Raw genomic sequence first — 441,353 nt, 5'->3', positions numbered from 1 at the left:
GGCGAACACCAGGCGGATGTAATCGATTGGGGCCATGGCGGCCGCGTCGCCGATGCTCATGCCCTTGATGTAGCAGCCCTGGGTGATGGTCCCGATCACCCCCATGGCGCAGAGCAGGACCAGGTCCATGGGCGCAGGCCAGCGCCAGACGAACAGCGCCCCCGGCAGGGCGAAGACCACGCCCAGCGTCGCCGACCAGACCAGCAGCACCATGGGCGAGTGGTCGCGGGTCATCACCTTCATGCCGGTGATGGTCAGGGCGAACAGGAACGACGCGGCGAGCATCGCCAGCGCCGGCAGGCCCACCGCGAACTCGCCCCCGGCGCCCGGCCGGATCATCACCAGCACCCCGAGGAAGCCGACCACCGCGGCGGCGATCCGCATCGGCCCCACCGTCTCGCGCACCACGAAGGCGGCGAGCGGCACCATCCAGAGCGTGCGCGTGAACGACAGCGCGTTGGCGTCGGCCAGCGGCATCTTCTGGAAGGCGTAGAAGGACAGGATCATCCCCAGCGTCCCCGCGCTGGCCCGGAAGATCAGGATCCCCGGCCGGGTGGTGGCGAAGGCCGCCCCGCGCCGCTGGAGGATGATCGGCAGCAGGACGATGAAGCCCGCCACCTGCCGGTAGAAGGTCTGCAGCGCGGCCGGATAGTCGTCGCCCAGGTACTTGATGAGCGTCGTCATCACCGTGAACCCGAGCGCCGAGGCCACCATCCACAGCGCGCCGTGGAGGTTGGGCGTCAGCCGGCCGGCGCCCGGCGCGTCGGCGCTCACGAGCCCTGCTGGGGCGTCTGGTCCAGGCCCAGCATCATGGCGAAGGGCGAGGTGGCGTTGGGGTCCCAGGCGTGGCGGCTGCCCACGGTGATGCCGCCGTCGACGACGATGTGCGTGCCCGAGACGAAGGCGCCGGCGTCGGAGGCCAGGTACAGCGCCGCCTCGGCGATATCCGACGGCAGGCCGGCCTTGGGAATCGGCTGCACCGTGCCGCCCATCTCGGCCACCCGGGCGGCCATCTGGTCGGCGACCTCGCGCGGGAGCCCCATGGAGGCGCCGAAGATCGAGGTGGCGATCAGCCCGGGGCAGATGGCGTTGACGCGGATCTTCTGCGGCGAGAGCTGGGCGGCGGCGACCTTGCTCATGTGCAGCACCGCGGCCTTGGCCGAGGAATAGGCGATCGGGCCCCAGCCGGCCTGCATGCCGGCGATGGAGGCGGTGTTGATGATGGCGCCGCCGCCGCGCTCCAGCATCAGCGGGACGGCGTGCTTCATGCCCAGCGCCGGGCCGCGCACCAGCACCGAATAAATCCAGTCCCAGCGCTCGGCCTCGATCTCGACGATCTGGCGCATGCCGTCGCTGATGCCGGCGTTGTTGAACAGGATGTCGAGACCGCCGAACTCGCTTTTGGCCAGGGCCATGGCGGCGGCGATCTGGGCCTCGTCGGTGACGTCGCAGCGGGCGTAGCGGACGGCCTGGCCGAACCGCTGCTCCAGGGCGCGGCCCTTCTCGTCCTGGATGTCGGCGGCGACGACCCTGCAGCCCTCGGCGACGAACAGCTCCACCGTGCCCAGGCCGATGCCCGAGGCCGCGCCGGTGATGACCGCGACCTTCCCGTCCAGACGTCCCGCCATCCGCCGTCCTCCCGCTTCTCGATTGTGGGAGCGCGTCCCGACCGCAGGACGCGCTCCAGGTTACCGGCGTTCAGTAACGGGCGACGGGGCCTCAGTCGATAGTCACCACCACCTTGCCCATGGCCTTGCGGCTGGCCAGGTGGGTGATGGCGTCGGCCGCCTTCTCCAGCGGGAACTTCTCGGACACGTGCGGCCGGATCTTGCCCTGGCTGTAGAGCTCCAGCAGCTCCTCCACGTCGGCGCGGTAGTTGGCCGGCTCGTTGTTGGTGAAGGCGCCCCAGAAGACGCCTACGATGTCCGCGCCCTTCAGCAGCGGCAGGTTCAGCGGCAGGCGCGGGATGTCGCCGGCGGCGAAGCCGATGACCAGGTAGCGGCCTTCCCAGGCGATCGAGCGGAACGCCGGCTCGGCGTAGTCGCCGCCGACGGCGTCGTAGATCACGTCCGCGCCCTTGGGGCCGCAGGCGTTCTTGAACAGCTCGGACAGCTGCTTCTGGCCGTCGCGGTCGAAGGGGCCGCGGCCGTAGACCACGCCGTCGTCGGCGCCGTGCTTCTTGGCCAGGTCGACCTTCTCCTGCGTCGAGCAGGCGGCGATCACCCGCGCGCCCATGGCCTTGCCGAGTTCGACGGCCGCCAGGCCGACGCCGCCGGCCGCGCCCAGCACCAGCAGGGTGTGGCCGGGCTTCAGGTGGCCGCGCCGCTTCAGGGCGTAGTGCGAGGTGCCGTAGGTCATGATGAAGGCGGCCGCCTCGTCCCAGGGCATCTTCTCGGGGATGTTGATCAGCTTGGCGGCCGGCAGGGCGATCTCCTCGGCCATGCCGCCCCAGCCGGTGTTGCCCAGCACCCGGTCGCCGACCTTGACGTTGGTCACGCCCTCGCCGACGGCGGTGACGATCCCGGCCACCTCGCCGCCCGGCGAGAACGGCCGCTGCGGCTTGAACTGGTACTTGTCCTCGATGATCAGCACGTCGGGGAAGTTGACGCCGCAGGCCTTGACGTCGATCACCGCGTGGCCGGGCTTGGCCTCGGGCGAGGGCAGCTCGCCCAGCTCCAGGGTCTCCGGACCGCCGATCTGCTTGCTCAGCAACGCCTTCATTCGCGCCTCTCCGCCTTCGGTTTCGCTTTGGCCGCGGACGCTAGCCCAGGCCGGAGCGTGGCGGAAGGCCGGTTTCGAACAATCGTTTGACGCCGCCGGGCGCGGCCGCGCGCCCCCGGTCAGGAACCGGTGAAGCTGCTCAAATAGATCCGGCAGCAACTCGGATCGGCCGCCGGGTGTCGACGCAGCGAGCGGCTCACGATGAAGTGTAGCGGATGGAGCGTCCGTTGGTAGACAGGCCGGGAATTCCTATCTAGCGCCTTTCGAAGGCGCACGGGCGGTCCAGATTTCGCCACGCTGCGGGATGGAAACTCTAAGACTAACCTTTGAGGTCCTGTGTCCCGACTTATCGTCATCTCCAATCGTGTGAATCCCCCCGCCGAAGCCGGCCAGGGCAGCGCCGGGGGCCTCGCCATGGCGCTGGCCGCCGCCTTGCGTGAATCCTCGGGCGTCTGGTTCGGCTGGAGCGGCGAGACGACGGAACTCTTCACCGGCCAGCTGTCGGTGCGGCGCATCGGCGGGGTGACCGTCGCGCTGATCGACCTCGAGGACCAGGACCGGCAGGAGTACTACAACGGCTACGCCAACAAGACGCTGTGGCCGCTGTTCCACTACCGGATGGACCTGGCCGCCTACGAGCGCTCATTCAGCGCCGGCTACGAGCGGGTCAACGAGCGGTTCGCCCAGACCGTCCTGCCGCTGATCGAGCCGGACGACATCATCTGGGTGCAGGACTACCACCTGCTGATGCTGGCCCGGGAGCTGCGCAAGCGGGGCGTGAAGAACCGCATCGGCTTCTTCCTGCACATCCCCTGGCCCGCCCGGCGGGTGTTCACCACCCTGCCCGGCCACGCCGAACTGGCCGAGGCCCTGTTCCACTACGACCTGCTGGGCTTCCAGACGGAGGACCACCGGGACGCCTTCAGCGACTACGCGGTGCACAGCGCCGGCGGCGTGCTGCACGAGGGCGGCGTGGTGGAGGCGTTCGGCCGCAAGGTGCGGATCGGCGCCTTCCCGATCGGCATCGACACGCCCGAGTTCGTCGCCGCGGTCCAGAGCGAGCCCGCGCGCGAGCATTTCACCCGCATGCGCGACAGCCTGGCGGGCCGCAGGATGATCCTGGGCGTCGACCGGCTGGACTATTCCAAGGGCCTGGAGGAGCGGTTCCTGGCCTATGAACAGTTCCTGGCCGACAACCCGGACCAGCACGAGAAGCTGTTCCTGCTGCAGATCGCCACCTCCACCCGCGGCGAGGTGGAGGCCTACCAGGACATACGCGCCAAGCTGGACACCGTCTCCGGCCGCATCAACGGCGAGTTCGCCAGCGTCGACTGGGTGCCGATCCGCTACGTCAACCGGGCCTACCGCCGGGACGAGCTGGCCGGCGTCTACCGGGCCGCGCACATCGGCCTGGTGACCCCGCTGCGCGACGGCATGAACCTGGTGGCCAAGGAGTATGTCGCCGCCCAGGATCCCGCCGATCCCGGCGTGCTGATCCTCTCCGAATTCGCCGGCGCCGCCGAGCAGATGAAGGAGGCGCTGATCGTCAACCCGTTCAGCCGCGAGGACGTGGCCGAGGCGATCAAGCGGGGGCTGGCCATGCCGCGCGAGGAGCGGCTGCGCCGCTGGGAGAGCCTGATGCACGGGGTCGCCACCCAGGACGTCGCCGCCTGGCGCGACAGCTTCGTCGAGGCGCTCACCGGCGCGCCGGCGGAGGCGCCGACGCTGCAGCCGGTGGGATGAGCCTCAGCGCCGGGGCGTCTCGGCGCAGTTCCCCTCTATCCCCTCGCCGGCGAACGCGCGGCGCACGAACGGCGTGGAGTCCTGGCGCGAGCCGTTGACGGCGCCAGAATGGTCGAGCTCCGGATAGAGCCGCCACTCGATCCGGGCGCCGGCGGCGCAGGCGTCGCGCACCAGGGCTTCCTGCATCGGCTGGGGCACGTCCTCGTCCTTGCCGCCGGTGCCCATGAAGACCGGATGGTCGATCTTCAGCGTCGGATAGCCCATCAGGCCGTAGGCCCGCGTCAGCAAGTCGGTCGGGTCGCTGCGGAAGGTGGAGTTGAAGGTCAGCTTCTCGGCGGCGGTCCGCTCGAAGATGGCGTTGATGCACTCCGAGGCGCCCGCCTCCGTCACCCGCAGGCCCGCGTCGGTGAGCAGGTCCTCGAAACGGACGGACGGGTCCATCTGCCTGACCAGGTAGAGCATCAGCAGGGTGTAACCGAGCGTCGGGGCGAACTCGTCCTTCGGCCGGGCGGCCAGCAGGCGGGCCTGCACCTCGGGCGAGAAGTAGGGCGTGCCGGTCGCCACCGTGCCGCGGACGTCGAGCTCGGGCGCGTAGGTCTTCGCGTAGCCGGCCGTGGCGAAGGCCGCCCCGCCGCCCTGCGACTGGCCGATCAGCACCACCTTCTTCGAGACGCCCAGCTTCTCGCCCTGCACCGCGCGGATGCTGTCGAGGACGCTGTAGGCCGCCGGGCGCGTGGCCAGGTAGGGATGGCCGCCCGGCACGCCCAGGCCCTGGTAGTCGGAGGCCACCACCGCATAGCCCTGGTCCAGCCAGTGGTTGAGGTAGGTGACGTCGCGCTGGCTGCGGCCGGCCCAGGACGGGGCGCAGACGTCGGCGACGCCGACGGTGCCGTGCGCCCACGCCAGCAGCGGCCAGCCGCCGGCCGGCGGTTCGCCCTTCGGCAGGAACAGGGCGCCGGAGACATAGGTGCGGCCCTGGCCGTCCAGCCCGTCCGTCGTGGTGTGCAGGATGCGCAGGGCGCGCCCGGCGCTGGCCAGCGTCAGCTTCTCCGGCAGGGGCTCGGTGCGCAGCATGGCGCCCGGCCGGTCCGTCAGGGGCTCGTTCCAGAGGTAGAAGTCCGACACCCCGCCGTCGCCCTGCTTCGGATCGGGCGTCGCGGCGCCGGCGGGCGCTGCGAAGACGGCCAGGGCGGCCAGGGCCGCCGGAACGCTGCGGAACATGTCGATTTCCTTCGAAGCTCGAGCCGCCACGTTGCCACGCTTGACCCTGGGAGCGTCAAACCGCCCCGCGCAATTGGCGCTTAAGGCCCTTGGCCCCTATATTCGCCGGCCGCAGCCGAGACGATCCGTGACCATCACCCTCGACCTTTCCCACGCGCCCGCCGCCGCGCCGGCGCCGGCCAAGCCGAACCTGACGGGGCTGACCCGCCAGGGTCTGGCGGCCGCCCTGGTCGACGCCGGGGTCGTACGGCCGGACAAGGCGCGGATGCGCGCCTCGCAGATCTGGCGCTGGATCCACCACTACGGCGTCACCGACTTTTCCGCGATGACCGACGTCGCCAAGGAGACCCGCGCCGCGCTGGCCGAGGCCTTCACCCTGGCGCGGCCCGAGGTGGTGGAACGGCAGGTGTCCAAGGACGGCACCCGCAAGTGGCTGATCCGGATGGCCCCCGGCATCGAGGTGGAAACGGTCTACATCCCCGATGTCGGCCGGGCCGGCGCGCTGTGCGTCTCCAGCCAGGTCGGCTGCACGCTCAACTGCACCTTCTGCCACACCGGCACCCAGCCCTTGGTGCGCAACCTGACGGCGGCCGAGATCGTCGCCCAGGTGCAGGTGGCCCGCGACGACCTTTCCGAATGGCCCTCGCCCAAGGAGGACCGGCGGCTCTCCAACGTCGTCTTCATGGGCATGGGCGAGCCGCTCTACAATCTCGACAACGTCGCCGACGCCATCGACATCATCGCCGACAACGAGGGCATCGCCATCTCCCGGCGGCGGATCACCGTCTCCACCTCCGGCGTGGTCCCGCAGCTGAAGGCGCTGGGCGAGCGCACCCAGGCCATGCTGGCCATCTCGCTGCACGCCACCAACGACGAGCTGCGCGAGAAGCTGGTGCCGCTGAACAGGAAGTACCCGATCGCCGAGCTGATGGCCGAGATCCGGGCCTTCCCGGGCCTGTCCAACGCCAAGCGGGTGACCTTCGAGTACGTGATGCTGAAGGGCGTCAACGACAGCCCCGCCGAGGCCAAAGCGCTGGTCAAGCTGATGCAGGGCATCCCGGCCAAGATCAACCTGATCCCCTTCAACCCCTGGCCGGGCAGCCCCTACGAGTGCTCGGACTGGAAGACCATCGAGGCGTTCGCGGCGATCCTGAACCGCGCCGGCTACGCCTCGCCGATCCGCACGCCCAGGGGCCGCGACATCCTCGCCGCCTGCGGCCAGCTGAAGAGCGAGAGCGAGAAGCTGCGCGCCAGCGCCCGCAGGGCCGCGCAACGGGCGGCGGCGGAGTAGCCCCCGCGTCGCTGCGCCCCCTAGCGGCGGCGCGCCTTCGCGGGTAACTCCGCTATATGCCCAGCTCGCCCGAGATCCAGGCCTTCGCGCAAGGATTCCCGCTCACCCTGCTGCACGCAGGCGTGACCCTGGCCCTGCTGTTCCTGGGAGCGACCCTCTACGTCCTGCTCACGCCGCACCGGGAGATCGCCCTGATCCGCGAGGGCAACGCGGCCGCGGCCGTCTCTCTCGGCGGCGTGCTGCTGGGGCTGGCCATGCCGCTGGCGGTCTCGCTGCAGGCTTCGACCTCGCTGGTGGAGATCGGCATCTGGGGCGTCTCGACCGTCGTCGTGCAGCTGCTGGTGTTCCGGCTGATCGACTTCATCCTGCACGGCCTGCCCCAGCGGATCGGCGAGGGCGAGATGTCGGCCGCCGCCATGCTGGTGGGCGCCAAGCTCGCCACGGCCCTGATCCTGGCCGCCGCCGTCTCCGGCTGACCTGAGATGAAGTTCCCCAAGCTCCCCGACTGGCTGGTCTACTCCGCCGCGGTGGGCGCGCTGCTGATCGCCGCCGTCGGTCGGCAGGAGCGGACCGACGCGCCCGAGGCGCCGCCGCCCTTCCCGGAGGAGGAGGGCGCGCCGCTGGGACCTGCGACGCCGTTCGACCCCTCGGTGCTCGTCGAGGTGCCCGCCCAGGCCCAGCCGGGCGTCGGCACCGCCTTCTCGATCTCCGACGACGGCGTCTGGCTGACCGCCCGCCACGTGGTGGACGGTTGCGCCACCACCGCCATCGTGGTCGGCGAGGGCCGGGGCGTGGCGGCCAAGGTGCATGTCGATCCGCGCAGCGAGGCGGCGATCCTGATCACCGAGGGCGGGGCGCCGGCCCTGCCGCTGGGCCTGGACCAGCCGCTGCGCCGCGGCGAGCGGGCCTTCCATCCCGGCTTCCCGCAGGGCCAGCCGGGCGAGGCGACCTCGCGCCTCATCGGCCGCGAGACGCTGGTCGTGCGAGGAAGAGGCGCGCGGACCGAGCCGGTGCTGGCCTGGACCGAGACCGGGCGCACGGACAACCTGACCGGCACGCTCGCCGGCCTCTCCGGCGCGCCGGCGCTGGACGCCGAGGGGCGGGTGATCGGGGTGACCGTCGCCGAGGCGCCGCGGCGGGGCCGCATCTACACCACCGCGCCCGAGACGGTCCGCGCCACGCTCGCCACCATCGAGGCGCCGCCCGAGGCCGCGCCGCTTCCCGAGCCGATCACGCCTGACAACTACGGCCGCACCGCCGACGCCCTGCGCCGCAACCTGCGCGTCGCGCAGGTGATGTGCCTGGCCTGAGGCGGGCGCGCGCTCAGCTCGCCGGCGCGGGGACGGGCGCGGGCTCGGTCCTCGCCTTCCCCTGCCGGGCGGCGACCATGAAGGCCAGCACGATCCCCACGATCCCGATCAGCGTCGAATAGCCGAAGAAGGCGAGGTAGCCCGCGCCCAGGGCGTGAGGGGTCACGCCCGACTTCTCCATCGCCTGGGCGTAGGCGTCGGGCGGGGTTCGGGCGAAGAGGCCGGTCAGGCCCGCGAAGAGGCCGCCGCCGTCGGCGCTGGCCGCCGCGCCCTCGACGATCCGGCCCGACTGCGAGGCGACCAGCTTGCCCGGCAGGGCGTAGAGCGAGGAGAACAGGGCGTACTGGGTGGCGGTGAAGCCCGCCGAGGTGAGGCTGGACATGTAGGCGATCAGGCAGGTGCCGGAGAGGCCCGAGGCCACGTTGTCGATGCCGATGGCGATGAACAGCGCCGGCAGGCTCGAGCCCTGCAGCGCCAGCCAGGCGAAGACCAGGTTGCTCAAGGGCCCCGCGAAGGCGCCGATCACCAGCGCCCGCAGAAGCCCGAGGCGGGCGACGGCGAATCCGCCCAGGCCCACGCCCAGCACCGACATGATCACCCCGAACACCTTCCGCACCTCGGCGATCTCGGTCTTGGAGTAGCCGAGGTCGGCGTAGAACGGGTTCATGATGTTCAGCACGAAGTCCGGCAGCCGGTAGAGGCAGATCATGGCCAGGATCAGCGCGGCGACGCCCTTGTAGCGGGCGAAGAAGTCGCGCAGCGGGTCGCCGAGCGCGGCGAACAGGTAGACGCCGGGCCGCGTCCGCACCCCCGGCAACGGCGAGGCCGCCAGGGCGATGATCACCAGACCGACCAGCACCGCCGCCAGCTGGAAGAAGACGCCCTGCGGCTTCATCTCCCAGGCGGAGAGGATGGCCTCGCCCGCCCCCGGCAGCCCTATCGCGCGAAGCCCGGCCGCGAGCAGGGAGGCGTCCGCCGCCAGGCCGGAGCCCAGCACCAGCGCCGCAAGGGCGAACAGGGCCAGCCGCGCCAGCCATTCGGGGATCTCGCGGGCCGGCCGCGAGGGCAGGCCCTCGGCGTGGATCGGACGGATCAGGTGGTCCTTCTCCTTGGGCGCGGCCAGGGCGCCGCCGACGCCGACCAGCATCAGGGCGGCCATCACCCCGTAGGAGATGTTCCAGTTGAAGGCGTCGGCCAGCAGCAGCGGCGCCGCGCCGGCGGTGATCATCGCGATCCGGTAGCCCCACTGGTAGGCGGCCGCCATGGCGCCCTGCTTCTCGGTGGAGGCGGCCTCGATCCGCCAGGCGTCGATGACGATGTCCTGGGTCGCGGCGGTGAAGCCGACGAACACCGCGAAGGCCGCCATCAGTCCCAGGCTGGCGGCCGGGTTGGTCCCGGAGATCAGCCACAGGCCGAGCATCACCAGCCCCTGGGTGACGATCATCCACGAGCGGCGGTGGCCCAGCCACTTGTTCAGCACCGGCACGCGGGTGCGGTCGATCAGCGGGGCCCAGAGGAACTTCAGCGAGTAGGCCAGCGTCGCCAGGCTGAAGATGGCGATCACCTTCAGCGACAGGCCCGCGTCCCGCAGCCAGAGCGACAGGGTGTCGAAGATCAAGAGGTTCGGCAGGCCCGAGGCGAACCCCAGCGCCAGCATGACCAGGCTGCGGCGCTCCAGGTAGACGGCCAGGGCGCCGAGGGTGCTGGTCTTCTGTTCGGGCGTGGCTTCGGCGGTCATCGGGCCTCCGGCGGCGGGGTTTCCTCGCCCCCGCGCAGGCCGCCGAAGTTGGCGTGCGCCGCGCGCTGCGTCCAGCGGGCGCTAAGTCGCGGGGCGCTACCCCGCCCGCGCGCGCTCGGGCCGTCCGGTCCAGCCGGGCCGGGTCCAGCGGGCCAGGGCGGCGCGCAGGGCGGGCGGCGAGAGCGGCTTGACCAGGAAGTCGTCCATGCCGGCGGCCAGGCAGGCGTGGCGGTCGTCCTCGAAGGCGTTGGCGGTCAGCGCCACGATCGGCGTCGAGACGCCGGCCTTGCGCAGGGCCCGGGCGGCGTCGACGCCTGAGAGACCGGGCATCCGCATGTCCATCAGCACCAGGTCGAAGGGCGCCAGCTCCGCCGCCTCCAGCGCCGCCTGGCCGCTCGGCACGTGGGTGACGGCGCAGCCTTCGCGGGTCAGCAGGGCCCGGGCGAGGAGCGCATTGACGGGGTTGTCCTCGACCAGGAGCACGCGGGCGCCCGGGGCGATGGCGGGGGCGTCCCGCTCGTCGTCGTCGTGGCCCTTGCCGGCCGGCCCGCCGCCTCCGGCGGCCAGCACCCGCTCGGCCAGCGAGGTGCGGCGGAGCGGCTTGATGAGGTAGCCGGCGAATCCGGCCTGGCGGTAGCGGTCGATCCGGTCGCGCTGGGCCAGGTCCAGCAGCACCAGGGCGGTGCGCCCGGATGGGCGGCGCAGGGTGCGCGCGCCGTCGGAAAGGGCATGATCGAGCAACAGAACGTCGTCCGGGCCGGTGCTGGCGAGCAGGTCCTCGGCGGCCTCGGCGACGATCGCGCGCGCCCCGCAGGCCTCGAGCTGGCGGCGGGCCGCTTCGCGGACGATGGGATTGGGCGAGGCCAGGCCGACCGTCCGGCCGGCCAACGGCGGCTCAGGCTCCGAGGCCGCGATGCGCTCGAAGGCGGCCTCGAACCAGAAGGCGGCGCCGCCGCCGTCGGCGGCTCCGACGCCCACCTCGCCGTCCATGGCCGCCGCCAGGCTGCGGGCGATGGCCAGGCCAAGGCCCGCGCCGCCGAGCTGGGCGCCGTGGGCCGGATCGGCCTGGGCGAAGGCCTCGAAGATGCGCGCGCGGGCCTTGGGCGCGACGCCGGGGCCGGTGTCCTCGACCAGGAACCGCAGCCGCCCGCCCGGCCTGGCCTCGACGCTCAGCAGGGCGCCGCCGGTCTCCGTGAACTTGACGGCGTTGCCGGCGAAGTTGAGCAGGATCTGCCGCAGCCGGCCCTCGTCGGCGAGGATCTGGCCGATCCCGGCCGGGGCGGCCCAGGCGATCTCCAGCCCCTTCTCCTGGGCCCTGGGGCTGAGCAGTTCGCAGACCGAGCGCAGCAGGGCTTCGACGTCCATCGCAGCCGGGCGCAGTTCGACCTTGCCGGCTCCGAGGCGGGCGAAGTCCAGGACGTCGTTGACCAGCGACAGCAGGTGCTCGCCGCTCTCGCGCAACGCGCCCACGTAGGCGCGCTGTTCGGCCGTCAGCCGGGTGCCCTCCAGGAGGCGCGCCATGCCCAGCACGCCGTTCAGGGGCGTGCGGAACTCGTGGCTCAGCGAGGCCAGCTCCTCGGCGCTCACGGCGTTCGGCCGCGGCCGGCGCTTGGGTGTCGACGTCATCGGCCCCGCTGTAGCCCGGACCGGCTTAACGGGTCGTGTGCCCTCAGGCCTCGCTGCGGGCCATGTCCTGGGCCAGGGCGAGCAGGGCGGCCCGGCTGCGCGGGTTGCGGATCGCGGCGAAGGCGCGGGCCACTTCCAGCGCGCCCGGCACGGCCAGGGCCGCGAAGACCTCGTCGTCGCCCGCGCTGGTCTCGTCCTCGCCGACCAACCAGCCGACGCTGGTCTCCAGCGCCGCGGCGATCGCCACCAGCTTGGAGCCGGAGACCCGGTTGGCGCCGCGCTCGTACTTCTGGACCTGTTGGAAGGAGACGCCGATCCGCGTGGCGAGCTCGGTCTGACTCATCTTGAGGTAGATTCTCCGTGACCGAATTCGGGCGCCGATCGCCACATCCACGACATCTGGCCGATCTGAATCTCGGTCTTCCATCCCACCCCCCCGGGACAACTGCATGCACGTGCGATAGAGTAAGTAGACGAAAGTGCGTGTGAGTCCTTATTGTTCTCGCTATGCGCGAGGCTGACGTAACGCAAGACCCGAAGATCGAGCTCTTGACGCCGCGAGAGCGCGAATGCCTGCGCCTCGTCGATCAGCATCTCTCCTCCAAGCAGATCGCCCGCCAGCTGGGGATGTCGAAGACATCGGTCGACACCTACTGCGACCGCGCGCGCCGCAAGCTCGGGGTCGGCGACCGCTACCAGGCCGCACGGCTGCTGGCGCGGCACGACCAGGCCGCGCCTGTCCTGACCGGATCAGGACAGGATGCGATCAGGACAGACAGCCCCGCCGACCCGTGGCCGGATCGCCCCAGTTCGGGAGGAGCGATCCATGGACACCTTCGAGAAGACCTGCGGCGACCGTACGGCCATCCACCAAGCCATCCAGCTGAGGGCGGAGATCGAGTCCTTCCAGAGCCGCTGGCCCACCCAGGAGCCGCGGCGCCTGGAGGAGGAGCCGATGCCGACCTTCTCGTGGCAGCAGCTCGAGCGGCAGCTCTTCGATCTGGCGGCTACACCCGCTCAGGCGGAGCTGGCGGAGCATCTCGTCTCGGCCACCCGCAAGATGTCGCGCTTCAAACCGCCGGAAATGGTGTTGCGCGAGATCCTCTGCCTGACCTGGGTGCTGCTGGACGAGAACTTCCGGCCGGGCGAGGAGCTGGAGGACTCCATGGCCTAGGAGTCACCGCGCGCCTGGGGATCATCCTGGGCATGGCGGTCGCCTCGGCGCTGGCCTTCGGGGCCATCCTCGCCGGCCTCCAGGCCCTCAAGACCCTGGTCTAAACCAAGCCGAAACCCTTTCGGCCCACCTCGAAATAACCCCGATACACGAAAACCATCTGAGCGCGCCGCGGACGGGCGGCGCGAAGGAGCCGACTCATGCTCAAGCAACGCCGGCAGTTCGCCGAACAAGTCGCCACCAGCCTGTTCGAGGCCGAGGACGCCATCGACGCCGCGCTCGCCAAGTGCGCGGCCCTGGCCGGGGTCATGCCGCTGCGCCGCAAGGAAGCCGGCCTCTCGGCCCTGGTGGGCCAGGATGCGGTGGAATGGACCAGCCGCTCGATCGCCGCCCTCGCCGAAGCCCGCCGGGCGATCTGCGAGGCCCACAAGCAGCTCGACGAAGCCAAGACCCAGATCGGTCTGGGCGCCGTGACGATGAATGACGCGGGCGCCACGAAGCCGCCGTCGGGGGCGCTCATCCGCCCCAACCTCCGGCAGGTCGACGCCGCCTAGCCGGCGCGACAGCCGACTTGAATTCCGGCCCGAGGGCTGCGCAAGTCGAGCGGCTCGACCACTCGGCTTGCAACCCTCGGATGCTCGTCTCCACGATCGGCAACATCGTCCAGTTCACGATCTGCTTCCTCGCCCTCTGGCGGGGCGGCCGAGATGAACGGATCGTCGCTGCGGCCCTGCTGGCCAACACTCTCGCCAGCAAGCTCGCCGTCAGCAGCGACTGGGTCGAGCCGGAGTACCTGGTGCTGGTCGCCGACATGGCGCTGCTGACGGTGCTCGTCACGCTGGCGCTCAGGACGACGCGGTGGTGGGTCCTCTGGTGCGCGGCGTTCGAGTTGCTGATCGTGATCACTCACGTGGCGATCGTCGTCGATCCCACGGTCCGGGCGCGCAGCTACGTCACCGGCATGATCATCTGGAGCTACATGGTGCTGTTGCCCCTCGGCTTCGGCGCCTGGGAGACCTGGCGCGGGGCCGGTCGCAGGCAGGCCCCGTCCTAGCGGTCCGCAGGGCGCCAGGTCACCGGGGCGCGTCAGCCCAGCGCGGCCGCCGCCGCCGGCGCGCCGACCCGCCGGTAGATCAGCGCCTCGGCGACGTGGACGCGCCGCACCGCGCCGGCGCCCTCCAGGTCGGCGATGGTGCGGGCCAGACGCAGGGTGCGGGTCCAGCCGCGGGCGGTGAGGCCGCCGGCCTCGGCGGCTCTCGAGAGCAGCGACCGGGCGGGCGCGTCGAGGGCGCAGATGGCCTCCAGCCAGTCGCCGTCGGCCTGAGCGTTGAGGGGCGGCGCGCCGCTCCCGGCGCCGGCCGCGCGCTCGCCCGACAGCGCCCGGGCGGCGGCGACCCGCGCCGCGGCCTCGGCGGTGCCCTCGGCCGGCGGCGGCAGGGCCAGGTCCGCCGCGGTGACCGGCGGCACCTCGATCTGCAGGTCGATGCGGTCCATCAGCGGGCCCGAGACCCGGCGCTGGTAGTCGCCCTGGCAGCGCGGCGCACGTCCGCAGGCGCCCTTGCCGGCCCCGCCCAGGCCGCAGCGGCAGGGGTTCATCGCCGCCACAAGCTGGAACCTGGCCGGATAGCGCACGTGGGCGTTGGCCCGGGCGACCATCACCTCGCCGGTCTCCAGCGGCTGGCGCAGCGAATCCAGCGCCTGGGCCGAGAACTCCGGCAGCTCGTCGAGGAACAGCACGCCGTTGTGCGCCAGCGAGACCTCGCCCGGCTTGGCGCGCAGGCCGCCGCCGGTGAGCGCGGCCATGCTGGCCGAGTGGTGGGGCGCGCGGAACGGCCGGGCCCTCGTCAGCTCGCCCTTGGCGATCAGGCCGGCCACCGAGTGGACCATGGAGGTCTGCAGCAGCTCCTCCGGGGAGAGCGGCGGAAGCAGGCCCGGCAGCCGCTGGGCCATCATCGACTTGCCCGAGCCGGGCGGGCCGACGAAGGAGATGTTGTGGCCGCCGGCCGCGGCGATCTCCAGCGCCCGCTTGGCGTTCTCCTGGCCCTTCACCTCGCGCAGGTCCGGGACCCGCTCGCCGTCGCGCATCCGGCCGGGTTCCGGCGCGGCCAGGATCTGCCCGCCGCGGAAGTGGTTGACGATGGCGATGAGCGACGGGGCGGCGAGGATCTTGGTCTCGCCGGCCCAGGCCGCTTCCGGGCCGCAGGCCTCCGGGCAGATCAGGCCCAGCCCCATGCCGCCGGCCGCGATCGCCGCCGGCAGCGCGCCGGCGACGCCGACGATCCGCCCGTCGAGGGACAGCTCGCCCATGGCGGCCCACTCGTTCAGGACGTCCGGCGGCAGGACCCCCATGCCGGCCATCACGGCCAGGGCGATCGGCAGGTCGTAGTGGCTGCCTTCCTTGGGCAGGTCGGCGGGGGCGAGGTTGGCGATGATCCGCTTGCCCGGCAGCGACAGGCCGAGCCCCATGAAGGCGGCCCGCACCCGCTCGCGGCTCTCGGCGACGGCCTTGCCGCCCAGGCCGACGAGGACGAAGGCGTGTTCGCCGCGGGTGAACTGGACCTCGACGTCGACGCGGCGGGCCTCGACGCCCTCGAACGCGACGGTGACGACCCGCGCCGCCATCTCCCCTCCCACGCCGAAAAAGTCCTTAGTTATCCACATCCTGAGCACGCAGGACGGCTCAGATCAAGAACAAATATCGAACTTACCGGGAAAGCGAGACGGTTCTGTAACTTAGACGTGCAACCGGCGTGCGGGACTCAGCCTTCCGCCCGAAGCGCCTCAATCCGCTGCCACATGAGGTCGGTGGCGTCGACGCCGGTGAACCGCTTCAGCTGCTGGGCGCCGGTCGGCGAGGTGACGTTGATCTCGGTGAGGAAGTCGCCGATGACGTCGATGCCCACGAACAGCAGGCCCCGGCGCTTCAGCTCCGGCCCGATGATCCCGCACAGCTCCAGGTCGCGCGCCGTCAGCTCGACCGGCTGGGCCGTTCCGCCCACCCGCAGGTTCGAGCGCACCTGCCCGGCGTTGGGCACCCGGTTGATCGCCCCCACCGGCTCGCCGTCCACCAGCAGGATCCGCTTGTCGCCCTTGGAGACGGCGGGGAGGAACTTCTGGGCGATCAGCGGCTCGCGGCCGATCATCGCGTGCAGGTCGAGCATGGCGTCGAGATTGGGATCGTCGGCCATCAGCCGCGCCACGCCGGAGCCGCCGCCGCCGTAGAGGGGCTTGAGCACGATGTCCTTGTGGCGTTCGCGGAAGTCGTAGATCGCCGCCACGTCGGAGGTGATCAGGGTCGGCGGCTGGACGCCGGGAAAGCCGGTCACGAACAGCTTCTCGGGCGCGTTGCGCACCTCGGCCGGGTTGTTCACCACCAGGGTCTTCGGATGGATCCGCTCCAGGAAGTGGGTGGTGGTGATGTAGGCCATGTCGAACGGCGGATCCTGGCGCAGCAGGACGACGTCGTAGTCCGAGAGGTCCACCCGCTGTTCGGCGCCGAACGTGGCGTGCGCGCCCTTCACCGGCTGGACGGTCACCGTCCGGCCGCGGGCGGTCACCCGGCCGTCCTCGAGGGACAGCTTGTCGGGCGTGTAGACGAACAGGCTGTGCCCCCGGTCCTGGGCCGAGAGCATCATCAGGAAGGTCGTATCGCCCTCGATGTTGATCCCTTCCAGGGGGTCCATCTGGACGGCGACCTTCAGGCTCATGGGGCTCTCCTCACAGCGAAGGTGAGGAGATAGGCCCGCGAAGCCCCCGGCGCTAGTTCAGCCGGAGCCGAACCCGTTCGCGCTGGGCGCGGGCGGCCAGCGCCGCGCCGCCGTCGAGGGTGGTCGCCTTGGCGAGCGCCTCGAGCGCGCCGGCCAGCGCCCCCTGCCCTTCGCGGGCGGCGGCGACGTCCAGCCAGGGCCGGTGGTCCTTGGGATCCAGCAGGGCCCGGCGCAGGGCGGCGCGCTCGGCGCGGGCGAAGTCCTTCACCGCCGCCGCGCGGGCGAAGATGTTGTTCTGCAGCCGAATCAGCACGGCCCGGTCGGGCACCGGCGCCATCAGCCGGTCGAGCCGGTCGGCGACGTTGGGAGTCAGGCCTGCGTGCAGCGCCCGGCGGGTGAGCTCGGACGGCAGCACCACCCGGCCCTCGCTGAACGGGTCGAGCGCCAGCGGGCCTTCGTCGGTCTCGATCCGCAGCAGGAAGTGGCCGGGGAAGTCGACGCCCTGGACGACGAGGCCGCAGCGGCGCGCCACGTGCAGGTAGTAGATGCCCAGCGCCACCGGCAGCCCCTTGCGGCGGGCGGCGACGGCGACGACGTCGGCGTTGTCCGGGTCTTCGTAGGTGAACAGGTCGCCGGACAGGCGCAGGTCGCCGGACAGGGTCTCGGCCAGCGCCTCTTCCGGGCTCTCGCTGGACAGCCGCTGGGTCAGGCGCTCGACGCCGGCCTGGGCCAGGTCGCGCGCCGACTGCGGGTCGCGCTCGGGTTCCTCGTGCACGGCGCAGGCGATCGCCGCCTCCAGCAGGGGGAAGTCCCCGTCGGAGGCCTCGCCCGCCTCTGTCAGGATGGTCTCGGCGTCGTCGCGCGTCATTCTGATCGTGGTGTGTATCACGTGCCGTTCCAGGCGTCGGGATGATGCCTGGGGAGCTTACCCGGAGCGAGCGCGAGAAGATCGAGGCGAACCGACGCACCCGCCAGGGTAGGCCGTCTGGCCGCGATCGCCGCGCCGGCGCGGCGGAGCCGCTCGCGCTGATCGGGCGCGACCGCCTCCAGCGCCTCGATCAGCCCTGTGCGACGCTTCACCTCGACCACCGCCAGCACGCCCCGGCGGTAGGCGAGAAGGTCGATCTCGCCCTGCGGCGTGCGCAGGCGAAAGCCCAGGATGCGGTAGCCCTTCAGCATCAGCCAGAACGCCGCCAGCACCTCGCCGCGGCGTCCGGAGCGGCGCGCGGCCGCGCCGCGGGCGCTGCGCGCCTGGCTCATCGCTCCGCCTCCTTCAGGGCCATGGCGCGGCGGTAGAGGTCGCGGCGGTTCAGGCCCAGCGCCTTGGCGACTTCGGCGGCCGCGTCCCCCGGCTTCAGCCGGGTCAGGGCCTCGGCCAGCGCCCGGTCGGCTTCGTCGGCGGTGGCGGCGGCCTCGCGGCCCGGCCCCACCAGCACCACGATCTCGCCCTTCGGCGCCTGCAGGGCGGGGTCGGCGGCCAGGTTCGGCAACGGGCCGCGGATCACCGTCTCGTAGAGCTTGGTGAGCTCGCGCGCGACGACCGCCTCGCGGGGGCCGAACACCTGGGCCATGTCGGCCAGGCTCGCCGCCAGCCGCGAGCCGCCTTCGAAGAAGACCAGCGTCGCCCGCACCCCGGCCACCTCCTCGAAGAAGCTGCGCCGCGCGGCCGACTTCGGCGGCGGAAAGCCGGCGAACAGCACCCGGTCGGTGGGCAGGCCCGCCACCGACAGGCCCGCCAGCAGCGCCGAGGCGCCCGGGATCGGATAGACCCGCGCGCCAGCCTCGACCGCCTCGCGCACCAGCCGGTAGCCGGGGTCGGAGACCAGCGGCGTGCCGGCGTCCGAGACCAGCGCGACGCGGCCGCCCTCGGCCAGCGCCGCCATCACCTTGGGCCGGACACGCTCGGCGGCGTGTTCGTCGTAGCGCTCCAGCTTGCCGGAGACGCCGTAGGCGGCGAGCAGTTTGCCGCTCACCCGGGTGTCCTCGGCCAGGATCAGGTCCGCGCCCTTCAGCACGTCCAGCGCCCGCAGGGTGATGTCGCGCAGGTTGCCGATCGGCGTCGCCACGACGTAGAGGCCCGGCGCCAGCGGCGCGTCGGACAGGGGCGGCGGCGGGACCGGATGGGCCATGGGGCCAGGGATCGACGATCCCGCGCCGTCGCGCAAGCGCGCTCGCCCCTGCGGTGACTTGCACCGCGGCCCCGCGCGGGCCACATCTTGCCCATGTTCATCCAGACCGAAGCCACCCCGAACCCCGAGGTGCTGAAGTTCCTGCCCGGCCGCGACGTCATGGGCGAGGGCTCGCGCGACTTCCGCAACGTGGACGAGGCCGCGGCCTCGCCGCTGGCGACCGACCTGTTCGATATCGAGGGCGTCACCCGGGTCTTCTTCGGGCCGGACTTCCTGACCGTCGGCAAGCATCCCGGCGCGGCCTGGGCCCACCTGAAGGCGCCGATCCTGGCGGCCATCATGGACCACTTCACCTCCGGCCGGCCGCTGTTCGAGGACGCCGGCGCCGCGGGCGGCCACGCCGAGACGGCCTACGAGGGCGACACCGCCCAGGTGGTGGCCGAGATCAAGGAGCTGCTGGACACCCGCATCCGCCCGGCCGTGGCCCAGGACGGCGGCGACATCCTGTTCGACCGCTTCGAGCCGGACACCGGGGTGGTGTGGCTGAACATGCGCGGCGCCTGCTCGGGCTGCCCCTCCTCGAGCGCCACCCTGAAGGCCGGCGTCGAGAACATGCTCAAGCACTACGTGCCCGAGGTCACCCGGGTCGAACAGGCCCTCTGACCGGCTCCATGCGCACGCTTCCGGCTGTCCTGGCGGGCCTTTCCGCAGCGCTCGCCACGCCCGCATTCGCGGCCGACGACGACTGGCCGGAGATCAAGTCCGCTCCGTTCGGCGCCGTGCGGCCGTGGGGCGCCTTCGCCCACTACGGCGGCCGGGCCGAGGCCGCCTACACCCGCGGCGTGACCCTCTATGCGGCCCGCAAGGGCGATGCGCCGGTGCTGGTCGCCCGCCGCGTGCGCGCCCAGGGCGGACCCGCCTACATCGACTGGACCGATACCCGCAGCTGCCCGGCCCTGGCCGAGGCCGCCCGGCGCCTGGAGCGCCTGCAGATGCCGGGGCTGGACGTGCCGGGGATCGGCAAGAGCGCCCCCGCCGGGCCGGCCGCCGACGGCGACAGCTACCTGCTCTGGGCCGACCAGGCGCGCTGGCGCAACGGCCGCAGCGCCTCCATCGAGGTGCGCGGCTCCGACGGCTCGGCCCTGGCGGACTGGATGCAGGACACGTTCGCCAGGCTCGACGGCTGCTGGCGCCTGGAGCGCCCCAGCCTGTGATCGTCCTCGGCATCGACACCTGCCTGGGCGCCTGCGCGGCGGCGGTCCTCAAGGACGGCGAGGTGCTCGCGACCCGCAGCGAGCCGATGACCCGCGGCCACCAGGAGCGGCTCGCGCCCCTGGTGCGCGAAGTGATGGACGAGGCCGGGGTCGCCTTCGAGGCGCTGGGCCGCGTCGGCGTGACCGTCGGCCCCGGCTCCTTCACCGGCCTTCGCGTCGGCCTTGCCTTCGCCAAGGGGCTGGGCGCGGCGCTGGATATCAAGGTGGCCGGCGTCGGCGCGTTGGCGGCCCTGGCCGAGCCGGTCGCCGGATCGGTGATCGCCGCGATCGACGCCAAACGGGGCCAGGTCTACCTGCAGGCCTTCGCCGACGAGGCGCCGGTCAGCGCGCCGGACGTGCTGGCCGTCGAGACCGCCTTCGCCCGGGTCGCCGAAATGGCCGCGGCCGGTGCGCCGACCCTCGTCGGACCCGGCGCGGGCCTGCTGGCGCCCGCCGCGCCTGGCGCGCGGGTGATCGAGACCGAGGCCGCCGATCCCGCCGCCGTCGCCCGGCTGGCGCTGGCGGGCGGCGCGGCGCGGCCGCTCTACCTGCGGGCGCCCGACGCCCGCCTGCCCGGGGCATGAGGCTGCGCGCCGCCGCACCGGACGAGGCCGAGCTGCTGGCGGCCCTGCACGCCACGGCCTTCGAGGCCGGCTGGCCGGCCGGGCTGATCGCCGATCTGATGACCGCGCCGGGCGGGGCCGCCCTGGTGATCGAGGACGACGCGCCGCAGGCGATGATCCTGTTCCGGGCGGCCGGCGGCGAGGGCGAGATCCTGACGCTGGCCGTCGATCCCCGCCGCCGCCGCGCGGGCCTGGGCGGGATGCTGGTCGAGGCCGCGTGCGGTTTGGCGCGCGAGGCCGGCGCGCAGGCCCTTTTCCTGGAGGTGGCGCACGACAACGCCGCCGCCATCGGGCTCTACCGGCAGGCCGGCTTCGCCGAGGTCGGACGGCGTCCCGGCTACTACGACCGCGGCGGCGGAGAGCGGGCCGACGCCCTGGTGATGCGGCGCGATCTTAACAGCGCGCTCCCAAACCCCTATCCTTGACGACGAACCGAGGAGGACCAGCGTGAGCGGCCGTATCGAAGCGCTCTGCGCCGAAAAGGGAATGCGCATGACCGAGCAGCGCCGGGTGATCGCCCGCGTGCTGTCCGAGGCGCACGACCACCCGGACGTGGAGGAGCTCTACCGCCGCGCCCACACCGTGGACCCGCACATCTCCATCGCCACCGTCTATCGGACCGTCCGGCTGTTCGAGGAAAGCGGCATCATCGCCCGCCACGACTTCCGCGACGGCCGCTCGCGCTACGAAGAGGCGACCGAGACCCACCACGACCACCTGATCGACATGAAGACCGGCAAGGTCGTGGAGTTCGTCGATCCGGAGATCGAGGCGCTCCAGGAAGCCATCGCCCGCAAGCTCGGCTACAAGCTGGTCGACCACCGGCTGGAACTCTACGGCGTGCCGATCGAGGACTAGCCCCGTCCCTCCCCTTCAGGGGAGGGCCGAGTCGGCGAAGCCGACCGGGGTGGGGAAGTCTCGCGCCCCGGAAGCGCCGGACTTCCAGCGCCCTGCAAGACCCTCGCTCCCCCACCCGTCCCGTCGCTTCGCTCCGGGCCACCCTCCCCATGAAGGCGAGGGAAGGGGCTGTGCTTGCGATCACAGCGCCCTGACCCCATAACCGCGGCATGTCCGAGAGCGCGCCCGCCAAGGGCCTCTACATCAAGACCTACGGCTGTCAGATGAACGTCTACGACAGCGAGCGCATGGCCGACGTGCTGGCCCCGCTGGGCTATGGCGTGGTGGACGATCCGGCCAAGGCCGACCTGGTGGTGCTGAACACCTGCCACATCCGCGAGAAGGCCACCGAGAAGGTCTATTCGGAACTGGGCGTCATCAAGCGGCTGAAGCAGGAGAAGGCGCAGGCCGGCTCGGCCATGACGATCGCCGTGGCCGGCTGCGTCGCCCAGGCCGAGGGCGAGGAGATCATGCGGCGACAGCCGGCGGTGGACCTGGTCGTCGGCCCGCAGGCCTATCACCAGCTGCCGGAGCTGATCGCCCGCGCCCACCGCGCCCGCGGCGAGCGGCTGGCCGCCGACTTTGCCGCCGAGGAGAAGTTCGACGCCCTGCCGACCGAGCGGCGCGCCTCGGGCGTGACCGCCTTCCTCACCGTGCAGGAGGGCTGCGACAAGTTCTGCACCTTCTGCGTGGTGCCCTACACCCGCGGGGCCGAGTGGTCGCGGGCGCCTGAAGCCATCGAGGCCGAGGCCCGCAGCCTGGCCGAGGCCGGGGTGCGCGAGGTCACCCTGCTGGGCCAGAACGTCAACGCCTATGCGGCGGACGGGCTGACCCTGGCCGGCCTGGTGCGGCGCCTCGCGAAGATCCCCGGCCTGGACCGCATCCGCTATACGACCAGCCACCCCAAGGACATGGGCGAGGACCTGATCGCCGCCCACGGCGAGGTCGAGGCCCTGATGCCCTATCTGCACCTGCCGGTGCAGGCCGGCTCGGACAAGATCCTGCGGGCGATGAACCGCGCCCACAGCGCCGAGAGCTACCTGAAGCTGGTTGAGAAGATCCGCGCCGCCCGGCCCGACATCGCCCTTTCCGGCGATTTCATCGTCGGCTTCCCCGGCGAGACCGAGGCCGACTTCGAAAAGACCCTGCAGATCGTCCGCGACGCCGGCTACGCCAGCGCCTTCTCGTTCAAGTATTCGCGCCGCCCCGGCACGCCGGCGGCCGCCCTGCCCGGCCAGATTCCGGACGAGGTGAAGGAGGAGCGGCTCGCCCGCCTCCAGGCGCTGCTGGACGAGCAGCAGCGGGCGTTCAACCTCGCCCAGGAAGGCCGCACCCTGCCGGTGCTGTTCGAAAAGCCCGGCCGCCACCCCGGCCAGATCATCGGCCGCAGCCCCTATCTGCAGTCGGTGCACGTCAGCGCGCCGGATCGCCTGATCGGCCAGATCGTTCCTGTGAAGATCGCAAGCGCCGCCAGGAACAGCCTGGCCGGCGAGCTCGCCATGGAGACCGCTTGAGCCGGGCCCCTGAGTTCATTTCGCTGTCCGACGCGGCCGTGCGCGCGGTCTCCGGCGCCGGCAGCCGCCACGCAGCGCTCATCGAGGACGCGTTCGGCGTGCTGGTGGAGACCCCCGGCGGCGGCGTCTCCCTGAGCGGCGAGACCCGCGCCCGGGCGGCCGCCAAGCGCGCCGTGCAGGCGATCGCCGAGCGGGCCGACAAGGGCCTGGAGATCGGCGAGGCGGACGTGCGCGTGGCCATCGGCAACGCCCGCACCGGCCAGCAGGGCCCGGGCCTGCCCTCCGGCCGCCGCGGCCAGGTGGCGCCCAAGACCGCGGCCCAGGCCCGCTACCTCGAGTGCCTGAACCGGTGCGAGCTGGTGTTCGGCCTGGGCCCGGCCGGCACCGGCAAGACCTTCCTGGCGGTCGCCCACGGCGCGGGCCTGTTGATGCGCGGCGAGGTGGACCGGCTGATCGTCTCGCGGCCGGCCGTCGAGGCGGGCGAGCGGCTCGGCTTCCTGCCCGGGGACCTGGCCGAAAAGGTCGACCCCTACATGGCGCCGGTCTGGGAGGCGCTCACCGACATCATGGGGGTCGAGCAGTTCCGCCGCCGGCGCGAGAAGGGCGAGATCGAGCTGGCCCCCATCGCCTTCATGCGCGGCCGGACCCTGTCGCACGCCTACATCATCGTCGACGAGGCGCAGAACGCCACGCGGCTGCAGATGAAGATGGTGCTGACCCGCATCGGCGAGGGCGCGCGGATGGTGGTCACCGGCGATCCCACCCAGATCGACCTGGTCAACTCCGCCGACTCCGGCCTCGCCCATGCCGTCGGGCTGCTGGACGGGGTCAAGGGCGTCGGCGTCGCCCGTTTCGCCACCGAGGACGTGGTCCGCCATCCGATGGTGGAGCGGATCGTCCGCGCCTACGAGGCGGACGCGGCCAAGCAGAGGCGCAAGGATTGATCGAGGTCCAGATCGACGACGACGCCTGGCTCGAGGCATTGCCCGAGGTGAAGAAGCTCGGCTTCGCCGCGGCCGACGCGGCCCTGTCCTTCCTGCCGCCGGAGATGGGGGAGGATCTGGGCCTGGTCGTCTTCCTCACCGACGACGAGACGGTGCGCGACCTCAACGAGCGGTTCCGAGGCAAGGACAAGCCGACCAACGTGCTGTCCTTCCCCTCGCCGCCGGGCAACCCGGAAGGCCACATCGGCGACATCGCCCTCGCCTACGGCGTCTGTGCGCGGGAGGCGGAGGAGCAGAACAAGCCGCTGGCCGCGCACCTGCAGCATCTCGTGGTGCACGGGGTGCTGCATCTAGTAGGATACGACCACGAGACCGACGAGGAGGCCGACAAGATGGAAGGCCTCGAGCGCATCATCCTGGAAGGGTTGGGGGTCCCAGATCCGTACGCGGCCGGGGCCAGGGAAGCATGACAGACGAGGACGACCAGAGTACCTCCGGGCCCGCCGCCGTCAGGCCGAGCCGCGGACTGCGGGCCCTGTTCCGGAAGCTGAGGCGTCGGGATTGGGAGGTGACGGAGCCGGCCCATCCCCCCTCGAACGGCGCCGACCTGGTCAACCAGGCCGCCGCCTTTCAGTCGCTGAGCGTCGAAGACGTCATGACTCCCCGGGCCGACATCATCGCCCTGGAGCTCTCCACCCCCTTCCATGAAGTCGTCGAGCGGTTCGTCGAGGCCGAGCATTCGCGGATGCCGATCTTCCGCGAGACGCTCGACGATCCGGTCGGCGTGGTCCACGTGAAAGACATCTTCCGGCTGCTGGCCGCCGACACCGGCCGGCCCGCCGCCGACGAGCCGGTGCTGCAGAAGGTGCGCCGCGACGTACTCTATGTGCCCGGCTCGATGCGCGCCGCCGACCTCCTGCTGCGCATGCAGACCACCCGCCAGCATATGGCCCTGGTGATCGACGAGTTCGGCGGCACCGACGGCCTCGTCACCCTCGAGGACCTGGTCGAATCCGTGGTCGGCGAGATCGAGGACGAGCACGACGAGGCCGCCGTCACGGCCATCGTCCCGCGCCCGGGCGGCGTCTTCGAAGCCGACGCCCGCGCCCCGCTCGAGGAGCTGGAGGCGGCGCTCGAGGCCGACCTCGCCTCGGCCGACCTCGACGAGGAGATCGAGACCGTGGCGGGCCTGGTCACCGCGCTGGCCGGCCGCGTGCCGCAGCGCGGCGAGGTCATCGCCCACCCGGGCGGCTACGAGCTGCAGGTGCTCGACGCCGACCCGAGGCGCGTCAAGCGCGTTCGCATCACGCCGGCGGCCCGGCCGCAACTGCCGGAGTGAGGCCGTCGTCGTTCCGACCTCTCCCTCCGCCTGAGGAGGGAGAGGGTAGGGTGAGGGAGGCCCGGCGGCTCAGCTGGCGCGGCGCCTCAGCAGGCCCCTCACCCTACCCTCTCCCCGCGTTGCGGGGAGAGGTCTGGCTAAGCTCGGAGCTTCGGCTGTGATCCGGACCTCCCAACTCCTCTCCACGCGCTGGGGCGTCCTCGCGCTCGGCGTGGCGGCCGGCCTCGCCGCGGGTCTGGCCCATCCGCCGTTCGGCCTGCTGCCGGGCCTGCTCGGCTTCGCGGCGCTGCTGATGTTGGTGGACCGGGCGGACTCCGCCCGCCCGCTGCGCTCGGCCTTCTTCCGCGGCTGGGCGGGGGGCCTGGGCTATTTCGCGATCAGCGTCTGGTGGATCGCCGAGGCCTTCCTGGTGGAGATCGAGCTGCACGGGTGGATGGCGCCCTTCGCGCTCGTCTTCCTGTCCGGCGGGCTGGCGCTGTTCTTCGGCCTGGCGGCCCTCGCCTACCGCGCCAGCGGCGCCCGGGGCCCGTGGCGGGTGCTGGTGTTCGCCGGGACGTTCGCGGCCCTGGAGTGGGTGCGCGGCCACATCTTCACGGGTTTCCCCTGGAACCTGCCCGGCGAGGCCTGGCGGGCCGGGGGGCCGCCGTCCCAGGCCGCGGCGCTGGTGGGCGCCTATGGTCTGACCTGGATCACCGTCGCGCTCGCCGCCGCGCCCGCCACCCTGTTCGACCGGGGCGGGCGCATCGGCCGGCTGCTGCCGCCCGCCCTGGCGCTGGCCGCCCTCGCCGGCCTCTACGGCTACGGCGCGGCCCGGCTGGCCGGCGCGGCGCAGACCGCCCCCGGCGCGCCGTTGATCCGGATCGTCCAGGCCAATGTCGACCAGAAGGAGAAGTGGCGGCCGGAGAACCTGCCGACGATCTTCTCCGACTACATCCGCCTGACCACCCAGCCCGGGCAGGAGCGGCCTCAGGTGATCGTCTGGCCCGAGGGCGCCCTGCCGGCGGTGATCAACGATCTGGTGGCCCCGGGCTCCCCCTACGGCCCGGCGCTGGCCGAGGCCCTGGCTCCGGGCCAGGTGCTGCTGATGGGCGCCAATGCGGCCGAGCTCCAGCCGAGCGGCGACTACGACTACTTCAACAGCCTGGTCGGCTTCCGGCGCGAGCCCGACGCCCTGGTCTTCGCCGGCCGCTACGACAAGCACACGCTGGTGCCGTTCGGCGAGTACCTGCCGCTCGGCGACCTGGCCACCCGGCTCGGCATCCGCAGCCTGGTGCACATGCCCGAGGACTTCACCGCCGGCCCGCCGCCCGCGCCGCTAAGCCTGCCCGGGCTGCCGACGGTTCAGCCGCTGGTCTGTTACGAGGCCCTCTTCCCCCGCACCACGTCACGCGCCGCCGCGCGGTCCGGCGTCAGGCCCAGCTGGATGCTGAACATCTCCAACGACGCCTGGTTCGGCGCGACCAGCGGGCCCCTGCAGCACCTGAACCTGGCCAGCTACCGGGCCATCGAGGAAGGGCTGCCGATGCTGCGCTCGACCCCGACGGGGGTGTCCGCCGCGATTGACGCCTATGGTCGCATCCTGCCGGGCGAGCGGCTGGGGCTGAGGCGCGCCGGCGTCATCGACGTACGGCTTCCTCCCGCCCTGAAACCGACCCTCTACAGCCGCTTTGGTGAAGCCACTTTGTTGGTAATGCTCGCGATATCGGCGTTCGCGGCAGGCCTAGCGCGCTATCGTAGAACCTGTTAGCTGGGCAGTGGCTTCGCCATTTCGTCACCAACGAAGGTGCGCTTTAATGTCCGTCATGGCCAAGGAACTCGAGCTCGAACGCTCGCCCAACCCGATCGACCGTCACGTTGGGTTGCGGATCCGACTCCGTCGCAAGGAGCTCGGCGTCAGCCAGGAGAAACTGGCCGACCAGATCGGCCTGACCTTCCAGCAGGTCCAGAAGTACGAGCGCGCCGCCAACCGTGTCTCCGCCTCCAAGCTCTACGAGATGGCCCGGGCGCTGAACACCTCGATCTCCTACTTCTACGAAGGCCTGGGCGATCCGGGCGCGGCGGAATCCAACCACGTCGCCCCGTCGGTGCACGATTTCCTGCTGACTCCCGAGGGCATGGAGCTGGCCGCCATCTTCCCGCGCATCCGTAGAGGCCGGGTGCGCCGTCGCATCCTCGATCTGGTCCGCGCCATGGCCGAGGAAGGCGAGGAGGACAGCGAAAGCTGATCCTTCGCGGCGGGCCTCGCTTGGCATCGCATAAGGAAGTCTTTATACGGCTCCCGCGCCAGCCCCGCGCGCGCTGACTCGCGCGGCCGCGCCTCGTCCCCGGGAGCACCAAAGACTTGAGCCGCACAGATTACATCTTCACCAGCGAAAGCGTCTCCGAAGGCCACCCCGACAAGGTCGCCGACCGCATCAGCGACACCGTGGTGGACGCCTTCCTGGCCGCCGAGCCCGAGGCCCGGGTGGCCTGCGAGACCCTGGTGACGACCAACCGCATCGTCCTCGCCGGGGAAGTGCGCGCCGGCAAGCCGGGCGGCTCCAAGGCCGAGAACAAGGCCCTGACCAAGGACATCGTCCGCTCGCTCGAGCCGAAGGTGCGCCAGGCGGTCAAGGAGATCGGCTACGAGCAGAAGGGCTTCCACTGGTCCAAGGCCAAGTTCGCCTGCTTCCTGCACGAGCAGTCCGCGCACATCGCCATGGGCGTCGACGCCGCCGGGGCCAAAGACGAGGGCGCCGGCGACCAGGGGATCATGTTCGGCTACGCGTGCGACGAGACGCCCGAGCTGATGCCGGCGACGCTGCAGTACTCGCACAACATCCTGCGCCGCCTGGCCGAAGTGCGCCGCTCGGGCGAGCGACCGGAGCTGGAGCCCGACTCCAAGAGCCAGGTCACCCTGCGCTACCAGGACGGCAAGCCCGTCGAAGTGCTGAAGATCGTCGTCTCCACCCAGCACAAGAAGCGCCTGGGCCTGCAGCTGGCCACGCCCAAGCGGATCGAGGCGCTGATCCGGCCCTACGTCGAGAGCGTCTTCCCCGACGGCCTGATCACCAAGAAGACCAAGTGGCTGGTCAACCCGACCGGCCGCTTCGAGATCGGCGGGCCGGACGGCGACGCGGGCCTCACCGGCCGCAAGATCATCGTCGACACCTACGGCGGCGCGGCCCCGCACGGCGGCGGCGCCTTCTCGGGCAAGGACCCGACCAAGGTGGACCGCTCGGCCGCCTACGCCTGCCGCTACCTGGCCAAGAACGTGGTCGCCGCGGGCCTGGCGCGGAAGTGCACCATCCAGATCAGCTACGCCATCGGCGTGGCCCAGCCGCTGAGCTTCTACGTCGACCTGCACGACACCGGCGAGGTGGACCCGCGCAAGCTGGAGGAGATCCTGCCCCAGCTGATCGGCGGCGCCACCCCCCGGGCGATCCGCGAGCACCTGGGCCTCAACCGCCCGATCTACGCCCGCACCGCCGCCTACGGCCACTTCGGCCGCACGCCCGACAACGAGGGCGGCTTCTCCTGGGAGCGGACCGACCTGGTCGAAGAGCTGAAGAAGGTGGCGTGAGCGCCAGCTACGCTGACGCGAACTGTTCGACCTCTCCCTCCGCTCGCGGAGGGAGAGGGTAGGGTGAGGGAGGCCGCCGGCGCCATCGCAGCGCCGGCCCCGGAGGCCCCTCACCCTACCCTCTCCCCGCTGCGCGGGGAGAGGTCTGGAATGCGAGGACCTGACCTTGAGCGAGATCGCCATCTTCAGCGGTACGGCGCACCCTGAGCTCGCCGCGGAGATCTGCGAGCACCTGGAGGTCCCGCTGCTGCCCTCGCGGCTGACGCGGTTCGCCAACGACTGCCTCGAGGTCCAGCTGCAGGCCAACTGCCGCGAACGCGACGTCTTCCTGATCCAGCCGATCGTCGCGCCGGTGCAGGAACACCTCGTCGAACTGTTCCTGATGCTGGACGCCGCCAGGGGCGCCTCGGCCGCGCGGATCACCGCGGTGATCCCCCACTTCGCCTATTCGCGCTCGGACAAGAAGGACGCCCCGCGCATCTCCATCGGCGGGCGGCTGGTGGCCGACCTGCTGGTCGCCGCCGGGGCCAACCGGGTGCTGACCATGACCCTGCACTCGCCGCAGGTGCACGGCTTCTTCAACATCCCGGTCGACCACCTGCACGCCCTCAAGGAGCTGGCCGCCTACTTCCGCCGCTACGACCTGACCCACGCCGTGGTGGTCTCGCCGGACCTGGGCAACGCCAAGGAGGCCGCCGCCTTCGCCCGCATGCTGCGGACCGACGTCGCCGCCGGCGCCAAGCAGCGGTTCTCGGACGACAAGGTCGTCATCAGCTCGATCATCGGCGAGATCGAGGGCCGCGACGTGATCGTCCTCGACGACGAGATCGCCAAGGGCACCACCGTCGTCGAGCTGATGGACCACCTGCGCCGGCAGGGCGCGCGCTCGATCCGCATCGCCTGCACCCACGGCCTGTTCGCCGCCGGCGCCCTGGAGCGGCTGGGCGGCATGGACGACGTGATCGAGATCGTCTGCACCAACACCGCCCCGATCCCGCCGGAGCGGCGGACGGACAAGCTGAAGATCCTCTCCGTCGCCCCGGCCCTGGCCGAGGCGATGCGGCGGATCCACAACGGCGAGAGCGTCAGCGTCCTGTTGCAGCCCGACGCATGAGCGAGCCCCACCCGCCGCTGCGCTCCTACGGGCGCATGAAGTCTCGGCCGATCAAGCCGCGGCAGGCGGCCCTGATGGACACCCTGCTGCCTAAGATCCGTGCGCCCGCCGAGCCGTTCGAGCCGCGCGCGCTGAAGCCCGACGCGGCGCAGGTCTGGCTGGAAATCGGCTTCGGCGGCGGCGAGCACATGGCCGCCCAGGCCGCCCGCCGGCCTGAGGTTCTGGTCATCGGCGCCGAGCCCTTCCTGAACGGCGTGGCCAGCGCGGTGCGGCACGTGGACGAGCAGGGGCTGGGCAACGTCCGCATCCACGACGGGGACGCCCGGGCGCTTCTGGAGCGGCTGCCGGACGCCTGCCTGGAGCGGGTGTTCATCCTGTTCCCCGACCCCTGGCCCAAGGCGCGCCACAACAAGCGCCGGCTGATCCAGCCGGAGGTGATCGAGGAGCTCGCGCGGGTGCTGACGCCGGGCGGGCGCCTGCGGTTCGCGAGCGACTGGGCCGACTACGTCGACTGGACCCTGGAGCGGTTCCTGCAGAGCCCGCACTTCGCCTGGCCGGCCGAGCGCGCCGACGACTGGCGAACGCCCCCCGCCGACCACATCACCACCCGCTACGAGGAAAAGCGCCTCGGCGACTGCGCGCCGGTGTTCCTGGATTTCGTCAGGCGGTGACGGATGACGGCGACGGGTCGCCGCGCCAGCGGCCACCTGTCACCACCCGCTGGCAAGGTGACAGGTGGCGGCGCGAGCGCCGCAACCCGTCACCGATAGCGCGCTACTTCCTCGCGCCCGCCTCGATGGCGCGGCGGATCATGTCGAAGGTCTCGTCCGGGTCGGCCCAGTGGCTGACCTCGACGCTCTTGCCCTTCTCCAGGTCCTTGTAGTGGCTGAAGAAGTGGGCGATCTGCTCGGTCAGGATCACCGGCAGCGAGCGCCAGGATTCCACGCCGCGCCAGAAGGGGTGCAGCTGGTCCACCGGCACCGCCAGCACCTTCTCGTCGCCGCCAGCCTCGTCGGTCATGATCAGCGCGCCGACCGGGCGGCAGCGGATCACCGCGCCCGGCACCACCGGCGTCGGGCCCACCACCAGGATGTCCAGCGGATCGCCGTCGTCGCCCAGGGTGTGGGGGATGAAGCCGTAGTTGCCGGGGTAGTACATGGCCGTGTGCAGGAAGCGGTCGACGAAGATCGCCCCGCTGGCCTTGTCGAGCTCGTACTTCACCGGCTCGCCGCCCTGCGGGATCTCGATGACCGCGTTGACGTCGTAGGGCGGGTTTTCGCCGACGGGGATCTTGGAAAGGTCCATGGGAGAGGGCCTGTACTGGGGAGTTTGCGAGGCGCCCCCCTTAGGACCAAAAGCCGCGCCGCGTAAGCCCCCGCCCCTCATGAAGGAGGAGGGCTGACAAACCCGCCTTCGGCCGCTATATGTCAGCCCAACATCGCAAGTCAGCGCTGGATGGCGCTAACGAGCGGCGGGCCCCGGCCCGGCCGCTTTTTTGTTGCCGGAGGACGGCGAAGCTTATGCGCGGGAAGACCGCAGAGGACGCACGACTGCTGGAACTGCTCGACCCGGTGGCCGAGGCCGCCGGCTACGAGATCGTCCGGCTTCGGCTGATGGGCGGGAGCGCCCAGAGGCGGCTGCAGATCATGGCCGAGCGCCCGGAAGACGGCGAGATGCTGGTCGAGGACTGCGTCCGTCTCTCGCGGGCGATCTCCGAGGTGATGGACGCCGCCGACCCGATCTCCGGCGAATATGTGCTGGAGGTCTCCTCCCCCGGCGTCGACCGGCCGCTGACCCGGCTGAAGGACTTCGCCGAGTACGAGGGCCACGAGGCGCGGATCGAGCTCGACCGGCTGGCCGAGAACCGCAAGCGCTTCCGCGGCGTCCTGGCCGGCGTCGAGGGCGACCAGGTGGCCATCGACCTGGAAGGCGAGGAGGAGACGGCCCTCGTCCCCTTCGCCTGGATCGTGGACGCCAAGCTGATCCTGACCGACGAGCTGATGAAACGCGGGGCCGCCCAGCGCGCCGAGCGCCTGGCCGCCGACGAGAACCAATCTGACCAAGAAGGACGCTGAGGAATGAGCGTTACGGGGATTTCCGCCAATCGGCTGGAGCTGCTGCAGATCGCCGAGGCGGTGGCGCGCGAAAAGTCGATCGAGAAAGAGATCGTCATCGAGGCGATCGAAGAGGCGATCCAGAAGGGCGCCCGCGCCCGCTACGGCGCCGAGCACGACATCCGCGTGCACATCGATCCCAAGACCGGCGAGACCACCGTCAAGCGCGTGGTCACCGTCGTCGAGGACGACGCCAGCTGGAACCTGGAAGAGGGCGAGGAGGAGCCGGTCGGCATCCTGCGGCTCTCCGACGCCAAGCGCACCGACAAGGACGCCTTCGTGGGCAAGACCTACGAGGAGATCCTGCCGCCGTTCGAGTTCGGCCGGGTGCAGACCCAGATGGCCCGCCAGGTGGTGACCTCCAAGGTCCGCGAGGCCGAGCGCGAGCGCCAGTACGAGGAGTTCAAGGACCGGGTCGGCGAGATCGTCAATGGCGTGGTCAAGCGGGTCGAGTACGGCAACGTCGTCGTCGACCTGGGCCGCGGCGAGGGCATCATGCGCCGCGACCAGTCGATCCCGCGCGAGAACTTCAACATCGGCGACCGGATCCGCTGCTACATCTACGACGTCCGCCGCGAGACCAAGGGCCCGCAGATCCTGCTCAGCCGCGCCCACGGCGGCTTCATGGCCAAGCTGTTCGCGCAGGAAGTGCCGGAGGTCTACGACGGGGTCATCGAGATCCGCGCCGTGGCCCGCGATCCGGGCAGCCGGGCCAAGATGGCCGTGGTCTCCAACGATTCCTCGATCGACCCGGTCGGCGCCTGCGTCGGCATGCGCGGCTCGCGCGTGCAGGCGGTCGTCGCCGAGCTGCAGGGCGAGAAGATCGACATCATCCAGTGGAGCCCCGACGAGGCGACCTTCATCGTCAACGCCCTTGCGCCGGCGGAAGTCAGCAAGGTGGTGATGGACGAGGAGGACGAGCGGGTCGAAGTCGTGGTGCCGGACGACCAGCTGTCGCTGGCCATCGGCCGTCGCGGCCAGAACGTGCGCCTCGCCAGCCAGCTGACCGGCTGGCAGATCGACATCATGACCGAGAGCCAGGAGAGCGAGCGCCGTCAGCGCGAGTTCGCCGAGCGCACGGCCCTGTTCCAGGAAGCCCTGGATGTGGACGAGGTCATCGCCCAGCTGCTGGTCACCGAAGGCTTCGCCACCGTCGAGGACGTGGCCTATGTCGACGCCTCGGAGATCGCGGCCATCGAGGGCTTCGACGAGGACACCGGCGAGGAGATCCAGGCCCGGGCCCGCGACTGGCTCGACAAGGAAGCGGCCGAATACGACGCCAAGCGCCGCGAGCTGGGCGTCGAGGACGCCCTGCTGGAGATCGAGGGCATCACCCTGCCGATGGCCGTGGCCCTGGGCGAAAACGACGTGAAGACCGTCGAGGACCTGGCCGGCCTGGTCCCCGACGACCTGCGCGGCTGGTTCGAGAACAAGGGCGGCGAGCGGGTCCGCGAGCCGGGCATTCTCGAAGCCTTCGGCCTCGACCCTGCCGACGCCGAGCTGCTGATCATGCGCGCCCGCGTGGTGATGGGCTGGGTCGACCCCTCCGAGCTGGCGCAGGCCGAGGCCGAGCCGGAGCCGGAGGACGTCGAGGCCGCCGAGATGCTCGGCGAGGCGCGGGACGCGTAAGGGGGCGCTACAAGTGCTCGCGGGGCCGATCGCTCATAGACCTCTCCCCGCATCGCGGGGAGAGGGTAGGGTGAGGGGCCCTGCTGAGGCGCCGCGCGCGTGGCGCCGCCGGCCCTCCCTCACCCTCCCCTCCACAGCGCGGAGGGCGAGGTCATGAGCACCCACGCCCAGGCCCATCGCGAGCGCCGCGACATCGTCACCGGCGAGGTGATGGACGAGGACCGTCTGATCCGGTTCGTGCCGGGTCCGGACGGCGTGGTCGTGCCGGATCTGGCCCGCAAGCTGCCCGGCCGGGGGATCTGGGTCGCCGCCGACCGGGCTTCCGTCGACCAGGCGGTGAAGAAGAACGCCTTCTCCCGATCGGCCAAGACCAAGCTTTCGGCCCCGGCCGACCTGGCCGACCAGGTGGAAGCGCTTTTGACGCGGCGGGTTCTCGACGGCCTTGGGCTTGCACGCCGGGCCGGCGTTCTTATCTCCGGGTTCGAGAAGACGGCCGCCGCCATCACGAGCGGCCGGGCGCGCTGGCTGGTCGAAGCGGCCGACGGCGCCGAGGACGGTCGGCGAAAGCTGCTCGCCCTGACTCGCAAGGCCCCGCAACCACCCGAGCTGTTCGGCGTGTTCACTTCCGAGCAATTGGGTTTGGCCTTGGGGCTGGAGAATGTGATACACACCGCCTTCCTTGCGGGGCGCGTAGCCGAGCGCTGGACAGCCGATGTCCGGCGCCTTTCCGGCTTCCGTCCGCTCCTTCCTGCGAGTTGGCGCGAGGAGCCGGCGACGGGCGATGGGGCTTAGGCTCCGTGGCCCAACAGCTATTTCAAGACGTGGGGCCGGATCTGCCGGCCGCTGAGTAAAGCGAGCGCATGAGCGACGAGAACAACAACGGCCGATCTGGCGGACGCCCGCCCCTGACCCTCAAGCCCCGCGGTGCGGGGTCGGTCAGCGCAGGCACCGTGAAGCAAAGCTTCAGCCATGGCCGTTCCAAGACCGTGGTCGTGGAGACCAAGCGCCCGCGCACCCATGCGCCGCAGGGCGGCAATCTGGCCGGCCCCTCCGCGGCCGAGCGCCGGGTGTTCGAACCCGGCCGTCCGGCGCCGTCCGGGCCGCAGGGCGGCGCGCCGCGCACTCCCGCCGGCGACGGCTCCGGCCTGTCCGCCGAGGAGCAACGCGCCCGCCAGCGCGCCATCGAGCTCGCCCGCGAGCAGCAGGCCCGCCAGGCCGCCGAGCGCAAGGCCCGCGAAGAGCGCGCCCGCGCCGAGGCCGAGGCCGCCGCCGCCCAGGCGCGCGCCGCAGCCCAGGCCGCCGCAGCGCCGCCCGCCCAGCCGGCCGCTCCGGCGGCTCCGGCCGCCCCCGCCGCGCCGGAAGCCCAGGCGCCTGCCGCCCCGGCTCCTCAGGCGCCGAGCGCGCCGCAGGCCCAGGCCCCTGCGCCGTCGTCCGCCCGTCCGGCGACGAGCGGCCAGACCCGTACCTATTCGCCCTCGCCGGAACGTCGCGACGACCGGCCGAGCACCACGACCTACCGGCCCGAGCGGCCGTCGGCCCGTTTCGAAGGCGCCAGCTTCAACCAGCGCGCGCCGCGCCAGGACGACGGCTATCGCCAACGCGACGACCGCGGTCCGCGCCCGACCGGCGATCGCCCCCAAGGCCCGCGGCCGACCGGGGATCGTCCGCAGGGCGGCCGTCCGGGCCGTCCCGGCGACACCGTCCGCTACTCGGCGCTCGCGCCTCGGCCCGCGCCGGGCGGCGCGCCGCGTCCGGGCGGACCGCGCCCGCCGCGCGTCGGCGCCGCGGCCCCGCCGGCCACGCCCGAGATCCAACGCGCCACCCGCCAGGCCCCGCGCCCCGGCGCCGCCAACCTCGACCGCCGTCCGGACGAGGACGACGACGCCCGCCGCCGGGCGAACGCCCCCAAGGCGATCAGCCGGGTCAAGGGCGCGCCCCAGCGCCGCGAAGGCCGCCTGACCATTCAGGCGGTGGCCGGAGACGACGAGGGCGCGGTCGAACGGATGCGCTCCCTGGCCTCGGTCCGCCGGGCCCGCGAACGCGAACGCGAGAAGCGCAAGGGCGGCGCCCAGGAGCAGGTCCGCGCGGCCCGCGAAGTGGTCATCCCCGACGTCATCACGGTCAGCGAACTGGCCAACCGGATGGCGATCCGCGGCGTCGAGATCATCAAGTTCCTGATGCGTCAGGGCGTGATGCTGAAGATCAACGACGTCATCGACAACGACACCGCCGAGCTGGTGGCGACCGAGTTCGGTCACACCGTGCGCCGGGTGTCGGAAGCCGACGTCGAAGCCGGGTTCATCGGCGCCGAGGACGTGGACGACCATCTGCTGCCGCGGCCGCCGGTCGTGACCGTGATGGGCCACGTCGACCACGGCAAGACCAGCCTGCTCGACGCCCTGCGCTCCACCGACGTGGTGTCGGGCGAGCACGGCGGCATCACCCAGCATATCGGCGCCTACCAGGTTCGCCTGGAGGGCGGCGAGCGGGTGACCTTCCTGGACACCCCGGGTCACGCGGCCTTCTCGGCCATGCGGGCCCGTGGCGCCAACGCCACCGACATCGTCATCCTCGTGGTGGCGGCGGACGACGGCGTGATGCCCCAGACGGTGGAAGCCATCCAGCACGCCAAGGCGGCCGGCGCCCCGATCATCGTGGCGATCAACAAGATCGACAAGCCGGACGCCGACCCGACCCGGGTGATCAACGAGCTGCTGCAGCACGAGATCGTCGTCGAAAGCCTCGGCGGCGAGACCCAGGCCATCCAGGTCTCGGCGCTCCAGAAGATGGGTCTCGACGAGCTGATCGAGGCCATCCTGCTGCAGGCCGAGCTGCTCGACCTCAAGGCCAACCCCGACCGGACCGCCGACGGCATCGTCATCGAAGCCAAGCTCGACCGCGGCCGCGGCGCCGTCTCGACCGTCCTGGTCAAGCGCGGCACCCTGAAGCGCGGCGACATCGTCGTGGCCGGCGCCAACTTCGGCCGCGTCCGCGCGCTCCTCAACGAGCGCGGCGAACAGCTGGACGAGGCCGGTCCCTCGACCCCGGTGGAGATCCTCGGCCTGGATGGCACGCCCGATCCCGGCGAACCCTTCGCGGTGGTGGAGAACGACGCCCGCGCCCGCGAGCTGACCGAGTACCGGACCCGCCTGAAGCGCGAAAAGGCCGGCGCGCCGGTCCAGGGCGCCTCGCTGGCCGACATGATGGCCAAGCTGGCGGACAAGAAGGTCTCCGAGCTGCCGGTGATCATCAAGGCCGACGTGCAAGGCTCGGCCGAGGCGATCGTCGGGTCGCTGGACAAGCTGGGCACCGACGAGGTCCGCGCGCGGGTCATCCTGTCGGGCGCCGGCGCGATCAGCGAAAGCGACGTGATGCTGGCCAAGGGCGCCGGCTCGCCGATCCTCGGCTTCAACGTCCGCGCCTCCAAGCAGGCGCGGGAGCTGGCCGAGCGCGAGGGCGTGGAAATCCGCTACTACGCGATCATCTACGACCTGATCGACGACATCAAAGGCGTGCTCTCGGGCATGCTGGCCCCGATCCAGCGCGAAACCTTCCTCGGCAACGCCGAGGTGCTGCAGGTCTTCGACATCACCAAGGTCGGCAAGGTCGCCGGCTGCCGGGTCTCCGACGGGGTGGTCCGCAAGGGCGCTCGCGTCCGGATCATCCGCCAGGACGTGGTGGTGCTCGAGCTCGGCGTCCTGCAGACGCTCAAGCGCTTCAAGGACGAGGTCAACGAGGTCCAGGCCGGCCAGGAATGCGGCATGGCCTTCCAGGGCTTCCAGGACATCAAGGCCGGCGACACCATCGAGTGCTTCACCCTCGAAGAGGTCAAGCGGACGCTCTAGGCGCCCCGCTCGGCGAGACGATCAGGCCCCGGGGGGAGACTCCGGGGCCTTTTCGTTGGCCGCCCCTCCTCGACCCCGCCGTGGCCGCGTCATGCGGGCCGCCCATGCTGATGAGGTCAGCCCAGCGGCAACGGGCTCGGGCGCCGGGACAAGCCCGGGGATGACGAGGGTGGGGAAGCGGGCGCCGGCTTCACCTTGCGCTCGCGCTCGCGACGGCGTTTCATCGAACGATGGTCGACGTCTCCTTCAAGCCTGCCGTCCGCGGCGGCCTCATCGCCCCCATCCTGGTCGGCGGGCTCTCCGCCGCCGTGCTCGACTTCATCGCCGCCTGCGTGGTGAACCGGCTGCCGCCGCTGACCATCGGCCAGGCCATCGCCAGCGGACTGCTCGGCCGCGCGGCGTTCCAGGGGGGCGTCGGCGCCGCCGTCCTGGGCGCGGCCGCCCACACGGCGATCCTGCTGGTCGCCGCGGCGGCCTATGTGCTCGCCGCCAGCCGATGGGGCCTCCTCAACCGCCGCGCCCTGGTGACGGGGCCGCTCTACGGCATCGTCGTCTGGATGGTCATGAGCTGGATCGTCGTCCCGCTCTCCGCCGCCAGCCTACGCCCGCCCGGCGCCGCCGACATCGCCGTCCAGCTCGTCATCCACGCCCTCCTGGTCGGGCTGCCGATCGCCCTGGCGGCCAAGCGGTTCTGAGGCCGCGGCCTTAGTCCGGCCATCTGCGCGCACGATCACCGCCTGATGCTGCGCCTCCTCCTCGTCGGCCTCGCCGCCCTTACGCTCTCCGCCTGCGCCACGGTGCAGCGCTACGACGCCGCCCAGGACGTCCACGACCTGCTGGTCGCCATCCGCGACAACGACCGGGCCGCCTTCGACCGGCATGTGGACCGCCGCGCATTGAAGCGGCAGCTGGAGGCGCGGCTGATCGACGAGGCGCAAGGATCCGGCGCGCCGAGCCTGCTGCAGGGCCTGGGCGTCACCCTGGCCGAGCCGGTGGCCGAGCTGGCCGGCGAGCTCCTGATCCAGCCGCGGGTGTTCCGCTGGGTCGCCGAGCACTACGGCTACCGGCGCACCGGCCCGCTGCCCAGCGCCGTCGCCATCTCGCCCGCGCTGCGCCCCATCGGCGGCGGGCGCGTCTGCGCCGTGGCCGAGCCGGGCGGGCCCTGCGTGCTGGTCTTCACCCGCATCGACGGCGTCTGGAAGCTCACCGGCTTCGAAGGGGAGATTTCGATGCTGCGCGCCAGGTCCTGAGGCGCCTAACATCGGGCATGGCCAAGCCCGACCCCCTGGCGAGCTACGCGCGCTTCGACTTCACCGAGGGCCCATGGACGCGGCCGGTGTTCCGCAAGGGCGCCGGCCCGGCGGTGATCGTGATCCACGAGATGCCGGGGCTGCACCCGCTGGTCGTGCGCTTCGCCGACCGGGTGGCGGCGGCGGGGATGACGGTCTTCTGCCCGAGCCTGTTCGGCGAGCCGGGCCGGGCGGTCTCTCCCGGCTATTCGGTCGGCGTCATCGCCAAGGCGATCTGCGTCCGGCGCGAGTTCGACGTCTGGGCGACAGACCGGTCGAGCCCCATTGTCGACTGGCTGAGGGCCCTGGCCCGGACGGCCCACGCCGAGTGCGGCGGGCGCGGCGTGGGCGCGGTGGGCATGTGCTTCACCGGCGGCTTCGCCCTGGCGATGATGACCGAGCCGGCCGTCGTCGCGCCGGTGGTCTCCCAACCCTCGCTGCCGCTGACGGCCGGGTCCAGACGCCGCGCCGCCGCCATCGACGCCTCGCCTGCGGAGATCGCCTGCGCCCGGCGGCGCTTCGCCGAGGAGGACCTCTCGCTGCTCGGCCTGCGCTTCCATGGGGACGGCCTGGTCCCGGCGGCGCGGTTCGACAGCTACCGGCGCGAGTTCGGCGACCGGTTCGAGGCCATCGAGATCGACCCGAAAGCGGCCGCGCCGGGGCCCATCCCGCCGCACTCGGTGCTGACCATCCACCTTCGCGAGGAGGGGCCCACCAAGGCCGCCGAACAGCGGGTGATCGCCTTCTTCAAGGAGCGCACGGCCGGTGGACCCGGAGGCGGCTAGGCTGGTCGCCCTGGCCGAGGCGAACGCCGGACCTGCGGCCTTCGAGGCCCGGCCGCAGGTCCGCGGCGCCTGGACCGCTTTCCTGGTGCTGACCCTGTTGTCCGTCGTCGGCTGGATCGGCCCGTTCCTGACTCCCGCCCCGCTGTGGGCCCAGGGGCTGGCGGCGCTGTGGTTCGGCGGCTGGAGCGGCCTCTTCGCCCGGCTCGCCTGGCGCGTCGTCGCAGGCGCCCGCAGCCCGGCCGGCTGGGCGCTGAGGGCCGGGCCGGAGGGGCTGAAGGTGAACCTGCGCTCCCACCTGAACTATCGCCACCCGGCGGAAGATGCGGTGGTGGCCATCCTGCCGCGCTCGCGCGTGCGGCGGCTGACGTTCGTCGAAGAGGGCCGGCGCAGCTACCTGGAGGTGGGGGGCTGGTCGGACCTCGAGTTCGCGCGCGGGGCCGTGGACGCGGAGGCCGCGCGCTGGAGCGGCTTCGGCCTCCGCTCGGGGCGGGCGCGCCACGTGCCCGTGACCGTCGAGCAGGGCCGGCTCCGGATCGCCTGGCGCGATGCGGCGCGCACCCTCTCGCCCTCGCCGGTGGCCGCGGAGGCGGCGCTCGGCCGCTGGTTTCCCATGGGGCGGCGGCTGGAGGCGGACCTCGCCGCCCTCGCCTCGCTGCCGCGCACGGCGCAGGAGCGGCGACTGGGGCAGATGGCCCGATCCGGCGAGGCGGTGGCCGCCATCGCCCTGGCCCGGGAGCTCTGGGGCCTGAACCTCACCGAGGCCCGCCAACGCATCGACGCCCTGGCCTCGCTCGACTCGGCGACCGCACGGCGCTAGAAGCGCGCCCTTTCCCCTGACCAGGCGTCCGACCCGCCCGGCAGGCCGACACGAGGCATCGCCATGAAGCGCTCTTCGCCGCACGGACGCGGCCAGCCGCAAGGCCCTTCCCAACGTCAGCTGCGCGCCGGCGAGCTGGTGCGCCACGCGCTCGTCGAGATCCTGCGCGAGGAGGACATCAGCGACGAGGCCCTGGAGGGGGTCTCGGTGACCGTCACCGAAGTGCGGATGAGCCCGGACCTGAAGCACGCCACCTGTTTCGTCGAGCCGCTGGGCGGCGGCGAGGCCGAGGCGGTGGTCGGGGCGCTGAACCGTCACGCGCGCTTCCTGCGTGGGCGCCTGGGCCGGCACATCGAGCTGAAGTTCACGCCGGACCTGAAATTCCTGCACGACGAGAGCTTCAACGAGGCGGCGCGGATGGAGCGGCTGTTCCAGGACCCGCGCGTGCAGCGCGACCTCTCCGGCGAGACGGACGAGGACTGATGGGCCGGCGGCGCAAGGGCGAGGCGGTCTCGGGCTGGATCTGCCTGGACAAGCCCTACGACCTGACCTCGACGCACGCGGTCAGCCGCGTGCGGCGGATTTTCAACGCGCAGAAGGCGGGCCACGCCGGCACCCTCGACCCGCTGGCCACCGGCATCCTGCCGATCGCCCTGGGCGAGGCGACCAAGACGGTCCCCTTCCTGGTCGACGCCGACAAGTCCTACCGCTTCACCCTGGCCTGGGGCGCCACGACCACGACCCTCGACCGCGAGGGCGAGGTGGTGACGACCTCGGACGTCCGGCCCGGCCGGGCCGAGGTGGAGGCGGCGCTGCCCCGCTTCATCGGCGAGATCGAGCAGGTCCCGCCGGCCTACTCGGCCATCAAGGTGGACGGCGAGCGGGCCTACGACCTGGCCCGCGCCGGCGAGACGGTGGAGCTGGCGGCCCGCCTGGTGAAGGTCCACGGCCTGCGGATCGCCGACGCCTCCGACCCCGACCATCTGACCCTGGAGATGGACTGCGGCAAGGGCACCTATGTGCGCGCCTTCGTCCGCGACCTGGCTGAGGCGCTGGGGGCCTGCGCCCATGTTTCCGACCTTCGCCGCACCCGCGTGGGGCCGTTCGGCGAGGACCGGGCGATCGGACTGGAAGTTCTTGAGGATTTAGGGCATAAGGCCCGCCCATCGGAGGCCCTGCTTCCGGTCGAGACCGCGCTGGACGACATCCCGGCGCTGGCCGTGACCGCTGAAGACGCCTTCCGATTGAAGCAGGGACGCTCGATCGTTCTCGTTCCCCGGCAGGTGGAAACGCTGAAGGCCCGGCTCGCGCCGGGCTCCAGAACCGTTTCCGCGATGGCGGGAGGGACCATCGTAGCGCTCTGCGAGATGCGCGCCGGCAAGCTCGAGCCGTCGCGGGTCTTCCATCTGGACCGAGCGGAGAACTGACCGATGTCGATTACGGCCGACCGTAAGGCGGAATTGATCAAGACCCACGCCCGCGGCGAAGCGGACACGGGCAGCGCCGAAGTGCAGGTGGCGATCCTCTCGGAACGCATCGCCAACCTGACCGAGCACTTCAAGACGCACAAGAAGGACAACCATTCGCGCCGGGGCCTGCTGAAGCTCGTCTCCCAGCGCCGCTCGCTTCTCGACCACCTCAAGAAGCACGATGCGCAGCGCTACCAGGATCTGATCGAAAAGCTCGGTCTGCGCCGCTAAACCACGCCGCCCCCGCCGTCTGCGCGGGGGCGTTGCATATCGGGGCTTCGGCCCGACGCCGGTCGGCAGTAGGATCGGCCCTTACCAATTCCGTCGCCCCCTCGTGACAGGCCGAGGGGACCCAGCGACGGGTCAGCGGGGTTCTCCAGCGTGGAGGATCTCGTCACACGCCGAGGGTTCAGACGAAATCCTCGATCCGCCTGTTCATCTGGAGAGGATTTCGGAAGCCCGATCCCCTGTCCGCCCCCGCCAGGAATGCGCCTGCCGGGACGAGAAAGAAGCAAAATGTTCGACATCAAGAGAAAGACCATCGAGTGGGGCGGCAAGACGCTCACCCTCGAAACCGGCCGCATGGCCCGTCAGGCCGACGGCGCCGTCGTCGCCACCTACGGCGACACCATGGTCATGGCGGCGGTCACCTTCGCCAAGACCGCCAAGCCCGGGCAGGACTTCTTCCCGCTGACCGTGAACTACCAGGAGAAGTTCTACGCCGCCGGCAAGATCCCCGGCTCCTTCCCGCGCCGTGAGACCGCGCCGACCCAGAAGGAGACGCTCACCTCGCGCCTGATCGACCGGCCGATCCGGCCGCTGTTCGTGAAGGGCTTTAAGAACGAGGTCCAGGTGGTGGCGACGGTGCTCGCCCACGACCTCGAGAACGATCCCGACATCGTCGCCATGGTCGCCTCCTCGGCCGCCCTGGTGATGTCCGGCGTGCCGTTCATGGGCCCGATCGCCGGCGTCCGCGTCGGCTACATCAACGACCAGTACGTGCTGAACCCGACGCTCGACGAGCTGAAGGAAAGCCGCATGGACCTGGTGGTGGCCGGCACCGCCGACGCCGTGATGATGGTCGAGTCCGAGATCAAGGAGATGACCGAGGAGCAGGTCCTCGGCGCCGTCAGCTTCGCCCACAAGGGCATGCAGCCGGTGATCGACGCGATCATCGAACTGGCCGAGCACGCGGCCAAGGACCCGTTCGAGTTCGAGCCGGTCGACACCGAGGCCCTCAAGGCCGAGATGAAGTCGCTGGTCGGCGCGGAGATCGCGGCGGCCTACAAGGTGACCAAGAAGTCGGAACGCCACGAGGCGGTGGGCGCGGCCAAGGCCAAGGCCCTGCAGGCGATGGCCAGGTCGGAGTCCAACCCCGACGGCGCGGATCCGCTGAAGCTGGCCGAAGTGTTCAAGGAACTGGAGGCCGACGTCGTCCGCCGGAACATCCTCGACACCGGCAAGCGCATCGACGGCCGTAACGTCGACCAGGTCCGCCCGATCGTCTCGGAAGTGGGCGTGCTGCCCCGGGCCCACGGCTCGGCGCTGTTCACCCGCGGCGAGACCCAGGCGCTGGTCGTGGCCACCCTCGGCACCGGCGACGACGAGCAGCTGATCGACGCTCTCGAGGGCAAGTACTACGAGAAGTTCATGCTGCACTACAACTTCCCGCCGTTCAGCGTCGGGGAGACGGGCCGCATGGGCGCCCCCAGCCGCCGCGACGTCGGCCACGGCAAGCTCGCCTGGCGCGCGCTTCGCCCGATGCTGCCGTCGCCGGAAGAGTTCCCCTACACCATCCGCCTGGTCTCGGAGATCTTCGAGTCCAACGGCTCCTCGTCGATGGCCTCGGTCTGCGGCGGGTCGCTGGCGCTGATGGATGCGGGCGTGCCGCTGAAGAAGCCGGTGTCCGGCATCGCCATGGGCCTGATCCTGGAGAAGGACGGCTTCGCCGTGCTCTCCGACATCCTGGGCGATGAAGACCACCTGGGCGACATGGACTTCAAGGTCGCCGGCACCGCCGACGGCATCACCTCGCTGCAGATGGACATCAAGATCGCCGGGATCACCGAGGCGATCATGAAGCAGGCGCTCGAGCAGGCGAAGGCCGGCCGCGCGCACATCCTGGGCGAGATGGCCAAGGCCATGGAGGCCCCGCGGGCCGAGCTCGGCGAGCATGCGCCGAAGATCGTCACCATGAAGATCCCCGTGGACAAGATCCGCGAAGTGATCGGCTCGGGCGGCAAGGTGATCCGCGAGATCGTCGAGAAGACCGGCGCGAAGATCGACATCGAGGACGACGGCACCATCAAGGTGGCGGCGTCCGAGCAGTCGAAGATCGATGCGGCGATGGACTGGATCAAGTCGATCGCCCAGGAGCCGGAAGTCGGCCAGATCTACACCGGCAAGGTGGTCAAGATCGTCGACTTCGGCGCCTTCGTGAACTTCTTCGGCGCCAAGGACGGCCTGGTCCACGTCTCCCAGATCTCCCGGGAGCGCGTGAACAAGGTCTCCGACGTGCTGCAGGAAGGCCAGGAGGTGAAGGTCAAGCTTCTCGGCTTCGACGACCGCGGCAAGACCCGCCTGTCGATGAAGGTCGTCGACCAGGAGACCGGCGAGGACCTCTCCAAGAAGGAAGAACAGCCGGAGACCGAAGAGGCGTAAGCCGCCTCTTCCTCACCGGACGCGGATCGGGCGGCTGCAGCGATGCAGCCGCCCTTTCTGTTTCACGCCGCCGGCCTCAGCGGCACGAACAGCACCGGCATGATCCGGCGCTGGCGGGTGCGGCCGGCGGCGTCCTTCTCAATGACCATCAGCTGCTGTTCGCGCTGCGGCCCGACCGGGATCACCATCCGGCCGCCCGGCTTCATCTGCTCCACCAGGGCCGGCGGGACCTTCGGCGCGCCGGCGGTGACGACGATGGCGTCGAACGGCGCCCGCTCCGGCCATCCCTGGTACCCGTCGCCGGCCCGGACCTCCACGTTGCGGTAGCCGAGGCGGGCCAGCCGCTCGGCGGCGCTGCGGGCCAGCGGCGCGACCAGCTCGATGCTGTAGACCTGGCGCACGAGCCCGGAGAGGATCGCCGCCTGGTATCCGGAGCCGGTCCCGACCTCGAGCACGACGTCGTCAGGCTCCGTCCGGGCCAACTGGGTCATCACCGCCACCACCAACGGCTGGGAGATGGTGGCCTCGTAGCCGATCGGCAGGGCGTGGTCCCCGTAGGCCACGTCCCGCAGGTCCGGCGGGACGAACTCATGGCGGGGAACCGTCTCGAAGGCCGACAGCACCCGCGCGTCCAGGCGGCGGACCTCGCCCGCGGCGCCGGCCGCCAGCAGCTGGCGGATGTTGCGCACCATGTCCCGGCGCGCCTCGTGACCCGCCTGAGCCCGCGCGCACGAGGGCAGGAAAAGCGCCGGGAACACACCCGCTATCAGCCGCCTCGTAGGTCGCATCGCCGCCCTCGCCGCCGCGCCTCGCCCACCGCAGCAGAAACCTCCCGGATGCGGCCCCGGTTGCCGGGGTGGCGGTGCGACCCATAGCGGGTAAGGCGCCCCTACCTTTTCGCAACGCCCGGCCGTTTACTCGCATTGGCTGTATCAGGTGCAGTACGCGTGTCGCGGGTTTTCCGATGAAGATGCGGGAGGACGAGTTGGGCCGGGCCGCCCTGGGCTGGGCCCGTCAGCATCCAGAGGACGGGCGCGAGCTTGCCGGGCCCGAGGCCCCGCCGCCGAAACGCAAGGGCGCCCCTCTCAGCGGATACGGCAGCGCCGATGAACTCTACGCCGCCATGGGCGCCGCGCGGCGAGCCAACCTCGCCCGGCTGGCGGAGGATGAGCCGCTGGCCGCCAATACCGAGGCCGACCCGAGGCCCGCCTCCAAGGCCGCCCGGATCTTCGGCTGGTCGTTCCTGGTCGGCCTCGCCGCCGTCGCGGCCGGGAGTGCGACCCGCCGCGTCCGGCGCCGCTCCAGATGAAGTGATCGCCAGGCGGCTTTTCGGATCCGAGCGGCGGGGCCATCTCTAGGCGCACCGCTGCGCCTGGGGGCGCGGCCGCGTCACAGAGAACGATCGGATGAGCTTGCGACGACTGTTCGCGCGCTTGCGGGCGATCCCCGGCGCCGCCCGGCACGCCGCTCTGGTGGAGATCGCCTACGACCAGGCGGGACGGGGCGAACACGAGGCCGCGCTGTCGACGCTGCGCCGCGCCTACGCCGCCATCGGCGAAACGGCGCCGTCCCCACGCGTGCGGGTGCAGACCAACATGCTGGTCGTGCATGTGGCCGGCCGCCTGCAGGACGTGCCGCTGACGCTGACCGCGGCCCGCCTGTCGATCCGCCAGCTCGAGGCGGGCCAGGGCCGTTACACCGACCCCGAGCGCATCTACCTCGTCTATTGGTGTCAGACCGCCCTGCGGTATTGCGCGCAAATCTCGCCGATCGACCGCCGGGGCATCGCGGAGGAGACGCCGCTGGTGTTCGACGATCTCGACCTGCACGGGGTCTCTTCGCGGCTGCGGCGGAGCTTCCCCGTCTACACGCCCGCGGACCCGGAGTTCTTCCGCTAGCCGCCGTTCGCGGCCGACCTTGGGAACACCAGGCCGGCGTCGCGAAGGTGCGGCCGGTTCAGCCGCTCATAGGTCTTGGGCTCGATGCTGCGCATGATGATGTCGAGCATCGCTGAGCCGTCGGCATCACCATCCGGCGGCCTGCCGAAGACTTCGCGCCACAGCGCCTCGGCCTCGCGCGCGATGCGTTCTTCCCGGCCGTCCATCCGAGAACGCGCTCCTTGTGAGTTGTCCTTTGTTAGGCAACTCCCGGAGCTGGATTCCCGTTCCAGGCGAAATGTGGTTAACGAACCGTCACTTAGGCAAGCCGCCGGTCCACCGGCTCACCCCCGCAGCTTGCGCAGCAACACGTCGAGGTCCCGGGCGAGCTGAGCGTCGGACTGCTTGAGCTCTTCGATACGGCGCACCGCGTGGAGCACCGTGGTGTGGTCCCGCCCCCCGAACCGGCGGCCGATGTCGGGCAGCGAACGGGTGGTGATCTGCTTGGCCAGCCACATGGCCGCCTGCCGCGGCCGGGCGACCGCGCGGGCGCGGCGCTCGGAGATCAGGTCGGCCTGCTTCAGGCCGAAATGCTCAGCGACCGTCTTCTGGATCTGGTCGACGGTGACGCGCTTGTCGTTGCAGGCCAGGTGCGGGCGCAGGATGGCCTGGGCCTCGTCCAGCGACAGGCGGGCGACCTGACCGCCGACCCGGGCGACCAGCGTGTTCAGCGCGCCTTCCAGCTCGCGCACGCTGTCGGTGAAGCGGTCGGCGAGGAACTGCAGCACCTCCGGCCGGGCCGACGGCACGAAGCCGCCCTGCTCGGCCAGGGTGGCGAGCTTCCGCTCCAGGATGCCCAGCCGCAGGTTGCGGTCGGCCGGCTCGATGCCGCAGACGAGGCCCGCCTGCAGGTGCGAGCGCAGCCGCGGCTCCATGTCCGACAGCTCGGTCGGCGAGCGGTCGGCGGTCATCACCACCCGGCGGCCGTCCTCCACAAGGGCGATCAGGGTGTGGAACAGCTCCTCCTGGGTGGAGGGCTTGCCCGCGACGAAGTGGACGTCGTCGATCAGCAGCAGGTCGGCCCGGCGCAGCTCGTCCTTGAAGGCGCTGGTCTGGCGGTCCTGGATGGCCTTCACGAAGGCCTGGGTGAACCGCTCGGCGGTCAGGTAGACCACCTTCTTCTCGGGAGCCGACTGCATGGCCTCCCAGGCGAGCGCGTTCAGAAGGTGGGTCTTCCCGAAGCCGTACGGTCCGTGGAACAGCACCGGGTTGAAGTGGCCGTCGGCCCAGGAGGCGACCCGGCGGGCGACCGCGAAGGCGAACTCGTTCGCCGGGCCCGAGACGAAGGTGTCGAACCGGAAGCGGTCCTGCAGGCCCTGCTGGCGGCCCGAGCGGACGGCGGCGGCCGAAGGCTGCGGCACGTCGATCTCGATCACTTCGGGCGCCGGGGCGGGCGCGGCGGCGCGCGGCTCGGCCGGGCCGGCCACCGAGTCGAACTCCATCTTCGACTTCAGGTCCAGGCGGCGGCCCATGGGGTCGTTCTGGGCCCACAGCTCGCCGATGCGGCGCCAGGCGTGCCGGCGGATCCAGTCGCGGGCGACGCCCGTCGCGGCGACCAGGCAAACCTCGCCCTGGTGCTCCCGGAGGGCGGCCGGACCGAGCCACGATCCGAACGTCGCCTCACCCAGTTCGCGTTTCAGCGCCTGGCAAGTCTTCGTCCACACCGCACCGGCCGGCATCTCCGACGCCGCCACGAAACCCCCGCTCTTCATATGGCCTAACCCCCGATCGTTCATCCCCGACCTCAGCCCCCGCGCCAAAGCCAGTTTCCTAAAGACAACAAGATCTTATGCGCCGCGGAAATAAGCCCGCGCCGTTGTCTGTTTCATCCGCACAGAGATGGAAAACGTCCTTAGGAGCGCTCAGACTATTCGGGGCCGCCCGCCGGTCAACGGGGATTCTTGACGGTCCGAAACGATATTTTCGTTGACTCGCTAGGAGCCCTTGAGGGCCCAAGGGAAACGGCGTTCCGAAGCTTGGCTGGATGAGAAGATTCGTCGCAGGCGCCGCACCCGACAAGCGTCACAAACGCAAGCACGCCCGCCGAGGATTTCGGCGGGCGTGGCGATAAACGTTAACTTTTCAGCGTCTTAGCGCCGCAGCGGCGCGAGGCCGCTTCAGGCGGCCGAGCCGCCCAGCTTCTTCAGGGCCGCGGCCAGGCGGGACACCTTGCGGGCGCCGGTGTTCTTGTGCACCACGCCCTTGGAGACCGCGCGCATCAGCTCGGACTGGGCCTCGACGAAGGCCGTCTTGGCGGCCGCCGCATCCCCCGCGGAAAGCGCTTCTTCGAACCGCCGCAGGTAGGTGCGGACGCGCGAACGGCGCGCCTTGTTGACTTCGGTGCGGCGGGCGATCTTTCGGGCCGCCTTCTTGGCGCCGGGCGTGTTGGCCATGCTTGCTCTCAGAACAGGTTGTCGCGCCCGGACGCTCCGCCCGGGCGTAAATTCGGAGGCGCGGATATACGGGATGGGGCCGGCGGGGGCAACCCCTTTACCGGCCCGTGAACTTCGCAGGCCGCTTTTCGACGAAGGCCGCCATGCCTTCCTTCTGGTCGTCGAAGGCGAACAGCGAGTGGAACAGCCGCCGCTCCATGCGCACGCCCTGGCTGAGCGGGGTCTCGTAGGCGGCGTTCACCAGTTCCTTGGCGATCATCACCGCCTGGGGCGAGAGGGTCGCGATCTTCCGCGCCGCCTCCAGCGCGGCAGGGACCAGCTCGGCCAGCGGCACCACCCGGCTGACCAGGCCGCAGCGCTCGGCCTCGGCGGCGTCCATCATCCGGGCGGTCAGCACCATGTCCATGGCCTTGGACTTGCCGACGAAGCGGGTCAGCCGCTGGGTGCCGCCGGCGCCCGGAATGACGCCGAGGTTGATCTCGGGTTGGCCGAAGCGGGCGTTGTCGGCGGCGATGATGAAGTCGCACATCATGGCCAGCTCGCAGCCGCCACCCAGGGCGTAGCCGGCCACCGCCGCGATCACCGGCTTGCGGCAGCGGGTGACCCGCTCCCAGTTGCGGGTGATGAAGTCTTCGGTGAAGGCCTCGGCGTAGGACTTGGGCGCCATCTCCTTGATGTCGGCGCCGGCCGCGAAGGCCCGGTCGGAGCCGGTGATGACGATCGCCCGGACGCTCTCGTCCGCCTCGGCCGCGTCGAGCACGGCGGTGAGCTCGTCCATCAGCGTGCCGTTCAGGGCGTTGAGCGCCTCCGGCCTGTTCAGCCGCACCAGGGTGACGGCGTCGGACGTCTCCACGATCAGGGTGGCGTAGCTCATGGCGGCCTCCGGAGGCGATGGTCTCCCGCCGGCTTAAGGCCCCTCGACGGTATAGCCAAGGGCGCGGAGCTTGGCCGGCAGGCTCTCCGGTCCGATCAGGTGGCCGACGCCGACCACGACCACCGTCCGCCCGCGCCCCTTCAGCCGGGCGTCGAGCTCGCGGGCCCAGACGGCGTTCCGCTCGGTCACGACCCGGCGGTAGATCACCGGGGCGGCGGCCCGCAGCGGCTCGATGGCGATCGTCTCCAGCTTGGCGAGGTCGCCGGCCATCCAGGCGCCCACCAGGGTGGAGAAGGCCTCGGGATCGCGCTCGATCTCCTCCAGGCTGTGCTCCAGGGAGGCGATCTGGTCGGCCAGGGGGGCCTCGTCGAAGAAAGCGATCTGCTGGGCGGGGGTCTCGAACGCCTTGCGCACGGCGCCGGCCGGCGCGGCGGCGTGGACCTGCTTCTCCACCCCCATGGCCGGAGAGGCGCCGGCCAGCTGGTAGACCGCGCCCGAGAGCGCCACCTCGGCCAGCCACGGCTCCATGCGCGCCAGCATGTCGGGCGACAGGCGGTAGCGCTGGGCGGCGGCGAGCAGCCGCTCCCAGGTCTTCGGCGGCAACAGCGCCTGCAGGCTGCGGCCGGGCGGCAGCAGGCCGCGGGCGGCGGCGAGCCTGGCGGACTGGGCCTCGGACTCCGCGTCCATCGGCATCTCGAACCAGACGTCCTCGGCCTTGGCCAGGCCCTCGGTCAGCGCCGGCGGTCGCCAGTCGAGCCCGTCGGGCAGCACGTGCACCGAGCCGAACAGCACCAGCTCCGAATCCGCGTCCCGGACGACCCACACCGGCGGCTTGGCCTGCGCCGGCCCTGCCGCGGCCCATGCGGCCAGCGCCGCGGCGAAAACGACTCTCCACATGCCGCTGAGCTTAGGGACGGTTCGAGGGGTTCGCCACCGGCTCAGCGCTGGCACTTCGGGCAGTAGAAGGTCGAGCGGCCGGCCTGGACGCGGCGGGCGATGACGCCGTCGCACCCCTCGTTCGGACAGGGCCGGCCCTGCCGGTCATAGACCCGGAAGCTGTGCTGGAAGTAGCCCAGCGCCCCGTCGGCGGCGGCGTAGTCGCTGATCGTCGAGCCGCCGGCGGCGATCGCCTCTTCCAGCACCTGCCGCACGGCCGCGACCAGCCGCTCGAGCCTGGGCCGCGAAATACGGCCGGCCGGTCGGAAGGGCGAGATGCGCGCCCGGTGCAGCGCCTCGCAGACATAGATGTTGCCCAGGCCTGCGACGATCTTCTGGTCGAGCAGCAGGGTCTTGGGACCCTGGCGGCGGCCCTCGAAGGCGTGGGCCAGGCGGGCGGCGTCGAACCCGTCCGACAGCGGCTCGGGCCCGAGCCCCGCGAACCACGGGTGCAGGTCCATCAGCGCCGTCTCGACCAGGGCCATGTAGCCGAACCGGCGCGGGTCGTAATAGGTGACGCGGGCGCCCGCTTCGGTCTCGAACAGGACGTGGGCGTGCTTGGGGTCCGGGTCGGCGGCGTAGTGGAACTCCCCCGGCCGCTCGGCGCCCTGCGGCCGCTCGATCTCGAACCGGCCGGTCATCCCCAGATGCATGATCAGCGTCTCGCCGACGCTGAGCGGGGCCAGGATGTACTTGGCCCGGCGGTCCAGCCGCTGGATCACCGCGCCGGTCAGCCTCTGGACGAAGCCCTCGGGAAACGGGAAGCGCAGGTCCGGCCGGCGGGCCTCCACCCGCGAGAGCCGCGCCCCGGCGAGGACCGGCTCCAGGCCCCGGCGGACCGTCTCGACCTCGGGAAGCTCGGGCATCCCCGCGGCTTGGCACGGGCCGGGCCGGTTCGGCAAGCCGCGCCTGAACGCGGGCTGAACCGCCGGCTCGAAGCGCGTTCAGGACGGCCCCGCTAATCCATCCGCCAACACCACCGCAGGAGGGACAGTCATGTTCGCCATCAAGAAGACCACCGGCTTCGCCGCCGCCGCCCTCGCCGCCGCCGGGATGCTGGCCACGAGCGTGCCCACCGCGGCCAGCGCCCAGGGGATCAGCGGCGTGACCCGCTGCGCCGCGCCGGGCGGCAAGCAGGAGGCAGGCGCGCTGATCGGCGCCCTGGTGGGCGGCGTGGTCGGCAACAAGGTCGGCGGCAAGAAGCCCGCGGCCGAGACCGTGGCCGGCGCCCTGGTCGGCGCGGCGGCCGGTTCGGCCATCGGCTGCCAGATGCAGCACAACCGCGCCCGGGACTACGGCTATCAGCGCTACGACCGGTACGATCGCTACGACCGGTATGACCGCTACGACCGGTACGGGCGCAGCCGGTACTAGATCCTCGACCTGGGGATGCGGCGAGGCCGCTCCACCCCTCTCCTTGATCCTCTCCCCTCGCGCTACGCCTCGGGGGAGAGGAGACGGCGCTCGAACCGCCTCTCCCCCGACGCGAAGCGCGAGGGGAGAGGCCGGGAGAGGGGCGAAGCCGCGTCTGGGGCGCCTCCGGATGTGGCGACCTGAAGCCCAGGTGGCGCCCGCCCCTCCCTGGCGCCCGCGCCCGCGGGCGTCTAAGACCTTGGCCGATGAGTGAGAGCGCCACCTTCGGCTACCGCGACGTGGACCCCAAGGAGAAGCCCCGCCTGGTGCGCGGCGTCTTCGACAGCGTGGCCCGCCGCTACGATCTGATGAACGACCTGATGAGCGCGGGCGTCCACCGGCTCTGGAAGGACGCCATGGCCGCCCGCCTCAATCCCCAGCCGGGGGAGCGGATCGTCGACTGCGCCGGCGGCACGGGCGACATGGCCCGGCGCTACGCCGGCCTCGCCCGGCGGGCGCAGGAGCGCCGCGGCGGCGCCGACGCCGAGGTCCTGGTCATCGACTACAACGGCGAGATGATCGCCGCCGGGCGGGAGAAGGGCTATCCGCCCGAAGTCGTGTGGGCCGTGGGCGACGCCCAGCGCCTGCCGCTGCCGGACGCCAGCGCCGACGCCTATTCCATCGCCTTCGGGATCCGCAACGTCACCGACGTCGCCGCCGCCCTGCGCGAGGCCCGGCGGGTGCTGAAGCCCGGCGGCCGGTTCCTGTGCCTGGAGTTCTCGCGCCCGATCACCGAGGCGCTGCAGAAGGCCTACGACGCCTATTCCTTCAAGGTGATCCCGGCGGTCGGCGAGAAGGTCACCGGCGACCGCGAGGCCTACCAGTACCTGGTGGAGAGCATCCGCCGCTTCCCCGACCAGCGCCGGTTCGCGGCGATGATCGGCGAAACCGGCTTCTCCCGCGTCGGCTACACCAACTTCACCGGCGGCGTCGCGGCCCTGCACCACGGCTGGGCGGTCTGACGCCATGAGCGGGCCGGCCGCGTTCGCCAGGCTGATCGGCGCGGCCTGGATGCTGGTGCGCAACGACGCCCTGCTGCCGCGCGAGCTCGACCATCTCTACGCCGGCTCGATCCGCACGCTCGCCAACCTGACGCGCCTGCTCGCCGGGCCCGAGGCCAAGGTCGGCCGCCCGGGCGAGCGGCTGGCCCGGGCGCTGGAGCGGCTGGGACCGGTGGCGATCAAGCTCGGCCAGCTGCTCTCCACCCGCGCCGACATCTTCGGCGGGGAGTTCGCCGAGGACCTGTCGCGGCTGAAGGACCGGCTGGACCCCTTCCCCGCCGATGCGGCCAAGGCGGCGATCGAGGCCTCGCTCGGCCGGCCGCTGACCAGCCTCTATTCGAGCTTCGGCGGGCCCGTCGCGGCCGCGTCCCTGGCCCAGGCGCACGAGGCGACGCTGCTCGACGGGCGCACCGTGGCCGTGAAGGTGCTGCGGCCGGGCATCGAGCGGCGGATCGCCGAGGATTCCGAGGTGCTGGAGCTGGCCGCCCGCATCGTCGAGCGCTGGAGCGTTCCCGCCCGCCGGCTGGAGCCCCGGGCCCTGGCCCAGACTGTGATCCGCGCCACCGAGCTGGAGCTGGACCTGCGGCTCGAGGCGGCCGGCGCCGACCAGCTCGGCGAGGTGATGGCCCGCGACGCCTACATGCGCGCGCCCAGGGTCGTCTGGGAGGGCGTCGGCAAGCGGGTGCTGACCCTTGAGTGGGCCCAGGGCCGGCCGCTCTCCGAGCCCGCCGCGCTGGAGCAGCCGGGGCTCGACCGCAAGGCGCTGGCCGACAACCTGACCCGCGCCTTCCTCGCCCAGGCGCTGGACCACGGCGTCTTCCATGCCGACCTGCACGAGGGCAACCTGTTCGCCGCCCCGCCGGCCCAGATCACCGCCGTCGACTTCGGCATCATCGGCCGGCTGGGCCAGGCCGAGCGGCGGTACCTGGCCGAGATCCTCTGGGGCTTCCTTGACCGCGACTACGAGCGGGTGGCCCAGGTGCACTTCGACGCCGGCTACGTGCCCCGCACCCACGACGTGGCCCTGTTCGCCCAGGCGCTGAGGGCGGTGGGCGAGCCGGTGTTCGGCCGCTCGGCCAGCGAGGTCTCGATGAGCCGGGTGCTCACCCAGCTGTTCGAGATCACCGCCCTGTTCGACATGCGCCTGCGCCCCGAACTCGTGTTGCTGCAGAAAACCATGATGACGGTCGAGGGCGTCGCCCGCCGCATCGATCCCGAGCACGACATCTGGGCCGCCGCCGACCCCGTGGTGCGCCGCTGGATGGCCCGGGAGCTCTCCCCGCTCACCCAGGCCAGGCGCGTCGGCGAGGAGGCGCTGGCGACGCTGCAGGCGCTGCGGCGGCGGCTGGAAGCCGAACCTGCGGGCCCCACGGTCGCGGTGGTCGAGCCGCGGCGGGGAGCGAGGTGGCCGTGGGTGCTGCTGGGGGCGGCGCTGGCCGGCGCCGGCGCGTGGCTAGCGGCGGCGCTCAGCTAGCGCTTTCCACTCCCATCATGGGAGAGGGGGACCGCGCGCCGAAGCCGGCGAAGGCCGGCTGAAGAGCGCGTGGTGGAGAGGGCAAGCCACATGCGCGGCGCTGTGGATCGCTCCAATCTGCACATCTCCTCGCGCGGCGTGCGCGGCTCGCCCCCTCCCCCGCTTCGCAGGGGAGGAAGGAGAGGCCTACCCCTCGCCTTCCCGCCGTGAGGCGCTGGCCGACCGCCGCGCTTCGCGGTCCTTCTGTTCCTGCCAGTAGGCGGGGCCGTCGTCGGGCTTGAAGAGGGTGCGGGGCGCGCCCTCGCGGGTCTTCACCGCAAAGACGTTGGCATTGGGATCGTAGATCAGCACGTCGCCGTTGGCCCGGGTGAGGGTCTCGGCCCCGGCCGGCGGGTCGCCGACGAAGGCGTGGGCGGTCTTGACGAACTCGTCGAGGGTGTCGGCCCCGAAGGCTTCGCCGTTGCGCTCGAAGGCCCGCCGGGCGTTCTCCTCGGCCGAGCGGTCGCGGCTCGCCGACCACATGGGCTTGCCGTCCACCTTGGGGACCGCATCGTCGCGGCGGTCTTCGCGCCGGCTCTCGCCGCGATCGCCCGAAGGCTGCGCCTCCGCGCCCGCCAGACGCTGCGGCTCCATCGGCTCGGTCTTGGCCACCGCCGACGGGCCGTTGTCGCACGCCGCAACCACCAGCAGCACCGCGCCCGAAGCGAGCGCCCTGCCCCACGCCACCATCATCGCCTCCATCACCTGTTCTGGTTGTTGCGAACAAATAAAGAACACATGCGACGGTTTGTCCAGCGGCCTCGCTTGGCTTAAGGGAGGGGCCGGTCCAACGGGCGTGAGGCCTTAAGCCTTGAAGCGGGTTCTGCTGATCGTCGGCGGCGGCATCGCGGCCTACAAGGCGCTGGAGCTGGCGAGGCTCCTGCGCAAGGCCGGGATCGGGGTCCGGCCCATCCTCACCAGGGCGGGCGCCCAGTTCGTCACCCCCCTGTCGCTGTCGGCGATCTGCGAGGACAAGGTCTATTCCGACCTGTTCTCGCTGACCGACGAGGCGGAGATGGGCCACATCGAGCTCTCGCGGTCGGCCGACCTGATCGTGGTCGCCCCGGCCACCGCCGACCTGATGGCCAAGGCGGCGAACGGCCTGGCGGACGACCTGGCCTCCACCACCCTCCTGGCCACCGACACGCCCGTGCTGATGGCCCCGGCCATGAACGTGCGGATGTGGACCCACCCGGCCACCCGGCGGAACCTTCAGACCCTCAAGGCCGACGGCGTCAGCTTCGTGGGGCCCGACGAGGGCCCCATGGCCTGCGGCGAGTTCGGCGAGGGGCGCCTGGCCGAGCCGCCGGCGATCTTCGAGGCGATCCAGGCGATGCTGGCGGGCGACGCCGGCCGCCCGCTCGCCGGCCGCCGCGCCATCGTCACCGCCGGGCCGACGGTGGAGCCGATCGATCCGGTGCGGTTCCTCTCCAACCACTCCAGCGGCCGCCAGGGCTACGCCATCGCCGAGGCGCTGGGCCGGCTGGGCGCCGAGGTCATCCTGGTCTCCGGCCCGACCGCCCTGGCCGCGCCGGCGGGGGTGACCCGGGTGAACGTCCAGACCGCGCGCGACATGCTGGCCGCCTGCGAGGCCGCCCTGCCGGCCGACATCGCCGTCTGCGTCGCCGCCGTCGCCGACTGGCGGCCTGACGGAACCGGCCTCTCCAAGATCAAGAAGGGCGACGGGCCCGCCCCGCCGCTGACGCTGGTCGAGAACCCGGACATCCTGGCGACGCTGTCCCGGAGCGACCGGCGCCCGCGCCTCGTCATCGGCTTCGCCGCCGAGACCAACGACGTGGAGGCCTACGCTCAGGCCAAGCTCGAGAAGAAGGGCTGCGACTGGATCGTCGCCAACGACGTCAGCCAGCCGGGCGTCATGGGCGGGACCGAGAACACGGTCGCCATCGTCAGCGCCCAGGGAATCGAGCGATGGGAGAAGGCCCCCAAGGGCGAGGTCGCCCTGCGCCTGGCCCGCCGCATCGCCGAGGAGTTGAAGTGAAGCCGCGCGTTCCGATCATCCGCCTGCCGCACGGCGAGGGCCTGCCCCTGCCGGCCTACGAGACGGCCCAGGCCGCCGGCATGGACCTGCGCGCGGCGGTCGAAGAGAGCGCCCCCATCGTCCTGCAGCCCGGCGAGCGCTTTCCGGTCCCCACCGGCCTCGCCTTCGCCCTGCCCGCCGGATTCGAGGGCCAGGTGCGGCCCCGCTCGGGTCTGGCCGCCCGCCAGGGGGTCACCTGCCTCAACACCCCCGGCACCGTCGACGCCGACTACCGCGGCGAGGTGAAGGTGATCCTGATCAACCTCGGCCAGGAGCCGGTCACCATCCGCCGCGGCGACCGCATCGCCCAGCTGGTGATCGCGCCTGTGGTCCAGGCCGAGTGGGAAGAGGTCGAAAGCCTCGACGAGACCGCCCGCGGCGCGGGCGGGTTCGGCTCGACGGGGGTGGGCTGACTCAAGCCGCTCATCCCGGCGAATGCCGGGATCCAGATGGCGGGCGCAGACGCGCCCTCCATCAGCCGCTGAAGCCATCCAGCCAGATCCGACTCTTGGATCTGGGTCCCGGCATTCGCCGGGATGATCGGATCTAGATACCCTCCGGCGGCGCCTCGAAGCCGCGCACCTGCTCCTCCAGCGCCTGGGCCACGCCGAGCGTTTTCGAATCCGCGCCGTAGGGGCCGATGAGCTGAACGCCGACCGGCAGGCCTGCGCGCGTGCGCCCGGCGGGGACGGCGGTGGCGGGCAGGTGGCAGGCGGTCGCCAGCGCGATCCAGCCCAGCATCGTGGTGTAGGGCAGCTCCTTGCCGTCGGAGGTCTTCAGCTTGCGGGCGTCGAACGGGCGGCGGTCGTGCTTGAAGGCGGGGACCGGGGCGATCGGCGCCATCAGCACGTCGAACCTGCGGAACAGCTCGCCGGTCTCGTGCCGCAGCCGCGCCCGGACCGCGTCGGCCGCCATCCACTCACGGTGACGGGCGGTGTAGCCGAGCACCGAGGCGGCGCGGCTGAACGGCCCGGCGCCCGAGGCGCGGGCCAGCCTGGCGCCCGGCCGCATCAGCTCCATCCTGCGGATCGCCGCCTCGGGCATGTCCTCGGAGAGGGTGGCGCTGAGCAGCAGGATGTAGGCGTCGAGCAAGGCCGCCACATCCACCGGACTGCGCACCGGCTGGACCTGGGCGCCGGCCTGCGCCGCCTCGGCGGCGAAGGCCTCGACGACCTCCCGCACCTCGGGGTCCAGCGGCAGCAGCGGCTCGTCCAGCCAAAGGCCGATCCGCAACTGTGAGAAGGCCGGCGGCGGCGCGGCCGGCGCCACGGCCGCCTCGGCGATCAGGGAGAGCAGCAGCCGCAGGTCGCGCGCCGAGCGGGCCATCGGCCCGACCACGTTGAGGTCCCGCTGGACCAGCGAGCCGGGGGCCGGCGGCACATGCCCGCGCTGGGAGACGAGGCCCCAGCTCGGCTTGTGCGCATAGACGCCGCAGAAGCTGGCCGGCACGCGCAGCGACCCGCCGATGTCGGAGCCGATCTCCAGGGCCGTGACCCGCGCCGCCAGCGCCGCCGCCGCCCCGCCGGACGAGCCGCCGGGCGTCCGTTCCAGGTCCCAGGGATTGTTGGTCGCGCCGTAGAGGGCGTTGTCGCTCTGCCAGTCGGCGGCCATCACCGGCACGTTGGTCTTGCCCCAGATCACCGCCCCGCCGCGCCGGGCGCCCGCCACGGCGGCCGCATCGTGCGCCTGGCGCCGGCGCAGCTCCGCCAGCCCGGAGGAGGCCGCCAGGCCGGCCACGTCGAAGGTGTCCTTCACCGTCATCGGCAGCCCCGCCAGCGGCCCCAGGCTCTCGCCGCGGACCCGCAGCTCGTCGATGGCCTTGGCCTGCAGCAGCGCCCGCTCGACGCCGGTGGCGACCACCGCGTTCAGCTCGCCGTGGGTCGCCTCGTGACGGGCGACGGCGGCCTGAAGCAGCTCGACGGCGCTGACCGCCTTCGCCTGCAGGGCGGCGATCTGGGCGGTGGCGTCGCGGGCGAGCAGGTCGGCCATCAGGGTCGGGGCTTCATCCCCAGGACGTCCTGCATGTCGTACTCCCCGGGCGCCTTTCCGGCGACCCAGCGGGCCGCCTCCACGGCGCCCCGGGCGAACAGGCTGCGGTCCCGCGCGGAGTGGGAGAAGGTGAGGATCTCGTCTTCGGCGGCGAACACCACCGAATGCTCGCCGACGATGCCGCCGCCGCGCACGACGGCGAAGCCGATGTCCCCCGTGCGGCGGGCGCCGGTGATGCCGTTGCGGACCCGCTGGGCGACGTCAGGCAGCGTCACGCCGCGGCCCTCGGCGGCCGCCTCGCCCAGCATCAGGGCCGTGCCCGAGGGGGCGTCCACCTTGCGGCGGTGGTGGGCTTCGACGACCTCGACGTCGTAGTCGCGGGCCGAGAGCGCCGCCGCCGCCTGGCGGACGAGGCCCATCAGCATGTTGACGCCGAGCGAGAAGTTGCCGGCCCGCACGATCGGCATCCGCTCGGCGGCCCTGGCGATGCGGGCCAGGTCCTCGTCCTTCCAGCCGGTGGGGCCGGAGACCAGGGCCTTGCCGCCGATCTGCGCCAGCCGCTCGGCCAGGGCGGCGGAAGCCTCGGGGGTGGTGAAGTCGATGACCACATCGGCGGCGGCGATCGCCTCCTCCGCGGGGATCAGGCCCTCGTCGCGCGCCACGCGGCGGTTGAAGCGGGCGGCCAGGACCACGTCCTCGCGCCCCTCGATCACCGCGGCGACGGCCCGGCCCATCCGCCCGTCGGCGCCGGCGATGGCGATCTTGATCGGCTGGGACAGGGCGGCCTCCTTCAGCTCAAGCCGCGGCTAGTCTCGCACGCGCCCGCCCCGGTCAACGGGAAACCGGGGTTCGAGCGCCGGAGAGCAGCTGCACGCCCGCCGCGGCGGTCTGGGCCAGCACCTCCTTGCGGTCGCCGGCGCGGGCGCGGATGGACAAGGTGTGCAGGATGGCGGCCGCCATGCGGGCCAGCGACACCGGGTCGGCGTCGGAGCCGATCTCGCCGGCCTGCCGCGCCGCGCGGAAGCGGGCCTCGAAGGCGCCGTCCAGCTCGGCCAGCCCCTCGGCGATGGCGGCGCGCACCTCCTCGTCGGTCAGCGCCTCCGGCAGGGCCGTGCCAACGATGAAGCAGCCGCGCGGCCCCTCCTGGCCCGAGAGGTAGACCGCCAGGCCCTCAGCGAACACCCGCGACAGCGCCTCGACCAGCGGGACCTCGGCCTCCAGCTGGCCCACGATCCGGCCCCAGGTCTCCCGCCGGTAGCGCTCCAGGGTCTTCAGGTGCAGGGCGCGCTTGTCGCCGAAGGCGGCGTAGAGGCTGGGCCGGTGCATGCCGGTGGCCGCCGAGAGCTCGTCCAGGGAGGTGGCGGCGAAGCCGGCGCGCCAGAAGGCGTCCGTCGCCTGGGCGAGCGCCAGTTCGGGGTCGTATTCCCGCGGCCGCCCGCGCCGCCTCGCCTCGTGCACCATCCCGAATCACCTCGCGCGGCAAGAGGGTCCGGCGGTTCCGCCACAGTGGCAATGGCATGAGCCGCGAAGCTGCGCCGCGGAGGTTGTTCCAAGGGGCGCGGCTCTGTAGGTTGCGCGACCTTCGATCAGCCACCCTTCCCAGAGCCCAAGCGCCGCAATGAGCGACTCCGAAAAACGCACCTTCACCGACCAGGAGGCGCTGGACTTCCACCGCTACCCGACCCCCGGAAAGGTGGCGATCGCCGCCACCAAGCCGATGGCGACGCAGCGGGACCTCAGCCTGGCCTATTCGCCGGGCGTGGCGGTGCCGGTGCTGGCGATCGCGGACGACCCCGAGGCCGCCTACGACTACACCTCCAAGGGCAACCTGGTGGCGGTGATCTCCAACGGCACCGCGATCCTGGGCCTGGGCAACCTGGGGGCGCTGGCCTCCAAGCCGGTGATGGAGGGCAAGAGCGTCCTCTTCAAGCGCTTCGCCGACGTGGACTCGATCGACGTGGAGGTGGCCGCCACCGACCCGGACGAGATCATCACGGTGGTGAAGAACATCGGCCTGACCTACGGCGGCATCAACCTCGAGGACATCAAGAGCCCCGAGTGCTTCCGCATCGAGACCGAGCTGCAGGAGCTGCTCGACATCCCGGTGTTCCACGACGACCAGCACGGGACGGCGATCATCTCGGCGGCGGGCCTGATCAACGCCTGCGAGATCACCGGCCGCAACCTGCAGGACGTGAAGGTCGTGCTCTGCGGGGCCGGGGCGGCGGGCATCGCCTCGCTGGAACTGATGAAGGCGATGGGCGTGCGGGCCGAGAACTGCATCGCCGTCGACAACACCGGCGTCATCTACCGGGGCCGCACCCAGGGCATGAACCAGTGGAAGAGCGCCCATGCGGTCGAGACCGACGCGCGCACCCTGGCCGACGCCATGAAGGGCGCCGACGTCTTCCTCGGCCTGTCGGTCAAGGGCGCCGTCACCCAGGAGATGGTCATGTCCATGGCGGACAAGCCGATCATCTTCGCCATGGCCAACCCGGACCCGGAGATCACGCCCGAAGAGGTGCACGCGGTGCGCCCCGACGCCATCGTCGCCACCGGCCGCAGCGACTATCCGAACCAGGTCAACAACGTCCTGGGCTTCCCCTACATCTTCCGCGGCGCGCTCGACGTCCGGGCCCGGCGCGTGAACATGGAGATGAAGATCGCCTGCGCCAACGCGCTGGCGCAGCTGGCCCGCGAGGACGTGCCCGACGAGGTGGCGGCGGCCTACCACGGCGGCCACCTGAAGTTCGGGCCCAACTACATCATCCCGGCGCCGTTCGATCCCCGGCTGATCTGGTACGTGCCGCCGTTCGTGGCGCAGGCGGCCATGGACACCGGCGTCGCCCGCAAGCCGATCGAGGACATGGACGCCTACCGGGCCTCCCTGGCCCAGCGGCTCGACCCCACCGCGGCCTTCCTGCAGCAGCTGCAGGACTCGGTGCTGTCGGCGCCGCGCAAGCGGGTGGTGTTCGCCGAGGGCGAGGAGCCCAGCGTCATCCGCGCCGCCTACGCCTTCAAGAGCGCGGGCCTGGGCCATCCGCTGCTGGTCGGCCGCGAGGAGCTGGTGCACGAGAACATGCGCCGGGCGGGCCTCGATCCGGACGACGTGAAGCTCGAGGTCATCAACGCCCGGCTCAGCCCCTGGAACGACGAGTTCGTCGACCACCTCTACGCCCGGCAGCAGCGCAAGGGCATGCTGCGGCGCGACGCCCAGCGGCTGATCAACCAGGACCGCAACGTCTTCGCCGCCTCGATGGTCGCGCTCGGCAAGGCCGACGCCCTGGTCACCGGCGTGACCCGCACCTTCGATACGGTGCTGGAGGAGGTCAGTCAGGTGATCGACCCGGCCCCCGGCGGGCGGGTGCTGGGGATGAGCGTGCTGCTGTCGCGCGGGCGCACCCTGTTCATCGCCGACACCAACGTCACCGAGATGCCCGAGGCCGAGGCGCTGGTGGACATCGCCAAGCAGACCGCGGCGGCGGTGCGGGCCCTGGGCCATGTGCCGCGGGTCGCGTTCCTGTCCTACTCGACCTTCGGCCAGCCGATGGGCCAGCGCTCCACCAAGGTGCGCGAGGCCGTCGCCCTGCTGGACACCATGAAGGTGGACTTCGAGTACGAGGGCGAGATGCCGCCGCAGCTGGCGCTCGACCCGGCCCGGCGGGTCAACTACCCGTTCATGCGCCTGACCGGCCCGGCCAACGTACTGATCATGCCGGCCATTCACTCGGCGGCCATCTCCACCCAGCTGGTCCAGAGCCTGGGCGCGGCCACGGTGGTGGGCCCGATCCTGCTGGGCATGGGCAAGGCGGTGCAGATCTGCCCGCTGTCGGCCTCGGTCTCGCGGATCCTGCAGATGGCCACCGTCGCCGCCTACGAAAGCCCCATCCGGGAGGCCGCCTCCTGATGCGGGGCTTCACCGACCGCACCTAACGGGATCGCGCGCCGGAACGGGGCGGCGGCGATCCGTCGCCCGCCCCGCCATGGAGAGCGTCCGTTGAGCGTCAGTATCGGAATCGATTTCGGCACGACGAACACCGTCGTCGCCCTCGCCGAGGAGGGCCGGCCGGCGCACCTGGTGCGCTTCCCGGCGCCGGAGGGGGAGCTGTTCGCCTTCCGCTCGGCCCTGTCCTACTACGCCCCGCCGGAGCGGCCGTCCGAGCGGACGGTCGAGGCGGGTCCGTGGGCCATCGAGGCCTATGTGGAGGATCCGGTCGACACCCGCTTCATCCAGTCGTTCAAGAGCTTCGCGGCCAGCGAGAGCTTCACCGAGACCGAGATCCTGGGCCGGCGCTACCAGTTCGAGGACCTGCTCTCGGCCTTCCTGCTGCGCATGCGCGACTACGCCGGCGGCCAGCTGAAGAGCCTGCCGAAGCGGGTGATCGTCGGCCGGCCGGTGAACTTCGCCGGCGCCTCGCCGAACCCGGAGCTGGCCATCGCCCGCTACGAGGCCGCGTTCCGCCGGCTGGGCTTCTCCGAGATCCTCTACGCCTACGAACCGGTGGGGGCGGCCTTCTTCTTCGCCCGCGAGCTCGACCACGACGCCACCGTCCTGGTGGGCGACTTCGGCGGCGGCACCAGCGATTTCTCGATCATCCGCTTCACCCGCCAGGGCGGCGAGATCCGGGCCGAGCCGCTGGGCCGGTCCGGCGTCGGGGTGGCCGGCGACGCCTTCGACTACCGGATCATCGACCGGCTGGTGTCGCCCCAGCTCGGCAAGGGCACCGACTACGCCAGCTTCGGCAAGGTGCTGCCGATCCCCAACCGCTACTATGCGGCCTTCGCCCGCTGGGATCAGCTGGCCCTGATGCGCGCCAGCCGCGACATGCGCGAGATCCGCAGCCTGGTGCGCCAGGCCCGTGAGCCGGAGAAGCTGGCGCGCCTCGTCGAGGTGCTGGACGAGAACTACGGCTACCTCCTCTACAAGTCGGTCTCGCGCCTGAAGGAGACCCTCTCGTCCCAGGAGCGGGCCGAGTTCCGCTTCGAGGCGGGGAACATCGCCATCGTGCAGGAGGTGGAGCGGACCGAGTTCGAGGGCTGGATCGCCCCGGAGCTGGCGCTCATCACCCGGGCCGTGGGCGAGGCGCTGGCGGACGCGGGCCTTCAGGCCGGCGGGATCGACCGCATCTTCCTGACCGGCGGCTCGTCGCTGGTGCCGGCGGTGCGGCGGATCTTCCACGAGCGGTTCGACCCCGCGCGCATCGAGACCGGGGCCGAACTGGAGTCCATCGCCTCGGGCCTGGCGCTGATGGGCTGGGAGCGCGACCTGACGCGCTGGGTCCGGGCCGCGGCCTGAACCGCGGGGAACGGGCCGCGCGCCGCGGCGGTTGCCTCCCTGACCAGCACAGGAGGCAGGCGATGGACGACAGACGCACGCGAGGCGAGACGGAGGGCCGGGACGTCGGCCGCGGCTACGCGGCGCCGGGCTATGGCCAGGGCTTCGGCCGCGACTTCGGCGGCGGCCGGAACACCGGCTTCGACGGCAGCTGGGGCCAGGGCTACGGCGGCAGCCTCTCGCCCTCCGACTACCGGGTCGATACGGGCGGCGAGGATTACGGCGGCGGCTTCGCGGGCGGCGACTACGACCGCAGCTTCGGCGGACGGGGCTCAGGCTTCGGCGGCGGCCGCGGGAGCGAGGACGTCTACGGCTCGAGCTACGGCGGCGGGCCGGGCCAGGGCGGCGGGTCCTTCGCGGCCCATCGCGGCGGCCCGGGGATGGGCGCTGCGGAGCGCGGCGTCGCGGGTCGCCAGCCCGAAGGCCCCCACCGCGGCCGCGGCCCCTCCGGCTGGCGGCGCAACGACCGGGCCATCCACGAGGAGGTCTGCGAGCGGTTGGCCGAGAACCCCCGGTTGGACGCCTCCGGCCTGGAGGTCGAGGTGAAGGACGGCGAGGTCACCCTCAGAGGCCAGGCCCGCAGCCGCAGGGACGCGCTGCACGCCGAGGCCATCATCGCCCACGTGGGCGGCGTCCGAGGCGTGCGCAACGAGGCGCTGGACGAAGCGGAGGCTCGCCCGCCGTCGGATCGGGCGCCGGACGCCTGGCCCAGCTGAGCGTCAGGCCGCTTCGGACGCGTCGGCCCCGGCCAGCACCCGCTCCAGCGCGTCGAACAGCGTCGCCACCTCGATGGGCTTGGCGACGAAGCCGTCCATCCCGACGGCCCGGTACTCGGCGATCTGGTGGCTCATGGCGTTGGCCGTGATGGCGACCAGCGGCGTGTGCGCCCGCCCGGTGCGCGCCTCCTCGGCGCGGATCGCCTGGGCGGTGGTCGGCCCGTCCATCACCGGCATCTGGACGTCCAGCAGAACGACGTCCCAGTGCTCCCTGCGCCAGGCCTCCAGCGCCTGGGCGCCGTCGCCGACGATCAGCGGGTCGATCCCGGCCTGGTGCAGCAGGGTCTTGAGCACCAGTTGATTGACCGGGTTGTCCTCGGCGGCCAGCACCCGCAGCGTCCGCAGGTCGGCCGCCTGGTCGGCGGGCGGGCTCTCGGCGGCCTCCGGCAGGGCCTCGCCGACGCGCGGCAGCGGCAGATCGACGGTGAAGGTCGTGCCGACGCCCTCCCGGCTGGCGATGGTGATCTTGCCGCCCATCAGTTCCACGAGGTCGCGGCAGATGGCCAGGCCCAGGCCCGTACCGCCGTAGCGGCGGGTCGTCGAGGCGTCGGCCTGCTCGAACTTCTGGAACAGGCGGCCGATACGATCCGGCGGAATGCCGATGCCGGTGTCGCTGACCGTCAGGCGCAGGCCGCCCTCGCCCGCCGCGACGCAGACGCCGACCGCGCCGGCCTCGGTGAACTTCACGGCGTTGGAGACCAGGTTGTAGAGGATCTGCCGGACGCGGGTGGAATCCCCGCGGTAGCTGCCCTGGGCGGCGTCCTCGACGACCAGGCTGAAGTCCAGGCCCTTGCGCTCGGCCAGCGCCGTGAAGCTGGCGTGCGCTCCGCGGGCGAGCTGGGCGATGTCGAAGTCCGCCAGCTCCAGCTCCAGCTTGCCCGCCTCGATCTTGGAGAGGTCCAGAACGTCATTGAGCAAAGCCAGCAGGGTCTCCCCCGACTGGCGCAGCACCTCCAGCCGCTCGCGCTGCAGCGGCGCCAGCTCGTCGGCGGCGATGGCCTGGGCCATGCCGAGCACGCCGTTCAGGGGCGTGCGGATCTCGTGGCTGATGGTGGCCAGGAAGGCGCTCTTGGCCTGGTTGGCCAGCTCGGCCTCCTCCTTGGCCCGCACCATGGCCGCCTCGGCCTGCTTGCGGGCGGTGATGTTCTGCATGGCGCCGATCAGGCGGTGAGGATGGCCGTTCTCGTCCTTCACCAGCTTGACGGTGCAGGTCGCCCAGACCTCCTTCCCGTCCAGGCGGTGGACCCGGTACTCGGGGCGATAGGGCAGGTCCTGCGCGACCGCGGCGCGCCATTCCTCGGCGATCCGCTCCCGATGGTCGGGATGGATCGTCACGTTGGTGTCGCGCATGAACTCGTCGGTGCTCACGTCGTAGTCGAAGAAGGTCTCCGCGGCGCCGGCGGTGGTGACGGTCCCGGCGCGGTAGTCGATCTCCCAGACGTGCATGTCGGCCGCCTCGAGGGCGAGCTGCAGCCGCTGTTCGGAGAGCTCCGTGCGCTCCAGCGCCTCGACCATGTGGGTGATGTGGACGGCGGCCGAGATCAGACCGCCGATCTGGCCGTGGTCGTCGTACCAGGGCGAGAGCTCGGTCTGCAGCCAGTCCACGCCGCCGTCGTTGCGGGGCGAGCGGACGCGGTCATGCTTCTGGGCCTCGCCCGCCAGGCAGCGCTCGTAGGCGGGGCGGAACCGTTCGAAGTAGTCGGGGGCCAGCTCGTAGACCGTGCGGCCGACGATCGCCTCGCGCGGCAGGCCGACGTCCGCGATCCAGCGCGGGGAGACCGCGAGAACCCGCATGTCGCGGTCGGTGACCATCAGCGCGATCGGCACCGCGTTGACCAGCGCGTCGAGCGCCCGGCGGCCGCCGAACGCCGCGACCGCGGCCAGACTCCCGCTCTCACACATGCCCGACGACTCTCCCCCCGATACGCCCGGCGATCAGAGTCAGAGAGGCGTTAATTTTCGGAACATCGGTCTGCGACGGCTCGCCGCAACGAGGGGGCAGGCCATCCTGCCCCCTGCCTTCGCCCGGAGGATCTAGCGCGGCGCCGGATAGACGATGCGCGGGCCGAGCGCCGACATCACCGCGCGGGCGTCGAAGGCGCGAGGATCGCCCTCCGGCTTGGGCCCGCGATGCATCAGGATCTCGGCGGTGGCCTCGTACTTGTCGATGGTCCGCACGTCATAGCGGTCGGCCCAGAACGGATCGCCCCAGAAGGGGTCCCAGGTGCGCCAGCCGAACGGACGGCCGTAGTAGCGCCAGTGGGGCCGCCAGCCGTAGTAGCCCGGTCCCCACCACGGCCGGTAGAACGGGTCGGGCTCCACATAGGTGCGGGTTTGCCGGTCGGTGGCCCGGTCGACAATCTCGAACCAGTCGTAGCCCTGCTGCACGGTCAGCTCGGCGGCGCGGAACAGCAGATAGCCTTCCACAGTCTCGCGCGAGGTCAGGCTGTTGCCCGCGAAGGTGACCCGGAACCGGTCGGGCTCGAGGCGGATCTCGGAAAAGCCGCCCGAGACCGCCTGGCCTGGGATGTTGGGTTGGTAAGGCGTGGCCGTTGCGCAGGCCGCGAGCGTGGCGCCGAGCGCCAGGACGACGGCGAGGGCGGCCGACTTGCGTTTCATAAGCTTGCTCTAGGTCTCCGGGCGTCCCTCGAAGGGAAGGATATCGCCTAAAAAATGCCTGGAAGGAACAGGGGTTGCGACGATCGCCTGCCGAGAAGCGCAAGCAGGGGGATCCGCAGCCGGCCGACGAAGAGGGCAGGATCGGCGGCGAGGGTTCATCCGCCGATGCTCCTGTAGAAAAGCTGGGCCTTGATGCGATTTAATTCGCCTTGCCGCCTTTCAGAAGTTCTGCGATGCGCGGCCCGACCATGGACCCGGATTTCTGGCTCTTCTTCGCTGTGGGCTTCGCCGCGCAGCTCGTCGACGGCGCCCTGGGCATGGCTTACGGGGTGGTCTCCTCGACCGTGCTGCTTGCGGTCGGCGTGACGCCGGCCAACGCCTCGGCCAGCGTGCACGCCGCCAAGGTGTTCACCGGCGCCGCCTCGGCGGCCTCGCACATCGGCTTCAAGAACATCGACTGGCGCCTGCTCGGCCTGCTTTCGGCCGGCGGCGTGCTCGGCGGCATCGCCGGCACCTACCTGCTGACCTCGATCCGGGGCGAGGTGATCAAGCCGTTCGTGGTCGGCTGGCTGGCCCTGATGGGCCTCGTCATCCTCTACCGAGCCTGGAAGGGGGCCCGGCCCAAGCCCTTCTCCTGGAAGTCGCCGCTGCCGCTGGGCCTGGCCGGCGGCTTCTTCGATGCGGTCGGCGGCGGCGGCTGGGGCCCGGTGGTCACCGGCACCCTGCTGGGCTCGGGCGCCGACCCGCGCAAGGCCATCGGCACGACCAACACCGCCGAGCTGTTCGTCGCCTGCGCGATCTCCGCCGCCTTCCTGACGGCCCTGGTCAGCGGGCACTGGCAGACCACCGGGCTTCGCGAGCACCTGTGGTCGGTGCTGGGCCTGATCGGCGGCGGCATCATCGCCGCTCCCGTCGCCGGCTGGATGACCAAGGTGCTGCCGATCCGCGCCCTGACCTGGATCGTCGGGATCGTGGTGACCGGCCTGGCCGTCTGGCAGGGCGTCGCGCTGCTGACCTAGAGCGGCGCACTCGCCTCCTCTGCCCCGACGCGCAGCGCGGGGGGAGAGGACTGAGGAGAGGGGCGACGCAGGTCCGGCGGCCGCACCGGATGGTCGATCGACCGGCGCGGACGGGCCCTTGATCCACCTCTTCAGAAGTGGCGGCGCCGCTCCGCCCCTCTCCCTACCCTCTCCCCTCGGGCTGCGCCTCGGGGGAGAGGAGGAAGTTCGCGGCGCTACAGCGCCGGGAACATCAGCAGCCACGCCGCCCGCCCAAGGGCGCCGAACAGCAGCACGGCGCTGGCCAGCGTCTGGATGAGGAAGCCCGCTTCCCGCTTCTTGGGATCGGCCACGTAGCCGAACGCGTAGACGATCCGGCCGACGATCCAGACCGCGCCGACGGCGGCGGCGAGCGTGTCGTCCCAGTAGTAGGCGAACAGCCACAGCGACGGCAGGAAGATCGGCAGCCACTCGAGGGTGTTGCCCTGCACCCGCAGGTGCCGCTCCAGGATGGGATCGCCGCTCATCGCCGGCGCGGCGATGCCGCTCTTGCGGCGCGCGCCGGCGACCCGCAGGCCCATCCAGAAATAAAGGATCAGCGCCAGCAGCGTGACGATCGAGACCAGATGCAGGTCTTCCATATGCCCCCTCCCAAGGTGCGGTTCGCCGGGAGGTTGGCACGAGCGCGCGCCGACGAAAACGCCCGCGCGCGTTCAGCAGCTATGCGAAAGGCCGGCTCACCCCTGGAAGTGCTCGCCCTTGGCCTCGACGGGCGCGCCGGCCCTGCGGTCGCGGTTGGCCTTCACGCGCAGGCGCAGGGCGTTGAGCTTGATGAAGCCCGACGCGTCGCGGTGGTCGTAGGCGACCGCCCCCTCCTCGAAGGTGACCAGCTCCTGGTCGTAGAGCGAATAGGGGCTGGTGCGGCCGACGATGGTGACGTTGCCCTTGTAGAGCTTCACCCGCACCTGGCCGGTGACGTGGGCCTGCGACTGGTCGATGGCCGCCTGAAGCATCTCCCGCTCGGGCGAGAACCAGAAGCCGTTGTAGATCAGGCTGGCGTACTTCGGCATCAGCTCGTCCTTCAGGTGCGCGGCCCCGCGGTCGAGGGTGATGGACTCGATGCCCCGGTGCGCGCCCAGCAGGATGGTCCCGCCCGGGGTCTCGTAGACGCCGCGCGACTTCATGCCGACGAAGCGGTTCTCCACAAGGTCCAGGCGGCCCACGCCGTTGTCATGTCCGAGCTCGTTCAGCTTGGCCAGCAGGGCGGCCGGCGAGAGCTTCTGGCCGTCGATGGCGACCGGGTCGCCCTTCTCGAAGTCGAGGGTGAAGATGGTCGGCTTGTCGGGCGCGTCCTCGGGCGAGATGGTCCGCATGTGGACGTACTCGGGCGCCTCGACCGCCGGATCCTCCAGCACCTTACCTTCCGAGGAGGAGTGCAGCAGGTTGGCGTCGACGCTGAACGGCGCCTCGCCCCGCTTGTCCTTGGCGATCGGGATCTGGTTCTTCTCGGCGTAATCGAGCATCGCCTCGCGGCTCTTGAACTTCCACTCGCGCCACGGGGCGATGACGCGGATGTTGGGCTCGAGCGCGTAGTAGCTGAGCTCGAAGCGGACCTGGTCGTTCCCCTTGCCGGTCGCCCCGTGGCAGACGGCGTCGGCGCCGACCTTCCGGGCGATGTCGATCTGGGCCTTGGAGATCAGCGGCCGGGCGATGGAGGTGCCGAGCAGGTACTGGCCCTCGTAGACGGTGTTGGCCCGGAACATCGGGAAGACGTAGTCGCGGACGAACTCCTCGCGCAGGTCCTCGATGAAGATGTTCTCCGGCTTGATGCCCAGCATCAGGGCCTTCTCGCGGGCCGGCGACAGCTCCTCGCCCTGGCCGAGGTCGGCGGTGAAGGTCACGACTTCGGCGCCGTACTCCTCCTGCAGCCACTTCAGGATGATCGAGGTGTCCAGGCCGCCGGAGTAGGCGAGGACGACTTTCTTGATCGGCGTGTCGGCCATGGCGACGGGCCCTCTTGAGCGCGCGGGTAAAGGCGAAGGTGGCGCGCGTGTAGGGCCAAGGGGGGCCGGGGGCAACCCCGCTCAGCGGCAGTCGAACGATTCCAGGGTGGCCGAGCAGACGATCGGGCCGACGCCTTCGAATTCGTAGGTCCGGGTCGGCGGCGCGACCTCGCCGGCGCCCAGCACCCCGGCACCGATCGCGCTCATCACCTCGCGCTGGTAGCGGGCCCGCGCCTCGGCCAGGGCGGCCTGGCGGAAGGTGGTGGAATCGGCCCCGGGCTCGAAGGCGCCGATCTGCGCCAGGTTCTCGGGCTGCAGGACGCCGGTCCGGGCCAGGCGGATCTCCTCGCCGCAGTCCTTCAGCCGCCTCAGTCCCTCGGCCGATCCCTTAAGGGAGCCGGTCGCCGGCCGCCCCTTGCTCCAGGTCACGGTCACCCGCCGGCCCTTGGCCAGGGCGTCGACGAGCGCTTCGTCCACCGGCGCCACGAGGCCGCCGTCCGCGGCCTGCACCGCCGGCGAGAAACGCTTCGAGCCCACCTGCAGGCGGCGAAGCTCCACGCCGGCGGGCGGGACGATGCGCATCCGCATGGCCTCGCCGTCGGTTGCGATCTGCAGCGTCTGGTCCGGGGTCCGGCGGGCGGTCAGGGTCACCTGGGTGGTGCAGGCGTTTTCGCCCTTGGCCACCGTCCAGTCGGCCGCCTGCGCGGCGCAGGGAAGCGCCAGCCCCAGCAACAGGATCGGTAGAGAATATCGCCCCACGGCGGCAACTTAGCGCAACAGGGGCGACCCGAACAGCTCAGCTGCGCGGCGCCGGCCTCATCGGCCGGCGGACTCGCCCTCGCCCAGCTCGCGCGCCTCTTCCGGCAGCATGACCGGAACGCCGTCGCGGATCGGATAGGCCAGGCGGGCGCTTCGGCTGATCAGCTCGCCGCGCTGGCGGTCGTATTCCAGCGGCCCCTGGGTGACGGGGCAGACGAGGACCTCCAACAGGCGGGGGTCGACCTCGGGGGCGGTGCTCATGGCCCGCTCCTATTGCATCGAGTGCGGCTCGTCATCCCCGTCTTCGAGGGCGTCGATCTCCAGGAGCGCGGTCAGCGCCTTGTAGCGCTCGTGCAGGCCCGGGGCCTCGAGCAGCGCCTGCTTCTCGGAGGCGTCGAAGGGCAGGCCCATGGCCAGGCTGGTGACCAGGGCGTCGAGCGGCGCGTTGGTGGCCGTCTCCACGTCGATGTCGAGATCGCGGTGGTTGAGGTAGCTCTTCAGCGCCTTGACGAACTGCCGCCGCTCCTCGGGATCGCCGAGGTCCTCCGGAGTGGCGAGGTCCTGCTCGAAGGCGCTGTAGTCGGCGCGGACCTGCCGATAGGGCGTGTTGGCGCTCAGCTCCTCGCCCAGTTCGAAGCGGCAGACGCCGGTCAGGGTGATGAGATAGCGGCCGTCCGCCGTCTCGGCGTAGCTGGTCACCCGTCCCGCGCAGCCGATCGGCGACAGGCTGGGGCGGGCGCGTTCGCTGCCCGGCCGGGTCTGGACCATGCCGATGATCCGGTCGCCGGCCATGACGTCGTCGACCATGTTCAGGTAGCGGGGCTCGAAGATCTGCAGCGGCAGGTCCCCGCGCGGCAGCAGCAGCGCCCCGTCGAGCGGGAAGACGGGGATCACCTGCGGCAGATCGCTAATGCGTCGGTAGCCGCCGGCCATGGCGGGCTCCTTTGCGCTTTACGAGAACAGGATGGCGGAGAGGCGGCGGCGGCCCTGCTTGGCCACGTCGGACGTGGGGCCGGCGGCCTCGAAGATGGTCAGCAGCTGCTTGCGGGCGGCCTGATCGTTCCACTCCCGGTCCTGCTCGATGATGCTCAGCAGGTGGTCGGCCGCTTCGGCGAAGCCGCCACGGGCGGCCAGCGCCTTGGCGAGCTCGAAGCGCGCCTCGTGGTCGGCGGGGTCCTGCGCCAGCCGCTGCTGGAAGCCCTGGATGTCCGAGGCGCCCTCGGCGGCCAGCGCCAGGGCGGCGCGCACGCCGTCGATCTCGGGATCCTTCGCCCCCGGCGGGGCCATCTCCAGGACCTCCTGCGCCCGCTCGGGCTCGCCGCCCTGCAGGTAGACGCGGGCGAGGCCGCCGATCGCCTTGAGGTTCTCCGGGTCGGCCCGCAGCACCTGGGCGTAGGCCTGGGCCGCGCCGCCCAGGTCCCCGAGATCCAGGCTCTCCTTGGCCATGGCCAGGAGTTCCTCCAGCTCGTCGCCGCCCTCGCCCTTGGCGGCGGCGGCCAGGCGATCGACGAACTGCTTCACCTGGCTGTCCGGCAGGGCGCCCATGAAGCCGTCCACGGGCCGTCCGCCGACGAAGGCGAACACCGCCGGGATCGACTGCACGCGCAGCTGGCCGGCGTAGGCCGGGTTCTTGTCGATGTCGATCTTGACCAGCTTGACCTTGCCCTTGGTCGCCAGCACCGCCTTCTCCAGGGCCGGCCCGAGCTGGCGGCAGGGGCCGCACCAGGTGGCCCAGAAGTCCACGATCACCGGGGTGGTGCGCGAGGCCTCCAGAACGTCGGCCGCGAAGCTGGCGTCGGTGCCGTCCTTGATCGCGTCGCTGGGAGGCGCGCCCGCGGTTTCGCCGATGAGTGTCATGGGGCCCTCGTCCCGTTCGGTTCTGGCTGCAAACGTTCCTGCGACAAGATGGTCGCAAGTGGGCGCGGCTTCAACGGACCGGCGGCGCTTCCATCACCCGCATGGCCGCAAAATCGACGACCATCGGCTCGCGGCCGAGGGCCGCGAGGAACCGCCGGAAGCCCGCCTGCGAGACGGTGGTCGTGCCGGTGTTCTCCAGCGGATGGAAGTTGACCAGGTCCGCTTCGGCCAGCGTGCGGTCCAGCACGAACCGCACCCGCTGGTCCGGATCGTTGATCAGCGCAAACGCGGTGACCGAGCCTGCGCGCACGCCCAGCGCCTCGATCAGCAGCTCCTCCTTGCCGAAGGAGAGCCGGGCCGAGCCGATCACCGTGTGCAGCCGCTTCAGGTCGATCTGCGTCCGGTCGGCCGCCGAGATCAGCCACAGTTGGCCCTTGGCGTCCTTCAGGAACAGGTTCTTGGTGTGGGCGCCTGGGATGGCGGCCTTCACCTCCTCGCCCTCGCCGACGCGGAACACGGCCGGATGGTCGGTGGTGCGGTGGTCGATCCCGTGGGCGTCGAAGAAGGCGAACAGGTCGGCTCTACTGGTCATGGCCGCTTGATAGCCGAAACTGGACGAGGCGCAGCCCGGCTCGTTATGGGATTTAGATGGAGCTCGAGATCTACCCCACCGTCGACCGGCCGCCCGAGATCGTGCCCGGCCGCCCCCAGCGCGCCTGGATGGACCGGTTCGCCGACCGCCACCCCTACCGCTGCCTGCCGCTCTCGATGGCCAACACCACCGGCTGGGAGCTGCTCAATCCGGTGGCCTTCACCGCCGAGTGGAACGGGGGGATCTTCCAGGACGACATCAAGCTGACGCCCGACCGGCCGCACCCGGACTTCCACCTGCATGTGAAGTCGCACTTCAGCCACGGGGTGCTGACCTTCCACGCCGGCTACCTGTTCCGCACCCCGCCGGGCTGGTCGATGATCGCCCAGGGCCCGCCGAACCACATCAAGGACGGCATCCAGCCGCTGGCCGGGCTCGTGGAGACCGACTGGCTGCCCTTCCCCTTCACCATGAACTGGCACTTCACCCGGCCCGGCAAGGTGCGGTTCGAGAAAGGCGAGCCGTTCTGCTTCATCACCCTGGTGCAGGACCAGGCGCTGATGCAGTTCCAGCCGGTCATCAAGTCGCTGGACCGCAACCCCGAGCTCAAGGGCCAGTACGACGTCTGGCAGAAGCACCGCGAGGAGTTCAACAAGCGGATCTTCCGCGAGGACCCCGAGGCCACCCGCGAGGCCTGGCAGCGCTACTACTTCAAGGGCGAGTTCCCCGAGGACATCGCCCCCAAGCCCAAGCACCACGTCAACAAGCGCCGCCTGAAGACGCCGACCTTCCGGCGGTAGGCCTGCGCCCCCTCCGTCTCGCCGCTTCGCGTCGATCCACCTCCCCCGTCCTCTCCGGGCCGGGGGCGGAGCTCGTGCCCGCAGATCCTGCCCCGCAGCGCAGACTGCGGGGGAGGGGGACCGCCGAAGGCGGTGGAGGGGGCGTTCGCCAGACCTGCGCATTTTCGCCGCCCCGACGGCCGAAAAACTAGCCGGCAGCCCGCTTGCAAAGCCCCGGACGGTCTGCCATAAGCCGCCTCTCGATTTTCCGGGGGCATCCTTCGGATACGGAGCGCGGGCGTAGCTCAGGGGTAGAGCACAACCTTGCCAAGGTTGGGGTCGTGAGTTCGAATCTCATCGCCCGCTCCAATATCGAGAGACTTTCCGCAGCTTCCGCGCTTGTCACGCTAGACACCCGGGGGCCGTCGGCTTTCCACTACGAAATAGCTACCCCACGCGCTGCCGCGCGCCATTGTCGCCGTTGTGCGTGATGCCGTCTTGAGCCCCTAACGGAGGGCTAAAACGGATTGAAGACCTCGCTTCGAGAGAAGCGGCAAAAAACCCTCGGTTGCGAGACCAAGCTGGCGTGCAGCGTCTCATGCACTGCACGTCTCCCACGAGCTCTGGCGCGACGACCTGACGGAAATATGCACTCGTTAAGAGTCGGCCCTTGACTGCGACGAACACGTAAAAGACGATCGGCGCTGAACAATCGCGCTTAGCGCGCGGGGTGGCGCATGATGGCTGTTTCGGCCGGGACCGCGGAGCTCCTGACCTCCGTCGGCCAAGTAGCAGGCATCGGCGGCGTAGCTCTCGGATTTGCGCTCCTGATATTTCGGCAGGTGCTGCGCCTCAACATCTTTCCCCAAGTCACAAAGGTACAGGCGTACCGGATTATCCGGCTTTTGCTCATCCTTACTGCGATTATTGCGCTCAGCGGCATAGCTGCTTGGGTCGCTGGCGAGCAGCTGAACGCCCCGCGGCTCAATGGTGAAGCGGAGACAACTGGCGATTGCAGCTTTGTAATTCAAGCACAGTCTGTGGACGCCGCGAAAGTTGACATTGGTTCTATATCTTGCAGCACACACCCAAATGCAACCGTGCGCATTGCTTATTATTGGCTTGACGCCGCTTCGTATTCATCTCTCGTTGCTGGAGTTCCGATCCAGAAGGTACAACGCCTTCTTGGGAAAGACCCGATTGTATCCCGCAATGTCGTGCATGAATACTTTGCCGACCTGGTAATGAGGTACGGCACCACGTGGGAGCCCCCTAGCGGTGGATGGCATCAGTATCTCCAGCTCACCTCGAGTCGTGGCGAGATTTACGACCTCGAGGACTCTCGGGGAGTCGACGAGTCCCCTCCCGAGGACGCTCCATTTACAACCTATGGGCCACTATTGCCCTTCTACGTGCCCGACTTGAACGCGGCTAGAATTGTCCAGAAAACAGACACATGGCCAGCGGGCTATAATCTCTTCTACTGGGCAGATATGTCAGAATGGGATTTGGGGGCCGAGGGAGGTCTAGGGGAAGTCGATGCTCAATTGGCGATCGATGCAGCGATACTTTGGCGGTACTTTACGCGGGCGGATGCGGACGGGTATGGGGCATTGGTCGACGAGTTGCAAGCGGCGGTAATGGACGACCCGTCCCTGGTAGAGCTTGTCGATGATCACGGGCTCAGCGATGTCGGGATGTTCATAGAATCCGCCTTTGACGACGCTGGCCTGATCCCGGGGGAAGAGATACCCGCTGACAAGGCATCGTTGTTTGCGAAGGAGATTACCGCAGATTTAAGGGCTTCCGCGAGGAACAATGGCGTTGCGGCCATGCGATACGTCGCGCGGGACCATTGGCCGGAGGATTGGCTGGTGGCGTACGGCCTTTGGGAGGCACACGGCGAATTGCTCAGTTGGACTACCGTCGTTCCCCCTCGCTATCCAATGATACTTGTCGCGGCGCTGGATGTTGTCGGTGGTGACGGAGCGAATCTGACGCTCGAGAGCATATCCGCCGTTGCTGATGAACGAACTGCACTTCGGCCTACACGGTTCGGTGCTCGCGGGAAGGCGCAGACGCTGCCGATTCCATCACTTCATCTAGCCGCACATGACCGAGTTATCGTCCCGCTCCGGATCGAGTTTCGCGCACGCGAACATTACGACCTCGACGAGACATGGGATACCGGTGCGAGGCAGGTCGTTACTTCAGACGAGGATCTGTGGTCGGCTGTAGAGGCGGCGCTTTCCGCCCTACCGTCAGACACGGTCTTAGAGTCAGGCGGCTTCAGGAAGCGCGTTTCCTCATTCCCCGCGCCCGCTCGGCCTCGCATCACGAGGGCGTACACCTACGGCCCTTCCCTCGAACCTACGGACGCGGTCGTCAACGGCGAGAAGGTCGCCCTGCGTCCGTACAACCCTGCATCGGTGTTCGTGCGGGCCGGCTACGACGGGGGGTCATGCCCCACCCTCTACATCCTTAGGACGACGGCGAATGCACCGACGCGAATGAAAAATTTAATCGTGAAGGCGAATGGGCCGAGCGCCGCCATGACTGAAACGGTCGACCTGGGGCGCGGCGTTTCTTCCATTATTATCCGCGAGGAAGAGCCCGAGATTTCAACGATCACTTCGCTGCAGATTGTAGATGTCGACTCCAAGCGCCGCTTAGCCAAGCTAAAGCCGTTCCGACTGCGCTACGGGCAGGAGCTTGAGATTCGAATACCGGCGACCGCGGCGGCCCTTAATCTGCAACTTGTCGTTCGTGGGTATTACGAGCCCTTGACCGACATCGCTATGCGCGCCCCGTCCAAGCCGGGTTGACGGGCACGCGGCCGAAGAACGTGCGCGGGTCGAGGTGCCTGCTTAGCTCAAGATCGCCGACCCACCCAAGTACCCAGTCAGCACCGCGGGTAGCGCCTGCACCTAATCTCCCATTGTCTGACAGGTTCAATATCCGAAGCCTTTGCGCTGGAAAGGAATCCGCGGCCCCTCCCCGCCCATCTCGACAAGACCCATGCGGTTGCCCGCCGGATCGCGGAAGAGGCCGAGCACGACGACGCCGGGGACTTCGAACCGGGGGGCGTCGACGGCGCCTCCGTGGGCCGCGATCGCTTGCAGGGCCGCGGCGATGTCGGGGACGCCGAGGTAGATGAGCTTGTCGGCGGGGTCGGCGCGCAGGGTGGCGCCCAGCGGCGCAGCGGCGGCGACCGAGAAGCGTCCGTCGGCGGCGATCTCCCAGTCGAAGACGGCCGAGTAGAAGGCGCGCTGGGCTGCAAGGTCGGGTCCGGCGATGTCGAAGGAGACGACGGGGGCGGCCACGGCTAGGCCGCCTGCGCCGGACGGCGGCGGGCGAGCGCCGCGCCCGCGAAGGCGGCGGCGGCCTTGGCGGCCATGGAAACCCCGAAGGCGAGGGTCAGCAGCATGGCCGGCCCGCCGGGATAGGCGGCGAGGCTCGCCGCCTCCAGCAGCACGTAGAACACGCAAACGGCCGCCGCCATCGCCAGCCCGTTCCGCTCGGGGCGGCGGCGGGCCAGCAGCCAGGCGGCGGCGAAGAACAACAGCGGCCCGACCAGGTGGGACGACCACGGCGCGATGCGCAGCGCGACCTCCTGCGGCGGGGTCTGCGGCTCGAAGAGGGCGCGCCAGACGCCGACCACCGGGAAGCTGATCGCCACGTTGAGGACCATCAGCAGCAGGGCCGCGCCGGCCGCCTTCGGATAATCGATGGGTTTCACGGCCCCTCCGCCAGATCGGCTCGCCGCAGGGTAGCGCGGCGGCCGCGGCGCGCGCTTGACGTTTCTTGCGGCTCAGCGGCGGCGGACGACGGGGAACATCACGTCCGTCAGGTTGGCGGCCGGATCGCCGCCCACCTGGACGTCGCGGAACACCTGCATCGGCGGGCCGATGTCGAAGGCGTACTGGTCCGAGCGCCGGACGCCATCGGCGACGGTGCGATAGGCCTGATCGATGGTCTCGTACGGCCCCTGATGGGTGATGGCGCCGTAGAGCCCGCCGGGGAAGTCGATGCGCCGGACGCCCGGGTCGGCGGGCGGGTCGCCCTCCACCGCCAGGCAGATGTCCGCCCGCTGGGCCTCGCCCGGGGTGATGTTGGGATCGTCGGGGAAGAAGCCGATGGCCAGCCGCCGGACCGACAGGCCCCGCGCCTCGGCCCAGGCGGCCAGCGGCGCCCAGGCCGCATCGCCGGGGAGGAACGGGCGGGTGTCGAACTGCGCGTAGGCGCCCAGCCGCCGCGCCGCGATCAGGGTCATCGGCGACAGCTGCAGGAAGCGCACCTCCGACAGGCGGCAACCCTCGCCGCGAAAGCCGGCCATGCGGCGCATCCGGTCGGCCTGGGCCGCCTGCGCCGCGCGCCGGTAGTGGCTGGGCGAGACGCCGAAGCGCCGGCGGAAGGCGCGGGAGAAGGTCTCGTGCGCGTTGAAGCCGACGCCCAGCGCCACCTCGACCACGGGAATGGTCGAGACGGCCAGCTGGTAGGCCGCCCGCTCAAGCCGCAGCCGCTCGAGGCGGCGCTTGGGCGTTTCGCCCACCTCGGCGGCGAAGCGGCGGTGGAACTGGAACGGCGAGGCGCCGACACGGCCGGCCAGGGCGCGCAGCCGGGTGTCGGACTCCAGATCCTCCTCCAGCGCGATCAGCAGCGGCAGCATGCTTTCGGCCGCCATGGCGCCCTCCCGAAGCCTGGCGCAGATTGCCGTCCGGCCGGTCGGATGACAACGAGACCGGAGACCTACCCCCGCTCGGGGGCGTAGACCTGGACCGCGTCGCGCAGGACGCGGAAGGTCACCGGCGTGTAGGTGACCAGCTCGCCGTCGAGGTTGACCGGGCGGGGCCTGGTGGTGCGCACCTCGAAGGCCTTGCCGCGATCGGCCCGCACCTCGCGCCAGGCGCCGTGCACGCCCCTGCGGAACCACGGGGCCATCAGGGCCAGCTTCCAGGCGTCGCCCACCTCCAGGCTGTAGAGGTCGAGGTGGCCGTCGTCGATCTTCGCATCGTTCACCACCGGCACGCCGCCGCCATAGTAGCGGCCGCTGCCGACGGCGATCTGGTAGGTCTTGACCCGCACCGCCTCGTCCTCGCTGCGGATCAGGGCGCGGAACGGCCGCGCGCGGGCCAGGGTGAGGATGGCGGCGGCCATGTAGCTGAAGCGGCCCAGACGCTGCTTGGCGCCGGGGGTCAGCGCCTGGGCGAGCTCGGTGGACAGGCCCAGGCTCGCCACGTTGAAGAAGGCCTCGCCGTTGGCCATGCCCAGGTCGATGCGGCGCGTGCGGCCGGCGGCGATGATGTCGGCCGCGAGCTTCAGGTCGGTGGGGATGCCCAGGGTGCGCGCCAGGTCGTTGGCGGTCCCGAGCGGCAGGACGCCCAGCGGCAGCCCCGTCTCGTGCAGGGCCAGGGCGGCGGCGTTCAGCGCCCCGTCGCCGCCGCCGACGATCACCAGGTCCACATCGTGGGCGTGGCGCAGGATCTCCTTGCGCGCGTCGTCGCGCGAGGCGGTGTCGGCGCGGACGATCTCCAGGCCGCGCCGGCGCAGGCGCTGCAGGATGGGATCCAGCGCCGCGCCGCCGCGGTTGCTGCGCGGGTTGACCACCAGCAGGGCGCGGCGGGTCTTGGCGGCGCGCCGGGGCGCGGTCCGCCGCTGCGGCTGGGTCTGGGCGCTCATCTCTCGCTCAACAGGTGGGGACGGCTCGGGAAATTCGCCACGGCGGGCATCGAAACTTGGCCCTGCGCGTTAACGACCAGGTGGAGCGTGGGGCTCCGATCCGATCGCGCCCCAGGGGCAGGGGAAATTCTTGTGGCCACGCAAAGTCAGTTCGGCGCCTCCGCCCGGCGCCGGGCCTCGGCCTGTCACCAGGAGACCAGGATTTGAAATACGCCAAGACCTTCAACGACCAGGGCACGCTGATCTTCCCGGGGTTCGCCGAAGAGGTGGCCTATGATTTCCAATGCGACCAGAAGCGGCGCAGCGGCAAGGGGCGGATCACCGGCGGCGATCCTGAGCAGATGCGTAACGCCTTCCGCCGCGGCCAGATGCGCCTGCGGCTGGCGGACGGCGGCGAGATGCCGATCGTCGTCATCGCCCATACGGAAGGCGCCAAAGAGGCCTTCTTCGAGATCCAGGAGTAGGGCCTAGAGCGGCATGCCCTGCAGCAGCCGGGGGAGGTCGCCCGTGGCCCCTCCGGCCTCCTGCATGAAGAAGCGGCGCGCCGGCCCGATCCGGTTGACCGCCGCCATTCCCAGACCCCGGCCGAGCCGCAGGACCGGGTTGTCGTTCGAAAAGAGCCAGGTGAAGGCGTCGGTGGCCACCGCCAGCCCGACGTTGTCGAGGCTGCGCCAGCGGGCGTAGCGGGCGAGCACCCCTTCCGAGCCCAGGTCCTCGCCCAGGCGTGCGGCGTCCACCAGCGTCTGCGCCAGCGCCGCGGCGCCCTTCAGCCCCAGGTTCAGGCCCTGCCCGGCGATCGGGTGCACCCCGTGCGCGGCGTCGCCCAGCAGCGCGACGCGGGGCGCGGTCATCCGCTCGGCCAGCTGCAGCGAGAGCGGATAGGTGAACACCGCCCCCTCCAGCCGCGCCTCCCCCAGATAGTCGCCGAACCGGCGTTGCAGGTGGGCGTGGAAGGCTTCGGGCCGGGCCGCCTTCAGCGCCTCGGCGCGCGGCCGGCTCTCGGTCCAGACCAGGCTGGCGCGCTGCTCGGTCAGCGGCAGGATGGCGAAGGGGCCGCTGGGCAGGAAGAACTCGTGAGCGACGCCCTCATGGTCCCGCTCCAGGCGCACGGTCGCGACGACGCCGGACTGCGGATAGTCCCAGCCGACCGCGCCGATGCCGGCCTCGCGCCGCACCACCGAGCCGCGGCCCTCGGCCCCCACGACCAGGGGGGCGGTCAGCTCCCGGCCGTCCGCCAGCCGCACCCGGGCGGCGCGGGGCGTCACCTCCACCGCCTCGACGCGGGCGGGCGCCAGCACCTCGATCCCGCGCGCCTGGACCGCGGCGGCGAGGGCGGCGCGGACGCGTCGGTTTTCCAGCATGTAGCCCAGCGGCTCTCCGTCGGTGCGGCCGGCGATCTCGGCCGCGTCGAAGCGCAGGAAGAAGGGCCCCGGGCCGCCGGCGGCCGCGCCCGGCCTGGGCGCGTCGGTGACCAGGATCTGCTCGATCCGCTGGGCCTGCGGCTCGAGCTCGGGCGCGAGCCCCAGCACCCGCCACTGCCGGAACGAGGCGAAGGCGATGGCCGAGGCCCGCCCGTCGAAGGCGGGGGCGACCTGGGCCTCGAACACCACCGGGTCGATCAGCACGGCCTTCAGCCCCGCCTGGGCCAGTGCCAGGGCCAGGGTCGCGCCGGCCATCCCGGCCCCGGCGATGATCACGTCGGCGTCGAAGCCGTCGGCGTCTGAGCTCATGGCCCGATATGCCGACGAACGGGGGCGAAGGTCCAGCCCGGCAAAGCTGGACGTGTGGGTCCACTTTTCCGATTGCGGCGCTTCGGCGGCGGCATAAGATGGACTGGCAGGTCCAAAATAAGAGAACCGGGAGGGCGGACGGGATGGGCTTCTTGAGGCGGCATCTGGTCCCGCTGGCGGTGGCGACGGCCGTGACGCTGGCGATCGTCGTCGGCGGCGCGGTCTGGTGGACGGGCAAGCAGCGCTACGAGACCACCGACAACGCCTTCATCCAGGCCGACAAGGTCACCGTGGCTCCGCAGGTCGGCGGCTACGTGGCCGAGGTGCTGGTGGACGATAACCAGGCGGTCCAGGCCGGCCAGCTGCTGGTGCGGCTGGACGGGGCCGAGATCCAGGCGAGGCTCGCCCAGGCGATCGCCAACGCCGCGGCGCTGGAGGCGGCGGTGCGGGCCGTCGACGACAAGGCCGCGCTGGAACAGGCGCTGATCGCCCAGCGGCAGGCCGGCGTCGCCAGCGCCCAGGCCGAAGCCCAGCTGGCCAACGCCGAGATGACCCGCTACGGCGCGCTCGGCGAGGCGGGCTTCGTCTCCACCCAGCGGATCCAGTCGGCCAAGGCGGCCGCCGCCCAGGCGCAGGCGGCGGTGGCCCAGGCCAGGGCCACCCTTGAGGCCGAGCGCCGCACCGCCGCCTCGCTGGATTCGGAGCGGGCCAAGACGCTGGCGCAGCTGGACGCGGCGCGGGCGGCGGTGGAGCAGGCGCGCGTCGACCTCTCGCGCACCGAGATCCGCGCCCCGGTCGCCGGCGTGGTCGGCGCCCGCAGCGTGCGGCCCGGCCAATATGTGCGGGTCGGCTCGGCGATGATGAGCGTCGTGCCGCTGACCGACACCTATGTGGTGGCCAATTTCAAGGAGACCCAGGTCGCACGACTGCGCATCGGCCAGCCGGTGGAGATCCGCGCCGACGCCTTCGGCAAGAAGACCCTGAAGGGCAAGGTGGAGAGCTTCGCCCCGGCCACGGGCGCCGAGTTCGCCGTGATCCCGGTGGAGAACGCCGTCGGCAACTTCACCAAGATCACCCAGCGCCTGCCGGTGCGCATCCTGGTGGACCGGGCCGAGCCGCTGGCCGGCGCCCTTCGGCCCGGCCTCTCGGTGCACGTGAAGGTGGACGTCACCCGCGACACCGGCCCGAGCTTCGCCGAGGCGGTTCCCCACGCCGCCCTCGCCCAGCACGCCGGGACGCCCTGAGGCGCGGCGGTGACCGATGCGGCCCTGAGCTTCGACCGCGCCGAGCGCGCACAGGCGCTGGGCGTTCCTGAGACGGCGCTCAACGCCCAGGGCGAGGTCGCCTGGGGGAAGATCTTCCTGGGCTTCGGCGGGATGGTCGTCGGCCAGTTCATGGCGATGCTGGACATCCAGATCGTCAACAGCTCGCTGACGCAGATCCAGTCGGGCCTGGGCGCCAGCGCCGACGAGATCAGCTGGATCCAGACCATCTACCTGCTGGCCGAGGTGATCACCATTCCGCTGGCGGCCTACCTCTCCAAGCTGTTCGGCACCCGACCCTTCTACGTCACCTCGGTGGTGATCTTCGTGATCGCCTCGATGGCGGTGGGCATGGCCACCAGCTACGAGTCGATGATCGTCCTGCGCGCCATCCAGGGCCTGGCCGCCGGGGCGATGATCCCGGCGGTGTTCGCCACCGCGATGACGGTGTTCCCGCCGGAGCAGCGGGTCACCGCCAATGTCATCACCGGCCTGGTGGTGACCCTCGCCCCGACCATCGGGCCGATCCTGGGCGGCTACCTGACCGACGCCCTGTCCTGGCGCTGGCTGTTCTTCATCAACCTGTTCCCCGGGATCCTGGTGATCTTCCTGGTCGGCCGCTACGGCGGGTTCGACAAGCCGGACAAGTCGCTGGCCAAGGGGATCGACTGGTTCGGCCTGGTCGTCATGACGATCTTCCTGCTGACCATGCAGTACGCGCTGGAGGAGGGCGCCAGCGAGGGCTGGTTCGAGGACGACCTGATCCTGTGGCTGACCGTCGTCGCGGCTGTGACCGGCCTGGTCTTCGTCTGGCGCCAGGTCACCTACCGCCAGCCGATCGTCTCCCTGAAGCCGTTCGCGAACAAGGAATTCACCCTGGGCGTGCTAATGAGCTTCATCGCCGGGGTGAGCATCTTCGGCGGCTCGTTCCTGATCCCGATCTTCCTGGGACAGGTGCTGCAGTACACGGCCAGCCAGGTCGGCACGACCATGCTGGTCTCCGGGCTGGTGATGTTCGTCTCCGCGCCGATCTGCGGCCGGCTGGTCCGCTCCATGGACCTGCGGATCTCGATGATCCTGGGCTTCGGCCTGGCCGCCTGGTCGACGGCGCTGGGCGGCCGGATCACCGCCGACTGGGGCTTCTACGAGTTCGCCGTGTTGCAGGCCTGGCGCAGCTTCGGGGTGATGATGGCGATGATCGGCGCCCAGCAGCTGTCGGTCTCGACCCTGCCGCCGCACATGATGAAGGACGCCTCGGGGCTGGTGAACCTGGTCCGCAACCTCGGCGGCGCGGTCGGACTGGCCGTCCTCTCCACGGTGCTCACCCACCAGACGGCGATCCACCTGGCCGACATCTCGGCAGCGGTGAACTGGGGCAACCTCTCCAGCCAGCAGATGCTGGAGGCGCTCACCGCCATCATGGAGCAGCGCGGGGCGGCCGATCCGGAAGCGGCCGCGCGCATGGCGTTCGGCGGCATGATCCGGCGCGAGGCGGCGGTGCTCGGCTACGGCGACGCCTTCTACTTCCTGGCCGCCGGCTGCGTGCTGGCCGGCGCCATCGCCTTCTTCGTTGGCCCCGCCTGGGCGCAGGGGTCCGTCCGGCCCGGGGAGAAGCGCTGATGCCAAGGATCGCGGGCCAGATCGACCAGGCCAAGACCGAGGCCATCCTGGACGCCGCGGTGCAGGTGTTCACCGAGCGCGGCTTCGCGGCCCCGATGGAGGAGATCGCCCGCAGAGCCTGCGTCTCCAAGCAGACCATCTACAACCACTACGGCGGCAAGGCCGAGCTGGTGCGGGCGCTCGCGCAGCGCCGCGTGCACCAGGTCACCGCGCCGCTGGAGGCGGCCGACGCGGCCGAGAACCCGCGCGACGCCCTGGCCGGCTACGCCCGCATCCTGCTGGAGGCGGTGGCGACGTCGAGCAGCCTGGGCTTCATGCGCCTGGCGGTGCAGAGCGCGGTGGACATGCCCGAGGTCGGCCGGGCCATGTACGAGGCCGGGCCGAAGGCCAGCGCCGAGCGGCTGGCCGAGTTCCTGGCGCAGGAGGACCGCGCCGGCCGGCTGGCCGTCCCCGACCCGCTGCTGGCGGCCGAGATCTTCCGCGGCATGGCCATCGGCTCGCTGCAGATCGCCGGGCTGCTCGGCATGACCCGCGACCTGTCGCCCGATGAGATCGGCCGCATCTCCGAGGAGGCCGCCGACCGCTTCATGAAGGCGTACGGGCGGTGACTCTCTGGCAAGGGCGAGGCTACCTGTCACCCATAGCCGGCGCTCGTCACGGTGACAGGTAGCGCCGTCCCCAAGGGACGCCGCAACCAGTCACCGACAACCTCAGCCCTCGTCCTCGCTGCCCAGCCCCATCATGTGGAAGCCCGCGTCGACGTGGACGACCTCGCCGGTGGTGGAGCGGCCGAGGTCGGAGAGCAGCCACAGGGCGCAGCCGGCGACGCCCTCCATCGAGGTGTCCTCCTTCATGGCCGAGAGGCTGCGCCCCTGGGCCAGCATCGAGCGGCCGCCGGAGATGCCGGCCAGCGAGAGGGTGCGCATGGCCCCGGCCGAGATGGCGTTCACCCGGATCTTCTTCGGCCCCAGGTCGCGGGCGGCGTAGCGGGTGGCCGACTCCAGCGCCGCCTTGGCCACGCCCATGGTGTTGTAGTTGGGGATCGCCCGCTCGGCGCCCAGGTAGGTCATGCAGATGATCGAGCCGCCGTTCGGCATCAGCGCCGCCGAGCGCCGGGCGCTGTCCACGAAGCTGAACACCGAGATGTCCATGGCCCGCAGAAAGCCTTCGCGGGTGGTGTTCTCCACGAAGCTGCCCTTGATCTCGTCCTTGTTGGCGAAGGCCACCGAGTGGACGAAGAAGTCGATGGTCCCGAACGCCTTCTCCACCGCGCCGAAGGCCTCGGTCATCGAGGCGTCGTCGGTCACGTCGGCGGGGATCACCTGCTTCACGCCGATGCTGTCGGCCAGCGGCTGGACGCGGCGCTCCATGCCCGGCAGGTGCAGGAAGGCCATCTCGGCGCCCTGGGCGGCGAGCTGGGAGGCGATGCCCCAGGCGATCGACTGGTGGTTGGCGACGCCCATCACGACGCCGCGCTTGCCGGCCATCAGATCGCCCTTCGGCATGTCGAATTCGTCGGCCATTCGGATCCTCGCCTGGTTGCGCGTCTGGCGCGGTTTGTGGCCGCGCCCGCGCCGATGCGCAAGCGCACGCGACGTCAACCCTATCTGCCGAACACCCGCCGGCGGCGCGGCGCCTCGCGGACTGCGCGCCTGAGCGGCGGCGGACCTTCGGCCACCTGGATGCGGTCGACCGGCGGCTCGGCCGGCGGGGCGACGCCGGTGGGATCGGGCGTCGGGCGAAGGCAGAGGGACAGATCCAGCCCGACCCGCTCGGCCCAGGCGGGCAGGCCGGCCCAGCACGCATCGGCCAGTCCGACGATCTGCTCCGGCGGCCGCAGCGCGCCGGAGGCCAGCCGCTCCAGCAGCGGACGATAGCCCTCCGGGCCGTCGAGCCGGTGCGCCTCGGCGAGCAGCCGGCGCGTGGCGGCGAACACATGGCGGTGCTGGAGCCCGACCATCCGCATGAGCGGGTCGGCGAATTCGAAGGCGATGCGGGCCACGTCCCCGATCGGCCCGGCGCGGCAGGTCCGGAGCTTTCCGAGCGCCTCGTACATCTCGAGCACGCACTCGGCGATCGCCTCCCGCCGGGCCGCCTCGGGCAGGTCCGCGGCCGAGGCGCGCAGGCGGTCGACGAAGCCGCGCTGGCGCGGCGCCTCCCAGAGCGGGAGGGCCAGCACGAACCGGCCCTGGTCGAGGGGCCAGCGCCCATTCACCTCGGCGGCGCGGGTGATCGCCTCGGTGACCGTCATCCGCTCGACCTCGAGCTTGCCCGGTCCCCAGATCCATTCGAGGTTCGGGCGGGCGCCGGCGCGATCCTCCACCACCGCCCACATGTCCACGTCGGAGAAGGGGCCGTCGGTCTTCGAGGCGGTCGAGCCGAACAGCGCCACCGCCACGAGATCATCGCCGTGCTCGGATTTCAGCCAGCTCAGCACCGCGTCGGCCATGGCCCGGCGCTCGTCATGGTTCAGCTCCTGCGGGCCGGCGAACAGGTCCGGCAGCGCGCCGTGGGGAAGGAAGGGGCGTGGATTCGCATCGTCCATGCCCTGCGTTAACACATGAGGCGACAATGTGGTGGCGCCTTCGGAAGACCGGCCGCCGGCGCGGGCTCACGCGTCGCTGGACGATGCCGCCGCGCCCGCCCGGCGCCTGGCCAGCACGCAACCGACCACCCCGACCGTGAAGGCGAGCTGGGCCAGCACCGTCCAGATCACCACCGCCGTCACCCCGGCCCAGGCCCCGACCTCCGGCACGGCCAGCCGCACGGCGCGGCTCGCCGCCATCAGCGTGTAGAAGGCGAGGAAGAACAGCGGCCAGACCTTGGTCGAACGGACGACCGGCCACAGGTAGGCCGGCGCGAACACCAGGTCGGCGGCGAGGGCCCACCAGACCGGCGGCGCCTCGCCGTCGAGCACCGCCCGCCCAACCGCCCCGACGAGGCTGTGGACCACATAGTCGGCCAGCAGCCAGCCGCCGATCCAGCGTTCGGCCCATCCGCCCCAGCGCAGCGCGGCCGCCAGGGCGGCCAGGAAGGCGAGCCAGCCCGGCAGCTGGTACCAGTTGGCGAGGAAGGTGCGGTGCAGGGCCTCGCCGGCCAAGATCCAAAGGTTCATGACGCGTCCGCACCGCGTCCGCGGGTGCGCGCCCTAGTCTCGGCCGGATCCCGAAGCACGCGGCCGAGGACGCCGAGCGCCAGGGCCGCGATGGCGCAGGTCATCCAGAGCCAGCTCGCCGCGGCGTACGGTTCGCGCCCGACCTGGGCCACCAGGATGACCGTCAACGTCAGCGGGCACAGCAGGTTGAAGGCGTAGAACCACAGCGGCCAGATGCGCCGGCTGTAGAGGATCAGCGGCAGGTAGACGACCAGGAAGGCGACGTCGGTGGCGAAGTGGGCCGCCAAGCCGTCGAGCCCCGGCCAGTAGATCCCCGCGAACGCCACGCCGAAGGGGATGGTGAACTGGACGATCGAGCCGCCGGCGGCCAGCTGCTCGGCCCAGCCGCCGCGCCAGCGGGCGAGCGCCAGCAGGCCGATGAATGCGGCGTAGACCAGGAACCCGCGCCAGGCCGTCGGGTGCGTGACGAGGTGAACGAACAACTCGCCGGTCCGCTGGAGCGCCAACATTGCTATAACCCTGCCCCCGGAACCCTGGCCCGGCGCCGACGCTTTCGCGTCCGGCCCCCTCGGTCAAGGCGACGGCGGCGCACACCCTGGGGGTGAGCAGCGCGCGCCCTGAGAACGGGAGACCGGTGATTTGCGAGACGCAGCAGACACTTGGCCCCAGGGCTTCTCGCCTTTCACGGGTGGACGCCTCTGGTCAAGCTGCCTTAATTGACCCCGATGACGCAGCCTGGTGCGAACGCCGGACTCGAGCTTCTCACGCCTCGCGAGCGGGAGTGCCTGCGGCTGGTCTACGGCCATCTCACCTCCAAGGAGATCGCGCTGCAGCTGGGCATCTCCAAGCACACGGTCGACGAGCGCGTCGAGAACGCCCGGCGCAAGCTGGGCGCGCGGGACCGCTACGAGGCGGCGCGCCTGCTGGCCGGCAGCGAAGGCTTCGCCCTACCCCCTATCGAATCGGGGCCCCAACCGCTCGGGCTGGCGGGCGGCGCGCCGGCGGGGCCTGCTGGCGGCGCGTCACGGGGGAATGACGGCGATGCCACGCGAGAGGCGGATGGAGGTCCGCAGGTGTCCGGAGGGCTCGAACCTCGTTCACGTCCAGCCATGCGGGCAAGAGCCGAGCGCGGCCATGCCGCAGTTCACCTGGGATCAGCTGGAGGACCAGCTGACCCGGTTGCGGCCGGAGCGGGGGGCGCTGGCGGCGCAGCTGGTCACGATGCTGCGCCGCCGGTCGGCCCAACGGCCGCCGGAAGAGCTGCTCCGCGAGGTGCTCTGCACGGTCTGGACGGTGCTGGAAGCCGAGAAGTAGGCCGCCGCCCGCGGATCAACGTCGCGCGGCGCTTCGGGCTCGTCGGGCTGATCGTCGTGCTGTCGGCGCTGGTCTTCGGCGCGCTGCTGTCCGGGCTGCAGGCGCTCAAGGCGATGCAGTAGCGGCCCTCAGGCCGTCCCCGTCACCTCGCTCCAGAAGCGCTTGGCCTTGCCGAGGAAGCCGGCCGACTTCGGGTGCTGCTGATCCCCGCAGAGCCCGGCGAACTCGCGCAGCAGCTCCTTCTGGCGGCTGGTCAGCCGGGTCGGCGTCTCGACGAACAGCTCGACCACCAGGTCGCCGCGCTCGCGCGAGCGCAGGGACGGCATGCCGCGGCCTTTCACCCGCACGGTGCGGCCGGTCTGGGCGCCCTCGGGCACCTTGATGATGACCTTGCACTCGCCGTCGCAGTTCTCGCCGCCCAGCAGGCAGGGGGCCTCGAGCTCGCCGCCCAGGGCGGCCACGGCCATGGGGACGGGCACGGTGCAGAGCAGGTCCAGCCCGTCCCGCTCGAACAGCTCGTGCGGGCGGACGGAGATGAAGATGTAGAGGTCGCCGCGCGGGCCGCCCCTGGCGCCCGCATCGCCCTCGCCCGCCAGCCGGATGCGCGCGCCGTCGTCGACGCCGGCCGGGATGCGGACCTGCAGCCGGCGCTCGCGGCGGACCTGGCCCATGCCGTGGCAGTCGTCGCAGGGGTCGAGCACCAGCCGGCCCGTGCCGCCGCAGCGAGGGCAGCTGCGCTCGATGGAGAAGAAGCCCTGGGTGGCCCGCACCCGACCCTGGCCGCCGCAGCTGCCGCAGGTGGTGGGGCTGGTCCCCGGCCGGGCGCCCGAGCCGGAGCAGGTCTCGCAGGTCATCGCCGAGGGGACGGTGATCTCCACCTCGGCGCCGGCGTAGGCCTGCTCGAGGGTGATCTCGAGGTCGTAGCGCAGGTCCTGGCCCCTGGCCGGACCGCTGGAGCGGCGGCCGCGGCCGCCGAACATGTCGCCGAAGACGTCGCCGAACACCTCGTTGAAGATGTCGTGGACGTCGTGCATGCCGGCGCCGCCGCCGGCCCCGTTCATGCCGTTCACGCCCGCATGGCCGAACCGGTCGTAGGCGGCCCGCTTCTGCGGATCGGAGAGGACCGAATAGGCCTCGTTGATCTCCTTGAAGCGGGCGGAGGCGTCCTCGCATCCCCCGTTTCGGTCGGGGTGGTGCTCCATGGCGAGCTTGCGGAAGGAGGCCTTCAGGGCCGCCTCGTCGCAGCCGCGCGGCACGCCCAGGATCTCGTAGTAGTCACGCATCGATGGTCAGCGCTCGGAGGACTCGGACTGAGGTGGGATGGCGCCCGCCCCGTCGCAAGGCGTCGCTTGCGCGGGACGGGCGGCCGTCATCGCTCGTGATGCGTCGGCGCTCGTCCATGTCGGTCGATTGGCTTGACTTGCCGGCGGCCGACATGGGGCGAAACGTCACGCCGACTTCTTCTGGTCGTCGCTGACTTCCTCGAACTCGGCGTCCACGACATCGTCGCCGCCTTCGTTCGCGCTCGGCTGCTGACCCGCTTCGCCGGCGTTCTGCTGGGCCTGGTACATGGCCTCGCCCAGCTTCATGGACGCCTGGATCAGGGTCTGGGTCTTGGACGAGATGGCGTCCGGATCGCCGGACTCCAGCACGCCCTTCAGGTCTTCCATCGCCGAGGTGATGGCGTCGCGCTCGGCCTGGCCGACCTTGTCGCCGTGCTCGGCGAGAGCCTTCTCGGTCGAGTGGATGACGGCCTCGGCCTGGTTCTTGGCCTCGACCACCTGCTTGCGCTTCTCGTCCTCGGCCCGGTTGGACTCGGCTTCCTTGACCATCCGCTCGATGTCGGCGTCCGACAGGCCGCCGTTCGCCTGGATGCGGATCGACTGCTCCTTGGCGGTGGCCTTGTCGCGGGCCGAGACGTTGACGATGCCGTTGGCGTCGATGTCGAAGGTGACCTCGATCTGCGGCACGCCGCGCGGCGCCGGCGGGATGCCCACCAGGTCGAACTGGCCGAGCATCTTGTTGTCCTGCGCCATCGGCCGCTCACCCTGGAAGACCCGGATGGTGACGGCGTTCTGGTTGTCGTCGGCGGTCGAGAAGACCTGGCTGCGCTTGGTCGGGATGGTGGTGTTGCGCTCGATCAGCGGGGTGAACACGCCGCCCAGGGTCTCGATGCCCAGGGTCAGCGGGGTCACGTCGAGCAGCAGCACGTCCTTGACGTCGCCCTGCAGCACGCCGGCCTGAACCGCCGCGCCCAGCGCCACGACCTCGTCCGGGTTCACGCCCTTGTGGGGCTCGCGGCCGAAGAATTCCTTCACCGCCTCGACGACCTTGGGCATGCGGGTCATGCCGCCGACCAGCACCACCTCGTCGATGTCGGCCTTCTTGATGCCGGCGTCCTTCAGCGCCTGCTCGCAGGGGCCGATGGTCTTGGCGATCAGGTCCTCGACCAGGGCTTCCAGCTTGGCGCGGGACAGCTTGATGTTGAGGTGCAGCGGGCCCGACTGGTTCATCGAGATGAAGGGCAGGTTCACCTCGTACTGGGCCGTGGTGGACAGCTCCTTCTTGGCCTTCTCGGCCTCTTCCTTCAGGCGCTGGAGGGCGAGCTTGTCCTTGCGCAGGTCGACGCCGCTCTCCTTTTTGAACTCGTCGGCCAGGTAGTCGACGATCCGGAGGTCGAAGTCCTCGCCGCCCAGGAAGGTGTCGCCGTTGGTCGCCTTCACTTCGAAGACGCCGTCGCCGATCTCCAGGATGGAGACGTCGAAGGTGCCGCCGCCGAGGTCGTAGACGGCGATCTTCTTGCCCTCGGCCTTCTCCAGGCCATAGGCCAGCGCCGCGGCGGTCGGCTCGTTGATGATGCGCAGCACTTCCAGGCCGGCGATCTTGCCGGCGTCCTTGGTGGCCTGGCGCTGGGCGTCGTTGAAGTAGGCGGGAACGGTGATCACCGCCTTCTCGATCTTCTCGCCCAGGTGACGCTCGGCGTCCTCCTTGAGCTTCTGGAGGATGAAGGCGCTGATCTGCTGCGGGGAATAGTCCTTGCCGTGGGCGCGCACCCAGGCGTCGCTGTTCGGGCCCTTCACGATCTCATAGGGCACCATGCCCTTGTCCTTCTCGACCATCGGGTCGGAGGAGTTGCGGCCGATCAGGCGCTTGATCGCGAAGAAGGTGTTGGACGGGTTGGTCACCGCCTGACGCTTGGCCGGCTGGCCGACCAGGCGCTCGCCGTCGTCCAGGAAGGCGACGACCGAGGGCGTGGTGCGCGCGCCTTCGGCGTTCTCGATCACTTTCGGCTGCTTGCCGTCCATGATGGCCACGCACGAGTTGGTGGTGCCAAGGTCGATGCCGATGATCTTGCTCATAGAGAGTCTTGCTCGCTCCTCGTTGGCGGACGCCCCGAAAGCCTTCGGATGAAGCGCCGTGGTGGGTCGTCCCCGGTTCGATCAAATCCCGGCCAGGCCTGCGGAACTCCGCGCCCGGCGTTGCACGCGATATGGGGAAGGTTCAGGCGCCCGCAAGGGGATCATTACGAACTGTACAGGAAGCGAACAAGCCGGCGGGCAACGCCGCCGCATAGGCTTCAGGGGGGAACGGCGCCTGGCCGCCATGCCGCAGCAGGAAGGCGTGCTGCACCACCATCGCCTGCTGCTCGATGTTGAGATCGGCGAAGGCCGCGCCGCCGGCCAGATCGTAGGCGTAGCTTGCGGGGCCGTCCCCGGCCCGCAACTTGCCCAGCAGCAGGCTGACCCCGTTCTGGGCCTGCCAGACGTGGGTCAGCTCGTGCACGAACACCGCCTTGACCGACAGCGGCACGTCCGGCGCCGAGAAGTCCGGCCGCATCGACCGGGCCGGCCAGACCATCAGCCGTCCGCTCGCGACGAACGCGCGGCTCCAGTACGGAATGGCGAGCAGCCGCACCCTGGCCGCGTCCAGCCCGCCGCCGAACGCCTCCGCGGCGAGCTCCATTTCCCCGTTCGTCAGCCGCCGCAGCATGGGCATCTGCCGAGCCTAGCCCTCTCCACGCTTCATGGGGAGGGTGGGCGCGCCTCGCGCTCCGCTTGTCCGGCCCGCCGCCCTCTGCCACGCTCGCCTGGCGGCCGAGGGGGAGTGGCGTGGCGGTTCTGAAGCTCGAAGAGGTCGTCAAGCGCTTCGGCGACTTCACCGCCGTGGACGAGCTCAGCTTCTCGGCCCCCGAGGGCAAGGTGTTCGGCTTCCTGGGCGGCAACGGCGCGGGCAAGACGACGACGCTTCGGATGGTTCTGGATATCCTGCGGCCCACCTCCGGCCGGATCGAGGTGCTGGGGCGCAGGCCCGGGCCGGCGGTCGCCCCCGAGCTCGGCTTCCTGCCCGAGGAGCGCGGCCTCTACCGCAAGATGACGCCGCTGGAGACCGTCACCTACTTCGGCCAGCTGAAGGGCATGGGCGGTCGGCAGGCCGCCCGGGCGGGCGCCGAGCTGATCGAGCGGTTCGGGCTCTCCCAGTGGGCGAAGCAGCCGGTGGAGCGGCTCTCCAAGGGCATGGCCCAGAAGGTCCAGCTCGCCGCCGCCCTGGTCAACGGACCCCGCCTGCTGATCCTCGACGAGCCCTTCTCCGGCCTCGATCCGGTGAACCAGGCGGTGCTGGAGGAGACCATCCTCGACCTCGCCCGCACCGGGTCCTCAGTGATCTTCTCCACCCACGTGATGCAGCACGCCGAGCGGCTGAGCGACCGGCTGCTGCTGCTCTCGCGCGGCCGCAAGGTGTTCGAGGGCACGCCGGACCAGGCCCGCGCGCGCCTGCCGGTGAAGATCACCCTCTCCAGCCGCAGCGACCCGTCCGGCCTGCCCGGCGTGCGGGCGGTCAGGCCCGCGGGCGAGGCCGACGCCGAGGGCTGGCGCGAGTGGGAGGTCGATCTCAAGCGCGGCGCCGACCCCGCCGAGGTGCTGCAGGCCTGCATGGCCGGCGGGGTGCCGCTGCGCCGCTTCGAGACCCGCCGGGCCAGCCTGCACGAGGTCTTCCTGCACCTGGTGGGCGACAAGGCCGAGCCGCTGGAGCAGGCCGCGTGAGGGCGGTGCTGCTCATCGCCTGGCGCGAGTTCCGCCAGGTGGTCCGCACCCGCGGCTTCTGGATCAGCCTGCTGGTCCTGCCGCTCGCCCTCGGCGTGACCTACCTGGGCCAGCGGCTCGGCGGCCCCTCAGGCGGCGTGGCCTACATGCTGGTCGACGGCACGGGCCAGTACGGGTCGGCGATCCGGCAACGGCTCGAGATGGGTCACCAGCGGCAGGTGCTGATCGAGCTCTCGCGCTATGAGGCGCGCTGGCTGGGCGAGGGGCCGGCCGAGCCCCGCCGCTGGTTCTCCGAGGCCGAGGTCGCCGAGTTCATCGCTTCCGGCGGCGCGCCGGCGCGCCTGCGGACGCTGCAGACCCGGCTGCCCGAGGAAGCGCCGCCGTTCGAGCCGCCCTCGCCCGCCGTCGCCGAGGCCGCCCCGCCCCGCAGCGTCGCGGCCGCCAGGGACCCCGCCGCGGTCGAGGCGGCGGTCTGGGCCTTCATCGGCGAGCAGACCGCCACCGACTACGGCCGCCGCAGGCTGACCACCGTCGTCTACATCCCGCCTCAGTTCGGAGAGACGACGGCCGCCGTCCGCGTCTGGACCAGCGGCGTGCCGAGCGCGACGGTGATCGAGGTCGTCCGCAGCGAGCTCGCCCGGCAGCTACGGCGCCAGGCCCTGGCCGGCGCCGGCGTGCCCGCCGAGAAGGTCGCGGCGATCGAGTCGCTCCAGGCGCCGGTGCTGGTCACCTCCGCGCCGCCGCGGCCCGCCTCGCGGATGACGGCCGGCTCCATCCTGCCGCTGGGCGCGGCCTACCTGCTGCTGATGTCGATGCTGATGAGCGGCTCGCTGCTGCTGCAGGGGGTGATGGAGGAGCGCTCCAACAAGCTCCTGGAGGCGGTCCTGGCCTGCGTGACCCCCGCCCAGCTGATGTACGGCAAGCTGCTCGGCCTGGGCGCCGTCGGCCTGATCATGATCGGCGCGTGGGGCGGCTGCGCGGCCTTGGCCGCGGCCAGCGTCGACGGGCCGGTCGGCGAGGTCATCAAGGCCGTGACGCCCGCCGCGGGCGGCGGCTGGCTGCTCGCGGCGGTGCTCTTCTACTTCTTCGCCGGCCAGGTGATGTACGCGACGCTGTTCCTGGCGGTCGGCTCGATGAGCGACTCCATGCAGGACGCGCAGGGCTATCTGACGCCGATCATGCTGACCGTCCTGCTGCCGTTCATGCTGCTGATGGGCCAGATGATGCGCAATCCGGACGGCTTCCTGCCGACGGTGTTGCCGTGGATCCCGATCTACACCCCGTTCGCCATGCTGGCGCGGATGGGCCAGGGCGTCTCGGTCGCCGAGGCGGTCGGGACCTCGGTGCTGCTGGTCGCCTTCATCGCCGTGGAGCTGGTGCTGCTGGGCCGGCTTTTCCGGCGCAACCTGCTGCGCACCGGCCAGCCGCCCCGGCTGGGCGAGCTGGCGCGGCTCATGCGCGCGAAGGCCGGCGACTAGACCAGCGACCGGGGGTCTTTGACTCGCGGGCCGGCGGGGCTCAGGATTTGGGCCAGCCGCATCCGTCGGAGATCGCCATGCCGACCTTGACCCGGCCGGAGGGGACCCGGCCCGAGGATCTCCACCTGTCCCGGCGCGCGCTCGGGCTGGCCGCCTTCGGGGGCTACGCCGTCTACGCCCTCAGCGCCGACGCCGAGCCGATCCACACCGACGAGGCGGGACTGGTCGCCGAGACCGTGCAGCTGCCCGCCGCCGACCGGCCGATCCCCGCCTATCTCGCCCGCCCCGACGCCCCCGGACGATTCCCGGTGGTGGTCGTCGTCTCGGAGGTGTTCGGGGTCCACGAGTACATCCGCGACGTCTGCCGCCGGCTCGCCAAGCTCGGCTACGTGGCGCTGGCCCCCGACTTCTTCGTCCGCTCCGGCCAGGACCCGTCGACGATCAGCGACTTCGGCGAAATCCGGAAGATCGTCTCCACCGCCTCCGACGCGCAGGTGATGGGCGATCTGCGCGCGGGCCTGACCTTCCTCTCGCGGGCCCCGTTCGCCGACCGGCGGCGGATGGCGATCACCGGCTTCTGCTGGGGCGGGGCGGTGGTCTGGCTGGCCTGTTCCAGGTTCCGCGAGTTCCGGGCGGGCGTGGCCTGGTACGGCCGCCTGGCGCGGCCCAAGCCCGGCGACTTCCTCGGCGAGCCGGAGCGGCGGTGGCCGATCGAGCTGGTCTCCGATCTCCGGGCGCCGGTGCTCGGCCTCTACGCCGGCAAGGACCAGGGCATCCCGCTGCCGGACGTGGAGGCCATGCGGCAGGCGCTGGCGGCCCACCGCAAGCGCGGCAGCGAGATCATCGTCTACCCGGAGGCCCAGCACGGCTTCCACGCCGACTATCGCGCCCAGTACGACGCCCAGGCGGCCCAGGACGGCTGGGCCCGCATGCTGCTGCACTTCGCCCGCAACGGCGTCGCGCCGCGGCCGGTCTAGCCGCGCGGCCGCCGCAGCAGCAGCAGGATAGCGAACGCGGCCAGCCCGCAGACACCGATCCCCAGCACCGCCAGCCTCGGCGAGGCGGCCAGACCCATGGCCAGCAGGAAGGGCGAGACCGCCCCGATCAGGCGGCCCGGCAGGTTGATCATCCCCGCCCGCGCGCCGAAGCCCGCCGCCCCGAACAGGGCCAGGGGCAGGGTCCCCCGTACGATGGTGTAGAGGCCGTTGCCGGCGCCGTAGAGGATGGCGAAGGCCGCCGCGGCCGGCGGTCCGGCGAGCAGCAGCACGGCCACCGACAGCGGCAGCAGGCCGATCGCGACGCGTGCGGAAACCAGCGGATGGACCCGCCTGACCAGCGCGAACTCGGCCAGCCGCGCGCCGACCTGGGCCGGTCCCAGCAGGGCGCCGGCGCCGAGCGCGGCGGCCGCGCCGACGCCCAGCGCGGTCAGCATCGCCGGAAGGTGGGCGGACACGGCCGAGGAGATCCCGGCGATGAGCGCGAACGCGGTCGCCAGCAGGACGAGGGTCAGGAGCGGCCGCTCGGGAGCCGGGGCGTCGCTCTCGCCGCCCTCCTGGCGGGCGCCGGGGACGGCGCGGCCCTTCGGCAGGGACAGGTGCAGCGGCAGGCAGATCAGCAGGTTGGCGCCGGCCCAGGCGAAGCAGGCTCCGCGCCAGCCGACCTGGGTCTCGAGCCAGGCGGTGAGCGGCCACCCGATGGTGCTGGCGAACCCGGCGATCAGGGTCACGCCGGTGATCGCCCGGCGCGCGTCCTGGCCGTACCAGCCCACCAGCCCCGCGAACGCGGCGTCGTAGAGGCCCAGGCACATGGCGGCGCCGATGACCGCCCACGCGAGGCCGAGCTGCAGCGGATCCTGCGCCAGGCCGAGCGCCGCGCCGCCCACGGCGAACAGCACCGAGGCCGCCGCCAGCGGCGCCCGTCCGCCCCGGCGGTCGATCAGCCGCCCGACCGCTGGGCCGGCGAAGGCGGTCACCAGCAGCGCGCCGGAGAAGACCAGGAACACGAAGGCCGGCGAGGCGCCCACCGCCGGGCCCATGTCGCCGGCCAACGGCGCGGGAAGGTAGAAGCTGCCGGCGTAGCCGATCGTCTGGGTCGCGCCGATGGTCGCCACCGCGCGGCGCACGCGCAGCGGCGGGGAAGGATCGGTTTCGGAGGAAGGCTCGCCCACAGCGGCGCTCAAGCTGCGCCGCGTCGCGGCCGGCGGCAACGCCCGAGCTGAGGCCGAAGCCTAGAAGGGCGGGATTTCGCTCGGGGGCGGCGGGGCCTCGGGCTCCACGGGCGGCGGGGCGATGGGCTCGGCCGGCTCAGGAACGACCACCGGCGGCGGCGCCGGCGGCGGAGCCTTCTCGACCAGCTTGGCGTCGGCCTCCTCGTCCGCCTTCTTGTCCTCCTCCTTCTCCTCTTCGGCCTTCTCGGGCGGGGGAGGAGGCGGGGCGTCGATGATCGGGGTCGCGTCCGGCGCATCGATGGCGGCGGAGGAGGGGCCGCCGGGCGCGGCCTCGCCGGGCAGCCGTCCCCGCTCAGGCGCGCTGACGAAGCCGAGGCCGAGGCCGCCGAGGGCGACGAGGCCGATCAGCACGGCGACGACCTGCAGGACGGAGCGGGGCATGGTCCACATGGCCGCGGACCCTAGTGCGAGCCTCGGAAAAGCGGAAGCGTGAACGCGCTGCGGCTTTGCGCCCCGGAGAGCGGCTAGTCCTTGTCGCGGGCGCGCCCGCCGCCGTTTCCGCCTCCGTCTCCGTCCTGGCGTTCGGACCGGCGGGCCTCCCGCTCGGCCTGCCGCTGGGCCCGCTCGGCGGAGCGGTCGCCCCCGCCGCCGTCCGACGCCCGCGTCTCGCGCTGCGCCTGCCGTTCCGCCCGCTGCTGCTGCTGGCGGGACTCGCGCCCGGCCCGCTCGCGGCCGGACCGCTCCGCACGTTCACGTTCGGCGCGGGCCTGACGCTCCGCGGCCATGGCCTGGCGCTCGCCCTCGTTCCGCTCGCGCGCCTGGCGTTCGGCGCGGCCCCGCTCGCGTTCGGCCCGTTCCTGAGCCGCGCGCGCTTCGGACGCCTCGCGGTTGCGGCGGGCCTGGCGCTCGCTCTCCTGGGCGCGCTGGCGCTGCTCCCGGGCCTCGCGTTGGCGGCCCTGCTCCACCCAGGCGTTGGCGTCGCGGGCGGCGTCCGCGGCGGTGCGCTCCCGGCCCGCACGGCGCTCGGCGCGCTCCTGCTGCTGGCGCTCAGCGCGGGCCTGCCGCTCGGCCTGTCCGCGCTGGGCCTGCGCCTGGGCCTGGCGCTGGGCCCGCTCCTGCTCACGGCGAGCCTGCCGCTCCGCCTGTTGCTGCCCCCGCTCGGGCCGGGCCTGGCGCTCGGCCTGCCGCTGCGCGCGCTCGACTTGCCGCGCCGGGCGCTCGGCCTCGCGGACCTCAGCCTGCCGACGCTCGGGACGGTCCTGGCGCTCGAGGCGTTGGACCTGGCGCGCCTCGCGCCGCGCCTCACGCTCGGCCTGGCGCCCCTCGCGCACGGCCTCGCTGGCGCGTTCGAGGCGGCGGTCCGCCGGCTCCCGCTCAGCGCGGCGCTCGTCCCGCCGCTCGCCCTGGAAGCCGAACCGCTCGGGGGCGGGCAGGGCGGCGAACTGCCGGCGCTCGGCCTCGTCCTGGCGCCGGGCCTGGCGCCGCTCGATCCGCTCCTGCGCCCGCTCCAGGCGGGCGATCTGACGCTCGCGGCGCTCGCGCTCGTCCCGGAACCGGCGCAGCTCGCGCGCCCCGGTGCGGTCGCGGTAGGCCCGCCAGTCGTCCTCGCGGGCGGCCGCCTCGATCCACACCGTCTGGCTCTGAGCCACCACCGGCTGGCGGGCCAGCCACAGCGTCTCCTCGACGCGCAGGCGCCGCTCGCGCCGGGCGGCCCGGCGCAGCTCCCGGGCCCGCGCCCAGTAACGGCCGGCGTGGTCGGCCCGCTCGTAGAGGATGTTCTGCGGCAGGATCTGGCCCGCCAGGTCGTAGATGATCACCAGCCGGCCGACGTCGTCGTAGCCGTAGCCGAACTCGTCATCGCGGATGAAGTAAGGGTAGTCGTCCTCGGGCTCGTAGTAATAGTAGCGGTAGCCGTGATCGATGGGCTCGGCATAGAGCATCCAGTCGTCCTCGGTCTCCCAGACCCAGGGCTGGACCTCGTCATAGATGAAGCCGTAGTCCGGCGGGGCCCGATAGAAGGCCTGGTCGACCGCGTACGCCCGTTCGGCCCAGGCGTAGCCGTTGTCGTACGAGGCCAGCCGGCCGATCCGGGCCGGCGGCGCGGGCGGCAGTTCCCAAGGGTCGGGGGCCAGCGCCAGGGGCGGCGGCGGCGCATCGAAGGTCGGCGGCAGGTCCAGAGGCGCTGAGGCCGGCCGGTCCCAGAAGGCCACATCCTCGAGCTCGCAGGCCGACAGGCCGAGGCTGAGGGCCGTGGCGGCCAGCAGGACGGCGGCCTTCGGACGCCGGCGGACAGGCGAGGGCATGACTGCGATCCTCGTCGAGCTACGCGCGCTGCGGCGCTTCGAACTGGCGACCTTCCGCCAACGCGCCTGAACGCAGCCTGATCCGCCGGTAAGCTCCGGTTCACCCTTGCGGCGGGAATGCGGCGGAGCTTGACCGTGGCCCGGGCGCCCGGAGTGGGCGCTCCGGCCACGCTTCAGCCTTCACAGTAAACGCCTCTTAACCCTCGCGCGGGCACAGATGGGCCAAGAATCGAGCATGGGGTGTCTGATGGCGCGGACTGCGCGGCGTACGGGCGTAGAGTTGGGGCTGCACATCGCCGCCTTGGCCTGGACGCACCCGAACACCGCCCGCCTGCGCGGCGGCCTGATCGCCGTGGCGGGCGTGGCCCTGGCGGTGGCGCTGGCCACCTACAACGCCGCCGACCCGAGCCTCAACGCCGCCTCCGCCTACGGGCCCACCAACGTGCTGGGGGGCCCCGGCGCCGTGGTCGCCGACATCGGCGTGCAGTCGCTGGGCCTGGCTTCGGGCTTTGCGGCCCTGATCATGGTGCTGCTGGGCCTTTCGCGCGTCTCGACGCCCGAGCCGGACCTGACCCGCAAGGCGCTGCGCCGCCGGGCGCTCATCGGCGCCGTCGGGATCGTGGCGCTCGCCGGCCTGCTGGCGCTGCCGGCGCCGCCCGCCACCTGGCCGCTGGCCAAGGGATTGGGCGGCTTCTGGGGCGAGGCCATGATGGGGCTGCTCGGCGGCCTGCTCGATTTCGCCCGCCTGCCGGCGGCCAAGGCCGTCGCCGGCGGGGTGCTCGGCCTGATCGCCGCCGGGACGCTCGCCTACGCCCTGGCGCTGCCGCGGCCGCAGCTCTCCGGCCTGCCGAAGCTGAAGGCGAAGGCCAAGCCGTCCGGCCGCGCGCCGGCGCCGGCCGAGGCGCCCCGCCGCAAGGGCCTGGAGATCCGAAGCCCTGCGCCCGTGGCCGCCTTCGAGGACGACGAGGAGGAGCCCGAGGTCGCCCCTGCGCCGGCCGCGCCCCCCATTCCGCTGAACATCAAGGCTCCCAAGGCGCCGCCAAGGGAGTCCGGCCGCGAGGTGCGCGAGGCCCAGGCCAGCTTCGAGTTCGCCCGGCCCGGCGGCTTCGCGCTGCCGGAGCTGGCCATGCTGGCCAAGCCCAAGCCCCGGGCCGCCCAGTTCGACGAAGGCGCCCTGCGCCAGAACGCCCAGCTCCTGGAGAGCGTGCTGGCCGAGTTCGGCGTCCGCGGTCAGATCGACCAGATCCGCCCCGGCCCTGTGGTCACCCTCTATGAGCTCGTGCCGGCCGCCGGCGTGAAGAGCGCCCGGGTCGTGGCCCTGTCCGACGACATCGCCCGCTCGATGAGCGTCGCCGCCTGCCGCGTCTCGGTGGTCTCCGGCCGTAACGCCATCGGCATCGAGCTGCCCAACCAGAAGCGCGAGACGGTCTACCTGCGCGATCTGTTGGCCTCGCCGGAGTACGAGAAGACCACCCAGGCCCTGCCGATGGCGCTGGGCGAGAACATCGGCGGCGAGCCCTACATCGCCGACCTCTCCAAGATGCCCCACCTGCTGATCGCCGGCACCACCGGCTCGGGCAAGTCGGTGGGCGTCAACGCGATGATCCTGTCGATCCTCTACCGCCTGCCGCCCGAGCAGGTCCGGTTCATCATGATCGACCCGAAGATGCTGGAGCTTTCCGTCTACGACGGCATCCCGCACCTGCTCGCCCCCGTGGTCACCGACCCGAAGAAGGCCATCGTCGCGCTCAAGTGGACCGTGCGCGAGATGGAGGACCGCTACCGCCGCATGTCCAAGATCGGCGTGCGCAACGTGGTCTCCTACAACGAGCGCGCCAAGGAGGCCGCGGCCAAGGGCGAGCACTTCGAACGCACCGTCCAGACCGGCTTCGACGACGCCGGCCGGCCGATCTACGAGAGCGAGCGGATCAACCCCGAGCCGATGCCATACATCGTGGTGGTGATCGACGAGGTCGCCGACCTGATGATGGTCGCCGGCAAGGACGTGGAAGGCGCCGTCCAGCGCCTGGCCCAGATGGCCCGCGCCGCCGGCATCCACCTCGTCATGGCCACCCAGCGCCCGTCGGTCGACGTCATCACGGGCACCATCAAGGCCAACTTCCCGACCCGGATCAGCTTCCAGGTCACCTCGAAGATCGATTCCCGCACCATCCTGGGCGAGCAGGGCGCCGAGCAGCTGCTGGGGCAGGGCGACATGCTCTACATGGCCGGGGGCGGCCGCATCACCCGCCTGCACGGCCCCTTCGTCGCCGACCAGGAGGTCGAGGCCGTCGCCAAGTTCCTGCGCGAGCAGGGCCAGCCGCAGTACCTGGAAGAGGTCACCGCCGGCGGCGACGAGGAGGGCGAGGAGGCCGCGCTGGACCTCGGCGGCGAGGGCGGCGGCAACGACCTCTACGACCAGGCCGTGGCCATCGTCACCCGCGACGGCAAGGCCTCCACCAGCTACGTCCAGCGCCGCCTGCAGATCGGCTACAACCGCGCCGCCAGCCTCATCGAACGGATGGAGCGTGAAGGCGTCGTCGGCCCCGCCAACCACGCCGGCAAGCGCGAGATCCTCGCCGGCCCGCCGCCGATCTAGAACGTCATCCCGGACGGCCGGCAGGCCGATCCGGGACCCAGCACCTCCGCCTCGGAGCCTGGGTCCCGGCTCTCCGCTACGCTACGGCCGGGATGACGGGAAGTTGGTGCGCCCGATCACCCCAGGTTCAGGTCGCGTCCGCCATACCCGCGCCTTTCGGCGGCGCCAGATAGCGCCTACGTGCGTTATGGCCGCCCGAAGAGATGCGATTGGAGCTTGGATGACTTCCACGATGACCCGCCGGGCCCTGGCGCTCGGCCTCGCGGCCCTGCCGGTCCCGGCGCTGGCCCAGGGCGCGCCGGCGCTCTCGGCCGCCGACAAGGCCCTGGTGGACAAGGCGGTGGCCTACCTGCAGTCGCTCGGCGAGGCCAAGGGCCGGTTCGTGCAGACCGACCCGCGCGGGGCGGTGACCCAGGGCGCGCTCTACCTCAAGCGGCCCGGCAAGGCCCGGTTCGCCTACGATCCGCCCGCCGGCCTGCTGGTGGTCTCGGACGGGGCGCTGGTGTCGATCCACAACACCAAGCTGAAGACCTTCGAGAGCTACCCCCTCGGCGCGACGCCGCTGAACCTGTTCCTCGCAAAGCAGATCCGGCTGGACCGCGGGGTCGTGGTCACGCGGGTGACCCGCCACTCGGACGGCTTCTCGATCACCGCCCGCGACGGCAAGCGCCAGGCGGACGGCCAGATCACCCTGACCTTCTCCAACAGCCCCATGCGGCTGCTCGGCTGGACGGTGACGGACCCGCAGGGCGGGGCGACGCGTGTGCGGCTGTCGAACCTGCAGCCGACGTCGGGCCTGGCGAACTCGCTGTTCGTGCTGAAGGATCCGCGTCCGCGCGGGGTGGGTCGCGGCAAGATGTGACATTTGGGCGACACGCAAGCTTTTCGATTCTTGCCGTTGACTTTGGCTTACGGCGTTCCAATAATGTCACACACGAGGGCTGTGACGGCTGCGTCCAGCCTGCCCGTGCCGGAATATCCCCTCCCGGCGGCGGCATGAGAGACAAACTTGACGCCCGGGCTTCTCTCCAGCGCCCGGGCGTTTTCTCGTCTCTGGTGGGCCGCATCGGCCGCATGGCGCAGGGCCGCGGCGCCGCTTAGATAGCCGCCATGCGCCTTCGTATCGCCACCTGGAACATCAACTCGGTCCGCATGCGCGTCGACCAGGTCGCCCGCTTCGTCGCCGAGCAGGCCCCCGACGTGCTGTGCCTGCAGGAGATCAAGTGCCGCGAGGGCGAGTTCCCGGTGAACGCCTTCGTCGAGATGGGCCTGCCCTACCTGAAGATCGCCGGCCAGAAGGGCTGGCACGGGGTGGCGATCGCCTCGCGCCTGCCGCTCGAGGACGCTCCCGAGCTCGGCCTCTGCCGCGAGGGCCACGCCCGCTGCGTGTCGGCCAAGGTCGCCGGCGTCGAGATCCAGAACTTCTACATCCCGGCCGGCGGCGACGTGCCCGACCGGACCGAGAACCCCAAGTTCGACCACAAGCTCGACTTCTTCGAGAAGCTCACTGCCGAAATGGCCAAGCGCGATCCAAAGGACCCGCTGATCGTCACCGGCGACCTGAACGTGGCGCCCGGCGAGCACGACGTCTGGAACCACAAATACATGTCGAAGGTCGTCAGCCACACGCCCGTCGAGGTGGCGGCGATGGCGGCGCTGAAGGCCTCGATCGGCTTCATCGACCTGCCGCGCGAGTGCATTCCCGAGCCGCAGAAGCTGTTCAGCTGGTGGAGCTATCGGGCCCTGGACTTCCGCATGTCCAACCGCGGCCTGCGGCTCGACCACATCCTGGCCTCCCCAGGCCTGAGGGACGCCGCCTTCCGCCTCGGCTGCGCCTCGGCCCGCGTCCACGACGACTGCCGCGAGTGGGCCAAGCCGTCGGATCACGCCCCCGTCAGCGCCGACCTGGTGCTGTGAGTCCCCGGTGACGGGTTGCGGCCGAAGCCGCCGCTACCTGTCACCTCGCGCCGCGATGGGTGACGGGCAGCCGCGCGTCGCACGGCGACCGGTCACCGTCAGCTTACGGCGCCAGCCGGTATCCACCCGCCTCGGTCACCAGCAGCCGGGCGTTGGACGGGTCCGGCTCGATCTTCTGGCGCAGGCGGTAGACGTGGGTCTCCAGCGTGTGGGTGGTGACGCCGGCGTTGTAGCCCCAGACCTCGGCCAGAAGCTCCTCGCGCGGCACCGGCTTCTCGCCGGCCCGGTAGAGGTACTTCAGAATGTTGGTCTCCTTCTCCGTCAGCCGGATCTTCTTGCCGGAATCGTCGACCAGCATCTTGCCCGACGGGCGGAACTCGTAGGGCCCCAGCCGGAACACCGCCGCCTCGGACTGTTCGGCGTTGCGCAGCTGCACCCGGATGCGGGCCATCAGCACGGCGAACTTGAACGGCTTGGTGACGTAGTCGTTGGCCCCGGCCTCGAGCCCCTCGATGGTGTCGGTGTCGGTGTCCGCCGCCGTCAGCATGATGATCGGCGCCCCGACGCCGCCCTTGCGCAGTTCGCGGCAGACCTCCCGCCCGTTCATGTCGGGCAGGTCGACGTCCAGCAGGATCAGGTCCGGTCGCCGGTCGCGGGCGATGCTGACGCCCTCCTTGGCGGTGGGCGCCTGCAGGGCGTCGAAGTCCTCGGATTCCAGTTGTTCGGCGAGCGCGCCGCGCAGGTCCTCGTCGTCGTCGACGATGAGCAGGGTCTTGCGTTGGGCCATGCAGGGAACATGCACTGTTCCACCCCGCCGGGCCAACCCCATACAACCGGGAACGGGCCGATCAGCCTCCCGCCGGGGTCCGGGCGCCGAACAGAGCCGATCCGACGCGCACGCTCGTGGCCCCGAAGCGAACCGCGGTCTCGAAGTCGTCGCTCATCCCCATCGACAGGCCCCCGATCCCGTTGCGGGCCGCGATCTTGGCCAAGAGGGCGAAGTGCGGGCCGGGCGGCTCGTCGGCCGGCGGGATGCACATCAGGCCCTCGACGGCGAGCCCATAGGCCGTGCGGCAGGTCTCGATGAAGGCGTCGGCCTCGGCCGGCGCGACGCCGGCCTTCTGCGGCTCCTCCCCCGTGTTGACCTGGACGTAGAGCCTGGGCGTGCGGCCCTGGCGGGCCATCTCGTCGGCCAGCGCCCTGGCCAGCTTCTCGCGGTCGAGGGTCTCGATGACGTCGAAGAAGGCGACGGCCTCCTTGGCCTTGTTGGACTGCAGGGGGCCGATCAGCCGCAGCTCCAGGCCCTCAGCCTTGCCGGTCCAGCGGGCCATGGCCTCCTGCACGCGGTTCTCGCCGAAGATCCTCTGGCCGGCGGCGAGGATGGGCTCTATCCGCTCCCAGGGCTGTTGCTTGGAGACGGCGACGAGGGTGACATCGCCCGGGGCGCGGCCGGCCGCCGCCGCGGCGCGGGCGATCTTGCCCAGCACGTCGGCGCGGGCGGCGGCGGGATCGAAGGAGGGGCTCATCGGCGGCTTCTGGACCCTGGAGCGGACGGCCCGCTGCTTAAGCCGCCGCTCGCGGCTTTCAAAGCCCCTGCCCGCCCTGCTGTTCTTCACCGACCCGCAGCGGACGCCCGATCCGGAGCGGATTGCCGAGCGCCTGCCGCGCGGGGCGGGGATCGTGTTCCGACCGTTCGGGGCGCCGGACGCCGCGGCCCAGGGCCGGCGGCTGGCCGCCATCGCCCGACGCCGGGGCCTCGTGCTGCTGGCCGGCGCGGATCCGAAGCTCGCCCGTCGCATCGGCGCCGCCGGCGTCCACCTGCCGGAGCGACTGGCCCCCCGCGCCAGCGCCCTGCGCCGCGCCCGCCCGGGCTGGATCGTCACCGCCGCCGCCCACAGCCTCCCCGCCGCCCGCCGGGCGCTCGCCGCCGGCGCGGACGCGGTCGTGCTCTCGCCGGCCTTCCCCAGCCGCAGCCCGTCGGCGGGACGGCCGCTCGGGCCGATGCGGTTGAGCGTCTGGGTGCGGGCGGGCGCGCGGCCGGCCTATGGACTGGGGGGCGTGTCCGAGCGGACGGCGAAACGGCTTCTCGGGACCGGCCTCGTCGGCCTCGCAGCCGTGGAGGCGCTCGCCTGACGCTCGTCAGGTCATCGCGCCGGGTCGCCGGGACAAGCGCTGCGATGACGGATTGTGGGGGTGTCGGCCTGGCGCCGGTCTAGAACTTGAAGGCGGTCTCGAGGCGGACGCGCGGACGGCCCTCGACGGGCTCGGTCTTGCGGTAGGCGGGCTGCTCGGTCTCGCCGAGGGCGACGGCGCCGCCGATGCGCAGCTTCGGCGTGATGCGGAAATAGGCCCCGGCCTGGACGTCGTTGGCGGTGGCGTCCCGGCTTTGGGGTTGATCGAAGTTCAGCGTGACACCCCACCGGCCCTTGCGGGTGTCAAGCTTCAGCGACTTGGCCGTACCTTGCGGAGTAAGGGCCGTGGCCTCGTTGCGGACGGAGAAGTCCAGGCCCTTGGGCTTGGCGGTCTGCGCCTGGGCCGCCGACGCGGTCACGGCCAGCGCGGCCGCACCGATCAACGAACCCAGAACGCGAACCGTAGACTTCACCGGTTTGGGCCCCCTCGCCCCGAGACGCGACCTGTTATGGCCGCGCCGCTTGGCTGCGAATAAAGGGTCCGACCGCCGCAAGGTCAACCGGGACTCGTCCATGGCCGGACCCATGCCGACCGATCGTGGCCGCCCTGTGGCGAGAAGGCCACGCGATTCCTGTTTGGCGCCTCTGCGGGCGTTGTTATAGAGGCGCTCAGGGGGCGACGCGACGCTTGCGGGCGGCGCGCAGACGCCAATGGACTAGGAGCTTGCCTGATATGCGTTTCGTGCGCGGAGACTGGACGAAGGCCGCCATCGTTGGATCGCTGGCCCTCAGCCTCGTCGCGCTGGGCGGCTGCGGGACGGCTCGCAAGGTGATGGGCCGCGACGACGCGCCCGCCCGGGACGACGCCACCGCCACCATCGGCGTCAACTCGTACCTGTGGAGCGCCACCCTGGCGACGCTGTCGTTCATGCCGCTGGTCTCGGCCGACCCCTATGGCGGGACGGTCATCACCGACTGGTACGTGAACCCGGAAACCCCGAACGAGCGCTTCAAGGCGACGGTCTACATCCTGGACGCCCGCCTGCGCGCCGACGGCCTGAACGTGTCGGTGTTCAAGCAGGTGCGCGACGCCGCCGGCAACTGGGTGGACGCCCCGGCGGCGGCCCAGACCGAGACCGATCTCGAGAACGCCATCCTCACCAAAGCGCGGCAGCTGCGTCTCTCCAACATCCGCGGCTAAAGGCGCCTCGCCATGGCCCGCTACAATCCGAAAGAGGTCGAGCCCAAGTGGCGCGCGGCGTGGGCTGACGCCGACGTCTTCCGCGCGCGCGCCGAACCGGGCAAGCCCAAGTACTACGTCCTGGAGATGTTCCCCTATCCGTCGGGACGCCTCCACATGGGCCACGTGCGCAACTACTCGCTGGGCGACGTGATCGCCCGCTACAAGCGCGCGCGGGGCTTTGCGGTGCTGCATCCCATGGGCTGGGACGCCTTCGGCCTGCCGGCCGAGAACGCGGCCATGGAGCGCGGCGTCGATCCGAAGGCCTGGACCTACGAGAACATCGACCGGATGCGGGCCGAGCTGAAGGAGCTGGGGCTGGCCATCGACTGGTCGCGCGAGTTCGCGACCTGCGACGTCGAGTACTACGGCAAGCAGCAGGCCTGGTTCCTGGACCTGTTCAAGGCCGGCCTGGTCTACCGCAAGGAAAGCGTCGTCAACTGGGACCCGGTGGACCAGACCGTCCTGGCCAACGAGCAGGTGGTCGACGGCCGCGGCTGGCGCTCCGGCGCGGTGGTGGAGAAGCGCAAGCTGAACCAGTGGTTCCTGCGCATCACCGACTACGCCGACGAGTTGGTCGATGCGCTCAAGACCCTGGACCGTTGGCCGGACAAGGTCCGGACCATGCAGGAGAACTGGATCGGCCGCTCCAAGGGGCTGAAGTTCGCCTTCGACTTCGCGGGGCCCGCGCCGGCCGGCTTCGACGCCGGTCTGGAGGTCTACACCACCCGGCCCGACACCCTGTTCGGGGCAAGTTTCGTCGGCATCGCGCCCGATCATCCGTTGGCGGAGCAACTGGCGGCGGCGGATCCCAAGGTCGCCGCCTTCGTCGCCGAGTGCCGCAAGGGCGGGGTCTCGGAGGCCGAGATCGAGACCGCCGAGAAGATCGGCTGGGACACCGGCCTGAAGGTGAAGCACCCCTTCGACCCGGACTGGGAGCTGCCGGTCTGGATCGCCAACTTCATCCTGATGGACTACGGCACCGGGGCGATCTTCGCCTGCCCGGCGCACGACCAGCGCGACCTGGACTTCGCCCGCAAGTACGGCCTGCCGGTGAAGCCCGTCGTCATGCCCGCGCACTACGACTGGGAAGGCGACGTGTCCGCCTTCGAGAGCAACATCCTCGATGGCGAGGCCTACACAGGGTCGGGCGTCATTTACAATTCGGCCTTCCTGGACGGGAAGGACGTGGAGGTCGCCAAGGCCGAGGCCATCGCCCGCATCGAGGCGATGGGCAAGGGCGAGGGGACGACCGTCTACCGGCTGCGCGACTGGGGCGTCGCCCGCCAGCGCGGCTGGGGCTGCCCGGTGCCCGTCGTGCACTGCGCCAAGTGCGGGGTCGTGCCGCTGCCCAAGAGCGCCCTGCCGGTGGCGCTGCCCGACGACCTGGACTTCGGCAAGCCCGGCAACGCCCTGGCCCGCCATCCGACCTGGAAGCACACCACCTGCCCCGACTGCGGCGGGCCGGCCGAGCGCGAGACCGACACCCTGGACACCTTCGTAGACTCCAGCTGGTACTTCGCCCGCTTCGCCGACACCGAGGCCGAGGAGGCGATCTCCAAGGAAGCGGCCGACTACTGGCTGCCGGTCGACCAGTACATCGGCGGCATCGAGCACGCGGTCCTGCACCTGCTGTACGCCCGCTTCGTCACCAAGGCACTGGCCGACCATGGCCAGCTGTCGGTGCGCGAGCCGTTCGCGGGCCTGTTCACGCAGGGCATGGTCACCCACGAAAGCTACCGGCGGCAGAACGGCGAGTGGGTCGAGCCCCGCGAGGTGGAGGTCATCACCGAGGGCAAGACCCGGCGGGCCAGGCTGATTTCGACCGGAGAGCCGGTGGTCATCGGCGACGTCGAGAAGATGAGCAAATCCAAGCGCAACACCGTTGCGCCGGAGGAGATCTTCGACGTCTACGGCGTCGACGCCGCGCGGCTGTTCGTGCTGTCCGACTCCCCGCCCGAGCGGGACGCCCAGTGGTCCACCAGCGGGGTCGAGGGCGCCTGGCGGTTCGTGAACCGCGTCTGGAACGAGTTCGACAGCCAGCCGGCGGCGCCGGCCGGCGAGGCCGGGCCCGATGCGAAGGCCGACGACCTGCGCGTCTTCACCCACCGCACCGTCAAGGCGGTGACCGAAGCGGTCGAGACCTTCCGGTTCAACAGCGGCATCGCCCGGCTGTACGAGTTCCTGAACAAGCTGAAGGACTTCCCGGCCGCGCAGGCGAGCCCGGCGGTGCTGGCCGCCCGTCAGGAGGCGCTGTCCGCCTTCGCCCGGCTGATCGCACCGTTCACGCCCCACCTGGCCGAGGAGTGCTGGACGCGCATCGGCGGCGAGGGCCTGGTCGCCAACGCGCCCTGGCCCGGGTTCGACGCGGCCCTGACCGAGGATGCGGTCAAGGTCCTGCCGGTGCAGGTGAACGGCAAGCGCCGCGGCGAAGTTCGCGCCCCGGCCGGCGCCGAGCCGGCGGATGTGGAGAAGATCGTGCTTGACGATCCGGAGATCACGCGGCGCCTTGAGGGCTTGACCATTCGCAAGGTGATCGTGGTGAAGGATCGCATCGTCAACATCGTGGCGGCCTGACCGGTGCGCCGGCTCGCCCTCTTCGCCATCGCCGCCGCCGCCCTGGCGCTGACCAGCTGCGGCTTCCAACCCCTCTACGGCCAGCCGGGCGTCGTCGGCGGCCTGGCCTCGGTCAAGGTGTATGCGCCGGAAGGCCGCGCCGGCCACCTGCTGCGCGAGCACCTGGACGACGCGCTGGCCAGCCGCCCGGACTCGCCGGCGGCCTACCGCATGGACCTCGCCTATTCCGAGGTGCGTTACCCCCGCGGGCTGCGCGTCGATAACGTTGCGACCCGGTATGAATATGTGCTCACGGCCGACTACACCCTGCGCACCCTGCCCGCGCTCGCGCCGGTGAAGAACGGCCGGGCCCGGGTCACCGTCACCTACGACTCCGCCGACCAGCCCTACGCCTCGATCACCGCCCAGCAGGACGCCCAGGACCGCGCCGCCCAGGAGGCGGCCCGCCGGATCCAGCTCGAGCTCGCCGCCTGGCTGGCGGCGCAACGGGGGTCCTGACGCTCCCATGGAGCTGAAGCGGCGCCCGGACGTCGAGCGCTTCCTGAAGTCTCCGGACAAGGCGATCCGCTGCGCGCTGATCTACGGGCCGGACGCGGGCGTCGTGCGCGAACGCGCCGCGCAGCTCGCCGCCGCCGCCACCGAACGGCCAGACGATCCCTTCGACGTCGCCCTGATGACCGACGCCGACCTGGACGCCGGCGGCGCCTCCCTCGAAGGCGAGCTTTCCGCCCAGTCGATGATGGGCGGGCGCCGGCTCGTGCGGCTGCGGCTGACGGCCGAGAAGCTCGAGAAGGCCGTGGCCGAGGCCCTCGCCGCCCACGCCGAAGGCCGCTTCAACCCCGAAGCCTTCTTCCTCGTCGAGGCCGGGAACCTCGGCCGCCGGTCGGCGCTGCGCAGCGCGGCCGAGAAGGCGGCCCAGGCGGTCGCCATCCCCTGCTATGAGGACGAGCCGGGCGACGTCGCACGCCTGGTGCGCGAGGCGCTGGCCAAGGACAACGTCAGCCTCAACAACGACGCCCTGGCGGTGTTCGTCGCCCGCCTGCCGCGCGAGCGCGGCGTGGCGCGCCAGGAGATCGAGCGGCTGGCGCTGTTCCTGGGGCCCGGCAGCGGGCGGACGGCCACCCCGGAGGACCTGGAGGCCTTCCTCGGCGTCGAGCCGGAGGCCTCGCTGTTCGATGCGGCGTCCGACGCGTTCGGCGGGCGTCTCGCCGAGGCGCAGGCCGGCCTGCGTCGGGCGGCTCAGGAGGGCGAAGCCGGACCGGCCGCCGTGCGGGCGATCGGCATGCACCTGGGCAAGCTGCGACGCACGCTCACCCTCGTGCAGAGCGGCGCAGGCGTGCAGGAGGCCGCCAAGGCGTCCGGCGTCTTCTGGAAGCAGGAGCGGGAGTTCCTGCGCCAGGCGCGCGCCTGGTCCCTGCCCGAGCTGGAGCGCATCCAGCCGGAGGTCCTCTCCGCCGACCGCGCCTGCAAGTCCGCCGGCGCCCCCGACCACCTGATCGCCGAACGCCTGGCCCTGACCATCGCCAGCCGCGCCAGACGGCTGGGGCTCTGAAAGCACCGTCATCCCGGCCGGAAGCCCGCTCGCGGGCTGGAGAGCCGGGACCCAGTGGTCCAGCGCAGCTGCTGGGTCCCGGATCGGCCCTACGGGCGGTCCGGGATGACGTTCTTGTTCGCTTGCGAGAGCCCTACCCCGCCCGCGTCAGCCGGCGACAGAGGTCGTCGAGCTGTTCGAGAGTTTCGTACCGGATGGTAAGGGCGCCGGTCCCGCCGCGGTCGTCGATGGAGACCTCCAGGCCCAGCACGTCGGCCAGGTCGTTCTCCAGGGCCATGGTGTCGACGTCCTTGGAGCGGCGACGGCCCTTCCCCGCCGCCTTCGGCGGCTTGCCGGGCGCGGAGCGGCCCAGGGCCTCGGCCTCGCGCACCGAGAGGCCCTTGGCGATGATCTCCTCGGCCAGCGCCTCGGCGTTCGGCGCGGTGGCGATGGCCCGGGCGTGGCCGGCCGAAATGCGGCCCTCCAGCAGGTGGTTGCGCACGCCCTCGGGAAGGGACAGCAGTCGCAGGGTGTTGGCCACATGGCTGCGGCTCTTGCCGACCGCCTCGGCCACCGAATCCTGGGTGCGGCCGAAGCGGTCCATCAGCTGCTTGTAGGCGGTGGCCTCTTCGATCGGCGACAGGTCCGCCCGCTGGACGTTCTCGATGACGCCGATCTCGAGCACCTGCATGTCGGTGAGCTCGCGCACCAGCACCGGCACGGCGGAAAGACCTGCCCGCTGGGCCGCGCGCCAGCGCCGCTCGCCGGCGACGATCTCGTAGCGACCCTCGCCTTTCGGGCGGACCAGGATGGGCTGCAGGATGCCCTTGTCGCGGATGGAGGCGGCGAGCTCGGCCAGCTGCTCCTCCGGGAACACCCAACGGGGCTGGTCCGGGTTGCGCTCCAGGAACTCGATGGGAACCTCGCGGACCGTGGCCCCGGGCGGCGCCGGCGGCGGCGGCGCCTCGGCCGGGCGCACGTCCTCCTCGCCGAGCAGCGCCGACAGGCCGCGGCCGAGGCCTCTGCGGTTCTCCGCCATTCCTCGCCCCTTCCCTAGGCCGCCTGGGCGCGCCGCTCGCGCTCGCGCACGACGACTTCCCGCGCCAGCTTCAGATAGGCCTGGCTGCCCGCGCACTTGAGGTCATAGACCAGCACCGGCTTGCCGAACGAGGGCGCCTCGGAGACCCGCACGTTGCGGGGGATGACCGTGTCGTAGACGGTCTCGCCGAAGTGGGACCGCACGTCCCGGCCAACCTGTTCGGACAGGCTGTTGCGGCGGTCGTACATGGTCAGCACGATGCCCTGGATCTCCAGCGCCGGGTTCAGGCTGCCACGCACCAGGTCGACCGTGCGCATCAGCTGCGAAAGGCCTTCCAGGGCGAAGAACTCGCACTGCAGCGGCACCAGCACCGCATCGGCCGCGGCCATGGCGTTGACGGTCAGCAGGTTCAGCGACGGCGGGCAGTCGATCAGCACATAGGTGTAGTCGCGCCGCTCGCGCAGCGGCCCGAGGGCGTCGCGCAGCTTGAACGAGCGCCGCGGCGCCTGCCCGAGCTCCAGCTCGATCCCGGAGAGATCGGCGTCCGCGGGCACCAGGTCCAGGCCCGGCAGGGCGGTTTTGACGACCGTGTCCAAAATCGGCTTCTCGCCCATCAGGACGTCGTAGAGGGTGGTCGTCCGCTGCGCCCGGCCGACGCCCAGGCCGGTCGAGGCGTTGCCCTGCGGATCGGAGTCGATCAGCAGCACCTTTTCGCCCACAGCCGCGAGCGCGGTCCCGAGATTGATCGCGGTCGTGGTCTTGCCGACGCCGCCCTTCTGGTTGGCGACGACCAGCACGCGCAGGCCCCGGTCAGGCTTTTCGGGCACGGCCCAGTCTCCTCACACGGACGATCCGACCCCGGGGGTCGCTGCGACTCGGCAGCACGTCCGCCTCATAGTCCCAAAATCTAGTGGCTTCTTCCAGTTCTGAGGCCACATCTTGACCCTTCAGGAAGAGCCCCGTCGCTCCCTGTTTCAGGAACGGTTTCGCATAGCCGAGCAGCCGATGCAGTGGGGCGCAAGCGCGCGCCGTGACGATATCCACAGCTAGCGACAGGTCTTCCGCACGCGCGTTGTGTACCGTCGCGGACAGAGCCAGTTCATCCACCACCACCTGCAGGAAGCGGCACCTCTTGGCCATGCTCTCCACCAGGTGCACGTGGAAACCCAGATCGCTCTTGCGCAGAATGGCCAGCACAACCCCCGGCAGGCCCGCGCCGGCCCCGAGATCGGCCCAGACCTTGGCGTCGGGCGCCAGATCGAGCAGCTGGGCCGAGTCCCAGGCGTGGCGGGACCAGAAGGCGTCCAGGGTGGAGGCGCCCACGAGGTTCATCTTCTCGTTCCACTCGGCCAGCAGCTCACGGTAGCGCTCCAGGTCCCGCAGCGACTCGGGGCCGGCGCCGGCGATCGCCGCGAAGCTCTCCGCGTCGGTCACGGCTTGTGGGGCCGGCTCAAGCGGCTTTACGTCGGACATGCGCAAGTAGGGCCGTGAGGGCGCCGGGGGTCACACCTTCGATGCGCGCGGCCTGGCCGAGGGTGAGCGGCCGCACCGCGGCCAGCTTCTCGCGCACCTCGTTGGAGAGGCCGCCGACCGCGGCGTAGTCGAGGTCCGCCGGCAGGGCCAGGTTCTCGTCGCGACGGAACGCAGCCGCGTCCGCGGCCTGCCGGTCGAGGTAGCCCGCATAGCCGGCGTCGATCTCGATCTGCTCGCGCACCTCGTCCGGCCAGCCGCCGATCTGCGGCCAGACTTCTCTCAGGCGGTCGAAGCCAATGTTCGGATAGGCCAGCAATTGCAGCAGGTTACGCCGCTGTCCGTCGGCCTTGACAGGCAGGCCCAGGCGCGCGGCCTCGGTCGGCGTGAGGCTCAGTTCGCCGGCCGCCGCGCGCGCCGACGCCAGCGCCGCAGCCTTGGCGTCCCAGGCCGCCCGGCGCTGCGGCCCGACGCAGCCCAGGGCGATCCCGCGCGGGGTCAGCCGCTGGTCGGCGTTGTCGGCCCGAAGGGTCAGGCGGAACTCCGCCCGGCTGGTGAACATCCGGTAGGGCTCGGTCACACCACGTGTGACCAGGTCGTCGATCAGCACGCCAAGGTAGCCTTCGTCCCTGGCGAACACCGCCGGCTCCGCGCCGGAGGCGGCGCGGGCCGCGTTGAGGCCGGCGATCAGGCCTTGCGCCCCCGCCTCCTCGTAGCCGGTCGTGCCGTTGATCTGGCCAGCCAGGAACAGTCCCGGCAGCCGCTTCACCTCGAGGGTCGGGGCGAGCTCACGCGGGTCGACGTAGTCGTATTCGATGGCGTAGCCGTACCGCTTCACCGCCACCTGCTCCAGGCCCGGGATGGTCCGCAGGAACAGGTCCTGGGTCTCCTCGGAGACCGACGTTGAGATGCCGTTGGGATAGACGGTGTCGTCGTCCAGGCCCTCGGGCTCCAGGAAGATCTGGTGGCTCTCCTTGTCGGCGAACCGCACCACCTTGTCCTCGATCGAGGGGCAGTAGCGGGGACCGCGTCCGGAAATCCGGCCGCCGTAGACCGCGCTCTCGCTGAGCCGCTCGGCGATGATCCTGTGGGTCTCGGCCGTCGTGTAGGTGATGCCGCACTCGACCTGCGGGTTCGTGATCTCCCGCGTCAGGAAGGAGAAGGGAGTCGGCGGGTCGTCAGCGGCCTGCATCTCCAGCCGGTCCCAGGCGATCGTCCGCCCGTCGAGCCGCGCCGGCGTTCCGGTCTTCAGCCGGCCCATGGACAGGCCCAGGGCGTAGAGCCGGTCCGAAAGGCCGATGGCCGGCGCCTCCCCCGCCCGGCCGGCCGGGATCCGCCGGTCGCCCAGGTGGATGATCCCCTTCAGGAAGGTGCCGGTGGTCAGCACCACCCGGCCGGCGGCGTAGACCTCGCCGCTCGCCCCGACGACGCCGGCCACGCGGCCGTGGTCGACGATCAGGTCCTCGACGGCCTCGGCCTTGACGGTGAGGTTTCCCGTGGCGGCGAGCTCGGCCTGCATCGCCTGGCGATAGAGCTTGCGGTCGATCTGGGCGCGCGGGCCGCGGACCGCCGCGCCCTTGGACCGGTTGAGCAGCCGGAACTGGATCCCGGCCGCGTCGGCCATCCGGCCCATCACACCGTCCAGGGCGTCGATCTCCCGGACCAGGTGGCCCTTGCCCAGGCCGCCGATCGCCGGGTTGCAGCTCATCTCGCCGATGGTCTCGACCTTGTGGGTCAGCAACAGGGTGCGCGCGCCGAAGCGGGCGGACGCCGCCGCCGCCTCGCAGCCCGCGTGGCCGCCGCCGATCACAATGACGTCCCAGCTCATTCCAAGGTCCGAAGAAGACGGCGGCGCCCGCTCGCAGGAACGGACGCCGGCTCGGTGTGCCGCGGACATATAGCGAAAGTGGGGCCGCGGGTCACGGGTCCCGAATGTTTCACGTGCAACAGCGCACTCGCCCCCGAGGCGAGCCGGAGCGGCGCCGTTTCACGTGAAACGCTATTTGCCGATGCAGAAGGTCGCGAAGACCCGGTCGAGCACGTCCTCGGGGTGGATGCGGCCGGTGATCCGGTCCAGCGCCCGTCCGGCCAGGCGCACGTCCTCGGCGGCGAGCTCCGGGGCGTCCTCGTTCGTCAGCGCGCTCTCCAGGCGTTCGAGCGCTTCGGCCAGCAGCGCCCGGTGCCGCTGCCGTGTCGCCGCCGGCGGCTCGCTGCCGGCCAGGTCGGCGACGGCGCGCTCGGCCAGGCGGCGGATCAGGGCGTCCACCTCGTCGCCGCGCTGGGCGCTGAGGCGTACCGACTCTACCCCCCGCCGGGCGGCTTCGGCCTCGGCCGCCGCCGCCGCGCCGCCCGCCGGCAGGTCCGCCTTGCTGATCACCAACAGGTCGCCGGACTGGAGCAGGTCGGCGTTGGACACGTCGGCCTCGGCCGCGGACCCATCCACGAGGAACAGCCGCAGCGCCGCCCCTTCGGCCCAGGCGCGCGCGCGCCGCACGCCCTCGGCCTCGATCTCGTCCCGCGTCTCGCGCAGGCCGGCGGTGTCGGCGACGAGGGCCTTGTAGCCGGCCAGCTGCAACGGAACCTCGATGATGTCGCGCGTCGTGCCGGGCGTGGCGGTGACGATCGCCGCCTCCCGCCCCGCCAGCGCGTTGAGCAGCGTCGACTTGCCGGCGTTCGGCGCGCCGATCAGGGCGATGCGCCAGCCCTCGCGGATCCGCTCGCCGCGGCGAACGTCCTCCAGCGCCGCGGTCACCTCACCGATCAGCCGGCGCAGCGGCGCCTCGGCCCGAGCCGCCACGTCGGCCGGGATCTCCTCGTCCGGGAAGTCCACGGCGGCCTCGAACACCGCCAACGCCTCGATCAGGTCCTCGCGCCAGCGGGCCTGGGCCTGGCTCATCCGTCCGCCCAGCTGGTCGAGCGCCTGGCGCCGCTGGGCCGCGGTCTCGGCCTCGATCAGGTCGGCGACGCCCTCGGCCTGGGCCAGGTCGAGCTTGCCGCGCTCGAACGCCCGCCGGGTGAACTCCCCCGGCTCGGCCAGCCTGAGCCCCTGCCCCGCCAGCGCCTCGAGCAGGGCGGCCACCACGGCCGGGCCGCCGTGCACGTGGAACTCGACGAGATCCTCGCCGGTGTAGCTGGCGGGCTCCGCGAACCACAGCACCAGGCCGCGGTCGATCGCCTCGCCGCCCGGCGCGCGCAGGGTGCGAAGCGCCGCCTGCCTGGGCGGCGGCAATGCGCCGGCCAGGGCCGCGGCCACGCGTCCGGCGTCGGGGCCGGTGATCCGCACCACCGCCACCGCCGCCCGCCCCGGCGCGGTGGAGGCGGCGTAGATGGTCGCGGTCATTTCGTGCGGCCGGTCCCGCCCATCATGTTGTCGGCCGCCGCGGTCATCAGCTTGCGGAACTGCTCCTGCGAGGCGACCCCGAAGGAGGCCCAGGCCTTCAGCATCTCGTCAGGGCTGAGCATCGCCATGTTCTGCTCCATCCGCGCCTGCATCTCGCCGACCAGCTTCTCGTTCAGCGGGGTCACGTCGGGCAGACCCAGGAAGGCCCGCGCCTCCTGCGGCGTGCACTCGACTTCGATGGTCATCTTCATGGGCGGCCGGCTCCTTCGCGCGCGTCTTTTCCGACAAATCTTATGGCCGCCGAGCGGCTCTGCGGGCTAGTACCACCTTTCGCTCCGCAAGAGGGCGCGGAGCCTCTCTCTGCTTTCATAAGAAGGAGATGTTCGGCGATGGGTGAGACGCGCAGCATCCGCACCAGCGACGGCGGCACGATGAGCGCCTATGTGGCGCGGCCCGGCCGCAGCCCGGCTCCGGCAGTGGTGGTGATCCAGGAGATCTTCGGCGTGAACAAGGTGATGCGCGACATCACCGACGGCCTCGCCGCCCAGGGCTACGTCGCCGTCTGTCCGGACCTGTTCTGGCGGATCGAGCCGGGGATCGACATCACCGACCAATCCGAGGCCGAGTGGAAGAAGGCGTTCGAGCTGTTCAACGCCTTCGACGTGGATAAGGGCGTGCAGGACATCGCCGCCACCGTCGCCGACATCCGCGGCGATTCCACGTGCAACGGCAAGGTCGGCGCGGTGGGCTTCTGCCTCGGCGGCCAGCTCGCCTATCTGACCGCCACCCGCACCGATGCGGACGCCTCCGTCTCCTACTACGGCGTCGGCATCGAGAACCGGCTGGGCGAGGCCGGCAAGATCGGCAAGCCCCTCCTCATGCACATCGCCGAGGAGGACCAGTTCGTGCCCAAGCCCGCGCAGGCCCAGATCATCGGGGCGCTGAAGGACCACCCGCAGGTGACCATCCACACCTATCCGGGCCGCGACCACGCCTTGGCCCGGGTCGGCGGCGAGCACTATCACGAGGGCGACGCCCGCACCGCCGGCGAGCGCACCCTCGCCTTCTTCCGCCAGCACCTGGGCTGAGGCGCACATGCTGGCGATCCGCATCGAACAGACCGGCGGCCCCGAGGTCCTGAAGACCGTCGACGTCCCGATCCCCGAGCCCGGTCCCGGCCAGGTGCTGGTCCGGCACCAGGCCGTCGGGCTCAACTTCATCGACACCTACCACCGCACCGGCCTCTATCCGGTCCGGATGCCGTCCGGCCTCGGCATGGAGGCGGCCGGGACCGTGGAAAAGGTCGGCGACGGCGTCACCCGTTTCCAGGTCGGCGACCCGATCGCCTACGCTTCGGGCCCGCTCGGCGCCTACGCGGAGTTCCACGTGACGTCGGCCGACCGCGCGGTGAAGCCGCCGCCGGGGATCGATCCGAAGATCGCCGCGGCCGTGTTGCTCAAGGGCATGACCGCCGAGTTCCTGGTCCGCCGCTGCTTCCCGCTGCAGGCCGGCCAGACGGCGCTGGTCCACGCCGCGGCCGGCGGCGTCGGCCAGATCCTGGTGCAATGGGCCAAACACATCGGGGCGACGGTCATCGCCACCGTCGGCTCGGAGGACAAGGCGGAGGTCGCCCGGAACCTGGGCGCCGACCACGTCATCCTCTACCGGGACCAGGACGTGCCGGCCGAGGTGCGCAAGACCACCGACGGCAAGGGGGTCGAGGTGGCCTACGACTCCGTGGGCGCGGCGACCTTTGAAGGCACCCTCGCCAGCCTCGCCCGGCGCGGGATGTTCGTCAGCTTCGGCAACGCCTCGGGCCCCGCGCCGGCGGTCCAGCCCCTGCAGCTGCAGCGCGCCGGCTCGGTGTTCCTGACCCGGCCGACGCTCTACGACTACACGGCAACCCAGGCCGAGCTGGACGACAGCGCCGGCGCCCTGTTCGACCTGATCGTGAAGGGCGTCATCAAGGTCGAGGTCGGCCAGACCTTCCCCCTCGCCCAGGCCGCCGACGCCCACCGGGCGCTGGAAGCCCGCGAGACCGTCGGCGCGACCGTGCTGGCGCCCTGACCGCGCCTTCCCTCCCCTTCAGGGGAGGATGGACGCGAGCGCAGGGAGCGGACGGGTGGGGGAGTGGCAGGCCTGCAGGGCGCCGGCCCGCCAGCATCGAAGGTTCCTGACTCCCCCACCCCGCCGATGCTTCGCCTCGTCGACCCTCCCCTGAAGGGGAGGGAAGCCGCTTCACCCCAATCCGGGTAGTCCCGGCCTGTGGATGAATCGTTTCACGTGGAACACCCCGGCCCTACGTGCGTTCGTACGCCCTTTGCCGCGCCGGTAGGGCCTTCAGTCTGTCCAGGTAGGACTGCACCTCCGGCCCGAACTGGTCGCCGATCCTGAGCCGCTCGGCGAGCGCCAGGGCATAGCCCACCGACACATCCGCCAGGGTCAGCGTCTCGCCGGCCAGGAACGGCCGGTTGGCGATCGCGCGGCGCACCGGCTCCAGCCGTTCGACGAAGGTCTCGCGCGCATCGTCCACCGCCTGCGGCAGGCGCCGCTCCGGCGGCTCGCGGAAGCTGTAGCGGACGATGACGCCCAGCGGCGGCGCGAGCGTCGCCTCGCCGTAGTGGAAGAATTGCAGGTATTGCGGGAACAGCGGATCGGCGGCCTCCGGGATCAGCCCCTTGGGGCCGTAGGCGCGGGCCAGGTATTCGCAGATCGCCAGGGACTCGGTCAGCCGCACCTGGCCGTCGACCATCGTGGGTATGGTCTTGATCGGATTGACGTCTTCGTACTCGGGGTGATGCACCCTGGGCGGATAGGTGAGGCTCACCGTCTCATACGGGACGCCCAGCTCCTCGAGCACCCAGAGCACCCGCGCCGACCGCGTCGCCGGTGCATGGTAGACCTTGATCATCCCGCGCCCTCCTCTTGCGAAGGGCCGATGGTAGAGCCGATCCAGGGTGGTATGGCCACCCCTTTCCTCCCCCGCCAGCACGGGAGAGGAAGGGGGTGGGACCAAGTTCTTACGTGTTCATCGACTGGAAGAACTCGTCGTTGTTCTTGGTCTGGCGCAGCTTGTCCAACAGGAACTCGATAGAATCCTGGGCGCCCATCGGAGAAAGGATGCGGCGCAGGACATAGGTCTTCTGGAGCTGATCCTTCGGCGTGATGAGCTCGTCCTTCCGGGTGCCGGACTTGAGCACGTCCATGGCCGGGTAGATCCGCTTATCCGCCACTTTCCGGTCAAGAACGATCTCGGAGTTGCCGGTGCCCTTGAACTCTTCGAAGATCACCTCGTCCATCCGGCTGCCGGTGTCGATCAGCGCCGTGGCGATGATGGTCAGGCTGCCGCCCTCCTCGATGTTCCGCGCCGCGCCGAAGAAGCGCTTCGGCCGCTGCAGGGCGTTGGCGTCGACGCCGCCGGTCAGCACCTTGCCCGAGGACGGGACGACGGTGTTGTAGGCCCGGCCCAGGCGGGTGACCGAGTCCAGCAGGATGATGACGTCGCGCTTGTGCTCGACCAACCGCTTGGCCTTCTCAATGACCATCTCGGCCACCTGCACGTGCCGGGTCGCCGGCTCGTCGAAGGTCGAGGAGATGACCTCGCCCTTCACGGTGCGCTGCATGTCGGTGACTTCTTCCGGGCGCTCGTCGATCAGGAGGACGATCAGGTAGCACTCGGGGTGGTTGGTCTCGACCGACTTGGCGATGTTCTGCAGCATCACCGTCTTGCCGACCCGCGGCGGGGCGGTGATCAGGCAGCGCTGGCCCTTGCCGAGCGGGGCGACGATGTCGATCACCCGGCCCGAGCGGTCCTTCAGCGTCGGATCGTCGATCTCCATCCGCAGCCGCTCTTCCGGATAGAGCGGCGTCAGGTTGTCGAAGTGGACCTTGTGCCGGACGTTCTCCGGCGGCTCGAAATTGATCTGGTCGACCTGCACCAGGGCGAAGTAGCGCTCGCCCTCGCGCGGCGCGCGGATGCCGCCGACCACGGAGTCGCCGGTGCGCAGACCGAACTTCCGGATCTGCGAGGGCGAGACGTAGATGTCGTCCGGGCCGGGCAGGTAGTTGGCCTCGGGGCTGCGCAGGAAGCCGAAGCCGTCCTGCAGGACCTCCATGGTGCCGGAGCCCGAGATCGCCACGCCTTCCTCGGCGAGGGTCTTCAGGATCGCGAACATCATGTCCTGCTTGCGCATGGAGTTCGCGTTCTCGATCTCCAGCGTCTCGGCGAAGGACAGCAGGTCGGCCGGCGACTTGTCCTTCAGCTCCTGGAGCGACATGCGGGTGAGGCCGAGCGCCTTGATCGCCGCAGCGACCTCAGAGGCGTCTTCGGCGCCGTCGGCGTCGGCCATCGCGTCGAGCTCCAGCTCTTCGGTCGGGGCGGCGTCGAGGACTTCGGGGGTTTCGTCGGGCATGGGAATGGACTCGCAAGATCCCGCGCAGGTGGGCGCGGGCTGGGAAGCTTTCTGAAGGCGCGCGGCTCCGTAGGGAGAGGCGCCGTTGTCGATTTCGAGGACCGGCCGCTGGCGGCTCCCTCAAGGGGCGCGCGGCTCGGGATAAGGCGGGGCGCGCCGGGATCGCCCGGCACGTACGTTACGGGAACCACAGGCGGCCCTGGGCGTCAAGCGGAGCCGGAGCTGGCCGTCAGCGGCGCCGCCGCAACCGCCAGAGCAGGGCGCCCCCGCCATACGCAGCCGCCAGCAGCGCCAGGGCCGGCGCCGCCAGGGCGGCCAGCTCGCGGCCGGGCCGCTCGGCTCCAAGCGCCACGAGCGCGCCGAACGCAAAGACGGAGAGAGCGCCCAGGGCGGCCAGTTCGACGGCCAGGCCCTTGGCCAGCAGCTTCGTCAGGTCGTGCTTTGGGCGCGGCACGACGTGGATGTAGGTCCGGGACCGCGACCTCGCCAGTGCTGGGTGACAGCTAGATCCGCGCCGGACCAACCGGTCACCGACGGCCTTCGGTGACGGGCTGGGCGGGAGCCCGACCTGTCACCCTCCCCAAGCGTCACCGCGAGCCGAACTCCGTGGTCACCGCGATCACCATGACGATCGCCGCCAGGAACGGCAGCTCGTTCGTCGCGCGCCAGAACTTCTGGGACTTCTTGTTCTCGCCGCGGGCGAAGGCCTTGCGCGCGAGGGCCAGATAATGGTGCCAGCCGGTGACGAAGATCACCCCGGCCAGTTTGGCGATCAGCCAGGGCTGGGCGAAGACCGCCGCGCCGGCGAGGTTGTAGCGGTGCCACAGCAGCGTCAGGCCGAGGATCCAGGCCACCGCCATCGCCGGGTTCATGATGATCCGCAACAGCTTGCCTTCCATCGTCTGGAAGGTGACGTCGAGCTCCGAGCCGGGCGCGGCGCCGGTGTGGTAGGCGAACAGCCGCGGCAGGTAGAGCAGGCCGGCCATCCAAGCGATGATCGCCAGGATGTGGACGCCCCGCAGCACGTCGTAATTGGCGGCGATCCAGTCGCTCATTCAGGCCCTCCCTCGGCAGGCGCACTTTCCATGCTGCGCCGGGCAAAGCCAAGGTCCGAACGGCGCGGCCCCCTCCCCGTCCCGCCCCGCGGCGTCCAGCGCCGCCTCGGCCAGGGCGCCGATGAAGTCCGGCGACGTCCCCAGCGCCGGAACCCGCAGGTAGGGCGTGCAGCCCACCTCCCGCGCCACGGCGGCGTACTCGTGATCGAGCTCGACCAGGGTCTCGACGTGGTCCGAGACGAAGGCGATGGGAATGACCAGCGCGCCCTTGCCGTCGGCGGCGGCCTGGCGGATCGCGGCGTCCGTCGAAGGGCCCAGCCATTCCAGCGGCCCGACCCGGCTCTGGTAGCAGACCTGGTGGTCGAATTCGCCGCCCAGCTCGGCGAGCACCGCTCGAACGCTCGCCTCCACCTGCGCCTGATAGGGATCGCCGGCGTCCACCACCTTCTTCGGCAGGCCGTGGGCGGAGAACAGCAGGCGCAGGTTCCGGGGGCTTCCTGCCGCCTCCAGCGCCCGCTCGATCAGCCGGGCGTGAGCGGCGGCCAAGCCCTGGGCCGTCGGATAGCAGCAAACGGTGCGGGTCCGGCCCGGGCCTTCGTACGCCGCCGCCCAGTCCTTCACCGACGAGGCCGTCGTGGTCGTGGAGTACTGCGGATAAAGCGGCAGCAGGACGATCTCGTCGGGCGCGAAGGCGGCGACCGCCTCGGCGGTTTCGGCGGCCAGCGGCTTCCAGTAGCGCATGGCGATGAAGACGCGCGCTTCGATGTCGGGCGCCTTCGCCGTCAGCTCCGCCTCGAGCGCCCTCGCCTGGGCCTGCGTCTCCGGGAGCAGGGGCGAGGCGCCGCCCATGATCGCGTAGTTGGCCTTGGCCAGCTTCTCCCGCGTCCGCGAGATCCAGGCGGCGAGCGGATAGCGCAGCACCGCCGGCAGCCCGATGATCGCCGGGTCGCGGAACAGGTTGAACAGGAACGGCCGCACCGCCTCCGGGCCGTCAGGGCCCCCGAGGTTGAACAGCACGACCGCCAGGCGGGTCACTTCCCGGTCACCCGCCGGATGGTCCGCTCGATGTGCTCGACGGGGGTGTCGGGCAGGACGCCGTGGCCGAGATTGAAGATGTAGGGACCGCCGCCCCACTGCTCGATGAGCTGGTCCACGCGGGCGTCCAGCGCCGGGCCGCCGGCGCGCAGCAGCAGGTTGTCCAGCGCGCCCTGGATGGTCTTGCCTTCCGCCTGCAGCCGGCGGCCGAGCGCGGCCGAGGCTTGGGTGTCGAGCGCGACGCCTTCCACCGGCACCCCCGAGGCGTAGTTGTCGACCAGAGCGCCGGCGCCGCGCGGGAAGCCGATGAACGGAGCGGTGACGCCCGCAGCCCGCACCTTCTCGACGATCTTCGCGTGCGGGCGCACGACGATGCGCTCGAAGACATCCTCGGGAAGCTGCTCGGCCCAGCTTTCGAAGATCTTGAGCGCCTGGGCCCCGCTGTTCGCCTGCATCACGAGGTAACGCGCGGTCGCCTCGACCAGCACGTCCAGCAGGGCGTCGAGCTTCTCCGGATTCTGGTGGGCGTAGGTGCGCGCGCCGGACCGATCCGATCCGCGCCCTTCGATCATGTAGGTGGCCACCGTCCAGGGGCCCCCCGCAAAGCCGATCAGCGCCCGCTCCGGCTCCAGCTCGGCGCGCACCCGCTGCAGGGTCTCGCCGATGGCCGAGAGCCGGCCGGTCGAGGCCTCCACCTGGTCGGCCATGGCCTCGATCGGCGGCAGCTCGCCGAGCCGCGGCCCCTCGCCCGCCTCGAACCACACCTTCTGGCCCAGCGCGCCGGGGATCAGCAGGATGTCTGCGAAGACGATCGCCGCATCCAGCGGAAAGCGACGCATAGGCTGCAGGGTCGCCTCGGCCGCCATCTCCGGGTTGTGGCAGAAGGCGATGAAGTCCGCCGCCTTGGTGCGAAGCTCGCGGTACTCCGGAAGGCTGCGCCCGGCCTGGCGCATGAACCAGACCGGCGGGCGAGGCAGGGTTTCTCCGGCGAGGGCCCGGAGCAGGGCGGGCTGAACTTTCGAGGTCATGGCGCGGTTAAAGGGGCAATCGGCGAAAGGCTCAAGCCCGCCTGTTCGCACCCCCCTTCCCTCTTCAAACAATCTTTCTTTCGAAAGGAATTGGAAGAAGACGGTAGGACCCCTCGGAATCGGGGATAACCGGGCCTGTCGCACCCGCCATACCTGCGGCATGCCCCAAAATCTTCACACTTCGTTAACCTTCGTCAGACCGGGCTGTGGATAGCGGGGACATCTCCCTTACGGCTTGCCGGCGTTAAGGTTTCATTAACCCGCCGTCCGCGGCCCGCCGTGGATTTCGGCGCCGATGTCGCAGGCCTGTTCGGGTGCGACAGCGGCCTTGAACGGCGCCGCACCCGACCGTGTGGGTTAACGGATGGTTAAAGGGGCCGGTTGTCCCGGTCATTCATCCCCGGACGACATCGATGCCCGGATGCGGCGGCTTCTCCCCAAGGCCGTCCGGCTTCGCTAAAGAGGTTGCCCACGAGTTCATCCACAGAAGCCTTCCCGCGACCTGATGACGCCCCCGCCGCGCATAGCGACCTACTTCCACGTCCATCTGGTCTCGGACTCCACCGGGGAGACGCTGAACGCGCTCGCCCGGGCGGTGTGCGCCCGGTTCGAGAACGTGCTGCCCATCGAGCACATCTACGCCCTGGTCCGCTCCCGCCGGCAGCTGGAACGCGCGCTGGCCGACATCGAGGAGGCGCCGGGCGTCGTCATCCACACCATCGTGGATCAGGACCTGCGCTCGGCGCTGGAGGAAGGCTGCCGCAAGCTCGACATGCCCTGCATCCCGGCGCTCGACCCGCTGGTCAGCGCGCTTTCCCGCTACGTCGGCGCGCCGCTGACCAGCCGGGTGGGCGTGCAGCACGCCCTCGACCACGACTACTTCAACCGCATGGACGCCCTGAACTACGCCATCGGCCACGACGACGGTCAGGGCGGCCAGGACCTCGACCGGGCGGACGTGGTGCTGGTGGGCGTCTCGCGCACCTCCAAGACGCCGACCTGCATCTACCTGGCCCACCGCGGCGTGCGGGCGGCCAACGTGCCCCTGGTCCCCGGCCGGCCGATCCCCCAGAAGCTGCTGGAGCTGAAGGAGACGCTGATCGTCGGCCTGACCATCTCGCCCGACCGGCTGATCCAGATCCGCCGCAACCGGCTGCTCTCCCTGAAGGAGAATCGGGAATCCACCTACATCGACGTGGATTCGGTGAAGGACGAGATCGTCCAGGCCCGCCGGCTCTACGAGCGCCAGGGCTGGCCGGTGATCGACGTCTCCCGGCGCAGCGTCGAGGAGACCGCGGCGGCGGTGCTGAACCTGCTGCACAAGGGCCACGGCCAGGTGGAGATCCTCGGGTGAAGCTGACGCTCGCGTCCAAGAGCGCCGCCCGCACCGCCCTGCTGACGGGCGCCGGCGTGCCCTTCGAGGCCGTCGGGTCGGGCGTCGATGAAGACGAGATCAAGCGCGCCCTGCTGGCCGAGGACGCCGGACCGAAGGAGATCGCCGAGGCGCTGGCCCAGGCCAAGGCCGTGGCGGTGTCGCAGGGGCGGCCGGGACTGGTTATCGGCGCCGATCAGACCCTCGACCTGGCCGGCGAGCTCTACGACAAGGTCGAGACTGTCGATCAGGCGCGCGAGCGGCTGAAGCGCCTGCGGTCCAGGCCCCACCAGCTGCACTCGGCCGTCGTGGTCGCGGAGGACGGGCAGGTCGTCTGGCGCGAGACGGCGAGCGCCACCCTGACCATGCGCGATTTTTCCGACGCCTTCCTGGAGGCCTACCTGGCCGAAGAGGGCGAGGCGGCCCTGGGCTCGGTGGGCTGCTACCGGCTGGAGGGCCCCGGCGCCCAGCTGTTCTCCAAGATCCAGGGCGACTATTTCGCGATCCTCGGCCTGCCGCTGATGGGCCTGCTCGAGCTGCTCCGGCGGCGCGGAGTGCTGACGGCATGATCACGGGCGCCACGACTGTCGCCGGCGTGGCGGGCGCGCCGGTGCGCCACTCGCTGAGCCCGCTGATCCACAACGCCTGGCTCGCCGCGGCGGGGATCGACGGCGTCTATGTGCCGTTCAGCCCGCCGGCGGACTCCTTCATCCCCTTCGTGGACGGGCTGCGCGGCGGCGCGGTCCGCGGCCTCAACGTCACCCTGCCCTTCAAGGAAGAGGCCTTGATGGCGGCGGACGACGTCAGCCCTCGGGCCAGGCTCGCGGGGGCGGCCAACCTGCTGGTCTTCTCGCCGGAGGGCGCCGTCCACGCCGACAACACCGACGGGGTCGGCCTGCTGCACGCCTTCGCGGTCCAGGCTCCGGGTTTCGATCCGAAGGCCGGACCGGTGGTCATCCTCGGCGCCGGCGGGGCCGCCCGTGGCGCGGCGGCGGCCTTCGTGGACGCCGGCTCGCCCCAGGTCCGGATCGTCAACCGCACCCTCATGCGCGCCGAGCAGGTGGCCGGCACGGTGGGCGAGGCGGCCGTCCCCTACCCGCTCGACAAGGCGGCGGAGGCGATGGCCGGCGCGGTGGCGGTGATCAACGCCACCTCAGCTGGTCTTTCCGGGCAAGGCGAACTGGACGCGCCGCTCGAGGCTGCGCCGGCCGGAGCGGTGGCGATGGACATGGTCTACAAGCCGCTCAGGACTCCCTTCCTCGCCCGGGCCGAGGCGCTCGGCCTGCGGACGGTGGACGGACTGGAGATGCTGATCGGCCAGGCCATCCCCTCGTTCGAGGCCTTCTTCGGCCGCCGCCCGCCTGTCGAGACGGACGTCAGGGCCATTTGCCTGGAGGCGCTATCCCAATGATCGTCATCGGCCTGACCGGCTCCATCGGCATGGGCAAGTCGACCACCGCCAAGATGTTCGAGGAGGAGGGGGTGCCGGTCTACGACGCCGACGCCGAGGTCCACCGCCTCTACGCCAAGGGCGGCGCTGGCGTGGCGCCCGTCGAAGCCGCCTTCCCGGGCGTGACCCGCGACGGCGCCGTCGACCGCGAGGAGCTGGGCAAGCGGGTGCTCAACAACCCCGAGGCGCTGCGCAGGCTGCAGTCCATCGTCTATCCGCTGATGCAGAGCCGGCAGGGCTTCCTCGAAAAGGCGCGGGCCGACGGCAAGGACATGGCCGTGCTCGACATCCCGCTGCTGTTCGAGACCGGCGGGGAGAAGAACGTGGATGCGGTGGTGGTCGCCTCGGCGCCCGCCGAGATCCAGCGCCGGCGGGTGCTCGAGCGGGAAGGCATGACCGAGGAGAAGCTGAACGCCATCCTCGCCAAGCAGCTGCCCGACGCGGAGAAGCGCCAGCGCGCTGACTTCATCGTCGAGACCGGCGAAGGGTTCGACGCCGCCCGCGCCCAGGTGCGCCAGATCATCGCTGCGTTGCGGGCGCGGCAGAAGGCAAGTTGAAGCCGGGGACGAACCTGGGCACAGATTGGCCATGGCCCGCGAGATCGTCCTCGACACCGAGACCACCGGATTCGATCCCGCCACCGGCGACCGGCTGGTGGAAATCGCCTGCCTGGAGATCGAGGACTTCATCCCGACCGGGCGCAGCTACCACACCTACATCGACCCCGAACGGGACATGCCGGTAGAGGCCGAACGGGTGCACGGCCTCTCCACCGCCTTCCTGCGGGGCAAGCCCAAGGTCCATGAGGTCGTCGACGAGTTCCTCGACTTCGTCGGCGACGCCCCGATCATCGCCCACAACGCGACCTTCGACCGGACCTTCGTCAACTACGAGCTCGGCGTCTGCAATCGCGCGCACCTGCCCGAGCACCGCTGGATCGACACCCTGGCGCTGGCCAAGCAGCGCTTCCCGGGCATGCACAACTCGCTCGACGCGCTGTGCAAGCGCTTCAAGATCTCGCTGGCCGACCGCGAGAAGCACGGGGCGCTGATCGACGCCCGGCTGCTGGCCGCCGTCTACCTGGAACTGAAGGGCGGCCGCGAGCGCCGCCTGGAGCTCACCACCACCGCTGCGGTCGCCGCCGTCTCGGTCGCCCGCCAGAGCGCCTACGGGGCGCGCCCGCGTCCCCTGCCCTTCCGCTCGACTGAGGCCGAACGCGAGCTGCACGCCGCCTTCGTGCGCGAGGTCGTCAAGTCCGACGTCCTCTGGAAGAAGCACGGACTGGAGTAGCCGCTACCCACGACGAGGGGCGGTTTAAGGTCCGATTAGAGAACGCCGGTCTATTTTTCGGCATGCGATCGCGCGCCCACCCGGCCGGAAACCACGAACTCCCAGAGTCGCTGCGCCAGGTGCTGGTCGCGCGCCGCAAGCAGTTCTGGTTCCGCGTCGGGACCAATCTGCTCATCGCCCTGGCGTTCGGCCCGATCTCCGGTTGGGCGGTGTGCGCCCTGTGGGCCGGCGGCTATGTCGGCCTGCAGCTGTTCGAACAGCGCCTGAAGAACGTCACTTCCCCGGCGGTGGTGCTGACCCTGCTGGCGCTCAACAGCATCGTCTTCGGCGGCTTCGCCGTGTGGGGACCCTTCCACGACGGACCGTGGGGCCTGGCCGGCGGCGTCGCCCTGCTGGTGGGAGCGCTGCTCAACACCGCCCTGTCGAATCACGGCTCGAAGGCGGCCTTTGCCGCCGCGAGCGCCCCGTTCGGGGTCTATCTCGCCGCCATGCCGGCGCTGGCGCTGCACATCGGCGCCGAGCCGCGGCACGCCGTCCTGCTGTTGCTGGCCGGCGGCCTGATCTTCCTGATGACCCTGCTGATCTGGCGCTCGTCCGTGGAGGCGCTGGCCGCCGAGAGCCGGGCCCGTGAACAGGCCGAGGCCGCGCACGCGGCGAAGAGCGCCTACGTCGCCGCCGTCAGCCACGAGCTGCGCACCCCGATCAGCGCCATCCTCGCCGGCGCCAAAGGCGGCGAGGCCGCGGGCGGCCGCGACAGCCAGCTCATTCTCGATGCGGCGCGGATGATGCGCGCGCTGCTGGACGACCTGCTCGACCACGCCAAGCTCGAGGCCGGACGCATGAGCGTCGAGGTCATCGCCTTCGACCTGCGCCGGCTGGTGCTGGACACCGTCCGGTTCTGGCGCCCGGAGGCGAAGGGGCGCGGGCTTCGCCTCTCGCTGCAGGGCGCGCACGCCCTGCCCCAGTGGGTGAGCGGCGATCCGATCCGCATTCGACAGGTGCTGAACAACCTCTTCTCCAACGCCATGAAGTTCACCGACGAGGGGACCGTCGGCCTGCGCATCGCCTGCGAGGAGACCGACGGCGGCCTTCGCGTGGATCTCACCGTCACCGACACCGGCGCCGGCATGACCGCCGAGCAGGTGGAGCGCCTGTTCCGACCGTTCGGCCAGGCCGAGACCAGCATCGCCCGCACGCACGGCGGCACCGGCCTTGGGCTGGTGATCAGCCGCGAACTGGCCCGCCTGATGGGCGGCGACGTGACGGTGACCAGCACGCCGGGGAAAGGCTCCAGCTTCCGCGTCAGCCTGCTGGTCCGGCCGACGGCGCCCGTCGAGGCCGCGGAAGAGCCGGCTCAGCCTGACACGGCGGGGCTGCGGATCCTGGTCGCCGACGACCATGACGTGAACCGCCGCGCCTTCAGCCTGCTGCTGACCCCGATCGCCGACCAGGTGGTCTGCGTCGCCGACGGCGAGGAAGCGGTCGGGGCGGCCGCGCGCGAAGCGTTCGACCTGGTGCTGCTCGACCTCAACATGCCGCGGATGGACGGGCTGGAAGCGGCCCGCCGCCTTCGCGCGGCCCATGGGACTGGGCTGAAACTCATCGCGCTCACCGGCTCCACCTCGGAGAAGGACGTCCAGGCCTGCCGCGAGGCGGGCATGGACGGCTTCGTCGGCAAGCCGGTGGAGGCCCACGCCCTGATCGCGGCGATCGCCGAGGCCTTCGACGCCGGCGAGCAACCGGAAGCGGTCGCAGCCTGATCCACGCCGACCGTGCGTTGACAGCGCCGCGCTTGCAGCCTGTACTGTTCGGTAAGCGAACGAACGATCGGGAGCGAAATGGCGGCAGAGCAGGAGCTCGGCGAACTCGGCCAGGCGCTGCAGCGCCTGGTCTACCGGCTGTCGCGGGAGCTGCGCGCTCATAGTTCCGGCGGCGGCCTCTCCGGCGCCGACGCGCTCTCCCTGTACGAAGTGCGGCGGCGGCCCGGGATCGGGGTCACCGAGCTGGCGGGCATCGAGAAGGTCAACCGCTCGGTCATGAGCGAGCGCGTGGCGCGCCTGGAAGCGGCGGGCCTGGTGGAGCGGCTGGCCGATCCGGCCGGCGACCGCCGACGGTTCGGGCTGCAGGTCTCCGCGAAGGGCCGCGAGTTCCTGCTGCAGGTCAGCCGGCAGCGACGCGACTGGATGGCTGCGCGGCTGAAGAGCCTGACGGACGAGGAGCGCGGGGCCGTGCACGTGGCGGTGCGCTCGCTCGAGCGGCTGATGCGGGAGGACCCGATCGCCCGCGAACTGCTGCGCGGTGCGCCGGAGCAGGAACAGACCGCGCCCGAGACGCGGCGAGAAGGGGGGAAATCCGAATGAACGCGCATCTGCAAAGACGCCAGCTGCTGGGCGCGGCCGCCGGCTTGGGACTGACCTCGCTGGCCGGACGAGCGCTCGGCCACACCCCCGCGACGGCCCTGACGCCGGCGGTGAAGACGACCAACGGGCCGGTGATCGGCCTTGTGGAAGGCGGCGTGCAGACCTTCCGCGGTCTGCGCTATGGGGCCCCGCCGGTGGGCGAGCTGCGCTGGGCGCCGCCAGCGCGGCCGGCGCCCTGGACCGAGCCGGCGCTCGCCGCCCGCTACGGCCCCTCGGCCATCCAGCTCTCCAGCGGCGGCTCGGCGGTGCGCTACCCCGGCGCCATCGGCCCGGCCCTCGACCAGCTGATGGGTTCGCGCGAGGACATCGTGCGCCAGAGCGAGGACTGCCTGTTCCTCAATGTCTGGACCCCGGCGCTCGACGCCCGCGGCCGGCCGGTGATGGTCTGGTTCCACGGCGGCGGCTACAACTACGGCTCGGGCAGCTGGGCGACCTACGACGGCGCCAACCTGGCCAGGAACCACGACGTGGTGGTGGTCACGGTAAACCACCGCCTGAACGCCTTCGGCTATCTGCACCTGGCCGAACTCGGCGGTCATCCGGCCTCGGGCAACGCCGGGATGCTCGATCTGGTGCTGGTCCTGGAGTGGGTGCGCGACAACATCGCCGCGTTCGGCGGAGATCCGGGCAACGTCACCGTCTTCGGCCAGTCGGGCGGCGGCTCGAAGACGTCGATGACGCTGGCCATGCCGGCCGCAGACAAGCTGCGGCACAAGGCGATCATCCAGAGCGGCCCGGGCATCCGGGCCGGCGATCCGGATCGCGCCACCGAGCAGGCGCGTACGGTGATGCGGACCCTGGGCGTCTCCGACATCAAGGCCCTGCGCGAGGTTCCCTACGACAGGATTCTGGCCGCCGCGCGCAACCAGGAGAACCCGGGCGGCATGGGCGGCCTGCGCTGGGGACCGGTGATCGAGGCGTCGTCGATACCCGCCCACCCGTTCGAGCCGGTCGCCAACCCGCTGGCCCGCGACATCCCGCTGATGGTCGGCGTCACCTCCGACGAGCAGACGATGTACAACGTCGGATTCGACTGGTGGGGCAAGCAGACCGAGGCCGAACTGCTCGGCCGCCTGAAGCCCCTGTACGGCGAGCGGGCCGAGGCGCTGATCGCGGCGGCCAGGAAGCGCTACCCGAACGACAACCCCAGCTACCTGTTCACCGACATCACCTCGAAGGGCCCGTTCATCTCGTCGGTGACCCTGGCCGAGCGCAAGGCGGCCCAGCCGGCGCCAGTCTACATGTTCATCTTCGAGTGGGGCGCGCCGGTCGAGGGCGGCATGCTGCGCAGCCCGCACACGATGGAGCTGCCCTTCGTGTTCGACAACGTCGACAAGGGGCCGCTGCTGCTGGGCGATGCGCCCGCCACCAAGGCGCTGGGCAGGGCGGTCTCCACGGCCTGGACCTCCTTCGCCCGCACCGGAAACCCGAACGCCGCCAGGTCGGGCCTGCCGCGGTGGCCCGCCTACGAGCCGGCCCGCCGCGCGACCATGGTGTTCAACACCAGGAGCCGGGTCGAGCTCGACCCCTATTCCGAGTTTCGCGCCCTGATGCCGGCGAGCAACCGGGCGCTCTGAGCCAACGAGACGAAAGGGAGGGACGACATGAAGGCGCTTCATCTGGCGGCCGCGGGGGCGCTGGCCCTGCTGGCCAGCCCGGCGGCGACGCAGACCAGCGACAACACCAACGGCCAGCTGCGCTGCCCGCCGGCCAACTGCCCGGGCGAGCTGGTGATCAATCCGGGCAGGGTGGAGGATCCGAAGACCGGCCGGAAGTTCTTCCTCGACTATCCCAAGGACTGGAAGCCGGGCGACAAGGTCACCTTCGTGCTGAACCTCCACGGCGGCGGGAGTTTCGGCAACTGGCAGCGTCACTACTTCCCGATCACCGACTATGTGGACAAGTACGACCTGGTGGTCGCCACGCCGAACGCGCCGCCCAGGGTCTGGCGCAGCGAGGACGATCCGCACCTGCAGAACATCGTCGAGATGGTCGAGGCCAAGTTCGGCAAGGAGAACATCCAGCGGTTCTGGCTCGCCGGGCACAGCCAGGGCGGGGCGACGTCGCGGCGGATCGTCTGCTCGGACTTCTTCCGCACCCGCGTCGACGGCTTCCTGAGCCTGTCCGGCGGCCGCGTCGGCGGCCAGCCCGGCCGCCCGCCGGGCCCCTTCCGCGCTCCGCAGCGCGGCGAGCCCGCCGCGCCCGCGACGCCGCCGGCCGCGGCCTCCAGCATCGCCCAGGCCATGGCCGCGCCGCTGAACTGCGACTTCAGCCACATCTACACGACCGGCGAGCACGAGATCACCGCGCTGCCGGAAACCTCGGAATGGGCGACCAAGTACGGCTGCGGCCCGCGCGTCCGCCGCGAGGACATCGTCGATACCGCGGCGGGCTACGTCTACGACAGCGGCCGCCAGGACCCGGCCACCAAGGCCTGGGGCCGGCTGCCCGGACCCGGCAAGGCGGAGGTCTTCGTCTACCCGAACTGCAAGGACGGCCGCGTCGTCGCCGACGTGGTCCGGATCGACAAGGGCCACACCGAGGGCCTGGAGCCCAAGGTCACCGAGGAGCTGGTCAAGCTGATGCTCTCGGCGAGCAGCTAAGGCCGCCGCGCCGTTCTGCCTCCCCCGCGCAGCGGCGGGAGGGGGACCGCCCGCCGAAGCCGGCGCACGCCGGCTGAAGAGCGGGGGGTGGAGGGGGCGAGCCACACGCTCCGCCTCGCCCCCGCCCCCGGTGTTCGATGCGCGATGGCGCAAGGCCTCGCAGGCGGCCCGCCCCCTCCACCAGTCGCTCTTCGCTGCGCTCGGCGACTGGTCCCCCTCCCGCCGCTGCGCGGGGGAGGTAGGGGTGGAGGATTTGCCGCTGGCTAGCCCGCCGCCGCCAGCGCCTGCTCCAGGTCGGCGAGGATGTCGTCGATGTGTTCGATGCCGATCGACAGCCGCACGTAGCCGGGCGAGACGCCGGTCGCCAGCTGGTCCTCGGCCGAGAGCTGCGAGTGGGTGGTCGAGGCCGGGTGGATGGCCAGGCTCCGCGCATCGCCGATGTTGGCCACGTGGTAGAACAGCTTGAGGGCGTCGATGAAACGCCGCCCGGCGTCCACCCCGCCCGCCAGTTCGAACCCGAGCAGGCCGCCGTAGCCGCCCTTCAGGTAGGCGTCGGCGCGCCGTCGGGTCTCGCCGTCCTGGACTGACGGATGGATCACCTTGGTCACGCCCGGCCGGCTCTTCAGCCAATCGGCGACCTTCTGGGTATTCTGGCAGTGCCGCTCCATGCGCAGCGGAAGGGTTTCGAGCCCCTGCAGCAGCTGGAAGGCGTTGAACGGGCTCATCGCCGCGCCGAGGTCGCGCAGCAGGATGGTTCGGGCCCGCACGATGTAGGCCACCGGCCCCATCGGCTTGGTCGCCTCGGTCCACACCGCGCCGTGATAGCTGGGGTCGGGCTCGTTCAGGGTCGGGAAACGCGCCGCGTGGGCCTGCCAGTCGAAGTTGCCGCCATCGACGATGATCCCGCCGATCGAGGTGCCGTGGCCCCCGATGTATTTGGTGCCCGAATAGACGACGATGGCCGCGCCGTGCTCCAGCGGCCGGCAGAGGACCGGCGCTGCGGTGTTGTCCATGATCAGCGGCACGCCCAGCTCGCGGCCGATCCTGGCCACCTCGGCGATCGGGAAGACCGCCAGCTTCGGGTTCGGCAGGGTCTCGGCGTAGTAGGCGCGGGTCCGCTCGTCGGTCGCCCGGCGGAAGGCCTCCGGATCGGCCGGGTCGACGAACCGCACCTCGATCCCCTGGTCCTTCAGGGTGTTGGCGAACAGGTTCCAGGTGCCGCCGTAGAGGTCGGTGGCGCTGACCACGTTGTCGCCGGCCCGCGCCAGGTTCTGCAGCGAGAAGGCGCTCGCCGCCTGGCCGGACGCCAGCGCCAGGGCCGCCGCCCCGCCCTCCAGCGCCGCCACGCGCGCCTCCAGCACCGACGTCGTCGGGTTGCCGATCCGCGTGTAGATGTTGCCGCTCTCCTGCAGCGCGAACAGCGCCGAGGCGTGCTCGGTGCTCTGGAACTGGTAGGAGGTGGTCTGGTAGATCGGCACCGCCACCGCGCCGGTCGCGGGATCGGCCCGCCAGCCGGCGTGCAGCACGAGGGTTTCTGGCCGTTGCGATGCGGTCATGGGCTGTCCTTACGTCTTCCCTGAACTGAGCGGCGCCAAGCTAGAGGCAGGCCGGCGCCTCGGCTAGCAACTTACCTGCGCCGTCGGCGTTCACATGCGTCGGCGCGAAATTTCAGGGAGCTCAAGGGAATGTCGGCCAGGGTCAGGGATCGGCGGACGGCGGGCGTCCGGCCCGTGTTGTTCGATTTCGTCCGCCTTGCGGCTCTGATCGCCATGGACCTCGTGCGGCCGCCCCGGCCGGAGAACCGCCTGCCCAAGCGCTGGGCGCCAACCGCTCCGCGTCATTGAATTATTTGCGACGAACCCAATAACCGCTTGTGCGTTGCAGCAGACACCGAGTAGGCGTGCTGCGCCGCAATGAGTAGATGGGGCTGTCGCGATGAGTTTTGTGTCGATGAGGACCTTCCCCGGCTGCTGGGTGGGTCAGCGGACCCTGCTGCAGGCCGAGGAGATCGAGGACGTGGGCCTCGAGGAAGGCCACCGCTGCGGCGCCTGCGAACGGGTGATCTTCACCGGCCCCAGCTCCGAGCTGCGCCACACCGTCATCCGCTGCAGCTGCGGCGAGTTCAACCAGCTCTGAGCATCTGCTTCGTCATCGCCGGGCCCGGCGATCCAGCCCGTGGCGGCTGAGCCGCCTCATCAGGATGGATGGCCGGCCTGACGCCGGCCAGGACGATGTGAAGTTAGGCCGTCCCGACCGTCTCTTCCTGCTTGCGGGCGGCGTAGACGCCGGCGAAGTCGATCGGATCGAGCAGGAAGGGCGGGTAGCCGCCGTCGCTGGTCACGTCGCCGATGATCCGGCGGGCGAACGGGAACAGGAACCTCGGGCACTCGATCAGCAGCACCGGCTCCAGCTCCTCAGGCGGCACGCCGAGGATCTCGAACACGCCGCCGTACAGCAGCTCGACCACGAACACCGGCCCGTCCTCGCGCATGGCCCGGGCGGAGAGCTTCAGGTCCACTTCGAACAGGCCGTCCGGCCGGCCGCGGGCGTTCATCTCCACGCCGATGTCGATCTGCGGCTGGGGCGCGGCGCCCCGGAGGCTTTCGGGCGCGCGGGGGTTCTCGAACGACAGGTCGCGGATGAACTGGGCGAGGATGCGGATGCCGGGCTCCTGGCCCGCGCCGTTTTCCTGGGCCGGAGCGGCCGCGTCGGTGTCGGTCATTTGATGAGCTGTCCGTGGAAATCGACGCAGGAAAGCGTCGTTAATCAGCCGCGGGCTAACATGCGCCCCGGGGCGATGCAACGCCGCCCCTGACGCGGACGTTCCCCCGTCCTATATTGTGCCCAACGCGTACCCCTAATTCTCTCGAGAGCCAGTGCAGGTCTTGGAACTGATCATCATCGCCGGTCTCGCCGCCATCGTGCTCTACCAGCTCTATTCCGTGCTGGGGCGCCGGGTCGGCCGCCAACCCGAAGACCAGCCGGCCGCCGAGGTGGCCGCGGCCGCCCGCGCGCCGAAGCAGCCCCTGGAGGCGCCCGAGGAGGGCGTGGCGCTGACCGGCCTGGCGGCCGTCCGCGCCCAGGACCCCGGCTTCGAGGTGAACCGCTTCCTGCAAGGGGCCAAGGCGGCCTACGAGATGACCGTCCGGGCCTTCGCTTCGGGCGATCGCGAGACCCTGCGCCGGCTGCTCTCGCCGCAGGTGTTCGCCAGCTTCGACGCGGCCATCGCCGCGCGGGAAGCCGAGGGTCGTACCGAGAGCGTCGAGTTCCTGCACCAGCCGCGCGCGGATCTGGACCGGGCCGAGGTGCTGGGCGACCTGGCGCGGATGACCGTGCGCTTCCTGGCCGAATTCCGCAGCCGCTCCACCGGTCCCGAGGGCGAGGCCGTCGACGACCGCCGCACCGCCGAGCTGTGGACCTTCGAGCGCCGCCTGAAGAGCAAAGACCCCAACTGGACCCTGGTTCACGTGGACGCAGCGGAGGCTTAAGGCTTGCCGCTTCGTCCGGTCGGGGCGCTGGCGCTCGCCCTGCTGCTCGCCGCCTGCGCAAGTCCGCGCGGGCCCGCGCCTTTCGCGCCGCCGGGTCCGCCGCCATCCCCGCCGCCGCCCGCGCCGCCCGCCCCGCGGGTGCTGCCGCTGTCGGCCCTGCCCGGTTGGGCCCAGGACGACCACGCGGCCGCCTTCGCCGCCTTCCGCGACACCTGTCAGGTCAGCCGCGATCCGGCCATCGCCGCCGTCTGCCGCCAGGCCAAGGCCGGCCCGGCCCTCGGCCCCTCGGCCGCCCGCCAGTTCCTGGAAGCCCGTTTCCAGGCCGAGCGGATCGACGGCGAGGGCGTGCTGACGGCCTATTTCGCGCCCCGCTACGAGGCGCGCCGCACGCCCAGCGCCGAGTTCAGCGCTCCGGTGCGGCCCAAGCCCGCAGACCTCGTCACCGTCGACGGCGGCCGGCTCGACCCGGGCCAGGCCGGAAAGCCGGCGGTCGCCCGCCAGGCGGTCGGCGGTCTCGAGCCCTATCCTGACCGCACCGCCATCGAAGCCGCCCCCGTGGAGCGGGCGCTGGCCTGGATGCGGCCGGAGGAGCTCTTCCTGCTGCAGGTCCAGGGCTCGGGCGTGCTGGTGTTCGAGGACGGCCGGCGGATGAAGGCGCTCTACGCGGCCCACAACGGCCGGCCTTTCGTGGGCCTCGCCAACCCGATGCGCGAGCGGGGCCTGCTGCCGCCGGACGGCGCCTCGGCCGAGGCGATCCGCGCCTGGCTCGCGGCGAACCGCGGGCCGGCGGCGGACGAGCTGATGCGGCTCAACCCGCGCTACGTCTTCTTCAGCCTGGCGCCGGACGACGGGCGCGAGCCCGCCGGCGCCGCCAACGTGCCGCTGCCCCCCGGCCGGGCCATGGCGGTGGATCCGTCCCGCCACGCCATGGGCGATGTCTTCTACATCGACGCCGACGCGCCGATCCTCGCCGGGGCCTTCCCCGCCTACCGGCGGCTGGTCCTCGGCCTCGACGTGGGCGGAGCGATCAAGGGGGCGGTCCGCGGCGACCTCTACATCGGATCCGGCCCGGCGGCGGGCGTGGAGGCCGGCCGCGTCCGTCACCGCCTCAGGCTCTACCGGCTGCGGCCGAAGGTTGGCGGCGGGCCGTGAAACGGCCCCTGAGACCGGAGGAGCTGCGCCTCTGGGGCCTGGTCGCCTCGACCGTCCATCCGCTGCCGGGCCGGGCCGCACCCAAGCCGCCGCCCCAGGCCGATCCGCCGCCGCCTCCGGCGCCGAAGCTCACGCCTGGGTCGAAGGTGGTTGCGCCGCCGGCGCCGAAGCCCGTCCCGCACCGGACCGGCGCCGAGCCCATCGAGCCCGGCCGGCTGACCCGCATCGCCCGCGGCCGCGACCCGATCGGCGGGCGCATCGACCTGCATGGCCTCGACCAGGACCGCGCCCGCGCCGCACTGGAGGCGTTTCTCTTCCGCGCCTGGGACGAGGGCTATCGCTCGGTGCTGGTGATCACCGGCAAGGGCACGCTCGGCGACGGCGTCCTGCGGCGGCGCGCGCCGGAGTGGCTGGCCGACCCGCGCCTGGCCGGCGTCGTCGCCGGCATCGCCGAGGCCCACCGCCGCCACGGCGGGGAGGGGGCGATCTACGTGGCGCTGAAGCGCAAGCCGGCGAAGATCTAGGCCGCGTCCTTGAGGTGGGCCGGCGCCTCGCCGCGCCGATCCTCGGCCCGCCCATCGTCTGCCCGCCGCTCGCCGGTCCGACGATCGCCCTTGCGGCCGCGGAAGGCGGTCATCGCCTGCAGCAGGCTCGACAGCAGCAGGAAGAAGACGAGGTTCACCGCGCCGACGGTGGAGACGCCGGAGGAGGCGCTCGACAGGACCACCGGCACGCTGGCCAGGGCGATGCCGGAGAACAGCAGGCTCGCCACGTGCATCCGGCGGTCGCCGCGCGGCTTGAAGATGTAGGCGTAGACATAGGCGCCCGCGCAGGCGGCGGCGCCGGCGATCGCGACGATCTGGAGGACGGCGTTCATGGTCATTCTGATCACCTAGGTTTCGCCGCCCAGACTAGGGCCGCAGGGTTTGGGTCCCGTTAAGCGCCGGCGACGGCCGGCAGGGCGGTCTCGACGGTGACGGTGTGGGTCATCGGAAAGCGCGGCAGCATCGGCACGCCGATCTCGCGCTCGTAGACGCCGGTGAGCGTCGCGATCTTTCCCGCCGGTCCGGTCGCGATGCTCAGCGTGATCTCGACGTCGGGATCGGCCGTGTCCTGGAGCTGGGCCCGGACCCGGTTCTCGAGCTCGGTCTCGGTCAGCTTCGGGTTCAGCATCAGGTCCCGGGCGGCGGTCTCCATCGCGTAGCGGGTCGACGACAGGCAATGCTGCGTCCAGCCGAATTCGAAGATCCCCGCGACCATCACCGCGAACAGCGGCAGGACCAGCGCGAACTCGGCCGCGGTGGCCCCGCCGGCGTCGTCAAGCCAGCCGCGGAGCCGGTTAGCGGACACGGACGATCCGTTCCGCCGATTGGTGCGGGGTGAACATCGCCTCGGGCGAGGTGCCCGACGCGGTCATTCGCACATAGACCGACGGCGGGACGTTGCCGGTGCACATGTTGGTGCAGATGGTCACCGTCGTGCCGCAGCGGCAGATGCGCTCGCTGGTCACCAGCGCGTCGTCCGGGGCGTTGCGCCAGGCCTGGGTCGCGGTGGTCTTGGCGATGTCGTCGCTGGCGCCGCCGTTCATGTAGTACTCGGCGCCGACCTCGAGGGCCGCGCGCATGTCCTGCTGGCGGCTCGCCACGTCCCAGGCGGCGAAGGAGACCGCCGCCATGCCGCCGATGATCGGGGCGATGAAGGCCATTTCGACGATGGCCGCGCCGCGCTGGTCGCGCCAGAAGTTGATGAGCTTGCGCATCAGGGTCACTCCGTGAGCTTGACGAGTGAAAGGACAGGGATCGGCCGCACGCCGTAGTCTTCGCAGTCGGCTGAGATGGCGGTGCTGCCGGACCACTGGACCGTCCGCGAGACGATCTGGGTGCAGCCGTTGAGGCCCGAGAAGTTGCCGTTGTATTGGACGTCCCGGCTGGGGAAGTAGAGCGCCCCGGTCATCTTGGAGTCCGCGGTGCCGTTGAAGGTCACCGAGCCGGTGCTGGAGCGCCCGCCGAAGAACAGCACGCCGGCGTAGGGCGAGCCTGAACTGGGGGAGGGCGCCTTCAGGTCCACGGTGGCGTTGTTGTTGAAGTCCACCTTGGAGGACCCGTTCATGTAGAACGTCACGCCGTCGCCGGTGATCTTCGAGTTCGGCATGATCTTCAGCGTTCCGGAGATGTAGTAGACGCCCGGCGCCAGGGTGATCTCGCCGTCGAGGGTCAGCCCGTTGCAGAAGTTGACGTTCGGCGCGGGGGCGAAGTTCGCATTGCGGCAAGGGCCCGGCGGCACGGGCGGCGCCGTCAGGTCGGCGTAGGGGTCGGCGACGGGCGGGGCGTTCTCCACCGGAGCCTCGCACTCCGACATGGTCACGTTGCCGCTGTCGAGCACCCCGCCGACCGCGATGAGGCAGTCGGTGGAGACCACCGTCGCGCCCTGCACGGCCACCGCATCGCTGGCGATGGAATTGGCCATGACGCTGCAGCCGTTGAGGGTGACCTGGGCCGCGCCCTGGAACTGGGCCGCGCTGCCCTGGGTCGGGTGCAGGGCCAGCACGCAGGCGGTGCTGGCGTTGTTGAAGGCCGCCACCGCCCGGGTGGCGATCAGCACGGTGCCTTCGGCGAACAGCTTGGTGAAGAACCGCTCGCCGTTGAAGGTCAGCCGCACCTCCACCGCCTGGCCGCCGGTCGAGGGACCGGAGATCGGCGGGGCGTGGACCTCGATCGTCCCGGCGAGCGGATCGTAGCCGTTCTCCTGGGCCGTCTGAGTCGCGATGGTGGTGACCAGCGCCGCATCGGCTCCGGAGCGTCGCTCCATCGCCCCCGCATGGGCCGCGGTGTCGGCCGCGGCCTGCAGCTGCAGGCGCTTGTAGTACCAGTAGCTGGTCTCGACGCCGAGGCCGGCCGAGCCGACCACCAGGGGCAGGACCAGCGCGAACAGCACGGCCACGTTGCCGCCTTGGGCGCGGCCGAAACGGCGGGCCTCGGCGGGTTTGTGTCGGGATGCAGACGGATAGCGCATGCCGCCATCCTTGCGGGGGGCATGCTGAAACCGGCGATAAGCCCAATGGTTAACGGGCTACGCCGTGGCGCGGGGCGCCGATTCCGCGGTTCCAGGCGGGAATAGCGCCAATCCCTAAACGCGGACTGAACGGATGACCTTACCTGGAGCCGCGCAAGCTACGGGAATAACAACGTTTTTCGCGCCATCTACGGCTCCCGCCCGCACGTGCGCGTAAGGGACTCGCGCGCGTAGGGGCGCAGGCGCCTGAAGGGGCCCGGAGGTTAATTCCGAAGGGCGGAAAAACGCACGAACTGCGACAGCCTGCCGCAGTTTTTTACGATTCAGCGGCCTCGCGAGGCCTTCTCGTCGAGCCCCGAGCGGCCCTCGCGGGCCTCCAATTGGGCCGCCACGGCGTCCAGATCGACCCCCGATGCGGCCAGGACGACGAGCCAATGGTAGAGCAGATCCGCGCTTTCGGCGGTGAGCGCGGCGGGGTCGCGCTGCACGGCGGCGATGACCGTCTCCACCGCCTCCTCGCCGAGCTTCTTGGCGGCCCGGGCCGGATCGGCCAGCAGGCCGGCGGTGTAGGAGCTGGCCGGGTCCGCGCCCTTGCGGCTCTCGATCACGGCGGAGAGGCGCCCCAGCACCTCGGCGAGACGGCTCATGCGGCGGCTCCCGTCTGGCGGACGGCGACGCCGGCGGCGGCCATGGCGGCCTTGACCTCGCCGACCGACACCTCGCCGAAGTGGAAGATCGAGGCGGCGAGCACGGCGTCGGCGCCGCCGGTCTTCACCGCGTCGACCATGTGCTGGGCGTTGCCGGCCCCGCCCGAGGCGATCACGGGCACGCCGACGGCGCTGGACACCGCCTTCAGCAGCTCCAGATCGTAGCCGATCTTGGCCCCGTCGCGATCCATGGAGGTCAGCAGGATCTCGCCCGCGCCGTGCTTCACGGCGTCGACCGCGTAGTCCACCACGTCCAGACCGGTGTCGTTGCGCCCGCCGTAGGTGAACACGTTCCACCCGCCGGCCGAGGTCCGCTTGGCGTCGATCGCCACCACCGTCGCCTGCGAGCCGAAGGCGTCGGCGATCTCGGAGACGACCTTGCGCTTCTCGACCGCGGCGGTGTTGACGCTGACCTTGTCGGCGCCGGCCAGCAGCAGCCGGCGGGCGTCCTCCACGCTGCGCACGCCGCCGCCCACCGACAGCGGCATGAAGCAGACGTCGGCGGTGCGGCGGACCACGTCCAGGATGGTGTCGCGCCGCTCGTGGCTGGCGGTGATGTCGAGGAACATCAGCTCGTCGGCGCCGGCCGCATCGTAGGCCCGCGCCTGTTCGACCGGATCGCCCGCGTCGCGCAGCGAGACGAACTGGACGCCCTTCACCACCCGGCCATCCTTCACGTCGAGGCAGGGGATGACCCGGACCTTCAGCATCAGGCGGCGGCCCTCAGGGCCTCGTCGGCGGTGATGGCGCCGGTGTAGAGCGCCCTGCCGAGGACCGCGCCGGCGATCGGCCGCCCCTTGCGCGCCTTCAGCTTCTCGATGTCCTTGACCGAGGCCAGGCCGCCGGCGGCGATCACCGGGATCGAGACCGCGTCGGCCATGGCCCCGAACACCTCGACGTTGAAGCCCATCAGGGCCCCGTCGCGGTCGATGTCGGTGACGATCAGGGCGCCGACCCCGGCGTCCTCGAACTGGCGGGCGACGGTGACGGCGTCGAGGTCGGAGTCCTCGGTCCACCCCTGGACCGCGACCTTGCCGGCCCGCACGTCGACGCTGACGGCGATCTGTTCGGGGAACCGGCGCGCGGCCTCGTGCACGATCTCCGGCTCGCGCACCGCCACCGTGCCGAGGATCACGCGCGAGACGCCGGCCTCGATCCACCGCTCGATGTCGTCCAGCGAGCGGATCCCGCCGCCCAGCTGCACCGGGATGGAGACCGCGCCGAGGATGGCCTTCACCGCCTCGGCGTTGACCGCCCGGCCTTCGACGGCCCCGTTCAGGTCCACCACGTGGATCCAGTGGAAGCCGGCGTCGGCGAAGGCGCGGCCCTGATCGGCCGGCGAGGTGTTGAACACCGTCGCCTTGCCCAGGTCCCCGTGCAGCACGCGCACGCAGACGCCGTCCTTCAGGTCGATGGCCGGGTAGAGGATCACGGTCGCCACTCCAGGAAACGGGCGAGCAAGGCCAGGCCGGCGGCCTGCGACTTCTCGGGGTGGAATTGGACGCCGGCCACGTTGTCCCGCTGGACGGCGGCGGCGAAACGCTCGCCGTGCTCGGCCCAGGCGGTGACGTCGGACTCGTCGTCGGGCGCGAAGGCGAAGGAGTGGGTGAAGTACATCGGCTCGCCCTCGGCCTCGCCGAGCACGCCGCCGGGGCGGGCGATCGCCAGGTCGTTCCAGCCCATGTGCGGCACCTTCAGATGCGGGTCCCCCGGCTCCAGCCGGCGCACGTCGCCGCCGATCCAGTTCAGCCCCGGCGTCTCGCCGAACTCGAGGCCGCGGGTGGCCAGCAGCTGCATGCCGACGCAGACGCCCAGGAAGGGCGCGCCACGTTTTTGTACCGCTTCGCTCATGGCTTCGGTCAGGCCCGGCCGGGCGGCCAGCGCCTCCATGCAGGCGGCGAAGGCGCCGACGCCGGGCAGGACGATCCGGTCGGCGCGCGCGACCTTGTCCGGATCGGAGGTGACGTCGATCCGGCCGCCGATGGCCGAGCTATCCGCGGCTCTCACCAGCGCTTTTTCGGCCGAGCGGAGATTGCCCGACCCGTAGTCGATCAGGGCGACGCTCTGCATCTTGGATTTATCCTTCAGAGCACGCCCTTGGTGGAAGGGGCATGGCCGTGGGTCTTCGGATCGAGTTCGACGGCGGTGCGCAGCGCCCGCGCCAGGGCCTTGAAGCCGCTCTCGGCGATGTGGTGGGTGTTGTCCCCGTAGAGCGTCTCCAGATGCACGCAGGCGCCCGCGTTCATCGCGAACGCGTGGTGGAACTCCTTGAAGAGCTCGGTGTCCATGTCGCCGACCTTCGGGCGCGCGAAGGCCACCTTCCAGATCAGGTAGGGCCGATTGGAGAGGTCGATGGCGCAGCGCGTCAGCGTCTCGTCCATGGGGATGTAGGCGTGGCCGAACCGGCGGATTCCCTTGAACCCGTCCAGCGCCTTCAGCACCGCCTGGCCCAGCACGATGCCGGTGTCCTCGACGGTGTGGTGCATGTCGATGTGCAGGTCGCCCTTGGTGTCGACCTTCAGGTCGATGCCGCCGTGACGGGCGAAGCTTTCCAGCATGTGGTCGAAGAAGCCGATGCCGGTGGAGATCTCCGAACGGCCGGAGCCGTCCAGGTCCAGCTCCACCCGGATCTGGGTCTCCTTGGTCTCGCGGACGACCTCAGCCGTGCGGGCCATGGCGGTTCAAAGTCCTTCGCGGGCGGCCAGGTCCTTCAAGGGAACCTGAGGCCGCGGGCCATAATGCGAGATCACCTCGGCCGCCGCGAGCGAACCCAGCCGCGCGCAAGCGTCGAGCGGCCGGCCCCCCGCCAGGCCGAACATGAATCCCGCGGCGTATTGATCGCCCGCGCCGGTCGTGTCCACGACTTTTTCCACCGGCGCGGCCGGAACCGCATAGGTCTCGGCCGCCGTGACGGCCACCGAGCCCTTCTCCGAGCGGGTGACGGCGGCGATCTTCACCCGGCCGCGCAGGCGCGAGACCGCCTCCTCGAAATCGTCGGTCCGGAACAGCGACTTGGCCTCTTCCTCGTTGGCGAACAACAGGTCGACGCCCTCGTCGATGAAGGCCAGCAGGTCGTCGCGGTGCCGCTCGACGACGAACGGATCGGACAGGGTCATGGCGATCATGCGGCCGGCCGCCTGGCCGATCTTCGCCACCTCCTCGAAGGCCCGCCGAGCCGCCTCGGCGTCGAACAGATAGCCCTCCAGGTAGACGATCTTGGAGGCTTCGATCAGCGGCCGGTCGATATCGGCGGGCGAGAAGTGGGTGGAGGCGCCCAGGAAGGTGCACATGGTGCGCTGGCCGTCCGGGGTGACGTTGATCAGGCTGCGCGCCGTAGCCGGGCCGCCGGTCAGCGGGGCGGTGTCGAAGGCCGCGCCGATCGCCCGCATGTCGTGGGCGAACACCTCGCCCAGCTGGTCGGGCGCCACCTTGCCCAGGAAGGCCGCCTTGCCGCCGAAGCTCGCCACGCCGGCGACGGTGTTGCCGGCCGAGCCGCCCGAGGTCTCGATCCCCGGCGCCATGTCGGCGTAGAGGGCCGTCGCCTGGGCCTCGTCGATGAGGTTCATCGCGCCCTTGGTGAAGCCGTGCTTCTCGACGAAGCCTTCTTCGGCCGGCGCGATCACGTCGACGATCGCATTGCCGATCGCGGTCACGTCGTAGAGCTCGGGCATCAAAGGTCTCGCGCGGGCAGGGGAGGGGGCTCGCCTAGCCTGAAACCCGTCGCGGGGCAACGCGGCGGGGTGCGCCGCTCAGAGCAGGAAGGTCCCGTCGTCCGGCTCCGGCGGCCGCGTGGCCGGCTCGGCGGCCCCCTCGACCGGGGCCGAGCCGCGCAGGCTGGCGGCGAGGAAGCCGCTGACCTCGGCGCCGGAAATCAGCACCTCGCCGTCCGCCTGGCCGTCGCCATCCAGGTCCATGCCGACCCGGAAGCCGGGCAGCGGGCCCGGCGCGGTGAAGCCGGGGGGCGGGGCCACGCCATCCAGGATGTCGGCCTCGGGCCGGGCGGTGACCACCACGGCCGGGCGGCCCTCGCCGGCCAGGGCGTCGCCCTGGCTGGGCGTGAAATCGAGGACCCGGCCAAGCACCTGCGTCCCATCGCCGGCCGGCCTGTAGGTGAACACGAACCGGTCGGCGCCCGGCCCGCCGAGGGCGACCGCCTGGGCGTCGAGCGCCAGCCGGTCGTCGCCGGCTCCGCCGACCAGCCAGTCGAACTGGCCCTGCGGCGCGCCGCCGCCGGCCAGGGTGTCGTCGCCGGCGCCGCCGAACAATGCCTCCGCCGCATCCGTGCCGGTGATCTCGTCGTCCCCGTCGCCGCCGATCAGGCGGGAAAGGGCGGGGCCGTCCGGCTCGGCGGCCGCGTCGGCCGCGACGGCGGCCGCTTCCACCGGCTGAGCCTGGGCCGGCTTGCTCTCGGGGGCCGGCGGCGGCGACTGGGCGGCGCGGGCCGGCGCAGCCTCCTCGGTCTCGTAGAGCGCCATGGGGGCCAGCTTCTTGGCGCCGCTCGAGGGCCTGGCCGCGTCCTCCTGGCCGGCCCGGGCCTGGATCGAGGCGTCCGTCTCCGCGCTGGCGGCCGGCGTGACGTCGCTAGGCGCAGCCTCGGACAGGGGCGCGGCGAGCGGCAGGTCGGCGGCCGGCTCGGCGAACGGTTCGAGCTCGGCCTCGATCAGCACGGCGGCGACGACCAGGGCGCTCAGGATGTGCGTCTGGCGGACGTGGGCGTCTATGGGCACGACCTCGGCCAGGGCCGGCGCCGGCGTCTCGCCCCAGGCCTCGCCCAGCGCCCGCTCGACCGCGGCCCACAACGTCGAGCCGGTCTCCAGCACATCCTGAGCGATGTGGTGGACGATGAACCGGCCGCCGATCCGCGCGATGTGGACCAGCACCTCCTGGTCCTCGCCGGTGACGGCGCACCAGGGCTCGCCCTGGTCGCTGCGGCCGAACACCACCTCCAGGTCCAGCGACCCGGTCCCCAGCTTGTCAGCGAGCTGCTGCAGCCGCGCCTTCTCCCCGGCGCTCCAGTCGAGCCGGCCGACCAGGCGGCTGATGAAGGGGATGATGTCGCCCATCGGCTTGCTCTACGCCCCTTGCGCCCTGGCCGCCGGCGCCTCGTCGCCGAACAGCAGGCGGTAGAGCTCCGGCTCGTAGAGCCTGAGCAACGCCCGGGCGAATTCGCCGGGGTCCAGCCCCAGCGCTTCGGCCCAGGCGGCCTGGGACTCGATCGGCACCCGGCCCACCCCGCTCTCCACCTGTGAGACGAAGGTGTAGTAGCGCAGGCCCACCCGTTCGGCGACCTCGGCCTGCGTCAGCCCCGCCGTCTCGCGCGCGGATTTCAGCCAGCGGCCGGCCTCGCGCCGCAGGCTCTTGGTTTCGGCCGCCCGCTTGGGGTCGGGTGTCGGCCTAGGCATGGGTCCGCCGGACCACGTGCGATCCCTCTTGTCGGCTCTGCAGCAGCGATGTACAGTTCTTACGCAACAAGTAAATCCACAACGTGGAACGGCTCGTGCTTGCAGAACATAGCGTCCCTCCGGGGGCCTCGCACGCAAAATCGCCGCCGCCCGTGGGAGGGTCGGGTCACCTCGCCGAGGCTGGAGAGCGCGCCGCTGGCGTGGGCTTCGGCGAACACCCTCCTGATCGCCCCCAGGTTCGGCTTCTCCCTGGACAGCCGAACGCCCCCCGACTGGGCGATCGCCCGCCGCCGCGACTGTTCCTCCCCCCGTCGCGGCGGCGGGTCCCTCTTTTTTCAGGATTGAGCGCCCCCATGACCCTCACCATCGCCTGGAGCGCCTTGCTGGCGGCCGGCGCGCTCGGCGCCCTTATGGCGGTGAGCCTCAAGCAGGCCGCCGGCTTCACCGATCCGCTATGGACGACCGTGTCCCTCGGCACGGCCGCCGCCCTCATCCTGCTGCTGGGCGTCTCCCTGCAGGTGCTGCCCGCCGGCACCGTCTTCTCGGCCTGGAGCGGGGTCGCCGCCGTGCTCGCCGTCGCCGCCGGCGCCCTGGTCATGGGCGAACGGCTGGATTCCGAGCGCGCCTTCTGGATCGGCCTGATCGTCCTCGGCGTGCTGGGATTGCGCTACGATGGGCTGCTTTGACGGCCAGCCGACCTCCTGCCGGAGTCGAACATGGAACTGCTCGAAGAGCTTCTCCAGGTGGAGCGCAGGCTCTGGACCAACGACGCCGACGTCTACCGGGACAACCTGCTGCCCGAGGCCCAGCTCGTCTTCATGGAGACCGGGGTGATCTTCCGTGACGTGGCCGTCGAGGCCATCCGCGCCGAGAACGCGGAGGGCCGCCGCTGGGCCGAGGTGGACATCACTGAGGCGAGCGCCCGGCGGCTGACCGAGGACGTGGCCGTCCTGACCTACAAGGTCGCCGCCCGCTGGAACTACGAGACCGTTCCGGGTTGCTGGCTGGCCAGCAGCGTCTATGTGGCCCGCGAAGGCCGCTGGCGCCTGGGGCTGCACCAGCAGTCGGCGCTTTCCGCGGGGCCCGCCTGAGGCGCTATGCTGCGCTGCATGGACTGCAGCATCGTCGACATCTCCACCCTCACCGAGGCCCAGCGCGCCGAGGCGGCCCGGATCCTGCGCGAGGCCCTCCCCTGGACCGATTTCGCCGAGCCGGGTGCGGCGGAGGCCGAGGTCGCGCTCACCGTCGCCGACGAGGACCGCAGCGGCCTGGCCGCGCTCGATGGGGAGCGGGTGCTGGGCTGGATCGGCGTGATCGAGACCTATTCCCACGCCTGGGAGCTGCACCCGCTGGCCGTGGACCCGCCGCACCAGCGGCGCGGGATCGGCGGGCGCCTGGTGGCGGCGCTGGAGGAGCGGGTGCGGGCGGCGGGGGTCATCACCCTCTACCTCGGCACGGACGACGAGACGGACGGCACCAACCTCTACGGCCGCGAGCTCTTCCCGGACGTCCTGAAGGCTGCGGCCGAGCTCGCGCCGACGAACGGCCACGCCTTCACCTTCTACCGGCGGCACGGCTACGAAGTGGTCGGCGTGATGCCGCACGCGAACGGTTTCGGCCGGCCGGACATCTTCATGGCCAAACGGATCGGATAGGATCGCCGCCGTGAGTGCGAAACGGGGTGTTGGATGATCAAGCGGCGCATCGGCGCGCTGGCGGCGGCGCTGGTCCTGGGCCTGACCGGCGCCGGGGCGGGGCAGGCGCTGGCCGCGCCTCCGGTCTGGACCCATGAGGCGAGCGATCTCTCGCCCCACCCGCGGGCGACCTTCGGGCGGCTGCCCAACGGCTTCCGCTATGTGATCCTGCCGAACACCAGCCCGGCCAAGGGCGCCTCGCTGCGCCTGCGCCTTGACGTGGGCTCGCTGCACGAGGCCGACAACGAGCGGGGCCTGGCCCACTTCCTCGAGCACATGGCCTTCGCCGGCTCGAAGAACGTGCCGCCCGGCGAGCTCTTCCGCTCCCTGGAGCGGATCGGGGTGCGCAAGGGCGACGGGGTCAACGCCTTCACCAGCTCGACCCAGACCACCTACAACATGGACCTGCCGCTGGCCGACGAGGCCAGCCTCGACATCGCCCTGAAGTTGATGCGCGAGGTCGGCGCCCTGACCCTCGATCCCAAGGCCATCGACGCCGAACGGCTGGTGGTGCTGAACGAGAAGCGGCTGCGCGAAGGTCCGATGACGCAGCTGACCGTCGACCAGTTCGCCTACTGGTTTCCGGGACGGCGGGCCGGCGACCGCCTGCCGATCGGCACCGAGGAGGTGATCCGCACCGCCCCCTACGAGCGGATCCGCGACTTCTACCGCCGCTACTACCGGCCGGACCGGGCCGTCCTGGTGATCGTCGGCGACATCGAGCCGGCCAAGGTGGAGGCCAAGGTCCGGGCCCTGTTCGCCGACTGGCAGGCCGAGGGGCCCGCCGGCGAGGAGCCGGAGCTCGGCGCGCCCGGCGCCCGCAAGGCCACGGCGAAGGTCTTCGTCGAAGGCGCCCTGCCGCCGCGCGTCTCGCTGGCCTGGATGCGGCCGTACGATCCCTCGCCCCAGACGATGGGCTCGATCCGCGCGATGATCGCCGAATACCTGGGTCTGGCGGTGCTGAACCGGCGCCTGGAGCGGCAGGCCTCGGGCGCCTCGCCGCCATTCACGGCCGCGCTGGCCCAGCGCGAGGACGCCCTGCGCTCGGGCCGGATGACGGTGATGCAGGCCAGCGCCCCGGCCGACGGGCGCGCCGCGCTGCAGGCGCTGATCCTGGCCCAGCGCCAGCTCCTGGAGCACGGGGTGAGCCAGGCCGAGCTGCAGGTGGAGATCGCCGACTGGCGCGCCCGGCTGCAGAACCGCGCCTACGGCACCGTCACCGAACCCAGCGGCCGGCTGGCCGACGAGATCCTCCAGACCCTGGAGGAGAACGGCGTCTTCACCTCGTCCGAGCAGGACATCGTGATCTTCGACGAGGCGGTGAAGGGCATGAAGCCGGCCGATGTGGAGGCCGCCCTGCGCAGCGCCTTCTCGGGCGAGGGGCCGCTGGTGACGGTGGTCACGCCCTTCTCGGTCGAGGGCGGCGAGGAGACCGTGCTGGCGGCCGTTCACGAAGCCCAGATCCGCCCCGTCGCCCCGCCCTCGGTGCAGGCCAAGGCGTGGGCCTACAAGAGCTTCGGCCAGCCGGGAAAGGTCGCAACCCAGCGCAAGATCGAGGACCTGGAGGCGACCCTCGTCACCTTCGCCAACGGCGTGCGGCTGACGGTCAAGCCGACCAAGTTCCGCACCGGCCAGGTGCTGGTCGGCGTGCGGATCGGCGAGGGCCGGCTGGCGCTGCCGGCCGACCGCTCGAGCCCCGACTGGGCGGCCACCGCCTTCGTGCTCGGCGGCCTGAAGGCGATGAGCTACGACGACGTCACCCTGGCGCTGGCCGGCAAGGTCTGGTCGGTCTCGCCGTCGATCACCGACAACGCCTTCCGCCTGGACGGCAGCACCCGGCCCGAGGACTTCGAGACCCAGCTGCAGCTGATGGCCGCCTATGTGGCCGACCCGGGCTGGCGGGCCGAGGCCTTCGAGCGGGTCCGCAGCCAGCTCGGCGTCAACATCTCGCGGATGGACGGCACCCCCGGCGGCATCCTGCAGCGCCAGGTCCGCACGCTGATGCGCAGCGGCGACCGGCGCTGGGCCCAGCCCACGGCCGTCGAGATCCGCGCGGCCAGGCTGGACGAGCTGAAGGCGGCGCTCGGGCCGCAGCTCGCCTCGGGCGAACTGGAGGTCACCGTCGTCGGCGACGTCACCGCCGAGGAGGCCATCGCCGCGGTGGGCCGAACCTTCGGCGCCCTGCCGCCCCGGGCCAAGCCTGCCAACGGGACGACGCTGGCCAAGGGCCCCACCTTCCCGGGCAAGCCGCCAACGCCGATCAAGCTGCAGCACTACGGCCGCGCCGACCAGAGCCTGGCGCTGACCGCCTGGCCGCTCCCCGACTTCTTCGCCGACCCGCAGGGGGCGCGCACCATGCGGGTCCTGGAGCAGGTGATCGCGCTGCGCCTGTTCGACCGCCTGCGCGGCGAGCAGGGCCTGGCCTACGCCACCGAGACCGAGATGCTGAGTTCGGAGGTGTTCTCCGGCTACGGCTACCTGATGGCCATGGCCGAGGTGAAGCCGCAGGACGGGGACAAGGTGTTCGCCGGCATCTCCGCCATCGTCGCCGACCTGCGCGCCCGGGAGATCACCGCCGACGAGCTGGAGCGGGCCAAGCGGCCCCGGGTGGAGGAGTACGCCGCCGGTCGCCAGACCAACGCCTACTGGCTGGCGGCGCTGGCCGGGGTGCACGAGGACCCCCGCCGCATCGAGTCCGCCCGCACCCTGCTGCCGCAGATCCAGGCGGTGACCCCCGCGGACCTGCGCGCCGCGGCCCAGCGCTACCTCACCGAAGAGAAGGCCTGGAAGGCGCACATCGTGCCGGTCGGGCAGAACCAGACGGCGGCCGTGCTCTAGGCCGCCGCGGCGGCGAGGTTGCCTTCGCCGCCCGTCAGGCGTGTGATGCCTCCAACCATAAGGAGGATGCGCCCGATGCCTTACGTGCAAGACCGCCTGGTGCACGACGCCGACTCGCACCTGATGGAGCTGCCGGACGTCCTGGATCCCTATTTCGAGAAGCGGCTGCTGGCGCGCTACCACGCGCTGCCGATCTACCGGCACAAGCTCGGCAAGGCGGGCTGGACCGACAAGGTCAGGGAACAGCAGGCCGATCCCGAGTTCCGCGCCGGGGCCGACGAGAACATCCTGCTGCGCAAGAACTACCAGGCGCTGGGCGCCTTCACGCCGGACGATCGGCCGCGGGCGCTGGACCTCCTGGGCTTCGCGAGCCAGCTGGTCTTCACCACCTTCTGCCTGAACAATTTCGGCCTCGACCAGAGCGAGGACCTGGAGCTCGCCTACGCGGCGGCCAGCGCCCACAACCGGATGATGACCGACTTCTGCAAGGTCGACCGGCGCCTGCTGCCCACCGGCTACGTGCCGCTGGAGGATTTCGAGCTGGCGGCGAAGACGGCCCGCGAGGCCATCGCGCTCGGCTGCAAGGCGCTGATGATCCCCTCCAAGCCGCCGCAGAACCACTCGCCCAGCCACATCGCCCTCGATCCGGTCTGGCGCATGGCCGAGGAGGCGGGCCTGCCGATCGTGCTGCACGTGGGCGGCGAGGAGAAGCTGAACGCGGCCTACTTCGAAAACGGCCTGCCCCGGGTGAAGGACTTCCACGGCGGCGAGGAGAATTTCACCTCGCTGTCCTTCATGGCCATCCCGCAGGCGCCGATGAAGACGCTGGCGGCGCTGGTCATCGACGGGGTGTTCGACCGGTTCCCGAACCTGAAGTTCGGCGCCATCGAGCTGGGCGCGGCCTGGGTCCCGAGCTGGATGCGGTTCCTCGACAGCGCCGCCCAGGCGTTCGTGAAGAACGAGGAGCGGCTGCAGAAGCTCTCCGACAGGCCCTCCAACATCGTCCGCCGTCAGCTGCGCGTGACCCCCTATCCGCACGAGGACGTGGGCTGGATCATCGCCAACGCCGGCGAGGAGGTCTGCCTGTTCTCTTCCGACTACCCGCACGTGGAGGGCGGCCGAAACCCGCTCAAGCGCTTCGACGACTCCCTGCAGGACACGCCGGAGCGGGCGGTGCGGCGGTTCTACGCCGAGAACTTCATCGACCTGATGGGTGCGGGGCTGGCGGAGGACCTGTGCTATCCGAAGCGGCTGGAAGTGGCGTGATCCTCCTCTCCCCCGAGGCGCAGCCCGAGGGGAGGGTAGGGAGAGGGGCGAAGCTGAGTTGGGCGCCTCTCCAGATGGTTGATCCAGGGGACGCGGCGGCGCCGCGCCTTCTCGGACCCACCCCTGCGCCGCGACACGGCTGCTCCACCCCTCTCCTTGATCCTCTCCCCCCGCGCTTCGCGTCGGGGAGAGGAGAAAACGAAAAACGCGGCGCCCTCCCCGGACGCCGCGTCTTCGTGACAGGGCCGCGGGTGCGGCCGATGTCGGGGGTACGCCCTACTTCAGGTGCGCCGCCAGGTGCTTGTTCATCTCGAACATGGACACGCGGTCCTTGCCGCCGAACACCGGCTTCAGCTTGGCGTCGGCCACGATCTCGCGCTTGTTCTGCGGGTTCTGCAGGTTGTTCTTCTTGATGTAGTCCCAGATCTTGGAGACCACTTCGCCCCGGGTCACCTGGCCGCTGCCGATCACGGCCTGCAGCTCGGCGGAGGGTTGCAGCGGCTGCTGCAGCGCGTTGGGCTTCTTCTTCGTCTCTGCCATTTTAGTCGCCAGCTCCCAATGAGGCACGCGCCCCCGGCCCTCAGCCGCCGGTGAGTCGCTTGAGCGTCACGCTACGTCGTCTGTTGCGGGGCTGTCACCTGGGGAAACGCGCCTTTTGACGCGAAGAAAGCGCCATTACGCCGCAGAGGCGACTTTTCTGCGTCGGCGAGGCGACGCTACGGCGCCGCTTGCGCCCGCCCCGACGAACAGGTGGCGCGAGGGGCAGAGGTCGGCCACCGGGCATTCCTCGCACTTGGGCCGGCGCGCCACGCAGGTGTAGCGGCCGTGCAGGATCAGCCAGTGATGGGCCCGGGAGAGATAGGGCGCCGGGACCTTGCCCATCAGTTCGGCCTCGACCTGGTCCGGCGTCTTGCCGCTCGACAGCCCCAGCCGGTGGGCGACGCGGAAGACGTGGGTGTCGACGGCGATGGCCGGCTCGATCCCCAGTTCGTTCAGCACCACGCTGGCGGTCTTGCGCCCGACCCCCGGAAGCGCCTGCAGCGCCTCACGGGTCAGCGGCACCTGGCCGCCATACTGCTCCACCAGGATGCGCGAGAGGGCGACGACGTTCTTCGCCTTGGTGCGGAACAGGCCGATGGAGGCGATGTAGGGGATCACCCCCTCCTCGCCGAGCGCCAGCATGGCCTGCGGCGTCGGAGCGTCGGCGAACAGCTTCTCGGTGGCCTTGTTGACCGACTTGTCGGTGGCCTGGGCCGACAGCGCGACGGCGACCACAAGGGTGAACGGGTCGCGGTACTCGAGCTCGGTGCGGGGATCGTCGGAGAGCGCCTTGAAGCGTTCGAAGATCTCGGCGATGCGCGCCTGTTCGGCGGGCGTCAGCCGTTTGGCGGGGGCGGGTCTGGCCATGAGGCGGACACACTTGCCCTGTTCGAGGGCCTTCGCCAAGGCGCGGAGGCGGGCTAACATTCCGCGCGCCACAGGATCGCGAGGGCCGCCATGGACCGGCTGCTCTACATGGACGCCGAGATCATCCCGAACCGCAGCCTTTCGCAGCGCGGCTTCGTGATCCTCATCAGCCTGGTCACCTTCTTCAACGTGCTCGCGGCCGCCGTCTTCCTCTCGCTGGGGGCGCACCTGGTGCCGCTGTTCCTGGGGCTGGACGTGGCCGCCATCGCGGTCGCCTTCCTGGTCAGCTACGCGGCCGCGCGGCGGATCGAGCGGGTGCAGGTCAGCGCCGCCGAGATCCGGGTGACCCACGAGACGCCGAGGTGGCGCCAACTCGTCTGGTCCTCCCCCACCGCCTTCACCCGGGTCAGCCTGGAGGTCGAGGCCGAGATCCCCGTCGCCCTGCGCCTGCGCCTCTCCGGCCGCGAAGTCGCCGTCGCCCAGGCCCTCAGCCCCCGCGAACGCGCCGAGTTCGCCCGGGCGCTCGAGACCGCGATCTGGCGGGCGAAGAACGAGCGGCTCTAGACCTCTCCCCCGCTTGCCGGGGGGGAGAGGGTTGGGTGAGGGGGGCCTCGGTGCGCCTCAGGCGTTCGCGCTGTCCCACAGCCGCAACCTCCCTCACCCTACCCTCTCCCTCCGCTTGCGGAGGGAGAGGTCTGAACCGCTTCCCGCAGGCGCGCGAGCCGGGTGGCGTCGGCCGGGTGGGTCGAGAGCACCTCGGGCACGTTGGGCTGGCCCTTGGCTTCGGCGATGCGGCGCTCCCAGAAGGCGACGGCGGCCCTGGGCTCGTGGCCGGCCTTCTCCATCAGGGTGAGGCCGAGGACATCGGCCTCCAGCTCGTGCTTGCGCGAGTAGGGCAGGATGACGCCGTACATGGCGCCCATGCCGAGCGCGCCGGCGATCTCGTCGGCGTTCTCGCCGGCCTGCTCCGACAGCAGGATCTGCGCCAGGCTGACGCCGGCCTGGACGGCCAGCTGCTGGGAGACCCGCTCGGCGGCGTGGCGGGCGACCACGTGGCCGGCCTCGTGGCCCATCACGGCGGCCAGCTCGTCGTCGGAGCGAACTGCGTCGAGCAGGCCCCGGAACACCGCCACCTTGCCGTTCGGCAGCACGAAGGCGTTGACGTCCGGGCTGTCGAACACCGCATAGCCCCAGTCGAGGTCGGTCCGTCCCGTGGCCTTGGCGATCCCGGCGCCGACGCGGCCGACGCGGGCCTGGGCCTCGGGATCGCGCAGCAGCGGGGTCTTGCCGCGCAGGTCGCTCCAGGCCTGGTCGGCGAGGCCGGCCAGCTGGCCGTCGTCGACGAGGATCAGCTGGTTGCGCCCGGTCTCGACGTTTTCGCTGCAGGCGGCCAGCGGGACCGCGGCCAGGGCGCCGAGCAGCCAGCGTCGGGAGGGGCAGGCGCGGCACATCGCTAGAGGATGAAGCGCGACAGGTCGGCGTTCTGGGCGAGCTCGCCGACGCGGCTCTTCACGTAGGCCGCGTCCACCGTCACCGTCTCGCCGGAGCGGTCGGCGGCGGTGAAGCTCACCTCCTCCAGCACCTTCTCCATCACCGTCTGCAGGCGGCGGGCGCCGATGTTCTCCACCGCCCCGTTCACCTGCACGGCCGCGTCCGCCATGGCGTCGATGGCATCCTCGGTGAAGGCCAGGGTGACGCCCTCGGTGGCCAGCAGCGCCTGGTTCTGGACGATCAGGTTGGCCTCCGGCTCGGTCAGGATGCGCCGGAAGTCGTCGCGGGTCAGCGCCTTCAGCTCCACCCGGATCGGCAGCCGGCCCTGCAGCTCCGGCAGCAGGTCCGAAGGCTTGGCCACGTGGAAGGCGCCCGAGGCGATGAACAGGATGTGGTCGGTCTTCACCGGCCCGTACTTCGTCGCGACGGTGGTGCCCTCGATCAGCGGCAACAGGTCCCGCTGCACCCCCTCGCGGGAGACGTCGGCGCCCGCCCGGTCGGAGCGGCTGGCCACCTTGTCGATCTCGTCCAGGAAGACGATGCCCTGGTTCTCTGCCAGCTCCAGGGCCTCCTGGGTCAGGGCCTCCTGGTCCAGCAGCTTGTCGCTCTCCTCGGCGATCAGCGGCGCCCAGGCCCCGACGACGGTGGTCTTGTGGGTCTTGGTCCGGCCGGCGAAGGCCTTGCCGAACATGTCGCCGAGATTGAGCATGCCCATCGAGGCGCCCGGCTGGCCGGGGATCTCCAGCGCCTGGAAGGGCGAGCCGGTGTCGGCCAGCTGCAGCTCCACCTCCTTGTCGTCGAGCTCGCCGGCCCGCAGCTTGCGGCGGAAGGCCTCGCGGGCGGCGGTGGAGCCGGGGCCGGTCAGGGCGTCGAGGATGCGCTCCTCGGCGGCGGCCTCGGCCCGGGCGCGGACGGCGGCCCGGCGCTTGTCGCGCACCATGCCGATGGCGCTCTCGACCAGGTCGCGGACGATCTGGTCCACGTCGCGGCCGACGTAGCCGACCTCGGTGAACTTGGTGGCCTCGACCTTCAGGAAGGGCGCCTGGGCCAGGCGCGCCAGCCGGCGGGCGATCTCGGTCTTGCCGACGCCGGTGGGGCCGATCATCAGGATGTTCTTCGGCGTCACCTCGTCGCGCAGCACATCCGGCACCCGCCGGCGGCGCCAGCGGTTGCGCAGGGCCACGGCCACGGCGCGTTTGGCCTCGGGGTGGCCGACGATGTAGCGGTCGAGCTCGGAGACGATCTCGCGGGGGGAAAACTCGGTCATAGTTCCTTGTCAGGCGCTCGCGGGCTTGCCGGCGGGCAGGGGCTGCAGCTGGTCGTAGACGATGCGCCAGCCGGCCTGGCCCTTGCGCCAGATGCGCACGTAGTGGCCCCTGGCCTCGGCGGCGTCCTTGGTCCAGCGCGCTTCGCCGTAGGTGAAGGCCAGGTCGCCGGCCTTGGAGGCCTGGCCGCCCAGCGCCTTGAAGGCGATGGCTGCGGGCCGGGTCCCCAGCTCGCGCTCGCGCTCCGGCGCGCTGTCGGCCGGCGGGGCCGGCGAGCCCTGGATGCGGGCGTCGTCGGCCAGCACGGCGAGGTAGGCGGACTTCAGGTCCTTCTGGGCGGCGGCGGCGAGCCTGGTCTCGGCCTCGCCGACCTCCTTCATGGCCTTGGCGGCCGAGCCTGCGGCGGCCGGGGCGTCGGCCAGGGGCCGCGGCTTGGTGGTCGGCGGCGGCGGCACATGCGGGCCCGAGCCGCCGGCCCCGCCGTCGTAGATCCACTTCCAGCCGCCGCCCGGCTGCTTCTTCCAGACGGTGAAGTAGTAGCCGCCGTGCTTTCCCGAGACGGTGTAAGGCCCGGCGGTGAAGCCGAGGTCGCCCGAGCGGGCCAGCCCCGCCCAGACCGGCCACCAGTAGAGGGCCGGGCCGCCCTTGTCCGGCGCGGCCTTCAGGGTCGCGTGGGCGTTCACCGGCCCCGGCTGCATGATGATGGCGTCGGGCGCCGAGTGCTTCAGGAACGAGGCCTTGTAGCCCAGCGTCAGGCCGTCGGCGGCGAAGGCGCGCTCGGCCGCGATGACCGGGGCCGGGTCGGCGGCCAGGGCCGGCGCGGCGGCGAGCGTGATGCCCGCGATCAGCGCGGCCTCAGAGGGCCTCAACGGTCAGCTCCCCGTTGGTGTAGACGCAGATCTCGGCGGCGATGGCCATCGCCTTGCGGGCGATCTGCTCGGCGTCCGCGTCGGTGTCGATCAGCGCCCGGGCCGCGGCCAGGGCGAAGTTGCCGCCCGAGCCGATGGCGGCGACGCCGCGCTCCGGCTCCAGCACGTCGCCCGCGCCGGTCACCGTGTAGATGGCGTCCTTGTCGGCCACCAGCAGCATGGCCTCCAGCCGGCGGAGCACCCGGTCGGTGCGCCAGTCCTTGGCCAGGTCGACGCAGGCGCGGGCCAGCTGGTCGGGATACTGCTCGAGCTTGGCTTCCAGCCGCTCGATGAGGGTGAAGGCGTCGGCGGTGGCGCCGGCGAAGCCCGCGATCACCTTGCCGCCGGCCAGCCGCCGCACCTTGCGGGCCGCGGCCTTGACCACCGTCTGGCCCATGGACACCTGCCCATCGCCGGCGATGACGGTGCGGCCCCCTTTGCGCACGGCCAAGATGGTGGTCCCATGCCAGTCGGGGAAGGCGGCGTTCGACATCGTCGCGGATGTGGCGAGGCAGGAAGGCAAGGTCAAGGCGGTGGCGTTTTCCGACGAGGAGGTTGAGCGCTACGCGCGCCACCTGGTGCTGCGCGAGATCGGCGGCCCCGGCCAGCAGAAGCTGAAGGCCGCCAGCGCCCTGGTCGTCGGGGCCGGCGGCCTGGGCGCGCCGGCCACCCTCTACCTGGCCGCGGCCGGGATCGGCCGCATCGTGCTGGTCGACCCCGACGTCGTCGACCGCTCCAACCTCCAGCGCCAGGTGCTCTACGCCGAGGGCGAGGTGGGCCGGCCGAAGGTCGAGACCGCCGCCCAGCGACTCGCGGCCCTCAACCCCCACACCCACGTCGAGCCGGTCCGCGCCCTGCTGGACGCCGCCAACGCCCGCGAACTGGTCCGCGGCGTCGACCTGGTGCTCGACGGCACCGACGACTTTTCCACCCGCTTCGCCGTCAACGCGGCCTGCGTGGCCGAGGGCAGGACCCTGGTCTCCGGCGCCATCGGCCGCTGGACGGGCCAGATCGGCGTCTACGCGGGCCGGCCCTGCTACCGCTGCCTGGTGCCCGAGATCCCGCCGGATGCGGAGACCTGCTCGGCCGTCGGGGTGGTGGGGGCGCTGGCCGGCGTCATCGGCTCGATGATGGCGCTGGAGGCGGTGAAGCTGATCACCGGGGCCGGCGAGCCGCTGCTCGGCCGCCTTCTGCTCTACGACGGCCTGTCGGCGGAGACCCGGACGGTGCGGATCGGTGCGGACCCGGAGTGCGAGGTCTGCGGAACAACAAATGAGAGAACGCCGATCAACTAACGGTGATCGGCGACCTATTAACCCTGTTTTCGGTTGGGGGCGCCGCGGGGCCGCAGGATCCCGCGCGCGCCGCCATGGGAGCGGCGCGCCAAGACCTCTGGGAGACCGCCGATGGCCACCTCGTTCACCTTCTACGGAGTCGTTGAGAGCGTTGATCCGACCAGCACGCCGAACTTCCAGTACGAAGCGGGCGACAAGGTCCAGGCCCACCTCACGCTGACCGGCGATCTCGAGGACGCCTGGGAAGAGGCCGTCGAGGACGAGAGCTCGATCTTCACGCGCAACGACGACGACATCGCCCTGACGTTCGACGGCCGGTCGATGTTCATCACCGACGACTTCTTCCTCCGCAGCAACGGCACCGACCTGTCGATCGTGGAAGCCGCCTTCATCGGGGCGCACATCGATTTCGACGAGGAGCCGCTCGAGCCCCCCGGGTCCCTGTTCTTCCGCGTCAACCAGTTCGGCAGCGGCGGCGCGCGGCTCATCGAGGAGGAGGGCAACGGCGCCGAAAGCGGCCTGCGGTACGGCGCGGCCGACATCTCCGGGGCCTGGATCCCGGACGAAATCGACCCGAACCTGATCTACGGCACGGACGCGGGCCAGGTGCTGAAGTCCAAGGGCGAGGTCTCGATGATCTGGGGCATGGGCGGCAACGACACCATCCAGGGCTCGAACAGCACCTACGCCTGGGGCGGGGCCGGGAACGACTCGCTGCGGGGCAGCGGCGAGGAGGACCAGATGTGGGGCGGCGTCGGGAACGACACCGTGGCCGGGCGCGGCGGCGCCGACATGCTGAACGGGCTGGGCGGCAATGACCTGGTCCAGGGCGGCGACGGCGAAGACACCCTGATGGGCGGGCAGGGCGACGACTCGCTCAACGGGAACGCCGAGGACGACCGGCTGGAGGGCGGCGCCGGCGCCGACACCCTGCGCGGCGAGGGCGGCGACGACACGCTGATCGGCGGCGGCCAGGGCGCCGACAGCCTGGACGGCGGCTCGGGCGACGACCTCCTGCAGGGCGCAAACCTGCGTGGCGGCGGCGGCCACGACACCTTCCAGTTCTTCGTCGAGTTCGAGCCGACGGTGGTGCACGACTTCCAGAACGGCACGGACCAGCTCGAGGGGGTGGGCGTGCCCTTAGGCGTCGACGTGCTGAGCCTGGCGACCCAGGTCGGGGCCGACGTGCAGTTCACCTACAACGGCCTGACCTTCCTCACGTTGAAGAACATCCTGGTCAGTCAACTCGACGACAGCGACTTCGTCGACTGAGTCTCCTCCCCCGAGGCGGCGGGTCCATCGGAATCAACTGTAGGCGATGATGGACCCGCTGAAGTCGCCTCCGGTCGAGTCTCCACGCCCGCGCGGCGCGGGGGTCCGACAAGCTCGACCCCGACGCAACCTGCGGCGGGATACGGCGGCGACTTCGTCTTCTGGCCGGCAGGCGGGCCGCCGCTACAGCATCGCCGGGATCACCCGGTCGGGCGGGCGGTGGCCGTCCATCCAGGTCTTGATGTTGATGATCACCTTCTCGCCCATGTCGATGCGGCCCTCGACCGTGGCCGAGCTCATGTGGGGCAGGAGGACGGTGTTGGGGGCGGCGAGCAGCTCGGGCTTGATCTCCGGCTCCCGCTCGAAGACGTCCAGGCCGGCGCCGGCGATCTTGCCGTCGGTGAGCAGCTGGGCGAGCGCGCTTTCGTCGATGATCTCGCCCCGGGCGGTGTTGATCACGATGGCGTGGGGCTGCAGCAGCTTCAGCCGCCGCGCTGAGAGCAGGTGGTAGGTCGCCGGGGTGTGCGGCGAGTGGACGGTGACGATGTCTACTCGGGCTAGCATCTGGTCCAGGCTGTCCCAGTAGGTGGCGCCCAGCTCGTCGGCGATGAGGTGCGAGACCGGTTTTCGGTTGTGGTAGTGGATCTGCAGGCCGAAGGCTCGCGCCCGGCGGGCCACCGCCTGGCCGATCCGGCCCATGCCGATGATCCCCAGCCGCTTGCCGGTGATTCGCCGGCCCAGCATCCAGGTCGGCGACCAGCCGGAGAAGCCGCCCTCGCGCAGGATGTTGGCCCCCTCCACCACCCGGCGCAGCACGGCCATCATCAGGGTCATGGTCAGGTCGGCGGTGTCCTCGGTCAGCACGCCGGGGGTGTTGGTGACGGTGATCCCCTTCGCGTTGGCCGCGGCCACGTCGATGTGGTCGACGCCGGCCCCGAAGTTGGCGATCAGCTTCAGCTGAGGCCCGGCCGCCGCGAGGACGTCGGCGTCCAGCCGGTCGGTGATGGTCGGGGCCAGGACGTCGGCGCGCTGCAGCGCCTGCGCCAGCGCGTCGCGGCTCAGGGGCTCGTCGCTGAGGTTAAGTTCGGCGTCGAACAGCTCGCGCATGCGCGTCTCCACCGGGTCGGGGAGCTTGCGCGTGACGATGACTTTCGGCTTGCGGGCGGCCATGAGCGGGTACGAAAAGGGGGTTTCCTGGGGCGCGGCTGTAGGCGCGATTTTGCGCGCTTCTAGCAAAGCCCCCCTCGGCGGCCAAGGCGAGCACGGATTGATCGAACTTCGAAAACGCGGGCTGCTGAAATTGACGGCGGCGCTTGTGCTGGCCGGCGCCACCGCCGCGCTGGCCGCCGACCGGCCGACGCCGTCCGGCCTGCCCGTGCCGCGCTACGTCTCGCTGAAGTTCGACGAGGTCAACGCCCGCTCCGGGCCGGCCGACGACCACCGCCGCCTGTGGATCTACCGGGTGAAGGGCCTGCCGGTGCAGGTGGTCGCCGAGACCAAGGAGTGGCGCAAGGTCTGCGATCCCGACGGCGGCAGCGCCTGGGTCCACCGCCGCACCACCGACGGGCGGCGGATGGTGATGCGCACCAAGTCGACCGCGCTGGCGCTGCGCCGCAAGCCGGAGGCGGACCTGCGTCCGTTCGCCTATTTGAACCCGCGCTCTCTGGCCGCGTTGGACCGCTGCAGCGAAGGATGGTGCCGCATCCGCGCGGGCCGGACGACCGGCTGGGCGCCGGCCGGCGAGCTCTGGGGCACGGACGATCGTCCCCAATGTCGTTGAGCCGGCGCCGGGGGTCGTGTTAGGGCCTCACCCTTCCTGAGAGCACAGTCAGGCTGGTGATGGCGGATATGACGAGCCCTGCGGTCCAGAACCGCTACGACTACGAGGAACTGCTGGCCTGCGCGCGCGGCGAGCTGTTCGGGCCCGGCAACGCCCAGCTGCCGGCTCCGCCGATGCTCCTGTTCGACCGCATCACCACCATCACCAAGGATGGCGGCAAGTACGGCAAGGGCTACATCGAGGCGGAATTCGACATCCGCCCCGACCTCTGGTTCTTCGACTGCCACTTCCTGGGCGACCCGGTGATGCCGGGCTCGCTGGGCCTGGACGCCATGTGGCAGTTGGTGGGCTTCTTCCTGGGCTGGATCGGCGGCAAGGGCCGCGGCCGGGCGCTGGGCTGCGGCGCGGTGAAGTTCGCCGGCCAGGTCACTCAGGACGTCACAACCGTCGTCTACAAGGTGGACATGAAGCGGGTGATCAACCGCTCGCTGGTCATGGGCCTGGGCGATGCGGTGCTGGAAGCCGACGGAAAGCCCATCTATTCGGCCGAGGATCTTCGGGTCGGCCTGATGTCGCCCGAAGCGCTCGCCAGGTAAGCGGGAGGAGCGAAGAGTGCGCCGCGTTGTCGTCACCGGCATCGGTATCGTCTCGTCCATCGGCAACAACGCCAACGAGGTGCTCGCCTCGTTGCGGGAGGCCAAGAGCGGCGTCAGCGCCGCGCCGGAATACGCCGAGCTGGGTTTCCGCTGTCAGGTCCACGCCGCCCCGCAGATCGATTGGGAGTCGATGGTCGATCGCCGGGCGGCCCGCTTCCTGGCCCAAGGCACGGCCTTCGGACACATCGCTATGGAACAGGCGATCGCCGACGCCGGACTGGAGGCGAACGAGGTCTCCAACGAGATGACCGGCCTGATCGTCGGATCGGGCGGGCCCTCAACCCGGGCCATCGTCGAGGCCGCCGCCACCGCCAAGGAACGCGGCCCCAAGCGGATCGGCCCGTTCGCCGTGCCCAAGGCGATGAGCTCGGGGCCGTCGGCGACGCTGGCCACTTGGTTCAAGATCCGCGGCCTGAATTTCTCCATCTCCTCGGCCTGCGCGACCAGCGCCCACTGCATCGGCTCGGGCTACGAGCAGATCGCCTGGGGCAAGCAGGACGTGGTGTTCGCCGGCGGGACCGAGGAGCTGGACTGGACCCTCAGCGTCCTGTTCGACGCCATGGGCGCGATGAGCACCGGCTACAACGACCGCCCCAGCGTCGCCAGCCGGGCGTACGACAAGAACCGCGACGGCTTCGTCATCGCCGGCGGGGCCGGCATCGTCGTCCTCGAGGAATACGAGCGGGCCAAGGCGCGCGGGGCCAAGATCTACGGCGAGGTCGTCGGCTACGCGGCCAATTCCGACGGCTTCGACATGGTCGCCCCGTCGGGCGAAGGCGCGGCGCGCTGCATGAAGCTGGCCCTGAAGGGCGCCGGCGACCGCAAGGTGGACTACCTCAACCCGCACGGCACCTCGACGCCGGTGGGCGACATCAAGGAGATGGAGGCGGTCCGTTCGGTGTTCGGCGACGCCCCGCCGCTGATCTCCTCGACCAAGTCGCTGACCGGCCACAGCCTGGGCGCGGCCGGCGCCCAGGAGGCGATCTACAGCCTTCTGATGCTGAACAACGGCTTCGTCGCCGAGAGCGCCCACATTGAGGAGCTGGACCCGGCCTTCGCCGACCTGCCGATCGTCCGCGAGCGGATCGACCGGCCGCTGGAGACGGTGATGAGCAACAGCTTCGGCTTCGGCGGCACCAACGGCTGCCTGGTGATGGCCAAGGTCTGACGTCAGGTCGGCTGCACCGCCGTCCCAGATCCTCGTCTGGCCGGCCTTATGCCGGCCACTCATCCCGATGAGTCCGGCCCCCGGCAGCGGGTCGTGCCGCAGGGACAAGCCCGGCGATGACGTGAGTTAGGGGAGAGGCGGCGCCGCGCGGCCGCTTGCCCCTGCGAATTATTCGCAATAGCAATGAGGTTCCGCCGTTCTCCGGGGGGCTTCATGACTGCGCTCGCAAGGCTCCGCCGCCTCTGGCTGGACGTGCACCTGTGGATCGGGGTGGGGCTGCTGGTCCTGCTGATCCCGGTCAGCGTCAGCGGCTCGATCCTCGTGTGGCACGACCAGCTCGACCGGGCGATGTACGCCGAGCGGTATGCGGTGAGCGGTCCGCAGGCCGCGCGGCCCGCGGCCGAATACGCCGCCGCCGCCGAGCGGGCCTTCGCCGGCCGGGCGGTGCTGACCCAGATTCGCTGGCCGCAGGAGGCCGGGGATCCGGTGGTCGCCGTCGGGCGGCTGAACGGCGAGCCGGGGCCGGGCGGGCGGCCGCGCACCCTCAACGTCTGGATCGACCCGCCTACCGCCAAGGTGCTGGCGAGCGGGGAGACCTCGCGCAGCTTCACGATGGTGATGCACCGGCTGCACGGCTCGCTGATGGTCCCCGGCGTCGGCCGGAAGATCGTCGGCTGGCTCGGCTGGGCGATGACCATCTCCTGCGTCACCGGCCTGTGGCTCTGGTGGCCGCGGCGCGGCGGCTTCACGAAGGGCCTGCGCTGGCGGCGCAGCCCTTCGACCATGTTCAACCTGCACCACATGGCCGGCTTCTGGATCTGCCTGCCGCTGGCCGTGCTGTCGCTGACCGGGGTTTACATCTCCTTCCCGCAGACCAGCCGGGCGCTGTTCGGCGTCGAGCAGCCGGCCCAGCGCGGCGGTGGCGGGCCCGGCCGCTTCGCCCCGCCTGTCCCCGACCCGGAGCTGACCCTCGCCGAGGCCGTCGCACGGGCCCAGGCGGCCGCGCCGGGCGCCGCCCTGGCCTCGGTCAGCCTGCCCACCCGCGGCCAGGAGCCCGCCTGGCGGGTCCAGCTACGTACGCCCGGCGCCGAACAGCCGCGCACGGTCGAGATCGTCGACGCCACCGGCCAGGCGAAGGCGGGGCGCGGCGGCGCAGGCGGCGGCCCGGACCCGCTGTCGCGCTGGATGCGCCAGGTGCACGACGGCCACGACATGGGGCTCGTCTGGCAGGTGATCATCTTCCTGGGCGGGATCGCGCCGGCCGTCCTGGGCGTCACCGGATTCGTCATGTGGCTGCGCCGCACGCTGCGCCGCCGGCGGATCACCCGGCAGCTGGCCGGCGGCCCGGAGCCGGCGGTCAGCCCGGCGCCCGGCGAGTAGCGCCTAGAGCTCGGCCCACATCCGCAGCAGGTTGTGGTAGGCGCCGGTCAGCGTAACCACCGCCGGGTCGGCCTGACCCAGCCGCTGGCCGGCGCTCTGGATCCCGGCGTCCATGTCGAACAGCAGGGTGCGGCGGGCGTCGTCGCGCACCAGGCTCTGGATCCACAGGATGACCGAGGTCCGCTCGCCGCGCACGATCGGCTCCACCCGGTGCAGGCTCGACGAGGGATAGAGGATCAGGTCGCCGGCCGGCAGCTTCACCTCCTGGGTCCCGAAGGTGTCCTCCACCGTCAGCTCGCCGCCCTCGTAGTCGTCGGGGTCGGTCAGGAACAGGGTGGCCGACAGGTCCGCCCGGATGCGCTCGCCGCCGGGGGCGAAGCGGATGGCGTTGTCCACGTGGTTGTCGAATTTCTTGCCCGGGCCGTAGCGGTTGAACATCGGCGGGTGCAGGGCGGCGGGCAGGGCGGCCGACTGGAAGGCCGGGCTGCGGCGCAGGGCGGCGACGACGATCGCCCCGGCCTCCCGCTCGGCGGCGCTGGCCTGGGCCAGCTGCAGGTTGTCCTTGGCGAGCGCGGCCTGGAAGCCGGAGGTCTCGTTGCCGTCCACCCAGGGACCGGCGGCGATGATCCGGCGGACCGCCGCCAGCTCGTCCGGCGAGAGCACCTGTGGCACGTGCAGCATCATGGTCTGGCCCTCCGGGCTGGGCGGAAGCGAAGCGCGCCCCGCCCCGGGACAGTGGGGCGGGGCGCGACGCCGGTTCTGCTGCAGGGGAGGATCAGAACCGGTAGCTGGCGGTCAAGGTCGCGCTGCGGCCTTCGCCGGGCGTGGCCCAGCCGTTGTTGCGGCCGCGGACGTAGTAGACCTCGTCGAACAGGTTGTTGACGTTCAGCCGCAGCTCGAGATCCGGGCGCGGGCTCCAGGCGACCGTGGCCCGGTGCACCCAATAGGGCTCCGTCTCCACTAGCGGGATGGTGGTCCGCGCCGGGGGGACCGAGCCGGTGATCTGGGCGTGCTGGGTCAGGTAGTAGCGGCCCTGGTAGGTCACGCCGTAGCCGAGCTGGATTTGCGGCGTGAGGTCATAGGTGGTGAACAGGCTGAAGGCGTGGTCCGGCACGTTGGTGAGCGGGTCGCCCTTGATGAAGTCCGCACCCCGCGCGGCGTTGAAGCTGGAGGCGCCCTGCAGCACCTCGGACTCCAGCCAGGTGTAGTTGGCGAACACCGCCCAGACGTCGGTGATCTGGCCCGAGGCGCCGAGCGCCAGGCCCTGCACCCGGGCGCTGCCGTCCAGCACGTCGAACGGGACGGCGGGGTCGCCGGACGGCACCCGGTAGTTGGTCCGGTCATTGCGGAACAGGGCCGCGGTCAGCGACAGTCGCCCGTCGATGTCCCACTTGCCCCCAATCTCGATGTTCTCGGCCTCTTCCGGCGCCACGTTGCAGGTGGCGGCGGTGCAGGCGCCCTGGCTGTTCACCGTCGACTGCGAGGGCGTCTTGGAATTGGCGTAGGCCAGGTAGAGGCTGGCGTTGGGGATCGGCTTGAACACCACGCCGACGCGATAGGAGAAGAGGTCGTCCTCGCTCTTCAGCAACGGCCCGTTGCCGCTGAACACCCCGCCGGGCGCGCCGGGCGACGCCGGCCCCGCCTGCGGCCCGCCCGAGGGCAGGAAGCCGGCCGAGGTGTAGTAGCTGGTGAGGATCTCGCCCTCGTTGTGCTCCCAGCGCAGGCCGAAGTTGACCGACCACCTGTCGTTGAACTCGATGTTATCGAAGACGTAGACGGCCTGGTTGACCCGCTCGCTGTCCTGCCCGCCGGAGGGGAACAGGCCGGTGGTGGCGTTGGGCGCCCCGCCGCCGCCCCGGATGAAGTTGTACGGGCCCGTGTAGACGTGGTTCGGACTGTCGATCCGCATCGGCGGCAGGGCCACGGCCGTGCCGTTCGGGTTGCGCAGCACGCTGCCGTTGACGAGCTCGTAGGTCTCCGAGGTGAAGGCCACGCCGGCCACCAGGGTGTGCTGCGCCCCGCCGGTCGCGAACTCCCAGCGCAGGTCCGTCTGGTTGTAGAGCAGGGTGTTCTCGGTGTCCCGGTAGGTCCCGCGCGGGCCGCTCGGCTGGTAGAAGCCGGGCGCCGGGTCCGAGCCGGTGCAGGGCGTGAAGCCCGTCAGGTTCACCGCCGTCGTGGTCTGGCTCCAGGGGGCGGGCTTCAGGCCGTTGGCCAGGCAGAACACCCCTTGCGGCGGATCCACGATGGAGAGCTGCGTCACCTTCTGCCAGCGGGTCAGATTGCGCACTGAGAGGGTGTCGCTGAAGGCGTGCTCGAGGATGCCGGTGACCATGTCGATGGTCTGGTCCTGCACGTCGACGTTGCTGTAGCCGTAGTAGTTGGCCGGATCGACGCCGGGCAGCGGCCGGCCGTTGTAGAAGGGCACGCCGTACTGGGGCGTGTTCTCATCCTCCTGGTGGAAGTACATGGCGGTGAACTGGGTCGGCCCGCCCACGCCGATGGTCACCGAGGGGGCGAAGCCCCAGCGCTCGAAGGTTTCCACGTCGCGGCCGGGCGCGTCGTTGGTGTGCGCCATGGCGTTCAGCCGGACGGCGACGTTGTCCCGGACGAGGATGTTGGAATCGACGGTTGCGCGCCAGTAGTCGTCGGTGCCGACGCCCGCGCTCACGGTCGAGGAGGTGCGCGCGAACGGCCGCTTGGAGACCAGGTTGATGGTCCCGCCCACCGAACCCGAGCCCGAGTAGACCCCGTTCGCGCCGTTGTAGACCTCGATCTGCTCGATGTTGAACGGGTCGGAGCGGCTGTACTGGGCGCTGTCGCGCACGCCGTCGACGGTGATGTCGTTGTTGGCCGAGTAGCCGCGCAGGTTGATCGAGTCCCCGAAGCCGCCGCCGCCCTCGCCGGCCCCGAAGGTGATGCCCGGCACGGTGGAGAGCACGTCGCGCAGGCTCAGCAGGTTCTGCGCCTCGATCACCCCGCGGGGGATCACCGTGACGGTTTGCGGGTTCTCCAGCGGCTCGGCGGTCTGGCGGATGTCGGAGGGCTCGGCGTTGCGCCCGATCACCTCCACGTCGGAGACGGTCGCCGCCGCCTCGATCGCGCCCGACACGCCCGCGTCGTCCGCCCGCGCGGCGCCCGCCGCCAGGCTCATTGCGAGCAGACCCACGCCGGTTCCGGCCAGCCGAAGCGTCTTCGGCGACTTGATAGATGCCATCGTATTCCCTTCCCGAGCGCACACGGCTCAGCTCCCGGCAAGGGTGCTATCGCAACTGAGAATAACTCGCAACAAGAATGCGAATGGTTCGCAATCTCATTGCGGGGCGGTGACGGAGCGCCGCGTCAGGCGGCTCTCCTGTCGTCGATCAGGTCAGCTGCCGGTGAACACCGGATCGCGTTTTTCGCGGAAGGCCTGCACCGCCTCCTTGTGGTCGGCGCTCTTGCGCAGCACCCGCAGCTCGGCGGCCTGCATCCGGTCGGCGTCCTCGGGCGACAGGTCCGGCGCGCGGCTGGAGACCCGCTTGGCGGCGGCCACCGACAGCGGGGCGCGGGAGGCGATCCGCTCGGCCAGCGCCAGGGCGGCGGGCATCAGCGCCTCAGGCTCGTGCACGGCGGTGACCAGGCCGAACCGCTCGGCCGTCGCGGCATCGTGCGGCAGGCCGGTGAGCAGCATGGCCTTGGCGGGCCCCACGCCGATGATCCGGGGCAGCCGGTAGGCGCTGGCCATCAGCCCGACGTTGACGCCGGCGGCGGTGAACTTCGCCTCCGTCGAGGCGATGCGGATGTCGCAGCAGAGCGCCAGCTCGAAGCCGCCGCCGACGCACCAGCCGTTCACCGCCGCGATCACCGGCACGCGGGAGGCGTCCAGCCGCTCCAGCAGCCTCGCGAACCCGGCCAGGTCCTCGCCCTGCGGCCCGACGTCCTTGAGGTCGTCGCCCGAGCAGAAGGCCCGGCCCTTGCCGGTCACCACCAGGCAGCGGACCTCGGCGTGCTCGGCGACCTCGTCCAGCACGCCCATGAAGGTCGCCCGCATGGCGACCCCCAACGGATTCATCGGCGGATTGTCGATGGTCAGCACGCGCACGTGCTTCGACGGCGCCTCCAGGTGGACGGTCCCGCTCATGCCTTCACTTCCTCCCCGGCGCCGATCACCCCCGACGCCACAAGTTTCTCGATCTCGTCTTCGGCCAACCCCGCCTCGGCCAGCACCTGCCGGCTCGACGAGCCCAGCGGCGGCGGCCCGCGCTTCACCTCGACCGGGGTCTTGGAGAACTGCAGCGGCGTGCGGGTGAACTTGCGCCCCTCGACCTCGGCCAGCAGGCCGCGGGCCTGGATGTGCGGGTCGGTCAGGGCCTTGTCGATGGTGTTGATGGGCCCGGACGGCACGCCCACCGCCTCGAACCTGGCCATCCACTCTTCGGTGGTCGCGCCCGCCAGGACCTTCTCGATCCGCTCGGCCAGGGCGTCGCGGTTGATCACCCGCGAGCGGCCGTCGGCGAACTGCGGGTCGTCCTTGAGGGCGGGATCGCCCAGCGCCTGGCAGAACCTGGCCCACAGGCGGTCGTTGTTGACGCCCACCACCACGTGTCCGTCGGCGGTCTTCAGCGCCTCGTAGGGCGCGGCCAGCCGGTGGCGCGAGCCGTTCGGCCTGGCGACTTCGCCGGTGGAGAGGTGCAGGCCTGTCTCCCAGACGGTGTAGGCGATGGCGCTCTCCAGCAACGACGTCTCCACGTGCTGGCCTTCGCCCGTCTTCTCCCGATGGTGCAGGGCGGCCAGCACGCCCAGGGCCGCGAACACCCCGGCGTTGAGGTCCGACAGCGGCACCCCGGCGGCGGTGGGCTTGGTGGAGCCCACCTCGCCGGTGAAGCTCATGATCCCGCTCATCGCCTGGGCGATCAGGTCGAAGCCGCCGCGGTCGCGGTAGGGGCCGGTCAGGCCGAAGCCCGAGACCGAGGCGTAGATCAGCGCGGGGTTCTCGGCCGAAAGCTGCGCGTAGCCCAGCCCCATGCGGTCCAGAGCGCCCGGCCGGTAGTTCTCCACGAAGATGTCGGCGCTCTTGGCCAGCCGCTTGATCACCGCCTGACCCTCGGGCTTCGACAGGTCCACCGCCAGCGAGCGCTTGTTGCGATTGACGTAATCGAAGGCCTTGAACCGGGCCTTCGGGTGGCCCCGGGTGGTCTCCCCCTCCAGGGGCTCGATCTTGATCACGTCGGCGCCCAGGTCCGCCAGCAGCAGCGAGCACCAGGCCCCGGCGATCACGTGCGTGCAGTCGAGCACCGTCAGGCCGGCGAGCGGCGAGGCCATCAGCGTCCCTCCCGTGGGTTCTTGTCCTTGGGGGGACAGTAGCAACGGAAGTCGCCGCCCGTCTTCCCTCCCCTGACGGGGAGGGACCGCGCGCTACTCGTACCGGAGCGCGCCCACCGGCTTGGCGCGGGCGACCTTGAGCGCGTGGAAGACCACCGTGGCCCAGGCGATCAGCAGGGCCGCGCCTGCGGCCGCCGCGAAGGTCCAGGGCGCGACGTCCACGCGGTAGGCGAAGCCGTTCAGCCAGCTGTTCATGGCCATCCAGGCGACCGGCCAGGCGATCAGGTTGGCGATCAGCACCGGCTTGGTGAACTGCCAGACCAGCAGCTTGAGCACGTCGACCGAGCTCGCCCCCATGGCCTTGCGGATGCCGATCTCCTTGGTCCGCCGCTCGGTCGTGTAGGCCGAGAGGGCGAACAGCCCCAGGCAGGCGATGGAGAGCGCGATGATCGCCGCCAGCGCGATGGTCGCTCCTTGCGTCAGGGTGTCGATGTAGAGCCGCATCGTGAACTGGTCGGCGAACACCCGCAGGATGGGGCGGCCGCCGCCGTACCGCTTCCACAGCCGGTCGATCGCCGCCAGGGTCTCCGGCGTGCTCTGTCCGTCGAGCTTGACGGCCAGGGCCACCGACAGGGGCGGCTTGTGGCGGCTCATCGAGAACAGCGTCGGCTGGATGGTCGAGCGCATCGAACCGAAGGTGAAGTCGGGGGCGACGCCGATGATCTCGGAGGGCCGGGCGGTCGGGTCCCAGTCGCGGCGGTCGCGCAGCGAATCGTCCCACAGGCCGTGCCAGGAGATCGTCTTGCCGACCGCCTGCTCCGGCGAGGCGAAGCCCAGCTTGCGCATGGCCGTCTCGTTGATGACCACCGGCGGATAGGCGTCGGCCCGCTCCACGGCGTCGGACGGGCGATTGCGGTCGAAGAAGCGCCCGGCCAGGGGCTCGACGCCGAACAGCTCCAGAAGCCCGTAGTCCACACCGGCGGTCGTGATGCTGGCGCGCCGGCCGTCGACCACCACCGTGTCGGCGCCGTCCGACAGGTTCAGCGCCCCGGACTCGGCGCAGGCCGCATCCTTGACCCCGGGCAGCTTGCGCACCTCGTCGCGCATCGCCGTCAGGCAGGGCGCGGAGAAGACCAGCACCACCTGGTCGGTTTCCACCCGCATGCCTTCGTTGAGGGCGAACAGCGTCTGACGGGCGATGGTGATGGTCGCCAGGACCAGCCCGATCAGCACCGCGAACTGCACCACCACCAGCACCTGGCGCAGGCCCGCCCCGCCGACCGCCGGCGAGGCGCCCTTCAGCACCGCCGCGGGCCGGAAGGAGGACAGCACCAGCGCGGGGTAGAGGCCGGCGAGCAGGGCGGTGACGAGAAGGACGCCGGCCACGGCGGCCGCGAGCCACGGGTCGCCCAGGTAGTCGAAGCCGATCCTGCGCTGCAGAAAGGCGTTGAAGGCCGGGAGCGCGAGCTCGGCGAGGGCGACGGCGAGCACGCCCGCCAGCAGCACGTAGAGGCCGGCCTCGCCCATGAACTGCCAGAAGAGGTCGCGCCGGCTGGCGCCCGCGGCCTTGCGCACGCCCACCTCCACCGCCCGGCGCGTGGCCCGCGCCGTCATCAGGGTGACGAAGTTGATCCCGGCCACCACCACGATCAGCACGCCGACGCCGCCGATCGCCGCCACAACGGCCGGCTGCCCGGCCGGCTTGTAGGCGCCGTGCGTCGAGGGCCGCATGTGGATGTCGGCGAGCGGCACGAGGTGCAGCTTGCGGCTGACCGGGCCATTGGTGTCCCAGTTCGCCGGGATCGGCAGGCGCCGCTCCAGGAAGCTGGCCAGCCGCGGCTCCATGCTCGCGACAGACGCCCCGTCCCGCAGGCGGAAATAGGTCGCCAGCGTGTTGGTGAGCGGCCCGTTGGTCTCCTCGTACTGGGAGATCGGGCTCATGGCGTTGAGGCTCGAACCCAGGGCCTCGAACGGCAGGTGGGTGTTGGACGGCAGGTCCTCGATGACGGCGGTGACCCGCATCGGCTGGCCGTTGACGGTGAGGCTCTCGCCGACAGGGGCGTCCCGTCCGAAGTACTTGCGCGCCATCGCCCGCGTGAGCACGACGCTGTCGGGCGCCTCCAGCGCGCGGGTCAGGTCGCCGGCGACCGCCGGCAGCGGCAGCACGCGGAAGAACTCCGGATCGGCCCAGTAGAAGTTGGCTTCCGCCGCCGCCGTCTCGCCCCGGCGCACGGCCGGCGGAAAGTAGCTGTTGGTCAGCCGCGCGAGCGAGGCGACCTCCGGAAAGTCCTCCCTGAACGGGACCGCCAGCATCATCGGCGTGAAGTCGGTTTCTATCGGCCGGGCGCCCTTGAAGGCCACCGTCTGGGAGACCCGATAGACCCGCTCGTGGCCGGGGATGAAGCGGTCGAAGGTGAACTCGTCGCGTACATAGAGGCCGATCAGCATGGCCGCGGCGAAGCCGATCGCCAGCCCGGCGATGGTCACGCTGGCGTAGAGCCGGTTGCGGGTGAGGTTGCGCAGCGCCGCCGCGAGGTAGTTGCCGAACATCGCCGTCACGCCGCCAGCAGGGTTTCTGAGACGACGCGACCGTCCAGCAGGCGGATCGTCCGCTGGGCCCGGGCCGCGTGGGCGAGGGAGTGGGTCACCATCACCACCGAGACTCCGGCCAGAGCCGCATCGGTCAGCAGCGTCATCACCGCCTCGCCGTTCGCCGTGTCGAGGTTGCCGGTGGGCTCGTCGGCGAGGATGACCTTGGGCTCGGAGACCAGGGCGCGGGCGACGGCCACCCGCTGCTGCTGCCCGCCGGAGAGCTGCTGCGGCCGGTGGCGGGCCCGGTGCGCCATCCCGACCCGCTCCAGCGCCTGGGCGACGCGACGCCTGCGCTCGGCGCCGCTGACCCCGCGGTAGAGCAGCGCGACCTCGACGTTCTCGAAGACGGTCAGGTCCTCGATCAGGTTGAAGCTCTGGAACACGAAGCCCACGGCGGCGCGCCGCAGCTTGGTCAACGCCGCCTCCGAGGCGCGTGCGACGTCCTCGCCGAAGAACCAGTAGGCGCCGCTGGTGGGCGTGTCGATCAGGCCCAGCACGTTGAGCAGCGTGGACTTGCCGCAGCCGGAGGGTCCGGTGACGGCGACGAACTCGCCGGCGCCGATCTCCAGGGAGACCTCGTTGAGCGCCACAGTCTCCACCTCGCTCGTGCGGTAGATCTTGCTGACGGTGTCGAGCTTGAGCATTGCGCCCCTCCTATCGGGTCAGGCTGACCCGCCCGGCCTTTTCGAATGCGGTGTAGTCGGAGGTGATGACCCGCTCGCCGGCTCTGAGCCCGGAGAGGACTTCCACCTCGTCGGTGTTGCGGCGGCCGATCTCGACCTGGCGGCGCTCGGCCGAGCGTCCGTCCGGCGCCACGACCATCACCCACGCGCCGCCGGTGCGCTCGAGGAAGGCCCCGGCCGGCAGCACGAGCCCCGGCGCGTCGGCCCCCAGGAACAGGCGCCCGTCGAGCGCCTGGCCGGACAGCAGCCCCGGCGGCGTCGAGCCGTCGAAGGCCAGCTCGACGAAGAAGACGGAGTCCTTCACCTGTGGGTTGACCCGCGTGACCTTCAGCTTCCAGGGCCGGCCGGCGATCTCCACCTGGCCGGCCTGACCCACGCGGACGCGGTCCAGGTAGAATTCGTCGATCTGGGCCTCGACCTTGAAGCCGGTGTCGGGGACGACCTGGCCCACGCGCGCGCCGCGGTTCACGATCTGGCCGACGGTCAGCTCAGCGTCCGCCAGGCGCCCGGCCACCGGAGCGCGCAGCAGCAGCTGGTCGAGCTTGGAGCGGGTGATCTTCAGGCTCTCCTGCAGGCTGGCGAGCTCGGCCTGGATCTGCGGCAGCTGGCGGCGCATGAGCCGGACCTGGTCGGCGTTGGCCGCCGCCTGCAGCGGCTTCAGTTTCTGGGCGTAGGTGAGCTCGTCGCGTACGGCCTCGTGCTGCTCGCGGCTGACGAACCCCTTGGCGGCGAGGCTCTCGCGCCTCTTCAGCTGCGCCGACAGCCGCACGATGTCGTATTCGATGCGCGCGGCCGCCTTGTCGCCGGCCACCCGCGCGTCCTCCAGCTGGCGCTCGTAGGCCTGCAGCTGGGTGATCGACTCCACCAGCCGGCCTTCCCGGTCCAGCACCTCCAGCTCGAGGGCGGTGTTGCGGAAACGGACGATCGGCTGGCCGGCGGCGACCACGTCGCCGGACCGCGCCAGCACCTGTTCCACCTGTCCGCCTTCCAGGACGTCGAGATAGACCACATCCTTGGGCGCGACCTTGCCGCGGAACGCCGTCACATCCCGGAAGACGCCGCGCCGGACCTCGGCGACCGTGACCGTCTCGGACGGCACGCGCACGCCGGGCTTGAGGTTCGCCACCAGCCCCGCGCCGCCGGCGACCAGCGCCAGGGCCGCGGCGATCCCGCCGGCCAACATCGGCCTGCGGCGCCTCCAGCGCGGTCGCTCAACCGGGCGGTCCATCACGGCGCTCATCGCGTCCTCCTCGAACGCCAGTATCCGGCGAGGCCGCGGGAAAGAGAAACGCAGCAGAGTCAGCAGGTTATCGCGGCGACCGCTGCGCCCCGCCGGCGACGGTGTCCGGAATCGGACAGCTGCGGGCGGCGTTTTGTGGATCGGGCCGTACGCCCTAGAGTTGGCGCCCATGACCGATCGCCCCGCCGTCCTGGTCGTCGACGACGATCCCGATGTGCTGAAGGCCGCCAGCCTGGCGCTGGGGGGCGAGGGTTTCGCCGTCGATGCGGCCGCCTCGCCCGAAGCGCTGGAGGCGATGGTGCAGGCCCGCCCGTTCGCCGCCGCCCTGCTGGACATGAACTTCGCGGCCGGCGCGCGCAGCGGCGAGGAGGGTCTGGCGGGCCTGTCGCGGCTGCAGACGGCCGATCCGGCGCTGGGCGTGGTGCTGATGACCACCTACGGGGGCGTGTCGCTGGCCGTGCAGGGGCTGAAGCGCGGCGCCGCCGACTTCGTGATGAAGCCCTGGCGCAACGCCGAGCTCGCCGCCGCGGTGCGCGGCGCGGCCGAGCTGACCGCCGAGCGCCGGGCCCAGGGCGAGCTCAGCCTCGACGAACTGGAGAAGCGGGCGATCGAGCGGGCGCTGAAGGCCTACGACGGCAACATCTCGCATGCGGCCCAGGCGCTCGGCCTGACCCGGCCGGCCCTCTACCGGCGGATGGAGCGGCATGGACTTTAGCGCCAGGGGCCCGGCCGGGTTCGCCGCCGGCGTCACCCTGCGGGCGGCCGGCATCGGCGCGCTCGCCTTCGCCGCCCTCTACCTGGCCCAGAGCCGGCAGCTTTACGCCACCGCCCTGGTCCTGCTCGGGCTGGCGCTGTTGGTGGGCCTGGATCTGGCCCGCAGCATCGGCGCCGCCGACCGGCTGATGGCCCAGTTCGTCGACGGCCTGCTGGCCGAAGGCTACGAGCGGCCGACCGGCGGCGGGGCCGGCGTGCGCCGGCTCGATGCGGCCATCGCCCGGGCCCTGGCCACGCTCGACCGGACCCGGGCCGAGCGCCAGCGGCGGATCGACTACCTCCAGGCGCTGGTCGACAATGTCCAGGCCGCCGTCCTGGTGCTGGATCCGGCCGGCCATGTGGAGTTCGCCAACCGGGCGGCGCGGCGGCGGCTGGGCGAGGCGTCCGGGCCGCTGGCGGCGCTGCCCGCGCTGGGGCCGGCCGCGGGTCTGCTGGCCTCCGCCGCGCCGGGTTCGCGCGAGATCGTCACCCTCGGCGACGGCGCCCGGATGCTGGCCTCCACCGCCGGCTTCGCCGCCGAGGGCGGCGTGCGGCGGCTGATCGCCCTGCAGAGCCTGGCCGGCGACCTGGACGCGGTGGAGCTCAACGCCTGGCACGACCTGGTGCGCATCCTCTCGCACGAGATGATGAATTCGCTGACGCCGATCTGCTCGCTCGCCGAGAGCCTGGCGGCGCGCGCGGCCGACCCCGAGGCGGCCGAGGCGCTGGAGGTCATCGCCCGCCGCGGCGAAGGGCTGATGAGCTTCGTCGACCGCTACCGCCGGCTCGCCGACCTGCCGCCGGCCGCCAAGGTCCGCGTGCCGCTGTCGGAGCTGGTCGGGCGCGTCGACCGGCTGATGTCGCCCCAGATGCGGGCGGCGGGCGTGGCCTACGCCGTCGCCGCCCCCGAGGCCGGGCTGGCCGTGCAGGCCGACCCGGACCTGCTGGAGCAGGCGCTGATCAATCTCCTGAAGAATGGACTCGAGGCGGCGCGCGGCTCGCCCGGGGCCGCGGTCCGGCTGAGCTGCGCCGACGCCGGCGAGGCCGTCGCCATCGTCATCGAGGACACCGGCCCCGGCCTCACGCCGCACGACCTGGAGCGCGCCTTCACCCCCTTCTTCACCACCAAGCCGGGCGGCTCGGGCGTCGGCCTCTCGCTCGCCCGCCAGATCGCCCTGGCCCATCGGGGAAGGCTGGACTACGCGCCGGGCCGCCCCGGCGCACGCTTCACCCTGACGCTGGCGAAGGACTAGGTCAGCGCCGCGATGTCCGGCCAGCGGTAGTCGACCTCGTAAACCAGGCCGCCCGGCCCGCGGTCGGCCCTGGGCTCTTCGGCGCGGCCGCCCAGGTGTTCGTAGAAGGCCCGGGCCTTGAGATTGTCCTCCAGCACCGAGATCACGAGGCTCTTGGCGTCGTGGGCGGCGAGCGCGCGGGCGGCGTCCTGCACCAGGCGACGGCCGAGGCCTTCGCCCTGGGCCTTGCGCAGAACGTAGAGGGTGGCGATCTCGGCCTCGCCCGGCAGCCGGAAGCGGGAGGGGCCGGCCGAGCAGTAGCCGACGATCCCGTCGCGCCCCTCGGCCAGCAGCACCACGTCGTCGGGGCCGGGCTCCATCAGGGCCACGCGCCAGCGGCGGGCGTGCACGTCCTCGTTCATCGCCGCCAGGAACTGGGCCGGCAGCAGGCCCGGGTAGGTCTCGCGCCAGGACCTCACGTGCACCCGGGCGATGTCGCGAGCGTCGGAGGGGCCGGCGGGGACGATGAAGTACGACAATTGACGAACCGCCTTTCAGAAGAAGAGCTTGGCGCGTTCGGGACAACGTTCAAGGGGGCCGGGCGGCTCAATCCGCCCCTGCCGCTTTTTTCGGCGCCCTTTTCGTTGGTGACGGGTTGCGCCGGCCCCGGCGCTACCTGTCGCCCCGCACCGGAATGGGTGACAGGTAGCCGCCTGCAGCGGCAACCAGTCACCGCGCGGCGCCCCCGCGGCTCGAACCTGTTAACAACTCCTTGCCGATGGTCGCAGGGGCGGCCTGGCGGGGCTGACGGGGCGGGCGGGCGCCGCTAGCTTCCGCCGGGCATGAACGCCGCCGCTCCGCAAACCCCCGAGGCCGCGCTCGCCACTGCGGCGGCGGCCAGCCCCGTGATGGCCCAGTTCTTCGAAGCCAAGGCGCGCCAGCCCGACGCCCTGGTCTTCTTCCGCATGGGCGACTTCTACGAGCTTTTCTTCGAGGACGCCCAGAAGGCGGCGGCGGCCCTCGGCATCACCCTCACCGCCCGCGGCCAGCACGGCGGCGCGCCAATCCCGATGGCCGGGGTGCCGGTGCACGCGGCCGAGGCCTATCTCGCCAAGCTGATCCGCGCCGGCTTCAAGGTCGCCGTCTGCGAGCAGATGGAGGACCCCGCCGAGGCGAAGAAGCGCGGCTCCAAGGCGGTGGTCCGGCGCGACATCGTGCGGGTGGTGACGCCCGGGACCCTCACCGAGGACGGCCTGCTCGACGCCCGCGGCGCCAACCGGCTCGCCGCCGTGGCGGTTCGCGCCGGCCAGGCGGCGGTGGCCAGCGTCGAGATCTCCACCGGCGAGGTGGAATGTCTGGCGACCGGCCGCGACGGCCTGGCCTCGGCCCTCGCCGCCCTCGGCCCCTCCGAGATCCTGGTCCCCGACCGGTTGTTCTCGGACGAGACGGTCAGCGCGGCCTTGAAGGCCGGCGGCGGCTTCGTCCAGCCGCTGCCCTCGGCGCTGGCCGAGCCCGCGGCCTCGGAAGCCCGCCTGAAGCGGCTCTACGGCGTCGAGACCCTGGACGGCTTCGGGCAGCTCTCGGGCGCGGAAGTCGCCGCCCTCGGCCTCATCGCCGCCCATCTGGAGACCACCCAGGCCGGGCGCATGCCGGCGCTCACCGCGCCCCGCCGGGCGGGCGAAGCCGACGTCATGGCCATCGACCCGGCGACCCGGGCGAGCCTGGAGATCGAAAAGAGCCTCTCCGGCGCCCGCGACGGCAGCCTCCTGGGCGCCGTCGACCGCACGGTGACCGCCGCCGGGGCGCGCCTGCTGGCCGCGCGCCTCGCCCGCCCGCTGCTCGACCCGGCCGCCATCGACGCCCGGCTCGACGCCATCGCCTGGCTCTGCGAGCACCGGCCGCTGCGCCAGCGGCTGCGCGAGCGGCTGAAGGGCCTGGGCGACATGGCCCGGGCGCTGTCGCGCCTGGCGCTCGGCCGCGGCGGCCCGCGCGACCTCGGCTGCCTGCGCGACGGCCTCATCGCCGGCGAGGCGGCGGTGGCCTTGTTCGCCGCCGATCCGGACGCCTTGAACCCGCCGCCCGCCGAGCTGGCCAGCGCTCTGGCCGCGCTGGACCCGGCCCGCGCGCCCGAGCTCGCCCAGCTGAAGGCGCTGCTCGAGGCCGGCCTCGGCGAAGAGCTGCCGACGCTCGCCCGCGACGGCGGCTTCGTCGCACCCGGCGTGCGGCCCGAGCTCGACCAGGCCCGCGCGCTGCGCGACGACTCCCGCAAGGTGGTCGCCGCCCTGGAGGCCCAGCTGGCGGCCGAGAGCGGCGTCTCGCTGCGGATCCGCCACAACGCCGTGCTCGGCTATTTCGTCGAGGCCAGCGCCAAGGCCGCCGAGCCGTTGATGAAGCCGCCGCTGAACGCGACCTTCATCCACCGCCAGACCCTGGCCAACCAGGTCCGCTTCACCACCGTGGAGCTCGCCGAACTCGACGCCCGCATCGCCCAGGCCGCCGAGCGGGCGCTGGCCATCGAGCTGGAGACCTTCGAGGCCTGGCGCGAGGCCGCCTGCGCCGTCGCCGCCCAGGTGCAGGCCGCCGCCGAGGGGTTCGCCCGCCTGGACGTCGCCGCCGGCCTGGCCGAATGGGCCGAGGACGTGGGCGCCACCCGTCCGGTCGTCGACCGCTCCACCGCCTTCGAGGCGCAGGCCGCCCGCCATCCGGTGGTGGAGGCCGCGGTGCGCCGGGCTGGCGAGGCCTTCACCCCCAACGACTGCCGCCTGGACGGGACCGGCGCGGGCGGGCCGCGCCTGGCCATCGTCACCGGCCCGAACATGGCCGGCAAGTCGACCTTCCTGCGCCAGAATGCGATCCTGGCGGTGCTCGCCCAAGCCGGCTGCTTCGTGCCGGCGGCGAAGCTCCGCCTCGGCGTCGTCGACCGGCTGTTCAGCCGCGTGGGCGCCGGCGACGACCTGGCCCGCGGCCGCTCCACCTTCATGCTGGAGATGGTCGAGACCGCCGCCATCCTGACCCAGGCGACGCCGCGCTCGCTGGTCATCCTCGACGAGATCGGGCGGGGGACGGCGACCTACGACGGCCTGGCCATCGCCTGGGCCTGCGCCGAGGCGCTGCACGAGACCAACCGCTGCCGGGCCCTGTTCGCGACCCACTACCACGAACTGGCGGTGCTGGACGGGCGCCTGGCGCACGTCGCCAACCTCTCGCTCAAGGCCAAGGAGTGGAACGGCGACCTGATCTTCCTGCACGAGGCCGGCCCGGGGCCCGCCGACCGCTCCTACGGGGTGCAGGTGGCCAAGCTGGCCGGGGTGCCCGCCCCCGTCGTCGCCCGCGCCCGCCAGGTGCTGGAGCGGCTGGAGCGCGAGGCCGGCGCCCCGGCCCACCTGGAGGACCTGCCGCTGTTCGCCGCCGCGGTGCCGGCGGAGGAGCGTACCGGCCCCTCGCTGGTGGAGGAGACGCTGGCCGGCCTCGACGTCGACGGGATGAGCCCGCGCGAGGCGCTGGAGGCCCTCTACCGCCTGAAGGGCCTGCTGGCGTGAGCCCACGCTGCCTGATGGTCGACGTGGACGGCGTCGTCGTCCACGCCCCGGACGGCCGCCGCTGGGACGCCGACATCGAGGCGGACCTGGGGATCAGCCCGCAGGCGCTGCAGGAGAAGTTCTTCCGCGCCCACTTCCACGACATCGTCCACGGCCGCGCCGACCTGTTCGACAGGCTGGCGCCGGCCCTGGCCGAATTCGCCCCGCACGTCACCGCCCAGGCGCTGGTCGACTACTGGTTCGAGAAGGACGGCCGGCTGAACCACGCGCTGCTGGAGGCGCTCGCGCCCTGGCGCGCCGCCGGCTACGCCCTGCACCTGGCCACCGTCCAGGAGCACCACCGGGCCCGCCACCTCTGGGAAAAGCTCGCCCTCAAGGCCCGCTTCGACGCCATCCACTACGCCGCCGACCTCGGCTGCGCCAAGCCCGACCCCGCCTTCTGGGCCGCCGTCCAGCAGCGCACCGGCTACGCGCCCGCCGACCTGCTGCTCATCGACGACTCCCCGCGCAACGTGGAGTCCGCGCGCGCCGCCGGCTGGGCCGCGGTGCTGTGGGACGGGACGGAGACGCTGGACGAGGTGCTGGGGAAGGCCGCGGTGCGGCTGTGACGGACTGGCCGCACAGACCTTCCGGATCGGATTGTCTTGGGCCGCCGGCCTAAAGCCCGAACACCACCTGGCTGGCCCAGAGCAGGATCGCGGCCCAGAGCAGCAGCAGGAGGGCGAACATGCGCGCGCCGCTGGACCCGGAGCGGGTCCGTCGGGAGTCGGCCTTCTCGTAAAGCTCGAACCTGGGCATGGAGAGCCACCCTTCGCGTATGCCCCGAAGTTATGCGCCGCAGGTGAGATGCTGGTGAATCGGCAGGCTTAAGGGCGGTTAACACCCAAGGTCATTTCGTGGCGAATTCCGTGGCCTAGCGGTCGCGCGCCATCGGGCGCGGGGTTTACCATGGGCGCGGCCTGACGCGGCCCGCCGCCTTCGCCTATATCTTTCGCCAAGCGTCCCAGTCCGAAAGCCGCCCATGCCGCCCCGCCTGCGTCCCACCCGCCTCGAGTACGTCGTCGACGGGGTGAAGCTGCGCTCCCAGCTCTCGGCCGCGGCCCTGGAGGCCATCGGCGACGAGGCCGAGCAGCGCCGCCGCGCGCTGGAGATCCTGAAGTCGGCGCTGTTCCGCGGCCGGATGATCGCCAAGGAGCGGCTGGAGGCCGGGGCCGGCGGGATCGAGACCGCCCGCCTCCTCTCCGGCGTCACCGACGAGGTGATCACCGCCCTCTACGACTTCACCACCGTCCACGTCTTCCGCGCCCGCAATCCCACCGAGGGCGAGCGGCTGGCGCTGATGGCGGTCGGCGGCTACGGGCGCGGCACGCTGGCGCCGTTCTCCGACATCGATCTGCTCTTCCTGCGCCCCTACAAGCAGACCGCCCACGTGGAGCAGGTGATCGAGTACATGCTCTACGCCCTCTGGGACCTGGGCTTCAAAGTCGGCCACGCCTCGCGGACCATCGAGGAGTGCATCAAGCTCGCCCGCGAGGACTTCACCATCCGCACGGCGCTGCTGGAGAGCCGTCGGCTGACCGGCGACGAGGCGCTGGCGGAGGAGCTGAAGCGCCGCTTCCGCGCCGAGGTGGTCAAGGGCACCGGCGCCCCCTTCGTCGCCGCCAAGCTGAAGGAGCGTGACGACCGCCACGCCCGGGCCGGCGCTTCGCGCTACATGGTCGAGCCGAACGTGAAGGAGGGCAAGGGCGGCCTTCGCGACCTCAACACCTTGTTCTGGATCGGCCAGTACCTGCACCCGGCCGATGCCGAGCACGTCGAGGGCGTCCTCCAGCTGGAGATGTTCGAGCGGCGCGAGATCACCGCCTTCATCCGCGCCTTCGATTTCCTGTGGGCGGTCCGCTGCCACCTGCATTTCGCCACCGGCCGTCCCGAGGAACGGCTGACCTTCGACCTGCAGCCGGAGCTCGCCCGACGAATGGGCTACGGCGACCGGGGCGATGCGCCGGCGGTGGAGCGGTTCATGCGCCGCTACTTCCTGATCGCCAAGGAAGTGGGCGCGCTGACGCGGGTGTTCGCCGCCAAGCTGGAGTCCGAGCGCGTCAAGTCCGAGCCCAAGGGCTTCTCCCGCCTGCTGCCGGGCGCGCGGGCCAAGCGCAAGAAGCTGGACGAAGGCTTCCACGAGGAGGGCGGGCGGCTGAACATCGACGGGCCGCAGACCTTCGAGCAGGACCCCGTCAACCTGCTGCGGCTGTTCCGGCTGGCCGACCAGCGCAACCTCGACCTGCACCCGGACGCGTTCACCGCCGCCACGCGGCTCTCCGGCCTGATCAGCGCCAAGGTGCGGCGCGATCCGGCCGCGGCGAAGGTGTTCCTCGACATCCTGGCCCGCAGCCGCGACCCGCAGCGGACGCTCACCATGATGACCGAGGCGAACGTCCTGGGCCGGTTCGTGCCGGAGTTCGGCCGGATCGTCGCCCAGATGCAGTTCAACATGTACCACTCGTACACGGTGGACGAGCACACCCTGCGGGCCGTCGGGGTGATCAACGACATCGCCAACGGGCGCTTCGCCGAGGACCACCCCCTGTCGACGGCGATCATGCCGCTGATCCACGACAAGGAAGCCCTGTTCCTGGCCATGCTGCTGCACGACACCGGCAAGGGCGGGGAGGGCGGCCAGGAGCGCGCCGGCGCCCGGGCGGCGCGGACCGCCTGCGAGCGGCTGGGCCTGGACCGCCGCCGCGTGGAGCTCGTCGCCTGGCTGGTCGAGCACCACCTGGTGATGAGCGACTACGCCCAGAAGCGGGATGTGAGCGACCCGCGCACCGTCGCCGACTTCGCCAGGATCGTGCAGAGCCCCGAGCGGCTGCGCCTGCTGCTGGTGCTGACCGTCGCCGACATCCGCGCCGTCGGCCCCGGCGTATGGAACGGCTGGAAGGGCCAGCTGCTGCGCGAGCTCTACAATGCCACCGAGTCGGTGTTCCGCGGCGGCCGCGGCTCGGAGGCCAGTTCGGTGCGCCGCCACTTCGAGGTGCTGGCCGCCTCGGCGCGCGAGCGGCTGATCGCCGCCGCCCCGGAGACGGCCGACTGGGCGCGATCGATGGAGGACGCCTACTTCGCCGGCTTCACCGACGACGACATGCTGGTCCACGCCGCCCTGGCCGCCCGCGCCGAGCGGCAGCGGGGCGCGGCGGCCGACGCCCGGGTCCGCCCCGACCAGGGCGCCGCCGAGATCGTCGTCGCCGCCCGCGACCGGGCGCGGCTGTTCGCCGATCTGGCCACCTGCATCACCGCCGCGGGGGCCAGCGTGCTGGGCGCGCGGGTGTTCACCTCCAGGCTCGGCCAGGCGCTGGACGTCTTCTACGTGCAGGACGTCTCCGGCCAGCCCTACGGGGCCGACAACCCCAAGTCCCTGGCCCGGCTCGCCGAGTCCCTCGAGGCCGCCGCCCGGGGAGAGGCGACCAAGACCGAGCCCCGGCGCTTGGCCGACTTCGGCCGCGCCGCCGCCTTCGCCATCACGCCCACGGTCATGCTCGACAACGAGGCCTCGGAGACCGCCACGGTGGTCGAGGCCTCCGGCCGCGACCGGCCGGGCCTCCTGGGCGCCCTGGCCCGGGCCATCTCCGATGCGGGCCTGTCCATCGTCTCGGCCCACATCGACAGCTACGGCGAGCGGGCGGTGGACGCCTTCTACGTCACCGACGCGGTCGGCGCGAAGCTGCGCGACCCGCGCCGCATGACCGCGCTGAAGGCCCGCCTCCTCTCGGCCCTGCAGGAAGGCGAAGCCTCCCCCGCCAAGCCCCGCCCGAACCTGCAGAAGGCCCGGGCCAGCGTGGCGCGGTAGTGCTTAATCATCCGCTCATCCCGGCGCAGGCCGGGACTTGGAATGGCGGGCGCAGAAGCGGGTTCCACCTGGCGCAGCGCCGATCCAGCCACCACCAACGGCTTGGATCTGGGTCCCGGCCTTCGCCGGGTCGAACGGGGTATTGTCGGGCGCGCCCTGCGACATGACGCGATCGGCGCTCGGCCCCGCTTGACCGGGGAAACCGGCTCAGCGCAGACATTCCGCCCGTGACAGACGCCCCCGCCCGCCCGAGCCCCATCCGCCGCGGCGGAATGATGCTCCAGTCGATCATCTTCGCCGGCGGGACCATGGTCAGCCGGGTGCTCGGCTTTGCGCGCGATGCGGTGATCACCGCGGTGCTGGGCGCCAGCCAGACCATCGCCGCCGACGCCTTCTACACCGCCAACTCCTTCCCCAACCTGTTCCGGCGGATCCTCGCCGAGGGCGCCTTCACGGCCGCCTTCGTGCCGAGCTACTCGCGCAAGCTGACCGGCGACGAGGCCGACGCCGACCGCTTCGCCTCCGACGCCCTGGCCTCGGTCGCCACGGCCGCCATCGTCATCGCGGTGGTCTGCATGCTGGCGATGCCGTGGCTGATGTACGCCATTAACCCGGGCTACGTGGACGAGCCGGCCAAGTTCCGGCTGGCGATCGTGCTGACCCAGATCACGATGATGTACCTGCCGTTCATCGTGATCGCCTCGCTGTTCGCCTCGGTGCTGAACGCGCGCGGCCGGTTCGCCGTCTCGGCCCTCTATCCGACCATCCTCAACATCGCCAACCTCGCCGCCGTCCTGCCCCAGAAGGAACCGGTGGCGGCGGCCTACGCGGCCTCCATCTCGGTGCTGGTCGCGGGCCTGCTGCAGGCCTCCATCGTCTGGTGGTTCGCCCGTAAGACCGGTGCGCGGATCCGCATCGTCCGCCCGCGCCTGACGCCGGAGATGAAGCAGCTGATCCGCATCGGCGGGCCCAACGCGCTCTCCCAGAGCGCCACCCAGGTGAACATCTTCATCACCGGCATCCTGGCCTCGCAGGTGGCCGGCGGGCGCACCTGGAACGAGGTCGCCGCGCGGCTCTACCAGCTGCCGCTCAGCCTGGTGGGCGTGGCGATCGGCGTCGCCCTGCTGCCCCGGCTCGCCCAGGCGCTGCAGCGCAAGGACCACGACGAGGCGCAGGGCTCGATGGACCTGGCGATGGTGTTCGCCCTGGCGCTAAGCCTGCCGGCCGCGGCGGCGCTCGTCTCCATCCCCTTCTTCCTGATCGACGGCCTGTTCACCCGCGGTGAGTTCCTGGCGGCCGACTCGGCCGGCGCGGCGACCCTGCTGCTCCACTTCGGCTGGGGCGTGCCTGCCTTCGTGCTGCTGCGCATCCTGCAGCCGGCCTTCTTCGCCCGCGACGATACGAAGACGCCGATGAAGTACAGCCTGATCTCGGTGGCGGTGAACATCGTCCTGGGGGTCTCGCTGTTCCCGCTGATCGGCCTGGCCGGCATCGCGGTGGCCACGAGCACGGCCGCCTGGGTCAGCGTGCTGCAGATGGCGGCGGCGCTCTGGCGGCGGGACGTCTACCGCCCCTCCAGGCAGGCCATGTCGAAGATGGCGCGGATCACCGCCGCCAGCGTGATCATGGGCTTCGCCCTCGCCGCCGCCTCCTACTTCCGGCCGGTCTATGAAGCGCCGCTGCACGCGGTGCTGGAGCACGGCGCCAAGGAGATTTCGCTGGTCGTCGTCTGCGGCCTGGGCGCGCTGCTGTACGCAGTGCTGCTGTTCGCCTTCGGCGGCGTGACCCTCGCCGAGGCCCGCACCGCCTTCAAGCGCCGCAAGGGCGAGGCCGCCGCCGCCCCGCCTGCGGACTTGTCCTGACGGCCCGTTCGGCATAGGACCACGGTCATGGCTCGTACGGTCAACAGCTGGCGATGGCGCCGCGGCTAAGCCGCCCCTACAGCCCTGCGCGGCGACGCGCCCGTACCTGATCTTTCGAAGCGAAGCCTGATCCCATGACCGACCAAGCTCCCGCCCCCTATGCGGGGCCGACGCGCGTGATCTCCGGCGTGCAGTCCTCCGGGGCCCTGCACCTGGGCAACTATCTCGGCGCGCTGGTGAAGTTCGCCCGCCTGCAGCACGAGATGGAGACCTTCATCTTCGTCGCCGACATGCACTCGATCACGGTGTGGCAGGAGCCGGCGAAGCTCGCCGCCCAGACCCGCGAGATCGCCGCCGCCTACCTGTCGGCCGGCCTCGACCCGAAGGTCGCCACCATCTTCCCGCAGTCGGCGGTGCCGGCTCACGCCCAGCTCGCCTGGATCTTCAACTGCACGGCCCGCCTCGGCTGGCTCGACCGGATGACCCAGTTCAAGGAGAAGGCCGGCAAGCACAAGGAGCGCGAGAGCGTCGGCCTTTACACCTACCCGGTGCTGCAGGCGGCCGACATCCTGCTCTACAAGGCGACCCACGTGCCCGTCGGCGACGACCAGAAGCAGCACCTGGAGCTGACCCGCGACATCGCCGGCAAGTTCAACCACGACTACGGCGTGCCGGGCTTCTTCCCGCTGCCGGAGCCGGTGATCCAGGGGCCGGGCGCGCGGATCATGTCGCTGCGGGACGGCAAGGTGAAGATGAGCAAGTCGGACCCCTCCGACTACTCGCGCCTGAACCTCACCGACGACGCCGACGCCATCGCCCAGAAGATCCGCAAGGCCCGCACCGACCCGGACCCGCTGCCGGAGAAGCTCGAGGACCTGGAAGGCCGGCCCGAGGCCCAGAATCTCGTCAGCATCTACGCCGCGCTCTCGGGCCGGACGTCCGAGCAGGTGCTGGCCGAGTTCGCCGGCCAGGGCTTCGGCGCCTTCAAGCCCGCGCTCGCGGACCTTGCGGTCTCGGTGCTCGGTCCGGTGTCGGACACGATGCGGCGCTATCTCGCCGACCCCGCCGAGATCGACCGCATCTTCGCCGCCGGCGCCGAACGGGCCCGCGACGAGGCCGCGCCGGTCCTCGCCGAGGTGAAGAAGATCGTCGGCTTCTGGGGCTGATCTTCTCCGCGCGGAGGGGGAGGGAAGCCTTGCCGAACGGCGCGGCTTCGCTCACCGTCCGGCGCCATGACGCAGCGCAAGTTCCTGGTGATCGCCGACGATTCGCCTGAGTTCCAGGCGGCGCTGCGCTTCGCCTGCCGCCGGGCTCGCTCGACCGGCGGGCACGTGGCCCTGCTGCGGGTCATCGAGCCGGCGGTGTTCGAGCACTGGAGCGGCGTGCGCGAGGAGATCGAGCGCCAGGCCCGCCAGGAAGCCGAGGCCGTGCTGCAGAAGATGGCCGAGTTCGTGATCGCCGAGACCGGCCATCCGCCCGAGTTCATCATCAAGCACGCCGACAACACCCGCGCGGCCCTGCGCCAGGTCGTGGCCGACGACCCGGACATCAAGATCCTGGTGCTGGCCGCCGCCGTCGGCGGCCGCGGCCCCGGCCCGCTGGTCGCCTCGATCGCCAAGGAAGGCGTGCGGTGGGGCGCCCGCAAGCTCCCCGTCACGGTGGTGCCGGGCGACCTGACCGACGAAGAGATCGAGGATCTGGCGTAAACCCTCCCCGTCATCCCGGCCGAAGCGACGCGCAGTGCCGGGACTGAGACGAGCGGCGGCGGGGGACCTCTGGAGCCCGGATCGGCCGTGCGGCCGTCCGGGATGACGAGAGAGCTTAGCCCGCCAGCCTGGCCGTCAGCGCGTCGAGCACCAGCCGCCCGGCGGGCGTGGCGCGCAGGCGTTCGGGGTCGTCGTCGGCGATGAGGCCGGCCTCGGCGAGCTCAACGACCCGCGGGTGTCGAGGCGAGAGCTCCAGCGCCGCCAGTTCGCAGTAGGGCACGCCCTCGGCGATCCTCAGGCCCAGCAGCAGCCGCTCCTCGGCCGCGTCGACGGGCGAGAGCGCCTCCCGGCTGGCGAAGCCCAGTCCGGTCTTCTGCACGGCGGCGATGTAGTCGGCGGGCCTGGCCTGGGCGAGGGTCGCCTCGCGGCCGTCCTCGGTGGCGATCCGGCCGTGGGCTCCGGGGCCGGCGCCCACATAGTCCCAGCCTCGCCAGTAGACGAGGTTGTGGCGCGAGCGGGCGGCCTCGCCGCGGGCGTGGTTGGAGACCTCGTAGGCGGTGAAGCCGGCGGCCTCCAGGACCTCCTGTGTGGTTTCGAAGAGTTCGGCGGCGAGGTCGGGGTCGGGCGGGGTGAAGCGGCCGCGGCGCACGGCGCGGTCGAAGGCCGTGCCGGCCTCGATGGTCAGCTGGTAAGGGGACAGGTGCTCGGCGCCGAGCGCGACCGCTTCGAGCAGCTCGGCTCGCCAGGCCGCGGCGGTCTGGTCGGGCCGCGCGTAGATCAGGTCGAGCGACAGGCGCGGGAAGGCGCGCGCCGCGGCCTCGGCGGCCCGCCGTCCGGCCGCCGCGTCGTGGTTGCGGCCGAGGAAGGCGAGCGCGTCGTCGTCCAGGGCCTGCAGCCCGAGAGAGAGGCGGCCGACGCCGGCCTGGGCCAGCGCCTCGAACCGCGCCGCCTCGGCGTCGGTGGGGTTGGCCTCCAGGCTCACCTCCAGATCGGGCGCCGGGGTCCACAGGCTGCGGGCCAGCGCGATCAGGTCGGCGACCGCCTGCGGGTCCATCAGCGAGGGCGTGCCGCCGCCGAAGAACACCGAGACCAGCTCCCGCGGCCCGGTCAGCGCCGCCTGGGCCTTCAGGTCCTCGCCGATGGCGGCCGCCAGGGCGGCCTGTTCGCCTTCGCGGCCGCGGTCCTTGAAGACGTTGAAGTCGCAGTAGGGGCAGATGCGCGCGCAGTAGGGCCAGTGGATGTAGACCCCCAGCGGCGGGGCGGGGGTCACAGCAGGGCGGCCTTGAGCTTCTCGAAGGCGAGCGCGCGGTGGCTCATGGCGTCCTTTTCGGCGGGGTCCATCTCGCCGAACGTCTCGCGCCGGCCCTGCGGCAGGAAGATCGGGTCGTAGCCGAAGCCGCGGGTCCCGCGCGCCGGGAACACCAGCGTCCCGTCCAGCCGCCCCTCGACCACCACCGCCGGCCCCTGCGGCCAGGCGACGGCGAGCGCGCAGGTGAACCAGGCCGAGAGGTCCTCGCCCTCGGTCGCCTCCAGCCGTTCCTCGACCTTGCGCATGGCCAGCGCGAAATCTTTGGTGGGCCCCGCCCAGCGCGCCGAGTGGACGCCCGGCGCGCCGCCCAGGGCGGTCACCGACAGGCCCGAGTCGTCGGCCAGCGCCACGAGCCCGGAGGCGTCGGCCGCCGCCCTGGCCTTGATCAGGGCGTTGCCGACGAAGGTGGTCTCGGTCTCGTCGGGCTCGGGCAGGCCGAGCTCGCCGGCGGTCACCAGCTCGAAGCGGTTCTCCAGGATCGCTGCCAGCTCGCGCGCCTTGCCCGGATTGTGGGTGGCGACGACGATCTTCTGGCCGGTGGGCAGGGTCAGGGGCATGGGGCGGGTTCTAGCGCCGGGCGGGCGGCGCGTCACAACCAAAACCGCTCATCCCGGCGGAGGCCGGGACCCAGAATGGCGGGCGCAGAAGCGGGCTCCACCTGGCGCAGCGCCCATCCAGCCACCGCTCGCGCATTGGATCTGGGTCCCGGCCTTCGCCGGGATGAGCGGGCTGAGAGGGGGCGCTTCGCAAGGGAGGAAGGAAGTGGCGATGCACCTGAGCTTTCTCTACCCTTCCGCTTCGCGCGCGCCGTGGCCGCGCTTGGCGAATGACCGGAGAGAAGATGCGCGCCCTGGGGCCGGGCTCGGTGTCGAGCTTCCTGAAGACCATCCTCGACGTCGTCTATGTGGCGCTGTGGATCGGCCTAGGCGTCCTGGCGCTGATCACCCTGCTGGCGGTGCTGCTGTCGTTCAACCCGGAGATCCTGTCGGACGTGGTGTTCCGCTCGGCCAACGGCGAGGAGATCTCCAATCGGGGCATCCTGGTGGTGGGTCCCCTGATCGCCTGGACGCTCTACGTCGCCGCGGTGCTGGTCATCGTCGAGCGGGTGAGGAAGATCTTCACCACCCTGACCGCCGGGGACCCCTTCCATCCCGACAACGTCACGCGGCTGCGGGTCATCGGCCTGATGCTGGCCGGCCTGGAGCTTGGCCGGTACGCCTTCTGGGGCCTCTCGGCCTGGCTGCTGCCGGGCCAGCAGGAGATCGATTCCGGCTTCTCGCTGACCGCCTGGTTCTCGGTGCTGGTGGTCTTCGTCCTGGCCGAGGTGTTCCGCGAGGGCGCCCGGCTGCGCCGCGAAGCCGAGCTGACCATCTAGCCATGGGCGTCCGCATCCTCCTCGACAAGGTGCTGTTCGAGAAGCGCATGTCGCTGGCCGAGCTCGCCGACCGGGTCGGGATCACCCAGGCGAACCTCACCCTTCTAAAGGCGGGCAAGGCGCGGGCGATCCGCTTCTCGACCCTGGCCGCCCTGTGCCGCGAGCTCGACTGCCAGCCCGGCGACCTCCTCCAGTACGAGCCGGGCTACGTCGAAGCGCCGGACGACGAGGCCTTCTAGCTCCCCGATTTGCACTGCGGCGAAGATTCTCACCGCCGCGTGATGTTGCAGCGCGACAACAGCCGCGCGCCTTCGTGTGCGCCGCACCCATGCGCCTTGAATTGTTTACCTTCGAGGCCTATATGCGCCGCAACATATTTGCACGAGAACAAGGATCAGCGTCATGCTCGCCGCCTTTGAACGCGCCATCGAAGTCCTCCTGGCCCCTCTGGCCAAGGAACTGGCTCGTCTTCCGGAAGCCGCTCAGCGCGGCATCTTCCTGCCCTACTAAGGTCGGGAAATCGGGCGCGGGCGGCTGCCAGACCCTGTCCCGATCGGCTCGAGCCGATCGGGATGAACAGGGTCGTCGCCTTTGATGAGAGCCCTTCCTGTCCACTCACGATGATCCATCGTGAATGGGAAGGGCTCTAGCCGCCCGCCGCCTGCCTTTGCAGATCGCAGAGGTCCGCGATCCCCTTGCGCGCAAGGGAGAACAGGGCCTCGAACTCGGCCTGGGAGAAGCCGCGCTTCTCCCCCGTGGCCTGGATCTCCACGATGTCGCCGGTCCCCGTGAGGACGAAGTTGGCGTCCGCCTCGGCGGTGGAGTCCTCCTCGTAGTCGAGGTCCAGCACCGGGGTCCCCGAGAAGATCCCGCAGCTCACCGCCGCGACCTGGTCCAGGATCGGGTCCTTGGCGATCACCCCTTCTTCCAGCAGGTAGCGCGTCGCCAGCCGCAGCGCGACCCAGGCGCCGGTGATCGCCGCCGTCCGCGTGCCGCCGTCCGCCTGGACGACGTCGCAGTCCAGGGTGATCTGCCGCTCGCCCAGCGCCTTCAAGTCCACCACCGCCCGCATCGAGCGCCCGACCAGCCGCTGGATCTCCTGCGTCCGGCCGGACTGCTTGCCCTCGGCGGCCTCGCGCCGGCCGCGGGTGTGGGTGGCCCTCGGCAGCATGCCGTACTCGGCCGTCACCCAGCCCTGGCCGCGCCCGCGCAGGAAGCCCGGCACCGTCTCGTCGACGCTGGCGGTGACCAGCACCTTGGTGTGGCCGAAGCTGACGAGGCACGAGCCCTCGGCGTAGCGGTTGACGCCGGTTTCCAGCGTCACGGGGCGCAACATGTCAGGCGCGCGCTCGGATGGGCGCATGGAAGGACCTCTCGCATCGGGCGGCGGCTTGCGCCGCGGAAGCGGGCGCTTATCCTAATTCACAAGAGTTTCGTCCATGGGCGATCAGGACCGACCATAACCGAAGTGACCAGCCCTCTGCTTTCCCGCGGGCCCTCGTTGGCCGAACTGGACGAGCGGGCGCGCGATATCTTCCGTCGGATCGTCGAGACCTATCTGGAGACGGGCGAGCCCGTCGGCTCGCGAACCATCTCCCGCGGCGGCGTCCACCTCTCCCCCGCTTCGATCCGCAACACCATGCAGGACCTCACGGCGCTCGGCCTTCTCGGCGCGCCGCACATCAGCGCCGGGCGGCTGCCCACCCATGCGGGCCTTCGGCTGTTCGTCGACGGCCTGCTCGAGGTCGGCGACGTGGGAGCCGACGAGCGGCGCGACATCGAGGCGCGCCTCAGGTCGCACGGCCGCAACCTCGAGGAGGCGCTGAACGAGGCCAGCGCCATCCTCTCCGGCCTGGCCGGCGGGGCGGGCGTCGTCGTCACGCCGGTGCGCGACGCTGGGGTCAAGCATGTGGAGTTCGTGGCGCTCGGCGGCGACCAGGCCCTGGCGATCATGGTCTTCGAGGACGGGGCGGTGGAGAACCGGCTGATGCGGCTGACCGCCGGCGTCACCCCCTCGGCGCTGCAGGAGGCCTCCAACTTCCTGAACGCCCGGCTGCGCGGGAAGACGCTGGGCGAGGCCCGCGCCGAGGTGCGGGGCGAGCTGGACCGCGCCCGCCAGCAGCTCGACGAGACCGCCGCCCGGCTGGTGGAGGACGGCCTGGCCGCCTGGGGCGGCGGCGATGCGGCCGAGCGGGCGCTGATCGTGCGCGGCCGCGCCAATCTCCTGGGCGATCCCCAGGCGCTGGCCGACCTCGAGCGGGTGCGGATGCTGTTCGACGACCTGGAACAGAAGGAGCAGCTGATCGGTCTTCTGGACAACGTCCGCGAGGCCCAGGGCGTGCGGATCTTCATCGGCGCCGAGACCCAGCTCTTCTCATTGTCCGGTTCCGCCGTGATCGCCGCACCCTATATGACGGGCGACCAGCGGGTGTTGGGCGCGATCGGCGTGATCGGGCCGGCCCGCTTGAACTATGCCCGGGTCATCCCGCTGGTGGACTACACCGCCCGCGTGCTTGGCCAGGTGATGAACTTGTAAAGGGTGACGATGACCGACGAAACGACGCCGGCCGAAGAGAACATCGATCCGGTGCTGGCCGACGCCGCCGCCGACGAGCTGGAGGCGCTGCGCGCCGAGAACGCGGCCCTGAAGGACCAGGCGATGCGCTACGCCGCCGAGGCGGAGAACACCCGCCGCCGGGCCGAGCGCGAAGCCAACGATGCGCGCGCCTACGCGATCCAGAAGTTCGCCCGCGACCTGCTGGGCGTCGCCGACAACCTCTCGCGCGCCATGGCCGCCGCGCCGACCGAGGACGCCGATCCGACCGCCGTGAAGAACTTCGTGGTCGGCGTGCAGATGACCGAGAAGGAGCTGCAGGCCGCCTTCGAGCGCAATGGCCTGAAGAAGGTCGACCCGCAACGCGGCGAGAAGTTCGACCCCCACCTGCACCAGGCGATGATGGAACAGCCCGCCGACGACGTGCCGGGCGGCGCCGTCATCCAGACCATGCAGTCCGGATACGAGCTGTTCGGCCGCATCGTCCGGCCGGCCATGGTCGTGGTCGCCGCCAAGGGCTCGGGCCAGGCCGCCTCGCCGCCGCCCGCCGCCGGCGCCCAGCAGCCCTACGCCGCCAACGACGAGGACGAGGCCGGCGGCAGCGTGGATACGCGGGCGTAAGCCCCCTCCACCGCCTTCGGCGGTCCCCCTCCCCCCAGAGGGGGAGGAGAAGAGCAGAGCCGCCACCTCGATTCTCCTCCCCCTCTGGGGGAGGGGGCCCACGCGCAGCGTGCACGCGCGTTGCCGCACTGCACCGCCCCCCTCTTCCCCAGCCCCGCTTTTCAGCTAATGTCGCAAGTCCCTTCCACGTCGGGGGTTTGGCGCGCCGAGAGCGGCTGCGCGGGAGTGCGGACGAAGACATGAAGCTGACGATCGAGCGAGCGGCGCTCTTGAAGGCCCTTGGCCACGTTCAGAGCGCCGTGGAGCGACGCAACACGATTCCGATCCTGTCCAACGTGCTGCTCAGCGCCGAGCGCGACAAGCTCAGCTTCTCGGCCACGGACCTCGACATGGAGATCATCGACGAGGCGATGGCCCAGGTCGACCAGCCCGGCCAGATCACCGCCCCGGCCCACACCCTCTACGAGATCGTCCGCAAGCTGCCCGAGGGCGCGGACGTCACCCTCAGCTTCACCGGCGAGGATCCGCGCCTGACGGTCGCCGCCGGCCGCTCGCGGTTCAACCTGCCGGTGCTGCCGGCCGGCGACTTCCCGGTGATGAGCTCCGATGGTCTCTCCGGCCAGGTCGGGGTCGACGTGAACGAGCTCATCCGGCTGATCGACAAGACCCGGTTCGCCATCTCCACCGAGGAGACGCGCTACTACCTGAACGGCCTCTACCTCCACACGGTCAACGACAACGGCATCGCCAAGCTGCGCGCCGTGGCCACGGACGGCCACCGCCTGGCGCTGGCCGAGATGCCCGCGCCCGAGGGCACGGCCGGCGCGCCCGGCGTGATCGTGCCGCGCAAGACGGTGGCCGAGGCCCGCCGGCTGCTGGACGACGCCGGCGAAAGCGTCGACCTGCAGGTCAGCCCGCAGAAGGTCCGCTTCGAGTTCGGCCGCGCCGCCCTCACCTCCAAGGTGATCGACGGCTCCTTCCCCGACTACGGCCGGGTCATCCCCAAGGACAACAACCGGGTGATGATGGTCGACAACAAGCTGTTCGCCGCCGCCGTCGACCGGGTCGCCACCATCTCCGCCGAGAAGAGCCGCTCCGTCCGCATGGCCATCGAGCCCGGCCGCGTGGTGCTGACGGTCCGCAACATGGAAGCCGGCCAGGCGGTCGAGGAGCTGGAGATCGACTACACCGGCGAGCCCTTCGAGCTCTCCTTCAACGCCCGCTACCTGCTGGACGTCACCGACCAGATCAGCGGCGAGGCCGCCGAGTTCCGCTTCGGCGGCCCCAACGACCCGGCCCTGGTGCTCGACCCGGTCGATCCGGACGTCCAGTACGTCCTGATGCCGCTCAGGGTTTAGGCCGCTAGGCCGGCGGCCGCGTCTCGCCGGACCTGGGGGCTGGCTGGGTGGGCGTGCAGGCGTGAGATTCGCAGAACAACCGCCCAGCTTCCATTCGGATGAGGTCGGAATAGTAGCCGGTGATCTGCTCGCGTCTGCGAGTCGCATCCAATCCCCCCTCGATACGAGCCTCGGGGGACCGGAGGAAGTCGCGGACCTGCTGGAGGTCCGCCGCGCTCAGCTTTGCGGCATAGGCCTGCGCCACGCGTGAGACGACTTGCGGCCACTCCGCCCTGGCGGCCGCGCGCACGGCGTCGAGCGCCGCTGCACGTTGGGACGGACCGGTTCGTGTGACGTCGGCATCGAGCAATGTGGTCGCTTGCTGCACGATCCAGGTCTCCAGGCCACGTCCGGCGAGCGCAAGTTCGGCGACCTCGAAGGCCAGCGGGATGCCGTCGGGGAGCGTTGCCGGTGTCGCGCGCGGAGATGGCGCTGGGGGTTGGGCGGGGAATGGAATGACGAAGCTCACCGTCTCGCGAGCGGCGCCTTGCGAAAGGAGCGCCTGATCGATCTTGAAATAGGGCGCGAGCTCCATGGCCGCCGCGCCAAAGCCAAGGCCCGGGGGCGTTTCCCCACGCACCACGCAGCTCTGGGGCGTTCCCGTCGCGTCGATCCGGCACTGAAGCCGCACGTAGCCGCCGATTTGCAGGATGAGCGCAAGTTTAGGCTGCTCCAGAGCCAGATGCTCGAAGCTCGGGAGCTGGGTCCACGCGGGGTCGACGATCTGAGCGTCTGACTTGCCTGGGTCGATCTCGAGCATGTCGATCGCGCAGAGATACCTGGAGCAGTAGTCGGTCCGGGCTCGTCGCGAGATCTGCGAAATGTACTCCTGAGTGATCTCCCCCCAGGAGACGAGCGGGAGACCGTCGAGTTCGAGCCAGGCGCGGCCGGCGGACGTCTTGGCGAACTTCGCCAGCCCCCGCAGTTCAGGCTCTTCGTAGCTGGCGGCGAGCTCGGCGATCTGCGCCTCCGTCCACTGGGGCGCGAACCGCTGGGCGGCGTTCGTGAACGCCTGCTTGGCGGCGGCGAGGACCCCGGGATCAAGCTGTTGGCTCGCCATCGCGGCCGCCTCGGCCTCACCCCACTTCACCCACATCGCGGTGTGTTCTTCCGCTGGCCCCATCATCGATCTGGCGGCCTCCAGTCTGGCGGCTGAGACCGGGGTCGGTTTCGCCGGAGGGGCGTCAGGCGGCGGCAGGGTGAAACGAATGGGTATTCTGACGGTGCCGCCCGCGACCGGTTCTCCGTTCACCGTCTTCGGCTTCATGCGGAAATGCTCGGTCAGTCGCAGGGCGCCCGCGCCGAACCCAAGGCCGGCCGGGGCTTCGCTCACCACGCTGCACTTCTCAAGCAACCCCATGGCGCTCACCACGCAGGAGACCGTGGCCGCTCCCTGGATGAGAAGCTTCTGCGCCGCCGTAGGGAAGGCGTCGGCCATCAGCTCAGCGTTGGGCTTCGCCGCCCAATCGGGATTGGTGATGACCCGAGGCTGCGCCGCCGCCGCGGACGCTGCGACGAGGCCCGCGGAAACCAGGAACAGAAATGTACGCATGCCAGCACCCCCTCCACAGCGTAGCCGTGCAGCCTGCGGTGGCAAGCCTGCCGTCGCGCAAGCGGCCGGGAGGCGGTATTCAGGCATGATGAAGCTTGCTCCTCTCGCCCTCGCCGCTGCTCTAGCGACCCTCGCCGCCCCGGCCCTCGCGCAACCCGCCGTCACCACCCGTGAGGTCGGGACGCTGGTGATGGAGAACGTGCCAGAGACCCCGCCGGAGGTGCGCGAAAGGCTCCGGCGCTACCAGAACGCCCGCTCCGCCGGCTTCCGGGACTGGCTGGCGGACGGCTCGATGCTGATCACCACGAGGTTCGGCCAGACCAACCAGCTGCACCGGGTCTCGGCCCCGCTCGGCGCGCGCACCCAGCTGACCTTCTTCGACGAGCCGGTGTCGGGCGCCGTGGCCCAGCCGGGCGCGCCTGGGCGGTACGTGTTCAGCCGCGACACCGGCGGCGACGAGTACTTCCAGGCCTACGCCGCGGACCTGGCGGGCGGCGAAGTGCAGATCACCGAACCGAAGACGCGTAACCTGGCGCTGGTCTTCTCCAAGGACGGGCGGCGCCTGGCCTGGAGCCGGGTGACGCCGGGCTCGGGCGACTACGACATCATGCTGATGGAGGCGGGCGATCCCGCCACCCGCCGCGTGGCGCACGAGGGGACGGGCGCGATGTCGCCGGTGGCCTTCTCGCCGGACGGGACCAAGCTGCTGCTCGACCGCTACATCTCGGTCCAGTCCTCCAAACGCTACGTCCTGGACCTGGCGAGCGGCACGCTCGCCGAGATCAATCCGTCGAAGACCGAGATCGCCTACACGGACGGCGAGTTCACCGCCGACGGGCGGGCGGTGCTGATGATCTCGGACGAGGGCTCCGAGTTCGCCCGGCTGGTCCGCTTCGACCTGGCCGACGGGCGCAAGACCACCATCGCCGAAGCGCGCGGCTGGGACATCGAGGGCTTCGACCTCTCGGAGGACGGCCGGCTGCTGGCCTATTCGGTCAACGAGGACGGCCGCTCCAAGGTGACGCTCGCTCCCCTCGGCGGCGGGGCGGACCTGGCGCAGCCGCAGCTGCCCACCGGCGTGCTCACCGCCTTGCGCTTCTCGCCCGACGGACAGCGGCTGGCCATCGGCCTCAACACGTCCACCTCGCCGGCGGACGTCTTCGTGTGGGACCTGGCGCAGGCGCGCCTCACCCGCTGGACCGAGAGCGAGCTGGGCGGCCTGGACCGCGCGGCGATGGTCGAGCCCTCGCTGATCCGCTTCCGCTCGTTCGACAAGCGCCAGATCCCGGCCTGGGTCTATCGGCCCAAGGCGGCGGGCGGCGGCAAGGCGCCGGTGATCGTCTCCATCCACGGGGGACCGGAAGGCCAGGACCGGCCGGGCTTCAATCCCACCTACCAGTACTGGGTGAACGAGCTCGGGGCGGCGGTGATCGCGCCCAACGTCCGCGGCTCAACCGGGTACGGCAAGACCTACGTCGCCCTCGACAACCGCGAGAAGCGCCAGGACTCGGTGAAGGACATTGGCGCGCTCCTGGACTGGATCGCGGCCCAGCCGGACCTGGACGCCAGCCGAGTGGTGGTCACCGGCGGCTCCTATGGCGGGTTCATGACGCTGGCGAGCCTGGCCGCCTACAACGACCGCATCGCCGGCGCCATCGACAGCGTCGGCATCTCCGACTTCGAGACCTTCCTGAAGAACACCGAAGGCTACCGGCGCGACCTGCGCCGCGCCGAGTACGGCGACGAGCGGGACCCGAAGATGCAGGCCATCTTCCGCCAAATCTCGCCGATCCACCTGACCGACCGGATGAACAAGCCGCTGTTCGTCATCGCCGGCTACAACGACCCGCGGGTGCCCTGGACCGAGGGCCAGCAGATCGTCCGCAAGGTGCGCGAGAACGGCGGCGAGGTCTGGTGGATGATGGCCAAGGACGAGGGCCACGGCTTCGCCAAGAAGCACAACCGCGACGCCCTGCGCGAAGCCGAGACCCTGTTCCTGAAGAAGGTGTTCGGGCTGCCGTAGCGCTCCCCCTCCGGGGGCGCATCTGGTAGAGCCTCCCGGTGCGGACCGCGCTCGCCTCCCTCACCCTCACCGACTTCCGTTCCTATGAGCGGGCGCACGTCGAGATCGGCGGGCGGGCGGTGTGGCTCGTGGGGCCGAACGGGGCGGGGAAGACCAATCTCCTGGAGGCGGTCAGCCTGCTGACGCCGGGCCGTGGCCTGCGCGGCTCGAGCCTCGCCGAGGTGGGCCGGCGGATGCCGGGCGAGGCGGTGGGCCGGGCCTGGGCGATCTCGGCGGTGGTGGAGCAGGCGGGCGAGCCGGTCAGGCTCGGCACCGGCGTCGAAGCGCCCGGCGCTGCGCGGCGGCTGGTGCGGCTGGAGGGCGAGACGGTTCCGCCCGGGCGGCTGGCCGACCACCAGCGGCAGGTGTGGCTGACGCCGGCGCAGGACCGGCTGTTCCTGGAGGGCGCGGCCGAACGCCGGCGCTTCTTCGACCGGCTGGTGTTCGCCGCCGAGCCGCTGCACGCGGCCCACGCCTCGGCCTACGAGCGGGCCCAGCGCGAGCGGATGCGGCTGCTGACCGGCGACGAGGCGCCGGACCCGGCCTGGCTCTCGGCGCTTGAGGCGCGGATGGGCGAGGCCGGCGCCCTGATCGCCGCGGCCCGGGCGCGGACGCTGTCGGCCCTGCAGGCCGAGATCGACACCCGCGGCGAGCGGCCGTTCCCGCAGGCGCGGCTGTCGCTCACCGGCGAATGGGAGATGATGGCGGCGGCAGGGGAGGGCGTCGACGCCATCGAGCCGAAACTTGTGGCCGCGCTGGCCGCCGCGAGGGGCCGCGACGCCGCCGCCGGACGCTCCCTGACGGGTCCGCACCGGGGCGATCTGGAGGTCATCCACGCCGAGAAGGACCGGCCTGCGGCCGAGTGCAGCACCGGCGAGCAAAAAGCGCTGATTTTGAACCTGGTTTTGGCCCAGGCGGCCCGTCTTTCAGGTGCAGAATCAGCGCCAGACCCTATATTATTGCTGGACGAAGTCGCAGCGCATCTGGACCGCCGCCGGCGGGGCGCGCTGTTCGACGAAATTCTGGCGCTCGGGCTTCAGGCCTTTCTCACCGGCACGGACGAGCATCTGTTCGAAGACTTGAAAGGGCGAGCTCTGGGGGTCCGCGTGGAAGCCTCGGGACTGGCGATTCTGGATCACGAATGACCGACGAGACCAACGGTAACGGCAATGGCGACGGCGCCGCGGAATACGGCGCGGAATCGATCAAGGTCCTCAAGGGCCTGGACGCGGTGCGCAAGCGGCCGGGCATGTACATCGGCGACACCGACGACGGCTCGGGCCTGCACCACATGGTCTATGAGGTGGTCGACAACGCCATCGACGAGACCCTGGCCGGCTGGGCCAGCCGGGTCGAGGTGATCCTCAACGCCGACGGCTCCTGCACCGTCACCGACGACGGACGCGGCATCCCGACCGACATCCACGAGGGCGAAGGCGTCTCGGCCGCCGAGGTCATCATGACCCAGCTGCACGCCGGCGGGAAGTTCGACCAGAACAGCTACAAGGTCTCCGGCGGCCTGCACGGCGTCGGCGTCTCGGTGGTCAACGCCCTGTCGGACTGGCTGAAGCTGGTCATCTACCGCGGCGGGCTGAAGCACGAGATGGAATTCCGCCGGGGCGATGCGGTCACCCCGCTGGCGGTGACCGGCAAGGCGCCGCTGCGCGAGAACGGCGAGTTCCTGACCGGCACCGAGGTCACCTTCCTGCCCTCGGCCGAGACCTTCTCGTTCATCGAGTTCGACCGGAAGACGCTGGAGCACCGGCTGCGCGAGCTGGCCTTCCTGAACTCGGGCGTGACCATCTGGCTGAAGGACCATCGCGGCGCCGAGCCGTTCGAGGAGGTGCTGGCCTACGAGGGCGGCATCGCCGCCTTCGTGCAGCACCTGGACAAGGCCAAGACCCCGCTGATCAAGCAGCCGATCATGATCCGCGGCGAGCGCGAGAACGTGCAGGTGGACCTAGCCCTGTGGTGGAACGACGGCTACCACGAGAACGTCCTCTGCTTCACGAACAACATCCCGCAGCGCGACGGCGGCACCCACCTGTCCGCCTTCCGCTCGGCCCTGACCCGGATCATCACCAACTACGCCGAGCAGAGCGGGGCTGCGCGGCGCGAGAAGGTCTCGGTCAGCGGCGAGGACGCCCGCGAGGGCCTGACCTGCGTGCTCTCGGTCAAGGTGCCGGACCCCAAGTTCTCGTCGCAGACCAAGGACAAGCTGGTCTCGTCCGAGGTGCGCCCGGCCGTGGAAGGCCTGGTGTCGGAGGGCCTCGGCCAATGGTTCGAGGAGCATCCGGCCGAGGCCAAGATGATCGTCCAGAAGATCGCCGAGGCCGCCGCCGCCCGCGAGGCCGCGCGCAAGGCCCGCGAGCTGACCCGCCGCAAGTCGGCCCTGGACATCACCTCCCTCCCCGGCAAGCTCGCCGACTGTCAGGAGCGCGACCCGGCCAAGAGCGAGATCTTCCTGGTCGAGGGCGACTCGGCGGGCGGCTCGGCCAAGCAGGCGCGCAATCGCGAGAACCAGGCGGTCCTGCCCCTGCGCGGCAAGATCCTCAACGTCGAGCGGGCCCGGTTCGACAAGATGCTGTCGTCCGACCAGATCGGCACCCTGATCACGGCGCTTGGCGCCGGCATCGGCCGCGACGACTTCGACATCGAGAAGATCCGCTACCACAAGATCGTGGTGATGACCGACGCCGACGTCGACGGCGCCCACATCCGGACCCTGCTGCTCACCTTCTTCTACCGGCAGATGCCGGAGGTGATCGAGCGCGGCTATCTCTATATCGCCCAGCCGCCGCTCTATAAGGCGACCAAGGGCAAGCAGAGCCGCTACCTGAAGGACGACGCCGAGCTCGAGGCCTACCTCGTCGACGAGGGGCTCGACGGCGCCCACCTGGACCTCGCCTCCGGCGAGCGGCGCCTGGGCAAGGACCTGCACGAGCTGGTCCTGGCCGCCCGCGGCGCCAAGGCGGCGATCGAGCGCCTGGCCACCCGCGCGCCGGCCTTCGCCATCGAGCAGGCCGCGCTGGCGGGCCTGCTCGGCAATTCGGAAGACGTGGCGACCGCCGCCAAGCGGCTCGACCTCTACGCCGAAGAGGGCGACGGCGCCTGGGTCGGCGAGAAGGGCGAGGTCGGCGGCTTCGTGTTCAGCCGGGTGAAGCGCGGCGTCTCCGAGCGGATCGTGCTCGACGACCTGCTGCTGCACGCCGCCGACGCCCGGCGCCTGGCCGAGCGCGCCGCGGCCATGGCCGAGACCTTCGACAAGCCCGCCACCTTCACGCGCCGGGACAAGGTGACCACCATCCGCGGTCCCCTCGACCTGGTCGCTGCGGTGATGGACGCCGGCCGCCGGGGCCTGTCGATCCAGCGCTACAAGGGGCTGGGCGAGATGAACCCCGAGCAGCTCTGGGAGACGACGCTGGACGCCAACGCCCGCACCCTGCTGCAGGTGAAGGTGACCCACGCCGACGACGCCGACGACATGTTCACCCGCCTGATGGGCGACCTGGTCGAGCCCCGCCGCGAGTTCATCCAGGAGAACGCCCTGGACGCCGAGGTGGACGTCTAGGCTTCGTCCTCAACACGAGCCCTTGGCCGCCCTTAAGCGGCCTCGAACTCGCGCACGACCTGCAGCACCGCCTCGCCGTAGTGGGCGAGCTTGGTCTCGCCGACGCCGGAGAGCTGGGCCAGGGCCGAAAGGCTGGAGGGCCGGGCGCGGGCGATCTCCGCCAGGGTCCGGTTGGCGAAGATGATGTAGGGCGGCACGCTCTGGCGCCGCGCCTCGCCGCGCCGCCAGTTGGACAGGGCCTCGAGCAGCGGCTGGTCGTGCGGCGAGAGCTCCGGCGCCGCATCGCCCGTGCGGGTCCGCTTGCGGGGCCGGCCGGAGCGGGTGGTGGCGTCGAAGCCCTCCAGCGCCTTGCGCAGCGCCACCCGCCGCTCGCCGCGGTAGACGGCGCGCACGCCGTCGGCGTCGCCCAGCCCGATCAGCGGCCGCCCGTCGTTCGGATCCTCGCGCAGCAGGCCCTCGAACAGCAGCTGGTCGATCAAGTCGCGCCAGCCGGTCGGCGAGAACTCGCGGCCGATGCCGAAGGTGGTCAGCCCGGCCTCGAAGCTCGACGGCTCCTTGGTCTTGCCCAGCAGGTGGTCGACCAGCCGGCCGCGCCCGAACCGCCCGCCCATCCGGTGCACCGCCGACAGCGCCTTCTGGGCCGCCTCGGTGGCGTCGACGGACTCCGGCGGCGCCAGGCACAGGTCGCACTGGCCGCAGGGGCGGACCTTCTCCTCGCCGAAATAGCGGCGCACGCCGGCCGCCCGGCAGCTCATCCCGTCCAGCATGGCGTAGAGCTGGCGCACCTTGCGCACCTGCACCTGCTTGACCGTATCGTCGACCTCGCGGCTCTGGATGCGCTTCATGGCCCAGGCCATGTCGGCCGCGGAGTAGAGGGTGATGCCCTCGGCCGGCTCGCCGTCGCGCCCGGCCCGGCCCACCTCCTGCCAATAGGCCTCGATGGACGCCGGCGGGTCGGCGTGGATCACGTAGCGGACGTCCGGCTTGTCGACCCCCATGCCGAAGGCGATGGTCGCCACCATCACCGCCTCGTCGGCGTCGAGGAAGTCCTCCAGCCGCTTCTCGCGCAGGTTTTTGTCCAGGCCCGCATGATAAGCCAGCGCCGGCACCCCGGCGGCGGCCAGGTCCTGGGCGATGCGCTCGGTCCCGTCCCGCGAGCCGGCGTAGACGATGCCGGAGCGGCCGCGGCGCGCGGCGATCAGCTCGGCCACCCGCTTGCCCGCCGCGCCGCGCTTGCGCTCGGCGAACAGCGACAGCTCCGGCCGGGCGAAGCTGGCCACGAACTCCTTGGTCCCGGCCAGCCGCAGCTCGTTGCGGATGTCCTCGCGGGTCCGCGAGTCCGCCGTCGCGGTCACCGCCAGCCGCGGGGTGTCGGGGAACAGCTCGGCGAGGCGGCCGAGCATCCGGTACTCGGGGCGGAAGTCGTGGCCCCACTGGCTGACGCAGTGGGCCTCGTCGATCGCGACCAGGGCCAGCGGGGTGCGCTGCAGCCGGTCCAGCATGGAGGGCTGCATCAGGCCTTCGGGCGAGACGTAGAGCAGGTCGAGCTCGCCGGCCTCGATCCGCCGCCAGGTCTCGCTGCGGGTGTTGAGGTCGACGTTGGAATCGAGCTTGGCCGCGGCGACGCCCGACTGCACCAGACCCGCCACTTGGTCGCTCATCAGCGCGATGAGGGGGGAGACCACCAGACCTAGGCCCGGACGGATCATGCTGGGAATCTGGTAGCAGAGGCTCTTGCCGCCGCCGGTCGGCAGCACCGCCAGGGCGCTCCGCCCCGCCAGCACCTCTGAGATCACTTCGGCCTGGAGGCCCCGGAACTCGGCGTGGCCGAAAGTGCGGCGCAGGACCTCCCGCGCCTCGTCGAGCGCAGGCGTCATGGCCGCGGGTTATGGCGCGAGTTGGCGGGAGGGGGAAGGCGTTGAGGCGCCGCGGGCCCCCTCCACCACGCTGCGCGTGGTCCCCCTCCCCCAAGGGGGGAGGAGAATCGAGGTGGCGGCTCTGCTCTTCTCCTCCCCCTCTAGGGGAGGGGGACCGCCGAAGGCGGTGGAGGAGGCTACTCCGCCGCCATCGCCGCCGGCGCGTCCTGCGCCCCGCGCAGCAGGCGGCCGGGCAGGGCGCCGGTGGGCTCGCCGTCGCGGTAGGTGACCTGGCCGGCGAGGAGGGTCGCGACATAGCCCTCGGCCCGCTGGATCAGCCGCCGTCCGCCGGACGGCAGGTCGTAGGCCACCTCGGGCGCCTTCAGCGTCAGGCGGTCGTAGTCGATGAGGTTGATGTCGGCGCGGTAGCCGGGCGCCAGCAGGCCGCGGTCGTAGAGGCCCACGGTCTCGGCAGTGTCGCGGCACTGGGCCTTGACCATCTTCTCGAGGGGAAGCTTCGGCCCGCGGGTGCGGTCGCGCGTCCAGTGGACGATGTTGGTGGTCGGGAAGCTGCCGTCGCAGATCATCCCCACGTGCGCCCCGCCGTCGGAGAGGCCCGGCACCACGTCGGGGTGGTTCAGCATCTCGTAGGCCGGGTCGAGGGAATAGTCGGCGTAGTTCAGCAGCGGCAGGTAGAGCATCCCCCGCCCGCCATTGGTCAGCATGTGGTCGAGGGCGATCTCGTAGGGATCTTTGCCCTGGCGCTCTGCGATGGCGGCGATGCTGGTCTCGGGCCGGGGCTCGTAGTCCGGCTCCTCGCCCATCAGCTGGATCTTGTCCCAGGACCGGGCGGGGGAGAGGCCCGGCGTCTTGGGCGAGTCGCTCTCCTCGGCCAGCAGCCGGGCGCGGAAGCCCGGATCGCGCAGCCGGGCCACGCGCTCGTCCAGCGGCAGGCGGGCGATCTCGCGATAGCTCGGATGGCGGCTGAACGGGTTCACCGTCAGCTCCAGGCCGAACAGCACGCCCACGGGCCGGGTGGCGACCTGGGCCCGCATCCGCAGCCCCTTCTCGTTGGCCGCCCGCATCCGCTCCAGCAGGTAGCGGTAGACCAGCGGCTCGCGCGGGCTCTGCACCAGCGAGATGGAGAGCGGCCGGCCCGACCGCTCGACGATGCGCTGGAGCATGTCGAACTCGGCCTCGGGATCGACGAAGTCGGAGACGAACTGCAGGACGCCCTTGCCGGCCGCGGCCAGGCCCAGCGCGATGCCGGTCAGTTCGTCCTCGCCGGCGGTCAGCGTCGGCGTCGGCTGGCCGTCGGAGGTGCGGTGGTTGAGGGTGCGCGAGGTGGAAAAGCCGATGGCCCCCGCCTCGGCCGCCCGCCGGGCGATCGCCGCCATGGCGTGGATGTCGGCCTCGGTGGCCGGCTCGCGGTTGGCGCCGCGCTCGCCCATGACGAATACTCGCAGGGCCGCGTGCGGCAGCTGGCTGGCGATGTCGACGTCGAACCGGCGCCTGGCCAGCGCATCGAGGTAGTCGGGATAGCTCTCCCAGTTCCAGGGCAGGCCCAGCGACAGGACCGGGAAGGGAATGTCCTCCACCCCCTCCATCAGCCGGATCAGCCGGTCGTGGTCCTCCGGCTTGCAGGGGGCGAAGCCGACGCCGCAGTTGCCCATCACCACGGTGGTCACCCCGTGCCACGACGAGGGCTGCATCCGCTCGTCCCAGGTCGCCTGGCCGTCGTAGTGGGTGTGGATGTCGACGAAGCCGGGGGTGACCAGCAGGCCCTTGGCGTCCAGCTCCTCGGCGCAGGTCCCGGAAACCTTTCCGACCGCAGCGATGCGGCCGTCCTTGACCGCCACGTCCGCCTCGAGGGGCGCTGCGCCCGTCCCGTCCACCACCGTGCCGCCGCGGACGACGAGATCGTAGGCCTTCTCCATGGCCGTCTCCCTTTGAGGCGTCTTGTTCTCGTTGTTGCGGCCATTCTGCCGCCCGATGACCCCGCCGGGTCAAGCGCTTAGGCGGAACGGCGGCGGCGGACGCGGCGTTCGATAGACCAATGTTAAGCGTGACGCCGGAGCCGAAGCTCCGGCGCGGGAGTCGCCCGATCCATGGCGCTGAAAGCGCTCCTCGCCCTCGTGGTCCTCGGCGCGGTGGCCGTCGGCCTGATGCTGCCGACGCCGGCCAAGGACCCGCCGCCGGTGGCCGGCAAGTTCGCCTCTGTCGACGCTGCGTCGGCCGAACCCGTGGCGCCCTAGCGCTCGCCCCGCGGCATCTCGCCGGCCCGGGCGCCGCAGCCCTTCAGGGTCTCGCCGCCGACCGTGACCTCCACCGCCAGCGGATAGGAAAGATCGCTCATTCCGTCCGAGCAGCCGGGCTGCACCCGCGCGGTCACCCTCAGCGGCGGATTGACGGTCGCCGCCTCCCAGACCGCCGCGCCGTCCTCAGCCCGCACGGAACCGGCGCCGGCGGCCACCGTCGGATGGTCGGGCCGCTCCAGGGTGATCTGGCCGCCGGTCACCTTCACGGCCCAGAAGGGCTCTGTCCCACGCCCCTCGATGTCGCCCTGCAGCTCGGCCGGCAGGGCGGGCGGCGTGGCGGCCGCCGGCGGCGCGGGCGCCTCAGCCGGCGCGGCCGGAGCGGGGGCGGGCTCCGGTGCGGGCCGCTCGCAGGCGGTCAGGATCAGGGCGGCGAGGACGGCGACGGCTGCGCGCATGGGGACTCCTGCGTTTTCCGGCGGCGCAGGTTAGCCTCCCGAGCCAGATGAGTCGCGCCCTCACCTTCTACGAGTTCTTCGCCGGCGGGGGCATGGCCAGGCTGGGCCTGGGCGCCGGCTGGCGCTGCCTGTTCGCCAACGACTTCGACCCGGTGAAGGCCCAGACCTACCGGGCGAACTTCGAGGACGCGGCGGATCACTTCCACCAGGGCGACGTATGGGCGCTGTCGCCCGCCGACCTGCCGGGCGCGCCGGACCTGGCCTGGGCCTCCTCGCCCTGCCAGGACTTCTCCCTCGCCGGGGCCCGGGCGGGGCTGACCGGCGGCCGGTCCTCCGCCTTCTTCGGCTTCTGGCGGCTGATGGAGGGGCTGGAGCGGGAGGGCCGCGCCCCGCGGGCGATCGTCATCGAGAACGTCTCAGGCCTGCTCACCTCCCACGGCGGCCGCGACTTCGAGGCCTTGTGCGAGGCGCTCGCCGCCCTCGGCTACCGCTTCGGCGCCCTGGAGATCGACGCCGCGGGCTTCCTGCCGCAGTCGCGGCCGAGGGTGTTCGTGATCGCCGCCCGCGCCGCGCCGCCGGCCGGGCTCGCCGGGCCGAGCGGCTACCACACCCGCGCCGTGCGCGAGGCCCACGGCCGGCTGCCCGAAGCGCTGCAGGCGCGCTGGGTCTGGTGGGCGCTCGAGGCGCCGCCTGCCCGCAACACCGACCTCGCGACGCTGCTGGAGCCTGACGCCCCGTGGCATCCGCCAGCCAAGACCGCCGCCCTGCTGGACCTGATGGCCCCGATGCATCGCGCCCGCGTCGAGGCCGCCCGCAGCCGGCCGGACCACGCCGTCGGCGCCGTCTTCCGTCGCATGCGCATCGAGCACGGCCAGCGCGTCCAGCGGGCCGAGGTGCGCTTCGACGGCCTGGCCGGCTGCCTGCGCACCCCGCGCGGCGGCTCCTCGCGCCAGACGCTGCTGATCGCCGGCGGCGGGCAGGTGCGCTCGCGCCTGCTCACCGCCCGCGAGGCCGCCCGGCTGATGGGCCTGCCCGACAGCTACGCTCTGCCCGGCGGCCTCCACGCCGGTCTGCACGTCGCCGGCGACGGCGTCGCCGTCCCGGTGGTCCGCTGGCTGGCCGCCCACATCCTCGAGCCGCTGCTGCGCGCGCCCGCCGCCCTCGCGGCGGAGTAGCTGTGTGACTGGTTATCGTGTCCGGCTGGGCGCGATGGTCCTGGATGGGGGACCATAACCCGTCACCATCGCAGCCGACTGCCGGGGCGACAGGGTATGTCGTCCCCCGGCGGGTGGGCCTGGTCGGCGCTGGGACGCCATAACCAGTCACCTAAGGGTCTTTAGAGAATCTGCGCCCGTCACCGGGTTCCTTTCGCCGCTGGAAGCCTTAGGTTCGCTGATCGAAGGGCACGAAAGCTTCCGAGACCCACATGGACGCCACGCCGGACAAATCCTACGACGCCGCCCGCTATCGCCGGGCCGGCCGGGGCAAGATCTTCGACTCCATCCTCGACACGGTCGGCGACACCCCGCTGGTGCGCCTGCCGCGCCTCACCGCGGCGCTGAAGCCCAGGGGCGAGGTCGTCGCCAAGCTGGAGTTCTTCAACCCGCTCGCCTCGGTGAAGGACCGCATCGGGGTGGCGATGATCGAATACCTCGAGGCCAAGGGGGTGCTGAAGGACGGCGCGACCATCGTCGAGCCGACCAGCGGCAACACCGGCATCGCGCTGGCCTTCGTCGCCGCCGCCAAGGGCTACAAGCTGATCCTGGTGATGCCTGAGAGCATGTCGCTGGAGCGGCGCAAGATGCTGGTGCTGCTGGGCGCCAAGCTGGAGCTCACCCCCGCCGAGCGCGGCATGGCCGGCGCGGTGGCCAGGGCCCGCGAGCTGGTCGACGCCATCCCTGGCGCCGTCATGCCCCAGCAGTTCGACAACGAGGCCAACCCGCTGATCCACCGGGTCTCCACCGCCGAGGAGATCTGGAACGACACCGAGGGCCGAGTGGATGCGGTGATCAGCGGCGTCGGGACCGGCGGCACCATCACCGGGGTCGGCAAGGTGCTGAAGTCGCGCAAGCCCTCGGTGAAGATGATCGCGGTCGAGCCGTCGGCGTCGCCGGTGCTCTCCGGCGGCCAGCCCGGGCCGCACAAGATCCAGGGCATCGGGGCGGGCTTCGTGCCCTCCATCCTCGACCGCGGGGTGATCGACGAGATCGTCCAGGTGTCCAACGAGGACTCCTTCGCCATGGCCCGGCGGGTGGCGCGCGAGGAGGGGCTGCCGGTCGGCATCTCTTCCGGCGCGGCCCTGACGGCGGCCTTCGACGTCGCCTCGCGCGAGGACATGGCCGGCAAGCTGGTGGTGGCGATCATCCCGAGCTTCGCCGAGCGCTACCTCTCGACCCCGCTGTTTGAGGGGCTGTGACCGCCCCGCCGGGCGAGCGCACGGACGTCTTCGCGCCGGACCAGCGTTCGGCGGTGATGCGCAAGGTCAAGGGCCGGGACACCGGTCCGGAACTGAAGGTGCGCCGGCTGCTCTGGCGGCTGGGCGCCCGCTACCGCCTGCACCGGCGCGATCTGCCGGGCTCGCCCGACATCGTCATGCCCGGCCGCCGGCTCGCCCTCTTCGTGCACGGCTGCTTCTGGCACGGGCACGACTGCGCGCGAGGCTCCCGGGTCCCCAAGGCCAATCGCGACTACTGGACCGCCAAGGTCGCCCGCAACCGCGCCCGGGACGCCGCGGCCCGCGAGGCGCTGACCGCCGCCGGCTGGCGCGCCGAGACCCTCTGGGAATGCGAGCTGAAGGACGAGGCGGCGCTGGAGGCGCGGCTGAGGGCCATGCTGAAGTAGATTGCGTGCGGCAACTCAGGGAGAAACGCGGTGGCTCCGAAGTCTCTGATGGTGATCCAGTACGTCCACGACATGCCGGCCGCCGTCGCCTTCTACCGCGACGGCGTGGGGCTGGAGCTGGTCTCCAAGTCGGCCGGCTGGTCGATGTTCCGTTGCGGTGATGCGCTGCTCGGCCTGCATGGCATCTACGGCAGCGTGGCCGAGCGCCCGGTGCCCTATGCGGGATTGAACCTGGAGGTGGACGACCTGGACCCCGCCGTCGAGCGCGCCGTGGCCCATGGCGCCAGGCTCGTGGAGGTTCGAGAGCCGGAGCCGGGGATACCGGTCCGTTTGGGCGTCCTGATCGATCCGAATGGCAACGGCCTGGAGCTGCGCCAGCAAATGGACGCCTAGCGCCCCGGCCTCAGGCCGCCGCGCTCTCGCGGGCCGCGGCCTCCAGCGCCTCGGCGAGCGCGCGGTGGAGCGAGGCGGCGTCGATCGGCTTGGCGATGTGGCCGGTCATGCCGGCCTGGCGGCAGCGCTCGATCTCGGCCGGCTCATCCGAGCCGGTGCAGGCGATCACCGGCGTCCTGGCGTTGGGGCCGGCGCGGGCGCGCAGACGGCGGGTGGTCTCGCGGCCGTCCAACTCGGGCATGTGGACGTCCATCAGGATCACGTCGAAGGGCTGGATGGCGGCCCGGTCCAGCGCTTCTGCGCCGCTCTCGGCCAGCACGACGGTGACGCCCAGCGGCTCCAGCATCAGGTCCAGGGCCCGGCGGTTCACCTCGTGGTCGTCGACCACCAGCACCCGCACGCCCGCCTCGGGCGGCGGCGATCGGCCGGGGGCTGGCGCGGCGGCGCCCAGGTTGACCTGCAGCGTGAAGGTGGAGCCCTCGCCCGGCGCGCTGAGGCAGGTCAGGTCGCCGCCCATCAACCGGGCGAGCTCGCGGCTGATGGCCAGGCCCAGGCCGGTGCCGCCGTGGGTGCGGGCGGTGGCCGCGCCGCCCTGCTCGAAGGGGGTGAACAGCCGCGCCAGCCGGTCGGCGGTGAGGCCGGGTCCGGTGTCGCACACCGCCAGCCGCAGCTGGAAGCCGCCGGGCCCGGCGGTTCCGCCGAGGCTGAGGGTCACCGCGCCCGCCTCGGTGAACTTGATGGCGTTGGAGAGCAGGTTGTTGAGGATCTGCGACAGGCGCGTGGGGTCGCCGCTCGCCTGGTCCGGGAGGTTCTCGAGCCCCTCGACGGTGAGGGCCAGACCCTTGCCCGCCGCCTCGCTGGACCAGAAGGCGACCGCATCGCGGATCAGGCCCGGCAGGTCGAAGGCCACGTCCTCGATGCGCATCCGGCCGGCCTCCATCTTGGAAAGATCGAGCAGGTCGTTGAGCAGGGCGCGCATCATCCGCCCCGCCTGGCCGATCAGGGCGGCGTGCTCGGCGGCGCGGGCCGGATCGCGCCCGACGGCCTCGGCCCCGGCCAGGATGGCGCTGATCGGGGTGCGCAGTTCATGGCTGACCATGGCCACGAAGGCCGACTTGGCGTCCGTCAGGGCCTCGGCCTGGGCCCGCCGGCGCTCGGCCTCGGCGCGCGCGGCGCGCACCACCGCCTGGCTCGCGGCCACCGCCCGCCAGGTCACCGTCGAGGAGAAGACCATCAGCCCCAGGATGAGGGCCAGCGCCGCGGCGAAGCTCCACGAGCCGGAGAGGCCGAAGGCCGTCCAGACGCTGAGCGCCAGATAGCCAAGCAGGGGCGTGATGCAGGCGATGAAGGCGCCGGACGAACGCTGGGTTGTCACCAGCGCGTTCAGGACCGCGCTGGCGAAGAAGGGCCCGGCCAGCACCAGTCCGACGACACCGGCCCGGCTCACCGCGAACAGCGCCAAAGAGCCGTAGACCAGGGCGTTCATGGCCAGCACGCCCCAGCCGACGACCGGCGGGTGGCGCCAGGCGGCGTCCTGGTCGGGGTCGAACAGCAGGACCTCGGCGGCCTGGATCGCCAGGTAGAGCGCCAGCCAGACGGTCGCGGGCTCCCAGCCGACGACCAGTCCGAAGGCCGCCGCATGCACCACGCTCACGGCGATGCGGCTGCGCGCCCCCCGCCGCCGGGCCAGCATGGTCTTGGTCAAACCGACCACGGTGTCGGCGCTCGCCCCCGGCATGCGCGTCAGGTCTCTCCACCAGCAACGGCATCGTCGCTGAGCGACCACTGTTACGCTTCGCGGCTAAGGCGGGGTAAAACAACGCGGGTTCGAAGGCGTGAACGAAGACGGTGAACGCCCCGCGCTCGGCCGCGCCTCCCCCTCGTCATGGCCGGCTCATGCCGGCCACCCATCCTGATGAGCTAGCTCCAGCCGCAACGGGCTGGCTGGCCGGGATGATGGGAGAGACGCGCGGCGCCCTAGAACGCCTCGGCCGGCAGCGACATCATCACCTCGGCGCCGGTCTTCAGCTTGGCCAGGTGCGCGCCGCTCTCCGGCAGGATGCGCTCCATGTAGTAGCGGGCGAGCGTGACCTTGGTCTGGTAGAACGGATCGGTCTCGCCGGCGGCGATCTTCGCCAGCGCCGCCTTGGCCGACAGCGCCCACATGTAGGCCAGCGCCGTCAGGCCGAAGAGCTGCAGGTAGTCGGTGGAGGCCGCGCCGGCGTTCTCCGGGTTCACCAGCCCGTTCTGCATCAGCCACATGGTGGCCTCCTGCAGCTGGGCCTTGGCCTCGGCGAGGGGGCCGACGAAGGGGGCGAGGTCCGCGCGGTCGTCGTGGGCGGCGACGAAGGCGTCGATCTCGGCGAAGAAGGTCATCGCCGCCCGGCCGCCCTCGGCCGCCAGCTTGCGGCCCACCAGGTCGAGGGCCTGGATGCCGTTCGTGCCCTCGTAGATCATGGTGATGCGGGTGTCGCGGACGTACTGGCTGGCCGGGAAGTGCTCGGTGAAACCCGAGCCGCCGTGCACCTGCAGCGCATCCGAGCAGGCCTTGAAGCCGCGGTCGGTGAGGAAGCCTTTCACCACCGGCGTCAGCAGGGCCATGTAGTCGGCCCCCTTGCGGCGGACGTCCTCCTCGGGGCTGACGTGGGAGAGGTCCCCGTGCAGAGCGGTCCAGAACAGGAAGGCGCGCCCGCCCTCCACGATCGCCCGGGAGTCCATCAGCATCCGGCGCACGTCCGGGTGGACGATGATCGGGTCGGCCGGCCCGTCGGGGTTCTTCGGGCCGGTGAGCGAGCGCATCTGCAGCCGCTCCTTGGAAAAGGCGGCGGCGGCCTGGTAGGCGGCCTCGGCCTGGGCGATGGCCTGCAGGCCCACCCCGATGCGCGCCTCGTTCATCATCACGAACATCACCTGCAGGCCGCGGTTCTCCTCGCCGACCAGCCAGCCCGTCGCCCCCTCGTGCTGCATCACGCAGGTGGCGTTGCCGTGGATGCCCATCTTTTCTTCCAGGCCCGCACAGAACACGCTGTTGCGCTCGCCGGGGTTTCCGTCGGCGTCCGGGATGAACTTGGGCACGACGAACAGGCTGATGCCGCGGGTGCCGGCCGGGGCGCCCTCGATGCGGGCCAGCACCAGGTGGACGATGTTCTCGGCCATGTCGTGCTCGCCGCCGCTGATCCAGATCTTCTGGCCGGTGATGCGGTAGCTGCCGTCGGGCTGGGGGACGGCCTTGGTGCGGATGAGGCCCAGGTCCGTGCCGCAGTGCGGCTCGGTCAGGTTCATGGTCCCGCACCACTGGCCGCTGGCCAGCTTGGGCAGGTAGAGCTGCTTCTGGGCCTCCGTGCCGCCCACCCGGATCGCCGAATAGGCCCCGTGGGTCAGGCCGGGATACATGCCGAAGGCCATGTTGGCCCCGCTCATCACCTCCGAGAAGGCCATGTAGACCACGTGCGGCAGGCCCTGCCCGCCGTAGGCCGGCTCGGCGCCCAGCGCCATCCAGCCGCCCTCGACCAGCTGCCGGTAGGCCTCGGCGAATCCGTCCGGGGTCTTCACCGAATGGTCGGGGCTCCAGGCGCAGCCCTGCTTGTCGCCCACCGGGTTCAGCGGCGCCAGCACCTCGGCCGCGAACTGGCCGGCGCCTTCCAGGATCTGGTCCAGCACCTCGCCGGCGGCCTCGGAGAAGCCGGGCAGGTTGGCGTAGCGGTCGATCTCCAGGACCTCCCGCAGCAGGAAGGCCTGGTCGCGGATCGGCGGCGTGTAGGTCATGCGGGCTCCGGCGGGCCAGGCTCCGCCGGCCCGTCACTTGGTGGGTCTAGTGGGCGTGTTCGGGGTCCAGGCGCCGGCGCAGCACCAGGTCGTAGTCGGCCGCCTGGGGCAGCAGGTCCGGCCGGGTCTCGGCCAGCTGCTTCTCCAGCCGCTCGACGCCGGCCTTCAGCTCGGCGATGGCGTTGTCGATGTCCTGCCGCTGGGCTTCCAGGGCGACGATGCGCTCCTGGAACTTCTTCAGCGACTTGGCCGCCTGCGTCGCCCCGCCGTCGCCGACGTTGTAGAGGTCGAGGATCTCGCGGATCTCGGCCAGGGCCAGCCCGACCCGCTTGCCGCGCAGGATCAGCTGCAGCCGGGCGCGGTCCTTGTAGGAATAGACCCGGTTCATGCCGTCCCGGGCGGGGTTCAGCAGCCCCTTGTCCTCATAGAAGCGCAGCGCCCGCGGCGTGCATTTGAACTCCTGGCAGAGCTGCCGGATCGTGAAGGTGCGGTGGGGGCGGCGAAGGTCCGCAGTCATGGGCGTCTCCCGATGAACGCGTCTTTAGGCGCGATCCTTCGACGGTAGGCTAACGTTTGCGTCAACGTCAAGCAGGGCGCCGCAAGGGAGGCTTTCGGCGACGGGCGCTTGCGTGCGGGCCTGATGCCCGTGACCCTGCGCCGAGGAGAATTCTGATGCGGCAGAAGGCGGTCGCCCTCGGCGCGGGCGGGACGGGCGGGCATCTCTTCCCAGCTCAGGCGTTGGCGAGTGAACTGTGCCGGCGCGGCTGGCAGGTGACGTTGCTCACCGACGATCGCGGCGCGGCTTTCGCCGGCCAGGCCAGCCGCGACACTGTAGCGCTTCCGGCCTCCCGGATCGGCGGCGGCGTGAGTGGGAAGGCTCGCGCAGCCGCGGTGATCGCATCGGCGACTTGGAAAGCCAGGCGCCTGCTGCGGGAGCGTCAGGCGCGCGGACTCGTCGGGTTCGGCGGCTATCCCTCCTTCGCGCCGGCGCTCGCCGCGAAGAGCCTCGGGCTGCCCCTGCTCCTTCACGAGCAGGCGACGAAGTTCAGCCTCGCCAACCAGAAGCTGCTCGGCGCCGCGACGCGGGTCGCGCTCTCCTTTCCGATCGAGCATGGGCGCCGGGATGCCGACAAGTTCGTGCTGACCGGGCCCCCGGTGCGGCCCGAGATCGCCGCCGCCGCCGGCGCCCCTTTTCCGACGCTTGATGGCTCGATCCGCCTGCTCGTGGTCGGCGGCAGCCAGGCGGCGGCGGTGTTCGGAGAGCAGATCCCCCGCGCTGTCCTGCAGTTGCCGGACGACCTGCGGGCCCGGCTGAGGCTCGCTCTTCAGTACAGGGGCGACGACGCCGAGGATGTGCGTGCGCGCCTGGAAGCCAACGGCGTAGCGACGACTGTCGCGCCGTTCTTCCACGACATGGCCGACCAGCTCGTCGCCGCTCACCTGGTCATTTGCCGGGCCGGCGCATCGACCGCCGCCGATCTGACGGCGGTTGGGCGGCCAGCCATCTTCATCCCGATCCCCCGCGGCGGCTCGGCGGACGAGCAGGACCGCAACGCCAGGGCTTTTGAGCGAGCTGGCGCGGGCTGGCGCCTGGCCCAGGTGGACCTCGAGGCCGGCCTGCTCGCCCCGCTGCTGCGCGCCCTGCTGAGCGGCGACGCCCTGGCCGAGGCGGCCGCGGCGTCGGCGAAGCTGGGGCGGGCCGACGGCGCCGCGCGCCTCGCCGATCTTGTGGAGCAGACGCTGGCGTGAGCGCCGGCTCAGCCGACGTGGGTGGCTGTGCCGGCGACGATGTACCAGGTGACGAATAGGCCGCAGAGGAGGGCGCCGGGGACGTGGCTGCCGGTGCGCCGCCAGGTGAACACGCAGAGCATCGCCAGCGCCGCCAGCAGCACGATGAACTGCAGGGCGACGATGACGTTCAGCGCCTCGAACGGCAGCGGCAGCGCGCCGGTGGCGAAGAGCACCGCATACTGCACGCCGGTGACGACCACGAAGCCCAGCGTCAGGGCGGCGACGGCGGTGGCGTACTGGCCGGCCGCGCCCTGGCCCCGCAGCATCAGCGCCGTCGCCCCGCGGAAGGCGATCCAGACGAAGACGGTGAACGGGACGAGATAGGCGAGGAAGGCCAGCGCCTGGCGCCCGCTCATCGGCTTCAGGGCCACGATCCAGAAGCGGAAATCGACGTGGACGAGCCCGGCGAGGACGGCCGCCAGGTAGGCGAGGCCGACGACCGCTGCGGCCAGAAGCAGCGCGGGCCCGAGCGGGACGGGCCGGGCGGCCGAGCGCCTCGCCAGCCACAGGCCGAGCAACAGGGCGATCGCCGAGTTGAGCAGCGCCCAGGCGGTGAGCCAGTTGTTGATCGACTGCGGGAAGACCGCGCTCGGCGGGATCGGCGGCGGGAGGGTCAGGATGGCGGCGTAGAAGGTCAGGGCCGGAATGAAGGCGCCGAGCAGCAGCAGGGCCCACCAGCGGCCGTCGCGCCGCTCCCGCGCGGGCTCCGGCGCGCCGCGCAGGCCGGCGAACAGGGGCAGGGCGAGCAGGGCCTGGAAGGCGCCGGCCATCAGCACGAACACGCCGATCAGGGCGATCCCCGTGCCGATCTCCTTCCACATCCAGATCTGGTCCGAGGCCGGGCGGGGCGTCCCGCCCTCCAGGGTCCGGGCGAACCAGTCCAGGCTGTAGCCGATCGCCTCGGGCGAGATGTGGTCGCCCGGGTGAGTGGTGACCGGCGCGTAGAGCGCTCGGGCGGCGCCCGACGCGAGGTCGCCGTAGATCCGGCCCGGCTGCACGGGCTCGGCCGAGCCGAACAGCGCCTGCAGCTTCTCGCTGGCTCCGACGTTGCGGGAGTCCGCCACGCCCCACATCAGCGGCGCGAACTCGTCGTAGGTGGAGAAGACGACGGCGACGTTGCGCGGCCAGGCCGGCGAGCCGGGCTGCGAGAACGGCGGGCCCACCGAGGAGCCCTCCAGCACCATGGACCTGTAGCCGTCCGGCTGGGCGGCCGCGGCGGCGAGCACCGTCCAGCCGCCCATGCTGTGGCCCTCCAGGCCGATGTTGGCCTTGTCCACTATGGGAAGGGAGCGGAGGTAGGCGAGCCCCTCCGGCCCGCCAAACCCCTTCTGCGTCGCCGCCCCGCCGCTGTAGCCGTGGCCGCGCTGGTCGAGCGCCAGCACCACGTATCCGCGCCGCGCGAACTCGATGGCGAATCCGCTCTGGGTCTCGCGGGTGTTGATGTAGCCGTGCACCGCCAGCACGCCCGGGGCCGGCGTCGCCGGCGTGGCGTTCGGCGGGGTGTAGAGCAGGGCGCTGAACTCGGTCCCGTCCGGCCCGCGGAACCGCACGTCCTCGACGCGAACGCCGCCCGCGGTCTGGACGAACGCCGCCAGCGCGACCCCAGCCGCGATCAGCAGCGCCCCGACGGCCGCCAGCCCCCAGCCGGCGCGCCCCTTCGCCTTCTCCGCCATCGCCCCACCCTTTCGTTTTCGCCCCGAAGCGAAAGCTGCGCTTGGCCGCCGCGGCGTGTCAACCGCGCCACGCCGCCGCCATCAGCCCCACTTAGCCGCAACTTCGCCATTGACCGCCGTGCGCCACTTTCGCATAGCCTTCGCAATATCTTCGTTATGCACGAAGAAACGAAAAAACGGGGGGATAAACGATGATGCGTACGCCGTTCCGCCGGCTGCTGCTGTGCAGTTGCGCCCTGGCGGCCGTCGCCGGCCCGGCGCTCGCCCAGGAAGCCAGCCACGTCGAGGAAGTGATCGTCACCGCCGAGAAGCGGGAGGCGCGCCTGCAGGACGTGCCGGTGTCGGTCACCGTCGTCGGCCAGGCCCAGCTCGACGCGCTGAACGTCGCCAGCGGCACCGAGATCGCCCGCCAGACGCCGAACCTGCGGGTCTCCAACCTCGGCAACGAGGACCAGCCGAAGTTCTCGATGCGCGGCATCGCCACGCCGGACTTCAACCTCAACACCACCTCGCCGACCGGGGTCTTCTACGACGAGGTCTATGTGGCCAGCCAGTTCCTGGGCGGGCCCCAGATCTTCGACCTGGAGCGGGTGGAGGTGCTGCGCGGGCCGCAGGGCACGCTGTTCGGCAAGAACACCACCGGCGGGGCGATCAACTTCATCACCAGCAAGCCGACCTTCGAGGTCGGGGGCGACGTCACCGTCCAGGTCGGGAACAACGAGTACTGGAAGGCGACGGGCGCGGTGAACGCCCCGCTCATCGCCGACCGCCTCGCCGCGCGCCTGGCCTTCAACGCCTCGCAGAGCAACGGCTGGGTGACGAACTACAACCCCGCGGGCGAGGACCTGTCGTCGATCGACAACTACGCCCTGCGGCTCAGCCTGCTCTACACGCCCACCGACGACTTCGAGGCGATCCTGAAGATCGACCACTCGCGGGCCCATCCGACGAACATCGGGACGATCAACGTCGGCCTGCTCCCGGGCGGGACCAACGCCTTCGGGGTCAACCCGCGGGTCCATCCGGTGACCGGCCAGGCCTTCGACAATCACGAGGGCTGGTACGACCGCACCGACGGCGAGATCATCGTCGAGGGCGACGGCGCCACCCTGACCATGCGCAAGGACGCCGGACCCTACAGATTCACCTCGATCACCAACTACACCGAGGGCTTCTTCCTCAACCGGGTGGACGGCGACGGCTCCATCGCCCCGCTGCTGGCCATCGACTTCTACGCCGACACCTCGGAGTGGAGCCAGGACCTGCGGGTGGCCACCGACTTCGAGGGCCCGTTCAACTTCATCGCCGGCCTCTACTTCAGCCACGACGAGGTCGGCATCCGCACGGACTGGTGGTTCTTCGGCGGCGCCCTGGAGCGGTTCCAGCGCTACGACCAGGAGCGCTCGTCCTGGGCGGTCTATGTGGACGGCTCCTACGACTTCTCGGAGCAGCTCAGCCTCTACGGCGGGATCCGCTGGACGCACGACGAGGGCGAGATCGCCAACTTCCGGGTGACCGGGGCCGGCGCGCCGCCGATCCCCCCGCAGCCGACCAAGAGCTTCGAGGATTCCGCCCCCACCGGCCGCATCGGCCTGCGCGCCAAGTTCACCGACGACGTCATGGCCTATGTGCAGTACGCCCGCGGCTACCGCTCCAGCGCCATCAACGGCGGCGCGCTGTTCAACCCGGCCGACATCAACATCTCGGACCCGGAGTACCTCGACTCCTACGAGGTGGGCCTGAAGACCCAGCTGTTCGACCGCCGGCTGACGCTCAACTCCTCGGCCTTCTTCTACAAGTACATCGACCAGCAGTTCATCAATACGGTGACGGTCGGCCAGTCGAACGTCGTCAACGCCGGCGAGGCGCGGCTCTACGGCCTGGAGGTCGAGGCGGTCGCCCAGCTGACGCCGGAGCTCACCTTGCGGGCCGGCGGCGCCCTGCTCAGCGCCGAGTACACCGAGCTGTCGCTGGCCGGGATCTGCACTCCGCGGCTGATCGCCATCGGCGATTGCCCGGCCTCCCAGGCCGGCGCCTTCGTGAGCAGCAACCTGGCCGGCAACCGGCTGATCGAGGCGCCGGAGCGTTCCTTCAACGCGGCCCTCGACTACCGCCGCCCCCTCGCGGACGACCAGGCCGTCACCTTCCACGCCGATTTCAACTGGGTGGACGAGCAGTACTTCACGCCGCGCAACGATCCGCTGTCGCTGCTGCCCGCCTTCTCGGAGTGGAACGCCGAGATCGGCTACGAGCGCGGTCCGCTGCGGGTGGCGCTCTGGGGCAAGAACCTGTCGGACAACGACACCCCGGGCGGCATCGTCGGGCCCGACTTCGACACCTTCCTGCAGATCTTCCGCACGCCGGTCTACCCGCGCCGCTACGGGGTGGAGCTCAGCTACCGGTTCTGAGGGGGAGGGGCCGGCGCCCTCCGCCGCCGCGGCGGGGGCGCTTGCCTTCCTCCGCCGTCTTGGCCACGGTCGCGCCAGCAGCAGCGCTGAGAGTCCGCAGAGTCCGCATGTCCGCCCCCGTCCTGCGCCGGCACAAGGAGATCCTCGAGATCGCCCGGCGCACCGGCCGGGTGACGGTCGAGGCGCTGGCCGAACGGCTGGGCGTCACGCCCCAGACCATCCGCAAGGACCTCAACGACCTTTCCGCCAACAGCCTGCTCTCGCGGGTGCACGGCGGGGCGGTGATCACCTCCGGCATCGACAACCTCGCCTACGAGGCCCGCCGCGAGGTGGCAAGGGAGGAGAAGCGGGCCATCGGCGAGGCGGTGGCGGCCCTGATCCCCGACAACGCCTCCATCTTCATCAACATCGGCACCACCACCGAGGAGGTGGCCCGCGCCCTGGCGGCCCGCCGGGGCCTGCTGGTCATCACCAACAACCTGAACGTCGTCGACCTGCTCTACCGCCAGCCGGAGATCGAGGTGATCGTGGTCGGCGGGCGGGTCCGGGCTGTGGACCGGGCGGCCGTCGGCGCCTTCGCGGTGGACTTCATCCGGAGCTTCAAGGTCGATTTCGCGGTGATCGGCGCCTCGGCCATCGACGAGGACGGGACCCTGCTCGACTTCGACATGAACGAGGTCCAGGTCTCCCAGGCGATCATCCAGAACGCCCGCCAGGTGGTGCTCGCCGCCGACTCCTCCAAGCTCGGCCGGCCGGCGCCGGTCCGCATCGGCCACATCGGCGAGGTCAGCGTCTTCGTGACGGACAAGCTGGCGAGCCCGACCCTGCTCTCGGTCTGCGAGAGCCACGAGGTGCGTGTGGTCCAGACCGGCGGCTGAGGGGCTTGGCGGGACCGCTCCAATCCTGCGATACCCGGGTCAACTGACAGAAGAACCAAAGGGGGACCCATGCAACTCGACCGCCGCACACTGCTGCTCGCCGCCGGCGCCTGCGCCTTCGCGCCGGGCCTGGCCTTCGCCGCCCCGCCGATGGCCCGGCCGGAGGACGTCGGCTTCTCCTCGGCCAAGCTGAAGGCGCTGGGCGCCGAGATGCAGGCGCTGGTGGATCAGCAGAAGCTGGCGGGCGTCACCACCCTGCTCGCCCGCAAGGGCAAGGTGGTGCACTTCGAGTCCCACGGCGTCGCGGACCTGGCGACCAGGGCGCCCCTGCGCACCGACCACATCTTCCGCATCGCCTCGATGACCAAGCCGGTCACCGGCGTGGCGATGATGATGCTCTACGACGAGGGCAAGTGGGCCCTGGAGGATTCGGTCGAGAAATACATCCCGCAGTTCAAGGGCCTGAAGGTGAAGGCCGCCGACGGGAGCCTCGTCGACCAGGCCAGCCCGATGACCATGGCCCAGCTGATGAGCCACTCGGCGGGGTTCGACGTCTCCGCCGGCTACGAGGGGGCCAATCTGCAGGCGACCGACCTGCAGGGCATGATCGACAAGCTGGCGACGATGCCGCTCGCCTACCAGCCGGGGACCGACTGGCGCTACGGGCCGAGCGTCAACATCCAGGGCTACATCGTCGAGAAGCTCTCGGGGATGAACCTCAACGAGTTCTTCCAGACCCGGATCTTCCGGCCGCTGAAGATGGTCGACACCGGATTCTACGTGCCGGCCGAGAAGGCGGCGCGGGTGGTCAAGGTCAACACCTACGGCCCCGACGGCAAGATCATCCCCGCCCCGGCCGGCGGCGATCCGACCCGCGTGCCGACCTTCTGGTCCGGCTCCGGCGGCCTGCTCTCCACGGTCGAGGACTACTGGCGCTTCGCCCAGATGGTCGCCAACCGCGGCGAACTCGACGGCGTGCGGCTGCTCAAGCCCGAGACCGCCGTCCTGATGCGCAGGAACGTGCTGGCGCCCGGCGTGAAGGTCGACCTCTACGGCCCCAGCCAGGAGGGCGTCGGCTTCGGCATGGACTTCGCCGTACTGATGGATCCGGCCGCGGCCGGCACGCCCATGGGCCTGGACACCCACTGGTGGGGCGGCGCCTTCGGCACCTGGTTCTGGATCGACCCCACGAACGACATCGTCTTCGTCGGCTTCATCCAGAACCTGCGCGGCTCCATCCCCGGCGGCGGCACCCCGCCCATGCGCGACATCACGCCGAGGCTGGTCTACGCCGCGCTGGAGAACCCGAAGGCGTAGCGCGGGGCGGCCCCCTCCACCGCCTTCGGCGGTCCCCCTCCCCCAGGGGGGGGAGGAGAGACGCTGAGGCCGTTGCGATTCTCCTCCCCCTCTGGGGGAGGGGGACCACGCGCAGCGTGGTGGAGGGGGCTACCCCCGCCCGACGAACGGCATCTTCGTCGCCATCACCGTCATGAACTGCACATTGGCGCTGAGCGGCAGGCCGGCCATGTAGACGACGGCGCCGGCGACGGCGTCCACGTCCATCACCGGCTCTTCTCGCAGCGACCCGTCCGCCTGGGGGACGCCGGCGCTCATCCGGCGGGTCATGTCGGTGGCCGCGTTGCCGATGTCGATCTGGCCACAGGCGATGTCGTAGGCGCGGCCGTCGAGCGACGTCGACTTCGTCAGGCCGGTGATGGCGTGCTTGGTGGCGGTGTAGGCGACGGACCGCGGCCTGGGGCTATGGGCCGAGATCGAGCCGTTGTTGATGATCCGCCCGCCGCGCGGGTCCTGCGCCTTCATCATCCGGAACGCGCCCTGGGTGCACAGGAAGGCGCCGGTCAGGTTGACGTCCACCGTGCGCTTCCAGGCGGCCAGGTCCAGGTCCTCCAGCGGAACCGGCGGCGCGCCCGTCCCGGCGTTGTTGAAGAGGAGGTCGAGCCGCCCGAAGCGGTCCTGCACGGCGGCGAACAGGCCGGCCACCTGGGCCTCGTCCGCGACGTCCGCCGCGTGGACCAGGGTCTCGCCCTGGCAGGCCGCGGCGGTCTCCTCGAGGCGTTCGGCGCGACGGCCGGTCAGGGCGAGCGACCAGCCCGCCTGCGAGAGCGCCACGGCGCAGGCTCGGCCGATGCCGCTGCCGGCGCCGGTCACCAGCGCCACCTTCGCATCCGCCATTCCGCCCCTCCTCAGGCCAGGCTGATCCACCGCCTGGGCCAGCGCCAGCCCAGTGGCCGGACCTCGCCAGGCTTCAGCGCCAGCGACCTCACCACCTTCGGCGACAGTTCGGAGACCACGTGCACCGGCTCCAGGCCCTTCACGGGGCTGGTCGCCACCTCGCCGGCCAGCCGGGCCTTGTCGATGGCCGTCCACTCGGCCTTGGCGCGGTCGTCGTGCCCCACGGCGAAGAAGTGGCGCAGCGGCTCCGGCTCGCCCGCGACCTCCAGCATCACCCCGATCATCCACGCCATCGCCGAGCGATAGCACGATCCTGGCGCGGGCAAAGAGAAGGCCGGGCGCGGATCGCTCCGGCCCGGCCTCGGCTGACGCGGTATCGGGGGAGGACTCTACGGCGTCAGCACGACCTTGACGCAGCCGTCCTGCTTGTCGCGGAAGGTGCGGTAGAGCTCGGGGCCGTCCTCGAGCGAGCCCCGGTGGGTGATCATGAAGGTGGTGTCGATCTCGCCCTCCAGCACCCGCCGCAATAGGTCGTCGGTCCAGCGGTTCACGTGGGTCTGGCCCATGCGCAGGGTCAGACCCTTCTGGAACGCCGCGCCGAACGGCAGGAAGGCCGGGATGCCGCCGTAGACGCCGGGGATCGAGATGGTCCCGCCCGGCTGGCAGGCCATGATCGCCTCGCGCAGGGCGATCGGCCGCTCGGTCTCGAACTTCATCGCCGTCAGCGCCCGGTCGAACAGGGTGTGCAGCACATCGCCCCCGTCGGCCTCGATGCCGACTGCGTCGATGCATTTCTCGGGCCCCTTGCCGCCGGTCAGCTCCTTGAGGGCCTCCAGGACGTTGGCCTTCGAGTAGTCGATGACGTCGGTCGCGCCGGCCCGGCGGGCCATGGCGATCCGTTCGGGCTGCTTCTCGATGACGATGATCTTCTCGGCGCCCATGATCCTGGCGCTCTGGATGGCGAACAGGCCCACGGGCCCGGCGCCCCAGACGGCCACAGTGTCGCCCGGTTGGATGTCGGCCTGGGCCGCCGCCTGCCAGCCGGTGGGCAGGATGTCGCCCAGGAACAGCACCTGCTCGTCGGGCACGTCCTTCGGCACCACCACCGGGGCGTTGTCGGCCCACGGCACGCGCACGAACTCGGCCTGGCCGCCGGCATAGCCGCCGGTGATCGCCGAGTAACCGAACAGTCCGGCGGTCGTGTAGCCGTAGAATTTCTCAGCCAGCTCGGCGTTGCGGTTGGAGTTCTGGCACACCGAGTAGTTGCCCCTGGCGCACTGCTCGCACTCCCCGCACCAGATGGTGAACGGCACGACGACCTTGTCGCCGACCTTCAGCCGCACGACCTGGGAGCCGATCTCCACCACCTCGCCCATGAACTCGTGGCCGAGCACGTCGCCCTTGCACATGGTCGGGATGAAGCCGTTCATCAGGTGCAGGTCCGAGCCGCAGATGGCGCAGCTCGTCACCTTGATGATCGCGTCCCTCGGCTCCTCGATCTCGGGCTCGGGGACTTCCTCGCAGCGGATGTCCTTCTTGCCTTGCCAGGTGAGCGCCCGCATCACGCCGCCTCCTTCAGGTACTTCTGTCCGCTGGTGGAATTCTTCAGGCGCGCGAGTCGCCCGCTCGCCAGGGCGTCGATCGCCGTGACGCCGGCCACCGCCGCCGTGGCGGCCATGGCGTTCCTGCGCTTCGGGTTGTCCGGCCGCATCGCCACGGCGAGGGCGGCCAGGTCAAGCGCGTCGCCGCCGACCCGGGCCAGCAGCCACTGCGGATTGGCCGGCGCGGAGAGCACGCCCACGCCGGTGGCGATCTCCCGCGCGCCGAACGCGCGGATCAGCCAGGCGGCGGCCGGCGGCAGGCCGAGCGCGCGGGCGATGGGCCCGGCCGCGGCGATCTCGGCGACCCCCAGGGCGATGCTGAACCACCCTAGTCCGCCGGAGACGAGGGGCGTGACGGCCGGCTTGGCCCTCACCCGGTCGAGATGAACTTTCATGCGTGTCGGGCTCCCTTACGGGGGGCTCAACACCCGGCCCGTCGGCGCTGTTCCGGGCGAGGCGAGATTTCGGCGCCCCGCCCTGGGCGCCGCATTCCGATCCGTCCCGGGCTCGTGTACTGCCAAGTCAGAGACCCAATTGTTTGAAAGCCTTGGCATGACCGACCTGACCCGCCGCTCCGCCCTCGCCCTCGCCGCCGCGGCGGCCCTGCTGCCCGCCGTGGCCCGCGCCCAGGAGCGCGAGCCGGTGGTCTGGGACCTGACCGAGCTCTACCCGACGCTGGCGGCCTGGGAGGCGGAGAAGGACGCCATCGTCGCCGCCCTGCCGGGGCTCGCCGCCCACAAGGGCAAGCTGGGCGAGAGCGCGGGGTCGCTGCGCGCCGCCCTGCAGGCCGTCTCGGACCTCAACCGCCGACTCAACCGGATGTTCGTCTACGCCAGCCTGAAGGCCGACGAGAACCTGCAGGTCGCCGCCGACCAGGAGCGGCGCCAGCAGGCCACCGCCGTCTACGCCCAGTTCGCCGAAGCCGTCGCCTGGATGGAGCCGGAGCTGCTCGGCGTCGGCCAGGAGAAGGTGATGGGCTTCGTGGCCGCCGAGCCCGGCCTGAAGAACTTCCGTTTCCAGCTCACCGACCTGTTCCGCCGCGCGCCGCACATCCTGACGCCGGAGGGCGAGAAGGTGCTGGCCCTGGCCATCGACCCGGTCTCGGGCGTGAACGAGATCCGCAACCAGCTGGTGCTGTCGGACATCCCCTGGCCGGAGATCACCCTGCAGGGGCGCGGCAAGATCCGGCTCGACAACCAGGGCTACACCATCGCCCGCCAGTCGCCGATCCGGGCCGAGCGCAAGCAGGTCTTCGACCTGGTGTTCGGAACCTACAAGGCCTACGGCAGCACCCTGGGCGCCAACCTCTCGACCCAGGTGCGGGCCGACATCTTCCAGGCCAAGGCCCGCAACTACGGCTCGGCGCTGGAGGCGGCGCTCGGCCCGCCCAACATCCCGACCGCCGTCTACCGGACCCTGGTCGCCGAGGCGAACCGCGGGCTGCCGGTGCTGCACCGCTACTTCGATATCCGCCGCCGGCTGCTCGGCCTGCCGGACATGCACTACTACGACATCTATCCGCCGACCACGAAGCTGGACCGGACCTTCACCCTGGAGGAGTCGCGCAAGCTGACGATCGAGGCGGTCAAGCCGCTGGGGCCGGAGTACGTGGCCGAGCTCACCCGCGGTACGGGCGCCCGGTGGACCCACGCCTATCCGCAGAAGGGCAAGCGCTCGGGCGCCTACGTCAACGGCGGCGCCTACGACGTCCACCCTTACGTGCTGCTCAACCACACCGACGACTACGAGGGCCTGTCGACCTACGCCCACGAGTGGGGCCACGCCATCCACACGGTGCTGTCCAACAAGAACCAGCCCTACGAGACCGCCAACTACCCGACCTTCACGGCCGAGGTGGCCTCGACGGTCAACGAGGCGCTGCTGTTCGATGTGATGTTCAAGCAGGCGAAGACCAACGCCGAGAAGCTCTTCTACCTCGACAAGCTGTGCGAGACCTTCCGCGGCACCTTCTACCGCCAGACCATGTTCGCCGAGTTCGAGCTGGGCATCCATGAGGCGGCCGAGAAGGGCGAGGCGCTCTCCGGCGAGCGGCTCACCGCCATGTACCTGGACCTGCTCAAGAAGTACCACGGCCCGAAGGTGGTCATCGACCCGGCCTATGCGACCGAGTGGGCCTACATCCAGCACTTCTACTTCAACTTCTACGTCTTCCAGTACGCCACCAGCGTCACGGCGGCGACCTACTTCGCCGAGCAGATCCGCACCGGCGGCGCCAAGGCCCGCGACGCCTACCTCGGCGTCCTGAAGGCCGGCGGGTCGGACTACGGCTACGAGGTGCTGAAGCGCAACGGCGCGGACCTGGCCACCCCGGCCCCCTACCAGGCCCTGGTCGCGCGGTTCTCGAAGACCCTCGACCAGATGGAAGCCTTGATGGCCTGACCATCGACCTCTCCCTCCGCCTGCGGAGGGAGAGGTCAATCGCCGCCTCACGCCGCGGCGGCCTGCGCGCCGGCCAGCGACAGCGCCCGCTCGACCGCCTCGATCAGTCGGCCGGCCTCGATCGGCTTGGTCAGGTAGAGGTCCGCGCCGGCCGCCAGGCCCGCCGCCTCGTGCTCGGGCAGGGCGTTGGCCGAGAGCATGATCACCGGGGTGCGAGGCCGCGCCCCGCCCGCCTCCAGCGCCCGGATCGCCCGGGTGGCGGCCAGGCCGTCCATGTTCGGCATCTGCATGTCCATCAGCACCACATCGAACGGTTGTGTCCGGTAGAGCGTCAGCGCGGCCGCCCCGTCCTCGGCCTGGGCCAGCGCCACCGGCAGGCCGTCGAAGATCAGCTCGACGACCTTGCGGTTGATCGGATGGTCCTCGGCCAGCAGCACGCGGATCGGCGCGCCGGCCTCCAGGCCCTGCGGGCCTTCGGCGTCCGGGGCGGGGGGCGGCGCAGCTTCGGGCGCGGCGGCCAGCGACAGCTCCAGCCGGAAGGTGGAGCCGCGCCCTTCCTCGGACTCGGCGTCGAGCCGCCCGCCCATCAGCTGGGCCAGCCCCGCCGAGATCGACAGCCCCAGGCCCGAGCCGCCGAACTGGCGGGTGATGGAGCCGTCGGCCTGCTGGAAACGGGTGAAGAGGCGCGACTTGGCCGCCTCGTCGAAGCCGATGCCGGTGTCCGCCACCTCGATGACGAACCCCAGGGCGTCGGGGCCGGCGAAGCAGGCGCCGACCCGCAGGGCGACCGAGCCTTGCGAGGTGAACTTGATGGCGTTGCTGAGCAGGTTGCCGAGGATCTGCTTCAGCCGCACGGCGTCGCCCACCACCCGCCGCTCGACGCTGTCGGCGACCTCGACCTGGAAGCCGAGCCCCTTCTCCTCGGCCTTGGTGCGGAACAGCTCGGCCACCGCGCGGCAGGCCTCGCCCATGTGGAAGGGCTCGCAGGTGAGCTCCAGCCGCCCGGCCTCCACCCGCGCAAGGTCGAGGATGTCGGAGAGCTGGACCTGCAGGGTCTCGGCCGAGCTTTCGATCACCCCCACCAGCTCCCGCTGCCGCTCGTCCAGCCGGGTGCGGGCGAGCGCGCCGGCGACGCCCAGCACCCCGTTCAGCGGCGTGCGGATCTCGTGGCTCATGTTGGCCAGGAATTCGCTCTTGGCCCGGTTGGCGGCCTCGGCGGCGTCGCGGGCCCGGGCCAGCGCCTCCTCCGCCTGGCGCCGGTCGGAGACGTCGATCACCGCCGCCAGCAGGGCCGGCCGGCCGTCGAAGGTCAGCGGCCGGACGTAGGAGGTGATCTCCCGCATGCGGCCGCGCCCGTCGATCATGTCGTAGACCGGCGGCTCGTCGCCCGCGATCTCGCCGCGCAGGCGCCGCTGCGCCAGCTCCCGGTGCGGCGGCGTCAGGAAGTCGGTGATCTTCGAGGCGAGCAGTTGGCTGCGGTCCCGGCTCCAGGCGCGTTCGGCCGCCTCGTTGGCCTGCAGGATGCGGTGGGTGACGCGGTCGAACACGAACAGCGGCACGGGGTTGTCGTCGAACAGCAGCCGGAACGAGGCCTCGCGGGCGCGCAGATCGGCGGCAAGCCGCTCCATCTCCTGGGCCCGCCGAACGTTCTCCTCGCTGGCTCCGATCAGCAGGTTGAGCGCCGTGCCGACCCCGAGGTAGCGGCCCTGGTCGACGACGATGAAGCCGCGCAGGAGTTCGGACGGCGAGCCGTCCAGCGCCCGGGCCAGGAAGCTGTCGAGCGTCGTCTCGGCGTCGGTGATCAGCGGGTTGGGGTCCATCACCGCCCGGATCGGCCGCTTGGCGAACAGCGCCCGGCCGAACTCGGCGGCCATCTTCAGGAAGAAGGCGTTGCGCTCGACGATGCCGATGGGTCGCCGGTCCTCGTCGACCACGGCGATCGCCAGCAGGTCCGGCTGCTGGCAGAAGCGCTCGTAGACCGTCGCGCCGGTCGTCTCGGCGCCGACCGGCTCTATCGGCAAAGCAATCGTGCGGATCATCCCCGGCCCCCGAAAACCACGCCGCGAGCTAAAGGGGCGTGGTTACGGGGCGCTAAATCGCGCGGCCGGCAGCGCTCGAATATTTGCGAATATTTTGTGACATCCGAAAACTCAAGGTGTTAGCGGGCAAGGTTGCGGCTTGTTGCTTCGCACGTGACTGGTTGCGCGCCGCGCCACCTGTCGCCGCGCGCGTCAGCCGGCCACCAGCTCACCCGCCAGCGCCTGTTCGATCAGCGCCACGGTCCGCTCGATTCCGAAGATCGCCACGAAGGAGCCGAAGCGGGGGCCCTGGCTTTGGCCGAGGAGGACCTCGTAGAGGGCCTGGAACCAGGCGCGCAGGGGCTCGAAGCCGGCGGCCTTGCCCGCCTCGTAGACCTCGTTCTGGATCAGCTCCGCATCCTGGCAGCCGGCGGGCAGAGACTTGAGGCGCCGGACCAGGTCCTCCATGGCGGCGCGTTCCTGCGCGGTGGGCCCGCGGAACGTCTTCGCCGGCCGGACGAAGTCCTCGTAGTAGTTGATCGCGTAACCGGCCAGGCGGTCGAGCAGCGGCTCGCTCTCAGGGGTGGCGCCCGGCAGGTAGCGCGACAGGAAGCCCCAGAGGATCTCCTTGGTCGAGGCGTTGCCGGCGCTGACCAGGTTGAGCAGCAGCGAGAACGACACCGGCGAGCTCTTCTCCGGCGGGCTGCCACGGTGGACGTGCCAGGCCGGGTTGTCGATCTGGGCCGAGTTGTCGCCCTCGGCGCGCTTGCGGATCAGCGCGTCGAGCTGCTGCAGGTACTCGTCGGTCGCCTTGGGGATGACGTCGAAGTAGAGCCGCTTGGCCGACTTCGGCGACTGGTACATGTAGTAGGCCAGGCTCTCGGGCGCGCCGTAGCGCAGCCACTCCTCCATGGTCAGGCCGTTGCCCTTGGACTTGGAGATCTTCTGGTTGTTCTCGTCCATGAAGAGCTCGAAGTGGAAGGTCTCGGGGGGCGTGCCGCCGAGGATCCTGCACACCTGGCTGGAGACCTTGACCGAGTCGATCAGGTCCTTGCCGCTCATCTCGTAGTCGACTTCCAGCGCCGTCCAGCGGGTCGCCCAGTCGGGGCGCCACTGCATCTTCACGTGGCCGCCGGTGACCGGAACCTCGGTCAGGGTCCCGTCCTCGTCCGGGAAGACGATCGTCCCCTTCTCGAGGTTGCGCTCCAGGGTGGGCGCCTGCAGCACCTTGCCCGACTTCGGGCTGATCGGCAGGAAGGGGGAATAGGTGGCGCGCCGCTCTTCGCCCAGCGTCGGCAGCATCACCTTCTGGATGGCGTCGAACCGCTCCAGCGCCCGCAGCAGCACCGCGTCGAAACGGCCGGACTTGTAGCAGTCCGTCGCCGACATGAACTCGTACTCGAAGCCGAAGCCGTCGAGGAAGGCGCGCAGACGGGCGTTGTTGTGGGCCCCGAAGCTCTCGTGCTCGCCGAACGGGTCGCGCACGCTGGTGACCGGCTTGTCGCGGTCCTCCTCCAGGATGTGCCGGTTGGGCACGTTGTCCGGAATCTTCCGAAGCCCGTCCATGTCGTCGGAGAAGACGATCAGCTTGGAGGGGATGGCGTCCTCGGTCAGCGCGCGGAATGCGGTGCGGACAATGGTCGGGCGGGCCGCCTCGCCGAAGGTGCCCATGTGCGGCAGGCCCGAGGCGCCGAAGCCGCACTGGAAGACCACGGGCGTCGCGAGCTGCGGGAAGGTCTTCACCGCCTCGTAGGCCTTGCCCTCATTGATGAGGCTGGCGGCCAGGTCCCGCTCGGCGTCGGAGAGGCGAAGGCGCAGGATGCGCGCGAGCAGCGTGCGGGCCTCGGCGAAGGGCCAGCTCTTGGCCTCCCGGGCCAGATGGGAAAGTCCCTGAAGCATGGGGCGCGAGTAACGCCAGAGCGGCGCCTCTACAAGCGGAACCAACGGCGGCGCTTCGCGTCATTCGCAGCGGAGCTTGCCTGGGATCACCTCATGAACCGCCTCGTCATCGCCAAGCGCGCCCTGGGCGTCCTTTCCATCGGCATCGGCCTCGCCGCCTGCGTCGCCCCGCAGCGGCTGGCGCGGATGATCGGCCTCGACGCCGACCCGGGGATGATGAGCGCCTTCGGAGCCCGCGAGATCGCCGCCGGCTCGGGCCTGCTCTCGCCGGTGGAGCCCGGGCCGTGGCTGTGGATGCGCGTCGGCGGCGACGTCATGGACCTGGCCGCCCTCGGCGGCGCCGTGAAGCCCGAGAACCCGCGCCGCGCGGTGGCCGCCGCGGTCGCCGCCGTCGTCGGCGTCATCACCATCCTCGACCTGGCGCTCGCCGCCCGGGCGACGCTGAACCGGCGTGAGAACGAAGCGGCGGCGACTTAGGTCTTTCCCTGCCCTCATGGGAGGGAAGGGGTCATTCCTCCCCGCTCACCAGGAAATGCCCGCGCAGCGCGGCCACCGGGTTGTGGCGCTCCTCCTGCCAGGCCTCGACGTGGACGTTGGCGACGCGGCGGCCGACCTTGCGCACGTCGGCGCGGGCGTAGGTGGTCAGCGCCCGGGCCGGGCGCAGGTACTCGATGGTGATGTCGATGGTCTTGGCGGGCCGCGGCGTCTTCTGGGCCAGCGCCAGCTGGGCCAGCGCGGTCATCTCCATCATCGCGCCGACCACGCCGCCGTGCAGCGCCGGAAGGAAGGTGTTGCCGACGATATGCGGGGCGAACGGCAGGACGGCGGTCATCTCGTCGCCGGCCAGCTCGGCGCTCAACCCGATGAAGCGGGCGTAGGGCGTCCGCGCCAGGAAGGCCTGCAGCCGGTCGGCCGCCGCTTCGCTCACGCCGGGGCTCCCGACAGCATGAAGGCCGCCTGGGCGGTGGCCACCGGATCGTCCGGCGAGACGTCCCAGGCCTGGGCCCGCACGAAGGCGACCGAGCGGGTCAGCTTGTAGCAGTGGGCTTCGGCGACGATCCCCGCCCTCGGCTGGGCCGGCCGCAGGTAGTCGATACGCAGGTCCAGGGTCGCGGTCATCGAGGTGTCGCCGCGCGCCGCCTTGATGGCCAGACCGCAGCAGTGGTCGAGCAGGGCGGTCACGACGCCGCCGGCGATCACTCCCGTGTCGGGGTCGCCGACCAGGTCCTCGCGCCAGGGCACCCGCAGCGAACCGCGGTCCTCGCTCACCGAGACCACCTCCATGCCCAGCGCCGCCCCGTGCGGCACGTTGCGGATCATGTGCTCGGCGATGGCGGCGGCGGGAAGCGGCGGGTGGGCCATGGCAGCGGCTTAAGCCCCCGCTGCTCGGCCCGTCAACGCGGACCCCGCGTCAGGTTCGGCGGGAAAGCCCCCTCTCCGCCCCTGGAGAGGGGGTCCCTCGGGTGGGAGCCCCCCAACCCCGTACCCCTAGCGGCGGGCCAGCCGGATCGCCGTCTCGCCCCGGTGCAGGGCGGTGACGGTCGGATCGTCCAGCTGGGCGACCGCCTTGTCGACCATCTCGCCCCGGCAGGCGCCGACCGCCATCTGCACCCGCATGGAGCGGTCGCCGTGGCCGCCGCAGAAGCGGTCGGCGGCGAGGCGGATGCGGCGCAGGGCGGACTGGGCGCCGGCCTCGCTGGCGACGTTCAGGTCGCCCAGGCGGACGATCATGGAGTCCTCGGCGGCCTTGGCCAGGCCCGGCGTCAGCAGCAGGACGGCCGACGTGATCACGACGATGCGGTTCATTGTCTTCACTCCCTCTTCCTCTGAGCGCCGTCTTCTCGTCGGGCGGCGCGATGGCAGGGGTGTAGGCCCGCGGGTGCGATGCGCGCAGGTGCAGCGGCAGGGTCTTGGCCTGCGCACGGCGACGCCGCGATTTGCGCCCCCGGCCTGCAACGGTTGCGCATCGGCGCGGAACCGTTGCGCGGCGCGTTCGCGTTTGCGCCAGAGCGGCGCCTGTGTCCGCGGGGAGATGATGCTGTGATGAAGACGGTTGTGGTGAGCGCCGCAGCGGCGCTGGCGCTGGCGGCCTGCGGCCAGCCGGCGAACGAGCCGGAGCCTCAGGGCTCCAAGGTGGGCGCGGCCATGCCCGACACCAGCGCGCCGCGCGATCCGAACGAGCTGATGACCGCGCCGGACGCCGGCGCGACGGGCGTGGTCCCGGCCGACGGCTCGCAGCCGGCCGTGGCGCCGACCCCGCCGGTCGGCACGGCGGGCGGTGCGGCGGCGGCGCCGACAACGCCCGCGCCGGCCCAGTAGGTCAAACGGCCACCAGCGCGCCGGTGGCGACGGCCATCACGACCGCGAGAAGCGGCGTCAGGGCGAGGACGATGTTGGCCAGGCCGGCCAGGGGAAAAGCAGTATTCGTCATCTGGAACTCTCCGCGATCTCATTCGCGACGCGAGGATGCGTCCGTCTGGGTGGCGGTATAGTTCGACAGGCTGGTGAATACCCGTTAAGTCTGGTTCATGACCGCGAATTCACAACGTGAACACTTGGTAATGCGGGCCAGGCTCGCCTTGGCGCCGTGATCCGGCCCCAGGCTCTGCTCTGCCCGAAACCTGAAGGGCTCTACTGCGCCCCCGGCGATTTCTTTATCGACCCGGTGCGGCCGGTGGCGCGGGCGGTGATCACCCACGGCCACGCCGACCACGCCCGCGCCGGTCACGGGGCGGTGCTGGCGACGCCGCAGACCCTGGGCATCATGGCCGAGCGCTATGGCGAAGGCTTCGCCGAGGCGCGGCAGGCGGCCGCCTACGGCGAGGCGGTGGCCCGCGACGACGTGGAGGTGACTCTGGTCCCCGCCGGCCACGTGCTGGGATCGGCCCAGGCGGTGGTGCGCTGGAGGGGCCTGACCATGGTCGTCTCCGGCGACTACAAGCGCCGCCGCGACCCCACCTGCCCGCCGTTCGAGCCGGTCGCCTGCGACGTCTTCATCTCCGAGGCGACCTTCGGCCTGCCGGTCTTTCGTCACCCGGACGACGCGGAGGAGGTCCGCAAGCTGCTGCGTTCGGTGCGCCAGTTCCCCGAGCGCAGCCATATCGTCGGCGCCTACGCCCTCGGCAAGGCCCAGCGGATCATCGCCCTGCTGCGGGAGGCCGGCTGGGAGCGGCCCATCTATGTTCACGGCGCGCTGGAGCGGCTGAACCGGCTTTACGAGGGCCATGGGATCGATCTGGGCCCGCTCGAGCCCGCCACCAGCTCGGCGAAGAAGGCCGACTTCGCCGGCCAGATCATCGTCGCCCCGCCCGGAGCCCTCGCCGACCGCTGGAGCCGCCGCTTCCCCGATCCCGTCGCTGCCTTCGCCTCCGGCTGGATGCGGGTCCGCGCCCGCGCCCGACAGCGCGGGGTCGAGCTGCCCCTCGTGATCTCCGACCACGCCGACTGGGACGAGCTCACCGCCACCATCGACGAGATCCGCCCCGGCGAGCTGTGGATCACCCACGGCCGCGAGGAGGCCCTCGCCCGCTGGGCCGAACTGCACGGCGTCCCGGCCCGCGCCCTGGCCTTGGTCGGCTACGAGGAAGAGGACGACGACTGACCGCAGCGAGCGCCGGCCGCGCCGCCGCGCGAGCTATCGCCGGTTTGCCAAGCCCTGCTCGAAGCGGCGCGAAACCCCTCGAAAAGCACGAACTTAGCCGCGGAACACCCGTCGGCGCGTGCCACTTTGGGACTCGCGCTCAAGTTGGGCGCCCGCGCGCTATGAGTGCGTAGCTGCACTGTTAGCGTTTCCTCACCTTAGTAGAAGGACGACCACCCATGGTTACGAGGAGTTCGGCGCGCTCGGCGATCATCGCGGGCGTTTCAGTGCTGGCGCTGGTCGCGGTCAGCGCCTGTTCCAGCCACTCGCGGCTGGCGGCCAACGGCGGCTTCGGCGGCGGAACCGGGAGCGGGGAACAGCCTGGAACCGGTGACGGCGGCGGCACGGGCGGGACCGGTGGCGGGACCGGCGGCGGGACCGGCGGTGGAACTGGCGGCGGCGGCGGTGGAACCGACGGCGGCGGTGGAAGTGGTGGAACCGGCGGCGGCGGCGGCGGCGGAACCGGCGGGGGCGGAACTGGCGGCGGTGACGGCGGCACGGGCGGCGGATCGATCGTCGAGATGGGAACCCTCGGCCGCGTCAGCGACCTGACCGGCGAAACCGCCGGCGGGGCGCTGGCTCTGGTCGGCAACGCCCCGATCCTCGGCGCGACGCCGGTGGGCGATAAGGTGGCCGCCGCGGGCGGATCCCTGCAGCAGGACGGCCTGGGCGGCCTGCCGGTCGTCGGCGGCGTCGTCGACGGCCTGGTCGCCAGCGGCGACGGCGTGCTGAACGGCGCCGCCAAGGTCGCGCTGGGCGGCCAGGCGGTTGCGGGCTCCAGCAGCGCGCAATCGACCCAGCTGGTCGGCGCCAGCGCGCTCGGCCCGCAGGCCGACGGTACGGTGCTGACGGCCGGCCTGCTCAACGGCGCGCCCGCAGGAAGCCAGCCGACCCAGCTGGTCAGCCTGGGCCTCGGCGACAATCAGGTTCTGGGCTCCGAAGGCCCGGCGCTCATCGGCGCCAACCTCCTCTCGCCGGACCAGCCGCAGGGCAGCCTGCTGAGCGCAGGCCTTCTCTCCGGTGGAAGCGGCGCTGGGGGCGCCAAGCCGGGCGAGGAGCTGCTGGGCGGGCTGACCGACGCGACCGGCCAGGTGCTGGGCGGCGTCACCGACACGGTCGGCCAGGTCCTCGGCGGCGCGACCGAAGGCGGGCTCCTGGGCGCCCTCGGCGGCGGGAACTGAGGCTCGGCGGCGCCCTTCGGGGCGCCGCCACATCCCACATGTTCTTGAAAAGGCAGTTGGCGTTGGCGCTCGCGTTGGCGGCGCCCACGCTGGTCTGCGCGCAGTCCGGATCGCTCGTCGACCGCGACCGCGTGGACCGCCGGCCTCCGGCGGAGGCCGAACCTGCGCCCGCGGCGCCGGAAGCGGCCGCGCCGCAGCGCGGCTCCGTGCACGTCGAGGCCGAGGGTGCGGGCGCGCCGCTCCGCGCCGTCCGGGTCGAAGGCTCCAGCCTGCCCGGCGAGGCCTTCGAGGCCGCCGTCGCGCCCCTGGCCGGCCGTCCCCTGACCCGCGAGCTGGCGGCGCAGGCCGCCCAGGCCGTGGCCAAGGTCTACGAGGCCTCGCCCGTGGCCCTCTACAGCATCGTCGTGCCGCAGCAGGACCTGTCGGACGGGCGCCTGCGCGTGGCGGTCATCGAGGGCCGGATCGGCGAGGCCGTGGTGACCGGAGCGACCGAAGCCCGCGCCGCCGGCCTCGTGCGGGCGTACGCAGGCCGCCTGGAGGCGGAGCGCCCGCTCAGCCGCCGGGGCCTGGAGCGTTACCTGTCCCTGTCGCGCGACATTCCCGGCGTGAAGGTGACGCCGCGCATCCAGGCCGGCGCCGAGCCCGGAACCGCCCGGCTGGAGCTGGAGGTCGATCCGCGGCGCTACGATTTCGAGCTGTCGGTGGGGACCCAGGGCTCCGCCCTGCTGGGCCGCACCCAGCTGCAGGCTGACCTCAACCTCTACAGCGCCCTTCGGCCGGGCGACCACACGCGCCTCACCCTGGGCGCGCCGACGGATTTCGAGCGCTACCGCCTGGTCGCGCTGACCCACGCCCAGCCCGTCGGCGCGGACGGACTTCGGGTCCAGGCGTCGGCCGGCCAGCTGCGCACCCGGCCCAAGAGCCAGCCGATCCGCGGGCGGGCGACCTTCGCCGGCGTGCAGGCCTCGTACCCGGTGATCCGCGGCTACCGGCAGGACCTCTACCTGGTGGGCGCGCTGGACGGCCTGGACTCGGACAACGCCGTGCTGGGCCAGACCATCACGTCCGAGCGCACCCGCGCGGCGCGCGCCTCGGCCGCCTGGTCGCGCAGCGGCAAGACGTACGCCGCCTCGGCCAGCGCCACCGCGAGCTTCGGCCTTCGCGGCCTCGGCGCACGGCCCCAGCCGGGCTACTCCGATCCGGGGTTCCGCAAGCTGAACCTTCGGGCCGGCTACGACCGCGCGCTGGACGAGCGGTGGACCGTGCGGCTGCGGGCCGCCGGCCAGGCCACGCCGGACACCTTGCCGACCTCGGAGCAGTTCGCGATCGGCGGCGAGCAGTTCGGACGGGCCTTCGAACAGGCCCGGGCCACCGGCGACCACGGCTACGGCGCCTCCGCGGAGGTGGCCTGGAAGCCCAAGGCGGTTCCGGCCGAGCTCAAGGGCACGGAGGTCTACGCCTTCGTCGACGGCGCCCGGACGGTGCAGGAGTCCCGGTACGGTCGGGACAAGCGGACCTACGAGGCCGCCTCCGCCGGCGCAGGCCTGCGGCTCGCCTACCGCTCGGAGACCAGCGTCGGGTTGGAGGCGGCGTACGGGGTTAAGGATCCGCGAACCGGAGACGAAGGCGCCTGGCGGCTCAACTTCGCCCTCTCGACGCGGAGGTGACGCGCGCCGGAACCTGAGCTGCACGGCGGGGCTTTGGCGCAAGGGTCTCCAACGCCTAGGTTCAGCCCATGCGCGCCTTCGCCGAGCTGCTCGACCGCCTGTCGCTGACGGGCTCGCGCAACGCCAAGCTGACCCTGGTGCGGGACTACCTGGCGGCGACGCCCGACCCGGACCGCGGCTGGGCGCTGGCGGCGCTGACCGGCGAGCTGGTCTTCCACGCGGCCAAGCCGGCCTTCATCCGCAAGGCGGTGGAAGAGCGGATGGACCCGATCCTGTTCCGCTGGTCCTACGACTACGTCGGGGACCTGGCCGAGACCGTCGCCCTGGTCTGGCCGCAGCGGCCAGGCGCCAACCGCGAGCCGGAGCTGGCGGAGGTGGTCGAGGCCCTGCGCTCGGCCTCCCGGGCCGAGGTCCAGCGGCTGATCGAGGCCTGGCTGGACGCGCTGGAGCCCACCTCCCGCTGGGCGCTGCTCAAGCTGATGACCGGCGAGCTGCGCGTCGGCTTCTCCGCCCGCCTCGCCAAGCAGGCGGCGGCGGACCTGGGACCCGTGCCTGTCTCCGAGGTCGAGGAGGTCTGGCACGCGCTGCACCCGCCCTACGAGGACCTGTTCGCCTGGCTGGAGGGCCGCTCGGACCGGCCGAGCCCCACCTCGCCGGGCCGCTTCCGGCCGGTGATGCTGGCCCAGGCGATCGACGAGGCGGTGGACTTCGGCAAGCTCGACCCCGCCGACTACGCCGCCGAGTGGAAGTGGGACGGCATCCGCGTGCAGGCGGTCTCCGAGGCCGGAACTCGGCGCCTCTACACCCGCACCGGCGACGACATCTCCCGCACCTTCCCCGACGTGCTGGAGAGCCTGAACTACGAGGGCGTGCTGGACGGGGAGCTGCTGGTGGTCCGCGACGGCAGGGTCGCCCCCTTCGCCGACCTGCAGCAGCGGCTGAACCGCAAGAGCGTCGACGCCAAGCTGATGGGCGCCTACCCCGCCGCCATCCGCGCCTACGATCTGCTCGCCGACGGGGCCGAGGACGTGCGGCCGCTGCCGTTCGCCGAGCGGCGCAAGCGGCTGGAGGCGTTCGTCGCCCGGCTCGGCTCGGCCCGCATCGACCTCTCGCCTCTGCAGCCCTTCGAGACCTGGGGCGAACTCGCCGACCTGCGCGCCACCCCGCCGCCGGGCGATCCGGAAATCGCCGAGGGGCTGATGCTCAAGCGCTGGGATTCGATCTACGAGGCCGGCCGGCCGAAGGGCCCCTGGTTCAAGTGGAAGCGGGACCCGTTCCTGATCGATGCGGTGCTGATGTACGCCCAGCGCGGCCACGGCAAGCGGTCCAGCTACTACTCCGACTACACCTTCGGCGTCTGGTGCGAGGGGCCCGACGGCGGGCGCATGCTGACGCCGGTGGGCAAGGCCTATTTCGGCTTCACCGACGAGGAGTTGCTGCAACTCGACAAGTTCGTCCGCGACAATACCGTCGAGCGGTTCGGGCCGGTCCGCGCGGTGCGCGCCGAGCCCCACGCCGGCCTCGTCCTCGAGGTCGCCTTCGAGGGCCTGCAGCGCTCCACCCGCCACAAGAGCGGCGTCGCCATGCGCTTCCCCAGGATCAGCCGCATTCGCTGGGACAAGCCCCCGGGCGAGGCGGACGAGCTGGCGACGCTGGAGCGGATGCTGGAGAAGTTGGAGGCGCGATGACCTCTCCCCTCGCCCAGCGGGGGGAGAGGGTTGGGTGAGGGGGGACTCTCCGTTCGCGCAGGTTTCCGTCGCTTCGCGCCGGGCGCGGCTTCGCCGCGCACCCCTCACCCAACCCTCTCCCCGCATCGCGGGGAGAGGTCTAGGAAATCTCGTCCCTCAAGAACGCCCACAGATCCCCGCCCTCGAACTTCAGGCCGCGCACGCCGGCGCGGCGGGCGGCCTCCATGTCGGCGTCCTTGTCGCCGACCATCAGCGAGCGGGCGACGTCCACGGGAAAGTCCTCGATCGCCTGCAGCAGCATCCCGGGGTTGGGCTTCCGGAGCGGCGGGTCGGGGTGGCGGTAGGCTTCGACCTTGGCCTCGGGGTGGTGGGGGCAGTGGTAGATGGCGTCGATGCGGGCGCCTTCCTCGGCCAGGGCGGCGACCATCCGGGCGTGGAGGACCGCCATGTCGTCTTCGGTGTAGTAGCCGCGGCCGATGCCTGACTGGTTGGTCACCACGACCACCAGCCAGCCGGCCTCGTTCGCCGCCCGCACCGCCCGGGCCGCGCCGGGGATGAAGCGGAAGTCCTCCCAGCGGCTGACATAGCCGAGGTCCTCGTTGAGGACGCCGTCGCGGTCGAGGAACAGGGTGGGGCGAAGCGGTTCGGTCACGGGGCCTCTATAGCCACAAAGTCGCAGCCATTTCGCGCCCTCGATTGGACCGCTATGGTCGGCCAGGTTTCGTAAAGCGTCAGGAGAGGCCTTTGGCTCCCCGTTCCACCCCCGTCCTCGAGCTGAAGGACCTGAAGGTCGACTTCAAGACCCACGACGGGATCGTCAACGCGGTGCGCGGCGTCTCCCTGCAGGTGGGACGCGGCGAGACGCTCGGCGTGGTCGGCGAGAGCGGCTCGGGCAAGAGCCAGACCTTCATGGCGGTAATGGGCCTGCTGGCCCAGAACGGCCGCGCGTCCGGCTCGGCGACCTTCCACGGCAAGGAGCTGCTGGGCCTCAAGCCTGCCGAGCTGAACAAGATCCGCGGCTCGAAGATGACGATGATCTTCCAGGACCCGCTGACCGCGCTGACGCCGCACGTGCGCATCGGCGAGCAGATCGCCGAGCCGCTGCGGCTGCACCTGGGCCTCTCGGGCGAAGAGGCCGAGAAGCGGGCCCGCGAATGGCTGGAGCACGTGCGCATCCCCGAGGCCGCCCGGCGCATGCGCCAGTACCCGCACGAGCTCTCCGGCGGCATGCGCCAGCGGGTGATGATCGCCGCGGCCATGGCCGGCGGGCCGGAGCTGCTGATCGCCGATGAGCCGACCACCGCCCTCGACGTCACGGTGCAGGCCGAGATCCTCGACCTGATGGCCGAGCTGCAGCGCGATACCGGCGCCGCCATGGTGCTGATCACCCACGACATGGGCGTCATCGCCCGCCTCGCCGACCGCGTGTGCGTGATGAAGAGCGGCGCCTACGTCGAGGAAGGGCCGGTCGAGACCATCTTCGAGGCCCCCAAGACCGACTACACCCGCGACCTGCTGGCCGCGATCCCGCGCCTGGACCGCGACGACCGGGGCGGGCGGCCCACCGTCGCCCCGCCGGCCGCCGACGCGCCGGTGGTGGTCGAGGCCAAGGACATGCAGGTGCTGTTCCCCGTCCACGAGGGCGTTTTCGGCAAGAAGCGCCAGCTGCGCGCCGTCGATGGCGTCAGCTTCTCGGTCCGCCAGGGCGAGACCCTGGGCGTCGTCGGCGAGAGCGGCAGCGGCAAGTCGACGCTGGCCCGGGCGGTGCTGAACCTGATCCCGCCGACCGCCGGCGCGGTGACCCTGATGGGCCGCGACATCACCCACGCCGAGCGCGAGCAGCTGCGGGCCGCCCGGCGCGACCTGCAGATCGTCTTCCAGGACCCGCTCGCCAGCCTCGACCCGCGGATGACCATCGGCGATTCCATCGCCGAGCCCTTCACCGTCTACCGGCCGGACCTGCCCCGGGCAGAGCGGGACGCCGAGGTGGCGGCGATGATGCAGCGGGTCGGCCTGGCGCCCGAGCTGATCAACCGCTACCCGCACGAGCTCTCCGGCGGACAGAACCAGCGGGTCGGCATCGCCCGGGCGATGATCCTGCGGCCCAAGCTGGTGATCTGCGACGAGGCGGTCTCGGCGCTGGACGTCTCGATCCGCGCCCAGATCATCGACCTGCTCATCGAACTCCAGAAGGAGTTCGGCATGGCGATGATCTTCATCAGCCACGACCTCGCCGTCGTTCGCGAGATCAGCCACAAGATCCTGGTGCTCTACATGGGCCGGGTGATGGAGTTCGCCGACCGCGAGCGGCTCTACACCGCGCCCCAGCATCCCTACACCAAGGCCCTGCTCTCGGCCGCGCCGATCCCCGATCCCAAGCGCGAGCGCGGCCGCAAGCGCATCCGCCTCACCGGCGAGCCCCCGAGCCCCATGGACCCGCTCTCGGCGCTGCGCTTCCTGCCCTCCCGCCTGCCGCATGGCCCCGACGCGCCGATCTATGTCCCGGCGCTGAAGGAAGTCGCCCCCGGCCACCTCGTCTCCGAGTTCGACCCGCCGGAAGAGCAGGCGGCGTAGCGCGCCTCCTCTCCCCCGACCCGAAGGGCGGGGGAGAAGATTGAGGAGAGGGGTGGAGCGGCCTCGCCGCTGCGATGGCGGTCGATCACCTGGCAGTGCCGGCGCCGCGGGTCCTCGTTCGCACATCGGTGGGGCCCTGCCGCCGCTCCGCCCCTCTCCCTACCTCTCCCCTCGGGCTGCGCCTCCGGGGGAGAGGAGTGGCGCAGAAACCTCCCCTCAACACCTGGTGGTTATCGTGCGCGCACCATGCAAAGCGCCTACGAGATCGAGGTCCTTCGGCCGGCCGAGCTGACGCCGCAGCGAATGGCGCGCTGGAGCGCGTTGCAGCAGGGCGCGCCCGAGCTCGACACGCCCTATCTGTCGCCCGGCTGGGCCCGGGCGGTGGAGAAGGTGCAGGGCCCTCGCAGCCCCCGCGTCGCCGTCGTGCGCCAGGACGGCCGCGACGTCGCCTTCCTGCCGGCCGCGGTGGTCGGCCAGACCGCCATGCCGCTTGGCGCGCCGATGTGCGACTACCAGGCTCTGGTCGCCGAGCCGGGGCTCGAGATCGACCCGCGCGAGCTGGTCAACGCCCTGGGCGTGGCGCGTTTCGACTTCTCCCACATGCTGGCCGACCGGGCGCCGTTCGCGGCGTACGCCCGCGGCCAGGTGACCTCGCACGTGGTCGATGTCTGCGGCGGCTACGGCGCCTACCAGGCCGAGCGCAAGGCCGCCGGCGTCGGCCTGATCAAGGACTGCGACCGCAAGCGCCGCCGCGTGGAGCGCGAGGTCGCCGAGCCGGTGTTCACCGCCTTCTCCCGTTCCGAAGCCGCCTTCGACCAGCTGATCGCCTGGAAGCGGGCGCAGTTCCGCGCCACCGGGCAGACCGACATCTTCGCCGCCGGCTGGACGCGGGCGCTGCTCAAGCAGCTGTTCGCCAGCCGCGACCCCGACTTCGGCGCCGTGCTCTTCACCCTGCACTTCGGCGACCGGCTGGCCGCCGTGCAGCTCAACCTGCGCGGCCGGCGCACCATCCACGCCTGGATCATCGGCCACGATCCGGAGCTTGAGCGCCACTCGCCGGGCCTGCTGCTGTTCCAGGACATCCTGCGCTGGATGGACGAGACCCCCTTCGACCGGCTCGACCTCGGCCCCGGCGACGTGCGCTTCAAGCGCGAACTCGCCAACGCCGGCGTTTCGATCGCCCACGGCTTCGTCGGCCTGCCCTCCACCGCCACCCTCGCCCGGGCGGCGGTCTACGAGGTGCGGCGGGCGGTGGAATCCCTGCCGCTGGGCCCGGTGTCCGAGCTGCCCGGCAAGGCGATGCGGCGGCTCGACCAGTGGCGCGGCCTGCGCGGAAGCTGAGATTTGCTCCGCGGGCGCCCAGCCATTAGGTTGCCCGACCTTTTGAGCCTCCGACCCCTGCCATGACCCTGACCATCGACGACATCCGCGCGGCCGCCGATCGGCTCAAGGGTCACATCGAGCGCACCCCCTGCCGCTACTCGCGGACGCTGTCCGAGATCACCGGCGCGCAGGTGTGGGTGAAGTTCGAGAACCTGCAGTTCACCGCCGCCTACAAGGAGCGCGGGGCGCTCAACAAGCTGCTGCAGCTGGGCGACAACGTGAAGAAGCGCGGAGTGATCTGCGCCTCGGCCGGCAACCACAGCCAGGCGCTGGCCTACCACGCCGCCCGGCTCGGCATCCCGGTGACCATCGTGATGCCGCGGACCACGCCGTTCATGAAGGTGCAGCAGACGCGGGCCCACGGCGCCGATGTGGTGCTGGACGGCGAGGGCTACGACGACGCCTCGGCCCACGCTCAGAAGGTCTGCGCCGAGCGCGACCTGGTGTTCGTCCACCCGTTCAACGACGTGGACGTGATGGCCGGCCAGGGCACCGTCGCGCTGGAGATGCTGGAGGACGTGCCGGACCTGGAGGTGCTGCCGGTGCCGATCGGCGGCGGCGGGCTGATCGCCGGGGTGGCGACGGCGGCCAAGTCGGTGAAGCCGGACATCCGCATCGTCGGCCTCGAGCCGGCCATGTACCCCTCCTTCACCGCCAAGATGCGCGGGATGAACGCGGCCGCCCAGGTGGGCGCCTCGACCATCGCAGAAGGCATCGCGGTGAAGACCGTGGGCGACCTGACCTACGCCATCGCCCGCCCGCTGATCGACGACGTGCTGCTGCTCGAGGAACCCTACCTGGAGCGCGCCGTCGCCCTCTACTGCAACGTCGAGAAGACGGTGGCCGAAGGCGCGGGCGCGGCCTCGCTGGCGGGCCTCCTGGCCTATCCGGAGAAGTTCCGCGGCAAGAAGTGCGGCCTGATCCTCACCGGCGGCAACATCGACACCCGCCTGCTGGCCTCGGTGCTGACGCGTGAGCTGGTGCGCGACAACCGGCTCGTCAGCCTGCGGATCATCGGCGACGACCGCCCGGGCCTGCTGGCCACCGTCTCGGCGGTGATCGGCGGACACGGCGCCAACATCATCGAGGTCGCCCACAACCGCCTGGCCCTGGACGTGCCGGCCAAGGGCGCGGAGTTCGACATCATGATCGAGACCCGCGACTCCCAGCACACCCAGGAGATCATGGACGCCCTCCGCGCCCACGGGTACCCGCCGCGGACGGTGTGATTGGAAGGGTGACAGGTAGGGCTGCGCCCAACTAGTCACCGGCGGGCGTTGGTGACTGGTTGCGCCGGCACGACGCTACCTGTCACCCCTCGAGGGGCTTGGGTCGGACGCCCGGCCCGGTGTAAGCCCTCGCCCCATGACGACCCGACGCATCCTCATCGCCCTGACCGCCGCCCTGGCGCTCGCCGCCTGCAACCGCGGGGAGACCGCCGCCGCGCCCGAGGCGGCGAAGAAGGAGGCGGCGGCGTTCATCGCCAAGACCGCGGCCGAGCCGGGCGTCCAGAAGCTGCCCTCGGGCGTGCTCTACAAGGTGGTCCGTTCCGGCCCCGAGGGCGGGATGAAGCCGCAGCTCACCGACGAGGTGAAGGTCCACTACGAGGGCAAGCTGCCGAGCGGGAAGGTGTTCGATTCCAGCTACGAGCGGGGGGTGCCGGCCTCCATGCCGCTGGAAGGCCTGATCCCCGCCTGGCAGGAGGCGCTGCAGCAGATGCGCCCGGGCGACGAATGGATCCTCTACGTCCCGCCCGAGCAGGGCTACGGCGAGGACGGCGCCGGCGGCGGCGAGATCCCGCCGAACTCGCCGCTCATATTCCGTATCGAACTGATCGGCGTCCTGCCGGGCCCCGGCCGGGTGCTGCAGGGCTGACCGAAACCGCTTCCGGCCCGGCCGCGAGGGCGGCTAGGTTGGCGCCATGTCCGACGACCTGACCCCGCGGGCGACCGAGATCCTCGATCGCCTGGTCGCCTTCGACACCACTTCGCGCCTGTCGAACCTGCCGCTGATCGAGTGGGTCGAGGCCTATCTCGACAGCCACGGCGTGCCGCACCGGCGCGCGCCCAGCCCCGATGGCAAGAAGACCAACCTCATCGCCTCGCTCGGCCCGGCGGAGGAGGGCGGCGTCGTGCTCTCCGGCCACACCGACGTGGTGCCGGTGGACGGCCAGGCCTGGAGCAGCGATCCCTTCAAGCTGACCCTGAGGGACGGCAGGCTCTACGGGCGCGGGACCTGCGACATGAAGGGCTTCATCGCGCTGGCGCTGGCCGCCGTGCCGGAGCTGAAGAAGGTGGGGCCCAAGAGGCCCGTGCACCTGGCCTTCTCCTACGACGAGGAAGTGGGCTGCGTCGGCGCCCCGGACATGATCCGGATGATCGCGGCCGAACTGCCCAGGCCGGCGCTGGTGGTGGTCGGCGAGCCCACCCGGATGGAGGCGGTCAGCGGCCACAAGGGCATCGCCACCTACTGGGTGACGGTCACCGGCAAGGAGGCCCACTCCAGCCAGACCCACCTGGGCGTCTCGGCGATCATGGCCGCCGTCGAGCTGATGGCCAGCCTCAAGCGGCTCGCCGAAGAGCTGGAGCGCACGGCCGATCCAGCCTCGCCGTTCACGCCCAAGCACGCGACCCTGACCATCGGCGTCGTCCAGGGCGGCACGGCCGGCAACATCCTGGCCCGCGAGTGCCGCTTCCTGTTCGACCTGCGCTGCCCGCCGGGCCTCGACCCCAAAACCGTGCTGGCGCCCTTCGTGGCCGAGGTCGAGGCCATGGACCGGCGGCTGAAGGCGCTCGCGCCCGAGGCCGGCGTGGCCATCGAGCAGCGCTCCAACACGCCGCCGCTGGCGCCCGAGCCCGACGGGGCGGCCGAAGCCTTCGCCCGGCGTCTGGCCGGGGACAACGGGCCGGCCCGCGTGGTCGCCTTCGCCGCCGAGGCCGGCCAGTTCCAGCAGGCCGGCTTCTCCACCGTCATCTGCGGGCCGGGCTCCATCGAGCAGGCCCACCAGCCGGACGAGTACCTGGAGGTCCCTCAGCTGGAGCGCGGGGCCGCCTTCATGGCTCGCCTGGCCGATTGGGCCGCCGGCGCTTGACCACCACCCGCCGGCCGAACAGGTCGGCGGGGTTCCAGGTCATCGCCCGGGCGATCTCCCAGGAGCCGACCTTGCGGGCCGCCTGGGCCTCGCGGCGCGCCTCGAGCGCCACCCGCAGGTCCCGGACCCCGGCCAGCAGTCCTTTCATCGGCGCCTGGAGCTCGCCGCGCATGGCGTGGCGCACGAACAGCAGGGCGGTGGCGGCCAGGTGCAGCGGCAGGGTCAGCCAGAACAGCACCGGCGGGGTGTCCTTCACGAACACCCAGAAGCGGTTTCGCGTGCCGTGCCAGACGGCGAAGTCCGACCGCGGCCCCCCCGAGCTGGCCGAGCCCTCGTGGCGGACGACCGCGTCGGGGATCACCAGCGTCGGCTCGCCCCGCAGCCGCAGGCGGTAACCCAGGTCGACGTCCTCGCAATAGCAGAACAGCCGCTCGTCCAGCCCGCCCAGCTCCAGGAACAGCGCCCGGTCGATCAGCATCGCCCCGCCGCAGGCCGAGAACACCTCTCCCGGCGCCATCGGCCCCGGGTCGCGCCCGCCGTAGCCGCCGCGGAAGGGAAAGCCGGCGGCGGCCATTACATCGCCCATCCCGTCGAGCTTGGTCGCATCGTCCGCCATCAGCTGCCGCGAGGCGAAGCTGCGGACCTCCGGATAGCCCTGCGTCGCCGCGATCAGCCGCTCCAGCCAGTCGGGTTCGGCGTAGGCGTCGGGATTGAGCAGTGCGAGCCAGCGGCCGCGGGCGGCCTGCGCGCCCCGGTTCACGCCGCCGGCGAAGCCGAGGTTTTCCCCGTTCTCGATGAGCCGCAGCGAGGCGTCCTCGGCGGCCGCGGCCTGCGCCGACCGGTCCGGCGAGGCGTTGTCGGACAGGATCACCTCGAAGTCGCGGAACGTCTGGGCCTTCAGCGACGCCAGGCAGCGCGCCAGCGTCGGCCCGCTGTTGTAGACCACGATGACGACGCTCACCGTGGGCGCCGCAGGCTTGTCATCGGCCGCAACGCGCGTCATGCGAGAGCCCGCTTCAGATCCATTGCGCCCATGACCACGATTACGCCGCTCGCCATCCCCGAGGTCCTGCTTATCACGCCCAAGCGCCACGGCGATTCGCGGGGCTGGTTCGCCGAGACCTACAACAGGAAGGCGCTCGCCGATGCGGGCGTCGATTGCGAGTTCGTGCAGGACAACCAGGCCTTCAGCGCCCGCAGGGGCACCGTCCGGGGGCTGCACTTCCAGGCCGCGCCGCACGCCCAGGCCAAGCTGGTGCGCGTGCTGCGCGGGGCCATCTACGACGTGGCGGTCGACATCCGGCAGGGCTCGCAGACCTTCGGCCGCTGGGTCGGCGCGACGCTGACCGCCGACGGCGGCGAGCAGCTGTTGGTGCCGCGCGGCTTCGCCCACGGCTACTGCACCCTCACGGACGATGCCGAGCTGTTCTACAAGGTGGACGGCTACTACGCGCCCCAGGCCGAGGGCGGCGTGAACTGGCGTGACCCGGCGCTGGGGATCGACTGGCCGATCGCCGCCGAGGAGGCGACGCTGAACGCCCGCGACGCCGCGCTGCCGAACCTGGCGGACCTGGAGCCGGTGACGTTCTGACCTGGCTGTTCCCTCCGCCCCTGCGGGCGAGGGCGGCGCCGCTCGCCCGGCCATAAACGGAATATCAGTCGCTGGGCCCTAGGACCGACCCTTGCGGGCGCGGCCCTTGCGGCGCCCGCCCGGCGCGTGGGAACCTCGCGGGCCGTCGGAAGCGCCACGAAGGACCCCTTGAGCAGCGTCGCGGAACATCAGCTCGAACCGGCGGAGGCCAGGTCTCCCCTCGTGGTGGGCCTCGACCGTGCGCTGCTGAGGGTCGACACCGTGTTCGACCTGTTCGCCGCGGCCCTGTTCCGCCGCCCGCTCCCGACTCTCCTGGCGCTGACCACCCTCCTGGCCCACGGGCCGGCGGCCTTCCGGCGCAGGCTCGCCGAACTGCACGCCCTCGACGCCGAGGGCCTGCCGGTGCGCGAGGAGGTGCTGGCCTGGCTGGCCGACGAGAAGGCGCGCGGCCGGCCCGTGCACCTGGCGTGCGACGGCGAGACCGCCACGGCCGAGCGGCTGGCGGAGCACATGGGCCTGTTCGACGGGGTCCACGAGACCGGCGCGCTCGCGGCGGCCTTTCCCGCGGGCTTCGCCTACGCCGGCGCGCGCGGCGCGGACATGGCCGTGTGGCGCCAGGCGACCAGCGCCGTGGTGGTGGCCTCGCCCGCCCTGGAGCGGCGCGTCGCGGCCGTCGCACCGGTGGAGCGGGGCTTCCGCCCTGGCGAGGGGCGGCTGCGGGACTGGCTGAAAGCCGCCCGGCCGCACCAGTGGAGCAAGAACGTCCTGGTCCTGGCCCCGGTCGCCCTGGGCCTTCACCTGGTGACCCAGGCGGGCCTCCTGCGGGCGGTGGCGGCGATGCTGCTGCTCTGCGTGATCGCCTCGCTCACCTATCTCGTCAACGACGCCGCCGACCTGGAGGCCGACCGCCGCCACTGGTCCAAGCGGCGCCGGCCGCTGGCCTCCGGCGCCCTGCCGGTCGGCCCGGCGCTGCTGGCGGCGGGGATCGGGATTCCCGTCGTGCTGGCGGCCGGCTTCTGGCTGTCGATGGCCGTCGGCCTGTGCCTGTCCCTCTACGTCGTCACCACGCTCGCCTATTCCTTCGCCCTGAAGCGGATCCCGCTGGTGGACGGGGTGGTGATCGGCGGCCTCTTCACCCTGCGGCTGGCGGTGGGCATCGCCGCGGCGGGGCTGGAATGGTCGGCGTGGCTGCTGACCTTCTCGACCTTCTTCTTCTTCTCCCTGGCCATCGCCAAGCGGCACACCGAGATCCTGCGGGTGGCGGAGGCCGGCGAGGGGCCGGTGCGCGGCCGCGGCTACCGGGTGGAGGACGCCGCCCTCACCCTGGCCTTCGGGGTCTCGGCGGCCATGGCCTCGATCCTGATCGTGGTCCTCTATCTGGTGGAGGAGGTCTTCCCGCGCTCGGCGTACGCCGACCCGGCCTGGCTGTGGGCCGCCCCGCCGCTGATGTTCGTCTGGGTCGCGCGGGTCTGGTTCCTCGCCCACCGGGGCCGCATGAACGACGATCCGGTGGTCTTCGCGCTGAAGGACCCGGTCAGCCTGGGCCTGGGCGCCGCGCTTGGCGCCGCCTTCCTGCTCGCCCTCACTTGACCCGGCTGAGATCGACAGAGGTGGCCGGCTGGGGCCGCGCCCTGCGCGGGACTTCGGAGGTCGCGCGGCCCCGTTGGCGCGACGAGCTGCCTGCCGCCGTCGCGGCGGCGGCGGCCCACCCCGGACGGGCGCTGGCCATGGGGCTCGCCCGCTCCTACGGCGACAGCGGCCTCAACTTCGGCGGCGCGGCGGTGGACATGACCGCCCTGGACCGCGTCCACGCCTTCGACGCCGAAACCGGCGTGATCCGGGCCGATGCGGGCCTGTCGCTGGACGGGCTGATCCGCCTGGCCCTGCCGCGCGGCTGGTTTCCGCCCGTCGTGCCCGGGACCAAGTTCGTCACCCTCGGCGGCGCCGTCGCCAACGACGTGCACGGCAAGAACCACCACCGGGCCGGGACCTTCGGGGCGCACGTGCGCCGCCTGTCCCTCCGCCGGACTGACGGGACGGTGCACGAACCCGCTGCTGGCGATCCCCTGTTCGCCGCCACCGTCGGCGGCATGGGCCTCACCGGCGTCATCGAGTGGGTGGAGCTGCAGCTCGAGCCGGTGGCCGGGGCCTTCCTCGAGGTCGAGGACATCCCGATCGGCTCGCTGGCCGACTTCTTCGCCCTGTCGTCAGAGAGCGAGGCGAGCCACGCCCAGACGGTGGCCTGGATCGACTGCACCCGCACCGGCCGCGGCGTCGGGCGAGGGATCTTCACGCGGGCCAACTGGTCTCAGCGGCCCGATCGCCCCCTGCACCGGGCGCCGCGTCTGGCCGTGCCCATCGACGCGCCGGGCTTCACGGTCAATCCGCTGACCCTGCGGGCCTTCAACGCCGCCTACTACGGCCTGCGCCGGATGAACGCGGGAAAGGCCGAGCGCCACTACGACCCGGTGACCTTCCCGCTGGACGCGGTGCGCGGCTGGAACCGGATCTACGGCCCGGCGGGCTTCCACCAGCACCAGTGCGTCGTCCCGCCCGCGGCCGCGCCGGAGGCCATGGCCGAGCTGCTGAACGAGATCGGCCGCAGCGGGGAGGGGTCCTTCCTGGTGGTGCTGAAGACGTTCGGCGATCGGCCCTCGCCCGGCCTCATGTCCTTCCCCATGCCGGGGACCACGCTGGCCATCGACTTCCGCAACCGCGGCGAGGCGACGCTGAAGCTGCTCGAGCGGCTCGACGCCATCGTGCGGGCGGCCGGCGGGCGGCTCTATCCGGCCAAGGACGGACGGATGAGCGGCGCCATGCTGGCGGCGGGCTACCCGAATCTCGATAGCTTCCGCGCCCATCTCGACCCCGGGCTTTCGTCCGCCTTCTGGAGACGCGTTCAGCCGTGACACGCAAGGTCGTCATCCTGGGCGCCACGTCCGCCATCGCCGAGGCGACCGCCCGCCTCTACGCCGCCGAAGGCGCGGCCCTGGTGCTGGTCGGCCGCAACGCGGGCCGGCTCGCCGAGATCGCCGCCGACCTGAAGGCCCGCGGGGCCGCGGCGGCCGAGATCGAAGCGACCGACCTGGCGAACCCGCACGACGCGGCCGCGCAGCTCCAGGCGCTGGCGTCGCGCCTGGGCGGCCTCGACGACGTGCTGCTGTTCTACGGCGTCCTCGGCGACCAGGCCCGGGCCGAGGCCGACATGGCCCATGCGCGCGAGATCCTGGACGTCGGCTTCACCAGCGCCGCCGAGTGGTGCCTGGCGGCCGCCAACATCCTGGAAGCCCAGGGGCGCGGCGCGCTGGTGGTGATCGGCTCGGTGGCCGGCGACCGGGGGCGTCAGTCCAACTACGTCTACGGCGCGGCCAAGGCCGGCCTGGGCGTGCTGGTGCAGGGCATCGCCCATCGCCTGGCCCTGCGCGGCCGCGGCGCCCGGGCGGTGTTGGTCAAGCCGGGCTTCGTCGACACGCCGATGACCGACCACCTGAAGAAGGGCGGCCCCCTCTGGGCGAGCCCCGAAGCGGTGGCCCAGGTGGTGCGCAAGGCGGCCGACAACGGCGGCCCGATCGTCTACGCGCCCTTCTTCTGGCGCTTTATCCTGCTGGTCATCCGCCTCGTGCCCGCCCCCATCTTCCACAAGACCAGGCTGTGAAGGTCGTCGTCACCGGCGCGGCGGGCCTCGTCGGCCAGAACCTAATCCCGCGCCTGAAGGCCCGCGGGGCCCAGCTCGTGGGGATCGACAAGCACCCGTCGAACACCGCCCGCCTGCGCGATCTGCATCCCGACGTCGAGGTCATCGAGGCGGACCTGGCGCAGCCCGGCGCCTGGGAGGGCGCCTTCGCCGGCGCCGACGCCGTGGTGATCAACCAGGCTCAGATCGGCGGCCTGGAGCGCGGCCCGTTCGTCGCCAACAACATCACCGCCACCGAGCGGATCCTCGAGGCGGTGAAGGCGCACGGCACGCCCTACATCGTCCACATCTCCTCCTCGGTGGTGAACTCGGCCGCCAAGGACCTCTACGTCGAGACCAAGACCGAGCAGGAGAGGATCGTCCGCGCCTGCGGCGTGCCCCACGCGGTGCTGCGGCCGACGCTGATGTTCGGCTGGTTCGACCGCAAGCACCTGGGCTGGCTGCGCCGGTTCATGGACCGCTCGCCCGTCTTCCCGATCCCCGGCCACGGCCGCTACCGGCGCCAGCCGCTCTACGCCGGCGACTTCTCCGCCATCATCGCCGCCTGCCTGGAGAGCCGCCGCGAGGGGGTGTTCGACATCTCCGGCCGCACCGAGGTGGACTACGTCGACCTGGTGCGGATGATCCGCGACATCGCCCGGGCCAAGGCGCGGATCGTGCACATTCCCTACGGCGCCTTCTGGGGCCTGCTGTGGCTCTACGCCCGGTTCGACAAGGACCCGCCCTTCACCACCAACCAGCTGGAGGCGCTGGTCATCCCGGAGGTGTTCCCGGTGATCGACTGGCCGGGGTTATTCGGCGTGCCGGAGACGCCGCTGAAGACGGCGCTGGAGGAGACCTTCCTCGATCCGCGCTATAGCCGCATCGTCCTGGACTTCTGAAGGTGGGGCGATGGTGAAGACGGTGATCGTGGGCGCGGGCGCCATGGGCCTGGCCGCCGCCCACCACGCCCTGAAGCTCGGCCACGAGGTGGACGTGGTCGAGGCCGACAAGGTCCCCGGCGGCATGGCCGCCCACTTCGACTTCGACGGCCTGTCGATCGAGCGCTTCTACCACTTCGTCTGCAAGCCGGACGCGCCGACCTTCGCGCTGCTGGAGGACCTGGGCATCGGCCATCTGATGCGCTGGCGCACGACGTCCATGGCCTATTTCGCCAAGGGGCGGCTGCACCGCTGGGGCGATCCGATCTCGCTGCTGACCACCGGCCTGCTGAACCCGGTGGAGAAGGTCCGCTACGGGCTGCAGATGTTCGCCACGACCCGGCGCAAGAGCTTCGACGACCTGGAGCGCCGCTCGGCGCGCGACTGGATCGAGACGGGCGCCGGGGCCAGCGTCTACGACAAGCTCTGGCGCCCGCTGATGGCGCTGAAGTTCTACCAGCACCAGGACGACATCTCCGCCGCCTGGATCGCCACCCGCATCCGCCGCGTCGGCCGCTCGCGCCGGTCGCTGTTCCAGGAGGAGCTGGGCTACATCGAGGGCGGCTCGGAGACGCTGGTGAACGCCCTCGTCCAGTCGATCGAGCGGCAGGGCGGGCGCATCCACCTGGGCCAGCCGGTGGAGCAGGTCGAGACCGAAGGCGGGCGCGTGACCGGCGTGCGCGCCGGAGGCCGCACCCTGCCGGCCGAGGCGGTGATCTGCACCGTGCCGACGCCTTACGTCCCCGGGCTCGTCCCCGACCTGCCGGAGCTGTCCAGGGCCGCCTACGCCGGCATCCGCAACATCGGCGTGATCTGCGTCGTGCATAAGCTGAAGCGCTCGGTGAGCCCGCATTTCTGGGTCAACATCGTCGAGCCGGGAATCGAGATCCCGGGCATCATCGAGTTCTCCAACCTGCGCCCGCTGCCGGACACGGTGGTCTACGTGCCCTACTACATGCCCACCGACCACCCGAAGTGGACCGCCAGCGACCAGGCCCTCGCCGACGAGAGCTTCGGCTACATGCAGCGCATCAATCCGGCGCTGACAGAGGACGACCGCCTGGCCTTCAAGGTCGGCCGCCTGCGCTTCGCCCAGCCCCTGTGCGAGCCCGGTTTCGCGGCCAAGATCCCGCCGATCCGCACGCCCATCGAAGGCCTGCAGATCGCCGACACCTCCTTCTACTACCCCGAGGACCGCGGCATCTCCGAAGGGGCGCGCCTGGCCAGGGAGATGGCGCTGGCCATCGGCACGGACCACGAGCCGCGGCGGGAGCCGGTGTTCGCATGAGCCTGGCGCAGCTGAAGAGCCTTCCTCAGACGGCGATCGGCGGCCTCAACCCGATCCGCATCGTCGTCGTGGCGGCCGCCCTGGTCCTCGGCGTCCTGGCTCCCAGCTACTTCGTGCTCAACTCGATCCGCGCGGTCGCCGGCGCCTATTCGCCGACGCCGTTCTTCGACCAGTGGGGCGTGGTTTTCGACTACGCGTCGATCGACTCGGTCGGGGACTTCCTCGCCGTCCTGTTCCGTCAGAGCAACGAGCACAGGATCCTCTTTCCCCGCCTGATCTTCTTCACCGACCTCTACGTCTTCCGCGGCGGGAACGTCCTCAACCTGGCGAGCACCTTCGCGGTGCAGGCCGCCAGCCTCGCCCTCCTCGCCCGGCTCGCCTGGGACGCCGACAGGAAGGCCGCCTCGCTGATCCTCGCCGGACTGGCCGCGGCCCTGATGTTCTCCTTCGGCCAGTGGGAGAACTTCCTGTGGGGCTTCCAGGTGCAGTTCGTCCTGGTCTACGCGGCGGGCGCGGGCTCGATCTACCTGTTCTACCGGGCGTTCGCGGGCGACGGCCGCCCCGACTACCGCACCTGGGCGGCCTCTCTGCTGCTGCTCGTCGTCTCGGCCTTCTCGATGGCCAACGGCGTGATCGCCGGGGCGGCCGCCGTGGCGGTGGGGCTGCTGGCGCGGCTGCCGGCGCGCGCCCTGGGATTGCACGCGGCGGCGACCGGTCTCGTGCTGGCGATCTACCTGATCGGCTACCAGGGCGTCCCGGGCCACTCCAAGCTGGATGCGGTCCTTACGACGCCGCTGCTGTTCGCCGAGTACGTCGCCACCTACCTCGGCAACCTGGCGCGCTTCCATGGCCTGCCGGAGAGCCAGGCCCTCGGCGCGGTCGGCCTCATCCTCGCCCTGGCGGCGGCGGCGCGGGTCGCGCTGGGCCGCGACAAGAGCCCCGAGCGGCTGGCCCTGGTGGGGGTGATGGCCTTCATCATCGCCACGGCGATGGTCACCGGCGCCGGCCGGCTGGGCTTCGGCCTCCTGCAAGCCTTCTCCAGCCGCTATCTGACGCCGACGTCCTGGTTCTGGGCCGTGCAGGCGATCTTCTGGCTGCCGCTGATCGCGGCGCGCCTGCGGCTGGCGAACTTCGCGGCGACCGCAGCCGTCGCCCTGGCGGCGCTGGTCTTCCTCTACGACCTGCAGGTCGACAGCCGCCCCGACTTCTATCATCGAGCCACCCAGACCCGGGCGGCGTCCGACATCCTGTTGACCGGCGCGAACGATCCCGAGCCGCTGCTGATGATCCACTGGGACATGTCGCTGCTCGACAAGGGCGCGGGCATCCTGCGCGACCGCCGGCTCTCGCTGTACCGCGAGGGGGCCCACCTCTGGGTCGGCCGGCGGATCGACCAGGTCGCGACCCTCGCGGGGCGCGAGGCCTGCCTCGGCGCATTCGACGTGCTGGAGACTGCGCCCAAGGGCGCGGCCTTGCGCGGGCTTGGTTGGGCGTGGGACGTGGCGGACGACCGGCCGGTGGACCGGATCGTAGTGACCGACGGCGGCGGGGTCGTGATCGGCCTCGGCGGCGCCAGCTTCATGCCCCGCGGCGACGTCATGGACGCCGTCGATGTGGTTGACGAGGAGCTCGTCGGCTGGAGCGCCGTGATCCGCCGGCCCAAGCAGCCCGAGATCGTCGCGTACGCCGCATTGCGCGACGGGCGGATGTGCGAGATCGGCCGGAAGGCGGTCCCGTGAGGCCGTTCCGCCGCATGGAGTCCCTCTCTTGCGCCGCCTGATCGGCTTCTACCTGACCGGCGAGTTCGGGCGGTTCCTGCTGGCCGGCGGGACGGCGGCGGCGGCGAATTTCGCCAGCCGCTTCGCCTTCCAGCCGCTACTCGGCTTCAACGCCAGCGTGGTGGCGGCCTACGGGGTGGGGTTCCTCACCGCCTTCTTCCTGAACCGGCGGTTCGTCTTCCCGGCCTCGGGCAAGCCGATGCGGCAGGAGATGGCCTGGTTCTTCGTCTTCAACGCCCTGGCCTTCCCGGTGGTGTGGGCCGCCTCGCTGGTGCTGCGCGATTTCGTGTTCGGGCGCGTCCTGCCCGCCGCGCCGGCCGAGGCGCTGGCGCACGGGATCGCTATCCTGCTGCCGGTGGCGGTGAACTTCGCGGCCCACAAGCTGGTCACCTTCGCGCGCCGATGAAAGGGCCCCAGAGCTTCGACGTGGTGGTGGTCGGCGCGGGCGCGGCCGGCATGATGTGCGCCATCGAGGCGGGCAAGCGCGGCCGGCGCGTACTGGTGCTGGACCACGCCAAGGCGCCGGGAGAGAAGATCCGCATCTCCGGCGGCGGGCGCTGCAACTTCACCAACATCCATGCGGGCCCGAAGAACTTCGTCTCGGCCAACCCGCGCTTCGCCATCTCGGCCCTGTCGCGCTACCGGCCGGCCGACTTCACCGCCCTCGTCGACCGCTACGGCATCGCCTGGCACGAGAAGACGCTGGGCCAGCTGTTCTGCGACGGCTCCTCGCGCCAGATCATCGACATGCTGCTGACCGAGATGAAGGCCGCCGGCGTGGAGCTGCGGCTGCAGGCGCCTGTGGACCGGCTGGAGCGGGAGGGCGAGGGCTTCCGCCTCTCCGCCGGCGGGGCGGAGATCGTCTGTTCGTCCCTGGTGATCGCCACCGGCGGCAAGTCGATCCCGAAGATGGGCGCGACCGGCTTCGGCTATCAGGTCGCCGAGCGGTTCGGCCTGAAGGTCACCGAGACGCGGCCGGGGCTCGTGCCGCTGACGTTCGAGGCGGGCCTGCTCTCGCGGCTGGCGCCGCTGGCCGGCGTGGCGGTGGACGTGCGGGTCTCCTGCGGCAAGACCCGCTTCGAGGGGGCGATGCTGTTCACCCATCGCGGCCTCTCCGGCCCCGCCATCCTGCAGATCTCCTCCTACTGGCGCGAGGGCCAGGCGATCACGGTCGACATGGCCCCGGGCGCCGACGTCTTCGAGGCGCTGCGCCAGGCCCGCGCCGAGCGCGGCCGCCAGTCGGTCGCCGGCGTGCTGGCGCAGCATCTGCCCAGGCGGCTCGCGGAGCTGATCTGCGAGACCCACGGCGCGACCGCCAACCTCGCCGACGCCGGCGACAAGCGGCTGCGGGCCGTGGCCGAGGCTGTGAACGCCTGGACCGTGAAGCCGGTCGGCTCAGAGGGCTATCGCACCGCCGAGGTCACCCTCGGCGGCGTCGACACCGGCGAGCTGGATTCCAGGACCATGGCCGCCAGGCGCATCCCGGGCCTCTACTTCATCGGCGAGGTCGTCGACGTCACCGGCTGGCTCGGCGGCTACAATTTCCAGTGGGCCTGGGCCAGCGGCTGGTGCGCGGGGCAGGCGGTCTAACACCCGTCATCCCGGACGGCCGCAGGCCGATCCGGGACCCAGCCTCACCGCGAGTGGGACCGCCGCCCTGGGTCCCGGCTCTTCGGCCGGGATGACGGTGGTTGGGGCGCATCGCGCCAGCTCAGCAGCGCCGCCCGCTCGTCTTCGGTCAGCACCCGCCAGCGCCCCTCCGGCAGGTCGGCGAGCTTCAGGGGCCCGATGCGGATGCGGTAGAGGTCGGTGACGGTGAGGCCCACCAGGTCGCACATGCGGCGGATCTGGCGGTTGCGGCCTTCCTTGAGGATGAAGCGCAGGCGCTGCTCGCCGGCGCGGGTGACCTTGGCGGGGCGCAGCTTCCGGCCGTCGAGGGAGAGGCCGTGGCGCAGCCGGGCGATCCTCTCCTCGGTGAGGTCGCCGCGCACGCGGACCAGGTACTCCTTGTCGAGCTCCGACTCCGGCCCGATCACAGCCTTGGCCAGCACCCCGTCATCCGACAGCAGCAGCAGGCCGTGGGAGTCCATGTCCAGGCGACCCAGCGGGGCGAGGCGGGTGTCGCGGCCGGGGATCATTGGGCTCTCGCCCACCAGCGCCTGGCGGGTCAGCAGGCGCACGGCGGGCACCTGCCCCGCCTCCGGCTGGGCCGAGACGACGCCCACCGGCTTGTTTAGCACCACGCTGAAGGCCGCCTGCCCCCGGTCGGCCAGGGTGAGCGTCTGGCCCGGCAGGATCTTGCGGCCGGCGTCCTCCACCCGCTCGCCGTCGATGCTGACAAGGCCCTCTGCGATGGCGGCCTCCGCCTCCCGGCGCGAGCAGACGCCGCTCTGGGCGAGCCACTTGTTGACGCGCTGGGGCTCGGGGTCCTCGTAGCGGCGGGTCCAGACCATGGGCCGCTTCTAGAGCGCCAGGGCCGGCTGGGCCAAGCGCCACTCCTCCGCGACCTCAGGATCCACCTCGGCGCGCGTCCGGCGCTCACGCAGGGCCTCGAATTCGGCCGGCGGCAGCAGCCGGCCCAGGGCCCACACCGCGGCGCCGCGGACCACGGGCGCGGGATCGTCCAGCAGGCGCAGCGCCTCGGCCGCCAGGGCGGGCTCGCCGGAGTTGCCGATGGCGTAGAGCACGTTGCGGACGAAGCGGTCGCGGCCGATCCGCTTCACCGGGCTCTTGGCGAACAGGGCGCGGAAGGCGGGATCGTCCAGGCGGGAGAGGTCGGCGAGGCTGGGCGCGCGCAGGGCCTCGCGGGCGTGCAGCGCCTGTTCGCGGGCCGTCGAGGCGAACTTGTTCCAGGGGCAGACCGCCAGGCAGTCGTCGCAGCCGTAGATGCGGTTGCCGAGGAGGGGGCGGAACTCGTGCGGGATCGGCGCCTTGAGCTCGATCGTCAGGTAGCTGATGCAGCGCCGCGCATCGAGCTGGAAGGGCGCCGGGAAGGCGTTCGTGGGGCAGACGTCCAGGCAGGCCCGGCAGGAGCCGCAGGTCTCCTCACCGACCGGATCGGGGCGCAGCTCCAGCTCGGTCAGGACCGAGCCCAGGAAGAGCCAGGAACCGTGCTCGCGCGAGACGAGGTTGGTGTGCCGGCCCTGCCAGCCGACCCCGGCCCGCTCGGCCAGCGGCTTCTCCATCAGCGGGGCGGTGTCGACGAACACCTTCAGCTCGCCGCCGAACCGGTCCTGCACCCAGCGCGCCAGCGCCTTCAGCCGCTTCTTGATCAGCTCGTGGTAGTCGTCGCCCTGGGCGTAGACGCTGATCGCGCCGCGGGTCGGCTCAGAGAGGACGGCGAGCGGGTCGTGGTCCGGCCCGTAGTTCATCCCCAGCACGATGGCCGAGCGGGCGCCCGGCCACATGCCGGTGGGGTGGGCGCGGCGTTCGGCGGTGGTCTCCATCCAGGCCATCTCGCCGTGGCGGCCGGCGGCGACGAATTCGGCGAGGCGCTCGGCGGCGCTCCACGGCGCGTCGGCGCGCGCGAAGCGGCAGACGTCGAACCCCAGCAGCCTGGCCTCCGCTCGGATCGCCTCTTCGCGCGCCTCAGAAGTCGAGATCGTCATAGTGCCCGGCCGGGGCGATGCCGGGGCAGCGGTCGCTGAGCAGGGGCCGGAAGCAGGGCCGCGATTTCAGCTTCATGTACCAGGTCTTCACTCCCGGGAAGTCGCGCCAGGGCACGTCGCCGAAGTAGTCGATGACCGACAGATGGGCGGCCGCGGCGAAGTCCGCCAGGGAGAGACGGCGTCCGGCCAGCCAGTCGCGGTCCTGCAGCAGGCCTTCGATGTAGACCAGGTGGCCGCGCAGGGCCTCCCGGCCATGACGCAGGGCGGCGAGGTCGGGCGCGCCGAGCTTCAGGAGGCGCTTCTCCAGCTTCTCGTGCAGCAGGTAGCCGCCGACCTCGTAGTCGAACTTGCGGTCGAACCACTGCAGCAGCCGGCGCGCCTCGGCCCGCTCGGCCGCTTCGCGGCCCATCAGCGCCGGCTCGGGGTTCTGTTCCTCGAGGTGGTCGAGGATGGCGCGGGATTCGCACAGCACGATGCGCCCGTCCGGCCCCTTTTCCTCCAGCACCGGCGTCAGGCCGGACGGATTGAGCGCCAGGAACTCGGGCGGACTCTCCCAGTAGCGGACCTGCACCTCGTTGAAGGGCAGGCGCTTTTCGCCCAGCGAGAGGCGCACCTGGCGGGAGGCCGGGTCCATCGGGAAATGGTGGAGGGTGCGCTCGACGCTCATGCCCGCACGCGGAGAGGAATCACTGTCGTCCAAGAGCGCCCAAAGGCCTTAAGGGCGCGTTTACTACACCTGATCCTCGTCCGAGAACGGCTCAGAGTGGGTTTCGGCCCGGCCGCGGGGGTCCGCGTGGATGATCACGTCGGCCGACGGGAAGGCGGCGACGATCCGCCGTTCGGCTTGGTCGATCACCTCGTGCGCCGCCTCCAGGCTCAGCTCCGGGTCGAGGTCGACATGCATCTGGATGTGGACGAAGGGGCCTGAGGCGCGGGTGCGCAGCTGGTGCACATGGGTGAGGCGCGGGTCCTGGCGCACCACCTCGACGATCCGCCGGCGGGCCTCGTCCGGCAACTCGCGGTCCATCAGTTGGGCCGACGCCTCGCGGAAGACGCCCACCGCGCCCCAGACCAGCAGGGCGGCGATAGCCAGGCCCGCGGCGGCGTCCAGCCCGGCCATCCCCAGCGCCGCCGTGCTGGCGATGCCGATGAGGGCGATGACGTTCGAGGCCAGGTCCGAAAAGTAGTGGGCCCGGTCGCCCGAGACGGCCACCGAGGCGGTCTTGCGCAACACCTGCGTCTGGGCCCGCACCAGCCCGAGGGTGAGCACGATGGAGACGACCATCACCGCGATCGCCCACCCTTCCCGGGCGATGGGCTCGGGGGCGATCAGCCGCTGCACGGCCTCGCGGCCGATCAGGGCGGCGGAAGCGAACACGAGCCCCGCCTGCAGCAGGCTGGCGAAGGCCTCGGCCTTGCCGTGGCCGAAGCGGTGCTCCCGGTCCGGCGGGGCGACCGCGTAGCGGACGGCGAAGAAGGTGACGAGGGAGGCGACGAGGTCCAGGGCCGAGTCGGCCATGGAGGCCATCACCGCCACCGAGCCGGAGACCAGCCAGACCACCAGCTTCAGGGTCACCAACACCACGGCCGTCGCCACGGACAGCAGGGTGACGCGCCGCGTCAGCGCCGCCGTCTCGGCCGGCGTCATGCCGCTGAGGATCCCCGTGGTCATGGGGCGGAGCCTAAACTTCCCTCCCCTTCATGGGGAGGGTGGACCGGAGCGCAGCGACGGGACGGGTGGGGGCGTGACGAACCGCACCGACGCCGATCGCCCAACGCCCCGCCCGGCCATGACTCCCCCGCCCGGTCCCTTCGGGACCACCCTCCCCATGAAGGGGAGGGAAGGACGCTACGCCGCCGCCTTCGGCTGCGGCCCCACATAGACGCTCTGCGGACGGATCAGCCGCCCGCCGGCGAGCTGTTCGCGGGCGTGGGCGAGCCAGCCGGCGACGCGGCCCATGGCGAAGACGCAGGTGAAGGCGGTGGGCGGAAAGGCCAGGGCCTCCAGCAGCAGGGCGGTGTAGAACTCGACGTTGGTGTCCAGCGAGCGGTCGGGCTTGCGGGCCTTCAGGATGGCCAGCGCCGCGGCCTCGACCGCTTCGGCGAACTCCAGCCGGCCGTGGGCCACATTGGACTGGCCGACCAGCTTGCGCACGGCGGCCTTCAGCGCGTCGGCGCGGGGATCGCGCACGCGATAGATGCGGTGGCCGAAGCCCATCAGCCGATCGCCGCGGTCCAGCGCCGCCTCGATCCAGGCCCGGGCGTTCTCCGGCCGGCCGATGCCGTCCAGCATGTCGATCACCGGCCCCGGCGCGCCGCCGTGCAGCGGGCCCTTCAGCGCGCTGATCCCGGCCAGGATCGCCGAGGTCAGGCCCGCCCGGGTCGAGGCGACGACGCGGGCGGCGAAGGTGGAGGCGTTGAGCCCGTGGTCGCTGACCGTCACCAGGTAGGTGTCCAGCGCCGCCACCTCGGCCGGCGCCGCCTCGCGCCCCCGCAGCATCCGCAGGATGTCGGCGGCGTGGCCGAGCGCGGGGTCCGGCGCCACCGGCGCCTGGCCGGCCTGGGCGCGGACGACGGCGGCGGTGAACACCGCCGGCGCCGCGGTCAGCCGCAGGGCGGTCGCCAGGTCGTCGCCGTCGCCCAGGCGCGCGGTGAGCGCGCGCATGGCTTCGATGGGCGTGCGGTCGAGCAGGCCGGTGTCGAGGGCGGCCACTTCGCCGAACACCTCGGCGCGCGCCTGGCCGAGCGGGCCGGCGAGGCCGGCGAGCAGGTCCTCGAAGAAGCCGTCGAACAGCAGGCGCGCGGCGTCTTCGTAGGCGGTGCGACCGGCCAGCTGCTCCACGGGCCAGCCGCGGATGATCAGCCGCCCGGCCTGGCCGTCGACCTCGGAGAGGACGGTGTGGGCGGCGACGACGTCATCAAGGCCGTCGGACATGACGATCTCCTCTTGTTTGCACTGCAACATTCGCCCGAGCGTTGCCACCGTCAATCTTGATCAATATGATCAACATATGCCGCAGGCGGACTGGATCGGGGCGGAGGAGGCGCGCTCGCGCCTGGGCGTTCGGCCGCAGACGCTCTACGCCTACGTGAGCCGGGGCCGGGTGCAGGTGCGGCCGGACCCGCAGGACCCGCGCCGCAGCCTCTATCGCGCCGCCGACATCGCCGCCCTGCATGAGCGGAAGTCCCGCAGCCGGAAGATCTCGGAGGTGGCCGAAGGCGCCATCTCCTGGGGGGAGCCGGTGCTGGCCTCGGCGATCATGACGGTCTCGGGCGGGCGGCTGTACTACCGCGGCCGCGACGCCCTTGAGCTGGCGGAGGTCGAGACGCTGGAGGGCGTCGCACGGCTGCTGCGCGGCGGCCACGGGGCGGCGCTGAAGCGCACCGACCGGCCGGCGCCGCCGGAGGGCGGCGACATGCGCTCGCGGGCCTTCCTGGCGCTGGCCCAGCGGGCCGGGGTCGATCCGCCGGCGCGGGGCCGCAACCCGCTGGCGCTCGCCGTCGAGGCCGCGACCCTGCTCGACGTGATGACCGACGCCGTCGCCGGGCAGGTGGGCGGCGGGGCGATCCACAACCGGCTGGCGCTGGCCTGGGGCCTGGGGCCGGGCGGCCCGGGCGCGGACCTGATCCGCCGCACCCTGGTGCTGCTGGCCGACCACGAGCTCAACGCCTCGGCGTTTGCGGCCCGGGTGGCGGCCTCGACCGGGGCGTCGCTGGCGGCCTCGGCGCTTGCCGGCCTCTCGGCGCTCTCCGGGCCGCGGCACGGCGGCGCCCCGGCGGCCATCCAGAACCTGGTCGAGGAGGCGAGGCGCCTGGGCCCGAGGCCGGCGATTGCGGCAAGGCTGGCCGAGGACCGGCTGATCCCGGGCTTCGGCCACCCGCTCTATCCGGACGGGGACCCCAGGGCCGCGGCCCTGCTCGCGCGCTTCAACCCGCCGGACGATTTCGCGGCCCTGCGCGAGGCCGTGGAGCGGGCGACGGGGCTCGCCCCCAACATCGACTTCGCGCTGACCGCGCTCTCCGAGAGCCTCGGCCTGCCGAAGGACGCCCCCTTCGCCCTGTTCGCCATCGCCCGCTGCGCCGGCTGGATCGCCCACGCGATCGAGCAGGGCCAGAGCGGCGCCCTCATCCGCCCGCGGGCGCGCTACGTGGGGCCGGAGGTGGGTTAGAGCGCCTCCAGCGCCACCGGCGCCAGCGAGAGCACCAAGAGGCCCGCCATCGTCCAATTGAAGATCCGCAGGCGGGCGGGCGTGCCGAGAACGCCGCGAAGGGCCAGGCCGAAGCCCGTCCAGCTCGCCACGCACGGCAGGTTCACCAGGGTGAAGACGGCGGCCACCACGACGACGTTGGCCGCGTAGTTCTCCGGCGGGGCGTAGGCGGTGACGCCGCCCAGCGCCATCGCCCAGGCCTTGGGGTTGACCCACTGGAAGGCGGCGGCCTGCCAGAAGGTCTGCGGCCGCCCGGCGCCCTCGCCGCCCTTCATCTCGCCGGACATGGCGATCTTCCAGGCCAGGTAGAGAAGGTAGGCCGCGCCCACCGCCTTCAGCACCCCGTGCAGCGCCGGATAGGCGGCGAACAGTCCGCCGAGCGCCAGGCCAGCGCCGAGCACCAGGGCGAAGAAGCCCAGGTTCACGCCCATCAGGTGCGGCAGGGTGCGCCGGAAGCCGAAGTTGGCGCCCGAGGCCAGCAGCATGGTGTTGTTCGGGCCGGGCGTGATCGAGGAGACGAACGCGAAGAGCGCGAGCGCCGCCAGCATTTCGGGAGGGATCTGAGGCATGGGGGAGGTCCTTGGGGAGGACTCCCGGCAGCCGGATGTGTCGCGTTTGGCGCCTCTCCCGCCGCCGGGAGAGGCTTGTTGCGCCCTAGATGGCGCCCACCGTCGTCCCGCACGTCATCGACCGCCCGGCCATTACCGGGCGGATGATAGCCTGACGGGCGAGGGCGAAGGTGGCGGTCACGGGCGTGTCCTTGGCGACGGCCGCCCGATAGCACAGCTGGGCCGTGCCGGCCAGATCGTAGCCTCACCACCCCGCTCATCCCGGCGGAGGCCGGAGCCCAGAATGGCGGGCGCAGATGCGGGTTCCAGGACCGCGGCGTTCATCCAGCCGGCGTCACGTCTTGGATCTGGATCTCGGCCTTCGCCGGGACGAGCGGGGAAGGGGAGAACCCTTAGCGCGCCTTGCGTGCCGCCGCGGCGGCCGCATCCGCTTCGGCCTGCGAGAAGACGCCGTCCCTGTCGGTGTCGAGCTCGGTGAAGCGGCGGTCGGCCTGGGCGGCGACCTCGTCCTTCGTCACCACGCCGTCGCCGGAGTGGTCGTAGGTCTTCCAGATGCGGTCCACCTGGCCGCGCATGCCGGGCAGCTTGGCGAGGGCCGGCAGCTCGGCGCGAAGGACCCGGCCGTCCCGGTCCTTGTCGTACTTGATCAGCTCCTTCATCACCGCCGCCTTGTAGTCGGCGCGGCTGACCTTGCCGTCCTTGTCCATGTCGAGCTCGGCCAGGTTCGGCCGCTGCTGGGCGGCCGCTGGCGCGGCGCAGGCGAGGAAGGCGGCGGCGAGCAGGAGGCGGCGCATCTGAGAACCCCGTTCGGTGGCGCGGCCAAGCTGATGGACCCCGGATGAACGCAGCCTGACCGCATGGTCGCAGCGGTCCAGAAACCGTTCGCCGCGAATCCGAAGCTTACCCTAAACAGGCCCCTCGGACGCGCGCGCGATGCGGGAGCACGGCTTTGCCGGATTGGGTCTACGCCATCATCCTGGGTCTGGTCGAAGGGCTGACCGAGTTCATCCCGGTCTCCTCCACCGGCCACCTGCTGTTGACCAAGGAGGCCCTGGGCTTGCCCGACGGCTTCTGGGGCACCTTCAGCGTGCTGATCCAGCTCGGGGCGATCCTGGCGGTCGTGGTCGTCTACTTCCAGCGGCTGTGGAGCGTGGTGCTGAGGATCCCGACGGATCCGAAGGCCCGCGGCTTCGTCATCAGCGTCCTGGTCGCCTTCCTGCCGGCCGTCGCCTTCGGTTTCCTGCTCCATGGCTTCATCAAAGGCGTGCTGTTCGAGAGCCCCCAGCTGATCTGCTGGTCGCTGGTCATCGGCGGCGTCGTACTGCTGTTCATCGACCGCTTTGCGCCCGAGCCTCGCCATGACGATGCGATGGAGCTGCCGTTCCGCACCTCCCTGGGCATCGGCATGATGCAGGTGCTGTCCATGATCCCCGGCGTGTCCCGCTCGGGCGCGACGATCGTCGGCGCCGTGCTCCTGGGCGTGCGCAAGGACGCGGCGACCGAGTTTTCCTTCTTCCTGGCGATCCCGACGATGCTGGGCGTGTTCGTCCTGGACGCCTGGGAGAACCGCAACGCCATCAGCGCCGACCAGGCGGGCGTCATCGCCGTCGGTTTCGTGGCGTCCTTCGTCTTCGCCCTGGTGGTCATCAAGACGATGGTCGGCTTCGTCAGCCGCCGGGGCCTGGCCCCGTTCGGCTGGTGGCGGATCGTGGTCGGCGGCGCCGGGCTGGCGGCGCTGAACCTGCGCTAGGGCTCGGGGTCGAACAGCAGGAAGGCGGCCTTGGCGCCGGGGCGGATCGCGTGGACGCAACCGGCCGGGATCAGCTGCAGGTCGCCTGCAGAGAGGCGGACGTCTTCCCCATCCAGGACGAGGGTGAGGTCCCCCTCGACCATCAGAAGCGCTTCGGCCCAGTCCTCGTGGACCTCCGGGTCCAGACCCTGCCCGTCCGTCCGGAAGAGCTTGAGCTTCACGCCGCCGACATCGCCCAGGACGGAGCGGCCCCACGCGCCCGAGAGCTCCTGCGCCAGACTGGCGAGGTTGAGGGTCGAGACGTTCTTCACTGCAAGATGCGCCACTTCCCGGAGCGGGGTCAGACCGGCTGCGGCATGTCCGCGTACTGGCCGCCGCGGCGGTAGCGGTAGAGGTAGGTGGGGATCACCGACTCCACGGTGGTCGGGACGATCCCGAGGTCCGAAAGACCCGGCGCCCCTTCGGAGACGACGTTGTCGGCCTTCAGCAGCTTGACCTGGTCGGAGGTGATCGGCGGCGGGAACGGGGTCATCGCGATCACGTCGCCCACCGCGCCCAGGGCGCCCGCCGCCGCGAACGGGATCGGCAGCAGCAGGCGGCGGCGCTGGATCTCCTTCAGGAGCAGCTCCATCAGCTCGCGGAAGGTGAAGACGCCCGGCCCGCCGAGCTCGTAGGTGCGGCCGGCGGCCTCGGCCCGGACCGCCGCCTCGGCGATCGCCCGGCCGACGTCGCCGACGAACACCGGCTGGAAGCGGGTCTTGCCGCCGCCGATCAGCGGCAGCGCCGGCGACATCGTCGCCATCGATCCGAAGCGGTTGAAGAAGTCGTCCTCCGGCCCGAACACGACCGACGGACGGATCACCACGGCGTCGGGGAAGATCTCGCGCACCGCCGCCTCGCCGGCGGCCTTGCTGCGGGCGAACTTGGCCGGCGAATCGGCGTCGGCGCCCAGCGCCGAGACCTGGACGAAGCGGGTCGCGCCGGCCGCGCGGGCGGCCTCGGCGGCGTTGCGCGCGCCCATCACGTGCAGCGACTGGAATTTCTGGCGGCCGCGCTCGAAGGCCACCGCGACCAGGTTCACGCAGGCCGCCGCGCCGTCCATGGCCCGGGCCAGCGAGTCCGGATTGCGGATGTTGGCCTGGACGATCTCGATCTGGCCGACGTCGCCGTGCATGCGCAGGTCGCCCGCCAGGTGCGGACGGCGGACGGCGACGCGCACCCGAAGCCCCTTGCGGGCGAGGGCGCGGACCACCTGGCTGCCGATGAAGCCGGAGCCGCCGACAACGGTGACCAGATCCTGCATGGCGTTCCTGAACTCATTGAAAGAGCGACACCCGTGTCGCGCCCGCCCGATAGACGATGCGGCCTTGCGCCGCAATGCGGCGGGCCGTCCGACGCGACGCCGTTGACGCGCCCCGGCCGGCGCCCTAAGTAGCCGCCTCCCGATCCGACGGACCGGGCCCAGGTGGCGGAATTGGTAGACGCGCTGGTTTCAGGTACCAGTGGTTAATAGCCGTGGAGGTTCGAGTCCTCTCCTGGGCACCACCCCCGAAAGTGTTTCGGGGGCGGCAAAGTCGGAGCGAAGCTTAAGAGCGTGACCAACTTCCTGCACGACGGTGACCTGCCCGACGGCGCGCTTTCGGGCGCGGCCGCTGTCGCGGTCGACTCCGAGACCATGGGCCTGAGGCTGGGTCGCGATCCGCTCTGCGTCGTCCAGCTCTCGGCCGGCGACGGCGATGCGCACATCGTCCAGCTGCGCCGGCCCGACTACCACGCGCCGAACCTGAAGCGGCTGCTGACCGATCCTTCCGTGCTGAAGATCTTCCACTTCGGCCGGTTCGACATCGCCATGTTCCACCTGCACCTGAAGGTGGTCACCGCGCCGGTCTACTGCACCAAGATCGCCTCCAAGCTGGCGCGCACCTACACCGACCGCCACGGCCTGAAGGACGTGGTCAAGGAGCTGGTCGGCGTCGACCTCTCCAAGGCCCAGCAGAGCTCCGACTGGGGCTCGGCCGACCTGTCGGCCGACCAGCTGGCCTATGCCGCCTGCGACGTGCTGCACCTGCACGCCGTCCGCGCCAGGCTCGACGAGATGCTGGCGCGCGAGGGGCGCGACGGCCTGGCCCGGGCCGCCTTCGAATTCCTGCCCCACCGCGCCCTGCTGGACGTGGCGGGCTGGGAAGACGTCGACATCTTCGCCCACAGCTAGCGGCGATGAGCGCGGTCGCCCATCCCCACGCAGGGCCCAGCCGCCGGCCGGACTTCCTGCGCTGGCGGCGGCGCTCGCGCCTGATCCGGCTGCTGCGCCTGGTGCTGCCGCTGGGCATCGGCCTCATCTTCGCCACGCTGGTCGGATTTGTGGTCCACGGGACGATTTCCGGCGGGCCGGTGCGGCCGGACCAGGCGGACACGCCTATTCGTCTGGTCAACTTCAGGCTGGTCGGCCGGGACGACAGGGGCAGGCCGTTCGTGCTGACCGCCGATTCCGCCACGCGCGACAAGCAGGACTACCAGCGGATCCACCTCGTACGGCCCTCGCTGCTGATCGACTCCGAGAGCCCCCGTCCGACGCGGCTGTCGGCCAAGACGGGGGTGATGCAGGAGGATACCGGCAAGCTGCAGCTGGACGGCGGCGTGACGCTGAACGGGACCGACCTGGCGGTGGCCACCGACTCCTCGGTCTACGACACCCTGACCGGTGTTCTGCAGGGCGAGGGCGACATCGCCGGCAGAACCGCGCTTGGCGACGTGAACGCGAAGTCCTATGGCGTCTACGACGAGGGCGAGCGAATGATCTTCCGGGGCGGCGTGCGCGGCCGGATCGAATCGAAATAGTCGGGGCTAGGCTTCAGCGATGATTTTCTTCCGGAAACTGAACTTCCTGGCCGGCGGTCTGGCCGCGGCGGCGCTGCTCGCAGCGCCCGCGGCCGCTCAGCTGGCCCAGAACTCCGACGCGCCTGTCGACCTGACCGCCGACGAGCTGGAGGTGATCAACTCCCAGTGCCTGTCCATCTGGCGCGGCTCGGCCGAGGCCCTGCAGGACACCTCCCGCCTGCGGGCCGACGTCCTGAAGACCTACTTCCAGGTGACCGGCGGCGCCCGGCCGGCGGCGGTGAGCACGGCCAATTGCGGCGCCCTGAGCCGCATCGAGGCCGAAGGCAACGTCTTCTACGTCACCCCGCAGCAGCGGGTGCGCGGCCGCCATGCGACCTACGATGCGGCGAGCGAGACGATCACCGTCACCGGCGACGTGGTGGCCGCCCAGGGGCAGAACGTGCTGCGGGGCGAGCGGCTGGTGATCAACATCAAGACCGGCCAGTCCCAGATGCACACCAATGTGAAGGGCCGCGGCAAGCCCGGCCGGGTGCGCGGCGTCTTCTATCCGGACCAGCCGCAGCAAGCCCAAAGCCAGTAGGGCAGGCGAGGCCAGGCCGTTGAAACAGGAGACCTTCCCCACCCTGCCGGGTCTGGCCGCCGCCGGCCTCGTGGTCGACAACATCGGCAAGTCCTTCAAGGGCCGGCCGGTGGTGAAGGGCGTGTCGCTGCGCCTGGCGCGCGGCGAGGTGGCCGGCCTGCTCGGCCCCAACGGCGCCGGCAAGACCACCTGCTTCTACATGATCACCGGCCTGATCCCGGCGGACTACGGGGCCATCTACCTGGACGGCGAGAACATCACCCTCCAGCCGATGTACCAGCGTGCCCGGATGGGCCTGGGCTACCTGCCGCAGGAGACCTCGATCTTCCGCGGCATGACCGTCGAGCAGAACGTCATGGCGGTGGTCGAGCTGCGCGAGCGCAACCCGACCCGCGCCCGCGAGACGGTGACCGCCCTACTGGAAGAGCTGCACATCGAGCACCTGCGCGGCGCCCCGGCGGTGTCGCTGTCGGGCGGCGAGCGGCGGCGGGTGGAGATCGCCCGGGCGCTGGCCAGCGAGCCCTCCTTCATGCTGCTCGACGAGCCGTTCGCCGGCATCGACCCGCTGGCGATCGCCGACATCCGCGAGGTGATCACCTACCTCAAGGGCCGCGGCATCGGCATCCTGATCACCGACCACAACGTGCGCGAGACGCTGGACATCATCGACCGCGCCTCGATCATCCACGCCGGCGAGGTGCTGTTCGAAGGCGCCCCCCACGAGATCGTCGACGACCCCGAAGTGCGCCGCGTCTACCTGGGCGAGAGCTTCAGCTGAGCCCCATTCCTTTCCCGCCGCAGGCGGGAGAGGGGGACCACGCGCCGCAGAGCGCGTGGTGGAGAGGGCAGGCCACATCCGCCGCCCATCCAAGCGCGCCTAGCTGCCTCAAGGTCAAAACGCCGCGTTCGTGGCTTTCCCTCTCCACCGCCCGCTCTTCGCTACGCTCGGCGGCCGGTCCCCCTCTCCCACGATGTAGGAGAGGAACGGCAGACGCTCCAATCTTAACCAATCGGTGGGGAACCGCCCCTAGGCTGCCACGCAAGATTTGGGCCAGCAGGGGGGCAGGCTTTGGCGCTCAGCGCGCGTCTCGAGGTCCGGCAGGGGCAGGGGCTGGTCATCACGCCCCAGCTGCAGCAGGCGATCAAGCTGCTGCAGCTCTCCAACCTGGAGCTGGAGGCCTATGTCGAGGCCGAGCTGGAGCGCAATCCGCTGCTGCAGCGCGACGAGCGCGAGGACGAGCCCCAGCGCGGCGAGGCCGAGGCCGCCGAGGAGCGCATCGACCCGGAGGCCGCCAGCGACGCCGCCGCCGCCGCCGAGCTCGACGCCAGCCATGACGAGGCCTCCCCAGGCGAGCGCGCCACCGGCGACTCGCCCGAGGCGGCCGACGCCGGCGGAGCCATCGACTGGTCGCGCGCCGGCCGCGGCGGCGAGCTCGACATCGAGGGCCTGGAAGGCGCCCTGACCCGTGAGAAGACGCTGGCCGAGCACCTGCACGAGCAGCTGGCGGTCGCTGGCCTGGGGCCGGCCGAGGCCGCCGCTGCCGCCGTGCTGATCGACGCCGTCGACGAGGGCGGCTACCTGCGCGCCGACCTCGGGGAGGTCGCCGGCCGGCTCGGCTGCAGCCTGGAGTTCCTCGAAGGCGTCCTCACCGTCCTGCAGGGTTTCGAGCCCGTCGGCGTCTTCGCCCGCGACGTCGCCGAATGCCTGGCGCTGCAGCTGAAGGACCGGAACCGCTTCGATCCGGCCATGGCGGCGCTCGTCGCCAACCTCGACCTCCTCGCCCGCCGCGACCTGGCGGCCCTGCGCCGCGCCTGCGGCGTCGACGACGAGGACCTGAAGGAGATGATCGGCGAGATCCGGGCGCTGACGCCCCGGCCCGGCGCGGCCTTCGGCTCCGAGCCGGTCCAGCCGGTGGCGCCGGACGTGTTCGTGCGCGAAGGGCCCGGGGGCCTGTGGCACGTGGAGCTCAACTCCGAGACCCTCCCGCGGCTGCTGGTCGACCAGCGCTACCACGCCCGGGTCAGCGCCGCCGCCCGCTCGGACCAGGAGAAGGTCTTCGTCTCCGACTGCCTGGCCAGCGCCAACTGGCTGGTGAAGAGCCTCGACCAGCGGGCCCGCACCATCCTGAAGGTGGCCTCCGAGATCGTGCGCCAGCAGGACGGCTTCATGGCCTTCGGCGTCGAGCACCTGCGCCCGCTGAACCTGAAGACCGTCGCCGAGGCCATCGGCATGCACGAGTCGACGGTCAGCCGGGTGACCTCGAACAAGTACATGGCCACCCCCCGCGGCCTGTTCGAGCTGAAGTTCTTCTTCACCTCGGCGATCAATTCCACCGGCGACGGCGAGGCCCACTCGGCCGAGGCCGTGCGCCACAAGATCAAGCAGCTGATCGAGGCCGAGAAATCGGGCGCCGAGGTCCACTCCGACGATCGCATCGTCGACATCCTCAAGGAGTCCGGGATCGACATCGCCCGCCGCACCGTCGCCAAGTACCGCGAGGCGATGCGCATCCCCTCCTCCGTCGAGCGCCGGCGGATGCTGAAGGAAGGGGTGTAGGCCCGGGACCGGTTATCCTGTCCCGTCGCGTCGACCACCCACCACGCCGCAGGAAAGGGACAGGATAACCTGTCCCAGGTTGAAGGGGGCGGCCGATGGCCCTGGGCAGGGTTCCAATCGCGCGCGGGGCCGGCCGCCCCCTCCGCCTCTCCCGCAAGGACGCGGGCGAGGTCTCGGGTCAGCGCCAGAGGCGCTCGGCGATCAGCACCGCATTCAGGGCCGCGCCCCGCAGCAGCTGGTCGCCGGAGAGGAACAGGGCGAGCGTCTTTCCCTCAGGGTCGCTGAGGTCCTGGCGGATGCGGCCGACCAGCACGTCGTCCTCGCCGGAGGCCTCCACCGGCATCGGGAAATGGTTGGCCGCCCGGTCGTCGACCAGGCGCACGCCCGGCGCCTCGGCGAGGATCTCGCGCGCGGCCGACGGGGAGACCGGCCGGTCGAACTCGACGCTGAGGGCCATCGAGTGGGCCCGCAGCACCGGCACGCGCACGCAGGTGAAGCTGATCCGAAGGTCCGGCAGGCCGAGGATCTTGCGGTGCTCGGCCATCACCTTCTCCTCCTCGCCGTTGTAGCCGGTCTCGGGATCGACGGCGGCGTTGTGGCTGAACAGGTTGAAGGCGTAGGGGTGGGGCAGGACCTTGGGGGCGAAGGCCTCGCCCGCCAGCTGGGCCGCGGTGGAGGCGGTCAGCTCGTCCATCGCCGCCGCGCCGGCCCCGGAGGCGGACTGGTAGGTCGCCCCGATCACCCGCACGATCCCGCCCAGCGCCCTGAGCGGCCCCAGCGCCATCACCGAGACGGCGGTCACGCAGTTGGGGTTGGCGACGATGCCGGGCCCGGCCGGCAGGTCGGCCGCATTCACCTCCGGCACCACCAGGGCGACGTTCGGGTCCATGCGGAAGGCCGACGAGTTGTCGACCACCAGGGCGCCCTGGGCTGCGGCCAGCGGCGCATAGGCTCGGCTGACGCCGGCCCCCGCCGAGAAGAAGGCGACATCCACGCCGGCGAAGGCGTCCATCGACACCGCCTCGACCACGTGCCCGCCGATCCGCCGACCCGCCGAGCGCTCGGAGGCCAGCAGCCGCAGCGAGGCGGTCGGGAAGCCCCGCCGCTCCAGGCAGCCGATCAGCTCGACGCCGACCGCGCCGGTGGCGCCGACGATGGCGACGTTGGCGGCCCGCTGGGCGGCCTTGGGTCTTTCGGATTGAAGCATCTGAACGCGTCTCCTTGGGGCTGTTCAGCCGGGAGGCGGGTTCTTCTCGTGCTGGAAGCGACCCCGTCCTGCCGGCGGGGTCGGTGGGGTGGAGCGCCTAGGCGCGCGCACAAACCCCCACGCCCCGAGGCGTGATGGTCTTAATCGTGCGCTTGGTCGCTTGACGAGCCATGGCTGGGCCTTAGACGAACGGGGCGCGCGATGCAACTGTGCCCGCGCAACGTGGCCGCCCCCGGCCGGAGTATCGATGGCCGATCCCGAGACGGACAAGACCGCCAGCATCTCGGCGATACTGCGCGAACTGTGCGCCGATCCGGAGGCCGAGATCACCATCGGCCAGATCGTGCGCCGCTTCGGCCGGCGCGCCTTCGGGGCGGTGCTGTTCCTGTTCTCCACCCCCAACCTGCTGCCGCTGCCGCCCGGCTCCTCGACGGTGCTGGGCGCGCCGCTGGTGCTGCTGGCGCCGCAGGTGGCGCTCGGCGTGCAGGCGCCCTGGATTCCCAAGGGTCTGGCCCGCCGCAAGATCACCGGCGCGGCGCTGGCCGCCACCTTCGGGCGCATGCTGCCGTTCGTGGAGCGGGCCGAGCGGTTCTCCCGGCCGCGGCTGCATTTCATGTTCGGGCCCGTGGGCGATCGGATCATCGGCCTGGTCTGCACCCTGCTCGCCCTGGTGCTCATCCTGCCGATATTCGGGGCCAACATGCTGCCGGCCGCGGCTGTGGGGGTGCTGTCGCTGTCGCTGGTCCAGCGGGACGGGGTTCTGGCCCTCGTCGGCTATCTGCTGGCCATCGCCAGCGCAGGGGTGCTGGCGCTCATGGCCGGCGCCGTGGTGCTGACCGTCCAGAAGCTGCTGCAAGTTTTCGGCGCCGCTTGACACCATCCCCAGCCGGGCGCGTTCATTGGCCCATGCAAGTCTCTGTCACCGGCAAGCATGTCGATGTCGGGGATGCCCTGCGAGAGCGGGTCTCCGACGAACTTTCCACCAGTATCGGGAGGTATTTCGAGAGGGGCGGCGGCGCCGACGTGGTGGTGAGCCGCGAAGGCCACTCCTTCAAGGTCGATTGCGCCGTGACCCTGGCTTCGGGCGCGCACCTGCAGACCCACGGGGTCGGCGGGGACGCCCATACGGCCTTCGACGCGGCCCGCGAGCGGATGGAGAAGCGCATCCGCCGCTACAAGCGCAGGCTGAAGGACCACCACATCCAGGCCCAGGCCAAGCAGGCCGAGACCACCGCCTATTTCGTGCTGCAGACGGCCAATCCGGACGTCGGCATCGAGGAAGAGGAGGACGAGGAGGTCGATGGGCTCGACCACCCCGAGCCGGTGGTCATCGCCGAGATGGAGCGTCCGATCCGCACATTGACCGTTTCGATGGCGGCGGCCGAACTGGACTTGACGGATTCTCCCACAATCGTGTTCAGGAACGCCGCGCACGGCGGATTGTCCGTGGTATATCGCCGGCCCGACGGGAATATCGGCTGGATCGATCCCGAACGCGCGAAAACGACGAACGGGAGCGGCGTAGCCGCCGGCGCTGCGAACTCCTGAGGCTCGCCGAGCGTTCCGCCGTCGATCTTTGGGCGGCTGGACTGGGCAGAGTTATGAGTTTGCAGATCGGCGACATCCTGGACCGGAACGCGATCGCGATCCGGGTCAAGGCGGCTGACAAGCGGCAGGCGCTGTCGCGCGTCGCGGACCTGGCGGCGCGCAACCTCGGCCTCGACGCCGGACGGGTCTTCGAGGCCCTGATGGAGCGCGAGCAGGCCGGCTCCACCGGCGTGGGTCACGGCGTCGCGGCCCCCCACGCCCGGATGGAGGGCGTCGAGCGGATGCGCGGCGTCTTCGTTCGCCTGGAGCAGCCTGTGGAGTTCGAGGCCATCGACGACCAGCCGGTCGACCTGGTCTTCGCCCTCTTCGCCCCGCCGAACGCCGGCGCCGAGCACCTGCGGGCGCTGGCCCGCGTCTCCCGCCTGCTGCGCCACGCCGAGCTGCGCGAGCACCTTCGCAAGGCCCGCAGCGCCGACGCCATCCACGCCCTGCTGGTGCAGGAGGCGCGGCCGAGCGCGGCCTAGGCCGTTCGGCCGTCGTCGGGCAGGAGCGTGTCGGCGAGGCGGCGCTCACGCGAGACCGCCCCCACAAGCCGCTCGCCGTCGAAGACCTCGACGCTGGCGCAGGTCAAATGCTCGGCCAGCAGCCGACGCGCCAGCGCCAGGGCGCGGGCGTCGGAGCCGAGCTCGTGGGCCTCGAAGCAGACGGGCGAGCCGTCCGCCCGCCGGCAGTCGAAGGTGTAGAGCATCGGGCCGGCCTCGGCGCCGCGCGCCGCGCCGGGGCCGGGCGGTGGCGTGCGGCTCATCGCGACGTTCCCTTCAGGGCCAGATCCGGCCGCGGCCGACCCACGTCCTCGGGCGAGGCCGCCACCTGCCATTCCGCGCCCGGCTGCTCGAGGACGCAGTGGTGGGCCCGCATGATCTCGCCGATCTGCGCCTCGTCGCACTGCGGCAGCAGATAGCTGCAGAGCGCCACGATGCGGCGGCCGTGGAAAGCGTCGGTCACCGCCTGCTCGTATTCGACGAAGGTCGCCCACTCGTCCGGCTTGAGGAAGGTCACGTTGCCGGTGATGCGCAAGCCGTTGTAGCCGTCGGCCAGGGCCTGCTCCTCCTCGTCCAGCCAGAGCCGGACCACGTCGAGGCCCTTCAGCTCCTGGGCGTTCGCGTACCAGGCGTCGTAATCGGTGACGCGCAGGGCCCCGGTGCGGATCGCCTCGTCGGCCCCGTCCCAGGCGGCGCGGAGCGCCTCGACGGCCTCGTCCGCGGGCAGCGGCGGGGCGGTGATCCAGAGGCAACGCTCGTTGGCGTTCAACCCGGCCACGAAATAGGGCGCCAGCGCCGCCACCAACTGGCCGCGGTCCTTGTAGAAGTGGCAGGCGTGCATCCCGAACGGGATCAGGTCGATCCCAGGCAGGCCGCAGTGGGTGAAGTGGGAACTCGCCGCGGTCATTGCAGGACATCCAGGGTGCTGGTGACGAGGACACAGGTGCAGCCCGTCTCGCTCCAGACGCGCTCGTCGATCGCGCCTGGGGGGCCGTAGTTGTAGTCGCCGGGGAAGAGCTTGCGTGCGTTGATCCACAGCTCGCCGTCGAGCAGGTGCAGCTCCTCGACGCCGGCGTGGGTGTGCGGGGGATAGCTGGCGCCGGGGGCGAGCCGCACCAGCATGCTGACGCGGTGGGCCTCGGCGTCGTTCGCCAGCAGCTTGCAGGCGATGCCGGGAGCCACGTCCTGCCAGTCCGGCTCCGACCATCGGCGGGGCGGCGGCGGGGCCGGGGCCTGACCGGCCTCTTCGGCCAGGCGCTGCGCCAGGCGCTGCTGGAGCGACGCCGGCGGGCGCAGCACGTCGGTCGGCCAGGCGACGAGGCGGTCCGTCACCGCCCGCATCTCGTCGAACTCGCGCCGGCAGTCGGCGCACACGGCGATGTGGGCCTGCGCCGCCGCGGCTTCGTCAGCCGGCAGCGCCTGCAGGGCGTAGGCGCAGGTCGCCTCGCTCTGGGCGCAGGGGCTCACGGCTCGGCCGGCGCAAGGCGGATGCGGATTCGCATACGGACAAGACGACAGGCGCGAGCCCCTGGATTGGTCCGGCCGCGAAGTTTTTTGGGGACGCCGCCCCCCCCCGCGCCTCAGCGGAGGGTGTCGTCGATGCTGGTGATCAGCACGCAGGTGCAGCCGGTCTCGCTCCAGACGCGCTCGTCGCTCGCGCCCGGCGGGCCGTAGTTGTAGTCGCCGGGAAACAGCTTGCGCTCGTCGATCCATAGCTCGCCGTCGAGCAGGTGCAGCTCCTCGACGCCCGCATGGGTGTGCGGAGGGTAGCTGGCGCCGGGGGCGAGCCGCACCAGCATGCTGACCCGGCGGGCCTCGCGGTCGTTCGCCAGCAGCTTGCACTTGATGCCGGGCGCCACGTCTTCCCAGTCCGGTTCGGACCAGCGCCGCGGCGGCGGCGCGGCCGGCGCCTCACCGGTCTCCTCGGCGAGGCGCTGCGCCAGGCGCTGCTGGAGCGAGGCCGGGGGGCGCAGCACGTCGGTCGGCCAGGCGACGAGCCGGTCGGTCAGGCCGCGAAGCGCGGCGAGCTCGCGCCGGCAGTCCGCGCACCCGGCGATGTGGGCCTGCGCCGCCGCGGCCTCGTCGGCGGACAGCGCCTGCAGGGCGTAGGCGCTCGTCGTTTCGGCGTGCCCGCAGTGGTTTTCGTCGGCCACGCTCATGGCGTCCCAGCCTCCGCGCCCAGCGCATCCTTGAGCTTGTGCAGCCCCGAACGGATCCGCGTCTTCACCGTTCCGAGGGGCAGCCCGAGCCGGGCCGCGGCCTCGGCGTGGGTCAGGCCGGCGAAGAAGGTCGCCTCGATGGCCTGGCGTTCGTTCGCCGTCAGCGCCGTCAACGCCGCGCGCAGCAGCTCGGCTTCCTGGCGCATCTCGAGCACGTCGCGCGGGTCCGCCGCCGGCTCGGCCTCGTCGGACATCACGCCGGCGTCGCGCCGCTTCTTGCGGCCGTCGAAGCGCAGGCGGTCCAGGGCGCGCGAGCGCGCCTGGTTCATGATCCAGCCGAGCACCGTGCCGCCGGCCGGGTCGTACCGGCCCGCATTGCGCCAGACGTCGTGGAAGACATCGACCGTGAGCTCCTCGGCCGTCTCGCGGTTGGCCGTGATCCGCATGATCAGGGTGAAGACGACGCGATCGGCCCGCTCATAGAGCGCGTGCAGGGCGAGCTGGTCGCCGGCGGCCACGAGCTGGACGAGCCGCGCCCAGTCCTGCTCCTGCGGCTGGGCCGTGGGCTTGGCGTAGAGCACGTCGCCCAGCGTCTGTCGCGGCTCCCCGCCTCCATTTTCCCCGGCACGCGCGTCACCCATCCCTTTGATTGTGCCGGAGACTTGGGTCCCGGATCAAGGCGCCGGATGCGAAACCCTCCCGCGAAGGCGGGAGGGCTCGCAGCGACGACGTGCTCCATCGTCTCCCAAGGAGCCCGCATCGGATGGATTGTCGGGTTTGGCCGCCGAGGTCCCGGCCTCCCGCCGGGATGGGCGGTTCTCTCTTGGCGCGCCTAGTGGACGGACACCGGCGCGAGCTCGTGTGCGAGGGCCGCGGCCATCGCCGATTCCTTGTCGGTCAGCACGGCCAGGCGTTCGCCGTCGGCGCGGTGGACGGCGTAAAGGGTCTGCTCGGGATCCAGCTCGAACCCGCGGATCTGAGCCGCCGGAACGCTGGCGATGATCTCCGCCGCCTTGATCGGGCGGACGTAGACCAGGTCGGGCGCCCCTAGCGCCGCGAAGGCCTCAGTTGTCAGAACAGGTGTCATCAGGACCACCTCCGAATTCTCAACGCTTGCGACAGCCGCCGGGTTCAGCCGGCCGTCTTGATGGGGATCTGCCTCACCTGCCGCTCCGGCTCGGGCCGGACGAGATCGATGTGGAGCAGGCCGTGCTCGAGCAGCGCGCCCTCCACCTCCATGCCGTCCGCCAGGACGAAGCTGCGGATGAAGCCCCGGGCCGCGATGCCGCGGTGCAGGTAGGCCTCCTCCGTCCGGCCGCCGGCGTCCCGTTTGCCGGTGACGGTGAGCTGGCGATCCTCGACGCTCACCTGCAGCTGGTCGGGCGCGAAGCCCGCCACCGCCAGGGTGATGCGAAGGCCACCGTCGCCGCGCGCTTCCACGTTGTAGGGCGGATAGCTCTCGGCGGCCGCCTTGGCGGCGCGCTCGATGAGGGCGCGGGTGTGCTCGAAGCCGAGCAGGAAGGGACTGTCGAAGACGATCGACCGGTTCATGCCTATTCCAGAGTCCTCGCTTGAAGCGACTCTCCGGCAGGCCACCCGATTTCGGCGAAGCCCGCCGGCCACATCTAAGTGGTGTTCAAAGGCCCCGGTTTCAATGCGCCGCCGGCGCTAGCGGACGCGGCGAAGGCTCAGGTTGGCGGAGGAGGCGATGGGGGCCATCTCGCGGTCCAGCTTGACGAGCTCATCGGGCCCGGTCCGCTGGAAGTATTCGCCGCTGTCGGCCCCCAGCTCGAAGACGGTGGCGTCCGGGTCCGCCGCGCTGCCGCGCAGGATGTAGTAGACGCCCTCCTCCACGAACGGCTCGGGGCTCCGCTCGAGGTAGGTCCGCTCCAGGCGGTAACGGTGGCCGGGCGGGCCCTCCAGCGTCAGCCGCGTGCGGATGCCCGGGCAGTCGGCGCAGGGCAGCACCCCTTCGTAGGTCCCCACCTGAGGCGCGGCGGGGTCCGCGCTGGCGGCCGCGGCGGGCGCCTCCGCCGTCTCCGGCGGAGCGGCCGGGGCGCAAGCGGCGGTAAGGGCGACGGCGGTGAGGGCGGCGAGCAGCGGCTTCATCGGCGGATCTCCGTGGGACGTCTCACTATCATTCGACGCCGGCCGCAACAGAAGCCCGCCGCCCGCGGTTGTCCAGCGACGGGAGCGCGGCGATGGGATCCTCCTCAGGTCGATGGGCGGCGCTGCTGGGGGTGTCCCTCGGCGGCTTCTTCGACGGCGTCCTGCTCCACCAGATCCTGCAGTGGCACCACCTGCTGAGCCTCGTGCCCGGCATGGCGGACATCCGGCTCCAGGTCCTGTGGGACGGCTATTTCCACGCCCTCATGTACCTGCTCGCGGTCCTGGCCCTGTGGGGGCTGTGGCGGGCCCAGAGGCGGCGCGAGGCGGTCAGCGGGCCCAGGCTGCTCGGCGCCCTGCTGGTCGGCTTCGGCCTGTGGCACGTGGTCGACGCGCTGGTCTCCCACTGGGCCCTGGGCATCCACCGGATCCGGGTGGACGTCGACGATCCGATGTTCTGGGACCTCGCCTGGTTCGCAGGCTTCGGCCTCGCGCCGATGGCGATCGGCTGGGCCCTGACCCGGCGCGGACCGCCGCACGGCGACCTCGGCGGCCGGGGGCTGGGCCTGCTGCTCGCCGCCGCCGCCGGGCTCGGCGTCTGGAGCGCGCAGCCGCCCCCCGCCGCCGCCTACACCACGGTCGTGTTCCGCCAGGACCTCACGCCGGCTGCGGTCATGCAGGCCCTCGCCGCCGCCGACGCGCGCCTCGTCTGGGCCGACGCCGGCCTTGGCGTGGTGGCCGTGGCGGTGGCGCCGGAGCGACGCTGGACGCTCTACCGTCACGGCGCCGTGCTGGTCGGCGGGGCCGGCTTGCCGCCGGGCTGCCTCGCCTGGCGCGATCCGGCCTGAGCCCCGACGCAACCTTAGCGGCGGTCGGCAGGTTGTAGCTTGACCACAACGGGAGGCTGCCATGAACCGCGCGCTCGTACTGGCGATGGCCCTGGCGATCGGCCTGCCCCTGGCGGAGGCCGCCGAGGCCCAGGCGATGGGCGGCGGCTTCGCCGTGCGCGCGGGCTCGGCCTCTGGCGCCCGGGCCGATCACCACCGCGGCGGAGACCGCCGCCGCCCGACTTCGGTCCAACGCTGGGAACGGTCTCTGGAGCGGGCCCGCGCCCGCGGTAACACCACCGGCCGCGAGCCTTGGAACAGCTATAGCGCGATGCCGCGGTCCAGCTTCGCCCGCAGCCATTTCGCCGAGAGCCGGCTGCCGCGGAGCCGCCTGTATTCGGGAAGCTGCTGGTCGCGCGACTGCGGGAGCGATGGTTGGCGCGCGCCGTCGGCCCCCGTGGCCCGGCCAGGGCCGGCCGCGCCGACCGCCTCGAGCGCCGTCGCGGCCGCCTCGCCCGCCTTCGCCCGCCCCGTGGTCCGCCGCCTGGACGCCCGTCCCATCGCCCGCGGGGCGGCCGAAGGCGCATCCCCGCCACGGGCCTATGCGCACCGCGTGTGGCGGGGCCCGACCGACTAGCGCGAGGAGACGGGCGCGCCGACCCCGTACGTCAGCAGGACGTGGTCCCCGCGCAGGGCGGCGACCCTGGGGCTGTGCAGCTCGAGCCCCTCCTCCAGGCCCGCCGCCAGCCGCAGCGCCTGCCCATGGTCGCCGGCGAGAAGCGGGGCCAGCAGGATTTGCACCTCGTCCACGAGCCCGGCCCGCAACAGCGCCCCGTTCAGGCCGGGGCCGGCGTCCACCCGCACGGAGCTGACGCCGTAGGCGCTCGCGAGCAGCGCCAGGGCGGCGGCCAGATCAACCTTGTCGGCGCCGAGCAGGTGGTGGCGGACGCCCAGGCGCCGCAGCCTGTCGAGATGGGCGCCCGGCGTCGCTCGAGAGCCGATCACCAGCACGTCGCGCCAGTGCGGCTGCGTCCGCAGCCAGTCGAAACGGGTGATGCGTCCGGCGCTGTCAACGATCACCAGCCAGGGCCGGTCGGCGGATTCCGATGCGGCGGACGCCGCGGGGGCCGCCTCGTCCTGGGCGAAGTCGACGCCGGCGGCTTCGGCCGCCGCGGCCAGGGTGGCGCTGCCGCTGAGGATGGCCTGCTGGGGCATCGCGGCGGCGAGTTCGTAGAACAGGCCCAGGTCCGGCTGGAACCCGTCCAGCCGCCCGTCCACGCTCTGGGCGTTGAAGATGGCGACCCGCGGGCGTGCATCCGGCATGCCCTAACAGCGCCGGGCCGCGTCCGCGGTTTCAACCGGCCGGCGCGTCGCGGCGGAGTCGCCGGGCGGGATGCGCACCCCGGAAAAGGCGAACCCCGCCAGCGGGTGCTGGCGGGGTCCATGGTGGAGCTAAGCGGAGTCGAACCGCTGACCTCTTGAATGCCATTCAAGCGCTCTACCAACTGAGCTATAGCCCCAGAGGTCTCTGGGTCTCCAAGGGTCGCCCCCCGGAGAGGCGCGGAACCTAGTCAAAGCCCCGCGCCCGATCAAGAGCCCTTGTGGGGCTCCCGATCGTCGCACCTGAAATCAGGTGTCGTCGTCGCCCTCGTCAGGCAGGCCGTCGATCTCGGAATCGTCGAAGTCGTCGTCCTCTTCCTCCAGGAAGGGCACGTCCTCGTCCTCGACATCCTCTTCGTCGGTGAACTCGGAAAGGTCGTCGTCGACCACCGGACCGACGCCCGCCGGCTCGGCGTCCTCGTCGTCGTCGTCGGTGGACAGCACGGGCTCGTCGACGGCTTCGTCGAGCTCGGGCGCGCCGACGTCCTCTTCCTCGTCCTCGTCCTCGGCGGCTTCGGTCTCGACCTGATCTTCGCGCTCCTCGTCCTCCACCGGCTCCGGCGCGACAGCGCGCACGCGCACCCGGCGGGTGCGGACGGCCTCATCGGGGTCGAAGTCGGTCTGGCACTTGGGGCAGACCGCCGGACGGCGATTCAGGTCGTAGAACTTGGCTTGGCAATTCGGGCAGATTTGCTTGGAGCCCAGCTCGGGAATGGCCAAGGGCGGTCCTCTTTGGCGAGAAGGTCTTGTGAGACGAGGCCGGCTCCCTTGCCACCAACCCGGTGCGCTGTCAAAAGCAAACCTCGCCCTAAATTCGCAAGCTGTTCAGAGGCCGCGTTCCTGGCATGCCGCACGCCCGACCCCCGGGACTGGTCATCACCGTCGACGGGCCCGCCGCCTCGGGCAAGGGGACGATCGCCAGCCGGCTCGGAGCGGCCTACGGCCTGCCGGTGCTGGACACCGGCCTTCTCTACCGCGCCGTGGGCGTGCGCCTGGCGCGGGCCGGCGGCGACCTGGGCGACGAGGCCGCCGCCGCCGCGGTCGCGCGCGCGCTGACGGCCGCCGATCTGGACGACCCCGAATTCCGCACCCGTGGGGCCGGCGAGGCCGCCAGCCGCGTGGCGGTCCACCCGTCCGTGCGCTCCGCGCTGCTGGAGCTGCAGCAGGCCTTCGCCCGCCAGCCGGGCGGAGCGGTGCTGGACGGGCGCGACATGGGCACGGTCATCGCCCCCTGGGCGCCCGCCAAGCTCTATGTGACCGCAGGTCCCGAGGTGCGGGCCGAGCGCCGCCGCCGCCAGCTGGCGGGGCAGGGCGAGGCCGTCGCCTTCGACGAGGTGCTGGCCGACATCCGCCGCCGCGACGCCCGCGACGGGGGCCGGGAAGCGGCCCCGATGCGGCCGGCCGAGGACGCCGTCTTGCTGGACACCTCCGAAATGACTATAGACGAGGCCGCCGATGCGGCCCGCCGCATCGTCGAGGCGGCGCGCGCCCGTCTAGGGTCTCCCTAGTCCGAGCAATCCCATCGCGCCCTTTCCTCCGACGGCTGCGGGCGAATTCACCGCGCGAGGGTCCTCTTCGCGCCTTCGGTCTGAACCCTTGAACGTACGACGCGCACGCGCCGTCCGACCGCTATGCGGCGACGGCCCCGCCGTCATTTGAAGATGAAAGTGCAATATGGCTGACGATATGAGCCTCAACCCCTCGCGCGACGACTTCGCCGCGCTGCTCGACCAGTCCCTGGGCGGGCGCGACTTCATGGAAGGCACCGTGGTCCAGGGCAAGGTGGTGGCCACCGAGAAGGACTTCGCCATCATCGACGTGGGCCTGAAGACCGAAGGGCGCGTGTCCCTGAAGGAATTCGGCCTCGACGAGAACGGCAAGCCGACCATCAAGACCGGCGATACGGTCGAGGTCTTCCTCGAGCGGGTCGAGAATGCGATGGGCGAGGCGGTGATCAGCCGCGAGAAGGCCCGCCGCGAGGAGGCCTGGACGCGCCTGGAAGGCGTCTACGAGCGCAACGAGCCGGTGATGGGCGCCATCGTCGGCCGCGTGAAGGGCGGCTTCACCGTCGACCTCGGCGGCGCCTCGGCCTTCCTGCCGGGCTCGCAAGTCGACATCCGCCCGGTGCGCGACGTCGGCCCGCTGATGGGCCGCGAGCAGCCGTTCGCCATCCTCAAGATGGACCGTCCGCGCGGCAACATCGTCGTCTCCCGCCGGGCCATCCTGGAAGAGGCCCGCGCCGAGCAGCGCACCGAGCTGGTCAGCCAGCTGCAGGAAGGCGAGATCCGCGAAGGCGTGGTCAAGAACATCACCGACTACGGCGCGTTCGTGGACCTGGGCGGCATCGACGGCCTGCTGCACGTCACCGACATGAGCTGGAAGCGCGTCAACCACCCGAGCCAGGTGCTGGCGGTGGGCGACACGGTCAAGGTGCAGATCGTCAAGATCAACCCCGAGACCCAGCGCATCTCGCTCGGCATGAAGCAGCTGCAGTCGGACCCCTGGGACGGCGTGGAAGCCAAGTACCCGGTCGGCGCCAAGTTCACCGGCCGGATCACCAACATCACCGACTACGGCGCCTTCGTGGAGCTGGAGCCGGGGGTCGAGGGCCTGGTGCACGTCTCCGAGATGTCCTGGACCAAGAAGAACGTCCACCCGGGCAAGATCGTCTCCACCAGCCAGGAAGTGGAAGTCGTGGTCCTGGACGTCGATCCGTCCAAGCGCCGCGTCAGCCTGGGCCTGAAGCAGGCCATGGCCAATCCGTGGGAGGCCTTCGTGGAGGCCCACCCGATCGGCTCGACCGTGGAAGGCGAGGTCAAGAACGCCACCGAGTTCGGCCTGTTCATCGGCCTGGAGAACGACATCGACGGCATGGTTCACCTGTCCGACCTCGACTGGTCGGCGCCGGGTGAAGAGGCGATCGCCCGCTACAACAAGGGCGACGTCGTCCAGGCCAAGGTGCTCGACGTGGACGTCGAGAAGGAGCGCATCAGCCTGGGCATCAAGCAGCTGGCCGGCGATCCGATGCAGGGCGACACCTACCGCAAGGGCCAGACCGTGACGGTCACCGTCACCGAGGTCACGTCCGGCGGGATCGAGGTCCGGTTCGGCGACGACGCCGCGCCGATGACCGCCTTCATCCGCAAGTCCGACCTGTCGCGCGACCGGGCCGACCAGCGCCCCGAGCGCTTCGCGGTCGGCGACCGGGTGGACGCCCAGATCGCCAACATCGACAAGGCCGCCCGCCGGGTGTCGCTGTCGATCAAGGCCCTGGAAATGGCCGAGGAGAAGGAAGCCATCGAGCAGTTCGGCTCGTCGGACTCCGGCGCCTCGCTCGGCGACATCCTGGGCGCGGCCCTGCGCGAGAAGGCCCAGAAGGAATAGCCTTCAGGCCCTCTTCGGAGAGTTGGGAGACGGCGGGCCGGCGACGGCCCGCCGTTTTCTTTGGCGCCGAAGGTAGCGGTCACCCCGGAACGTCGCTATTTCGGCCGGGAGTTCCCCAAGCTGAGCCGTGCCGGCCGCGTTAGCCTTCTTCATCGCTTGAAACGGGCGGGCGAGTTGGCCATGGTCGCGGCGCTCACGTGGAAAGGCCCTAGAGTGATCAAGTCCGAGCTGATCGCCCGTCTCGCCGAAGAGAACCCCCACCTCACCCAGCGCGACATCGAGCGCGTGGTGGGCGTGATCCTGGAGCGGATGATCCAGGCGCTGGAGGCCGGCGGCCGGGTCGAGCTGCGCGGCTTCGGGGCCCTGTCGGTCCGCTCCCGCGACGCCCGCTCGGGCCGCAACCCGCGCACCGGCGAGCCGGTGGAGGTGCGGGCCAAGCACGTGCCCTTCTTCAAGAGCGGCAAGGAGCTGCGCGAGCGGCTGAACGCCACCGACGAATAAGAGCCGGCTCGGATGAGCATCGTCTCCGAGTTCCGCGAGTTCATCGCCCGAGGCAACGTCATCGACCTGGCGGTCGGCGTGATCATCGGCGCGGCCTTCAACAACATCGTCAAGAGCCTGGTCGACCAGGTGATCATGCCGCCGATCGGCTATCTGGCCGGCGGCATCGACTTCTCGCGCTACCAGTGGGTCCTTCGTGAGGACAACCCGGACACCAAGGCGGTGGAGCTGGTGGCGATCCAGTACGGCGCCTTCCTCAACACCGTGATCCAGTTCCTGATCGTGGCCTGGGCGGTGTTCATGCTGGTCAAGCTGATCAACTTCATCCGCCGTGAGCAGGACAAGGAGACCGGCGCCGACGCCAAGCCGACGCTGAGCCCCACCGACGCCCTGCTCACCGAGATCCGTGACCTGATGCGCGCCCAGCAGGGCCTGGAGCCGGTCACCCCGCCGAAGCCGAAGCCGCCGGGGCGGGGGCGTTCGAAATAAGACCTCTCCCCGCAACGCGGGGAGAGGGTTGGGTGAGGGGCGAGCCGGCGCAGCCGGCGAGGTGAGGCGAATGTTCGAGGCGCGACGCTGCCGTAGCGTCCCCCCTCACCCTACCCTCTCCCCCCGCCCAGCGGGGGGAGAGGTCTAAAGCTACGCCACCTTGAAGCCTTCCCAGTTCATCATCTTGGTCAGGCGGGCGTTCTCCTCGGGCGAGACGGCGTTGCGGAACTGCGGGAAGACCTCGTCCTCCTCCTCGCGGATGTGATGGTCCAGCTCCTGGCGGAACTCGCGGGCGCGCAGCAGCCATTGCGGGTCTGAGGCGGCGATCCGGCGCAGGTCGTAGATGAAGGTCTTGATCTTGGCGTGGTCCTCGGTGAGGTGGCGCGAGGTGTCGGCCCGGGCGCCTTCCATCAGCGCCGGATAGATCACGTTCTCTTCCTCGATCGCGTGCTTGGAGAGTGCGTAGGCGATCTTGGCCAGCAGCATCTCGCGCTTCACCACCTGGGATTCGTCGGTGGCCAGCAGCTTGTCGAACAGGGCCTCGACCATCCGGTGCTCGGCGGTCAGCGCGTCGACCCAGTCGCCGGCCATCACCGACGGCGCCTGCATCACCGCCTTGCGCGCATGCGGCAGGGCCAGGCCCGCGACGAAGCCGAGCGCGGCGCCGGCGGCGAGCCGGCCGAGGTTTCCGCCTTGAGCCATCTGATTCATGGGTCGTCTCCGGTTGGGGTTCGGGCGGAGAACCCGCACGGCGTGACGATGTTCCTGAGGTCTCCCCCATCCGTCATCGCCGGACCTGTCCCGCGAGCGTCCTCCTCCCCTTTGTGGGAGGAGGTGGCCCGCGCAGCGGGTCGGAGGTGGGGTCTCGCTGAGCCTACCGACGTGTTTCTGGCGACGGTGGATTGAACGCCAAGACCGCCAAGGGTGAGCGAACACGCTCGGCCACGCCGGCGAGATCGCAGCTGCCGCTTCTTCTTGGCGGTCTTGGCGGTCTTGGCGGTCCGCTAGTCCGCCGTTGGATGTCGCCCGCCCTTGGTTGAGCGCGGTCGCCACCCCACTCCCGACGCCCTTCGGGCGCCACCCTCGCCCACAAGGGGCGAGGGATAGCAGCTGCGTCTCCTCTTGCGGCCGGGCGCGGGAGCGCCCTAATGCGGCCCCATGCCCGGGCGCGTCCAAGCCAAGATCTGCGGGGTCACCACGCCGGAGAGCGTGCGCGCGGCGCTGGACGGCGGCGCCGAGTACCTGGGCTTCGTCTTCTTCCCGGCCTCTCCGCGGGCGCTGAAGATGGCCGAGGCGGCGCGGCTGGCGGGGCCGGTGCGGGGCAAGGCCAAGATCGTCGCCCTGACGGTGGACCCCACCGACGCCCTGGTGGACGAGATCCGCGAGGGCCTGGCGCCCGACCTGATCCAGCTGCACGGCAAGGAGAGCCCCAGCCGGGCGCGCGAGGTCGGCCGGCGGGCGGGCGCCGAGGTGATCAAGGTGCTGTCCGTCTCGGAGGCCCGCGACATCGATGCGGCCGCCCAGTACGAGGGCGCGGCCCACCACCTGATGTTCGACGCCAAGGCGCCGAAGGACTCCGATCGGCCGGGCGGCCACGGCGCGCCCTTCGACTGGACGCTGCTGTCGCACCGCCGGTTCTCCCGCCCCTGGTTCCTCGCCGGGGGGCTGGACCCCTGGAACGTGGCCGAGGCCGTGCGCCTGTCGGGGGCGCCCATCGTGGACGTTTCCTCTGGCGTGGAGCGCGGACCCGGACTAAAGGACCCGGCTTTGATCGCCGCGTTCCTCGACGCCGTCCGAAAAACCTGAGCCCTTTGAACGCCCCCGCCAAACCCAACGACTACACGGCCTATCCCGACGCGGCCGGCCGCTTCGGCCGCTTCGGCGGGCGCTACATGCCCGAGACGCTGATGCCGCTGGTCCACGACCTGGACGCCGCCTACAGCGCGGCCAAGGCGGACGAGGGCTTCCAGGCCGAGCTTTCGGGCTACCTCCGCCAGTACGCCGGCCGGCCCTCGCCGCTCTATTTCGCCGAGCGGCTGTCGGAGCGGTTCGGGGCCAAGGTCTATCTGAAGCGCGAGGAGCTGAACCACACCGGCTCCCACAAGATCAACAACTGCCTCGGCCAGATCCTGCTCGCCATGCGGATGGGCAAGACGCGGATCATCGCCGAGACCGGCGCCGGCCAGCACGGCGTGGCCACCGCCACCGTCTGCGCCCGCTTTGGCCTCAAGTGCGTCGTCTACATGGGCGCGGTGGACGTGGAGCGGCAAAAGCCCAACGTCTTCCGGATGAACCTGCTGGGCGCCGAGGTGCGGCCGGTGCACTCGGGCTCGGCGACGCTGAAGGACGCCATGAACGAGGCCCTGCGCGACTGGGTCACCAACGTCCACGACACCTATTACCTGATCGGCTCGGCGGCGGGTCCGCACCCCTATCCGGCCATGGTCCGCGACTTCCAGAAGGTGATCGGCGAGGAGGTGCGCGAGCAGTGCCTGGCCGCCGAGGGCCGGCTGCCGGACGCGGTGGTCGCCTGCGTCGGCGGCGGCTCCAACGCCATCGGCCTCTTCTATCCGTTCCTGAACGACGACGTGAAGATCTTCGGCGTCGAGGCGGCGGGCGAGGGCGTCGAGACCGACAAGCACGCTGCGGCCATCAACGGCGGCCGCCCGGGCGTCCTGCACGGCAACATGACCTACCTGCTGCAGAACCCGGAGGGGCAGATCACCGAGGCCCACTCCATCTCGGCCGGCCTCGACTATCCCGGCATTGGCCCCGAGCACGCCTTCCTGCACGAGGTCGGCCGGGCGAAGTACCTCACGACGACCGACGCGGAGGCGCTGGCCGCCTTCCAGACGCTGGCCGAGCTCGAAGGCATCCTGCCCGCCATTGAATCCTCGCACGCGCTGGCCCGCCTGCCCGAAGTCTGCGCCGAGGTCGGCAAGGACGGGATCGTCGTGCTGAACCTGTCGGGCCGCGGCGACAAGGACGTGGCGACGGTCGCCGCGCATCTGGGACGGCAGATTTGAGCAGAGAGCGGATCGAGGCCCGCTTCGCGGCGCTGAAGGCGGAAGGCCGCGCGGCCTTCGTGGCCTATGTGATGGCGGGCGATCCCGACGCCCAGACGTCGCTGGAGATCCTCAAGGGCTTGCCCGGGGCCGGCGCAGACCTGATCGAGCTCGGCTTTCCCTTCTCGGATCCGGTCGCCGAGGGCCCGCCGATCCAGCGCGCGGCCCAGCGGGCGCTCGCGGCCGGCATGACGATGAACGGCACGCTGCAGCTCGTCCGCGACTTCCGGCTGGGCGATCAGGAGACGCCGCTGATCCTGATGGGCTACCTCAACCTGATCGTCAGCATGGGCTTTTCCGAGTTCGCCCAGGCCGCCGCCGACGCCGGCGTCGACGGGGTGATCGTCGTGGACTGTCCGGCCGAGGAGGCCGACCCGCTGGCCGATGCGCTGGACGCCGTCGGCCTGTCGCTGATCTTCCTTGCGACGCCGACGACGGACGAAAAGCGCCTGCCGGTGGTGCTGAGGCGCGCGTCGGGGTTCGTCTACTACGTCTCGGTGGCCGGGGTGACCGGGGTGAAGGAGGCCGACGAGGCCGTCGTCGCCCCCGAGGTCGCCCGCATCCGGGCGGCCAGCGGCATGCCGGTGGCGGTCGGCTTCGGCATCCGCACGCCCGAACGGGCGGCGGCGATCGCCCGCATCGCCGACGGCTCGGTGGTCGGCTCGGCGCTGGTGGACGAGATCGCGGAGGGGCTGGCCGTGAACGAAAGCGTGACAACAAGGGTGCTTTCCAAAGCCGAAACCTTGTCTAAGGCTGTGCGCTTCGCGCGAGTCGGAGTTGCGGTGTGAACCATGGCGATGGCTGAGCAACGAAACGACAAGCCGGGGCGGCCTGCGCAGGCCCCAAGAGAGCGGGGCGGCTGGCTCGCCCGCATCGCGCCCGGCGTGCGCAACGCCTTCTCCAAGCGAGAGACGCCCGAGAACCTGTGGGTCAAGTGCCCCGACACCGGGGAGATGATCTACCGGCCCGACCTGGAGGCGGCCCAGTGGGTCACCCCGGCCGGCAGCCATATGCGCATCGGCGCGGCCCTGCGCTTGAAGTACACCTTCGACGAGGGGCAGTACGAGAAGATCGCCGCGCCCCACGCCCCCGAGGACCCGCTGAAGTTCCCGGACGAGCGGCCGTATCCGGAGCGGCTGAAGGCGGCCCGCAAGGCCACCGGCGAGTACGACTGCATGTCGATCGGCTTCGGCACGATCCAGACCATCCCGACCCTGGTGGTGGTGCAGGACTTCGCCTTCATGGGTGGCTCGCTGAGCACCGCCGCAGGCGAGGCCTTCATCAAGGCCGCCCACGAGGCCATCGCCCGCGACGCGCCGCTGGTGATCTTCACCGCCTCGGGCGGCGCGCGGATGCAGGAGGGCACCCTCTCCCTCATGCAGATGGCCCGCACGACGCTGGCGGTGAACGAGGTCAAGGCCAAGGGCCTGCCCTACATCGTGGTCCACACCGACCCGACGACGGGCGGGGTGATCGCCTCCTACGCCATGCTGGGCGACATCCACCTGGCCGAGCCGAACGCCACCATCGGCTTCGCCGGACGCCGGGTGATCGAGCAGACCATCCGCGAGACGCTGCCGCCGGGCTTCCAGCGCGCCGAGTTCATGCTGGAGCGCGGCCAGGTCGACAAGGTCGTCCACCGCCCGGAGATCCCCCAGGTCCTGGGCTCCATCCTCTCCACCCTGATGATGGGGCGCTCGCGTTCGAAGGCGGCCTGATGCGCTTCAGATGCTCCCCCTCAGGGGGAGCTGTCCCGAAGGGACTGAGGGGGTTCACGGGCGCTGAACCTCCAGCTCGGCGGGCTTCAACCCCCTCCACCGCTTCGCGGTCCCCCTCCCCCTGCGGGGGAGGATTTGGATGTTCCCATGTATGACGAAATCCGCGCCTTCGATGCGCTGATCGCGCGGCTGCGCGAGCGCTTCCCGAGCCTGATCGACCTGTCGACGAGCCGTATCGAGCGGCTGCTGGGCGAACTCGGGCGGCCGCAGGACAGGCTGCCGCCGGTGATCCACGTGGCCGGCACCAACGGCAAGGGCTCCACGACCGCCTACCTGCGCGCGATCTCCGAGGCGGCCGGCCTGCGCGCCCACGTCCTGACCTCGCCGCACCTTGTCCGCTTCGCCGAGCGCATCCGCCTGGCCGGCCAGCTGATCAGCGAGGCCGAGCTGCGGGCGCTGATCGACCGGATGATCGCGGCCAACGCCGACCAGCCGATCAGCTTCAACGAGATGCTGACGGCGATGGCCATCGTCGCCTTCGCGGGCGAGCCGGCGGACGTGGCGATCATCGAGGTGGGCCTGGGCGGGCGGTTCGACTCCACCAACGTCTTCGAGGCGCCGCAGGTCAGCGTCATCACCCCCGTCGACTACGACCATCTGGAGATGCTGGGCCCGGAGCTCTCCAAGATCGCCTGGGAGAAGGCCGGGATCATCAAGGCCGGCCGGCCCGTCGTCGTCGCCCGCCAGATGGAGGAGGCGCTCGAGGTGATCGAGAAGGAGGCCGCCGAGCTCGGCTCGGACCTGTTGCTGATGGGCCGCGACTTCGACGCCTGGGAGGAACGCGGCCGGCTGCTCGTCCAGACGCCCGACCGGCTGCTCGACCTGCCGGCCCCCAGCCTGCCCGGCACCTACCAGTTCGAGAACGCGGGCGTGGCCGTGATGGCCGCGCTCACCTGGGGCGATCCGCGCATCGATGAGGACGCGCTGGCGCGGGGCGTCAGCTCCGCCGTCTGGCCGGCGAGGTTCCAGCGCCTGACCGGCGGCCCGCTCGCCGCCCTGGCCAAGGCGCGGGGCGCTGACCTGTGGCTCGACGGCGGCCACAATCCCCACGCCGGACGCGGCCTGGCCGAGACCTGCCGGCGGATGGTGGCGCGCGACGGCCGCCCGCTGGCGCTGGTGACCGCCATGTACGCCCGCAAGGACGCCCAGGGCTTCTTCGCCCCGTTCGCGGACCTGGAGCCGCAGGTGTTCACGACGGGGTTCGACTCGCCGAACGCCACCCCCGCCGAGGCCCTCGCCGAAGCCGCCCGCGCCGCGGGCCTGCCCGCCGAGCCCTGCGCCGATGTCATGGAAGCGGTGAAGCGCGCGCTCGACCTGCCCGGCGCCGCCCCGCACGTCCTCATCTGCGGCGGCCTGCACTTCGCCGGCGAGGTGCTGGCGATGAGCCCCGAGACCTGGCCGACCTAACCGTCGCACACCTCACGATCCGTCATGGCCGGCTTCATGCCGGCCACCCATCCTGATGGCTTTGGGGCTGCCGCAACGGGCTGGGTCGCCGGGACGAGCCCGGCGATGACGAGGTGGAGCGTGCGGGGTCAGATGCCCAAAATCGAGCGATAATGCTCGTGCACCAGGTCGTGGTACTCGGGGTGCTTCTGGATCCAGCCGGCGACGAAGGGGCAGGTGGGCATCACCTTCTGGCCTTCGGCCCTCGCCCAGTCGAGGGCGGTGCGGACGATCTTGCTGCCGACGCCCTTGCCTTCGAAGGCCTGCGGGACCTCGGTGTGTGGGAAGAGGATGCCGTTGGCCAGCCTGCGGTACTCGGCGAAGGCCACGTCGTTCCCGACGCGGACCTCGAAGCGGCCGGCCTCGGCGTTGTTCACGACGGTCAGGTCGTCAGTGCTCATGGAGCTCTCCGCGCAAAGGAAAACGCCCCGGCCGGAGGGCCGGGGCGCTTCAGAGAACGCTCTAGGCGGCGCTCTGGACGCCCGCCTCGGAGAGCCACTCCAGGATCTTGTTCTTCGGCATGGCGCCGACCTTCATCGAGGCCATCTGGCCGCCCTTGAACAGCATCATGGTCGGGATGCCGCGCACGCCGTAGCGGGAGGGCGTGGTCGGGCTCTCCTCGATGTCGAGCTTGGCCACCGTCACCTGGCCCGCCAGTTCGTCGGCGATCTGCTCGAGGGCGGGGGCGATCTGCTTACAGGGCCCGCACCACTCCGCCCAGAAGTCCACCAGGACCGGCTTGTCGGCCTTGAGGACGTCCTGTTCGAAGGTGTCGTCGGTGACCTTCACGGTGCTCATTAGAAAAGCTCCTCAATCGTCAGGTTGATGAACGCAGCCTGACGTCTTGCGATCCTCGATGTAGGCGGGGCCTTCGCCCGCATCAAGCGTTACGGCCCAGCTCAGAGAGGCTCTGCGCCAACAGGAATTCTGGGATCGGCATCAGCTTCGGGCCATCCGTCCACACCAGGGCCGCCTCGATCGCGCGCCCCGGGAAGACCTCGGCGAGCACGGCGGCGTAGAGCGCCATCTGGCGGATGTAGGCCGGATCGGCGTCCTCGATCCTGGCCGGCGAGGGCCGGTTGGTCTTGAAGTCGACCACCAGCACCCGGTCCGGCAGCACCACCAGCCGGTCGATGCGGCCGGAAATGGCGAGCCCCTTGGGCAGGGCCGCGCCGGAGCCGATGATCGGCGCCTCGGCCCGAGAGCCCGGCCCGAACACCTCGGCGAAGCGGGCGTCCTCCAGGACCGAGAGGGCCGCCTCGGCCATCTCCCGCCGCTGCTCGCCGGTGAGATCGGTCTCGCGCTCGAGCAGGGCGCGGGCCGCGTCCCGCCGCGCGGGGGCCGGCACGTCGGGCAGGATCTGCAGCAGCCGGTGGATGAGGTCGCCGCGGCGGAAACGTCCGAGCCCCTGCGCCTCCGAGAGCGGAGAGGCCGCCGCGGCGCGCGCGTCCTCGCCGAGGGTGGAGGGCGGGGCGTATCTCGCGAACGCCTCCGGCGCGGCCTGGCGCAACGCCCAGTCGGGCAGGCCCGGCGTCGCGGCTTCGGCCCTTGCGGCCCGGCCGAGCGGCTTCGGATCGGGCCCATAGCGGCGGATCTGCATGTCGCCGCAGGTCGTCTCCCGCACGTGCGGCTCGATGTGCGCGTGGCGGAAGGCGGCGCCCACCGCGCCCCACCAGCCCTTGAGGTTCTCCTCCTTGGCCGTCGCCGAGATGCGCCCGCAGAGCACCAGACGGTCGCGGGCCCGCGTCAGGGCGACGTAGAGCAGGCGGTAGGCCTCCTCCTCCTCGCGCTTGGCCCGCCGCTCGCGGGCGGCCGCCGAGGCCTCGCAGTCGTTCGCGCCCGAGGCGCACCAGAGGAAGCCGCCGTCCTCGGTCTCCATCAGAGGCGAACCGCGGGCGGTGCGGGAGAGGGTGGTCTCCGGCAGGAAGACGATCGGCGCCTCCAGCCCCTTGGCGCCGTGGGCGGTCATCACCCGCACCTCGTCGCGGCCGGCCTCCATCTCGCGCTTGACCATGATGTCGAGGCTGGCGAAGGCGGCCGCTAGGCCCTCCAGCTCGTGCACGCCTCGGCCCTCGGCGGCCAGCACCTGGGCCAGGAACTCGTCCAGCGCATCCTCCGCCTCTGCGCCCAGGCGGGTCAGCAAGCGCTGGCGCATGGACTTGCCGTCGGCGCCGACCAGGCCCAGCAGGCGGGCGTAGAACTCGAACGGGCGGCGGACCTGCGCCTCCTCCAGCGCGGTCGCCAGGAAGTCCCGCGCCGCCGCCCACTCGGGCCGCTCGTCGCCGCGCCGGCGCAGGCGGGCCCACAGGCTCTCGCGCCCGCGGCCGTGGGCGAGGTCGTAGAGGCTCTCGTCCGAGACGTCGCAGAAGGGGCTGCGCAGCAGGGCGGCCAGAGTCAGCTCGTCGCGCGGAAAGCGGACGAAGCGGGCCAGCGCCAACAGGTCGTCGAAGACGATGTGTTCGGAGAGCGCCAGCCGGTCGGCGCCGGCCACGGGGATCTTCCGCCGCTTCAGCGCCCGCAGGATGTCCTCGAACAGCGCCTTCCGGCGGCGGACCAGGATCAGCACGTCCCCGGCGGTGGCCGGACGCCAGTCCTTCAGCCGCGCGTCGTAGACGGCGTCGCCGCGTTCGATCAGCGCCTCGATCTCGCAGGCGATCTTCTCGGCCAGGCGCCGGTTGGCGCTGGTCTCGCTCTCGGCGTCGAGGGGCGCGTCCCAGGCGTCGCGCTCGGCGCCCTTGGCCTCCTGCTCCAGCGGCCAGATGTCGACGCAGCCGGCGTGGGCGGCGCGCATCGCCTTGTGCTCGATCTTCTCGGCCGCCGCCCGGGGAAGGATGGCGGTGGCCAGGTCCGGCGGGGCGAAGGTGGCGTCGACGAACGACAGCACCTGCGGCGTCGAGCGCCAGGAGGCCAGAAGGTCCACCCGCTCGAAGCGGAAGCCCGCGCCGCTCGCCCGCTCCCGGTGGAACTCGAATTCGTGGATCAGTAGCTCCGGCTGGGCGCCCTGGAAGGAGTAGATCGACTGCTTCTCGTCGCCGACGACGAAGATGTTCCGCTCCAGCCGCCGCTCCGCCTTGCGGTCCTCGCCCGCGAAGAACTCGCCGGTCAGGGCGCGGACGATGCGCCACTGGTCGGGGGCGGTGTCCTGGGCCTCGTCCACCAGGATGTGGTCGATGCCGCCGTCCAGCTTGTAGAGCACCCAGGCCGCCGCCGGCCGGCTGGCCAGGAGCGCGCAGGTCCGCTCGATCAGGTCGGCGAAGTCGAGGCCGCCGGAGCGGGCCTTCTCGGTCTCGTGGGCGTGGACGTAGTGGGCGGCCAGGGTGAGGGCGTAGACGGTGTCCTCCGCGACCCGGGCCCGCCTGGCGAGCCTGAAGGCCTCGCCGATCCGCTCCTGTTCGGCCTTCAGGAAGTCGCAGACGGCCGGCTCCACCTGCTTGGTGGCGCAGGTCTTCTTGGGCTCGCCGGCCTTGGTGAAGAGGATCTCGCGGATCAGCTGCGGCCGGCCCTCGCCGAGCGCGGCGGCCTCGGCGACCTGGGCGGCCTTGAGGCCGTTGGGCACGTCGGTCTTCTCGCTGCCCTTCAGCAGCGCCTCGGCGGCCCAGCGCCAGTCGGCGGCGTTGATGGCCGGCGGCGACAGCGCCTCGCTCTCGATCGCCTCGGCGTCCATCAGGTGTGGCAGGTCGCACGCCTCGGCGACGGCCTGGGGCAGGCCCGCAAGGCCTCCGCAGCGGCCGATGTAGTCGGCGATGGCGCTCCGCCTGGCCTCGAAGGCGCGGAACATCTCCTGGAAGCTGGCGAAGTCGAGCGCCACCGAGAAGCGGGCGTAGGCGTCGGCGAGCGGCCCCGTCCCCAGCGCCTGCTGGGCCACCGCCTTGCGGGCGGCGTCCGCCACCACCGCCGAGGCGGCGTCGTCCAGCACCCGGAAGCCGGGCGAGACGCCGGCCTCCACGGGGAAGCGCCGCAGCAGCTTCTCGCAGAAGGCGTGGATGGTCTGGATCTTCAGCCCGCCGGGCGTCTCCAGCGCGCGGGCGAAGAGGGCGCGGGCGTCGGACAGGTGTCTCTCGTCGTAGCTCGCCGCGTCCTGCCCCTGCAGTCCTGCGAGGGCCGTGCGCAGCTGATCGTCCCCGGCGACCGACCAGCCGCCCAGGAGGTCGAACAGCCGCCGCTGCATCTCGGCGGCCGCGGCCTTGGTGTAGGTGACGCACAGGATGGTCTCGGGCTCGGCGCCCGCCAGCAGCAGCCGCGCCACCCGGTCGATCAGCGTCTTGGTCTTCCCCGAGCCCGCATTGGCCGTGACGAACGCCGACAGCGTCGGGTCGGCGGCGGTCCGCTGCGGGTCCGGATCGAAGAGGTGGATGATCTCACCCATGGCGGCGGTCCATCCTCCGGCCTCCTACCTCCCCCGCGAAGCGGCGGGAGGGGGACCAGTCGCCGAAGAGCGACTGGTGGAGGGGGCGGGCCACAGGCGGGGCGTTGCGAACTTGGGGCGTGACGCCACGTGCCGAAGCGGTGGAGAGGCCGAGCGTGGGGCTCGCCCCCTCCACCCGCCGCTCTTCGCTGCGCTCGGCGGGCGGTCCCCCTCCCGCCGCTTCGCGGGGGAGGTAGGAGCGAGATGGGAATGCGTCGCCCCTCATTCCTCCCCCTCCTCGCCGCTCGTCGACCACTCGAACACCCGGGCCAGGTGGTCGTAGTCGCTGATCCGGGCCTTCACGAACTGGGGAGCGACGCGGGACAGGTACGGCTGGGCGGGGTTGTCGAAGCGCGCGACGAGCTCGGAAAGGCCGGCCAGCGCCTGGGCGGCGGCGTCCTGGCTCTCGGGGCCGGCGGCGGCCCGGATCTCCACCTTGCCGGCGGGCTTGCGTCCGGTGACTTCGAGGTAGGTGAGGTCGCCAGGCGTCGGCCGGCCGAGGGCCTCGAACCCACCGCCGGCCAGGATGGCGGCGGTCAGCGTCAGCTGCGGCGAGAAGCCGGTCGCCACCTCCTTCTTCGAAGGCGCCTTGCCGGTCTTGTAGTCGAGCACGTGGCCGTAGCCGTCGCGGGTCACCTCGATCCGGTCGGCGCGGGCTTTGAGCGTGAAGGGGCCGGCGGGCGCATCGATGGTGAGTTTGCCCTCCTGCTCGATGTGGAGGGTGCGGCCGTCGCGCCGCTCGCGCTCCAGCTCGACGACCCAGGCGGCGGCCTCGCGCGCCAGGGCGCCTTCCCGCACCAGCGCCTCCTTCGGCATGCCGGCCTCGACCAGGGCGTCCATGTAGAGCCGCTCGAAGATGGCCGCGGCGTCATCGGGCAGGGCGTGCGGGTGCTCCGTCGAGAAGATTTCGAACGCCTTGTGGATGGCGGTGCCGCGGGCGCGGGCCTCCACGGCCTCGTCCGGCCGCTCCAGCGGGTAGAGCTTGAGGATGTCGCGCGCCCAGACGGCGTAGGGGTCGCGGGTGAGCGCCTCGATGCGGGTGACGGCCAGCTCGCGCGGCCGGTGCTCGACGGGCGGGATGGGCGCGGGGCGCTTGGCGGGGGCGTAGGCGCCGGGCGCGTCCAGGGCGCGGGCCCAGGCCAGGACCTCCGGGTGGCCGGGGATGTCGACGCCGGCGCCGCGGGCCAGGGTCTCCAGCCGCCAGAGCCAGCGGGACTTCACGGCGGGCGCACCCTCGCGCCGCTCGGCATGCAGCAGGACGACCTCGGGCGCGCAGGCGGCCTGGGCGAAGTCGTGGGCGGCGAGGCCAATGCGCCGCTCGGGCGGCGGCAGGCCGAGCCGCCGGCGCATCGGACGCGACAGGAAGGGATCGAGCGGCGCGCCCTTCGGCCAGACGCCCTCCTCCAGGCCCGCGACGATCAGCCGGTCGGCGCGCACCAGCCGGGCCTCGATGGCGCCCAGGATGCGCAGGCGCGGGTGGGTGGCGCCGCCGGCGCGGACCGTCTCGGCGGCCATCAGCGCGTCCAGCAGGTCGGCGAAGCGGTCGGCGCTCGCCGGCGGCAGGCCGGCGGAGTCGTGGATCAGGCTGGACAGCAGCCGGCTCAGCGCCTCGCCGCCGTGGCCGGCCCAGAGCTCGCCCGCATCCCCCGCAGGGTCGGCGGCGAACGCCTCCATGGCCGCGGCCAGCGCCCGGGCGGCGTCGGCGGGGCGGGCGGGGCCGGCGGCGTAGACCCCCGTCAGGGCCTCGAGCGCGCCCCGCAGCCGCGCCGGCAGGTCTCCCGCATCGGCCTTCTTCTCCGCCAGCCGGCGGTCGAGCGTCTCCCACTCGTGCGGGCGGGCGCCGCGAAGCGCCGTCTCCTCCAGCACCTGCGCCAGGGGCTCCAGCTCCGATCGGTCGAGGCCGAGGCGGGTGAAGGGGTGCTTCAGCAGGCCGAGCAGGATCACCGGGTCGAGCGGGTCGGCGGCGGCGCGGGCCAGCAGGTGGGCGAGCACCCCCACCCGGCGGCCGGCCAGCGCCTCCCCGGCCGAGGAGTCGGGGACGATGCCCCAGCGGGCGAGCCGGGCGGCGACGCGCCGCGACAGGGCCTGGTCGGGGGAGACGAGGGCGGCGGTCATGCCCGGCGTCTCCAGCGCCTCGCGCAGCAGCAGGGCGGCGACGGTGGCGGCCTCCTCCTCGCTGCGGGCGGAGACCAGGGAGAGGCCGTCGAAGCCGCGGGCGATGGTGGCGCCCGGCTCGCCCGGGCCCTTGCCCGCCAGTTCGCCGATGACGTGCAGCCAGTCGGCGGTGGCCTCGGCCGGACGCAGCGCCTCGTTGATCACCCGCCGGCGCCAACGGCCCTCGGCCAGCTGCGGGCGCGAGGCGGGCCAGACGGCGACGTCGGCCCGGGCGATGCCGGCCCGGTCCAGCAGCCGCTTCATCGCCCCCTGCGGATGCTGCTCTTCGACTTGCGCCCAGGCCTTGTCGGCCAGGCCCTCGTCGAGGCCCGGAAGGACGACGCAGCCCTGCGGCGCGCGCGCGATCACCGCCAGCAGGTCGGCGGTGGCCGGGGCGGTGCCTGTGGAGCCGGCCGCAACCAGCCGCCCCTCCGGCGGCTCGGCGTCCCATTTCTCGGCCAGCGCCCGCAGCAGCAGCACGCGGCGCTGGCTGACGTCCACCAGGCCGAGCTCGGCGAGGCGCTTGGGCCAGGCGTCCAGGGCGACCTCCAGGAAGGTGCGGGAGATACGCCAGTGTTCGGCCAGGTCCCCGTCCACCAGGTCGGCGAGGCCCTTCTCGGCGGTGACCTCCTCGATCTGCAGGCTGTCGAGGAAGCCGCCGAGGGCGTCGGCCAGCTCCAGTGCCCCGACGGCGTCGAGTTCGCGGTTCAGCAGCCCCTCATTCGCCTTCACGAGCCCGGTCAGCTCGAAGCGGCGGCGCAAGGGGTCGATGGCGGCGGGCAGGTCGAGGGCCAGGTCGCCCGGCTCGAAGGGCGGTTCGCCCTCGTCGAGGTCGCCGAGCGGCAGGATCTGGGGCGGCAGCAGGGCCCGCCCGCCTGCGGCGGCGAGGAAGGCGTCGGTCAGGGCCCGCGCGCCCCGGCGGGTGGGCGTCAGCAGGACGGCCTGGGCCAGCGCCTCCGGCCCTTCCGGGATCAGCGCCTCGTAGAGGCCGCGGGCCAGGTCCTCGGCGAACGGCCGGTGGGCCGGGATGCTGAACCAGCGCGGGGCTGGGACGCCGAAGATCTCATGCCGGCTCATTGAGCCGCGCCTCGGCCGCTTCCCGGGCGGCGGGATCGCCCACGTGCATCCAGAAGGCGTCCATCACCGCGCCGTAGAGCCGGCCGCGGGCGGCGAGCTCGCGCCAGATCGGCACCATGGAGAAGGCGCCCTCGCCGGCCCCGTCCAGCACCTGCGGCTTCATGATCTGGAAGCCGACGTTGGCGTAGGGCGTCGGCGGTTCCGGCTCGGCCGAGTGGGTCAGCCGGCCTTCCGCATCCATGAAGAAGCCGCGCGGGCTGTCGAAGCCGATGCCCTGGCCGCGGGGCACCAGCAGCAGGGCGATGTCCATCTTGTCCGGATCCCAGACGCGCTTCAGCGCCTCCAGCGCCGGCGTGCGCCCCTCGATCCAGATGGAGTCGATGTTGGCGACGAAGAAGGGATCTTCGCCCAGCAGCGGGCGGGCGAGCTGGATGCCGCCGCCGGAATCCAGCAGCTCGGCCCGCTCGTCGCTGATCCGGATGCGCGGATGGGTCCGGCCGGCCAAGTGGTCCTCCATCTGGTCGGCGAAATGATGGACGTTGACCACCGCCTCCTCGACGCCGGCCTCCGCCAGCCGGTCGAGCACGTGGTCGATCAGCGCCTTGCCGCCGACGGTGACCAGCGCCTTGGTGGTGGTGTCGGTCAGCGGCCGCATGCGGGTGCCCAGGCCCGCGGCCAGCACCATGGCGCGCTTGGGGCCAGGGATCACCGGCGCGCCTCGGCGGGAACGTGCGCGTCGAACCAGGCCTTCACCGGCGCCATCTCCGGCGCGGCCAGGCAGCGGTTCAGATAGCCCCAGGTCCTGGGCATGAAGGCCTCGTAGCGGGGCCGCCCGTAGCCGGCGACCTGCCGGGCGAAGATGAACAGGATCCGTGACATGTTGAGCGCGCCCAGCGCGTGATAGTCGGCCAGGAAGGCCTCGCGGTCGATGTCGCTGCGGATCGAAAGGTAGCGATCGAGCGCCTGCTTCTCGCGCTCGGGCGAGACGTCCCGGCGCGCGTCGTGCAGCAGCATCGAAAAGTCCCAGGCCGGATGGGCGCGCACGGCGTCCTGGAAGTCCAGCATGCCCACCCGCTGCGCGTCGGCCCGGGCGGGCAGCCAGATCAGGTTCTCGGCGTGGTAGTCGCGGTGGCAGAAGACGGAGGCCTGGGCCTCGCCCCGGGCCCGGATCGGCGCCCACAGGGCCTCCCACTCGGCGGCGGCCTCGTCGGAGAAGGGCGGGAGGCCCGCGTACTTGGGCCACCACTCCAGGAACATCGCCCCGCCGGTCTGCAGGGCCAGGTCGTCGTAGGCCAGCAGCGGCCAGCGGACGCCCTCGTGGCTCAGCACGTCCGGCGGGCGGGTCTCGTGGATGCGGGCCAGCGCGTCCACCGCGGCGTCGTACAGCGGGCCCTCGTCCTGGCCGTTCTCGATCAGTCGGGCGTAGAGGTCGTCGCCCAGGTCTTCGAGGACCGCCAGGCCCTCAGGCGCGTCGTGGGCGACGATGTGGGGCGCCGACAGGCCCTGGGCGCGCAGCCATTCGGCGGTGGCGATGAAGGCGTCGACCCGGCCGGCCGCCAGCCGGGCCATGGCGTTGTAGCCGGCGGCTCGGCGCTGCTCGGGGGTCGCGTCCGGCGGGCAGGGGGCGCTCTCGACCGGGGGCTGGTCCATGAAGATCAGGCTCACACCGTCCGGCCGGTGCAGGCGCTCGTAGCGGCGCGTGGAGGCGTCGCCGGCCAGCGGCTCGCGCCGCGCATCGCCCAGTCCGTTGCGGGCCAGGAAGTCGGCCTTCAGCGCCTCACGATCCGAACTCAACCTTGCGACCCTCCCAGGCGCCGTGGGCCTCCAGCCGCACGCGCCGCACGCTTTCATCCGCCCCGGTTTCTGGCGTGATCCGCACCTCAAGTCGATGCGGCGGAAGCGCGTCCAGCCGCTCCGGCCACTCGATCAGCGCCGCCCCGTCCTCCAGCGCCTCGTCCAGGCCGATCTCGTAGGCCTCGTCCGGCGAAGTGAGACGGTAGAGGTCGAAGTGGGCGATCGGAAGGCCGCGGCCCTCGTAGAACTGGACGAGGGTGAAGGTCGGGCTCGGCACGTCCTCGTCCGGGCGGGTCCGCGCGCGGATCAGCGCCCGGGCCAGGGTCGATTTGCCGGCGCCCAGCGGGCCGGAGAGGCAGATGGCCTCGCCCGCCTGCAGCGCCGCCGCCAGCGCCTGGCCCAGGCGCGCGGTGTCGGCCTCGCCGTCGAGGCGCACTTCGGTCTGGCGGTCGAGGATCATGCGAAGGGGCGGTCGGGCTCGGCGGGAAGGATGCGTTCCACATAGGCCTTTACGGCCAGCGTCGCAGCGCCTGCGTCGGGATCGAGCGCCTCCGGCGGGATCGGCGGGCCGAAGATCAGCGAGAACTTCCGACCCTGCTTGTTCAAGAGCTCGTGGAAGAGGGTGATGTCCCGAAGCTCGGCCGAGAAGCGGTTGAAGAAGTGGAAGAGGGTCGACCAGGGGCCGGCCACGTGCACCGGGACCACCGGCGTCTCGTACTTGCGGGCGATGGAGAGGGCGCTGGTCATCCAGGGCGGATCGCAAAGCGTGCCGTCCGGCGCGCGGCGGGCGAGCCGCCCGGCCGGGAAAATGGCCAGGGCCCGCTCGGCCTCCATGGCGGCCTTGGTCTGCTGCAGGGTCGTGCGGGTCCGCTCCCGGGTGCGCTTGGCTTCAACCCACTCCACCGGGATCAGGATGTCGTCGAACCTCGGGCAGACCCGGTGGGCGTCCGAGTTGGCGTAGAAGCAGATGTCCGGCCGGCGGGCCTTCACCGCATCGTAGAGCGCGATCCCGTCGGCGATGCCGGTGGGGTGGTTGGCGATCAGGATCACCCGGCCGTTCTCCGGCACGCGTTCCAGCCCGTAGGTCTCGACCCTCAGCGCCAGTTGCTGGGAGATGTGCTCCAGGGCCGCCTTGCCGGGCAGCGGGGCGATGTGGTCGGCCATCCGCCGGGCCTTGCGGTAGTGGAGCATCGCATAGAGCGGCGGCCGGATCAGCGGCCAGGCCGGGCTCGACGACAGCGTCGGCGCCCGCTCCTCGATCAGCACGTCGATGATGTGCGCCCGCCGGCGCTGAGCAGAGGTCGTGGCGGCGGCGACTGTCATTGCACGGAACATCGCGCGCGTCGCCGAAGGCGGCAAGCTCGGCCCGCATTTCAGATAACGTTGACATTCAGATGCAACGCGTATTGCAATATCGGCGCTATGCGAACTCGTCTGAAGCGCGTCGAACAGGTGGAGCGGAACCGGGAGCTGGTCCTCGAGGCGGCCCGGCGCGTGTTCCTCGAAAAGGGCTACGCCGGCGCCAGCGTGGAGGAGATCGCCGAGGCGGCGGGCTTCTCCCGGGGCGTCGTCTATTCCCAGTTCGGCGGCAAGGGCGACATGTTCATGGCCCTGCTCGAGACGCGCATCGCCGAGCGGGCGGCGGAGAACGAGGCGGCGGCGGCGCGGCTCGACGGGCCCGATGCGGTTCGGCAGGTGCTGGCGCTCGGCGAGGCCGACGCGCGGCGCGAGCCCCGGTGGCAGATGCTGCTCATCGAGTTTCGCATCCAGGCGGCGCGCGATCCGGTGCTGGGGGCGCGCTACGCAGCCGCGCACCGGCAGACCATCGCCCGGCTGGCGAAGATGCTGCAGGCCGCCTGGGCGCGATCGGGCCGCGAGCCCGCGCTGCCGCCGGACGAGCAGGCGCGGCTGATCCTGGCGATGGGGAGCGGCCTGACTCTGGAGCGGGCGGCGGACCCCGAGGCGCTCCCGGAGGCGGTCGGCGCGCCCGCGCTGCTGCGGCTCCTGGGCGCCTGAAGGAAGGAGGCGCACATGGATGATCTCGAGCACTACCGCCGGCGGCTGCAGGCGAAGGTCTTCGCCGGCGCCTTCGAGCATGTGGCGCGGCTCGGCTGGAGCGCCGAGCGGGTCGCCGCCCGCCAGGCGGCCGGCCTCCGCGCGCTTCTCGCCCACGCCCAGGCCCTCTCGCCCTTCCACGCGCGTCGCCTGAAAGGCGTCGACGCCGAGGCCTTCCGGCTCGCGGACCTGCCCCGCCTGCCGGTGATGACCAAGGCCGACATGATGGCCGGCTTCGACGAAGTCCCCACCGACCGGCGGCTGACCCGCGCGGCCGTCGAGCAGGCGCTGGCCGAGACGGGCGACCGGCCGAAGCCGCTGTTCGGGGACTATGTCTGCTACGCCACCGGGGGCAGCTCCGGGGTGCGCGGGATCTTCGTGTGGGACGCCGAGGCGATGGCCGAGTTCGTGCTGTCGACCAAGCGGCCCGGGCTGAGGGCGGCGATGAGCGGCCAAGCTCAGCCGGGAAAGGCCGCAATGGTGGCGGCGGGCTCGGCGGTGCACATGACCGGGAGCGCCGAGGCGCTGACGGAGGGCACGCCCGAGCCGTTCGTCGCGGTCCCTGCGACCCTGCCCCTCGAGGTCATCGTCGCGCGGCTGAACGCGATCCAGCCGCAGCAGCTGTTCGGCTATCCGAGCATGCTGGCGCGGCTGGCGGCGGAGCAGGCGCAGGGGCGGCTCGCCATCGCGCCCGGACTGGTCACCTGCTCCAGCGAGACTCTGACCGCCGAGCAGCGCCAGGCGATCCGCACCGGATTCGGCGCGCCGGTGGTGAACACCTTCGCCTGCACCGAGGGCCTGGTCGGCCACAGCGCGCCGGACGAGGAGCCGCTGACCTTCAACTCCGATATCTGCCTCGTCGAGCTCGTCGACGCCGACTATCGGCCCGTCCCTCCCGGCCGCCCTTCGGATAGGGTGCTGGTGACGAACCTGGCCAACCGGGTCCAGCCGCTGATCCGCTACGAGCTCTCCGACCGCTTCGTGCAGGTGGAAGGCGACCCCGCCTGCGGCCACCTGCAGGCGCTGGTGGAGGGCCGTTCGGACGATGTGCTGCGTTACGGGCGCATCGCCGTCCACCCGCACGCCATCACCTCGGTCATGGTCCGCCGGCCGGAGGTGGCCGACTACCAGGTCCGCCAGACGCCGCGCGGCATCGAAGTGGATGTGCTGGGGCGTGACGACGGCGGCCTCGGAGAGGCGTTGCGGGCTTCGCTGGCGCGGGCCGGCCTGCCCGACCCGCAGGTCGCCGTGCGCGCGGTCGCCGCCTTGCCGCACGACGCCCGCACCGGAAAGCTGCGCCGCATCGTGCCTGCGCCGGCGCTGGAGAGCGCCTGAGGCCTCACGTCGTCGCCCGCTCCTCGAAGCCTTGGCTGCCGTCGTCTTCGGCGGAGGAGCGGTCGACGCGAAGGACGCGGGCGGCGGGCGGGCCCTCGTGGCAGAGCTCGGCCAGGCGCTGCAGTGCGCCCTTGTCGCCGATGGCCAGCAGTTCGACCTTGCCGTCGCGCCGATTGCGCACCCAGCCGTCGACGCCCAGGGCCGTCGCTTCGCGCACCGCCCACCAGCGGTAGCCGACGCCCTGCACCCGCCCTTCGATGATCAGCCGCATCGCTTCGCGAGCCATGGCGAACGCATGCGCCGACAGGCCCGCGAGATCAACTAGCCGGGCGGCCGGCGCGGGCCTAAGACTTACGGCATGCGTGACATCCACCATTTCATCGACGGCGAGGCACGTTCCGGCGCCTCGGGCCGTTTCGGCGACGTGTTCGACCCCAACACCGGCGAGGTGCAGGCGAAAGTGGCCCTCGCCAGCGCCGAAGAGGTCGACGTGGCGGTCCAGGCCGCGGTCCGCGCCCAGGCCGAGTGGGGGCAGGTCAATCCGCAGCGGCGCGCGCGGGTGATGTTCGAGTTCAAGCGCCTCGTCGAGGCGCGGATGGACGAGCTCGCCACCCTGCTCTCCTCCGAGCACGGCAAGGTGATCGCCGACTCGAAGGGCGACATCCAGAGAGGCCTGGAGGTGATCGAGTTCGCCTGCGGCGTCCCGCACGCCATGAAGGGCGAGTACACCGAGGGCGCGGGGCCCGGGATCGACGTCTATTCCATGCGCCAGCCGCTGGGCGTTGCGGCCGGGATCACCCCGTTCAACTTCCCGGCCATGATCCCGATGTGGATGTTCGGCGTGGCCATCGCCTGCGGCAACGCCTTCATCCTCAAGCCCTCGGAGAAGGACCCCTCGGTCCCGGTGCGGCTGGCCGAGCTGATGATGGAGGCGGGCGCGCCAGCCGGCGTGCTCAACGTGGTGCACGGCGACAAGACGGCCGTCGACGCCATCCTGCGGCACCCGGCGATCGCCGCGGTGAGCTTCGTCGGCTCGTCCGACATCGCCCACTACGTCTACCGGGAGGCGGCCGCTCACGGGAAGCGCTGCCAGGCCATGGGCGGGGCCAAGAACCACGGGATCATCCTGCCCGACGCGGACCTCGATCAGGCCGTGAAGGACATCGTCGGCGCCGCCTACGGCTCGGCCGGCGAACGGTGCATGGCCCTGCCGGTGGTCGTGCCCGTCGGCGAGAAGACCGCCGGCGCGCTGCGCGAGCGGCTGGTGGACGAGGTCGCGGGCCTGAAGGTCGGCGTCTCCACCGACGCGGCCGCCCAGTACGGCCCGGTGGTCAACGCCGCCCACCGCAAGCGGGTGGAGGACTACATCCAGCTGGGCGTCGACGAAGGCGCCGAGCTGGTGGTCGACGGCCGGGGCTTTGCGCTCCAGGGCTTCGAGAAGGGCTTCTTCATCGGGCCCACCCTGTTCGACCGGGTGACGCCGCAGATGAAATCCTACCAGGACGAGATCTTCGGGCCGGTGCTGCAGATCGCCCGGGCGGAGACCTTCGAGGAGGCGCTGGCCCTGCCGTCGAACCACGCCTACGGCAACGGCGTGGCGATCTTCACCCGTAACGGCCGGGCCGCGCGGGAATTCGCCAGCCGGGTCAACGTCGGGATGGTGGGGATCAATGTGCCGATCCCGGTGCCGGTCGCCTACCACACCTTCGGCGGCTGGAAGCGCTCGGCCTTCGGCGACGCCAACCAGCACGGCATGGAGGGCGTGCGCTTCTACACCAAGGTCAAGACGGTGACGGCCCGCTGGCCGGAAGGCGCGCTTGAGGACAGCGCCTTCGTCATCCCGACGATGCGCTGAGGGGCCTTCGCACATGGACAGGAAGCGTCTGACGGCGATCGCCGCCCTGGTGCTCGTCGTGGCCGTCGTCGGCGCGGCCGGCTGGGCCTGGTGGCAGAACGACCTGCGCTGGCGGCCTAAGACGATCGGCAAGCACGCCCCCGAGATCGCCCGGCTGCTGGAGCAGGAGGCCGGCTGGGTCTCGCCGGGCCTGAACGGGTCCAAGCTCTACATGGTGTCCTTCCGCACCTGCCCGGACTGCCTGCGCTTCAAGGCCGAGCAGTTCCCGGACCTGCACGCCGCCGGCGTCGACACCCGGGTGATCGAGATCGCCCGCCGGGACGTGAACGGCCTTCCGAAATCCACGCCGGAAGAGCGGGCGACGGTCGCCGAGCTGTGGCTCACCCGCAGCTGGGCGCTGATGGAACGCTGGGAGTCCATGCCCGCCGCCGCCTGGACCGCCCCGGGCATTCCGCCCGCCGACGGCGACCCGGCGCGCACCGCGGTGGTCGAGGCCGGCCGCGGCCTGGTGGACCAGCTCGTCCCGCTGATGAAGGCCAACGGCGTCGACTTCGCCTACCCGCTGCTGGTCTGGTGGGACCAGGACGGCCGCATGCGCGCCTGCGCCTGCGAGAAGCGCGAGACGTATCGCTACGTGCGGCGCGAGCTCGGGGTGGAGTGAGCGCGCCTTCCCTCCCCTTCAGGGGAGGGTGGCCCGGAGCGAAGCGACGGGACGGGTGGGGAAGTGACGGACCGCGAACACGCTGGCTGTCCGGTGTCATGGCAGTTCAAGACTCCCCACCCCGCCGATGCTTCGCATCGTCGATCCTCCCCTGAAGGGGAGGGAGGTCCTCAAACCCTCCGGTTGATGATGTCCTTGTTGTGGGCGCGGGTGCGCGGGCCCTGGCTGCGCTCGGCCTCGGTCTTCAGGCCTCTGCGGGTGTGGTTGGAGCTGAACACGGCGCCGGGCTCGGGCTCGCCCCAATCGAGTTCCGGATTGTCCCGCTCGCCGATATCGTTCGGATCGAGATTGGCCTGGGTCGCCTGGCCGAAGCGGGGCTCGGAGGGCTCGTCGTCGCCGGATTGCTCGAAGCTGCGGGCCTCGGCGGCCTCGCCCGCCTCGTCCTCGTCGTCGGCGGCTTCGAAGGCCCGGGCCGGCGCGCCGGCGTCGGTCCCGGCCGGGTCGTTGTCCCAGCCCTCGGTGCGATCGGGCTCGGTGGCGCCCTGCCCGCGGTTCGGGGAGCGCTGCAGGTTCATCTCCTCCTGGCCGACGCCGCCGCCCTGCATCTGGGTGCGATTGGAGCTGACGGTGCTCGGCGAAAAGGTGCGGTCTTCGTCCGCCATGTGGGGCTCCTCGTTGGTGAATTGGCTCGCCGGTCCAACCCGCTCGCCCGCTTGGCTGTTCCGCGCGGAGGCGTTGTGATCCGGCCCGGTCCGGGCTAGGGGCGAGGGCTCATGGCCTCCGCCCTTTCGACCGCCTACGAGGCGCGCCTCGCGCGCGGCGAGATCACCCCCGACCCGGCCCAGGCGCGCGCGGTGCAGGCGCTCGCGCGGCTGGAGGCCGATCTGGCGGCCAGCGAGCCGAACGGCCTGCTCTCTCGCTTCCGCAAGCCCGAGAGCCAGCGCGGCGTCTACCTCTGGGGCCCGGTCGGCCGCGGCAAGTCCATGGTGATGGACCTGTTCTACGAGACGGCGCCGGCGGCGAAGAAGCGGCGCACCCACTTCCACGTCTTCATGGGCGAGGTGCACCGGCTGGTGGACGCCTGGCGCAAGGGCGATGCGGCCGCCCGCAAGGCCCGCTTCGGCCAGGCCCGGGGCGACGATCCCATCCCGCCGGTGGCGGACGTGGTGGCCAGCGAGGCGCGGCTGCTCTGCTTCGACGAGTTCCAGGTCACCGACATCGCCGACGCCATGATCCTGGGCCGGCTGTTCGAGGCCCTGTTCGCCCGCGGCGTGACCCTGGTCGCCACCTCCAACCGCCCGCCGGACGAGCTCTACAAGAACGGCCTCAACCGCCAGCTCTTCGTCCCCTTCATCGACATGCTGAAGGCCCGCTGCGAGATCGTCCGGGTGGCCGGCGCCCACGACTACCGGCTGGACCGTCTGCGGGCGGCAGGGACCTGGTTCTCGCCCAACGATCCGGACAACGAGCGCCAGTACGACGCGCTGTGGGCCAGCATGCTGAACGGCGACGAGGAGCTGGGGGAGACACTGGAGGTGCTGGGCCGCAAGATCTGGCTGCCGCACGCCGCCGGCGGCCAGCTGCGCGCCACCTTCGCCAGCCTGTGCGGGACGGCGCTGGGGCCCAACGACTACCTGGCCATCGCCGAGCGCTTCCACACGGTGTTCCTGGAGGACGTGCCGAAGCTCTCGCCCGCCAAGCGGGAGGAGGCGAGGCGGTTCGTCACCCTGATCGACGCCCTGTACGAGGCCCGCACCCGGCTGATCGTGCTGGCCGACGCCGAGCCGGCCAAGCTCTATCCCGAAGGCGAGGGCGCCTTCGAGTTCGAGCGGACCGCCTCGCGCCTGGAGGAGATGCGCTCGGCGGATTGGCTGGCGGATCGGGAGTAATCATCACCGTCATCCCGGACGGCCGTTAGGCCGATCCGGGACCCAGCAACGGCGCGCGGGAGTCTGGGTCCCGGCTCTCGCTGCGCTCGGCCGGGATGACGAGTTTGGTCAGCTCGCCTCGCTCAGCCCCTCCACCTGGCTCATGCGGGGCCAGGGGCCGGTGTAGGCGGCGCTGCGGATGAAGGGGCGGTCTTCTTCGGCGCACCGTCGGATGCGGTCGAGCAGGGCCTGGGCGGTGAAGGGCTTGGCGAGGAACTCGTTGACCCCCGCCCGCAGGCAGGCGCGCACGACGTGCAGGTCGGTGTGGCCGGTCAGCATGATCACCGGGACCTCGGTGAACGGGTTGGCGGCGTCGCGGCGGAGCTCCGTCACGAAGTCCAGGCCGTTCATCTCCGGCATCTTGAAGTCGGTGATCACCAGGTCCGGCCGCGCCTCGGACATCACTTCCAGCGCATGGCGCCCGTCGGCGGCCTCGAACAGCTTGGAGAACCCGAGGCCGTAGAGCGCCGCCTTGATCAGCGTGCGCATGTTGCGGTGGTCGTCGACGATCAGGATGCGAACGTCGTGCAGCACGGATGCCATCGTCAGCCCTATCTACGCCCGGAACTCGGGGGCCGCGGTCAGTCCGTACGGTCTGTGAACGCGCGAGGTAAACGCTCAGGAAACCTGCGCTGTGGCGCCCCGACGCAGGCTCTCCACCAGCTCGCGGGCGTAGGGACGCAGCTCGTCCATCGAGCGGACGCAGAGGGTGAGCTCGCGCAGGGCCCATTCGTCGGTCAGGGGCGCGATGCCCAGGGCCATGGTCTTGGCGGCGCGGCGGGCGCTGGTCTCCGGCACGACGCCGACCCCCACCCCGTGCTCCACCAGCCGGCAGACCGCGTCGAAGCTGCGCAGCTGGACCCGCAGGCGCAGCGGCCGGCCCTCGCGGGCGGCCTTGTCGGCCAGGAAGCGCTGCAGGGCGCTGGAGCGGGCCAGGCCCACGAAATCGTAGTCGAGCGCCGCGGAGAAGCGCACGGCCTTCTCGCCCAACGGGTGGCCGGCGGGGGTGACCACAACGAAGCGGTCGGTGCGGAAGGGAAAGGTCTGCAGACCGCCCAGGTCGACCGTCCCGGCGACGATGCCGACATCGCCGGCACCTTCGGCGATCAGGCCGACAATCTCGTCGGAGAGCCGCTCCTCCAGCTCGACGGAAACGTGCGGGTGGGCGGCCAGGAAGGCGCTGAGCGCCTCGGGCAGGAATTCGGCCGAGGCGTTGGTGTTGGCCAAGAGGCGCACCTCGCCGGAGAGCCCCGACGCGTAGGCCGACATCTCGTCCTTCAGCTGGGCGGTCTGGGACAGGATGGTGCGCGCGTGCTTGAGCAGGGTGCGGCCGGCGGGGGTGGGCGCCACGCCCTGGCGCGAGCGGACCAGCAAGGGCGCGCCGAGCGCCGCCTCCATGTTGCGGATCCGCGTCGAGGCCGCGGCCAGGGCCAGCGCGCTCTTCTCGGCCCCGCGGGTGATGGCGCCGGCCTCCACCACGTCGCAGAACAGCCGCAGGTCAGTAAGGTCGAACCGCATCCTTCGTCCCTCGCGAAGGAAGCGTACAGGAGATACGCATTGCATCAAGGCGCTAGCGAGCGGAACTTCGCAGGCGGCGAAGGAGCGTCTCCAATGATCATGATGATAACCGAGCGCCCGCTCCCCCTGGGGTTCGACCCCGCAGACGAGGCGCTGATGCGGCGCCACTGCCGGATCGCCGTCGATTCCATGGCCAAGCTGGGCGGCCGGATGCATTGGGTTTGCAGCTACGTCACCGAGGACGCGATCGTCGGCGTGACCTTCGTCGAGAGCGAAGCTGACATGGCGGCCTACCAGGCGGCTGCAGGCATTCAGGACCAGCCGATCCGGGTCAGCCGCGTCCTGCGCCGCCTCGATCCGGGGCTGGCGGCGTGAGGCCCCACATGCGGTTCGTTGACACCCGACTTTCGACCTCTAAAAGCGGAGCCTCTTCAATGCTTCGGCGAGGGATGCAGCCATGACGGACGCCACGAGAGGGCCGCGGGAGCGCCCGCTGTCGCCGCACGTGCAGGTCTGGCGCTGGCACGTGACCATGGCGACCTCGATCATGCACCGGGTGAGCGGCGTCGGCCTCTACGTCGGCGCGCTGATCCTGGCCGGCTGGGCGGTGTCCCTGGCGCAGGGGCCGGAGGCCTACGAAGGCTTCAAGGCGCTGATGGGCTCGATCGTCGGCCAGGTCGTCCTGTTCCTGCTGACCGCCGGCGCCTTCTACCACCTGGCCAACGGCATCCGGCACCTGGTCTGGGACGCCGGCAAGGGCCTGAACGTGAAGAGCGCCAACGCCAGCGCCTGGTTCGTCATCTTCTTCACCGCCGGGGCGACCCTGGTGCTCTGGGGCGCCTACCTGATGGGGATCATCTGATGGCCAGCTATCGCACGCCGCTTGCGCGGGCCCGCGGCCTGGGCGCCGCCGGCCATGGGGTCGGCCACTGGATCGGCGAGCGCGTCAGCGCCGTCGCGCTCGTGCCGCTGACGCTGTGGGCCATCTACGCCTTCGTGCGCCTGGCGGACGCCAGCCACGCCGAGGCCGTCGCCTGGGTGCGGGACAACCCGCTGAACCCGGTGCTGCTGGTGCTCTTCGCCGCGATCAGCTTCTGGCACATGCACGCCGGGATGCGGGTGGTCGTGGAGGATTACATCGAGAAGGTCGCAACGAAGGCGACGCTGCTGCTGCTGAACCTCTTCGTCTGCGTGCTGGCCGGCGGGCTGGCCGTCTTCTCCATCCTGCAAGTCGCTCTGGGAGGCGAGTAAGGCCGTGGCCGCTTACGAATTCATCGACCACAAGTTCGACGTGGTGGTCGTCGGCGCCGGCGGCTCGGGCCTCCGCGCCGCGCTCGGCTGCGCCCAGGCGGGGCTGAAGACCGCCTGCATCTCCAAGGTCTTCCCGACCCGCTCGCACACCGTGGCGGCCCAGGGCGGCATCTCGGCCAGCCTCGGCAACATGGGCGAGGACGACTGGCGCTGGCACATGTACGACACCGTCAAGGGGTCGGACTGGCTGGGCGACCAGGACGCCATCGAATATCTGTGCCGCAACGCCCCGGCCGCGGTCTACGAGCTGGAGCACTGGGGCGTGCCCTTCTCGCGCACCGAGGACGGCAAGATCTACCAGCGCGCCTTTGGCGGCATGACCCGCAACTTCGGCGAGGCCCCGATCCAGCGCACCTGCGCGGCGGCCGACCGGACCGGCCACGCCATGCTGCACACCATGTACGGCCAGTCGCTGGCGCACGACACCGAGTTCTTCATCGAGTACTTCGCCCTCGACCTGATCATGGACGAGGGTGTCTGCCGGGGCGTCACCGCCTGGAAGCTGGACGACGGCACCCTGCACCGGTTCCAGGCCCAGATGGTCATCCTGGCCACCGGCGGATACGGCCGGGCCTACTTCAGCTGCACCAGCGCCCACACCTGCACCGGCGACGGCAACGGCATGGTGCTGCGGGCGGGCCTGCCGCTGCAGGACATGGAGTTCGTCCAGTTCCACCCGACGGGGATCTACGGCGCCGGCTGCCTGATCACCGAGGGCGCCCGCGGCGAAGGCGGCTACCTGACCAACTCCGAGGGCGAGCGGTTCATGGAGCGCTATGCGCCGACCGTGAAGGATCTCGCGCCCCGCGACATGGTCAGCCGGGCCATGACCATCGAGATCCGCGAAGGCCGGGGCGTCGGTCCGAACAAGGACCACATCTTCCTGCACCTGGACCACCTGGATCCGGCGGTGCTGGCCCAGCGTCTGCCCGGCATCTCGGAAAGCGCCAAGATCTTCGCCGGCGTGGACGTCACCAAGCAGCCGATCCCGGTGCTGCCGACCGTGCACTACAACATGGGCGGCATCCCCACGAACTTCTTCTCCGAGGTGGTCACCCGCGAGGGCGACGATCCGGACAAGACCGTCCCCGGCCTGATGGCGGTGGGCGAGGCGGCCTGCGTGTCGGTGCACGGCGCCAACCGCCTGGGCTCCAACAGCCTGATCGACCTTGTGGTGTTCGGCCGCTCGGCGGCCCTGCGGGCCGCGGACATCCTGAAGCCCGGCGCGACCCAGCCGGAGCTGAAGCCCCACCACACCGAGGCGCACCTGGCGCGCTTCGACAAGCTTCGCAACGCCAACGGCGGCACGCCGACGGCCAAGCTGCGCCTCGACATGCAGCGGGCGATGCAGGAGGAGGCGGCGGTGTTCCGCACCGGCGAGACCCTGCAGCAGGGCGTCGTGCGGCTGCAGAAGGTGCACGACCAGCGCGGCGACCTGAAGGTCACCGACCGCGGGCTCATCTGGAACACCGACCTAATGGAGACCCTGGAGTTCGACAACCTCATCGGCCAGGCGGTGGTGACGGTGAGCGGGGCGGTGAACCGCACCGAGAGCCGCGGCGCCCACGCCCGCGAGGACTATCCGGACCGCGACGACGAGAACTGGATGAAGCACACGCTCGCCTGGTTCGACGACGCCACCGGCAAGGTGCGCCTGGACGACCGCCCGGTGCACAGCTTCACCATGACCAACGACATCGCCTACATCCCGCCCAAGGCGCGGGTGTACTGATCCCGGAAGGCGCTCCTTAGATGGTCCAGCTTACGCTTCCCAAGAACTCCAAGGTCCAGAAGGGCAAGCACTTCCCCGCGCCGGAAGGCGCCAAGCGGGTGAAGACCTTCCGCATCTACCGCTACGACCCGGAAGGCGTGGAGAACCCGCGCTGGGACACCTACGACGTGGACGTGGACGCCTGCGGGCCGATGGTCCTGGACGTCTTGATCCACATCAAGAACACCATGGACCCGACGCTGGCCTTCCGCCGCTCGTGCCGGGAAGGGGTGTGCGGCTCCTGCTCGATGAACATCGGCGGGCGCAACACCCTGGCCTGCACCCACGGCTGGGAAGAGGCGGCCGGCAAGGAGGTCCAGGTCAGCCCGCTGCCGCACATGCCGGTGGTCAAGGACCTGGTCCCCGACCTGACCATGTTCTACGCCCAGTACAGCTCCATCGAGCCCTGGCTGCACACCGAGACGCCAGAGCCGCAGACCGAGTGGCGCCAGAGCCCCGAGGACCGCGAGAAGCTGGACGGCCTCTACGAGTGCATCCTGTGCGCCTGCTGCACCACCTCGTGCCCGAGCTACTGGTGGAATGGCGAGAAGTACCTGGGTCCCGCCGCGCTGCTGCACGCCTACCGCTGGATCATCGATTCCCGCGACGAGGCCACCGGCGAGCGGCTGGATGCGCTGGAAGACCCCTTCAAGCTCTACCGCTGCCACACCATCATGAACTGCGCCCAGGTCTGCCCGAAGGGGCTGAACCCGGCCAAGGCCATCGCCGAGATCAAGAAGAAGCTCGTCGACCGGGTGGTGTGATCCTCGCGAGGTGACAGGTAGGCCTTCGGCCAACCAGTCACCGACGGCCGCCGGTGACTGGTTGGGCGCAGCCCTACCTGTCACCCTTCTCCGCTATCCCGGCGAGAGGCGGGAGCCAAGCTGGGCCGCCGCGCGGGTGAAGGCGGCCAGGAAATCCGCATAGTCCGTCTGGACCCCGGCTTTCGCCGGGATGAGCGGGGGTGAGGGGGCTCGCCGGAGCGCCGCCCGCTGCGCCGCCTCGCGCGTGGTCTTCGCCCTGTGGCAGGCGGGGCAGAGCAGCTTGAGGTTCTCGGGGCCGTAGTAGGCCCGCCGCGCGTCGGGCGGCAGGTGGGCGACCGACCAGAGCGGGATGGTGTGGTCGAGCTCCAGGGCGCAGGCCCGGCGGACGCGCACGTAGCGGGCGCGGGTCTCCCGGTCGATGCTCCTCCGCCGGCTGGCCAGCCACTTCTTCGGGGCCTCGCCGCAGGCGGCGCAGCAGGCGCCGTCGCGCTTCTTCACGAACTTGAACTGCCGCTTGCGCCAGGCGGCGAGCTGGTAGGCCTCGACGCAGGCCGGGTGCCAGGCGCGCCGGCGGTTCGGCTGGCCCGCCTTGGGCCCCGATTCGTGCAGGATGGCCTCGCCGCACCAGCGGCAGCACCCGCCGGAGCGTTCGTCGTGATGAAGGGGCGGCCGGCGGGAGCGCATGGGCGCCAGTCTGGCGCGCGTCGGGTTGCCAAACCTCTGACGCCCCGGCGGCTCAGGCGTGGAAGCCCGACCGCTCCTGCCGGAACACGGCGCGGCCGTTCTCGTGGACTTCGATGGACTGGTAGTGCGGCGAACTCATCAGCTGCCGGCGCGCCAGTTCGCGCGCCCGGTCCTCGTCCGGGACCACCGCGAAGTGCAGCGTCGGAACCGAGTACCGGTCGTCGTGGATGAAGTAGGAGTAGGTGCGCATCTCGCCCCGTCAGACCCTGTTGCGACGATGAGTTTCGGGGGCCGGCCCGGTCCGGGGAATCAACCAGGTTAAGGGCGCGGAACTTTTTCGCCGGTCGCGCTCGCCTTTCAGCGTTCGGCTTGCTTGTCTGCGCCCGCTGGGATGCGCGGTCCCGGTGGAGTAATGGTCATTCGGCGCCCGAAGAAGTTGACGGGGGCGTCACTTTTCTGCATGGGGGCGTTATGGGAGATGCGGCCGGTCATGTGGTGATCCTCGGCGCAGGCCATGCCGGAGGCACGGCCGCGGCGCTGCTGCGCCAGTACGGCTACGAGGGCCACATCACCCTCGTCGGCGAGGAGCCGATCCCGCCCTACCAGCGCCCGCCGCTGTCCAAGGCCTGGCTGAAGGGCGAGGCCAACGCCGACGACCTGACGCTGAAGCCGGTGGAATTCTACGCCGAGTCCAAAATCGACTTCCGGCCGAACCTCAAGGGCGTGCAGATCGACCGCAAGGACAGGCGGGTGACGCTGTCCGACGGCTCGGTGATCACCTACGACACTCTGATCCTGGCGACGGGCGCGCGGCCGATCGCGCTGCCGCTGCCGGGCGCCGACCTGGAAGGCGTGCTCTTCCTGCGCACCGCGGCCGACGCCGAGGCGCTGAAGGCGCAGGTCGGGCCGGGCAAGCGGCTGGCGGTGGTCGGCGGCGGCTACATCGGCCTGGAGGTCGCCGCCTCCGGCCGGGCGCTGGGCGCCGAGGTGGTCGTGCTGGAGCGCGAGAACCGGCTGCTGGCCCGCGTCGCCTGCGAGGCCCTCTCCGACTTCTTCAAGGGCTACCACGAGACCAAGGGCGTGGCTTTCGAGCTGGGCTGCTCGGTGACCGGCTTCGTCGGCGATGCCGGCCACATCACCGGCGTGCTGCTGGAAAGCGGGCGCATCGTGCCGTGCGACGCGGCCGTGGTCGGCGTCGGGGTTCGTCCCAACGACGAGATCGCCCGGGAGGCGCGGCTGGAGGTCGGCCGAGGCGTCATCGTCGACCTCGACGCCCGGACCTCCGATCCCGCGATCTTCGCGATCGGCGACGTGACCGAGCGGCCGATGGCCCACTACGACAACCGCATGTTCCGGCCCGAAAGCGTGCCGAGCGCCCTGGAGCAGTCCAAGCAGGCCGCCGCGGCGATCTGCGGCCGCCCGCGGCCGGCCCCCGAGGTGCCCTGGAACTGGTCGGACCAGTACGACCTCAAGCTCCAGATCGCCGGCCTGCCGTTCGACGCCGACGACCTGCTGATCCGGGGCGATCCTTCCACCGGCCGGTTCGCCGTCTTCCACCTGAAGGGCGACATCGTCCAGTCCGTAGAGTCCATCAACTCGCCGCCCGAATTCATGATGGGCAAGCAGCTGATCGGCTCGAAGAAACCGGTGTCCCGCGCAAAGCTTGCGGACCCCACGATTTCCATGAAAGAGGTCGCCGTCTAGCGGCGAGGGTGTTGATGGCGAAGATCACCTACATCGAGTTCGACGGGACCGAGCATGTCGTCGACGTGAGGAACGGCCTGTCGGTGATGGAAGGGGCGGTGAAGAACAACATCCCCGGCATCGACGCCGACTGCGGCGGCGCCTGCGCCTGCGCCACCTGCCACGTCTATGTGGACGAGGCCTGGCGCGACAAGACGGGGACCTCCTCGGCGATGGAGGAGTCGATGCTCGACTTCGCCGAGAACGTCGAGCCGAACAGCCGCCTGTCCTGCCAGATCAAGGTCTCCGACGAACTGGACGGGCTCGTGGTCCGTATGCCGGAGAGCCAGCACTAGGGACGGTGAGGGGTGACAGGTAGGGCTTGCGCCCAACCAGTCACCGAAGTCCGCCGGTGACTGGTTGCGCCGGCCAGGCGCTACCTGTCACCCGGAACCATCGGCCGCGCTCTCGCTTTCCAGCCCATCAGAGTCGATGACCCGGAGGCTGGAGATGGCCAGGAAGTTCGAACGTATCTTCGGTGTCGCCGTCGCCCTGAGCGCGAGCGCGGCCCTGGCCGCCTGCGGAGGCGGCGAGCGCACGGCGGAGGCCGAAGAGGGCGGCACGACCGCCGAGGTCTCCACGAACCTGCCGGAAAGCCAGGTCCCCGACCAGCAGCTCGAGAACGCGGCCGAAGGGGCCGCCGCCGCGGCCGCGACCCCCGGCGCGGGCACCTCTGTGGTGGTCAGCCCGGACGGCGGATCGCCGGCGCCGGCCGGCGCCAACGTCTCCGGCGGCGCGGCGGCGACGGCCGGCGCGGCCGGCGTGACCACGGCCGATCAGGCCAAGTAGGCCGCCCCATTACCTGAGGCGTAATCGACCGGCCTCCGGGCCGCATCCAGGATCGGGCTGTCCCACGATGGAGAGCCTGGTCATGGATAGACGCTTCCTTCTGCAGAGCCTGGCGGCGGCCGGCGCGGTCGCCGCCGCGAACCCGGCCCTGGCGCAATCGAACCGGCCGCGCCGCAAGGCCCGCCCCTTCGTCACCACGGCCGACGGCGCCCAGCTCGCCGTCCGCGACTGGGGCGAGGGCCCGCCGGTGGTGCTGGTGCACAGCTGGGCGCTGAACTCGGAGATGTGGGGCCAGCAGGTGCTGGCGCTGACCGAGGCCGGCTTCCGCTGCATCGCCTACGACCGGCGCGGCCACGGCGCCTCGTCCGATCCCGGCCGCGGCTACAACGCCGACACCCTGGCCGGCGACCTCGCCGCCGTCATGGAGGCCCTGGACGTCACCGGCGCGGTGCTCGTCGCCCACTCGATGGGCTCGGGCGAGGTCGCCCGGTACCTGGCCCGCGGCGGCGAGCGGCGGGTTAAGGCCGCAGCGCTGCTCGCGCCCACCACGCCCTACCTGACCAAGACCGCCGACAACCCCTACGGCCTGCCGCCGCAGGCTTGGGAGCAGCTGCGGGCGAGCTGGCGCAAGGACTTCCCCAAGTGGGTGGCGGACAACACCCCGCCGTTCTTCACGCCGCAGACCTCACCGGCGACGATGCAATGGGGCGTGAACATGCTGCTGCGCTGTCCCCTGCCGGTGGCGGTGGCCTGCAACAAGGTGGTCACCGACACCGACTACCGGCCGGACCTGGCCAAGGTCCGCGTGCCCTTCCTGGTGGTGCACGGCGACGCCGACGCCTCGGCCCCCCTGGACATCACCGGCCGGCGGACGGCGGCGCTGGTTCCCCACAGCCGGCTGGTGGTGATCCCCGGCGCCCCGCACGGCCTGTTCGTCACCCACGCCGACGAGGTGAACCGCGAGCTGATCGCGTTCGCGAAGTCCTAGAACTCCAGCTCCCGCGCCGAGGCGGACTCGGCGTGGGCGGCTTCGGGCAGGTGGCAGGTGAAAGTGGCGCCGTGGCCGGGCTCGCTCTCCAGGGCGACCCAGCCGCCGTGCAGTTCGGTGAGCGCCTTGACCAGCGCCAGGCCCAGGCCTGGCCCGCCGCGCTCGCGGCCGATGAAGCGGTCGAAGATGTGGGCCTGGACGTGGAACGGGATGCCGCGCCCGGTGTCGGCCACCTGCAGCTGGATCTCGCCGAGCGCCCGTCGGGCCGAGACGGTGACCTCGCCGCCCGGCGGGGTCTGGCGGATGGCGTTCTCCACCAGGTGGTCGAGGATCTGGCCCAGCCGGCGGGCGTCGCCGCGGATCAGGCCGATGTCGTCGGGCTGCTCGAGCTTGAGGCCGATCTGCGCGGCCTCGGCCTCGCGCCGCCAGCGCTCGGCGGCCGTCTCCATCAGCTCCCCGACGCGGACGTCCTCCACGTCGAGCGCCATCTCCTCGGCGTCGATCTGGGCCATGTCGAGCACGTCGTCGATCGAGCGGGCGAGCTGGGTGGCGGCGGCGCGCACGGCGGCGGCGTGGCCCCGGCCGCGCTCGGACAGGTTCTCGCCCGACCGCTCGAGCAGCTCGGAGTAGCCGATGATGGTGGTGAGCGGCGTGCGCAGCTCGTAGCTGACGTTGCCGACGAAGTCTCGCTTCAGCCGCTCGGCCTCGGCCAGGGCGGCGGAGCGGGCGGCCAGCGCGCTCTCCAGCCGGCGGGCGTCGGTGATGTCGGTGAAGCCGATCAGCGTCGCCCCGTCCGGCAGAGGCCGCGACTGGTAGGAGACGATCCGCGAGTCCGAGGTCTTCACCTCGCCGCTCATCGGCGCGCGGGCCGAGGGGTCGGGGTCGGCGACCCGGCCCTTCAGCTCGCGCCAGAACTGCATGTCGTGCAGGCGCGGGATGCACAGCTCGACGACGCCTTCGAAGTCGCCGGCGGCGTCCAGCTGCTGGGGCGTGACGTTCCAGAACCGCTCGAAGGCTTCGTTGTGCAGGCGCAGGCGCCCGTCGGAGCCGAACACCGCGACGGCGTCGTTGAGCTTGTCGAGGGTCGCCTGCTGGACCTGGATCAGGGCGTTGTACTGGGCCTTCAGCTTCAGCTCGCCGGTGATGTCGCTGAACAGCAGCAGCATGCCGCCCATCGGGTGCGGCTGGCGCACGACGCGCAGGGTGCGCCCGTCGGGCAGGCTCCACAGCTCGTCGGGGGCGGCGCCCAGGGCTTCGTAGCGGTCGAGCTCGGCGGCCTTCCACTTGCCGTAGTCGGCGGTCTCAGGCAGCCGGCGGCGCTGGCGCAGGCGGTCGAGGATCTCGGCGTGGCTGGGCTGCTCGGCGAGCCAGGCCGGCTCCAGGCCCCACAGCTCGGCGAAGGCGGTGTTGTGGAAGGTCAGCCGCTTGCCATGGCTGAAGATCGCCACCGCGTCGGCGATGTGGTTTAGCGTGTCGTCGTGGGCGGCGTCGGAGCGCTTCAGCTGCTCCTTCAGCTCTTCGGTCTCGGTGACGTCGTCGGCCCAGACCCCGACGCCGCCGCCCTCCAGCGGCTGGGCGAGGATCTGGAAGGCGCGGCGGCGGCCGGCGACGGTCACCCAGCGGACGGTCTCGCGGCGCTGGCCGAGGTTCGCGGCCTCGCTGGCCAGGGCGTCGGCGCCCTTGTCGAAGCTGGCCCGGCGGCGCTGGGCTTCGGTGAGGCTGGCCGCGTCCACCGCCTGCAGCCAGGCGCGGTTGGCCCAGACGGGCGTGCCGTCGGCGTTGGCGATCCAGGCCGGGCCCGGCTTGGCGTCGAGGAAGGCCGCGAAACGCGGCGCGGTCGGCAGGCCCGCCTCCTCGCCCAGCACGGCCGACAGGCGCAGCCAGGCCAGGGCGCCGGCCGCCCGGCCCTCGACCGAGACGACGCCTTTGACGCCCCGGACCTCGAAGGCGCAGGGCTCGCCGCGCTCGAACAGGGCGCGCAGCCGGCGGGCGTGGTCCGGGTCGGCCCGCATCAGGGCGCCGACCAGCGCCTGGGCGTCCGAGGACTGGATGCCGAGGGCCGAAGCGCAGGCGGCGAAGCTCTCGTCGCCGGAGGCCAGCATGGCCTTGCCATCCTCGACGGCCAGCAGGGCGGAATCGAAGGCCTCGGCCGAGGCCATGGCCGCCTCGGCGCGGGCCTCCAGGGCGGTCAGTTCGGCGCGCAGGGCCTTGACCCGCTCATTGGCCTGGCCCCGCTGGGCCAGCGCCCACAGGATCGCGCAAATGGCCAGGGAGACCGCGCCGGCCGAAGCCGCCAGGATCAGTTCGGGCGCGCTCATCGGGTCTTTCTCGGCCGCCGCGGGGCCGAAGGGAAGCGAATCAGTTGTTTGCGAAGATAGGCCGCTCCGCCATCCCGCTCCATGGCGCTATTATGGCGCGGTGAGCCTCATCCTTTACCCCGTCGCCGATAACCCCGACGCCGCCCTGACCGCCCCCCGTGGGAGAGCCGCCCGCGAGCGGGAGGCGGCGAAGATCCTCAAGGGCGAGGTCGTGTTCGAGACCCAGCTGACCGGGCCGGGCTTCGCCACCCGGGAGGCGGCGCTGGACGCCTACGCCGGCAAGGTGGAGGACGACCGGCCGGGCCGCGTCTTCAACCCCGCGCCCGAGGACCGCTGGCTGCGCCTGGTCGAGGTGGTGGCCCCGGACGAGCGCCGCGCGCCGGTCCCGGTGCGGCCCGCCTACAAGGACGGCAAGCGCTGGCCCGAGCCGCCGCCGGCCCCGCGCACGGTCTGGCGGCTGTCGGTCAGCTACTGGCGGCCGGCGGCGGCCGACCAGCCGGCGGACGGGCCCCAGGCCCGGCTCGCCCGGCGCAAGGCCCAGGACCTGGACCGCGACGCGTTGCGGGCCCTGACCCGCCAGCCGCTGCGGCCGGTGAAGCCGCAGCAGGGGCTCGACATCGGCCTCTTCGAGGCGCGCCTGCCCGAGAATCCCGACATCATCGTCCCGGATGAGTGAGACCATCGGGCGCGCGCCCTCCCTGGACGATTTCGCAAGGCTGGCGCAGGCGGCCTTCGCGTCCCTGCCCGAGGCGTTCCGCAGGATGACCGGCGAGGTGATCTTCCGCGTGCAGGACTTCGCCGACCCGGACGTCCTGGCCGAGCTTGGGATCGAGGACCCTTTCGAGCTCACCGGTCTCTACCAGGGCGTCGACCTCACCCAGCGCTCGGTGTTCGACCCGACGCCGCAGGCCAGCCTCGTCTTCCTCTACCGCCGGCCGATCCTCGACGAGTGGGCGGAGAACGGCGAGGTGACGCTAGAGGAGCTGATCAGCCACGTGCTGGTGCACGAGATCGGCCACCACTTCGGCCTCTCCGATGACCAGATCGACGCCATCGAGGCGGCGGCGGATGGCTAGAGCGGCGAGGCGCCGCGGCGTGCATAGCGGGCGCATAATTGGCGTTTCGAGCGACGCAGCTCAACTCTGCGTCATGCATCGCCTGATTCCGATCGTGACCATCGCCGCCGTGGGGCTCTCGGGCGCCGCGAGCTACGCCCAGATCAACGCCCGGCCGGACAGCGCGCCGTCCGCGCCGGCCGCCCAATCTCCCATCCCGGCCAGCCCGCCGCGGCCGGTGGTCGCCGCCGACCTGGGCCAGGCGCTCCAGGCGGTGCGCGCCCGGCAGCTGACCCGCGCCCGCGAGATCCAGGGCGCGCTCGCCGACCCGGTGGCGCGCAAGCTGGTGGATTGGGCGATCGTCGATGCGCTCGGCCGCGAGCTGGGAACGTTCGAGCTGGAGCGGCTGGCGCGCGAGCTGGAGGGCTGGCCGCGGGAGGACGCGCGGCGCCGGGCCATGGAACGCACCGCCGGCGCGCAACTGCCCTCCGGCCCGGTGCCCTACACCGCCCTCGGCCCGTCGGCGCCGTCGGCCGGGCAAGGCTTCCACCAGCGGCGGCTGCGGATGAACGAGGCGCTGCGCGCCGGCGACGCCACGGGCGCCTACCAGGCGATCTCGGCCCACGGCCTGCCCCCCGGCGGGGTCGACTACGCCGAGGCGGAGTCCTTCGCCGGCTGGCTGGCGCTGAACAAGCTGCGCAACCCGCGCCTCGCCGACCAGCACTTCGCCCGCCTGGAGGCGGCGGTGAAGAGCCCGGTGAGCAAGGCCCGGGCGGCCTACTGGCGCGGCCGCGCCGCCGAGGCGCTGGGCGAGCCGGCCAAGGCGCGGGCCTTCTACGAACAGGGCGCGGAGCACACCACGACCTTCTACGGCCAGCTCGCGGCCGAGCGGGCCGGCCACAAGGAGCTCGTCCTCACCCCCGACCCCACGCCCACGGCCGCCGAGCGTTCGGCGTTCGAGGCGCGCGAGCTGGTCCGGGCGATGGAGCTTCTGTCCCGGGCCGGCGAGAGGGAGCTGGTCCGCGTCTTCGCCCTCCACCTGGGCGACGTGGTGGCGGACCGCAGCGAGCTCGCCCTGCTCGTCGACCGCCTGAAGGGCCTCGGCCACCAGGAGGCTTCGCTCCTCGCCTATCGCCGCGGGGCGCAGCGCGGCCTGATCCTGCACGAGCGCGGCTATCCGGTCGTCACGCCGCCGGCGGTGGCGAACGGCGCCGAGCCGGCGCTGGTCCTGTCGATCGTCCGCCAGGAGAGCCAGTTCGACCCGTCCGTGCGCTCCAGCGCCAACGCGCGCGGCATGATGCAGCTGCTGCCCGGCACCGGGCGCGAAATGGCCCAGAAGATCGGCATGGCCTGGAACGAGAGCGTGCTCTGGGACGCCGACCAGAACATGCGCCTGGGCTCCCGCTACCTGGGGCACCTGACCAGCCACTTCAGCGGCAGCTACCTGCTGGCGACAGCGGGCTACAACGCCGGACCCGGCCGCCCCGCGCAGTGGGTCCAGTTCTGCGGCGACCCGCGGTCGGCTTCCGTCGATCCCCTGGACTTCATCGAGTGCATCCCGTTCGGCGAGACCCGCAACTACGTGATGAACGTCGCCTCGAACCTGCAGGTCTACCGGGCGCGCCTGAACGGCGGGCGCGCGCCGCTAACCGCCTGGCAGGACCTGCGCCGCGGCGCCTGGGGCTCTGCGGGAACCCAGGTCGTGGCCAACCCGAGCGGGACGGCCGCCGGCTCGCCGTAGGCGCCGATGGGATTTCGTCTGCGCCGAAGGCGGCGACCCATCGTCGAGATGTCGCCGCCGTTGGGCCGGGTGTTCGAGGTGGTCCGGGAGACCTGGGACCTGAGCGCCGACCCGCGGGCGACCCCGCCGAGCTGTGAGCTGGTCGCCGCCGACCGCAGCGCGTCCGATGCGGCGGATCTGGCGCGGCGGGCGGCGGGCGCCCATTCGCGTCATGGCTTTCACAAGCCCACCCGGGCCTGGTGGGCGGTGAGCGGAGACAAGTTCCACCGCTTCGTCGTCCGGCCGCGTCGCCGGCCGCCGCCGATCCTGGTGGTCGGGCTCGGGATCGCGGGCCTGGCCGCGCTGACGACGCTCGGCCTGTCGCGGTCCCGTCGAGGCCCGGCCGCGCGCTAGTCCCCGTCGCCGCTGTCGTAGTCGTCGCGGGAATGGGAATAGCCGCCGCCGGCCTTCCGGCTTCGGCCCATCGGGGTCAGGCTGATCGCAAGCAACAGGATGAGCACGCCGAGCACGGCCGCGCCGATCAATGCGGGTGTTTCCATCGCCTAGCCTCCCCAGGCCCGGTCTTGTTCTCGACCGGCGGCCCACGATCCTTCGCGAGGGCCCTTCGCCTGGCAAGGCGCAGCGCCCCGACACGCTAAACAACGGCGGCCAAGCTCGGTTCCGTCGGCTGCGCCAAAACAAAGTTGACGCCGATGTCACCTTTGTTGACCCGCGCCAATTTCTTTGAGAGAACGTCAGTCAGAGAAAGTCCGGCTCTCAGGGAGACACCGCCATGGCTGACGGCAACATCACCAAGGACCTGATCTACGACGCCGTGGCGCCGGACGATTTCGAGTCGATGCTGGAGCTGGACCGCTACAACGCGCGCTCCACCGCCTTCGACAAGATCATCTCGGCGACCCACGACCACTTCTGGGATCCGCTGGATCCCAAGTACATCGACTTCTCCGAACCGTTCGACATGGAGAACGAGATGATCGTCCCCGAGGACATGATCGTCTCGATGTCCACGGACTACGTCTCCAACCACCTGAAGGACTGGAAGACCCGCGTCCGGTTCGTGAACCAGTCGGCGCTGCGCTCCTTCTCCTCGATCCTGCACGGCGAGCAGGGCGCGCTGAACCTCTCGGCGTCCCTCTGCCACGTGCTGAAGGACCAGGGGGCCCAGGAGTACGCGGCCAACCAGACCCGCGAAGAGGCCCGCCACGTCACCGCCTTCGCCAAGTACATCAAGGCCCGCTGGGGCCGTCCGGTGGAATGCGGCCCGACGCTGAAGACCCTGCTGGTGGAGATCATCCACGCGCCGGAGGTCTACAAGAAGATCATCGGCATGCAGATGCTGGTCGAAGGCCTGGCCATGGGCGCCTTCGCGACCTTCTTCAAGAACATGAACGACCCGCTCGGCCGCAAGCTGATGCAGCTGGTGATGACCGACGAGGCCTTCCACCACAAGTTCGGGAAGATCTGGGCCGACCGGACGATCCCCAAGCTGACCCCGGAAGAGCACGCCATCATCGAGACCTGGGCCGCGCACTGCTTCCAGACGCTGCTCTTCAACCTCGTGGCGCCGACCCAGCAGCGCGACCTCTACGAGGAGTTCGGCATCGATCCGGACCGCGTGATCGCCGAGATGGCGCAGATCATGACCGACGATCAGCGCCGCGAGAACATGAAGGAGCAGACCAACATCTTCCGGGTGCTGGTGAAGACCCTGCTCAACGCCGGCATCATCACCGACCGCACCAAGGCCTTCTACGCGACCTACGTCGACCTGGAGGAGCTGAAGAGCGAAGGCGACAAGATGGTCGGCGACGACATCGCCGAGGAGGGCATCAAGTACCTCCAGGAGATCAACTTCAAGGACAAGGCCAAGGCCATCCGGATCGCGGCGGAGTAGACCTCTCCGCCGGGCTGACGGGGACGAGCGCCCGCCGAACGATCGGCGGGCGTTCGCATGTCCGGGCGGGCGTCGCGGCGCAGACGTGGTAGTCTCCTCGCCCGCAACCTGGGCGACTGCTCCCATGACCTCCGAACCCGCCGTCTCGCCGGCGCCGGCGACGCTCGAGCCCCCGCTGGACCCGCGCCTGGCCGAGGCGCTCGACCTGGTCAGCGACGCTGTCTACGTGCTGGGCCGCGACGGTCGGTACCTGGTCTTCAACCGGGCGGCGGAGCAGTATTTCGGCGCTTCCCGCGACCTCGTGCTCGGCCGGGAGATCTGGGAGGTGTTCCCGCAGGGGCGCGGCACGCCGTTCGAGGCGGCCGTCCGCAAGGCGCTGGACGAGGGCGCGGAGAGCCGCTTCGAGACCGCCTCGGCGGTGCGGCCGAACCACAAGGTCGAGCTGCGCATCGCCCCGCTGACGGGCGTCGGCGTCGCCATAGCGCTCAGCGACATCAGCGGCCGGGACGCCGCCGACCAGCGCCTGCAGCTGCTGGTCAACGAGCTGAACCATCGCGTGAAGAACTCGATGGCGGTGGTCCAGGGGCTGGCCCGCCAGAGCTTCGCCGCCAGCCGCTCGCTGGAGCAGGCGCGGGAGGACTTCACCGGCCGGCTGGTGGCCTTCGCCGCCGCCCACGATGTGATCACCGAGCAGAACTGGGAGGGCGCCCACCTCCGCCAGCTGATCGAGCGCACGATCGCGGGGCAACTGCTGGCGAACCGGCGGGTGGTGCTGGAAGGGCCGCATGTCCGCATCGCGCCGAAGACCGCGCTCAGCCTGGCGCTGGCGCTGCACGAGCTGGCCACCAACGCCTTCAAGTACGGCGCCCTGTCCAACGACGAGGGGCAGGTGCGGGTGAGCTGGACGGCCAGCGGGGCGGCCGGGGCGATCCGCCTGCACCTCACCTGGGCCGAGAGCGGCGGGCCCCCCGTGGCCCAGCCGGAGCGGCGGGGCTTCGGCGTGCGCCTGCTGGAGCGGGCGCTGGCGGTGGACCTCGGCGGCCAGGTCCGGCTGCGCTTCGAGCCGGCCGGCCTCGTCTGCGAGATCGAGGCGCCGGCGAGCTGAGCCGCTTGGCGTAACGCCGGTCCTGACGCAAGCTCCGCCGCGGGGAAGGGGGAGCGCCCGTGTCCTATCCGATCGTCAGCCGGTCCAGGCCCGGCGCGCTGAACCGCCTGATCCTCGTGCTGGCGCTGATCGGAGCGCTCACCGTGGCGACCGTGATCGTGCTGGCGATCCTGATCCCCCGCGAGGGCGACAGCGTGACGCCCGCCGACGTGATCGGCGCGCCGGTGCGCGCCCAGACCGCCGCCGGCGACCGCATCTTCCTGCTGACCAGCCAGTGGCTGACCACTCGGCCGTACGTCGGCCGGCGCAGCGCCAACCGCCCGACCTACGTCGACCTGCTGATCGACGTCTGGGCCTTCGATGCGACGGACGGACGGCTGGTGTGGCGCCGTCAGCTCGAGGCCGACCGGAGCGGCCTGAACATGGGCCGGGCCGTGCTCGGCGTGGATGCGCGCGCCGTCTGGGTGCTGGCGGGCGACGGGCTCGTGGGCCTGTCGCCGGCCGACGGGGCCACCGTCGCCGACGTCGCGCGCCTGGAGGCGGCCAATCCGCAGCTCAAGGGGCGCATCCCCCGCGAGCCCGACTACTACCAGTTCGACCAGGGCGGCCTCTGGTTCACCGCGGCCGACGCGCGGCGCTGGCGCCTGGCGGGGCCGGGGCTCCAGGCGCGGCCCGAGGCGGAGCCGGCGGGGCCGGCCGAGGTGTTCGCGCCCGCCCGCTGGTCCGGCGGCGTCAGCACCTGGATGTTCCACGAGCGGGGCGTGCGGCTGGGGGATCGCTGGCTGGGCGTGTTGTCCGAACGCGAGGCCGCCGCGTCGGCGCAGGCGGAGGAGCTGAAGTTCTCGTCCGTGCAGGACGAGCCACTCGTCCGGCTCTGGTCGGCCTATCTCACCCAGGCGCCGACCCACTTCGGCTCCCGCACGGTCTACGCGCGGTTCGAACCGCTCCCGCAGTCGCCGGAGTTCATCCAGGGCGGGCTGCTGTCCGACGGCAAGGACAACGCCCCGCCCATCCTGCTCACCGGGCCCGACAGCGTCCTGGTTCTGCACCGCGACCGCCTCGGCGCCGACGGCCGCTGGCAGGTCAGCCGCATCGCCGGCCCGGACGGACGCCGGCTCTGGACCGCCCCGCTGCCGATGGCGCGGTTCGATGCGGTGATGCCGGGCAAGACCACGCTGGCGATCCAGGGCAGCCAGCCGGAGCCCGATCCACGGCGCGGCAGGTCTGGGGAGACGGAAGACATCGACCATCTCGTCGTCATCGACCTGGCCAGCGGGCGGACGATCGTCCAGCGCCTGGCCGCCAGCGGCGACTGGCCGGAAAAATAATCCTCGGCCGATGTCGGAAGCGGGGGCGGCCGTGCGTCCTTAGGGCGAAGACCCAAGGAGGCTCCGATGACCGCCGTCGCCGACACCAGCACCTTCCAACCCGCCGCCCGCCGCAGCGGCCGCGCCGCCCTCTGGACCGGCCGCATCCTGAGCGGCCTGATCATCGCCTTCCTGGTGTTCGACTCCGGGATCAAGCTGGTCCGCCTGCCGATCGTCGACGAGACCGGCGGCCAGCTCGGCCTGCCGCCGGGCGCCGGCTTCGCCCTCGGCGTGCTGCTGGCCTGGATCACGGTGCTCTATGCGATCCCGCGAACGGCGGTGATCGGCGCGGTGCTGCTGACCGGCTACCTGGGCGGGGCGATCTGCACCCACGTGATCGCCGGATCGCCGCTGTTCACCCACGTGCTGTTCGGCGTCTACCTGGGCGTGATCGCCTGGGCCGGCCTGTGGCTGCGCGACCCGGCCCTGCGCGCGCTGTTCCCCGTCCGCCGATAGAGGCTTCCTCCCCCGGCCGCCCGCCTCCTCCCCGGGGCGGCCCCTAAGTGACGCCCCGTCCCGTGACGGCGGCGTCACTTTTGTTTGACGAACGCCGTTCGGCTGCAGAAACTCCGGTACGAAGACCCTGCGACAGACGGGGCCAAGGGAGAGTTAGACGATGGCCGACGGCAACATCACCAAGGACGCCATGTACGGCGCGGTGGCGCCGGACGACTTCGAGTCCATGCTGACGCTGGACCGCTACAACGAGCGCTCCACCGCCTTCGACAAGATCATCTCGGCGACCCACGACCACTTCTGGGATCCGCTGGACAAGAAGTACATCGACTTCGACGAGCCGTTCGACATCGAGAACGAGCCGATGATGCCGGAGGAGCAGCAGCCGCTGCTGAAGCTCCCCTATGTGGCCGAGACGCTGAAGGACCCCAAGCAGAAGGTCGCCTTCATCAACTACATGCAGCTGAGGAACTTCTCCTCGATCCTGCACGGCGAGCAGGGGGCGCTGAACCTGTCGGCCTCCCTGTGCCATGTGCTCTACGACCAGGGCGCCCAGGAATACGCCGCCAACCAGACCCGCGAGGAGGCGCGCCACGTCACCGCCTTCGCCAAGTACATCAAGTCGCGCTGGGGCCGGCCCACCGAGTGCGGCGCGGCGCTGAAGGCGCTGCTGATCGACATCATCGAGGCGCCGGAGGTCTATAAGAAGATCGTCGGCATGCAGATGCTGGTGGAGGGCCTGGCCATGGGCGCCTTCTCCAACGGCTTCAAGTACAACCGCGACCCGGTCGCCCGGAAGCTGTTCCAGCTGGTGATGACCGACGAGGCCTTCCACCACAAGTTCGGGAAGATCTGGGCCGACCGGACCATCCCCAAGCTCACCGAGGCCGAGCGCAACGTGGTCGAGGACTGGACCGCCCACTGCGCCCAGAAGCTCCTGTTCGACCGCGGCGACCCGCGTCAGCAGGCCGAGATCTACGGCCGCTTCGGCCTCGATCCCGAGCGGGTCGTGGCCGACATCATGCAGCGCCGGGCCGAGCGCGATAAGACCCGCCGGTTCAAGGGCGAGACCAACATCTTCCGGGTGCTGATCAAGACCCTGTGGAACGCCGGCCTGATCACGGAGCGGACCCGCAGCTTCTACGCCATGTACGTGGACCTGGACGAGGTGGCCGCCGAGGGCGACCGGATGCCCGGCGACGACATCGCCGAGGACGGCATCCGCTACCTGCAGGAGATCAACTTCAAGGACCGCGCCAAGGCCCCGATCACCATCGCGGCGGAATAATCTCGACCTCTCCCTCCACTGGCGGAGGGAGAGGTCTTGGTCCCGCAGCCCTTTTCCCGCCAGCCCATCGGTGTTCAACTGGGGTTCAGGGGGACGGCGAGAGGCTGGCGGAATGATCGCGCGTATCCTGGCCAGCGCCATGGCGCTGGCGCTGCTGAGCGCTCCGGCGATGGCCGCCGCCCCGCAGCCGACCAACAAGATCGACATCTCGAAGATGGGCGGGCGCTGGTACGAGATCGCCCGCTTCTACAATCATCGCCAGAAGGACTGCTTCGCCGCCGCCGCCGACTGGGTGCGCAAGGGCGAGGGGTTCTCGGTGACCAACACCTGCCGTCAGGGTGCGGTGACCGGCCCGGTGAAGACGGTGAGGGCCAGCGCCAAGGTCGTGGACCCGGCCACCAACGCCAAGGTCAAGATGACCTTCATGGGGTTGATCCCCCAGGAGTATTGGATCCTGGACCGGGCGCCGGACCACAGCTGGTTCATCCTGGCCACGCCGGGCGGCAACTTCGTCTGGCTGTTCTCGCGCGAGGCCCAGATGCCCGCCGCCGCCAAGAGCGCCGCCGTCGCCCGCATCAAGCAGCTCGGCTACGACACGCAGAAGCTGCTGTTCACGCCGCACTGAATCCAGATGCTCAGGACGGCGCCGGCGGCTTCCTGCCCAGGATATCAGGCAGGCTTCGGACTCTGATCTCCGGAGCGCTGGGGCACTGCTGCAAAAAGCTGACCAGCGCATGGATCAAGAGGGTCCCGTAGAAGTGGTCTCGCGAGCTTCGGTTCGGAAGCTTCACACTCGCGCGATCCAACTGGGTTCCGCCGGCCGGGCAGCCATCGACGGCAAAGCTCAGGCTGATCACATCGTCGGTGGTCTCGAAGCGACCCCGAACCCCCGACTTCTCCGCCTGCGCCGTGCAATTGGCCGACACGCCGTCTCTGCCGGCGACGCAGACGACATCCCAGCCGCCCAAGCTGACGCGGGGAGGGGCCGCCCACGATGGAGCAGCTCCCGCCCACGCGCCGATCAAGGCCGCCGCAGCGGCAGCAGCTCGCCAATGCGTTCTCATCTGGAGCCCTCCCGCGCCGCTGAGCTTGGTCCAGTCGCCTAAGAGCGTCCACCTCGAACGTGCAGCGGCCGCGCGAGCGCGCGTCCACCTGCCCCCTTGATCTCAGAACGAAGTGGCAACAGGGTGGGGCGATGGAGGTCTCCGTCACCGTCGTCTCCGTCTCGCGTCCCGAGACCACCGCCGCCGTCACCCGCGGGGCGGCCAGGCTGCTCGCCGCTCTCGGCTACGCGCCGCTGACGGAAGTGACCCTGCCCAACGGGCGGCGGGCGGACCTGATGGCGCTCGGCCGCAAGGGCGAGATCCTGATCGTCGAGGTGAAGTCGTCGGTGGAGGATTTCCGCACCGACGCCAAGTGGGGCGAATACCGGCCCTACTGCGACGCCTTCGCCTTCGCCGTGGCCCCGGAGTTCCCGCGCGAGATCCTGCCGGAGGAGCCGGGGCTGATCGTCGCCGACGGGTTCGGCGGGGCGGTGCTGCGCGAGGCGCCGGTGGTCCCGCTGGCCGGGGCGCGGCGCAAGGCGCTGACCATCGCCTTCGGCCGGCTGGCGGCGATGCGGGCGGGCGGCGCCGAGGCGACGACGCTGGAGTAGAGCCGACGAGCGCCTGCCCGCCACTCCGCTCATCCCGGCGGAGGCCGGGACCCAGAATCCAGACGCAGCGGCGGACGAGTCGATCGCCCAGTTCAATCGGCCACGCAGATGCGGGTGGAGGTTCGCCGGTGAGTGATCACGCGGTCTTCCGCCCGCCATCTGGGTCCCGGCCTTCGCCGGGAAGAGCGGGGGTTTGTGTGAGCTTTACCGCGGCGCGCGCTTGGCCAGGATCCGCTGCAGGGTGCGGCGGTGCATGTTGAGGCGGCGGGCGGTCTCGGAAACGTTGTGGCCGCAGAGCTCGTAGACCCGCTGGATGTGCTCCCAGCGGACCCGGTCGGCGCTCATCGGGTTTTCCGGCGGCGGCGGGGACTCGTCCTTGCGGGCCAGCAGCGCGCGGGCCACGTCGTCGGCGTCGGCCGGCTTGGAGAGGTAGTCCACGGCCCCCGCCTTCACCGCGGCGACCGCGGTGGCGATGTTGCCGTATCCGGTCAGCATGATGACCTTGGCGTCGGGTCGGGCGTCGCGCACGGCCTCCACGACCTTCAGCCCGGTGCCGTCCTCGAGCCGCATGTCCAGCACCGCGTAGGCGGGCGGGTGGGCCTTCACGGCCGCCAGGGCCTCCTGGACCGAGCCGACCAGCGTCGGCTCGAAGCCGCGCTGCTCGAGCGCCCGGCCAAGCCGGGTGCGGAGCGGCGCGTCGTCGTCCATCACCAGCAGGCTCTTGTCGGGCAGGTCTGCGATCTCGGAGGACAGATCAACCATCGGTCGATTTCCCTGGCGGGCTCCCTAAACGCGCAACTGCGTCATCATGTCTATCGTTCACCAGCGGGCGCAAGCCTCTCAATGGCCTGTGACCTCGATGCGATCCCGCCGCCAACGTGCGGCGACAACCGCGCCGTGCGGGCGGCTGTTCTGAAACGTCACAACCGCCCCGGTGCGTTCCAACAGCGTCTTCGAGATGAAGAAGCCCAGGCCCATGCCGATGTGGCCGGTGCGCGAGCCCTCGGCGCCCGGGCGGGTGGTGACATAGGGCTCGCCGAGCTTGGCGAGCACGTCCGGCGCAAAGCCGGGGCCGTCGTCGCGCACCTCCACCGTCACCGTCTCGGCGTCGAAGCGGGCGCTGACCAGCACCTCGCTCTTGGCGAAGTCGACCGCGTTCTCGACGAAGCTGGTCATGGCGTGGGTGATCTCGGGCATCCGGCCGATGTAGGGCGTCTTGACGCCCGGCGCGCCGGTGACGATGGCCTCGACCCGGACCTCCTTGCGGTCGGCGTGGGGCTCGATGACTTCCTGGACGAGCTGCAGAAGGCTCATCCGCTCGTGCACCTCGTCGCCGGTGTCGGGCGTCTCGCTCAGCCGGCGCAGGATCTCGCGGCAGCGCTCGGTCTGGGCCATCAGCAGCTCGGCGTCCTCCTTCACCTGCGGCGTGGGCGCCTCGCGCGCCATCTCCTTGGCGACGATGGTGATGGTGGCGAGCGGGGTGCCGAGCTCGTGGGCGGCGGCGGCGGCAAGGCCCCCCAGCGCCGACAGCCGCTGCTCGCGGGCGAGCACCGCCTGGGTGACGTCGAGGGCCAGCGCCATCCGGGCCGACTCCTCGGCCGCCTGACGCACGTAGCCGGCGATCAGCACGATCCCGGCCAGGTTCGCGGCCGCCGCGCCCAGGCGGTAGGGCAGGGGCGCCAGGCCGTTCGCGCCGCCCGGCCAGGTGAAGAAGGCCAGCGCCAGCGAGGCGGCGACCGCCAGGCCGCCCACGGCCAGCACCGGTCGCCGCGGCAGGGTGGCGGCGGCCACGGTCACCGGCGCGATCAGGATCAGCATGAAGGGATTGCCCGCCCCCCCGGTCAGGTAGACCAGGCCGGTGATCTGGGCGATGTCCAGGCCGAGCTGGCCGGCCGCCTCCCAGTCGCCGGCGGTCCGCTGGCCGGGCGAAGCGACGCCGACCAGCAGGTTCAGCCAGGCGGACAGGCCGATCAGGGCGAAGCAAAGCTCGTAGGGCGCCGAGAAGCCCATGATCAGGCCGACGAAGGCCAGGATCACCACCTCGCCGGCGATGATCAGCCAGCGCAGGTTGACCAGCGTGCGGACCTTCAGGCGGCTCGGCCGGTCCATGCCGCGGCCGAGCGCCGGTTCGGCTTGCAGCGAGGCCGGCCCTCGCCTATCGACGACCGCCGTCCCGCCCGCCGGCTGCTGGTTGGTGAGTGAAGCCATCGAGCTCCCAAGATCGTCGAGATCGAGCCAGCTGACGAGCCCATTAAGGACCTGCCATGGCAAGACGTTCCTCGCTAATCGCCCTGATCGTGCTGGTCGCCGCCGCCCTCGCCGTGGCGATCGCCTGGCAGGGAGGCGTGTTCTCCCGCAACGACAGCGCGCCGGCCGCCTCGGCGGTCGGGGGGCCGTTCCAGCTGACCGACGCGTCCGGCCGGCCGGTCGACCAGTCGCTCCTGCAGGGCAAATGGAACGCCGTGTTCTTCGGCTTCACCTACTGCCCCGACGTCTGCCCGACGACCCTGCAGACCCTGATCGACGCCAGGCGCCAGCTGGGCGCGCGCGGCGAGCAGCTGCAGATCGTCTTCGTGTCGGTGGACCCGGGCCGCGATACGCCCCAGCAGGTGGCGACCTATCTGTCGAACTTCCCGGGCGTGGTCGGCCTGACGGGCACGCCCGAGCAGGTCGCCCAGGTCCTGAAGGCCTACAAGGGCTACGCCGCCCTGAGCTGCCCGGCGGAGGACCCGGCCGAGCGGGCGCGGCTGAAGGCGCCGCAGGACTGCCAGGACAGCTACCTCGTGGATCACTCCTCGGCCGTCTACCTGATGGACCCGCAAGGGCGCTTCACCAACGCCGTGGCCCACCAGCTCGGCCCCGACCAGGCCGCCGACGTGATCCGCCGCGAGATGGAGAAGCAGGGCGCCTGACGCGGGCGGCTGCGCTGTAGGGCCGCGTCGGCGACCGCCGCCGACTAAGGTAAAGCTTCGTCTCGCCCTCGGCGCGAGTCGTGTTGCGCCGCGGAACTGTGAAGCCCGTAGTGGACTTCCTAACTATGTGGCGTGCATGCTGCGCTGCAGCGAGGAGGGGCCGCGATGCTCTACACACTCTATGAGGCGGGGTACTACCAGTCCGCCCCCCTGCGCTTCGCCGCCCGGATGACGCGCGACTTCTGGAGCTCCCCGCTCAACCCGGGGCGGGAGACGCCGCTGGGCCGGCGGCTCTACGCCTCCGCCGACCTGATCGCCAACCTGACCCGCCGCTACGGCCGCCCGGCCTGGGGCGTCGACAGCGTCAAGATCGGCCAGCGCCAGGTGGCGGTGAGGCCCGAAGTGGTCTGGTCCACGCCCTGGGTGAAGCTGACCCATTTCCGCCGCGACGCGGCCGACATGCGCGCCGCCGGCCGCACCGGGCCGGAGCCGACGGTGCTGATCGTCGCCCCGCTGTCGGGCCACTACGCCACCTTGCTGCGCGGCACGGTGGAGGCCTTCCTGCAGGACCACGAGGTGTACATCACCGACTGGGCCAACGCCCGGGACGTCTCGATCCTCGACGGGCGGTTCGACTTCCACGACTACATCGACCATGTGCGGCGGATGCTGACGGTGCTGGGCCCGCGCGCCCACGTGATCGCCGTCTGCCAGCCGGGGCCCGCGGTGCTCGCCGCCGCCAGCCTGATGAGCGAGGACGACGATCCGGCCCGGCCGGCCTCGATGACCATCATGGGCTCGCCGATCGATGCGCGGCTTTCGCCGACGGTCACCAACAAGCTGGCCGAGGAGAAGCCCTTCGCCTGGTTCGAATCCAACATGATCTACACGGTCCCGCCGCCCTATCCTGGCATGGGCCGGCGGGTCTATCCGGGCTTCGTCCAGCTCTACAGCTTCATGTCGATGAACATCGAGCGGCACCAGAACGCCCATCTGCAGTACCTGCAGGACCTGATGAAGGGCGACGGCGACTCGGCCGAGAAGCACCTGGAGTTCTACGACGAGTACCTCTCGGTGCTGGATCTGACCGAGGAGTTCTACCTCCAGACCATCGACGTGGTGTTCCAGAACTACCTGCTGCCCAAGGGCGAGCTCTACCACCGCGGCCGCCACGTGCGCCCCGAGGCGATCACCGACGTCGGGCTGATGACGGTCGAGGGCGAGAACGACGACATTTCCGGCATCGGCCAGACCCAGGCCGCGCACGGACTGTGCACCGGCCTGCCGGCCGAGCTGCAGATCGACTACATCCAGCCGGTGGTCGGCCACTACGGCGTGTTCAACGGCCGCCGGTTCCGCGAGGAGATCTACCCGCGGGTGCGGGACTTCATCGCAGTCCACCAGGCGCGTGTAGGCGCGAGGCGAGAAGCAGCTTAAGCCTGCGCCCCATGTCCGTCTTCGGCCGCGCCCTCGCCGACGGGGACCGGCTGGAGCTGGCCGGCCTCGTGATCCGCCTGAAGGTGAACCGCCGTGCGCGGCGGGTGAACCTGAGGCTGGACCGCACGCGCCGCGAGATCGTCGCCACCGCCCCTTCGCCCAGGCGTCTGGCCGAGGCCGCCGCCTTCGCCAAGGACCGGCTGGCCTGGATCCAGGAGCGGCTGGCCGAGCTGCCCGACCCGCAGCCGATCGCCCCAGGCATGACCCTGACCGTCTTCGGCCAGCCCTGCCGGCTGGAGGCCGGGACCGGCCGCCCGCGCTGGATCGCGCCCGGAGCCGACGGCCTGGCCCGGATCGCCGCGCCGGGCGAGGGCCGCGCCTACGCCCTGGCCGCCATCCGCGCCCTGAAGGCCCACGCGCTGGAGGTGCTGACCGAGCGCACCCGCCGCCACTGCGAGGTGTTGGACGTGCCGCTGCCGGCCATCGCCGTGGCCGACGCCAAGTCCCGCTGGGGCTCCTGCCGGGCCGCCTACGGCAAGAAGCCGGCTTCGATCCGCTATTCCTGGCGCCTGGCGCTGGCGCCCTGGGCCGTCGCCGACTACGTCGCGGCCCACGAGTGCGCCCACCTCCTGGAGCTCAACCACTCGCAGCGGTTCTGGGCCCACGTCCGGCGCCTGATCGGGGACGAGCGCCCGCACCGCGCCTGGCTGCGCGCCCATGGGGTGCGCCTGCACGCGTTCGGGGCGGAGTAACGATCCTCTCCCGCAGGGGAGGGGGACCGCGAAGCGGTGCGGACGCCTATCCGGAACAGCTCTGCTCATCCCGGCCTCCGCCGGGATGAGCGATCGACCCCAGACGCGACGCCCCTCGGGCGCCGCCGGGAGAGGGTGCAGAGCAGTTCCTGGTCTGACGCGAGCTAGTAGGGCGGCGTCTCGAGCTCGCGCGGCGGGCCTTCGGCCAGCGGCGGCGGCGGGCGCTCGCCGCCCGGATCGGCGGGCGGGAGCTGGCCGCGGGCCGGGTCGAGCAGGTCGCCGATGGGATCGGGCTCGGCCGGCTGAGGCTCGATGACGCCGCCGGGGATGTCCGGGGCGTTCAGCCGGGGCAGGGCCTTGACCATGAAGTCGCGCCAGATGCGGGCCGGCACGCCGCCGCCGGTCACCCGGCGCATCGGCTTGTTGTCGTCCTTGCCGACCCAGACCGCGGTGACGAAGCCGCCGGTGTAGCCGACGAACCAGGCGTCCTTGTAGTCGCTGGTGGTGCCGGTCTTGCCGGCCAGGTCGTGGCCCGGGATGTTCGCCGCCGTGCCGGTGCCGCTGCTCACCACCGTACGCATCATCTGGTTCATGTACTGCAGGGCCGGGGTGCCGATCACCGCCTGGCGGGCCGGGCGGTCGACGTTGCGGTCATAGAGCGTCCGGCTCGGCTCGTTTTCAGTCTTCGCGGTGGAGATGCGCTCGATGCCGTAGGCCCGGGCCGAGAACCCGCCGTTCGAGAACGGCGCGTAGGCCTGCGCCATCTCCAGCGGGCTCACCTCGACCGCCCCCAGCGCCATCGACGGATCGCGCTGGATCCGCGACGAGATGCCGAGCCGCCGGGCGGTGTCGGCGACGTTGCCGGTCCCCACCTGGCTCGCCAGCTTGGCGGCGATGGTGTTGATCGACTGGCCGAGCGCCGTCTGCAGGGTCATCGGGCCCCTGAAGTCGCCGGTGTAGTTCCGGGGCTCCCAGTTGCCGATGCGGATCGGGGCGTCCACCTCGGGCGTCCAGGGCGTGCGGCCCTGCTCCATGGCGGTCAGGTAGACGAACGGCTTGAACGCCGAGCCGGCCTGGCGGCGGGCCATGGCCACCCGGTCGTACTGGCTCTTGGTGTAGTCGGCGCCGCCCACATAGGCCCGCACCCGCCCCTCGCCGTCGAGGGCGATGAGGGCGCCCTGCTCCACGCCCTGTCCCCGGCCTGCGGCCACCCCCTTGCGCAGGGCCTCCTCGGCCGCGCCCTGAAGGCCCAGGTCCAGCGTGGTCTGCACCACCAGGTCCTCGGTCGGCTCGCCCAGCAGGGTGCGGACCTGGTCGTCCACCCAGTCGACGAAATACTGGGCCCGCTGGTTGGCCAGCGTCGGGTTGACCCGCACCGGGTTCTTGAAGGCCTCGTCGCGCTGCTGGGGGGTGATCGCGCGGTAGCGGACCATCTCGTCGAGCACGATGGTCGCGCGCCGGGCGGCGCGATCGGTGGCCGACACCGGGCTGTAGCGGGACGGGCCCTTCATCATGCCGGCCAGCAGGGCGCTCTCGCCGATGGTCAGTTCGTCGGCGCTCTTGCCGAAGTAGCGCTGGGAGGCGGCCTCGATGCCGTAGGCGCCGCCGCCGAAGTAGACCCGGTTCAGATAGAGCTCGAGGATCTCCTTCTTGGAGAACTTGGCCTCGAGCCAGATCGCCAGGATCAGCTCCTGGATCTTGCGTCGGTAGGTCTGGTTCGGCGTCAGGAACAGGTTCCGGGCGAGCTGCTGGGTGATCGTCGAGCCGCCCCGCAGCGGCCCGCCCTCGTGAGTCATATTGTAGATCTGCGCGCGGGCGATGCCCCACGGATTGAACCCGAAGTGCCAGTAGAACCAGCGGTCCTCGATGGCGATGAAGGCCTTGGGGACGTAGGGCGGCAGCTTGTCCAGATCGACCGGCGGCGCGTACTGGCTGCCGCGGACTGCGATCAGCGCGCCGGAGCGGTCGAGATAGTGCACCGAGGGCTGGCGCTTGACCTCGTAGAGCTTGGAGGTGTCCGGCAGGTCGACGGCGAAGACCGCGAAGAAGGCCACCAGGAAGATCAGGCCCCAGACGGCCAGGACCGCGCCCCAGTAGAACAGCGCCTGCAACGGACTGCGGCGGGGGCGAGGCGGTGCGCCCCGGCGACCGCCCGACGGCGGCTGCGCATTGGCCATATCGAAGTTCTCAGCTCGTCCTTGAAGACCGCGCGCCCGCCCCGGCGGGAGCCTTTATCCCAGGGCCACGAAACGCGCGAGAAGGTTTACGAGATATGAACGGGACCGGCGGGGCGCAAAGCGGCGCCGAAAGGGCGCCGGATCTGCACGGGCGCGACCATTGGAGATAGGCGCGCCCTTGCCGCTTCGCCTCTGCAATCCTGCATAGCGGCGCTGCAGAATTCGACGTTGCCCCAGCGATCTTAACATCGTTATCTTAGCGTTGCTCAGTTCGCTTCCCGTCGCCGGTGGGGATACCGGCGCCGGACCCAGGAGCGGGCAGGCGTGTCGAATTCCATTTCCTCCCCGAAGCCCTGGAGGGCGCCCAAATGAAACTGCACCTCGTGCTCGCCGCTGCGACGGCGTTCGCCTCGGTGTCCTTCGCCGCCGTCACCGCCGACGCCGCCGAACCGGTCGTCGCCAAGCTGCGCGACGCCGTCCCCGCCAAGACCAAGGTGATCGCCGGCGGCGCGGTCTTCCTCTGCGACGGGACCGAATGCGTCGCCGGGGCCCCGGCCTCGCGCACCATCGCCACCGCCTCGTGCAAGGAGCTGGCGAAGTCGGTCGGCCCGGTCGCCTCGTTCGGCGACGCCCGCAAGCAGCTGGCCGACGACAAGCTCGCCGCCTGCAACGCGGTGGCCACCTCCGACACGATGATCGCCAACCGCTGAACCCCTTCCTCGAATTAGGCGCACCACTCCCAGCGTCTATTTGTCGAGCCCACTGGGCGCCGGCTTTCCGCCGGCGCCCTCTTTTTTTGCGGCGCCCCCCTCCGCCGCGCCCCCGCGGTGCACGCTACGTTAACGCCGATAAGTTAGCGGCGGTCGCGCGCCGGCCCGGAGCGATCCGATCCCGCCGGCGGCAAGTGAACCCGTCTGCCCGGCCCTGGAGGGCCAAGTCATGAAGTTGCATCGCGTCATCGCCGCCGCCGCTGCGGCCGCCTCCTTCTCCTTCCTCGCCCCCGCCGCCCAGGCGGCCGACCCTGTGGTCGCCAAGCTGCGCAACAGCCTCGATGCGCGCACCAAGGTGGTCGCCGGCGGGGCCGTGTTCCAATGTGTCGGCGCCGCCTGCGTCTCGGCTGCGCCGAACGACCGCACCATCGCGGTCTCGGCCTGCAAGGAGCTGGTGAAGGCGGTGGGGCCGGTGGACTCCTTCGGCGACAAGCTGAAGCAGCTGGAAGCGGACAAGCTCGCCGCCTGCAACGCCGCCGCCGGCTGAGCCGCCCGCCGCGCCCGCTGCGGAGCCTTTCGGGAGGCGCCGGCGACCGCCGCCGGCGCCTTCTTTATTACTCCGCGCGCGGAGGGGGCGCGACAATGACGCCGGCTCAGCGGCCCGGCCTTGGTTGCAGCGCGGAAAGTCGCGTGTTATCAGGCGCGCGGCTTAAGCCGGGGTCACGAGCAGTGGTTCCGGGTTAAGTGCTTTTTTCGAGCGCTTTCAAGCCTTTAGGTCGCGATGAAGCTTCTTCGCCGCGGCCCTCACGACGCACCGGGCGGACATTTAAGTGGCTGACGATTCCAAGGCTTCGAATGTGGGCGGACGTTACGCCCAGGCCCTGTTTGACCTCGCGAACGAGCAGAACCAGCTCGCGGCGGTCGAGGCCGACCTGAAGAGCCTCAAAGCGATGATCGCCGACAGCCGCGACCTGCGCGTGCTGCTGGCCTCCCCCGCCTTCGGCTCGGAAGAGAAGAGCAAGGCGCTGCAGGCGGTGGCCGCGGCGGCCCAGCTGAACCCCACCACCCGCAAGTTCCTCGGCCTGCTGGCCGCCAACGGCCGCGCCTCGGCGCTGGCCTCGGTGATCACCGGCTTCGAGGACCTCGCCGCCAAGGCCCGCGGCGCGATCGCCGCCGAGGTCGTCACCGCCGTGCCGCTGAGCGCGGCGCAGGCCAACGGCGTCGCCGCCGCCCTGCGCCAGGCGCTCGGCCGCGACCCGGAAATCTCCACCCGCGTCGACCCCGCCATCCTCGGCGGGATTCGCGTGAAGGTCGGTTCCCGCCTGTTCGACGCTTCGCTGAAGTCGAAGCTCGACCAAATGAAATTCGCCCTCAAGAGAGCGTAAGCACCCATGGACATCCGCGCCGCCGAAATCTCGGCCATCCTCAAGTCGCAGATCGCCAATTTCGGCGAAGAGGCGGACGTCTCCGACGTCGGCCAGGTGCTGTCGGTCGGCGACGGCATCGCCCGCATCTTCGGTCTGGACAACGTCCAGGCCGGCGAGATGGTGGAGTTCCCCAAGGCCGGGGTTAAGGGCATGGCCCTGAACCTCGAGCGCGACAACGTCGGCGTCGTGATCTTCGGCGACGACCGCGCCATCGCCGAGGGCGACGAAGCCCGCCGCCTGGGCGAGATCGTGGACGTGCCGGTCGGCAAGGGCCTGCTGGGCCGGGTCGTGAACCCGCTGGGCGAGCCGATCGACGGCAAGGGCCCGATCCAGAACGTCACCGAGCGCCGCCGGGTGGACGTGAAGGCCCCGGGCATCATCCCGCGCAAGTCCGTGCACGAGCCGGTGCAGACCGGCCTGAAGGCCATCGACACCCTGATCCCGATCGGCCGCGGCCAGCGCGAGCTGATCATCGGCGACCGCCAGACCGGCAAGACCGCCGTGGCGATCGACACCATCCTGAACCAGAAGGCGGTGAACGCGGCCGGCGACGAGAGCACCAAGCTCTACTGCATCTACGTCGCCATCGGCCAGAAGCGCTCGACCGTCGCCCAGATCGTCAAGACGCTCGAGGAGCGCGGCGCGCTGGACTACACCATCGTGGTCTCCGCCACGGCCTCCGAGCCGGCCCCGCTGCAGTTCCTGGCGCCCTTCGCCGGCTGCGCCATGGGCGAGTGGTTCCGCGACAACGGCATGCACGCCGTGATCATCTACGACGATCTGTCCAAGCAGGCCGTGGCCTACCGCCAGATGTCGCTGCTGCTGCGCCGCCCGCCGGGTCGCGAAGCCTATCCGGGCGACGTCTTCTACCTGCACTCGCGCCTGCTGGAGCGCGCGGCGAAGCTGAACGAGGCCAACGGCTCGGGCTCGCTGACCGCCCTGCCGCTCATCGAGACCCAGGCCAACGACGTGTCGGCCTACATCCCGACCAACGTGATCTCGATCACCGACGGCCAGATCTTCCTCGAGACGGACCTGTTCTTCCAGGGCATCCGCCCGGCGGTGAACGTCGGCATCTCGGTCTCGCGCGTGGGCTCCTCGGCGCAGATCAAGGCGATGAAGCAGGTGGCCGGCCCCATCAAGGGCGAGCTCGCCCAGTACCGGGAAATGGCCGCCTTCGCGAAGTTCGGCTCCGACCTGGACGCGGCGACCCAGCGGATGCTGGCCCGGGGCGAGCGGCTGACCGAGCTGCTCAAGCAGCCCCAGTACTCGCCGCTGGCGGTCGAGGAGCAGGTGGCGGTGATCTACGCCGGCACCCGCGGCTACCTCGACGGCATCCCGACCGCCCAGGTCGGCCGCTTCGAGCAGGAGCTGCTGTCCTACCTGCGGACCAAGCACCCGAACTGGCTGGAGGCGATCCGCACGAAGAAGGAGCTTTCGTCGGATCTCGAGACCGAACTGAAGGGCGCGCTCGAGTCCTTCTCCAAAACCTTCGCCTAAGGACGAGCTGTTGGCCGCAGAGCCCAAAGCGCTGGACGCCTGGTCGGGCGAGTTCGGCGATCGGTACACGGAGCGCAATGTCGCTTCGGCCGACGCCGTTCGCGGCCGCGCGCGCGTCTGGGGCGGGCTCCTCGGCCGCATGCAGGGCGACATGCCCAGGAGCGCGCTGGAAGTCGGGCCGAACCTCGGCCTGAACCTTCGGGCGCTCGGCCAGCTGGCGGACATCGACCTCTGGGGCATCGAGCCGAATCCGGCCGCGCGCCAGAAGCTGGTGTCCGACGGCGTGCTGCCGGCCGAACGGGTGCTGGAGGGCTTCGGCCACCAGATCCCGCTCGCCGACGGCGCGGTGGACCTGGTGTTCACCGTCGGCGTGCTGATCCACGTGGACCCGAGCCTGCTCGAAAAGACGGTCTCGGAGATCCACCGCGTGTCGGCCAAGTACGTGCTCTGCGCGGAGTATTTTTCGCCCAGGCCCGAGACCATCACCTACCGTGGTGAGGAGGGCCTGCTGTTCAAGAACGATTTCGGCTCGGTGCTGATGGACGCGCACAGCGACCTCACCCTTGTCGATTGTGGGTTCCTCTGGCGCCGGACGACGGTGATGGACGACCTCACTTGGTGGCTCTTTAGGAAAGGCTGAAGCGGGGATGGCCAGCCTCAAGGAAATGCGCAATCGGATCGGAAGCGTGAAAGCCACGCAGAAGATCACGAAGGCGATGCAGATGGTGGCGGCGGCCAAGCTGCGCCGCGCTCAGGACGCGGCCCAGAACGCCCGTCCGTACGCCGAGCGGATGGCGGCGGTGATCGCCAACCTGGCGCGCGGCGTCAGCGGCGATACCGCGCCGCGGCTGCTGGTCGGCACCGGCGGCGACCAGCGGCACCTGGTGGTCGTGGCGACCGCCGACCGCGGCCTGGCCGGCGGCTTCAACTCGGGCATCGTCCGGGCCGCCCGCGAGAAGCTGCGCGAGCTGACCGCCGCCGGCAAGGACGTGCGCGTCCTGGTCGTCGGCAAGAAGGCCCGCGACCAGCTGCGCCGCCAGTACGGCGACCGGTCGGCCGGCTTCTTCGAGGCCGGCGGCTCGCCCTCGCTGGCCACCGCCCAGGCCGTGGCCGACCGCATCACCGAGCTGTTCGACGCCGGGGAAGTGGACGTGGTCCACCTGATCTACAGCCGCTTCAAATCGGTGGTCAGCCAGGTCCCGACCGTGCGCCAGCTGATCCCCGCCGAGGTGGTGGAAGGCGGCCCGACGGTCGACCTGCAGGGCGCGGCCTACGAGTACGAGCCCGGCGAGTCCGAGATCCTCGAGGAGCTGCTGCCGCGCAACCTCACCACCCAGGTCTTCTCGGCCATGCTCGAGAACCAGGCCGGCTTCTTCGCCTCGCAGATGACGGCGATGGACAACGCCACCCGCAACGCCGGCGACATGATCGCCAGCCTCACCCTGCAGTACAACCGCACTCGCCAGGCGCAGATCACCAAGGAGCTGATCGAGATCATCTCCGGCGCCGAAGCGCTCTAGCCCGAAAGAGTTAGGTCACCCAATGTCCGACACTGAAGCCGCCGCCCCCGCCAAGAAGCCCCGCAGCCGCGCGCCGAAGGCCGCCGCGACCACCCCGCAGGCCCCGGTCGCCCAGGGCGTCGCCCGCGGCCGCATCGTCCAGGTCATCGGCGCCGTCGTGGACGTCGAGTTCGACGGCCACCTGCCGGCGATCCTGAACGCGCTGGAGACCACCAACACCGACCAGCGGACCGGCTCCGAGTTCCGCCTGGTGCTCGAGGTCGCCCAGCACCTGGGCGAGAACACCGTCCGCACCATCGCCATGGACACCACCGAGGGCCTGACCCGCGGCCAGTCCGTGGTCGACACCGGCGGCCCGATCACCGTGCCGGTCGGCCCGGCCACCCTCGGCCGGATCATGAACGTCATCGGCGACCCGATCGACGAGGCCGGCCCGATCGCCTCGACCTACCGCTCGGGCATCCACCGCGAGGCGCCCTCGTTCCAGGAGCAGTCCACGACCGCCGAAGTGCTGGTCACCGGGATCAAGGTCATCGACCTGCTCTGCCCCTACACCAAGGGCGGCAAGATCGGCCTGTTCGGCGGCGCCGGCGTCGGCAAGACCGTGACCATGCAGGAGCTGATCAACAACATCGCCAAGGCCTACGGCGGCTACTCCGTGCTGGCGGGCGTGGGCGAGCGGACCCGTGAAGGGAACGACCTCTACCACGAGATGATCGAGTCCGGCGTGAACCAGCCGGGCGGCGGCGGCGAGAGCCGCTGCACCCTGGTCTACGGCCAGATGAACGAGCCCCCGGGCGCCCGCGCCCGCGTGGCCCTGACCGGCCTGGCCCAGGCGGAGTACTTCCGCGACGAAGAGGGCAAGGACGTGCTGCTCTTCATCGACAACATCTTCCGCTTCACCCAGGCGGGTTCGGAAGTGTCGGCGCTGCTGGGCCGCATCCCCTCGGCGGTGGGCTATCAGCCGACGCTGGCGACCGAGATGGGCAACCTGCAGGAGCGGATTACCTCCACCTCCAAGGGCTCGATCACCTCGGTGCAGGCCATCTACGTGCCCGCCGACGACCTGACCGACCCGGCCCCGGCCACCTCCTTCGCCCACCTTGACGCCACGACCGTGCTTTCGCGCGACATCGCCGCCCAGGGCATCTTCCCGGCCGTGGACCCGCTGGACTCCACCAGCCGGATCCTCGACCCGCTGGTGATCGGCGAAGAGCACTACACCGTCGCCCGCCGCACCCAGGAGATCCTGCAGCAGTACAAGGCGCTGAAGGACATCATCGCCATCCTGGGCATGGACGAGCTGTCGGAAGACGACAAGCTGATCGTGGCCCGCGCCCGGAAGATCCAGCGCTTCCTGTCGCAGCCGTTCCACGTGGCCGAGCAGTTCACCAACCTGCCGGGCGTGTTCGTGGCCCTCGAGGACACCATCCGCTCGTTCAAGGCCATCTGCGACGGCGAATACGACCACCTGCCGGAGCCGGCCTTCTACAACGTCGGCACCATCGAGGACGCGGTCCGCAAGGCCGAGCAGCTGGCGGCGGAGGCCTAGGTGGCCGACAAGCTCCACTTCTCGCTGGTCTCTCCCGAGCGCGAGCTGTTCTCGGGCCTGGTCGACCAGGTGGACGCGCCGGGCTCCGAGGGCGACTTCGGGGTCCTGGCCAACCACGCGCCGTTCATGACCACCCTGCGCGAAGGCCGGGTGGTGGTGCACGACGGCGGGTCTCGCCGGGCGTTCGACGTCCGCGGCGGGTTCGCCGACGTCACGCCCCAGGGCCTGACCATCCTGGCCGAGAGCGCGACCGAAGCTGCGGCCTAGGCCCTGCGCCCTCGGGCGCAGCACGAGATGCATGCGGGCTCACCTGCCGGTGGGCCCGTTTTGCTGTGCGGTCCGCGCCGCTGGCGCTCAGCCGCCGTTCATGCGCGATGGGCCATATGTCGGACAACGGGCGGTCACATCCGCCTGAGTTGGGTTGCGCTCTGGAAACAGGGCTGGCACAGGATTTTCGAAGGCGTCCGGCTCAGCTCGCCGATCTGAAAAAGTCAGGGGACCTCATATGCGTACCGCCCTCGTCAGTCTCGTCGCCCTCGCGGGCTTCTCCACCGCCGCCGTGGCGCAGCCTGCCGAGACCCCGCCGGCGCAACCGGCCGCCCCGGCCGCGCCTGCGACCCCCGCGACGCCGCCCGCCGCGGCGCCGGCCGCGCCCGCGGCCCCGGCGACCGAGCCGGCCCCGCAGCGCCCCACCAGCGGCGTCGGCGCCGTGGTTCTCGACGCCATCGAGCGGATCTGCGTGCCGCTGGTCCGCGGCGGGGACGCCGACCAGCTGGCCAAGGCCTACGGCCTGCGCAAGCGGCGCGACGTCTGGGTCGGCACGCTGGAGACCAAGCCCTACACCATCGCCCTGTCGCCGCAGCGCTCCGACAAGAACACCTGCGAGCTGACGGTGGAGTTCGCCATCGGTCAGGACGAGACCATCGCCAAGGCGCTGCACACCTGGTCGTTCCTGCACCAGCCGGAGCTGAAGCCCTACCGCAGCGACATCCGGCCCGACCCGGTGAACGGCAACCAGCTGACCACCCGCTCGTGGGAGCACTTCACCAACACCGACTCGATCGGCCTGGTGTTCGTCCTGCACCGCAAGGCGGACGGCTCGCCCGTGGAACGCAACCGCGAGCGCGCCAAGATCCTCTACCAGGAGCGCAAGCTCACCGAGGGCTGATCTCGGCGATGACGGCGGGCGGTCAGGGCCTCAGGCCGCGGCCCTGACCTCGCGCTTCAGCCAGTCCAGGATGCGCCCGGCGACATCGCGCCAGCCGGGCTCGCCCACCAGCCAGTGGCTCATGCCGGGCAGGACCTCGCAGCCTGCGCCGAGGCGGGCCGCCGTCTGACGCACCGTGGCCGGCGGATGGACCACGTCCTTCTCGCCGACCAGCGCCAGCGCCGGGCAGCCGCGGCCGGCCAGCGACACGCTGGTCGTCATGAACGGATCCAGCCACCAGTTCAGCGTCTCCCACAGGGCCCGGCCGCTCTCCGGCCGCAGGCGGGCGATCGCCGCCTCGCGCGCAACGCGGGGCAGGCGGCTGAGGCTGTACTGGCGCATCAGGTTCGCGTCCGGCTCGACGGCCTGGGTCCAGAACGGGCCCATCATGTGCAGCCCGAAGGCGGTGATCGCCTCCTCGACGGTGTTTCCCGGCACGCCCCAAGGCGCCGAGGGGGCGAGCAGGGCCAGCCCCCGGACCTGGGTGCGGCTCGCCGCCATCTGGCAGACGAGGCCGCCCATCGAGTGGCCGACCAGGATGGGCGGCTCGGCCTGGGCCGCGGCCAGGCGGGCGATGTCGGCGGCGTAGTCGCCCATCGAGAGGCCGGTCGCAGCGTCCCGCCGCTCGCCCTCGGCGTGGCCGCGCAGGTCCGGCGTCAGCACCTGGTGGCCCGCCGCCGCGAAGGGCTCGGCGAAGGCCTCGAACACCCAGCCGCCGCAAAAGGCGCCGTGCACCATGATGATCGGCGCGGCCATCAACAGCTCCTCAGGCGCGGCCTGCGCCGACGCGTTCCTCGCCTGTCCTTAACCCAATTCGGCCGGCGGCGTTCAAGCCAAGCCGTCGCGGGCGGGCCGGCGGGCGGCGAAGTCGCGGAAGGCCTGCGCGACCTGCTCGTAGGTTGGCCGTTTGAACGGCACCACCAGTTCGACCGCCTCGTCCAGCAGCGCCCAGCGCCAGTCGTCGAACTCCACGTGCGGGGTGGCGGCGAGGTCGATCTCGCTGTCCTGCCCGTCGAAGCGAAGCGCGAACCACACCTGGCGCTGACCCTTCCAGCCGCGCGCGGCCTTGCCGCCCTGGTGGTCGGCCGGGAAGTCGTAGGCCAGCCAGCCGTCGGTGCGGCCGAGCAGGCTTGTCGAGGTGACGCCGGTCTCCTCGGCCAGCTCGCGCCGGGCGGCGTCCAGCAGGTCCTCGCCGGGGTCGACGCCGCCCTGCGGGAACTGCCAGTTGTGCGGGCCGGGCGTGTTGGCCCGCCGGCCCAGCCACACGCGGCCGTCGGGGTGGAACAGCACCACCCCCACGTTGGGGCGGTAGAGGGACAGGTCGGTCATGGCGCCTAGGGGCTGGTGAGAGCCGAGGCCGGAGCGAGCTGATAGCCTCTCTGCTCCAGCCCCTGCGCCCAACGCGCCACCTGGCTGAGAGTTACCGGATAGGCGAAGCCGGCGCCGAGCGCCTGGCCGCTCTGGATGGCCCCGGCCTCCAGGGCCAGCAGCTGCTGGTCGATGGCCTCGGCGGAAAGCTGGTCGTCGATGATCTTGTCGGCCGAGGCGCGAGGCACCCCACCCGCCCGGCGTGTGGCCGAGCCGTCGTCGACGAAGGCCAGCCCGCGGGCCCGGAGGGCGCCGGAAAAGGCGGCCATTGCTCGATCGGAGCTGACGAACTTCGAGCCCAGGTAGTTGGTCACGCCGTAGTAGCCGGAGGCCCGCGACAGCAGCCACTCCAGCTTGCGGACGTTGTCGGCGGGCTGCGCGTCCGCCAGCAGGGTGTAGGGGCCGGGATCGTTCTCCGGATAGTCCATCGGCTCCATGGGCGCTTCCAGCAGCACCTCGTGGCCATGGGCGCGGGCCAGGTCGATCCAGCCCTGCAGCCCCTCGGCATAGGGGACGAAGGACAGGGTGACCTGCGGCGGCAGGGTCTCGATCGCCTGCCGCGTGGCCTTGGCGTTCAGCCCCAGGCCGCCGATCATCACCGCGATCTTCGGCTTGCCGTTGGGGGTGAACGGACGGGCGTAGGCCTCGGCCGGGGTGCGCCCGTCCTGGGCGATGATCGGCAACAGGCCGCCGGGCCCTTGCGTATGGAAGCCGGCCAGCGGCGCCTGCGGCAGCGGACCGCCCGCCTGGAACATCTGGCCGCCGGGCATGGTGATGACCGCCTGGCCGCCGATCAGGCTCTCGGCCTCCACCGGCGTCTCGGAGAGGGTGAAGAGATCCTCGGTGACCAGCGGATCGCCCGGCCGTTCGGGCGCGAGGGCGTTGCGCCAGCCGGGCTCGGCGCGGCCGGCGATCTTGGCCAGGGAGACGCGCACGACCGGCTCGCCGGCCTTGGGATCGCCGGTCACCGCGATCAGCACGCCCAGCATGGTGACGAACATGGACCCGGCGGCGAGCGCGCCGAAATAGGGATTGCCCAATAGCGCACGCACGCTCTGGCCGGGCGTGCGCCGCGGCTCCGGCGGCGGCGCTGCGATATAGGCAGGCTTCTTCGAGAACGTCGGCAAGGTCGATCCCCCGCCGTGGACCCTGCCGCGATATGGTTAATGAAGGGCTAGTGTCCTTCCCTCCCTTTCAGGGGAGGCAAGAAAGACGAAGGCGGCGCCTCCCCGTTCTCGAAGAGGCGCCGCCCGGGCGTCCGCCGGCCTTCCCGGCGCGAAAAAGCGTTACGAACGCTACTTCTGGGCCGGCTTGGGCGCGACCGCGACGTTGGCCTTGGGGGCGATGACGCCGGCCAGCTTGGCGGCGGGCTTCGGCAGCTTGGGGGTCGCGGCGACCGAACCGTACTTGAGGACGTCCTTGGCGCGGGCGAGCTGGAAGTCGCCCTTCTCCGCGTCGAAGTCCTCCGGCGGGGCTTCCGCCGGCTCGTGCGGGCCGACCCGCGCCTTGCCCTCGTCCGCGTTCAGCGCGTTGCGGAACGAGGCCTCGGAGAACTGGAAGGCGCGGTTGGCGATGTGCTGGGCCTCTTCCTGGCTCTGAGCCACCTCGAGGTCCGGGTCGATGCCGGTGCGCTGGATCGAGCGGCCGGACGGGGTGTAGTAGCGGGCCGTGGTCAGCTTCAGCGCGCCGTCCATGCCGCCGCGCAGCGGGATCACGGTCTGCACCGAGCCCTTGCCGAAGCTGGTCAGGCCGACGATCTCGGCCCGCTTGCGGTCCTGCAGGGCGCCGGCGACGATCTCGGCCGCCGAGGCCGAGCCGTTGTTGATGATCACCACCATCGGCAGGCCGGCGGCGATGTCGCCCGGGCGGGCGTTGTAGCGCTCCACGTCGCGCGGATCGCGGCCGCGCTGCGAGACGATCTCGCCGCCGTCAAGGAACAGGTCCGAGACGCCCACGGCCTGGTCGAGCAGGCCGCCGGGGTTGTTGCGCAGGTCGAGCACCAGGCCCTTCATGTTCGGGTTCTTGGCGCGCAGATCGGAGAGGGCCGCCTCGGCCTCGTCGGTGGTCTTCTCGTTGAACGAGGAGATCCGCAGGTAGCCGTACTCGCCTTCCATCTTGGTGGTGACGATCTTCGGCTTGATCACCTCGCGGACGATCTTCACGTCGAAGGGATCCGACTTCTCGCGGGCGATGGTCAGCGTCACCGCCTCGCCCGGCTTGCCGCGCATCTGCTTGACGGCCTCGTTGACGGAGAGGCCCAGCACGCTCTCGCCGTTGACGGCGGTGATGTAGTCGCCGGCCTTGATGCCCGCTTCGAAGGCCGGGGTGCCGTCCATCGGCGAGATCACCTTGACCACGCCGTCCTCGCTGGTGACCTCGATGCCCAGGCCGCCGTACTCGCCGCGCGTCTGGTCGCGCATGTCGTCGAAGCTTTCCGGGTTCAGGTAGCCGGAGTGCGGATCGAGCGAATTCAGCATGCCGTCGATGGCCGCCTCGATCAGCTTGGTGTCGTCCACCTCGGTCACGTACTGCCGCTCGACGGTGTTCAGCACGTCGCCGAACAGCTCGAGCATGCGGTAGGTCTTGACCCGCTCAGGAGAGGCCGCGGTGGCGGTCTGGCCCACGTAGGCCATGGTGCCTGCGCCGAGTACGAACGCCGAGGCGCCGATCAGGAGATACTTCTTCATTCGCCGGCCTACAGGCTCCCTTGCGGCGTAGCCGCACTTACGTTTCAAAGCGCCCCCCGGACCCCACCGACTTGCGCCTCAGCCCGACTGCGGCTCCTTGAGCCAGCGACCGGGATCTACAGGCACGCCCCGCTCACGGACTTCCAGATAGAGCTCAGACCGCGATTGTCGACTATCGGGCATCGCACCGACAGGCGAACCTGCCGCGACGGATTGTCCGACACCGACGTTCGCCCGATCCAGGCCCGCCAGGACGAGATGGTATCCACCGGTCAAGCGCAATATCAAGATGACGCCCCAACCTTTGACCGGCCCCACGTACTCGACCGTGCCGTCGCCGGGCGCGCGGACGGCGGCGCCGGCCCCGGTGGCGATGGCGATCCCGTTCGACTTGCCGCCGCCGGTGAGGGTGTCGCCGTAGGTGTAGGCGAAGTCGCCCTCGGCCGGCGCGACGAGCCGCGCCGGCGGCACGCCCGCGGGGATCTCGCGCGGCTCGGCCAGGCCCCGAAGACCCAGGCCTTGCGGGTCCAGCAGCCCGTCGTCCAGCGGCCGGTCGTCGGCCCGCTCGCTCTCGGCGGTGAACAGCGCCTCGCTGGCCACGGCGGCCAGGCGCCGCTGGCGGGCGATCTCGCGCCCCTGGGCGGCGTAGGCCGCGGCCCGGTCCTGCAGCACGGGGGTCATCGCCTTGACCAGGATGGCGCCGCGGACGGCGGCCTTGGCGTCGGTGGGGCTGACCAGCAGCGCCGGCGGCGGATCGCGGCGGAACTGCAGCAGCAGGGTGAGCAGGCGGGCCAGCTGGTTGAGATTGCGGCCCTGTTCGGCGGTCAGCACCGTCTCGGCCATGTACAGCCGCTGCAGCCGCGCGCGGGTCGCCGCGCTGTCGGCCTGCGCGACCGCCAGGCCCGCGGCCCCGAGGGCCAGGGCCAGCCCGATCGGGGCGGCGGCGCGGACGGCGAGAGCTGCGGTCATGGCTCCATCAGTCGCGGTGGTAGGGGCCGCCGGCCAGGATGGTGACGGCCCGGTAGATCTGTTCGGCCAGCATCACCCGCGCCAGCGCGTGGGGCCAGGTCTGCGGACCGAACGCCAGCTTACGCGCCGATGTGTTGAGAATGTGCGCGTCCAGGCCGTCCGCGCCGCCGATCACGAAGGCGATCCGTCGCACGCCGTCGTCGCGCAGCCTGGCCAGCTCGGCGGCGAAGGCCCGCGAGGCCAGCGCCGTCCCGTGCTCGTCGCAGGCGACCAGGTAGGCGTCCTTCAGGTGCGGGGCCAGGGCCTCGGCCTCGGCGGCCTTGCCGGGTTTGCGGGACTCCACCTCGATCGTCTCGACCGGTCCGAGGCCGAGGGCGCGCCCCGCCGCCGTGGCGCGATCCACATAGGTCGCGACCAACTCGGCCTCCGGTCCGCGGCCGAGGCGGGAGATGGCGACGATCGAGATCTTCATTCTTGTTCTCCTCCCCCCTTGGGGGAGGGGGACCACGAAGTGGTGGAGGGGGCTCGCCCCGTCGGGGCGCCCCTTGGCTCTCGAAGATCCATATCGGCTCAGGTGCGGGCTCGGGGGGGGGGGNCCACCGCCTTCGGCGGTCCCCCTCCCCCAGAGGGGGAGGAGAGGGGGCTCAGCTCAGGGCGGCGCGGCCGGCCGGCGGCTCGACGGACCAGATCTTCTCGATGTTGTAGAAGGCCCGCACCTCGGGACGGAACAGGTGCACGATGACGTCGCCGGTGTCGATCAGCACCCAGTCGCAGTGCGGCAGGCCCTCGATCCGGGCCTTGCCGTAGCCCTGTTCCTTCAGGGCCCGCAGCAGGTGGTCGGCCATCGCCCCGACATGGCGGTGCGAACGGCCCGAGGCGACGATCAGGCCGTCGGCCACGGCGCTCTTGCCTTTCAGATCGATGAAAACGACGTCCTGCGCCTTGTCGTCGTCGAGACGGGCCAGGATCAGGTTCTCCAGGGCGGTGATGCGACCCTGGTCGTCCAGGGAGGGCTCGGCGGCGCCGAAGTCCTCCTGCGCACGCGGCGCGGCTTCGTTGTGCAGCGGGATTGCTCCTTTTGGTTTCCTCGCTGAGGCGACCCTAACACGATGGCGGGTTCGGGTCAGCCGCTCTCACAATTTCGTCAAGCGTCCGTGCGCCGCATGCGTTCCCGCAGCGCCGTCGAAGACTGGAAGTTGAGCGGGGCGGTGAGGAAGGCCCAGGCGGGCGGATCCGAGCCGGCGATGCGGCGGGCGTCCGAGGCCGGGATCCGGAAGCGGGAAAAGCGCCGGGCCGCCGGCGAGAAGCGGCTCTTCAGGGCGATCCACGGGCGCGAGACCACGGCCACCGGCACCTCCCGCATGATCTGGGTCCAGCCGCGCCAGCGGTGGAAGCTCGCCAGGCTGTCGGCGCCCATGATCCAGACGAACTTCACGCCCGGGAACCGGGCCTTGAGCGTGCGGACGGTGTCGATCGTGTACTGCGAGCCGAGCTGGGTCTCGACGTCGGTGACGATCATCCCGGGCCCGCGCGCCCTGGCCGTCGCGCCGGCCATGCGCTCGGCCAGCGGGGCGGTCTCACGGGAGGACTTCAGCGGGTTCTGCGGCGAGACCAGCCAGATGACCTTGTCCAGGCCCAGCCGCTCGCGCGCCGTCTCGGCGACGTGCGAATGGCCCTCGTGCGCCGGATTGAACGAGCCGCCGAACAGGCCCACGCGCATCCCCGGCCGCAGTGAGAAGCCGGGGCGGAAGACGTGGGGAGCGGGCCGCTTCGGCGCCGGACCAGCCGACCACATCGATCAGGGCCGGCCCGAGGTCGAGGGATTGCGGTCGAGGTGCAGGTCGGCCTGGCGCACGCGGGTGCGGACGGTGAAGACCCCGTCGCCCGAGAGCACCGCCCCGCGGGCGAACAGCCGCCCGTGCTCCCAGTTGGAGAGGCCGAGCTCGGGCTTGTTCAGGGCGTACTGGCCGTCGACCCAGCGGGTGAAGCCATCGCCGACGAAGGGCGCGTTGACGCCGGCGTAGAACCGCTCGTGCTCGTCCGGCGCGGCGGCGATCAGGCTGGCGGTGAACTGCGGGCTGTAGCGGTTGAAGAGGGCGATGGCCTCGTCCACGTCGGCGACGATCTTCAGCGTGACCTCGGGGCTCTCCTCCCACTCCCACTCCCGGCCGAGCTCGGCCAGGGGCAGGGTCTCGGTCAGGGGCTCCTCGCGGGGGCCCTCGGCGCGGATGACGGTGGCGCGGCGCTCGAGCCAGTCCTTGGGGAGGAAGGCCTCGTCGCCTTCGACCACGTGCAGCTTGCAGCCCTTGCGCCGGGCGCCGGCGTCGGCCAGCGCCTCGAGGAAGGCGGGGACCAGTTCGGCCGCCCGTTCGCGGACGATGCAGCAGACGTTGAGGGTGTTGCAGACCTTGCGGTCCAGCGAGTGGTAGACGGCGGCGGCGAACCGCTCGGCCTGCGCCGTCGCGCTGGCCACCAGCCAGGCGCCGCCGGTGCCGTGCAGGCTGACGGGCGTGCCGGCCTGGCGGGCGATGGCGCCCAGCTGGGCGACCGCGGCGCCCGAGCCCCGGGCCACCGCCAGCGACAGGCGGGGGTCCGAGAACATCGCCCAGCCGGCGGCGTGCTCGGCCGAGTCCACCAGCGCGGCGGCGCCCTGCGGCAGGCCGGAGGCGGCCAGGGCCGGATCGAGCGCGTGCTCGACGATGGCCCGGGCGGTGCCCAGCGCATCCGAGCCGATGCGGAAGACGACGGTGTTGCCGGTGCGGATCACGCCCGCCGCGTCGGCGAACACGTTGGGCCGGCCCTCGAAGACGAAGCCCACCACGCCCAGCGGGGCGGTGACCTGGGCGACCGTCCAGCCCTCGTGCCGCACCTCGTCGAGGGTGCGGCTCCGGCCGGCCTCGGCGTCGCGCCAGGCCCTGAGGCCCGCCACCATGTCGGCGCGCATGGCTTCGCTCACCGCCAGGCGGGTGGTCGAGCGGCCGCGGGCGCGGGCGCTCTCGACGTCCGTCTCGTTGGCGGCGCGGATGGCGGCCCAGGGCTCGTCCGCCTCGAGCCGCGCCGCGAAGGCCTCGAAGAAGGCGGTGATCTGCTCGTCGCTCACCTGGCCCAGCGCCTCGAAGGCGGCGGCGGCGCGCCCCACCGCACGGGCGGCGATGGCCTGGACGGCCTGCGGGATCAGCAGCAGGTCGCCCGTCTCCTGCACGACCAGCAGGCGGTCGCCGTCGCGGAACCTGGCCGCAAGCTCAGGGGACACCCGCGCGACCTTGTCGCCGCCGTAGACGATCGGCATGCCGGCGGCGAGCGCGCTCAGGCGCTCCACACCGCGGCTCTCTCGGGCGCTGGCGTCGTCCATGGCTGAAGCTGATAGCACCTTCCCTCCCCTCTTGGGGAGGGTGGCCCGGAGCGAAGCGACGGGACGGGTGGGGGAGTCTTGGCCCTGCAGGGCGCTGGACGTTTAGCGTCTCGCAGGCGCGACACTCCTCCACCCCCGGTCGGCTGCGCCGACTCGGCCCTCCCCTGAAGGGGAGGGAAAGTCAGTCCACCGCTTCGCGGGCCGCCGCCAGCGCTAGGTCGTCGGCGTGGATGAGCGGGCCGGAGGTGTAGCCGAGCTCGGCTTCGATGGCGTCGGACTTCAGGCCGCAGATGCGCGATGCGTCCTCGGAGTCGTAGCGGACCAGGCCCCGGCCGATCTCGGCGCCGGCCTCGTCCACCACCACCACGGCGTCGCCCTTGTCGAAGCGGCCCTCGGCCCGGCGCACGCCGGCGGCCAGCAGGCTCTTGCCGGTGCGCAGCGCCCGGGCCGCGCCGGCGTCCACCCACAGCGTGCCCGCAGGGGCCAGGGAGCCGGCGATCCAGGCCTTGTAGGCCGCGCCTGCGCTGGTGGCGGGCTCGATCACCGTGGCCCGCTCGCCAGCCTCGACGGCGGCCAGCGGTGCGGGCCGGTCGCCCAGGGTGATCACGGTGGCGCAGCCGGCCGACTGGGCGATGCGGGCGGCGGCGAGCTTGGTGGCCATGCCGCCGGTGCCGACGCCGGCCGCGGCGTTCGCCCCGCCGGCCATGGCCTCGATCTCGGCCGTCAGGGCGGCGATGCGCGGCAGGTGGCGGGCGGCCGGATCGCGCCGCGGGTCGGCGGTGTAGAGGCCGTCCACGTCGGAGAGCAGCACCAGGACGTCGGCGCCGATCATCTGGGCGACGCGCGCGGCCAGCCGGTCGTTGTCGCCGTAGCGGATCTCCTCGGTGACGACGGTGTCGTTCTCGTTGACCACCGGCACGACGCCCAGCGCCAGCAGGGTCTCGACCGTGGCCCGGGCGTTCAGCCAGCGACGGCGAACCTCGGTGTCGTCCCGGGTGAGCAGCACCTGGGCCGCGCCGACGCCGTGCGGCTCCAGCGCCTCCTCCCAGGCCCGCATCAGCGCCGACTGGCCGGCGGCGGCGGCGGCCTGCTTCTCCGGCAGGGTGAGGGCCTTGCGCTTCAGGCCCAGGCGCCGGCGCCCCAGCGCCACCGCCCCGGAGGAGACCACCAGCACCTGCTGGCCCCGGCCGCGCAGCCGGGCGAGGTCCGCGGCGAAAGCCTGCAGCCAGCCGCGGTGGGCCGCGCCGTCCTCGCCGACCAGCAGCGAGGAGCCGACCTTGATCACCAGCCGGCGGGCCGAGGAAAGGTCGCTCAAGGCCGCCACTCCTGGGCGGGCGGGGCGGCGTCTGTCTCGTCCTCGTCGTCGACGATCTCGCCGCGGCGGCGGCGGACCAGGGCGTAGGCCTCCCGCAGCAGCTCGCGCACGCCCTCGCCGGAGACGCCGGACACCAGCCGGGGCTCGCTTCCCGACACCTCGGCCAGCTCGGCGGCCCGGGCGGCGCGGGTCTCCTCGTCCAGGGCGTCGATCTTGTTGAGCGCCAGGATCTCGGGCTTGTCCTCCAGCCCCTCGCCGTAGGCGGCCAGCTCGGTGCGGATGATCCGCCAGGCCTCGCCGATGTTCTCCTGCGTGCCGTCCACCAGGTGGATCAGCACGGCGGTGCGCTCCACGTGGCCGAGGAAGCGGGTGCCGATGCCGGCGCCCTCGGAGGCGCCCTCGATCAGGCCCGGGATGTCGGCCAGCACGAACCGCTCGCCTTCCGAGAGGTCGACCACGCCGAGGTTGGGCGAAAGGGTGGTGAAGGGATAGTCGGCGATCTTCGGCTTGGCGGCCGAGGCGGCCGCCAGGAAGGTCGACTTGCCGGCGTTCGGCAGGCCGACCAGGCCGACATCGGCGATCAGCTTCAGCCGAAGCCAGATGGCCTTCTCCTCGCCCTCCTGGCCGGGATTGGCGTGGCGGGGGGCCTGGTTGACCGGCCCCTTGAAGTGGGTGTTGCCGAAGCCGCCGTTGCCGCCTCTGGCCAGCAGGATGCGCTTGCCGGCCACGTCCAGGTCGGCGATCAGGTTCTTGTCCTCGTCCAGCACCTCGGTGCCGACGGGCACCTTCAGCACCACGTCCTCGCCGTTGGCGCCGTGGCGGTTGCGGCCCATGCCGTGGACGCCGGTGCCGGCCTTGAAGTGCTGCTGATAGCGGTAGTCGATGAGGGTGTTCAGGCCTTCGACGGCCTCGACCCAGACGTCGCCGCCCTTGCCGCCGTCGCCGCCGTCCGGGCCGCCGTACTCGATATACTTCTCGCGCCGGAACGAGACCGCCCCGCCGCCGCCGTTGCCGGAGCGGACGTAGACCTTGACCTGGTCGAGGAATTTCATCGGACTTCAGCGTCTCTGCGGCGCAGGCGGGGTTCGGCCAGTTTGACGCTCGCCGCCGCCAGGATGGTCTTCAGAACGCTTCCGATCAGGAAGGGCGCCACGCCGCCGGCCCAGGCGGCCTGCGGACCCACGAGGGTGGAGAGCCAGGCGAAGCCCGCCGCGAGGATCAGCGCGTGGCCGAGCAGGAAGGCGGCGCCGAGCCTCAGCCAGGACCGGCCGCGGCGGCGCTCGCAAAGCCAGCCGACGAGCACCGCCGCGACCAGGAACCCTGCCAGGTAGCCGCCGGTCGGCCCGGCGAAGCGGGCCAGGCCGGCATCGCCGCCGGCGAGGAAGGGCAGGCCCACCGCCGCCTGCGCCAGCCAGGCGAAGGTGATCTCGCCGGCCAGCCGCGCGCCGGCGAGCCCGGCGATCAGCAGCACCGCATAGGTCTGCATCGTCATCGGCACCGGATACATCGGCGCCTCGATCCACGACGAGGCGGCCAGCAGCCAGCTGCCGACCAGCACCACGCCGACCCGCCAGGCGATCGGCCGGCCGTCGAGCAGGGTGGCGATGGGGGCGGCGGTGGTCATGGATCAGTTTCTCCAGGTCGGCCCGACTTAACAGCCTCGTATTGCCCCGTCATCCCGGACGGCCGAACGGCCGAACGGCCGATCCGGGACCCAGTGGGCGCTCGCGCGCAGCCGCTGGGTCCCGGCTCTCGCTGCGCTCGGCCGGGATGACGGGGAGGTTAGGCCAGCCACACCATCCAGCGGACGGGCGCCGCCTCGCCGCGGGCCTTGGAGACCTTCGGCTCCACGTCGCCGGTGTAGAGGAAGCCGGACTTGATGAGCACCTGCCCCGAAGCCGGGTTGTCGGCGTAGTGGCAGGCCAGGACCAGCTTCTTGCGCCAGTCGCCCCTCGCCCAGCCCAGCGCCGCCCGCACCGCCTCGGTGGCCAGGCCCCGGCCCCAGAATGGCCGGCCGAGCCAGTAGCCGATCTCGGTGCGCGCGAACGGGCCCGGCGTGAAGCTCAGGACGCCGATCGGCGCATCCTCGTGCTCCAGGACGAAGGTGGCGTGGTCGGCCGGATCGCCCGCGCAGGCCTTCTCGTAGAAGGCTTCGGCGTCGGCCGCGGTGTAGGGGTAGGGCATCGAGCCCGTCATCTTCACCACGTCGTAGTCGTTGGCCAGTTCCGCCAGGCGCGGCAGGTCGCCGGGGCGCACGCCCCGCAGCCGCAGTCTGGGACTTTCGACGTGTGGCGATAGGGCCAGGCACGACATGGTCTTCCTCCTGGGGCGGCCTCGTTGCGGGCCGCCAAAAGCAAAGCGGGGAGCCCGGCGACCCGGACTCCCCGCTTGAAGCCTGTCCGGTCCGCCTGATCCTGAAGTCGGGCGGAACCGGTATGGAGGGTTCCGCCTAGCTGGCCTCTTCCACGGCCGGCGCCACCATCACGTAGGTGCGGTCGTCGCGCTTGGTGACGAACTTCACCGACCCGTTGGCGGTCGCGAAAAGGGTGTGGTCGCGGCCGATGCCGACGTTCTCGCCCGGCCAGAACTTGGTGCCGCGCTGACGCACGATGATGTTGCCGGCGAGCACAGCTTCGCCGCCGAACTTCTTCACGCCGAGACGGCGGCCCGCGGAGTCGCGCCCGTTGCGCGAGGAGCCGCCAGATTTCTTGTGAGCCATTGCGCTCTCCTAAACTCTGATCGGACGCCTTACTCGGCGTCCTTGTCCTTCTTGGCCGCGGCCTTCTTCGGCGCAGCCTTCTTGGTCTCTTCGCCTTCGGCCTTCGCCGCCTTCGGCGCGGCGGCCTTCTTCGGCGCGGCCTTCTTGGCTTCGGTCTCGACCGGGGCGTTCACCTCGGCGGAGGCCATCGCTTCCTGGACCTCGGCGGACGCGGCGACGGTTTCGGCGTCGGCGGCGGCCGGAGCGGCCTTGGCGCGGGTCTTCTTCGGCGCAGCTTCCGCGGCGGCCGGGGCCGGAGCGGCGGCGGCTTCGGCGGTCAGGCCGGGGATCTTCAGGTTCCGGGCGCGGGCGTCGAGCACGGCCTTCGGCGTCAGGTCGACCTTGCCGTCCCACTTGGCGGACTTGCCGTCGCCTTCGATGGCGGTGACGCGCAGAACGCTTTCCAGCTGGCGGTGGCCGCGGGTGCGGCGGTAGCCCTGGCGGCGGATCTTCTTGAAGATCTTCACCTTCTCGCCCTTGCGGGTCTCGATCAGGGTCGCCGACACGGTGGCGCCGGACACCACCGGCGCACCGACGGTGATCGCATCGCCCTCGCCGAGCATGAGGACTTCGCCGAAGGCGACGTTCGCACCGGGTTCACCGTCGAGCTTCTCGACCACGAGAAGGTCGCCGGGCTGGACCCGATACTGTTTGCCGCCGGTCTTGATCACCGCGTACATTGGAAAAGCCTGCTGTCGCAAAAAGGATTGCGCCCGCGAGAGGCCCGCGGGCGAGAGCGGCGGACTTATACTGAGGACGGGTCCCGAGTCAACGCGAACGCCCCCGAATCCTACCTCCCGCCGCTTCGCGGGGGAGGTAGGAGCGTGGGTCAGGCCCCCCGCACCTCGATCGTCAGGTGCGTGAGCCCCGGCAGGCCGGCGAGCCGGGCGCGGTAGGCCTCGGCGGGGCGGGGATCGTCGGCGGCGATGACCACGATCGCGGCGTGGTGGTCGGGGCCGAGCTGCCACAGGTGCAGGTCGAGGATGCGCTCGCCCTCGGCGGCTAGGCGGCTGCGGATCTCGGCGGCGAGCGTGGGGCTCGGGTTGACGTCCAGCAGTACGCCGCTGGCCTGGCGGACCAGCGAGAGGGCGAAGTGGGCGACGAGGGCCGCGCCGGCCAGGCCCGCCAGCGGGTCGGCCCAGCTCCAGCCCAGCGCCCGGCCCGCCAGCAGGCCGGCGATCGCCAGGCCCGAGACGATGGCGTCGGCCGACAGGTGCAGGTGCACGGCCGAGAGGTTGAGGTCCCGGTCGCGCGGGTGCGCATGACCGGCGGGCTTGAGGATCAGCATGCAGACGATGCTGAGCACCAGGCCGGCCGCGGCCAGCCACAGCGCCTCGGTGTAGGCGACCTCCTCGGGGACGATTAGCCGCTCGACGCTCTCGGCGGCGATCAGCAGGGCGGTGAAGGCCAGCACCACCGCGTTGGCGAAGCCGGCCAGGTAGCCCAGCTTGCCGGTGCCGAAGCTGAAGCGCGGGTCGGACGCGTAGCGCCGCGCGAGGCGGTAGGCGAGAGCGGCGACCAGCAGGGCCGCCACGTGGGCCGCGTTGTGCAGGCCCCCGGCGATCAGCGCCATGGAGTTGAACATCAGCCCGCCGACGATCTGGGCGGCCAGGGCGACCACGGTGATGCCGGCGACGATCCACGTCCGCCGCTCGTTCCGGCGGTGGTCGGCGCCCAGATAGACGCGGTCCTCGCGGAAGGCGTCGAGGCTCTCTTCGGGCGCAATACGAGCCGGGGCGGGGGAGGTGGCTGTCAAAGGGGGCTCGTCGGCTGGCCGGAGGGCGCGGGTGTTATTGTATAACACTTGTGGCGGGTCAAGGCGCGGTTGTCAGCTTCGCCGACCGGTGATTTCGTGCCGCCCCCAACGGGAGGCGCGCGTGAAGCGTAAGATCGAGCTCATCCTCAACGGCGAAACACGATCGGTGGAGGCGGAGGAGACCGCCTCGCTGCTGGACGTCCTGCGCAGCGACCTGGGCGTCAGCGGGGCCCGCTACGGCTGCGGCCTGGGCCAATGCGGCGCCTGCGCCGTGCTGGTCGACGGCAAGGAGGAGGCCGCCTGTCTGCTGGCCGTCGAGGCCGCGGAGGGGAAGGCGGTGACGACCTCCGAGGGGCTGGGCTCGCCGGAGCGGCCGCACCCGCTGCAGGCCGCCTTCCTGGAGCTGCAGGCGGGCCAGTGCGGCTACTGCCTCTCGGGCATCCTGGTCGGCGCCAAGGCGCTGCTGGATCGCAACCCGGACCCGAGCCGGGCGGAGATCGCCCAGGCGCTGGACTGGCACCTGTGCCGCTGCGGCGTCCACAACCGGGTGATGGACGCGGTCGCCCTGGCGGCCCGGCGCATGCGCGAAGGAGCGGCGGCATGATCCCGGCCACCCTGCAGGCCAACCCAGAGCTGGACCGCTGGGTCCGTTTCGAGCCGCACGGCTTCGCCCGCATCGCCTTCGGCAAGGTGGAGTACGGCCAGGGCACGGTGACTGCGCTGGCCCAGATCGCCGCCGAGGAGCTGGATCTGCCGCTCTCCATGGTGCGGGTGGTCAACGCCGCCACCGGGGCGGTGCCGGACGAGGGCATGACCGTCGGCTCGATGTCGGTGGAGAGCTCGGGCGCCTCGGTCCGCGCCGCCTGCGCCGAGGTGCGGGCCCTGTTCGTCGCCAAGGCCGCCGAGCGGCTGGGCTGCCTGCCCGGAGAGATCGACATCCGCGACGGCATCTTCCTGGTGAACGACCTGCCCACCGGCGAGGATTACTGGACGCTCGCCCCGCACGTGGACCTGGCCCGACCGGCCACCGGCGAGGCGCGCTGGAAGAGCCCCGACCGGCACCGGCTGGTGGGCCAAAGCCAGCCCCGCCTCGACCTGCCCGCCAAGCTCTACGGCGAGGCCTTCCTGCACGACATCCGCCTGCCGGGCATGGTCCACGCCCGGGTGCTGCGCCAGCCGGGGCCGAAGGCCAGGCTCGCCCACCTGGACGAGGCCGCAATCCGCCAGGCGGCGGGCGGCGAGGTGGAGATCCTGCGCGACGCCTCGTTCGTGGCCTTCATCTCCGCGCGCGAGTCCGTCGCAGCCAAGGCGCTCGTCGCGGCGGAGGCGAACGTGGCCTGGGAGGACGCGCGGGCCCTGTCGCCGGCGCTGACCGAGCCCGCCTCGCTGAAGACCCTGCCGCACACCGACCATCCGGCCGGCGCCGAGCCGCCGGAGGGCTCGAACCGGCGCCGCCACACGGCGACCTACGGCAAGCCCTACATCGCCCACGGCTCCATGGGCCCGTCCTGCGGCCTGGCGCGGTTCGAGGACGGCAAGCTGACCGTCTGGACGCACGGCCAGGGCGTCTACCCCCTGCGCCAGATGCTGGCGCGGATCAGCGGGCTGGAGCCCGAGAAGATCGAGGTGATCCACGCCCAGGGCGCCGGCTGCTACGGCCACAACGGCTCGGACGATGCGGCGGTGGACGCGGCGGTCATCGCCCTGCGCCGGCCGGGCGCGCCGGTGCGGGTGCAGTGGCGGCGCGAGGACGAGTTCGGCTGGTCGCCGGTGGGCACGGCCATGCACATCGAGCTCGCCGCCGAGCTCGACCCCTCCGGGCGGCTGGTGGACTACACCGCCGAGATCTGGAGCGGACCGCACGTGGGCCGCGGCCGAAGCCTGGCCGAGGCGGCCCTGCCGGAGAACCCGAACGCCGCCCCGCCGCCGGCCCCGCCCGCGCCGCCGCCGGGCGCGCCCAGGTTCTCCGGCGGCCTGCTGAACGCCATCCCGTCCTACGATATCCCGACGACCCGCACGCTCGAGCACCTGGTGGTCCCGACGCCGGTGCGCACCTCGTCGCTCCGCGGGCTGGGCGGGCCGATCAACACCTTCGCCGGCGAGAGCTTCGTCGACGAGCTGGCCGAGATCGCCGGCCAGGACCCGCTGGCCTATCGCCTCTCCATGCTGGTCGACCCGCGGGGGCGGGCGGTGGTGGAGAAGGTCGCCGACATGGCAGACTGGGGCCGGCGCTGGGCCGCGGGGACCGGCCGCGGGCTGGGCCTGGCCTACGACCGCCACCGCGACCGGGCCGGCTACGTCGCCGCGGTGGTCGAGGTGGAAGTCGAGGCCGAGGTGCGGCTGGTGAAGATGTGGTGCGCCGCCGACGCCGGCCTGATCATCAACCCCGACGGCGCCCGCAACCAGATCGAGGGCGGCATGATCATGGCCGCCAGCTGGGTGCTGAAGGAACAGGTGCGCCTGGGCGGGACGGGGATCGCCACCACCACCTGGGACGACTACCCGATCCTGCGCTTCTCCGAGGTCCCGCCGGTGGAGATCGCGCTGATCAATACCAAGGACCCCCGCCCCTTCGGCATCGGCGAGCTCAGCCAGGGCCCGACCATGGGCGCCCTCTCCAACGCCGTCGCCCACGCGCTCGGGACCCGCATCCGCGAGCTGCCGTTCACGCGGGAGAAGGTGGCGGCGGCGTTGCTCTCCTGACCTCTCCCTCCGCCCGGCGGGGGGAGAGGGTTGGGTGAGGGGGGACTCTCCGCAGCGCAGATGTCCGTTGCTTCGCGCCGGGCGCGGCCTTTCGGCCGCGCGCCCCACACCCAACCCTCTCCCCGCGAGCGGGGAGAGGTCTATGAACGAGCGCTCCGACCCACTAGATGTCCGCCATGACCGACAAGACCCCCGTCACCGTGCTCACCGGCTACCTCGGCGCCGGCAAGACCACCCTGCTGAACCGCATCCTCTCGGAGGACCACGGCAAGAAGTACGCCGTGATCGTCAACGAGTTCGGGGAAGTCGGGATCGACAACGACCTCATCGTCGGCGCCGACGAAGAGGTGTTCGAGATGAACAACGGCTGCGTCTGCTGCACGGTGCGCGGCGACCTGATCCGCGTGGTCTCGGGCCTGATGAAGCGCAAGGGCAAGTTCGACGCGATCATCGTCGAGACCACGGGCCTGGCGGACCCCGGCCCGGTGGCCCAGACCTTCTTCGTTGACGACGACGTGCGGGCCAAGGCCGAGCTGGACTCGGTCACGACGGTGGTCGACGCCAAGCACCTGCCGCTGCGGCTCGCCGACTCCAAGGAGGCGGTGGAGCAGATCGCCTTCGCCGACCAGATCATCCTCAATAAGACCGACCTCGTCTCCGAGGACGAGTTGCGCAACGTCGAGGCCCAGATCCGCCGGCTCAATCCGCTGGCGCCGATCCACCGGGCCCAGCGCTCCAACGTGCCGCTGGACGCGGTGCTGGGCCGCCACGGGTTCGATCTGGCCCGGATCACCGAGCTCCAGCCGGACTTCGCCAACCCCGCGCATGGCGAGCCGGGTCACGTGCACGACGAGCACTGCGACCACGATCACCACGATCACGATCATCACCACCACGATCATGACCATCACGCCCACGACCACGCGGCCGAGGCGGGGATCCGCGGGATCTCGCTGACGCTCGATCGGCCGATCAACGCCAACAAGGTGACGACCTGGCTGAACGATGTGCTGCAGGCGCAAGGGCCGGACATCCTGCGCGCCAAGGGCATCCTCGACATCGCTGGCGAGGACCGGCGGCTGGTCTTCCAGGCCGTGCACATGATCCTGGAAGGCGACTTCCAGCGCGAATGGCGCGAGGGCGACAAGCGCTTCTCCCGCCTGGTGTTCATCGGCCGCAACCTGGACGAGGACGCGCTGCGTAAGGGCTTCGAGGCCTGCGCGGCGTAAATATAGACCTCTCCCCCCGCCTTGCGGGGGGAGAGGGTTGGGTGAGGGGGGCTTCGGAGCGCGCGCTCGGCGCCGGCCGGATTCGCCCCTGCCGCCGCGCCTCCCTCACCCAACCCTCTCCCTCCGGATGCGGAGGGAGAGGTCACAAAGAAAAGGCCCGCCAGGTCTCCCCGGCGGGCCTTCTGATTTCCGGCTGATCCGAAGCGCCTAGAGCTCTTCGTTGATCAGGGCGACCTGGTAGTAGCCGCCTTCCTGCAGGAGGTTCATCACGGCCATGAAGTCGCCGTAGCGGACCGTCCGGTCGGCGCGGATGTAGACGCGCTCTTCGGTGGGGTTCGGCTTGTTGATGATGCGGGCCAGGTCCGCGGTCAGGCTGTTGATGGCCGTCGCCTGCTCGCCGATGTAGAGGCCGCCGCCCTGCTGGATGTTGATCAGCGTCGGCTCCTCCACCTTCGCGCCCGGAGGCGGCGGAATGGCGGGCGGCAGGTCGAGCTTGATCGACACCGTGGCGGCCGGGACGGCCACCATGAAGATGATGAGGAGCACCAGCATCACGTCCACGAACGGCGTGACGTTGATGTCGCTGTTTTGGCCCAGGTCGAACTTACCGCCCCCGGAGCCGCCCAGCTTCGCACCCATTGAAACGTCCTTCCCTTGAGGCGGATTACGGCGCCGCCACTCGTCGCGTGACCCATCGCAAGGTGTTTCGCGCTTGTAAAGCCCCAACGCGCCCAGAGGCTTGCGGAGCCGCGTCCAAAGCCTCTGGGCAAGCCGGAATGCGGCGTCTAGAGGGCAGGCTCATGAACCAGCAGTATGACGCCTACGTCACCGCCGCCCTCTTCGACCGCACCGGCAAGGCCGCCTTCGCGCTCGGCGACGGGACGGTGCGGTTCGAGACCGGAGAGAGCATCGAGGCGCACGACGGCGCCGCGCTGGGCGCCTGCCTTCATCCGAGCGGCCAGGGCGTGCTGACCGGCGGCGACGACGGGCGGGTCGTCTGGTCGCGGCCCACGGCCGCCGAGGAAGTCGCCGCGCTCAAGGGCAAGTGGATCGACTCGGTCGCCGCCAGCGCCGAGTCCGGCCTGATCGCCTTCTGCGCCGGCCGCGAGCTGCACGTGCGCGATGTGAAGGACGCCGCCTTCGCCCGGACCTTCCAGCACGAGAAGTCGGTGGCCGACGTCGCCTTCGACCCCAAGGGGCGGCGGATCGCGGCGGCCACCTACGGCGGCGTCTGGCTCTGGTACGCCCGCATCGCCGAGCAGAAGCCGGCGGTGCTCTCCTGGGCCGGCAGCCACGTGGCCATCGCCTGGAGCCCGGACGGCAAGTTCCTGATCAGCGCCATGCAGGAGAACCAGCTGCACGGCTGGCGGGTGGCCGACGAGAAGAACATGCGGATGGGCGGCTATCCGGCCAAGGTGAAGAGCCTGGCCTTCCTGTCCAAGGGCCAGCTGATGGCCACCTCCGGGGCCAACGGCGCGGTGGTCTGGCCGTTCGCCGGCTCCACCGGGCCCATGGGCAAGCAGGCGGCCGAGGTCGGCTTCGACGAATCCGCCATGGTGGTCCGCGTGGCGGCCCAGCCGAGCGGCCCCTGGCTCGCCGCCGGCCTCGACGACGGCCGGGTCTGGGCCAGCGACCTGAAGAGCGCCCGCCACGACGTCATCAAGGCCGAGAAGGGCCCACCGATCACCGCGCTCGCCATGACCCCCGACGCTAGGCGCCTCGCCTGGGGCGACGAGGAGGGCGGGGCGGGGGTGGTGGATATCGAACCCTAAGACCTCTCCCCCCGACCGGCGGGGGGAGAGGGTTGGGTGAGGGGGGACTTTCCGCCTGCACCTGTTTCCGTCGCTTCGCGCCGGGCGCGGCTGCGCCGCGCGCCCTCACCCAACCCTCTCCCGCAAGCGGGAGAGGTCTATGGCTCCTCCGCCTCACTCCACCTCAGCGGCGGCGCCTGCGCATGCAGCCGCTCCAGCGCCTCGCGGACCTCCTCCATGAAGGCGTCCTTGTCGCCGGCCCAGCGGAGCGGCGGGCCCACGTGCACCGAGCAGTTCAGCGGCACGGGCACGCTCTCGCCCTTGGGCAGGACGCGGCCGGCGCCGGCGATCCAGGCGGGGATAACCGGCGCTTCGGGGAAGGCGGCGGCCAGGCGCGCGACGCCGGTCTTCAGCGGCTGCAGCCGGTCGGAAGCGTCGCCGCGGGTGCCTTCCGGGTAGATCAGCACGATGTCGCCCTGGTCCAGGGCCTCGCGGGCCGGGGCCAGCACGTCGGTCCCGGCGCCGGCCTTCTTCCGCTCCACCGGCACGATGCCGATCACGTGGCGGGAGAACCAGCCGATCACCGGGTTGGCCAGGAAGTAGTCGGCCGCCGCGGCGGGGCGGACGCGCGCCAGCGCCCTGGCCGGGAAGATGGACAGCATCAGCAGGGTGTCGACGTGGCTGTTGTGGTTGGCGACGACGATCGCCGGCCCCTTGGTCGGCAGGTGCTCGCGCCCGTAGACGTCCGCCCCGGCGATGATCCGGGCCGCAGGCCGGGCGATGAGCACCAAGAGGAGGAGGCGCAGCCAGCCCATCAGTACGTCTGGAGGTGGAAGAAGGCGAGGAGGTGGAAGAACAGCGGGGCGGTGAACACCAGGCTGTCGGCCCGGTCCAGCACCCCGCCGTGGCCGGGGATGAAGGCCGAGGTGTCCTTCACCCCGATGTCCCGCTTGACGGCCGACATGGTCACGTCCCCCGCAAACCCCGCCAGCGGCAGGGTGATCGCCAGCGTCCACAGGCCTGCGCCCTCGAAGGGCGTCAGCTTCGGCCCCACCAGCACGATCAGGGCGGCGGTCAGGATCCACCCGCCGAGGAAGCCCTCCCAGGTCTTGTTGGGGCTGACCTTGGGGAGGATCTTGTGGCGGCCGAACAGCTTGCCGGCGACGTACTGGGCGACGTCGTTCCCCTCGGTGGCCAGCAGCAGCATGAAGACGAGGCCCGCAGGGCCGGCCTGCGGCGCATCCCACTCCGGCACGCGCATCAGCAGGGCGACGTAGCCGAGGTTGTAGACGCAGGTCACCACGGCGAAGTGGAAGACCGAGGCCCTGGGCAGATAGTCGTGGGTGTTGCCGATCATCGCCATCGCCGTCGGCACGGCCATGAAGACGTAGACCGGCACGAACACCAGGTAGAACATGTAGATGTCGGCCGCCACGAAGGCGTAGTTCACCGGGATGGTCAGGTAGGCCGCCAGGATCAGCAGCCGGTCCTCCCGCGGGGTGGGGGCCAGCGACAGGAACTCCTTCAGCGCCAGGAAGGAGACCAGGGCGAAGAGGGCGGTCATCACCGGCCAGCCGCCGAGCAGGCCGGCGGTCAGAAGCGCGGCCATCGCCCACCATGAGTTCACTCTGAGTTGAAGGTTCCGGTGGTCGCCACCGGGCCTCAACCTTGGCAGTATGGCGGCCATGACGGCCCCCAGCGTCAGGGCGGCGAGCACCCCCGCCAGGCCCCACAGCAGCGCCGGCGGCCTGTTCACCCAAAAGTCGGAGATCGCCTCGACCATGCCCGCAACGCCCCCGCGCGTGCCGCGAGGATGGAGCGTTCGCCCCGCAGCGCAAGGCCGCGCCGCCTCCGGAGCCGCAAGCTGAGCCCAATGAGCGCCGACCTGGCCAACCGCCGCCCGCTGAAGTCGCGCGACACGGGCCCCGCCCGGGCCGCCGCCGCCGCCCTGGCGCGCGCCGGCGTCTCGCCGGACGCGGTCTCCGCCGCCGCGGTGGTGTTCGCCGCCGCCGGGGGCGGGCTCCTGGCCGCTTCGGGCGTGCTCGCCGACGTGTCGAGGATCGGCGCGCTGATCGGCGCGGCGGCCTGCATCCAGCTGCGGCTGATCTGCAACCTGCTGGACGGGATGGTGGCGGTCGAACATGGCCGCGGCGGTCCGGCCGGGCCGATCTGGAACGAGCTGCCGGACCGCATCGCCGACGGGCTGTTCCTGGTCGGCGCAGGCTACGGCGCGGCGCTCTCGGGCGTCGCCTGGGGCGAGCCCGCCGGCTGGGCCGCGGCCGTCTTCGCCGTGCTGACCGCCTACGTCCGCGAGCTCGGCCGCGCCCTCGGCCAGCCGGCGGACTTCTCCGGTCCCATGGCCAAGTCGCACCGGATGGCGCTGCTGACCCTTGCCGCCCTCATCGCCGCCGCCGAACCGCTCTGGGGCTGGCGGGGGCAGACCTTCGCCATCGCCTGCGCCCTCGTCGCCGCCGGCGCGGCCCTCACCGCCGCCCGCCGAACTTTGCGTCTCGCCCGCGGTTTGGGCGCCAACCCCGACAGGACCCCATGAGAAGCATCGCCTTCGCCATAGCCTACTGGGCGATCACCATCGTCCACGTCCTCGCCGCCGCCGCCGCCGCCCTCGCCCCCGGGCGCGGCGCCGTGCGGCGGGTCAGCAACCGCTACGCCAGGCGCATGGTCTGGGCCATGCGGGTGTTCGCCGGCATCCGGCTGGAGGTGCGCGGCCGCGAGCGGCTGCCGCAGGGCGCCTTCATCATCGCCGCCAAGCACCAGTCCTGGGGCGACGGCTTCTGCGCCTACTCCCAGTTCGAGGACCTGGCCTTCGTCACCGGCAACCACCTGGAGCGGTTCCCGCTGCTCAAGGGCGTGCTCGCCAAGCTCGGCGCCATCGTGGTCGACAACTGCGGCGGGCCCGAAGCGCGCCGGGCGCTCGCCGCCTCCGCCGCCGAGGCCCACAAGGAAGGCCGCAAGATCCTCATCTACCCGGAAGGCCACCTGGCCCCCGTCGGCCAGCGCTACCGCTACCGCACCGGCGTCTTCCACATGGCCCGCGACTTCCAGATGCCCGTCGTCCCCGTCGCCACCAACCTCGGCCTCTTCTGGCCCCAGCAGAAGTTCGAGAAGCGCCCCGGGACCGCGGTCCTCGAGTTCCTCGAGCCCATCCCCGCCGGCCTGCCGCGCGGCGAGTTCATGGCCCGGCTGGAGGAAGCGGTGGAGTCGCGCACCGCCGAGCTCGTCGCCGAAGCCACCGGCCAGCCGGTGACGCCCTCGGTGCTGGCGATCCCCGAAGCCGAACAGGCCCAGGCCGCCGCCGCCGAGGCGAAGGCGAGCGCCTGAGCCCTCTGACCTCTCCCCCCGCTCGGCGGGGGGAGAGGGTTGGGTGAGGGGGGCGTCGCCGCCTTCACCGGTTCTTGGGATGGTCCTGCCGCCGGACCTCCCTCACCCTACCCTCTCCCTCCGCATGCGGAGGGAGAGGTCTTTCAGTCGTCGAACCCCCGCATCTGCCCCCACGCCTCGAACGGGTCGCGGCTGGCGAGGAGGGTGTTGATGGGGGCGTCAGGATCCCGGAAGCCCAGCGCCATCCCCGAGAAGACCATCAGCTCCTCGGGAAGGGAGAGGAACTGCGCGATCGTCTGCGGGTAGCGGGCCCAGTACTCCTGGGGGCAGGTGTCGAGGCCCTGCTCGAGCGCCAGCAGCATGACGTTCTGCATGTACATGCCCAGGTCCGCCCACTGCGGCGGGCCGAGCTTGCGGTCGAGGCAGAAGAAGATCCCCACCGGGGCGCCGAAGAAGGTCCCGTTCTTCGCCAGCTGGCGCAGCCTGGCGGGCTTGTCCTCTCGCGCGATGCCGATGGTGGCGTAGAGGTCCTCGCCATTCTGGAACCTGCGGGTGCGGAACGGCTCCCACAGGTTGGGCGGATAGACGTCGTACTCGGGCGTCTCGCCGAACGGGTTGGCGGCGACCTGGGCCTTGAAGGCCTCGAGCGGCTCGCCGGCCAGGGCGTAGACCCGCCAGGGCTGCAGGTTGCCGCCGGAGGGCGCCTTGGCCGCCGCCTGCAGGATCTGGCGCACCACCGCGCCCGGCACCGGGTCGGGCCTGAAGGCGCGGATCGAGACGCGGCGGGCGATCGCTTCGGAGACGTTCACGCGTGGGACCTTTGGCTCGCTTGCCGGGAGGGGCGAGCCTCGCTAGCACCGGACCTCAAGGTCAAGGCAAGGACATCGTCTCCAAGTGGCACGCAGCTCCCGCCCGGGCCCGATCGGCCGGCTGTTCCGGCTCCTGGTGACGCTGGTGGTCGTCTTCGGGATCGCAGGTCCGGTGCTGGCGGTGGCCGCCTACCGCTTCGTGCCGCCGCCGCTGACCTACCTGATGGTCCAGCGCGCCTTCGAGGGCCGCGGCTTCTCCCGCGACTGGGTGCCCCTGGAGGAGATCAATCCGCGGCTGGTGCGGGCGGTGATCGCCGCCGAGGACGCCCGCTTCTGCGAGCACCGCGGCTTCGACGTCGAGGCGATCCAGAAGGCCCTGGAGAACAATCAGCGCCAGCCGAACCGCATCCGCGGCGGCTCGACCATCAGCCAGCAGACGGCCAAGAACGTCTTCCTGTGGCCGCAGCGCGACTGGGTGCGCAAGGGGCTGGAGGCCTACTTCACGGTCCTCATCGAGCTCGGCTGGGGCAAGCGGCGGATCATGGAGGTCTACCTGAACTCCATCGAATGGGGGCCGGGGATCTATGGGGCCGAAGCGGCGGCGCGGAAGTACTTCGGCGTCTCGGCGAAGGACCTGAGCGCCAATCAGGCCGCCCGCATGGCCGCGGTGCTGCCCAACCCGCTGGAGTGGCGCGCCGACCGGCCGGGCCCCTACGTGCGCCGCCGCTCGGGCAGCATCACCGCCAACGCCGGCATCGTCCGCCGCGCGGGCTCGGCCGCCTGCGTGCTGGACACCGCCGCGGCCGCCGCGCCGGAGGAGAAGCCCGCCCCTGGCAAGCGCCGCCAGCTGGTCATAGAGAAGGCGCCGGAAATCATCCCCGAGCTGCCGCCCGAGGCCCCGGCCCTGGTCCCCGATCCGCCGCCCGCCGCCGAGCCGCCTCCCGAGCCGGCGGTCGAGCCGCCGCCGGTGCTGGACATCCCACCGCCCGAACCGGCGCCGGACGCGCCGCCGCTCTGATGCGCCTTCCTTTCCTGCGAAGCGGGAGAGGGGCCGGCGAACGCCGGCTGAAGAGCGGTGGGGGAGAGGGAAAGCCACAGACACCGAGGCGGGCTCGTGCGTTGATGAAGCGGGGCGGTCGGGCCGCGCTTGCGGCTCGCCCTCTCCACCACGCGCTCTGCGGCGCGTGGTCCCCCTCTCCCATGAATGGGAGAGGAAGATCGGTTAAGCCTTGCCTTGAGGCGCAAAGTTGCGCCAGATCGCGGGTATCCCGTGAACACATGCCCTGGAGGAGGCCATCATGCGCGTCGGCGTGCCCCGCGAGATCAAGCCCGGCGAACACCGCGTCGGCCTGACGCCCACCGCCGTCCGCGAGTACGTGGCCCGCGGGCACGAGGTGCTGGTGGAGGCCGGCGCCGGGCTCGGCGCAGGATATGCGGACGAAGCCTACCAGCGGGCGGGGGCGCAGATCGCGCCGGACGCCGCGGCGGTGTTCGCCGGGGTCCAGCTGATCGTGAAGGTCAAGGAGCCGCAGCCGGAGGAGTGGGCCAGGCTCACGCCGGACCACATCCTCTTCACCTACCTGCACCTGGCGCCGGACCCGCGCCAGGCGCAGGGCCTGCTGGACAGCGGCTGCGCCGCCATCGCCTACGAGACGGTGACCGACGCGGCCGGCGGCCTGCCGCTGCTGGCGCCGATGTCCGAGGTGGCGGGGCGGATCGCGGTGTTCTCGGCCGGCGAGACCCTGCTCAAGCACAACGGCGGCATGGGCCTGCTGCTCTCCGGCGTGCCGGGCGTGCCGCCGGCCCGGATCTGCGTGCTCGGCGGCGGCGTCGTGGGCATGAACGCGGCGCGCATGGCCGCGGGCCTGGGCGCCGAGGTGGTGGTTCTAGAGCGTTCGATCCCGCGCATGCGGGTGCTGGACGACATGTTCCTGGGCCGGATCCTGACCCGCTACTCGACCCTGGACGCGGTGGAGGAGGAGGTGCTGAAGGCCGACGTGGTGATCGGCGCCGTGCTGACCGCCGGGGCCGCCGCGCCCAAGCTGGTCCGCCGCGAGCACCTGTCGCGGATGAAGCGCGGCTCGGTGCTGGTGGACGTCTCCATCGACCAGGGCGGCTGCTTCGAGACCAGCCGGCCCACCACCCATGCCGATCCGACCTACGTCGTGGACGGGGTCGTGCACTACTGCGTGGCCAACATGCCGGGGGCGGCGCCGCGCACCTCCTCCGACGCCCTGGTGCACGCGACCCTGTCCTTCGGCCTGGACCTGGCCGACCGGGGCCTCGACGCGCTGATCCGCGACAGGCACCTGGCCAAGGGGCTCAACGTGCTGAAGGGCGAGGTCACCCACCCGGCCGTCGCCGGCGCGCTCGACAAGCCGTTCGTCGATCCCTTCGGCGTCTGGGCCTAGAGCCTGTTCCAGGCGGGGCCGCTCACACTCGCGCCTAACGCGCTCTAGCGGTCGAACCAGCCGAGCCAGTCGCCGACGACGGACCTGAGGCGGTTCTTCTCGAGCACATAGATCCGCTCGCGTCCCCGCTTGACCACCGACACGAGGCCCGCGTCGCGCAGCACCTTCAGATGCCTGCTTGTGGTCGCCCAGGTGCAGCCAAATCGCTCGGCGATGTCGCCGGCGGTCATCTCGCCGCCCCGGAAGTGCAGCGTGAGCAGGATCTGGCGGCGCGAGGCGTGCGCGACGGCGCCGAACACCTGCTCGGCGGACGCCACCTCCGCGGCTGGATCAGGCGGCGTGGGGGTCGAACGGTCGGAAATGCGGGAACTCCATGGGCGGCCGACCCTCGCGCGATTCCGTCAGTCCGCCCATCGGCTCCCACACCGACATGACCGCAGGCGTCTCGTGGGCGAGGCGCGCGGACTCGGCGCCGGCCCAGCTGAAGATCTCGACGAAGGTGACACCCTTTTCGTCATGCGGGTCCGGGCCGGGCGCGGATTCGAAGACCAGGGCCGGCTGATCGGTGGCCAGCCCGGCGTCCCGCAGGGTCGGCCAGTGGCGCCGCAGCAGGTCCAGGAAGGCGTCCCTCGCCCCAGCTTTCACCCGGTAGGTGCAGATGACGGTGTGCTCATTGAACGACATGGCGGTCTCCCTTGCTTCGACACTTAGCAAGTTAGCTAATTGTTGGAAAGCCCAGGGAGGAGGCGGGATTCCATTCCATGTCTGGGGGCCAGGCGGCCGGCTTCAGGCCTCGGTCACGTCGGGCGCTGACCGTCCCGTTTACGGCGCGCGCTGCGGGCGGAGTCGAAGCGCACCAGGTTGCCGCGCGACGGCTGGGCCAGGGTGGCGCTGACGGCCCGCGACAGCTCGTCGAGCTTGTAGGGCTTGTGCAGGATCGGGAATTCGTCGCCGAGCCCCTGGGTCGTCTGGCTGTAGCCGGTGGCCAGCAGCACAGGCAGGTCCGGGTGCTCGTCGCGCAGACGCCGCGCGAGCGCCAGGCCGTCCATCTCGCCGGCCATCACCACGTCCGTGAACACCAGGTCCGGGGCCTCGCCCTCGTGCAGGGCGGCGAGCGCGGCGGCGGTGTTGCCCACGACCCGGCAGCGGTGCCCGAGCTGCTCCAGCAGCGCGGCGGCGACCTCGGCCACCTCGGGATTGTCCTCCACCACCAGGATCTGCGCGCCGACCGCGGTCGCCGGCTCCTCCTGCTCGCCCTGGCCGCCCTCGGCCGGCGCGGCCTGGCTGCGCGGCAGGTAGAGGGTGATGGTCGTTCCGTGGCCGAGCTCGCTCGACACCGTCACCGTGCCGCCCGACTGCTTGGCGAAACCGTAGACCTGGGACAGCCCCAGGCCGGTTCCCTTGTCCACGTCCTTGGTCGTGAAGAACGGGTCGAAGATCTTGGGCAGGATGTCGGGCGGTATGCCCACCCCGGTGTCGCTCACCGAGATGGCGACGAAGTCGCCCTGGATGTCCTCGTGCTTGCCCGCCTCCAGGGTGGTGTTCTCGGCCACCAGAGTGAGGGCGCCGCCGGCGGGCATGGCGTCGCGGGCGTTCACCGCCAGGTTCAGGAGCGCGAGCTCCAGTTCGCCCGGGTCGACCTTCACCGGCCAGAGCGACGGGGGCAGGTCCACGCAGATCGAAAGCCGGCTCGGCAAGCCGGCGGAGATCAGCTCCTTGAGCGCTCCGGCGCGGTCGGACAGCGACACCGCCGTCGGCTGCAGGCGCTGCCGCCGCGAGAAGGCCAGGAGGTGGCGCGTCAGGTCCTCGCCCCGCCGGGCCGAGGCCTCGATCGCGTCCAGGGCCCGCAGGGCGCGGGGATCGTCCTGCAGCTTCTTGCGCAGCAGCTGGGCCTGTCCGGAGACCACCATCAGCAGGTTGTTGAAATCGTGGGCGACGCCGCCGGTGAGCTGGCCGAGCGCCTCCATCTTCTGGGCCTGGGCGAGCTGGTCGTGCGCCCGCCGCAGCTCCAGCTGGGCGTTGCGCTTCTCGGTGATGTCCCGGGTGATCTTGGCGAAGCCGATCAGCCGCCCGCTCTCGTCGCGGATCGCGTCGATCACCGCGCTGGCCCAGAACAGCGTGCCGTCCTTGCGCACCCGCCAGCCCTCGGACTCGTAGCGGCCCGTCTCCGCGGCGGTGCTGAGGGCGCGGAACGGCACTCCGGCCGCGCGGTCGGTCTCCGTGTAGAAGCGCGAGAAATGCTGGCCGACGATCTCGTCGGAGGTGTAGCCCTTGATGTGCTCGGCGCCCGCATTCCAGTTCGAAACGATGCCGTTCGGGTCGAGCATGTAGAGGGCGTAGTCCACCACCCCGCCCACCAGCAGCCGGAACTGCTGCTCGCTCTCCGCCAGCGCCTCCTGCGCCGCCTTCCGCTCGGAGATGTCGCGGGTGATCTTGGCGAAGCCGATGTGCCGGCCGTCCTCGTCGTAGATGGCGTCGATCACCACGCTCGCCCAAAACCGGCTGCCGTCCTTGCGCAGGCGCCAGCCCTCGGACTCGAAGCGGCCTTCCTTCAGCGCCGTATGCAGCGAGCGGGCGGGCAGGCCGGCCCGGCGGTCCTCCGGGGTGTGGAACATGCTGAAGTGGCGGCCGACGACATCGCCTGCGAGGTATCCCTTGATCCGCTCGGCGCCGCGGTTCCAGTTGGTGATCATGCCCTCCGGGTCGAGCATGTACATGGCGTAGTCGATCACGCCCTCGACCAGCAGGCGGAAGCGGCGCTCGCTTTCCATCAGCGCCTGTTGGGCCTCCCGCTGCTCCGTCAGGTCGCGGGTGACCTTGGCGAAGCCGATCAGCTCGCCGGCCTCGTCGCGGATCGCATGCAGGGCGGCCTGAGACCAGAACCGGCTGCCGTCCTTGCGGATGCGCCAGCCCTCGCTGACCGCCTTGCCGTGGTCGCGGGCCTCCGCCATCAGCCGCTCGGGCATTCCGCTCCGGCGATCCTCGAGTGAGAAGAAGCGGGAGAACGACTGGCCGATGATCTCGTCGGCCGAATAGCCCTTGATGCGGGCCGCGCCGGTGTTCCAGCTCGCGACCCGCCCCTCGGCGTCAAGCATGTAGATGGCGTACTCGGTGACCGAGTCCACCAGCAGCTGAAAACGCCGCTCGGGGTCCGTAATTCGGCTCATCGGTAAATCTTGACCCCTATCGGGCCTCCCGCGGCAAGCCGATTAGCCGGCGGGTGGACAAAATTAGCTTGGTTAAAGCCCGTGCGGGGCCGAATCACGGAATTGACTCCCGCGTCCGCGACGCCAATGGATTGTCGCGTTCGACGAAGGGAGGCCTCGTGACCCCAGCCGTACATCAGCTTCGTCCCCCCGGCGACCCGCCCGATGAAGACGGTATAACGGCTTCACCTTACGGCCAGTTCCCCCAGGAGCACGACGACCTCCCGTACAAGGTCGAGGTCTGGGACCCGACCGGGGAGGCCATTGAGTTGGTGGTGGCGATCAGCGTCAGCCCCGCCATCGGCTACGCCGCCTATTACGCAGCCACCCGCGAGTATCCCGGGCGGGCGATCACCCTGCGCCACAAGGGCTCGGTGATCAGCCGCTGGACCGGCCAGCCGCATTGAGGCGGGCGGCGGCGTCGTGATCGAAGGCAAGGACGAGGGCCGGGTGATCCCGCTGGAGGCCGCCGCCGGGACCTCCCGGCAGCTGCCGTATGCGGTCGAACTCTGGAACCTGCCGCGCACCGCCCCCGAGCGCGTGGTCGGCCGCGCCGCCAGCGCCGTCGTCGCGCGGGCGATATTCCTTGCGGCGCAGAGCGAGCATCTGGGCCGCAAGCTGGTGCTGCGCCGCGGAGCGCGGGTGCTGGCCGAGAGCGACTGAAGCAGGGCGTGCAGCAAGCCCGCCGCGAGCGAATGGGAGGATCGGATGTGTGACGACGATATCCATCAGGGGCTGGTGCACGATCCGTCGGTGTCGCGGCGGGCGTTCGGCCTGATGGGCGTGGCGGCCGCCGGCGCCGCCACCGCCGCCCGGGCGCAGGACAAGGTCGTCGAGAAGGACGTCTCGGTGAAGACGCCGGACGGGGAGGCGGACTCGGTCCTGTTCCATCCCGCGGGCCAGGGGACCTGGCCGGCGGTGTTGCTCTGGCCGGACATCCTGGGCCTTCGCCAGGTGTTCCGCGACATGGGCCGCCGGCTGGCCGCCGAGGGCTATGTCGTGCTGGTGGTGAACCCCTTCTACCGGGCCAAGAAGGCGCCGATCGTCGACGGGGCCTTCAACTTCGCCAACCCGGAGGACCGGGCCAAGATCGCCCCGCTGCGGGCGACGCTGACGCCGCCGAACGTCGACAAGGACGCCGTCGCCTATGTGGCCTTCCTCGACGCCCAGCCGCAGACGAACAAGAAGGCCAAGGTGGGCGTCCAGGGCTACTGCATGGGCGGGCCGCTGTCGTTCCGCACCGCCGCGGCGGTCCCGAACCGGATCGGGGCGGTGGCCAGCTTCCACGGCGGGGGCCTGCACACCGCCGAGGCGACCAGTCCCCACCTGCTGATCCCCAAGACCAACGCCGAGTACCTCGTTCTCGTCGCCGACAACGACGACAAGAAGGAGCCGGACGTGAAGGACAAGCTCAAGGCCGCCTTCGCCGAGGCCGGGCGGCCCGCCAAGGTCGAGGTCTACGCCGGCGCCGACCACGGTTGGACGGTGAAAGGCTCGCAGGTCTACAACGAACCCGCCGCCGAGAAGGCCTGGGCCGAGCTCCTGGCGCTCTACAAGCGGGCGCTGGGGTAGCCCCCTCCACCGCCTTCGGCGGTCCCCCTCCCCCAAGGGGGGAGGAGAATCGAGTGTGACGCCGCCGCTCTTCTCCTCCCCCTCTGGGGGAGGGGGACCACGCGTAGCGTGGTGGAGGGGGCCTTGCCACCTCCACCGTATCGGCGCATCTAGCGCCGCAGAGGCGGTTCCCCCGCAGGGGGGCCAAGAGGGAACGGGGTGAGGCGCTTCGCCGACTCCCCGGCTGTGCCCGCAACTGTAAGCGGCCAGGGCTTTGTCCGTCCGTCCCCAAGAGGGGCGGCGCCACTGGGAAACCGGGAAGGCGAGGGCGGGGTCCGTTACGAGCCGCGAGCCAGGAGACCTGCCGCCTTGTCGCTCGTCCGAGGCCCGGGACCAGGCCCACGGCGCGGCAAGGGCTTACCACCCTCCGTAGCAGCGACTTGAGCGCGGTTCGCCGCCGGCCGCTCGTCGCTGCTTGAGCCCGCCCGGCGGCGTAGGGCGGGACCAGACGGAGGTCCCATGCGACCCATCCTCTTCACCGCCGCCGCGCTTGCGGCGCTCTCCACCCACGCCTACGGCCAGACCCCGGTCTCGGAACTGGTCGTCACCGCCCCGCGCCTTGCGACCACCCCCGAGCTCGTCACCGGCCTGCGCACCATAGAGCGGGACGAGATCGAGGCCCGGCAGGCGACCTTCGCCGCCGATGTCCTCAACACCCTGCCGGGCGTGTCGGTGTTCCGGCGCGGCGTCGGCGGATTGGCCACGGTCCGGCTGCGCGGGGCCGAAGCGGACAAGACCCTGGTGCTGATCGACGGCGTGCCGGTGAACGATCCGGCCGACCCGTCCGGCGCCTTCGACTTCGGCGCCCTGCAGCTCGCCGACGTCGAGCGCGTCGAGCTGCTCTCCGGACCCCAGGGCTCGCTGTGGGGCTCGGACGCCATCGGCGGCGTGATCGCCTTCCACACCCGCGAGCTCGACGGCTGGGCCCTGGAGGCGGAGGCCGGCAGCTACGGCTCGGTGCGCGGCGCGCTTTCCGGCGGCCTCGCCGCCGACCGCTACGCCTTCGGGGGCTCGGTCGCGGGCTTCCGCACGGACGGCGTCTCGAAGGCGGCAGTGGGGACGGAGGACGACGCCTTCGAGACCGTCACCGCCTCGGCCCACGGGCGCGTGGACCTGACCGACGCGGTCCGCCTCGACGGGCGGCTCCGCTACACCTCCGCCGAGGTGGAGATCGACGGCTTCGCCCCGCCCGACTTCCGCCTCGCCGACACCGCGGCGATCAACAAGAGCCGGGCCTGGTCGGGCTTCGGGCGCGTGACGGCGGACGGCCCCTGGGGCTTCACCCACAAGCTCAGCCTCGGCCTCTCGGACCTGACCCGCACCGACGTCTCCGACTTCCCGTCCCGGTTCACGGCGGACCGCGAGGTCTGGCGCTGGACCGCCGAGCGGGGCGGCACGGAGGATCCCTGGGCGGTGGTGGCCGGCCTCGAGCGGCAGGAGATCGCCGCCGACCTGGACGGCCGCACGGGCGCCGACCTCTCCACCAGCGCCGCCTTCGCCGTGGGCCGGGCGCGGCTGGGCCCGGTCACCGCCACCGCCAGCCTGCGGCACGACGATCCGGACGCCTACCGGTCCAAGACGACGGGTCGCCTCTCGCTGGCGGCCGAGCTGGGCGCCGGCTTCGTCGCCACCGCCTCGGCCGGTCAGGGCTTCAAGACGCCGACGCTCAGCCAGCTGGTCTGCGACTTCTGCTTCCCGGCGGGTCCGGCGCTGGACCTCAAGCCCGAGACCGCCGAGGGTTATGACCTGCGCCTCGGCTGGCGCTCGGACGACGGCGCCTGGTCAGCGGCGCTCACCGGCTATCGGCTGACGGTGAAGGACCAGATCGCCTACGTGGCGGGGCGCTACGTCAACATCGCCCGCACCCGCTCCGAGGGCCTGGAGGCCGAGGCGACCGGACGTCTGACCGACCAGCTCTCGCTGCGCCTGGCCTATGCGCACACGGATGCGATCGACATGACGACCGACGCCAGCCTGTTGCGCGTGCCCGACCACTCCGGCTCGGCCAGCCTGTTCTGGGACGGTGATCGGCTCTCCGGCGCCCTCACCGTCCGCGGCGAGTCCAGCCAGGCGGACACCGACGTGGACGGCTTCTCCCGCATCCGCCGCAAGGGTTTCGTCGTCGCCGACCTCGCCGGCGCCTGGAAGCTGACCGACCGCGTCAGCCTGACCGGTCGGATCGAGAACCTCGCCGACACCCGCTACCAGGAGGCCTACGGCTACCGCGAGCCCGGGCGGAGCGTGTTCGTGGGGGTCAGGGTCAGCGACTGATCTTCCCAGTTCCTCCCCTGCGAAGCGGGGGAGGGGGACCGCTCGCCGAAGCCGGCGCCAGCCGGCTGGAGAGCGAGTGGGGGAGGGGGCGAGCCGCCCGCGCGGCGAAAGGGGAAGTGCGGGTTGGAGCGAGCCACAGCGCCGCGCTCGTGGCTTTCCCTTTCCACCACCCGCTCTTCAGCCGGCCTTGCCGGCTTCGGCGGGCGGTCCCCCTTTCCCATGAATGGGAAAGGAAAGAACCTTACGCCGCCCACCTGGCGATATCCTGGCGGCCCTGCAGGAGGTCCAGGACGTCGGCCATGGTGAAGGCCGGGTCGGCGGCGTGGAGGGCGCCGTAGACGGCTTCGGCGAAGGCGAGGTCCGCGCGCGTCTTGATGCGCCAATCGAGGGCCGAGAGATCGCGGGCGGCGTGCAGGTGGGCGTGGCCGTAGCGGTCGGGCCGGGCGCGCAGCTGGGCCATGGGCGAGACGGCGGCGGCGGTGGCGGGGTCCACGAGCCGCGCGGAGTCCCAGAGCGCGGCGGCGGCGGCGACCTCCACCTCCAGGCCCTTGGGAAAGGTCCGCTGCACGCGGTTGGAGGTGTAGGCCGCGCCGCTGGCGCGGGCCTTGCGCACCGCCGCGTCGATGATCCCCGGATCGACGAAGGGGGAGTCGCCCTTCAGCCGCAAGACGCCGGTCACCGGGCTGGCGGCGTCCACGCAGCTCATGAAGCGATCGGTGAGGTTGGCGGCCGACCCGCGGTGCACCGCCTGGCCGCGCGAGACCAGGAAGCTCGCCAGCACGTCGTCGGCGGGCTCGTCGCTGGTGGCGACCACGACCCTGTCGATGCTGCGCGCCTGGCGGATGCGCTCGAGCTGTCGCCAGACCATCGGCTCGCCGCGCAGCGGGGCCATCGCCTTGCCGGGAAGGCGCAGCGTGGTCATCCGGACCTGCAGAATAGCGAGCATCATCGGCTGGGGCTCCAAAGGCGCCCCGCCGGGAGGGGAGAGGCTGGGTTTACGCCGCCGCCCACGACCGGGAGTCGATCACCGACGGATCGTCCAGGGCCATGTCGTCCCAGTCGAGGTCGGGGGGCGGGCTGGACGCGGCGGCGATCACGGCGCTCAGCTCGGCGGGAGAGGTGACGCCCACCAGCACGGCGGACGCCTCGGGACGCGACAGTGCGAAGCCCAGGGCCGCCTGCAGCGGGTCGGACCGCCCCTCGGCGATCAGCCGGCGGGCTCTCGAGATGCGGGCGGCGGCGCCCTTCAGCTGCGAGGGCACCCGGTCGGGCGGCAGGAAGAGAAGGCCGTTCAGGAAGATGGAGCGCAGGTGGACCTCGATGCCGAGGCCGGCGATCTCGGCCAGGGCCCCGTTCACCAGCAGCCGCTGGTCCAGCAGGCTGGCCGGCGCCTGCACCACGTCGGGGCGGAAGCGGCGGGCCAGACCCACGGGGTCGTCGGAGGCGAAGACGGTGAAGCCGATCTTCTTGCAGATCCCTTGGTCCTTCAGGCGCAGCAGCCGGGTCCACAGGGCCAGGCCGTTGTCGCCGAACAGGTCCGAGGCGGTGGGCACCAGCACGGTGTCGCAGCTCTCGATCCCCAGGCGGCGCAGGCTGGCGACCAGCTCGCGCTCGACCACGTCCGGGCCCTTGTCGGCGCGCACGGTGGACACCGCCACGCGGAACGGCACCGGGCGAGGCATCAGCTGGCCCAGCGTGGCCTCGTTCTGGGGCGCGCGCGTGCCGATATCGAGCACGCCGAGGCGCGCGCGGGCGGCGATCTGCAGGATGTCCTTCACCTGCTCGGCGGGCGAGCGGCCGCGCAGCCCGGGACCGTCTTCCAGCGGGAACTGGGCGGTGCCGATGCCGAGCTTTGCGAGAGGAGAATTCATCGGTTGGCCGTCGCCCGTAGTAACTAAGGGGTTGCGGGCCCAACTTGGCTGAAAGGGATAAAGAACCCGTATCTGAAGCCTGAATCGGAAGTTAAGTCGCACCATGTTCGCCGAACTGCCCGAGTGGCCGACCTTCGGATTGGCCGAGGACGTGCGCCCTGTGCTCGCCCAGGCGCAAGCCGCTGGAAAGACGCTGGTCCTGGCCACGCTGGTCGCCCTGGAGGGCGGCGGGCCGCGGCCCGTGGGCACCCAGATGGTGTTCGCCGAGGGGCTGGTGGCCGGCTACTTCTCCGGCGGCTGCGTGGAGGGCGACATCGCCGGCCACGCCGCCCAGTGCATGGCCGACGGCGAGCCGCGGCGGCTGGTCTACGGCGAGGGCAGCCCCTGGCCGGACATCCGCCTGCTGTGCGGCGCGCGCATCGAGGTCTTCCTTGAGCGGGTGGCGGCGGACGATGCCGCCCTGGCCGAGCTGTTGCGGCTGACGGCGGCGCGGGCGCCGGCCCTGTGGGTCAGCGACGGCCGGCGCCGGGCCTGCGGTCCGCCGGGCGAGGTCCCGATGTGGAAAGAGGCGATCACGCGGCCCTACGAGCCGGTCCCGCGCCTCGTGGTGGTCGGCTGGGACCCGACGGCCCTGGCCATCGCCGCCCTGGGCGCCCAGTCCGGGTTCGAGACCACCCTGGTCCGGCCGAAGGGGCCCGAGGCGCCGCCGCCGCTGGCCGGCGTCGGCTACCTGCGCGGCGAGCCGGGCGAGGCCCTGGCCAGCATCGTTCCGGACGCCTGGACGGCGGTGGCCGTGGCGACCCACGACCTGGAGACCGATCAGGCGGCCCTGCGCGCGGCCCTCCCCTCGGACGCCGGCTACGTCGGCCTCTTGGGCGCGCGGGCGCGGCTGCCGGAGCGGCTGTCACGGCTGCGCGCCGCCGGGGTGCCGGAGAGCGCCATCGCGCGGCTGCACGCGCCCATCGGCCTGGATCTCGGCGGGGCCAAGGCGCCCTGGGAGGTGGCGGTGTCGGTGATCGGCGAGATCACCGCCCTGCGCTATGCGCGGGCCAGCGGCAGCACTTCCACCAGCCCGCCCGCCTCGACGGCCGGCGCGCCGACCGGCCGGCGCAGCAGCGCGTCGGCCTGAGCGAAGACGCTGACCAGGGACGAGTCCTGGTCGCGATAGGCAAGGGCGCGCAGTTCCCCGGCCTCGTGCGAGAGCCTGGCCCGCATCCAGTGCTCGCGCGTCCCGTTCGCGGCCAGCGGCTGGGCGGCGCGGGCGGCGACGATCGGCAGGGCCGCGTCCGCGCCCTGGAACGCGGCCAGGATCGGGCGGAGGAACAGCTCGGCGCAGACGAAGGCCGAGGCCGGGTTGCCGGGCAGGCCGAGGAAGCGGCGGCCGTCGCCCAGGGTCCCGAAGAAGGTCGGCTTGCCGGGGCGGACGGCGATGCTCTCCACGACCGGCGCAAAGCCGAGCGCCGTGGCCGCCGCCCGGACCAGGTCGTGGTCGCCCACCGAGGCGCCGCCGACGGTCACCACCAGGTCCGCGTCGGCGCCGCGGATCGCCGCGATCACCGCCTCCAACTCGTCGCGGACCGGGCGGTGGCGGCTCACCTGGCCGCCCCAGGCCGCCACCATCACCGCCAGGGCCGGCGCGCCGGAGTCGTAGATCTGGAAGGGGCCGGGCTCGGCCGGCGCCTCGACGATCTCCTCGCCGGTCGACAGGACCGCGACGCGAGGCCGGCGGGCGACCGGCACCTCCGCACGCCCCGCCGAGGCGGCCAGCGACAGGCGCCAGGGATCGAGCCGCACGCCCCTCGACAGCAGCGCCGCGCCCACTTGGAAATCCCCGCCGCGGGGGCGGACGTTCGACCCGGCCTCCGCCGCAGGGACCTTCACGACCTCGCCGTCGCGGGTCGCATCCTCCTGGATCACCACCGCGTCGGCGCCCGCCGGAACCGCCGCCCCGGTGAAGATCCGCACCGTTTCGCCAGGGCCGAGCGCGCCTTCGTAGCCGTGCCCCGCCGCGCTCTCGCCGACGATCTTCAGCGTTCCGGGGGTGTCGGCGGCGCGGACGGCCCAGCCGTCCATGGCCGAGGCGTCGAACGGCGGCTGGTCGCGGCGGGCGGCGACGTCCTCGGCCAGCACCCGGCCGGCGGCCTCCGCCAGGCGAACAGTCTCGGCAGGCAGCGGCGAAACCTGCGCCAGCATCCGGGCGCGGGCGTCGTCGACGGCGAGCAGCTTCATTCGGCGCGCCAGTCGCCCGAGGCGCCGCCGGACTTCTCCACCAGGCGCACGGCCTCGATGGTCATGCCCTTCTCGGCCGCCTTCAGCATGTCGTAGATCGTCAGGCACGCCACCGAGACGGCGGTCAGGGCCTCCATCTCCACGCCGGTCTGGCCGGTGGTGCGCACGCGGGCGGCGACGGCGAGGCCCTCCTCCACCGGCTCGACGCGCACCTCCACCTGGCTGATCGGAAGGGGGTGGCAGAGCGGGATCAGCTCGCTGGTCTTCTTCGCGGCCATGATGCCGGCGATCTCGGCCACGGCGCGCACGTCGCCCTTCTTGGCCTCGCCGGAGACGGCCAGCGCCTTGGTCTCGGGCTTCATGCGGACCAGGCCCGCGGCGGCGGCGACGCGGGTGGTGTGGGCCTTGTGCGAGACGTCGACCATCACCGGCCGGCCGCTCTCGTCCATGTGGGTCAGGCGGCTCATTCTTCCAGCAGCCGGGGCATCAGCTCGACCATGTTGCAGGGGCCGTGGCGGGAATCGAGCTGGGGCGCGATCACCTTGTCCCAGCCGTCCTTCACCGCCCCGTTGGAGCCGGGCAGGCAGAAGACGAACACGCCGTCGACGATGCCGGCGCAGGCCCGCGACTGCAGCGTGGAGAGCCCCACCGACTGATAGCTGACCAGGTGGAAGACCACCGAGAAGCCGTCCAGCTCCTTGTCGAACAGCGGACGGATCGCCTCCACGGTCACGTCGCGGCCGGTGATGCCGGTGCCGCCGGTGGTGACGATGGCGTCGATGGTGCGCGAGGCGGCCCAGGCCTTCACCTGCTCGCGGATCAGGGTGATGTCGTCGCGCACGATGGCCCGCTCGGCCAGCTCGTGGCCGGCGCCGGTCACCCGCTCGCCCAGCAGCTTGCCGGAGGTGTCGGTGGCCTCGTCGCGGGTGTCGGAGACGGTCAGCACGGCGATGCGGACCGGCTTGAAGGGCCGGCTCTCGTCGATCCTGCCGCCGGGGAGGAGGGCGTTCATGGGGTCTCCTGTTCCGCGTCCCACCGGGCCGCGTCCGCATAGTCCTCGGGCCGCGGCTCGATCCAGCGGGCGCCTGCGGGGCCATGCTCCTTCTTCCAGAAGGGGGCTCTGCTCTTCAAGTAGTCCATGAGGAAGTCGCAGGCCTCGAAGGCCTCGCGTCGGTGCCCGGAGGCGGTCGCCACGAAGACGATCGGCTCGCCAGGCGCGATCTGGCCCACGCGGTGGACGATGAGCAGGTCGTCGAGGCGCCAGCGCCGGCGGGCCTCGTCGGCGATCTTGCCGATCTCGGCTTCCGTGAAGCCGGGATAGGCCTCCAGCTCCAGGATCCTCGTCTCGCCCTGCTCGGCGCGGGCGATGCCGGTGAAGGTCGCCACCGCGCCGGTCTCGGAGCGGCCCTTCGCGAAGCGGGTCAGCAGGGCGCCCGGCTCGAACGGCTCGGACTGAAGGGCGATCATCCGCCGCTCATCGGCGGCAGGAAGGCGACCTCGGAGCGGGCCGAGAGCTGCGCATCGCCGCGCACGATCTGCTGGTCCAGCGCCACCTGCACGCCCTTGCCGGACAGCGCTTCCCCCAGGCGGGCGTCCTCGGCCGCCAGCCGCTGCTTCAGCTCGGCGATGGAGGCGGGCGGCGGGTCGAGGTCGCGCTCGCGCCAGCCGGCGAGGTCGCGAAGGGGGCCGAACAGCAGGACGCGGGCCACGGCTCAGCCTCCGGTGGTCGACATGTGCCGGGCGACAGCCGGCGCGGCCGCGCGGCCGATCTGGAAGTCGTGGCCCTTGGGCTTGGCGTCGACGGCCAGGCGGATCGCCTCGATCAGGTCCGCATCGCTGCCGCCGGCCCGCAGCACGGCGCGCAGGTCCGAGGCGTCCTCGCGGCCGAGGCAGGTGTGCAGGGTGCCGGTGCAGGTCAGCCGCACCCGATTGCAGCTTTCACAGAAGTTGTGGCTCAGCGGGGTGATGAAGCCGAGGCGGCCGCCGGTCTCGGCGATGCGGACGTAGCGGGCCGGTCCGCCGGTGTTGAGCGGGATGTCCTCCAGCGTCCAGAAGCTCTCCAGCTCGCGGCGGACGTCGCGCAGGGACAGGTACTGGTCGGTGCGGTCGGCCTCGATCTCGCCCAGCGGCATGGTCTCGATGAGGGTGGCGTCCAGGCCGCGGCCGTGCGCCCAGGCGATCAGGTCGGGCAGCTCGGCGGCGTTGTCGTCCTTCAGGGCGACGGCGTTGATCTTCACGGCAAGGCCGGCCGCCTGGGCCGCGTCGATGCCGGCCAGAACCTTGGCGACGTCGCCGCCGCGGGTCAGGCGGCGGAAGAGGTCGGGCTTGAGGGTGTCGAGCGAGACGTTGATCCGCTTGACGCCGAACCGGGCGAGGTCGGCGGCGAATTCGGTCAGGCGCGTGCCGTTGGTGGTGAGGGTCAGCTCCTGAAGCGCCCCGCTCTTCAGGTGCCGGGAGAGGTTCTCCACCAGGGTCATGAAGCCCTTGCGGACCAGCGGCTCGCCGCCAGAGAGGCGCAGCTTCTTCACGCCCAGGGCCACGAAGGCCGAGGCGATGCGGTCCAGCTCCTCGAGGGTGAGCACTTCGGCCTTCGGCAGGAAGGTCATGTGCTCGGCCATGCAGTAGACGCAGCGCAGGTCGCAGCGGTCCGTGACCGACACGCGCAGATAGGTCACCGTCCGGCCGAAGGCGTCGACCAGGGGTTTGGCTTGCGCGGGCGAGGCGTCGTAGGGCGTCATGCTGCAGAACAACATAAGGGGGAACGCAGGTTGGCGACAGGGGCGGGCGGGCCGCAGGGCCTGGAGGCGGTGGTGCTTGCCGCCGGAACAGGCAGCCGGTTCGGCGGCGGCAAGCTGCTCGCGCCCTTTCGCGACGGCGTCCTGCTGGACGGCGCCCTGGCTGCGGCCTTCGCCGCGCCGGCGCGGAATGTGTGGGTCGTCACCGGCGCCGACGCCGCGGCGGTGGGATCCGCCGCCCGCGCCTTCGCCGATCGGATCGGCCAGGCCGAACGCCTGCGCCTCGTCCACGCCTCGGATCACGCCGAAGGCATGGGGGCCTCGCTCCGCACCGCCGTCGCCGCCCTGCCGCAGGACGCCGCCGGCGCCTTCGTCTTCCTCGGCGACATGCCCCGCGTGCCGGCGGCGGTCCTGCCCGCCCTCGCGCAGGCCCTTGCCGCAGGCGCCCCCGCCGCCGCTCCGATCTGGCGGGGCCGCAGAGGCAACCCTGTGCTTCTAGGCCGCGTGCTGTTCCCGCAGCTCCTCACCCTCACCGGCGACCAGGGCGCGCGGGCCGTGCTCCAGGCCCTGGGCGACCGCCTCGCCCTCGTCGAAGCCCCCGACGACGGCGTCCTGTTCGACGTGGATGAGCGGGGGGACCTCTCCCGCTAACTCCTTCTCGTCATCGCCGGACTTGTCCCGGCGACCCAGCCCGTTGCGGCTGGACGATCCTCATCAGGATGGGTGGCCGGCATGAAGCCGGCCATGACGGGAGTTTGAGATCACCCGCAGGCGGCGAAGAAGCGCTTCAGGAGCTGCGGCGGGACGGGGTCGGGGGCGATGACCTCGTCGTAGACCTCGACGCGCAGCTGGCCGGAGCTCTGGAACGCCGCCCAGATCGGCGCATCGAGCGGGATGCGGGCGCGCACGTCCGACCCGTGGGCGGAGGAATGCTGGTAGGCGTCCACCTCCACCGCCTCCCGCGCCGCGCCGGAGCGGACGGCGGCGTAGCCGCTCCAGGGCTCGAGGACGCCGGTCTTGTTGCGCCAGGTCCCGTCCTCGGTCTGGTCGACGCCGTGTGTGGTGTCGGCCCACAGGGACAGGCGGAGAAAGTCCTCGCCCTGCACGCATTCGAGGGTGATCAGGTCGTCCTCGGCGTCCGGCGTGGCGAAGGTGAGCATCGCCTCGCCGCGCTCCACGAGCAGGCCCCATTGCCGCTCCTGGGCCGAGGCCGCGCCGGCGACAAGCAGGGCGGCCGCGGCCAGCAGGGCCGCCCTCACGCCTTGACCATCGGCAAGCTGAGCTGCGGCTGGCCGGTGGCCGCGAGGATGGCGTTGGCGACCGCCGGGCCGATCGGCGGGGTGCCGGGCTCGCCGACGCCGGTGGGCGGGGCGCCGGCCGCCTGGGGCAGGATGTACGTCTCCACAGTCGGCGCCTCGGAATTGCGCAGCACGCGGTAGCCGTCGAAGTTGGTCTGCTCGACCCTGCCGTCCTTCAGGGTGATCTGGCCGTAGAGCACGGCCGACAGGCCGTAGCAGACGCCGCCCTCCACCTGCGAAGCGACCTGGTTGGGCGAGATGGCCGTGCCGCAGTCGATGGCCGCGACGATGCGGCCGACCTTCGGCGCCCCGTCGGTGACCTGCACCTCCGCCACTTCCGCCACCACCGAGCCGAAGGATTCGTGCACGGCGAGGCCGCGGCTGACGCCGGCCGGCGCGGGATTCGTCCAACCGGCCTTTTCGGCGGCCAGGTTCAGCACCGCCAGGTGCCGGTTCGCGCCGGCTTTCGTCAGCAGCGCGCGGCGGTACTCCAGCGGGTCCTTGCCGGCCTTGCGGGCCAGCTGGTCGATGGTGTGCTCCATCACGTAGGCGGTGTGGGTGTGGCCCACCGAGCGCCACCAGAGCACCGGCACGCCCACGTCGGTGTGCAGCACCTGGGCGTCGACGTGCGGCGTGGCCTTCAGGTAGGGCGAGCCGCCGACACCCTCGACGGAGCTCTGGTCGACGCCTTTGGTCGGCATCGGCGAGCCCTTCATGATCGACTGGGTGACGATGCGGTGCGTCCAGCTGACCGGGAAGCCTTCCGCATCGGTCACGACCCGCACCCGGTGGTGGACCAGCGGCCGGTAGTGGCCGGCGGCCATGTCGTCTTCCCGGGTCCAGACCAGCTTCACCGGCCGGCCGTTCGTCTTCTTCGCCACATGCAGGCAGTCTGCGACGTAATCCGAGGAGAAGTTGGCCCGCCGGCCGAAGGAGCCGCCGGCGTAGACCGTCTCGATCTCGATCGAGCCCGGCAGGGCGGCCAGGATCTTGGCGGCGTTGAGCTGATCCAGGGTCGGCGCCTGGGAGCCGAAGGTCAGCTTGCGCTTGCCGTTCCCGATCTCGGCGACGCAGTTCATCGGCTCCATGGCCGCGTGCGCGAGGTAGGGGAAGTCGTAGGTCGCCTCCAGCACCTGGCCGCCGGCCGCAGGGGCGGTCCCGCGGGTCTCGAACGCCTCCCACTCGAGACCGTCCGGAACCGCCTCGCCGGCGGCGAGCTCGCGGTACTCGGCGAGCAGCTGGTCGGTCCCGCGGGTCTCGGCCTTCGCGTCGTCCCAGACGACCTTCAGCGCATCGCGACCCTGCTTGGCGGCCCAGGTGTTCTGCGCGACGACCGCCACCCCGGTGGGGATCTGGAAGACGTCCACCACGCCGGGAACCTTGCGGGCCTGGGCGGCGTCGAAGCTTGCGACCTTGGCCCCGAACCGCTCAGGGCGGGCGACCATGGCGATGAGCATGTTCGGCAGGCGCACGTCCTGGGTGAACGTCGCCTGGCCGGTGGCCTTGACCAGCGCGTCCTTGCGGCGGACCCGGTCGGTGCCCACCAGGGTGAAGGTCTTGGGGTCCTTCAGCGTCGGCGACTGCGGCGGGGTCACCTGGGCCGCGTCCGCCACCAGCTCGCCGAAGCCGGCGGACTTGCCGGACGCGGCGTGGCGCACCACTCCGTCGGCGACGGTGATCTCGCCGGCCGGGACGTTCCACTTCGCAGCCGCCGCCTGGACGAACATCGCCCGCGCGGCCGCGGCGGCGTTGCGCAGCGGCGTCCACGATGAGGCGATGGCGGTGGAGCCGCCGGTGAGCTGCAGCCCCAGCAGCGGGTTGCCGTAGAGCTTGGCGTTGGCCGGCGCCTGCTCGACGCGGACCTTGTCCCAGTCCGCGCCCAGCTCCTCGGCGACGATGGCGGCGATGCCGGCGTGGCTGCCCTGCCCGAACTCGATGTGCTTGTTCACGACCGTCACCGCCCCGTCGGCGGCGATCTTGATGAAGGGGCCGAAGGCGCCGGGCTTGACCTTGCTGCCGGCGCTCAGCGCATCGGCCGGCGAGCAGCCGACCAGCAGGGCGCCGCCGGTCAGGGTCGCGCCGATCAGGAAGCCGCGGCGGGTGGCGGAGACGGTGGAGGTCTTCATCGCGCCTCTCCTCACGCCTGGGCCTTGGCGGCCGGGGCCAGGCCCGCCGCGTCCTTGATGGCGGCGCGGACCCGCTGATAGGTGCCGCAGCGGCAGATGTTGCCGTCCATGGCCGCGTCGATGTCGGCGTCGGTCGGCTTGGGCGTGGTCGCGAGCAGCGCCACGGCCGACATGATCTGGCCCGACTGGCAGTAGCCGCACTGGGACACGTCGTGCTTCACCCAGGCCTGCTGCACCGGGTGCTGGCCGCCCAGGCCCTCCACCGTGGTCAGCTTCATCGCTCCGATCGCCGACAGCGGCGTCGAGCAGGCGCGGATCGGCTGGCCGTCGGCCAGCACCGTGCAGGCCCCGCAGAGGGCGACGCCGCAGCCGTACTTCGGGCCGGTCAGGCCCAGTTCATCTCGCAGCGCCCAAAGAACGGGGGTGTCCGGCGCGGCGGTCACCTGCACCTGTCGCCCGTTCACCTCAAGGGTCGTGGCCATCTTCGTCCTCCCCGGCGAAACATTGCCGCAACCTAACGGTGTTCAGAGGCGCCGTTAACCTGGGACTGACGGCGCCTGGGCTGTATGGACGCGCGCCAGGGTGCGACAGATTGGGAGAGACTTACGGATGCGGTCGGCGATCTTCGCCCTTTTGCTCGGCCTGACGGCCACCCCCGCGCTGGCGGCGGACGGCGCCCAGCTGTTCAACGCCCAGTGCAAGATGTGCCACCAGGCGGCCACCGGTCCGCTCGCGCCGACGCTCGCAGACGTCGCCGGCGCGAAGATCGCCTCCAAGCCCGGGTTCAACTACTCGCCGGCCCTGAAGGCCAAGAGCGCCCAGACCTGGACCGACGCCAACCTCGACGCCTACCTGGCGAACCCGACCGGCTTCGCGCCGGGGACCCGGATGATGGTCAAGGTGGCCAAGCCCGAGGATCGCCAGGCTCTCATCGGGTACATGAAGACGCTGAAATAGCGCCGCTAACTCGTCAGGGGCGGGCCCAGGGTCTATGATTCGGCCATGGACGCCTTCCCCGCCTATTTCCCGCTGGCTGGAAAGAAGGTGGTGATCGCCGGCTCGGGCGAGGCCGCCGAGGCCAAGGCGCGGCTGTTCGAAGGCTCTCCGGCGCGCGTCGTGCGGCTGGAAGGGCCGCCGGCGCTGAAGCCGCACGCCTACATCGGCGCGCGCCTGGTGTTCATCGCCTCCGACGACGACCTGTTCCTGGAGCAGGCGCTGAAGGCGGCCAAGTCCGCCGGGGCGCTGATCAACGTGCCGGACCATCCCGAATTCTGCGACTTCACCACGCCGGCGGTCATCGATCGGGGCGAGGTGGTGGCCGCCGTCGGCACCGGCGGCGCCTCGCCCATGCTGGCGACCCTGCTGCGCGGCGACATCGAGGCCCGGGTGCCGGAGGGCGCCGGCCGGGTCGCGGCCCTGTTCCGCCGGTTCCAGGACGAGGTGCGCACGGCGCTCCCCGAGCCGCACCAGCGGCGGGCCTTCCTGCGCGAGGCGCTGCTGGGGCCTGCGGCCGCGGCCGCCGCGGCCGGCGACATGGACGAGGCCGCCGCCCTGTTCCGCGAGGCGCTGGCCGAGGGGCCGAAGTCGCTCGGCCGGGTGGTCTACGTCGAGGGTCGGGGGCCGGCGGACCTGCTTACGCTGCGCGCCGCCCGCGCGCTCGCCGCCGCCGACGTGCTGGCGCCCGACGCGGCGGTGGACGCCGACGTGATGGCCCTGGCCCGCCGGGACGCGGAGCGGCTGACGCCCGCCCAGGCCCTCGCCGAGCGGCTCGCCGAGATCGCCGCGGAAGGCAAGCGGGTGGTGCGGATCCTCGCCGGCCCACCGGATCCGGACGAGCTGGGCGCGCTGAAGGCGTCCGGCGTGGAGGTCGAACTGCTGGCGGTGGCGGAGCCGCGGTGAACGGCCTGACGGGGGACGACCTGGGGGCCGTGGCGCTGTCGCTGCGCGTGGCGCTGGCCGCCACGCTGCTCAGCCTGCCGCTCGCCATCCTGGCCGCCGCCGCCCTGGCCCGCGGCCGGTTCGGCCGGCGTGTGGGGCTGGAGGCGCTGGTCACCCTGCCGCTGGTGCTGCCGCCGGTGGCGACCGGCTATGCCCTGTTGCTGCTGTTCGGCCGCCAGGGGCCGCTGGGGGCGGCCCTGGAGAAGATCGGGATCGTCTTCGCCTTCGACTGGACCGGGGCGGCGCTGGCCGCGGCGGTCATGGCCTTCCCGTTGATGGTGCGTCCGATCCGGTTGGCCATCGAGGCGATCGATGTGGAGGTGGACGAGTCGGCGCGGACGCTGGGCGCCTCGGCGGTCCAGCGCTTCTTCCGGGTGACCCTGCCGCTCGCCGCGCCGGGCGTGGCGGCCGGCGCCGTGCTCGGCTTCGCCAAGGCGGTCGGCGAGTTCGGCGCGACCATCACCTTCGTCGCCGCCATCCCCGGGGAGACCCTGACCCTGCCCTCGGCCATCTACGGCGCGGTCCAGACTCCGGGCGCGGAAGGCCGCGCCGCCGCCCTCTGCATCGTCGCTGCGGTCATCGCGGTGGCCGCCGTGGTGGTCTCGGAGTCCCTCGGCCGCATCGCCGCCCGCGCGGCGAGAGGGCCGGGGTAGCGCGCTCCGTTTTCTCTGCGATGGCCGGCTTCATGCCGGCCACCCATCCTGATGGGTCGCCGCCTGCGCAATGGGCCGGGTCGCCGGGACAAGCCCGGCGATGACGGAGTGCCCCTAATCGATCGACCGGCCCTTGGTCTCGGGCAGGAAGAACAGGGTGATGACGACGCTGATCGCCGTGAAGATGAACGGGTACCAGAGGCCGGAGTAGATATCCCCCGTCGCCGTCACGATGGCGAAGGCGCTGAAGGGGACGAAGCCGCCGACCCAGCCGGTGCCGATGTGGTAGGGCAGCGACAGGGCCGTGTAGCGGATGCGGGTCGGGAACAGCTCGACGAGGGTGGCGGCCATCGGCCCGTAGAGGGCCGTCGCGGCGATCACGAACACCATCAGGATGGCGAACACGCCGGCGATGTTGACCCGCTCCGGGTCGGCGGCGGCCGGGTAGCCGTTGGCGACCAGCGCGGCTTTGATGTCGGCCTCGACCTTGGCCTTGGCGGCCTTCAGCTGGTCGGGCGCCAGGGCCCGGCCCTCGACCGAGACCACCTCGGTGGTCCCGACCAGCACCCGGGCGGGCGAGCCCGGCAGGGCCTCGCGGTTCTCGTAGGAGACGCCGGCGTTGGCCAGGGTCGACTTGGCGATGTCGCAGGAGGAGACGAAGCTCGCCTTGCCGACCGGGTCGAACTGCAGTGAGCAGCTTTCGGGATCGGCGATCACCACCACGGGCCGGGCGGCCTGGGCCTCGGCGATCGCCGGATTGCCCATCTGCGCCAGCCCCTGGAAGGCCGGGAAGTAGGCGACCAGCGCCAGGGTCATGCCGAACCACATCACCCACTTGCGGCCGACCCGGTCCGACAACCAGGCGAAGAAGACGTAGAGCGGCGCGCTGACGATGGTGGCGGCGATCATCAGCCCGTTCACCGTCGCCGGGTCGATCTTGATGAACCGCTCCATGAACACCTGGACGTAGAAGAAGGCGGTGTACCAGACCGCGCCCTGGGCGCTCATGAAGGCGAACAGCGCCAGCAGCACGATCTTCAGGTTGCTCCACCTGCCGAACGCCTCGCGGAACGGCGCCTTGGTCTCCTCGCCGGCCGCCTTGAGCTTCTGGAAGGACGGGCTCTCGGAGAGCTTCAGCCGCATGAAGATCGAGATCGCCAGGAGGCCGGCCGAGACCAGGAAGGGGATGCGCCAGCCCCAGGCGGCGAAGGCCGCCTCGCCCAGGATGGTGCGGGTGACCAGGATCACCAGCAGGGCGCCCACCAGGCCGAAGGCGGCCGAGGTCTGGATCCAGCCGGTGAACTCGGCCCGCCGGTTCGGCGGCGCGTGCTCGGCGACGTAGATCGCCGCCCCGCCGTACTCCCCGCCCAGCGCCAGGCCCTGCAGGATGCGCAGGATGATCAGCAGGATCGGTCCGATCATCCCCGCCTGTTCGTAGGTCGGCAGCAGGCCGATGGCGAAGGTCGCCCCGCCCATCAGGGTGACGGTGATCAGGAAGGCGGCCTTGCGGCCGACCTTGTCGCCCATCCGACCGAACACCAGGGCGCCGAGCGGGCGGAAGGCGAAGCCCGCGCCGAACAGCGCCAGCGCCGCGACCAGCCCGGCCGTGTCGGTCAGGCCGGCGAAGAAGTTGCGCGAGATCAGCGAGGCGAGGGTGCCGAAGATGAAGAAGTCGTACCATTCGAAGGCGGTGCCGGCGGATGAGGCGACCACCACCGTCCGCATGGGCGTGGTCGCCTTCGGCTGCGCCCCTTCGGCGCCGACTGCTTCGGCCATTTCAACTCCCCCAAATCGTTGAAGATTGGTCTAGCACCGGCGCCGCGCGCTCGGAAATGGCTGTTCTGCGGCGCGGAACCGCGGCCGGGCGAGGCGCCTTCCTGTCCCGAAGAACGAGGACAGGCCATGCAAGACCATACCTACGGGATCAGCGAGATCGTCGGCTCGTCGGAGACCTCGATCGAGGACGCCATCCAGAAGGCCATCGCCAACGCATCCGAGAACCGCCGGAACATCCGCTGGTTCGAGGTCCTGGAGACCCGCGGCCACGTCGAGGGCGGCCGGGTGAAGCACTTCCAGGTCCACATCAAGCTCGGCTACACGCTCGAGGAGTAGGGCCATGCCCGACAACCGCAGCTTCGACGACGAGCCGCGTCCCGACCTACCGCCCAAGGACGCCGACCAGGCCCAGCCCGACGCCCCCGACGAAGCCAAGCTGAAGCGCCACGGCGACGACCTGCAATCGAGCGTCGACAGGGCCACGGGGGAGGAGCGGCGCTAGGTCAGGCGCGGCGCAGGCCCCCTCCACCACCCTTCGGGTGGTCCCCCTCCCCCAGAGCGGGAGGAGAATCGAGGCGGCGCCGACCACCTCTCCTCCCCCCTTGGGGGAGGGGGACCGCCGAAGGCGGTGGAGGGGGCCGCCCGCGTCTCCCCCTAGAACGCGTTCTCGCCGGTGATGGCGCGGCCCAGGATCAGGGCGTGGACGTCGTGCGCGCCCTCGTAGGTGTTGACGGTCTCCAGGTTCGCCGCGTGACGCATCACGTGGTACTCGCCGGAGATGCCGTTGCCGCCGTGGATGTCGCGGGCCTCACGGGCGATGGCCAGCGCCTTGCCGCAGTTGTTGCGCTTCATCAGGCTGATGGCCTCGGGCACCCAGGCGCCCTCGTCGATCAGCCGGCCGAGCGCCAGGGCGCCTTCGAAGCCGAGGGCGATCTCGGTCTGCATGTCGGCCAGCTTCTTCTGGATCAACTGGCGGGCGGCCAGGGGCTTGCCGAACACCTTGCGGGTGGCGACGTAGTCGCGGCTGGCGTGCAGGCAGAACTCGGCCGCGCCCATGGCCCCCCAGGCGATGCCGTAGCGGGCCTTGTTCAGGCACGAGAACGGCCCGCGCAGGCCCGAGACGTTCGGCAGGATGGCGTCCTCGCCGACCTTCACGTCCGACAGGGCGATCTCGCCGGTCACCGAGGCGCGCAGCGACAGCTTGTTCTGGATCTTCGGCGTCTCGAAGCCGGGCGTGCCGCGGTCCACCAGGAAGCCGCGGATCACCCCGTCCAGCTTGGCCCACACCAGCGCCACGTCGGCGATGGGCGAGTTGGTGATCCACATCTTGGAGCCGTTCAGCACGTAGCCGCCGTCGACCTTCTTGGCGACCGTGCGCATCGAGGCCGGGTCGGAGCCGCCGTCGGCCTCGGTCAGGCCGAAGCAGCCGACGATCTCGCCCTTGGCCATGCCGGGCAGGTATTTGCGCCGCTGCTCCTCCGAGCCGAACTCGTAGATCGGATACATGACCAGCGACGACTGCACGCTCATCGCCGAGCGGTAGCCGGAATCGATCGCCTCGATCTCGCGGGCGATCAGGCCGTAGGCGACGTGGTTCACGCCCGCCCCGCCGTACTGCTCCGGCAGCGTCGGGCCCAGAAAGCCGAGTCCGCCCATCTCGGTCATGATCTCGCGGTCGAACCGCTCCTCGGCGAAGGCCGACACGACGCGGGGCAGCAGCTTCTCGCGCGCATAGGCCCGGGCGGACTCCCAGACCATCCGCTCGTCCTCGGAGAGGCGCGAGGTCAGGTCGAGGGGGTCTTCCCAGCGGAAGGTCTTCTGGCTTTGGCCGGCGTCGAGAGCCATGGCGGATGCTCCTGATTTTTCAGGGCCGCTATGACACCGAATTAGGTCCCCGTGTAGACGCCTTTGCGCTTCTCGAGGAACGAGGCCCGGGATTCCTTGGCGTCGTTCACGGCCTTGCGGGCGAAGCCCAGGCCCACGTGCTCGTAGCGCAGGGCGTCGTCGATCTCCTTCTCCATGGAGTACTGCAGCACCCGCTTGGCGCTGCGGATGGCCAGCGGCGGCCACTGGGCCATCTCCTCGGCGTAGGCGACGGCCTCGTCGACCAGCCGCCCTTCCGGGACGATGCGGTTCAGCAGGCCGATCCGGTGCGCCTCCTCGGCGTCGACCGCGCGGCTGGTGAAGATCAGGTCGGCGGCGTGGGCGTAGCCGACGATCCTGGGCAGGAAGAAGCTCATCCCGCTGTCGGGCGAGAGGTTGCGCTCCACGAACACGGTCTTGAAGCGCGCGTTCTCCGAGCCGATCCGCACGTCGCAGGCCAGCGCCATGCTCATCCCCGCCCCGGCGGCGACGCCGTTGATCGCCCCGATCAGCGGCTTGTCGAAGGTGTAGAACAGCTTGGCCCAGCGGCCGACCCAGCTCATCTCGTCCAGCCGCTCGGTCTGGTTGGTGGGCGGCGGCGGGCCCGGCGGCATGCCGGCGGCGGCCCGGTCGGCCCCGCCCATCAGGTCCGCGCCGGAGCAGAAGCCGCGGCCCGCGCCGGTGATCACCAGCGCGCGGATGTCGTCGTCCGCCCGGGCCCGCTCGACGGCCGCGTGCACGTCGCTGCGCAGGCCCGCCGAGATGGCGTTCAGCCGCTCCGGCCGGTTGAGGGTCAGGACGGCCACCTGGCCGCGGATCTCGTACTGGATGGCGTCGTAGCGGCCGACCGGCTGGTCCATGGCGCGTCCTCCTTGCCTTGTTTTCGGCAAGTCTGGCCCAAACGGGGCAGTGCGCAAGCAATGCCGCCGCAACCATTGTCGATTTGACCGGTTCCTAGGCGATCAACGGCCTTCACCCGGATCGCCAGATGGACGCGACCTCCGCCGACAAGAACCCCGTCCGGCCCTTCGCCTGGCTGGCGGCGCTCTCCTTCCTGATCGGCTTCATCGGCTACCTGGCGGTCAGCGTGCCTGTGGTCGCGACCGTCTACGACGACCGCCCCGAGCCCGCCCGCGTCTCCGGTCCCGTCTCCGACGAGTGGAACATCGAGCGGCGGGTGTAGGCCGCCCCAGTCGTCATCCCGGACGGCCGCAGGTCGATCCTTGACCCGGAACATCACGATGGGGCGCCGGCTGGGGCCCGGCTCTCCGCTTCGCTATGACCGGGATGACGGACTTGCCGCCTCAGCTCCTGGCCACGAACCAGCCGTTCCGGAACCCGTCCTGCGCCTTGCCGTAGGCGAAGGGCTCGCCTTCCGGAGTCAGCACGCTGCCGCCGGCGGCTTCCAGAACGGCGTGGGCGGCGGCGATGTCCCATTCCATGGTAGGCCCGTGGCGGGGGTAGATGTCGGCGGCGCCCTCGGCGATGCGGCAGAGCTTGATGGACGAGTCCATCGCCTCTCTACGGGTGAAGCCGTACTTCTCGGCCAGGGCGTCGGCGGTCTCCGGCTTCATGGTGTGGCTGATCAGGCCCAGCGGGTCCGCCGGCCAGGGGCGGACGTGGACCGGCGACGGCGCGCCGCCCTCCACCCGCTTCAGCGCACGGCCGCCCTGCGTGAACCAGGTCTCCATGGTCGGCGGGGCGGTGACCGCGCCGGCGACGGGGCGGCCGTTCTCGATCAGGCCGATGTTGACCGTGAAGTGGACGTCGCCACGGACGAAGGCCTTGGTGCCGTCCAGCGGGTCGACCAAGAAGAAGGTGGCGCCGATGGCGTCGGGCGTGCCGAACTCGCTGGCGTCCTCCTCGGAGATCACCGGCACGCCCGGCCAGCGCTTCTCCAGTTCGGCCAGGATCAGCGTCTCGCCCCGGCGGTCGGCCTCGGTGACCGGGCTTTCGTCCGACTTGGTGCTGACCGTCAGCCCCGAGCGCCACAGGGGCAGGATCAGCCGCGCGGCGGCCTCGCAGATGTCGGCCAGCTCTGCGCCGGGGTCGCTCAGTGACACGTCGTTCGCCTCCACCCAGGGAGCCGCCTTCCTAGAGGGGCGTTCCGGTTTCCGAAAGCGTCAAATCAGGCCAACTTCGCCCGCCGATGACCGAGGAACCTCCCACCTTCGACGTGGCCGCCGCGCCCCCGCCCACCGCCCAGGTCGCCGCCTACCTGGCTGCGCGCATGTGTCACGACTTCATCAGCCCGGCGAGCGCCATCGTCTCCGGCCTGGACCTGCTTGAGGACCCCACGGCGCAGGACATGCGCGAGGAGGCGATGGGCCTCATCGCCTCCAGCGCCCGCAAGCTGGCCGACCTGCTGGCCTTCACCCGCGTCGCCTTCGGGGCCTCGGCCAGCGCCGACACCTTCGACGCCCGCGAGCTGGAGAAGCTGACCCGCGGCGTTTTCGCCCACATGCGCGCCGAGCTCGACTGGGAGGTCTCGCTGGAGGGGCTGAACAAGCCCGCCGCCCGGGCGCTGCTGAACCTGGCGCAGATGGGCGGGGCGGCCCTGCCGACCGGCGGGACGACCCGCGTGCGGGCGGTGCACGAGGGCGCCTCCACCGCCATCGCCGTCGACGCCATCGGCCCCAAGGCCCGGCTGCGTCCGGAGGTGCTGGCCGGTCTGCGCGGAGAATCCTCCGAAGGGCTGCACGGCCACTGGGTGCAGGCCTACTACGTCCACCTGTTCCTGACCGACGCGGGCGGGCGGGTGTTCGCCGATGTCAACGACGAGCGGGTGGTGTTCGCGGCCACGGTGCCGCTTTAACGGGTGGAATAAACCACGGCTCCATACCCTCCTTTAACCAAGGCGGCGGACAAGGGGAGGTGGAGTGGGAGTTCGCCCCCGTGAAGACCTGTCTCGTCGTCGACGACAGCCGCGTGATCCGCAAGGTGGCCCGCCGCATCCTGGAGGAGCTCGGCTTCGACATCGCCGAAGCCTCCGACGGGATGGAGGCGCTGGCCTGGTGCCGGGCGGTGATGCCGGACGCAGTGCTGCTGGACTGGAACCTGCCGACCATGAGCGGGCTCGAGTTCCTGCGCCAGCTGCGCCAGGAGCCGGGCGGCGAGGCGCCGACCGTCGTCTTCTGCACGGTCGAGAACGACATCGAACGCATCCGCGAGGCGCTCGACGCCGGCGCGGACGAGTACATCATGAAGCCCTTCGACGGGGACATCATGGCCTGCAAGCTGGCCCAGGCGGGGCTGGCGTGACGCCGCAGGACCGCGAGCTGATCGCCGGGCTCTGCGCCGCGCGCGCCGGGTTCCAGGTCGACGCCTCCAAGGCCTACCTGCTGGAAAGCCGGCTGGCGCCGGTCGCCCGGCGCGAGGACTACCCGACCATCCCCGAGCTGATGGAGGCCCTGCGCCGGACCCGCGACGAGCGGCTGATCTGGGCGGTGGTCGAGGCGATGGCGGGCGGCGAGAGCAGCTTCTTCCGCGACGGCGCGCCGTTCGAGGCGTTCGCCGAAGACATCCTGCCGCGGCTTACCGAGCGGGCGTGCGGACGGCCGGTGCGCATCTGGAGCGCGGCCTGCGGCACGGGCCAGGAGATCTACTCGCTGGCCATGCTGGTCGAGGAGGCCGACGCCCTGGCGTCCGGCGGCCGCGTGGAGCTCTTCGCCTCGGACCTGTCCGAGCGGGCGCTGGAGAAGGCCCAGAGCGGGCTCTACACCCAGTTCGAGGTCCAGCGCGGCCTGCCGATCCGGCTGCTGGTCCGGCATTTCGAGAAGGACGGGGAGATGTGGGGCATCTCGCCCCGGCTGCGCCAGATGGTGCGCTGGCGGCGCATCAACCTGCTGGCCGACCTCTCGCAGCTCGGCGGGTTCGACGCCATCTTCTGCCGCTACGTGCTGTCCGGCGCGACGGAGCCGGCGCGCCGGCGGATCGTCGAGAGCCTGACCCGGGCGCTGTCGCCGGGGGGCTATCTCGTCCTCGGCGTCGACGAGCAGCCCGAGGGGCTGAGCGAGGCCTTCGCGCCGGTGGAGGGCCGCCCCGGCCTCTACCTGCGCCGGGCGGCCGTCCAGGCGGCCGCCTGAGCCGACGTAAGAAGCCCCGCCGGTGGGCGGGGCTCTTGGTAATCGGAACTCGGCTCTGGCCTAGTCGGCGGCGTCCTTGGCCGCATCTTCGACCGCAGCGCCCGCCGCCTGCACGTCTTCACCGGCGCCTTCGACGGTGTTGCACGCCGCCACCGCCGCCATGCTGGCGGCGAGTACGACGGAAAGTAGGATCTTACGCATAGGTTCTCTCCGGGAGAGGTTCAGCTCGCCGGACGGCAACGATCAGGCTGCAGCCTGGTTCCCCTGCGGCGGCGACTCGGCGACGCTTTCCGCCGGCGGGATCGGGAAGATCAGCCGCGCTGTGACGCCGCCCGCGGCGTTCTGCACGAGCTCCGAGCGGCCGCGCAGCTGACGGGCGAAGGCGGTCATCAGCGTGCGACCGACGCCGGAGGCCTTCAGCGCCTGTTCCGACGCGGCGCCGTCGTCGGCGATCTCCAGCAGCGCGTCCTCCGCGCCGACCGCGAAGTGGACCGTCAGCCGCCCGCCGCGACCGGCGAAGGCGTGCTTCTGGGCGTTGGTGATCGCCTCGACCGCGAACAGGGCCAGCGGCGCCAGGCGGTCCGGGTCCAGGACCAGCGGCTCGACGTCCAGCTCGGTCTTCACCGCCGGCCCGTGCAGCATCTCGCCGGCGATCAGCTGGGCGGTGAGCTCCTCCAGGAAGGCGCGCAGGTCGACCCGCTTCAGGTCCGGGCTCTGGTAGAGATAGCGGTAGATCAGCGCCAGGGCGGTGATCCGCTGGCGGGTGTCGCTCATCGCCGCCCGCGCCGAGGGGTCGGTCAGCGCCCGCTGCTGCATGTTCAGCAGGGACGAGATGACCTGCAGGTTGTTCTTCACCCGGTGGTGGATCTCGCGCATCAGCGCGTCCTTCTGGGCCAGCGAGTCGCGCAAGCTGGCGTCGCGCCCGACGATGGCGTCGGCCATGTCCTCCAGCGTCTCGGCCAGTTCGCGGATCTCCGGGGGCATTCGTTCGGCCTGGACGGGCCGCACGCTCAGCCGCCCGCGGGCGTAGAGGGCGGCGATCCGCTGCAGGTAGGCGATCCAGCGCACCACCACCCGCTCGGCCACCACCGAGACGGCGGCGAAGGCCAGGATGAAGGTGATCAGCGGCAGGAGCAGGCCCGTCAGCGGGTTCAGCCGCGCCCACGAGAACAGGCCCGGCGAGGGCGCGGAGAGGATGACGAATACTTCCTGGCCGACGATCGGCGCGGCCGAGTAGACGCGGCGCTCGCCCCCGCGGCCCTTGCCGTACCAGACGTAGGAGCCCTCGGCGGCGCGCTGGCGCCAGTCCGCAGGCAGGTCCGGGAATGCGGCCGCTTCCGTCTGGTTGATGTAGCTGCCCCGGCCGTCGACGAGGGCCACCTCGGATCCCGGCGGGATGTCCGGGTCGCGCAGCCGCGGCTGCAGGCTGGCCAGGCCGATCACCGCCACCTGGGCGCCTTGGAAGTTCCCGTCCGGATCCTCGGCCCGCGCCGCCGCCAGCACCGCCGGCTCGCCCGCGTAGGCCGCGCCCGGCGCGCGCGTGATCACCAGCTGGTCGCCCGCCGCCAGCCGCCGGAACCAAGCGCGTGAGGCCCGGGACTCGTCGGCCGGCACGGTCGTCGACGCGCAGGCGACCCGGCCGGCCTCGTCGAACCGGATCAGGCTGATGTAGCCGGGCACCCGCTCGGCCACCTGGGCCAGCCGCTGGGCGCACTGGAAGCCCACCGAGCCGCCGGCCAGCGTGCGCAGGAGGATGTCGGCGCTCTCCATCCGCGCCCGCGCGGTGGCGGCGCTGCGCTCGGCCGCGAAGGCCAGGCTCTCGCGCAGGTTCTGGTCTTCGCGATTGAAGGCCAGCGCGGACTGGACGCCGCCGAGGATCAGCACCGGCAACAGAGCCACGGCCAGGGCCGTGATCAAACGGACCCGGATCGTGCTGAGCGAAACCCAGGGGTGACCGTCCATCGGACCTAACTAGGCCCCTAACGGACCGTGCTCAACCGCTCCGCATCGGCCAGGATGGATTGCATGGCCTCGCTGGCGGCCAAGCCGTCGCGGTCGTAGGCGCCCTCGTCCAGGATCGCATGCAGCGCCCGGCGCGCGCGGCTGACCCGGCTCTTCACCGTGCCGACGGCGCAGCCGCAGATCTCGGCCGCCTCCTCGTAGGCGAAGCCGCCGGCGCCCACCAGGATCAGCGCCTCGCGCTGTTCCGGCGGCAGCATGGCCAGACCCTGGCGCAGCTCGTCGAGGGCGACGGGCGCTTCGGGATCGTCGACCGCCACCAGCGTCCGCTCGGCCGCTTCCTGGTCCAGCTGGCTCTGCCGCCAGGACCGGCGCTTCTCCGAGTAGAACTGGTTGCGCAGGATCATGAAGGTCCAGGCCTTCATGTTGGTGCCCATCTGGAAGCTGTTCCGCGCGTCCCAGGCCTTCAGCATGGCGTCCTGCGCCAGGTCGTCGGCCGCCGCCGGGTCGCCGCACAAGGTGCGCGCGAACGCCCGCAGGTGAGGGATGAGCTGCACCAGCTCCTTCTTGAAGGCTTCGTCGTCGGCCGGCATGGCGGACCGCGTCTCGGCGACGGCCATCAGCCCTTCTCCGGCGTCTGCTTGTCGGCTTTGCGAAGTATGTCCAGGAACTCGTCCGGCACCGGTTCGTTGACGACCTCGTCAAACATCTGGCGCAGGCGCACGCCGATCGCCTGCTGCCGCAGGCGGGCTTCGTCCAATGCGGCGGACGTCCGGCCGCGGTCCTCGGTGGGTCGTTGTTCGATCATGTTTCCGGCGCTCCGCTCACGCGGGGGCCGCCCCCTCGATCTGCTTTCGTGGCCCGTCAACGTCCGACCCTTGCTCAAGGTTCCCTGATCGGCCGTGTCAGGATGCCCAAAACCAGTGAATCGGGGAACCGGTTCCCGCGGCCGGCGTTTTCAAGCCATTATGGGGCCGCCGTCGGGGAACGCCTCCCGATGTCGGCTGCCGGTTTTCCACGGGAGGGGTGCACCCTTGAGTCTACTTGCCCGCCTGGCGCCACATCTGCCGTACGTCCGCCGCTACGCCCGCGCGCTGACCGGCGACCAGACCACAGGCGACCACTACGTCCGCGTCGCGCTCGAGGCCCTTGCGGCCGGCGAGCGGGTGCTTGAAGCCAACCTCACGCCGAGGGTGGCCCTCTACCACGTCTTCCACGCCATCTGGCTGAGCTCCGGGGCCCAGCTGGAGGGGCCGGCCGAGGACGAGGCCGCCGACGACGCCAGCCGGCGCCTGATGCGGATCGCCCCGCGCTCGCGGCAGGCCTTCCTGCTCACCGCCCTGGAGGGCTTCACCCCCTCCGAGGCGGCGCAGATCCTGGGCACCGACTTCGCCGAGGTCGAACGGCTGATCGCCGAGGCCCAGGCCGAGATCGACGCCGAGCTGGCCACCGACGTGCTGATCATCGAGGACGAGCCGGTCATCGCCGCCGACATCGAGGCCCTGGTCACCGAGCTCGGCCATGCGGTGGTGGACATCGCCGCCACCCGCACCGAGGCGGTGGACGCGGTGGCCCGCAAGACGCCGGGCCTGGTGCTGGCCGACATCCAGCTGGCCGACGGCTCCTCGGGCATCGATGCGGTGAAGGACATCCTGAACCGCTTCGACGTGCCGGTGATCTTCATCACCGCCTTCCCCGAGCGGCTGCTGACCGGGGAGCGGCCCGAGCCCACCTTCCTGATCACCAAGCCCTTCCAGCCCGAGACGGTGAAGGCCGCCATCGGGCAGGCCCTGTTCTTCCACCCGAGGAAGGCCAAGAAGGAAGCCGCCTAGGCCGAGCTTCCCGTCCTCGAGCCCGTCAAGCGGCCGCTCCTCCCCCGGAGCGGCCGTTTTTCGTTGGGGGGCGGCCTTCCCTCCCCTTCAGGGGGGCGAAGGGGCCGGGTGGGGGAGCGACGGACGGCCAAAGCGTTGGCCGGCGGCGCGGGGAAGCCCGAGACTTCCCCACCCGTCCGCTTCGCTGCGCTCGCGTCCACCCTCCCCAGAAGGGGAGGGGAACAGGCAGACCTACTGCGCGGGAGCCGCCGTCGCAGGGCCGACGTTCTCGGGCGCCTGCATGCCGGGCTGGGTGGTCCCCGGCGGGGTCTGGATGGCGCGCGGGTCCGGGGCGTTGAACACCGGGGCCTCGGCGGCCGGGCCGTTGTTGGCGTTGGTCTCGGCCAGATCGTCGGACTTCCAGGCCCAACTGCCGAACAGCGCCAGCGCCGCCAGCGCGGTCCCGATCACCAGCACCAGCAGGACATGGAAGCCCCACCGGCCCTGCCGGGCGCGCGTCGCGCCGACCTTCGCCGGGTCAGGGGAGCGATCGCTGGAAGTCATGCAGTGGAACTCCGAAAACTAGAGGGGAAGGTAACTGAGCGGGGTCCTCAGCAGGCCCGCCTGGCCGTCGTCCGCGCCGCGCGAGACGAAGGCCCCGACGAGGGCGCTGGCGGCGGCCAGCGCCGCCACCGTCGCGATCACCGCCGTTCGCCGGCGGGCCATCCGATGGCGCCGGCTCGGCGCCTGAAAAAGTATGAGGCTCCCGTGGGACGCCGCACGGCTGCTCCTGAGCATTGGCTTCGCCTCCCGACCGCGGACTTCACGCCCGCCGTCAAATGAACGCCGGCGTGGCTGCGGGCGTTCCCCTGCGGAGCATTCAACCTTCGCCGTTGCGCCAAGTTCGGTCGCAAGCTCGACCGCACACAGGCTTGTGAAGCGGGCGTCAAAAAAACTTCTGAGAGCCGGGAACGGACGTCTGGACGGTGTGTTTAATCCCGTGCGGAGGCGGCGACGCCCCCCCCGACTTGAGACTGGCGATCATGCCAGTCTGCCGTCTCCGCACCCCTTTTCTCGATGATGCACCACTTCGGCGGGCCCCAGGGCCCGCCTTTCTTATGCGCCCCGCTATTTCGGCGGCCGCATCTGCAGGATCACGTCGACGCGCCGGCGCAGGGGCTCGGCCCCGGCGGCGGTGACCGCGCCCTGCTCGCCCGCGGCCGCCAGGCGGAACTCGGCGGCCGGCAGCTTCACGGCCGCAAGGGCGGCGGTGACCGTCTGGGCCCGGCGCTTGGAGAGCTCGAGGTTGGCGGCGGGCGCGCCCTCGGCGTCGGCCAGGCCCATCACCACCACCCGCTCGATCTCGCAGCCGGCGGTCTCGCTGGCGGCCTGGGCCAGCACCGTGCGGCCCTCGTCGGTCAGCTCGTGGGAGCCGGGCTGGAAGTAGATCTGCACCGCCGTCTCCACGCAGCGCGGCGGGGCCTTCACCAGCCGCTCGCGCCCGCCCAGGCCCGCGCAGCCGGCCAGCGCCGCCGCCACCGCGACCGCCATGACGAGTTGGTTCGTCTTCACGCCTGTCCTCCACCGCACACGAAAAAAGGGGCGGCCGACCGGTGTCGACCGCCCCTTTCTCTTAAGGGTTGTCGAAGGCCTGCGCCTAGTAGCGCGGAGCCCCGTTCTCCCAATAGTAGCGGCCGCTCGCCGGGTCGTAATAGTAGTAACGGCCCGCGGCCTCGTCATAGTACTGCCTGCGGTTCGGCACGGCCGCGCCGCAGCCGCCATCCTCGCGGCAGCCCTTCACGGCGCCGGCGACGCCGCCGACGGCGGCCCCGATGGCCGCGCCGGTGCCGGCGTCACCTGCGCCGACGTTGTTGCCGATCACTGCGCCGGCCAATGCGCCCAGGGCGGCCCCGCCGGCGGCGTTCGCCTCGACGTTGCCCGTGGTGGTGCAGGCGCTGGCCAGCAGGCCCGCGCCCGCGAGGGCGATCAATGGTCTGAGCATATGGCTCTCCTTGAGCTTGTCCCCGGCGCACCCAACGCGGCCCGGCTCCGGGCGGTTCCGGAACCGGCGCACGGCCACGCCGTTCAGCCAGCGACCGTATCCTCGGAGCGACACCCCATGTTCGACCGCCGACATAGACCGCATCCGGCCGAGGCGCACGCGGCGCCGGGGCCGGGCCTGGACACCTCCGACCTGAAGGAAGCCTACCGGCTCGGCCGCAAGGACGAGCGGGCGCGCCGCAAGCGCCACCCGATCCTGATGACCGTGCTGGTCCTGCTGGCGCTGGCCGGCGCGGCGTTCATCGCCCTGGCGGTGATCAACGGCTCGTTCGGGGACGCCGGCCAGGTGGCCGACCACAACCTCTCCGTCGCCGCCGAGCGGGCCGAGCCGGCCGTCCGCGGCGCCGCGGGCGAGGCCGCCGAGACCCTGCGCGGCGTCGGCGCCGCCGACGAGGCCCCGCCGCCCGCCCAACAACCGGCGACGCAACCGGCCTCCTAGAGGCGCCGCAAGCCCGGGGGAGGGGCATTGCAGACCATCCGGCTCGCCCATCTGTCGGACATTCACTTCGGCTACGAGAACGAGCCCGCGGTGGCGGCCGCCCGGGACTGGTTGTGCGCGGAGAAGGTCGACCTGACGATCGTCAGCGGCGACATCACCCGCTGGGGGGAGGCCTCGGAGTTCGCCTCGGCCGCCGCCTGGCTGGAAACCCTCCCCGGACCGAAGCTGGTGACGCCCGGCAATCACGACGCGCCCTATCTCGCGTTTGCGGAGCGGCTGTTCACGCCCTTCGCCCGGTTCGAGCAGATGATCGGCCCGGCGCGCGGCCAGACCTTCCTGAGCGACGGGCTGGCGGTCCGGGGCGTGAACACCGCCCGCGGCGTCCAGCCCAGGATGAACTGGTCCAAGGGCCAGATCTCGCGCCGGCAGGTGGCCGACACCACCGCCTGGCTGGGCGGGCTGCCTGAGGCGCCGCTGCGCGTCATCGTGTTGCACCACCCGCTGGTGGAGATGCTCGGCGGGCCGATGACCGGCAGGGTGTGGGGCGGGGCCGCCGCGGCGGAGGCCTTCGCCCGGGCCGGGGCCGACCTGGTGTTGTCCGGCCACATCCACGCCCCCTTCGCCCTGCCCTACGGCTACGGCGACGGACGCACCTATGCGGTGGGGGCGGGCACGCTGTCGGTGCGCGAGCGGGGCGTCGCGGCCGGCTTCAACAGCATCGAGGTGGACGAGAGCGAGGTGCGGGTGACGGCGCTGGCCTGGACCGGCTCCCATTTCGAGGCCTCGCGCAGCTGGTCGCTCGACCGGCGCCGGCGAGGATCGGCGGAGGCGGCGGAGCGCGCGCGCCCGCAGACGGCGCAGGCCTGACGGCTCCCCCTGTCGTCATCGCCGGGCCTGTCCCGGCGACCCGGCCCGCAGCGGGGGAGCCGCCTCATCAGGATGGGCGGCCGGCATGACGCCGGCGATGACGGGGTTGGAACGTCCGGGTGGCTACAACGACCGGCCTCGCATGAAGTGCATGACCAGGGACGCCAGGAAAAGCACCAGGAAGATGAAGAACAGGATCTGGGCGATCGCCATCGAGGCGCCGGCGATGTTCGTAAAGCCGAGAAGGCCGGCGATCAGGGCGACCACCAGAAAGGTCAAGGCCCAACCAAGCATTTGAGCTCTCCTTACGGGCGTGTCTCGCGGGGAAGGTCCCGCGTCTAAGGCAACGCTCGTAAGGGGCCGCTGTTCCGGGTTACGACTTGCCGGCGGTCTTGCCGGCCACGAAGGCGCTGACGATCGCCGCGACGATCTTGGGATTGCGCAGGGCGACCACGCCGGCGGCCACTGCGGCCGCGGCGGCCAGGATCGGCTTCTCGCGGGCCAGGCCGATGATGCGGTCGGCCGGCCCCTGTTCCTCGACGGCCTTGGGCTCGGCCTTGCGCAGGGCGATCAGCGCCGTGACGGCGGCGATCAGCGCAGCGATGGCCGCGACAACGGCCGCGGCCCCGGGCCGGCCGAGCGGACCTTCCAGCAGGGCATAGAGGGCGAAGGCGGAGGCGACGACGGCCGTCATCACCGTCGCCGCCGTCAGGGCGACGGCGACGGCCGCTGAAAGGATGCGTCGGATCAACGGCGACGGCCGCCGGCCAGCAGCAGGCCCAGGATCACGCCCACGCCCACGGCGATGCCGGTGGACGCCAGCGGCTTCTCCTTCACCCGCTCGACGACATAGCGCTGGGCTTCGTCGAGCTGCTGCCCGGCCGTGTCGGCGTAGGCGCGGCTCTGGGCGCGCAGGGTCTCGAGGCTGTCCTGCACCGTCCTCTCGAACTTCTTCGCCGCTTCGTTGAACGAGCGCTCGACCGTGGCGAGCCCGTTGGCGTTGGCGCCGGCGGCGGACCCGGAGGTCGCGGTGGTGTCGGTGTCTTCAGCGGCTTCGACGTTCGCGGCCATGGTGCTTCTCCAGGTTAAGGGGGCTCCTCGCGCGGGCGTGAGGCGCTCCTCAAACGTGGACAAGCTAAACCGGTTCCGCGCGGGCGCAACCCGGCGGAGCATTCCGGGTCCAAACGCAGGTTCGCCTTGCATCGTTCCTGTCGCATCGGCGGCGGCGTTTCCCTATGTTGCCCGGATGGATCAAGCCAAGCCCGGCCAGACCCTCGATCGCGAGCAGCTGGAACTCGCCCTGCACGTCGCCGGTCTCGGCGAGTTCGAGTGGGACCGCCGGCGTGACGTGCTGATGGTGTCGGCGCGGATGGCGGCCATCGCCGGGCTGCCGCCGGGCGAAGTCACGGCCGACGGCGGCGAGGTGCTCTTCCGCACCGCCCACGAGGACGACCGGGAGCTGGTGCGCCGAGAGCTGCAGGCCTGCCTCGGCGGCCGCACGCCGTGCGACTTCGAATACCGCCGTAACGACCCGCGCGGCGGGCTGCGCTGGGTGCGGCTTGCGGCGGTTGTCGCCGACCCCGGCGGGGACTGCATCATCGGCGTCGTGCAGGACGTCACCGAGCGCCGGCTCGAGGAGGAGCAGCGCCACACCCTGATGGCCGAGCTGGACCATCGGGTGAAGAACGTGCTGGCCGCCGTCCAGGCGCTGGCCTTCCAGACCGCCAAGCGCACCAGCAGCCTGGATTCTTTCCTGACCACCTTCGCCGGCCGGCTGAAGTCCATGGGCTCGGCCAACGAGCTCCTGACCGCCGCGCGCTGGCGGGGCGCGGCGGTCGATCACCTCTGCGCCGCCGAGCTCGGCGGGATCGCCCCCGGCCAGACCCGCTGGGAAGGGCCGGAGCTGTTCCTCACCCCGCGCGCCGCCAACGCCCTGTCGCTGGCCCTGCACGAGCTGGCCACCAACGCCCTGAAGTACGGCGCCCTCTCGACCGAGCGCGGCCGGGTCGAGGTGCGCTGGACGCGCCAGCCTGACGGCGGCTTCGAGCTGACCTGGACCGAGAGCGGCGGGCCGATGGTCCGCGCGCCGACCCACCGCGGCTTCGGCTCCACCCTGCTGGAGCAGGTGACCGGCCGCGAGCTGAACGGCGAGAGCCGCGTCGAGTACCGGCCCACCGGCGTGCGGGTGCAGCTTCGCGCCGGCCCGGCCGCCGTGGTGGCCCGGCCCGAGACCGTGCCGGAGGCGCCGGCGGCCCGCGCGCCCGAAGCCGCGGCCGCGGCCTCCGGGCCGGCCGACCTGACCGGCTCGCGGGTGCTGATCGTCGAGGACGCGGTGCTGCTGGCGCTGGAGCTGGAGACCGGCCTGTCGGAAGCCGGCGCCGAGGTGATCGGCCCCGCTTATGAACTCGAGGAGGCCATGGCCCTGCTCGACCGCCACATCGACGCCGCCGTTCTGGACGCCAACCTCAACGGCCGCTCGGTCACCCCGGTGGCCGAGGTGCTGGCCGCCCGCGGCGTGCCCTTCGTCTTCGCCACCGGCTACGGCGAAGCCGGCGGCGCCCCCTCCGGCTTCGAAGCCCCGATCATCCGCAAGCCGTACGACGTCACCCAGGTCGCCTCCGCGGTGGCTCAGCTGCTCCGGCGGGCGGCGTAGCGAAAGACCTCTCCCGCCGCGCGGCGGGGGGAGAGTCTTTAATCAGATCACCGCCTTCGCCCGCAGCGCCTCGATCTCGGCCGGGCTCATCCCCGCCACCTCGCGCAACACCGCCTCGGTGTGCTCGCCGAGGGCGGGGCCGGGCCAGCGGACGCGGCCGGGGGTCGCCGAGAGCTTGGGGAAGGCGTTCTGCATCTTGATCGGCCCGAACACCGGGTGGTCGGTCGTCACGATCGCCTCGCGGGCCTGGAACTGCGGGTCTTCCAGCATGTCCGGGGCGCGATAGATCCGCCCGCAGGGCACGCCCTTGGCCTCCAGCAGGGCGAGCAGGTCGGTCAGCGTCCGTTGCGAGGTCCAGTCGGCGATGAGCGCGTCGAGCTCGCCCTGGCGGGCCCCGCGAGCGGCGTGGGTGGCGTAGCGCTCGTCCGTCGCCAGCTCCGGCCGGCCCATCGCCTCGGCCAGGCGGGCGAAGACGGTGTCCCCGTTGCCGCCGATCAGGATCATCTCGCCGCCGGCGCAGGGATAGACGTTGGACGGCGCGATGCCGGGCAGGATGGAGCCGGAGCGCTCGCGCACGTAGCCGGTGAGGTCGTACTCGGTGACCAGGTTCTCCATCACCGCCAGCACGCTCTCGTAGAGGGCCGCGTCGATCACCTGGCCGCGTCCGGTCCGCTCGCGGGCGTGCAGGGCCATCATGATCCCCATGACCGCGTGCATGGCGGCCAGCGAGTCGCCGATAGAGATGCCGGCCCGGGCCGGCGGGCGGTCGGGCTCGCCGGTGACGTGCCGCAGGCCCCCCATCGCCTCGCCGATCAGGCCGTAGCCGGCCCGCTGCGAATAGGGGCCGGTCTGGCCGAAGCCGGAGACCCTGGCCATCACCAGGCGGGGGTTCTCCGCGGCGAGGCTCTCGTACGAGAGGCCCCATTTCTCGAAGGTGCCGGGCCGGAAGTTCTCGACCACCACGTCGGCCTTGCCGATCAGGGTTCGGGCCAGCGCCTGGCCTTCGGCTTTGCGCAGGTCGACGGTGACCGACTTCTTGTTGCGCCCGATCACCGGCCACCACGGCGAGAGGCCCTGGGGCAGGCTGCGGCCCCACTGGCGCATCGGATCGCCGCTCTTCGGATCCTCCAGCTTGATCACCTCGGCCCCGAAGTCGCCGAGGATCTGTCCGCAGAACGGGCCGGCGATCAGCGTGCCCATCTCGATGACCCGCAGGCCGGAAAGCGGCCCCTCGGCGGCGGAATCGGTCATGGCGTCCTTGAGGAAACAGCGTGGAACAGGGTAGGCGGAGCTTGAGTTCTCAGCCCGCGCGCGGCGCAAGCTGGAGCCTGCCGGGCCACGGCTTGTCAATCTGGAGCCCCTATCGATGCGCCAACTCCGCCTTCCGGTCGCCAGCGCCGTCCTGCTGCTGGGTCTCGCCGCCTGCGGGCCGCAGCCGCGCGAGCAGGACGCCGGCGCCCCCGCCGCCGAAGCGCCGGCGCCCGAGCCGGCCGCCGCCGCCGCTCCGGCGTCGATGCCCGCCGCCGACTATGTGGCCACCGCCGGGGTCGCCGACCTCTACGAGATCGAGGCCGCCCGCATCGCCGAGGGCCGCTCGCAGAACGACGAGGTCAAGGCGCTGGCCAAGATGCTCGCCGCCGAACACGCCAAGTCGGCGGAGGACCTGAAGGCCGCCGTCTCCCAGTCGGGGCAGAACCTGGCGATCCCGGCCGCGCTGCCGCCCGACCGCCAGGCCCAGGTCGAGGCCCTGAACGCGGCCACGCCGACCGACTTCGACGCCGTCTGGCTGACCCAGCAGGTGCAGGCCCACGAGCAGGCCCTGACGCTGCACCAGCGCTACGCCCAGAACGGCGAGGCGCCCGCGCTGAAGGCCTTCGCCGCGGCCACCGCCCCGGTGATCCAGCGCCACCTGGACCAGGTCCGGCAGCTGCGCGACCGCACCATCTCGGCGCCCAGCGCCGCCGCCCCCGCCCCCGGAAGCCCGCCGGCCGCAGCCGTCCAACCGGCGCCGGGGCCGGCGCCGGCTGCGGCTCCGGCCACGCCGGCGACCCCGCCGCCGAAGGCGGGGCCTGCGCCCGCCCCCAAGTGATCCCGTCAGGGCGCGCGTGTCGCCGATGCGTAGACGGTGGCGGCCGGGCCTTGGCGCCCCGGCCCGCGCGGGCTAGGCAGCGGCCATGGCCAGCCTGATCTTCGAGCTTCCCGTCGCCGCCGTCCCGGTCGAAGGCGAGGGCCTGTTCCCCGTGCGCCGCATCTACTGCGTCGGCCGCAACTATCAGGCCCACCGGGTGGAGATGGGCGGCGCCGCCGACGACCGCAGCCCGCCGTTCTTCTTCTCCAAGCCGGCCGACGCCGTCGTCCCGCCGGGCGGGCCGGTCCCGTACCCGAGCCAGACGTCCGACCTGCACCACGAGGTGGAGCTGGTCGCCGCCATCGGCCAGGCGGGCCAGGATGTTCCGGTGGATCGGGCGCTGGAGCTGGTGTTCGGCTACGGCGTCGGCGTCGATCTCACCCGCCGCGACCTGCAGGCCGGCGCCAAGAAGCGCGGCGAGCCCTGGGAGGCGGCCAAGGGCTTCGACGCCTCGGCCCCCATCTCGGCCATCCGCCGCTGGTCCGGCCCGGCGCCGCAGGGGCGGATCCGCCTCGCCGTCAACGGCCACATCCGCCAGGACGCGACCGTCGCCGACATGATCTGGAACGTCGCCGAGATCGTCTCCGAGGCCTCCAAGCTGTGGCGGCTGGAGCCGGGCGACCTGATCTTCACGGGAACGCCGGAGGGCGTTGGCCCGCTGGTCCGCGGCGATAGGGTCGAGTGCGACGTCGAGGGCGTCGCGGCCCTCAGTTTCGAGATCACCTGATGGTCTACACGCTGCACAGCGCCTGGCGCGCGACGGCGCCCTACCGCGTCCGCATCGGGCTGGCCCTGAAGGGCGTCGATTACGACTACGTCCCCGTGGACCTGATCAAGGGCCAGCAGCGCGAGCCGGCCTACAAGGCGGTCAATCCCCAGGGGCTGACCCCGGCGCTGGACATCGGCGAGCTGGTGCTGATCCAGAGCCTGGCGATCCTCGAGTGGCTGGAGGAGACCCGGCCCGAACCGCCGCTGCTGCCCAAGGATCCGCTGGATCGCCAGATCGTGCGGACGATGGCCCTGATCATCGCCTGCGACATCCACCCGCTGAACAACACCCGCGTCGGCCGCTACCTGAACAAGGAGCTGGGCGTGGAGCAGGCGGCCTGGATGGCCTGGATCCACCGCTGGATCGCCGACGGTTTCGATGCGTTGGAGCCGATGGTGGCCGAGCACGGGCGCGGCTTCGCCTTCGGAGAGACGCCGACCTTGGCCGACTGCTGCCTCGTGCCCCAGGTCTATTCCGCCAGGCGATACGAGGTGGATATCTCCGCCTATCCCGCGATCGTGGCGGCGGCCGACCGGGCGGCCGCGCTGCCGGCCTTCGCCGCCGCCCATCCCGACCGTCAGCCTGATGCGGTGCTTTAGAGATGCTCGACGACCTGAAGGACAACAATCGCCGCTGGGCCGAGCGCAAGGTCTCGGCCGACCCTGGCTTCTTCAAGCGCCTTGAGGCCCAGCAGAGCCCCAAATACCTGTGGATCGGCTGCGCCGACAGCCGGGTGCCGGCCAATGAGATCGTCGGCATGGATCCCGGCGAGCTGTTCGTGCACCGCAACGTCGCCAACCTCGCCCCGCCGCAGGACGCCAACTACCTGTCCGTGCTGCAGTTTGCGGTCGAAGTGCTCAAGGTGGAGCACATCCTGGTGGTCGGCCACTACGGCTGCGGGGGCGTCGCGGCGGCCATCGACGGACAGCGCCGCGGGCTGGTGGACCACTGGCTGCATCCGATCCGTGAGGTCTACGGGACGGCGAAGACGCAGCTCGAGGCCCTGCCCGAGCGGGAGAAGCACGACCGGCTCTGCGAACTCAACGTCATCCGGCAGGTGAAGAACGTCGGCTCCGACGTCTTCGTCCAGGACGCCTGGGCCCGCGGGCAGAAGCTCAGCGTCCACGGCTGGGTCTATTCGATCTCCAACGGCCTGGTGACAGACATGGACGTCACCGTCGCCAGCGCCGCCGACGTCGAGCGCCTCGAGGTCAAGCCGCGGCTTTAGGAACGCTGAGCTGGCCGGTGACCGGTTGCGCCGCTAGGCGCTAGCTGTCACCTCGCACAGCGTGACAGGTAGCGGCGCCGGCGCCGCAACCCGATCGCGGGGCTCACCCGCCCTTCACCCGCACGCGCGCTTCGGCGGCCCGGCCCTGCGCGTCGACGACGGTGACGCGGTAGAACCCCGGACCGGCGGGGCGCCAGATCACGCGGCCGCTGATCGGGTCGGGCGCGAGCGGCCGGCCTTCGACGTACCAGCTGAGGTCCTCGCCGCCGGCGGCGAGGGCGAGGCCCCGGGCCGCGGGGCCGAACGCGTCCACCTGCACCTGGGCGTTGTCGGGCGGGAAGATCAGCCGCGGCCCGTCGACGACGGGCTTCAATTCGGCCAGCGCCTGGGGCGCGGAGCTGGGGGCGATCGGCCGGGGCGCCGCCGGCGGTGCGTGGATCAGGTCGGCGACGCCGAACAGCAGCGGCAGGGCCGCGTCGCGGCCGGTCAGGCCCCCGCGGGCGCCGCCGTCCGCCCGGCCGGTCCAGACGATGATCACGTGCCCGCCGACCACGCCGGCCGCCAGCGCGTCGCGGAAGCCGTAGGAGGTGCCGGTCTTGTAGGCCATGGCGGGCCGGCCGCGGGTCAGGGCGGCGGGGCTGAACCCCTGCGGCGGCGGGGTCTCGCGCAGGATGTCCAGCACCTGGACCGCGGCGTCCTCGGCGACCAGCCGTCGACCGCGTTCCCTGCGGCGCCGCTTCGCCTCGTCCTCGGTCCAGGCCAGCGGCTTGGCGACGCCGTCGTCGGCGAGGGCGGCGTAGAGGACGGCGAGGTCCCGCAGGCTGATCCCCACCCCGCCCAGCGCGATGGCCAGGCCCGCCCCGCGGCTGTCGGCCCGCGGGCGGACGAGGTCGACCCCGGCGCCGGCCAGCCTCGCCTCGAAGGCCGAGGCGCCGACCTTCTCCAGGGTGGCGACGGCCGGCATGTTGAGGGACTGGGCCAGCGCTTCGCGGACGCTGACCTTGTCGTGGAACACCCGGTCGAAGTTCTCCGGCGCGTAGTCGGCGAAGCGGCGGGCGGCGTCCTCGATCTGGGTGTCGGGAGCGGCGATCCCGTCCTCGAAGGCGAAGGCGTAGATGAAGGGCTTCAGCGCCGAGCCGGGGGAACGGCGGGCCCGCGTCATGTCGATCCAGCCGCCGGGGCCGGAGAGGCCCGACGAGCCGACCGCGGCGCGCACCGCCCGGCCCTTCACCTCCACCACGAGGATGGCGACGCTGGTCTCCGGGCCCTGAGACCTTGCGGTCGCGGCGGCGAGCGGCTCGAGCCGGGCCTGCAGCGCGGCGTCGAGGGTCGAGACGACGCTCGCCTCGCGCCGGTCGGCGCCGCGGGCCAACTCGCCGGCCGCGTGCCAGGCCAGCGCCGGGAACGGGGCGCGGCCCGGCAGGGGCTCGGCCTCGGCCTCTGCGGCGGCGGTCTCGGTGATGCGCCGTGTACGGATCATCTTGTCGAGTACGGCCCGGCGGGCGTAGCGCGCCGCCTCGGGCCGGCGGTCGGGGCGGCGGGCCTCGGGCGCCTGGGGCAGGGCGATCAGCAGGGCCTGCTCGGCGTCGGTCAGGCTCTCCGGCTCGTGGCCGAAGTAGGACAGGCTGGCCGCCCGCACCCCCTCCAGGTTGCCGCCGTAGGGAGCCAGGGTGAGATACATCGCCAGGATCTCGCGCTTGGAGAACCTCGCCTCCAGCTGCACGGCGCGGACCATCTCGATCAGCTTCGAGGCCAGGGTGCGGGGCCGAGGCTCCAGCAGCCGCGCCGTCTGCATGGTCAGGGTCGAGGCGCCGCTGTCGATCCGGCCGCTCAGCGCCGCCTGGGCCGCCGCACGGGCGACCGCCAGCGGATCGACGCCCGGATGCAGCCAGAAGCGGGCGTCCTCGATGGCCACCAGCCGCTCGACGAACCGCCGGTCCGTCCGCTCCAGGTCGGCCCGCAGGCGCCATCGCCCGCTCTCCACCGGCAGCGCGCGGAGCCACGCGCCCTTGCGGTCGAGCACGACCGCGGAGGCCTGCTCGGCGCGGGTGAGGTTCGGCGGGAAGACGGCGTCGAGGGCGGCGACGGCGACCAGGGCGGCGATCACCGCCCAGGCCGGCTTGGGGACGCGGCGGAGTGTGCGCCACCCTTCTCCTCCCCCTCTGGGCGAGGGGGACCGCCGAAGGCGGTGGAGGGGGCCTGCGGCGGGCGCTGAGTCTCCTGAGGCTATGGCGGCGGCGAGCCCCCTCCACCACTTCGTGGTCCCCCTCCCCCAAGGGGGGAAGAGAGGCGTTCGCGGCCACCTCACCCTATCCCCCCGGGGCGATGGTCGTCCGGCGCGCGGCGGTGCGGGCGGCCAGGGTCGGGCGGTACATGTCGCGGGCCTCGACGCCCGGGAGGAGGAAGTCGCCGGGGGTCACGGCTCTCGCGAGGTAGGCCACAGCGAAGGTCTCGCCGCCCGGCAGGTCCATGGCGGCGACGTAGCGGTCGTCGCGGGCCTCCTGCACGTCGGCGTAGCTGAGCTCGCCGAGGAAGCGGAAGGGCCCGTTCTGGGCGTCGTCCGCCCCCAGCACCGCCTCGATCTCGAAGCCGGCCGGCAGGGGATCGTCGACCACCAGGGCGGTGGTCCGCGACTGGGCCGAGCGGCCCTTGATCAGCACGATCACCCGGTCGCCCTGGCGCAGGGCGCCGGCATCGGCCGGATCGCCGGACAGGGTCAGCACCTGCTTGGAGACCGTCAGCCCCGTGCCGCCCGCCATCGGCGCGTCGATCGGCGTGCCGCGCACCGTCACGGTGCGCCAGAGCGCGCCGGAGCCGGCGTTGACGAACCGGGCGTCCGCCAGCCGCCCCACCGACCAGCGGGGCGAGCCGCCGGCCGCCTGCAGCGGGGTCGCGCCGTTCGCCTCGATGCGGATCTGGCCGGCGGCCCGCAGCATGTGGTGGGCGGCCTGCAGCAGGCGGGCCTGCTCCTGGGTGTTGAGCAGATCCGGGTCTTTCACTGCGTTCTCCAGCCGGCCCTGCAGGCTGCGGGCGATGTCGGTCTCGCCGGCCTCGTAGGCCAGCGCGATCACCGCGGCGACGTCGCGCAGGGGGCTCTGGTACCAGTCGCTCTCCTCGCGGTAGCCGAGCGAGCGGACCGCCGCGCGGAAGCCGGAGCGGGCCCGGGCCCGGTCGCCCATCAGAGCCAGGCCGGCCGCGACCTGGGCCTTGGCCAGCGGCGCGGGCTCGGACTTCATCTGCACGTCGTGCCACCACCGCAGGCGGGCGAGGTCGCCCTGACCGCCCTTGGCCAGGACGTAGAGGGCGTAGGCCGAGGCCCGCCGGCGCAGCGCCGAGGTCGCCTCGCGCGAGGCCGCCGGCGAGCCGGCCCACCACTCGGGGTACTCCAGGCGGTAGGAGACCGACGCCCAGCCCTCCGGCCGGGAGATCTGCCGCATGGCGGAGAGCGCCCGGTCGAGCGCGGCTTTGGGCACCGGCGCGCCCAAACGGTTGGCCTCGATCAGGAAGTCGGTGGTGTAGGCGCCGAGCCAGGCGTCGGCCTCCGCATCGCCGACCCGCCACAGGCCGAAGGCGCCGTCCATCGACTGGCGGTCCAGCACCCGGCCGACGGCCTGGTTCAGGGCCGGCGTCGCGCGCCTTACCTTCGGGTCGGCCGAGAGCTGTCCGGCGTAGAGCAGCGGATAGGCGGCCGAGACCAGCTGCTCGGTGCAGCCGTAGGGGTAGCGCGACAGCGACTGGGCGATGGGCGCCGGGTCGAAGCCGCGGAACGGCGAGTAGCTGACCGTCAGGGTGACGTCCCCGGCGGCCAGCCCCGAGAGCAGGGCGGACGAGGGGGTGAACGCCTCGCCGGGCTTCTGCAGGCTCACGGTCGTGCGGGTGATCGGGCCCCAGCCGAGGCGGGTCTGCAGGGGATAGTCCCGGGCCGTCTGGAAGTCCGGGCCGGCCACCTTGAAGCCGACCTTGCCGACGCCGGCCCGGCGCGGGGCGTCGAAGGGGATCCGTTCGGCCTCGCGCTGGCCGAGCACCAGCCGGAACAGCTTGCGGAACTGGGCCATCAGCCCGCCCTGGGAGACGACCTCGGCGGTGTAGTCGCCGGGCCTGCCCTCGAGGTTGTGCAGCTCGAGGGTGGCGAAGGCCTGGTCGCCAGGCGCCATGAACCTGGGCAGGGCGAGCTCGGCCACCACCGGCTCGCGGGAGACCAGCGGCTTGGACGCCGCGCCGACGGCCTCGTCGGTCCAGGCGACCACCATCAGCCGAAGCTCGCCATTGTAGTCCGGGGCCGGCAGCCGGACGGTCGCCTTGCCGCCCGGACCGGTCTCCACCAGTCCCGACCAGAGGGCGACGGTGCGGATCGGGGTGGCGGTCAGCCCCTCGCCGCCGACGCCGTCGGCGCCGAAGTTGACGTTGGCCGGCGCGCCCAGGTTCGGGTCGAGCAGCCGGCCGTAGTCGTCGCGGTAGTCGAGGCTGAGGGCCTGCTTGCCGAAGTACCACTTGGCGGGATCGGGGCTCTCGAAGCGGGTGATCCGCAGGATGCCCTCGTCCACGGCGGCCACGGTCACCCGCGCCTTGCCGCGGAAGCCGGCGCCCTTGATGGTCAGCGGCACCTCCAGCTCCTGCTTGGCGTGCATCTTGGCCGGCGTGCCGATGTCGACGGCGAGCTTGCGGCTCTTCGGGTCGAGGGGGACGTAGACCAGGCCCAGCGCCCGCCTGGGCTTGGGCGATGCGACCGGGTCGCGCGGCTGGATCACGCTGACCAGGACGTAGGCCCCGCCGCCCCAGGCGGCGCTGGTCTTCAGCTTGACGGTGCGGCCGTCCTCGCTGACCGGGACGGTCTGGAAGTCGATCAGCCGGTCGGTGGCGACGGCGATCTGGGCCTCGCCCGCGTAGGGGGCCTTGAAGGTGATCTCGACGGTGTCGCCCTGGGCGTACTCGCGCGAGCCGGCGCTGACCCGGACCACGTCCGGCGCCTCCACGTCCTTGGCCGGCGCGCCCCAGCCGGAGGCGAAACGGATGACGGTGGAAGCGCCTTCCGGTCCGGTCAGCTCCAGCCGGTAGTCGCCCCATCCGAGCCGGCGGGAGATGCGGGCCGGCGCGCCGGCGGCGACGTTCATGGGGCCTGCGGCCACCACCACGTCCCGGCTCGTCCGGCGCCACTGCCAGCGGCCGTCCTGCTGGAACCAGTCGTAGTTCCAGGTCTCGCTGATCAGGCGGTAGTTGACCGCCTGCGCCACGACCCGCCGCCCGGCGGGGTCGACGGCGATGACGTCCATGTTGACCAGGGGATCGCTGCGCCCGGACGTCTCGCCGAGGTCGACCTTCACCCCGAGATAGACCGGGCGGTTGCGGACCTTCAGCTTCAGCCCCTCGCGCACCGGCCGGCCGCCCGGCTCGAACACCGAGGCCACGAACTCGGCTTCCAGCGGCTGGGCGGTGTCGTTCTCGGCGCCGGCGTTCACCTGGATCACCGCCCGGCCGTCGCCGTCGGTGACGGTCTCGCCCAGCTCCAGCAGCCGCTCCTTGAAGGGGTCGCGCTGGTCGCCCCACTGGTAGCCCTCGTGCTGCGGGAACGGGTTGGGATCGACCCGCAGGCGGGCCTCGCCCTGGGTGGTCAGGCCCGAGCCCACCGCGCCGTAGAGGAAGCGGGCCAGCACCTCGACGGGCCGGGTCTCGCCCGGGGCCATCGGGACCGCCTCGCGGCCGGTGGCGGTGACCGCCAGGCGCTGGGGCGCGAAGTCCTCGACGTTGAAGCTCATCTCGCCGGCCGGCTCGGCCATGCCCTCGATCTCGAGCGCCACCTTCCAGACGCCGCGCGGGGCGCTGCGGGGCAGGGCGATGTCGGCCCCGGCGTAGCCCATCGGCGTGTCCTTGAAGCCGTAGCGGACCAGCTCGACGCCCGAGGGCCGGCGCACGACGATGTAGCCTCTGCGGTCCTTCACCGCCCGCGCCTCGCGGTCGCGCAGCAGGGCGTTGACGTGCACCGTCTCGCCCGGCCGGTAGATGCCGCGGTCCGAATAGAGATAGCCGTCCACCAGGCCGGCGGCCGTGCGCCCGGCGGTGGTGTCGGTCCGCCCGCCGATGCCCTGCCGGGAGAGGTCGGCCGGCGGACGGTCGAGGTCGAGCACCGCCAGGTCGCCCTGAGGCCCGTAGGCCATCACCATCTTGGCCTTGGCCGCGTCCTCGCCCTCCAGCAGCGGGCGGTCGAAGCGGACCCGGCCGGAGCCGTCGGTCTTGCCCTCGCCCAGCTCCTCGCCGTTGGCCGCGACCAGGGTGACGCGCAGGTTCGGCAGGGTCTTGGCGGTCTTCAGGGAGCGGACCACCACGTCCAGCGCCTCCGAGCCGTCGTAGGCCGACAGCGCCATGTCGGTGAACATCACCCAGCGCCGCGCCTGGGCCGGCGGGTTGGGGTCGTAGTCGTCCTCGCTGTCCGGATCGGCGGCCAGGCCGCGGCCGCCGGAGGCGTCCTTGGCCTTGATGACGTAGCCGCCCGGCTTCATCTCCTTCAGCACCGCGCCGAGCGGGAAGACGGTGGTGACGCGCTCGCCGGAGACGCCGTTCACCGCCACCTCGCCCTTCCAGACCAGACGGCCCTCGCCCTGCGGGCTGTCGTCGCCCCAGTCGCTGGCGTACTCGCCCTCGGCGGTGGGCTCGGGCGCGGAGATGGACTTGCGCACCAGGTTGCGGTCGACCACGCGCCAGACCTCGATGGACAGGCGCTGGACGTTCACCGTCTCGATGCCGATGCCGTCGGCCTCCTCGCGCGGCAGGATCACGCCCTCGCCGGCGAAGCCCACAAAGGGCGGCTTCTCGCCGAAGGTGAAGGGCACCTCGGCGTTCTGCGCCAGCGTCTCTCCGCCCCGGGCGGGCAGGCCCTTCAGCAGGGTGACGGTGCGGTCGGTGAAGCCGATGCCCGCCACGCACAGCTCAGAGCCCTTCACCTGCACAGCCGGCTTGGTTGGCAGCTCCGGCGAGACCAGCACGAAGTCGCCGTAGGATTTGGCCGGGTCCAGCGCCCGGCTCATCTCGATGCAGGCCCTGGGGTCGGGCCCGGAACTATCGATGCGCGAGCGCCAGACCGCGAAGCCCTCGGGCTTGGCCGGGCCGGACCGGCGCGCGTCCTTCGCCCGCGGCTTGCCGAACAGGCTCCAGCCCTCGCCGGCTGGCTCGCCCGCCACGGCAGCGGGGGCGCGGCCGGGCAGGACGCCGTCGAGCGCGGTGGCCGTCAGCGCCCCGCCGCCGAAGGCCGCGGCGACCAGACCCACGGCCCAGACCGCCGGCAGCCGGCGCGCGAGGATGCGGCGCCACCAGGGCGCGCCGGATGCTCCGGACTCGTCGCTCGACATCAGCCCCTCCCCGCTCGACCCTCGATTGAGATGGGACGGTAAAGCCTGTTCGGCGTCAACGGGCGCGCCCTCTCACCGCTCATCCCGGCGAATGCCGGGACCCAGATCCGAGGCGTTAGCGGCGGCTGGATGGCCGCCGCGCTTGTGGAACCCGCCTCAGCGTTCGCCACTCTGGGACCCGGCATTCGCCGGGAGTGAGCGGAGGGGGGTGAGCTCTCGCGCCGAACGCTTCCCCGAAACCCGCGATATCCGGGAAGAATTCACCCTTGACGGGCGTGGCTGTGGTCGGGATTGCTGCGCGCCAGCCGGCGTCGCGAGAGAGACGCCTTCCCGACGCATTCAAGGACGCGACGCCCGACCCATGAAGAAGACGCTGCTCGCCGCCGCCGCGGTCGCCGCCCTCAGCCTCTCGATCGGCGGGGCCAGCTCGGCCCAGGCGCCGGCCCGGCCCACCGCGGCCGAGGCCAAGGCCTTCGTTGACAAGGCCGAGAAGGAGCTGGAGGCCCTGAGCCTCTACGTCAACAAGTCCTCCTGGGTGCGGGCGACCTACATCACCGAGGACACCCAGTGGCTCGACGCCAAGGCGAGCGGCGAGCAGAAAGAGCTGGCGACGCGCCTGGCCATGGAGGCGGCCCGGTTCAACGGCGTGCAGACCGACCCGGTCACCGCCCGCAAGCTGAAGCTGCTCAAGCTGTTCCTCACCCTGCCGGCGCCGAACCGTCCGGGCGCGGCGGGCGAGCTGGCCACCCTCGAGGCCAAGCTGGACTCCGTCTACTCGACCGGCAAGTTCCAGCACGGCGGCAAGCAGATCACCCTGAACGACGCCGAGGACATCCTGCGCGAGAGCCGCGATCCGGCGGTGACCAAGGCGGTGTGGGAAGGCTGGCGCACCGTCTCTCCGGTGATGCGCAGCGACTACGCCAAGCTCGTCTCCCTGGCCAACGAGGGCTCCAAGGAGCTGGGCTTCGCCGACACCGGCGCGCTCTGGCGCTCCAACTACGACATGGACCCCGACGCCTTCGCCGCCGAGACGGACCGGCTGTGGGGCCAGGTCGAGCCCTTCTACAGGAACCTACACTGCTACGTGCGGGCCCGGCTGAACGAGAAGTACGGCGATGCAGTGCAGCCGCGCACCGGCCCGATCCGCGCGGACCTGTTGGGCAACATGTGGGCCCAGCAGTGGGGGAACATCTACGACATCGTCGCCCCGAAGACCGCCTCCGAGAGCTACAGCGTCACCGACCTGCTGGTCGCCAAGGGCTACGATCCGCTGCGGATGGTGAAGACCGGCGAGAACTTCTACTCCTCGCTGGGCATCGCGCCCCTGCCGCAGACCTTCTGGGAGCGGTCGATGATCACCCGGCCGCAGGACCGCGAGGTGGTCTGCCACGCCAGCGCCTGGAACATCGACGGGCGCGACGACATCCGCATCAAGATGTGCACCAAGGTGAACGCGGAGGACTTCGTCACCGTCCACCACGAACTCGGGCACAACTACTATCAGCGCGCCTACAAGGATCAGCCCTACCTGTTCAAGGGCGGGGCCAACGACGGCTTCCACGAGGCGATCGGCGACTTCGCCGGCCTGTCGGCCCTGACCCCGACCTACCTCCAGCAGATCGACCTGCTCGACAAGCCGCCGGCGGCCGACCAGGACATCCCGTTCCTGCTGGACATGGCGCTGGACAAGATCGCCTTCCTGCCGTTCGGCCTGCTGGTCGACAAGTGGCGCTGGCAGGTGTTCGCCGGGCAGGTCGGGCCGGACCAGTACAACGACGCCTGGTGGAAGCTGCGCACCCAGTACCAGGGCATCGTCCCGCCGGGCCCGCGCCCGGCCGACGCGTTCGACCCGGGCGCGAAGTACCATGTGCCGGGGAACACGCCGTACACGCGCTACTTCCTGGCCCACATCTACCAGTTCCAGTTCCACCGGGCGGCGTGCAAGCAGGCCGGCTGGAAGGGGCCGCTGCACCGCTGCTCGGTCTACGACCAGAAGGCGGTGGGCCAGAAGTTCAACGCGATGATGGAGATGGGCCAGTCGCGCCCGTGGCCCGAGGCGCTGGAAGCCTTCACCGGCGAGCGGCGCACCGACGCCAGCGCGGTGGCGGACTACTTCAAGCCGCTGGACGCTTGGCTGACGCAGCAGAACCGCGGCGAGAAATGCGGCTGGTGAGGCCGCGCTGACCGAGCGGCGGCGCGTTTTGTCGCGCCGCCGTTAACTCTGATCGCCGCGAGTTTGTTCAGCATTTTTGGCCACCCTGTCCTCGGGTAAACCTAGGATAGGGCTGGGCTGTGGACGTCGAAGGCAAGTCGCAACGGGCGCTCTCGTGGCCGCGCGCCATCGGCGGGACGCTGGCGCGCCTTCGCCGCGACCAGAGCGGCGGCGCCGGCCTGATCTTCGCCCTCGTGGCGATCATGGTGCTGATCCCGATGGTGTTCGTCGGCACCAATCTGTTCATCGCCGTCGGCCAGCACGCCAAGCTGCAGGACTCGCTGGATGCGGCGACCCTGTTCGTGGCCCGCTCCAGGATCACCGACGAGGCGGAGCTGGCGGCGATGGGCGAGCGCGCCCTGCGGGCCAACCTCGAGCTCGTCGGCGGCGCCGAGAACGTCCAGCTGCTGGAAGCCAGCTTCGTGCTGGTCGAGGACGAGGACGGCGAGCGGATCGTCGGCTCGGCCAAGGTCAAGCCCTGGGTGCCGGTCACCTGGTGCAAGGTGCACAGCACCGATCCCTGGTGCTTCACCTCGCGGCCGATCGGGGCCAGCACCACCGTGGTCCGGGCGGTCGACAAGATCGAGGTCGCCCTCGTGCTCGACAACACCGGTTCGATGAACCAGGAGAACCCGACGCGGATCTCCATCCTGAAGACCGAGGCGGCCAAGCTGGTCGATTCGCTGGCGGCCATCGGCCACGAGACGGGCGATGTGAAGATCTCGCTGGTGCCGTTCTCCAACACCGTCCGGGTGGTCGAGAGCGTCGACCTGGACAGCTACAATCCCAACAATCCGACGGCCTCGGGCGTGCCGGACTTCATCGACCCGGTGGCGCGCAGCATGGGCGGCAACAGCTGCGGCGGGAACACCAACGGCAACAACGGCGGCGCCTACAACCTGTTCGACTGCGCCGCCGACCGGTTCGCCCTGATGAAGGCCATTGGCGAGGACTGGAAGGGCTGCGTGGAGTCCCGCCACGAGGACTACGACATCTCGGAAGCCGGGAGCGACAACAACTGGAAGTCCCGGTTCGTGCCCTACTTCTGGCCGGACCACGTGGACGCGGCGTCGCACACCTCGACGAACGACTACCTGCGGGACATCGACACCGGCGCCAGTAACAAGAACCAGTATCGAACCGAGCAGAAGCGAACCGCGAAGTACACGAACAGCCGCTGGCACGCGAACCGGAAGGGCAACACCTTCTCTCTGGGGTCCGGATTCGGCGGCCCCTATAACTTCGGCCCGAACGCCGGCTGCGAGCTTCAGCCGCTCATCCGGCTGACGACCAACGCCGAGACCGTGAAGACCGCCATCGGCAAGATGAACGCGATCGGGCAGACGCACATTCCGATCGGCCTCGTCTGGGGCTGGCACACCCTCTCGCCGGCCAACGTGGGCCCCTACGGCGACGGCGCCGACTACGACTCGCAGGAGACGAAGAAGTTCATCATCCTGATGACGGATGGTGACAACACCAACCTGATACCCAGCCCCAACCAAGCGTACAACACCTACAACGAGAGCTACTACGGCGGTTACGGCTTCACTTGGCAGCGGATCCTGAAGGGGCTGGACACCAGCAACACCGGCGACCGCCAGGAGGCGATGGACGAGCGCCTGATCGAGCTGTGCGACGCGATCAAGGCGAAGGGGATCATCATCTACACGATCGGCGTCGTCGCCTCGGCGAACTCGCAGGAGAAGCTGTCGAACTGCGCCTCGAAGCTGCGCGGCCAGACGCTCTACTTCGACGTTTCCAAGACCTCCGATCTCGGCCCGGTGTTCCAGAAGATCGCCGGCCAGATCAGCCAGATGCGCATCGCGCACTGAGGCGCCCCGCCTCCTCCGATCCGCTCATCCGGGCGAAGGCCGGGACCCAGATCCAAAGGCGCGGCATGGGCTGGAAAGGCGCTGCGCGCGAGGAGCCCGCGTCTGAGCCCGCCATTCTGGATCCCGGCCTCCGCCGGGACGACCGGGTCAGGGAGCGCAGCTGTGCAGGCGCCGGCCGTGGGGCGGTCCCGGCGTCAGGCGCGCAGGCCCGGCCCGGGTTCGGCCCCTTGCGCGGCCCACACGGACTGGACGCAGGCGAGCAGGGCGTCGGCCGTGACCGGCTTGGTCACATGGCCGTCGGCGCCGGCCTCGGTGGAGGCCAGGGCGTGCTCGGGCATGGCGTTGGCGGTCAGGGTGTAGATCGGCGCCGGCCGGCGGCCCGCCTCGCGCTCCAGGGCGCGGATCTCGCGGATGGCGGTCAGGCCGTCCATCACCGGCATCTGCATGTCCATCAGCACCAGGTCGAACCGGGCGTCGGCGGCGGCCCGCACCGCTTCGGCGCCGTTCTCGACGCAGGTCAGGTCCACGCCCGCCGCCCCGAGGATCAGCTCGACGACGCGGCGGTTGGTCGGATGGTCCTCGGCCAGCAGCACGCGCATGGCGCCGAGCGCGTCGCCGGGCGCATCGCCCCGGGCCGGCCGCGTCTCGGCCGGGTCGCAGGGCGGCAGCGGCAGCGTCAGGGTGAAGGTCGCCCCGCGGCCGGGTTCGGCCCGGCCCTCCAGCGTCCCGCCCATCGCTTCGGCGAGCGAGCGGGAGATGGCCAGGCCCAGGCCGGTGCCGCCGAACTTGCGGGTGATCGAGCCGTCCGCCTGCTGGAACCTGGCGAACAGGCGCGAGGCCGTCTCCTCGTCGAAGCCGATGCCGGTATCGGAGACCTCGAAGACCAAGCATCCTTCCGCCTCGCGGACCTGCAGGGCGACCTTGCCCGCGCCGGTGAACTTCACCGCGTTGCCCAGCAGGTTCGAGAGGATCTGCCGCAGCCGCGTGGCGTCGCCGAGGCGCCAGCCCCCGGCGCCGGGCGCGACCGTGGTCTCGAACCCCAGCCCCTTGGCCTCGGCCGAGGCCTCGAACAGCGCCGCGCAGGCGGCCACCGAGGCGCCCAGGTCGAAGGGCTCGGACTTCAGCTCCAGCCGCCCGGCCTCGATCCGCGCCAGGTCCAGGATGTCGCTGAGCAGCGCCTCCAGGGTGCGGGCCGACGTCTCGATGATGCCCACCATCTCCGCCTGCCGCGGCGAAAGCGGGGTGCGGGCCAGGGCGCCGGCGATGCCCATCACCCCGTTCAGCGGCGTGCGGATCTCATGGCTCATGTTGGCCAGGAACTCGCTCTTGGCCTTGTTGGCGGCCTCGGCGGCCTCCTTGGCCTTCACGAGCTCCAGCTCGGCGCGCTTCTGCTTGTCGATGTTGCGCAGCACGCCGACCGTGCGGATCACCTTGCCGTCTGCGTCCTTGATCGCCTCGACGGCCGAGTAGACCCACTGATGGGGTCCATCCGGCTGCATCATCTTGTAGACCTGCCGGAAGGGCTCGCCGTGGCGGACGTGCCGCTCCCAGGCGGCGATCGCCTCGTCGCGGTGCTGCGGGTGGACCGAGCGCCAGATGTCGCGGCTGAGGTCCTCGTAGGTGGTCGAGGGCGTCACCTGCTCGTCGCCCGCGGCGCTGAGCTGGCGGCGCATGTAGTCCATCTCCCACATGCGCAGTTCGCCGATCTCGAGGGCGAGCTTGAGCCGCTCCTCCGAGCGTTGGGACTCCTCCAGCGCCTCGCCCATGCGGGTGACGTCGACGCTCATGATCAACAGGCCGCCGACCTCGTCATCGCCGTTGCGCCACGGATTGACCTCGACCCGCACCCAGCGCGTCGAGCCGTCCGGCGCCTGGATCTTGAGCCGGTCGTGGTGCTCGGACTTCCCCGTCAGGCAGCGCTGGTAGACGCCGGCCCAGCGGCGGGTGTCGGGGAAGGCCTCGAACAGGTGGCGGCCGACGACCGCATCGGCGCTCTGCTGCATGCGCCATCGGGGGCTGGCCTGGATGATCGTCAGGTCCCGGTCGGTCATGCACATGGCGACGGGCGCGGCGGCGACGAAGCCGGCGGCGATCCGCTCGGCGTGGGAGGCGGCCCGGGCGAGGTTCTTCTCGGTGACGTAGCGGCCGCACTCGTCGGCGGCGAGGGCGGCCAGGTCCGTCAGGTTCTCGACCACCGCCGCGTCGTAGGCGCGAGGCTCGGTGTCGGCGACGACCACCGCCCCGATCCGCTCCCCGCTGGCCAGGGTGATCGGCGCGCAGGCGTAGAAGCGGGTGTACGGCGGTCCCGCGACGAAGGGGTGCTCGCGGTAGCGGGGGTCGGCCCGGCAGTCCTCGATCCACATCACCTCGTCGCGCTCCAGGGCCGCGGTGGAGATGGACTGGGCGGTCGGCAGGAAGTGTTTGGGCGCGCCGGTGACGCCGGAGTGCCAGGTGCGCTCTGCGCCGGCGATGACGACGTCGCCGCCCACGGTCCCCGCCTGCCGCCGGGCCAGCCGGGCGATGCGGGCGAGCTTCGGCCGCAGGCTTTCGAGATCGAGTTTCTCGAGGGCCGCCAGCCGCTCGAGATCGCGCGGGCCCGCGTTGACGCTGTCCGGCATCGCCTCTCCCCCCGTACTTTGCGGGGGAGCATGGCTGACGCGCGTTAAGGATAAGTTGGCCTTCTACTCAGAGTAGGCGGATCTCGCGCAGCCGTTGCTGCAGGAAGGCCTCGGCGGTGATCGGCTCGGGGTAGCGGTTCAGCCGCTCCGGCTCGATGCAGCCGGGCAGGGTCTCGATCCGGTAGTCCGGATTGAAGTGCAGGAAGAAGGGCGTGGAGTAGCGCGGCACGCCGCGCCGCTCCGGCGGCGGGTTGACCACCCGGTGGGTGGTCGAGGGCAGCACGTGGTTGGTCAGCCGCTGCAGCATGTCGCCGATGTTGACCACCAGCGAGCCGGGCGCCGGGTTGATCGGCAGCCAGCGGCCGTCGCGGTCCAGCACCTCCAGCCCGGCCTCCTCCGCGCCCAGCAGCAGGGTGATGACGTTGATGTCCTCGTGCGCGCCGGCCCGGATGTGCGGCCCGTCGAACGGGACCGGCGGGTAGTGCAGCAGGCGCAGGATGGAGTTGCCGTCGCTGACGGTGGGCCCGAAGAAGCCGCGCTCCAACGACAGGTGGGCGGCGATGGCCTCCAGCAGCCGCCGGCCCATGGCGTCGAGCGCCTCGTAGAGCCAGCCGACGGCGGCGCGGAACTCGGGGACCTCGGCCGGCCAGACATTGTCCGGCATCAGCTCGCGGTAGCGGTGGCCGGGCGGCAGCTCGCGGCCGACGTGCCAGAACTCCTTCAGGTCGTGGTGGGCCGCGCCCTTGGCCGTCTCGACGCCGAACGGGGTGTAGCCGCGCTGGAAACCCTGGCCCGTCACATAGCGGCGCTTCACCTCCTCCGGCAGGGCGAAGAAGGCCTTGGCGGCGGCGAGCGCGGCCTCGATCTTCTCCTGCGGCAGCCCGTGGTCGGTGACGACCGCGAAGCCGTAGCGCTCGAACGAGCGGCCGAGGTCGCCCGCGAAGGCGTCGAAGTCGGACCCGAAACGGGCGAAGGAAACAGGCTGGATGCCGGCCGGCGCCGGAACCGAACCTTGACTGTAAGCGTTGGCGGCCGGAGGGACATCCACCGGAGTAGATTCATGCGTCACTGGACCAGCCTCGCGCCCTGCCTTGCGGCTGCGGCGGCCCTGGCCGCCTGCACCACCGTCGACCCCTACACCGGCGAAACCGTCCGCAGCAACACGCGCACGGGCGCCCTCGTCGGGGCCGGAGCCGGCGCCCTTCTCGGCTACCTGACGAACACCAACAAGAGTGAAGAAGGCCGCACCAACGCGCTGATCGGCGCCGGGGTCGGCGCGCTGGCCGGGGCGGGCGTCGGGACCTACATGGACCGCCAGCAGGCCGAGCTTCGCCGGGAGCTGGCCGGCACCGACGTGCGCATCCGCCGGGACGGGGACAACATCCATCTCGACATGCCCGGCGACGTGACGTTCGACTTCAACCGGACCGAGATCAAGCCGCAGTTCGTGCCCGTCCTCGACGACGTCGCGCGGGTGCTGAACCAGTATCCCTCCACGCTGGTGGACGTGATCGGCCACGCCGATTCCGTCGGCGCCGACGACTACAACCTCGACCTGTCCCGCCGTCGCGCCAGCTCGGTCGCCGACTTCCTGGTCAACCGCGGCCGCATCCTGCCCGACCGCCTCTATGTCGACGGCCAGGGCGAGCGCTATCCGATCGCCTCCAACGAGACCGAGGCCGGCCGCGCGCAGAACCGCCGGGTGGAGATCGTGCTGCGGCCGTTCCGGGGCTGAGGCGGCGAGAGTCCCTCCCCTCCCCCGACGCGAAGCGCGAGGGGAGGGTAGGGAGAGGGCGGCTCATGGGGTTGAGCGGCTCCGGATGATTGGTCGAGTCACTCCGCGGCGCCGGCGCTGAGACCGACGGTGCGACCGCCCGGGAGGCTTAGAGGCCGCTCCACCCCTCTCCTCAATCCTCTTCCCTCGGGCTTCGCCGCGGGGGAGAGGAGCTGAGTCAGGCCATCACCTCGGGCCGTTCGTCCTCGCCGTCCTCCTCGCGCCGCATCCGGTCCATCTCGGCGCGGAGCAGGCGGTCCATGGTCTCGCGCTGGTCGCGGGTCTCCAGGATGTAGCGCTCGCTGTCGGTCCAGGCGGGGGCGAGGCGGTTGAACAGGGCCAGGTCCTGGTCGCGGAAGAGGCTGGCGGCGCGCGCCGCCCGCCGCTCCGAAAAGCCCAGCCGCAGCAGGGCGCGGCGGCCGACCGCCAAGCCCCCCTCGAAGGTCTCGCGCTCTACGTCGTCGGCGCCGCCCCGCACCAGCTCGTAGGCGTGCCGGCGGTCCCAGGCCCGCGCCAGGATGGTCAGGCCCGGGAAGGCGTCGCGGGCGGTCTCGACGATCTGCACCGCCTTGTCCTGGTCGTCGACGGCGACGATCAGCAGCTTGGCCTTCTCGGCCCCGGCCGAGCGCAGCAGATCGAGGCGGCTGGCGTCGCCGTAGTAGACCTTGCGGCCGAACTTCCGCAGCAGGTCGATCTGTTCGACGCTGGAATCCAGCGTCACGACGTTGAAGCCGTTGAGCAGCAAAAGGCGCGCGGCGATCTGGCCGAAGCGGCCGAAGCCGGCGACGATCACCTCCGGGTCCTCGCTGGGGAAGCGCTCCGGCGGCGGCGCCTCGGCGGCCACCACCCGGGCCAGCACGATCCGCTCGTGGATCGCCACCAGCACCGGCGTCAGGGCCATGGAGACGGCGACGGCGGCGGTCAGCAGGCCCGCAAGGTCGGCCGGCAGCACGCCCGCCCCGACCGTGAAGCCGAGCAGCACGAAGGCGAACTCGCCGCCCTGGGCCAGGAAGACGGCGGTGGTCGCCGCGTCGCGGGCCGGCATGCGGAAGGCCCGGGCTGCGCCGAACATGGCCAGCCCCTTCAGACCCATCAGCCCGGCGACGATCAGCGCCAGGGCCGCCGGCTGGCTGAGCACGACGGCGAAGTCGAGGCCCGCGCCGACGGTGATGAAGAACAGGCCCAGCAGCAGGCCGCGGAAGGGCTCGATGTCGGCTTCCAGCTCGCGCCGAAACTCGCTCTCGGCCAGCACCACCCCGGCCAGGAAGGCGCCGAGCGCGGGCGACAGGCCCACCAGCTGCATCAGCGCCGCGACGGCGATCACCAGCAGCAGGGCGAAGGCGGTGAAGATCTCGCGCAGGTTGGAGGCGGCGATGAAGCGGAACACCGGCCGGATCAGGTAGCGCCCGGCGACGAACACCGTCGCCACCGCGCCCAGCACCGCCAGCGCCTGCAGGCCCACGGGCAGGTGCCCGATCATGCTGGCGCCGTGGCCGGCCTCGGCCCCGTGGGCGTCCGGCGTGAGGGTGGCCAGCAGCGGCAGGAAGGCGAACAGCGGGATCACCGCCAGGTCTTGGAACAGCAGGACGCCGAAGCTCGCCTCGCCGACCGCTCCCTGGCGCAGGCGCTTCTCCTCCAGCGTCTGCAGGATGATGGCGGTCGAGGACATGGCCAGCACCAGCCCGGCCGCCAGCGCCGGGCGCCAGTCCAGTCCGAGCGCCAGCCCCGCCGCCGCCAGCAGCGCGGCCGAGCCGGCCATCTGCAGGGCGCCCAGGCCGAAGATCGCGGTCTTCAGCCGCCATAGCAGCGCCGGCCTCACCTCCAGCCCGATCAGGAACAGCAGGATCACGACCCCGAACTCGGCGACGCGCATCACGTCGCCGGGCTCGCCCACCAGATCCAGCACGAACGGCCCCACCAGCACGCCGGCGATCAGGTAGCCGAGCACCGAGCCCAGCCCCAGCCGCTTGGCGATCGGCACCGCGATCACCCCGGCGGCGAGGTAGACCAGCGCCTGGGTCATGAGGGATTGGCCGTCCAAGGATGCTCCTTCGCGCGCTCGCCGTCAGCCGCCGGCGCGGCAGGCTGGACTATCGCCGATGCAGATAGGGCCGCGCACGCGAATTTGCCCGCCCGCGGCCTTGCAATTGCTGCAACGCAGCGTAACACGGCTCCATGGTGACCAAGACGCGCGCCACGGCGGCCGAGGCCCTGGAGGGCCTGCTGTTCGACGGCATGACCATCATGGCCGGGGGCTTCGGCCTCTGCGGCATCCCCGAGAACCTGATCACGGCCATCCGCGCCTCCGGCGTGAAGGACCTGACGGTGGTCTCGAACAACTGCGGGGTCGACGACTTCGGCCTCGGCATCCTGCTCGCCGGCGGCCAGATCAAGAAGATGATCTCCAGCTACGTGGGCGAGAACAAGCTGTTCGAACAGCTCTACCTCTCCGGCGAGCTGGAGCTGGAGTTCAATCCGCAGGGCACGCTGGCCGAGCGCATCCGCGCCGGCGGCGCCGGCATCCCGGCCTTCTTCACCAAGACCGGCGTCGGCACCCTGGTGGCCGAGGGCAAGGAGGTCCGCGAGTTCGACGGGGAGCTCTACGTCATGGAGCGCGGCCTGACCGCCGACCTCTCCATCGTCAAGGCCTGGAAGGGCGACGCCGAGGGCAACCTCGTCTATCGGAAGACCGCCCGGAACTTCAATCCGATGATGGCCACGGCCGGCAAGGTGACGGTGGCGGAGGTGGAGGAGCTGGTCCCGGTGGGATCGCTCGACCCCGACCACATCCACACGCCCGGCATCTTCGTCGACCGCATCCTGCAGGGCGTGCATGAAAAGCGCATCGAGCGGGTCACCACCCGGCCGCGCGAGCAGGAGAGCGCCTGATGGCCTGGTCGCGTGACGAGATGGCCGCCCGGGCGGCCCGCGAGCTGCAGGACGGCTTCTATGTGAACCTCGGGATCGGCATCCCGACCCTGGTCGCCAACTTCATCCCGCAAGGGATGCAGGTGACGCTGCAGAGCGAGAACGGGATGCTCGGCATGGGCCCCTTCCCCTACGAGGGCGAGGCGGACCCGGACCTGATCAACGCCGGCAAGCAGACCATCACCGAGCTGCCCAGCAGCGCCTACTTCTCCTCTGCCGACAGCTTCGGGATGATCCGCGGCGGCCACATCGACCTTTCCATCCTGGGCGCCATGCAGGTGGCCGCCAACGGCGACCTCGCCAACTGGATGGTGCCGGGCAAGATGGTGAAGGGCATGGGCGGGGCCATGGACCTGGTGGCCGGCGTCAAGCGCGTGGTCGTGGTCATGGAGCACACCGAGAAGTCCGGCGCGCCCAAGCTGGTCAACGCCTGTTCCCTGCCGCTGACAGGGAAGGGCGTGGTCGACCTGGTGGTCACCGACCTCGGGGTCTTCGACGTCGCCCGCGGCAAGCGCCCCCTGCGCCTGGTCGAAGTCGCCCCCGGCGTGACCCTGGACGAGGTCAAGGCCAAGACCGAGGCGGCGTTCGAGGCGGCGTAGGCGGCGCCTAGGCCGTCCGCCAGGGCGTGCCGACGGTGAAGAGGTAGGTGCCTTCCACCCACCGAAGGATCTTCGGATCGAGCTCGAAGGCGCGGGCGCGGTCGACGCGGCCGCCGGCTTCGTCGCCGGCCATGGCCAGAGCGAGGCCCCGGCCGAACAGAGCGCGCGGGTTCTGCGGATCGTTCGCCAGCACGGCGTCGAAGTCGGCCCTGGCCGCGGCGTGGCGGCCCCGTTCGAGGTTCATGTAGGCGCGATCGAGGCGCACCTGGGCGGAGCGGGGGTTGAGCTCGACGGCCTTGTCGCATTCGGCCGGGGCGGTCTTGCGCCAGCCGCGGCGGGAGGCTTCGGCGCAGAGCCATGCGTAGACGTGCGGCCCGTCGGTGCGGCTCGCGGCGGCCTTGTCCACTGTCTCGGGGATGGTCTGGAAGGCGCGCTGGGCGGCGCGATAGCCGTCGAACACCTCGTCCGAGGCCTTCAGCGGGGCGGCGCAGACCGCCTGCACCAGCTCCAGCTCGTCGGCGTTCACCGTCCGGCCATGGCGCGGGGCGGCGAGCGTCTCTCCGGCCAGCAGCTTGCCTTCGAAGTCGTAACGGGCCACGGCGGCGTCGAAGATGCGTTGCGGCCGGCACTTCACGGCCTTGCGCTCGACCGCCAGGCCGGCGCCGCCCTCCAGGGCGCGCGGACCGCTCGCGACGGTCAGCACGACGACTTCGGTGCGGTCCTTGCCCGGACGCATCTCGTCGAGCGCCAGGTAGCGGCTCTCGTCGACGCCGGTGCGGAGCAGGCGCAGCCGGCCCTCGGGGAGGGCCGGGGGGCCGGCCGACGCGGCGGCCGCCGCCGCCGGCGCGGTTGAGGCGCCGCTGCGCCAGATCCAGACGCCGGCCGCAACCCCGGCCGCCAGGACCACGGCCGCCGCGATGAGCATCGGCGCGGCGCCGGCCTTCTTCTTCGCCATCCTGGCTCCCCCCGGAAGCGCCGGTAGCGTCCGGCGTATTGTGCAGCTTAGAATAGTGCCGCCTGGCCGCCCGCGCTACTTGCACCTTTGTGCGCGGGTGTCAGAATCCCGTTCCATGAAGCCCAGCCTGCTCGTCGCCCTCTCGCTCGCGGCCACGCTCGGGGCCTCGACCGCGCCCGCCGCGCCCGCCGCGCCCAACCTGAAGACCGCGGTGTTCGCGGGGGGCTGCTTCTGGTCGGTGGAGCACGAGATGGCGGCCCTGCCGGGCGTGGCCGACGTGGTGGCCGGCTATTCGGGCGGCACGTCGGCGCGGCCGACCTACGACAACCACGAGGGCCATCTGGAAGCGGTGCGGGTGACGTACGACCCGGCCAGGATCAGCTACGCCCAGCTGGTCGACGGCTTCTTCCACCGGATCGACCCGACGGACCCGAACGGCCAGATCTGCGACCAGGGGCCGTCCTACCGGACCGCGGTGTTCGTCGCGAACGCCCAGGAGAAGGCCGCGGCCGAGCAGGTGAAGGCCAAGGTCGCCAGGGAGCTCGGCAAGCCGGTGGCGACGAAGATCCGCAGCGCCGCCCCGTTCTGGACGGCCGAGGTCTACCACCAGGACTTCGCCAGGAAGAACCCGGCCCGCTACGCCCAGTACCGCACCGGTTGCCGGCGCGACGCCCGCCTCAAGGCGGTGTGGGGAGCCCGGTACGCGGGTCACGCGGCCGCGGCGCATAGCGCTCGCCGGTGAAGATCTCCGCCCGCCGGCGGCGTTTCTCGTCGAGCCGGATGGAGAAGATCTCCCGCCCGGACGTCTCGGCGAAGTCCGCGACCATCTCGTCCCGCCAGGTCTGCTCGAGGGCCACGGCCAGGACGCGCTCGCCGTTGGCCCGGGTGAGCGGGTCGGTGGTCTCGGCCTGGTTCTGCGGCGTGGCCGCGCGCAGCCACATCACCAGCGGCGGGGCGCCGGCCGATCCGAAGTAGTCGCGGCCGTAATAGGCGGCGGCGTTGAACAGGAAGCGGTCGTTGACGGCCACTGCCGTGTAGGGCCCGTCCAGCTGGGCCCGCTCGATCATCCGCTCGGTGATCGCCGACCAGCCCTTGGCCCGCTTGAAGCTGTTGGAGATCCCCAGGGGCTCCGCCAGCTCCGGCCGCAGGCAGACGGCCAGGAACAGGGCCGCGACCACGCCCTGCAGCGCCAGGGCGGCGATCAGCCATCCGCGGGCCCGCCAGCGCAGCAGCCAGGCGGCGACCAGCACCGACCCGGCCACGTAGCCGGCGCCCGACCAGTTGGCGTTGGCCCGGCTGATGAAGGCCTGGCCGGCGACGATCAGCAGCGGGGGGATGGCGAAGCAGACCAGCAGCAGGTCCGCCTCGGTCAGCCGCCGGCGGATGGCCAGCACGACGGCGCCGCCGATCAGCACCGCGAACGGGATGGGGCCGAAGACGCCGAACTGCGAGGCCAGGAAGTCGCCGAGCTCGGGGAGGTTGAACAGCTGGCGCCCGCCCCAGGCCGCATTGGCCGCGGTGTGCTGGACGGTGGCGAAGCCGTTCAGCGCGTTCCAGATCAGGTTGGGCGCAAGGATCGCCAGCGCTGTGCCGACCGCCGCCGCGATGGTCGCGGGCGACCACATGGCCCGTGCCCGCCCAGAGACCAGCAGGTGAAGGGCCACGCCGATCAGGGCGTAGAGGGCCGCGTACTTGGAGAGGAAGGCCAGGCCCACGGCGGCCCCGAACACCGCCGCCCGCTTCACAGAGGGCCCGGAATTGAACATCCCGGCGTAGGCCACGAGCGAAAAGCTCAGGAACATCAGCAGCGGCGCGTCGGTCGAGGCGATCAGCGACGACAGCTGCACCCCCGGCATCAGCATGTAGAAGGCCGCCGCGACGAAGCCGGTCGCCGAATCGTAAAGCCGCCGCCCGACGACGAACACCGCCAGGGCCGCGGCGGCGTGGAAGAAGGGCGAGGCGAGCCGGACGAACGGTTCGGCGTCGCCGCCGATCGCCGTGGTCGCCCAGATCGTCCAGGCCACCATCGGTGGCTTCGAGAAATAGCCGAAGTCCAGGGTCCGGGACCAAAGCCAGTACTGGGCCTCGTCCGGGTAGAGCTCCAGGGGGCTGTCGAACAGCACCATCAGCCGCGCCGCGGTCAGGCCCGCCGCCAGCAGGATCGCGGTCCGCCAGAGGCGGTGATCGGGAGCGGCGGCGGTCTGCGTCAAGTCGTCGGATCCCCTGGACGTGGGCGAGGCATGCGCGAGCGGCCGGCCGCTGTAAAGCCGGGTAAACAGGCGCCAGCGCCCGCCAGCGTGGCGCCGGCGCCTCACCGGCGCGGCTTGTTGTCACCGTCACGAAAGCTTCGCCAACAAACCCGGAAGTTGCCGCTATAGGGGCGCCGTCGGGGGCGCCGCTGGGCCGGACCCTCGGGGCGATGACGAGGGGATAACCTGATGATTTCGATGAAGAGGCTCGCCGGCGGCGCAGCGCTCACGACGCTGCTGTGCGCCATGTCCACGGCGGTCTACGCGCAGGAGACCACCGGCGCGATCCGCGGCGTGGTGACCGACGATTCCGGTGCGCCGGTGCCGAGCGCGACCGTGACCATCACCCACGTGCCGACCGGCGCCGCCAGCACCACCGTGGCCGGCGCCGAGGGCGGCTTCTCGGCCCGCGGCCTGCGGGTCGGCGGCCCCTACCGCGTGCGGGCGACCGCGTCGGGTTACGAGGCCGGCGGCGTCACCGTGCAGGGCATCGGGGTCGGCGACGCGGCCCAGGTCGAAGTCGTCCTCTCCCGGGCCGGCGGCGAGACCGAGGTCTCCGAGCTGGTGGTGACCGCCGCGGCGGCGGCCCCCTCGCAGGGCGGCCCCAGCACCAACTTCACCACGGCCGACATCGAGAGCCTTCCCTCGATCAGCCGCGACATCAAGGACGTGGCCCGCCTCGATCCCTTCGCGGCCATCGATCCGACCAACCAGGACGCCCTGTCGTTCGCCGGCGTCAACAACCGCTTCAACCAGCTGACCGTCGACGGCGTGCGCCAGAACGACGACTTCGGCCTGAACAACAACGGCTACCCGACGCAGCGCTCGCCGATCAGCCTCGACGCGGTCGAGGCGGTGAACGTCTCGGTGGCGCCCTACAGCGTCATCAACAACGGCTTCATCGGCGGCCAGATCAACGCGGTCACCAAGTCGGGCGGCAACGCCTTCTTCGGCACGGCCTACTACGAGCGCACCGGCCGCGACTGGCAGGGCGACACCGTCGAGGGCCAGCCCTTCGGCGCCGAGTTCGAAGAGAAGATCTGGGGCGCCACGCTGGGCGGCCCGATCCTGCGCGACAAGCTGTTCTTCTTCGTTTCCTACGAGAAGTACGAGGGCGAGCTGGGCTTCGACGAGGGCCCCTTCGACCTCGGCCGCACCGTCTCCATTCCGCGGATCAGCTCGCAGGCGGTGGAGACCTTCCGCCAGGCCGCCGAGCAGGTCTACGGCTACGACCCGGGCTCCTACGTCACCGGCCCGTTCCCGGTCGAGGACGAGAAGTGGCTCGCCAAACTCGACTGGAACATCACCGACAACCACCGCCTGGCGCTGACCTACCAGAACACGCTCGGCAACTCGCTGAACGGCTCGACCAGCGACGTCTTCTCGATCGGCTCGTCGGTGTCCCAGCCGCGGGTGGGCCTGGAGTCGCAGCAGTACAACAAGATCGAAGAGCTCACGACCTACACGGTCCAGCTGAACTCCGACTGGACCGACAACTTCTCGACCGAGCTGCGCTACAACTTCAAGGAAACCGACACCCAGCAGAACCCGCTGCTCGGCCTTGAGGTCGGCGAGGTGACGGTGAACGTCGCCGACCTGCCCGGCGTCGCACCCGGCACGGGCACGCCGCAGATCCGCTTCGGCGCCGAGATCAACCGGCACGACAACTACCTCCACGTGGAGGTCGAGACCTACGAGGCGATCGGCCGCTACAGCTGGGGCCCGCACGACATCCTGTTCGGCGCCCGGACCGAGAAGAACGACATCTTCAACGTCTTCGTGAACAACTCGATGGGCAGCTGGACCTTCGACAGCTACGCCGACTTCCTGGCCCGCCGGGCCTCGCGGTTCACCCTCCAGGGCGCCGTCGACCCGAACGGGGGCACGGTCCCGGCCACGCTCGGCACCGCCCGCCGCGGCGCCGCGGACTTCGCCTTCCGGCTGAACAGCGTCTACGCCGAGGACCGCCTGCAGGTCCTGGACAACCTCGACGTCACCGCCGGCATCCGGTTCGACTGGTACTCGATGGACGACGTGCCGGAGCTGAACACGGCGTTCGTCTCCCGCAACAACTTCACCAACCAGCAGAACCTCGACGGCAAGCACGTCATGCTTCCGCGGGTGGCGGTGAACTGGGAGCCGATGGACCGGCTGAACGTGCGGGCGGGCCTCGGCCGCTTCTCGTCCACCGGCCTGAACGTCTGGCTGTCGAACCCCTTCGCCAACACCGGGGTGATCCAGACCAATGCGGTCTGCACGCCGAACGGGCCGTTCAACAACGTCGACCTCACGGTCGCGCCGGCGAACTGCACCTTCACCCCGCGCGGCGGCAACACCAACGTGCTGGATCCGGCCTTCCAGATCCCGACCGTGTGGAAGGGCAGCCTGGGCGCCTCGTACGAGTTCGACTTCGGCCGCTGGGGCGACCAGTGGCTGGTGCAGCTCGACTACCTGAAGTCCGTCAACGAGAACGCCCTCTACTGGGTGGACCTGCGGGCCGTGCAGACCGGCGTCGCGCCGGACGG

The 441,353-nt window shown here is 71.5% G+C and carries 440 protein-coding genes, 3 tRNA genes, 6 pseudogenes and 1 riboswitch (2 of these 450 only partly in view); of the genes and pseudogenes, 235 read left to right on the top strand and 214 right to left on the bottom strand.

Translation table 11 applies throughout. The features are described from left to right. From ACFSC0_RS08330 to ACFSC0_RS08320, 3 genes are all read right to left on the bottom strand, one after another. Window positions 1-714, bottom strand: the 5' portion of a protein-coding gene (locus ACFSC0_RS08330; RefSeq protein WP_377284096.1) for a DMT family transporter. The gene continues 147 nt to the left of window position 1, outside the view; the window shows 714 of its 861 coding nt (coding positions 1-714); it begins with the start codon at window positions 712-714; its stop codon lies beyond the left edge, outside the window. 56 nt (window positions 715-770) lie between these two features. Further along, a complete protein-coding gene (locus tag ACFSC0_RS08325) occupies window positions 771-1,628 on the bottom strand; it encodes an SDR family NAD(P)-dependent oxidoreductase (protein ID WP_377284058.1) in 858 nt (285 codons plus the stop codon). 91 nt (window positions 1,629-1,719) lie between these two features. Next, a complete protein-coding gene (locus ACFSC0_RS08320) occupies window positions 1,720-2,721 on the bottom strand; it encodes an NADPH:quinone oxidoreductase family protein (protein ID WP_377284059.1) in 1,002 nt (333 codons plus the stop codon). A 336-nt stretch (window positions 2,722-3,057) separates the two neighbouring features. Here ACFSC0_RS08320 and otsA point away from each other — a divergent pair, with 336 nt between their 5' ends. Beyond that, window positions 3,058-4,464 carry an alpha,alpha-trehalose-phosphate synthase (UDP-forming) gene (gene otsA / locus ACFSC0_RS08315; RefSeq protein ID WP_377284060.1) on the top strand — a complete coding sequence of 469 codons (1,407 nt, stop codon included), beginning with the start codon at window positions 3,058-3,060 and terminating at the stop codon, window positions 4,462-4,464. A 3-nt stretch (window positions 4,465-4,467) separates the two neighbouring features. Here the strand turns inward: otsA and ACFSC0_RS08310 are convergent, their stop codons facing one another. Further along, complete coding sequence (locus tag ACFSC0_RS08310; RefSeq protein ID WP_377284061.1) at window positions 4,468-5,685, bottom strand: alpha/beta hydrolase; 1,218 nt, start codon at window positions 5,683-5,685, stop codon at window positions 4,468-4,470. 127 nt (window positions 5,686-5,812) lie between these two features. Here ACFSC0_RS08310 and rlmN point away from each other — a divergent pair, with 127 nt between their 5' ends. Genes rlmN through ACFSC0_RS08295 form a run of 3 tightly spaced genes read left to right on the top strand, consistent with a single transcriptional unit; the run spans window position 5,813 to window position 8,286 of the window. Beyond that, the gene (gene rlmN, locus ACFSC0_RS08305; RefSeq protein ID WP_377284062.1) at window positions 5,813-6,976 is read left to right on the top strand and encodes a dual-specificity RNA methyltransferase RlmN; all 1,164 of its coding nucleotides are present in this window, start codon (window positions 5,813-5,815) and stop codon (window positions 6,974-6,976) included. Between the two features lie 56 nt (window positions 6,977-7,032). Further along, complete coding sequence (locus ACFSC0_RS08300; RefSeq protein WP_377284063.1) at window positions 7,033-7,452, top strand: DUF350 domain-containing protein; 420 nt, start codon at window positions 7,033-7,035, stop codon at window positions 7,450-7,452. 6 nt (window positions 7,453-7,458) lie between these two features. Next, entirely contained in the window at window positions 7,459-8,286 is an 828-nt protein-coding gene (locus tag ACFSC0_RS08295) for a S1 family peptidase (protein ID WP_377284064.1), read from the top strand. Between the two features lie 13 nt (window positions 8,287-8,299). Here ACFSC0_RS08295 and ACFSC0_RS08290 read toward each other — a convergent pair whose 3' ends face one another. From ACFSC0_RS08290 to ACFSC0_RS08280, 3 genes are all read right to left on the bottom strand, one after another. Next, window positions 8,300-10,024, bottom strand: coding sequence for an AmpG family muropeptide MFS transporter (locus ACFSC0_RS08290; protein ID WP_377284065.1), 1,725 nt, complete (start codon window positions 10,022-10,024; stop codon window positions 8,300-8,302). A 96-nt stretch (window positions 10,025-10,120) separates the two neighbouring features. Then, window positions 10,121-11,650 (bottom strand): response regulator, encoded by a 1,530-nt coding sequence (locus ACFSC0_RS08285; RefSeq protein ID WP_377284066.1) that lies wholly within the window; start codon window positions 11,648-11,650, stop codon window positions 10,121-10,123. A gap of 43 nt (window positions 11,651-11,693) precedes the next feature. After that, the gene (locus ACFSC0_RS08280; RefSeq protein WP_377355125.1) at window positions 11,694-12,077 is read right to left on the bottom strand and encodes a helix-turn-helix domain-containing protein; all 384 of its coding nucleotides are present in this window, start codon (window positions 12,075-12,077) and stop codon (window positions 11,694-11,696) included. An 80-nt stretch (window positions 12,078-12,157) separates the two neighbouring features. Here ACFSC0_RS08280 and ACFSC0_RS08275 point away from each other — a divergent pair. From ACFSC0_RS08275 to ACFSC0_RS08260, 4 genes and pseudogenes are all read left to right on the top strand, one after another. Continuing rightward, a pseudogene (locus ACFSC0_RS08275) lies at window positions 12,158-12,349 on the top strand (response regulator transcription factor); the annotation flags it as partial. A gap of 127 nt (window positions 12,350-12,476) precedes the next feature. Beyond that, window positions 12,477-12,824 (top strand): hypothetical protein, encoded by a 348-nt coding sequence (locus ACFSC0_RS08270; protein WP_377284068.1) that lies wholly within the window; start codon window positions 12,477-12,479, stop codon window positions 12,822-12,824. A 200-nt stretch (window positions 12,825-13,024) separates the two neighbouring features. Further along, window positions 13,025-13,378, top strand: coding sequence for a hypothetical protein (locus ACFSC0_RS08265; protein ID WP_377284069.1), 354 nt, complete (start codon window positions 13,025-13,027; stop codon window positions 13,376-13,378). An 80-nt stretch (window positions 13,379-13,458) separates the two neighbouring features. After that, the gene (locus tag ACFSC0_RS08260; RefSeq protein ID WP_377284070.1) at window positions 13,459-13,878 is read left to right on the top strand and encodes a hypothetical protein; all 420 of its coding nucleotides are present in this window, start codon (window positions 13,459-13,461) and stop codon (window positions 13,876-13,878) included. A gap of 32 nt (window positions 13,879-13,910) precedes the next feature. On the opposite strand, the gene ACFSC0_RS08255 is transcribed toward ACFSC0_RS08260, so the two are convergent. The 5 genes from ACFSC0_RS08255 to rsmI form a co-directional block, all read right to left on the bottom strand. After that, complete coding sequence (locus ACFSC0_RS08255) at window positions 13,911-15,446, bottom strand: YifB family Mg chelatase-like AAA ATPase (protein ID WP_377284071.1); 1,536 nt, start codon at window positions 15,444-15,446, stop codon at window positions 13,911-13,913. Window positions 15,447-15,583: 137 nt separating this feature from the next. After that, the gene (gene gshB, locus ACFSC0_RS08250; RefSeq protein WP_377284072.1) at window positions 15,584-16,531 is read right to left on the bottom strand and encodes a glutathione synthase; all 948 of its coding nucleotides are present in this window, start codon (window positions 16,529-16,531) and stop codon (window positions 15,584-15,586) included. A gap of 52 nt (window positions 16,532-16,583) precedes the next feature. Continuing rightward, entirely contained in the window at window positions 16,584-17,399 is an 816-nt protein-coding gene (locus ACFSC0_RS08245) for a SirB1 family protein (RefSeq protein WP_377284073.1), read from the bottom strand. Between the two features lie 17 nt (window positions 17,400-17,416). After that, window positions 17,417-17,791 (bottom strand): YraN family protein, encoded by a 375-nt coding sequence (locus ACFSC0_RS08240; RefSeq protein WP_377284074.1) that lies wholly within the window; start codon window positions 17,789-17,791, stop codon window positions 17,417-17,419. After that, entirely contained in the window at window positions 17,788-18,660 is an 873-nt protein-coding gene (rsmI, locus tag ACFSC0_RS08235; RefSeq protein WP_377284075.1) for a 16S rRNA (cytidine(1402)-2'-O)-methyltransferase, read from the bottom strand. Before rsmI ends, ACFSC0_RS08240 begins: the two co-directional genes overlap by 4 nt. 93 nt (window positions 18,661-18,753) lie before the next feature. Between rsmI and ACFSC0_RS08230 the strand changes: the two genes are divergently transcribed. From ACFSC0_RS08230 to trmB, 14 genes are all read left to right on the top strand, one after another. Then, window positions 18,754-19,323: a NifU family protein gene (locus ACFSC0_RS08230; RefSeq protein ID WP_377284076.1), complete on the top strand. Its 570-nt coding sequence runs from the start codon at window positions 18,754-18,756 to the stop codon at window positions 19,321-19,323. An 8-nt stretch (window positions 19,324-19,331) separates the two neighbouring features. Beyond that, window positions 19,332-19,874 (top strand): hypothetical protein, encoded by a 543-nt coding sequence (locus tag ACFSC0_RS08225; protein WP_377284077.1) that lies wholly within the window; start codon window positions 19,332-19,334, stop codon window positions 19,872-19,874. After that, window positions 19,874-20,497 (top strand): tRNA (adenosine(37)-N6)-threonylcarbamoyltransferase complex dimerization subunit type 1 TsaB, encoded by a 624-nt coding sequence (gene tsaB / locus ACFSC0_RS08220; RefSeq protein WP_377284097.1) that lies wholly within the window; start codon window positions 19,874-19,876, stop codon window positions 20,495-20,497. Before ACFSC0_RS08225 ends, tsaB begins: the two co-directional genes overlap by 1 nt. After that, window positions 20,494-20,961, top strand: a complete 468-nt coding sequence (locus tag ACFSC0_RS08215; protein ID WP_377284078.1) for a GNAT family N-acetyltransferase — start codon at window positions 20,494-20,496, stop codon at window positions 20,959-20,961. Before tsaB ends, ACFSC0_RS08215 begins: the two co-directional genes overlap by 4 nt. Before the next feature lie 61 nt (window positions 20,962-21,022). Then, window positions 21,023-21,394, top strand: coding sequence for a Fur family transcriptional regulator (locus ACFSC0_RS08210; protein WP_377284098.1), 372 nt, complete (start codon window positions 21,023-21,025; stop codon window positions 21,392-21,394). Window positions 21,395-21,603: 209 nt separating this feature from the next. Further along, window positions 21,604-22,947, top strand: coding sequence for a tRNA (N6-isopentenyl adenosine(37)-C2)-methylthiotransferase MiaB (gene miaB / locus ACFSC0_RS08205; protein WP_377284079.1), 1,344 nt, complete (start codon window positions 21,604-21,606; stop codon window positions 22,945-22,947). Next, complete coding sequence (locus ACFSC0_RS08200) at window positions 22,944-23,891, top strand: PhoH family protein (RefSeq protein ID WP_377284080.1); 948 nt, start codon at window positions 22,944-22,946, stop codon at window positions 23,889-23,891. Before miaB ends, ACFSC0_RS08200 begins: the two co-directional genes overlap by 4 nt. Next, the gene (ybeY, locus tag ACFSC0_RS08195) at window positions 23,888-24,361 is read left to right on the top strand and encodes an rRNA maturation RNase YbeY (protein ID WP_377284081.1); all 474 of its coding nucleotides are present in this window, start codon (window positions 23,888-23,890) and stop codon (window positions 24,359-24,361) included. Before ACFSC0_RS08200 ends, ybeY begins: the two co-directional genes overlap by 4 nt. Next, a complete protein-coding gene (locus ACFSC0_RS08190; RefSeq protein ID WP_377284082.1) occupies window positions 24,358-25,230 on the top strand; it encodes a hemolysin family protein in 873 nt (290 codons plus the stop codon). Before ybeY ends, ACFSC0_RS08190 begins: the two co-directional genes overlap by 4 nt. Before the next feature lie 157 nt (window positions 25,231-25,387). Continuing rightward, window positions 25,388-26,977 carry an apolipoprotein N-acyltransferase gene (gene lnt, locus ACFSC0_RS08185; protein WP_377284083.1) on the top strand — a complete coding sequence of 530 codons (1,590 nt, stop codon included), beginning with the start codon at window positions 25,388-25,390 and terminating at the stop codon, window positions 26,975-26,977. Window positions 26,978-27,032: 55 nt separating this feature from the next. Beyond that, entirely contained in the window at window positions 27,033-27,455 is a 423-nt protein-coding gene (locus ACFSC0_RS08180) for a helix-turn-helix domain-containing protein (protein ID WP_377284084.1), read from the top strand. 116 nt (window positions 27,456-27,571) lie between these two features. Next, complete coding sequence (gene metK / locus ACFSC0_RS08175; protein WP_377284085.1) at window positions 27,572-28,792, top strand: methionine adenosyltransferase; 1,221 nt, start codon at window positions 27,572-27,574, stop codon at window positions 28,790-28,792. Window positions 28,793-28,958: 166 nt separating this feature from the next. Further along, window positions 28,959-29,906, top strand: coding sequence for a ribose-phosphate diphosphokinase (locus tag ACFSC0_RS08170; RefSeq protein ID WP_377284086.1), 948 nt, complete (start codon window positions 28,959-28,961; stop codon window positions 29,904-29,906). Further along, entirely contained in the window at window positions 29,903-30,577 is a 675-nt protein-coding gene (gene trmB / locus ACFSC0_RS08165) for a tRNA (guanosine(46)-N7)-methyltransferase TrmB (protein ID WP_377284087.1), read from the top strand. The genes ACFSC0_RS08170 and trmB overlap by 4 nt, the downstream gene beginning before the upstream one ends. A 103-nt stretch (window positions 30,578-30,680) precedes the next feature. On the opposite strand, the gene ppa is transcribed toward trmB, so the two are convergent. Further along, complete coding sequence (ppa, locus tag ACFSC0_RS08160) at window positions 30,681-31,211, bottom strand: inorganic diphosphatase (protein ID WP_377284088.1); 531 nt, start codon at window positions 31,209-31,211, stop codon at window positions 30,681-30,683. A gap of 215 nt (window positions 31,212-31,426) precedes the next feature. Here ppa and rimP point away from each other — a divergent pair, with 215 nt between their 5' ends. The 12 genes from rimP to pnp all read left to right on the top strand — a co-directional run bounded on the left by rimP (window position 31,427) and on the right by pnp (window position 44,515). Next, window positions 31,427-31,981, top strand: coding sequence for a ribosome maturation factor RimP (gene rimP, locus ACFSC0_RS08155; RefSeq protein ID WP_377284089.1), 555 nt, complete (start codon window positions 31,427-31,429; stop codon window positions 31,979-31,981). Window positions 31,982-31,984: 3 nt separating this feature from the next. Next, entirely contained in the window at window positions 31,985-33,649 is a 1,665-nt protein-coding gene (gene nusA, locus ACFSC0_RS08150) for a transcription termination factor NusA (protein WP_377284090.1), read from the top strand. A 153-nt stretch (window positions 33,650-33,802) separates the two neighbouring features. Then, the gene (locus ACFSC0_RS08145) at window positions 33,803-34,441 is read left to right on the top strand and encodes an RNA-binding protein (protein ID WP_377284091.1); all 639 of its coding nucleotides are present in this window, start codon (window positions 33,803-33,805) and stop codon (window positions 34,439-34,441) included. A 68-nt stretch (window positions 34,442-34,509) separates the two neighbouring features. Further along, window positions 34,510-37,494 carry a translation initiation factor IF-2 gene (gene infB, locus ACFSC0_RS08140; protein WP_377355124.1) on the top strand — a complete coding sequence of 995 codons (2,985 nt, stop codon included), beginning with the start codon at window positions 34,510-34,512 and terminating at the stop codon, window positions 37,492-37,494. A 230-nt stretch (window positions 37,495-37,724) separates the two neighbouring features. Further along, window positions 37,725-38,189: a hypothetical protein gene (locus tag ACFSC0_RS08135; protein WP_377284499.1), complete on the top strand. Its 465-nt coding sequence runs from the start codon at window positions 37,725-37,727 to the stop codon at window positions 38,187-38,189. Between the two features lie 45 nt (window positions 38,190-38,234). Beyond that, window positions 38,235-38,744, top strand: coding sequence for a DUF2939 domain-containing protein (locus tag ACFSC0_RS08130; RefSeq protein WP_377284498.1), 510 nt, complete (start codon window positions 38,235-38,237; stop codon window positions 38,742-38,744). A 17-nt stretch (window positions 38,745-38,761) separates the two neighbouring features. Beyond that, window positions 38,762-39,568, top strand: a complete 807-nt coding sequence (locus tag ACFSC0_RS08125; protein WP_377284497.1) for a dienelactone hydrolase family protein — start codon at window positions 38,762-38,764, stop codon at window positions 39,566-39,568. Further along, the gene (locus ACFSC0_RS08120; RefSeq protein ID WP_377284496.1) at window positions 39,549-40,385 is read left to right on the top strand and encodes a hypothetical protein; all 837 of its coding nucleotides are present in this window, start codon (window positions 39,549-39,551) and stop codon (window positions 40,383-40,385) included. The genes ACFSC0_RS08125 and ACFSC0_RS08120 overlap by 20 nt, the downstream gene beginning before the upstream one ends. 63 nt (window positions 40,386-40,448) lie before the next feature. After that, window positions 40,449-40,868, top strand: coding sequence for a 30S ribosome-binding factor RbfA (gene rbfA / locus ACFSC0_RS08115; RefSeq protein ID WP_377284495.1), 420 nt, complete (start codon window positions 40,449-40,451; stop codon window positions 40,866-40,868). Continuing rightward, entirely contained in the window at window positions 40,868-41,812 is a 945-nt protein-coding gene (truB, locus tag ACFSC0_RS08110; protein ID WP_377284494.1) for a tRNA pseudouridine(55) synthase TruB, read from the top strand. Before rbfA ends, truB begins: the two co-directional genes overlap by 1 nt. Window positions 41,813-41,815: 3 nt before the next feature. Beyond that, window positions 41,816-42,085: a 30S ribosomal protein S15 gene (gene rpsO, locus ACFSC0_RS08105; RefSeq protein ID WP_377284493.1), complete on the top strand. Its 270-nt coding sequence runs from the start codon at window positions 41,816-41,818 to the stop codon at window positions 42,083-42,085. A gap of 285 nt (window positions 42,086-42,370) precedes the next feature. After that, on the top strand, window positions 42,371-44,515 hold the full coding sequence (gene pnp, locus ACFSC0_RS08100) for a polyribonucleotide nucleotidyltransferase (protein ID WP_377284492.1): 2,145 nt from the start codon (window positions 42,371-42,373) through the stop codon (window positions 44,513-44,515). 62 nt (window positions 44,516-44,577) lie between these two features. Here pnp and ACFSC0_RS08095 read toward each other — a convergent pair whose 3' ends face one another. Continuing rightward, window positions 44,578-45,207, bottom strand: a complete 630-nt coding sequence (locus ACFSC0_RS08095) for a protein-L-isoaspartate(D-aspartate) O-methyltransferase (RefSeq protein ID WP_377284491.1) — start codon at window positions 45,205-45,207, stop codon at window positions 44,578-44,580. A gap of 272 nt (window positions 45,208-45,479) precedes the next feature. Between ACFSC0_RS08095 and ACFSC0_RS08090 the strand changes: the two genes are divergently transcribed. Further along, window positions 45,480-45,824 (top strand): hypothetical protein, encoded by a 345-nt coding sequence (locus ACFSC0_RS08090; RefSeq protein ID WP_377284490.1) that lies wholly within the window; start codon window positions 45,480-45,482, stop codon window positions 45,822-45,824. Window positions 45,825-45,921: 97 nt separating this feature from the next. After that, window positions 45,922-46,413 carry a hypothetical protein gene (locus ACFSC0_RS08085; protein WP_377284489.1) on the top strand — a complete coding sequence of 164 codons (492 nt, stop codon included), beginning with the start codon at window positions 45,922-45,924 and terminating at the stop codon, window positions 46,411-46,413. On the opposite strand, the gene ACFSC0_RS08080 is transcribed toward ACFSC0_RS08085, so the two are convergent. From ACFSC0_RS08080 to mutM, 6 genes are all read right to left on the bottom strand, one after another. After that, window positions 46,410-46,619, bottom strand: a complete 210-nt coding sequence (locus ACFSC0_RS08080; RefSeq protein WP_377284488.1) for a hypothetical protein — start codon at window positions 46,617-46,619, stop codon at window positions 46,410-46,412. The two genes, ACFSC0_RS08085 and ACFSC0_RS08080, sit on opposite strands and share 4 nt — an antisense overlap. Window positions 46,620-46,736: 117 nt before the next feature. Next, window positions 46,737-48,188, bottom strand: a complete 1,452-nt coding sequence (dnaA, locus tag ACFSC0_RS08075) for a chromosomal replication initiator protein DnaA (RefSeq protein ID WP_377284487.1) — start codon at window positions 48,186-48,188, stop codon at window positions 46,737-46,739. A gap of 381 nt (window positions 48,189-48,569) precedes the next feature. Then, complete coding sequence (rpsT, locus tag ACFSC0_RS08070; RefSeq protein ID WP_377284486.1) at window positions 48,570-48,845, bottom strand: 30S ribosomal protein S20; 276 nt, start codon at window positions 48,843-48,845, stop codon at window positions 48,570-48,572. Window positions 48,846-48,942: 97 nt separating this feature from the next. Continuing rightward, window positions 48,943-49,719, bottom strand: a complete 777-nt coding sequence (locus ACFSC0_RS08065) for an enoyl-CoA hydratase (RefSeq protein ID WP_377284485.1) — start codon at window positions 49,717-49,719, stop codon at window positions 48,943-48,945. A gap of 33 nt (window positions 49,720-49,752) precedes the next feature. After that, window positions 49,753-50,616 (bottom strand): TraB/GumN family protein, encoded by an 864-nt coding sequence (locus ACFSC0_RS08060; protein ID WP_377284484.1) that lies wholly within the window; start codon window positions 50,614-50,616, stop codon window positions 49,753-49,755. Window positions 50,617-50,657: 41 nt separating this feature from the next. Beyond that, window positions 50,658-51,521, bottom strand: coding sequence for a bifunctional DNA-formamidopyrimidine glycosylase/DNA-(apurinic or apyrimidinic site) lyase (gene mutM / locus ACFSC0_RS08055; protein ID WP_377284483.1), 864 nt, complete (start codon window positions 51,519-51,521; stop codon window positions 50,658-50,660). A gap of 130 nt (window positions 51,522-51,651) precedes the next feature. Here mutM and ACFSC0_RS08050 point away from each other — a divergent pair, with 130 nt between their 5' ends. From ACFSC0_RS08050 to ubiB, 3 genes are all read left to right on the top strand, one after another. After that, window positions 51,652-52,029 carry a glycine zipper 2TM domain-containing protein gene (locus ACFSC0_RS08050; protein ID WP_377284482.1) on the top strand — a complete coding sequence of 126 codons (378 nt, stop codon included), beginning with the start codon at window positions 51,652-51,654 and terminating at the stop codon, window positions 52,027-52,029. A gap of 245 nt (window positions 52,030-52,274) precedes the next feature. After that, a complete protein-coding gene (locus ACFSC0_RS08045) occupies window positions 52,275-53,030 on the top strand; it encodes a class I SAM-dependent methyltransferase (RefSeq protein ID WP_377284481.1) in 756 nt (251 codons plus the stop codon). A 4-nt stretch (window positions 53,031-53,034) separates the two neighbouring features. Beyond that, window positions 53,035-54,543, top strand: a complete 1,509-nt coding sequence (ubiB, locus tag ACFSC0_RS08040; RefSeq protein WP_377284480.1) for a 2-polyprenylphenol 6-hydroxylase — start codon at window positions 53,035-53,037, stop codon at window positions 54,541-54,543. Window positions 54,544-54,729: 186 nt separating this feature from the next. Here ubiB and ACFSC0_RS08035 read toward each other — a convergent pair whose 3' ends face one another. Beyond that, window positions 54,730-55,284: a hypothetical protein gene (locus ACFSC0_RS08035; protein ID WP_377355176.1), complete on the bottom strand. Its 555-nt coding sequence runs from the start codon at window positions 55,282-55,284 to the stop codon at window positions 54,730-54,732. Between the two features lie 109 nt (window positions 55,285-55,393). Here ACFSC0_RS08035 and coaBC point away from each other — a divergent pair, with 109 nt between their 5' ends. Together coaBC and dut are read left to right on the top strand one after the other, a co-directional pair. Then, window positions 55,394-56,581, top strand: a complete 1,188-nt coding sequence (gene coaBC / locus ACFSC0_RS08030) for a bifunctional phosphopantothenoylcysteine decarboxylase/phosphopantothenate--cysteine ligase CoaBC (RefSeq protein WP_377284478.1) — start codon at window positions 55,394-55,396, stop codon at window positions 56,579-56,581. After that, on the top strand, window positions 56,578-57,033 hold the full coding sequence (gene dut / locus ACFSC0_RS08025) for a dUTP diphosphatase (protein ID WP_377284477.1): 456 nt from the start codon (window positions 56,578-56,580) through the stop codon (window positions 57,031-57,033). The genes coaBC and dut overlap by 4 nt, the downstream gene beginning before the upstream one ends. A gap of 133 nt (window positions 57,034-57,166) precedes the next feature. On the opposite strand, the gene ACFSC0_RS08020 is transcribed toward dut, so the two are convergent. The 3 genes from ACFSC0_RS08020 to ACFSC0_RS08010 are packed head-to-tail and all read right to left on the bottom strand — an operon-like array spanning window position 57,167 to window position 60,070. Beyond that, window positions 57,167-58,609 carry an amidase family protein gene (locus ACFSC0_RS08020; RefSeq protein WP_377284476.1) on the bottom strand — a complete coding sequence of 481 codons (1,443 nt, stop codon included), beginning with the start codon at window positions 58,607-58,609 and terminating at the stop codon, window positions 57,167-57,169. Continuing rightward, complete coding sequence (dapB, locus tag ACFSC0_RS08015) at window positions 58,609-59,388, bottom strand: 4-hydroxy-tetrahydrodipicolinate reductase (protein WP_377284505.1); 780 nt, start codon at window positions 59,386-59,388, stop codon at window positions 58,609-58,611. The genes ACFSC0_RS08020 and dapB overlap by 1 nt, the downstream gene beginning before the upstream one ends. 52 nt (window positions 59,389-59,440) lie before the next feature. After that, a complete protein-coding gene (locus tag ACFSC0_RS08010; RefSeq protein WP_377284475.1) occupies window positions 59,441-60,070 on the bottom strand; it encodes a TetR/AcrR family transcriptional regulator in 630 nt (209 codons plus the stop codon). A gap of 157 nt (window positions 60,071-60,227) precedes the next feature. Between ACFSC0_RS08010 and ACFSC0_RS08005 the strand changes: the two genes are divergently transcribed. From ACFSC0_RS08005 to ACFSC0_RS07995, 3 genes are all read left to right on the top strand, one after another. After that, on the top strand, window positions 60,228-62,516 hold the full coding sequence (locus ACFSC0_RS08005; RefSeq protein WP_377284474.1) for an NADP-dependent malic enzyme: 2,289 nt from the start codon (window positions 60,228-60,230) through the stop codon (window positions 62,514-62,516). Window positions 62,517-62,606: 90 nt separating this feature from the next. After that, window positions 62,607-63,905, top strand: a complete 1,299-nt coding sequence (locus ACFSC0_RS08000; protein WP_377284473.1) for an Hsp70 family protein — start codon at window positions 62,607-62,609, stop codon at window positions 63,903-63,905. Between the two features lie 62 nt (window positions 63,906-63,967). Further along, complete coding sequence (locus tag ACFSC0_RS07995) at window positions 63,968-64,660, top strand: BON domain-containing protein (protein ID WP_377284472.1); 693 nt, start codon at window positions 63,968-63,970, stop codon at window positions 64,658-64,660. A gap of 3 nt (window positions 64,661-64,663) precedes the next feature. Here ACFSC0_RS07995 and ACFSC0_RS07990 read toward each other — a convergent pair whose 3' ends face one another. Together ACFSC0_RS07990 and ACFSC0_RS07985 are read right to left on the bottom strand one after the other, a co-directional pair. After that, window positions 64,664-66,622: an ATP-binding protein gene (locus ACFSC0_RS07990; protein WP_377284471.1), complete on the bottom strand. Its 1,959-nt coding sequence runs from the start codon at window positions 66,620-66,622 to the stop codon at window positions 64,664-64,666. A 132-nt stretch (window positions 66,623-66,754) separates the two neighbouring features. Next, window positions 66,755-67,339 (bottom strand): CC0125/CC1285 family lipoprotein, encoded by a 585-nt coding sequence (locus ACFSC0_RS07985; protein WP_377284470.1) that lies wholly within the window; start codon window positions 67,337-67,339, stop codon window positions 66,755-66,757. A gap of 233 nt (window positions 67,340-67,572) precedes the next feature. Between ACFSC0_RS07985 and ACFSC0_RS07980 the strand changes: the two genes are divergently transcribed. Continuing rightward, window positions 67,573-68,358, top strand: a complete 786-nt coding sequence (locus tag ACFSC0_RS07980) for a sulfite exporter TauE/SafE family protein (protein ID WP_377284469.1) — start codon at window positions 67,573-67,575, stop codon at window positions 68,356-68,358. Between the two features lie 215 nt (window positions 68,359-68,573). Here the strand turns inward: ACFSC0_RS07980 and ACFSC0_RS07975 are convergent, their stop codons facing one another. The 7 genes from ACFSC0_RS07975 to ACFSC0_RS07945 all read right to left on the bottom strand — a co-directional run bounded on the left by ACFSC0_RS07975 (window position 68,574) and on the right by ACFSC0_RS07945 (window position 73,548). Next, window positions 68,574-68,978, bottom strand: a complete 405-nt coding sequence (locus tag ACFSC0_RS07975; protein ID WP_377284468.1) for an MAPEG family protein — start codon at window positions 68,976-68,978, stop codon at window positions 68,574-68,576. 96 nt (window positions 68,979-69,074) lie between these two features. After that, entirely contained in the window at window positions 69,075-70,340 is a 1,266-nt protein-coding gene (locus ACFSC0_RS07970) for an argininosuccinate synthase (RefSeq protein WP_377284467.1), read from the bottom strand. Window positions 70,341-70,421: 81 nt separating this feature from the next. Then, window positions 70,422-71,099, bottom strand: a complete 678-nt coding sequence (locus ACFSC0_RS07965; protein WP_377284466.1) for a hypothetical protein — start codon at window positions 71,097-71,099, stop codon at window positions 70,422-70,424. Between the two features lie 57 nt (window positions 71,100-71,156). After that, complete coding sequence (locus tag ACFSC0_RS07960) at window positions 71,157-71,360, bottom strand: Trm112 family protein (protein WP_377284465.1); 204 nt, start codon at window positions 71,358-71,360, stop codon at window positions 71,157-71,159. A gap of 9 nt (window positions 71,361-71,369) precedes the next feature. Next, window positions 71,370-72,032, bottom strand: coding sequence for an LON peptidase substrate-binding domain-containing protein (locus ACFSC0_RS07955; protein ID WP_377284464.1), 663 nt, complete (start codon window positions 72,030-72,032; stop codon window positions 71,370-71,372). 18 nt (window positions 72,033-72,050) lie between these two features. Then, window positions 72,051-72,956, bottom strand: a complete 906-nt coding sequence (locus tag ACFSC0_RS07950) for a tetratricopeptide repeat protein (RefSeq protein ID WP_377284463.1) — start codon at window positions 72,954-72,956, stop codon at window positions 72,051-72,053. A gap of 70 nt (window positions 72,957-73,026) precedes the next feature. Beyond that, on the bottom strand, window positions 73,027-73,548 hold the full coding sequence (locus ACFSC0_RS07945) for a prolyl-tRNA synthetase associated domain-containing protein (protein ID WP_377284462.1): 522 nt from the start codon (window positions 73,546-73,548) through the stop codon (window positions 73,027-73,029). Between the two features lie 56 nt (window positions 73,549-73,604). Between ACFSC0_RS07945 and ACFSC0_RS07940 the strand changes: the two genes are divergently transcribed. From ACFSC0_RS07940 to ACFSC0_RS07930, 3 genes are all read left to right on the top strand, one after another. Next, the gene (locus ACFSC0_RS07940) at window positions 73,605-74,348 is read left to right on the top strand and encodes a DUF6065 family protein (RefSeq protein WP_377284461.1); all 744 of its coding nucleotides are present in this window, start codon (window positions 73,605-73,607) and stop codon (window positions 74,346-74,348) included. A 273-nt stretch (window positions 74,349-74,621) separates the two neighbouring features. Next, window positions 74,622-74,696 (top strand) — tRNA-Gly (locus tag ACFSC0_RS07935). 368 nt (window positions 74,697-75,064) lie between these two features. Continuing rightward, window positions 75,065-77,152 carry a hypothetical protein gene (locus ACFSC0_RS07930; RefSeq protein ID WP_377355123.1) on the top strand — a complete coding sequence of 696 codons (2,088 nt, stop codon included), beginning with the start codon at window positions 75,065-75,067 and terminating at the stop codon, window positions 77,150-77,152. Window positions 77,153-77,278: 126 nt separating this feature from the next. Here the strand turns inward: ACFSC0_RS07930 and ACFSC0_RS07925 are convergent, their stop codons facing one another. The 4 genes from ACFSC0_RS07925 to ACFSC0_RS07910 form a co-directional block, all read right to left on the bottom strand. Next, on the bottom strand, window positions 77,279-77,650 hold the full coding sequence (locus tag ACFSC0_RS07925; protein ID WP_377284459.1) for a VOC family protein: 372 nt from the start codon (window positions 77,648-77,650) through the stop codon (window positions 77,279-77,281). Between the two features lie 2 nt (window positions 77,651-77,652). Then, entirely contained in the window at window positions 77,653-78,066 is a 414-nt protein-coding gene (locus ACFSC0_RS07920) for a hypothetical protein (protein ID WP_377284458.1), read from the bottom strand. 72 nt (window positions 78,067-78,138) lie between these two features. Then, on the bottom strand, window positions 78,139-79,011 hold the full coding sequence (locus tag ACFSC0_RS07915; RefSeq protein ID WP_377284457.1) for an AraC family transcriptional regulator: 873 nt from the start codon (window positions 79,009-79,011) through the stop codon (window positions 78,139-78,141). 65 nt (window positions 79,012-79,076) lie between these two features. Continuing rightward, window positions 79,077-80,006, bottom strand: a complete 930-nt coding sequence (locus ACFSC0_RS07910; RefSeq protein WP_377284456.1) for a lipid kinase — start codon at window positions 80,004-80,006, stop codon at window positions 79,077-79,079. A 203-nt stretch (window positions 80,007-80,209) separates the two neighbouring features. Between ACFSC0_RS07910 and ACFSC0_RS07905 the strand changes: the two genes are divergently transcribed. Continuing rightward, a complete protein-coding gene (locus ACFSC0_RS07905; RefSeq protein WP_377284455.1) occupies window positions 80,210-80,470 on the top strand; it encodes a hypothetical protein in 261 nt (86 codons plus the stop codon). A gap of 3 nt (window positions 80,471-80,473) precedes the next feature. On the opposite strand, the gene ACFSC0_RS07900 is transcribed toward ACFSC0_RS07905, so the two are convergent. After that, window positions 80,474-81,736 carry a UbiH/UbiF/VisC/COQ6 family ubiquinone biosynthesis hydroxylase gene (locus ACFSC0_RS07900; RefSeq protein ID WP_377284454.1) on the bottom strand — a complete coding sequence of 421 codons (1,263 nt, stop codon included), beginning with the start codon at window positions 81,734-81,736 and terminating at the stop codon, window positions 80,474-80,476. 143 nt (window positions 81,737-81,879) lie between these two features. Between ACFSC0_RS07900 and ACFSC0_RS07895 the strand changes: the two genes are divergently transcribed. Genes ACFSC0_RS07895 through ACFSC0_RS07885 form a run of 3 tightly spaced genes read left to right on the top strand, consistent with a single transcriptional unit; the run spans window position 81,880 to window position 85,226 of the window. Further along, on the top strand, window positions 81,880-82,980 hold the full coding sequence (locus tag ACFSC0_RS07895) for an HlyD family secretion protein (protein WP_377355122.1): 1,101 nt from the start codon (window positions 81,880-81,882) through the stop codon (window positions 82,978-82,980). A gap of 9 nt (window positions 82,981-82,989) precedes the next feature. Next, a complete protein-coding gene (locus tag ACFSC0_RS07890; RefSeq protein ID WP_377284452.1) occupies window positions 82,990-84,618 on the top strand; it encodes a DHA2 family efflux MFS transporter permease subunit in 1,629 nt (542 codons plus the stop codon). Next, window positions 84,618-85,226, top strand: coding sequence for a TetR/AcrR family transcriptional regulator (locus tag ACFSC0_RS07885; RefSeq protein ID WP_377284451.1), 609 nt, complete (start codon window positions 84,618-84,620; stop codon window positions 85,224-85,226). Before ACFSC0_RS07890 ends, ACFSC0_RS07885 begins: the two co-directional genes overlap by 1 nt. Before the next feature lie 102 nt (window positions 85,227-85,328). On the opposite strand, the gene ACFSC0_RS07880 is transcribed toward ACFSC0_RS07885, so the two are convergent. The 4 genes from ACFSC0_RS07880 to ACFSC0_RS07865 form a co-directional block, all read right to left on the bottom strand. Beyond that, complete coding sequence (locus ACFSC0_RS07880) at window positions 85,329-86,141, bottom strand: enoyl-ACP reductase FabI (RefSeq protein ID WP_377284450.1); 813 nt, start codon at window positions 86,139-86,141, stop codon at window positions 85,329-85,331. 80 nt (window positions 86,142-86,221) lie between these two features. After that, complete coding sequence (locus tag ACFSC0_RS07875; RefSeq protein WP_377284449.1) at window positions 86,222-87,163, bottom strand: kanamycin nucleotidyltransferase C-terminal domain-containing protein; 942 nt, start codon at window positions 87,161-87,163, stop codon at window positions 86,222-86,224. Window positions 87,164-87,229: 66 nt separating this feature from the next. Next, window positions 87,230-87,733, bottom strand: a complete 504-nt coding sequence (locus ACFSC0_RS07870) for a hypothetical protein (RefSeq protein ID WP_377284448.1) — start codon at window positions 87,731-87,733, stop codon at window positions 87,230-87,232. Beyond that, the gene (locus tag ACFSC0_RS07865) at window positions 87,730-88,242 is read right to left on the bottom strand and encodes a hypothetical protein (RefSeq protein ID WP_377284447.1); all 513 of its coding nucleotides are present in this window, start codon (window positions 88,240-88,242) and stop codon (window positions 87,730-87,732) included. Before ACFSC0_RS07865 ends, ACFSC0_RS07870 begins: the two co-directional genes overlap by 4 nt. A 216-nt stretch (window positions 88,243-88,458) precedes the next feature. Here ACFSC0_RS07865 and ACFSC0_RS07860 point away from each other — a divergent pair. Both ACFSC0_RS07860 and ACFSC0_RS07855 read left to right on the top strand, forming a co-directional pair. Then, a pseudogene (locus ACFSC0_RS07860) lies at window positions 88,459-88,644 on the top strand (response regulator transcription factor); the annotation flags it as partial. Window positions 88,645-88,867: 223 nt separating this feature from the next. Continuing rightward, the gene (locus ACFSC0_RS07855; protein WP_377284506.1) at window positions 88,868-89,047 is read left to right on the top strand and encodes a hypothetical protein; all 180 of its coding nucleotides are present in this window, start codon (window positions 88,868-88,870) and stop codon (window positions 89,045-89,047) included. Window positions 89,048-89,175: 128 nt separating this feature from the next. Here ACFSC0_RS07855 and dnaJ read toward each other — a convergent pair whose 3' ends face one another. From dnaJ to ACFSC0_RS07840, 3 genes and pseudogenes are all read right to left on the bottom strand, one after another. Further along, window positions 89,176-90,330 carry a molecular chaperone DnaJ gene (gene dnaJ, locus ACFSC0_RS07850; protein ID WP_377284446.1) on the bottom strand — a complete coding sequence of 385 codons (1,155 nt, stop codon included), beginning with the start codon at window positions 90,328-90,330 and terminating at the stop codon, window positions 89,176-89,178. A gap of 165 nt (window positions 90,331-90,495) precedes the next feature. Next, window positions 90,496-92,427 (bottom strand): annotated as a pseudogene (dnaK, locus tag ACFSC0_RS07845) (molecular chaperone DnaK); the annotation flags it as partial. 121 nt (window positions 92,428-92,548) lie between these two features. Next, window positions 92,549-93,043, bottom strand: coding sequence for a hypothetical protein (locus ACFSC0_RS07840; RefSeq protein ID WP_377284445.1), 495 nt, complete (start codon window positions 93,041-93,043; stop codon window positions 92,549-92,551). Between the two features lie 113 nt (window positions 93,044-93,156). Here ACFSC0_RS07840 and ACFSC0_RS07835 point away from each other — a divergent pair, with 113 nt between their 5' ends. From ACFSC0_RS07835 to ACFSC0_RS07825, 3 genes are all read left to right on the top strand, one after another. Further along, entirely contained in the window at window positions 93,157-94,089 is a 933-nt protein-coding gene (locus ACFSC0_RS07835) for an ABC transporter ATP-binding protein (protein ID WP_377284444.1), read from the top strand. After that, window positions 94,086-95,567, top strand: coding sequence for an ABC transporter permease (locus ACFSC0_RS07830; protein ID WP_377284443.1), 1,482 nt, complete (start codon window positions 94,086-94,088; stop codon window positions 95,565-95,567). Before ACFSC0_RS07835 ends, ACFSC0_RS07830 begins: the two co-directional genes overlap by 4 nt. A 77-nt stretch (window positions 95,568-95,644) precedes the next feature. Beyond that, entirely contained in the window at window positions 95,645-96,544 is a 900-nt protein-coding gene (locus tag ACFSC0_RS07825) for a dienelactone hydrolase family protein (protein WP_377284442.1), read from the top strand. On the opposite strand, the gene ACFSC0_RS07820 is transcribed toward ACFSC0_RS07825, so the two are convergent. From ACFSC0_RS07820 to ACFSC0_RS07810, 3 genes are all read right to left on the bottom strand, one after another. Next, window positions 96,541-97,734 carry an MFS transporter gene (locus ACFSC0_RS07820; RefSeq protein ID WP_377284441.1) on the bottom strand — a complete coding sequence of 398 codons (1,194 nt, stop codon included), beginning with the start codon at window positions 97,732-97,734 and terminating at the stop codon, window positions 96,541-96,543. The genes ACFSC0_RS07825 and ACFSC0_RS07820 overlap by 4 nt on opposite strands. A gap of 60 nt (window positions 97,735-97,794) precedes the next feature. Further along, window positions 97,795-98,175 (bottom strand): hypothetical protein, encoded by a 381-nt coding sequence (locus ACFSC0_RS07815; RefSeq protein WP_377284440.1) that lies wholly within the window; start codon window positions 98,173-98,175, stop codon window positions 97,795-97,797. A gap of 83 nt (window positions 98,176-98,258) precedes the next feature. After that, window positions 98,259-100,037, bottom strand: a complete 1,779-nt coding sequence (locus ACFSC0_RS07810; protein WP_377284439.1) for a hypothetical protein — start codon at window positions 100,035-100,037, stop codon at window positions 98,259-98,261. Between the two features lie 247 nt (window positions 100,038-100,284). On the opposite strand from ACFSC0_RS07810, the gene ACFSC0_RS07805 reads away from it, so the two are divergent. Continuing rightward, window positions 100,285-102,636, top strand: coding sequence for an FtsK/SpoIIIE family DNA translocase (locus tag ACFSC0_RS07805; protein ID WP_377284438.1), 2,352 nt, complete (start codon window positions 100,285-100,287; stop codon window positions 102,634-102,636). Here the strand turns inward: ACFSC0_RS07805 and ACFSC0_RS07800 are convergent. Continuing rightward, window positions 102,633-102,731 (bottom strand): annotated as a pseudogene (locus ACFSC0_RS07800) (hypothetical protein); the annotation flags it as partial. The gene ACFSC0_RS07805 and the pseudogene ACFSC0_RS07800 overlap by 4 nt on opposite strands. A gap of 125 nt (window positions 102,732-102,856) precedes the next feature. On the opposite strand from ACFSC0_RS07800, the gene ACFSC0_RS07795 reads away from it, so the two are divergent. Both ACFSC0_RS07795 and ACFSC0_RS07790 read left to right on the top strand, forming a co-directional pair. Continuing rightward, window positions 102,857-103,498, top strand: a complete 642-nt coding sequence (locus ACFSC0_RS07795) for a LolA family protein (protein WP_377284437.1) — start codon at window positions 102,857-102,859, stop codon at window positions 103,496-103,498. Window positions 103,499-103,746: 248 nt separating this feature from the next. Next, window positions 103,747-104,553: an exodeoxyribonuclease III gene (locus tag ACFSC0_RS07790; protein WP_377284436.1), complete on the top strand. Its 807-nt coding sequence runs from the start codon at window positions 103,747-103,749 to the stop codon at window positions 104,551-104,553. A gap of 103 nt (window positions 104,554-104,656) precedes the next feature. Here the strand turns inward: ACFSC0_RS07790 and ACFSC0_RS07785 are convergent, their stop codons facing one another. Next, window positions 104,657-105,340, bottom strand: a complete 684-nt coding sequence (locus tag ACFSC0_RS07785) for a response regulator transcription factor (protein ID WP_377284435.1) — start codon at window positions 105,338-105,340, stop codon at window positions 104,657-104,659. Window positions 105,341-105,401: 61 nt separating this feature from the next. Further along, entirely contained in the window at window positions 105,402-106,079 is a 678-nt protein-coding gene (locus tag ACFSC0_RS07780) for a YggS family pyridoxal phosphate-dependent enzyme (RefSeq protein ID WP_377284434.1), read from the bottom strand. Between ACFSC0_RS07780 and ACFSC0_RS07775 the strand changes: the two genes are divergently transcribed. Further along, on the top strand, window positions 106,030-106,686 hold the full coding sequence (locus ACFSC0_RS07775) for a thiamine phosphate synthase (protein WP_377284433.1): 657 nt from the start codon (window positions 106,030-106,032) through the stop codon (window positions 106,684-106,686). The two genes, ACFSC0_RS07780 and ACFSC0_RS07775, sit on opposite strands and share 50 nt — an antisense overlap. A 79-nt stretch (window positions 106,687-106,765) precedes the next feature. Here ACFSC0_RS07775 and ACFSC0_RS07770 read toward each other — a convergent pair whose 3' ends face one another. Then, window positions 106,766-107,128, bottom strand: a complete 363-nt coding sequence (locus ACFSC0_RS07770; RefSeq protein ID WP_377355121.1) for an NtrZ family periplasmic regulatory protein — start codon at window positions 107,126-107,128, stop codon at window positions 106,766-106,768. Between the two features lie 290 nt (window positions 107,129-107,418). Here ACFSC0_RS07770 and ACFSC0_RS07765 point away from each other — a divergent pair, with 290 nt between their 5' ends. The 4 genes from ACFSC0_RS07765 to holA are packed head-to-tail and all read left to right on the top strand — an operon-like array spanning window position 107,419 to window position 112,054. Continuing rightward, the gene (locus ACFSC0_RS07765; RefSeq protein ID WP_377284431.1) at window positions 107,419-107,886 is read left to right on the top strand and encodes a DUF3576 domain-containing protein; all 468 of its coding nucleotides are present in this window, start codon (window positions 107,419-107,421) and stop codon (window positions 107,884-107,886) included. Window positions 107,887-107,898: 12 nt separating this feature from the next. Then, on the top strand, window positions 107,899-110,502 hold the full coding sequence (gene leuS, locus ACFSC0_RS07760; protein ID WP_377284430.1) for a leucine--tRNA ligase: 2,604 nt from the start codon (window positions 107,899-107,901) through the stop codon (window positions 110,500-110,502). Between the two features lie 3 nt (window positions 110,503-110,505). Beyond that, entirely contained in the window at window positions 110,506-111,000 is a 495-nt protein-coding gene (lptE, locus tag ACFSC0_RS07755; protein WP_377284429.1) for an LPS assembly lipoprotein LptE, read from the top strand. A gap of 7 nt (window positions 111,001-111,007) precedes the next feature. After that, window positions 111,008-112,054: a DNA polymerase III subunit delta gene (holA, locus tag ACFSC0_RS07750; RefSeq protein WP_377284428.1), complete on the top strand. Its 1,047-nt coding sequence runs from the start codon at window positions 111,008-111,010 to the stop codon at window positions 112,052-112,054. A 133-nt stretch (window positions 112,055-112,187) separates the two neighbouring features. On the opposite strand, the gene ACFSC0_RS07745 is transcribed toward holA, so the two are convergent. From ACFSC0_RS07745 to ACFSC0_RS07720, 6 genes are all read right to left on the bottom strand, one after another. Beyond that, entirely contained in the window at window positions 112,188-113,072 is an 885-nt protein-coding gene (locus ACFSC0_RS07745) for a ParB/RepB/Spo0J family partition protein (RefSeq protein ID WP_377284427.1), read from the bottom strand. 14 nt (window positions 113,073-113,086) lie between these two features. Beyond that, window positions 113,087-113,875, bottom strand: a complete 789-nt coding sequence (locus ACFSC0_RS07740) for a ParA family protein (protein ID WP_377284504.1) — start codon at window positions 113,873-113,875, stop codon at window positions 113,087-113,089. A gap of 7 nt (window positions 113,876-113,882) precedes the next feature. Then, on the bottom strand, window positions 113,883-114,545 hold the full coding sequence (rsmG, locus tag ACFSC0_RS07735) for a 16S rRNA (guanine(527)-N(7))-methyltransferase RsmG (protein WP_377284426.1): 663 nt from the start codon (window positions 114,543-114,545) through the stop codon (window positions 113,883-113,885). After that, complete coding sequence (gene mnmG, locus ACFSC0_RS07730) at window positions 114,523-116,370, bottom strand: tRNA uridine-5-carboxymethylaminomethyl(34) synthesis enzyme MnmG (RefSeq protein ID WP_377284425.1); 1,848 nt, start codon at window positions 116,368-116,370, stop codon at window positions 114,523-114,525. Before mnmG ends, rsmG begins: the two co-directional genes overlap by 23 nt. Before the next feature lie 171 nt (window positions 116,371-116,541). Next, entirely contained in the window at window positions 116,542-117,882 is a 1,341-nt protein-coding gene (mnmE, locus tag ACFSC0_RS07725) for a tRNA uridine-5-carboxymethylaminomethyl(34) synthesis GTPase MnmE (protein ID WP_377284424.1), read from the bottom strand. Beyond that, window positions 117,879-118,133, bottom strand: coding sequence for a DUF6489 family protein (locus ACFSC0_RS07720; protein ID WP_377284423.1), 255 nt, complete (start codon window positions 118,131-118,133; stop codon window positions 117,879-117,881). The genes mnmE and ACFSC0_RS07720 overlap by 4 nt, the downstream gene beginning before the upstream one ends. Window positions 118,134-118,271: 138 nt before the next feature. Between ACFSC0_RS07720 and ACFSC0_RS07715 the strand changes: the two genes are divergently transcribed. Together ACFSC0_RS07715 and ACFSC0_RS07710 are read left to right on the top strand one after the other, a co-directional pair. After that, entirely contained in the window at window positions 118,272-118,970 is a 699-nt protein-coding gene (locus ACFSC0_RS07715) for a dienelactone hydrolase family protein (RefSeq protein WP_377284422.1), read from the top strand. A 7-nt stretch (window positions 118,971-118,977) separates the two neighbouring features. Continuing rightward, window positions 118,978-119,949, top strand: a complete 972-nt coding sequence (locus ACFSC0_RS07710) for a quinone oxidoreductase family protein (protein WP_377284421.1) — start codon at window positions 118,978-118,980, stop codon at window positions 119,947-119,949. Window positions 119,950-120,181: 232 nt separating this feature from the next. On the opposite strand, the gene ACFSC0_RS07705 is transcribed toward ACFSC0_RS07710, so the two are convergent. The 6 genes from ACFSC0_RS07705 to hemE form a co-directional block, all read right to left on the bottom strand. Continuing rightward, window positions 120,182-120,793 carry a glutathione S-transferase family protein gene (locus ACFSC0_RS07705; protein ID WP_377284420.1) on the bottom strand — a complete coding sequence of 204 codons (612 nt, stop codon included), beginning with the start codon at window positions 120,791-120,793 and terminating at the stop codon, window positions 120,182-120,184. A gap of 109 nt (window positions 120,794-120,902) precedes the next feature. Next, on the bottom strand, window positions 120,903-122,294 hold the full coding sequence (rho, locus tag ACFSC0_RS07700) for a transcription termination factor Rho (RefSeq protein ID WP_377284419.1): 1,392 nt from the start codon (window positions 122,292-122,294) through the stop codon (window positions 120,903-120,905). Between the two features lie 229 nt (window positions 122,295-122,523). Next, entirely contained in the window at window positions 122,524-122,748 is a 225-nt protein-coding gene (locus ACFSC0_RS07695) for a hypothetical protein (RefSeq protein ID WP_377284418.1), read from the bottom strand. A gap of 133 nt (window positions 122,749-122,881) precedes the next feature. Further along, the gene (locus ACFSC0_RS07690) at window positions 122,882-123,349 is read right to left on the bottom strand and encodes a CopD family protein (protein ID WP_377284417.1); all 468 of its coding nucleotides are present in this window, start codon (window positions 123,347-123,349) and stop codon (window positions 122,882-122,884) included. After that, complete coding sequence (hemH, locus tag ACFSC0_RS07685) at window positions 123,350-124,384, bottom strand: ferrochelatase (protein WP_377284416.1); 1,035 nt, start codon at window positions 124,382-124,384, stop codon at window positions 123,350-123,352. Next, window positions 124,381-125,412, bottom strand: coding sequence for a uroporphyrinogen decarboxylase (hemE, locus tag ACFSC0_RS07680; protein WP_377284415.1), 1,032 nt, complete (start codon window positions 125,410-125,412; stop codon window positions 124,381-124,383). Before hemE ends, hemH begins: the two co-directional genes overlap by 4 nt. Window positions 125,413-125,917: 505 nt before the next feature. Here hemE and ACFSC0_RS07675 point away from each other — a divergent pair. The 9 genes from ACFSC0_RS07675 to ACFSC0_RS07635 all read left to right on the top strand — a co-directional run bounded on the left by ACFSC0_RS07675 (window position 125,918) and on the right by ACFSC0_RS07635 (window position 134,547). Further along, complete coding sequence (locus tag ACFSC0_RS07675; protein ID WP_377284414.1) at window positions 125,918-126,766, top strand: pyruvate, water dikinase regulatory protein; 849 nt, start codon at window positions 125,918-125,920, stop codon at window positions 126,764-126,766. Then, window positions 126,763-127,353 (top strand): Maf family protein, encoded by a 591-nt coding sequence (locus ACFSC0_RS07670; protein ID WP_377284413.1) that lies wholly within the window; start codon window positions 126,763-126,765, stop codon window positions 127,351-127,353. Before ACFSC0_RS07675 ends, ACFSC0_RS07670 begins: the two co-directional genes overlap by 4 nt. Continuing rightward, window positions 127,350-128,195: a shikimate dehydrogenase gene (gene aroE / locus ACFSC0_RS07665; protein WP_377284412.1), complete on the top strand. Its 846-nt coding sequence runs from the start codon at window positions 127,350-127,352 to the stop codon at window positions 128,193-128,195. The genes ACFSC0_RS07670 and aroE overlap by 4 nt, the downstream gene beginning before the upstream one ends. After that, entirely contained in the window at window positions 128,192-128,791 is a 600-nt protein-coding gene (gene coaE / locus ACFSC0_RS07660) for a dephospho-CoA kinase (RefSeq protein ID WP_377284411.1), read from the top strand. Before aroE ends, coaE begins: the two co-directional genes overlap by 4 nt. A gap of 31 nt (window positions 128,792-128,822) precedes the next feature. Further along, the gene (gene dnaQ, locus ACFSC0_RS07655) at window positions 128,823-129,524 is read left to right on the top strand and encodes a DNA polymerase III subunit epsilon (RefSeq protein WP_377284410.1); all 702 of its coding nucleotides are present in this window, start codon (window positions 128,823-128,825) and stop codon (window positions 129,522-129,524) included. 62 nt (window positions 129,525-129,586) lie between these two features. After that, window positions 129,587-131,284, top strand: coding sequence for an ATP-binding protein (locus ACFSC0_RS07650; RefSeq protein WP_377284409.1), 1,698 nt, complete (start codon window positions 129,587-129,589; stop codon window positions 131,282-131,284). Window positions 131,285-131,362: 78 nt separating this feature from the next. Then, a complete protein-coding gene (locus ACFSC0_RS07645) occupies window positions 131,363-131,884 on the top strand; it encodes a MarR family winged helix-turn-helix transcriptional regulator (protein WP_377284408.1) in 522 nt (173 codons plus the stop codon). Next, window positions 131,881-133,521 carry a carboxylesterase/lipase family protein gene (locus ACFSC0_RS07640; protein WP_377284407.1) on the top strand — a complete coding sequence of 547 codons (1,641 nt, stop codon included), beginning with the start codon at window positions 131,881-131,883 and terminating at the stop codon, window positions 133,519-133,521. Before ACFSC0_RS07645 ends, ACFSC0_RS07640 begins: the two co-directional genes overlap by 4 nt. 27 nt (window positions 133,522-133,548) lie before the next feature. Then, entirely contained in the window at window positions 133,549-134,547 is a 999-nt protein-coding gene (locus ACFSC0_RS07635) for an alpha/beta hydrolase family protein (RefSeq protein WP_377284406.1), read from the top strand. A 263-nt stretch (window positions 134,548-134,810) separates the two neighbouring features. On the opposite strand, the gene ACFSC0_RS07630 is transcribed toward ACFSC0_RS07635, so the two are convergent. After that, a complete protein-coding gene (locus ACFSC0_RS07630; RefSeq protein WP_377284405.1) occupies window positions 134,811-136,103 on the bottom strand; it encodes an O-acetylhomoserine aminocarboxypropyltransferase/cysteine synthase family protein in 1,293 nt (430 codons plus the stop codon). Between the two features lie 394 nt (window positions 136,104-136,497). Between ACFSC0_RS07630 and ACFSC0_RS07625 the strand changes: the two genes are divergently transcribed. Further along, window positions 136,498-136,683: a hypothetical protein gene (locus ACFSC0_RS07625; RefSeq protein ID WP_377284404.1), complete on the top strand. Its 186-nt coding sequence runs from the start codon at window positions 136,498-136,500 to the stop codon at window positions 136,681-136,683. Between the two features lie 103 nt (window positions 136,684-136,786). On the opposite strand, the gene secB is transcribed toward ACFSC0_RS07625, so the two are convergent. Continuing rightward, window positions 136,787-137,269, bottom strand: a complete 483-nt coding sequence (gene secB, locus ACFSC0_RS07620) for a protein-export chaperone SecB (RefSeq protein WP_377284403.1) — start codon at window positions 137,267-137,269, stop codon at window positions 136,787-136,789. Between the two features lie 154 nt (window positions 137,270-137,423). Between secB and timA the strand changes: the two genes are divergently transcribed. The 3 genes from timA to ACFSC0_RS07605 are packed head-to-tail and all read left to right on the top strand — an operon-like array spanning window position 137,424 to window position 139,711. Next, window positions 137,424-138,035: a TIM44-related membrane protein TimA gene (gene timA, locus ACFSC0_RS07615; protein ID WP_377284402.1), complete on the top strand. Its 612-nt coding sequence runs from the start codon at window positions 137,424-137,426 to the stop codon at window positions 138,033-138,035. A 3-nt stretch (window positions 138,036-138,038) separates the two neighbouring features. Next, window positions 138,039-139,187, top strand: a complete 1,149-nt coding sequence (locus ACFSC0_RS07610) for an MltA domain-containing protein (protein ID WP_377284401.1) — start codon at window positions 138,039-138,041, stop codon at window positions 139,185-139,187. Then, entirely contained in the window at window positions 139,184-139,711 is a 528-nt protein-coding gene (locus tag ACFSC0_RS07605) for a Smr/MutS family protein (protein ID WP_377284400.1), read from the top strand. Before ACFSC0_RS07610 ends, ACFSC0_RS07605 begins: the two co-directional genes overlap by 4 nt. On the opposite strand, the gene ACFSC0_RS07600 is transcribed toward ACFSC0_RS07605, so the two are convergent. From ACFSC0_RS07600 to ACFSC0_RS07545, 12 genes are all read right to left on the bottom strand, one after another. Continuing rightward, window positions 139,708-140,070: a hypothetical protein gene (locus ACFSC0_RS07600; protein WP_377284399.1), complete on the bottom strand. Its 363-nt coding sequence runs from the start codon at window positions 140,068-140,070 to the stop codon at window positions 139,708-139,710. The genes ACFSC0_RS07605 and ACFSC0_RS07600 overlap by 4 nt on opposite strands. Window positions 140,071-140,123: 53 nt before the next feature. Next, window positions 140,124-140,537 carry a TadE/TadG family type IV pilus assembly protein gene (locus ACFSC0_RS07595; protein ID WP_377284398.1) on the bottom strand — a complete coding sequence of 138 codons (414 nt, stop codon included), beginning with the start codon at window positions 140,535-140,537 and terminating at the stop codon, window positions 140,124-140,126. Next, a complete protein-coding gene (locus tag ACFSC0_RS07590; RefSeq protein WP_377284397.1) occupies window positions 140,527-140,946 on the bottom strand; it encodes a TadE/TadG family type IV pilus assembly protein in 420 nt (139 codons plus the stop codon). Before ACFSC0_RS07590 ends, ACFSC0_RS07595 begins: the two co-directional genes overlap by 11 nt. A 5-nt stretch (window positions 140,947-140,951) precedes the next feature. Beyond that, the gene (locus ACFSC0_RS07585) at window positions 140,952-142,199 is read right to left on the bottom strand and encodes a pilus assembly protein TadG-related protein (RefSeq protein ID WP_377284396.1); all 1,248 of its coding nucleotides are present in this window, start codon (window positions 142,197-142,199) and stop codon (window positions 140,952-140,954) included. 323 nt (window positions 142,200-142,522) lie between these two features. After that, complete coding sequence (locus tag ACFSC0_RS07580; RefSeq protein WP_377284395.1) at window positions 142,523-142,846, bottom strand: phosphoribosyl-ATP diphosphatase; 324 nt, start codon at window positions 142,844-142,846, stop codon at window positions 142,523-142,525. After that, entirely contained in the window at window positions 142,843-143,616 is a 774-nt protein-coding gene (gene hisF, locus ACFSC0_RS07575; protein WP_377284394.1) for an imidazole glycerol phosphate synthase subunit HisF, read from the bottom strand. The genes ACFSC0_RS07580 and hisF overlap by 4 nt, the downstream gene beginning before the upstream one ends. Then, window positions 143,616-144,338, bottom strand: a complete 723-nt coding sequence (hisA, locus tag ACFSC0_RS07570; RefSeq protein ID WP_377284393.1) for a 1-(5-phosphoribosyl)-5-[(5-phosphoribosylamino)methylideneamino]imidazole-4-carboxamide isomerase — start codon at window positions 144,336-144,338, stop codon at window positions 143,616-143,618. Before hisA ends, hisF begins: the two co-directional genes overlap by 1 nt. Then, entirely contained in the window at window positions 144,335-144,976 is a 642-nt protein-coding gene (hisH, locus tag ACFSC0_RS07565; RefSeq protein WP_377284392.1) for an imidazole glycerol phosphate synthase subunit HisH, read from the bottom strand. Before hisH ends, hisA begins: the two co-directional genes overlap by 4 nt. A gap of 14 nt (window positions 144,977-144,990) precedes the next feature. Then, entirely contained in the window at window positions 144,991-145,581 is a 591-nt protein-coding gene (gene hisB, locus ACFSC0_RS07560) for an imidazoleglycerol-phosphate dehydratase HisB (RefSeq protein WP_377284391.1), read from the bottom strand. A gap of 6 nt (window positions 145,582-145,587) precedes the next feature. After that, window positions 145,588-146,577: an adenosine kinase gene (locus tag ACFSC0_RS07555; RefSeq protein WP_377284390.1), complete on the bottom strand. Its 990-nt coding sequence runs from the start codon at window positions 146,575-146,577 to the stop codon at window positions 145,588-145,590. 78 nt (window positions 146,578-146,655) lie between these two features. Then, the gene (locus tag ACFSC0_RS07550; protein ID WP_377284389.1) at window positions 146,656-147,969 is read right to left on the bottom strand and encodes a calcium-binding protein; all 1,314 of its coding nucleotides are present in this window, start codon (window positions 147,967-147,969) and stop codon (window positions 146,656-146,658) included. Window positions 147,970-147,978: 9 nt separating this feature from the next. Further along, the gene (locus ACFSC0_RS07545; RefSeq protein WP_377284388.1) at window positions 147,979-148,308 is read right to left on the bottom strand and encodes a helix-turn-helix domain-containing protein; all 330 of its coding nucleotides are present in this window, start codon (window positions 148,306-148,308) and stop codon (window positions 147,979-147,981) included. A 353-nt stretch (window positions 148,309-148,661) separates the two neighbouring features. On the opposite strand from ACFSC0_RS07545, the gene ACFSC0_RS07540 reads away from it, so the two are divergent. From ACFSC0_RS07540 to ACFSC0_RS07520, 5 genes are all read left to right on the top strand, one after another. Next, window positions 148,662-148,994, top strand: coding sequence for a DMT family transporter (locus ACFSC0_RS07540; protein WP_377284387.1), 333 nt, complete (start codon window positions 148,662-148,664; stop codon window positions 148,992-148,994). Between the two features lie 30 nt (window positions 148,995-149,024). Then, a complete protein-coding gene (locus tag ACFSC0_RS07535) occupies window positions 149,025-149,399 on the top strand; it encodes a nuclear transport factor 2 family protein (RefSeq protein ID WP_377284386.1) in 375 nt (124 codons plus the stop codon). An 18-nt stretch (window positions 149,400-149,417) separates the two neighbouring features. Next, on the top strand, window positions 149,418-149,963 hold the full coding sequence (locus ACFSC0_RS07530) for a GNAT family N-acetyltransferase (RefSeq protein WP_377284385.1): 546 nt from the start codon (window positions 149,418-149,420) through the stop codon (window positions 149,961-149,963). Between the two features lie 33 nt (window positions 149,964-149,996). Beyond that, window positions 149,997-152,840: a M16 family metallopeptidase gene (locus ACFSC0_RS07525; protein WP_377284384.1), complete on the top strand. Its 2,844-nt coding sequence runs from the start codon at window positions 149,997-149,999 to the stop codon at window positions 152,838-152,840. Window positions 152,841-152,915: 75 nt separating this feature from the next. Continuing rightward, window positions 152,916-154,106: an amidohydrolase family protein gene (locus ACFSC0_RS07520; RefSeq protein ID WP_377284383.1), complete on the top strand. Its 1,191-nt coding sequence runs from the start codon at window positions 152,916-152,918 to the stop codon at window positions 154,104-154,106. 276 nt (window positions 154,107-154,382) lie between these two features. On the opposite strand, the gene ACFSC0_RS07515 is transcribed toward ACFSC0_RS07520, so the two are convergent. Then, window positions 154,383-154,646 carry an SWIB/MDM2 domain-containing protein gene (locus ACFSC0_RS07515; protein WP_377284382.1) on the bottom strand — a complete coding sequence of 88 codons (264 nt, stop codon included), beginning with the start codon at window positions 154,644-154,646 and terminating at the stop codon, window positions 154,383-154,385. Between the two features lie 135 nt (window positions 154,647-154,781). After that, window positions 154,782-155,513 (bottom strand): endonuclease III, encoded by a 732-nt coding sequence (gene nth, locus ACFSC0_RS07510; RefSeq protein WP_377284381.1) that lies wholly within the window; start codon window positions 155,511-155,513, stop codon window positions 154,782-154,784. Window positions 155,514-155,603: 90 nt separating this feature from the next. On the opposite strand from nth, the gene ACFSC0_RS07505 reads away from it, so the two are divergent. Next, entirely contained in the window at window positions 155,604-156,077 is a 474-nt protein-coding gene (locus ACFSC0_RS07505) for a DUF2244 domain-containing protein (protein ID WP_377284380.1), read from the top strand. A 98-nt stretch (window positions 156,078-156,175) separates the two neighbouring features. Here the strand turns inward: ACFSC0_RS07505 and ACFSC0_RS07500 are convergent, their stop codons facing one another. Genes ACFSC0_RS07500 through hslV form a run of 4 tightly spaced genes read right to left on the bottom strand, consistent with a single transcriptional unit; the run spans window position 156,176 to window position 159,706 of the window. Beyond that, window positions 156,176-156,964, bottom strand: a complete 789-nt coding sequence (locus tag ACFSC0_RS07500; protein WP_377284379.1) for a M48 family metallopeptidase — start codon at window positions 156,962-156,964, stop codon at window positions 156,176-156,178. 2 nt (window positions 156,965-156,966) lie between these two features. Beyond that, window positions 156,967-158,271 carry an ATP-dependent protease ATPase subunit HslU gene (gene hslU, locus ACFSC0_RS07495; RefSeq protein ID WP_377284378.1) on the bottom strand — a complete coding sequence of 435 codons (1,305 nt, stop codon included), beginning with the start codon at window positions 158,269-158,271 and terminating at the stop codon, window positions 156,967-156,969. A 9-nt stretch (window positions 158,272-158,280) separates the two neighbouring features. Next, window positions 158,281-159,138, bottom strand: a complete 858-nt coding sequence (locus tag ACFSC0_RS07490; protein ID WP_377284377.1) for a DUF4440 domain-containing protein — start codon at window positions 159,136-159,138, stop codon at window positions 158,281-158,283. Then, a complete protein-coding gene (gene hslV, locus ACFSC0_RS07485; protein WP_377284376.1) occupies window positions 159,125-159,706 on the bottom strand; it encodes an ATP-dependent protease subunit HslV in 582 nt (193 codons plus the stop codon). Before hslV ends, ACFSC0_RS07490 begins: the two co-directional genes overlap by 14 nt. 4 nt (window positions 159,707-159,710) lie before the next feature. Here hslV and ACFSC0_RS07480 point away from each other — a divergent pair, with 4 nt between their 5' ends. Next, complete coding sequence (locus ACFSC0_RS07480; protein ID WP_377284375.1) at window positions 159,711-160,472, top strand: HesA/MoeB/ThiF family protein; 762 nt, start codon at window positions 159,711-159,713, stop codon at window positions 160,470-160,472. Between the two features lie 111 nt (window positions 160,473-160,583). Continuing rightward, window positions 160,584-161,744 carry a calcium-binding protein gene (locus ACFSC0_RS07475; RefSeq protein ID WP_377284374.1) on the top strand — a complete coding sequence of 387 codons (1,161 nt, stop codon included), beginning with the start codon at window positions 160,584-160,586 and terminating at the stop codon, window positions 161,742-161,744. 183 nt (window positions 161,745-161,927) lie between these two features. On the opposite strand, the gene ACFSC0_RS07470 is transcribed toward ACFSC0_RS07475, so the two are convergent. Beyond that, the gene (locus ACFSC0_RS07470; RefSeq protein WP_377284373.1) at window positions 161,928-162,914 is read right to left on the bottom strand and encodes a 2-hydroxyacid dehydrogenase; all 987 of its coding nucleotides are present in this window, start codon (window positions 162,912-162,914) and stop codon (window positions 161,928-161,930) included. A gap of 130 nt (window positions 162,915-163,044) precedes the next feature. On the opposite strand from ACFSC0_RS07470, the gene ACFSC0_RS07465 reads away from it, so the two are divergent. From ACFSC0_RS07465 to ACFSC0_RS07450, 4 genes are all read left to right on the top strand, one after another. Further along, window positions 163,045-163,524 (top strand): SH3 domain-containing protein, encoded by a 480-nt coding sequence (locus ACFSC0_RS07465; RefSeq protein ID WP_377284372.1) that lies wholly within the window; start codon window positions 163,045-163,047, stop codon window positions 163,522-163,524. A gap of 68 nt (window positions 163,525-163,592) precedes the next feature. Then, the gene (gene fabA, locus ACFSC0_RS07460) at window positions 163,593-164,120 is read left to right on the top strand and encodes a 3-hydroxyacyl-[acyl-carrier-protein] dehydratase FabA (protein ID WP_377284371.1); all 528 of its coding nucleotides are present in this window, start codon (window positions 163,593-163,595) and stop codon (window positions 164,118-164,120) included. Window positions 164,121-164,136: 16 nt separating this feature from the next. Next, window positions 164,137-165,348, top strand: a complete 1,212-nt coding sequence (gene fabB / locus ACFSC0_RS07455; RefSeq protein WP_377284370.1) for a beta-ketoacyl-ACP synthase I — start codon at window positions 164,137-164,139, stop codon at window positions 165,346-165,348. Window positions 165,349-165,561: 213 nt separating this feature from the next. After that, window positions 165,562-166,728 carry a PepSY-associated TM helix domain-containing protein gene (locus ACFSC0_RS07450; protein WP_377284369.1) on the top strand — a complete coding sequence of 389 codons (1,167 nt, stop codon included), beginning with the start codon at window positions 165,562-165,564 and terminating at the stop codon, window positions 166,726-166,728. A gap of 3 nt (window positions 166,729-166,731) precedes the next feature. On the opposite strand, the gene ACFSC0_RS07445 is transcribed toward ACFSC0_RS07450, so the two are convergent. The 7 genes from ACFSC0_RS07445 to ACFSC0_RS07415 form a co-directional block, all read right to left on the bottom strand. After that, window positions 166,732-167,412, bottom strand: a complete 681-nt coding sequence (locus ACFSC0_RS07445) for a Fe2+-dependent dioxygenase (protein ID WP_377284368.1) — start codon at window positions 167,410-167,412, stop codon at window positions 166,732-166,734. Window positions 167,413-167,503: 91 nt separating this feature from the next. Further along, complete coding sequence (locus tag ACFSC0_RS07440; protein WP_377284367.1) at window positions 167,504-169,942, bottom strand: TonB-dependent receptor; 2,439 nt, start codon at window positions 169,940-169,942, stop codon at window positions 167,504-167,506. A 153-nt stretch (window positions 169,943-170,095) separates the two neighbouring features. Continuing rightward, window positions 170,096-170,848: an enoyl-CoA hydratase/isomerase family protein gene (locus tag ACFSC0_RS07435; RefSeq protein ID WP_377284366.1), complete on the bottom strand. Its 753-nt coding sequence runs from the start codon at window positions 170,846-170,848 to the stop codon at window positions 170,096-170,098. Next, complete coding sequence (locus tag ACFSC0_RS07430) at window positions 170,845-172,029, bottom strand: CaiB/BaiF CoA transferase family protein (RefSeq protein ID WP_377284365.1); 1,185 nt, start codon at window positions 172,027-172,029, stop codon at window positions 170,845-170,847. Before ACFSC0_RS07430 ends, ACFSC0_RS07435 begins: the two co-directional genes overlap by 4 nt. 93 nt (window positions 172,030-172,122) lie before the next feature. After that, window positions 172,123-174,579 carry an ABC transporter permease gene (locus tag ACFSC0_RS07425; protein ID WP_377284503.1) on the bottom strand — a complete coding sequence of 819 codons (2,457 nt, stop codon included), beginning with the start codon at window positions 174,577-174,579 and terminating at the stop codon, window positions 172,123-172,125. 5 nt (window positions 174,580-174,584) lie between these two features. Continuing rightward, on the bottom strand, window positions 174,585-175,265 hold the full coding sequence (locus tag ACFSC0_RS07420) for an ABC transporter ATP-binding protein (protein WP_377284364.1): 681 nt from the start codon (window positions 175,263-175,265) through the stop codon (window positions 174,585-174,587). A gap of 10 nt (window positions 175,266-175,275) precedes the next feature. Further along, a complete protein-coding gene (locus tag ACFSC0_RS07415; RefSeq protein ID WP_377284363.1) occupies window positions 175,276-176,487 on the bottom strand; it encodes an efflux RND transporter periplasmic adaptor subunit in 1,212 nt (403 codons plus the stop codon). Window positions 176,488-176,713: 226 nt separating this feature from the next. Between ACFSC0_RS07415 and ACFSC0_RS07410 the strand changes: the two genes are divergently transcribed. Together ACFSC0_RS07410 and ACFSC0_RS07405 are read left to right on the top strand one after the other, a co-directional pair. Continuing rightward, window positions 176,714-177,259, top strand: coding sequence for a response regulator (locus ACFSC0_RS07410; RefSeq protein ID WP_377284362.1), 546 nt, complete (start codon window positions 176,714-176,716; stop codon window positions 177,257-177,259). Then, a complete protein-coding gene (locus tag ACFSC0_RS07405) occupies window positions 177,249-178,550 on the top strand; it encodes a sensor histidine kinase (RefSeq protein ID WP_377284361.1) in 1,302 nt (433 codons plus the stop codon). The genes ACFSC0_RS07410 and ACFSC0_RS07405 overlap by 11 nt, the downstream gene beginning before the upstream one ends. On the opposite strand, the gene ACFSC0_RS07400 is transcribed toward ACFSC0_RS07405, so the two are convergent. Beyond that, window positions 178,547-179,068, bottom strand: coding sequence for a GNAT family N-acetyltransferase (locus ACFSC0_RS07400; RefSeq protein WP_377284360.1), 522 nt, complete (start codon window positions 179,066-179,068; stop codon window positions 178,547-178,549). The genes ACFSC0_RS07405 and ACFSC0_RS07400 overlap by 4 nt on opposite strands. Before the next feature lie 303 nt (window positions 179,069-179,371). Between ACFSC0_RS07400 and mutS the strand changes: the two genes are divergently transcribed. Both mutS and ACFSC0_RS07390 read left to right on the top strand, forming a co-directional pair. Continuing rightward, window positions 179,372-182,068 carry a DNA mismatch repair protein MutS gene (gene mutS, locus ACFSC0_RS07395; protein ID WP_377284359.1) on the top strand — a complete coding sequence of 899 codons (2,697 nt, stop codon included), beginning with the start codon at window positions 179,372-179,374 and terminating at the stop codon, window positions 182,066-182,068. Next, window positions 182,065-182,676, top strand: coding sequence for an HAD family hydrolase (locus ACFSC0_RS07390; protein WP_377284358.1), 612 nt, complete (start codon window positions 182,065-182,067; stop codon window positions 182,674-182,676). The genes mutS and ACFSC0_RS07390 overlap by 4 nt, the downstream gene beginning before the upstream one ends. Before the next feature lie 49 nt (window positions 182,677-182,725). On the opposite strand, the gene ACFSC0_RS07385 is transcribed toward ACFSC0_RS07390, so the two are convergent. After that, window positions 182,726-182,866, bottom strand: a complete 141-nt coding sequence (locus ACFSC0_RS07385; RefSeq protein WP_377284357.1) for a hypothetical protein — start codon at window positions 182,864-182,866, stop codon at window positions 182,726-182,728. A gap of 223 nt (window positions 182,867-183,089) precedes the next feature. On the opposite strand from ACFSC0_RS07385, the gene ACFSC0_RS07380 reads away from it, so the two are divergent. The 4 genes from ACFSC0_RS07380 (at window position 183,090) to ACFSC0_RS07365 (ending at window position 189,480) form a co-directional block, all read left to right on the top strand. Further along, a complete protein-coding gene (locus ACFSC0_RS07380) occupies window positions 183,090-185,912 on the top strand; it encodes a [protein-PII] uridylyltransferase (protein ID WP_377284356.1) in 2,823 nt (940 codons plus the stop codon). Between the two features lie 227 nt (window positions 185,913-186,139). Next, a complete protein-coding gene (murJ, locus tag ACFSC0_RS07375) occupies window positions 186,140-187,774 on the top strand; it encodes a murein biosynthesis integral membrane protein MurJ (RefSeq protein WP_377355120.1) in 1,635 nt (544 codons plus the stop codon). A 134-nt stretch (window positions 187,775-187,908) separates the two neighbouring features. Then, a complete protein-coding gene (gene trpS / locus ACFSC0_RS07370; RefSeq protein WP_377284354.1) occupies window positions 187,909-188,940 on the top strand; it encodes a tryptophan--tRNA ligase in 1,032 nt (343 codons plus the stop codon). Between the two features lie 66 nt (window positions 188,941-189,006). Further along, window positions 189,007-189,480 (top strand): universal stress protein, encoded by a 474-nt coding sequence (locus tag ACFSC0_RS07365; protein WP_377284353.1) that lies wholly within the window; start codon window positions 189,007-189,009, stop codon window positions 189,478-189,480. A gap of 115 nt (window positions 189,481-189,595) precedes the next feature. On the opposite strand, the gene hemW is transcribed toward ACFSC0_RS07365, so the two are convergent. Then, complete coding sequence (gene hemW / locus ACFSC0_RS07360; protein ID WP_377284352.1) at window positions 189,596-190,750, bottom strand: radical SAM family heme chaperone HemW; 1,155 nt, start codon at window positions 190,748-190,750, stop codon at window positions 189,596-189,598. After that, window positions 190,747-191,346, bottom strand: a complete 600-nt coding sequence (rdgB, locus tag ACFSC0_RS07355) for an RdgB/HAM1 family non-canonical purine NTP pyrophosphatase (protein WP_377284351.1) — start codon at window positions 191,344-191,346, stop codon at window positions 190,747-190,749. Before rdgB ends, hemW begins: the two co-directional genes overlap by 4 nt. 284 nt (window positions 191,347-191,630) lie before the next feature. Between rdgB and ACFSC0_RS07350 the strand changes: the two genes are divergently transcribed. After that, window positions 191,631-192,164, top strand: coding sequence for a DUF2975 domain-containing protein (locus ACFSC0_RS07350; protein WP_377284350.1), 534 nt, complete (start codon window positions 191,631-191,633; stop codon window positions 192,162-192,164). Window positions 192,165-192,166: 2 nt separating this feature from the next. Next, window positions 192,167-192,403, top strand: a complete 237-nt coding sequence (locus ACFSC0_RS07345) for a helix-turn-helix domain-containing protein (RefSeq protein ID WP_377284349.1) — start codon at window positions 192,167-192,169, stop codon at window positions 192,401-192,403. A 407-nt stretch (window positions 192,404-192,810) separates the two neighbouring features. Here the strand turns inward: ACFSC0_RS07345 and rph are convergent, their stop codons facing one another. Next, window positions 192,811-193,527, bottom strand: coding sequence for a ribonuclease PH (gene rph / locus ACFSC0_RS07340; protein WP_377284348.1), 717 nt, complete (start codon window positions 193,525-193,527; stop codon window positions 192,811-192,813). A 96-nt stretch (window positions 193,528-193,623) separates the two neighbouring features. On the opposite strand from rph, the gene hrcA reads away from it, so the two are divergent. The 3 genes from hrcA (at window position 193,624) to dnaN (ending at window position 196,697) form a co-directional block, all read left to right on the top strand. Further along, complete coding sequence (gene hrcA / locus ACFSC0_RS07335) at window positions 193,624-194,700, top strand: heat-inducible transcriptional repressor HrcA (protein WP_377355174.1); 1,077 nt, start codon at window positions 193,624-193,626, stop codon at window positions 194,698-194,700. 9 nt (window positions 194,701-194,709) lie between these two features. Then, complete coding sequence (grpE, locus tag ACFSC0_RS07330; RefSeq protein ID WP_377284346.1) at window positions 194,710-195,339, top strand: nucleotide exchange factor GrpE; 630 nt, start codon at window positions 194,710-194,712, stop codon at window positions 195,337-195,339. Between the two features lie 239 nt (window positions 195,340-195,578). Then, window positions 195,579-196,697: a DNA polymerase III subunit beta gene (dnaN, locus tag ACFSC0_RS07325; protein ID WP_377284345.1), complete on the top strand. Its 1,119-nt coding sequence runs from the start codon at window positions 195,579-195,581 to the stop codon at window positions 196,695-196,697. 4 nt (window positions 196,698-196,701) lie between these two features. Here dnaN and ACFSC0_RS07320 read toward each other — a convergent pair whose 3' ends face one another. After that, window positions 196,702-198,288: a TonB family protein gene (locus ACFSC0_RS07320; protein WP_377284344.1), complete on the bottom strand. Its 1,587-nt coding sequence runs from the start codon at window positions 198,286-198,288 to the stop codon at window positions 196,702-196,704. A gap of 85 nt (window positions 198,289-198,373) precedes the next feature. Between ACFSC0_RS07320 and ACFSC0_RS07315 the strand changes: the two genes are divergently transcribed. Genes ACFSC0_RS07315 through gyrB form a run of 3 tightly spaced genes read left to right on the top strand, consistent with a single transcriptional unit; the run spans window position 198,374 to window position 203,921 of the window. Next, window positions 198,374-200,311, top strand: a complete 1,938-nt coding sequence (locus tag ACFSC0_RS07315) for a S9 family peptidase (RefSeq protein WP_377284343.1) — start codon at window positions 198,374-198,376, stop codon at window positions 200,309-200,311. Window positions 200,312-200,349: 38 nt separating this feature from the next. Next, window positions 200,350-201,495 carry a DNA replication/repair protein RecF gene (gene recF / locus ACFSC0_RS07310; RefSeq protein ID WP_377284342.1) on the top strand — a complete coding sequence of 382 codons (1,146 nt, stop codon included), beginning with the start codon at window positions 200,350-200,352 and terminating at the stop codon, window positions 201,493-201,495. Then, on the top strand, window positions 201,492-203,921 hold the full coding sequence (gene gyrB / locus ACFSC0_RS07305; protein WP_377284341.1) for a DNA topoisomerase (ATP-hydrolyzing) subunit B: 2,430 nt from the start codon (window positions 201,492-201,494) through the stop codon (window positions 203,919-203,921). Before recF ends, gyrB begins: the two co-directional genes overlap by 4 nt. A gap of 32 nt (window positions 203,922-203,953) precedes the next feature. On the opposite strand, the gene recQ is transcribed toward gyrB, so the two are convergent. Together recQ and ACFSC0_RS07295 are read right to left on the bottom strand one after the other, a co-directional pair. Then, window positions 203,954-205,798 (bottom strand): DNA helicase RecQ, encoded by a 1,845-nt coding sequence (gene recQ / locus ACFSC0_RS07300; RefSeq protein WP_377284340.1) that lies wholly within the window; start codon window positions 205,796-205,798, stop codon window positions 203,954-203,956. Between the two features lie 176 nt (window positions 205,799-205,974). After that, on the bottom strand, window positions 205,975-207,714 hold the full coding sequence (locus tag ACFSC0_RS07295) for an N-acyl-D-amino-acid deacylase family protein (RefSeq protein WP_377284339.1): 1,740 nt from the start codon (window positions 207,712-207,714) through the stop codon (window positions 205,975-205,977). 171 nt (window positions 207,715-207,885) lie between these two features. Here ACFSC0_RS07295 and ACFSC0_RS07290 point away from each other — a divergent pair, with 171 nt between their 5' ends. Continuing rightward, window positions 207,886-208,032, top strand: a complete 147-nt coding sequence (locus ACFSC0_RS07290) for a hypothetical protein (protein ID WP_377284338.1) — start codon at window positions 207,886-207,888, stop codon at window positions 208,030-208,032. Here ACFSC0_RS07290 and ACFSC0_RS07285 read toward each other — a convergent pair. After that, complete coding sequence (locus ACFSC0_RS07285; protein ID WP_377284337.1) at window positions 208,029-208,490, bottom strand: COG3650 family protein; 462 nt, start codon at window positions 208,488-208,490, stop codon at window positions 208,029-208,031. The two genes, ACFSC0_RS07290 and ACFSC0_RS07285, sit on opposite strands and share 4 nt — an antisense overlap. A 47-nt stretch (window positions 208,491-208,537) precedes the next feature. On the opposite strand from ACFSC0_RS07285, the gene ACFSC0_RS07280 reads away from it, so the two are divergent. From ACFSC0_RS07280 to ACFSC0_RS07265, 4 genes are all read left to right on the top strand, one after another. Beyond that, the gene (locus ACFSC0_RS07280) at window positions 208,538-209,665 is read left to right on the top strand and encodes a DNA cytosine methyltransferase (protein WP_377284336.1); all 1,128 of its coding nucleotides are present in this window, start codon (window positions 208,538-208,540) and stop codon (window positions 209,663-209,665) included. A 251-nt stretch (window positions 209,666-209,916) separates the two neighbouring features. Beyond that, window positions 209,917-210,906, top strand: coding sequence for a cysteine synthase A (cysK, locus tag ACFSC0_RS07275; protein ID WP_377284335.1), 990 nt, complete (start codon window positions 209,917-209,919; stop codon window positions 210,904-210,906). Beyond that, a complete protein-coding gene (locus tag ACFSC0_RS07270) occupies window positions 210,903-211,331 on the top strand; it encodes a very short patch repair endonuclease (RefSeq protein WP_377284334.1) in 429 nt (142 codons plus the stop codon). The genes cysK and ACFSC0_RS07270 overlap by 4 nt, the downstream gene beginning before the upstream one ends. A gap of 30 nt (window positions 211,332-211,361) precedes the next feature. Next, the gene (locus ACFSC0_RS07265; RefSeq protein ID WP_377284333.1) at window positions 211,362-211,724 is read left to right on the top strand and encodes a VOC family protein; all 363 of its coding nucleotides are present in this window, start codon (window positions 211,362-211,364) and stop codon (window positions 211,722-211,724) included. A 10-nt stretch (window positions 211,725-211,734) separates the two neighbouring features. Here ACFSC0_RS07265 and ACFSC0_RS07260 read toward each other — a convergent pair whose 3' ends face one another. From ACFSC0_RS07260 to ACFSC0_RS07250, 3 genes are all read right to left on the bottom strand, one after another. Beyond that, on the bottom strand, window positions 211,735-213,462 hold the full coding sequence (locus ACFSC0_RS07260; protein ID WP_377284332.1) for an ATP-binding protein: 1,728 nt from the start codon (window positions 213,460-213,462) through the stop codon (window positions 211,735-211,737). Between the two features lie 239 nt (window positions 213,463-213,701). Then, complete coding sequence (locus tag ACFSC0_RS07255; protein ID WP_377284331.1) at window positions 213,702-215,489, bottom strand: acyl-CoA dehydrogenase C-terminal domain-containing protein; 1,788 nt, start codon at window positions 215,487-215,489, stop codon at window positions 213,702-213,704. A 46-nt stretch (window positions 215,490-215,535) separates the two neighbouring features. Next, on the bottom strand, window positions 215,536-216,006 hold the full coding sequence (locus ACFSC0_RS07250) for a MerR family transcriptional regulator (RefSeq protein WP_377284330.1): 471 nt from the start codon (window positions 216,004-216,006) through the stop codon (window positions 215,536-215,538). A 155-nt stretch (window positions 216,007-216,161) separates the two neighbouring features. Here ACFSC0_RS07250 and ACFSC0_RS07245 point away from each other — a divergent pair, with 155 nt between their 5' ends. Continuing rightward, on the top strand, window positions 216,162-217,238 hold the full coding sequence (locus tag ACFSC0_RS07245; protein WP_377284329.1) for a UDP-N-acetylglucosamine--N-acetylmuramyl-(pentapeptide) pyrophosphoryl-undecaprenol N-acetylglucosamine transferase: 1,077 nt from the start codon (window positions 216,162-216,164) through the stop codon (window positions 217,236-217,238). Window positions 217,239-217,246: 8 nt separating this feature from the next. On the opposite strand, the gene ACFSC0_RS07240 is transcribed toward ACFSC0_RS07245, so the two are convergent. Next, on the bottom strand, window positions 217,247-218,953 hold the full coding sequence (locus ACFSC0_RS07240; RefSeq protein WP_377284328.1) for an alpha/beta hydrolase family protein: 1,707 nt from the start codon (window positions 218,951-218,953) through the stop codon (window positions 217,247-217,249). A 191-nt stretch (window positions 218,954-219,144) separates the two neighbouring features. Here ACFSC0_RS07240 and ACFSC0_RS07235 point away from each other — a divergent pair, with 191 nt between their 5' ends. The 3 genes from ACFSC0_RS07235 (at window position 219,145) to ACFSC0_RS07225 (ending at window position 223,556) form a co-directional block, all read left to right on the top strand. Then, window positions 219,145-221,361, top strand: coding sequence for a TonB-dependent receptor (locus ACFSC0_RS07235; RefSeq protein ID WP_377355119.1), 2,217 nt, complete (start codon window positions 219,145-219,147; stop codon window positions 221,359-221,361). Window positions 221,362-221,468: 107 nt separating this feature from the next. After that, window positions 221,469-222,239 carry a DeoR/GlpR family DNA-binding transcription regulator gene (locus ACFSC0_RS07230; protein ID WP_377284326.1) on the top strand — a complete coding sequence of 257 codons (771 nt, stop codon included), beginning with the start codon at window positions 221,469-221,471 and terminating at the stop codon, window positions 222,237-222,239. A 69-nt stretch (window positions 222,240-222,308) separates the two neighbouring features. Beyond that, window positions 222,309-223,556 (top strand): serine hydrolase domain-containing protein, encoded by a 1,248-nt coding sequence (locus ACFSC0_RS07225; protein WP_377284325.1) that lies wholly within the window; start codon window positions 222,309-222,311, stop codon window positions 223,554-223,556. A gap of 129 nt (window positions 223,557-223,685) precedes the next feature. Here ACFSC0_RS07225 and ACFSC0_RS07220 read toward each other — a convergent pair whose 3' ends face one another. From ACFSC0_RS07220 to ACFSC0_RS07205, 4 genes are all read right to left on the bottom strand, one after another. Further along, window positions 223,686-224,432: an SDR family oxidoreductase gene (locus ACFSC0_RS07220; RefSeq protein ID WP_377284324.1), complete on the bottom strand. Its 747-nt coding sequence runs from the start codon at window positions 224,430-224,432 to the stop codon at window positions 223,686-223,688. Between the two features lie 11 nt (window positions 224,433-224,443). Beyond that, the gene (locus ACFSC0_RS07215) at window positions 224,444-224,725 is read right to left on the bottom strand and encodes a hypothetical protein (protein ID WP_377284323.1); all 282 of its coding nucleotides are present in this window, start codon (window positions 224,723-224,725) and stop codon (window positions 224,444-224,446) included. 96 nt (window positions 224,726-224,821) lie between these two features. After that, a complete protein-coding gene (locus ACFSC0_RS07210) occupies window positions 224,822-225,994 on the bottom strand; it encodes a zinc-dependent alcohol dehydrogenase (protein ID WP_377284322.1) in 1,173 nt (390 codons plus the stop codon). Next, window positions 225,994-226,428 (bottom strand): hypothetical protein, encoded by a 435-nt coding sequence (locus ACFSC0_RS07205; RefSeq protein ID WP_377284321.1) that lies wholly within the window; start codon window positions 226,426-226,428, stop codon window positions 225,994-225,996. Before ACFSC0_RS07205 ends, ACFSC0_RS07210 begins: the two co-directional genes overlap by 1 nt. A gap of 157 nt (window positions 226,429-226,585) precedes the next feature. Between ACFSC0_RS07205 and pepF the strand changes: the two genes are divergently transcribed. Beyond that, window positions 226,586-228,433 carry an oligoendopeptidase F gene (gene pepF / locus ACFSC0_RS07200; RefSeq protein ID WP_377284320.1) on the top strand — a complete coding sequence of 616 codons (1,848 nt, stop codon included), beginning with the start codon at window positions 226,586-226,588 and terminating at the stop codon, window positions 228,431-228,433. 47 nt (window positions 228,434-228,480) lie between these two features. On the opposite strand, the gene ACFSC0_RS07195 is transcribed toward pepF, so the two are convergent. Together ACFSC0_RS07195 and ACFSC0_RS07190 are read right to left on the bottom strand one after the other, a co-directional pair. After that, window positions 228,481-230,472: a hybrid sensor histidine kinase/response regulator gene (locus ACFSC0_RS07195; RefSeq protein WP_377284319.1), complete on the bottom strand. Its 1,992-nt coding sequence runs from the start codon at window positions 230,470-230,472 to the stop codon at window positions 228,481-228,483. 192 nt (window positions 230,473-230,664) lie between these two features. Then, window positions 230,665-232,350: a lysine--tRNA ligase gene (locus ACFSC0_RS07190; RefSeq protein ID WP_377284318.1), complete on the bottom strand. Its 1,686-nt coding sequence runs from the start codon at window positions 232,348-232,350 to the stop codon at window positions 230,665-230,667. A gap of 93 nt (window positions 232,351-232,443) precedes the next feature. Here ACFSC0_RS07190 and ACFSC0_RS07185 point away from each other — a divergent pair, with 93 nt between their 5' ends. Then, on the top strand, window positions 232,444-232,827 hold the full coding sequence (locus ACFSC0_RS07185; RefSeq protein ID WP_377284317.1) for a hypothetical protein: 384 nt from the start codon (window positions 232,444-232,446) through the stop codon (window positions 232,825-232,827). A 31-nt stretch (window positions 232,828-232,858) separates the two neighbouring features. On the opposite strand, the gene ACFSC0_RS07180 is transcribed toward ACFSC0_RS07185, so the two are convergent. The 3 genes from ACFSC0_RS07180 to ACFSC0_RS07170 all read right to left on the bottom strand — a co-directional run bounded on the left by ACFSC0_RS07180 (window position 232,859) and on the right by ACFSC0_RS07170 (window position 234,156). Then, window positions 232,859-233,278: a PaaI family thioesterase gene (locus ACFSC0_RS07180; RefSeq protein WP_377284316.1), complete on the bottom strand. Its 420-nt coding sequence runs from the start codon at window positions 233,276-233,278 to the stop codon at window positions 232,859-232,861. Continuing rightward, window positions 233,275-233,712: a PaaI family thioesterase gene (locus ACFSC0_RS07175; protein WP_377284315.1), complete on the bottom strand. Its 438-nt coding sequence runs from the start codon at window positions 233,710-233,712 to the stop codon at window positions 233,275-233,277. The genes ACFSC0_RS07180 and ACFSC0_RS07175 overlap by 4 nt, the downstream gene beginning before the upstream one ends. A 126-nt stretch (window positions 233,713-233,838) precedes the next feature. Further along, window positions 233,839-234,156: a UrcA family protein gene (locus ACFSC0_RS07170; RefSeq protein WP_377284314.1), complete on the bottom strand. Its 318-nt coding sequence runs from the start codon at window positions 234,154-234,156 to the stop codon at window positions 233,839-233,841. 237 nt (window positions 234,157-234,393) lie between these two features. On the opposite strand from ACFSC0_RS07170, the gene ACFSC0_RS07165 reads away from it, so the two are divergent. The 5 genes from ACFSC0_RS07165 (at window position 234,394) to ACFSC0_RS07145 (ending at window position 240,526) form a co-directional block, all read left to right on the top strand. Further along, window positions 234,394-234,669: a hypothetical protein gene (locus ACFSC0_RS07165; RefSeq protein WP_377284313.1), complete on the top strand. Its 276-nt coding sequence runs from the start codon at window positions 234,394-234,396 to the stop codon at window positions 234,667-234,669. Window positions 234,670-234,937: 268 nt separating this feature from the next. Then, window positions 234,938-235,951, top strand: coding sequence for a ligase-associated DNA damage response exonuclease (locus ACFSC0_RS07160; RefSeq protein ID WP_377284312.1), 1,014 nt, complete (start codon window positions 234,938-234,940; stop codon window positions 235,949-235,951). A gap of 218 nt (window positions 235,952-236,169) precedes the next feature. Further along, the gene (locus tag ACFSC0_RS07155) at window positions 236,170-237,171 is read left to right on the top strand and encodes a hypothetical protein (RefSeq protein WP_377284311.1); all 1,002 of its coding nucleotides are present in this window, start codon (window positions 236,170-236,172) and stop codon (window positions 237,169-237,171) included. A 56-nt stretch (window positions 237,172-237,227) separates the two neighbouring features. Beyond that, window positions 237,228-238,838 (top strand): ShlB/FhaC/HecB family hemolysin secretion/activation protein, encoded by a 1,611-nt coding sequence (locus ACFSC0_RS07150; RefSeq protein WP_377355118.1) that lies wholly within the window; start codon window positions 237,228-237,230, stop codon window positions 238,836-238,838. 68 nt (window positions 238,839-238,906) lie between these two features. Further along, complete coding sequence (locus ACFSC0_RS07145) at window positions 238,907-240,526, top strand: cisplatin damage response ATP-dependent DNA ligase (protein ID WP_377284309.1); 1,620 nt, start codon at window positions 238,907-238,909, stop codon at window positions 240,524-240,526. A 139-nt stretch (window positions 240,527-240,665) separates the two neighbouring features. On the opposite strand, the gene ACFSC0_RS07140 is transcribed toward ACFSC0_RS07145, so the two are convergent. Continuing rightward, entirely contained in the window at window positions 240,666-241,178 is a 513-nt protein-coding gene (locus tag ACFSC0_RS07140; RefSeq protein ID WP_377284308.1) for a D-glycero-alpha-D-manno-heptose-1,7-bisphosphate 7-phosphatase, read from the bottom strand. 92 nt (window positions 241,179-241,270) lie between these two features. Between ACFSC0_RS07140 and ACFSC0_RS07135 the strand changes: the two genes are divergently transcribed. From ACFSC0_RS07135 to argE, 5 genes are all read left to right on the top strand, one after another. Next, a complete protein-coding gene (locus ACFSC0_RS07135; protein ID WP_377284307.1) occupies window positions 241,271-243,100 on the top strand; it encodes an ABC transporter ATP-binding protein in 1,830 nt (609 codons plus the stop codon). 246 nt (window positions 243,101-243,346) lie between these two features. Next, window positions 243,347-244,441 carry a GNAT family N-acetyltransferase gene (locus ACFSC0_RS07130; protein WP_377284306.1) on the top strand — a complete coding sequence of 365 codons (1,095 nt, stop codon included), beginning with the start codon at window positions 243,347-243,349 and terminating at the stop codon, window positions 244,439-244,441. Window positions 244,442-244,503: 62 nt separating this feature from the next. Next, complete coding sequence (locus tag ACFSC0_RS07125) at window positions 244,504-245,712, top strand: threonine ammonia-lyase (protein WP_377284305.1); 1,209 nt, start codon at window positions 244,504-244,506, stop codon at window positions 245,710-245,712. 136 nt (window positions 245,713-245,848) lie between these two features. Then, window positions 245,849-246,358 carry an FKBP-type peptidyl-prolyl cis-trans isomerase gene (locus ACFSC0_RS07120; protein ID WP_377284304.1) on the top strand — a complete coding sequence of 170 codons (510 nt, stop codon included), beginning with the start codon at window positions 245,849-245,851 and terminating at the stop codon, window positions 246,356-246,358. Window positions 246,359-246,404: 46 nt separating this feature from the next. After that, window positions 246,405-247,574 (top strand): acetylornithine deacetylase, encoded by a 1,170-nt coding sequence (gene argE, locus ACFSC0_RS07115; RefSeq protein ID WP_377284303.1) that lies wholly within the window; start codon window positions 246,405-246,407, stop codon window positions 247,572-247,574. On the opposite strand, the gene ACFSC0_RS07110 is transcribed toward argE, so the two are convergent. Continuing rightward, window positions 247,537-248,577 (bottom strand): glycosyltransferase family 2 protein, encoded by a 1,041-nt coding sequence (locus ACFSC0_RS07110; protein ID WP_377284302.1) that lies wholly within the window; start codon window positions 248,575-248,577, stop codon window positions 247,537-247,539. The genes argE and ACFSC0_RS07110 overlap by 38 nt on opposite strands. 30 nt (window positions 248,578-248,607) lie before the next feature. Here ACFSC0_RS07110 and rfbC point away from each other — a divergent pair, with 30 nt between their 5' ends. From rfbC to ACFSC0_RS07065, 9 genes are all read left to right on the top strand, one after another. Further along, window positions 248,608-249,165: a dTDP-4-dehydrorhamnose 3,5-epimerase gene (gene rfbC, locus ACFSC0_RS07105; RefSeq protein WP_377284301.1), complete on the top strand. Its 558-nt coding sequence runs from the start codon at window positions 248,608-248,610 to the stop codon at window positions 249,163-249,165. Between the two features lie 168 nt (window positions 249,166-249,333). Beyond that, on the top strand, window positions 249,334-250,755 hold the full coding sequence (locus ACFSC0_RS07100) for a UbiA family prenyltransferase (protein ID WP_377284300.1): 1,422 nt from the start codon (window positions 249,334-249,336) through the stop codon (window positions 250,753-250,755). Continuing rightward, complete coding sequence (locus ACFSC0_RS07095) at window positions 250,752-252,074, top strand: FAD-binding protein (RefSeq protein WP_377355117.1); 1,323 nt, start codon at window positions 250,752-250,754, stop codon at window positions 252,072-252,074. The genes ACFSC0_RS07100 and ACFSC0_RS07095 overlap by 4 nt, the downstream gene beginning before the upstream one ends. Beyond that, window positions 252,071-252,820: an SDR family NAD(P)-dependent oxidoreductase gene (locus ACFSC0_RS07090; protein WP_377284298.1), complete on the top strand. Its 750-nt coding sequence runs from the start codon at window positions 252,071-252,073 to the stop codon at window positions 252,818-252,820. The genes ACFSC0_RS07095 and ACFSC0_RS07090 overlap by 4 nt, the downstream gene beginning before the upstream one ends. Next, window positions 252,817-253,740, top strand: coding sequence for an NAD-dependent epimerase/dehydratase family protein (locus ACFSC0_RS07085; RefSeq protein WP_377284297.1), 924 nt, complete (start codon window positions 252,817-252,819; stop codon window positions 253,738-253,740). The genes ACFSC0_RS07090 and ACFSC0_RS07085 overlap by 4 nt, the downstream gene beginning before the upstream one ends. 10 nt (window positions 253,741-253,750) lie before the next feature. Continuing rightward, complete coding sequence (locus ACFSC0_RS07080) at window positions 253,751-255,067, top strand: NAD(P)/FAD-dependent oxidoreductase (RefSeq protein WP_377284296.1); 1,317 nt, start codon at window positions 253,751-253,753, stop codon at window positions 255,065-255,067. Next, on the top strand, window positions 255,064-256,806 hold the full coding sequence (locus tag ACFSC0_RS07075) for a hypothetical protein (protein WP_377284295.1): 1,743 nt from the start codon (window positions 255,064-255,066) through the stop codon (window positions 256,804-256,806). The genes ACFSC0_RS07080 and ACFSC0_RS07075 overlap by 4 nt, the downstream gene beginning before the upstream one ends. Before the next feature lie 28 nt (window positions 256,807-256,834). Next, window positions 256,835-257,251 carry a GtrA family protein gene (locus tag ACFSC0_RS07070; protein WP_377284294.1) on the top strand — a complete coding sequence of 139 codons (417 nt, stop codon included), beginning with the start codon at window positions 256,835-256,837 and terminating at the stop codon, window positions 257,249-257,251. Next, window positions 257,248-258,435, top strand: a complete 1,188-nt coding sequence (locus tag ACFSC0_RS07065) for a BaiN/RdsA family NAD(P)/FAD-dependent oxidoreductase (RefSeq protein WP_377284293.1) — start codon at window positions 257,248-257,250, stop codon at window positions 258,433-258,435. Before ACFSC0_RS07070 ends, ACFSC0_RS07065 begins: the two co-directional genes overlap by 4 nt. Window positions 258,436-258,479: 44 nt before the next feature. Here the strand turns inward: ACFSC0_RS07065 and ACFSC0_RS07060 are convergent, their stop codons facing one another. The 5 genes from ACFSC0_RS07060 to ACFSC0_RS07040 form a co-directional block, all read right to left on the bottom strand. Beyond that, window positions 258,480-259,298 carry a pseudouridine synthase gene (locus tag ACFSC0_RS07060; protein WP_377284292.1) on the bottom strand — a complete coding sequence of 273 codons (819 nt, stop codon included), beginning with the start codon at window positions 259,296-259,298 and terminating at the stop codon, window positions 258,480-258,482. A 9-nt stretch (window positions 259,299-259,307) separates the two neighbouring features. Beyond that, window positions 259,308-260,453 carry a tRNA epoxyqueuosine(34) reductase QueG gene (gene queG, locus ACFSC0_RS07055; RefSeq protein WP_377284291.1) on the bottom strand — a complete coding sequence of 382 codons (1,146 nt, stop codon included), beginning with the start codon at window positions 260,451-260,453 and terminating at the stop codon, window positions 259,308-259,310. Further along, a complete protein-coding gene (gene fzlA, locus ACFSC0_RS07050) occupies window positions 260,434-261,120 on the bottom strand; it encodes an FtsZ-binding protein FzlA (protein WP_377284290.1) in 687 nt (228 codons plus the stop codon). The genes queG and fzlA overlap by 20 nt, the downstream gene beginning before the upstream one ends. A gap of 63 nt (window positions 261,121-261,183) precedes the next feature. Further along, the gene (locus tag ACFSC0_RS07045; protein ID WP_377284289.1) at window positions 261,184-262,125 is read right to left on the bottom strand and encodes a cation diffusion facilitator family transporter; all 942 of its coding nucleotides are present in this window, start codon (window positions 262,123-262,125) and stop codon (window positions 261,184-261,186) included. 177 nt (window positions 262,126-262,302) lie between these two features. Next, window positions 262,303-263,388: a citrate synthase/methylcitrate synthase gene (locus tag ACFSC0_RS07040; protein ID WP_377284288.1), complete on the bottom strand. Its 1,086-nt coding sequence runs from the start codon at window positions 263,386-263,388 to the stop codon at window positions 262,303-262,305. Between the two features lie 76 nt (window positions 263,389-263,464). Here ACFSC0_RS07040 and ACFSC0_RS07035 point away from each other — a divergent pair, with 76 nt between their 5' ends. Beyond that, window positions 263,465-264,622, top strand: coding sequence for a citrate synthase (locus ACFSC0_RS07035; RefSeq protein ID WP_377284287.1), 1,158 nt, complete (start codon window positions 263,465-263,467; stop codon window positions 264,620-264,622). On the opposite strand, the gene ACFSC0_RS07030 is transcribed toward ACFSC0_RS07035, so the two are convergent. Then, window positions 264,619-265,230: a LysE family translocator gene (locus tag ACFSC0_RS07030; RefSeq protein ID WP_377284286.1), complete on the bottom strand. Its 612-nt coding sequence runs from the start codon at window positions 265,228-265,230 to the stop codon at window positions 264,619-264,621. The two genes, ACFSC0_RS07035 and ACFSC0_RS07030, sit on opposite strands and share 4 nt — an antisense overlap. A gap of 392 nt (window positions 265,231-265,622) precedes the next feature. Beyond that, the gene (locus ACFSC0_RS07025; RefSeq protein WP_377284285.1) at window positions 265,623-266,024 is read right to left on the bottom strand and encodes an EF-hand domain-containing protein; all 402 of its coding nucleotides are present in this window, start codon (window positions 266,022-266,024) and stop codon (window positions 265,623-265,625) included. 155 nt (window positions 266,025-266,179) lie between these two features. On the opposite strand from ACFSC0_RS07025, the gene ACFSC0_RS07020 reads away from it, so the two are divergent. Continuing rightward, the gene (locus ACFSC0_RS07020; RefSeq protein ID WP_377284284.1) at window positions 266,180-266,980 is read left to right on the top strand and encodes an undecaprenyl-diphosphate phosphatase; all 801 of its coding nucleotides are present in this window, start codon (window positions 266,180-266,182) and stop codon (window positions 266,978-266,980) included. Here ACFSC0_RS07020 and ACFSC0_RS07015 read toward each other — a convergent pair. Next, complete coding sequence (locus ACFSC0_RS07015; protein ID WP_377355116.1) at window positions 266,977-267,306, bottom strand: cupin domain-containing protein; 330 nt, start codon at window positions 267,304-267,306, stop codon at window positions 266,977-266,979. The genes ACFSC0_RS07020 and ACFSC0_RS07015 overlap by 4 nt on opposite strands. Window positions 267,307-267,320: 14 nt before the next feature. Beyond that, entirely contained in the window at window positions 267,321-268,283 is a 963-nt protein-coding gene (locus tag ACFSC0_RS07010) for a complex I NDUFA9 subunit family protein (RefSeq protein ID WP_377284282.1), read from the bottom strand. A gap of 156 nt (window positions 268,284-268,439) precedes the next feature. Between ACFSC0_RS07010 and ACFSC0_RS07005 the strand changes: the two genes are divergently transcribed. The 6 genes from ACFSC0_RS07005 (at window position 268,440) to rpoN (ending at window position 272,955) form a co-directional block, all read left to right on the top strand. Continuing rightward, window positions 268,440-268,525, top strand: a tRNA-Leu gene (locus ACFSC0_RS07005). 49 nt (window positions 268,526-268,574) lie between these two features. Continuing rightward, window positions 268,575-269,192, top strand: a complete 618-nt coding sequence (locus ACFSC0_RS07000) for a ribonuclease D (protein ID WP_377284281.1) — start codon at window positions 268,575-268,577, stop codon at window positions 269,190-269,192. A gap of 5 nt (window positions 269,193-269,197) precedes the next feature. Then, window positions 269,198-269,818, top strand: coding sequence for an LPS export ABC transporter periplasmic protein LptC (gene lptC, locus ACFSC0_RS06995; RefSeq protein ID WP_377284280.1), 621 nt, complete (start codon window positions 269,198-269,200; stop codon window positions 269,816-269,818). A 19-nt stretch (window positions 269,819-269,837) separates the two neighbouring features. Then, a complete protein-coding gene (locus ACFSC0_RS06990) occupies window positions 269,838-270,398 on the top strand; it encodes an LptA/OstA family protein (protein ID WP_377284279.1) in 561 nt (186 codons plus the stop codon). A 43-nt stretch (window positions 270,399-270,441) separates the two neighbouring features. Continuing rightward, window positions 270,442-271,176, top strand: a complete 735-nt coding sequence (gene lptB, locus ACFSC0_RS06985) for an LPS export ABC transporter ATP-binding protein (RefSeq protein WP_377284502.1) — start codon at window positions 270,442-270,444, stop codon at window positions 271,174-271,176. A gap of 291 nt (window positions 271,177-271,467) precedes the next feature. Next, the gene (rpoN, locus tag ACFSC0_RS06980; protein WP_377284278.1) at window positions 271,468-272,955 is read left to right on the top strand and encodes an RNA polymerase factor sigma-54; all 1,488 of its coding nucleotides are present in this window, start codon (window positions 271,468-271,470) and stop codon (window positions 272,953-272,955) included. A 178-nt stretch (window positions 272,956-273,133) separates the two neighbouring features. Here rpoN and ACFSC0_RS06975 read toward each other — a convergent pair whose 3' ends face one another. Next, window positions 273,134-274,162 carry an aspartate-semialdehyde dehydrogenase gene (locus ACFSC0_RS06975; RefSeq protein ID WP_377284277.1) on the bottom strand — a complete coding sequence of 343 codons (1,029 nt, stop codon included), beginning with the start codon at window positions 274,160-274,162 and terminating at the stop codon, window positions 273,134-273,136. Between the two features lie 247 nt (window positions 274,163-274,409). Here ACFSC0_RS06975 and ACFSC0_RS06970 point away from each other — a divergent pair, with 247 nt between their 5' ends. The 3 genes from ACFSC0_RS06970 to ptsN are packed head-to-tail and all read left to right on the top strand — an operon-like array spanning window position 274,410 to window position 276,234. Next, on the top strand, window positions 274,410-275,036 hold the full coding sequence (locus tag ACFSC0_RS06970; protein WP_377284276.1) for an exopolysaccharide biosynthesis protein: 627 nt from the start codon (window positions 274,410-274,412) through the stop codon (window positions 275,034-275,036). A 32-nt stretch (window positions 275,037-275,068) separates the two neighbouring features. Then, window positions 275,069-275,710: a ribosome hibernation-promoting factor, HPF/YfiA family gene (hpf, locus tag ACFSC0_RS06965; protein WP_377284275.1), complete on the top strand. Its 642-nt coding sequence runs from the start codon at window positions 275,069-275,071 to the stop codon at window positions 275,708-275,710. Window positions 275,711-275,769: 59 nt separating this feature from the next. Next, the gene (ptsN, locus tag ACFSC0_RS06960; protein WP_377284501.1) at window positions 275,770-276,234 is read left to right on the top strand and encodes a PTS IIA-like nitrogen regulatory protein PtsN; all 465 of its coding nucleotides are present in this window, start codon (window positions 275,770-275,772) and stop codon (window positions 276,232-276,234) included. Here ptsN and ACFSC0_RS06955 read toward each other — a convergent pair. From ACFSC0_RS06955 to ACFSC0_RS06920, 8 genes are all read right to left on the bottom strand, one after another. Next, window positions 276,231-276,515: a hypothetical protein gene (locus ACFSC0_RS06955; protein ID WP_377284274.1), complete on the bottom strand. Its 285-nt coding sequence runs from the start codon at window positions 276,513-276,515 to the stop codon at window positions 276,231-276,233. The two genes, ptsN and ACFSC0_RS06955, sit on opposite strands and share 4 nt — an antisense overlap. Further along, window positions 276,512-277,159 carry an MEDS domain-containing protein gene (locus ACFSC0_RS06950; RefSeq protein WP_377284273.1) on the bottom strand — a complete coding sequence of 216 codons (648 nt, stop codon included), beginning with the start codon at window positions 277,157-277,159 and terminating at the stop codon, window positions 276,512-276,514. The genes ACFSC0_RS06955 and ACFSC0_RS06950 overlap by 4 nt, the downstream gene beginning before the upstream one ends. Then, window positions 277,156-277,719: a cupin domain-containing protein gene (locus ACFSC0_RS06945; protein WP_377284272.1), complete on the bottom strand. Its 564-nt coding sequence runs from the start codon at window positions 277,717-277,719 to the stop codon at window positions 277,156-277,158. Before ACFSC0_RS06945 ends, ACFSC0_RS06950 begins: the two co-directional genes overlap by 4 nt. A gap of 113 nt (window positions 277,720-277,832) precedes the next feature. Beyond that, the gene (locus ACFSC0_RS06940; RefSeq protein ID WP_377284271.1) at window positions 277,833-278,411 is read right to left on the bottom strand and encodes a cupin domain-containing protein; all 579 of its coding nucleotides are present in this window, start codon (window positions 278,409-278,411) and stop codon (window positions 277,833-277,835) included. Continuing rightward, window positions 278,408-278,992, bottom strand: coding sequence for a sigma-70 family RNA polymerase sigma factor (locus tag ACFSC0_RS06935; RefSeq protein ID WP_377284270.1), 585 nt, complete (start codon window positions 278,990-278,992; stop codon window positions 278,408-278,410). The genes ACFSC0_RS06940 and ACFSC0_RS06935 overlap by 4 nt, the downstream gene beginning before the upstream one ends. Before the next feature lie 251 nt (window positions 278,993-279,243). Further along, window positions 279,244-279,498: a DUF1150 family protein gene (locus ACFSC0_RS06930; protein WP_320358262.1), complete on the bottom strand. Its 255-nt coding sequence runs from the start codon at window positions 279,496-279,498 to the stop codon at window positions 279,244-279,246. Window positions 279,499-279,542: 44 nt separating this feature from the next. After that, complete coding sequence (locus ACFSC0_RS06925; protein ID WP_377284269.1) at window positions 279,543-279,962, bottom strand: Hsp20 family protein; 420 nt, start codon at window positions 279,960-279,962, stop codon at window positions 279,543-279,545. 117 nt (window positions 279,963-280,079) lie between these two features. Further along, window positions 280,080-280,520 (bottom strand): copper resistance protein NlpE N-terminal domain-containing protein, encoded by a 441-nt coding sequence (locus ACFSC0_RS06920; protein WP_377284268.1) that lies wholly within the window; start codon window positions 280,518-280,520, stop codon window positions 280,080-280,082. A gap of 92 nt (window positions 280,521-280,612) precedes the next feature. Between ACFSC0_RS06920 and ACFSC0_RS06915 the strand changes: the two genes are divergently transcribed. Continuing rightward, on the top strand, window positions 280,613-281,365 hold the full coding sequence (locus ACFSC0_RS06915; RefSeq protein WP_377284267.1) for a DUF2243 domain-containing protein: 753 nt from the start codon (window positions 280,613-280,615) through the stop codon (window positions 281,363-281,365). A gap of 61 nt (window positions 281,366-281,426) precedes the next feature. After that, the gene (locus ACFSC0_RS06910) at window positions 281,427-281,981 is read left to right on the top strand and encodes a hypothetical protein (protein ID WP_377284266.1); all 555 of its coding nucleotides are present in this window, start codon (window positions 281,427-281,429) and stop codon (window positions 281,979-281,981) included. Here the strand turns inward: ACFSC0_RS06910 and ACFSC0_RS06905 are convergent. The 3 genes from ACFSC0_RS06905 to ACFSC0_RS06895 all read right to left on the bottom strand — a co-directional run bounded on the left by ACFSC0_RS06905 (window position 281,978) and on the right by ACFSC0_RS06895 (window position 283,444). Continuing rightward, the gene (locus ACFSC0_RS06905) at window positions 281,978-282,667 is read right to left on the bottom strand and encodes a dihydrofolate reductase family protein (protein WP_377284265.1); all 690 of its coding nucleotides are present in this window, start codon (window positions 282,665-282,667) and stop codon (window positions 281,978-281,980) included. The genes ACFSC0_RS06910 and ACFSC0_RS06905 overlap by 4 nt on opposite strands. A 121-nt stretch (window positions 282,668-282,788) precedes the next feature. Continuing rightward, a tRNA-Ala gene (locus ACFSC0_RS06900) sits at window positions 282,789-282,864 on the bottom strand. A 109-nt stretch (window positions 282,865-282,973) separates the two neighbouring features. Then, window positions 282,974-283,444, bottom strand: a complete 471-nt coding sequence (locus tag ACFSC0_RS06895; RefSeq protein ID WP_377284264.1) for a TIGR02300 family protein — start codon at window positions 283,442-283,444, stop codon at window positions 282,974-282,976. Between the two features lie 125 nt (window positions 283,445-283,569). Here ACFSC0_RS06895 and cmk point away from each other — a divergent pair, with 125 nt between their 5' ends. The 4 genes from cmk to mscL all read left to right on the top strand — a co-directional run bounded on the left by cmk (window position 283,570) and on the right by mscL (window position 287,098). Then, window positions 283,570-284,232, top strand: coding sequence for a (d)CMP kinase (gene cmk / locus ACFSC0_RS06890; RefSeq protein ID WP_377284263.1), 663 nt, complete (start codon window positions 283,570-283,572; stop codon window positions 284,230-284,232). A gap of 166 nt (window positions 284,233-284,398) precedes the next feature. Beyond that, a complete protein-coding gene (gene rpsA, locus ACFSC0_RS06885; RefSeq protein WP_377284262.1) occupies window positions 284,399-286,108 on the top strand; it encodes a 30S ribosomal protein S1 in 1,710 nt (569 codons plus the stop codon). Window positions 286,109-286,321: 213 nt separating this feature from the next. Beyond that, window positions 286,322-286,609, top strand: coding sequence for an integration host factor subunit beta (locus ACFSC0_RS06880; protein ID WP_377284261.1), 288 nt, complete (start codon window positions 286,322-286,324; stop codon window positions 286,607-286,609). A 12-nt stretch (window positions 286,610-286,621) separates the two neighbouring features. Next, a complete protein-coding gene (mscL, locus tag ACFSC0_RS06875) occupies window positions 286,622-287,098 on the top strand; it encodes a large-conductance mechanosensitive channel protein MscL (RefSeq protein ID WP_377284260.1) in 477 nt (158 codons plus the stop codon). 150 nt (window positions 287,099-287,248) lie between these two features. Here the strand turns inward: mscL and ACFSC0_RS06870 are convergent, their stop codons facing one another. Next, on the bottom strand, window positions 287,249-287,809 hold the full coding sequence (locus tag ACFSC0_RS06870) for a hemerythrin domain-containing protein (RefSeq protein WP_377284259.1): 561 nt from the start codon (window positions 287,807-287,809) through the stop codon (window positions 287,249-287,251). Between the two features lie 447 nt (window positions 287,810-288,256). Here ACFSC0_RS06870 and ACFSC0_RS06865 point away from each other — a divergent pair, with 447 nt between their 5' ends. The 5 genes from ACFSC0_RS06865 (at window position 288,257) to ACFSC0_RS06845 (ending at window position 293,348) form a co-directional block, all read left to right on the top strand. After that, window positions 288,257-288,904, top strand: coding sequence for a phosphoribosylanthranilate isomerase (locus ACFSC0_RS06865; RefSeq protein WP_377284258.1), 648 nt, complete (start codon window positions 288,257-288,259; stop codon window positions 288,902-288,904). A 5-nt stretch (window positions 288,905-288,909) separates the two neighbouring features. Next, window positions 288,910-290,124 carry a tryptophan synthase subunit beta gene (gene trpB / locus ACFSC0_RS06860; RefSeq protein ID WP_377284257.1) on the top strand — a complete coding sequence of 405 codons (1,215 nt, stop codon included), beginning with the start codon at window positions 288,910-288,912 and terminating at the stop codon, window positions 290,122-290,124. Then, on the top strand, window positions 290,121-290,951 hold the full coding sequence (gene trpA, locus ACFSC0_RS06855) for a tryptophan synthase subunit alpha (protein ID WP_377284256.1): 831 nt from the start codon (window positions 290,121-290,123) through the stop codon (window positions 290,949-290,951). The genes trpB and trpA overlap by 4 nt, the downstream gene beginning before the upstream one ends. Before the next feature lie 3 nt (window positions 290,952-290,954). Further along, entirely contained in the window at window positions 290,955-291,881 is a 927-nt protein-coding gene (accD, locus tag ACFSC0_RS06850; RefSeq protein ID WP_377284255.1) for an acetyl-CoA carboxylase, carboxyltransferase subunit beta, read from the top strand. A gap of 147 nt (window positions 291,882-292,028) precedes the next feature. Continuing rightward, window positions 292,029-293,348, top strand: a complete 1,320-nt coding sequence (locus ACFSC0_RS06845) for a bifunctional folylpolyglutamate synthase/dihydrofolate synthase (protein ID WP_377284254.1) — start codon at window positions 292,029-292,031, stop codon at window positions 293,346-293,348. Window positions 293,349-293,476: 128 nt separating this feature from the next. Here the strand turns inward: ACFSC0_RS06845 and ACFSC0_RS06840 are convergent, their stop codons facing one another. From ACFSC0_RS06840 to ACFSC0_RS06805, 8 genes are all read right to left on the bottom strand, one after another. Then, entirely contained in the window at window positions 293,477-293,788 is a 312-nt protein-coding gene (locus tag ACFSC0_RS06840; RefSeq protein ID WP_377284253.1) for a GNAT family N-acetyltransferase, read from the bottom strand. 61 nt (window positions 293,789-293,849) lie between these two features. Next, entirely contained in the window at window positions 293,850-294,185 is a 336-nt protein-coding gene (gene trxA, locus ACFSC0_RS06835; RefSeq protein WP_377284252.1) for a thioredoxin TrxA, read from the bottom strand. An 82-nt stretch (window positions 294,186-294,267) separates the two neighbouring features. Next, window positions 294,268-297,753, bottom strand: a complete 3,486-nt coding sequence (gene addA / locus ACFSC0_RS06830; RefSeq protein WP_377284251.1) for a double-strand break repair helicase AddA — start codon at window positions 297,751-297,753, stop codon at window positions 294,268-294,270. A gap of 261 nt (window positions 297,754-298,014) precedes the next feature. Further along, on the bottom strand, window positions 298,015-301,023 hold the full coding sequence (addB, locus tag ACFSC0_RS06825; RefSeq protein ID WP_377284250.1) for a double-strand break repair protein AddB: 3,009 nt from the start codon (window positions 301,021-301,023) through the stop codon (window positions 298,015-298,017). Then, the gene (locus ACFSC0_RS06820; RefSeq protein WP_377284249.1) at window positions 301,010-301,732 is read right to left on the bottom strand and encodes a nucleotidyltransferase family protein; all 723 of its coding nucleotides are present in this window, start codon (window positions 301,730-301,732) and stop codon (window positions 301,010-301,012) included. Before ACFSC0_RS06820 ends, addB begins: the two co-directional genes overlap by 14 nt. Beyond that, window positions 301,729-302,817: an N-acetylmuramate/N-acetylglucosamine kinase AmgK gene (amgK, locus tag ACFSC0_RS06815; RefSeq protein WP_377284248.1), complete on the bottom strand. Its 1,089-nt coding sequence runs from the start codon at window positions 302,815-302,817 to the stop codon at window positions 301,729-301,731. Before amgK ends, ACFSC0_RS06820 begins: the two co-directional genes overlap by 4 nt. Beyond that, on the bottom strand, window positions 302,801-303,277 hold the full coding sequence (tsaE, locus tag ACFSC0_RS06810; protein WP_377284247.1) for a tRNA (adenosine(37)-N6)-threonylcarbamoyltransferase complex ATPase subunit type 1 TsaE: 477 nt from the start codon (window positions 303,275-303,277) through the stop codon (window positions 302,801-302,803). Before tsaE ends, amgK begins: the two co-directional genes overlap by 17 nt. After that, entirely contained in the window at window positions 303,274-304,140 is an 867-nt protein-coding gene (locus ACFSC0_RS06805; RefSeq protein WP_377284246.1) for a GNAT family N-acetyltransferase, read from the bottom strand. The genes tsaE and ACFSC0_RS06805 overlap by 4 nt, the downstream gene beginning before the upstream one ends. Before the next feature lie 99 nt (window positions 304,141-304,239). Between ACFSC0_RS06805 and ACFSC0_RS06800 the strand changes: the two genes are divergently transcribed. Both ACFSC0_RS06800 and ACFSC0_RS06795 read left to right on the top strand, forming a co-directional pair. Further along, entirely contained in the window at window positions 304,240-304,833 is a 594-nt protein-coding gene (locus ACFSC0_RS06800; RefSeq protein ID WP_377284245.1) for a TetR/AcrR family transcriptional regulator, read from the top strand. A 15-nt stretch (window positions 304,834-304,848) separates the two neighbouring features. Continuing rightward, window positions 304,849-306,207, top strand: coding sequence for a phenylacetate--CoA ligase family protein (locus ACFSC0_RS06795; protein ID WP_377284244.1), 1,359 nt, complete (start codon window positions 304,849-304,851; stop codon window positions 306,205-306,207). Between the two features lie 4 nt (window positions 306,208-306,211). Here the strand turns inward: ACFSC0_RS06795 and ACFSC0_RS06790 are convergent, their stop codons facing one another. Beyond that, window positions 306,212-306,493: an acylphosphatase gene (locus ACFSC0_RS06790; RefSeq protein WP_377284243.1), complete on the bottom strand. Its 282-nt coding sequence runs from the start codon at window positions 306,491-306,493 to the stop codon at window positions 306,212-306,214. A gap of 72 nt (window positions 306,494-306,565) precedes the next feature. On the opposite strand from ACFSC0_RS06790, the gene ACFSC0_RS06785 reads away from it, so the two are divergent. Both ACFSC0_RS06785 and ACFSC0_RS06780 read left to right on the top strand, forming a co-directional pair. Beyond that, window positions 306,566-308,062 (top strand): CoA-acylating methylmalonate-semialdehyde dehydrogenase, encoded by a 1,497-nt coding sequence (locus tag ACFSC0_RS06785; protein ID WP_377284242.1) that lies wholly within the window; start codon window positions 306,566-306,568, stop codon window positions 308,060-308,062. A 13-nt stretch (window positions 308,063-308,075) separates the two neighbouring features. Next, on the top strand, window positions 308,076-308,723 hold the full coding sequence (locus ACFSC0_RS06780) for a hypothetical protein (protein ID WP_377284241.1): 648 nt from the start codon (window positions 308,076-308,078) through the stop codon (window positions 308,721-308,723). 170 nt (window positions 308,724-308,893) lie between these two features. Here the strand turns inward: ACFSC0_RS06780 and ACFSC0_RS06775 are convergent, their stop codons facing one another. Further along, window positions 308,894-309,385, bottom strand: a complete 492-nt coding sequence (locus tag ACFSC0_RS06775; protein WP_377284240.1) for a hypothetical protein — start codon at window positions 309,383-309,385, stop codon at window positions 308,894-308,896. Between the two features lie 111 nt (window positions 309,386-309,496). Here ACFSC0_RS06775 and zapE point away from each other — a divergent pair, with 111 nt between their 5' ends. Then, window positions 309,497-310,612: a cell division protein ZapE gene (gene zapE / locus ACFSC0_RS06770; RefSeq protein WP_377284239.1), complete on the top strand. Its 1,116-nt coding sequence runs from the start codon at window positions 309,497-309,499 to the stop codon at window positions 310,610-310,612. Between the two features lie 108 nt (window positions 310,613-310,720). On the opposite strand, the gene ACFSC0_RS06765 is transcribed toward zapE, so the two are convergent. Then, window positions 310,721-311,194, bottom strand: a complete 474-nt coding sequence (locus ACFSC0_RS06765) for a response regulator (RefSeq protein ID WP_377355114.1) — start codon at window positions 311,192-311,194, stop codon at window positions 310,721-310,723. 75 nt (window positions 311,195-311,269) lie between these two features. Continuing rightward, the gene (locus ACFSC0_RS06760) at window positions 311,270-312,169 is read right to left on the bottom strand and encodes a LysR family transcriptional regulator (protein WP_377284237.1); all 900 of its coding nucleotides are present in this window, start codon (window positions 312,167-312,169) and stop codon (window positions 311,270-311,272) included. Window positions 312,170-312,262: 93 nt separating this feature from the next. Between ACFSC0_RS06760 and ACFSC0_RS06755 the strand changes: the two genes are divergently transcribed. From ACFSC0_RS06755 to ACFSC0_RS06735, 5 genes are all read left to right on the top strand, one after another. Then, window positions 312,263-312,544, top strand: a complete 282-nt coding sequence (locus ACFSC0_RS06755) for a hypothetical protein (RefSeq protein WP_377284236.1) — start codon at window positions 312,263-312,265, stop codon at window positions 312,542-312,544. 82 nt (window positions 312,545-312,626) lie between these two features. Continuing rightward, window positions 312,627-313,031, top strand: coding sequence for a succinate dehydrogenase, cytochrome b556 subunit (gene sdhC, locus ACFSC0_RS06750; RefSeq protein WP_377284235.1), 405 nt, complete (start codon window positions 312,627-312,629; stop codon window positions 313,029-313,031). Next, entirely contained in the window at window positions 313,031-313,420 is a 390-nt protein-coding gene (gene sdhD / locus ACFSC0_RS06745) for a succinate dehydrogenase, hydrophobic membrane anchor protein (RefSeq protein WP_377284234.1), read from the top strand. Before sdhC ends, sdhD begins: the two co-directional genes overlap by 1 nt. Window positions 313,421-313,424: 4 nt before the next feature. Next, window positions 313,425-315,212 carry a succinate dehydrogenase flavoprotein subunit gene (gene sdhA, locus ACFSC0_RS06740; RefSeq protein ID WP_377284233.1) on the top strand — a complete coding sequence of 596 codons (1,788 nt, stop codon included), beginning with the start codon at window positions 313,425-313,427 and terminating at the stop codon, window positions 315,210-315,212. Window positions 315,213-315,232: 20 nt separating this feature from the next. After that, a complete protein-coding gene (locus ACFSC0_RS06735; protein WP_377284232.1) occupies window positions 315,233-316,015 on the top strand; it encodes a succinate dehydrogenase iron-sulfur subunit in 783 nt (260 codons plus the stop codon). A 93-nt stretch (window positions 316,016-316,108) separates the two neighbouring features. Here the strand turns inward: ACFSC0_RS06735 and ACFSC0_RS06730 are convergent, their stop codons facing one another. Together ACFSC0_RS06730 and ACFSC0_RS06725 are read right to left on the bottom strand one after the other, a co-directional pair. After that, window positions 316,109-316,699 (bottom strand): HNH endonuclease, encoded by a 591-nt coding sequence (locus ACFSC0_RS06730; RefSeq protein ID WP_377284231.1) that lies wholly within the window; start codon window positions 316,697-316,699, stop codon window positions 316,109-316,111. A gap of 52 nt (window positions 316,700-316,751) precedes the next feature. After that, on the bottom strand, window positions 316,752-316,949 hold the full coding sequence (locus ACFSC0_RS06725) for a hypothetical protein (protein WP_377284230.1): 198 nt from the start codon (window positions 316,947-316,949) through the stop codon (window positions 316,752-316,754). Window positions 316,950-317,170: 221 nt separating this feature from the next. Between ACFSC0_RS06725 and ACFSC0_RS06720 the strand changes: the two genes are divergently transcribed. The 4 genes from ACFSC0_RS06720 to ACFSC0_RS06705 all read left to right on the top strand — a co-directional run bounded on the left by ACFSC0_RS06720 (window position 317,171) and on the right by ACFSC0_RS06705 (window position 320,219). Continuing rightward, window positions 317,171-318,403 carry an NAD(P)/FAD-dependent oxidoreductase gene (locus tag ACFSC0_RS06720; RefSeq protein ID WP_377284229.1) on the top strand — a complete coding sequence of 411 codons (1,233 nt, stop codon included), beginning with the start codon at window positions 317,171-317,173 and terminating at the stop codon, window positions 318,401-318,403. Between the two features lie 14 nt (window positions 318,404-318,417). Further along, window positions 318,418-318,738 carry a 2Fe-2S iron-sulfur cluster-binding protein gene (locus ACFSC0_RS06715; RefSeq protein WP_377284228.1) on the top strand — a complete coding sequence of 107 codons (321 nt, stop codon included), beginning with the start codon at window positions 318,418-318,420 and terminating at the stop codon, window positions 318,736-318,738. A gap of 154 nt (window positions 318,739-318,892) precedes the next feature. After that, window positions 318,893-319,231 carry a hypothetical protein gene (locus ACFSC0_RS06710; protein ID WP_377284227.1) on the top strand — a complete coding sequence of 113 codons (339 nt, stop codon included), beginning with the start codon at window positions 318,893-318,895 and terminating at the stop codon, window positions 319,229-319,231. Between the two features lie 82 nt (window positions 319,232-319,313). Continuing rightward, the gene (locus ACFSC0_RS06705; RefSeq protein ID WP_377284226.1) at window positions 319,314-320,219 is read left to right on the top strand and encodes an alpha/beta fold hydrolase; all 906 of its coding nucleotides are present in this window, start codon (window positions 319,314-319,316) and stop codon (window positions 320,217-320,219) included. On the opposite strand, the gene ACFSC0_RS06700 is transcribed toward ACFSC0_RS06705, so the two are convergent. After that, window positions 320,216-322,537, bottom strand: coding sequence for a PAS domain-containing sensor histidine kinase (locus ACFSC0_RS06700; RefSeq protein WP_377284225.1), 2,322 nt, complete (start codon window positions 322,535-322,537; stop codon window positions 320,216-320,218). The genes ACFSC0_RS06705 and ACFSC0_RS06700 overlap by 4 nt on opposite strands. A 100-nt stretch (window positions 322,538-322,637) precedes the next feature. Here ACFSC0_RS06700 and ACFSC0_RS06695 point away from each other — a divergent pair, with 100 nt between their 5' ends. From ACFSC0_RS06695 to ACFSC0_RS06680, 4 genes are all read left to right on the top strand, one after another. Continuing rightward, window positions 322,638-323,213, top strand: coding sequence for a hypothetical protein (locus ACFSC0_RS06695; protein ID WP_377284224.1), 576 nt, complete (start codon window positions 322,638-322,640; stop codon window positions 323,211-323,213). Further along, window positions 323,206-323,613: a metallopeptidase family protein gene (locus ACFSC0_RS06690; protein ID WP_377284223.1), complete on the top strand. Its 408-nt coding sequence runs from the start codon at window positions 323,206-323,208 to the stop codon at window positions 323,611-323,613. The genes ACFSC0_RS06695 and ACFSC0_RS06690 overlap by 8 nt, the downstream gene beginning before the upstream one ends. A gap of 73 nt (window positions 323,614-323,686) precedes the next feature. After that, window positions 323,687-325,333, top strand: a complete 1,647-nt coding sequence (locus ACFSC0_RS06685) for a lytic transglycosylase domain-containing protein (protein ID WP_377284222.1) — start codon at window positions 323,687-323,689, stop codon at window positions 325,331-325,333. A 48-nt stretch (window positions 325,334-325,381) separates the two neighbouring features. Continuing rightward, window positions 325,382-325,726 (top strand): hypothetical protein, encoded by a 345-nt coding sequence (locus tag ACFSC0_RS06680; protein WP_377284221.1) that lies wholly within the window; start codon window positions 325,382-325,384, stop codon window positions 325,724-325,726. Here ACFSC0_RS06680 and ACFSC0_RS06675 read toward each other — a convergent pair. Continuing rightward, on the bottom strand, window positions 325,723-325,872 hold the full coding sequence (locus tag ACFSC0_RS06675; protein ID WP_377284220.1) for a hypothetical protein: 150 nt from the start codon (window positions 325,870-325,872) through the stop codon (window positions 325,723-325,725). The two genes, ACFSC0_RS06680 and ACFSC0_RS06675, sit on opposite strands and share 4 nt — an antisense overlap. A 233-nt stretch (window positions 325,873-326,105) precedes the next feature. On the opposite strand from ACFSC0_RS06675, the gene ACFSC0_RS06670 reads away from it, so the two are divergent. From ACFSC0_RS06670 to mmcB, 7 genes are all read left to right on the top strand, one after another. After that, on the top strand, window positions 326,106-327,230 hold the full coding sequence (locus tag ACFSC0_RS06670; protein ID WP_377284219.1) for a ferritin-like domain-containing protein: 1,125 nt from the start codon (window positions 326,106-326,108) through the stop codon (window positions 327,228-327,230). 124 nt (window positions 327,231-327,354) lie between these two features. After that, on the top strand, window positions 327,355-328,335 hold the full coding sequence (locus tag ACFSC0_RS06665) for a sensor histidine kinase (RefSeq protein ID WP_377284218.1): 981 nt from the start codon (window positions 327,355-327,357) through the stop codon (window positions 328,333-328,335). A 59-nt stretch (window positions 328,336-328,394) separates the two neighbouring features. Further along, a complete protein-coding gene (locus ACFSC0_RS06660) occupies window positions 328,395-329,663 on the top strand; it encodes a PA2928 family protein (RefSeq protein WP_377284217.1) in 1,269 nt (422 codons plus the stop codon). Window positions 329,664-329,729: 66 nt separating this feature from the next. Further along, the gene (locus ACFSC0_RS06655) at window positions 329,730-330,158 is read left to right on the top strand and encodes a DoxX family protein (RefSeq protein ID WP_377284216.1); all 429 of its coding nucleotides are present in this window, start codon (window positions 329,730-329,732) and stop codon (window positions 330,156-330,158) included. Between the two features lie 160 nt (window positions 330,159-330,318). Continuing rightward, on the top strand, window positions 330,319-331,446 hold the full coding sequence (locus ACFSC0_RS06650) for a ferritin-like domain-containing protein (protein ID WP_377284215.1): 1,128 nt from the start codon (window positions 330,319-330,321) through the stop codon (window positions 331,444-331,446). 112 nt (window positions 331,447-331,558) lie between these two features. Continuing rightward, window positions 331,559-332,071 carry a lipocalin family protein gene (locus ACFSC0_RS06645; RefSeq protein WP_377284214.1) on the top strand — a complete coding sequence of 171 codons (513 nt, stop codon included), beginning with the start codon at window positions 331,559-331,561 and terminating at the stop codon, window positions 332,069-332,071. A 570-nt stretch (window positions 332,072-332,641) separates the two neighbouring features. After that, window positions 332,642-333,100: a DNA repair putative endonuclease MmcB gene (gene mmcB, locus ACFSC0_RS06640; RefSeq protein ID WP_377284212.1), complete on the top strand. Its 459-nt coding sequence runs from the start codon at window positions 332,642-332,644 to the stop codon at window positions 333,098-333,100. Window positions 333,101-333,304: 204 nt separating this feature from the next. Here mmcB and ACFSC0_RS06635 read toward each other — a convergent pair whose 3' ends face one another. Both ACFSC0_RS06635 and ACFSC0_RS06630 read right to left on the bottom strand, forming a co-directional pair. After that, window positions 333,305-333,862, bottom strand: coding sequence for an ActR/PrrA/RegA family redox response regulator transcription factor (locus ACFSC0_RS06635; RefSeq protein ID WP_377284211.1), 558 nt, complete (start codon window positions 333,860-333,862; stop codon window positions 333,305-333,307). Window positions 333,863-333,940: 78 nt separating this feature from the next. Continuing rightward, on the bottom strand, window positions 333,941-335,308 hold the full coding sequence (locus ACFSC0_RS06630) for an ActS/PrrB/RegB family redox-sensitive histidine kinase (RefSeq protein ID WP_377284210.1): 1,368 nt from the start codon (window positions 335,306-335,308) through the stop codon (window positions 333,941-333,943). A gap of 56 nt (window positions 335,309-335,364) precedes the next feature. Here ACFSC0_RS06630 and ACFSC0_RS06625 point away from each other — a divergent pair, with 56 nt between their 5' ends. The 3 genes from ACFSC0_RS06625 to ACFSC0_RS06615 all read left to right on the top strand — a co-directional run bounded on the left by ACFSC0_RS06625 (window position 335,365) and on the right by ACFSC0_RS06615 (window position 338,201). Beyond that, window positions 335,365-336,012 carry an SCO family protein gene (locus ACFSC0_RS06625; RefSeq protein WP_377284209.1) on the top strand — a complete coding sequence of 216 codons (648 nt, stop codon included), beginning with the start codon at window positions 335,365-335,367 and terminating at the stop codon, window positions 336,010-336,012. Window positions 336,013-336,177: 165 nt separating this feature from the next. Continuing rightward, window positions 336,178-337,449, top strand: a complete 1,272-nt coding sequence (locus tag ACFSC0_RS06620; RefSeq protein ID WP_377284208.1) for a polyhydroxyalkanoate depolymerase — start codon at window positions 336,178-336,180, stop codon at window positions 337,447-337,449. An 11-nt stretch (window positions 337,450-337,460) separates the two neighbouring features. Beyond that, entirely contained in the window at window positions 337,461-338,201 is a 741-nt protein-coding gene (locus ACFSC0_RS06615) for a M48 family metallopeptidase (RefSeq protein ID WP_377284207.1), read from the top strand. Between the two features lie 164 nt (window positions 338,202-338,365). Here the strand turns inward: ACFSC0_RS06615 and ACFSC0_RS06610 are convergent, their stop codons facing one another. After that, window positions 338,366-340,378 carry a transglycosylase domain-containing protein gene (locus ACFSC0_RS06610; protein ID WP_377284206.1) on the bottom strand — a complete coding sequence of 671 codons (2,013 nt, stop codon included), beginning with the start codon at window positions 340,376-340,378 and terminating at the stop codon, window positions 338,366-338,368. 368 nt (window positions 340,379-340,746) lie between these two features. Between ACFSC0_RS06610 and ACFSC0_RS06605 the strand changes: the two genes are divergently transcribed. The 9 genes from ACFSC0_RS06605 (at window position 340,747) to ACFSC0_RS06565 (ending at window position 348,255) form a co-directional block, all read left to right on the top strand. After that, window positions 340,747-341,088, top strand: a complete 342-nt coding sequence (locus ACFSC0_RS06605; protein WP_377284205.1) for a CC_3452 family protein — start codon at window positions 340,747-340,749, stop codon at window positions 341,086-341,088. 229 nt (window positions 341,089-341,317) lie between these two features. Beyond that, the gene (locus ACFSC0_RS06600) at window positions 341,318-341,635 is read left to right on the top strand and encodes a CC_3452 family protein (RefSeq protein ID WP_377284204.1); all 318 of its coding nucleotides are present in this window, start codon (window positions 341,318-341,320) and stop codon (window positions 341,633-341,635) included. A 283-nt stretch (window positions 341,636-341,918) separates the two neighbouring features. Further along, entirely contained in the window at window positions 341,919-342,473 is a 555-nt protein-coding gene (locus ACFSC0_RS06595) for a F0F1 ATP synthase subunit delta (RefSeq protein ID WP_377284203.1), read from the top strand. A gap of 6 nt (window positions 342,474-342,479) precedes the next feature. Beyond that, window positions 342,480-344,015, top strand: a complete 1,536-nt coding sequence (gene atpA / locus ACFSC0_RS06590; protein WP_377284202.1) for a F0F1 ATP synthase subunit alpha — start codon at window positions 342,480-342,482, stop codon at window positions 344,013-344,015. A 10-nt stretch (window positions 344,016-344,025) separates the two neighbouring features. Further along, window positions 344,026-344,655 (top strand): pseudaminic acid biosynthesis-associated methylase, encoded by a 630-nt coding sequence (locus ACFSC0_RS06585; protein WP_377284201.1) that lies wholly within the window; start codon window positions 344,026-344,028, stop codon window positions 344,653-344,655. Between the two features lie 7 nt (window positions 344,656-344,662). Continuing rightward, window positions 344,663-345,535, top strand: a complete 873-nt coding sequence (locus ACFSC0_RS06580) for a F0F1 ATP synthase subunit gamma (RefSeq protein ID WP_377284200.1) — start codon at window positions 344,663-344,665, stop codon at window positions 345,533-345,535. A 22-nt stretch (window positions 345,536-345,557) separates the two neighbouring features. Continuing rightward, window positions 345,558-347,087 (top strand): F0F1 ATP synthase subunit beta, encoded by a 1,530-nt coding sequence (atpD, locus tag ACFSC0_RS06575; RefSeq protein WP_377284199.1) that lies wholly within the window; start codon window positions 345,558-345,560, stop codon window positions 347,085-347,087. Next, a complete protein-coding gene (locus ACFSC0_RS06570) occupies window positions 347,088-347,354 on the top strand; it encodes an ATP synthase F1 subunit epsilon (protein ID WP_377284198.1) in 267 nt (88 codons plus the stop codon). Window positions 347,355-347,592: 238 nt separating this feature from the next. Further along, window positions 347,593-348,255, top strand: coding sequence for a hypothetical protein (locus ACFSC0_RS06565; RefSeq protein ID WP_377355112.1), 663 nt, complete (start codon window positions 347,593-347,595; stop codon window positions 348,253-348,255). A 30-nt stretch (window positions 348,256-348,285) separates the two neighbouring features. Here ACFSC0_RS06565 and ACFSC0_RS06560 read toward each other — a convergent pair whose 3' ends face one another. From ACFSC0_RS06560 to ACFSC0_RS06485, 16 genes and pseudogenes are all read right to left on the bottom strand, one after another. Beyond that, window positions 348,286-349,050 carry an alpha/beta fold hydrolase gene (locus ACFSC0_RS06560; protein WP_377282428.1) on the bottom strand — a complete coding sequence of 255 codons (765 nt, stop codon included), beginning with the start codon at window positions 349,048-349,050 and terminating at the stop codon, window positions 348,286-348,288. 72 nt (window positions 349,051-349,122) lie between these two features. Next, window positions 349,123-349,623 (bottom strand): RNA pyrophosphohydrolase, encoded by a 501-nt coding sequence (locus tag ACFSC0_RS06555; RefSeq protein ID WP_377282429.1) that lies wholly within the window; start codon window positions 349,621-349,623, stop codon window positions 349,123-349,125. Between the two features lie 5 nt (window positions 349,624-349,628). After that, on the bottom strand, window positions 349,629-350,789 hold the full coding sequence (locus ACFSC0_RS06550; protein WP_377282430.1) for a divergent polysaccharide deacetylase family protein: 1,161 nt from the start codon (window positions 350,787-350,789) through the stop codon (window positions 349,629-349,631). A 168-nt stretch (window positions 350,790-350,957) separates the two neighbouring features. Then, the gene (locus ACFSC0_RS06545; protein ID WP_377282431.1) at window positions 350,958-352,349 is read right to left on the bottom strand and encodes a S41 family peptidase; all 1,392 of its coding nucleotides are present in this window, start codon (window positions 352,347-352,349) and stop codon (window positions 350,958-350,960) included. A 78-nt stretch (window positions 352,350-352,427) separates the two neighbouring features. Continuing rightward, on the bottom strand, window positions 352,428-353,318 hold the full coding sequence (locus tag ACFSC0_RS06540; RefSeq protein WP_377282432.1) for a murein hydrolase activator EnvC family protein: 891 nt from the start codon (window positions 353,316-353,318) through the stop codon (window positions 352,428-352,430). Between the two features lie 7 nt (window positions 353,319-353,325). Continuing rightward, a complete protein-coding gene (gene rlmH / locus ACFSC0_RS06535) occupies window positions 353,326-353,790 on the bottom strand; it encodes a 23S rRNA (pseudouridine(1915)-N(3))-methyltransferase RlmH (RefSeq protein WP_377282433.1) in 465 nt (154 codons plus the stop codon). A 172-nt stretch (window positions 353,791-353,962) separates the two neighbouring features. Continuing rightward, entirely contained in the window at window positions 353,963-354,445 is a 483-nt protein-coding gene (gene rsfS, locus ACFSC0_RS06530) for a ribosome silencing factor (RefSeq protein WP_377282714.1), read from the bottom strand. 17 nt (window positions 354,446-354,462) lie between these two features. Next, window positions 354,463-355,113, bottom strand: a complete 651-nt coding sequence (locus tag ACFSC0_RS06525; protein WP_377282434.1) for a nicotinate-nucleotide adenylyltransferase — start codon at window positions 355,111-355,113, stop codon at window positions 354,463-354,465. Window positions 355,114-355,116: 3 nt separating this feature from the next. Next, window positions 355,117-356,670 carry an aldehyde dehydrogenase family protein gene (locus ACFSC0_RS06520; RefSeq protein WP_377282435.1) on the bottom strand — a complete coding sequence of 518 codons (1,554 nt, stop codon included), beginning with the start codon at window positions 356,668-356,670 and terminating at the stop codon, window positions 355,117-355,119. A 181-nt stretch (window positions 356,671-356,851) separates the two neighbouring features. After that, on the bottom strand, window positions 356,852-357,994 hold the full coding sequence (gene proB, locus ACFSC0_RS06515) for a glutamate 5-kinase (RefSeq protein WP_377282436.1): 1,143 nt from the start codon (window positions 357,992-357,994) through the stop codon (window positions 356,852-356,854). Continuing rightward, window positions 357,982-359,037 (bottom strand): GTPase ObgE, encoded by a 1,056-nt coding sequence (gene obgE / locus ACFSC0_RS06510; RefSeq protein ID WP_377282437.1) that lies wholly within the window; start codon window positions 359,035-359,037, stop codon window positions 357,982-357,984. Before obgE ends, proB begins: the two co-directional genes overlap by 13 nt. Continuing rightward, window positions 359,034-359,609: a biotin transporter BioY gene (locus ACFSC0_RS06505; protein ID WP_377282438.1), complete on the bottom strand. Its 576-nt coding sequence runs from the start codon at window positions 359,607-359,609 to the stop codon at window positions 359,034-359,036. The genes obgE and ACFSC0_RS06505 overlap by 4 nt, the downstream gene beginning before the upstream one ends. 158 nt (window positions 359,610-359,767) lie before the next feature. Further along, window positions 359,768-360,298: a GNAT family N-acetyltransferase gene (locus ACFSC0_RS06500; RefSeq protein ID WP_377282439.1), complete on the bottom strand. Its 531-nt coding sequence runs from the start codon at window positions 360,296-360,298 to the stop codon at window positions 359,768-359,770. A gap of 136 nt (window positions 360,299-360,434) precedes the next feature. After that, complete coding sequence (gene rpmA, locus ACFSC0_RS06495; protein ID WP_377282440.1) at window positions 360,435-360,704, bottom strand: 50S ribosomal protein L27; 270 nt, start codon at window positions 360,702-360,704, stop codon at window positions 360,435-360,437. A gap of 203 nt (window positions 360,705-360,907) precedes the next feature. After that, window positions 360,908-361,423, bottom strand: a pseudogene (gene rplU, locus ACFSC0_RS06490) (50S ribosomal protein L21); the annotation flags it as partial. A 149-nt stretch (window positions 361,424-361,572) separates the two neighbouring features. Beyond that, window positions 361,573-362,499 carry a cation diffusion facilitator family transporter gene (locus tag ACFSC0_RS06485; RefSeq protein WP_377282441.1) on the bottom strand — a complete coding sequence of 309 codons (927 nt, stop codon included), beginning with the start codon at window positions 362,497-362,499 and terminating at the stop codon, window positions 361,573-361,575. Window positions 362,500-362,620: 121 nt separating this feature from the next. Between ACFSC0_RS06485 and ACFSC0_RS06480 the strand changes: the two genes are divergently transcribed. The 3 genes from ACFSC0_RS06480 to ACFSC0_RS06470 all read left to right on the top strand — a co-directional run bounded on the left by ACFSC0_RS06480 (window position 362,621) and on the right by ACFSC0_RS06470 (window position 366,431). Continuing rightward, complete coding sequence (locus ACFSC0_RS06480; RefSeq protein ID WP_377282442.1) at window positions 362,621-363,103, top strand: (2Fe-2S)-binding protein; 483 nt, start codon at window positions 362,621-362,623, stop codon at window positions 363,101-363,103. Then, a complete protein-coding gene (locus ACFSC0_RS06475; protein ID WP_377282443.1) occupies window positions 363,100-365,202 on the top strand; it encodes a xanthine dehydrogenase family protein molybdopterin-binding subunit in 2,103 nt (700 codons plus the stop codon). Before ACFSC0_RS06480 ends, ACFSC0_RS06475 begins: the two co-directional genes overlap by 4 nt. 167 nt (window positions 365,203-365,369) lie before the next feature. After that, a complete protein-coding gene (locus tag ACFSC0_RS06470) occupies window positions 365,370-366,431 on the top strand; it encodes a CobW family GTP-binding protein (protein ID WP_377282444.1) in 1,062 nt (353 codons plus the stop codon). Between the two features lie 207 nt (window positions 366,432-366,638). On the opposite strand, the gene ACFSC0_RS06465 is transcribed toward ACFSC0_RS06470, so the two are convergent. Further along, on the bottom strand, window positions 366,639-367,070 hold the full coding sequence (locus tag ACFSC0_RS06465) for a biopolymer transporter ExbD (RefSeq protein WP_377282445.1): 432 nt from the start codon (window positions 367,068-367,070) through the stop codon (window positions 366,639-366,641). Between the two features lie 161 nt (window positions 367,071-367,231). Here ACFSC0_RS06465 and ACFSC0_RS06460 point away from each other — a divergent pair, with 161 nt between their 5' ends. Beyond that, the gene (locus ACFSC0_RS06460; RefSeq protein WP_377282446.1) at window positions 367,232-368,203 is read left to right on the top strand and encodes a WD40 repeat domain-containing protein; all 972 of its coding nucleotides are present in this window, start codon (window positions 367,232-367,234) and stop codon (window positions 368,201-368,203) included. A 137-nt stretch (window positions 368,204-368,340) separates the two neighbouring features. On the opposite strand, the gene ACFSC0_RS06455 is transcribed toward ACFSC0_RS06460, so the two are convergent. Further along, on the bottom strand, window positions 368,341-368,997 hold the full coding sequence (locus ACFSC0_RS06455; protein WP_377282447.1) for a lysophospholipid acyltransferase family protein: 657 nt from the start codon (window positions 368,995-368,997) through the stop codon (window positions 368,341-368,343). Continuing rightward, a complete protein-coding gene (locus ACFSC0_RS06450; RefSeq protein WP_377282448.1) occupies window positions 368,997-369,965 on the bottom strand; it encodes a phosphatidate cytidylyltransferase in 969 nt (322 codons plus the stop codon). The genes ACFSC0_RS06455 and ACFSC0_RS06450 overlap by 1 nt, the downstream gene beginning before the upstream one ends. A 90-nt stretch (window positions 369,966-370,055) precedes the next feature. Here ACFSC0_RS06450 and ACFSC0_RS06445 point away from each other — a divergent pair, with 90 nt between their 5' ends. Together ACFSC0_RS06445 and ACFSC0_RS06440 are read left to right on the top strand one after the other, a co-directional pair. Next, a complete protein-coding gene (locus ACFSC0_RS06445; protein WP_377282449.1) occupies window positions 370,056-370,733 on the top strand; it encodes a CDP-alcohol phosphatidyltransferase family protein in 678 nt (225 codons plus the stop codon). Then, entirely contained in the window at window positions 370,730-371,521 is a 792-nt protein-coding gene (locus ACFSC0_RS06440) for a lysophospholipid acyltransferase family protein (protein ID WP_377282450.1), read from the top strand. Before ACFSC0_RS06445 ends, ACFSC0_RS06440 begins: the two co-directional genes overlap by 4 nt. Window positions 371,522-371,664: 143 nt before the next feature. Here the strand turns inward: ACFSC0_RS06440 and ACFSC0_RS06435 are convergent, their stop codons facing one another. Then, complete coding sequence (locus tag ACFSC0_RS06435) at window positions 371,665-372,330, bottom strand: nitroreductase (RefSeq protein ID WP_377282451.1); 666 nt, start codon at window positions 372,328-372,330, stop codon at window positions 371,665-371,667. A gap of 112 nt (window positions 372,331-372,442) precedes the next feature. Here ACFSC0_RS06435 and mtgA point away from each other — a divergent pair. Together mtgA and ald are read left to right on the top strand one after the other, a co-directional pair. Beyond that, window positions 372,443-373,117: pseudogene (mtgA, locus tag ACFSC0_RS06430) on the top strand (monofunctional biosynthetic peptidoglycan transglycosylase); the annotation flags it as partial. 511 nt (window positions 373,118-373,628) lie between these two features. Then, window positions 373,629-374,741, top strand: a complete 1,113-nt coding sequence (gene ald / locus ACFSC0_RS06425; protein WP_377282452.1) for an alanine dehydrogenase — start codon at window positions 373,629-373,631, stop codon at window positions 374,739-374,741. A gap of 44 nt (window positions 374,742-374,785) precedes the next feature. On the opposite strand, the gene ACFSC0_RS06420 is transcribed toward ald, so the two are convergent. The 3 genes from ACFSC0_RS06420 to ACFSC0_RS06410 all read right to left on the bottom strand — a co-directional run bounded on the left by ACFSC0_RS06420 (window position 374,786) and on the right by ACFSC0_RS06410 (window position 377,908). Continuing rightward, window positions 374,786-375,058: a metalloregulator ArsR/SmtB family transcription factor gene (locus ACFSC0_RS06420; protein ID WP_377282453.1), complete on the bottom strand. Its 273-nt coding sequence runs from the start codon at window positions 375,056-375,058 to the stop codon at window positions 374,786-374,788. Window positions 375,059-375,071: 13 nt separating this feature from the next. Continuing rightward, window positions 375,072-375,425, bottom strand: coding sequence for a hypothetical protein (locus ACFSC0_RS06415; RefSeq protein ID WP_377282454.1), 354 nt, complete (start codon window positions 375,423-375,425; stop codon window positions 375,072-375,074). 113 nt (window positions 375,426-375,538) lie between these two features. After that, complete coding sequence (locus ACFSC0_RS06410) at window positions 375,539-377,908, bottom strand: PAS domain S-box protein (RefSeq protein ID WP_377282455.1); 2,370 nt, start codon at window positions 377,906-377,908, stop codon at window positions 375,539-375,541. A 158-nt stretch (window positions 377,909-378,066) separates the two neighbouring features. Between ACFSC0_RS06410 and ACFSC0_RS06405 the strand changes: the two genes are divergently transcribed. The 4 genes from ACFSC0_RS06405 to ACFSC0_RS06390 all read left to right on the top strand — a co-directional run bounded on the left by ACFSC0_RS06405 (window position 378,067) and on the right by ACFSC0_RS06390 (window position 381,829). Beyond that, window positions 378,067-378,354, top strand: a complete 288-nt coding sequence (locus tag ACFSC0_RS06405; protein WP_377282456.1) for a hypothetical protein — start codon at window positions 378,067-378,069, stop codon at window positions 378,352-378,354. 16 nt (window positions 378,355-378,370) lie between these two features. Continuing rightward, window positions 378,371-378,610 (top strand): hypothetical protein, encoded by a 240-nt coding sequence (locus tag ACFSC0_RS06400; RefSeq protein ID WP_377282457.1) that lies wholly within the window; start codon window positions 378,371-378,373, stop codon window positions 378,608-378,610. Between the two features lie 45 nt (window positions 378,611-378,655). Further along, window positions 378,656-379,519 (top strand): dienelactone hydrolase family protein, encoded by an 864-nt coding sequence (locus ACFSC0_RS06395; RefSeq protein WP_377282458.1) that lies wholly within the window; start codon window positions 378,656-378,658, stop codon window positions 379,517-379,519. Window positions 379,520-379,666: 147 nt separating this feature from the next. Next, window positions 379,667-379,881: riboswitch (cobalamin riboswitch) on the top strand. 136 nt (window positions 379,882-380,017) lie between these two features. Continuing rightward, entirely contained in the window at window positions 380,018-381,829 is a 1,812-nt protein-coding gene (locus tag ACFSC0_RS06390) for a TonB-dependent receptor plug domain-containing protein (protein WP_377282459.1), read from the top strand. Window positions 381,830-382,070: 241 nt separating this feature from the next. Here ACFSC0_RS06390 and ACFSC0_RS06385 read toward each other — a convergent pair whose 3' ends face one another. Together ACFSC0_RS06385 and ACFSC0_RS06380 are read right to left on the bottom strand one after the other, a co-directional pair. Then, the gene (locus ACFSC0_RS06385; RefSeq protein WP_377282460.1) at window positions 382,071-382,778 is read right to left on the bottom strand and encodes a cytidylyltransferase domain-containing protein; all 708 of its coding nucleotides are present in this window, start codon (window positions 382,776-382,778) and stop codon (window positions 382,071-382,073) included. Between the two features lie 46 nt (window positions 382,779-382,824). Continuing rightward, a complete protein-coding gene (locus tag ACFSC0_RS06380; protein WP_377282461.1) occupies window positions 382,825-383,700 on the bottom strand; it encodes a bifunctional regulator KidO in 876 nt (291 codons plus the stop codon). A 103-nt stretch (window positions 383,701-383,803) separates the two neighbouring features. Between ACFSC0_RS06380 and ACFSC0_RS06375 the strand changes: the two genes are divergently transcribed. After that, on the top strand, window positions 383,804-384,829 hold the full coding sequence (locus ACFSC0_RS06375; protein WP_377282462.1) for an XdhC family protein: 1,026 nt from the start codon (window positions 383,804-383,806) through the stop codon (window positions 384,827-384,829). Here ACFSC0_RS06375 and ACFSC0_RS06370 read toward each other — a convergent pair. From ACFSC0_RS06370 to moaA, 6 genes are read right to left on the bottom strand one after another with little or no spacing between them, the layout of a single operon-like run. Then, entirely contained in the window at window positions 384,739-385,929 is a 1,191-nt protein-coding gene (locus tag ACFSC0_RS06370; protein ID WP_377282463.1) for a molybdopterin molybdotransferase MoeA, read from the bottom strand. The genes ACFSC0_RS06375 and ACFSC0_RS06370 overlap by 91 nt on opposite strands. Beyond that, window positions 385,926-386,396 carry a cyclic pyranopterin monophosphate synthase MoaC gene (gene moaC / locus ACFSC0_RS06365; RefSeq protein ID WP_377282464.1) on the bottom strand — a complete coding sequence of 157 codons (471 nt, stop codon included), beginning with the start codon at window positions 386,394-386,396 and terminating at the stop codon, window positions 385,926-385,928. Before moaC ends, ACFSC0_RS06370 begins: the two co-directional genes overlap by 4 nt. Next, on the bottom strand, window positions 386,393-386,941 hold the full coding sequence (moaB, locus tag ACFSC0_RS06360) for a molybdenum cofactor biosynthesis protein B (protein WP_377282465.1): 549 nt from the start codon (window positions 386,939-386,941) through the stop codon (window positions 386,393-386,395). The genes moaC and moaB overlap by 4 nt, the downstream gene beginning before the upstream one ends. Continuing rightward, window positions 386,938-387,396 (bottom strand): molybdenum cofactor biosynthesis protein MoaE, encoded by a 459-nt coding sequence (locus ACFSC0_RS06355; RefSeq protein ID WP_377282466.1) that lies wholly within the window; start codon window positions 387,394-387,396, stop codon window positions 386,938-386,940. Before ACFSC0_RS06355 ends, moaB begins: the two co-directional genes overlap by 4 nt. Further along, entirely contained in the window at window positions 387,393-387,638 is a 246-nt protein-coding gene (locus ACFSC0_RS06350) for a MoaD/ThiS family protein (protein ID WP_377282467.1), read from the bottom strand. Before ACFSC0_RS06350 ends, ACFSC0_RS06355 begins: the two co-directional genes overlap by 4 nt. A gap of 3 nt (window positions 387,639-387,641) precedes the next feature. Further along, window positions 387,642-388,667: a GTP 3',8-cyclase MoaA gene (moaA, locus tag ACFSC0_RS06345; RefSeq protein ID WP_377282468.1), complete on the bottom strand. Its 1,026-nt coding sequence runs from the start codon at window positions 388,665-388,667 to the stop codon at window positions 387,642-387,644. Between the two features lie 30 nt (window positions 388,668-388,697). Here moaA and ACFSC0_RS06340 point away from each other — a divergent pair, with 30 nt between their 5' ends. Then, on the top strand, window positions 388,698-389,315 hold the full coding sequence (locus ACFSC0_RS06340) for a nucleotidyltransferase family protein (RefSeq protein WP_377282469.1): 618 nt from the start codon (window positions 388,698-388,700) through the stop codon (window positions 389,313-389,315). A gap of 110 nt (window positions 389,316-389,425) precedes the next feature. Here the strand turns inward: ACFSC0_RS06340 and ACFSC0_RS06335 are convergent, their stop codons facing one another. Genes ACFSC0_RS06335 through ACFSC0_RS06325 form a run of 3 tightly spaced genes read right to left on the bottom strand, consistent with a single transcriptional unit; the run spans window position 389,426 to window position 392,570 of the window. Next, window positions 389,426-389,923, bottom strand: coding sequence for a hypothetical protein (locus ACFSC0_RS06335; protein ID WP_377282470.1), 498 nt, complete (start codon window positions 389,921-389,923; stop codon window positions 389,426-389,428). Next, window positions 389,920-392,088, bottom strand: a complete 2,169-nt coding sequence (locus ACFSC0_RS06330) for a xanthine dehydrogenase family protein molybdopterin-binding subunit (RefSeq protein ID WP_377282471.1) — start codon at window positions 392,086-392,088, stop codon at window positions 389,920-389,922. Before ACFSC0_RS06330 ends, ACFSC0_RS06335 begins: the two co-directional genes overlap by 4 nt. Window positions 392,089-392,099: 11 nt before the next feature. Continuing rightward, entirely contained in the window at window positions 392,100-392,570 is a 471-nt protein-coding gene (locus tag ACFSC0_RS06325) for a (2Fe-2S)-binding protein (protein ID WP_377282472.1), read from the bottom strand. A 127-nt stretch (window positions 392,571-392,697) separates the two neighbouring features. On the opposite strand from ACFSC0_RS06325, the gene ACFSC0_RS06320 reads away from it, so the two are divergent. Genes ACFSC0_RS06320 through modB form a run of 3 tightly spaced genes read left to right on the top strand, consistent with a single transcriptional unit; the run spans window position 392,698 to window position 394,679 of the window. Continuing rightward, window positions 392,698-393,045 (top strand): c-type cytochrome, encoded by a 348-nt coding sequence (locus ACFSC0_RS06320; protein WP_377282473.1) that lies wholly within the window; start codon window positions 392,698-392,700, stop codon window positions 393,043-393,045. Between the two features lie 45 nt (window positions 393,046-393,090). Then, complete coding sequence (locus ACFSC0_RS06315; protein WP_377282474.1) at window positions 393,091-393,987, top strand: precorrin-2 dehydrogenase/sirohydrochlorin ferrochelatase family protein; 897 nt, start codon at window positions 393,091-393,093, stop codon at window positions 393,985-393,987. Next, window positions 393,984-394,679 carry a molybdate ABC transporter permease subunit gene (gene modB, locus ACFSC0_RS06310; RefSeq protein WP_377282475.1) on the top strand — a complete coding sequence of 232 codons (696 nt, stop codon included), beginning with the start codon at window positions 393,984-393,986 and terminating at the stop codon, window positions 394,677-394,679. The genes ACFSC0_RS06315 and modB overlap by 4 nt, the downstream gene beginning before the upstream one ends. Window positions 394,680-394,793: 114 nt before the next feature. Here the strand turns inward: modB and ACFSC0_RS06305 are convergent, their stop codons facing one another. Next, on the bottom strand, window positions 394,794-396,455 hold the full coding sequence (locus ACFSC0_RS06305) for an MFS transporter (RefSeq protein WP_377282476.1): 1,662 nt from the start codon (window positions 396,453-396,455) through the stop codon (window positions 394,794-394,796). Between the two features lie 126 nt (window positions 396,456-396,581). On the opposite strand from ACFSC0_RS06305, the gene ACFSC0_RS06300 reads away from it, so the two are divergent. Then, on the top strand, window positions 396,582-396,791 hold the full coding sequence (locus ACFSC0_RS06300; protein WP_377282477.1) for a dodecin: 210 nt from the start codon (window positions 396,582-396,584) through the stop codon (window positions 396,789-396,791). Window positions 396,792-396,795: 4 nt separating this feature from the next. Further along, window positions 396,796-396,957, top strand: coding sequence for a hypothetical protein (locus ACFSC0_RS06295; protein WP_377282478.1), 162 nt, complete (start codon window positions 396,796-396,798; stop codon window positions 396,955-396,957). 152 nt (window positions 396,958-397,109) lie between these two features. Here the strand turns inward: ACFSC0_RS06295 and ACFSC0_RS06290 are convergent, their stop codons facing one another. Together ACFSC0_RS06290 and ACFSC0_RS06285 are read right to left on the bottom strand one after the other, a co-directional pair. Beyond that, window positions 397,110-398,300 carry an acyl-CoA dehydrogenase gene (locus ACFSC0_RS06290; RefSeq protein WP_377282479.1) on the bottom strand — a complete coding sequence of 397 codons (1,191 nt, stop codon included), beginning with the start codon at window positions 398,298-398,300 and terminating at the stop codon, window positions 397,110-397,112. A 41-nt stretch (window positions 398,301-398,341) separates the two neighbouring features. After that, window positions 398,342-399,178 carry an enoyl-CoA hydratase/isomerase family protein gene (locus ACFSC0_RS06285; RefSeq protein WP_377282480.1) on the bottom strand — a complete coding sequence of 279 codons (837 nt, stop codon included), beginning with the start codon at window positions 399,176-399,178 and terminating at the stop codon, window positions 398,342-398,344. Window positions 399,179-399,306: 128 nt separating this feature from the next. Between ACFSC0_RS06285 and ACFSC0_RS06280 the strand changes: the two genes are divergently transcribed. After that, entirely contained in the window at window positions 399,307-399,501 is a 195-nt protein-coding gene (locus tag ACFSC0_RS06280; RefSeq protein ID WP_377282481.1) for a hypothetical protein, read from the top strand. A gap of 121 nt (window positions 399,502-399,622) precedes the next feature. Here ACFSC0_RS06280 and cysQ read toward each other — a convergent pair whose 3' ends face one another. Then, window positions 399,623-400,381 carry a 3'(2'),5'-bisphosphate nucleotidase CysQ gene (gene cysQ, locus ACFSC0_RS06275; RefSeq protein WP_377282482.1) on the bottom strand — a complete coding sequence of 253 codons (759 nt, stop codon included), beginning with the start codon at window positions 400,379-400,381 and terminating at the stop codon, window positions 399,623-399,625. A gap of 86 nt (window positions 400,382-400,467) precedes the next feature. Between cysQ and chpT the strand changes: the two genes are divergently transcribed. The 3 genes from chpT to ACFSC0_RS06260 all read left to right on the top strand — a co-directional run bounded on the left by chpT (window position 400,468) and on the right by ACFSC0_RS06260 (window position 402,403). Then, entirely contained in the window at window positions 400,468-401,133 is a 666-nt protein-coding gene (gene chpT, locus ACFSC0_RS06270; protein WP_377282483.1) for a histidine phosphotransferase ChpT, read from the top strand. An 80-nt stretch (window positions 401,134-401,213) separates the two neighbouring features. Further along, window positions 401,214-401,579, top strand: coding sequence for a response regulator (locus ACFSC0_RS06265; RefSeq protein WP_377282484.1), 366 nt, complete (start codon window positions 401,214-401,216; stop codon window positions 401,577-401,579). Continuing rightward, entirely contained in the window at window positions 401,576-402,403 is an 828-nt protein-coding gene (locus tag ACFSC0_RS06260; RefSeq protein WP_377282485.1) for a CheR family methyltransferase, read from the top strand. Before ACFSC0_RS06265 ends, ACFSC0_RS06260 begins: the two co-directional genes overlap by 4 nt. Window positions 402,404-402,463: 60 nt before the next feature. Here ACFSC0_RS06260 and ACFSC0_RS06255 read toward each other — a convergent pair whose 3' ends face one another. From ACFSC0_RS06255 to nepR, 4 genes are read right to left on the bottom strand one after another with little or no spacing between them, the layout of a single operon-like run. After that, complete coding sequence (locus ACFSC0_RS06255; protein WP_377282486.1) at window positions 402,464-402,604, bottom strand: entericidin A/B family lipoprotein; 141 nt, start codon at window positions 402,602-402,604, stop codon at window positions 402,464-402,466. Between the two features lie 42 nt (window positions 402,605-402,646). Further along, window positions 402,647-404,365, bottom strand: coding sequence for a sensor histidine kinase PhyK (phyK, locus tag ACFSC0_RS06250; RefSeq protein ID WP_377282487.1), 1,719 nt, complete (start codon window positions 404,363-404,365; stop codon window positions 402,647-402,649). Window positions 404,366-404,382: 17 nt separating this feature from the next. Continuing rightward, window positions 404,383-404,982 (bottom strand): sigma-70 family RNA polymerase sigma factor, encoded by a 600-nt coding sequence (locus tag ACFSC0_RS06245; RefSeq protein ID WP_377282488.1) that lies wholly within the window; start codon window positions 404,980-404,982, stop codon window positions 404,383-404,385. After that, window positions 404,982-405,170: an anti-sigma T factor NepR gene (gene nepR / locus ACFSC0_RS06240; RefSeq protein WP_377282489.1), complete on the bottom strand. Its 189-nt coding sequence runs from the start codon at window positions 405,168-405,170 to the stop codon at window positions 404,982-404,984. The genes ACFSC0_RS06245 and nepR overlap by 1 nt, the downstream gene beginning before the upstream one ends. 226 nt (window positions 405,171-405,396) lie before the next feature. Here nepR and phyR point away from each other — a divergent pair, with 226 nt between their 5' ends. Then, window positions 405,397-406,194, top strand: coding sequence for an anti-anti sigma factor/receiver protein PhyR (phyR, locus tag ACFSC0_RS06235; protein WP_377282490.1), 798 nt, complete (start codon window positions 405,397-405,399; stop codon window positions 406,192-406,194). Window positions 406,195-406,425: 231 nt separating this feature from the next. Here phyR and ACFSC0_RS06230 read toward each other — a convergent pair whose 3' ends face one another. From ACFSC0_RS06230 to ACFSC0_RS06215, 4 genes are all read right to left on the bottom strand, one after another. Next, window positions 406,426-406,737 (bottom strand): hypothetical protein, encoded by a 312-nt coding sequence (locus tag ACFSC0_RS06230; RefSeq protein WP_377282491.1) that lies wholly within the window; start codon window positions 406,735-406,737, stop codon window positions 406,426-406,428. Window positions 406,738-406,755: 18 nt separating this feature from the next. Then, window positions 406,756-406,899, bottom strand: a complete 144-nt coding sequence (locus tag ACFSC0_RS06225) for a hypothetical protein (RefSeq protein WP_377282492.1) — start codon at window positions 406,897-406,899, stop codon at window positions 406,756-406,758. A gap of 402 nt (window positions 406,900-407,301) precedes the next feature. Continuing rightward, window positions 407,302-407,745, bottom strand: coding sequence for an OmpA family protein (locus ACFSC0_RS06220; protein ID WP_377282493.1), 444 nt, complete (start codon window positions 407,743-407,745; stop codon window positions 407,302-407,304). Window positions 407,746-407,830: 85 nt separating this feature from the next. Further along, window positions 407,831-408,175: a YMGG-like glycine zipper-containing protein gene (locus ACFSC0_RS06215; RefSeq protein ID WP_377282494.1), complete on the bottom strand. Its 345-nt coding sequence runs from the start codon at window positions 408,173-408,175 to the stop codon at window positions 407,831-407,833. Window positions 408,176-408,292: 117 nt separating this feature from the next. Between ACFSC0_RS06215 and ACFSC0_RS06210 the strand changes: the two genes are divergently transcribed. Together ACFSC0_RS06210 and ACFSC0_RS06205 are read left to right on the top strand one after the other, a co-directional pair. Continuing rightward, complete coding sequence (locus ACFSC0_RS06210) at window positions 408,293-408,673, top strand: hypothetical protein (RefSeq protein ID WP_377282495.1); 381 nt, start codon at window positions 408,293-408,295, stop codon at window positions 408,671-408,673. Between the two features lie 27 nt (window positions 408,674-408,700). Then, complete coding sequence (locus ACFSC0_RS06205; RefSeq protein WP_377282496.1) at window positions 408,701-409,540, top strand: metallophosphoesterase family protein; 840 nt, start codon at window positions 408,701-408,703, stop codon at window positions 409,538-409,540. Between the two features lie 123 nt (window positions 409,541-409,663). On the opposite strand, the gene ACFSC0_RS06200 is transcribed toward ACFSC0_RS06205, so the two are convergent. The 3 genes from ACFSC0_RS06200 to ACFSC0_RS06190 all read right to left on the bottom strand — a co-directional run bounded on the left by ACFSC0_RS06200 (window position 409,664) and on the right by ACFSC0_RS06190 (window position 410,611). Continuing rightward, window positions 409,664-409,834 (bottom strand): DUF1328 domain-containing protein, encoded by a 171-nt coding sequence (locus tag ACFSC0_RS06200; protein WP_377282497.1) that lies wholly within the window; start codon window positions 409,832-409,834, stop codon window positions 409,664-409,666. A gap of 79 nt (window positions 409,835-409,913) precedes the next feature. Beyond that, window positions 409,914-410,291: a hypothetical protein gene (locus tag ACFSC0_RS06195; RefSeq protein ID WP_377282498.1), complete on the bottom strand. Its 378-nt coding sequence runs from the start codon at window positions 410,289-410,291 to the stop codon at window positions 409,914-409,916. Then, window positions 410,288-410,611, bottom strand: a complete 324-nt coding sequence (locus ACFSC0_RS06190) for a glycine zipper domain-containing protein (protein WP_377282499.1) — start codon at window positions 410,609-410,611, stop codon at window positions 410,288-410,290. Before ACFSC0_RS06190 ends, ACFSC0_RS06195 begins: the two co-directional genes overlap by 4 nt. Before the next feature lie 175 nt (window positions 410,612-410,786). On the opposite strand from ACFSC0_RS06190, the gene ACFSC0_RS06185 reads away from it, so the two are divergent. Further along, entirely contained in the window at window positions 410,787-412,193 is a 1,407-nt protein-coding gene (locus ACFSC0_RS06185; RefSeq protein WP_377282500.1) for an HWE histidine kinase domain-containing protein, read from the top strand. 42 nt (window positions 412,194-412,235) lie between these two features. On the opposite strand, the gene ACFSC0_RS06180 is transcribed toward ACFSC0_RS06185, so the two are convergent. Further along, the gene (locus ACFSC0_RS06180) at window positions 412,236-413,444 is read right to left on the bottom strand and encodes a CaiB/BaiF CoA transferase family protein (protein ID WP_377282501.1); all 1,209 of its coding nucleotides are present in this window, start codon (window positions 413,442-413,444) and stop codon (window positions 412,236-412,238) included. Window positions 413,445-413,559: 115 nt separating this feature from the next. On the opposite strand from ACFSC0_RS06180, the gene ACFSC0_RS06175 reads away from it, so the two are divergent. The 4 genes from ACFSC0_RS06175 (at window position 413,560) to ACFSC0_RS06160 (ending at window position 416,318) form a co-directional block, all read left to right on the top strand. After that, on the top strand, window positions 413,560-414,282 hold the full coding sequence (locus tag ACFSC0_RS06175; protein WP_377282502.1) for a DUF4142 domain-containing protein: 723 nt from the start codon (window positions 413,560-413,562) through the stop codon (window positions 414,280-414,282). An 85-nt stretch (window positions 414,283-414,367) separates the two neighbouring features. Continuing rightward, window positions 414,368-415,048: a fumarylacetoacetate hydrolase family protein gene (locus ACFSC0_RS06170; RefSeq protein ID WP_377282503.1), complete on the top strand. Its 681-nt coding sequence runs from the start codon at window positions 414,368-414,370 to the stop codon at window positions 415,046-415,048. Next, complete coding sequence (gene maiA / locus ACFSC0_RS06165; protein WP_377282504.1) at window positions 415,048-415,689, top strand: maleylacetoacetate isomerase; 642 nt, start codon at window positions 415,048-415,050, stop codon at window positions 415,687-415,689. The genes ACFSC0_RS06170 and maiA overlap by 1 nt, the downstream gene beginning before the upstream one ends. Before the next feature lie 2 nt (window positions 415,690-415,691). Beyond that, window positions 415,692-416,318, top strand: coding sequence for a carbonic anhydrase (locus ACFSC0_RS06160; protein WP_377282505.1), 627 nt, complete (start codon window positions 415,692-415,694; stop codon window positions 416,316-416,318). Between the two features lie 103 nt (window positions 416,319-416,421). Here ACFSC0_RS06160 and pbpC read toward each other — a convergent pair whose 3' ends face one another. After that, entirely contained in the window at window positions 416,422-418,425 is a 2,004-nt protein-coding gene (pbpC, locus tag ACFSC0_RS06155) for a penicillin-binding protein 1C (RefSeq protein WP_377282506.1), read from the bottom strand. Window positions 418,426-418,627: 202 nt separating this feature from the next. After that, window positions 418,628-423,658 carry an alpha-2-macroglobulin family protein gene (locus ACFSC0_RS06150; protein WP_377282507.1) on the bottom strand — a complete coding sequence of 1,677 codons (5,031 nt, stop codon included), beginning with the start codon at window positions 423,656-423,658 and terminating at the stop codon, window positions 418,628-418,630. Window positions 423,659-424,019: 361 nt separating this feature from the next. Between ACFSC0_RS06150 and ACFSC0_RS06145 the strand changes: the two genes are divergently transcribed. Further along, window positions 424,020-425,831: a M2 family metallopeptidase gene (locus ACFSC0_RS06145; protein ID WP_377282508.1), complete on the top strand. Its 1,812-nt coding sequence runs from the start codon at window positions 424,020-424,022 to the stop codon at window positions 425,829-425,831. A 119-nt stretch (window positions 425,832-425,950) separates the two neighbouring features. Continuing rightward, window positions 425,951-427,705 carry a hypothetical protein gene (locus tag ACFSC0_RS06140; RefSeq protein ID WP_377282509.1) on the top strand — a complete coding sequence of 585 codons (1,755 nt, stop codon included), beginning with the start codon at window positions 425,951-425,953 and terminating at the stop codon, window positions 427,703-427,705. Between the two features lie 194 nt (window positions 427,706-427,899). On the opposite strand, the gene ACFSC0_RS06135 is transcribed toward ACFSC0_RS06140, so the two are convergent. Both ACFSC0_RS06135 and ACFSC0_RS06130 read right to left on the bottom strand, forming a co-directional pair. Next, window positions 427,900-430,323: an ATP-binding protein gene (locus ACFSC0_RS06135; protein ID WP_377282510.1), complete on the bottom strand. Its 2,424-nt coding sequence runs from the start codon at window positions 430,321-430,323 to the stop codon at window positions 427,900-427,902. 67 nt (window positions 430,324-430,390) lie between these two features. Next, entirely contained in the window at window positions 430,391-431,371 is a 981-nt protein-coding gene (locus ACFSC0_RS06130) for an isopenicillin N synthase family dioxygenase (protein WP_377282511.1), read from the bottom strand. A gap of 12 nt (window positions 431,372-431,383) precedes the next feature. On the opposite strand from ACFSC0_RS06130, the gene ACFSC0_RS06125 reads away from it, so the two are divergent. Beyond that, window positions 431,384-432,058, top strand: coding sequence for a YiaD family glycine zipper/OmpA-like lipoprotein (locus ACFSC0_RS06125; RefSeq protein ID WP_377282512.1), 675 nt, complete (start codon window positions 431,384-431,386; stop codon window positions 432,056-432,058). A gap of 217 nt (window positions 432,059-432,275) precedes the next feature. Here the strand turns inward: ACFSC0_RS06125 and ACFSC0_RS06120 are convergent, their stop codons facing one another. Further along, the gene (locus ACFSC0_RS06120; protein ID WP_377282513.1) at window positions 432,276-434,138 is read right to left on the bottom strand and encodes a monovalent cation:proton antiporter-2 (CPA2) family protein; all 1,863 of its coding nucleotides are present in this window, start codon (window positions 434,136-434,138) and stop codon (window positions 432,276-432,278) included. A gap of 134 nt (window positions 434,139-434,272) precedes the next feature. Here ACFSC0_RS06120 and ACFSC0_RS06115 point away from each other — a divergent pair, with 134 nt between their 5' ends. Together ACFSC0_RS06115 and ACFSC0_RS06110 are read left to right on the top strand one after the other, a co-directional pair. Further along, complete coding sequence (locus ACFSC0_RS06115; RefSeq protein WP_377282514.1) at window positions 434,273-434,986, top strand: CoA transferase subunit A; 714 nt, start codon at window positions 434,273-434,275, stop codon at window positions 434,984-434,986. Further along, a complete protein-coding gene (locus tag ACFSC0_RS06110; protein WP_377282515.1) occupies window positions 434,986-435,624 on the top strand; it encodes a 3-oxoacid CoA-transferase subunit B in 639 nt (212 codons plus the stop codon). The genes ACFSC0_RS06115 and ACFSC0_RS06110 overlap by 1 nt, the downstream gene beginning before the upstream one ends. Window positions 435,625-435,631: 7 nt before the next feature. Here the strand turns inward: ACFSC0_RS06110 and ACFSC0_RS06105 are convergent, their stop codons facing one another. Then, window positions 435,632-436,579, bottom strand: a complete 948-nt coding sequence (locus ACFSC0_RS06105; RefSeq protein ID WP_377282516.1) for a tetratricopeptide repeat protein — start codon at window positions 436,577-436,579, stop codon at window positions 435,632-435,634. A 115-nt stretch (window positions 436,580-436,694) separates the two neighbouring features. Here ACFSC0_RS06105 and msrA point away from each other — a divergent pair, with 115 nt between their 5' ends. After that, window positions 436,695-437,321 carry a peptide-methionine (S)-S-oxide reductase MsrA gene (gene msrA, locus ACFSC0_RS06100; RefSeq protein ID WP_377282517.1) on the top strand — a complete coding sequence of 209 codons (627 nt, stop codon included), beginning with the start codon at window positions 436,695-436,697 and terminating at the stop codon, window positions 437,319-437,321. Here the strand turns inward: msrA and ACFSC0_RS06095 are convergent. Next, a complete protein-coding gene (locus tag ACFSC0_RS06095) occupies window positions 437,257-438,789 on the bottom strand; it encodes an ArnT family glycosyltransferase (RefSeq protein ID WP_377282518.1) in 1,533 nt (510 codons plus the stop codon). The two genes, msrA and ACFSC0_RS06095, sit on opposite strands and share 65 nt — an antisense overlap. A 237-nt stretch (window positions 438,790-439,026) precedes the next feature. Here ACFSC0_RS06095 and ACFSC0_RS06090 point away from each other — a divergent pair, with 237 nt between their 5' ends. After that, window positions 439,027-441,353 carry the 5' portion of a TonB-dependent receptor gene (locus ACFSC0_RS06090; protein WP_377355110.1) on the top strand. Its footprint extends 961 nt past the window's final position, so only the first 2,327 of its 3,288 coding nucleotides appear in the window; its start codon is at window positions 439,027-439,029; the stop codon falls past the right edge of the window.

Origin of the sequence: Phenylobacterium terrae, assembly GCF_042681205.1 — a bacterium.
Lineage (GTDB): Bacteria > Pseudomonadota > Alphaproteobacteria > Caulobacterales > Caulobacteraceae > Phenylobacterium > Phenylobacterium terrae.
The sequence above is the reverse complement of the archived record's forward strand: the minus strand, read 5'-3'. Positions and strand labels throughout refer to the sequence as shown.

Coding starts and splice junctions, on each gene's coding strand:
- ACFSC0_RS08325 (WP_377284058.1), bottom strand. CDS start 1,628: ATGGCGGGACGTCTGGACGGGAAGGTCGCGGTCATCACCGGCGCGGCC.
- ACFSC0_RS08320 (WP_377284059.1), bottom strand. CDS start 2,721: ATGAAGGCGTTGCTGAGCAAGCAGATCGGCGGTCCGGAGACCCTGGAG.
- ACFSC0_RS08310 (WP_377284061.1), bottom strand. CDS start 5,685: ATGTTCCGCAGCGTTCCGGCGGCCCTGGCCGCCCTGGCCGTCTTCGCA.
- ACFSC0_RS08300 (WP_377284063.1), top strand. CDS start 7,033: ATGCCCAGCTCGCCCGAGATCCAGGCCTTCGCGCAAGGATTCCCGCTC.
- ACFSC0_RS08295 (WP_377284064.1), top strand. CDS start 7,459: ATGAAGTTCCCCAAGCTCCCCGACTGGCTGGTCTACTCCGCCGCGGTG.
- ACFSC0_RS08290 (WP_377284065.1), bottom strand. CDS start 10,024: ATGACCGCCGAAGCCACGCCCGAACAGAAGACCAGCACCCTCGGCGCC.
- ACFSC0_RS08285 (WP_377284066.1), bottom strand. CDS start 11,650: ATGACGTCGACACCCAAGCGCCGGCCGCGGCCGAACGCCGTGAGCGCC.
- ACFSC0_RS08280 (WP_377355125.1), bottom strand. CDS start 12,077: ATGGAAGACCGAGATTCAGATCGGCCAGATGTCGTGGATGTGGCGATC.
- ACFSC0_RS08270 (WP_377284068.1), top strand. CDS start 12,477: ATGGACACCTTCGAGAAGACCTGCGGCGACCGTACGGCCATCCACCAA.
- ACFSC0_RS08265 (WP_377284069.1), top strand. CDS start 13,025: ATGCTCAAGCAACGCCGGCAGTTCGCCGAACAAGTCGCCACCAGCCTG.
- ACFSC0_RS08260 (WP_377284070.1), top strand. CDS start 13,459: ATGCTCGTCTCCACGATCGGCAACATCGTCCAGTTCACGATCTGCTTC.
- ACFSC0_RS08255 (WP_377284071.1), bottom strand. CDS start 15,446: ATGGCGGCGCGGGTCGTCACCGTCGCGTTCGAGGGCGTCGAGGCCCGC.
- gshB (WP_377284072.1), bottom strand. CDS start 16,531: ATGAGCCTGAAGGTCGCCGTCCAGATGGACCCCCTGGAAGGGATCAAC.
- ACFSC0_RS08245 (WP_377284073.1), bottom strand. CDS start 17,399: ATGACGCGCGACGACGCCGAGACCATCCTGACAGAGGCGGGCGAGGCC.
- ACFSC0_RS08240 (WP_377284074.1), bottom strand. CDS start 17,791: ATGAGCCAGGCGCGCAGCGCCCGCGGCGCGGCCGCGCGCCGCTCCGGA.
- rsmI (WP_377284075.1), bottom strand. CDS start 18,660: ATGGCCCATCCGGTCCCGCCGCCGCCCCTGTCCGACGCGCCGCTGGCG.
- ACFSC0_RS08230 (WP_377284076.1), top strand. CDS start 18,754: ATGTTCATCCAGACCGAAGCCACCCCGAACCCCGAGGTGCTGAAGTTC.
- ACFSC0_RS08225 (WP_377284077.1), top strand. CDS start 19,332: ATGCGCACGCTTCCGGCTGTCCTGGCGGGCCTTTCCGCAGCGCTCGCC.
- ACFSC0_RS08215 (WP_377284078.1), top strand. CDS start 20,494: ATGAGGCTGCGCGCCGCCGCACCGGACGAGGCCGAGCTGCTGGCGGCC.
- ACFSC0_RS08210 (WP_377284098.1), top strand. CDS start 21,023: ATGCGCATGACCGAGCAGCGCCGGGTGATCGCCCGCGTGCTGTCCGAG.
- miaB (WP_377284079.1), top strand. CDS start 21,604: ATGTCCGAGAGCGCGCCCGCCAAGGGCCTCTACATCAAGACCTACGGC.
- ACFSC0_RS08190 (WP_377284082.1), top strand. CDS start 24,358: ATGACAGACGAGGACGACCAGAGTACCTCCGGGCCCGCCGCCGTCAGG.
- ACFSC0_RS08180 (WP_377284084.1), top strand. CDS start 27,033: ATGGCCAAGGAACTCGAGCTCGAACGCTCGCCCAACCCGATCGACCGT.
- trmB (WP_377284087.1), top strand. CDS start 29,903: ATGAGCGAGCCCCACCCGCCGCTGCGCTCCTACGGGCGCATGAAGTCT.
- ppa (WP_377284088.1), bottom strand. CDS start 31,211: ATGGACCTTTCCAAGATCCCCGTCGGCGAAAACCCGCCCTACGACGTC.
- rimP (WP_377284089.1), top strand. CDS start 31,427: ATGCGCGGGAAGACCGCAGAGGACGCACGACTGCTGGAACTGCTCGAC.
- nusA (WP_377284090.1), top strand. CDS start 31,985: ATGAGCGTTACGGGGATTTCCGCCAATCGGCTGGAGCTGCTGCAGATC.
- ACFSC0_RS08145 (WP_377284091.1), top strand. CDS start 33,803: ATGAGCACCCACGCCCAGGCCCATCGCGAGCGCCGCGACATCGTCACC.
- infB (WP_377355124.1), top strand. CDS start 34,510: ATGAGCGACGAGAACAACAACGGCCGATCTGGCGGACGCCCGCCCCTG.
- ACFSC0_RS08135 (WP_377284499.1), top strand. CDS start 37,725: ATGGTCGACGTCTCCTTCAAGCCTGCCGTCCGCGGCGGCCTCATCGCC.
- ACFSC0_RS08130 (WP_377284498.1), top strand. CDS start 38,235: ATGCTGCGCCTCCTCCTCGTCGGCCTCGCCGCCCTTACGCTCTCCGCC.
- ACFSC0_RS08125 (WP_377284497.1), top strand. CDS start 38,762: ATGGCCAAGCCCGACCCCCTGGCGAGCTACGCGCGCTTCGACTTCACC.
- rbfA (WP_377284495.1), top strand. CDS start 40,449: ATGAAGCGCTCTTCGCCGCACGGACGCGGCCAGCCGCAAGGCCCTTCC.
- truB (WP_377284494.1), top strand. CDS start 40,868: ATGGGCCGGCGGCGCAAGGGCGAGGCGGTCTCGGGCTGGATCTGCCTG.
- rpsO (WP_377284493.1), top strand. CDS start 41,816: ATGTCGATTACGGCCGACCGTAAGGCGGAATTGATCAAGACCCACGCC.
- pnp (WP_377284492.1), top strand. CDS start 42,371: ATGTTCGACATCAAGAGAAAGACCATCGAGTGGGGCGGCAAGACGCTC.
- ACFSC0_RS08095 (WP_377284491.1), bottom strand. CDS start 45,207: ATGGTGCGCAACATCCGCCAGCTGCTGGCGGCCGGCGCCGCGGGCGAG.
- ACFSC0_RS08090 (WP_377284490.1), top strand. CDS start 45,480: ATGAAGATGCGGGAGGACGAGTTGGGCCGGGCCGCCCTGGGCTGGGCC.
- ACFSC0_RS08085 (WP_377284489.1), top strand. CDS start 45,922: ATGAGCTTGCGACGACTGTTCGCGCGCTTGCGGGCGATCCCCGGCGCC.
- ACFSC0_RS08080 (WP_377284488.1), bottom strand. CDS start 46,619: ATGGACGGCCGGGAAGAACGCATCGCGCGCGAGGCCGAGGCGCTGTGG.
- dnaA (WP_377284487.1), bottom strand. CDS start 48,188: ATGAACGATCGGGGGTTAGGCCATATGAAGAGCGGGGGTTTCGTGGCG.
- rpsT (WP_377284486.1), bottom strand. CDS start 48,845: ATGGCCAACACGCCCGGCGCCAAGAAGGCGGCCCGAAAGATCGCCCGC.
- ACFSC0_RS08065 (WP_377284485.1), bottom strand. CDS start 49,719: ATGAGCTACGCCACCCTGATCGTGGAGACGTCCGACGCCGTCACCCTG.
- ACFSC0_RS08060 (WP_377284484.1), bottom strand. CDS start 50,616: ATGTGGAGAGTCGTTTTCGCCGCGGCGCTGGCCGCATGGGCCGCGGCA.
- mutM (WP_377284483.1), bottom strand. CDS start 51,521: ATGCCCGAGCTTCCCGAGGTCGAGACGGTCCGCCGGGGCCTGGAGCCG.
- ACFSC0_RS08050 (WP_377284482.1), top strand. CDS start 51,652: ATGTTCGCCATCAAGAAGACCACCGGCTTCGCCGCCGCCGCCCTCGCC.
- ACFSC0_RS08045 (WP_377284481.1), top strand. CDS start 52,275: ATGAGTGAGAGCGCCACCTTCGGCTACCGCGACGTGGACCCCAAGGAG.
- ubiB (WP_377284480.1), top strand. CDS start 53,035: ATGAGCGGGCCGGCCGCGTTCGCCAGGCTGATCGGCGCGGCCTGGATG.
- ACFSC0_RS08035 (WP_377355176.1), bottom strand. CDS start 55,284: ATGGAGGCGATGATGGTGGCGTGGGGCAGGGCGCTCGCTTCGGGCGCG.
- ACFSC0_RS08020 (WP_377284476.1), bottom strand. CDS start 58,609: ATGGCCGACCTGCTCGCCCGCGACGCCACCGCCCAGATCGCCGCCCTG.
- ACFSC0_RS08010 (WP_377284475.1), bottom strand. CDS start 60,070: ATGGTGCACGAGGCGAGGCGGCGCGGGCGGCCGCGGGAATACGACCCC.
- ACFSC0_RS08005 (WP_377284474.1), top strand. CDS start 60,228: ATGAGCGACTCCGAAAAACGCACCTTCACCGACCAGGAGGCGCTGGAC.
- ACFSC0_RS07995 (WP_377284472.1), top strand. CDS start 63,968: ATGGACGACAGACGCACGCGAGGCGAGACGGAGGGCCGGGACGTCGGC.
- ACFSC0_RS07990 (WP_377284471.1), bottom strand. CDS start 66,622: ATGTGTGAGAGCGGGAGTCTGGCCGCGGTCGCGGCGTTCGGCGGCCGC.
- ACFSC0_RS07985 (WP_377284470.1), bottom strand. CDS start 67,339: ATGAAACGCAAGTCGGCCGCCCTCGCCGTCGTCCTGGCGCTCGGCGCC.
- ACFSC0_RS07980 (WP_377284469.1), top strand. CDS start 67,573: ATGCGCGGCCCGACCATGGACCCGGATTTCTGGCTCTTCTTCGCTGTG.
- ACFSC0_RS07975 (WP_377284468.1), bottom strand. CDS start 68,978: ATGGAAGACCTGCATCTGGTCTCGATCGTCACGCTGCTGGCGCTGATC.
- ACFSC0_RS07970 (WP_377284467.1), bottom strand. CDS start 70,340: ATGGCCGACACGCCGATCAAGAAAGTCGTCCTCGCCTACTCCGGCGGC.
- ACFSC0_RS07960 (WP_377284465.1), bottom strand. CDS start 71,360: ATGAGCACCGCCCCCGAGGTCGACCCCCGCCTGTTGGAGGTCCTCGTC.
- ACFSC0_RS07955 (WP_377284464.1), bottom strand. CDS start 72,032: ATGGCCGGCGGCTACCGACGCATTAGCGATCTGCCGCAGGTGATCCCC.
- ACFSC0_RS07950 (WP_377284463.1), bottom strand. CDS start 72,956: ATGACACTCATCGGCGAAACCGCGGGCGCGCCTCCCAGCGACGCGATC.
- ACFSC0_RS07945 (WP_377284462.1), bottom strand. CDS start 73,548: ATGACCAGTAGAGCCGACCTGTTCGCCTTCTTCGACGCCCACGGGATC.
- ACFSC0_RS07940 (WP_377284461.1), top strand. CDS start 73,605: ATGGAGCTCGAGATCTACCCCACCGTCGACCGGCCGCCCGAGATCGTG.
- ACFSC0_RS07930 (WP_377355123.1), top strand. CDS start 75,065: ATGATGGCTGTTTCGGCCGGGACCGCGGAGCTCCTGACCTCCGTCGGC.
- ACFSC0_RS07915 (WP_377284457.1), bottom strand. CDS start 79,011: ATGGCGGCCGAAAGCATGCTGCCGCTGCTGATCGCGCTGGAGGAGGAT.
- ACFSC0_RS07910 (WP_377284456.1), bottom strand. CDS start 80,006: ATGAGCGCCCAGACCCAGCCGCAGCGGCGGACCGCGCCCCGGCGCGCC.
- ACFSC0_RS07900 (WP_377284454.1), bottom strand. CDS start 81,736: ATGAGCTCAGACGCCGACGGCTTCGACGCCGACGTGATCATCGCCGGG.
- ACFSC0_RS07895 (WP_377355122.1), top strand. CDS start 81,880: ATGGGCTTCTTGAGGCGGCATCTGGTCCCGCTGGCGGTGGCGACGGCC.
- ACFSC0_RS07885 (WP_377284451.1), top strand. CDS start 84,618: ATGCCAAGGATCGCGGGCCAGATCGACCAGGCCAAGACCGAGGCCATC.
- ACFSC0_RS07880 (WP_377284450.1), bottom strand. CDS start 86,141: ATGGCCGACGAATTCGACATGCCGAAGGGCGATCTGATGGCCGGCAAG.
- ACFSC0_RS07875 (WP_377284449.1), bottom strand. CDS start 87,163: ATGGACGATGCGAATCCACGCCCCTTCCTTCCCCACGGCGCGCTGCCG.
- ACFSC0_RS07870 (WP_377284448.1), bottom strand. CDS start 87,733: ATGAACCTTTGGATCTTGGCCGGCGAGGCCCTGCACCGCACCTTCCTC.
- ACFSC0_RS07865 (WP_377284447.1), bottom strand. CDS start 88,242: ATGTTGGCGCTCCAGCGGACCGGCGAGTTGTTCGTTCACCTCGTCACG.
- ACFSC0_RS07855 (WP_377284506.1), top strand. CDS start 88,868: ATGCCGCAGTTCACCTGGGATCAGCTGGAGGACCAGCTGACCCGGTTG.
- dnaJ (WP_377284446.1), bottom strand. CDS start 90,330: ATGCGTGACTACTACGAGATCCTGGGCGTGCCGCGCGGCTGCGACGAG.
- ACFSC0_RS07840 (WP_377284445.1), bottom strand. CDS start 93,043: ATGCCCATGCTGCGGCGGCTGACGAACGGGGAAATGGAGCTCGCCGCG.
- ACFSC0_RS07825 (WP_377284442.1), top strand. CDS start 95,645: ATGCCGACCTTGACCCGGCCGGAGGGGACCCGGCCCGAGGATCTCCAC.
- ACFSC0_RS07815 (WP_377284440.1), bottom strand. CDS start 98,175: ATGCCCCGCTCCGTCCTGCAGGTCGTCGCCGTGCTGATCGGCCTCGTC.
- ACFSC0_RS07810 (WP_377284439.1), bottom strand. CDS start 100,037: ATGCCCTCGCCTGTCCGCCGGCGTCCGAAGGCCGCCGTCCTGCTGGCC.
- ACFSC0_RS07805 (WP_377284438.1), top strand. CDS start 100,285: ATGGCGCGGACTGCGCGGCGTACGGGCGTAGAGTTGGGGCTGCACATC.
- ACFSC0_RS07795 (WP_377284437.1), top strand. CDS start 102,857: ATGACTTCCACGATGACCCGCCGGGCCCTGGCGCTCGGCCTCGCGGCC.
- ACFSC0_RS07790 (WP_377284436.1), top strand. CDS start 103,747: ATGCGCCTTCGTATCGCCACCTGGAACATCAACTCGGTCCGCATGCGC.
- ACFSC0_RS07785 (WP_377284435.1), bottom strand. CDS start 105,340: ATGGCCCAACGCAAGACCCTGCTCATCGTCGACGACGACGAGGACCTG.
- ACFSC0_RS07780 (WP_377284434.1), bottom strand. CDS start 106,079: ATGAGCCCCTCCTTCGATCCCGCCGCCGCCCGCGCCGACGTGCTGGGC.
- ACFSC0_RS07765 (WP_377284431.1), top strand. CDS start 107,419: ATGCGTTTCGTGCGCGGAGACTGGACGAAGGCCGCCATCGTTGGATCG.
- leuS (WP_377284430.1), top strand. CDS start 107,899: ATGGCCCGCTACAATCCGAAAGAGGTCGAGCCCAAGTGGCGCGCGGCG.
- holA (WP_377284428.1), top strand. CDS start 111,008: ATGGAGCTGAAGCGGCGCCCGGACGTCGAGCGCTTCCTGAAGTCTCCG.
- ACFSC0_RS07745 (WP_377284427.1), bottom strand. CDS start 113,072: ATGGCGGAGAACCGCAGAGGCCTCGGCCGCGGCCTGTCGGCGCTGCTC.
- rsmG (WP_377284426.1), bottom strand. CDS start 114,545: ATGTCCGACGTAAAGCCGCTTGAGCCGGCCCCACAAGCCGTGACCGAC.
- mnmG (WP_377284425.1), bottom strand. CDS start 116,370: ATGAGCTGGGACGTCATTGTGATCGGCGGCGGCCACGCGGGCTGCGAG.
- mnmE (WP_377284424.1), bottom strand. CDS start 117,882: ATGACCGCGACCATCTACGCCGCCTCCACCGCGCCGGGGCGGGCGGCG.
- ACFSC0_RS07720 (WP_377284423.1), bottom strand. CDS start 118,133: ATGAAGATGACCATCGAAGTCGAGTGCACGCCGCAGGAGGCGCGGGCC.
- ACFSC0_RS07715 (WP_377284422.1), top strand. CDS start 118,272: ATGGGTGAGACGCGCAGCATCCGCACCAGCGACGGCGGCACGATGAGC.
- ACFSC0_RS07710 (WP_377284421.1), top strand. CDS start 118,978: ATGCTGGCGATCCGCATCGAACAGACCGGCGGCCCCGAGGTCCTGAAG.
- ACFSC0_RS07705 (WP_377284420.1), bottom strand. CDS start 120,793: ATGATCAAGGTCTACCATGCACCGGCGACGCGGTCGGCGCGGGTGCTC.
- rho (WP_377284419.1), bottom strand. CDS start 122,294: ATGCCCGACGAAACCCCCGAAGTCCTCGACGCCGCCCCGACCGAAGAG.
- ACFSC0_RS07690 (WP_377284417.1), bottom strand. CDS start 123,349: ATGAGCGACTGGATCGCCGCCAATTACGACGTGCTGCGGGGCGTCCAC.
- hemE (WP_377284415.1), bottom strand. CDS start 125,412: ATGACCTCGAAAGTTCAGCCCGCCCTGCTCCGGGCCCTCGCCGGAGAA.
- ACFSC0_RS07675 (WP_377284414.1), top strand. CDS start 125,918: ATGACGCCCCCGCCGCGCATAGCGACCTACTTCCACGTCCATCTGGTC.
- aroE (WP_377284412.1), top strand. CDS start 127,350: ATGATCACGGGCGCCACGACTGTCGCCGGCGTGGCGGGCGCGCCGGTG.
- coaE (WP_377284411.1), top strand. CDS start 128,192: ATGATCGTCATCGGCCTGACCGGCTCCATCGGCATGGGCAAGTCGACC.
- dnaQ (WP_377284410.1), top strand. CDS start 128,823: ATGGCCCGCGAGATCGTCCTCGACACCGAGACCACCGGATTCGATCCC.
- ACFSC0_RS07650 (WP_377284409.1), top strand. CDS start 129,587: ATGCGATCGCGCGCCCACCCGGCCGGAAACCACGAACTCCCAGAGTCG.
- ACFSC0_RS07645 (WP_377284408.1), top strand. CDS start 131,363: ATGGCGGCAGAGCAGGAGCTCGGCGAACTCGGCCAGGCGCTGCAGCGC.
- ACFSC0_RS07640 (WP_377284407.1), top strand. CDS start 131,881: ATGAACGCGCATCTGCAAAGACGCCAGCTGCTGGGCGCGGCCGCCGGC.
- ACFSC0_RS07635 (WP_377284406.1), top strand. CDS start 133,549: ATGAAGGCGCTTCATCTGGCGGCCGCGGGGGCGCTGGCCCTGCTGGCC.
- ACFSC0_RS07630 (WP_377284405.1), bottom strand. CDS start 136,103: ATGACCGCATCGCAACGGCCAGAAACCCTCGTGCTGCACGCCGGCTGG.
- ACFSC0_RS07625 (WP_377284404.1), top strand. CDS start 136,498: ATGAGGACCTTCCCCGGCTGCTGGGTGGGTCAGCGGACCCTGCTGCAG.
- secB (WP_377284403.1), bottom strand. CDS start 137,269: ATGACCGACACCGACGCGGCCGCTCCGGCCCAGGAAAACGGCGCGGGC.
- ACFSC0_RS07600 (WP_377284399.1), bottom strand. CDS start 140,070: ATGACCATGAACGCCGTCCTCCAGATCGTCGCGATCGCCGGCGCCGCC.
- ACFSC0_RS07590 (WP_377284397.1), bottom strand. CDS start 140,946: ATGCGCAAGCTCATCAACTTCTGGCGCGACCAGCGCGGCGCGGCCATC.
- ACFSC0_RS07585 (WP_377284396.1), bottom strand. CDS start 142,199: ATGCGCTATCCGTCTGCATCCCGACACAAACCCGCCGAGGCCCGCCGT.
- ACFSC0_RS07580 (WP_377284395.1), bottom strand. CDS start 142,846: ATGAGCCGTCTCGCCGAGGTGCTGGGGCGCCTCTCCGCCGTGATCGAG.
- hisF (WP_377284394.1), bottom strand. CDS start 143,616: ATGCTGAAGGTCCGGGTCATCCCCTGCCTCGACGTGAAGGATGGCCGG.
- hisH (WP_377284392.1), bottom strand. CDS start 144,976: ATGCAGAGCGTCGCCCTGATCGACTACGGGTCGGGCAATCTCCGCTCG.
- hisB (WP_377284391.1), bottom strand. CDS start 145,581: ATGGCCCGCACGGCTGAGGTCGTCCGCGAGACCAAGGAGACCCAGATC.
- ACFSC0_RS07555 (WP_377284390.1), bottom strand. CDS start 146,577: ATGCCCGAGCTCTACGACGTGACCGCGATCGGCAATGCGATCGTCGAC.
- ACFSC0_RS07550 (WP_377284389.1), bottom strand. CDS start 147,969: ATGGGCGACATCATCCCCTTCATCAGCCGCCTGGTCGGCCGGCTCGAC.
- ACFSC0_RS07545 (WP_377284388.1), bottom strand. CDS start 148,308: ATGCCTAGGCCGACACCCGACCCCAAGCGGGCGGCCGAAACCAAGAGC.
- ACFSC0_RS07540 (WP_377284387.1), top strand. CDS start 148,662: ATGACCCTCACCATCGCCTGGAGCGCCTTGCTGGCGGCCGGCGCGCTC.
- ACFSC0_RS07535 (WP_377284386.1), top strand. CDS start 149,025: ATGGAACTGCTCGAAGAGCTTCTCCAGGTGGAGCGCAGGCTCTGGACC.
- ACFSC0_RS07530 (WP_377284385.1), top strand. CDS start 149,418: ATGGACTGCAGCATCGTCGACATCTCCACCCTCACCGAGGCCCAGCGC.
- ACFSC0_RS07525 (WP_377284384.1), top strand. CDS start 149,997: ATGATCAAGCGGCGCATCGGCGCGCTGGCGGCGGCGCTGGTCCTGGGC.
- ACFSC0_RS07520 (WP_377284383.1), top strand. CDS start 152,916: ATGCCTTACGTGCAAGACCGCCTGGTGCACGACGCCGACTCGCACCTG.
- ACFSC0_RS07515 (WP_377284382.1), bottom strand. CDS start 154,646: ATGGCAGAGACGAAGAAGAAGCCCAACGCGCTGCAGCAGCCGCTGCAA.
- nth (WP_377284381.1), bottom strand. CDS start 155,513: ATGGCCAGACCCGCCCCCGCCAAACGGCTGACGCCCGCCGAACAGGCG.
- ACFSC0_RS07505 (WP_377284380.1), top strand. CDS start 155,604: ATGGACCGGCTGCTCTACATGGACGCCGAGATCATCCCGAACCGCAGC.
- ACFSC0_RS07500 (WP_377284379.1), bottom strand. CDS start 156,964: ATGTGCCGCGCCTGCCCCTCCCGACGCTGGCTGCTCGGCGCCCTGGCC.
- hslU (WP_377284378.1), bottom strand. CDS start 158,271: ATGACCGAGTTTTCCCCCCGCGAGATCGTCTCCGAGCTCGACCGCTAC.
- ACFSC0_RS07475 (WP_377284374.1), top strand. CDS start 160,584: ATGGCCACCTCGTTCACCTTCTACGGAGTCGTTGAGAGCGTTGATCCG.
- ACFSC0_RS07470 (WP_377284373.1), bottom strand. CDS start 162,914: ATGGCCGCCCGCAAGCCGAAAGTCATCGTCACGCGCAAGCTCCCCGAC.
- fabA (WP_377284371.1), top strand. CDS start 163,593: ATGACGAGCCCTGCGGTCCAGAACCGCTACGACTACGAGGAACTGCTG.
- ACFSC0_RS07450 (WP_377284369.1), top strand. CDS start 165,562: ATGACTGCGCTCGCAAGGCTCCGCCGCCTCTGGCTGGACGTGCACCTG.
- ACFSC0_RS07445 (WP_377284368.1), bottom strand. CDS start 167,412: ATGATGCTGCACGTGCCACAGGTGCTCTCGCCGGACGAGCTGGCGGCG.
- ACFSC0_RS07440 (WP_377284367.1), bottom strand. CDS start 169,942: ATGGCATCTATCAAGTCGCCGAAGACGCTTCGGCTGGCCGGAACCGGC.
- ACFSC0_RS07435 (WP_377284366.1), bottom strand. CDS start 170,848: ATGAGCGGGACCGTCCACCTGGAGGCGCCGTCGAAGCACGTGCGCGTG.
- ACFSC0_RS07430 (WP_377284365.1), bottom strand. CDS start 172,029: ATGGCCTCGCCGCTCGCCGGCCTGACGGTGCTCGACTGCACGCACGTG.
- ACFSC0_RS07425 (WP_377284503.1), bottom strand. CDS start 174,579: ATGTTCGGCAACTACCTCGCGGCGGCGCTGCGCAACCTCACCCGCAAC.
- ACFSC0_RS07420 (WP_377284364.1), bottom strand. CDS start 175,265: ATGCTCAAGCTCGACACCGTCAGCAAGATCTACCGCACGAGCGAGGTG.
- ACFSC0_RS07415 (WP_377284363.1), bottom strand. CDS start 176,487: ATGTTGGCCGGCGGGATCGCCGCGGCCCTGGCGCTGGTCGCCGGCGGC.
- ACFSC0_RS07410 (WP_377284362.1), top strand. CDS start 176,714: ATGACCGATCGCCCCGCCGTCCTGGTCGTCGACGACGATCCCGATGTG.
- ACFSC0_RS07405 (WP_377284361.1), top strand. CDS start 177,249: ATGGACTTTAGCGCCAGGGGCCCGGCCGGGTTCGCCGCCGGCGTCACC.
- mutS (WP_377284359.1), top strand. CDS start 179,372: ATGAACGCCGCCGCTCCGCAAACCCCCGAGGCCGCGCTCGCCACTGCG.
- ACFSC0_RS07385 (WP_377284357.1), bottom strand. CDS start 182,866: ATGCCCAGGTTCGAGCTTTACGAGAAGGCCGACTCCCGACGGACCCGC.
- ACFSC0_RS07380 (WP_377284356.1), top strand. CDS start 183,090: ATGCCGCCCCGCCTGCGTCCCACCCGCCTCGAGTACGTCGTCGACGGG.
- trpS (WP_377284354.1), top strand. CDS start 187,909: ATGACCGACCAAGCTCCCGCCCCCTATGCGGGGCCGACGCGCGTGATC.
- ACFSC0_RS07365 (WP_377284353.1), top strand. CDS start 189,007: ATGACGCAGCGCAAGTTCCTGGTGATCGCCGACGATTCGCCTGAGTTC.
- rdgB (WP_377284351.1), bottom strand. CDS start 191,346: ATGCCCCTGACCCTGCCCACCGGCCAGAAGATCGTCGTCGCCACCCAC.
- ACFSC0_RS07350 (WP_377284350.1), top strand. CDS start 191,631: ATGCGCGCCCTGGGGCCGGGCTCGGTGTCGAGCTTCCTGAAGACCATC.
- ACFSC0_RS07345 (WP_377284349.1), top strand. CDS start 192,167: ATGGGCGTCCGCATCCTCCTCGACAAGGTGCTGTTCGAGAAGCGCATG.
- rph (WP_377284348.1), bottom strand. CDS start 193,527: ATGCGCCCATCCGAGCGCGCGCCTGACATGTTGCGCCCCGTGACGCTG.
- grpE (WP_377284346.1), top strand. CDS start 194,710: ATGACCGACGAAACGACGCCGGCCGAAGAGAACATCGATCCGGTGCTG.
- dnaN (WP_377284345.1), top strand. CDS start 195,579: ATGAAGCTGACGATCGAGCGAGCGGCGCTCTTGAAGGCCCTTGGCCAC.
- ACFSC0_RS07320 (WP_377284344.1), bottom strand. CDS start 198,288: ATGCGTACATTTCTGTTCCTGGTTTCCGCGGGCCTCGTCGCAGCGTCC.
- ACFSC0_RS07315 (WP_377284343.1), top strand. CDS start 198,374: ATGATGAAGCTTGCTCCTCTCGCCCTCGCCGCTGCTCTAGCGACCCTC.
- gyrB (WP_377284341.1), top strand. CDS start 201,492: ATGACCGACGAGACCAACGGTAACGGCAATGGCGACGGCGCCGCGGAA.
- recQ (WP_377284340.1), bottom strand. CDS start 205,798: ATGACGCCTGCGCTCGACGAGGCGCGGGAGGTCCTGCGCCGCACTTTC.
- ACFSC0_RS07295 (WP_377284339.1), bottom strand. CDS start 207,714: ATGGAGAAGGCCTACGATCTCGTCGTCCGCGGCGGCACGGTGGTGGAC.
- ACFSC0_RS07290 (WP_377284338.1), top strand. CDS start 207,886: ATGGCGCTGAAAGCGCTCCTCGCCCTCGTGGTCCTCGGCGCGGTGGCC.
- ACFSC0_RS07285 (WP_377284337.1), bottom strand. CDS start 208,490: ATGCGCGCAGCCGTCGCCGTCCTCGCCGCCCTGATCCTGACCGCCTGC.
- ACFSC0_RS07280 (WP_377284336.1), top strand. CDS start 208,538: ATGAGTCGCGCCCTCACCTTCTACGAGTTCTTCGCCGGCGGGGGCATG.
- cysK (WP_377284335.1), top strand. CDS start 209,917: ATGGACGCCACGCCGGACAAATCCTACGACGCCGCCCGCTATCGCCGG.
- ACFSC0_RS07260 (WP_377284332.1), bottom strand. CDS start 213,462: ATGCCGGGGGCGAGCGCCGACACCGTGGTCGGTTTGACCAAGACCATG.
- ACFSC0_RS07255 (WP_377284331.1), bottom strand. CDS start 215,489: ATGACCTACACGCCGCCGATCCGCGACCAGGCCTTCCTGCTGCGGGAG.
- ACFSC0_RS07250 (WP_377284330.1), bottom strand. CDS start 216,006: ATGACTGCGGACCTTCGCCGCCCCCACCGCACCTTCACGATCCGGCAG.
- ACFSC0_RS07245 (WP_377284329.1), top strand. CDS start 216,162: ATGCGGCAGAAGGCGGTCGCCCTCGGCGCGGGCGGGACGGGCGGGCAT.
- ACFSC0_RS07240 (WP_377284328.1), bottom strand. CDS start 218,953: ATGGCGGAGAAGGCGAAGGGGCGCGCCGGCTGGGGGCTGGCGGCCGTC.
- ACFSC0_RS07235 (WP_377355119.1), top strand. CDS start 219,145: ATGATGCGTACGCCGTTCCGCCGGCTGCTGCTGTGCAGTTGCGCCCTG.
- ACFSC0_RS07230 (WP_377284326.1), top strand. CDS start 221,469: ATGTCCGCCCCCGTCCTGCGCCGGCACAAGGAGATCCTCGAGATCGCC.
- ACFSC0_RS07225 (WP_377284325.1), top strand. CDS start 222,309: ATGCAACTCGACCGCCGCACACTGCTGCTCGCCGCCGGCGCCTGCGCC.
- ACFSC0_RS07220 (WP_377284324.1), bottom strand. CDS start 224,432: ATGGCGGATGCGAAGGTGGCGCTGGTGACCGGCGCCGGCAGCGGCATC.
- ACFSC0_RS07215 (WP_377284323.1), bottom strand. CDS start 224,725: ATGGCGTGGATGATCGGGGTGATGCTGGAGGTCGCGGGCGAGCCGGAG.
- ACFSC0_RS07210 (WP_377284322.1), bottom strand. CDS start 225,994: ATGCGGGCGCTCACCTGGCAAGGCAAGAAGGACATCCGCTGCGAGGAA.
- ACFSC0_RS07205 (WP_377284321.1), bottom strand. CDS start 226,428: ATGAAAGTTCATCTCGACCGGGTGAGGGCCAAGCCGGCCGTCACGCCC.
- pepF (WP_377284320.1), top strand. CDS start 226,586: ATGACCGACCTGACCCGCCGCTCCGCCCTCGCCCTCGCCGCCGCGGCG.
- ACFSC0_RS07195 (WP_377284319.1), bottom strand. CDS start 230,472: ATGATCCGCACGATTGCTTTGCCGATAGAGCCGGTCGGCGCCGAGACG.
- ACFSC0_RS07190 (WP_377284318.1), bottom strand. CDS start 232,350: ATGCTTCAGGGACTTTCCCATCTGGCCCGGGAGGCCAAGAGCTGGCCC.
- ACFSC0_RS07185 (WP_377284317.1), top strand. CDS start 232,444: ATGAACCGCCTCGTCATCGCCAAGCGCGCCCTGGGCGTCCTTTCCATC.
- ACFSC0_RS07175 (WP_377284315.1), bottom strand. CDS start 233,712: ATGGCCCACCCGCCGCTTCCCGCCGCCGCCATCGCCGAGCACATGATC.
- ACFSC0_RS07170 (WP_377284314.1), bottom strand. CDS start 234,156: ATGAACCGCATCGTCGTGATCACGTCGGCCGTCCTGCTGCTGACGCCG.
- ACFSC0_RS07165 (WP_377284313.1), top strand. CDS start 234,394: ATGAAGACGGTTGTGGTGAGCGCCGCAGCGGCGCTGGCGCTGGCGGCC.
- ACFSC0_RS07155 (WP_377284311.1), top strand. CDS start 236,170: ATGGTTACGAGGAGTTCGGCGCGCTCGGCGATCATCGCGGGCGTTTCA.
- ACFSC0_RS07145 (WP_377284309.1), top strand. CDS start 238,907: ATGCGCGCCTTCGCCGAGCTGCTCGACCGCCTGTCGCTGACGGGCTCG.
- ACFSC0_RS07130 (WP_377284306.1), top strand. CDS start 243,347: ATGCAAAGCGCCTACGAGATCGAGGTCCTTCGGCCGGCCGAGCTGACG.
- ACFSC0_RS07125 (WP_377284305.1), top strand. CDS start 244,504: ATGACCCTGACCATCGACGACATCCGCGCGGCCGCCGATCGGCTCAAG.
- ACFSC0_RS07120 (WP_377284304.1), top strand. CDS start 245,849: ATGACGACCCGACGCATCCTCATCGCCCTGACCGCCGCCCTGGCGCTC.
- argE (WP_377284303.1), top strand. CDS start 246,405: ATGTCCGACGACCTGACCCCGCGGGCGACCGAGATCCTCGATCGCCTG.
- ACFSC0_RS07110 (WP_377284302.1), bottom strand. CDS start 248,577: ATGACGCGCGTTGCGGCCGATGACAAGCCTGCGGCGCCCACGGTGAGC.
- rfbC (WP_377284301.1), top strand. CDS start 248,608: ATGACCACGATTACGCCGCTCGCCATCCCCGAGGTCCTGCTTATCACG.
- ACFSC0_RS07080 (WP_377284296.1), top strand. CDS start 253,751: ATGGTGAAGACGGTGATCGTGGGCGCGGGCGCCATGGGCCTGGCCGCC.
- ACFSC0_RS07075 (WP_377284295.1), top strand. CDS start 255,064: ATGAGCCTGGCGCAGCTGAAGAGCCTTCCTCAGACGGCGATCGGCGGC.
- ACFSC0_RS07065 (WP_377284293.1), top strand. CDS start 257,248: ATGAAAGGGCCCCAGAGCTTCGACGTGGTGGTGGTCGGCGCGGGCGCG.
- ACFSC0_RS07060 (WP_377284292.1), bottom strand. CDS start 259,298: ATGGTCTGGACCCGCCGCTACGAGGACCCCGAGCCCCAGCGCGTCAAC.
- queG (WP_377284291.1), bottom strand. CDS start 260,453: ATGACGATCTCGACTTCTGAGGCGCGCGAAGAGGCGATCCGAGCGGAG.
- fzlA (WP_377284290.1), bottom strand. CDS start 261,120: ATGAGCGTCGAGCGCACCCTCCACCATTTCCCGATGGACCCGGCCTCC.
- ACFSC0_RS07045 (WP_377284289.1), bottom strand. CDS start 262,125: ATGACCACGGGGATCCTCAGCGGCATGACGCCGGCCGAGACGGCGGCG.
- ACFSC0_RS07040 (WP_377284288.1), bottom strand. CDS start 263,388: ATGTCCGACGGCCTTGATGACGTCGTCGCCGCCCACACCGTCCTCTCC.
- ACFSC0_RS07035 (WP_377284287.1), top strand. CDS start 263,465: ATGCCGCAGGCGGACTGGATCGGGGCGGAGGAGGCGCGCTCGCGCCTG.
- ACFSC0_RS07030 (WP_377284286.1), bottom strand. CDS start 265,230: ATGCCTCAGATCCCTCCCGAAATGCTGGCGGCGCTCGCGCTCTTCGCG.
- ACFSC0_RS07025 (WP_377284285.1), bottom strand. CDS start 266,024: ATGCGCCGCCTCCTGCTCGCCGCCGCCTTCCTCGCCTGCGCCGCGCCA.
- ACFSC0_RS07010 (WP_377284282.1), bottom strand. CDS start 268,283: ATGCAGGATCTGGTCACCGTTGTCGGCGGCTCCGGCTTCATCGGCAGC.
- lptC (WP_377284280.1), top strand. CDS start 269,198: ATGAGCGCGGTCGCCCATCCCCACGCAGGGCCCAGCCGCCGGCCGGAC.
- ACFSC0_RS06990 (WP_377284279.1), top strand. CDS start 269,838: ATGATTTTCTTCCGGAAACTGAACTTCCTGGCCGGCGGTCTGGCCGCG.
- ACFSC0_RS06975 (WP_377284277.1), bottom strand. CDS start 274,162: ATGCTTCAATCCGAAAGACCCAAGGCCGCCCAGCGGGCCGCCAACGTC.
- ACFSC0_RS06970 (WP_377284276.1), top strand. CDS start 274,410: ATGGCCGATCCCGAGACGGACAAGACCGCCAGCATCTCGGCGATACTG.
- hpf (WP_377284275.1), top strand. CDS start 275,069: ATGCAAGTCTCTGTCACCGGCAAGCATGTCGATGTCGGGGATGCCCTG.
- ACFSC0_RS06955 (WP_377284274.1), bottom strand. CDS start 276,515: ATGAGCCGCACGCCACCGCCCGGCCCCGGCGCGGCGCGCGGCGCCGAG.
- ACFSC0_RS06950 (WP_377284273.1), bottom strand. CDS start 277,159: ATGACCGCGGCGAGTTCCCACTTCACCCACTGCGGCCTGCCTGGGATC.
- ACFSC0_RS06940 (WP_377284271.1), bottom strand. CDS start 278,411: ATGAGCGTGGCCGACGAAAACCACTGCGGGCACGCCGAAACGACGAGC.
- ACFSC0_RS06930 (WP_320358262.1), bottom strand. CDS start 279,498: ATGACACCTGTTCTGACAACTGAGGCCTTCGCGGCGCTAGGGGCGCCC.
- ACFSC0_RS06925 (WP_377284269.1), bottom strand. CDS start 279,962: ATGAACCGGTCGATCGTCTTCGACAGTCCCTTCCTGCTCGGCTTCGAG.
- ACFSC0_RS06920 (WP_377284268.1), bottom strand. CDS start 280,520: ATGAAGCCGCTGCTCGCCGCCCTCACCGCCGTCGCCCTTACCGCCGCT.
- ACFSC0_RS06915 (WP_377284267.1), top strand. CDS start 280,613: ATGGGATCCTCCTCAGGTCGATGGGCGGCGCTGCTGGGGGTGTCCCTC.
- ACFSC0_RS06910 (WP_377284266.1), top strand. CDS start 281,427: ATGAACCGCGCGCTCGTACTGGCGATGGCCCTGGCGATCGGCCTGCCC.
- ACFSC0_RS06905 (WP_377284265.1), bottom strand. CDS start 282,667: ATGCCGGATGCACGCCCGCGGGTCGCCATCTTCAACGCCCAGAGCGTG.
- cmk (WP_377284263.1), top strand. CDS start 283,570: ATGCCGCACGCCCGACCCCCGGGACTGGTCATCACCGTCGACGGGCCC.
- rpsA (WP_377284262.1), top strand. CDS start 284,399: ATGGCTGACGATATGAGCCTCAACCCCTCGCGCGACGACTTCGCCGCG.
- mscL (WP_377284260.1), top strand. CDS start 286,622: ATGAGCATCGTCTCCGAGTTCCGCGAGTTCATCGCCCGAGGCAACGTC.
- ACFSC0_RS06870 (WP_377284259.1), bottom strand. CDS start 287,809: ATGAATCAGATGGCTCAAGGCGGAAACCTCGGCCGGCTCGCCGCCGGC.
- ACFSC0_RS06865 (WP_377284258.1), top strand. CDS start 288,257: ATGCCCGGGCGCGTCCAAGCCAAGATCTGCGGGGTCACCACGCCGGAG.
- accD (WP_377284255.1), top strand. CDS start 290,955: ATGGCGATGGCTGAGCAACGAAACGACAAGCCGGGGCGGCCTGCGCAG.
- ACFSC0_RS06845 (WP_377284254.1), top strand. CDS start 292,029: ATGTATGACGAAATCCGCGCCTTCGATGCGCTGATCGCGCGGCTGCGC.
- ACFSC0_RS06840 (WP_377284253.1), bottom strand. CDS start 293,788: ATGAGCACTGACGACCTGACCGTCGTGAACAACGCCGAGGCCGGCCGC.
- trxA (WP_377284252.1), bottom strand. CDS start 294,185: ATGAGCACCGTGAAGGTCACCGACGACACCTTCGAACAGGACGTCCTC.
- addA (WP_377284251.1), bottom strand. CDS start 297,753: ATGGGTGAGATCATCCACCTCTTCGATCCGGACCCGCAGCGGACCGCC.
- addB (WP_377284250.1), bottom strand. CDS start 301,023: ATGAGCCGGCATGAGATCTTCGGCGTCCCAGCCCCGCGCTGGTTCAGC.
- tsaE (WP_377284247.1), bottom strand. CDS start 303,277: ATGATCCTCGACCGCCAGACCGAAGTGCGCCTCGACGGCGAGGCCGAC.
- ACFSC0_RS06805 (WP_377284246.1), bottom strand. CDS start 304,140: ATGACAGTCGCCGCCGCCACGACCTCTGCTCAGCGCCGGCGGGCGCAC.
- ACFSC0_RS06800 (WP_377284245.1), top strand. CDS start 304,240: ATGCGAACTCGTCTGAAGCGCGTCGAACAGGTGGAGCGGAACCGGGAG.
- ACFSC0_RS06795 (WP_377284244.1), top strand. CDS start 304,849: ATGGATGATCTCGAGCACTACCGCCGGCGGCTGCAGGCGAAGGTCTTC.
- ACFSC0_RS06790 (WP_377284243.1), bottom strand. CDS start 306,493: ATGGCTCGCGAAGCGATGCGGCTGATCATCGAAGGGCGGGTGCAGGGC.
- ACFSC0_RS06785 (WP_377284242.1), top strand. CDS start 306,566: ATGCGTGACATCCACCATTTCATCGACGGCGAGGCACGTTCCGGCGCC.
- ACFSC0_RS06780 (WP_377284241.1), top strand. CDS start 308,076: ATGGACAGGAAGCGTCTGACGGCGATCGCCGCCCTGGTGCTCGTCGTG.
- ACFSC0_RS06775 (WP_377284240.1), bottom strand. CDS start 309,385: ATGGCGGACGAAGACCGCACCTTTTCGCCGAGCACCGTCAGCTCCAAT.
- zapE (WP_377284239.1), top strand. CDS start 309,497: ATGGCCTCCGCCCTTTCGACCGCCTACGAGGCGCGCCTCGCGCGCGGC.
- ACFSC0_RS06765 (WP_377355114.1), bottom strand. CDS start 311,194: ATGGCATCCGTGCTGCACGACGTTCGCATCCTGATCGTCGACGACCAC.
- ACFSC0_RS06760 (WP_377284237.1), bottom strand. CDS start 312,169: ATGCGGTTCGACCTTACTGACCTGCGGCTGTTCTGCGACGTGGTGGAG.
- ACFSC0_RS06755 (WP_377284236.1), top strand. CDS start 312,263: ATGATCATGATGATAACCGAGCGCCCGCTCCCCCTGGGGTTCGACCCC.
- sdhC (WP_377284235.1), top strand. CDS start 312,627: ATGACGGACGCCACGAGAGGGCCGCGGGAGCGCCCGCTGTCGCCGCAC.
- sdhD (WP_377284234.1), top strand. CDS start 313,031: ATGGCCAGCTATCGCACGCCGCTTGCGCGGGCCCGCGGCCTGGGCGCC.
- ACFSC0_RS06735 (WP_377284232.1), top strand. CDS start 315,233: ATGGTCCAGCTTACGCTTCCCAAGAACTCCAAGGTCCAGAAGGGCAAG.
- ACFSC0_RS06730 (WP_377284231.1), bottom strand. CDS start 316,699: ATGCGCTCCCGCCGGCCGCCCCTTCATCACGACGAACGCTCCGGCGGG.
- ACFSC0_RS06725 (WP_377284230.1), bottom strand. CDS start 316,949: ATGCGCACCTACTCCTACTTCATCCACGACGACCGGTACTCGGTTCCG.
- ACFSC0_RS06720 (WP_377284229.1), top strand. CDS start 317,171: ATGGGAGATGCGGCCGGTCATGTGGTGATCCTCGGCGCAGGCCATGCC.
- ACFSC0_RS06715 (WP_377284228.1), top strand. CDS start 318,418: ATGGCGAAGATCACCTACATCGAGTTCGACGGGACCGAGCATGTCGTC.
- ACFSC0_RS06710 (WP_377284227.1), top strand. CDS start 318,893: ATGGCCAGGAAGTTCGAACGTATCTTCGGTGTCGCCGTCGCCCTGAGC.
- ACFSC0_RS06705 (WP_377284226.1), top strand. CDS start 319,314: ATGGATAGACGCTTCCTTCTGCAGAGCCTGGCGGCGGCCGGCGCGGTC.
- ACFSC0_RS06700 (WP_377284225.1), bottom strand. CDS start 322,537: ATGAGCGCGCCCGAACTGATCCTGGCGGCTTCGGCCGGCGCGGTCTCC.
- ACFSC0_RS06690 (WP_377284223.1), top strand. CDS start 323,206: ATGAGTGAGACCATCGGGCGCGCGCCCTCCCTGGACGATTTCGCAAGG.
- ACFSC0_RS06685 (WP_377284222.1), top strand. CDS start 323,687: ATGCATCGCCTGATTCCGATCGTGACCATCGCCGCCGTGGGGCTCTCG.
- ACFSC0_RS06680 (WP_377284221.1), top strand. CDS start 325,382: ATGTCGCCGCCGTTGGGCCGGGTGTTCGAGGTGGTCCGGGAGACCTGG.
- ACFSC0_RS06675 (WP_377284220.1), bottom strand. CDS start 325,872: ATGGAAACACCCGCATTGATCGGCGCGGCCGTGCTCGGCGTGCTCATC.
- ACFSC0_RS06670 (WP_377284219.1), top strand. CDS start 326,106: ATGGCTGACGGCAACATCACCAAGGACCTGATCTACGACGCCGTGGCG.
- ACFSC0_RS06665 (WP_377284218.1), top strand. CDS start 327,355: ATGACCTCCGAACCCGCCGTCTCGCCGGCGCCGGCGACGCTCGAGCCC.
- ACFSC0_RS06655 (WP_377284216.1), top strand. CDS start 329,730: ATGACCGCCGTCGCCGACACCAGCACCTTCCAACCCGCCGCCCGCCGC.
- ACFSC0_RS06650 (WP_377284215.1), top strand. CDS start 330,319: ATGGCCGACGGCAACATCACCAAGGACGCCATGTACGGCGCGGTGGCG.
- ACFSC0_RS06645 (WP_377284214.1), top strand. CDS start 331,559: ATGATCGCGCGTATCCTGGCCAGCGCCATGGCGCTGGCGCTGCTGAGC.
- mmcB (WP_377284212.1), top strand. CDS start 332,642: ATGGAGGTCTCCGTCACCGTCGTCTCCGTCTCGCGTCCCGAGACCACC.
- ACFSC0_RS06635 (WP_377284211.1), bottom strand. CDS start 333,862: ATGGTTGATCTGTCCTCCGAGATCGCAGACCTGCCCGACAAGAGCCTG.
- ACFSC0_RS06630 (WP_377284210.1), bottom strand. CDS start 335,308: ATGGCTTCACTCACCAACCAGCAGCCGGCGGGCGGGACGGCGGTCGTC.
- ACFSC0_RS06625 (WP_377284209.1), top strand. CDS start 335,365: ATGGCAAGACGTTCCTCGCTAATCGCCCTGATCGTGCTGGTCGCCGCC.
- ACFSC0_RS06620 (WP_377284208.1), top strand. CDS start 336,178: ATGCTCTACACACTCTATGAGGCGGGGTACTACCAGTCCGCCCCCCTG.
- ACFSC0_RS06615 (WP_377284207.1), top strand. CDS start 337,461: ATGTCCGTCTTCGGCCGCGCCCTCGCCGACGGGGACCGGCTGGAGCTG.
- ACFSC0_RS06610 (WP_377284206.1), bottom strand. CDS start 340,378: ATGGCCAATGCGCAGCCGCCGTCGGGCGGTCGCCGGGGCGCACCGCCT.
- ACFSC0_RS06605 (WP_377284205.1), top strand. CDS start 340,747: ATGAAACTGCACCTCGTGCTCGCCGCTGCGACGGCGTTCGCCTCGGTG.
- ACFSC0_RS06600 (WP_377284204.1), top strand. CDS start 341,318: ATGAAGTTGCATCGCGTCATCGCCGCCGCCGCTGCGGCCGCCTCCTTC.
- atpA (WP_377284202.1), top strand. CDS start 342,480: ATGGACATCCGCGCCGCCGAAATCTCGGCCATCCTCAAGTCGCAGATC.
- ACFSC0_RS06580 (WP_377284200.1), top strand. CDS start 344,663: ATGGCCAGCCTCAAGGAAATGCGCAATCGGATCGGAAGCGTGAAAGCC.
- atpD (WP_377284199.1), top strand. CDS start 345,558: ATGTCCGACACTGAAGCCGCCGCCCCCGCCAAGAAGCCCCGCAGCCGC.
- ACFSC0_RS06565 (WP_377355112.1), top strand. CDS start 347,593: ATGCGTACCGCCCTCGTCAGTCTCGTCGCCCTCGCGGGCTTCTCCACC.
- ACFSC0_RS06560 (WP_377282428.1), bottom strand. CDS start 349,050: ATGGCCGCGCCGATCATCATGGTGCACGGCGCCTTTTGCGGCGGCTGG.
- ACFSC0_RS06555 (WP_377282429.1), bottom strand. CDS start 349,623: ATGACCGACCTGTCCCTCTACCGCCCCAACGTGGGGGTGGTGCTGTTC.
- ACFSC0_RS06545 (WP_377282431.1), bottom strand. CDS start 352,349: ATGAAGAAGTATCTCCTGATCGGCGCCTCGGCGTTCGTACTCGGCGCA.
- ACFSC0_RS06540 (WP_377282432.1), bottom strand. CDS start 353,318: ATGACCGCAGCTCTCGCCGTCCGCGCCGCCGCCCCGATCGGGCTGGCC.
- rlmH (WP_377282433.1), bottom strand. CDS start 353,790: ATGAAGATCTCGATCGTCGCCATCTCCCGCCTCGGCCGCGGACCGGAG.
- ACFSC0_RS06525 (WP_377282434.1), bottom strand. CDS start 355,113: ATGTGGTCGGCTGGTCCGGCGCCGAAGCGGCCCGCTCCCCACGTCTTC.
- ACFSC0_RS06520 (WP_377282435.1), bottom strand. CDS start 356,670: ATGGACGACGCCAGCGCCCGAGAGAGCCGCGGTGTGGAGCGCCTGAGC.
- obgE (WP_377282437.1), bottom strand. CDS start 359,037: ATGAAATTCCTCGACCAGGTCAAGGTCTACGTCCGCTCCGGCAACGGC.
- ACFSC0_RS06505 (WP_377282438.1), bottom strand. CDS start 359,609: ATGACCACCGCCGCCCCCATCGCCACCCTGCTCGACGGCCGGCCGATC.
- ACFSC0_RS06500 (WP_377282439.1), bottom strand. CDS start 360,298: ATGTCGTGCCTGGCCCTATCGCCACACGTCGAAAGTCCCAGACTGCGG.
- rpmA (WP_377282440.1), bottom strand. CDS start 360,704: ATGGCTCACAAGAAATCTGGCGGCTCCTCGCGCAACGGGCGCGACTCC.
- ACFSC0_RS06475 (WP_377282443.1), top strand. CDS start 363,100: ATGATCCCGGCCACCCTGCAGGCCAACCCAGAGCTGGACCGCTGGGTC.
- ACFSC0_RS06470 (WP_377282444.1), top strand. CDS start 365,370: ATGTCCGCCATGACCGACAAGACCCCCGTCACCGTGCTCACCGGCTAC.
- ACFSC0_RS06465 (WP_377282445.1), bottom strand. CDS start 367,070: ATGGGTGCGAAGCTGGGCGGCTCCGGGGGCGGTAAGTTCGACCTGGGC.
- ACFSC0_RS06460 (WP_377282446.1), top strand. CDS start 367,232: ATGAACCAGCAGTATGACGCCTACGTCACCGCCGCCCTCTTCGACCGC.
- ACFSC0_RS06455 (WP_377282447.1), bottom strand. CDS start 368,997: ATGGGCTGGCTGCGCCTCCTCCTCTTGGTGCTCATCGCCCGGCCTGCG.
- ACFSC0_RS06450 (WP_377282448.1), bottom strand. CDS start 369,965: ATGGTCGAGGCGATCTCCGACTTTTGGGTGAACAGGCCGCCGGCGCTG.
- ACFSC0_RS06445 (WP_377282449.1), top strand. CDS start 370,056: ATGAGCGCCGACCTGGCCAACCGCCGCCCGCTGAAGTCGCGCGACACG.
- ACFSC0_RS06440 (WP_377282450.1), top strand. CDS start 370,730: ATGAGAAGCATCGCCTTCGCCATAGCCTACTGGGCGATCACCATCGTC.
- ald (WP_377282452.1), top strand. CDS start 373,629: ATGCGCGTCGGCGTGCCCCGCGAGATCAAGCCCGGCGAACACCGCGTC.
- ACFSC0_RS06415 (WP_377282454.1), bottom strand. CDS start 375,425: ATGTCGTTCAATGAGCACACCGTCATCTGCACCTACCGGGTGAAAGCT.
- ACFSC0_RS06410 (WP_377282455.1), bottom strand. CDS start 377,908: ATGAGCCGAATTACGGACCCCGAGCGGCGTTTTCAGCTGCTGGTGGAC.
- ACFSC0_RS06395 (WP_377282458.1), top strand. CDS start 378,656: ATGTGTGACGACGATATCCATCAGGGGCTGGTGCACGATCCGTCGGTG.
- ACFSC0_RS06390 (WP_377282459.1), top strand. CDS start 380,018: ATGCGACCCATCCTCTTCACCGCCGCCGCGCTTGCGGCGCTCTCCACC.
- ACFSC0_RS06385 (WP_377282460.1), bottom strand. CDS start 382,778: ATGATGCTCGCTATTCTGCAGGTCCGGATGACCACGCTGCGCCTTCCC.
- ACFSC0_RS06380 (WP_377282461.1), bottom strand. CDS start 383,700: ATGAATTCTCCTCTCGCAAAGCTCGGCATCGGCACCGCCCAGTTCCCG.
- ACFSC0_RS06375 (WP_377282462.1), top strand. CDS start 383,804: ATGTTCGCCGAACTGCCCGAGTGGCCGACCTTCGGATTGGCCGAGGAC.
- ACFSC0_RS06370 (WP_377282463.1), bottom strand. CDS start 385,929: ATGAAGCTGCTCGCCGTCGACGACGCCCGCGCCCGGATGCTGGCGCAG.
- moaC (WP_377282464.1), bottom strand. CDS start 386,396: ATGAGCCGCCTGACCCACATGGACGAGAGCGGCCGGCCGGTGATGGTC.
- moaB (WP_377282465.1), bottom strand. CDS start 386,941: ATGAACGCCCTCCTCCCCGGCGGCAGGATCGACGAGAGCCGGCCCTTC.
- ACFSC0_RS06355 (WP_377282466.1), bottom strand. CDS start 387,396: ATGATCGCCCTTCAGTCCGAGCCGTTCGAGCCGGGCGCCCTGCTGACC.
- moaA (WP_377282468.1), bottom strand. CDS start 388,667: ATGACGCCCTACGACGCCTCGCCCGCGCAAGCCAAACCCCTGGTCGAC.
- ACFSC0_RS06330 (WP_377282471.1), bottom strand. CDS start 392,088: ATGAAGACCTCCACCGTCTCCGCCACCCGCCGCGGCTTCCTGATCGGC.
- ACFSC0_RS06325 (WP_377282472.1), bottom strand. CDS start 392,570: ATGGCCACGACCCTTGAGGTGAACGGGCGACAGGTGCAGGTGACCGCC.
- ACFSC0_RS06320 (WP_377282473.1), top strand. CDS start 392,698: ATGCGGTCGGCGATCTTCGCCCTTTTGCTCGGCCTGACGGCCACCCCC.
- ACFSC0_RS06315 (WP_377282474.1), top strand. CDS start 393,091: ATGGACGCCTTCCCCGCCTATTTCCCGCTGGCTGGAAAGAAGGTGGTG.
- ACFSC0_RS06305 (WP_377282476.1), bottom strand. CDS start 396,455: ATGGCCGAAGCAGTCGGCGCCGAAGGGGCGCAGCCGAAGGCGACCACG.
- ACFSC0_RS06300 (WP_377282477.1), top strand. CDS start 396,582: ATGCAAGACCATACCTACGGGATCAGCGAGATCGTCGGCTCGTCGGAG.
- ACFSC0_RS06295 (WP_377282478.1), top strand. CDS start 396,796: ATGCCCGACAACCGCAGCTTCGACGACGAGCCGCGTCCCGACCTACCG.
- ACFSC0_RS06290 (WP_377282479.1), bottom strand. CDS start 398,300: ATGGCTCTCGACGCCGGCCAAAGCCAGAAGACCTTCCGCTGGGAAGAC.
- ACFSC0_RS06285 (WP_377282480.1), bottom strand. CDS start 399,178: ATGGACCAGCCGGTCGGCCGCTACGACGCCATCCAGTACGAGATCCGC.
- ACFSC0_RS06280 (WP_377282481.1), top strand. CDS start 399,307: ATGGACGCGACCTCCGCCGACAAGAACCCCGTCCGGCCCTTCGCCTGG.
- chpT (WP_377282483.1), top strand. CDS start 400,468: ATGACCGAGGAACCTCCCACCTTCGACGTGGCCGCCGCGCCCCCGCCC.
- ACFSC0_RS06255 (WP_377282486.1), bottom strand. CDS start 402,604: ATGCGTAAGATCCTACTTTCCGTCGTACTCGCCGCCAGCATGGCGGCG.
- phyK (WP_377282487.1), bottom strand. CDS start 404,365: ATGGACGGTCACCCCTGGGTTTCGCTCAGCACGATCCGGGTCCGTTTG.
- ACFSC0_RS06245 (WP_377282488.1), bottom strand. CDS start 404,982: ATGGCCGTCGCCGAGACGCGGTCCGCCATGCCGGCCGACGACGAAGCC.
- nepR (WP_377282489.1), bottom strand. CDS start 405,170: ATGATCGAACAACGACCCACCGAGGACCGCGGCCGGACGTCCGCCGCA.
- ACFSC0_RS06230 (WP_377282491.1), bottom strand. CDS start 406,737: ATGACTTCCAGCGATCGCTCCCCTGACCCGGCGAAGGTCGGCGCGACG.
- ACFSC0_RS06225 (WP_377282492.1), bottom strand. CDS start 406,899: ATGGCCCGCCGGCGAACGGCGGTGATCGCGACGGTGGCGGCGCTGGCC.
- ACFSC0_RS06215 (WP_377282494.1), bottom strand. CDS start 408,175: ATGCTCAGACCATTGATCGCCCTCGCGGGCGCGGGCCTGCTGGCCAGC.
- ACFSC0_RS06210 (WP_377282495.1), top strand. CDS start 408,293: ATGTTCGACCGCCGACATAGACCGCATCCGGCCGAGGCGCACGCGGCG.
- ACFSC0_RS06200 (WP_377282497.1), bottom strand. CDS start 409,834: ATGCTTGGTTGGGCCTTGACCTTTCTGGTGGTCGCCCTGATCGCCGGC.
- ACFSC0_RS06190 (WP_377282499.1), bottom strand. CDS start 410,611: ATGGCCGCGAACGTCGAAGCCGCTGAAGACACCGACACCACCGCGACC.
- ACFSC0_RS06185 (WP_377282500.1), top strand. CDS start 410,787: ATGGATCAAGCCAAGCCCGGCCAGACCCTCGATCGCGAGCAGCTGGAA.
- ACFSC0_RS06180 (WP_377282501.1), bottom strand. CDS start 413,444: ATGACCGATTCCGCCGCCGAGGGGCCGCTTTCCGGCCTGCGGGTCATC.
- ACFSC0_RS06175 (WP_377282502.1), top strand. CDS start 413,560: ATGCGCCAACTCCGCCTTCCGGTCGCCAGCGCCGTCCTGCTGCTGGGT.
- ACFSC0_RS06170 (WP_377282503.1), top strand. CDS start 414,368: ATGGCCAGCCTGATCTTCGAGCTTCCCGTCGCCGCCGTCCCGGTCGAA.
- maiA (WP_377282504.1), top strand. CDS start 415,048: ATGGTCTACACGCTGCACAGCGCCTGGCGCGCGACGGCGCCCTACCGC.
- ACFSC0_RS06160 (WP_377282505.1), top strand. CDS start 415,692: ATGCTCGACGACCTGAAGGACAACAATCGCCGCTGGGCCGAGCGCAAG.
- ACFSC0_RS06150 (WP_377282507.1), bottom strand. CDS start 423,658: ATGTCGAGCGACGAGTCCGGAGCATCCGGCGCGCCCTGGTGGCGCCGC.
- ACFSC0_RS06145 (WP_377282508.1), top strand. CDS start 424,020: ATGAAGAAGACGCTGCTCGCCGCCGCCGCGGTCGCCGCCCTCAGCCTC.
- ACFSC0_RS06135 (WP_377282510.1), bottom strand. CDS start 430,323: ATGCCGGACAGCGTCAACGCGGGCCCGCGCGATCTCGAGCGGCTGGCG.
- ACFSC0_RS06125 (WP_377282512.1), top strand. CDS start 431,384: ATGCGTCACTGGACCAGCCTCGCGCCCTGCCTTGCGGCTGCGGCGGCC.
- ACFSC0_RS06115 (WP_377282514.1), top strand. CDS start 434,273: ATGGTGACCAAGACGCGCGCCACGGCGGCCGAGGCCCTGGAGGGCCTG.
- ACFSC0_RS06110 (WP_377282515.1), top strand. CDS start 434,986: ATGGCCTGGTCGCGTGACGAGATGGCCGCCCGGGCGGCCCGCGAGCTG.
- ACFSC0_RS06105 (WP_377282516.1), bottom strand. CDS start 436,579: ATGGCGAAGAAGAAGGCCGGCGCCGCGCCGATGCTCATCGCGGCGGCC.
- msrA (WP_377282517.1), top strand. CDS start 436,695: ATGAAGCCCAGCCTGCTCGTCGCCCTCTCGCTCGCGGCCACGCTCGGG.